The 461,373-nt window shown below is 64.1% G+C and carries 400 protein-coding genes, 6 tRNA genes, 1 pseudogene and 1 riboswitch (2 of these 408 only partly in view); of the genes and pseudogenes, 205 read left to right on the forward strand and 202 right to left on the reverse strand.

The features are described 5' to 3' along the window. From QUH67_RS00805 to QUH67_RS00820, 4 genes are all read left to right on the forward strand, one after another. Nucleotides 1–659 carry the 3' portion of a hypothetical protein gene (locus QUH67_RS00805; RefSeq protein WP_300944764.1) on the forward strand. Its footprint begins 292 nt before the window's first position, so 659 of the gene's 951 nt are visible here — the last part of the coding sequence; the start codon falls outside the window, past its left edge; it ends in the stop codon at nt 657–659. A 99-nt stretch (nt 660–758) separates the two neighbouring features. After that, complete coding sequence (gene pncA, locus QUH67_RS00810; protein ID WP_300944765.1) at nt 759–1,472, forward strand: bifunctional nicotinamidase/pyrazinamidase; 714 nt, start codon at nt 759–761, stop codon at nt 1,470–1,472. Nucleotides 1,473–1,557: 85 nt separating this feature from the next. Next, nucleotides 1,558–2,349, forward strand: coding sequence for a helix-turn-helix domain-containing protein (locus QUH67_RS00815; protein WP_300944766.1), 792 nt, complete (start codon nt 1,558–1,560; stop codon nt 2,347–2,349). Between the two features lie 77 nt (nt 2,350–2,426). Continuing rightward, nucleotides 2,427–2,855: a VOC family protein gene (locus QUH67_RS00820; protein WP_300944767.1), complete on the forward strand. Its 429-nt coding sequence runs from the start codon at nt 2,427–2,429 to the stop codon at nt 2,853–2,855. Between the two features lie 12 nt (nt 2,856–2,867). On the opposite strand, the gene grpE is transcribed toward QUH67_RS00820, so the two are convergent. Continuing rightward, a complete protein-coding gene (gene grpE, locus QUH67_RS00825; protein ID WP_300944768.1) occupies nt 2,868–3,473 on the reverse strand; it encodes a nucleotide exchange factor GrpE in 606 nt (201 codons plus the stop codon). A 118-nt stretch (nt 3,474–3,591) separates the two neighbouring features. Further along, nucleotides 3,592–4,680: a heat-inducible transcriptional repressor HrcA gene (hrcA, locus tag QUH67_RS00830; RefSeq protein WP_300944769.1), complete on the reverse strand. Its 1,089-nt coding sequence runs from the start codon at nt 4,678–4,680 to the stop codon at nt 3,592–3,594. 195 nt (nt 4,681–4,875) lie between these two features. On the opposite strand from hrcA, the gene rph reads away from it, so the two are divergent. The 3 genes from rph (at nt 4,876) to hemW (ending at nt 7,432) form a co-directional block, all read left to right on the forward strand. After that, complete coding sequence (rph, locus tag QUH67_RS00835; RefSeq protein WP_300944770.1) at nt 4,876–5,589, forward strand: ribonuclease PH; 714 nt, start codon at nt 4,876–4,878, stop codon at nt 5,587–5,589. A gap of 63 nt (nt 5,590–5,652) precedes the next feature. Continuing rightward, nucleotides 5,653–6,282: an RdgB/HAM1 family non-canonical purine NTP pyrophosphatase gene (gene rdgB / locus QUH67_RS00840; protein WP_300948296.1), complete on the forward strand. Its 630-nt coding sequence runs from the start codon at nt 5,653–5,655 to the stop codon at nt 6,280–6,282. Then, entirely contained in the window at nt 6,275–7,432 is a 1,158-nt protein-coding gene (hemW, locus tag QUH67_RS00845) for a radical SAM family heme chaperone HemW (RefSeq protein ID WP_300944771.1), read from the forward strand. Before rdgB ends, hemW begins: the two co-directional genes overlap by 8 nt. 34 nt (nt 7,433–7,466) lie before the next feature. Here the strand turns inward: hemW and QUH67_RS00850 are convergent, their stop codons facing one another. Beyond that, a complete protein-coding gene (locus tag QUH67_RS00850; protein WP_300944772.1) occupies nt 7,467–8,675 on the reverse strand; it encodes a penicillin-binding protein activator in 1,209 nt (402 codons plus the stop codon). Between the two features lie 221 nt (nt 8,676–8,896). Between QUH67_RS00850 and rsmI the strand changes: the two genes are divergently transcribed. The 7 genes from rsmI (at nt 8,897) to QUH67_RS00885 (ending at nt 15,638) form a co-directional block, all read left to right on the forward strand. Beyond that, a complete protein-coding gene (rsmI, locus tag QUH67_RS00855; protein ID WP_300944773.1) occupies nt 8,897–9,850 on the forward strand; it encodes a 16S rRNA (cytidine(1402)-2'-O)-methyltransferase in 954 nt (317 codons plus the stop codon). Then, nucleotides 9,837–10,250 (forward strand): YraN family protein, encoded by a 414-nt coding sequence (locus tag QUH67_RS00860; RefSeq protein WP_300944774.1) that lies wholly within the window; start codon nt 9,837–9,839, stop codon nt 10,248–10,250. Before rsmI ends, QUH67_RS00860 begins: the two co-directional genes overlap by 14 nt. Nucleotides 10,251–10,278: 28 nt before the next feature. Then, complete coding sequence (gene gshB / locus QUH67_RS00865; protein WP_300944775.1) at nt 10,279–11,226, forward strand: glutathione synthase; 948 nt, start codon at nt 10,279–10,281, stop codon at nt 11,224–11,226. A gap of 212 nt (nt 11,227–11,438) precedes the next feature. Next, nucleotides 11,439–12,296 carry a hypothetical protein gene (locus QUH67_RS00870; RefSeq protein WP_300944776.1) on the forward strand — a complete coding sequence of 286 codons (858 nt, stop codon included), beginning with the start codon at nt 11,439–11,441 and terminating at the stop codon, nt 12,294–12,296. Nucleotides 12,297–12,480: 184 nt separating this feature from the next. Next, complete coding sequence (locus QUH67_RS00875) at nt 12,481–13,464, forward strand: MBL fold metallo-hydrolase (protein WP_300944777.1); 984 nt, start codon at nt 12,481–12,483, stop codon at nt 13,462–13,464. 130 nt (nt 13,465–13,594) lie between these two features. Further along, nucleotides 13,595–13,906, forward strand: a complete 312-nt coding sequence (locus QUH67_RS00880) for a hypothetical protein (protein ID WP_300944778.1) — start codon at nt 13,595–13,597, stop codon at nt 13,904–13,906. 193 nt (nt 13,907–14,099) lie between these two features. After that, on the forward strand, nt 14,100–15,638 hold the full coding sequence (locus tag QUH67_RS00885; RefSeq protein ID WP_300944779.1) for a YifB family Mg chelatase-like AAA ATPase: 1,539 nt from the start codon (nt 14,100–14,102) through the stop codon (nt 15,636–15,638). Nucleotides 15,639–15,710: 72 nt separating this feature from the next. Here the strand turns inward: QUH67_RS00885 and QUH67_RS00890 are convergent, their stop codons facing one another. After that, a complete protein-coding gene (locus QUH67_RS00890; RefSeq protein ID WP_300944780.1) occupies nt 15,711–17,102 on the reverse strand; it encodes an MFS transporter in 1,392 nt (463 codons plus the stop codon). A gap of 128 nt (nt 17,103–17,230) precedes the next feature. Here QUH67_RS00890 and ggt point away from each other — a divergent pair, with 128 nt between their 5' ends. Next, nucleotides 17,231–18,973: a gamma-glutamyltransferase gene (ggt, locus tag QUH67_RS00895; protein WP_300944781.1), complete on the forward strand. Its 1,743-nt coding sequence runs from the start codon at nt 17,231–17,233 to the stop codon at nt 18,971–18,973. A gap of 75 nt (nt 18,974–19,048) precedes the next feature. Further along, complete coding sequence (locus tag QUH67_RS00900; protein WP_300944782.1) at nt 19,049–19,945, forward strand: SDR family oxidoreductase; 897 nt, start codon at nt 19,049–19,051, stop codon at nt 19,943–19,945. A 49-nt stretch (nt 19,946–19,994) separates the two neighbouring features. Here QUH67_RS00900 and QUH67_RS00905 read toward each other — a convergent pair whose 3' ends face one another. Then, a complete protein-coding gene (locus QUH67_RS00905; protein ID WP_300944783.1) occupies nt 19,995–20,660 on the reverse strand; it encodes a glutathione S-transferase family protein in 666 nt (221 codons plus the stop codon). Nucleotides 20,661–20,810: 150 nt separating this feature from the next. Here QUH67_RS00905 and QUH67_RS00910 point away from each other — a divergent pair, with 150 nt between their 5' ends. The 3 genes from QUH67_RS00910 to panE all read left to right on the forward strand — a co-directional run bounded on the left by QUH67_RS00910 (nt 20,811) and on the right by panE (nt 23,170). Next, on the forward strand, nt 20,811–21,413 hold the full coding sequence (locus QUH67_RS00910; protein WP_300944784.1) for a DUF2239 family protein: 603 nt from the start codon (nt 20,811–20,813) through the stop codon (nt 21,411–21,413). 131 nt (nt 21,414–21,544) lie between these two features. Then, nucleotides 21,545–22,150 (forward strand): 2-hydroxychromene-2-carboxylate isomerase, encoded by a 606-nt coding sequence (locus QUH67_RS00915; protein ID WP_300944785.1) that lies wholly within the window; start codon nt 21,545–21,547, stop codon nt 22,148–22,150. 96 nt (nt 22,151–22,246) lie between these two features. Beyond that, nucleotides 22,247–23,170, forward strand: a complete 924-nt coding sequence (panE, locus tag QUH67_RS00920) for a 2-dehydropantoate 2-reductase (protein WP_300944786.1) — start codon at nt 22,247–22,249, stop codon at nt 23,168–23,170. A 142-nt stretch (nt 23,171–23,312) separates the two neighbouring features. Here panE and QUH67_RS00925 read toward each other — a convergent pair whose 3' ends face one another. Continuing rightward, nucleotides 23,313–23,897, reverse strand: a complete 585-nt coding sequence (locus QUH67_RS00925) for a c-type cytochrome (protein WP_300944787.1) — start codon at nt 23,895–23,897, stop codon at nt 23,313–23,315. 86 nt (nt 23,898–23,983) lie between these two features. Then, nucleotides 23,984–25,243 carry a PQQ-dependent sugar dehydrogenase gene (locus QUH67_RS00930; protein ID WP_300944788.1) on the reverse strand — a complete coding sequence of 420 codons (1,260 nt, stop codon included), beginning with the start codon at nt 25,241–25,243 and terminating at the stop codon, nt 23,984–23,986. Between the two features lie 377 nt (nt 25,244–25,620). On the opposite strand from QUH67_RS00930, the gene QUH67_RS00935 reads away from it, so the two are divergent. Next, nucleotides 25,621–28,263: a DUF2235 domain-containing protein gene (locus QUH67_RS00935; RefSeq protein WP_300944789.1), complete on the forward strand. Its 2,643-nt coding sequence runs from the start codon at nt 25,621–25,623 to the stop codon at nt 28,261–28,263. Between the two features lie 63 nt (nt 28,264–28,326). Here the strand turns inward: QUH67_RS00935 and QUH67_RS00940 are convergent. Beyond that, nucleotides 28,327–28,401: transfer RNA gene (locus QUH67_RS00940), tRNA-Gly, on the reverse strand. A 458-nt stretch (nt 28,402–28,859) separates the two neighbouring features. Here QUH67_RS00940 and trxA point away from each other — a divergent pair. Further along, entirely contained in the window at nt 28,860–29,783 is a 924-nt protein-coding gene (gene trxA / locus QUH67_RS00945; protein WP_300944790.1) for a thioredoxin, read from the forward strand. A 37-nt stretch (nt 29,784–29,820) separates the two neighbouring features. Continuing rightward, entirely contained in the window at nt 29,821–30,495 is a 675-nt protein-coding gene (locus tag QUH67_RS00950; protein WP_300944791.1) for an LON peptidase substrate-binding domain-containing protein, read from the forward strand. Nucleotides 30,496–30,579: 84 nt separating this feature from the next. Here the strand turns inward: QUH67_RS00950 and QUH67_RS00955 are convergent, their stop codons facing one another. The 3 genes from QUH67_RS00955 to QUH67_RS00965 form a co-directional block, all read right to left on the reverse strand. Next, complete coding sequence (locus QUH67_RS00955; RefSeq protein WP_407080503.1) at nt 30,580–32,649, reverse strand: methyl-accepting chemotaxis protein; 2,070 nt, start codon at nt 32,647–32,649, stop codon at nt 30,580–30,582. Nucleotides 32,650–32,674: 25 nt separating this feature from the next. Next, nucleotides 32,675–33,457, reverse strand: coding sequence for a carbonic anhydrase (locus QUH67_RS00960; protein WP_300944793.1), 783 nt, complete (start codon nt 33,455–33,457; stop codon nt 32,675–32,677). Nucleotides 33,458–33,607: 150 nt separating this feature from the next. After that, nucleotides 33,608–33,904 (reverse strand): hypothetical protein, encoded by a 297-nt coding sequence (locus tag QUH67_RS00965; RefSeq protein ID WP_300944794.1) that lies wholly within the window; start codon nt 33,902–33,904, stop codon nt 33,608–33,610. 266 nt (nt 33,905–34,170) lie between these two features. On the opposite strand from QUH67_RS00965, the gene QUH67_RS00970 reads away from it, so the two are divergent. After that, entirely contained in the window at nt 34,171–35,178 is a 1,008-nt protein-coding gene (locus QUH67_RS00970) for a helix-turn-helix domain-containing protein (protein WP_300944795.1), read from the forward strand. A gap of 22 nt (nt 35,179–35,200) precedes the next feature. Here the strand turns inward: QUH67_RS00970 and QUH67_RS00975 are convergent, their stop codons facing one another. After that, nucleotides 35,201–35,551, reverse strand: coding sequence for a hypothetical protein (locus tag QUH67_RS00975; protein WP_300944796.1), 351 nt, complete (start codon nt 35,549–35,551; stop codon nt 35,201–35,203). 89 nt (nt 35,552–35,640) lie between these two features. On the opposite strand from QUH67_RS00975, the gene QUH67_RS00980 reads away from it, so the two are divergent. Continuing rightward, on the forward strand, nt 35,641–36,213 hold the full coding sequence (locus tag QUH67_RS00980) for a TetR/AcrR family transcriptional regulator (protein ID WP_300944797.1): 573 nt from the start codon (nt 35,641–35,643) through the stop codon (nt 36,211–36,213). 13 nt (nt 36,214–36,226) lie between these two features. Continuing rightward, a complete protein-coding gene (locus QUH67_RS00985) occupies nt 36,227–36,424 on the forward strand; it encodes a Trm112 family protein (RefSeq protein WP_214488223.1) in 198 nt (65 codons plus the stop codon). Nucleotides 36,425–36,500: 76 nt separating this feature from the next. Here the strand turns inward: QUH67_RS00985 and QUH67_RS00990 are convergent, their stop codons facing one another. Further along, nucleotides 36,501–37,718 carry a ubiquinone biosynthesis hydroxylase gene (locus tag QUH67_RS00990; protein ID WP_300944798.1) on the reverse strand — a complete coding sequence of 406 codons (1,218 nt, stop codon included), beginning with the start codon at nt 37,716–37,718 and terminating at the stop codon, nt 36,501–36,503. 226 nt (nt 37,719–37,944) lie between these two features. Between QUH67_RS00990 and tesB the strand changes: the two genes are divergently transcribed. Next, on the forward strand, nt 37,945–38,805 hold the full coding sequence (gene tesB, locus QUH67_RS00995; RefSeq protein ID WP_300944799.1) for an acyl-CoA thioesterase II: 861 nt from the start codon (nt 37,945–37,947) through the stop codon (nt 38,803–38,805). 15 nt (nt 38,806–38,820) lie between these two features. On the opposite strand, the gene QUH67_RS01000 is transcribed toward tesB, so the two are convergent. Beyond that, complete coding sequence (locus QUH67_RS01000; protein ID WP_300944800.1) at nt 38,821–39,720, reverse strand: DUF4339 domain-containing protein; 900 nt, start codon at nt 39,718–39,720, stop codon at nt 38,821–38,823. A 50-nt stretch (nt 39,721–39,770) separates the two neighbouring features. Here QUH67_RS01000 and QUH67_RS01005 point away from each other — a divergent pair, with 50 nt between their 5' ends. From QUH67_RS01005 to QUH67_RS01025, 5 genes are all read left to right on the forward strand, one after another. Further along, complete coding sequence (locus QUH67_RS01005) at nt 39,771–39,965, forward strand: hypothetical protein (protein WP_300944801.1); 195 nt, start codon at nt 39,771–39,773, stop codon at nt 39,963–39,965. Between the two features lie 2 nt (nt 39,966–39,967). Then, complete coding sequence (locus tag QUH67_RS01010) at nt 39,968–40,306, forward strand: P-II family nitrogen regulator (RefSeq protein ID WP_300944802.1); 339 nt, start codon at nt 39,968–39,970, stop codon at nt 40,304–40,306. A 94-nt stretch (nt 40,307–40,400) separates the two neighbouring features. Then, nucleotides 40,401–41,708 (forward strand): ammonium transporter, encoded by a 1,308-nt coding sequence (locus QUH67_RS01015; protein WP_407080390.1) that lies wholly within the window; start codon nt 40,401–40,403, stop codon nt 41,706–41,708. 307 nt (nt 41,709–42,015) lie between these two features. Next, nucleotides 42,016–42,354, forward strand: coding sequence for a P-II family nitrogen regulator (locus tag QUH67_RS01020; protein ID WP_008142813.1), 339 nt, complete (start codon nt 42,016–42,018; stop codon nt 42,352–42,354). Between the two features lie 39 nt (nt 42,355–42,393). Next, the gene (locus tag QUH67_RS01025; RefSeq protein WP_300944803.1) at nt 42,394–43,842 is read left to right on the forward strand and encodes an ammonium transporter; all 1,449 of its coding nucleotides are present in this window, start codon (nt 42,394–42,396) and stop codon (nt 43,840–43,842) included. Nucleotides 43,843–44,332: 490 nt separating this feature from the next. Here the strand turns inward: QUH67_RS01025 and QUH67_RS01030 are convergent, their stop codons facing one another. Further along, complete coding sequence (locus QUH67_RS01030) at nt 44,333–44,743, reverse strand: type II toxin-antitoxin system VapC family toxin (RefSeq protein ID WP_300944805.1); 411 nt, start codon at nt 44,741–44,743, stop codon at nt 44,333–44,335. Nucleotides 44,744–44,746: 3 nt separating this feature from the next. Further along, complete coding sequence (locus QUH67_RS01035; protein WP_300944806.1) at nt 44,747–44,977, reverse strand: AbrB/MazE/SpoVT family DNA-binding domain-containing protein; 231 nt, start codon at nt 44,975–44,977, stop codon at nt 44,747–44,749. A gap of 177 nt (nt 44,978–45,154) precedes the next feature. Here QUH67_RS01035 and QUH67_RS01040 point away from each other — a divergent pair, with 177 nt between their 5' ends. The 4 genes from QUH67_RS01040 (at nt 45,155) to QUH67_RS01055 (ending at nt 50,866) form a co-directional block, all read left to right on the forward strand. After that, nucleotides 45,155–46,378 (forward strand): aminotransferase class I/II-fold pyridoxal phosphate-dependent enzyme, encoded by a 1,224-nt coding sequence (locus QUH67_RS01040; protein WP_300944807.1) that lies wholly within the window; start codon nt 45,155–45,157, stop codon nt 46,376–46,378. A 12-nt stretch (nt 46,379–46,390) separates the two neighbouring features. Beyond that, the gene (locus QUH67_RS01045) at nt 46,391–48,847 is read left to right on the forward strand and encodes a DNA translocase FtsK (RefSeq protein ID WP_300944808.1); all 2,457 of its coding nucleotides are present in this window, start codon (nt 46,391–46,393) and stop codon (nt 48,845–48,847) included. 212 nt (nt 48,848–49,059) lie between these two features. Then, nucleotides 49,060–49,869 carry an outer membrane lipoprotein carrier protein LolA gene (locus tag QUH67_RS01050; protein WP_300944809.1) on the forward strand — a complete coding sequence of 270 codons (810 nt, stop codon included), beginning with the start codon at nt 49,060–49,062 and terminating at the stop codon, nt 49,867–49,869. 181 nt (nt 49,870–50,050) lie between these two features. Beyond that, nucleotides 50,051–50,866, forward strand: a complete 816-nt coding sequence (locus QUH67_RS01055; protein ID WP_300944810.1) for an exodeoxyribonuclease III — start codon at nt 50,051–50,053, stop codon at nt 50,864–50,866. Between the two features lie 3 nt (nt 50,867–50,869). Here the strand turns inward: QUH67_RS01055 and QUH67_RS01060 are convergent, their stop codons facing one another. Together QUH67_RS01060 and QUH67_RS01065 are read right to left on the reverse strand one after the other, a co-directional pair. Further along, nucleotides 50,870–51,310, reverse strand: coding sequence for a cyclic nucleotide-binding domain-containing protein (locus tag QUH67_RS01060; protein ID WP_300944811.1), 441 nt, complete (start codon nt 51,308–51,310; stop codon nt 50,870–50,872). 51 nt (nt 51,311–51,361) lie between these two features. Next, nucleotides 51,362–52,048 carry a response regulator transcription factor gene (locus tag QUH67_RS01065; RefSeq protein WP_300944812.1) on the reverse strand — a complete coding sequence of 229 codons (687 nt, stop codon included), beginning with the start codon at nt 52,046–52,048 and terminating at the stop codon, nt 51,362–51,364. Nucleotides 52,049–52,310: 262 nt separating this feature from the next. Between QUH67_RS01065 and QUH67_RS01070 the strand changes: the two genes are divergently transcribed. Next, a complete protein-coding gene (locus QUH67_RS01070) occupies nt 52,311–52,883 on the forward strand; it encodes a L,D-transpeptidase family protein (protein WP_300944813.1) in 573 nt (190 codons plus the stop codon). A gap of 12 nt (nt 52,884–52,895) precedes the next feature. Further along, complete coding sequence (locus QUH67_RS01075) at nt 52,896–53,681, forward strand: 2-keto-4-pentenoate hydratase (protein ID WP_300944814.1); 786 nt, start codon at nt 52,896–52,898, stop codon at nt 53,679–53,681. 44 nt (nt 53,682–53,725) lie between these two features. On the opposite strand, the gene QUH67_RS01080 is transcribed toward QUH67_RS01075, so the two are convergent. Beyond that, nucleotides 53,726–54,400, reverse strand: coding sequence for a YggS family pyridoxal phosphate-dependent enzyme (locus QUH67_RS01080; RefSeq protein WP_300944815.1), 675 nt, complete (start codon nt 54,398–54,400; stop codon nt 53,726–53,728). A 117-nt stretch (nt 54,401–54,517) separates the two neighbouring features. On the opposite strand from QUH67_RS01080, the gene QUH67_RS01085 reads away from it, so the two are divergent. The 5 genes from QUH67_RS01085 (at nt 54,518) to QUH67_RS01105 (ending at nt 61,007) form a co-directional block, all read left to right on the forward strand. Continuing rightward, nucleotides 54,518–56,209: a diguanylate cyclase domain-containing protein gene (locus QUH67_RS01085; protein ID WP_300944816.1), complete on the forward strand. Its 1,692-nt coding sequence runs from the start codon at nt 54,518–54,520 to the stop codon at nt 56,207–56,209. A gap of 131 nt (nt 56,210–56,340) precedes the next feature. Next, the gene (gene leuS, locus QUH67_RS01090; protein WP_300944817.1) at nt 56,341–58,965 is read left to right on the forward strand and encodes a leucine--tRNA ligase; all 2,625 of its coding nucleotides are present in this window, start codon (nt 56,341–56,343) and stop codon (nt 58,963–58,965) included. Next, nucleotides 58,952–59,503 (forward strand): LPS assembly lipoprotein LptE, encoded by a 552-nt coding sequence (gene lptE, locus QUH67_RS01095; RefSeq protein ID WP_300944818.1) that lies wholly within the window; start codon nt 58,952–58,954, stop codon nt 59,501–59,503. The genes leuS and lptE overlap by 14 nt, the downstream gene beginning before the upstream one ends. 116 nt (nt 59,504–59,619) lie before the next feature. Beyond that, nucleotides 59,620–60,648, forward strand: coding sequence for a DNA polymerase III subunit delta (gene holA, locus QUH67_RS01100; RefSeq protein WP_300948298.1), 1,029 nt, complete (start codon nt 59,620–59,622; stop codon nt 60,646–60,648). Between the two features lie 2 nt (nt 60,649–60,650). Then, nucleotides 60,651–61,007 (forward strand): ADP-ribosylation/crystallin J1, encoded by a 357-nt coding sequence (locus tag QUH67_RS01105; RefSeq protein ID WP_300944819.1) that lies wholly within the window; start codon nt 60,651–60,653, stop codon nt 61,005–61,007. Nucleotides 61,008–61,159: 152 nt separating this feature from the next. Here QUH67_RS01105 and QUH67_RS01110 read toward each other — a convergent pair whose 3' ends face one another. From QUH67_RS01110 to hemJ, 7 genes are all read right to left on the reverse strand, one after another. Continuing rightward, nucleotides 61,160–62,044 carry a ParB/RepB/Spo0J family partition protein gene (locus QUH67_RS01110; protein ID WP_300948299.1) on the reverse strand — a complete coding sequence of 295 codons (885 nt, stop codon included), beginning with the start codon at nt 62,042–62,044 and terminating at the stop codon, nt 61,160–61,162. A 156-nt stretch (nt 62,045–62,200) separates the two neighbouring features. Next, a complete protein-coding gene (locus QUH67_RS01115) occupies nt 62,201–63,052 on the reverse strand; it encodes a ParA family protein (RefSeq protein ID WP_300944820.1) in 852 nt (283 codons plus the stop codon). Next, nucleotides 63,049–63,741 carry a 16S rRNA (guanine(527)-N(7))-methyltransferase RsmG gene (rsmG, locus tag QUH67_RS01120; protein WP_300944821.1) on the reverse strand — a complete coding sequence of 231 codons (693 nt, stop codon included), beginning with the start codon at nt 63,739–63,741 and terminating at the stop codon, nt 63,049–63,051. Before rsmG ends, QUH67_RS01115 begins: the two co-directional genes overlap by 4 nt. A gap of 143 nt (nt 63,742–63,884) precedes the next feature. Next, nucleotides 63,885–65,768, reverse strand: a complete 1,884-nt coding sequence (mnmG, locus tag QUH67_RS01125; protein WP_300944822.1) for a tRNA uridine-5-carboxymethylaminomethyl(34) synthesis enzyme MnmG — start codon at nt 65,766–65,768, stop codon at nt 63,885–63,887. Between the two features lie 283 nt (nt 65,769–66,051). Continuing rightward, nucleotides 66,052–67,383 carry a tRNA uridine-5-carboxymethylaminomethyl(34) synthesis GTPase MnmE gene (gene mnmE / locus QUH67_RS01130; RefSeq protein ID WP_300944823.1) on the reverse strand — a complete coding sequence of 444 codons (1,332 nt, stop codon included), beginning with the start codon at nt 67,381–67,383 and terminating at the stop codon, nt 66,052–66,054. A gap of 229 nt (nt 67,384–67,612) precedes the next feature. Further along, nucleotides 67,613–68,878 (reverse strand): transcription termination factor Rho, encoded by a 1,266-nt coding sequence (rho, locus tag QUH67_RS01135; protein ID WP_108520089.1) that lies wholly within the window; start codon nt 68,876–68,878, stop codon nt 67,613–67,615. 260 nt (nt 68,879–69,138) lie between these two features. Then, nucleotides 69,139–69,585, reverse strand: a complete 447-nt coding sequence (gene hemJ / locus QUH67_RS01140) for a protoporphyrinogen oxidase HemJ (RefSeq protein WP_300944824.1) — start codon at nt 69,583–69,585, stop codon at nt 69,139–69,141. Nucleotides 69,586–70,040: 455 nt separating this feature from the next. Here hemJ and QUH67_RS01145 point away from each other — a divergent pair, with 455 nt between their 5' ends. The 4 genes from QUH67_RS01145 to dnaQ are packed head-to-tail and all read left to right on the forward strand — an operon-like array spanning nt 70,041 to nt 72,850. Further along, the gene (locus QUH67_RS01145; RefSeq protein WP_300944825.1) at nt 70,041–70,880 is read left to right on the forward strand and encodes a pyruvate, water dikinase regulatory protein; all 840 of its coding nucleotides are present in this window, start codon (nt 70,041–70,043) and stop codon (nt 70,878–70,880) included. Between the two features lie 10 nt (nt 70,881–70,890). Beyond that, the gene (locus QUH67_RS01150; RefSeq protein ID WP_300944826.1) at nt 70,891–71,499 is read left to right on the forward strand and encodes a Maf family protein; all 609 of its coding nucleotides are present in this window, start codon (nt 70,891–70,893) and stop codon (nt 71,497–71,499) included. A gap of 18 nt (nt 71,500–71,517) precedes the next feature. Beyond that, a complete protein-coding gene (coaE, locus tag QUH67_RS01155; RefSeq protein WP_300944827.1) occupies nt 71,518–72,117 on the forward strand; it encodes a dephospho-CoA kinase in 600 nt (199 codons plus the stop codon). A 31-nt stretch (nt 72,118–72,148) separates the two neighbouring features. Beyond that, nucleotides 72,149–72,850 (forward strand): DNA polymerase III subunit epsilon, encoded by a 702-nt coding sequence (gene dnaQ / locus QUH67_RS01160; RefSeq protein WP_300944828.1) that lies wholly within the window; start codon nt 72,149–72,151, stop codon nt 72,848–72,850. Nucleotides 72,851–73,028: 178 nt separating this feature from the next. Here the strand turns inward: dnaQ and secB are convergent, their stop codons facing one another. Then, a complete protein-coding gene (gene secB / locus QUH67_RS01165; RefSeq protein WP_300944829.1) occupies nt 73,029–73,517 on the reverse strand; it encodes a protein-export chaperone SecB in 489 nt (162 codons plus the stop codon). Nucleotides 73,518–73,959: 442 nt separating this feature from the next. Between secB and QUH67_RS01170 the strand changes: the two genes are divergently transcribed. Genes QUH67_RS01170 through QUH67_RS01180 form a run of 3 tightly spaced genes read left to right on the forward strand, consistent with a single transcriptional unit; the run spans nt 73,960 to nt 76,791 of the window. Continuing rightward, the gene (locus tag QUH67_RS01170) at nt 73,960–74,664 is read left to right on the forward strand and encodes a Tim44/TimA family putative adaptor protein (RefSeq protein ID WP_300944830.1); all 705 of its coding nucleotides are present in this window, start codon (nt 73,960–73,962) and stop codon (nt 74,662–74,664) included. Next, on the forward strand, nt 74,642–76,201 hold the full coding sequence (gene mltA / locus QUH67_RS01175) for a murein transglycosylase A (RefSeq protein WP_407080391.1): 1,560 nt from the start codon (nt 74,642–74,644) through the stop codon (nt 76,199–76,201). Before QUH67_RS01170 ends, mltA begins: the two co-directional genes overlap by 23 nt. Then, entirely contained in the window at nt 76,198–76,791 is a 594-nt protein-coding gene (locus QUH67_RS01180; protein WP_300944832.1) for a Smr/MutS family protein, read from the forward strand. Before mltA ends, QUH67_RS01180 begins: the two co-directional genes overlap by 4 nt. On the opposite strand, the gene QUH67_RS01185 is transcribed toward QUH67_RS01180, so the two are convergent. The 5 genes from QUH67_RS01185 to hslV all read right to left on the reverse strand — a co-directional run bounded on the left by QUH67_RS01185 (nt 76,788) and on the right by hslV (nt 81,039). Then, complete coding sequence (locus tag QUH67_RS01185) at nt 76,788–77,876, reverse strand: hypothetical protein (protein WP_407080504.1); 1,089 nt, start codon at nt 77,874–77,876, stop codon at nt 76,788–76,790. The two genes, QUH67_RS01180 and QUH67_RS01185, sit on opposite strands and share 4 nt — an antisense overlap. A gap of 151 nt (nt 77,877–78,027) precedes the next feature. Further along, nucleotides 78,028–79,329, reverse strand: a complete 1,302-nt coding sequence (gene hslU, locus QUH67_RS01190) for an ATP-dependent protease ATPase subunit HslU (protein WP_300944834.1) — start codon at nt 79,327–79,329, stop codon at nt 78,028–78,030. 50 nt (nt 79,330–79,379) lie between these two features. Beyond that, on the reverse strand, nt 79,380–79,991 hold the full coding sequence (locus QUH67_RS01195; RefSeq protein ID WP_300944835.1) for a DUF2585 domain-containing protein: 612 nt from the start codon (nt 79,989–79,991) through the stop codon (nt 79,380–79,382). Beyond that, nucleotides 79,988–80,473, reverse strand: a complete 486-nt coding sequence (locus tag QUH67_RS01200) for a GNAT family N-acetyltransferase (protein ID WP_300944836.1) — start codon at nt 80,471–80,473, stop codon at nt 79,988–79,990. Before QUH67_RS01200 ends, QUH67_RS01195 begins: the two co-directional genes overlap by 4 nt. A gap of 14 nt (nt 80,474–80,487) precedes the next feature. After that, on the reverse strand, nt 80,488–81,039 hold the full coding sequence (gene hslV, locus QUH67_RS01205) for an ATP-dependent protease subunit HslV (protein WP_300944837.1): 552 nt from the start codon (nt 81,037–81,039) through the stop codon (nt 80,488–80,490). Nucleotides 81,040–81,283: 244 nt separating this feature from the next. Here hslV and hisB point away from each other — a divergent pair, with 244 nt between their 5' ends. From hisB to coaA, 7 genes are all read left to right on the forward strand, one after another. Continuing rightward, nucleotides 81,284–81,877, forward strand: coding sequence for an imidazoleglycerol-phosphate dehydratase HisB (hisB, locus tag QUH67_RS01210; protein ID WP_138832119.1), 594 nt, complete (start codon nt 81,284–81,286; stop codon nt 81,875–81,877). Nucleotides 81,878–81,917: 40 nt separating this feature from the next. Then, nucleotides 81,918–82,451, forward strand: coding sequence for a DUF2628 domain-containing protein (locus tag QUH67_RS01215; RefSeq protein WP_300944838.1), 534 nt, complete (start codon nt 81,918–81,920; stop codon nt 82,449–82,451). Beyond that, entirely contained in the window at nt 82,448–83,098 is a 651-nt protein-coding gene (hisH, locus tag QUH67_RS01220; RefSeq protein WP_300944839.1) for an imidazole glycerol phosphate synthase subunit HisH, read from the forward strand. The genes QUH67_RS01215 and hisH overlap by 4 nt, the downstream gene beginning before the upstream one ends. Further along, nucleotides 83,086–83,835 (forward strand): 1-(5-phosphoribosyl)-5-[(5-phosphoribosylamino)methylideneamino]imidazole-4-carboxamide isomerase, encoded by a 750-nt coding sequence (gene hisA / locus QUH67_RS01225; protein ID WP_300944840.1) that lies wholly within the window; start codon nt 83,086–83,088, stop codon nt 83,833–83,835. The genes hisH and hisA overlap by 13 nt, the downstream gene beginning before the upstream one ends. A gap of 10 nt (nt 83,836–83,845) precedes the next feature. Then, entirely contained in the window at nt 83,846–84,622 is a 777-nt protein-coding gene (hisF, locus tag QUH67_RS01230; RefSeq protein WP_300944841.1) for an imidazole glycerol phosphate synthase subunit HisF, read from the forward strand. Nucleotides 84,623–84,707: 85 nt separating this feature from the next. After that, nucleotides 84,708–85,031, forward strand: a complete 324-nt coding sequence (locus tag QUH67_RS01235) for a phosphoribosyl-ATP diphosphatase (RefSeq protein ID WP_300944842.1) — start codon at nt 84,708–84,710, stop codon at nt 85,029–85,031. A 15-nt stretch (nt 85,032–85,046) separates the two neighbouring features. Then, complete coding sequence (coaA, locus tag QUH67_RS01240; RefSeq protein WP_300944843.1) at nt 85,047–86,003, forward strand: type I pantothenate kinase; 957 nt, start codon at nt 85,047–85,049, stop codon at nt 86,001–86,003. A gap of 8 nt (nt 86,004–86,011) precedes the next feature. On the opposite strand, the gene QUH67_RS01245 is transcribed toward coaA, so the two are convergent. From QUH67_RS01245 to QUH67_RS01265, 5 genes are all read right to left on the reverse strand, one after another. After that, nucleotides 86,012–88,246, reverse strand: coding sequence for a PAS domain-containing hybrid sensor histidine kinase/response regulator (locus QUH67_RS01245; protein ID WP_300944844.1), 2,235 nt, complete (start codon nt 88,244–88,246; stop codon nt 86,012–86,014). Nucleotides 88,247–88,436: 190 nt separating this feature from the next. Continuing rightward, nucleotides 88,437–88,895 (reverse strand): hypothetical protein, encoded by a 459-nt coding sequence (locus tag QUH67_RS01250; RefSeq protein ID WP_300944845.1) that lies wholly within the window; start codon nt 88,893–88,895, stop codon nt 88,437–88,439. A gap of 140 nt (nt 88,896–89,035) precedes the next feature. Further along, nucleotides 89,036–90,628 (reverse strand): bifunctional phosphoribosylaminoimidazolecarboxamide formyltransferase/IMP cyclohydrolase, encoded by a 1,593-nt coding sequence (gene purH, locus QUH67_RS01255; protein WP_300944846.1) that lies wholly within the window; start codon nt 90,626–90,628, stop codon nt 89,036–89,038. A 23-nt stretch (nt 90,629–90,651) separates the two neighbouring features. After that, a riboswitch (ZMP/ZTP riboswitch) is annotated at nt 90,652–90,732 on the reverse strand. A gap of 89 nt (nt 90,733–90,821) precedes the next feature. Continuing rightward, nucleotides 90,822–92,540 (reverse strand): heparinase II/III family protein, encoded by a 1,719-nt coding sequence (locus QUH67_RS01260; protein ID WP_300944847.1) that lies wholly within the window; start codon nt 92,538–92,540, stop codon nt 90,822–90,824. A 161-nt stretch (nt 92,541–92,701) separates the two neighbouring features. Further along, complete coding sequence (locus tag QUH67_RS01265) at nt 92,702–94,051, reverse strand: RsmB/NOP family class I SAM-dependent RNA methyltransferase (RefSeq protein WP_300944848.1); 1,350 nt, start codon at nt 94,049–94,051, stop codon at nt 92,702–92,704. A gap of 160 nt (nt 94,052–94,211) precedes the next feature. Between QUH67_RS01265 and QUH67_RS01270 the strand changes: the two genes are divergently transcribed. Together QUH67_RS01270 and QUH67_RS01275 are read left to right on the forward strand one after the other, a co-directional pair. Further along, a complete protein-coding gene (locus QUH67_RS01270) occupies nt 94,212–94,421 on the forward strand; it encodes a DUF1674 domain-containing protein (RefSeq protein ID WP_300944849.1) in 210 nt (69 codons plus the stop codon). 205 nt (nt 94,422–94,626) lie between these two features. After that, nucleotides 94,627–95,103, forward strand: a complete 477-nt coding sequence (locus QUH67_RS01275; RefSeq protein WP_320416116.1) for a thermonuclease family protein — start codon at nt 94,627–94,629, stop codon at nt 95,101–95,103. A gap of 46 nt (nt 95,104–95,149) precedes the next feature. On the opposite strand, the gene QUH67_RS01280 is transcribed toward QUH67_RS01275, so the two are convergent. After that, entirely contained in the window at nt 95,150–95,662 is a 513-nt protein-coding gene (locus QUH67_RS01280) for a L,D-transpeptidase (protein WP_300944851.1), read from the reverse strand. Nucleotides 95,663–95,673: 11 nt separating this feature from the next. Then, complete coding sequence (acs, locus tag QUH67_RS01285; protein ID WP_300944852.1) at nt 95,674–97,626, reverse strand: acetate--CoA ligase; 1,953 nt, start codon at nt 97,624–97,626, stop codon at nt 95,674–95,676. Nucleotides 97,627–98,010: 384 nt separating this feature from the next. Here acs and QUH67_RS01290 point away from each other — a divergent pair, with 384 nt between their 5' ends. Continuing rightward, nucleotides 98,011–99,168, forward strand: a complete 1,158-nt coding sequence (locus tag QUH67_RS01290; RefSeq protein ID WP_300944853.1) for a DNA topoisomerase IB — start codon at nt 98,011–98,013, stop codon at nt 99,166–99,168. 86 nt (nt 99,169–99,254) lie between these two features. Here QUH67_RS01290 and QUH67_RS01295 read toward each other — a convergent pair whose 3' ends face one another. From QUH67_RS01295 to tsaD, 3 genes are read right to left on the reverse strand one after another with little or no spacing between them, the layout of a single operon-like run. Beyond that, nucleotides 99,255–99,668, reverse strand: coding sequence for an EVE domain-containing protein (locus QUH67_RS01295; RefSeq protein WP_300944854.1), 414 nt, complete (start codon nt 99,666–99,668; stop codon nt 99,255–99,257). Nucleotides 99,669–99,670: 2 nt separating this feature from the next. Beyond that, nucleotides 99,671–100,651 (reverse strand): NAD(P)H-dependent glycerol-3-phosphate dehydrogenase, encoded by a 981-nt coding sequence (locus tag QUH67_RS01300; RefSeq protein ID WP_300944855.1) that lies wholly within the window; start codon nt 100,649–100,651, stop codon nt 99,671–99,673. A gap of 1 nt (nt 100,652) precedes the next feature. After that, complete coding sequence (tsaD, locus tag QUH67_RS01305) at nt 100,653–101,726, reverse strand: tRNA (adenosine(37)-N6)-threonylcarbamoyltransferase complex transferase subunit TsaD (RefSeq protein WP_300948300.1); 1,074 nt, start codon at nt 101,724–101,726, stop codon at nt 100,653–100,655. Nucleotides 101,727–101,856: 130 nt separating this feature from the next. Here tsaD and QUH67_RS01310 point away from each other — a divergent pair, with 130 nt between their 5' ends. The 5 genes from QUH67_RS01310 to QUH67_RS01330 all read left to right on the forward strand — a co-directional run bounded on the left by QUH67_RS01310 (nt 101,857) and on the right by QUH67_RS01330 (nt 106,466). Continuing rightward, nucleotides 101,857–102,603, forward strand: coding sequence for a uroporphyrinogen-III synthase (locus QUH67_RS01310; protein WP_300944856.1), 747 nt, complete (start codon nt 101,857–101,859; stop codon nt 102,601–102,603). A gap of 122 nt (nt 102,604–102,725) precedes the next feature. After that, complete coding sequence (locus tag QUH67_RS01315; RefSeq protein WP_300944857.1) at nt 102,726–103,931, forward strand: COG4223 family protein; 1,206 nt, start codon at nt 102,726–102,728, stop codon at nt 103,929–103,931. Between the two features lie 8 nt (nt 103,932–103,939). After that, nucleotides 103,940–105,724, forward strand: coding sequence for a heme biosynthesis protein HemY (locus QUH67_RS01320; RefSeq protein ID WP_300944858.1), 1,785 nt, complete (start codon nt 103,940–103,942; stop codon nt 105,722–105,724). 81 nt (nt 105,725–105,805) lie between these two features. Further along, a tRNA-Thr gene (locus tag QUH67_RS01325) sits at nt 105,806–105,881 on the forward strand. Nucleotides 105,882–106,007: 126 nt separating this feature from the next. Further along, the gene (locus tag QUH67_RS01330) at nt 106,008–106,466 is read left to right on the forward strand and encodes a hypothetical protein (protein ID WP_300944859.1); all 459 of its coding nucleotides are present in this window, start codon (nt 106,008–106,010) and stop codon (nt 106,464–106,466) included. A 152-nt stretch (nt 106,467–106,618) separates the two neighbouring features. On the opposite strand, the gene QUH67_RS01335 is transcribed toward QUH67_RS01330, so the two are convergent. Then, nucleotides 106,619–107,650: a polysaccharide deacetylase family protein gene (locus QUH67_RS01335; protein WP_300944860.1), complete on the reverse strand. Its 1,032-nt coding sequence runs from the start codon at nt 107,648–107,650 to the stop codon at nt 106,619–106,621. 207 nt (nt 107,651–107,857) lie between these two features. Here QUH67_RS01335 and QUH67_RS01340 point away from each other — a divergent pair, with 207 nt between their 5' ends. Together QUH67_RS01340 and QUH67_RS01345 are read left to right on the forward strand one after the other, a co-directional pair. Beyond that, the gene (locus QUH67_RS01340) at nt 107,858–108,136 is read left to right on the forward strand and encodes a hypothetical protein (protein ID WP_300944861.1); all 279 of its coding nucleotides are present in this window, start codon (nt 107,858–107,860) and stop codon (nt 108,134–108,136) included. Between the two features lie 216 nt (nt 108,137–108,352). Beyond that, nucleotides 108,353–108,571 carry a hypothetical protein gene (locus QUH67_RS01345; RefSeq protein WP_300944862.1) on the forward strand — a complete coding sequence of 73 codons (219 nt, stop codon included), beginning with the start codon at nt 108,353–108,355 and terminating at the stop codon, nt 108,569–108,571. 14 nt (nt 108,572–108,585) lie between these two features. Here the strand turns inward: QUH67_RS01345 and QUH67_RS01350 are convergent, their stop codons facing one another. The 4 genes from QUH67_RS01350 to QUH67_RS01365 all read right to left on the reverse strand — a co-directional run bounded on the left by QUH67_RS01350 (nt 108,586) and on the right by QUH67_RS01365 (nt 114,277). Next, entirely contained in the window at nt 108,586–110,466 is a 1,881-nt protein-coding gene (locus QUH67_RS01350; RefSeq protein WP_300944863.1) for a TRAP transporter large permease, read from the reverse strand. Further along, on the reverse strand, nt 110,463–111,131 hold the full coding sequence (locus tag QUH67_RS01355) for a TRAP transporter small permease subunit (RefSeq protein ID WP_300944864.1): 669 nt from the start codon (nt 111,129–111,131) through the stop codon (nt 110,463–110,465). Before QUH67_RS01355 ends, QUH67_RS01350 begins: the two co-directional genes overlap by 4 nt. 112 nt (nt 111,132–111,243) lie before the next feature. Further along, nucleotides 111,244–112,380: a TRAP transporter substrate-binding protein gene (locus tag QUH67_RS01360; RefSeq protein ID WP_300944865.1), complete on the reverse strand. Its 1,137-nt coding sequence runs from the start codon at nt 112,378–112,380 to the stop codon at nt 111,244–111,246. A gap of 208 nt (nt 112,381–112,588) precedes the next feature. Then, nucleotides 112,589–114,277, reverse strand: coding sequence for an MFS transporter (locus QUH67_RS01365; protein ID WP_300944866.1), 1,689 nt, complete (start codon nt 114,275–114,277; stop codon nt 112,589–112,591). A gap of 150 nt (nt 114,278–114,427) precedes the next feature. Between QUH67_RS01365 and QUH67_RS01370 the strand changes: the two are divergent. The 3 genes and pseudogenes from QUH67_RS01370 to QUH67_RS01380 form a co-directional block, all read left to right on the forward strand. Next, a pseudogene (locus QUH67_RS01370) lies at nt 114,428–114,591 on the forward strand (hydrolase); the annotation flags it as partial. 317 nt (nt 114,592–114,908) lie between these two features. Beyond that, on the forward strand, nt 114,909–116,288 hold the full coding sequence (locus QUH67_RS01375) for a cytochrome P450 (RefSeq protein WP_300944867.1): 1,380 nt from the start codon (nt 114,909–114,911) through the stop codon (nt 116,286–116,288). A 129-nt stretch (nt 116,289–116,417) separates the two neighbouring features. Then, nucleotides 116,418–117,827 (forward strand): adenylate/guanylate cyclase domain-containing protein, encoded by a 1,410-nt coding sequence (locus QUH67_RS01380; protein WP_300944868.1) that lies wholly within the window; start codon nt 116,418–116,420, stop codon nt 117,825–117,827. A 2-nt stretch (nt 117,828–117,829) separates the two neighbouring features. On the opposite strand, the gene QUH67_RS01385 is transcribed toward QUH67_RS01380, so the two are convergent. Continuing rightward, complete coding sequence (locus QUH67_RS01385; RefSeq protein WP_300944869.1) at nt 117,830–118,306, reverse strand: cupredoxin domain-containing protein; 477 nt, start codon at nt 118,304–118,306, stop codon at nt 117,830–117,832. Nucleotides 118,307–118,572: 266 nt separating this feature from the next. On the opposite strand from QUH67_RS01385, the gene QUH67_RS01390 reads away from it, so the two are divergent. From QUH67_RS01390 to QUH67_RS01405, 4 genes are all read left to right on the forward strand, one after another. Next, nucleotides 118,573–119,073, forward strand: a complete 501-nt coding sequence (locus QUH67_RS01390; RefSeq protein WP_300944870.1) for a tellurite resistance TerB family protein — start codon at nt 118,573–118,575, stop codon at nt 119,071–119,073. Between the two features lie 230 nt (nt 119,074–119,303). Beyond that, complete coding sequence (locus QUH67_RS01395; protein ID WP_300944871.1) at nt 119,304–120,083, forward strand: SDR family NAD(P)-dependent oxidoreductase; 780 nt, start codon at nt 119,304–119,306, stop codon at nt 120,081–120,083. Nucleotides 120,084–120,242: 159 nt separating this feature from the next. Then, nucleotides 120,243–121,034: a glutamine amidotransferase gene (locus QUH67_RS01400; protein WP_300944872.1), complete on the forward strand. Its 792-nt coding sequence runs from the start codon at nt 120,243–120,245 to the stop codon at nt 121,032–121,034. A gap of 136 nt (nt 121,035–121,170) precedes the next feature. Further along, the gene (locus QUH67_RS01405; protein WP_300944873.1) at nt 121,171–121,980 is read left to right on the forward strand and encodes an enoyl-CoA hydratase; all 810 of its coding nucleotides are present in this window, start codon (nt 121,171–121,173) and stop codon (nt 121,978–121,980) included. A 126-nt stretch (nt 121,981–122,106) separates the two neighbouring features. Here the strand turns inward: QUH67_RS01405 and QUH67_RS01410 are convergent. Beyond that, nucleotides 122,107–122,182 (reverse strand) — tRNA-Ala (locus tag QUH67_RS01410). A 183-nt stretch (nt 122,183–122,365) separates the two neighbouring features. On the opposite strand from QUH67_RS01410, the gene QUH67_RS01415 reads away from it, so the two are divergent. The 3 genes from QUH67_RS01415 to folD are packed head-to-tail and all read left to right on the forward strand — an operon-like array spanning nt 122,366 to nt 123,896. Further along, nucleotides 122,366–122,656, forward strand: a complete 291-nt coding sequence (locus tag QUH67_RS01415) for a YggT family protein (RefSeq protein WP_300944874.1) — start codon at nt 122,366–122,368, stop codon at nt 122,654–122,656. A gap of 30 nt (nt 122,657–122,686) precedes the next feature. After that, nucleotides 122,687–123,010: a DUF167 domain-containing protein gene (locus tag QUH67_RS01420; RefSeq protein WP_300944875.1), complete on the forward strand. Its 324-nt coding sequence runs from the start codon at nt 122,687–122,689 to the stop codon at nt 123,008–123,010. Nucleotide 123,011: 1 nt separating this feature from the next. Next, on the forward strand, nt 123,012–123,896 hold the full coding sequence (gene folD, locus QUH67_RS01425; RefSeq protein WP_300944876.1) for a bifunctional methylenetetrahydrofolate dehydrogenase/methenyltetrahydrofolate cyclohydrolase FolD: 885 nt from the start codon (nt 123,012–123,014) through the stop codon (nt 123,894–123,896). 40 nt (nt 123,897–123,936) lie between these two features. Here the strand turns inward: folD and ppa are convergent, their stop codons facing one another. Then, a complete protein-coding gene (gene ppa, locus QUH67_RS01430; RefSeq protein ID WP_300944877.1) occupies nt 123,937–124,464 on the reverse strand; it encodes an inorganic diphosphatase in 528 nt (175 codons plus the stop codon). A gap of 161 nt (nt 124,465–124,625) precedes the next feature. After that, nucleotides 124,626–125,135 (reverse strand): GNAT family N-acetyltransferase, encoded by a 510-nt coding sequence (locus QUH67_RS01435; protein ID WP_300944878.1) that lies wholly within the window; start codon nt 125,133–125,135, stop codon nt 124,626–124,628. A gap of 286 nt (nt 125,136–125,421) precedes the next feature. Between QUH67_RS01435 and QUH67_RS01440 the strand changes: the two genes are divergently transcribed. The 5 genes from QUH67_RS01440 to QUH67_RS01460 all read left to right on the forward strand — a co-directional run bounded on the left by QUH67_RS01440 (nt 125,422) and on the right by QUH67_RS01460 (nt 129,396). After that, a complete protein-coding gene (locus QUH67_RS01440) occupies nt 125,422–126,321 on the forward strand; it encodes an alpha/beta hydrolase family protein (RefSeq protein ID WP_300948301.1) in 900 nt (299 codons plus the stop codon). Next, the gene (locus QUH67_RS01445; protein WP_300944879.1) at nt 126,318–126,785 is read left to right on the forward strand and encodes a DUF2269 family protein; all 468 of its coding nucleotides are present in this window, start codon (nt 126,318–126,320) and stop codon (nt 126,783–126,785) included. Before QUH67_RS01440 ends, QUH67_RS01445 begins: the two co-directional genes overlap by 4 nt. A 6-nt stretch (nt 126,786–126,791) precedes the next feature. Further along, a complete protein-coding gene (locus tag QUH67_RS01450) occupies nt 126,792–128,111 on the forward strand; it encodes an SDR family oxidoreductase (protein ID WP_300944880.1) in 1,320 nt (439 codons plus the stop codon). Between the two features lie 21 nt (nt 128,112–128,132). Further along, nucleotides 128,133–128,540: a thiol-disulfide oxidoreductase DCC family protein gene (locus tag QUH67_RS01455; protein ID WP_300944881.1), complete on the forward strand. Its 408-nt coding sequence runs from the start codon at nt 128,133–128,135 to the stop codon at nt 128,538–128,540. A 163-nt stretch (nt 128,541–128,703) separates the two neighbouring features. Next, on the forward strand, nt 128,704–129,396 hold the full coding sequence (locus tag QUH67_RS01460; RefSeq protein ID WP_300944882.1) for a restriction endonuclease: 693 nt from the start codon (nt 128,704–128,706) through the stop codon (nt 129,394–129,396). A 6-nt stretch (nt 129,397–129,402) separates the two neighbouring features. Here QUH67_RS01460 and QUH67_RS01465 read toward each other — a convergent pair whose 3' ends face one another. From QUH67_RS01465 to QUH67_RS01475, 3 genes are all read right to left on the reverse strand, one after another. Further along, nucleotides 129,403–130,659, reverse strand: coding sequence for a flavin monoamine oxidase family protein (locus tag QUH67_RS01465; protein ID WP_300948302.1), 1,257 nt, complete (start codon nt 130,657–130,659; stop codon nt 129,403–129,405). Nucleotides 130,660–130,780: 121 nt separating this feature from the next. Then, nucleotides 130,781–132,607, reverse strand: coding sequence for a translational GTPase TypA (gene typA / locus QUH67_RS01470; protein ID WP_300944883.1), 1,827 nt, complete (start codon nt 132,605–132,607; stop codon nt 130,781–130,783). A 236-nt stretch (nt 132,608–132,843) separates the two neighbouring features. After that, on the reverse strand, nt 132,844–133,599 hold the full coding sequence (locus tag QUH67_RS01475; protein ID WP_300944884.1) for a Crp/Fnr family transcriptional regulator: 756 nt from the start codon (nt 133,597–133,599) through the stop codon (nt 132,844–132,846). A 205-nt stretch (nt 133,600–133,804) separates the two neighbouring features. Here QUH67_RS01475 and QUH67_RS01480 point away from each other — a divergent pair, with 205 nt between their 5' ends. Beyond that, nucleotides 133,805–134,185 (forward strand): response regulator, encoded by a 381-nt coding sequence (locus QUH67_RS01480; RefSeq protein ID WP_300944885.1) that lies wholly within the window; start codon nt 133,805–133,807, stop codon nt 134,183–134,185. A 24-nt stretch (nt 134,186–134,209) separates the two neighbouring features. On the opposite strand, the gene QUH67_RS01485 is transcribed toward QUH67_RS01480, so the two are convergent. Both QUH67_RS01485 and QUH67_RS01490 read right to left on the reverse strand, forming a co-directional pair. Then, nucleotides 134,210–135,772, reverse strand: a complete 1,563-nt coding sequence (locus QUH67_RS01485) for an alkaline phosphatase D family protein (protein WP_300944886.1) — start codon at nt 135,770–135,772, stop codon at nt 134,210–134,212. Nucleotides 135,773–135,861: 89 nt separating this feature from the next. Next, nucleotides 135,862–137,283, reverse strand: a complete 1,422-nt coding sequence (locus QUH67_RS01490) for a TAXI family TRAP transporter solute-binding subunit (protein WP_300944887.1) — start codon at nt 137,281–137,283, stop codon at nt 135,862–135,864. Between the two features lie 207 nt (nt 137,284–137,490). On the opposite strand from QUH67_RS01490, the gene QUH67_RS01495 reads away from it, so the two are divergent. Next, the gene (locus QUH67_RS01495; RefSeq protein WP_300948303.1) at nt 137,491–137,799 is read left to right on the forward strand and encodes a 4a-hydroxytetrahydrobiopterin dehydratase; all 309 of its coding nucleotides are present in this window, start codon (nt 137,491–137,493) and stop codon (nt 137,797–137,799) included. Nucleotides 137,800–137,904: 105 nt separating this feature from the next. Further along, complete coding sequence (locus tag QUH67_RS01500; protein ID WP_300944888.1) at nt 137,905–138,306, forward strand: YkvA family protein; 402 nt, start codon at nt 137,905–137,907, stop codon at nt 138,304–138,306. Nucleotides 138,307–138,417: 111 nt separating this feature from the next. On the opposite strand, the gene QUH67_RS01505 is transcribed toward QUH67_RS01500, so the two are convergent. Together QUH67_RS01505 and QUH67_RS01510 are read right to left on the reverse strand one after the other, a co-directional pair. After that, nucleotides 138,418–139,713, reverse strand: coding sequence for an SEL1-like repeat protein (locus QUH67_RS01505; RefSeq protein ID WP_300944889.1), 1,296 nt, complete (start codon nt 139,711–139,713; stop codon nt 138,418–138,420). Between the two features lie 160 nt (nt 139,714–139,873). Next, entirely contained in the window at nt 139,874–140,848 is a 975-nt protein-coding gene (locus QUH67_RS01510; RefSeq protein ID WP_300944890.1) for an NADPH:quinone oxidoreductase family protein, read from the reverse strand. 122 nt (nt 140,849–140,970) lie between these two features. Here QUH67_RS01510 and QUH67_RS01515 point away from each other — a divergent pair, with 122 nt between their 5' ends. The 7 genes from QUH67_RS01515 (at nt 140,971) to QUH67_RS01545 (ending at nt 148,708) form a co-directional block, all read left to right on the forward strand. Continuing rightward, entirely contained in the window at nt 140,971–141,810 is an 840-nt protein-coding gene (locus QUH67_RS01515; protein WP_300944891.1) for an SDR family oxidoreductase, read from the forward strand. 194 nt (nt 141,811–142,004) lie between these two features. Beyond that, nucleotides 142,005–142,637 (forward strand): invasion associated locus B family protein, encoded by a 633-nt coding sequence (locus QUH67_RS01520; protein ID WP_407080392.1) that lies wholly within the window; start codon nt 142,005–142,007, stop codon nt 142,635–142,637. Nucleotides 142,638–142,801: 164 nt separating this feature from the next. Further along, nucleotides 142,802–144,001: a 23S rRNA (adenine(2503)-C(2))-methyltransferase RlmN gene (gene rlmN, locus QUH67_RS01525; RefSeq protein ID WP_300944893.1), complete on the forward strand. Its 1,200-nt coding sequence runs from the start codon at nt 142,802–142,804 to the stop codon at nt 143,999–144,001. Between the two features lie 35 nt (nt 144,002–144,036). After that, nucleotides 144,037–144,528 carry a hypothetical protein gene (locus tag QUH67_RS01530; protein WP_300944894.1) on the forward strand — a complete coding sequence of 164 codons (492 nt, stop codon included), beginning with the start codon at nt 144,037–144,039 and terminating at the stop codon, nt 144,526–144,528. Nucleotides 144,529–144,570: 42 nt separating this feature from the next. Continuing rightward, the gene (locus QUH67_RS01535) at nt 144,571–145,332 is read left to right on the forward strand and encodes a phosphatase PAP2 family protein (RefSeq protein WP_300944895.1); all 762 of its coding nucleotides are present in this window, start codon (nt 144,571–144,573) and stop codon (nt 145,330–145,332) included. A 104-nt stretch (nt 145,333–145,436) separates the two neighbouring features. Further along, nucleotides 145,437–146,774, forward strand: coding sequence for an argininosuccinate synthase (gene argG / locus QUH67_RS01540; protein ID WP_300944896.1), 1,338 nt, complete (start codon nt 145,437–145,439; stop codon nt 146,772–146,774). A 173-nt stretch (nt 146,775–146,947) separates the two neighbouring features. Then, nucleotides 146,948–148,708, forward strand: coding sequence for an alkaline phosphatase (locus QUH67_RS01545; protein WP_300944897.1), 1,761 nt, complete (start codon nt 146,948–146,950; stop codon nt 148,706–148,708). Nucleotides 148,709–148,732: 24 nt separating this feature from the next. On the opposite strand, the gene QUH67_RS01550 is transcribed toward QUH67_RS01545, so the two are convergent. Then, nucleotides 148,733–149,353, reverse strand: coding sequence for a TetR/AcrR family transcriptional regulator (locus QUH67_RS01550; RefSeq protein WP_300948304.1), 621 nt, complete (start codon nt 149,351–149,353; stop codon nt 148,733–148,735). Nucleotides 149,354–149,579: 226 nt separating this feature from the next. Between QUH67_RS01550 and QUH67_RS01555 the strand changes: the two genes are divergently transcribed. Next, nucleotides 149,580–150,536 carry a homocysteine S-methyltransferase family protein gene (locus QUH67_RS01555; RefSeq protein WP_300944898.1) on the forward strand — a complete coding sequence of 319 codons (957 nt, stop codon included), beginning with the start codon at nt 149,580–149,582 and terminating at the stop codon, nt 150,534–150,536. A gap of 72 nt (nt 150,537–150,608) precedes the next feature. On the opposite strand, the gene QUH67_RS01560 is transcribed toward QUH67_RS01555, so the two are convergent. From QUH67_RS01560 to QUH67_RS01595, 8 genes are all read right to left on the reverse strand, one after another. Beyond that, nucleotides 150,609–152,597, reverse strand: coding sequence for an OmpA family protein (locus QUH67_RS01560; protein ID WP_300944899.1), 1,989 nt, complete (start codon nt 152,595–152,597; stop codon nt 150,609–150,611). A gap of 166 nt (nt 152,598–152,763) precedes the next feature. After that, the gene (locus QUH67_RS01565) at nt 152,764–153,006 is read right to left on the reverse strand and encodes a hypothetical protein (RefSeq protein ID WP_300944900.1); all 243 of its coding nucleotides are present in this window, start codon (nt 153,004–153,006) and stop codon (nt 152,764–152,766) included. Between the two features lie 81 nt (nt 153,007–153,087). Beyond that, a complete protein-coding gene (locus tag QUH67_RS01570; protein ID WP_300944901.1) occupies nt 153,088–153,474 on the reverse strand; it encodes a VOC family protein in 387 nt (128 codons plus the stop codon). 30 nt (nt 153,475–153,504) lie between these two features. Beyond that, nucleotides 153,505–154,332, reverse strand: coding sequence for an FkbM family methyltransferase (locus tag QUH67_RS01575; protein ID WP_300944902.1), 828 nt, complete (start codon nt 154,330–154,332; stop codon nt 153,505–153,507). A gap of 1,209 nt (nt 154,333–155,541) precedes the next feature. After that, nucleotides 155,542–157,572: an ABC transporter ATP-binding protein/permease gene (locus QUH67_RS01580; protein WP_300944903.1), complete on the reverse strand. Its 2,031-nt coding sequence runs from the start codon at nt 157,570–157,572 to the stop codon at nt 155,542–155,544. A 62-nt stretch (nt 157,573–157,634) separates the two neighbouring features. Beyond that, complete coding sequence (locus QUH67_RS01585) at nt 157,635–158,567, reverse strand: glutathione S-transferase family protein (protein ID WP_300944904.1); 933 nt, start codon at nt 158,565–158,567, stop codon at nt 157,635–157,637. 132 nt (nt 158,568–158,699) lie between these two features. Next, nucleotides 158,700–160,847 carry a hybrid sensor histidine kinase/response regulator gene (locus tag QUH67_RS01590; RefSeq protein WP_300944905.1) on the reverse strand — a complete coding sequence of 716 codons (2,148 nt, stop codon included), beginning with the start codon at nt 160,845–160,847 and terminating at the stop codon, nt 158,700–158,702. A gap of 589 nt (nt 160,848–161,436) precedes the next feature. After that, nucleotides 161,437–163,053: a GMC family oxidoreductase gene (locus QUH67_RS01595; RefSeq protein WP_300944906.1), complete on the reverse strand. Its 1,617-nt coding sequence runs from the start codon at nt 163,051–163,053 to the stop codon at nt 161,437–161,439. Nucleotides 163,054–163,460: 407 nt separating this feature from the next. On the opposite strand from QUH67_RS01595, the gene QUH67_RS01600 reads away from it, so the two are divergent. Further along, entirely contained in the window at nt 163,461–164,603 is a 1,143-nt protein-coding gene (locus QUH67_RS01600; protein WP_300944907.1) for a GAF domain-containing protein, read from the forward strand. Here the strand turns inward: QUH67_RS01600 and QUH67_RS01605 are convergent. From QUH67_RS01605 to sdhC, 4 genes are all read right to left on the reverse strand, one after another. After that, nucleotides 164,600–165,385, reverse strand: a complete 786-nt coding sequence (locus tag QUH67_RS01605; RefSeq protein WP_300944908.1) for a succinate dehydrogenase iron-sulfur subunit — start codon at nt 165,383–165,385, stop codon at nt 164,600–164,602. The genes QUH67_RS01600 and QUH67_RS01605 overlap by 4 nt on opposite strands. A gap of 141 nt (nt 165,386–165,526) precedes the next feature. Continuing rightward, nucleotides 165,527–167,368, reverse strand: a complete 1,842-nt coding sequence (sdhA, locus tag QUH67_RS01610; RefSeq protein WP_300944909.1) for a succinate dehydrogenase flavoprotein subunit — start codon at nt 167,366–167,368, stop codon at nt 165,527–165,529. Nucleotides 167,369–167,371: 3 nt separating this feature from the next. Further along, the gene (sdhD, locus tag QUH67_RS01615) at nt 167,372–167,746 is read right to left on the reverse strand and encodes a succinate dehydrogenase, hydrophobic membrane anchor protein (RefSeq protein WP_300948305.1); all 375 of its coding nucleotides are present in this window, start codon (nt 167,744–167,746) and stop codon (nt 167,372–167,374) included. A 17-nt stretch (nt 167,747–167,763) separates the two neighbouring features. Next, the gene (sdhC, locus tag QUH67_RS01620) at nt 167,764–168,159 is read right to left on the reverse strand and encodes a succinate dehydrogenase, cytochrome b556 subunit (RefSeq protein WP_300944910.1); all 396 of its coding nucleotides are present in this window, start codon (nt 168,157–168,159) and stop codon (nt 167,764–167,766) included. Between the two features lie 509 nt (nt 168,160–168,668). On the opposite strand from sdhC, the gene QUH67_RS01625 reads away from it, so the two are divergent. After that, nucleotides 168,669–169,529, forward strand: a complete 861-nt coding sequence (locus QUH67_RS01625; protein WP_300944911.1) for a sulfite exporter TauE/SafE family protein — start codon at nt 168,669–168,671, stop codon at nt 169,527–169,529. Between the two features lie 84 nt (nt 169,530–169,613). Here QUH67_RS01625 and QUH67_RS01630 read toward each other — a convergent pair whose 3' ends face one another. Both QUH67_RS01630 and QUH67_RS01635 read right to left on the reverse strand, forming a co-directional pair. Next, entirely contained in the window at nt 169,614–170,111 is a 498-nt protein-coding gene (locus tag QUH67_RS01630; protein WP_300944912.1) for a DUF3658 domain-containing protein, read from the reverse strand. 27 nt (nt 170,112–170,138) lie between these two features. Continuing rightward, nucleotides 170,139–171,665, reverse strand: a complete 1,527-nt coding sequence (locus QUH67_RS01635; protein ID WP_300944913.1) for a malonate--CoA ligase — start codon at nt 171,663–171,665, stop codon at nt 170,139–170,141. Between the two features lie 87 nt (nt 171,666–171,752). Here QUH67_RS01635 and QUH67_RS01640 point away from each other — a divergent pair, with 87 nt between their 5' ends. Then, complete coding sequence (locus QUH67_RS01640) at nt 171,753–172,514, forward strand: SDR family oxidoreductase (RefSeq protein WP_300944914.1); 762 nt, start codon at nt 171,753–171,755, stop codon at nt 172,512–172,514. Between the two features lie 211 nt (nt 172,515–172,725). Here the strand turns inward: QUH67_RS01640 and QUH67_RS01645 are convergent, their stop codons facing one another. Continuing rightward, the gene (locus tag QUH67_RS01645; RefSeq protein ID WP_300944915.1) at nt 172,726–173,649 is read right to left on the reverse strand and encodes an aminotransferase class IV; all 924 of its coding nucleotides are present in this window, start codon (nt 173,647–173,649) and stop codon (nt 172,726–172,728) included. Between the two features lie 258 nt (nt 173,650–173,907). Between QUH67_RS01645 and QUH67_RS01650 the strand changes: the two genes are divergently transcribed. From QUH67_RS01650 to QUH67_RS01660, 3 genes are all read left to right on the forward strand, one after another. Then, on the forward strand, nt 173,908–174,462 hold the full coding sequence (locus QUH67_RS01650; protein WP_300944916.1) for a fasciclin domain-containing protein: 555 nt from the start codon (nt 173,908–173,910) through the stop codon (nt 174,460–174,462). Between the two features lie 182 nt (nt 174,463–174,644). Further along, a complete protein-coding gene (locus QUH67_RS01655) occupies nt 174,645–175,274 on the forward strand; it encodes a cytochrome b/b6 domain-containing protein (protein WP_300944917.1) in 630 nt (209 codons plus the stop codon). A gap of 76 nt (nt 175,275–175,350) precedes the next feature. After that, nucleotides 175,351–176,136, forward strand: a complete 786-nt coding sequence (locus QUH67_RS01660) for a molybdopterin-dependent oxidoreductase (protein WP_300944918.1) — start codon at nt 175,351–175,353, stop codon at nt 176,134–176,136. An 8-nt stretch (nt 176,137–176,144) separates the two neighbouring features. Here QUH67_RS01660 and QUH67_RS01665 read toward each other — a convergent pair whose 3' ends face one another. The 4 genes from QUH67_RS01665 to QUH67_RS01680 all read right to left on the reverse strand — a co-directional run bounded on the left by QUH67_RS01665 (nt 176,145) and on the right by QUH67_RS01680 (nt 181,243). Continuing rightward, the gene (locus QUH67_RS01665; protein ID WP_300944919.1) at nt 176,145–177,206 is read right to left on the reverse strand and encodes a DUF6882 domain-containing protein; all 1,062 of its coding nucleotides are present in this window, start codon (nt 177,204–177,206) and stop codon (nt 176,145–176,147) included. Nucleotides 177,207–177,339: 133 nt separating this feature from the next. After that, nucleotides 177,340–178,998, reverse strand: a complete 1,659-nt coding sequence (locus tag QUH67_RS01670; RefSeq protein ID WP_300944920.1) for a tetratricopeptide repeat protein — start codon at nt 178,996–178,998, stop codon at nt 177,340–177,342. Between the two features lie 96 nt (nt 178,999–179,094). Then, entirely contained in the window at nt 179,095–180,285 is a 1,191-nt protein-coding gene (locus QUH67_RS01675) for a YbfB/YjiJ family MFS transporter (RefSeq protein ID WP_407080393.1), read from the reverse strand. Between the two features lie 94 nt (nt 180,286–180,379). Beyond that, on the reverse strand, nt 180,380–181,243 hold the full coding sequence (locus QUH67_RS01680; RefSeq protein WP_300944921.1) for an EamA family transporter: 864 nt from the start codon (nt 181,241–181,243) through the stop codon (nt 180,380–180,382). Nucleotides 181,244–181,508: 265 nt separating this feature from the next. On the opposite strand from QUH67_RS01680, the gene leuB reads away from it, so the two are divergent. Continuing rightward, nucleotides 181,509–182,621, forward strand: a complete 1,113-nt coding sequence (gene leuB / locus QUH67_RS01685) for a 3-isopropylmalate dehydrogenase (RefSeq protein WP_300944922.1) — start codon at nt 181,509–181,511, stop codon at nt 182,619–182,621. Nucleotides 182,622–182,756: 135 nt separating this feature from the next. After that, nucleotides 182,757–183,404 (forward strand): DapH/DapD/GlmU-related protein, encoded by a 648-nt coding sequence (locus tag QUH67_RS01690; protein ID WP_300944923.1) that lies wholly within the window; start codon nt 182,757–182,759, stop codon nt 183,402–183,404. A gap of 253 nt (nt 183,405–183,657) precedes the next feature. Here the strand turns inward: QUH67_RS01690 and QUH67_RS01695 are convergent, their stop codons facing one another. Together QUH67_RS01695 and QUH67_RS01700 are read right to left on the reverse strand one after the other, a co-directional pair. After that, nucleotides 183,658–184,038: a hypothetical protein gene (locus tag QUH67_RS01695; RefSeq protein WP_300944924.1), complete on the reverse strand. Its 381-nt coding sequence runs from the start codon at nt 184,036–184,038 to the stop codon at nt 183,658–183,660. A gap of 218 nt (nt 184,039–184,256) precedes the next feature. Next, a complete protein-coding gene (locus QUH67_RS01700) occupies nt 184,257–185,039 on the reverse strand; it encodes a hypothetical protein (protein WP_300944925.1) in 783 nt (260 codons plus the stop codon). A 125-nt stretch (nt 185,040–185,164) separates the two neighbouring features. Here QUH67_RS01700 and QUH67_RS01705 point away from each other — a divergent pair, with 125 nt between their 5' ends. Beyond that, nucleotides 185,165–186,199: an aspartate-semialdehyde dehydrogenase gene (locus tag QUH67_RS01705; RefSeq protein ID WP_300944926.1), complete on the forward strand. Its 1,035-nt coding sequence runs from the start codon at nt 185,165–185,167 to the stop codon at nt 186,197–186,199. Nucleotides 186,200–186,216: 17 nt separating this feature from the next. Beyond that, nucleotides 186,217–186,786 (forward strand): TIGR00645 family protein, encoded by a 570-nt coding sequence (locus tag QUH67_RS01710; protein ID WP_300944927.1) that lies wholly within the window; start codon nt 186,217–186,219, stop codon nt 186,784–186,786. A gap of 123 nt (nt 186,787–186,909) precedes the next feature. Here the strand turns inward: QUH67_RS01710 and QUH67_RS01715 are convergent, their stop codons facing one another. Further along, nucleotides 186,910–187,563: a carbonic anhydrase gene (locus QUH67_RS01715; RefSeq protein ID WP_300944928.1), complete on the reverse strand. Its 654-nt coding sequence runs from the start codon at nt 187,561–187,563 to the stop codon at nt 186,910–186,912. 116 nt (nt 187,564–187,679) lie between these two features. Between QUH67_RS01715 and QUH67_RS01720 the strand changes: the two genes are divergently transcribed. Then, nucleotides 187,680–188,558, forward strand: a complete 879-nt coding sequence (locus tag QUH67_RS01720; RefSeq protein WP_300944929.1) for an HpcH/HpaI aldolase/citrate lyase family protein — start codon at nt 187,680–187,682, stop codon at nt 188,556–188,558. A gap of 141 nt (nt 188,559–188,699) precedes the next feature. Here QUH67_RS01720 and QUH67_RS01725 read toward each other — a convergent pair whose 3' ends face one another. From QUH67_RS01725 to QUH67_RS01745, 5 genes are all read right to left on the reverse strand, one after another. Beyond that, nucleotides 188,700–189,053: a c-type cytochrome gene (locus QUH67_RS01725; protein WP_300944930.1), complete on the reverse strand. Its 354-nt coding sequence runs from the start codon at nt 189,051–189,053 to the stop codon at nt 188,700–188,702. 24 nt (nt 189,054–189,077) lie between these two features. Beyond that, nucleotides 189,078–189,491 carry a DUF6455 family protein gene (locus QUH67_RS01730; RefSeq protein WP_300944931.1) on the reverse strand — a complete coding sequence of 138 codons (414 nt, stop codon included), beginning with the start codon at nt 189,489–189,491 and terminating at the stop codon, nt 189,078–189,080. 96 nt (nt 189,492–189,587) lie between these two features. Further along, on the reverse strand, nt 189,588–190,376 hold the full coding sequence (locus QUH67_RS01735) for a glycosyltransferase family 32 protein (protein ID WP_300944932.1): 789 nt from the start codon (nt 190,374–190,376) through the stop codon (nt 189,588–189,590). A 72-nt stretch (nt 190,377–190,448) separates the two neighbouring features. Beyond that, nucleotides 190,449–191,054, reverse strand: a complete 606-nt coding sequence (gene leuD / locus QUH67_RS01740; protein WP_300944933.1) for a 3-isopropylmalate dehydratase small subunit — start codon at nt 191,052–191,054, stop codon at nt 190,449–190,451. A gap of 82 nt (nt 191,055–191,136) precedes the next feature. After that, a complete protein-coding gene (locus QUH67_RS01745) occupies nt 191,137–191,535 on the reverse strand; it encodes a metallopeptidase family protein (protein ID WP_300944934.1) in 399 nt (132 codons plus the stop codon). A gap of 109 nt (nt 191,536–191,644) precedes the next feature. Between QUH67_RS01745 and QUH67_RS01750 the strand changes: the two genes are divergently transcribed. The 3 genes from QUH67_RS01750 (at nt 191,645) to QUH67_RS01760 (ending at nt 192,907) form a co-directional block, all read left to right on the forward strand. Further along, nucleotides 191,645–191,968, forward strand: a complete 324-nt coding sequence (locus QUH67_RS01750; RefSeq protein ID WP_300944935.1) for a hypothetical protein — start codon at nt 191,645–191,647, stop codon at nt 191,966–191,968. Nucleotides 191,969–192,191: 223 nt separating this feature from the next. Beyond that, on the forward strand, nt 192,192–192,428 hold the full coding sequence (locus QUH67_RS01755) for a hypothetical protein (protein WP_300944936.1): 237 nt from the start codon (nt 192,192–192,194) through the stop codon (nt 192,426–192,428). A 140-nt stretch (nt 192,429–192,568) separates the two neighbouring features. Then, entirely contained in the window at nt 192,569–192,907 is a 339-nt protein-coding gene (locus QUH67_RS01760; RefSeq protein ID WP_300944937.1) for a hypothetical protein, read from the forward strand. Nucleotides 192,908–193,343: 436 nt separating this feature from the next. Here QUH67_RS01760 and QUH67_RS01765 read toward each other — a convergent pair whose 3' ends face one another. Further along, nucleotides 193,344–194,492, reverse strand: a complete 1,149-nt coding sequence (locus QUH67_RS01765) for an IS110 family RNA-guided transposase (RefSeq protein WP_300943181.1) — start codon at nt 194,490–194,492, stop codon at nt 193,344–193,346. 231 nt (nt 194,493–194,723) lie between these two features. Between QUH67_RS01765 and QUH67_RS01770 the strand changes: the two genes are divergently transcribed. Beyond that, a complete protein-coding gene (locus tag QUH67_RS01770) occupies nt 194,724–195,341 on the forward strand; it encodes a hypothetical protein (RefSeq protein WP_300944938.1) in 618 nt (205 codons plus the stop codon). Nucleotides 195,342–195,410: 69 nt separating this feature from the next. Here the strand turns inward: QUH67_RS01770 and QUH67_RS01775 are convergent, their stop codons facing one another. The 8 genes from QUH67_RS01775 to ffh all read right to left on the reverse strand — a co-directional run bounded on the left by QUH67_RS01775 (nt 195,411) and on the right by ffh (nt 201,264). Continuing rightward, nucleotides 195,411–195,617: a hypothetical protein gene (locus QUH67_RS01775; RefSeq protein WP_300944939.1), complete on the reverse strand. Its 207-nt coding sequence runs from the start codon at nt 195,615–195,617 to the stop codon at nt 195,411–195,413. A 98-nt stretch (nt 195,618–195,715) separates the two neighbouring features. Beyond that, nucleotides 195,716–197,122 (reverse strand): 3-isopropylmalate dehydratase large subunit, encoded by a 1,407-nt coding sequence (gene leuC / locus QUH67_RS01780; RefSeq protein WP_300944940.1) that lies wholly within the window; start codon nt 197,120–197,122, stop codon nt 195,716–195,718. Nucleotides 197,123–197,200: 78 nt separating this feature from the next. Further along, a complete protein-coding gene (locus QUH67_RS01785) occupies nt 197,201–197,335 on the reverse strand; it encodes a hypothetical protein (RefSeq protein ID WP_300944941.1) in 135 nt (44 codons plus the stop codon). 137 nt (nt 197,336–197,472) lie between these two features. Beyond that, nucleotides 197,473–197,856 (reverse strand): 50S ribosomal protein L19, encoded by a 384-nt coding sequence (rplS, locus tag QUH67_RS01790; protein ID WP_300948307.1) that lies wholly within the window; start codon nt 197,854–197,856, stop codon nt 197,473–197,475. Between the two features lie 112 nt (nt 197,857–197,968). Next, a complete protein-coding gene (gene trmD, locus QUH67_RS01795; protein ID WP_300944942.1) occupies nt 197,969–198,688 on the reverse strand; it encodes a tRNA (guanosine(37)-N1)-methyltransferase TrmD in 720 nt (239 codons plus the stop codon). A 105-nt stretch (nt 198,689–198,793) separates the two neighbouring features. Beyond that, nucleotides 198,794–199,315 carry a ribosome maturation factor RimM gene (gene rimM / locus QUH67_RS01800; protein WP_300944943.1) on the reverse strand — a complete coding sequence of 174 codons (522 nt, stop codon included), beginning with the start codon at nt 199,313–199,315 and terminating at the stop codon, nt 198,794–198,796. A 19-nt stretch (nt 199,316–199,334) separates the two neighbouring features. After that, nucleotides 199,335–199,664: a 30S ribosomal protein S16 gene (gene rpsP, locus QUH67_RS01805; protein ID WP_300944944.1), complete on the reverse strand. Its 330-nt coding sequence runs from the start codon at nt 199,662–199,664 to the stop codon at nt 199,335–199,337. A gap of 49 nt (nt 199,665–199,713) precedes the next feature. After that, nucleotides 199,714–201,264, reverse strand: coding sequence for a signal recognition particle protein (ffh, locus tag QUH67_RS01810; protein WP_300944945.1), 1,551 nt, complete (start codon nt 201,262–201,264; stop codon nt 199,714–199,716). A 508-nt stretch (nt 201,265–201,772) separates the two neighbouring features. On the opposite strand from ffh, the gene QUH67_RS01815 reads away from it, so the two are divergent. Beyond that, nucleotides 201,773–202,837, forward strand: a complete 1,065-nt coding sequence (locus tag QUH67_RS01815; RefSeq protein ID WP_300944946.1) for an MBL fold metallo-hydrolase — start codon at nt 201,773–201,775, stop codon at nt 202,835–202,837. A 129-nt stretch (nt 202,838–202,966) separates the two neighbouring features. Here QUH67_RS01815 and QUH67_RS01820 read toward each other — a convergent pair whose 3' ends face one another. Both QUH67_RS01820 and QUH67_RS01825 read right to left on the reverse strand, forming a co-directional pair. Next, nucleotides 202,967–203,671: an SIMPL domain-containing protein gene (locus QUH67_RS01820; protein ID WP_300944947.1), complete on the reverse strand. Its 705-nt coding sequence runs from the start codon at nt 203,669–203,671 to the stop codon at nt 202,967–202,969. A gap of 5 nt (nt 203,672–203,676) precedes the next feature. Beyond that, nucleotides 203,677–204,387: a GyrI-like domain-containing protein gene (locus QUH67_RS01825; RefSeq protein WP_300944948.1), complete on the reverse strand. Its 711-nt coding sequence runs from the start codon at nt 204,385–204,387 to the stop codon at nt 203,677–203,679. A gap of 269 nt (nt 204,388–204,656) precedes the next feature. On the opposite strand from QUH67_RS01825, the gene dapF reads away from it, so the two are divergent. Together dapF and mtaB are read left to right on the forward strand one after the other, a co-directional pair. Next, nucleotides 204,657–205,529: a diaminopimelate epimerase gene (gene dapF / locus QUH67_RS01830; RefSeq protein WP_300944949.1), complete on the forward strand. Its 873-nt coding sequence runs from the start codon at nt 204,657–204,659 to the stop codon at nt 205,527–205,529. A 3-nt stretch (nt 205,530–205,532) separates the two neighbouring features. Next, entirely contained in the window at nt 205,533–206,798 is a 1,266-nt protein-coding gene (gene mtaB / locus QUH67_RS01835) for a tRNA (N(6)-L-threonylcarbamoyladenosine(37)-C(2))-methylthiotransferase MtaB (protein WP_300944950.1), read from the forward strand. A 39-nt stretch (nt 206,799–206,837) separates the two neighbouring features. Here mtaB and QUH67_RS01840 read toward each other — a convergent pair whose 3' ends face one another. Continuing rightward, a complete protein-coding gene (locus QUH67_RS01840; RefSeq protein ID WP_300944951.1) occupies nt 206,838–207,581 on the reverse strand; it encodes an RluA family pseudouridine synthase in 744 nt (247 codons plus the stop codon). Nucleotides 207,582–207,609: 28 nt separating this feature from the next. On the opposite strand from QUH67_RS01840, the gene ftsY reads away from it, so the two are divergent. Then, a complete protein-coding gene (ftsY, locus tag QUH67_RS01845; protein ID WP_300944952.1) occupies nt 207,610–208,557 on the forward strand; it encodes a signal recognition particle-docking protein FtsY in 948 nt (315 codons plus the stop codon). A gap of 2 nt (nt 208,558–208,559) precedes the next feature. Beyond that, nucleotides 208,560–209,162: a septation protein A gene (locus QUH67_RS01850; protein WP_300944953.1), complete on the forward strand. Its 603-nt coding sequence runs from the start codon at nt 208,560–208,562 to the stop codon at nt 209,160–209,162. Nucleotides 209,163–209,335: 173 nt separating this feature from the next. Here the strand turns inward: QUH67_RS01850 and QUH67_RS01855 are convergent, their stop codons facing one another. The 6 genes from QUH67_RS01855 to ccmA all read right to left on the reverse strand — a co-directional run bounded on the left by QUH67_RS01855 (nt 209,336) and on the right by ccmA (nt 212,670). Then, nucleotides 209,336–209,698, reverse strand: coding sequence for a ComEA family DNA-binding protein (locus QUH67_RS01855; RefSeq protein WP_300944954.1), 363 nt, complete (start codon nt 209,696–209,698; stop codon nt 209,336–209,338). 100 nt (nt 209,699–209,798) lie between these two features. Then, nucleotides 209,799–210,389 (reverse strand): DsbE family thiol:disulfide interchange protein, encoded by a 591-nt coding sequence (locus QUH67_RS01860; protein ID WP_300944955.1) that lies wholly within the window; start codon nt 210,387–210,389, stop codon nt 209,799–209,801. Then, nucleotides 210,386–210,565: a heme exporter protein CcmD gene (gene ccmD / locus QUH67_RS01865; RefSeq protein ID WP_300944956.1), complete on the reverse strand. Its 180-nt coding sequence runs from the start codon at nt 210,563–210,565 to the stop codon at nt 210,386–210,388. The genes QUH67_RS01860 and ccmD overlap by 4 nt, the downstream gene beginning before the upstream one ends. A 4-nt stretch (nt 210,566–210,569) precedes the next feature. Further along, nucleotides 210,570–211,301, reverse strand: coding sequence for a heme ABC transporter permease (locus QUH67_RS01870; RefSeq protein ID WP_300944957.1), 732 nt, complete (start codon nt 211,299–211,301; stop codon nt 210,570–210,572). 101 nt (nt 211,302–211,402) lie between these two features. Next, nucleotides 211,403–212,071 carry a heme exporter protein CcmB gene (gene ccmB, locus QUH67_RS01875; RefSeq protein WP_300944958.1) on the reverse strand — a complete coding sequence of 223 codons (669 nt, stop codon included), beginning with the start codon at nt 212,069–212,071 and terminating at the stop codon, nt 211,403–211,405. Next, a complete protein-coding gene (gene ccmA / locus QUH67_RS01880) occupies nt 212,068–212,670 on the reverse strand; it encodes a heme ABC exporter ATP-binding protein CcmA (protein ID WP_300944959.1) in 603 nt (200 codons plus the stop codon). Before ccmA ends, ccmB begins: the two co-directional genes overlap by 4 nt. 223 nt (nt 212,671–212,893) lie before the next feature. On the opposite strand from ccmA, the gene acnA reads away from it, so the two are divergent. From acnA to QUH67_RS01895, 3 genes are all read left to right on the forward strand, one after another. Further along, on the forward strand, nt 212,894–215,614 hold the full coding sequence (gene acnA, locus QUH67_RS01885) for an aconitate hydratase AcnA (RefSeq protein ID WP_300944960.1): 2,721 nt from the start codon (nt 212,894–212,896) through the stop codon (nt 215,612–215,614). A gap of 242 nt (nt 215,615–215,856) precedes the next feature. After that, nucleotides 215,857–216,615, forward strand: coding sequence for a DUF1223 domain-containing protein (locus QUH67_RS01890; protein WP_300944961.1), 759 nt, complete (start codon nt 215,857–215,859; stop codon nt 216,613–216,615). A 406-nt stretch (nt 216,616–217,021) separates the two neighbouring features. Further along, nucleotides 217,022–217,393: a DUF2794 domain-containing protein gene (locus QUH67_RS01895; RefSeq protein WP_300944962.1), complete on the forward strand. Its 372-nt coding sequence runs from the start codon at nt 217,022–217,024 to the stop codon at nt 217,391–217,393. Nucleotides 217,394–217,405: 12 nt separating this feature from the next. Here the strand turns inward: QUH67_RS01895 and QUH67_RS01900 are convergent, their stop codons facing one another. From QUH67_RS01900 to QUH67_RS01915, 4 genes are all read right to left on the reverse strand, one after another. Further along, nucleotides 217,406–217,936 (reverse strand): GNAT family N-acetyltransferase, encoded by a 531-nt coding sequence (locus tag QUH67_RS01900; RefSeq protein WP_300944963.1) that lies wholly within the window; start codon nt 217,934–217,936, stop codon nt 217,406–217,408. A gap of 86 nt (nt 217,937–218,022) precedes the next feature. Further along, nucleotides 218,023–218,814, reverse strand: a complete 792-nt coding sequence (locus QUH67_RS01905) for a Bax inhibitor-1/YccA family protein (protein ID WP_300944964.1) — start codon at nt 218,812–218,814, stop codon at nt 218,023–218,025. A 241-nt stretch (nt 218,815–219,055) separates the two neighbouring features. Then, the gene (locus tag QUH67_RS01910; RefSeq protein ID WP_300944965.1) at nt 219,056–221,626 is read right to left on the reverse strand and encodes an ABC transporter permease; all 2,571 of its coding nucleotides are present in this window, start codon (nt 221,624–221,626) and stop codon (nt 219,056–219,058) included. Continuing rightward, a complete protein-coding gene (locus tag QUH67_RS01915) occupies nt 221,623–222,336 on the reverse strand; it encodes an ABC transporter ATP-binding protein (RefSeq protein WP_300944966.1) in 714 nt (237 codons plus the stop codon). Before QUH67_RS01915 ends, QUH67_RS01910 begins: the two co-directional genes overlap by 4 nt. Here QUH67_RS01915 and QUH67_RS01920 point away from each other — a divergent pair. From QUH67_RS01920 to QUH67_RS01980, 13 genes are all read left to right on the forward strand, one after another. Next, complete coding sequence (locus QUH67_RS01920; protein ID WP_300948308.1) at nt 222,335–223,039, forward strand: arylesterase; 705 nt, start codon at nt 222,335–222,337, stop codon at nt 223,037–223,039. The two genes, QUH67_RS01915 and QUH67_RS01920, sit on opposite strands and share 2 nt — an antisense overlap. Before the next feature lie 178 nt (nt 223,040–223,217). Further along, complete coding sequence (gene thpR / locus QUH67_RS01925; RefSeq protein ID WP_300944967.1) at nt 223,218–223,754, forward strand: RNA 2',3'-cyclic phosphodiesterase; 537 nt, start codon at nt 223,218–223,220, stop codon at nt 223,752–223,754. 236 nt (nt 223,755–223,990) lie between these two features. Then, nucleotides 223,991–225,172, forward strand: coding sequence for a cell division protein ZapE (gene zapE / locus QUH67_RS01930; protein ID WP_300944968.1), 1,182 nt, complete (start codon nt 223,991–223,993; stop codon nt 225,170–225,172). 190 nt (nt 225,173–225,362) lie between these two features. Then, nucleotides 225,363–226,331, forward strand: coding sequence for a malate dehydrogenase (mdh, locus tag QUH67_RS01935; RefSeq protein WP_300944969.1), 969 nt, complete (start codon nt 225,363–225,365; stop codon nt 226,329–226,331). Nucleotides 226,332–226,464: 133 nt separating this feature from the next. Next, on the forward strand, nt 226,465–227,664 hold the full coding sequence (sucC, locus tag QUH67_RS01940; RefSeq protein ID WP_300944970.1) for an ADP-forming succinate--CoA ligase subunit beta: 1,200 nt from the start codon (nt 226,465–226,467) through the stop codon (nt 227,662–227,664). A 2-nt stretch (nt 227,665–227,666) separates the two neighbouring features. Next, nucleotides 227,667–228,143 (forward strand): DUF1579 family protein, encoded by a 477-nt coding sequence (locus tag QUH67_RS01945; protein WP_300944971.1) that lies wholly within the window; start codon nt 227,667–227,669, stop codon nt 228,141–228,143. An 8-nt stretch (nt 228,144–228,151) separates the two neighbouring features. Beyond that, nucleotides 228,152–228,652 (forward strand): hypothetical protein, encoded by a 501-nt coding sequence (locus QUH67_RS01950; protein ID WP_300944972.1) that lies wholly within the window; start codon nt 228,152–228,154, stop codon nt 228,650–228,652. A 6-nt stretch (nt 228,653–228,658) separates the two neighbouring features. After that, complete coding sequence (gene sucD / locus QUH67_RS01955) at nt 228,659–229,543, forward strand: succinate--CoA ligase subunit alpha (RefSeq protein WP_300944973.1); 885 nt, start codon at nt 228,659–228,661, stop codon at nt 229,541–229,543. Nucleotides 229,544–229,679: 136 nt separating this feature from the next. Continuing rightward, entirely contained in the window at nt 229,680–232,637 is a 2,958-nt protein-coding gene (locus QUH67_RS01960; RefSeq protein WP_300944974.1) for a 2-oxoglutarate dehydrogenase E1 component, read from the forward strand. Nucleotides 232,638–232,790: 153 nt separating this feature from the next. Continuing rightward, a complete protein-coding gene (odhB, locus tag QUH67_RS01965; protein WP_300944975.1) occupies nt 232,791–234,032 on the forward strand; it encodes a 2-oxoglutarate dehydrogenase complex dihydrolipoyllysine-residue succinyltransferase in 1,242 nt (413 codons plus the stop codon). Nucleotides 234,033–234,112: 80 nt separating this feature from the next. After that, a complete protein-coding gene (locus QUH67_RS01970) occupies nt 234,113–234,862 on the forward strand; it encodes an SDR family oxidoreductase (RefSeq protein WP_300944976.1) in 750 nt (249 codons plus the stop codon). Between the two features lie 35 nt (nt 234,863–234,897). Beyond that, entirely contained in the window at nt 234,898–236,301 is a 1,404-nt protein-coding gene (gene lpdA / locus QUH67_RS01975; protein WP_300944977.1) for a dihydrolipoyl dehydrogenase, read from the forward strand. Nucleotides 236,302–236,455: 154 nt separating this feature from the next. After that, nucleotides 236,456–236,986, forward strand: coding sequence for a hypothetical protein (locus QUH67_RS01980; protein WP_300944978.1), 531 nt, complete (start codon nt 236,456–236,458; stop codon nt 236,984–236,986). A 42-nt stretch (nt 236,987–237,028) separates the two neighbouring features. Here QUH67_RS01980 and QUH67_RS01985 read toward each other — a convergent pair whose 3' ends face one another. Together QUH67_RS01985 and QUH67_RS01990 are read right to left on the reverse strand one after the other, a co-directional pair. Next, nucleotides 237,029–237,619: a DUF4337 domain-containing protein gene (locus QUH67_RS01985; RefSeq protein ID WP_300944979.1), complete on the reverse strand. Its 591-nt coding sequence runs from the start codon at nt 237,617–237,619 to the stop codon at nt 237,029–237,031. A gap of 115 nt (nt 237,620–237,734) precedes the next feature. After that, entirely contained in the window at nt 237,735–238,706 is a 972-nt protein-coding gene (locus QUH67_RS01990; protein ID WP_300944980.1) for a tyrosine recombinase XerC, read from the reverse strand. A gap of 146 nt (nt 238,707–238,852) precedes the next feature. Here QUH67_RS01990 and QUH67_RS01995 point away from each other — a divergent pair, with 146 nt between their 5' ends. Continuing rightward, a complete protein-coding gene (locus QUH67_RS01995; protein ID WP_300944981.1) occupies nt 238,853–241,063 on the forward strand; it encodes a primosomal protein N' in 2,211 nt (736 codons plus the stop codon). An 11-nt stretch (nt 241,064–241,074) separates the two neighbouring features. Here QUH67_RS01995 and QUH67_RS02000 read toward each other — a convergent pair whose 3' ends face one another. Then, entirely contained in the window at nt 241,075–241,698 is a 624-nt protein-coding gene (locus QUH67_RS02000) for an MSMEG_1061 family FMN-dependent PPOX-type flavoprotein (RefSeq protein WP_300944982.1), read from the reverse strand. A 182-nt stretch (nt 241,699–241,880) separates the two neighbouring features. Then, nucleotides 241,881–242,324: a septal ring lytic transglycosylase RlpA family protein gene (locus QUH67_RS02005; protein WP_300944983.1), complete on the reverse strand. Its 444-nt coding sequence runs from the start codon at nt 242,322–242,324 to the stop codon at nt 241,881–241,883. Between the two features lie 646 nt (nt 242,325–242,970). Between QUH67_RS02005 and QUH67_RS02010 the strand changes: the two genes are divergently transcribed. The 6 genes from QUH67_RS02010 (at nt 242,971) to QUH67_RS02035 (ending at nt 249,827) form a co-directional block, all read left to right on the forward strand. Continuing rightward, nucleotides 242,971–243,531, forward strand: a complete 561-nt coding sequence (locus QUH67_RS02010) for a F0F1 ATP synthase subunit delta (RefSeq protein ID WP_300944984.1) — start codon at nt 242,971–242,973, stop codon at nt 243,529–243,531. Then, a complete protein-coding gene (gene atpA, locus QUH67_RS02015) occupies nt 243,531–245,060 on the forward strand; it encodes a F0F1 ATP synthase subunit alpha (protein WP_300944985.1) in 1,530 nt (509 codons plus the stop codon). The genes QUH67_RS02010 and atpA overlap by 1 nt, the downstream gene beginning before the upstream one ends. Before the next feature lie 143 nt (nt 245,061–245,203). After that, nucleotides 245,204–246,079 carry a F0F1 ATP synthase subunit gamma gene (locus QUH67_RS02020; RefSeq protein WP_300944986.1) on the forward strand — a complete coding sequence of 292 codons (876 nt, stop codon included), beginning with the start codon at nt 245,204–245,206 and terminating at the stop codon, nt 246,077–246,079. A gap of 54 nt (nt 246,080–246,133) precedes the next feature. Next, complete coding sequence (atpD, locus tag QUH67_RS02025; RefSeq protein ID WP_300944987.1) at nt 246,134–247,576, forward strand: F0F1 ATP synthase subunit beta; 1,443 nt, start codon at nt 246,134–246,136, stop codon at nt 247,574–247,576. Nucleotides 247,577–247,650: 74 nt separating this feature from the next. Continuing rightward, a complete protein-coding gene (locus QUH67_RS02030) occupies nt 247,651–248,058 on the forward strand; it encodes a F0F1 ATP synthase subunit epsilon (RefSeq protein WP_300944988.1) in 408 nt (135 codons plus the stop codon). A gap of 188 nt (nt 248,059–248,246) precedes the next feature. Further along, the gene (locus tag QUH67_RS02035) at nt 248,247–249,827 is read left to right on the forward strand and encodes an adenylate/guanylate cyclase domain-containing protein (protein WP_300944989.1); all 1,581 of its coding nucleotides are present in this window, start codon (nt 248,247–248,249) and stop codon (nt 249,825–249,827) included. Nucleotides 249,828–250,189: 362 nt separating this feature from the next. On the opposite strand, the gene QUH67_RS02040 is transcribed toward QUH67_RS02035, so the two are convergent. From QUH67_RS02040 to QUH67_RS02095, 12 genes are all read right to left on the reverse strand, one after another. After that, entirely contained in the window at nt 250,190–250,699 is a 510-nt protein-coding gene (locus QUH67_RS02040; protein WP_300944990.1) for an RNA pyrophosphohydrolase, read from the reverse strand. Nucleotides 250,700–250,703: 4 nt separating this feature from the next. Then, on the reverse strand, nt 250,704–251,210 hold the full coding sequence (locus QUH67_RS02045; RefSeq protein WP_300944991.1) for an RNA pyrophosphohydrolase: 507 nt from the start codon (nt 251,208–251,210) through the stop codon (nt 250,704–250,706). A gap of 96 nt (nt 251,211–251,306) precedes the next feature. After that, nucleotides 251,307–252,506 (reverse strand): divergent polysaccharide deacetylase family protein, encoded by a 1,200-nt coding sequence (locus QUH67_RS02050; RefSeq protein WP_300944992.1) that lies wholly within the window; start codon nt 252,504–252,506, stop codon nt 251,307–251,309. A gap of 117 nt (nt 252,507–252,623) precedes the next feature. After that, nucleotides 252,624–253,982, reverse strand: coding sequence for a S41 family peptidase (locus tag QUH67_RS02055; protein WP_300944993.1), 1,359 nt, complete (start codon nt 253,980–253,982; stop codon nt 252,624–252,626). Next, complete coding sequence (locus tag QUH67_RS02060; protein ID WP_300944994.1) at nt 253,979–255,355, reverse strand: murein hydrolase activator EnvC family protein; 1,377 nt, start codon at nt 255,353–255,355, stop codon at nt 253,979–253,981. Before QUH67_RS02060 ends, QUH67_RS02055 begins: the two co-directional genes overlap by 4 nt. A gap of 41 nt (nt 255,356–255,396) precedes the next feature. After that, entirely contained in the window at nt 255,397–255,879 is a 483-nt protein-coding gene (rlmH, locus tag QUH67_RS02065) for a 23S rRNA (pseudouridine(1915)-N(3))-methyltransferase RlmH (protein WP_300944995.1), read from the reverse strand. A gap of 130 nt (nt 255,880–256,009) precedes the next feature. Then, the gene (rsfS, locus tag QUH67_RS02070; protein ID WP_214488389.1) at nt 256,010–256,363 is read right to left on the reverse strand and encodes a ribosome silencing factor; all 354 of its coding nucleotides are present in this window, start codon (nt 256,361–256,363) and stop codon (nt 256,010–256,012) included. A gap of 240 nt (nt 256,364–256,603) precedes the next feature. Beyond that, nucleotides 256,604–257,233 carry a nicotinate-nucleotide adenylyltransferase gene (locus QUH67_RS02075; RefSeq protein WP_300944996.1) on the reverse strand — a complete coding sequence of 210 codons (630 nt, stop codon included), beginning with the start codon at nt 257,231–257,233 and terminating at the stop codon, nt 256,604–256,606. A 31-nt stretch (nt 257,234–257,264) separates the two neighbouring features. After that, nucleotides 257,265–258,557: a glutamate-5-semialdehyde dehydrogenase gene (locus QUH67_RS02080; protein ID WP_300944997.1), complete on the reverse strand. Its 1,293-nt coding sequence runs from the start codon at nt 258,555–258,557 to the stop codon at nt 257,265–257,267. A gap of 116 nt (nt 258,558–258,673) precedes the next feature. Beyond that, entirely contained in the window at nt 258,674–259,816 is a 1,143-nt protein-coding gene (gene proB, locus QUH67_RS02085; RefSeq protein WP_300944998.1) for a glutamate 5-kinase, read from the reverse strand. A gap of 88 nt (nt 259,817–259,904) precedes the next feature. Next, the gene (obgE, locus tag QUH67_RS02090) at nt 259,905–260,957 is read right to left on the reverse strand and encodes a GTPase ObgE (RefSeq protein ID WP_300944999.1); all 1,053 of its coding nucleotides are present in this window, start codon (nt 260,955–260,957) and stop codon (nt 259,905–259,907) included. A 113-nt stretch (nt 260,958–261,070) separates the two neighbouring features. After that, nucleotides 261,071–261,553, reverse strand: a complete 483-nt coding sequence (locus QUH67_RS02095; RefSeq protein WP_300945000.1) for a MaoC family dehydratase — start codon at nt 261,551–261,553, stop codon at nt 261,071–261,073. Between the two features lie 168 nt (nt 261,554–261,721). Between QUH67_RS02095 and QUH67_RS02100 the strand changes: the two genes are divergently transcribed. Then, the gene (locus QUH67_RS02100; protein ID WP_300945001.1) at nt 261,722–262,636 is read left to right on the forward strand and encodes a DMT family transporter; all 915 of its coding nucleotides are present in this window, start codon (nt 261,722–261,724) and stop codon (nt 262,634–262,636) included. A gap of 184 nt (nt 262,637–262,820) precedes the next feature. Here QUH67_RS02100 and QUH67_RS02105 read toward each other — a convergent pair whose 3' ends face one another. From QUH67_RS02105 to rplU, 3 genes are all read right to left on the reverse strand, one after another. After that, nucleotides 262,821–263,423 carry a GNAT family N-acetyltransferase gene (locus QUH67_RS02105; RefSeq protein ID WP_300945002.1) on the reverse strand — a complete coding sequence of 201 codons (603 nt, stop codon included), beginning with the start codon at nt 263,421–263,423 and terminating at the stop codon, nt 262,821–262,823. A 122-nt stretch (nt 263,424–263,545) separates the two neighbouring features. Next, nucleotides 263,546–263,815, reverse strand: coding sequence for a 50S ribosomal protein L27 (gene rpmA / locus QUH67_RS02110; protein ID WP_065744718.1), 270 nt, complete (start codon nt 263,813–263,815; stop codon nt 263,546–263,548). A gap of 92 nt (nt 263,816–263,907) precedes the next feature. Then, nucleotides 263,908–264,285 carry a 50S ribosomal protein L21 gene (gene rplU / locus QUH67_RS02115; protein ID WP_300945004.1) on the reverse strand — a complete coding sequence of 126 codons (378 nt, stop codon included), beginning with the start codon at nt 264,283–264,285 and terminating at the stop codon, nt 263,908–263,910. 397 nt (nt 264,286–264,682) lie between these two features. On the opposite strand from rplU, the gene QUH67_RS02120 reads away from it, so the two are divergent. Continuing rightward, the gene (locus tag QUH67_RS02120) at nt 264,683–265,801 is read left to right on the forward strand and encodes an ROK family protein (RefSeq protein WP_300945005.1); all 1,119 of its coding nucleotides are present in this window, start codon (nt 264,683–264,685) and stop codon (nt 265,799–265,801) included. Between the two features lie 305 nt (nt 265,802–266,106). On the opposite strand, the gene QUH67_RS02125 is transcribed toward QUH67_RS02120, so the two are convergent. Then, nucleotides 266,107–266,970 (reverse strand): alpha/beta fold hydrolase, encoded by an 864-nt coding sequence (locus QUH67_RS02125; protein WP_300945006.1) that lies wholly within the window; start codon nt 266,968–266,970, stop codon nt 266,107–266,109. Nucleotides 266,971–267,095: 125 nt separating this feature from the next. Between QUH67_RS02125 and QUH67_RS02130 the strand changes: the two genes are divergently transcribed. Next, nucleotides 267,096–267,185: transfer RNA gene (locus QUH67_RS02130), tRNA-Ser, on the forward strand. Nucleotides 267,186–267,531: 346 nt separating this feature from the next. Continuing rightward, entirely contained in the window at nt 267,532–268,665 is a 1,134-nt protein-coding gene (locus QUH67_RS02135; protein ID WP_300945007.1) for a sensor histidine kinase, read from the forward strand. Between the two features lie 97 nt (nt 268,666–268,762). Here QUH67_RS02135 and QUH67_RS02140 read toward each other — a convergent pair whose 3' ends face one another. After that, nucleotides 268,763–269,857, reverse strand: a complete 1,095-nt coding sequence (locus tag QUH67_RS02140; protein ID WP_300945008.1) for an alpha/beta fold hydrolase — start codon at nt 269,855–269,857, stop codon at nt 268,763–268,765. A 124-nt stretch (nt 269,858–269,981) separates the two neighbouring features. Here QUH67_RS02140 and QUH67_RS02145 point away from each other — a divergent pair, with 124 nt between their 5' ends. Next, a complete protein-coding gene (locus QUH67_RS02145) occupies nt 269,982–270,302 on the forward strand; it encodes a DUF6894 family protein (protein WP_300945009.1) in 321 nt (106 codons plus the stop codon). Nucleotides 270,303–270,562: 260 nt separating this feature from the next. On the opposite strand, the gene QUH67_RS02150 is transcribed toward QUH67_RS02145, so the two are convergent. The 5 genes from QUH67_RS02150 to QUH67_RS02170 form a co-directional block, all read right to left on the reverse strand. After that, nucleotides 270,563–271,282 (reverse strand): ABC transporter ATP-binding protein, encoded by a 720-nt coding sequence (locus QUH67_RS02150; RefSeq protein ID WP_300945010.1) that lies wholly within the window; start codon nt 271,280–271,282, stop codon nt 270,563–270,565. Further along, nucleotides 271,279–272,517, reverse strand: coding sequence for an ABC transporter permease (locus tag QUH67_RS02155; protein ID WP_300945011.1), 1,239 nt, complete (start codon nt 272,515–272,517; stop codon nt 271,279–271,281). Before QUH67_RS02155 ends, QUH67_RS02150 begins: the two co-directional genes overlap by 4 nt. A 5-nt stretch (nt 272,518–272,522) precedes the next feature. After that, complete coding sequence (locus QUH67_RS02160) at nt 272,523–273,701, reverse strand: efflux RND transporter periplasmic adaptor subunit (RefSeq protein ID WP_300945012.1); 1,179 nt, start codon at nt 273,699–273,701, stop codon at nt 272,523–272,525. A 49-nt stretch (nt 273,702–273,750) separates the two neighbouring features. Continuing rightward, a complete protein-coding gene (locus QUH67_RS02165; protein WP_300945013.1) occupies nt 273,751–274,500 on the reverse strand; it encodes a tetratricopeptide repeat protein in 750 nt (249 codons plus the stop codon). Nucleotides 274,501–274,954: 454 nt separating this feature from the next. Continuing rightward, nucleotides 274,955–275,224 (reverse strand): hypothetical protein, encoded by a 270-nt coding sequence (locus QUH67_RS02170; protein ID WP_300945014.1) that lies wholly within the window; start codon nt 275,222–275,224, stop codon nt 274,955–274,957. 145 nt (nt 275,225–275,369) lie between these two features. Here QUH67_RS02170 and QUH67_RS02175 point away from each other — a divergent pair, with 145 nt between their 5' ends. The 3 genes from QUH67_RS02175 to QUH67_RS02185 all read left to right on the forward strand — a co-directional run bounded on the left by QUH67_RS02175 (nt 275,370) and on the right by QUH67_RS02185 (nt 277,813). After that, complete coding sequence (locus QUH67_RS02175) at nt 275,370–276,374, forward strand: glycoside hydrolase family 3 N-terminal domain-containing protein (protein ID WP_300945015.1); 1,005 nt, start codon at nt 275,370–275,372, stop codon at nt 276,372–276,374. 85 nt (nt 276,375–276,459) lie between these two features. Next, nucleotides 276,460–276,666, forward strand: a complete 207-nt coding sequence (locus tag QUH67_RS02180) for a hypothetical protein (protein WP_300945016.1) — start codon at nt 276,460–276,462, stop codon at nt 276,664–276,666. Nucleotides 276,667–277,192: 526 nt separating this feature from the next. After that, nucleotides 277,193–277,813: a helix-turn-helix domain-containing protein gene (locus QUH67_RS02185; protein ID WP_300945017.1), complete on the forward strand. Its 621-nt coding sequence runs from the start codon at nt 277,193–277,195 to the stop codon at nt 277,811–277,813. Between the two features lie 157 nt (nt 277,814–277,970). Here QUH67_RS02185 and QUH67_RS02190 read toward each other — a convergent pair whose 3' ends face one another. From QUH67_RS02190 to QUH67_RS02205, 4 genes are all read right to left on the reverse strand, one after another. Continuing rightward, nucleotides 277,971–278,216, reverse strand: a complete 246-nt coding sequence (locus tag QUH67_RS02190) for a hypothetical protein (protein ID WP_300945018.1) — start codon at nt 278,214–278,216, stop codon at nt 277,971–277,973. 407 nt (nt 278,217–278,623) lie between these two features. Next, nucleotides 278,624–279,016, reverse strand: a complete 393-nt coding sequence (locus tag QUH67_RS02195; protein WP_300945019.1) for a response regulator — start codon at nt 279,014–279,016, stop codon at nt 278,624–278,626. Nucleotides 279,017–279,306: 290 nt separating this feature from the next. After that, nucleotides 279,307–279,999, reverse strand: coding sequence for a Crp/Fnr family transcriptional regulator (locus QUH67_RS02200; protein WP_407080394.1), 693 nt, complete (start codon nt 279,997–279,999; stop codon nt 279,307–279,309). A gap of 399 nt (nt 280,000–280,398) precedes the next feature. Continuing rightward, on the reverse strand, nt 280,399–280,731 hold the full coding sequence (locus tag QUH67_RS02205; protein WP_300945021.1) for a hypothetical protein: 333 nt from the start codon (nt 280,729–280,731) through the stop codon (nt 280,399–280,401). On the opposite strand from QUH67_RS02205, the gene QUH67_RS02210 reads away from it, so the two are divergent. The 9 genes from QUH67_RS02210 (at nt 280,730) to QUH67_RS02250 (ending at nt 290,033) form a co-directional block, all read left to right on the forward strand. After that, nucleotides 280,730–281,047 carry a response regulator gene (locus QUH67_RS02210; protein ID WP_300945022.1) on the forward strand — a complete coding sequence of 106 codons (318 nt, stop codon included), beginning with the start codon at nt 280,730–280,732 and terminating at the stop codon, nt 281,045–281,047. The genes QUH67_RS02205 and QUH67_RS02210 overlap by 2 nt on opposite strands. Before the next feature lie 177 nt (nt 281,048–281,224). Beyond that, nucleotides 281,225–281,641 carry a response regulator gene (locus QUH67_RS02215; RefSeq protein ID WP_300945023.1) on the forward strand — a complete coding sequence of 139 codons (417 nt, stop codon included), beginning with the start codon at nt 281,225–281,227 and terminating at the stop codon, nt 281,639–281,641. 418 nt (nt 281,642–282,059) lie between these two features. After that, nucleotides 282,060–284,330, forward strand: coding sequence for a DUF1522 domain-containing protein (locus QUH67_RS02220; RefSeq protein ID WP_300945024.1), 2,271 nt, complete (start codon nt 282,060–282,062; stop codon nt 284,328–284,330). Between the two features lie 167 nt (nt 284,331–284,497). After that, nucleotides 284,498–284,878, forward strand: coding sequence for a flagellar biosynthesis repressor FlbT (flbT, locus tag QUH67_RS02225; protein ID WP_300945025.1), 381 nt, complete (start codon nt 284,498–284,500; stop codon nt 284,876–284,878). A 241-nt stretch (nt 284,879–285,119) separates the two neighbouring features. Continuing rightward, complete coding sequence (locus QUH67_RS02230) at nt 285,120–287,861, forward strand: hybrid sensor histidine kinase/response regulator (protein ID WP_300945026.1); 2,742 nt, start codon at nt 285,120–285,122, stop codon at nt 287,859–287,861. Nucleotides 287,862–287,893: 32 nt separating this feature from the next. After that, nucleotides 287,894–288,370 carry a chemotaxis protein CheW gene (locus tag QUH67_RS02235; protein WP_300945027.1) on the forward strand — a complete coding sequence of 159 codons (477 nt, stop codon included), beginning with the start codon at nt 287,894–287,896 and terminating at the stop codon, nt 288,368–288,370. Nucleotides 288,371–288,411: 41 nt separating this feature from the next. After that, nucleotides 288,412–288,804 (forward strand): response regulator, encoded by a 393-nt coding sequence (locus QUH67_RS02240; RefSeq protein ID WP_300945028.1) that lies wholly within the window; start codon nt 288,412–288,414, stop codon nt 288,802–288,804. A gap of 29 nt (nt 288,805–288,833) precedes the next feature. Then, nucleotides 288,834–289,706, forward strand: coding sequence for a CheR family methyltransferase (locus QUH67_RS02245; RefSeq protein ID WP_300945029.1), 873 nt, complete (start codon nt 288,834–288,836; stop codon nt 289,704–289,706). Nucleotides 289,707–289,709: 3 nt separating this feature from the next. After that, the gene (locus tag QUH67_RS02250; RefSeq protein WP_300945030.1) at nt 289,710–290,033 is read left to right on the forward strand and encodes a PilZ domain-containing protein; all 324 of its coding nucleotides are present in this window, start codon (nt 289,710–289,712) and stop codon (nt 290,031–290,033) included. A gap of 242 nt (nt 290,034–290,275) precedes the next feature. On the opposite strand, the gene QUH67_RS02255 is transcribed toward QUH67_RS02250, so the two are convergent. After that, nucleotides 290,276–290,563, reverse strand: a complete 288-nt coding sequence (locus tag QUH67_RS02255) for a hypothetical protein (protein WP_300945031.1) — start codon at nt 290,561–290,563, stop codon at nt 290,276–290,278. Between the two features lie 142 nt (nt 290,564–290,705). Here QUH67_RS02255 and QUH67_RS02260 point away from each other — a divergent pair, with 142 nt between their 5' ends. Beyond that, nucleotides 290,706–291,347: a response regulator transcription factor gene (locus QUH67_RS02260; protein ID WP_300945032.1), complete on the forward strand. Its 642-nt coding sequence runs from the start codon at nt 290,706–290,708 to the stop codon at nt 291,345–291,347. A gap of 97 nt (nt 291,348–291,444) precedes the next feature. On the opposite strand, the gene QUH67_RS02265 is transcribed toward QUH67_RS02260, so the two are convergent. From QUH67_RS02265 to QUH67_RS02275, 3 genes are all read right to left on the reverse strand, one after another. Beyond that, nucleotides 291,445–294,945, reverse strand: a complete 3,501-nt coding sequence (locus QUH67_RS02265) for a PAS domain S-box protein (protein WP_300945033.1) — start codon at nt 294,943–294,945, stop codon at nt 291,445–291,447. 68 nt (nt 294,946–295,013) lie between these two features. Further along, complete coding sequence (locus tag QUH67_RS02270) at nt 295,014–295,442, reverse strand: response regulator (protein ID WP_300945034.1); 429 nt, start codon at nt 295,440–295,442, stop codon at nt 295,014–295,016. Nucleotides 295,443–295,661: 219 nt separating this feature from the next. Continuing rightward, complete coding sequence (locus QUH67_RS02275; protein WP_300945035.1) at nt 295,662–296,381, reverse strand: GntR family transcriptional regulator; 720 nt, start codon at nt 296,379–296,381, stop codon at nt 295,662–295,664. 143 nt (nt 296,382–296,524) lie between these two features. Here QUH67_RS02275 and QUH67_RS02280 point away from each other — a divergent pair, with 143 nt between their 5' ends. The 5 genes from QUH67_RS02280 to QUH67_RS02300 all read left to right on the forward strand — a co-directional run bounded on the left by QUH67_RS02280 (nt 296,525) and on the right by QUH67_RS02300 (nt 301,656). Continuing rightward, nucleotides 296,525–297,493 (forward strand): ABC transporter substrate-binding protein, encoded by a 969-nt coding sequence (locus QUH67_RS02280; RefSeq protein ID WP_300948309.1) that lies wholly within the window; start codon nt 296,525–296,527, stop codon nt 297,491–297,493. 5 nt (nt 297,494–297,498) lie between these two features. Further along, the gene (locus tag QUH67_RS02285) at nt 297,499–298,263 is read left to right on the forward strand and encodes an ABC transporter ATP-binding protein (protein WP_300948310.1); all 765 of its coding nucleotides are present in this window, start codon (nt 297,499–297,501) and stop codon (nt 298,261–298,263) included. 11 nt (nt 298,264–298,274) lie between these two features. Then, a complete protein-coding gene (locus QUH67_RS02290) occupies nt 298,275–299,138 on the forward strand; it encodes an ABC transporter permease (protein WP_300945036.1) in 864 nt (287 codons plus the stop codon). Continuing rightward, on the forward strand, nt 299,135–300,871 hold the full coding sequence (araD, locus tag QUH67_RS02295) for an L-arabinonate dehydratase (protein WP_300945037.1): 1,737 nt from the start codon (nt 299,135–299,137) through the stop codon (nt 300,869–300,871). The genes QUH67_RS02290 and araD overlap by 4 nt, the downstream gene beginning before the upstream one ends. Nucleotides 300,872–300,936: 65 nt before the next feature. Beyond that, complete coding sequence (locus QUH67_RS02300) at nt 300,937–301,656, forward strand: ribonuclease activity regulator RraA (protein ID WP_300945038.1); 720 nt, start codon at nt 300,937–300,939, stop codon at nt 301,654–301,656. A gap of 12 nt (nt 301,657–301,668) precedes the next feature. On the opposite strand, the gene QUH67_RS02305 is transcribed toward QUH67_RS02300, so the two are convergent. Both QUH67_RS02305 and QUH67_RS02310 read right to left on the reverse strand, forming a co-directional pair. After that, nucleotides 301,669–304,857 carry an efflux RND transporter permease subunit gene (locus tag QUH67_RS02305; protein ID WP_300945039.1) on the reverse strand — a complete coding sequence of 1,063 codons (3,189 nt, stop codon included), beginning with the start codon at nt 304,855–304,857 and terminating at the stop codon, nt 301,669–301,671. Nucleotides 304,858–304,993: 136 nt separating this feature from the next. Further along, nucleotides 304,994–306,196 carry an efflux RND transporter periplasmic adaptor subunit gene (locus QUH67_RS02310; protein ID WP_300945040.1) on the reverse strand — a complete coding sequence of 401 codons (1,203 nt, stop codon included), beginning with the start codon at nt 306,194–306,196 and terminating at the stop codon, nt 304,994–304,996. Nucleotides 306,197–306,383: 187 nt separating this feature from the next. On the opposite strand from QUH67_RS02310, the gene QUH67_RS02315 reads away from it, so the two are divergent. After that, nucleotides 306,384–306,989 (forward strand): TetR/AcrR family transcriptional regulator, encoded by a 606-nt coding sequence (locus QUH67_RS02315; RefSeq protein ID WP_300945041.1) that lies wholly within the window; start codon nt 306,384–306,386, stop codon nt 306,987–306,989. Between the two features lie 3 nt (nt 306,990–306,992). Here the strand turns inward: QUH67_RS02315 and QUH67_RS02320 are convergent, their stop codons facing one another. The 8 genes from QUH67_RS02320 to QUH67_RS02355 form a co-directional block, all read right to left on the reverse strand. After that, nucleotides 306,993–309,110, reverse strand: coding sequence for a S9 family peptidase (locus QUH67_RS02320; RefSeq protein ID WP_300945042.1), 2,118 nt, complete (start codon nt 309,108–309,110; stop codon nt 306,993–306,995). Nucleotides 309,111–309,254: 144 nt separating this feature from the next. After that, nucleotides 309,255–310,976 carry an ABC transporter permease gene (locus QUH67_RS02325; RefSeq protein ID WP_300945043.1) on the reverse strand — a complete coding sequence of 574 codons (1,722 nt, stop codon included), beginning with the start codon at nt 310,974–310,976 and terminating at the stop codon, nt 309,255–309,257. A 184-nt stretch (nt 310,977–311,160) separates the two neighbouring features. After that, nucleotides 311,161–312,228 carry an ABC transporter substrate-binding protein gene (locus tag QUH67_RS02330; RefSeq protein ID WP_300945044.1) on the reverse strand — a complete coding sequence of 356 codons (1,068 nt, stop codon included), beginning with the start codon at nt 312,226–312,228 and terminating at the stop codon, nt 311,161–311,163. A gap of 25 nt (nt 312,229–312,253) precedes the next feature. Then, the gene (locus QUH67_RS02335) at nt 312,254–313,315 is read right to left on the reverse strand and encodes an ABC transporter ATP-binding protein (protein ID WP_300945045.1); all 1,062 of its coding nucleotides are present in this window, start codon (nt 313,313–313,315) and stop codon (nt 312,254–312,256) included. Nucleotides 313,316–313,566: 251 nt separating this feature from the next. Further along, nucleotides 313,567–314,751: a pyridoxal-phosphate-dependent aminotransferase family protein gene (locus QUH67_RS02340; protein WP_300945046.1), complete on the reverse strand. Its 1,185-nt coding sequence runs from the start codon at nt 314,749–314,751 to the stop codon at nt 313,567–313,569. Between the two features lie 165 nt (nt 314,752–314,916). Further along, a complete protein-coding gene (locus QUH67_RS02345; RefSeq protein WP_300945047.1) occupies nt 314,917–315,690 on the reverse strand; it encodes an LssY C-terminal domain-containing protein in 774 nt (257 codons plus the stop codon). Between the two features lie 87 nt (nt 315,691–315,777). Next, nucleotides 315,778–316,506: a thermonuclease family protein gene (locus tag QUH67_RS02350; protein ID WP_300948311.1), complete on the reverse strand. Its 729-nt coding sequence runs from the start codon at nt 316,504–316,506 to the stop codon at nt 315,778–315,780. Between the two features lie 139 nt (nt 316,507–316,645). Then, nucleotides 316,646–318,379 carry a hypothetical protein gene (locus QUH67_RS02355; protein WP_300945048.1) on the reverse strand — a complete coding sequence of 578 codons (1,734 nt, stop codon included), beginning with the start codon at nt 318,377–318,379 and terminating at the stop codon, nt 316,646–316,648. A 375-nt stretch (nt 318,380–318,754) separates the two neighbouring features. Between QUH67_RS02355 and QUH67_RS02360 the strand changes: the two genes are divergently transcribed. Then, entirely contained in the window at nt 318,755–319,594 is an 840-nt protein-coding gene (locus QUH67_RS02360) for a caspase family protein (RefSeq protein ID WP_300945049.1), read from the forward strand. Nucleotides 319,595–319,718: 124 nt separating this feature from the next. Here QUH67_RS02360 and QUH67_RS02365 read toward each other — a convergent pair whose 3' ends face one another. The 3 genes from QUH67_RS02365 to QUH67_RS02375 all read right to left on the reverse strand — a co-directional run bounded on the left by QUH67_RS02365 (nt 319,719) and on the right by QUH67_RS02375 (nt 322,522). Further along, a complete protein-coding gene (locus QUH67_RS02365) occupies nt 319,719–320,624 on the reverse strand; it encodes an efflux RND transporter periplasmic adaptor subunit (protein WP_407080395.1) in 906 nt (301 codons plus the stop codon). Then, nucleotides 320,618–321,568 (reverse strand): alpha/beta fold hydrolase, encoded by a 951-nt coding sequence (locus QUH67_RS02370; RefSeq protein ID WP_300945050.1) that lies wholly within the window; start codon nt 321,566–321,568, stop codon nt 320,618–320,620. Before QUH67_RS02370 ends, QUH67_RS02365 begins: the two co-directional genes overlap by 7 nt. Before the next feature lie 102 nt (nt 321,569–321,670). Beyond that, on the reverse strand, nt 321,671–322,522 hold the full coding sequence (locus tag QUH67_RS02375; RefSeq protein ID WP_300945051.1) for a class I SAM-dependent methyltransferase: 852 nt from the start codon (nt 322,520–322,522) through the stop codon (nt 321,671–321,673). A gap of 276 nt (nt 322,523–322,798) precedes the next feature. On the opposite strand from QUH67_RS02375, the gene QUH67_RS02380 reads away from it, so the two are divergent. The 3 genes from QUH67_RS02380 to QUH67_RS02390 all read left to right on the forward strand — a co-directional run bounded on the left by QUH67_RS02380 (nt 322,799) and on the right by QUH67_RS02390 (nt 325,198). Next, nucleotides 322,799–324,376 carry a winged helix-turn-helix domain-containing tetratricopeptide repeat protein gene (locus QUH67_RS02380; protein ID WP_300948313.1) on the forward strand — a complete coding sequence of 526 codons (1,578 nt, stop codon included), beginning with the start codon at nt 322,799–322,801 and terminating at the stop codon, nt 324,374–324,376. Between the two features lie 131 nt (nt 324,377–324,507). After that, nucleotides 324,508–324,735, forward strand: coding sequence for a tautomerase family protein (locus tag QUH67_RS02385; RefSeq protein WP_300945052.1), 228 nt, complete (start codon nt 324,508–324,510; stop codon nt 324,733–324,735). Between the two features lie 196 nt (nt 324,736–324,931). Beyond that, nucleotides 324,932–325,198, forward strand: coding sequence for a DUF1127 domain-containing protein (locus QUH67_RS02390; RefSeq protein WP_300945053.1), 267 nt, complete (start codon nt 324,932–324,934; stop codon nt 325,196–325,198). 442 nt (nt 325,199–325,640) lie between these two features. Here QUH67_RS02390 and QUH67_RS02395 read toward each other — a convergent pair whose 3' ends face one another. The 3 genes from QUH67_RS02395 to QUH67_RS02405 all read right to left on the reverse strand — a co-directional run bounded on the left by QUH67_RS02395 (nt 325,641) and on the right by QUH67_RS02405 (nt 330,753). Next, nucleotides 325,641–325,871, reverse strand: coding sequence for a hypothetical protein (locus tag QUH67_RS02395; RefSeq protein WP_300945054.1), 231 nt, complete (start codon nt 325,869–325,871; stop codon nt 325,641–325,643). A 133-nt stretch (nt 325,872–326,004) separates the two neighbouring features. Beyond that, nucleotides 326,005–328,452 (reverse strand): adenylate/guanylate cyclase domain-containing protein, encoded by a 2,448-nt coding sequence (locus QUH67_RS02400; RefSeq protein ID WP_300945055.1) that lies wholly within the window; start codon nt 328,450–328,452, stop codon nt 326,005–326,007. Nucleotides 328,453–328,671: 219 nt separating this feature from the next. After that, nucleotides 328,672–330,753 carry an AsmA family protein gene (locus QUH67_RS02405; RefSeq protein WP_300945056.1) on the reverse strand — a complete coding sequence of 694 codons (2,082 nt, stop codon included), beginning with the start codon at nt 330,751–330,753 and terminating at the stop codon, nt 328,672–328,674. A 225-nt stretch (nt 330,754–330,978) separates the two neighbouring features. Here QUH67_RS02405 and QUH67_RS02410 point away from each other — a divergent pair, with 225 nt between their 5' ends. Then, nucleotides 330,979–331,653, forward strand: coding sequence for a Crp/Fnr family transcriptional regulator (locus tag QUH67_RS02410; RefSeq protein ID WP_300945057.1), 675 nt, complete (start codon nt 330,979–330,981; stop codon nt 331,651–331,653). A gap of 185 nt (nt 331,654–331,838) precedes the next feature. Here the strand turns inward: QUH67_RS02410 and QUH67_RS02415 are convergent, their stop codons facing one another. The 4 genes from QUH67_RS02415 to QUH67_RS02430 form a co-directional block, all read right to left on the reverse strand. Beyond that, nucleotides 331,839–334,997, reverse strand: a complete 3,159-nt coding sequence (locus QUH67_RS02415; RefSeq protein WP_300945058.1) for an efflux RND transporter permease subunit — start codon at nt 334,995–334,997, stop codon at nt 331,839–331,841. After that, nucleotides 334,997–335,920, reverse strand: coding sequence for an efflux RND transporter periplasmic adaptor subunit (locus tag QUH67_RS02420; protein ID WP_300945059.1), 924 nt, complete (start codon nt 335,918–335,920; stop codon nt 334,997–334,999). Before QUH67_RS02420 ends, QUH67_RS02415 begins: the two co-directional genes overlap by 1 nt. Before the next feature lie 158 nt (nt 335,921–336,078). Further along, nucleotides 336,079–336,744, reverse strand: coding sequence for an OmpA family protein (locus QUH67_RS02425; protein ID WP_300945060.1), 666 nt, complete (start codon nt 336,742–336,744; stop codon nt 336,079–336,081). A gap of 147 nt (nt 336,745–336,891) precedes the next feature. Continuing rightward, nucleotides 336,892–338,373 carry a caspase family protein gene (locus QUH67_RS02430; protein WP_300945061.1) on the reverse strand — a complete coding sequence of 494 codons (1,482 nt, stop codon included), beginning with the start codon at nt 338,371–338,373 and terminating at the stop codon, nt 336,892–336,894. A gap of 459 nt (nt 338,374–338,832) precedes the next feature. On the opposite strand from QUH67_RS02430, the gene QUH67_RS02435 reads away from it, so the two are divergent. From QUH67_RS02435 to QUH67_RS02445, 3 genes are read left to right on the forward strand one after another with little or no spacing between them, the layout of a single operon-like run. Next, nucleotides 338,833–339,639, forward strand: coding sequence for an N-acyl homoserine lactonase family protein (locus tag QUH67_RS02435; protein ID WP_300948314.1), 807 nt, complete (start codon nt 338,833–338,835; stop codon nt 339,637–339,639). A 12-nt stretch (nt 339,640–339,651) separates the two neighbouring features. Continuing rightward, nucleotides 339,652–340,533, forward strand: a complete 882-nt coding sequence (locus QUH67_RS02440; RefSeq protein WP_300945062.1) for an NAD(P)-dependent oxidoreductase — start codon at nt 339,652–339,654, stop codon at nt 340,531–340,533. A gap of 12 nt (nt 340,534–340,545) precedes the next feature. After that, on the forward strand, nt 340,546–340,890 hold the full coding sequence (locus QUH67_RS02445; RefSeq protein WP_300945063.1) for a RidA family protein: 345 nt from the start codon (nt 340,546–340,548) through the stop codon (nt 340,888–340,890). A 117-nt stretch (nt 340,891–341,007) separates the two neighbouring features. Here QUH67_RS02445 and QUH67_RS02450 read toward each other — a convergent pair whose 3' ends face one another. After that, nucleotides 341,008–341,457: a MarR family winged helix-turn-helix transcriptional regulator gene (locus QUH67_RS02450; protein ID WP_300948315.1), complete on the reverse strand. Its 450-nt coding sequence runs from the start codon at nt 341,455–341,457 to the stop codon at nt 341,008–341,010. Between the two features lie 201 nt (nt 341,458–341,658). Between QUH67_RS02450 and QUH67_RS02455 the strand changes: the two genes are divergently transcribed. The 5 genes from QUH67_RS02455 (at nt 341,659) to fahA (ending at nt 347,317) form a co-directional block, all read left to right on the forward strand. Next, complete coding sequence (locus tag QUH67_RS02455) at nt 341,659–343,272, forward strand: FAD-dependent oxidoreductase (protein ID WP_300945064.1); 1,614 nt, start codon at nt 341,659–341,661, stop codon at nt 343,270–343,272. A gap of 10 nt (nt 343,273–343,282) precedes the next feature. After that, nucleotides 343,283–343,510 carry a DUF2783 domain-containing protein gene (locus QUH67_RS02460; RefSeq protein WP_225670843.1) on the forward strand — a complete coding sequence of 76 codons (228 nt, stop codon included), beginning with the start codon at nt 343,283–343,285 and terminating at the stop codon, nt 343,508–343,510. Nucleotides 343,511–343,543: 33 nt separating this feature from the next. Further along, on the forward strand, nt 343,544–344,497 hold the full coding sequence (locus QUH67_RS02465) for an MBL fold metallo-hydrolase (RefSeq protein WP_300945065.1): 954 nt from the start codon (nt 343,544–343,546) through the stop codon (nt 344,495–344,497). Between the two features lie 2 nt (nt 344,498–344,499). After that, nucleotides 344,500–345,846, forward strand: coding sequence for a homogentisate 1,2-dioxygenase (hmgA, locus tag QUH67_RS02470; protein ID WP_300945066.1), 1,347 nt, complete (start codon nt 344,500–344,502; stop codon nt 345,844–345,846). A 199-nt stretch (nt 345,847–346,045) separates the two neighbouring features. Beyond that, nucleotides 346,046–347,317: a fumarylacetoacetase gene (gene fahA, locus QUH67_RS02475; RefSeq protein ID WP_300945067.1), complete on the forward strand. Its 1,272-nt coding sequence runs from the start codon at nt 346,046–346,048 to the stop codon at nt 347,315–347,317. A 132-nt stretch (nt 347,318–347,449) separates the two neighbouring features. Here the strand turns inward: fahA and QUH67_RS02480 are convergent, their stop codons facing one another. Both QUH67_RS02480 and QUH67_RS02485 read right to left on the reverse strand, forming a co-directional pair. Beyond that, nucleotides 347,450–347,761, reverse strand: coding sequence for a DUF1272 domain-containing protein (locus QUH67_RS02480; RefSeq protein ID WP_300945068.1), 312 nt, complete (start codon nt 347,759–347,761; stop codon nt 347,450–347,452). 83 nt (nt 347,762–347,844) lie between these two features. Next, nucleotides 347,845–348,312 (reverse strand): Lrp/AsnC family transcriptional regulator, encoded by a 468-nt coding sequence (locus tag QUH67_RS02485; protein ID WP_300945069.1) that lies wholly within the window; start codon nt 348,310–348,312, stop codon nt 347,845–347,847. Between the two features lie 123 nt (nt 348,313–348,435). Between QUH67_RS02485 and hppD the strand changes: the two genes are divergently transcribed. Further along, nucleotides 348,436–349,554, forward strand: a complete 1,119-nt coding sequence (gene hppD / locus QUH67_RS02490; protein WP_300945070.1) for a 4-hydroxyphenylpyruvate dioxygenase — start codon at nt 348,436–348,438, stop codon at nt 349,552–349,554. Between the two features lie 236 nt (nt 349,555–349,790). On the opposite strand, the gene QUH67_RS02495 is transcribed toward hppD, so the two are convergent. The 4 genes from QUH67_RS02495 to QUH67_RS02510 all read right to left on the reverse strand — a co-directional run bounded on the left by QUH67_RS02495 (nt 349,791) and on the right by QUH67_RS02510 (nt 354,975). Further along, nucleotides 349,791–350,897: a CaiB/BaiF CoA transferase family protein gene (locus tag QUH67_RS02495; protein WP_300945071.1), complete on the reverse strand. Its 1,107-nt coding sequence runs from the start codon at nt 350,895–350,897 to the stop codon at nt 349,791–349,793. A 353-nt stretch (nt 350,898–351,250) separates the two neighbouring features. Next, nucleotides 351,251–352,051, reverse strand: a complete 801-nt coding sequence (locus QUH67_RS02500; RefSeq protein WP_300945072.1) for an FAD binding domain-containing protein — start codon at nt 352,049–352,051, stop codon at nt 351,251–351,253. Between the two features lie 14 nt (nt 352,052–352,065). Further along, the gene (locus QUH67_RS02505) at nt 352,066–354,405 is read right to left on the reverse strand and encodes a xanthine dehydrogenase family protein molybdopterin-binding subunit (protein ID WP_300945073.1); all 2,340 of its coding nucleotides are present in this window, start codon (nt 354,403–354,405) and stop codon (nt 352,066–352,068) included. Nucleotides 354,406–354,489: 84 nt separating this feature from the next. Continuing rightward, nucleotides 354,490–354,975: a (2Fe-2S)-binding protein gene (locus QUH67_RS02510; RefSeq protein ID WP_300945074.1), complete on the reverse strand. Its 486-nt coding sequence runs from the start codon at nt 354,973–354,975 to the stop codon at nt 354,490–354,492. Nucleotides 354,976–355,282: 307 nt separating this feature from the next. Between QUH67_RS02510 and QUH67_RS02515 the strand changes: the two genes are divergently transcribed. From QUH67_RS02515 to QUH67_RS02530, 4 genes are all read left to right on the forward strand, one after another. Then, entirely contained in the window at nt 355,283–357,319 is a 2,037-nt protein-coding gene (locus QUH67_RS02515) for a methyl-accepting chemotaxis protein (RefSeq protein ID WP_300945075.1), read from the forward strand. A gap of 345 nt (nt 357,320–357,664) precedes the next feature. Continuing rightward, nucleotides 357,665–359,131: an MFS transporter gene (locus QUH67_RS02520; protein ID WP_407080396.1), complete on the forward strand. Its 1,467-nt coding sequence runs from the start codon at nt 357,665–357,667 to the stop codon at nt 359,129–359,131. A 6-nt stretch (nt 359,132–359,137) separates the two neighbouring features. After that, nucleotides 359,138–359,974, forward strand: a complete 837-nt coding sequence (gene otsB / locus QUH67_RS02525; protein WP_407080397.1) for a trehalose-phosphatase — start codon at nt 359,138–359,140, stop codon at nt 359,972–359,974. A 248-nt stretch (nt 359,975–360,222) separates the two neighbouring features. Continuing rightward, nucleotides 360,223–361,629 carry a trehalose-6-phosphate synthase gene (locus QUH67_RS02530; protein WP_407080398.1) on the forward strand — a complete coding sequence of 469 codons (1,407 nt, stop codon included), beginning with the start codon at nt 360,223–360,225 and terminating at the stop codon, nt 361,627–361,629. A gap of 204 nt (nt 361,630–361,833) precedes the next feature. Here the strand turns inward: QUH67_RS02530 and QUH67_RS02535 are convergent, their stop codons facing one another. After that, the gene (locus QUH67_RS02535) at nt 361,834–362,190 is read right to left on the reverse strand and encodes a hypothetical protein (RefSeq protein WP_300945079.1); all 357 of its coding nucleotides are present in this window, start codon (nt 362,188–362,190) and stop codon (nt 361,834–361,836) included. A gap of 202 nt (nt 362,191–362,392) precedes the next feature. On the opposite strand from QUH67_RS02535, the gene QUH67_RS02540 reads away from it, so the two are divergent. After that, nucleotides 362,393–362,482 (forward strand) — tRNA-Ser (locus QUH67_RS02540). A gap of 52 nt (nt 362,483–362,534) precedes the next feature. Beyond that, a complete protein-coding gene (locus QUH67_RS02545; protein ID WP_300945080.1) occupies nt 362,535–363,278 on the forward strand; it encodes a DUF7168 domain-containing protein in 744 nt (247 codons plus the stop codon). 286 nt (nt 363,279–363,564) lie between these two features. On the opposite strand, the gene QUH67_RS02550 is transcribed toward QUH67_RS02545, so the two are convergent. The 5 genes from QUH67_RS02550 to QUH67_RS02575 form a co-directional block, all read right to left on the reverse strand. Next, complete coding sequence (locus QUH67_RS02550) at nt 363,565–364,026, reverse strand: BLUF domain-containing protein (RefSeq protein ID WP_300945081.1); 462 nt, start codon at nt 364,024–364,026, stop codon at nt 363,565–363,567. A gap of 219 nt (nt 364,027–364,245) precedes the next feature. Continuing rightward, on the reverse strand, nt 364,246–365,580 hold the full coding sequence (locus QUH67_RS02560; protein WP_300945082.1) for an HlyD family type I secretion periplasmic adaptor subunit: 1,335 nt from the start codon (nt 365,578–365,580) through the stop codon (nt 364,246–364,248). A gap of 78 nt (nt 365,581–365,658) precedes the next feature. Then, nucleotides 365,659–367,875 (reverse strand): peptidase domain-containing ABC transporter, encoded by a 2,217-nt coding sequence (locus QUH67_RS02565; protein WP_300945083.1) that lies wholly within the window; start codon nt 367,873–367,875, stop codon nt 365,659–365,661. Next, on the reverse strand, nt 367,872–369,668 hold the full coding sequence (locus QUH67_RS02570) for an ABC transporter transmembrane domain-containing protein (RefSeq protein ID WP_300945084.1): 1,797 nt from the start codon (nt 369,666–369,668) through the stop codon (nt 367,872–367,874). Before QUH67_RS02570 ends, QUH67_RS02565 begins: the two co-directional genes overlap by 4 nt. Before the next feature lie 217 nt (nt 369,669–369,885). Continuing rightward, a complete protein-coding gene (locus tag QUH67_RS02575; protein ID WP_300945085.1) occupies nt 369,886–370,119 on the reverse strand; it encodes a hypothetical protein in 234 nt (77 codons plus the stop codon). A 156-nt stretch (nt 370,120–370,275) separates the two neighbouring features. Between QUH67_RS02575 and QUH67_RS02580 the strand changes: the two genes are divergently transcribed. Continuing rightward, nucleotides 370,276–375,714 carry a cadherin domain-containing protein gene (locus QUH67_RS02580; protein ID WP_300945086.1) on the forward strand — a complete coding sequence of 1,813 codons (5,439 nt, stop codon included), beginning with the start codon at nt 370,276–370,278 and terminating at the stop codon, nt 375,712–375,714. A 249-nt stretch (nt 375,715–375,963) separates the two neighbouring features. Next, entirely contained in the window at nt 375,964–377,013 is a 1,050-nt protein-coding gene (gene dctP, locus QUH67_RS02585) for a TRAP transporter substrate-binding protein DctP (protein ID WP_300945087.1), read from the forward strand. 200 nt (nt 377,014–377,213) lie between these two features. Here dctP and QUH67_RS02590 read toward each other — a convergent pair whose 3' ends face one another. Beyond that, nucleotides 377,214–377,489, reverse strand: a complete 276-nt coding sequence (locus QUH67_RS02590) for a hypothetical protein (protein ID WP_300945088.1) — start codon at nt 377,487–377,489, stop codon at nt 377,214–377,216. Between the two features lie 63 nt (nt 377,490–377,552). Here QUH67_RS02590 and QUH67_RS02595 point away from each other — a divergent pair. Next, nucleotides 377,553–377,662: transfer RNA gene (locus QUH67_RS02595), tRNA-Ser, on the forward strand. 97 nt (nt 377,663–377,759) lie between these two features. On the opposite strand, the gene QUH67_RS02600 is transcribed toward QUH67_RS02595, so the two are convergent. The 4 genes from QUH67_RS02600 to QUH67_RS02615 all read right to left on the reverse strand — a co-directional run bounded on the left by QUH67_RS02600 (nt 377,760) and on the right by QUH67_RS02615 (nt 383,252). Further along, nucleotides 377,760–379,211 (reverse strand): argonaute/piwi family protein, encoded by a 1,452-nt coding sequence (locus tag QUH67_RS02600; protein ID WP_300945089.1) that lies wholly within the window; start codon nt 379,209–379,211, stop codon nt 377,760–377,762. Then, nucleotides 379,211–381,028 (reverse strand): SIR2 family protein, encoded by a 1,818-nt coding sequence (locus tag QUH67_RS02605; protein WP_300945090.1) that lies wholly within the window; start codon nt 381,026–381,028, stop codon nt 379,211–379,213. The genes QUH67_RS02600 and QUH67_RS02605 overlap by 1 nt, the downstream gene beginning before the upstream one ends. 290 nt (nt 381,029–381,318) lie before the next feature. Beyond that, a complete protein-coding gene (locus QUH67_RS02610; protein ID WP_320416117.1) occupies nt 381,319–382,419 on the reverse strand; it encodes a murein L,D-transpeptidase family protein in 1,101 nt (366 codons plus the stop codon). 155 nt (nt 382,420–382,574) lie between these two features. After that, nucleotides 382,575–383,252, reverse strand: coding sequence for a nitroreductase (locus tag QUH67_RS02615; RefSeq protein WP_300945091.1), 678 nt, complete (start codon nt 383,250–383,252; stop codon nt 382,575–382,577). 471 nt (nt 383,253–383,723) lie between these two features. Between QUH67_RS02615 and QUH67_RS02620 the strand changes: the two genes are divergently transcribed. The 5 genes from QUH67_RS02620 to QUH67_RS02640 all read left to right on the forward strand — a co-directional run bounded on the left by QUH67_RS02620 (nt 383,724) and on the right by QUH67_RS02640 (nt 412,012). Beyond that, nucleotides 383,724–384,416 (forward strand): hypothetical protein, encoded by a 693-nt coding sequence (locus QUH67_RS02620; protein ID WP_300945092.1) that lies wholly within the window; start codon nt 383,724–383,726, stop codon nt 384,414–384,416. 48 nt (nt 384,417–384,464) lie between these two features. Further along, nucleotides 384,465–386,006 carry a hypothetical protein gene (locus tag QUH67_RS02625; protein WP_300945093.1) on the forward strand — a complete coding sequence of 514 codons (1,542 nt, stop codon included), beginning with the start codon at nt 384,465–384,467 and terminating at the stop codon, nt 386,004–386,006. 34 nt (nt 386,007–386,040) lie between these two features. Next, nucleotides 386,041–386,445, forward strand: coding sequence for a PilZ domain-containing protein (locus tag QUH67_RS02630; protein WP_300945094.1), 405 nt, complete (start codon nt 386,041–386,043; stop codon nt 386,443–386,445). Between the two features lie 257 nt (nt 386,446–386,702). Continuing rightward, nucleotides 386,703–388,454, forward strand: coding sequence for a TolC family protein (locus QUH67_RS02635; RefSeq protein ID WP_300945095.1), 1,752 nt, complete (start codon nt 386,703–386,705; stop codon nt 388,452–388,454). A gap of 284 nt (nt 388,455–388,738) precedes the next feature. After that, nucleotides 388,739–412,012, forward strand: a complete 23,274-nt coding sequence (locus QUH67_RS02640) for a calcium-binding protein (protein WP_300945096.1) — start codon at nt 388,739–388,741, stop codon at nt 412,010–412,012. 43 nt (nt 412,013–412,055) lie between these two features. On the opposite strand, the gene QUH67_RS02645 is transcribed toward QUH67_RS02640, so the two are convergent. After that, on the reverse strand, nt 412,056–413,444 hold the full coding sequence (locus tag QUH67_RS02645) for an HlyD family type I secretion periplasmic adaptor subunit (RefSeq protein WP_300945097.1): 1,389 nt from the start codon (nt 413,442–413,444) through the stop codon (nt 412,056–412,058). Between the two features lie 113 nt (nt 413,445–413,557). Between QUH67_RS02645 and QUH67_RS02650 the strand changes: the two genes are divergently transcribed. Beyond that, the gene (locus QUH67_RS02650) at nt 413,558–415,786 is read left to right on the forward strand and encodes an ATP-binding cassette domain-containing protein (protein WP_300945098.1); all 2,229 of its coding nucleotides are present in this window, start codon (nt 413,558–413,560) and stop codon (nt 415,784–415,786) included. A gap of 49 nt (nt 415,787–415,835) precedes the next feature. On the opposite strand, the gene QUH67_RS02655 is transcribed toward QUH67_RS02650, so the two are convergent. The 4 genes from QUH67_RS02655 to QUH67_RS02670 form a co-directional block, all read right to left on the reverse strand. Next, the gene (locus QUH67_RS02655) at nt 415,836–417,845 is read right to left on the reverse strand and encodes an MHYT domain-containing protein (RefSeq protein ID WP_300945099.1); all 2,010 of its coding nucleotides are present in this window, start codon (nt 417,843–417,845) and stop codon (nt 415,836–415,838) included. Between the two features lie 184 nt (nt 417,846–418,029). Then, nucleotides 418,030–418,941, reverse strand: coding sequence for a PaaI family thioesterase (locus tag QUH67_RS02660; RefSeq protein ID WP_300945100.1), 912 nt, complete (start codon nt 418,939–418,941; stop codon nt 418,030–418,032). Nucleotides 418,942–419,005: 64 nt separating this feature from the next. Continuing rightward, a complete protein-coding gene (locus QUH67_RS02665; RefSeq protein ID WP_300945101.1) occupies nt 419,006–419,644 on the reverse strand; it encodes a 2-dehydro-3-deoxy-6-phosphogalactonate aldolase in 639 nt (212 codons plus the stop codon). Nucleotides 419,645–419,646: 2 nt separating this feature from the next. Then, a complete protein-coding gene (locus tag QUH67_RS02670) occupies nt 419,647–420,561 on the reverse strand; it encodes a 2-dehydro-3-deoxygalactonokinase (protein ID WP_300945102.1) in 915 nt (304 codons plus the stop codon). A 225-nt stretch (nt 420,562–420,786) separates the two neighbouring features. Between QUH67_RS02670 and QUH67_RS02675 the strand changes: the two genes are divergently transcribed. Continuing rightward, nucleotides 420,787–421,779 carry a tripartite tricarboxylate transporter substrate-binding protein gene (locus QUH67_RS02675; protein ID WP_300945103.1) on the forward strand — a complete coding sequence of 331 codons (993 nt, stop codon included), beginning with the start codon at nt 420,787–420,789 and terminating at the stop codon, nt 421,777–421,779. 112 nt (nt 421,780–421,891) lie between these two features. Here the strand turns inward: QUH67_RS02675 and QUH67_RS02680 are convergent, their stop codons facing one another. Both QUH67_RS02680 and QUH67_RS02685 read right to left on the reverse strand, forming a co-directional pair. Beyond that, complete coding sequence (locus QUH67_RS02680) at nt 421,892–422,863, reverse strand: Bug family tripartite tricarboxylate transporter substrate binding protein (RefSeq protein ID WP_300945104.1); 972 nt, start codon at nt 422,861–422,863, stop codon at nt 421,892–421,894. 229 nt (nt 422,864–423,092) lie between these two features. Next, nucleotides 423,093–424,313: a glycosyltransferase family 87 protein gene (locus QUH67_RS02685; RefSeq protein WP_300945105.1), complete on the reverse strand. Its 1,221-nt coding sequence runs from the start codon at nt 424,311–424,313 to the stop codon at nt 423,093–423,095. A gap of 214 nt (nt 424,314–424,527) precedes the next feature. Here QUH67_RS02685 and QUH67_RS02690 point away from each other — a divergent pair, with 214 nt between their 5' ends. Continuing rightward, nucleotides 424,528–425,790, forward strand: a complete 1,263-nt coding sequence (locus QUH67_RS02690; protein ID WP_300945106.1) for a S1C family serine protease — start codon at nt 424,528–424,530, stop codon at nt 425,788–425,790. Between the two features lie 16 nt (nt 425,791–425,806). Here QUH67_RS02690 and QUH67_RS02695 read toward each other — a convergent pair whose 3' ends face one another. Further along, nucleotides 425,807–426,118, reverse strand: a complete 312-nt coding sequence (locus QUH67_RS02695; RefSeq protein ID WP_300945107.1) for a hypothetical protein — start codon at nt 426,116–426,118, stop codon at nt 425,807–425,809. Nucleotides 426,119–426,344: 226 nt separating this feature from the next. Here QUH67_RS02695 and QUH67_RS02700 point away from each other — a divergent pair, with 226 nt between their 5' ends. Beyond that, nucleotides 426,345–426,563: a hypothetical protein gene (locus tag QUH67_RS02700; RefSeq protein ID WP_300945108.1), complete on the forward strand. Its 219-nt coding sequence runs from the start codon at nt 426,345–426,347 to the stop codon at nt 426,561–426,563. A 227-nt stretch (nt 426,564–426,790) separates the two neighbouring features. On the opposite strand, the gene QUH67_RS02705 is transcribed toward QUH67_RS02700, so the two are convergent. Both QUH67_RS02705 and QUH67_RS02710 read right to left on the reverse strand, forming a co-directional pair. Next, a complete protein-coding gene (locus QUH67_RS02705) occupies nt 426,791–427,366 on the reverse strand; it encodes a hypothetical protein (RefSeq protein ID WP_300945109.1) in 576 nt (191 codons plus the stop codon). A 92-nt stretch (nt 427,367–427,458) separates the two neighbouring features. After that, on the reverse strand, nt 427,459–427,923 hold the full coding sequence (locus QUH67_RS02710; RefSeq protein ID WP_300945110.1) for an Lrp/AsnC family transcriptional regulator: 465 nt from the start codon (nt 427,921–427,923) through the stop codon (nt 427,459–427,461). Between the two features lie 160 nt (nt 427,924–428,083). On the opposite strand from QUH67_RS02710, the gene QUH67_RS02715 reads away from it, so the two are divergent. After that, complete coding sequence (locus QUH67_RS02715; RefSeq protein ID WP_300945111.1) at nt 428,084–429,097, forward strand: 1-aminocyclopropane-1-carboxylate deaminase; 1,014 nt, start codon at nt 428,084–428,086, stop codon at nt 429,095–429,097. Between the two features lie 2 nt (nt 429,098–429,099). Here QUH67_RS02715 and recQ read toward each other — a convergent pair whose 3' ends face one another. The 4 genes from recQ to QUH67_RS02735 all read right to left on the reverse strand — a co-directional run bounded on the left by recQ (nt 429,100) and on the right by QUH67_RS02735 (nt 434,121). Next, on the reverse strand, nt 429,100–430,956 hold the full coding sequence (gene recQ / locus QUH67_RS02720; protein ID WP_300945112.1) for a DNA helicase RecQ: 1,857 nt from the start codon (nt 430,954–430,956) through the stop codon (nt 429,100–429,102). A 93-nt stretch (nt 430,957–431,049) separates the two neighbouring features. Next, nucleotides 431,050–432,426 carry a vWA domain-containing protein gene (locus QUH67_RS02725; protein ID WP_300945113.1) on the reverse strand — a complete coding sequence of 459 codons (1,377 nt, stop codon included), beginning with the start codon at nt 432,424–432,426 and terminating at the stop codon, nt 431,050–431,052. A 6-nt stretch (nt 432,427–432,432) separates the two neighbouring features. Continuing rightward, on the reverse strand, nt 432,433–433,380 hold the full coding sequence (locus QUH67_RS02730; protein ID WP_300945114.1) for an AAA family ATPase: 948 nt from the start codon (nt 433,378–433,380) through the stop codon (nt 432,433–432,435). A 108-nt stretch (nt 433,381–433,488) separates the two neighbouring features. Next, nucleotides 433,489–434,121: an HAD-IA family hydrolase gene (locus QUH67_RS02735; RefSeq protein WP_407080399.1), complete on the reverse strand. Its 633-nt coding sequence runs from the start codon at nt 434,119–434,121 to the stop codon at nt 433,489–433,491. A 112-nt stretch (nt 434,122–434,233) separates the two neighbouring features. Here QUH67_RS02735 and QUH67_RS02740 point away from each other — a divergent pair, with 112 nt between their 5' ends. After that, a complete protein-coding gene (locus QUH67_RS02740) occupies nt 434,234–434,995 on the forward strand; it encodes a S1 family peptidase (RefSeq protein WP_300945115.1) in 762 nt (253 codons plus the stop codon). 146 nt (nt 434,996–435,141) lie between these two features. Here the strand turns inward: QUH67_RS02740 and QUH67_RS02745 are convergent, their stop codons facing one another. From QUH67_RS02745 to QUH67_RS02755, 3 genes are all read right to left on the reverse strand, one after another. Next, nucleotides 435,142–437,364, reverse strand: a complete 2,223-nt coding sequence (locus tag QUH67_RS02745; protein WP_300945116.1) for an acetate--CoA ligase family protein — start codon at nt 437,362–437,364, stop codon at nt 435,142–435,144. Between the two features lie 172 nt (nt 437,365–437,536). Then, nucleotides 437,537–438,115: a class GN sortase gene (locus tag QUH67_RS02750; RefSeq protein ID WP_300945117.1), complete on the reverse strand. Its 579-nt coding sequence runs from the start codon at nt 438,113–438,115 to the stop codon at nt 437,537–437,539. Nucleotides 438,116–438,372: 257 nt separating this feature from the next. Then, nucleotides 438,373–440,646, reverse strand: a complete 2,274-nt coding sequence (locus QUH67_RS02755; protein WP_300945118.1) for a marine proteobacterial sortase target protein — start codon at nt 440,644–440,646, stop codon at nt 438,373–438,375. Between the two features lie 187 nt (nt 440,647–440,833). On the opposite strand from QUH67_RS02755, the gene QUH67_RS02760 reads away from it, so the two are divergent. Together QUH67_RS02760 and QUH67_RS02765 are read left to right on the forward strand one after the other, a co-directional pair. After that, nucleotides 440,834–441,601, forward strand: a complete 768-nt coding sequence (locus QUH67_RS02760; protein ID WP_300945119.1) for a helix-turn-helix domain-containing protein — start codon at nt 440,834–440,836, stop codon at nt 441,599–441,601. Between the two features lie 178 nt (nt 441,602–441,779). Beyond that, on the forward strand, nt 441,780–441,989 hold the full coding sequence (locus QUH67_RS02765; protein WP_057841312.1) for a cold-shock protein: 210 nt from the start codon (nt 441,780–441,782) through the stop codon (nt 441,987–441,989). Between the two features lie 126 nt (nt 441,990–442,115). Here QUH67_RS02765 and QUH67_RS02770 read toward each other — a convergent pair whose 3' ends face one another. The 4 genes from QUH67_RS02770 to QUH67_RS02785 form a co-directional block, all read right to left on the reverse strand. Continuing rightward, nucleotides 442,116–443,663, reverse strand: coding sequence for an acyl-CoA synthetase (locus QUH67_RS02770; RefSeq protein ID WP_300945120.1), 1,548 nt, complete (start codon nt 443,661–443,663; stop codon nt 442,116–442,118). Nucleotides 443,664–444,014: 351 nt separating this feature from the next. After that, nucleotides 444,015–444,509 carry a phosphate-starvation-inducible PsiE family protein gene (locus tag QUH67_RS02775; RefSeq protein WP_300947918.1) on the reverse strand — a complete coding sequence of 165 codons (495 nt, stop codon included), beginning with the start codon at nt 444,507–444,509 and terminating at the stop codon, nt 444,015–444,017. 302 nt (nt 444,510–444,811) lie between these two features. After that, nucleotides 444,812–448,243, reverse strand: coding sequence for an acyl-[ACP]--phospholipid O-acyltransferase (locus tag QUH67_RS02780; protein WP_300945121.1), 3,432 nt, complete (start codon nt 448,241–448,243; stop codon nt 444,812–444,814). A 253-nt stretch (nt 448,244–448,496) separates the two neighbouring features. Continuing rightward, on the reverse strand, nt 448,497–448,778 hold the full coding sequence (locus tag QUH67_RS02785; RefSeq protein ID WP_300945122.1) for a hypothetical protein: 282 nt from the start codon (nt 448,776–448,778) through the stop codon (nt 448,497–448,499). An 83-nt stretch (nt 448,779–448,861) separates the two neighbouring features. On the opposite strand from QUH67_RS02785, the gene QUH67_RS02790 reads away from it, so the two are divergent. Next, nucleotides 448,862–449,440, forward strand: a complete 579-nt coding sequence (locus tag QUH67_RS02790; RefSeq protein WP_300945123.1) for a TetR/AcrR family transcriptional regulator — start codon at nt 448,862–448,864, stop codon at nt 449,438–449,440. Between the two features lie 123 nt (nt 449,441–449,563). Continuing rightward, nucleotides 449,564–450,784, forward strand: a complete 1,221-nt coding sequence (locus QUH67_RS02795; RefSeq protein WP_300945124.1) for an NAD(P)/FAD-dependent oxidoreductase — start codon at nt 449,564–449,566, stop codon at nt 450,782–450,784. 39 nt (nt 450,785–450,823) lie between these two features. Here QUH67_RS02795 and QUH67_RS02800 read toward each other — a convergent pair whose 3' ends face one another. Further along, the gene (locus QUH67_RS02800) at nt 450,824–452,035 is read right to left on the reverse strand and encodes an ABC transporter substrate-binding protein (protein WP_300945125.1); all 1,212 of its coding nucleotides are present in this window, start codon (nt 452,033–452,035) and stop codon (nt 450,824–450,826) included. A 190-nt stretch (nt 452,036–452,225) separates the two neighbouring features. Between QUH67_RS02800 and QUH67_RS02805 the strand changes: the two genes are divergently transcribed. From QUH67_RS02805 to QUH67_RS02840, 8 genes are all read left to right on the forward strand, one after another. Next, nucleotides 452,226–453,380 carry an acyl-CoA dehydrogenase family protein gene (locus tag QUH67_RS02805; protein ID WP_300945126.1) on the forward strand — a complete coding sequence of 385 codons (1,155 nt, stop codon included), beginning with the start codon at nt 452,226–452,228 and terminating at the stop codon, nt 453,378–453,380. A 129-nt stretch (nt 453,381–453,509) separates the two neighbouring features. Further along, the gene (locus QUH67_RS02810) at nt 453,510–454,670 is read left to right on the forward strand and encodes an acyl-CoA dehydrogenase family protein (RefSeq protein ID WP_300945127.1); all 1,161 of its coding nucleotides are present in this window, start codon (nt 453,510–453,512) and stop codon (nt 454,668–454,670) included. 11 nt (nt 454,671–454,681) lie between these two features. Further along, nucleotides 454,682–455,893 carry an acyl-CoA dehydrogenase family protein gene (locus QUH67_RS02815; RefSeq protein ID WP_300945128.1) on the forward strand — a complete coding sequence of 404 codons (1,212 nt, stop codon included), beginning with the start codon at nt 454,682–454,684 and terminating at the stop codon, nt 455,891–455,893. A gap of 12 nt (nt 455,894–455,905) precedes the next feature. Next, nucleotides 455,906–456,574, forward strand: coding sequence for a glutathione S-transferase family protein (locus QUH67_RS02820; protein WP_300945129.1), 669 nt, complete (start codon nt 455,906–455,908; stop codon nt 456,572–456,574). Between the two features lie 298 nt (nt 456,575–456,872). After that, entirely contained in the window at nt 456,873–457,694 is an 822-nt protein-coding gene (locus tag QUH67_RS02825) for an AraC family transcriptional regulator (protein ID WP_300945130.1), read from the forward strand. 65 nt (nt 457,695–457,759) lie between these two features. Next, complete coding sequence (locus tag QUH67_RS02830; protein ID WP_300945131.1) at nt 457,760–458,626, forward strand: BKACE family enzyme; 867 nt, start codon at nt 457,760–457,762, stop codon at nt 458,624–458,626. Nucleotides 458,627–458,750: 124 nt separating this feature from the next. Then, a complete protein-coding gene (locus tag QUH67_RS02835) occupies nt 458,751–460,346 on the forward strand; it encodes an AMP-binding protein (RefSeq protein ID WP_300945132.1) in 1,596 nt (531 codons plus the stop codon). A gap of 2 nt (nt 460,347–460,348) precedes the next feature. Then, a protein-coding gene (locus tag QUH67_RS02840; protein ID WP_300945133.1) for an acyl-CoA carboxylase subunit beta crosses the window boundary here: on the forward strand, nt 460,349–461,373 show its 5' portion. It continues 592 nt past the right edge of the window; the window shows 1,025 of its 1,617 coding nt (coding positions 1–1,025); its start codon is at nt 460,349–460,351; its stop codon lies beyond the right edge, outside the window.

Genomic DNA, 461,373 nt, shown 5'->3' on the forward strand with positions numbered 1-461,373 from the left:
CCGCGGGCCTGGCCTACTACACCGTCGAGAACGGGAAGGATGGCGCCGCCACCGTGCGGCGCTATTCGATGATCCTGCCCGGCCCCACTTTCTCCGGCTACGTCGCCGTGCAGGTGCCGGAGAACGCTGCCAGGATCTATACCGACGACGCCGTGCGCCAGATGTTCGCTTCCGCCGTCATCCGCAACGAAGTCCCGATCGAGGAGCAGCTCGGTCTGCTGCCGTTCAAGGTCAGCGAACTCTCGAGCTTCAAGAACATCCGCACCCTGGCGCCGGGCGCGGCCATCATCCTCTCCGACGGCGACGAAAAGACCGGCTTCGAGACCGCGCCCTTCATGATCATCGGCATGATCGGCTCGACGGCAGCCTCGCCCAACGATCGCGGCCGCTTTGCCCAGCAGATCGCAACCACGATTCCGGGCGTACGCGATGGCCGGATCACGATGTCCGAGCCCGTCCGCATCGACGGCCAGCCCGGCTACGAGACGCGGATCGACGCCACCAGCGGCAAGGACAACACGCCGGTTACCATCGTGCAGTGGGTGCGGTTCGGCGCCCAGACCTCGATGCGCATCATCGGCTCCTCGCCGCGGACCGACTGGACCACCGCCTTTCCGCGCTTCCGCGCCGTGCGTGACGGCATTCATCCGCGAACCTGACCCCGAAAGTTGCGCGCGAGCCGAAACTTCGCGCTTTCGTTCGCGCATGCCTGGAATTAGCATTTTCCCGGGTCGGGGTTCACAACCGGGAGAATCAAAATGTTCAATCGCAGGCTGGTTCTGACAGGTTTGGGCGCGACGTCAGTCACCGCCCTCGTACCAGGAGCAATCATGGCCGCATCGATCAAACCGGATGACGCTTCCGCGCTGCTCGTCATCGACGTGCAAAACTGCTTTCTGCCCGGCGGCAGCCTTGCGGTGAAGGACGGCGAGCAGGTCGTCCCGATCATCAACCGCATCGCCAAGGGCTTTGCCAATGTAGTGATGACGCAGGACTGGCACACCGCGGGCCATGTCTCGTTCGCCTCGACGCATTCCGGCAAGAAGCCGTTCGAGACCGTCGATCTCGCCTACGGCAAGCAGGTGCTGTGGCCGGATCACTGCGTGCAGGGCACCGAGGGCGCGGCGCTGTCAAAGGACCTCGCGGTGCCGCATGCCGGGCTCGTCATCCGCAAGGGTTTTAACAAGAACGTCGACAGCTATTCGGCCTTCACCGAGGCTGACGGCAAGACCACGACCGGGCTCGCCGCCTATCTGAAGGCGCGCAAGGTGAAGCGGGTGTTCCTCGCCGGCCTCGCCACCGATTTCTGCGTCGCATGGAGCGCGCTCGACGCACGCAAGGCCGGCTTCGAGACATATGTGATCGAGGACGCCTGCCGCGGCATCGACACCCAGGGCTCGCTGGCGAAGGCCTGGACCGACATGACCAAGGCCGGCGTCAAGCGGATCAAGTCGGAAGATATTGTCGCTTAACCCATATTACCTCGCGGAGATCGGGATGTCCGATCAGGCGTCACCCTTTGCATTCGATCTGGCCCGTCGCGCGCCGTCACAGCGCATGGCGGGCCTGATCGTGGGCATGACGGGTTACCGCGAGATGGCGCGTGGCCGATTCTTCCAGCGCGAAGCCGCCAGCCTGGTGGTGCCGCTGATCATCAGCTTCGGCACCCCCTTCCTGATCGCGCTCGACCGCGAGCCCGACGCCGACGACCGGCAGCCGAGCTTCGCCGCCGGGCTTCATGCCGGTCCGGTCTTCATCGAGTCCGATGGCGGCGCCGAATGCGTGCAGGTGGATTTCACGCCGCTTGGCGCCTACCGCGTCTTTGGCCGCGCGGTCGTCGATCTTGCCGCGCGCATGGTCGACATGGGCGACGTGCTGGGCCGTGAAGGCCGGGCTCTGCGGGAACGGCTTGGCGCTGCTTCGGGCTGGCACAACCGCTTTGATCTGATTGAGGATTTTGTAGCCGGTCGCGCCAACCATGTGCCCTCACCCGAAATCGACTATGCCTATCGACGGCTGGCGCGCAGCGCAGGTAGCGCGCGCATCGCCGCGCTGGCGAGCGAGATCGGCTGGAGCCGTAAGCACCTGGTGGACCGCTTTCGATCCGAACTCGGTCTCGCGCCCAAGCCGATCGCGCGCATGATGCGTTTCCATCGGGCCTGCCGGTTCGCACGGGGTGGAGCGAGCAGCGGCTGGGCCGGGATTGCAGCGGAGAGCGGCTACGCCGATCAGGCGCATCTCGCCCGCGAATTTGCAAGTCTTGCCGGAGAAACGCCGACGGCCTGGGCCCGGCGTCTGGCGCTGACCGACAACCGTCTGCTGCGTCCGCTGGACGGGCTCGACGGCTGACGGTTCCGGTAACAAATCTTCAAGCCTTTGCCGAAGCGCCCCGCGCATATTGGCGCCGCAAGCACAGAGGAGATTCCATGACCGAGCAAAGTAAAATCGACGCGCCGCGCATCTATCCGACGATGCGCTGCCGGGATGCCGAGGCCATGATCCGTTGGCTGAAGGATGTCATCGGCTTCACTGAATACGCCGTCCACCGCAAGGACGGCGCGGTGCAACATGCCGAGCTGGCCTACGGCTCCTCGCTCCTGATGCTGGGCCAGAGCCGCGATGACGAATACGGCAAACTTGTCGGGGATATCGGCGGCCGCCGCACCGACGCGCTCTATGTAGCCGTCGACGATCCGGACGCCCTGCACGCCCGGGTCAAGGCATCCGGCGCCAGAATCGAAATGGAATTACACAACACGGACTATGGCAGCCGCGACTTCGCCTGCCGGGATCCGGAAGGCAATCTGTGGAGTTTTGGCACCTATTGGCCGAAGACCAGCGACAAACCGCAGTAGATCCTGAACGGCTCAGTTCGTGGCATCGCCCGCCGGCGCGGCCTTCGCCCCGCCCTTCGAGACGGCGACCAGCGCCGGGCGCAGCACGCGCTCGCCGATCGTGAAGCCGGCCTGCACGACCTGAACCACCGTCCCGGACGGAACGGAGGGATCGGGCACTTCGTACATCGCCTGCTGGAAATTCGGATCGAACTTCTCGCCGGACGGATCGAACTTCTTGACGCCGTTCTTCTCCAGCGAGTTGAGCAGCGAACGCTCGGTCAGCTCGACGCCTTCGATAAAAGCCTTGAGGCCGGGATCGGCGGTTTCCTTGGCCTCGGGCGGAATGGCATCAAGCGCGCGCTGCAGATTGTCGGCGATGTCGAGAATGTCGCGGGCGAAGCCGGTGATGCCATAGGTCTTGGAATCGGCAACCTCGCGCCGGGTACGCTGGCGCAGGTTTTCCATTTCCGCCAGCGTGCGCAGCACCTTGTCGCGCGCCTCGGCCAGCTCCTTGGTCAGCGCCTCGTTCGATCCCTCCTCGGGATCGTCCGGCATGATGTAGGGTTTTGAGACCACGGGCTCGCCGGTCGGGGCCGGTTTCACCGCGTCGTCACTCGGCCGGTTCGGATCGGTCATAAGACTGCCTTCTCAAAAAACGGGTCTGGTTCGATGGGGATTTGCTGAGCCGGATATCGTGCTTTGAGGACCGAAAATCAAGCACAACCCGCCCTGATTGGGGTCGTTTCGGGGCGGATCAACCGCCCAGCATCCGGCTGACGATCCGGGCGGCATAATCCACCGTCGGAATCACCCTCGCATAATTCAACCGGGTCGGCCCGATGACGCCGAGAACGCCGACGATGCGGCCGGCGGCGTCGCTATAGGGAGCGATGATGGTGGAGGAGCCGGACAGCGAGAACAGCTTGTTCTCCGATCCGATGAAAATTCGCACGCCTTCGGCCCGCTCGGCACGCCCCAGCAGATCGATCACGCCGCGCTTGGTTTCGAGGTCGTCGAACAGCGACTTGACGCGTTCGAGATCTTCCAGCGCATGCAGGTCTTCAAGCAGATTGGCGTGGCCGCGCACGATCAATTGCCGGTCGTCACTCTCGCCGCCGGACCAGCTGGCGATGCCGGCCGAGATCACCTTCTGCGTCAGCTGATCGAGTTCGACGCGGTTTTGCGTCAGCGCGGTTTCCAGTTCGAGGCGCGCTTCGGCCAGTGTGCGGCCGCGAATCCGCGAATTGAGGAAGTTGGACGCCTCGGTCAGCGCGGAGGAAGGAACGCCGGGCGGCAGCGCCAGTACGCGGTTTTCGACCTGGCCGTCTTCGCCGACCAGCACCACCAGCGCGCGTTCCGGCTCGAGGCGGACGAATTCGATATGCTTCAGCCGCGAATTGGATTTGGCGGTCAGCACGACGGCGGCGGCGCGCGTGAGGCCGGAGAGCCGCGTCAGTGCCTCGCCAAGCGCCGCCTCGACCGATTGCGCCTGCCCCACGGAGGCCAACTGGCTCTGGATCGATTCCCGTTCGGGTTCGGTGAGATCGCCGACCTGCATCAGCGCGTCGACAAAGAAGCGCAGGCCGAGTTCGGTGGGCAGCCGGCCCGCTGAGGTGTGCGGCGCGTAGATCAGGCCGAGCGCTTCGAGGTCCGACATCACGTTGCGGACGGATGCCGGCGACAGCGGCAGCGCGATCAGGCGCGAAATATTGCGTGAGCCGACGGGTTCGCCAGTCGCGAGATAGCTCTCGACGATCTGACGAAAAATGTCGCGCGAACGCTCGTTGAGCTGGGCGAGCCCGGCATGCGGCGCAATCAAGCCAATCGGATCATGGTGGGCCACTGTTAACTCCCTGACAGCCCCTAATCTGTCGTCCCGGCGGGGCGATGACAAGCATCCCTTGGCTGCATGGCACCGGCAGGGAGAAATGGCGTCAAAACATCATGAAACCGGGACCAAAAGCCCCTTGCCGCTGCGCACGCCCCCTCCTACAAGCACCGCAAACGAGTTTTCGCCCGGTTTCGAAAGGATTTCCCCATGCGGCCAAGCCGCCGTGCGCCCGATCAGTTGCGCCCCGTGTCGCTGGAACGCGGCGTGGTCAAATATGCCGAAGGTTCCTGCATGGTTAAATTCGGCGACACCCACGTGCTGGTCACCGCCACGCTGGAAGAACGGCTGCCGCCGTGGCTGAAAGGCCAGGGCCGCGGCTGGGTCACCGCCGAATACGGCATGCTGCCGCGCGCCACGCTGGAGCGCACCCGCCGCGAGGCCGCCGCCGGCAAACAGGGCGGCCGCACCGTCGAGATCCAGCGGCTGATCGGCCGCTCCCTGCGCGCTGCCGTCGACCTCGAAGCGCTGGGCGAGCGTCAGATCACGGTCGATTGCGACGTGATCCAGGCCGATGGCGGCACCCGCACCGCCTCGATCACCGGCGCATGGGTGGCGCTGGCCGACTGCATCGCGTGGATGAAAAACCGCAACATGCTGAAGACCAACGTGCTGCGCGACAACGTCGCGGCGATCTCCTGCGGCATCTATAACGGCACCCCGGTGCTTGACCTTGACTATGCCGAGGATTCCGAGGCCGAAACCGACGCCAATTTCGTCATGACCGGCGACGGCCGCATCATCGAGGTGCAGGGCACCGCCGAAAAGACGCCGTTCTCGCAGGACGAGTTCCTCGCGCTGATGGAACTGGCGCGCAAGGGTGTCGCCCGTCTGGTGGACTTGCAGAAGATGGCCGTCGCGTAACTTCTTTAAGACGTGGATGGCCGGGGCAAGCCCGGCCATGACAGAACAGAAATAGACATGGCGCTGCATCGTCAACTCACCGGCCGCCTCGTGATCGCGACGCACAATCCCGGCAAGCTCGCCGAGATGCGGGAATTGCTGGCGCCGCACGGCGTCGAGGCGGTGTCGGCGGGCGAACTCGGGTTGGGCGAACCGGAGGAGACCGGCGACACGTTTCGCGCCAATGCGGCGATCAAGGCGATTGCCGCGGCGAATGCGGCGCAGCTTCCCGCTTTCGCCGACGATTCCGGCCTCGTGGTCGATGCGCTGGACGGCGCGCCCGGCATCTATTCGGCGCGCTGGGCCGGGGAGACCAAGGACTTCATGGCGGCGATGACGCGCATCGAGCGACTGCTGCAGGAACGCGGCGCCACCACGCCGGACAAGCGTAAGGCGCATTTCGTCTCGGCGCTGTGCGTCGCCTGGCCCGACGGCCATGTCGAGGAGGTCGAGGCCCGCGCCGATGGAACTTTGGTCTGGCCGCCGCGTGGCACCGCCGGTTTCGGCTATGATCCGGCGTTCCTGCCCGACGGGCACGACCGGACGTTTGGCGAGATGACCTCGATCGAAAAACACGGCCTGCCGCCGCTCGGGCTCGGCCTGTCGCACCGGGCGCGCGCCTTCGTCAAACTGGCGGAGATCTGCCTTGGCTAGCAGCAAGCGCGAAGCCTTCGGCGTCTACGTGCACTGGCCATTCTGCCTGTCGAAATGCCCGTACTGCGATTTCAACAGCCACGTTCGCCACGCACCGATCGACGAGGAACGATTTATCCGCGCGTTCGCGCGCGAGATCGAAACCACAGCGGCGCGTGCGCCTGATCGGACCGTCACGTCGATCTTCCTCGGCGGCGGCACGCCGTCGCTGATGCAGCCGCAAACCGTCGGCGCCATCCTGGATTCGATCGGCAAGCATTGGCGCGTCGCCGGCAATGTCGAGGTCACGTTGGAGGCCAATCCAACCAGCGTCGAAGCAACCAGGTTTCGCGGCTATCGCACCGCCGGCGTGAACCGTGTGTCACTCGGCGTGCAGGCGCTCGACGACGCCTCGCTGAAAGCGCTGGGACGCTTGCACACCGCGCGCGAAGCGCTGGACGCGGTCGCGATCGCGCGCTCGGCGTTCGACCGCTACTCGTTCGACCTGATCTACGCCCGCCCCGACCAGACGCCGCAGATGTGGGCCGACGAATTGAAGCTCGCGATTTCGGAAGCCGCCGAACATCTGTCGCTCTACCAGCTCACGATCGAGGAAGGCACGCCCTTCTTCGGCCTGCACGCGGCGGGCAAACTGAAAACCCCGGACGAGGCGGTGGCCCGCGCGCTCTACGATGTGACGCAGGACGTCTGCGCGCATCACGGCCTGCCGGCCTACGAGATTTCCAACCACGCCCGACCGGGCGCCGAATGCCAGCACAATCTGGTCTACTGGCGCGGCGACGAATATGCCGGCATCGGCCCGGGCGCGCATGGCCGCCTCGACATCGATGGCGTCAGGCATGCGCTCGCAACCGAGAAACGTCCCGAGGCGTGGCTGATGCGCGTCGAGGCCAATGGCCACGGCGTCGTGACCGACGACGACCTCAACAGCGAAGAGCGCGCCGACGAATTTCTGCTGATGGGATTGCGGCTTGCCGAAGGCATCGATCCCGATCGATATGCGGCGCTGTCCGGCCGCACGCTCGACCCGGGCCGGATCGCCGTGCTGCGCGAAGAAGGCGCCATCGTCGTCGACGCCGACGGCAGGCTGCGCGTAACGAAGGATGGTTTTCCGGTGCTCGATGCGGTGGTCGCCGATCTAGCGGCATAGCGTGTCGTTCCTGCGAACGCAGGAGCGACGAAAATTACGCCCCAAAACTCTTCGGCGATCCCGCCACCGGCGTGGCGCCGCCGCTGGCAACCCGCATCACGGCCAGTCCGCGCTCATTGGTGCCGTCGGAGCGGAAGCGAAACAGGCCGTCGATGCCGGCAAAGCCTGACGGGTTGGTCAGCGTCTCCGGCGCAAAGCGTTGCGGGCCCTGCTTCGACAGCGCGGCGACCAATGCCACCGCATCATAGGCCAGGGTGGCAGTGCGCACCGGGTCGGTGCCGAACCTGGTGCGGTAACGGCCGGAGAAGGCGATGAAGCCCGTTGCGTCCGGCGCGGCATAGAGCCCGCCCTGCAGCACGGCGCTTGCATAGACGCGCGGATGGTCCCATAGGCCGGTGCCGAGCAGCTGGATGTTGCGCAAATTCGCGCCCGCCGCGGTCAACGCATCCGCCGTCGCCACCACCGATTCGCCGTCGTCGGCGATGAACAGCGCATCCGCAGAACCCAGCGACTGCGCCACCGTCCGCGCTGCCGCGGCGCGATCGGAGGCGTATTTCTCGAAGGCGACGATGCGCCCCTTGCGGCCGGCCGCCTGCTTGAACGCGGCCTCCACCACGTTGCCATAGGCGTTGTCCGGCAGCAGCGCGGCGAATGATTTCTTGCCGATGCTGGCGGAGTAATCGACGATCCGGTTGACGTCGGACTCGGGCAGGAAACTCAACAGATAGACGCCACGGCCCGCGACGCTGGAATCGGTCGAGAACGCGATCACCGGAATACTGCGGGCGCGCGTCAGTTGCGCGGTCGCCGGCACCGAGGCCGCGAACAGCGGACCCAGAATGATTTCCGCGCCCTCGCCGAGCGCCTGCTGGGTGACCTGCTGGGCGCCTTGCGGGCTGCCGCCGTCATCCTTGATCAGAAGCTGGATGTTCGGATTCTGGAATTCCGCCAGCGCCATCTCGGCGGCGTTCTTCATCGATTGCGCGGCGACGCCGGCATTGCCGGCGGCCGACAGCGGCAGGATCAGGCCGACCTTGACCTTGCCGTCGCCGACCGCGAGCGGCTGCTGCTGCGGACCGGCCGGTCCCTCGGGCGCGGAAGGGCCGAACGGGTTGGAAACCTGGCCGCCGGAGCAGGCGCCGAGCAGCGGGGCGCCGATAATAAGACCGACCGCCGCACGGCGGGTCGGTCCCGATCGCCCGGGACCTTGCGGTCCAGGCTTGCCATTGAGCGGGCCTACCATCTTGTCTCTTCTCTTGACCGACCGCCGTCGACCAGGATCCCGGCATACGGAGCCAAGGCACCTGAACCGCTACTCAACCCGTGCGGAATTCAGCATATTGTCCAGAATTAGTTAACCAAAACAAAAGGATTACGACCCCGCCCGAAACTCCGGGGAACTTCAAATCGTGCCGGCATCCGACTGATATGGCGCTTGCACGAAGACTTCTTTAGATTGCCACTATGCGCGCAAAACCCAGTTCCAACTACGGGTCTGATACCGAACCGGGTTCGGCCAACAGGACTTTTTTGATCGGCGGCCACGTCCTGAATGCCCCGAAGCCGGTTCCCGGGCTCTATCTGGTGGCAACCCCGATCGGTCATCTCGGCGACATCACCCTTCGCGCGCTGGAGACGCTGGCCGGCGTCGACATCATCGCCTGCGAGGACACCCGCATCACCCGCCGCCTGACCGAGCGCTATGCGATCTCGGCCGAACTGAAGCCCTATCACGAGCACAACGCGGCGATGGCGCGGCCCAAAATCCTGGAGAAGCTGGCCCAGGGTGCCTCGATCGCGCTGGTATCGGATGCCGGCACGCCCCTGATATCGGATCCCGGCTTCAAGCTGGTGCGTGAGGTCTGTGCCGCCGGCCACGCCGTGATCGCGGTGCCCGGCGCGTCCTCGGTGCTGGCCGCGCTCTCGGTCGCGGCACTGCCGACCGACCGGTTTTTCTTCGAGGGATTTTTGCCGCCCAGGCAAGTCGCGCGGCGGACGCGGCTGGCGGAGCTCGCCCGGATCGATGCGACGCTCGTGATGTTCGAATCCGGCAACCGCGTGCAGGAAACACTGGCCGATCTCGCCGAGACCATGGCCGGCCGCGACGCCGCGATCTGCCGCGAACTGACGAAGCTGCACGAAGAGATCACGCGCGCGCCGATATCCGAGCTGGCGAACGCCGCCGGCACGCTGGAAACCCGCGGCGAGTTCGTGCTCGTGGTCGGCCCGCCGCGCGCGGATGCCAATGTCATGACGCAGCACGACCTCGACGACCTGCTGCGCGCATCGCTATCACGCGACAGCGTCAAGGACAGCGTGGCGCATGCGGTCGAGCTTTCGGGCCGGCCGCGCCGCGAGGTCTATGCCCGGGCGCTGGAGCTTGCGAAAGAAACCAGAGGCGGCGATGGCGAAGACTGACGGCGCCACGCCGCCCGAAACGCCCGCCAGGATGGCCGCGCCGGAGCGGGTCGCGGCCTTCCGTACCGGACTTTCGGCCGAAAGCAAGGCTGCCGCCTATCTGATGGCGAAGGGCTACCGCATTCTCGCCAAGCGCTTTCGCACCCGCTATGGCGAAATCGACCTGGTGGCGCGGAAGCGCAACCTGGTCGCCTTTATCGAGGTTAAGGCGCGCCCCAGCCTCGATGAGGCCGCCTATGCCGTGACGCCGCGCCAGCAGCGGCGCATCATCGACGCCGCGCAAGCGTGGCTGATGGCGCATCCCGAGCATGCCGAATTTGAGCTGCGATTCGACGCGATCCTGATTGCGCCGCGACGCCTGCCACGCCATGTGTTAGCGGCCTTCGACGCCAGCACTTGAAGAACCCTCCAGAGACCCGGACCTTTCCATGAAACTCAATGTCGCCGTCCAGATGGACCCCATCGCGCGCATCAACATCCGCGGCGATTCCACCTTCGCGCTGCTGCTCGAAGCGCAGAAGCGCGGCCACAGCCTGTCTTATTACACCCCGGACAAGCTGTCGTTGCGCGGCGAGGAACTGGTAGCCCCCGTGCAGCATCTCACCGTGCGCGACGAGGTCGGCGATCATTTCACGCTCGGCGAAGCGAAGCGCGAGCCGCTGCAGGCGTTTGACGTCATCCTGCTGCGGCAGGATCCACCCTTCGATCTCGCCTACATCACCTCGACGCATTTTCTCGAACGCATCCATCCCAAGACGCTGGTCGTGAACAACCCGGCTTCGGTGCGCAACGCGCCGGAAAAACTGTTCGTGATGAACTTTCCGCAGTTGATGCCGCCGACGCTGATCTCGCGCGATCTCGACGAGATCAATTCCTTCCGCGACGAACACGGTGCCGTCGTCATGAAGCCGCTGCATGGCCATGGCGGCGCGGCGGTGTTCCGCGTGATGCCGCAGGACATGAATTTCGGCTCGCTGTTCGACATGTTCTCGGTGACGTTCCGCGAACCCTGGGTGATCCAGCGCTTCCTTCCCGAGGTCAAGCACGGCGACAAGCGCATCATCCTGGTCGACGGCGAGTTCGCAGGCGCGGTCAACCGGGTGCCTGCGCCCGACGACCTCCGCTCCAACATGGTGCGCGGCGGCGCCGCCCAGGCCACCGACCTCTCCCCACGCGAGCGGGAAATATGCGCCACGCTCGGCCCCGCGCTGCGCGAGCGCGGCCTGCTGTTCGTCGGCATCGACGTGATCGACGGCCATCTCACCGAGATCAACGTGACCTCGCCGACCGGCATCCGCGCGATCCAGCGTCTGAACGGCCCCGACGTTGCCGGGAAGGTCTGGGATACCATCGAGGCCAAGCGCTCCGGGAAATAGGCTTCCGCTCACGTTCAAGCAGACCTGGACGAGAACGACGGCCGCCGCAGTCCCGCGGCGCGGCGGGCCGTTGTGACGTCGAGGAACGCTATTGCCGGACCATTCAGTATTCCACCATCATGCAGCCATTCTTTGGACAAGAATGGACGCTGTGCAGGCGGGTGTCCTGCCGCTGCATCTGGAAGGTCATATACGGAGAAATGGCAGCACCAATGAACTCCACGCCTCCGGGTGAAACACCGCGCGATGCATCGGCCGACAAAGCCGACGAAAAGCTCGCGCATGCCCACGAACAGATCGTGAAAGCAGATGAGCAGCTCACGCGCCTGAGCGAGCAGCTTGCGAAGCTGGAGCGCAACGATGCGCGTCCGTCACCCGCTGAACCAGCTCCGCAACAAACGCCCCCGCTGCCAGCCGCTTCGTCGTCTCCGGTAGAGCCGTCAGCGCCCGCACCATCAATCACGCCGTCACCGGCAGCCGTGCCATCGCCACCCGCAAAGCCGGCGCTTCGCGTCCCCGCCGGCGTGCTGCTGGTGGCGGCGGCCATCATTGTCGCAGCCCTCGTTTTCCAGCTGACCTATGAAGGCGGGGCGCACCCTCCACCGCAGCTCGCGTCAGCATCATCCTCGCCGGCAGAAAGCCCACCGCAACCCGCCGTATCTTCAGTTCAAGTGGCCGCAGCGGAAATCGCGTCGGCGACACCGCCACAGCCGATCGTTCTGACGCAGGCTGCGCCGAAAGATGCTGCGCCGGCAGCATCCGCGACAGCTCCCGACCAAGCCCAGTTGCTGCAAACGATCGCGCGCGACCTGACGAAACTGGAAAAAGATCTCGAACAGCTCAAGGCCACGCAGCAGCAGATCGCCAATGACAATTCGAAAGCCATCGGCGAACTCAGGGCGAGCCAGGAAGAGATGAAGCGCGCGCTCGCAAAGGTTTCCGAGCAGAGCCCGCCCAGAACATCGCAGGCTGCGGCACCGCCGGCGCCTGTCGTGCGTCGGCCCGCGCGTCCGCCGCAGGCGCGACCTCGGGTCCGCTATCCCCAGGAGTGGATGTACGACGACTGGTAGCCGTCGCCGCGCGGCGCGTGACATCAAAAGGACGCACCGCGAACCGGCACTGCATCTGCCACTTCACTCGCATCACTCCTCTCATCCCACTTGCCAATTTCGGGAAGCGGGCGCAGCCTGTAGTCACGGATGAATCTGTCCGGGCAGCGAACCTGCAGTTAGAAAAAATGGTGGAGGAAGACGTATGACGACGAATCTTTCGCGACGGTCATTGCTTGCGCTCGGCGCGGGGCTAGGTGCGGGTATCGGCGCTTCGACGATGCTCGGCGGCAGCGCGCTGGCAAAGGCGCCGAAACTCGGCACGCAGACGCCTTATTGGCACCGCTTCGTCCTCGGCGACGCCGAAGTGACCGTGGTCTCCGACGGCACGTTGCCGCTCGGGCCTCCCAAGGGCACCTTCGTCGGCGTGCCCGATGAAGAAGTGCGGAAGATGCTCTCCGACAACTTCCTCAGTCCCGACAATGTTGTGCTCGAACAAAACTCGCCGATCGTGAACAATGGCGACAAGCTGATCCTGTTCGACACCGGCATGGGCACGTCGAAAGCCTTCGGGCCGACCACGGGCCGCCAGCAGAAGAGCATGGCGGAAGCCGGGATCAAGCCCGGCGATATCGACGCCGTGGTGTGCTCGCACGCCCATATCGATCACATCGGCGGCCTCGTCGGCGCCGACGACAAGCCGTTGTTTCCCAACGCGCAGGTCTACATCACCCAGAGCGACTTCGAGTTCTGGACCGATGAAGGCAAGCTCGGCAGTCCGTTGAAGGATTTCGTGATTCACGCTCGCAAGAACTTGCTGCCGGTGCGCGACCGCATCGTGTTCATCAAGGACGGCCAGGAATTCCTGCCCGGCGTGCAGGCGATCGCCGCGCCCGGCCATACCGTGGGCCACACCATCTTCATGGTGAGCTCCGCCGGCAAATCCTTTGCCTTCCTCGGCGACCTCACGCACCATCCCGTGCTGCTCCTGGAAAAGCCGCGGATGCAGTTCTCCTACGACAGCGATCCAAAGCAGGCAGCGGACACCCGGGTGAGGCTGCTCGACACGATCGCGGCCAACAAGACCCCGGTCATGTCCTATCACTTCGCCTGGCCGGGCTATGGCCACATCGCCAAGACCAGCGAGGGATTCCATTACTATCCCCAGGCGATGAAGATGGAGCTCTGAGGGGAAGCGACGCCCGGGGCCGGTCGACAGGGTCGGCCCCGACACTCCCTTCCCGCGTTAGGAATCGAACGCCCGGTCGCGTAAGTCTTGATCAGCGAATCACCCCTGCGCACGATCCGGGAGAAGGCCATTGACCGATCAACCGCCCACCAGGCCGCCCGACCTCATCTATGAAGACACCGGGGCCGCGGCTTCGGTGGTCTATTTCGACATCGTCGGCGCCTACGGCACCATGAACGGCGCGGTCGAGGTCGAACTGGCTACCCGCATTCTGGTGCCGAAGCCGGACGGGTCGACGGAGGTGAAATTCATCTCCTCCGCCCGCATCCGCTGCAGCGCGACCGCCGCCGCCAATCTGCGCAATGGCCTCGATGCCGCGTTGAAGATGCTGGAGCAACCGCAAGACAGCCCAGCGGCGATCGCGGCGGGGAAGCTGAACTGAACAGCGGCCCTTGATTCCGCGACTTTTTCGGTAACGTGCGAGGGCGCTTTCGTCGACGACGGAAAGCAGCCAGGAGTTGTCTCGCCGACCGCCGTTGCCGGGCAGAAACCGAAGCCTGCCGTCCTGTTCCCTAAATGTTCTTGACTTGCCCCACGGTTCCCCGCTACCTTCGATTGAGGAACGAGGAATAGGCATGGTCGCGCGGGTTTCCACCGTCGCCTTTGAGGGGATCGAGGCACGCGCCGTCGATGTGCAGGTGCAGGTCGCGCCCGGCCTGCCCGCGTTTTCGATCGTCGGCCTGCCGGACAAGGCGGTCTCCGAGGCGCGCGAGCGGGTGCGTTCGGCGCTGATCGCCTCGGGGTTGGCGCTGCCGGCGCGGCGGATCACCGTCAACCTCGCACCGGCCGACCTGCCGAAGGAAGGCAGTCATTACGATCTGCCGATCGCGCTCGGCCTGATGGCCGCGATCGGTGCCATTCCTCCGGATGCGCTCAACGGCTTTACCGTGCTCGGCGAACTCGGCCTCGACGGCTCAATCGCAGCCGTCGCGGGCGTCCTGCCAGCGGCGATCGGCGCCAATGCGCGCGAGGAAGGCCTGATCTGTCCGGCGGCGTGCGGCACGGAAGCCGCCTGGGCCAGCCCCGATATCCAGATCATCGCGGCCAAATCGCTGATCCAGATCGCCAACCATTTTAAAGGCACCCAGGTGCTGTCGCGTCCGCAGCCGAAAGTGCACGAGGCCGAGGCGACGCATCTCGATTTGCGGGACATCAAGGGCCAGGAGAGCGCCAAACGCGCGCTCGAAATCGCCGCCGCCGGCGGACATCATCTGCTGATGATCGGCTCGCCCGGCGCCGGGAAATCGATGCTGGCGGCGCGGCTGCCCTCGATCCTGCCGCCGCTATCGCCGTCCGAACTTCTTGAAGTGTCGATGATCGCCTCCGTCGCCGGCGAAATTCGCGACGGCGCCTTGACCGCGCGGCGGCCTTTTCGGGCACCCCATCATTCCGCCAGCATGGCCGCGCTGACCGGCGGCGGCGCGCGCGCAAGACCCGGCGAGATTTCGCTCTCGCATCAAGGCGTACTGTTCCTCGACGAATTGCCCGAGTTCGATCCGCGCGTGCTGGATTCGCTGCGTCAGCCGCTGGAGAACGGCGAGGTCTCGGTGAGCCGCGCCAATCACCGCGTCACCTACCCTGCCCGTTTCATGCTGGTCGCGGCGATGAACCCTTGCCGCTGCGGTCGTGCGTATGAGCCCGGCTATTCCTGCAAGCGCGCGCCGGTCGACCGCTGTACTGCGGACTATCAGATGCGCATCTCCGGCCCGCTGATGGACCGCATCGACCTGCGTATCGAGGTACCCGCGGTGACCGCCGCCGACCTGATCCTGCCGCCGCCGTCCGAAGGCTCCGCGGAAGTCGCCGCCCGCGTCGCAGCCGCCCGCGACTTGCAACTCGCGCGCTATGCGGCGGCCGGCATGCCGCATGTCCGCACCAATGCCGAAGCGCCCGCCTCGCTGCTGGAGAGCATCGCGCAGCCGGATGCGCAGGGCCAAAAGCTGCTGCGCGACGCCGCCGAAACCATGAAGCTGACCGCGCGCGGATATCACCGCGTGCTCCGCGTCGCGCGCACGCTGGCCGACCTCGACGGCGCGGAAAAGATCGGTCGGCTGCATCTGGCGGAGGCGCTGTCCTATCGCGCGCTTGCTGAAGATCTGCGGCGTGCGGCATAGCTGCAGGGCTCGAATGGCGTAAAGCAGAAGCCCGCGTCAGGTTGCCGATCGCTGCAACGAGCAGAGCGCAGGCTAGGAATTGTCCCTCACGCGCGTCAGCAGCGTCAGACCTGCCAGGAAAAACACCACCAGCACCACCATGCCGGCCTTCTGGCTTCCGGTCGCGGCGGTGATCGCACCTATCAACAGCGGGCCAATGAACGACGTCACCTTTCCGGTCAGCGCGAACAGGCCGAAATATTGCGCGATGCGATCTTTCGGCGCGAGACGGATCAGCAGCGTGCGCGACGCTGCCTGTAGTGGTCCTCCGGCCGCGCCGATCAGGCATCCGAGCACGAGATAGGCGCGCTCGGCCGCGCCGGAAAACAATCCGCCACCGGGCACCGGCGGCGCCACCTTAACAAACAGGATCGAATCCTTGTCGACCAGCAGGATCGCCCCGACCGCGAGCAGCAGGATCAGCAAGCTGCCGGCGATGACGCGCTTGGGGCCGAGCCTGTCGTCGAGTTGGCCGCCGAGCCACGCCCCAAAGGTGCCGGCAATCGCCAGCAGAATGCCAAAACTTCCGATCTGAATCGTCCGCCAGCCGAAGGTGCCGGCGGCGTAGATGCCGCCGAACGCGAACAGCGACACCAGGCCGTCGGTGTAGATCATGTTGGCGAGCAGAAACGTCGCGAGCGATTTTCGTTTCGGCAGTTCGCCGAGCGTCCGCCTGAGCCCGCTCAATCCTTCGCGCAACGCCGCGCCGATCGGGCGTCGCGCCGGATAATCGGGCGTCAGGACGAACATCGGCAGCACGAAAATGACGAACCAGACCGCCGTTAGCGGACCAGTGATGCGATCGCCCTGGTGAGAGGCCGGGTCGAGACCGAACAGCGGCGTCAGGCCGAACAGCGTGCGCCCGGTTTCGGGACTCGCGGCCAGGAAGCCGAGCACCAGCACGAGGCTGAGAATGCCGCCGATATAGCCGGTGGCCCAGCCGGTGCCGGACAGCCGGCCAATGCGATCCGGCGGCACCAGTGTCGGCATCATCGCATTGTTGAAGACGATAGCGAATTCGATACCGACGCTCGCGATCGCATAAGCCAACAGCAGCGGCGGGATCACGCTGGGATCGCCGGGCCTTCCGATCCACATCAGCGAGGCGCCGATCACCAGCAGCGCGCCAAAGCCCGCGATCCACGGCTTTCGCCGGCCGCTGGCATCCGCAATCGAACCCAGCACGGGCGAAAGCAGCGCGATCGCAAGACCCGCCGCCGCGGTGGCGAACCCCCACAGCGCCTGCCCCTGGGCCGGATCCGGCGCGACGAAGCTCGCGAAATAGGGCGCGAAGACGAAAGTGGTGATCAGCGTAAAATAGGGCTGCGCGGCCCAGTCGAAGAAGATCCAGCTGATGACGGCAGCGCGGCGCGGATATTCCCGCGGCGTTTGGGCGCCGGTTGCCTCGGGAGCGATCACCGTCATGTGAGGAATTTCCTTCAAAAGTCGCGCGGGCCATTTTGCCGATCGAATCCAAACCCATATAGCATTCGTCAGCGGTACCGGCCGTTATTGCCCGGCGTCACCCAGGCTTCAACTGCGGCGGATTTTCGATGACTGTCTCTTCGATCCGATGGCGCCGGCTGGCCGCCACAATCGTCCTTGCGTTCGCGTGCGCGACAGCCGCGCTTGCGCAGGATCGCCGCGGTTTCGCGCCGGTCGATCTCTCCACGGTTCGCGCCATCACGGCCGAGCACGGCATGGTGGTGGCGCAGGAGCGGCTTGCTGCGGAGATCGGCGCAGGCATCCTGCGGCAGGGCGGCAATGCGGTTGACGCCGCGGTCGCCACCGGCTTTGCGCTGGCCGTCACCTATCCGCGGGCCGGCAACATCGGCGGCGGCGGCTTCATGGTGATTCATTCGGCGGCGCGCAATGAGGCTGTCGCCATCGACTATCGCGAGACCGCGCCGGGCGCGATCACGCCGGATGTTTTTCTCGGAGCAGACGGCAAGCCCGACACCGACAAGTCGCGCAATTCCGCGCTCGGCATCGGCGTGCCCGGCACGGTCGCCGGGCTGGCGCTGGCGCTGGAAAAGTACGGCTCGGGCCGTTTCACGCTCGCGCAAATCCTCACGCCCGCCATCGCGCTGGCGCGCGACGGTTTTGTGGTCGCCGACGACCTGGCCGACACGCTGTCGGACATGTATCGCCGGATGGGACGCTGGTCGAATTCAGCCAAGGCGTTCTCCCGCAGCGACGGCACGCCGCTGCAGGAAGGCGACCGGCTGATTCAGCCCGATCTCGCGGCGACGCTGGCGGCGATTGCCGCACAGGGACCGCGCGGGTTTTACGAGGGGCCGGTCGCCGAACGGCTGGCCAAGGCGGTGCGCGACGGCGGCGGCCTGATGACATCGGACGATTTGAAATCGTATCAGGCGGTCACCCGCGATCCCGTGCGCGGCACCTATCGCGGCTACGACATTGTTTCGATGCCGCTGCCCTCCTCCGGCGGCATGGTTTTACTGGAGACGCTGAACATTCTGGAAGGATTTCCGATGGCGGAGCTGAAGCAGGGCAGCGCGGCGTCCCTGCACCTCATGATCGAAGCCATGAAACGCGCCTACGCCGACCGCGCGCGCTATCTCGGCGATCCCGTCTTCGTCAACGCGCCCGTCAACGCGATGATCAGCAAGGAATATGCGGCAAGGCAACGCGCCACCATCGACCTTGGACGCTCGACGCCGGCGGGCGACGTGCTGGCCGTGAGCCCGCGCGAGGGCAGCAACACCACGCATTATTCGGTGGTCGATTCCAGCGGCAACGCGGTCAGCAATACCTACACGCTGAATTTTCCCTATGGCGTCGGCCTGGTCGCCGAGGGAACCGGCGTGCTGCTCAACAACGAGCTCGACGATTTCACCGCCGCGCCCGGCGCATCGAATGCCTTTGGCCTGGTCGGGCTCGAAGCCAACCTGCCCGGTCCGGGCAAGCGGCCATTGTCCTCGATGTCGCCGACCATCGTATTGAAGGACGGCAAACCGGTGCTGATCACGGGCTCGCCGGGCGGCAGCCGCATCATCTCGGCGGTGCTGCAGGTCGTGATCGACGTGCTCGACTACAAGATGGACGTCGCCGACGCCGTGGCAGCGCCCCGGGTTCATCATCAATGGATGCCCGACGAGGTGCGCGCTGAGCGCGGCTTTCCCGACGAGGTCCTGGAGGAACTGAGGGCGAAAGGCCACAAGGTGGTCGTGCCGCTCGGCCAGACCTCGGTGAACTCGATCGCCGTCACGCCGAACGGCCTGCTCGGCGCCCCCGATCCACGCACCCGCGGCGCCGCGGCGGTGGGCCAGTGAAGCAGTGATGACCGTTGGCGGTGATATGCCGTATAGATCGTAACGAACGCAAAACTGAAACCGGGAGCGAGCCCAATGACGTCCCTCAAAGGCAAGACGCTGTTCATCTCGGGCGCCAGCCGCGGCATCGGGCTGGCCATTGCGCTGCGTGCGGCGCGCGACGGCGCCAATGTCGCGGTGGCGGCCAAGACCGCGGAGCCGCATCCAAAACTCAAGGGCACCATCTATACGGCGGCGGAGGAAATTCGCGCCGCCGGCGGCAAGGCGCTGCCGGTGCTGTGCGACATCCGTGACGAGGCGCAGGTGATCGCGGCGATCGAGCAGACCGTCAGTGAGTTCGGCGGCATCGATATCTGCGTCAACAATGCCAGCGCCATCAGCCTGACCAATTCGCAGGGAACCGACATGAAGCGGTTCGACTTGATGATGGGAATCAATACGCGCGGCACCTTCATGGTGTCGAAATACTGCATTCCGCATTTGAAGAAGGCCGCCAACCCGCACATCCTGATGCTGTCGCCGCCGCTCGACATGAAGCAGAAATGGTTCGAGCATTCCACGGCCTATACGATGGCGAAGTTCGGGATGAGCATGTGCGTGCTGGGGCTGTCGGGTGAGCTGAGATCCGCCGGCGTCGCGGTCAACGCGCTGTGGCCACGCACCACCATTGCCACCGCCGCGGTCGGCAATCTGCTCGGCGGCGAGACCATGATGCGCGCGAGCCGCACGCCCGAGATCATGGGCGACGCCGCGCATGCCATTCTGACCCGCCCGGCACGGGAATTCACCGGACAGTTCTGCATCGACGACAAGGTGCTGTACGCCTCGGGCGTCAGGGACTTTGAGCACTACCGCGTCGACCGCTCGGTGCCCTTGATGTCGGACTTTTTCGTGCCCGACGACGATGTGCCGCCCCCGGGCGTCACCGTGCAGGCGCTACCGTCGGTGGGCGCCGCGCAGACGTCGCGCTAGACGGAAGCCGCCGGGCAACGCCGCGGGACCGCATTCAGCCGCAAGGTCGTCACCGACCGATCACGTACGGCCCGCCCTTTTCCAGCGCACGCGCATAGGCCGGACGGGCGTGGATGCGTTCGAGAAACGCCATCGCCCGGGGGTGACCGAACTCCAGTCCGCCACGGGCCGCGGCGGCTTCCAGTGGAAAGCTCATTTGGATATCGGCGCCGCTGAATTCAGGGCCGGCGAACCATTCGCTCTTGGCCAGCTCGCTTTCCCAGTAATCCATGTGCTGCTTGAGCTGCGGATTGACCAGGGTGGTCAGCGCCGTGTTGGACACCTTCCGTACCACCGGGCGCAGCAGGGCCGGCGCGCGCTTCGGCATCAGCGTGAACAGAAGCTTCAGCAGCAGCGGCGGCATCGCAGAGCCTTCGGCATAGTGCAGCCAGTAGGTATAGCGGAGGCGCTCCGGCGTGTTCTGCTGCGGGATGAGGCGCCCGTTGCCGTAGGTGCCGATGATGTATTCGCAGATCGCACCGGACTCCGCGATGGTGTTGTCATTGTCGGTAACAACGGGGGATTTGCCGAGCGGGTGAACGGCGCGCAGTTCCGCCGGCGCCCGCATGTCCGGCTGACGCTGATAGCGCACGATCTCGTACGGAACCTCCAGCTCTTCGAGCAGCCACAGCACACGCTGCGAGCGGGAATTGTTGAGATGATGAACCGTCAGCATGGCGTTCCCTTTGATTGGCCGCCGTTGGTGCCAGCCGGTCGGGGCAAAGTCGAGACAGTCAGAAGAACAGGATAATATTTACCCGGGCAATATTGACAAAAATATTTACCCGGGCAAATATAAACGATCGAAAAGTCCATGGTTTGTCCGATGACCGACACGACCCGCCCCGTTTTCACGGCCTTTATCGGCCCAGCGCGTCTCGCCGCGGGTCCGCTCGCGGAGGTCGCGATCGCGGTCATGCAGGCGTCTCGCCGGCCCGGCGCGCCGTCGATCATCACTTTCAGCGACGCGACGGGCCAGCCGATCGACCTCGACCTTCGCGGCACCGAGCGCGAGGTGGTGTCCCGCCTGCCGCGGCCCGCTGCGCCGCCCGATGCCACCCCTGAGCCGGCGGCGGAACCGCGCGGTCGCGGGCGGCCAAAACTCGGTGTGGTCGCACGTGAGGTGACGCTGTTGCCGCGCCATTGGGAATGGCTCGGCACACAGCCCGGCGGCGCCTCAGTCGCGCTCCGCAAGCTGGTGGAGCAAGCGCGCCGCGCTAACGGCGATGCCGATCGCGTGCGGGCCGCACGCGATGCTGCCTATCGCTTCATGTCGGTCATGGCCGGCAATCTCGCAGGCTTCGAGGAAGCGTCACGGGCATTGTTCGCCGACGACCGGCGGCGCTTCGTCGGTCTCATCGCCGGCTGGCCCGACGATATCCGCGACCACGTCGTCAAGCTCGCCTTCAGCGATCGCGCCGAGCCATAGGCGCGATCGCCCTTTCGCCCCTCGGCCTCCGTGCGCGGCGCTGCATGGCCACGATATTATGACCGTCATAATACCGTGGACGCAGCGTTTGCCTTGCGTCACAATGAGCCGAAACATCAGGGGAGACTGCCGTGAGTTCAAATCCGCAATTCCTGTTCGATTTCGGCAGTCCCAACGCCTTCCTCAGCCATGAAGCGATTCCGGCGATCGAACGACGCACCGGTGTAAAATTCGAATATGTGCCGATCCTGCTCGGTGGCATCTTCAAGGCCACCAACAACAAGTCGCCCGCCGAAACACTCGCCGGCGTCAAGAACAAGCGTGAATTCCACGCGCTGGAAACCGAGCGCTTCCTCAAGCGTTTTGGCGTCAAGCCCTATGTTTGGAATCCATTCTTCCCGGTCAACACGCTGAACCTGATGCGCGCGGCCGTGGCGGCCCAGTTCGAAGGTGTGTTCGAGAAATATATCGAAGCCGCCTTCCACCACATGTGGGTCGAGCCGAAGAAGATGGACGACCCCGAGGTCGCGGCCAAGGCGCTGGCCTCGTCCGGCCTCGACGCCGCAAAGCTGCTGACGCGCGCGCAGGATGCCGACGTGAAGGCAAAGCTGATCGAGAACACCCAGAACGCGGTGGAGCGCGGCGCGTTCGGCTCGCCGACATTCTTCGTCGGCCAGGAAATGTTCTTCGGCAAGGAGCAGCTTCGCGAGGTCGAGGAAATGGCGTCGGGCAAGTAGAGAGAAATTCGTGAGTGGCGAATAACGAATGGTTGATGATAGACGGTGACCTGAGCTTTCAATTCGCCCGCCAAGACCAAGAAAAGGAAGTATCGCATGCGCATTCTCGTGGTCGGGGCCGGCGCCATCGGCGGCTATTTCGGCGGCAGGCTGCTTCAGGCCGGGAATGATGTGACCTTCCTGGTCCGGCCGAAGCGCGCGTCCGAACTCGCCAGCGCGGGCCTCGTCATCAAGAGCCCCAACGGCGACGTGACGCTCAACAGCCCGCCGGCCGTGCAGGCGGACAAGCTCACGGAAAAATTCGACGTCGTGCTGCTGAGCTGCAAGGCGTTCGACCTCGAAGACGCGATCACGTCGTTTGCGCCGGCGGTCGGGCCTGATACGGCGATCATTCCGCTGCTCAACGGCATGCTGCACCTCAACGTTCTGGACGCAGAATTCGGCGCCGGCCGCGTGCTCGGCGGCCTCTGCGCCATCGCCGCGACGCTCAACGAGGCCCGCGAGGTGGTCCAGCTGGCGCCGATGCAGTCGCTCAATTTCGGCGAACGCGACGGCGCGATGTCGGAGCGGGTGCGCGCGATCGCAAAAGTGTTCGACAGCGGCAAGATCGGCGCGGTGGCCAGCGACCATATCCTGCAGGACATGTGGGAGAAGTGGGTTTTCCTCGCGTCGCTCGCGGCGTCGACGTCGCTGATGCGAACCTCGGTCGGCAACATTCTGGCGGTCACCGGCGGCAAGGATTTTCTGCTCGGCATGCTCGATGAATGCAGCGCGATTGCAAAAGCGTCGGGCTTTGCGCCGACCGGCCCGTTCTTCCAGCGCACCAGCGGCATGCTGACCACCGAAGGCTCGCCGATGACCGCCTCGATGTTCCGCGACATCAAGGCCGGGCTGCCGGTCGAGGCCGACCATGTGATCGGCGACCTCGTCGCCCGTGCCGATGCCGCCAAGATCCCGGTGCCGAAGCTGCGCATCGCGTATACGCATCTCAAGGCGTATGAGAAACAGCGCTCTGCGTAGTCCCGCTCAATCTTCGTCGTCCCTGCGAACGCAGGGACCCAGACCGCGTTGTGCTATCGATAGAAGCGGGCCGTCTGAGGCCTTCCAAGACACATACTGCAGCGGCAGTATGGGTCCCTGCGTTCGCAGGGACGACCAACGTCTACAAATGCGCCAGATAATGCGCGAGCGCCTCGATCTCCTCCTCGCTGAGGGGAAAGGCGACATCCGCCATCGCCGCCATGGCGCCGCCAGCGCGCACGCCGGTTTTGTAATCCCGCAGCGCCTTCACGAGATATTCCTCGCGCTGTCCGGCAATGCGGGCGACGGCCTTGGTGCCGGCGTAGGTATCGGTGTGACATGCCGCGCAGCGCCGACCGGCCGCCGCCTGCGCGCCTTTGGCTGAAAGGTCCGGATCATCGTCCGGCTTCGGTTCCTTCGCCGGCGCCAGCGATGCGTAATAGGCGCCGAGGTTGCGGATATCCTCGTTGTTGAGCTGCTCGACGATCGGCTGCATCTGCTCATTCTTGCGGGTGCCGGCACGGAAAAACACAAGCTGCCACTGGATGAATAGATCGGGCTGGGCGGCGAGCGAGGGAATGTTCTCCATCTGCGAAATGCCGGCCTCGCCGTGGCAGCCGACGCACAGCTCGGCCTTCTTCTTGCCGGCAGCGATATCGGCGGCTCGGGCCGACGAACCGCAGGCCAATATCGCCGCCAGCACGATCCCGACCAGTGCATTTCGCATGTGAGCTCCTCCGCACGACTCCAAACAACAAAGGCTGCGGCTACCCGTTCCGGATAACCGCAGCCCCCTGATCCTTGACGTCCTACCTACTTCTTGTAGCTGATGCGATAGACGGCGCCGGCCCAGTCGTCCGCCACCAGGATCGAACCATCCTTGGCGAGGATGATGTCGTTCGGACGGCCGAGATAGCCGGTGTCGCCCTCAAGCCAGCCGGAGGCGAAGATTTCCGACTTGGCGTTCTTGCCGTCGGCATCGACGATCACGCGCTTGATCCGGGCGCCCTGGTACTTGTAGCGATTCCAGGAGCCGTGCTCGGCGATCAGGATGTTGTTCTTATACTCGGCGGGGAATTGATCGCCGGTATAGAACTTCATGCCGAGGGGTGCGACGTGCGCCCCGAGCTTGACGACGGGCGGGGTGAATTCCTCGCACTTGTGCCCCATCGCGAATTTCGGATCCGGGAAATCGCCCTGGTGGCAGTAGGGATAGCCGAAGTGCTCGCCAATCTTCGAGATCATGTTGAGCTTGTCGCTTGGCATGTCATCGCTGATCCAGTCGCGCGCGTTCTCGGTGAACCAGTACCGCCCGGAGCGCGGATCGACGTCGCCGCCGACGCTGTTGCGGACCCCGAGCGCCCAGATCTCGGCGTTGCCGGTCTTGGGATCGACGCGGCGGATCTGCGAGAGGCTGGTCGGCGGAAGGCCGATGTTGAAGGGCGGTCCGAACGGCAGATAGAACCAACCTTCCTTGTCGACGGCGATGTATTTCCAGCCATGCGCGACGTAGGACGGCATGTCGTCATACACCACCTTGCCCGCGCCGAGATTGTCGAGATTGGCTTCGGCGTTCTCGTATTTGATCAGCTTGTTGATCGCGACGACGTAGAGCGCGCCGTCCTGGAATGCGAGGCCGGTCGGCATGTTGAGGCCCTTGAGGACGGTCTTGACCTCGCGCTTTCCACCAACATCCTTAATCGCATAGACGTTCCCGAGGCTGAAGGAGCCGACGAACAGCGTGCCCTTGTCGCCCCAGGCCATCTGCCGCGCTTCCAGCACGTTGGAGGCGTAGACTTCGATGCTGAAGCCCTCCGGCAGCTTGATCTTCTTCATCATCGCCGCGAGTTCGGCCTCCGAGGCGCCGGTGGGCGGACCGGATGGCGGCGCCTGGCCCTTCTGCGCTTCGGTCTCGTCACCAAGGAACCAGTCCGGCGGCGGATTGGTCCAGAAATCCTTGGTGCCGGACTCGTATTTCTTCAGAGGCTTCTGCTGCGCGCCGGCCTGACCGGCTCCTGCGACAACAAGGATGGCTGCGAGCGCAAGAATGGATCGATTGAAAGCCGATTTCATCGCGTCACTCCCCTATGCAGCCCTGGCGGCTGCGCCTGATTTTATTTTGTGAACGTCCGAGAGACGAACTTGGTCTGGTGCAGAGACAGACCGTGAAATGGTAGCACATCCGATACGAGAGAGAAGCGCGCGCCGCGCGGCTTCGGCTGATCTCGGCAAATTGTGAGACGGATTGCCAAGCACCGGCATCGTGGCAGCGCGCCGCTGCACCGCAATATCGCGTGGGCGGCGTTCCACATCAGGCAGATTGCCCCTCAACGCCCGCGGCGGACAATCGTGCGACACATTTGTGGCCCAGTTCATAGTCGGCCGCATGAATCGCTGAGAGGGTGCGTGCAACCGGTATGACCGGAAGTCGCGCCCGAGCGAGCGCCCCAATGGCGAACAAGCGGATCATCCTGCTCTCCGACGGTACCGGCAATTCCGCCGGCAAGGTTTGGCGAACCAACGTCTGGCGCGTGTTTGAATCGCTGGACCTGACGAGTTCGCAGCAGATCGCGTTCTACGACGACGGCGTCGGCACATCCTCCTTCAAGCCCTTGGCGATCCTGGGCGGCGCCTTCGGCTTCGGCCTCAAGCGCAACGTGCTCGACATCTACAAATTCGTCTGCCGGAACTATCGCTCGCGTCACGACTACCAGGCGCTGGAAACGGCCGCTGCCAAAGCAGAAAATCGCAACGAGAAATGCGGACCTTGGCAGGACGACGACATCTTCGCGTTCGGCTTCAGCCGCGGCGCCTTCACCATCCGCGTGGTGAACGGGCTGATCTGCGAACAGGGGCTGGTGAGCTATCGGACGGAGGAGGAACTCGATCGCAAGGTCGCGGCGGCCTATCGGGCCCACCGGGCGAAGAACTTCAAATCCCAGTTCCAGGTCGAATGGATATTTCGCAAGCTGCGCAACATCTTTCTGCCGGCCGAGCACGACAGCAAGCAACGGCCGGTCGATCACATCACCTTCCTCGGCCTTTGGGATACCGTGGCGGCATACGGCCTGCCCGTCGACGAAATGACGCGCGGCGTGAGCCGCTATCTCTGGCCACTCGAGTTTCCGGACCGGCAACTCCATCCGCTGGTCCGCAAGGCTTGCCACGCCCTCTCGCTCGATGACGAGCGCACCACGTTCCACCCGCTGCTTTGGGACGAAAGCAATGAGAAGGATCCAAAGCGGATCACCCAGGTCTGGTTCGCCGGCGTGCATTCCAACGTGGGCGGAGGCTATCCCGACGACTCGCTCGCCCATGTGTCCTTGACCTGGATATTGTCGCAAGCACGCCGCTGCGGACTGACCTTGAAAGAGGCACCGGGCGCCGATCCCGACGCCTTCACGCGGGTGCGGTCGGCCCAGGACAAGGACGGCCGCATCTACGATTCGCGCAATGGACTAGGCGGCTACTACCGCTATGGACCCCGCAGCGTGGCCGCCTTGTCGGATACGAAATTTTCCGACGACAGGCGCGATTGCGTGAAGATTGCGATGCCGAAGATCCACGAGAGTGTACTGGAACGGATCTCCATCGACGCGCATCTCTATGCCCCGGTCGCACTGCCGCCGGCTTACGAGATCTTGACCTATGACGAGAGAATCATCAGCCCGGACAAGCTGACCGCCCCCTCCGGAAAAGCGAAGTATGAGAGCCTGGCCAACGCCCGCCAGCGTGAGCATGCCCAGGAGCATATCGTCGGGAGCTGGATCTGGCGCCGCCGCATCATCTATTTCCTGACCGTGATCGCGTCGTTCTACCTGCTGACCTATCCGCTGACGTCCACAGCGCCGGCGCAAGCCGAATTCGCCACGCCGTTGCGGCCGGTTTCCGATCTCATTCGCATCGTGGCGCTCGCCCTCCCCAACGGGGCGTCACGCTGGGTCAACGCCTACGCGCGGGAGCCGCTCTGGTTCGTATTGTGCGCTTCGCTTGTCGCGCTGCTGTTGTGGTTGAGCGCAAGCCTGCAGGGCAGCATCACGGACCACATGCGCCGCGCGTGGCGCGGGAGCCTCGCAAAGATCGACCTGCACCGGGCCGAATCGGATGAACGCGGCGGCCGTCTTCGCTTGCCGATTCCGGCATTCGTCATCTTGTTGTTCATCGCGCTGTGTCCGGTGTTGAGATGGCTCGGTTGCGACTGGCTGCAGCCACCCGAATCTCCGCAGACCTTGATCGATAACCTCAAAATTTTCATCGATCGCCTCACCCATCCGTATTTCCAGTTCTTCGCGGCCGTTATCTTGACGACGATGCAGCTTGGCGACGGCACCATCGCGCGGTTCAGGCTGAAGGACGGCTACCGGCAGTTCATCACCGACATCAAGCTCAAGTTTGCGCCTGCATTTTTTGCCGTCACGTTCCTGTTCGGCGGTTTTGCCCTTGCCGGTCACTTCGTCTTCAATTTCCGCGACAGTCTCGGTGATTTCTGCAATCCCGCGCAGCAAGCGACGAAGCTCAAGGTCTGCGAGCCCGACGACATGAAGCTGTGCAAGCGGATGCCCGACGGCAGCTTTCCCGGCACATGCGCCTCTGAGGCCTGCCGAGGCGCTCCGGTCGTGGAGTTCGACACGGCCAATCTTTGCACGCCGGTCGGAGTCATGCTGGAGACGCGCGGGCGCTATCAGTTGATGATGGAAAAGACTGACGAGTGGAAGTTTCTCGGCGCCGAGTCCAAACTGACCGGAATGCCGCTGCGCGAATTCCTGCCTGACTGGAAGAAGGACGGCTTGGGCGGCTCGGTATTGGCGCTGGGCCGGTTTGCCGTGCTGGCGGCGGCCTATCCGCTCAAGCGAACGCTCGATCGGCCATTTGGACGCGTCATCCTTCGCTACGGCGAGACCGGCAACGAGGAGAATTTCATCGATAGCGAGCTGACGAACGGCCATCTCGACGAACCATTCAGGGCGACCCGCGACGGACAATTGTTCGTCTACCTGAACCAGCCGGTCAGCGGCTTCTTCCCGAAGCTGTTTCGCAACGTGAATTCGGGAAAGGCCAGAATCTGGGTCTACCGGATTCCGCGAGGAGCGTGACAGCCCACGGCGTCCGTGGCCGCGCGCCGTCCTCGATGCGGCAGTTTCCAAACCGGGAAAATCTGGAGCGGGCGAAGGGGCTCGAACCCTCGACCCCGACCTTGGCAAGGTCGTGCTCTACCACTGAGCTACACCCGCATCCGAGATGGCGGCGAACACGCGCCGTCAACGGCAGACGTATGACAAATGCCGACCGCGAATGCAACAGTCCGGATGCGATCTGGCGTCGCAAGGATCATGCGATTTTATGAACAAATGGAAGCGAAACGGCCCGAAACCGCCTCCAAGCGGGGATTTGCGGCCGCTTTCAACATCTCGGAACCCATGGCGGGGCGCTCGCAGCCTGGGGCGGGTCGATTCGATCGCGCCTCAGACGCGCCAACCGGTGAACCGGCCATCGCTCTGCGTCGTTACTCCATCCGGAGGCTATGCCGATGGCAGGTCCCGGCGGACCCGGAAAGGGGTCAGCCGATTGAATTTTGTGGCGAAGCTGCCATCTACCGGAGAGGAACTTGCCGCCCGTCGTGCTAGAACGGGCCCGAATTCCGGAACATCTTGGTCCAGGACAGCTTCTCGAGACATCAGGCGAGGATACCGTGACGATAGTTGAGCAGGGCGGCGGCCCGGCGCCGCAGGCGACACCCGATCTGATCAAGGAGACGACCACCCAGTCCTTCGTGAAGGACGTCATCGAGGAATCGAAGCGCCAGCCGGTGCTGATCGACTTCTGGGCGCCGTGGTGCGGCCCCTGCCGGCAGCTCACGCCGGTTCTCGAAAAGGCGGTCCGTGCCGCCAAGGGCAAGGTCAAGCTGGTCAAGATGAATATCGACGAGCATCCGGCCATTCCGGGCCAGATGGGCATCCAGTCGATCCCGGCCGTCATCGCGTTCGTCGGGGGCCAGCCTGCCGACGGTTTCATGGGCGCGGTGCCGGAAAGCCAGGTCAACGCCTTCATCGAAAAGCTCACCAAGGGCGTGACCGCGCCGGGCGAGCCTAATATTGCCGAAATACTGCAGGAGGCCGAGGCCGTGCTGGCGGAGGGCGATCCTGCCGCAGCCGCCCAGATCTATGCCGAGGTGCTTGGCTTCGACGCCACCAGCATCCCTGCGATGGCGGGGCTGGCCAAATGCTATGTGACGACGGGCGCGATCGAACAGGCCAAGCAGACGCTGGCACTGGTGCCGGAATCCAAGCGCAACGATGCCGCCGTCAAGGCGGTGCAGGCCTCGATCGACCTCGCCGAGCAGGCCCAGGCGGTCGGTCCGGTCGCCGAGCTGGAACAGAAGCTTGCCGCCAATCCGCTCGACCATCAGGCGCGATTTGATCTGGCGACGGCGCTGAATGCGCAGGGTAACCGCGCCGAGGCGACCAACCAGTTGCTCGAAATCGTCAGGCGAGACCGCAAGTGGAACGATGACGGGGCGCGCAGGCAGCTGGTGCAGTTCTTCGAGGCGTGGGGCGGCGCCGACGAAGCCACCGTCGATGGACGAAAGCGGCTGTCTACGATTCTCTTCTCGTAAGGCGCATACTCACCCACACCACTGACCGGGACTGTCAATGCCGATCAATGCCGAATACCGCGGACCCGGCGAGCTTCCCGAAATCATTCCGGTATTTCCGTTGCCGGGCGCGCTGTTGCTGCCGCGCGGCCAGATGCCGCTCAATGTTTTCGAGCAGCGCTATCTGGCTATGGTCGACGACGCGCTGCGCGACGGGCACCGGCTGATCGGGATGATCCAGCCGGATCTTTCGCACAGCAAGGACGAAGCGAAACCGGAGCTGTTCCGGGTCGGCTGTGTCGGCCGCATCACCCAGCTCGCCGAATCCGGCGACGGCCGTTACATCCTGGAGCTCACCGGTGTCGCGCGCTTCAAGGTGGTCGAAGAAATTACAGCGCTGACCGCGTACCGCCAATGCAAGGTGGATTTCTTTCCCTATGCCGACGATTTCGTCGCGCGCAAGGGGGAGGAAGCCGTCGATCGCACCGCCCTGCTCGAGGTGCTGACCGATTTTCTCGAGGCCAACAATCTGAAGGTGGATTGGGAAGGCATCGAGAGCGCGCCGAACGAAGCGCTGGTCAACGCGCTGGCGATGATGTCGCCCTACGGCCCGGCGGAGAAGCAGGCGATGCTGGAAGCACCCGATTTAAAAACGCGCGCGGAAATTCTGGTCGCGGTGACCGAAATGGACCTCGCCAAGAAACGCACCACCGGCGACACCGGGCTGCAATAGCCAGCGTCGATCGATCAATCCTGCGGTCGCGGAGCCAAAGTCGTTTCGGACCCCGCGACTGCCTTTTGTGCTGACGGCGGGCGGCTAGGCCGCCCGCACCGTTGCAAGGAATTTTCCGACCTCGGTCTGGAGCCGGTTGCTGTCGCCGGACAGCATCTGCGCCGCCGACAGAACCTGCGAGGAAGCCGACCCGGTCTCGCTGGCGCCACGCTGCACGTCGGCGATATTGGAGGACACCTGCTGGGTGCCCTGCGCCGCCTGCTGCACGTTGCGAGAGATTTCCTGGGTCGCCGCGCCCTGCTCTTCCACCGCGGCCGCGATCGTCGAGGAGATCTCGGACAGCTTTTCAATCGTGCCGCTGATCTCCTTGATCGCGCCGACCGATTCCTGGGTCGCCGCCTGGATGCCGGAGATCTGCTGGCCGATCTCGCCGGTGGCCTTCGCGGTCTGTTCGGCGAGCGCCTTCACCTCGGAGGCAACCACAGCGAAGCCGCGTCCGGCCTCCCCGGCCCGGGCAGCCTCGATGGTCGCGTTCAACGCGAGCAGATTGGTTTGGCCGGCGATCGTGTTGATCAGTTCGACCACGTCGCCGATCCGCGACGCCGCCTTCGACAGTTCGGCAACACGATCGTTGGTGTTGCGCGCCTGATCGACGGCCTCGTTGGCCATCCGTGCGGATTCCTGCACCTGCCGGCTGATCTCGTTGACCGATGAGGAGAGCTCCTCGGTGGCCGACGCCACCGACTGCACATTGGTGGACGCTTCTTCCGACGCCGCCGCGACCATCGTGGTCAGTTCCTGCGACCGCTCGGCGGTACCGGTCAATGTCGTGGCGGACGCCTCCAGTTCGGTGGAAGCCGACGACACGGTCTGGATGATCTCGCCGACGGCTGATTCGAAGCTGTCTGCCAGTTTGATCATGTCGGCCTTGCGCTGCCGGGCCAAGATCTGATCCTGCTCGGCCTTGGCTTCCGCTTCCGCACGGGCCTTCTGCTCGGCCTTGACCTTGAAGATCTCGACCGCCTGCGCCATGTCGCCGACCTCGTCGCCGCGGCCGAGACCGGGCAGGACGACCTCGAAATTGCCGTCCGCCAGCTCCCGCATGCCGGCGCACAGGCCGATCACGGGCTTGGAAATCGCGCGTCCGATCAGCCAGGCCAGTGCGATGCCCAGGATCATGCTGCTGATCGCGATGATCAGGATCAGGCCTTCGGTCGAGTTGATCAGATCGATCGTCTCATGCTCGATCTTCGTCTCCTCGGCGATGCCCGACTCCTTGATGCTCTCTGCGGCGGCGGCGATCGCCTGCGCCTCCTTGGCCATCTCGCCGTTGGCAAGTATCTCGATCTCGTGGGCGTCGTGGGCCGCCTTGTGGTAGGCGTCGGTGTATTTTTCGACGTTGCCGTTGACGTCAACGAAAATTTTGCGCGCTTCTTCGCTGACGATCCCGGCGCCGAACGCCGTCATCGTTTTCTTCAGCGCTGCAAGCGCCTTTTCGGCGCCTTGAGCAGCGCTCTCCTCGTGGCGGCCGAGCAGTTTGTTGACGTTCAACCGCGCCTGCATCAGGAGCTTGACAGCTTCGCCGGCCAGGACCACGGAGTTCGAATTGCCGGCCTTGGCTGCCGCGGTTTGAAGTTCCTCTATCTCGACACGCGACTTCGTGCCAAGCGGATCGAGAACGTCTCGGGTCAGCTTGTTCTGTTCCTGCTTGAGCGCAATCAGCTTGTCGAAGTTCTTGGCGTACTTATCGAACTGTTCGCCAATTTCGGCCATCTTGCCCCGCCGCTCGGGGTTCTTGATGTCATCGAGCCCCTGCTTGATGTTCTTTTCAAGAAGGTCCCGCATCCTGCGGGCTTCGGGGAGCAGGCTCTCGTCCCCCGAAATCGAGAACTCGCGCACGAACCGGCGGAAGGCGACGAAATTGCGATCGACGTTGCGGGCGATGCTGACCACCTTGACCCGTTGGTTGAACGCCTCGAATCCGTCAGAGACTTTGCCAAAGCCCCGATACGACAGCACCGATAGCACTGCCAACAAGGCCAGCACGACCGCAAAACCGATCATGATCTTGGTATTGATGCGGCGATTGGTGAAGAAGCCGAACAGCCCGGACGACGCGCCGGCGGCAGATGATGAAGCACTATTCACGGTAATATTCCTCGGTTCTTAGAATGAAAGATCAGGAGGCATCGATGAGGAAGCGGCGGTTTCGATTCTGCAGCGGACGGGCGTTGCCCGGAAACAACGCTGCGAATTTCTTGATTTGCTCGACCGAGGCCTCGACCGGCTCCTTGTGCACCGTCCAGGTCAGGCCCTCCGAACAGGGAGGCGTCGTCAACGACCCCATGTAACGGAAGTAGCCGCCGCTTTTCGGCAGGATGGCCGCGAGGTCGATCGAGCCGGCCAGTTTCACTTCCGGGCCTTCCTTGGCTGGCATCTGTTCGAAGAAGGTCTTCAGCGCGGCGTTCGCCGCGCCGGGCCGGATGAACACGCCGGTCACCGCCAGCGCGCCGGCGCTGGACTTGTGGACGAAATGGCATTCGAGATCGAAGCCCTTCCCATCCAGCAGATGTTCGCTCGGATGATGCAGATGAAACTGCAGCAGCTCGTAGCGCATACCGGCAATGACGCAGGCGCTGCCGGGATCGGCGTTGAACTGGATGGTGTGGCCGTTGTTGACCAGCCGGAGCGGCAACGCCTTGTAGTCATAACCGACCGAGCCGACATCGCCCTTGATGCCGTTGCTCAGATCGATCGGCGTCTGCTCGAGCCCGAGCTGGCACATCCTGAAGTCGGACTGCAGCTCTCCCCATTTCGCCGGGTTGCCGTCACCTTCATAGCTCCAGTGCGGCGTTGCCGCGCCGCCATGCGCCGGCTTCTCGGCGGCGACAGCTACTCCGGCCTTGAAGCAGCAGGCGCACGCCACTGCACCGCGAAGCAACATTCGGCGATCGATCGACATTTCAGGTCTCCAGGTTCTTGGTGTCTTGAGATTGGTGTTCATTTGCCGCGGCGGCGGCAGTGCGCGTGGAGCGAGTCGCGACGAATTCGCTGTTCTGATCTGACTCGGCCGTTAATTTCGTCGTCCGTACAAACACTGGGATGACCGGATTCATATGTTCGACGCCATTTGCCGTGCGACCTGAAGCTGCTGCTCGATGATGCCGATCTGGGATTCGAGATTCTGCTTTCGCGTCGCATCAGGTATTTCCCTCATGAGGAGACGCGCCTGCTGGGCGGCAAGGTCGAGCAACAGGATGGAGCGCTGAACTTTCAGCTTCACGATCGCGAGTTCGCCGGAATCGGGAAAATCAGCGGCGTCGGTTACGGCGTCCGCGGTCTCGACCAGGTGCGATCGCGCTGTGTCGGGACGATAACGCGCCTTCCGAATACTGATTACTTCTGACATTGGTTGGCCGTCGATCTCACGCTGCGCTTCAATGGGAAGCGTTCGACGTCAGACTAGATTAATCATGTTAGCGCGGCCTTAGACCAACAGGCGTCAAGACGCTCGTATCCCGCCACTTGCGACCGCCAATCGATCGGAAATCGGCAAACGCCGGCGTGCTGCGCCAAAACGCCCCCGTAAAACTACGGCGTTAAAGTCGCAGGGGTTGGAATTCGACGGATGAAGTGTATGCATCATACAATACATTAGATTCTTTCGGCGCCCGCATGATCGCGATTCAGAAACGAAACAATCCGCTGAGCAACTACCCAGTCATGTATTCCAGCGATCCGGACCTGGTCCGCGATCGGCTATTCGGTTTTTACAAGGCGACCCATTTCGACATCGCACGTCAAAAGAGCGAGTTTGCCGTGCGCGCAAACCATTTGCAGATCGGCGGCCTTGGACTTTCCTATTGCGACTATGCCAACGACGTCACGGTGGGATTCGGCGAGGACACATTCGTCCGGCAAATATTCAATCTTCAGGGCGAAGGCCAATATACAGCCGGCGGAAGATCGGCAGAAATCAGGGGCGGCAAATGGACAGCCGTGTTGCCGGCGTCAACGCCCCTGAGGCTCGACTTCAAGGCCCACTACTGTCAGTTCGTGCTCCGTATCGAAATGAGTGCGCTGCTGAGCAACCTCGGCATCCTGATCGGGCAGCCGGTGAGCCGCGAGCTGGTATTCGACCAGACCGGGGCCCGAGATCCGGCCATGGCAGCGCTGCGGCGACGGGTTTTCGACTTTGCAAACGACTTCAATGCGCGCGGGGCCTTCTTCACCGATCGAGCCGCCGCCGAGGTTGAGCGAATGGTGATCATGAAGTTTCTGATGTGCCACCAGCACAGCTACACCGATTTGCTGCTGCGGGAGCCGCTTCCGGCCGGATCTTCGGCGGTCAGGAAGGTAGAGGAGTTCATCGCCGCGAACTGGGACAAGCCGCTCGACATCGAGAAGATGGCTGCTTTGGCGCAAGTCAGCGCCAGAAGTCTGTTCCGGCAATTCAAGAAGGATCGGGGTTGTACGCCAGCGGAATTCGCCAAGGGCATCCGGCTCGATCACGCGCGGGACATGCTCCAGCGTTGCGACGCAGAAATTTCGGTGACGCAGATTGCGCTCAAATGCGGCTTTCAGAATCCCGGTCATTTCGCACGAGATTATCGGCTCGCATTCGGCGAATTGCCGTCTGAAACACTCAAGCGTGGTCGCCTGCCTCCCCACCTCCCGCAGTGATCTTTCTCACGGCTGGTCCGCCCTAGTACCCCGCCACCGCAAGCAGGACGACGGCGCCGAGCGCCTTCCAGCCAAATCCGCGGCCGCGCGACCACCAGCAATTGGCGGCGGCGGCAAAGGCGTAGACCGCGACGATCGTGGCGACGATCCAATGCCGCGCGCTTTCCGAACCGAGCGAGGGCGCGGCGATCAGCAGCACGCCGCCGCCGATCCAGGCCACCGTGCCGGCCTGCCATACGAGTCGGATCAGGGTGCGCAGGCTCTCCGGCTGGATGGTCGCCCTGGCAAAAACCCTGGTTTCCCCCAGCACGCCGTGGATCAGCGCCACCGCTATGCCGGCGACGCCGGCGCATTGCAGGATGAGATCGCGCATCGAAACGCCTCCATACAGTACTGTATGGTTATGCAGCGCCTTCTGGCGCCAGTCAATACAGTCGTGTATGGTCGCCGCATGGAACTGACATGAGCGATCAACTCTCGGCAACGGACTGGGTCGACGCGGGCCTCAGGGCGCTGGCGAGCCGCGGCTTCACCGCGCTGAAGGCCGAACCTTTGGCCAAGACGCTGCGCGTGTCGCGCGGCAGCTTCTACTGGCACTTTGCCGACATCGTCGCCTTCCACGCCGCGATCCTTGCGCGCTGGCACGAGGTCGCAGCCGAGCAGATCATCGCCAATGTCGAGGCAGCTTCGAAGGATGAAGACCCGCTCGCACTGTTGCTGCGCCGGGTGTTCGGCGAGCGGCTGACGCTGGAGCGGGCGGTCCGCACCTGGGCCAGCGTCGATCCGGCCGCGCGTACCGCCGTGCAGGCGATCGACCGGCGGCGGCTGAGTTACGTCGAAAGCCTTCTGACGCAATCCGGATTGCCGAAGGACGTGGCCCGAGCACGCGCCCAAATTTTCTATTGGGCGTTTCTCGGCTTCGCGCTATCGGATCAGCCATTGCCGAAAGCGCGGCAACAGGCCGTGCTCGACGAACTGCTGCGGATCGCACGTCATGACAGGCCGCAATCCAATATGCTAAGGACCAGCGCCTAGCCGGAGACTCCCCATGAATGCCACGCCCGAACGCCTCGACGGCACCGTCGATCCGAAGTTGCTGGAGATCCTGGTCTGTCCGGTGACCAAGGGCCCGCTCGAATTCGATTCGACCCGGCAGGAACTAATCTCGCGCTCGGCCAAGCTCGCCTACCCGATCCGCGACGGCATCCCGATCATGCTGCCGGAAGAGGCACGGAAGATCGATTGACGGAAATGGCGAATGGCGAATAGGGAGTGGCGAATAGACGGTCCACTATTCGCCACTCCCTATTCGCCATTCGCCCTCACAGCGCCTCGCCCTTCAGCAACCGCGGCACTTCGCCTGACAATCCCGCCGCCTGTCGGATGAACAGGTTTTTCAGCGGCGGCGCGCGATCGACGAGGCCGAGGCCGATGTCGCGCACGGTGCGCAGCAGCGTCGATTCGTTCGAGAACAGGAAGTTCAGCGAATTGGTGGCGAGCCCCATCGCCATGGTGTCGAAGCGCCGCCAGCGCTGGTAGCGCTCGAGCACGTCGGCCTGCCCGGGATCGATGCCGAGCCGCGCCGCATCGACCACGACTTCGGCCAGCGCCGCGACGTCCTTCAGGCCCATGTTGAGGCCCTGCCCCGCGATCGGATGAATCACATGCGCGGCGTCGCCGACCAGCGCCAGCCGCTCGGCGATGAACGAGCGCGCGACGAAATAGCCGAGCGGGAACGCGCGCGGCTTGTCCAGCGCCTTGACCTCGCCGAGGTGCAGTCCGAAGCGCCTCTCCAGTTCGTCGTGGAATTCGGCGTCGCCGAGCGCGGTGATGCGCGCGGCCTCGGCGCGATTCTCGGTCCACACCAGCGACGAACGCTTGCCGGTGAGCGGCAGGATCGCAAACGGACCGGCCGGGAGAAAATGCTCCTCGGCGCGGCCGTGATGATCCCGCTCATGTCCGACGGTGACGACGATGCCGGATTGATCATAGTCCCAGCCATGGGTGGCGATGCCGGCGCGCTCGCGCAGCTTCGAGCGCGCGCCGTCGGCGGCCACCAGCAGGCTCGCCTCGATGACATTGCCGTCGGCCAGCGTCACGGTGACGCCGTCGGGACGGGAGTCGTAGGTCGAAACCGCCGTGGCGCGGAGGTCGATGCCCTCGGCCTCGGCGCGCGCCACCAGCGCATCGATCAGCCGGCGGTTTTCCACCATGTGCGCGAAAGGCTCGCCGGGCTCGACTTCGCCCGCAAAGGTCAAAAATACCGGGCGGGTAGCGTCGTCCAACTTGGAGTCGGTCACGACCATGTCGAGAATCGGCTGGGAATCCGAAACCTGGTCCCAGACCCCGAGCGCTTCGAACAGCCGGCGGCAGGCGGCGACGATGGCGGTCGCCCGCGGATCGCGGCTCGGCCGCATCGCCAGGGCCGGATCGGCCACAATGACCGGAATATCCCCGCCAAGGCCCTGACGGAGCGCCAGCGCCAGCGCCAGCCCCGCAAAGGCGCCACCGCAGATGACAATGCTTCGCTGTGCCGCCATGGATTCCTTACCCGGCTACTACGTGAGACTACCCTTGCTACCCGATAATAGCTGGGCGAAACAGGGCCGGGAAACAAGGTAGTTGAGCTGGTTGACGGTCATTCCGCGGCGTGCCCAGCACGAACCCGGGATCCATCGGGCCGCAAGCTCCGCGGTTTAACTGAATTGCCGGGTTCTCGCTTCAAAAGCCCCGGAATGACGCCGAGACGGCGAAAGAGAGAGCTCCATGTCCAAAGGCCTCATCGACCTGATTTCCATCCTCGATCTCGAACAACTCGAGGTGAACCTGTTTCGCGGCAACAGCCCGAAGACGAGCTGGCAGCGCGTATTCGGCGGCCAGGTGATCGGGCAGGCGATGGTTGCGGCCTGCCGCACCGTCGAGGGCCGCCTGCCGCACTCGATCCATTGCTATTTCATCCTGCCCGGCGATCCGCAGATCCCGATCATCTACCAGGTCGAACGGCTGCGCGACGGCAAGAGCTACTCGACCCGCCGCGTCACCGCGATCCAGCATGGCAACGCCATCTTTTCAATCATGGTGTCGTTTCATGCCGAGGAAGAAGGCGCATTCAACCATCAGGACAAGATGCCGGATGTGCCGCCGCCGGAAAAACTGACCGCCGAGGAAGTATCGAAGCAGCCGCTGTTCAAGGAGATGCCGGAATTCATCCGCCGATATTATGAATCCGACCGGCCGATCGAATTGCGCCCGGTCGAGCTCGGGCGCTACTTCGGCCAGAAGATCGACGACGGGCGCATCCATGTCTGGATTCGTACCGCCGCAAAACTGCCCGACGATCCGGCGCTGCATCTGTGCGCGCTGGCCTATGCGTCGGATTTCTCGCTACTCGATGCGATCATGGCGCGCTACGGCCGCACCCTGTTCGACAATCGCATGATGCCGGCGAGCCTCGACCACGCGATGTGGTTTCACCGGCCGTTCCGCGCCGACGAATGGCTGCTCTACGCGCAGGATTCGCCGAGCGCGCAGGATGGCCGCGGGTTGACCCGCGGCCTGATCTTCAAGCCCGACGGCACGCTGGTGGCGTCGGTCGCGCAGGAAGGCTCGGTGCGCCAGCGCAGGTGAGCGCTGAGGATCCGGTCAAACCGAGCGATCGGCCAGCGCGAACTGCGACAGGTACCAGTTCGCGTACCAACGCAGCACCCACGGGATCGGAATGATGAAGATGCAGGCGATTCCGAATACGATGGATCGCCACAGCACCTCCAGCCCCGAGCCCAGGAAGATGACTTCGCGGTGCGTACCCTCGATGTTGCGGCAGATCCAGCGCATCCAGGCCGTAATCACCCAGGCCCAGCCGATGATCGTGATGAACGAGACATACAGCAATACTTGCCAGCCGATGTAACCCAGCGCGCTGCCGTTAAAGGCAATCGGAAGCTGCTGACCGTTGGAGCTGAGGTTCGAGGCGATCCACCGGATGATCATCCAGGACAGCACGGCCTGAACCGGAATCGAGAGATATTGCAGGTAATAGAGGTCGGCCGAACCCAGATAGGTCAGGACGCCGATGGCAATGAACACGTACCAGATGTCGAGGGGCTGGCCGGTGAAGCCCATGTTCGGCCGGCCCGGAACGTAAAGCCGGGAAACGATCCAGCGGTAGAAGGCGGTCGAGGTCCACGGCGCCGGGATCACCAGCAGCATGCCGATGACCATCAGGAGGGTTCGCCCGAGCAAGGGCCATAGCGGAAGATCCGCCGACAGCGCGCCGCCGGAATACCCGCCGGCATGACCACCCGCAAAATCGCCGCCGCCCATCGCGGGCGGAGCGCCGGGATGCGACATCGGAGGCGGCGCCGATCCGCCGGGAGCCAGGCCGGGAATTTCGCCAGCCCGCTGCCAGCCCGACATCCCCTCGGTCCAGACCAACGTGTCCGCGCTGATCGTGCCCCGCGTAATGAGGTCGCGAAGCTGCGCCTCCGGATAGGGGCCCTGCTGCTGACCGTTGGATGCATAAAACCACGATCGGTTTGACATTCTTATACCTTGGAGCCGTGGGGAAGGGGGAGCCAACCGGACGGCTGGCGATGAAACCTTATTTTGGCGGACGAGCGTGCCGCCTGTACAGTGATCAAAAACAACAGCCGGTAATGTTTTCCTCTTCTTCCTGCAACTTTTTTATGCCATTTGCCCAGAAAGATGCCAGATTTGCTCTGGCAACGAATGGCCGGGCGGCCGGGCTGCCCGATATTCAAAAAGTATCCAGGGAAATAAAGGCCTGACCATGAAACTCGTCGTCGCGATCATCAAACCCTTCAAGCTTGACGAGGTGCGCCAGGCACTGACGGCCATCGGCGTCCACGGCATGACCGTGACCGAGGTGAAGGGCTACGGCCGCCAGAAGGGCCATACCGAAATCTATCGCGGCGCCGAATACGTCGTGAATTTCCTGCCCAAGCTCCGGATCGAGATCGCGGTCGCCTCCGACGTCGCAGAAAAGGCGGTCGAGGTCATCACGGCGAATGCGCGTACCGGCCAGATCGGCGACGGCAAGATCTTCGTCACGCCGATCGACCACGCCCGGCGCATCCGGACCGGCGAGACCGACAGCGACGCGCTCTGAGCCATCGCAAAAAATCCAGGTTGCGGACGGCGGCTGCGCCGATCGCCAGAAGCCAAGAAACGACAACGACACAATACCACGCCGGGGGAATTCCATGGGGGCACTATCGTATCGTGCAGCGGGGAACGCTGCGCCCATCGCGCTTGCGGCAAGCATGCTGGCGACCCCGGCGCTGGCCGCCGAGGCATCCACCATCAATGCCGCCGACACCGCGTGGATGATCGTCGCCACCGCGCTGGTCCTGATGATGACGATACCGGGCCTGGCGCTGTTCTATTCCGGCATGGTGCGCAAGAAGAACGTGCTGGCGACGATGGCGCAGAGCCTCGCCGCGGTGGCGATGATCTCGATCCTCTGGGTGGCGTTCGGCTATTCGCTGGCCTTCGTCGGCGACGGTCCCTGGATCGGCACGCTCGATCGCTGGTTTCTGATCGGAATGACGATGGAGAGTGTCAATCCGGCGGCGAAGACGATCCCCGAAGCGCTCTTCATGCTGTACCAGATGACGTTCGCGATCATCACGGTGGCGCTGGTAGCGGGCGCAGTGGCGGACCGGATGCGGTTTTCGGCCTATCTGCTTTTTTCCGTCGGCTGGTTCGCCTTCGTCTACGTGCCGCTCGCCCATTGGGTGTGGGGTGGCGGTTTTCTTGCGACCATGGGCGTGCTGGATTTTGCCGGCGGCCTCGTCGTGCATCTTTCCGCCGGCGTCGGCGGTCTGGTCGCGGCGATGGTGATGGGCCGGCGTCATGGCTACGGCAGCGAGAACCTCGCACCATTCGATCTCTCGCTTGCCGTGATCGGCACCGGCTTGCTGTGGGTCGGCTGGTTCGGCTTCAACGGCGGATCGGCGCTGGGCGCTAACTCGCGCGCCGTCATGGCGATCACGGCGACGCATCTCGCCGCCTGCGCCGGCGCGCTGGCCTGGGCCGCGATCGAATGGGCGACGCGGCGCAAGCCCTCGGTGCTCGGCATGATTTCGGGCGCCGTGGCGGGGCTCGGCACCATCACGCCGGCCTCCGGTTTCGTGGCGCCGTGGCATGGCGTCGTCATCGGCCTCATCGCGGGCACGCTCTGCTTCTGGGCCTGCACCTGGCTCAAGCAGCGCTTTAGATATGACGACTCGCTCGACGTGTTCGGCGTCCACGGCATCGGCGGATTGACCGGCACGTTGCTCGCCGGCGTGTTTGCGGTGAACGCGATCGGTGGCACCTCGGGCCTGCTTGAGGGTAATCCGCAACAGGTCCTGATCCAGGTTTACGGCATCGCGGTCACGCTGGGGTGGTCTGCCGGCATTACCTTTGTGCTGCTGAAGCTGGTGGGCGCGTTCGCGCCGCTGCGGGTTTCCGTCCAGCAGGAGATGGAAGGCCTCGACATCTCGCAGCACGGCGAAGCGCTGCAGTAGCGTGCCCCACCCCATTACCGTATTCTTGCCCGCACGCTGGGCAGGATTGTGACGCCCGCTAGACCATGCTCATAATTTGAGCAAGTATGGCTAGTCTTTGGGCGCGACGGAATGGCGCAGGAACGTGCAATTTCCACAACGGGCGAAAAGGGCCGAGTTCATAAACTGTTAGGCAACGATGCCGATCTGGCACGGCATTTGATTCTAAGGGTCCTGGCTGTGCCCGCGTAGTGAACATCTCCGCGTGGTGAACCTCAGTCGAGAACGCCCGGTCGGTCTGAACCGGGCCCAAGCGGGGATAGGACCCATGAAAATTGTTATGGCGATCATCAAGCCATTCAAGCTCGAAGAAGTCCGGGACGCCCTGACCGCCATTGGCGTTCACGGTCTCACGGTGACGGAAGTCAAGGGATATGGCCGCCAGAAAGGCCACACGGAAATCTATCGTGGCGCCGAATATGCCGTGAGCTTCCTGCCCAAGATCAAGATCGAGGTCGCCGTGGCCTCCGACCAGGTCGACAAGACCATCGACGCCATCACTTCCGCTGCCAAGACCGGCCAGATCGGCGACGGCAAGATCTTCGTCATCAACCTCGACCATGCGGTACGCATCCGCACGGGTGAGGCGGATGCCGCGGCCCTCTGATTTCGCGCTCAAACCTTATCCACTCAGGAGTAAAACCAAATGACGTTTAAACGTCCCTATGGCGCGGGACTGGCCGCCCTCGCAGTCGGCATGTTCGCCGCAACCGCGGCCTACGCCGAACCGACCGTCAACAAGGGCGACAATGCCTGGATGCTGACATCGACAGTGTTGGTGCTGTTGATGACCATTCCCGGCCTGGCGCTGTTCTACGGCGGTCTTGTCCGTTCCAAGAACATGCTCTCGGTGCTGATGCAGGTGTTCTACACCGTCTGCATCGTCACCCTGCTCTGGGCGCTCTACGGCTACAGCCTCTCCTTCACCGGCGGGTCCGACTTCATCGGCGGCTTCTCCAAGGCCTTCCTGATGGGCGTGACCACGGAGACAAAGGCGGCGACCTTCAGCGTCGACGCCAACATCTCCGAGCTGATCTACGTCTGCTTCCAGATGACGTTCGCGTGCATCACCCCTGCCCTCATCGTCGGCGCCTTTGCCGAGCGCATGAAGTTCGCTGCGATCGCGCTGTTCGTTCCGCTCTGGGTCACGCTGATCTACTTCCCGATCGCGCACATGGTCTGGTACTGGCAGGGTCCGGACCTGATCCAGGACGCCGCCAAGGCGCTCGCCGCCGCGGCTGACGGTGCGGCCAAGACCGCCGCCCAGGCCAAGCTCGACGAACTCAACGCCGATGCCGGCTTCATCTTCAAGAAGAGCGCGATCGACTTCGCGGGCGGCACCGTGGTGCACATCAATGCCGGTATCGCCGGCCTTGTCGGTGCGCTGCTGATCGGCAAGCGCGTCGGCTACGGCAAGGAGCTGATGGCCCCGCACTCGCTGACCATGACCATGATCGGCGCTTCGCTGCTCTGGGTCGGCTGGTTCGGCTTCAACGCCGGATCGAACCTCGAAGCCTCCGGCGGTGCCGCGCTCGCCATGACCAACTCCTTCGTTGCGACCGCAGCGGCGGCGATGTCCTGGATGTTCGCGGAATGGATCGTCAAGGGCCATCCCTCGGTGCTCGGCGCTCTGTCGGGCGCAGTGGCGGGCCTCGTGGCTGTCACGCCAGCGGCCGGTTACGCCGGTCCGATGGGTGCGATCGTGCTCGGCCTCGTGGTCGGCGTCGCCTGCCTGTTCTTCTGTACCGTGGTGAAGAACTCGCTCGGCTATGACGACTCGCTCGACGTGTTCGGCGTCCATTGTGTCGGCGGCATCATCGGCGCGATCGGCACCGGCATCCTGGTGAACCCGGCCCTCGGTGGCGCTGGGATCATCGATTACACCGCCGTTCCGCCGAAGGTCGCGGACTACGACTTCGCGGCGCAGATGATCGCCCAGCTCTGGGGCGTCTGCACCACGCTGGTGTGGTCGGGCATCGGTTCGGCGATCCTCTTCAAGGTCGTGGACGTCATCGTCGGCCTGCGTGTCAACGTCGAAACCGAGCGTGAAGGCCTCGACGTCACCGAGCACACCGAGCGCGCCTACAACATGTGAGTTCTCCCGGGGGGTGATCTCCCAAGGTCATCCCCACAACTCCGGTCCGGGCACATACCCGGCAATGCCCTGGCCGTTGAGGGGCTCCAGCGCAAGTTGGAGCCCCTTTCTTTTTGGCGACAAACCCGGCGCTATAGCTTGAAGCCCCCGCGGTAGTAGATACTCGCCAGAATCCAGAATAGCCCGAGCCCGCCAAGAGCGCCCACGATTCCCCGAACCGTCGGAGGCAGTTCCGCACCGTATCGCATGCCGGCCAAGGTGCCCGTGATAAGGAACAGAAGCATAATCAGGCCGGGAATGCGGTTCTTCATTGGCTCGTCTTGGACTTTGGTGCAGCCTTTGCGAGCGCTCCCAACTTCGCTTCCAACGACTCCTTACTTTTGTCCGCACCGACGCAGCGGGCGACGGAAACAGGGTCGTTTCCTAACCGTTGGCCGCCTGAGGTTGTGTTTTGGCTTTCGAGCGGCATCGCAGCAGCGGTGGATGGGCATCATGCGCTTGGCTCCGGCGCGATGAGCATCACGGCCGGGAAGTAGGTTCGATAGCGCCGCGTATCACGCGTCAAAAGCGGAAGTTTTTCGACCGCTGCATGCGCGCCAATGAAAAAATCCGGCAGCACGCTGCTGCGGACACCGCCCGCGTTGCGGTATTGAACGGAAGCCTTGCCTGCAAGGAACAGCGCCATCCTTGGTATCGGTGCGACGGTGATGCCGGCATCCAACAAAGCTTGTTCGAAATCCTCGATCTTCGGAAAGCGGATCGACGTTTCTGCAAAGATGACGTCATTGATCAGGAGTGGACCTTCGAGAGCAGCGTCTTCCAGCTGCGCAAGCGACCACTCCCACCAGCCCGGGGTCTGCGTGAAAATATCCAGCAGGACGTTCGAATCCACCAGCGTCACGAGCTAATCCCCGCGGGTGATGGCCATGATTTCGTCGGTGGACGGACCGGGGCCGGCGATACCGACAAGCTTGGCAAAACGGCTTGGCGGCCTTGTCCCATCGGCTTTTTCAATCACGATGCTCCCGTCGGCGGCGCGCCGGAACTCGACCTGGCTTCCGGGGCTGATCCCGAGATGCTCGCGAACGGGCTTCGGAATGGTCACTTGGCCTTTGCTCGTAACGGTGGTTGCCATGGCAAACTCCGAAGGTGCCGGTAATACCCGTCGATGATATGGTAATACCAAGCAAATTGTCCAGTCGGCACCGATGGTTAATCGCGTCTTAACCTCGCCGTATCTATGGTGTTTTGACGTGTTTGCGGCTTGGGGCAGGTTCCTGGGCCGCAAGAGAAAGTGCTGGCGTATCAAGACATGGCAATAACCGCTTCTTCCGGCGTGGCGCAGGGCGCCGGCAGTGCACCTGCCGGTCAGGCCGAGCGCTCGCCCTTTATCCGCACCACCGAACTGCTCGCGCCGTACCAGCCTGCCAAGCCATTGATCACACTGTCGTTGGGCGAGCCGCAGCATCCTGTGCCGGATTTTGTCGGGCCGGTGCTGGCAAAGCATATCGCCGATTTCGGCCGCTATCCGCTCGCCCGCGGCATCGAGCCGTTTCGCCGCGCGGCCTCGAACTGGCTGTCGAACCGGTTTCACCTTCCGCGGCCGATCGACCCCGAAAGCGAGATCTTGGTCTTGAGCGGCAGCCGCGAGGGGCTGGTGTTCGCGGCGATCGCCGCCGCCCGTTACGTCGGCCCGCGCAAGGGCAAGCCCGCGATCCTGATGCCCAATCCGTTTTATCCGGCCTATGGCGCCGGCACCCGTGCGGCCGGTTGCGAACTGATTTACCTGCCGACGACGGTCGCCAACGGATTTCTGCCGGATCTCGACACGCTCGACGAGGCGACGCTGGCCCGCACCGTCGCATTCTTCATCGCTTCCCCGGCCAATCCGCAAGGCGCGGTCGCCACCCGCGATTACTTCACGAGATTGAAGCAACTCGCCGATCAGTATGGCTTCATGATCCTGAGTGACGAGTGCTATTCCGAAATCTACACGCGGCAGGCGCCGGGCAGCGCGCTGGAATGCGCCGGGCCCGATTTCACCAACGTCGTGGCGTTCCAGTCGCTCTCCAAGCGCTCCAACCTGCCCGGCATGCGCGTCGGCTTTGCCGCCGGCGACAAAAGATTTCTCGCGGCCTATCACGAGTTGCGCAATGTCGCCGCCCCCCAGGTGCCGGTGCCGCTGCAGCATGTCGCGGTCGCCGCTTACAGCGACGAAGCGCATGTCGAGGAAAACCGCAGGCTCTACCGCATCAAGTTCGATCTCGCCGACCAGATCCTCGGCAACCGCTACGGCTATGTGCGGCCGGCCGGCGGCTTCTGCGTCTGGCTCGACGTCTCCGCGCTCGGCGGCGACGAGGCCGTGGCGGTCAAGCTCTATCGGGATGCGGGCGTCCGCGTGATTCCCGGCAGCTATCTGTCGCGGCCGCAGAACGATGGTTTCAATCCCGGCGCGGGCTACATCCGCCTCGCGCTCGTCTCCGACAGTGAATCAACGGCCGAGGCGCTGCACCGGCTGGTCAACATTCTGGATTAGTCGCAGGGCCCCATGAGCATGCCAGCGATCGAACGTGTTATTCCCCTGGTCGGCCATCTGCCGACCTCCATCCGCGACGCCCTTGCCCGGCGCCTGCGCGAGCTCGCAGGCCTCAGCCTGATCTCGCTCTCCGGCGTCGCCGCGGCGGCGTTGATGACCTGGTCGGTGCAGGACCCGAGCCTGAGCCACGCAACATCGCGCCCGATCCGCAACGTTCTGGGCTATCCCGGCGCGATCGGCGCCGATCTCCTGATGCAGATTCTCGGCCTCGGCGCGATCATGCTGATCCTGCCCGTCGCGGTGTGGGGCTGGCGCATGCTGACGCATCGGACCTTCGATCGTGAAGCGCTGCGGCTGGGATGCTGGATTCTCTGCACGGTGATCGCGGCAGGCTTTGCAAGTTGCTGGCCGCATGGTGCGGGCTGGGCACTGCCGACCGGCCTTGGCGGCGTCGTCGGCGATGCGCTGGTGCGCGCGCCTGCGGTCGTGTTCGGCCCGGCCGGCTTCACCTACCGCCTCGTGCTCGGCATCATCCTGTTCGCGGCGACGTGCGCGGCCTTCCTGTTTGCCAGCGGCTGGGGCTCGCGTCCGAGAGAAGAAGAACTCACGCCGATCGAGGACGATGACACGCCCTTCCAGGAAGAAGAGGACCGCAGTTCGGTTTCGCTCGGCTGGATGTATCACGCGCTGATGAGCCTGAAGGCGCGGATCGGCTGGCTGATGAGCGCGGCCTACCGGTCGCTGGTGTCGAGTTCGCCGCCGCCTCGCAAGGCCTCGTTCGAACGTCAGGAGCCGAGCCTCAGCGGCCGTGCCGCGCCGGCACTGGCCCCTCCGGCGGACGAGGACGAGGAAGAAGAGGAGGACGAGGAGGACGAAGAAGAGGAGGAGGAGGAAGAAGCTCCGGTTGCGCGCGCTTCGCGCAAGAAGCCGGCGCCGCGTCCAGCCTCGCGCAAGTCCGACAAGTTCGAACTGCCTTCGGTCTCGATGCTGACGGCGCCCAAGGCGTCCGACCGGCAGCCGCTGAGCAAGGCCGAACTGGAGGCCAATTCGCGCGCGCTGGAAGGCGTGCTCGGCGATTTCGGCGTCCGCGGCGAGATCGTCAAGGCCAATCCCGGACCGGTGGTGACGCTGTACGAACTCGAGCCTGCACCCGGTATCAAATCCTCGCGCGTCATTGGCCTCGCCGACGACATCGCCCGCTCGATGAGCGCATTGTCGGCGCGTGTCGCCGTGGTCGCCGGCCGCAACGCCATCGGCATCGAACTGCCGAACGCGCATCGCGAAAAAGTCTATTTGCGCGAGCTGCTCACCGCAAAGGACGAGTCGCATGCCAAGCTGCCGCTCTGCCTCGGCAAGAACATCGGCGGCGAATCGATCATCATCGATCTGGCGCGCACGCCGCATATGCTGATCGCCGGCACCACCGGCTCCGGCAAATCGGTTGCCATCAACACCATGATCCTGAGCCTGGTCTACCGGCTGCGGCCGGATCAGTGCCGCCTGATCATGGTCGATCCGAAGATGCTCGAACTCTCCGTCTATGACGGTATTCCGCATCTGCTGACACCGGTCGTGACCGATCCGAAGAAAGCGGTGGTGGCGCTGAAATGGGCCGTGCGCGAGATGGAAGAGCGCTACAAGAAGATGGCCAAGCTCGGCGTGCGCAACATCGACGGCTACAACCAGCGCCTTCTCGAAGCCAAGGGCAAGGGCGAGGACCTGACGCGCACGGTACATACCGGATTCGACAAGGAAACCGGCAAGGCGATCTACGAGGAAGAAAAGCTCGACCTCGAACCGTTGCCCTACATCGTCATCATCGTCGACGAAATGGCCGACCTGATGATGGTGGCCGGCAAGGACATCGAAGGCGCGGTGCAGCGCCTCGCCCAGATGGCGCGCGCCGCCGGCCTGCATGTGATCCTCGCCACGCAGCGTCCATCGGTCGACGTCATCACCGGCACCATCAAGGCGAATTTCCCGACCCGCATCGCATTCCAGGTCACCTCGAAGATCGACAGCCGCACCATTCTGGGCGAGATGGGCGCCGAGCAACTGCTTGGCCAGGGCGACATGCTCTACATGGCCGGCGGCGGCCGCATCAGCCGCGTGCACGGACCCTTTGCCTCCGACGAGGAAGTCGAAAAGGTCGTACGGCACCTCAAGACGCAGGGTCAGCCGGAATATCTCGAAGCGGTCACAGCGGAAGAGCCGACCGAAGAGGACGGCGCGGTGTTCGATTCCACCGGCATGGGCGGGGACGGCGGCGGCGATCTGTTCTCGCAGGCGGTTGCGATCGTCAAGCGCGACCGCAAGGCCTCCACCTCCTACATTCAACGTCGGCTGCAAATCGGCTATAACCGCGCGGCGTCACTGATGGAACGGATGGAACTCGAAGGCATCGTCGGGGCTGCCAACCATGCCGGCAAGCGCGAAATTCTGGTGGCTGAGGAAGAGGACGGATTCTAGGGCGTTTTCGGGCTAAAACTGCCCGGACGTGATCCCCGGGATGGGCCGGTTCGCGTCAAGACAGCGCGTCAAAGCGACTAAAATGGCTCCAGGGCTCCGAAGGTAAATTCGGTGCAACGATTTTCACGTAAAAACGATACCTCCTTTGGCCCAAAGCAAGATAAAATGGCCGGCAGCGGGATGCATCGTCGAAGAGAGATCCGAAATACCTGATGAAACAGTACCTCTTCCATCGCAGGCTGCGTTCCGGACTGGCCCTTCTGACCGTCGCATCCATTGCGGGCATTGCAACGCCATCGCCGGCGCAGAACGTGCCGGTTCCAAAATCCGCCCCCAAGGTCCGCGAAGGCGGCGCGCAGCTGAGCGCGCAGGAAACCCGGGGGCCGTCGACCACCGGCGCCACCCAGGCGCCGCCTACCCCGGTGATTCCCGACCCGCGCCGTAACGTCCCCGCCAATATTTTTGCGACCTTCGACGCCAACCAGAAGGCACAGGCCGCCAAGGTCAGTTCCTATCTGTCCTCGTTGCAGACGCTGGTCGGAAACTTCGTCCAGGTCGGCCCCGATGGCAGCAAGACCAAGGGCGACTTCTACATCCAGAAACCGGGTAAGGTGCGCTTCGAATATGATGCGCCGAGCCCGATCGCGATCATCGCCGACGGCTCGTCCCTGGCGGTCCGCGACACCAAGCTTGCGACCCAGGATATCTATCCGCTGTCGCAGACGCCGCTGCGCTTCCTGCTGTCGGACCGCATCGACCTGCTCAAGGACACCAATGTCGTCAATGTCACGGCCGACGACATCTATATCAGCGTCACGATCGAGGAGAAGCAGGCGCTGATCGGCACCAGCCGGCTGATGCTGATGGTCGGCGTCAAGGACGGCCAGCTCAAGCAATGGACGGTGACCGATCCGCAGGGATACGACACCACGATTGCGGTGTACAATCTGGACTCGTCCAAGAAGGTCGATCCCGGCCTCTTCAAAATCGACTTCACCAATTACGTCACGCCTGCGAACTGAGCGCGGCGCGTCTTCCTTCATGCTTTCCGCAGGATAGGCAAGGAAGTGAGGCGACGCGCCCACCAAACCTTGCGCCGATGCCGACAGATGGTGGGCTCGCTTTCGCTCAGCCTGCCCTTACGAAATTCGAGCTGTGGACAAGGCGCGCATCGCTCCGGAACCGTGGTATGACACGGCTCCCATGCGGTTTTCCCTGACAACCTGGAATATCAATTCGGTGCGCCTGCGCATCGACATCGTCGCCAAATTCCTCAAATCGGCGCGGCCGGACGTGCTGTGCCTGCAGGAAACCAAATGCATCGACGACGCCTTTCCGTTGAAGCGCTTCAAGCGGCTCGGCTATGAGCACATCGCGCTGAACGGACAGAAAGGTTATCACGGCGTCGCCATCGTCTCGAAATTGCCGTTCGAGACCACCGATATCAGGACCTTCTGCGACAAGATCGACTCACGCCACATCTCGGTGGCGTTCGGCGAAAAGGCGCAGCTCGCAAAGCCGCTGGTGCTGCATAATTTTTACGTGCCGGCGGGCGGTGACATTCCCGATCCCGCGCTCAACCCGAAATTCGATCACAAGCTGAAATTCCTCGACGAGATGAAGGCGTGCGAACCGCTGCATCCGCGCGGCGATGACCGCCACATCCTGGTCGGCGATCTCAACGTTGCGCCGCACGAGAACGACGTGTGGTCGCACAAGCAGCTGCTCAAGGTGGTCTCGCACACGCCGATCGAATGCGAGAAGCTGTTGGCCGCGCAGGCCCATGGCGAATGGTTCGACGTCGCGCGCGAGCGGATCCCGCTTTCGGAAAAGGTCTATACGTGGTGGAGCTACCGCGCCGCCGACTGGACGGTGGGCGACCGCGGCCGGCGGCTCGACCACATCTGGGTCTCGCGCGCGCTGAAGGACGGCATCAGCGATTTCAGGATCACCCGCGACGCCCGCGGCTGGGAGCGCCCGTCCGACCATGTGCCGGTGACGGTGACGCTGGAGGTGTAGCGATCAGACGCTGAGCTTGGCGCCGGCCATCAGCATGTCGCTGGCGAGCTGGCTGGTGCGGGTGGCGAGTTCGTCGCGCAGCCGGCGGGCCGCGGCGGGGTCGCTTTCGAGGACGCGCTGAAACAGGCTGCGTGCGATCCGGATTACCGTCGCGTGGTCGAGCGCGACCGCGCTCGCCGGCCGCTTCATCGCAACGATCAGCGCCAGTTCGCCGATCAGCGAGCCCGGGCCCGCAACGACTTCGGCGCCGGCGTCCTCGACGCGGATCGAACCCCGCTGGACAATATAGCCGGCATCCGCCTCGTCGCCGGCATTGAACAGATAATCGCCAGGCGAGAAATCACGCTGTTCCGAACCGATCGCCAGCATGCGCAACGACGCCGTTCCCAACAGGCGCAATGTCGGGACACGTTCGAGCAGGGCTATGTCAGCTTCGATCGACATCGATCCTTGGCCGGGACGCACGAAAATGACGAATCGGAGCGGTCGGTCGCATCAAGGCACCAGCTTGTAGCCACCGGCTTCCGTGACGAGTATCTCCGGATTGGCTGCATCCTTCTCGATCTTCTGGCGCAGGCGATAGATATGGGTTTCCAGCGTGTGGGTGGTAACGCCTGAATTATAGCCCCAGACTTCCTGCAGCAGCGTCTCGCGCGACACCGGCAACTGGCCGGCGCGATAGAGAAAGCGCAGGATCGCGGTTTCCTTCTCGGTCAACCGCACTTTTCTGGCGTTCGCAGCGGTCAGCATCTTAGAGCCGGGCCGGAAGCTGTAGGGGCCGACGGAGAACACCGCGTCCTCGCTGGCCTCGTGCTGGCGCAGTTGCGCCCTGATCCGGGCGAGCAGGACCGCGAACCGGAAAGGCTTTGCGACGTAATCATTGGCGCCGGATTCGAGGCCCAGAATGGTATCCGAATCGGTGTCGTGGCCGGTCAGCATGATGATCGGCGCCTTGAAGCCGCCCTTGCGCAGGCTGCGCACGACTTCCCGCCCGTCGGTATCGGGCAGGCCGACATCCATCAGCACCAGATCGGGGGAATCCGCTTTGGCGGCGCTGGCGCCCTTGGCCCCGGTATCGACCGCAGAGGCTTCGAATTCCTCGTGCAGCGATAATTGCTCGACCAGCGTGTCGCGGAGATCGTTGTCGTCCTCCACGATCAGGATCTTGCGGGCATTGGGCATACGATACGATCCTCTTAAGGCAGGCGGCGGACACTGGGGAAGCATCAAACCGGTCTTGATCGATGACAACCTGACGAGCCGGCAAAGGTCGCTGGCAGGCAGGCCGTCAGGTACTGATTCGCTTGAGGTAAGAGATTGTTACAGATTCACAAGTCGCACCGCACTCTATCCCACATTTGGGGCGCCTTTGGATGAATGTCCTGTAATGGCCTCTGTAGATTAACCGAGGCCGGCCAGGCAATCCCGCGATTCGGACATTGGTATGGAAAGCAGCACCATTTCAATCACTTATAAGACAGCGGCGCGTGATCGGCCAGTTTCGGCGGTCCGGGTCCGCCGGGCGGCCAGCGACCCCCGCCGGGGCTGGCTGACGGCGGACGGCTGGACCGTACCGGTGGCACTTGGTCGCGGCGGCATCCTCGCCAACAAGCGGGAGGGCGACGGCGGTACCCCAAGCGGCGTCTATCATCCCCTGCGATTGTGGTGGCGCGCCGACCGCCACCCCCGGCCCAAGACCTATTTGCCGGTCCGCGCGATCCGGCCCGAGGACGCCTGGTGCGAGGACCCGCGGGACCGCCATTATAATCAGCCCATTCGCATGGTCCGCGACCAGGCCGGCGACCGGCTGACGCGCGAGGACCACCTCTACGATTTTATCGTCGAGATCGATCACAACGCCGGCCCACGGATTGCCGGTCGCGGCAGCGCGGTGTTCCTGCATCTGGCGCGCCCGAATTTCTCGCCAACGGCGGGCTGCGTTTCGATGACGAAATCCAGCATGCTGCGGCTGTTGCGGCGAATGGGCCCGCGGACCAGGATCATGATCGGCGAATAGGGAAACAGAGCCATGCTCGACGACAAAGCGATCAAAGCCGCATCCAAAACGCTGCACGACCACTGGCGTGCCGGCACCAAATTCGCCGGTCTCGACAATGCACTGCGTCCGCGCGACCGCATCGAGGGTTACGCGATCCAGGGAGCCATCGAGAAATATTCCAAGCCCCCCCTGTTCGGCTGGAAGATCGCGGCCACCAGCGAGGCCGGGCAGAAGCACATCAATGTCGACGGGCCGATGGCCGGGCGCATCCTGACCGAGACCGTGATTCCCGATGGCGGCACGGCTTCGATGGTGGGCAACAAGATGCGCGTCGCCGAACCGGAGTTCGCCTTTCGCATGCGGATCGATCTGCCACCGCGCGACACGCCCTATACCGTGCAGCAGGTCCTCGACGCCGTCGACACGCTGCATCCGGCGATCGAGATTCCGGATTCGCGCTTCGCCGACTTCGTCAGCGCCGGCGCCGCCCAGATCATTGCCGACAACGCCTGTGCGCATCTGTTCGTGCTGGGACCGCCGACAAGCGTGGACTGGCGGGTGCTCGACCTCGTCGAAGAGCGGCCCGTCATCACCCTGCGCGGTCAGCAATTCACCGGCCACGGCAAGAACGTGCTCGGCGATCCCCGCGTCGCGCTGGCCTGGCTGGCCAACGAATTAAGCCACCTTGGCGTGACGCTGAAGGCAGGGCAGGTCGTCACGACCGGCACCTGCCATCCGCCGCTGCCGATTCAATCCGGCGATTTTTGCGCGGTGGATTTTGGCGTGCTCGGGAAGGTGTCGGTGGGGTTCAAGTAGGCACCGCCGTCGTCCCGGCGCTCGCCGGGACGGCAATTTGGGTACTACCGCTTCCCGAAAATCGCCGATCCCACGCGCACATGCGTGGCGCCGAACTGGATCGCGACCGCGAAATCGGCGCTCATGCCCATCGAAAGATGCTTCAATCCGTTGCGCGCGGCAATCTTGGCCGTCAATGCGAAATGCGGCGCCGGCGCCTCATCGACGGGCGGGATGCACATCAAGCCTGATATGACGAGATCGTATTTTTCGCGGCAGCTCACGATGAAGGCGTCGGCATCGCCGGGGGCAATACCCGCCTTCTGCGGCTCCTCCCCGGTGTTTATCTGGACGAACAATTCAGGGCGTTTGTTCTGCGCATTGATTTCCTTGGCCAATGCTTCGCAGATGCTGGGACGATCGACCGAGTGGATGGCGTCAAACAGCGCCACCGCCTCCTTGGCCTTGTTGGACTGCAGCGGGCCGATCAGGTGCAGCGCGATGCCGGGACAGGCGGATAGCAGCGCCGGCCATTTCCCCTTGGCTTCCTGCACGCGGTTTTCGCCGAATACGCGTTGGCCGGCATCGATGACGGGCGAAATCGCCGTGGCATCGAACGTTTTCGACACCGCGATCAGCGTCACCGACGCACGCTCGCGGCGTGCTTCCTTGCAGGCGCGCGCGATCTCCTGCTCCACCTGAGCAAGACCTGTTGGTAAAGACTTGGTTAGCGGCGTCATCTCTATCGCGTCATGTCCTGATTTCGTCCGAGCATTTACGGAGTTTTCTCGAATTTTACCAAGTTAGGGAAAGGGTTTTTGAACCCTTCGCTCTACCCTGCGGTATTGGGGGGCAGGATGGCTGGCGTAACCTTCAAGCGCAATCGGGTCAAACTCAAGAAGCTTCTGGGCATCCGGGCGCGACTTGCGATGCTGGCCGTGCTGCTGGTGGGGCCCCTGATGTTCGAGCGCGTCCGCTCGCTCGAAGACATCCGCGCCAGACAGATCGTCGCCGCTTCGGAACAATACGCCGATATCACGCACCACAGCGCCGAAACCCAGCGCGAGGTGATCTCCTCCGTCGAGACGATGCTGAAATCCGCCGCCTATATCCGCGCGGCCAGCGGCATCGGGCGCAGCTGCGAGATCTTGCGCGCCAGCCTGCCCGCCAACCTGCCCTGGATCCGCAGCATCATGCTGGTGAGCAAGGAAGGCGTGGTGCAGTGTTCCACGCTCAACGCCCAGGTCGGCCTCAATATCGGCGATCGGGACTATTTCAGGAAGGCGCAGGAGACCCGCGATTTCGTCTTCAGCGACTACCTGATCGGCAAGAGCAACAACCGACCGATCATGATGGCGGCCTACCCGGTTTCGGCGATCAATCCGGACGAAGAATCGGTTGCGATCGCTGGCATCAATCTCGACTGGCTCTCCAGGATCATGGCCAGTTTCAGCGGACGACCGGGCATTTCAGCACTGCTGATCGACAGCACCGGCGTCGTGCTGGCGGCGCCGCCGGAGCAGGCCGGGATGATCGGGCAACCGCTCGGCAACATGCCGCTGCTGTCGGCCATCACCTACAAGGCGCTGAGTTCGAACACCGATACCGGCTCGATTTCCTTTACTGCCACCGATGGCTCGAAGCGCGTCGTCAGTTTCGCCCGCATTCCCGGGACGCAGTCGCGCCTTGTCGTGAGCGTCGACGAGGCCAGCGTGACGGCCGCGATCAACCGCGACATCCGCACCGCCTACCTCCAACTGGGCTTCGTCTGTCTGTTCGTGCTCCTCGGCGCGCTGATCGGCGCGGAAAAACTCATCATCAAGCCGATCGAACTCATGACCGGCATGGCTAAACGGTTCGGCGAAGGTGATTCGTCGGCCCGCGTTGCGCGCAGCCGCCTGCCTGCCGAATTTATGCCGCTCGCGCGCGCCTTCAATGTGATGGCGGCGCAGCTCAGCCGGCGCGAGCGCGAGCTCGTCGCGACCAATGACCGCCTCACCGTGATGGCCTCGATCGACATGCTGTCGGGCCTCGCCAACCGCCGCGGCTTCCAGAGCCGGCTGGATTTCGAATGGATGAAGGCGCAGCAATATCAATGCGAGCTGTCGCTGCTGATGATCGATGTCGATCACTTCAAGCTCTACAACGACACCTACGGCCATCCCGAAGGCGACGCCTGCCTAACCCGGATCGGCGAAGTGCTGTCCGGCATCGCCGCCGACACGATGGGCTTTGCCGGACGCTATGGCGGCGAGGAGTTCTGCCTGTTGCTTCCGAACACCACCCCGCAGCGGGCGCTTGAGATCGGCGAGATGGTGCGCGCGGCCGTGCAGGGCCTTGCCTTGCCGCACGCTACCTCCAGCCATCAGACCGTCACTGTCAGCGTTGGCGTCGCCGGCACGCTCCCGAGCGGCACCCAGGCCCCCGGCGAGTTGATCGAGGCGGCGGATGCGGCGCTCTACGCCGCAAAACACCGCGGTCGGAATGCCGTTGTCGAGCACGGCTTTGCCAGGCTGGTGGATAAAGCCGGGATGGCGCTGGCGGGGTGAGCAGCAACCTCCGTGCCTTCCGTCAAATCGGCCCTTCCCCCTCCCCAACCCGTTGACCCCGCAGCCGCTTTTGTGGCCTAGTCCGCCGTCCTCTGGACGGGACCCGAATCCACAAAAAGCTCAGCGATTCCATGACCTCCGAACGATACAACGCCCGTGATGCCGAGCCGCGCTGGCAACGCCAGTGGGACGACAAGGCGATCTTCGCCTCGAAAAACGACGATCCGCGGCCGAAATATTACGTGCTCGAGATGTTCCCCTACCCGTCCGGGCGCATCCATATCGGGCACGTCCGCAATTATACGCTGGGCGATGTGCTGGCGCGGTTCATGCGCGCCAAGGGATTCAACGTGCTGCACCCGATGGGCTGGGACGCCTTCGGGCTGCCGGCCGAGAACGCCGCGATCGAGCGCAAGGTCGCGCCGAAGGCCTGGACCTACGACAACATCGCCGCGATGAAGAAGCAGCTGCGGTCGATCGGCCTGTCGCTCGACTGGTCGCGCGAGTTCGCGACCTGCGATCCCAGCTATTACAAGCATCAGCAGAAGATGTTTCTGGACATGCTGCGCGCGGGGCTGGCCGAACGCGAGAAGCGCAAGCTGAACTGGGATCCGGTCGACATGACCGTGCTCGCCAACGAGCAGGTGATCGACGGCCGCGGCTGGCGCTCCGGCGCCGTCGTCGAGCAGCGCGAGATGAGCCAGTGGGTCTTCAAGATCACGAAGTATGCGCAGGAACTGCTGGACGCGTTGGACGGGCTGGATCGCTGGCCCGACAAGGTGCGGCTGATGCAGCGCAACTGGATCGGCCGCTCCGAAGGACTGCTGCTGCGCTTCGCGCTCGACCCGGCCACCACGCCCGCGGGCGAAACCGAGCTGAAGATCTTTACGACGCGGCCCGACACGCTGTTCGGTGCGAAGTTCATGGCGATCGCGGCGGATCATCCGCTGGCGCAGGCAGCGGCTGCGAAGAACCCCAAGCTTGCGGCGTTCATCGCCGACATCAAGAAGATCGGCACCGCGCAGGAGATCATCGACACCGCCGAGAAGCAGGGTTTTGATACCGGCATCAAGGCGGTGCATCCGTTCGACCCGAGCTGGAAGCTGCCGGTTTACGTCGCGAACTTCGTGCTGATGGAATACGGCACCGGCGCGATCTTCGGCTGCCCGGCGCACGACCAGCGCGACCTCGACTTCGTCAACAAGTACAAGCTCGGCAACATCCCGGTGGTCTGCCCCGAGGGCCAGGACCCGAAGACGTTCGTCATTACCGACACGGCCTTTGACGGCGACGGCCGCATGATCAATTCCCGCTTCCTCGACGGCATGACCATCGAGCAGGCCAAGGAAGACGTCGCCAAGCGGCTGGAATCCGAGAAACGCGGCAATGCGCCGGTCGGCGAGCGGCAGGTGAACTTCCGCCTGCGCGACTGGGGCATCTCACGCCAGCGCTACTGGGGCTGCCCGATCCCGGTGATCCACTGCCCGAAATGCGACGTCGTGCCGGTTCCGGACGATCAGCTGCCTGTGGTCCTGCCGGAGGACGTCACCTTCGACAAGCCCGGCAACGCGCTCGACCATCATCCAACCTGGAAGCACGTCACCTGCCCGAAATGCGGCGGCAAGGCGCAGCGCGAAACCGACACCATGGACACCTTCGTGGATTCGTCCTGGTACTTTGCGCGCTTCACCGATCCCTGGAACGAAAAGGCGCCGACCACGCTGCCTCTCGTCAACCGAATGCTGCCAATCGACCAGTATATCGGCGGCGTCGAGCACGCGATCCTGCATCTGCTCTACAGCCGCTTCTTCACCCGCGCGATGAAGGCGACCGGCCATATCGGCATGGACGAGCCGTTCGCCGGCATGTTCACCCAGGGCATGGTGGTGCACGAGACCTACCAGAAGGCCGACGGCACCTATGTGACGCCGGCCGAGGTGAAGGTCGAACTGATCGGCGGCGAACGCCGCGCCAGCATGATCTATGGCGGCGAGCAGGTCTCGATCGGCCCGATCGAGAAGATGTCGAAGTCGAAGAAGAACACCGTTGACCCCGACGACATCATCGCGAGCTACGGCGCCGACGTGGCGCGCTGGTTCATGCTGTCGGACTCGCCGCCCGACCGCGACGTGATCTGGAGCGACGAACGGGTGCAGGGCGCCTCGCGCTTCATGCAGCGACTGTGGCGGCTGGTGAACGAATCAGCCGAGATCGCCAAAAGTGCCCCGGCCGACCAGCCGGCTTCGTTCAGCGCCGAGGCGCTCGCCTTGCGCAAAGCCGCCCATGGCGCGCTGGACAAGGTGTCGACCGGGATCGAACGGCTGCATTTCAATGTCTGCCTCGCCCATATCCGCGAATTCGCCAACGCGCTGGCGGAGATCCTGGCGAAGGACGGAAAGCCTTCCGCCGATACCGCCTGGGCGGTTCGGGAGGCCGCGACCATCCTGGTTCAACTTTTCGCGCCGATGATGCCGCATCTGGCCGAGGAGTGCTGGGTGGTACTCGGCCAGTCCGGGCTGATTTCGGAGGCCAACTGGCCCCAAATCGAACGCGATTTGCTGGTTGAAGACACGGTCACCCTGGTGGTCCAGGTCAACGGCAAAAAACGGGGTGATGTTACCGTGCCACGGGTCGCCCAAAATGCGGAAATTGAGGCTGCCGTTTTGGCGCTCGATGCGGTAAAACTCGCGCTGGGCGGCAAGGCCGTTCGCAAGGTAATCGTTGTTCCCATGAGGATCGTGAATGTCGTTGGCTAAGACCCGGATCGCCGTTCGGCTCATCGCCGTCGCCGCTCTGGCGGCGCTCACGGCCGGCTGCTTCCAGCCGATGTATGCCGAACGTAATGACGGCAAGCCCGGCCTGCGGGAAAAGCTGATGGGCGTGGAACTCCCGCCCGTCGACAAGCCAAACGCATCCCGCGAAGCGCGGATCCAGGTCGAGATCCGCAACGCGCTGGCGTTCAAGCTCTACGGCAACGCCACCGGCATGCCGCCGACCCATAAGCTCGTGCTGCGCTTCAGCAGCTCGCGTTCCTCGCTGATGCTCGATCCCGCCACCGCGCTGCCGTCGAGCGAGAACTACGGCATCGACGCGCAGTACAATCTGATCGACCTTGCCACCAACAAGTCGGTCATGACGGGCACGACCTTCTCGCGCGTCTCCTATGACATCCCCGGCCAGCTGCAGCGTTTCGCCCGCGCCCGCGCCTTCCGCGACGCCGAGGATCGCGCCGCCAACGAGATCGCGGAAAACATCCAGACCCGGCTGGCGTCCTACTTCTACGCCGGCACCTGACTTCGGTCATTCCGGGGCGTGCGAAGCACGAACCGGAATTCCGTTTCCGCACTCTCTGGATTCCGGGTCCACGCGAAGGCGCGTGTCCCGGAATGACGACAAGGAAAGCCCTGCCGTTGGTCGCGCTCCGCGGAAAAGACATCGACGCTTTCCTCGCCCGGCCCGATCCTGGCCGCCCCATCATCCTGCTCTACGGCCCGGATGCCGGCCTGGTCCGCGAGCGCGCCGAGGCGTTGATCGCCTCCGCCGTCGATGATCCCAATGACCCCTTCTCGCTGGTGCGACTGGACGGCGACGAGCTGTCGGCCGAACCATCCCGGCTGGTCGACGAGGCCATGACGATCCCGATGTTCGGCGGCCGCCGCGCCATCCGCGTACGCGCCGGCTCGCGCAGTTTTGCCAGCGGCGTCGACACGCTGGCCGATTCGCCCATCAAGGATTGCCGCATCGTGATCGAGGCCGGCGAGTTGCGCGCGGAGTCCCCGCTGCGCAAGGCCTGCGAGCGCGCCAGGACCGCGGTGGCGATTGCCTGCTATCCCGACACCGAGCGCGACCTTGCCCGGCTGATCGACGAGGAATTGAAGACGTCCAACCTGCGCATCGCCGCAGACGCCCGCGCGGTGCTGATGTCGTTGCTCGGCGGCGACCGTCAGGCCTCGCGCAATGAGTTGCGCAAGCTCACCCTCTATGCCCACGGCACGGGCGAGATCGCGCTCGACGACGTCATGACCGTCGTCTCGGACGCGTCCGAGTTGAAGCTGGACCCGATCGTCGACGGCGCCTTTGCCGGCAAGCCGGACCTAGTCGAAAGCGAATTCGCCAAGGCGATGGTGGCCGGCACCTATCCCGGAATCATCATCTCCGCCGCGCAGCGCCAGGCGGCCTGGCTGCACAAATCGGCGCTTGCGGTGGCCGAAGGAACGCCGGTCTCGACCCTGCTCGAAAGCGGTTACCCGCGGCTGCACTTTTCGCGCAAAGGTGCCGTCGAAATCGCGCTGCGCAATTTCAGCCCGGCGCGGCTGGCCAGCATCATCGATCAGCTCGGGACCGCCGCGCTCGACATGCGCAAGCAGGCGACGCTGGCGTCAGCGATTGGAGTACGCACGCTGCTGTCGATCGCGGTGAATGCGAAGCGGCGGGGGTGAACATGCCGGACGAAGCTGCCGATGTCGTCACCCTCTGGCGGCCGGTCGGACCGGTCGAACTGGAATTGATCCGAAAGAGCGGGATGCGCGCGTTCCCGCCGCGGCTTCCGGAACAGCCGATCTTTTATCCGGTGCTGTCCGAAGCATACGCCGCGAAAATTGCCCGCGACTGGAACATGCCTGCCAGCGGCTCAGGCTACGTTACGCGCTTTCAGGTAAGGCGGGACTTCCTGGACAATTACAGCGTCCAACATGCCGGCGGTTCCGCGCATTCGGAGTACTGGATTCCCGCTGAAGAAATGTCGGCCTTCAATGAGGCTATCGTGGGTGAGATTGAGGTCGTCGCGGAGTTTCGCTGAGCCGTCTGCTCCCTCGCCCCGCTCTTCGCGGGGAGAGGGTCGGGGTGAGGGGCTCTCTCCGCGAGCGTGATATTTCGATAAACCTGTACCCCCTCACCCGGATTGCTCTGCAATCCGACCTCTCCCCGCAAGCGGGGCGAGGTTAAAGAACGTCACTTCCCTTCCAGCCGCCGCATCACGTCGTCAAGCTGTTCGAGGTTGCGATAGCTGATCTGGACGGAGCCGCCGGGGTCGCGGTGGTTGACGGTCACACTCAGACCCAGCGCATCGCTGACGCGCTTTTCCAACGCGACGGTGTCGGGATCTTTTGCCTTGCCGCCGCCGCCTGCCCTCGCCTTTTGCGGCTTGCGCTCCGGAACGCCCTCTTCATGCGCCAACGCTTCGGTCTGGCGGACGTTGAGACCTTCCTCGACAATGCGCTTGGCTGCCGCGAGCGGATCGGGCACGCCGATCAGCGCGCGGGCATGGCCGGCCGACAATTTTCCTTCGGAGATCAGCCCCTGCACTTCCGCCGGCAGCTTGGTCAGCCGCATCATGTTGGCGACGTGGCTGCGGCTCTTGCCCACTTCGCGGGCGATGTCTTCCTGGCTGCGTTTGAATTCTTCCGCGAGCGCGTGATAGCCCTGCGCCTCTTCCATCGCGTTGAGGTCCTCGCGCTGCACGTTCTCGATGATCATGATCTCGAGCGCGTCGCTGTCGCTGACTTCAATGGGAACGATCGGCACCTCGTGCAGGCTGGCAAGCTGCGCGGCGCGCCAGCGCCGTTCGCCGGCGATGATCTCGTAGCGATCCTGCACGCCCTTCACCGGGCGGACCACGATCGGCTGGATCACGCCATGCTGCCTGACCGAGGCCGCAAGCTCGCCGAGTTCGGCATCGGAAAACGTCCGGCGCGGGTTGCGCGGATTCGGCTTGAGGAATTCGATCGGCACCTTGCGATTGTTGCGCGGCCGCTCGGGTTGCGCGGTCTCGCCGCCGACATCACCGATCAGACTTGCGAGGCCACGGCCCAGTCGCGAACCCGATTTTTCGGCCATCGCCAGCTCCTTAGACATTACGCAGATACTCCAGAACAGAAACGGATTGTTCGTAGGGGTGGGCAAAGGCGCATTAGCGCCGTGCCCACCGCATTCCAACCGCGAAAAACTGGTGGGCACGCTGCGCTTTGCCCACCCCACGAGTCCCACGTCAGACTAATGCGTTCTCAGATCACGCTCGCGCTGGATCACTTCGGTCGCAAGCTTCAGATACGCATCGCTGCCGACGCATTTGAGATCGTAGACCAGCACCGGCTTGCCGTAGGACGGCGCCTCGGAGATGCGCACGTTGCGCGGGATCATGGTGTCATAGACCTTGCCGCCCATGAACTGCCTGACGTCGGCGACGACCTGGTTCGACAGGTTGTTGCGCGAGTCGAACATGGTCAGCACGATGCCGTGGATCGACAGGTTCGGGTTGAGCGTCGAGCGCACCTGCTCCACCGTCTGCAGCAATTGCGACAGACCTTCAAGCGCGAAGAACTCGCATTGTAGCGGCACCAGGATCGCATCCGACGCCGCCATCGCGTTGACGGTGAGCAGGTTGAGCGACGGCGGGCAGTCGATCAGCACATAGGTGTAGTCGGTGTCCGGCGCCGCGCCCTTGTTCAGCGCCGCGATCGCGTCGCGCAGTCGGAACGCGCGGCCCGGTGTCGTGCCGAGTTCGAGTTCGAGGCCCGACAGATCCATCGTGGAGCAGGCGATGTGCAGCCGCGGCACCGCGGTCGCCACCACCGCTTCGCGCAGCGGCGCTTCGCCGATCAGCACATCATAGGTCGAGCAGCTGCGATTACGACGATCGATGCCGAGGCCGGTCGAGGCGTTGCCTTGCGGATCAAGATCGACGATCAGGACGCGCTCGCCAATCGCGGCGAGTGCCGTGCCAAGGTTGATCGCCGTGGTGGTCTTGCCGACGCCGCCTTTTTGGTTGGCCAGCGACAGGATGCGCGGATGAGGCGGAGGGGTCTCTTCCCTATCCTCTTGATACAATTCATCTAGTTCGTTCATGCCCGATCGCCATATGTGATCGCGGAAGGGTTGCGCCGCTCGATCCGATCGAGTTCGACGATCCAGCCGTGCCCGCCCGTGCGGCTGGAGTGGAGTCGCGGTTCAATATTCCAATATTTAGTGGCCTCGGTCAATTCGGCCTCTACATCTTGGCCTTTGAGAAACAAGGCTTTTGCGCCCGCTTTCACCCACGGTTCCGCGAAGCCGACAAGCTGATGTAATGGAGCCAACGCCCGCGCAGTGACGCAATCGACGCGGCTTCCGACTCTATCCACACTATCCCCGATTCCTGCCAAATGCACGATCGCAGGCGAAGAAGTTATGCGAATCGCCTCGCGCAAAAACGCGGCCTTCTTGGCATTGCGCTCGACGAGATGGACGACGACGCCAGGCGTGTCGGCCAATGCACTAGCGAGCACGACGCCGGGAAAGCCACCGCCGCTGCCTAGGTCGACCCAAACCTTTGCGGTTGGGGCGAGGTCCAGCAGTTGAAGCGAATCGGAAACGTGGCGGGTCCAAAGATGCGGGAGCGTCGACGGCGCGACGAGATTGGTCTTGGCCTGCCATGTCACGAGCAGATCGATGTAGCGATCGAGCCTCGCCTCCGTTTCGGGTGAGACGGGGGTAAGGGCGAGGGCGGCGGCTTTGTCACGCGCGGAGGGAAGGTCAACCGATTCGGCTTTACCCATGTTTCAAATGCCGTCTGCTGATGTCGTCATTGCGAGCGAAGCGAAGCAATCATTTTCTCGGATTGCGGAAAGTATGGATTGCTTCGTGGCTACCGCTCCCCGCCATGACGAGAACCGTATCCTGTTTCACGTGAAACGAATTTCTAACCAACAGCCTTCGCCGTCTTTCGCCGTGCCTCACGACGCAGATACGCGGCCAGGATTCCCAGCGCGGCCGGCGTCAAACCATCGAGGCGACCCGCCTGCCCCACGGTGCGCGGCCGTGCTGCTTCGAGCTTGGCGCGCGCCTCGTTGGAGAGTCCCGGTACGTCGGCGTAATCGATATCGGTAAGGACCAATCCCTCGTCGCGGCGGAAGGCATCGACATCCGCGGTCTGGCGCTTGAGATAGACATCGTACTTGGCATCGATCTCGAGATGGACGGCAATCGGCGGGTCCACCGCCGACAGCTCCGGCCAGATACCACGCAGCGCATCCCATTCGATCTCGGGATAGGCCAGCAACTCAAATGCCGAACGCCGATGGCCGTCGCGGTTGAGGGCGAGGCCGTGTTTGGCGGCTTCGTTGGGAGTGATCGTCAAAGACTTCGCAAGGGCCTTGGCCGCAGCCAGCGCCGCCATCTTGTCGCGATGTCGCTCCGAGCGCGCCTGCCCTACGCAGCCCAACGCGATCCCCTTATCGGTCAGGCGCTGGTCGGCATTGTCGGCGCGCAAGGTCAGGCGATACTCGGCCCGCGAGGTGAACATCCGATACGGTTCTGTGATCCCGCGGGTCACGAGGTCATCGATCATCACCCCTAGATAGCCGTCCGCCCGATCGAGCACGATCGGCTCGGCACCGCTCGCCGCTAACGCCGCGTTCAAACCTGCAACGATTCCCTGCGCCGCCGCCTCCTCATAGCCGGTCGTACCGTTGATCTGTCCGGCCAGGAAGAGACCCGGCAGTCGCCTGGTCTGCAACGTCGGCTCGAGTTCGCGGGGATCGACATGGTCGTATTCGATGGCATAGCCCGGCCGCACCATCTTCACCCGCTCGAGCCCGGGAATGGTCGCGAGGATCGCAAGCTGAACCTCTTCCGGTAGCGAGGTCGAGATGCCGTTGGGATAGACCGTGGAGTCATCGAGCCCTTCCGGCTCCAGAAAGATCTGGTGGCCGTCGCGGTCGCCGAAGCGGACGATCTTGTCCTCGATCGACGGGCAGTAGCGCGGTCCGCTGCTCTTGATTTGACCGGAATACATCGGCGAGCGATGGACGTTGGCTCGGATGACGTCATGGGTCGCAGGGGTCGTGCGGGTGATGCCACACTGGATCTGGGGCGTCGTGATCCGGTCCGTCATGACCGAGAAAGGCTCCGGCGGATCGTCGCCGGGCTGCATTTCCACCGCCGACCAGTCGATGGTCGTGCCATCGAGCCGAGGCGGCGTGCCGGTCTTCAATCGTCCGAGTGTAAAGCCAGCTCTTTCGAACGAGGCCGAAAGCCCCATCGCCGGCGCCTCCCCAACCCGCCCAGCGGGCCAGTTCTTCTCACCGAGATGGATCAGCCCGCGCAAAAAGGTGCCGGTGGTGATGACCACGGCGCCCGCGGAAAGCACCCGGCCCCCGCCCAGCTTTACGCCCGTGACGCGGCCGTTCGAGACAATCAGTTCGTCCGCCTCGCCTTCGACCACGCTGAGATTGGCGGCCTCGCGGATCGCGGCCTGCATGGCGGCGGCATAAAGCTTCCGGTCCGCCTGGGCCCGCGGTCCGCGGACGGCGGGACCCTTGCGACGGTTCAGCATCCGAAACTGGATTCCGCCGGCATCGGCAACGCGGCCCATCAGACCATCGAGCGCATCGACCTCGCGCACGAGATGGCCCTTGCCGAGACCGCCGATGGCGGGATTGCAGGACATCGCACCGATGGTCGCAAAACGATGGGTCACCAGGGCGGTCTTCGCACCCATCCGCGCAGCAGCGCTCGCGGCTTCGCAGCCGGCGTGGCCGCCACCGATCACGATGACATCGAAAGAGTCTGCCTTGGGGGTCATGCGCGACCTTCTATCGTGGAGTTTGAAAGCGCGGAAGCGGAATTGCGGGCACCCGCACGAGCCGACCCAAAATGAAAATATCGAAAACAACCCCATGCACAGTAGGCGCGGTGGGGTGTGCGAAGGTCCACCTCGCTCGCGACGCTCGGTCCCCTAATATTGTCTTAGGAGACATGGTTTGTTTCACGTGAAACACGAGAGCGATCGAGGGCTGTTTCACGTGAAACATCCCCATGAAACCTCAGGGCCCTGTTTCACGTGAAACATCGTAGTTAGGGAAGCGTTACTTACCTACGCAGAACTCCCGGAAGATGACGTCCAATATATCCTCGACGTCCACCCGCCCCAGAAGCCGACCTAGAGCGTGGGCCGCGCGACGCAGTTCCTCAGCCGCCAGTTCCTCGCCCTCGCCGATCACCTCGATGCACCGCCTGAGCGAGACTGCCGTCTCCTGCAAAAGCGTGCGCTGACGGGTTCGGCCGATGAGACCCGCCTCGCCGCTCCCAAAATAGCTCTGAGCAAACTCGACCAAGGCTGCGATCAGCTCCGGCAGACCGTCGCCACGGCTCGCCGAGATCTGGAAGACTTTCTCTCCCGACGCATCGGCCAATGGCCGACTCTCCGCTTCCAGGTCGATCTTGTTTCGCACCGTCCAGACCGGCGCCGTGCCGTCGTGCTGAACGCTCACCGCCGAACCATCGGCCAGCCACAACACCAGGTCCGCATCCGCCGCGCGGGCCCTCGCCCGACGTATGCCCTCCTGCTCGACCGGATCCTCCGTCTCGCGAATGCCCGCGGTGTCGATGACCGTCACGGGAAAGCCGTCGAGATCGAGCTGCATCTCGATCACGTCGCGCGTGGTGCCGGCGTGCGGCGAGACGATCGCGACGTCGCGGCGCGCCAGCGTATTCATCAGCGTCGACTTGCCGACATTCGGCGGACCGGCGATGGCAACCACGAGGCCATCGCGAAGCCGCTCGCTCCGCCCCTGCCCCGCCAGCACTTCCTCGATTTCGCCCAGCAGCGTTTTGACCTTCACCAAAGCCGGCGCGATCAACTCCGTCGGTATGTCGCCTTCGTCCGAGAAATCGATTCCGGCTTCGATCAGCGCCGACGCTTCAATGATCCGGGCGCGCCAATCCCGGGCACGGTCGCCGAGCAATCCCTTCAATTGGCGGAGCGCCTGGCGCCGCTGCCTGTCCGTGTCGGCATGAATGAGATCGTCGAGACCTTCGGCCTCGGTCAGATCCAGCTTGCCGTTCTCGAACGCTCGCCGGGTAAATTCGCCGGGCTCAGCAGCACGAACATTATCGAACTCAGACAGCACGGCGAACAAGGTGGACAACACGGCGCGTCCACCGTGAACGTGAAGTTCGGCGACGTCTTCGCCGGTCGCGCTGGCCGGCGCGGGAAACCACAACACGACGGCATCGTCGATCGGCCGCTGGCTGACATCCTTCAACAGCGCGCGGGTCGCCATTCGCGGCGTCGGCAATTTGCCGGCCAGCGCTGTCACGATTTTTGCGGCGTGCGAACCCGAAACACGCACCAGGGCAATCGCGCTTGGCGGTCGGCCTGACGACAATGCAAAGATGGTCTGGTCCCGCGGATGCATAGCCTATTTGTGCGGGCAGCTTTGAAAAGGCAACGCGATTCGATTGGGTGGATGAACGCGAGGTCGATGTCGGCGCGACATCATATAAATGTAACTTCGTTCAATGAGTTAGATGGTTAACCAGTCGCTAACGCCAATTCCCTTGCCTACCGCCATGTCGGCTACCCCGCCAAATGAAAAGGGCGCCCCGCTTCCGCGAGGCGCCCTCTCCTGCCCTGGCCTGATAGGCTCAGGTATTCATGGAGTCGAAGAACTCCGAGTTGTTCTTGGTGTTGCGCAGCTTGTCGAGCAGGAAGTCGATCGCGTCCATGGTGCCCATCGGATTGAGGATCCGGCGCAGCACGTACATTTTCTTCAGCAGCTGCGGATCGGTGATCAGCTCTTCCTTGCGGGTGCCGGAGCGCGAGATGTCGATCGCCGGGAAGGTCCGCTTGTCCGAGACCTTGCGGTCGAGGATCAGTTCGGAGTTACCGGTGCCCTTGAATTCTTCGAAGATCACTTCGTCCATTCGGCTGCCGGTATCGACCAGCGCGGTCGCGATGATCGTGAGCGAACCGCCCTCCTCGATGTTGCGCGCGGCGCCGAAGAAACGCTTTGGCCGCTGCAGCGCGTTGGCGTCCACACCGCCGGTCAGCACCTTGCCGGATGACGGCACCACGGTGTTGTAGGCGCGGCCCAGACGCGTGATCGAGTCCAGCAGGATCACCACGTCGCGGCCGTGTTCGACCAGGCGCTTGGCCTTCTCGATCACCATCTCGGCGACCTGGACGTGACGCACGGCCGGCTCGTCGAAGGTCGAGGATACGACTTCGCCCTTCACCGAGCGCTGCATGTCCGTGACTTCTTCCGGACGTTCGTCGATCAGCAAAACGATCAGATAGCATTCCGGATGATTGGCGGTGATCGAGTGGGCGATGTTCTGCATCAGCACGGTCTTGCCGGTGCGCGGCGGCGCCACGATCAGTGCGCGCTGGCCTTTGCCGATCGGCGCTACGATGTCGATCACCCGCGCCGAAAGATCCTTGCGCGTCGGGTCTTCGAGTTCGAGCCGGAAACGCTGGTCCGGAAACAGCGGCGTCAGATTGTCGAAATTGACCTTGTGCTTGGATTTTTCCGGGTCTTCGAAATTGAGCGTGTTGACCTTGAGCAGCGCAAAGTAGCGTTCGCCTTCCTTCGGGCTGCGGATGTGGCCTTCGATGGTGTCGCCGGTGCGCAGGCCGAAGCGGCGGATCTGCGACGGCGAGACATAAATGTCATCGGGGCCGGGCAGGTAGTTGGCATCCGGTGAGCGAAGAAAGCCGAAGCCGTCGGAGAGAACCTCGACGACGCCTTCGCCGATGATGTCGATTTCCTGGATCGCGAGCTGCTTGAGAATGGCGAACATCAGCTCCTGCTTGCGCATGGTGCTGGCATTTTCGACCCCGTTCTCTTCCGCGAACGAAACGAGCTCGGCCGGCGTTTTTGATTTGAGGTCCTGGAGTTTCATTTCCCGCATTGGGGTGGTCCTGTGGAGTGTTCTTTAGGGGAAGGGGTGCGAGGTGGCTTAAGGAAAAAGCGGACACGAAAAATGGAAGGTCCGCAGGTCTAAGCAAGGAAAGCGCCGGTGAGGCTTCAAACCTGATGCGGCGGCCGGTCCAATGAAGGAGCCGGGACGCAGCCACATCCGCCTGCGTGGGGTGGGATTTCGGCAATATAGAAAATTGCCCGCTGCTTCGCAAGCCGGAGAGAAACCCCTGTATCGACGAAAAGCGGGGGCTAGAACGGTTTCACAATCACCAGGATCACGATGACTATCATCAGGAGGGTAGGCACCTCATTGATAATACGATAGAATTTCTGACTCTTGGTATTCCGGTCGGCGGCAAAATCCTTGACCAAACGTGAAAAAAAGCCGTGGACGCCCGACAGGATCAGCACCAGCGTCAGCTTGGCATGAAACCAGCCGGAAGCGTACCAATGCCCGGCCCAAGCCAGATACAACCCGGCCAGCCAGGTGATGACCATCGCCGGGTTGATGATTGCCTTCAGCAGTCGCCATTCCATCACCTTGAAGGTCTCGGACTGCTTCGATCCGACCTCGGCCTCGCAGTGATAGACGAACAGCCGCGGCAAATAGAGCATGCCGGCCATCCAGGCGATCACCGCAATCACATGCAGCGCCTTGATCCACGGATACGCTGATATCGTGATCCACTCGTACATTGCAGTCGCCCGACCTCGCTCGTCTCCGGAACGTTCCGACCATCCCAGCGTTGCTGAAGCGGCTCTCCTGGAGACGGGACGCAAGACATATCCGCAATGCACCGCTTCTCTAAACTAATAATTTTAGAATCTTAGGTTTGAGTCTAAGTGACCGTGATTATGACTCACACAAAACAGTCCTGTATTTTTGCGAAGGTTGTTCACAAGCATCCCCGATTTCCGCCAGCAATGGCTTTGTCCCGATAACGCCACGCTCATCAAGCGCTTGCGCCGTTTCGTGGTCGGCTTATGAAGAGACAAGTCCACACCTTCCCACTATCATGGGGATGAGCCGGCGGACTTGTCCTCGCATGCAGCCCTGTGAAGAAAAATGCGGGTTATCCCGGAGGCGGCGAGGCGAGGCCGGATAGCGCAGGTAACGTCCACAGGATTCACAGGATTACACAGGGGTTCGGGTGCCCACGACCGGCAACTATTTTCATCTTCATCTGGTCTCCGATTCGACCGGCGAAACGCTGATCACGGTGGCGCGGGCGGTGGCTGCGCAATACGCCAATGTGTCCGCGGTCGAACATGTCTATCCGCTGGTGCGCAGTCAGAAGCAGCTCGACCGCGTGCTCGACGAGATCGAGGAGGCGCCGGGCATCGTGCTCTTCACGCTGCTGGAAAAAGATCTGGTCGGACGGCTGGAGGCCAAGTGCCGGGACATCAACATCCCGAGCCTGTCGATCATCGGGCCTGTCATGCAGTTGTTCGAGGCGTATCTCGGCGCGGCGACGACGGGCAGGGTGGGAGCCCAGCACGTTCTCAACGCGGAATATTTCAAGCGCATCGATGCCTTGAACTACACCATGATCCATGACGATGGTCAGCACGTCGAAGGCCTGGAGGAGGCCGACGTCGTTCTGGTCGGCGTGTCCCGTACATCGAAGACGCCGACCTCGATCTATCTCGCCAACCGCGGCGTCCGTACCGCGAACGTGCCGCTGGTGCCGGGCATTCCGCTGCCGCACCAGCTCGAGACCTTGAAGAAGCCGTTGGTCGTCAGCCTTCACGCCACGCCGGAACGGTTGATTCAGGTGAGGCAAAACCGGATGCTGAGCATGGGCTCCGATAATCACAATGATGATTACATCGATCGTCAGTCGGTGACGGACGAAGTCGCCTATGCAAGGAAGCTGAGCGCTAAATTCAGCTGGGCCCAGCTCGACGTCACGCGCCGCTCGATCGAGGAAACCGCGGCGGCCGTGCTCAAGCTGTTCACCGACCGGCAGCGGCAGCGGCTTCCGGAATGACGGTTACGCGATGACCATCTGGCGTGGACCTCAGCCGTTGATCTTGGCCTCGCAAAGCCGCGCGCGGCAGATGCTGCTTTCCGGCGCCGGCATTTCTTTCGATGCCGTGCCCGCCGATATCGACGAGCGGTCGGTGCAGAAGAATTCAGGCCTGTCCGCGCCCGGTGAAATCGCCGGGTTACTGGCTCGCGAGAAAGCGCTTTTTGTATCGGGACAAAATCCTGGCCGTCACGTCATCGGCGCCGACCAGACGCTGGCGCTGGGAAACCGGCTGTTCAGCAAGCCGGCCGGACGCGCCCAGGCCGGGGAGCAATTGCGGCTGCTCGCCGGCCAGACCCACGAACTGCATTCTGCCGTGGCGGTGGCGCGCGACGGCAAGATACTGTTTTCCGAGGTTTCGGTTGCCCGCATGACCATGCGTCCGTTGAGCGGCGAGGAAATCCGAACTTACCTGGATGCCGCCGGTGACGCCGTCACGACCAGTGTCGGGGCCTATCAGCTCGAAGGGCTGGGCGTGCATCTGTTCGAGCGCATCGACGGCGACCACTTCACCATTCTCGGTCTGCCGCTGTTGCCGCTGCTCGCCTTCCTGCGGGGGCAGGGGCTACTCGGTGTCTGAAACGATGCGGCGAACAGCATGCTAGTTCTTGGTCTCACCGGTTCCATCGGCATGGGAAAATCGACGACGGGAAAGCTGTTCGTCGAAGCCGGCGTTCCGCTCTACGACGCCGATGCCGAGGTTCACAAACTCTACGAGGGCGCAGCGGTCCCGGCGATCGAAGCCGCCTTTCCGGGCACGACGTCAAATGGAAAGGTGGATCGGCAAAAGCTCAGTGAACGCGTGGTGCACGATCCCGCGGCCATGAAGCAGCTCGAGCAGATCGTTCATCCCATGCTGGGGGCCGGCCGGCAGAAATTCTTCGAGGAGGCCGAACGCGCCGGCGCGCCGGTCGTCGTCGTTGATGTACCGCTGCTCTACGAGACCGGCGGCGAGAAGCGGGTCGATGCCGTGGTCGTGGTGACGACGTCGCCGGAACTGCAGCGCGAGCGGGTACTGGCGCGCGGTACTATGGATGCCGCGAAACTCGATTCAATCATTGCGCGTCAAACGCCCGACGCGGAAAAGCGCAGGCGTGCCGATTTCGTGGTGGATACCTCGCATGGACTCGATCCGGTGCGTGCCCGAATCAAGGACATCCTGGCCGAGGTCGTTAAGATGCCACGGCGGCGGATCTGATTCGCCACGACTCCAGCTTCGTTAAGGCCCCATGCGCGAAATCGTCCTCGATACCGAAACCACCGGCCTCGATCCGCTGCGCGGCGATCGACTGGTCGAGATCGGCTGCGTCGAGATCTTCAATCGCATGCCGACCGGGCAGACGTTCCATCGCTACATCAATCCCGAGCGCGACATGCCGGCCGAAGCGTTTGCCGTGCACGGCCTGTCCAGCGAATTCCTCGCCACCAAGCCGCTGTTCGCCGAGGTGGTCGAGGAGTTCCTCGAATTCATCGGCGACGCGCCGCTCGTCATTCACAACGCCTCGTTCGACGTCGGCTTCATCAATGCCGAGCTCGATCGCGTCAAGCGGCAGCCGATCTTGCGCGACCGGCTGGTCGATACGCTGCTGCTGGCCCGGCGCAAGCACCCCGGCGTGTCGAACCGCCTCGATGATCTCTGTTCACGCTATGCGATCGACAATTCCCGCCGCACCAAGCACGGTGCGCTGCTCGACGCCGAATTATTGGCAGAAGTCTATATCGACCTGATCGGGGCGCGGCAGTCGCAATTGATCCTGGCGTCGGAAACCCGCATCACGATCACCAGCGGCATCGGCGACACGCCGCGCCGGCAGCGCGAAGTGCCGTTGGCCCCGCGCGTCAGCGACGCCGACCGCGAGGCGCATCGCGCGTTCGTCGCGACCCTGGGCGACAAGCCGATCTGGAACGATTTCCTGCCGGCTGCCGGCTAGGCCGTATGATGGGTTGAGCTCTTCGCGAAACCCATCATGCTTCAGCGATCGGGATCGATGGGTTTCGCAAGGGCTCAACCCATCCGACCAGCCGCCAGGAAGCCGATCGCGGCTTAACCCCATGCTACTTTGCATGGGGTTGTTTTCGCAATTTTACTTTTGCGCGCGGTTTGCAGGGTCAGCTCAGCTTTGCGCCGGAAGCAGCCTGTGCGGCGGCCTGCCGTTCCATGTTCTGGCGGTACAGGCCGACGAAATCGACGGGATCGAGCATCAAGGGCGGGAAACCGCCGTCGCGGACGGCGGTGGCGATGATCTCGCGCGCAAACGGGAATAACAGGCGCGGGCATTCGATCATGATCAGCGGGTGCAGGTTTTCCTGCGGCACGTTGACGATGCGGAATACGCCGGCATAGGCCAGCTCGAAGCTGAACATTACCTTGCCGGCGTTTTCGGCCTTGCCCTCGATCGACAGCGTCACCTCGAACTCGTTTTCCGAGAGATTGTTCGCGGAAACGTTGATCTGGATATTGATCGCCGGTTGCTGCTGTTGCGGGGCCAGCGAGGCGGGGGCGTTCGGATTCTCGAACGACAGATCCTTGGTGTATTGTGCCAGCACGTTGAGCTGGGGAGGGGCCTGCTCGGGAGGTGCGCCGTTGCCGTTGGTCATGAAACTCTCTCCTGAAGCTGGCGAGCGGAGCCCGTTTTCGCCTGAATTCGCCCGGTGGGCGCGATGTCTTTTCCGGGCGAGTGGCTATCATAGCCCCGCCTCGTTCCACAAGGACGACGGTTCGGTCATTGGACTCTCCGCCAAATGTGGCAGATATGCCTAACACGGAGCTGCCGGCAGACCTAAATATCTGAATATGCGCGATTTCCGGGCACGATCGGGTTTCCCCTTGCGGCTAAAACGCGCTACAATTCGGTTGCGCCAAAACGCGCCATTGGCCGGGCGTAGTTTCATGCCTACATGCACTTGCCTACATGCAGTAGTCTCAATCGATGATGTATTCTCTGCCGTTCTCAGGGAAAACGCGTAAGAGAGCTTCTCGTCAGGGAACGCTCGGCCGCCGGGTCCGTTGCCGACGTTAGAACCAGAAAGCGAATGCGACGTGGATATTTACACTATCATCTTCCTGGCGCTGGCGGTGTTCATCTTCCTGCGCCTGCGCAGCGTCCTCGGGCAGCGCACCGGAAGCGAACGGCCGCCCTACGATCGCGCCGCGCCCAATGTCGTGCAGCGGACGCAGGACAACAACAACGTCGTCCCGATGCCGGGAGCCGTCATAGATCAGGCGCCGCTTGCGCCGAGCGCCGATGTCGCTCCCGCCGACCGCTGGAAGGGCATTGCCGAACCGGGCACGCCGCTTGCCGCGGGACTCGATGCCATCGTCGCCCACGACTCCTCGTTCGATCCCCGGCATTTCATCGCCGGCGCCCGCAGCGCCTACGAGATGATCGTGCTGGCCTTCGCCAATGGCGACCGCCGCGCGCTGAAGGATCTGTTGTCCAGCGACGTCTATGACAGCTTCGAGACCGTGATCAAGGATCGCGAGAAGCACGAGCAGAAAACCGAAACGCGGTTTGTTTCGATCGACAAGGCCGAGCTGGTGAGCGCGGAAGCGCGCGACCGTGCGGCACAGCTCACCGTTCGCTTCGTGTCGCAGATGATCTCGGTCACCCGCGACAAGACCGGCGCCATTGTCGATGGCAACCCCGATAAGGTCGCCGATATCACCGATGTCTGGACATTCGCCCGCGATACAGGTTCTCGCGATCCGAACTGGAAGCTGGTTGGCACCGGAAGCGCGGCCTGAGACGCGACGCCTTGCCGGCGTTGCGTGTGCTGCATTCGCGTTGGCGTGTTCGCTGGCTCCGGTGGATGCGCTCGCGCGTCATTCGCGTGCACACAAGCAGCCGCCTCCGCCTGCCGAGCGGCACCTGCCCTATCCCGAGCTTGAACTGCCGTTCCAGGTCAACGGCGGTCAGTATGCGCCGGTGGCCTGGTCGGAGATCGCGGGCTGGAGCGAGGACGATCATCTCGCGGCCTACAAGGCGTTTCGCGTCAGCTGCAAGCCGATAGCGGCGCAGAAAACGCCGCCGGCCGATCCGAAGGCGCTCGGCACCTCGCTGCGCGACCCCTGCCAGGTCGCCAAAGGCCTCGAACTATCCGACGATCCGAAGGCAAAGGCTTTCTTCGAGGAGCATTTTCTTCCCCTTCGTATTTCGCGTCTTGGCGAAGGCGAGGGCTTCGTCACCGGCTACTACGAGCCCATCGTCGATGGTTCGCGGACCGAGAACGAAGTCTACAAGGTGCCGGTCTATCGCCGGCCTTCCAACCTGTTCGTCCGCGGCACCACGCAGGCTTCCGCCGGCCTGCCCAACAAGGGCCAGGTGTTTCGCAAGATCGGCCGCCGCAAGCTGGTGCCGTATTACGACCGCGGTGAGATCGAGGATGGCGCCATTGCGGGCCGCGGGCTCGAAATCTGCTACCTGAAGGAACAGGCCGACCTGCTGTTCTCGCAGATTCAGGGCTCGGCACGGGTCAGCCTCGATGACGGCTCGACGGTCCGCATCAATTACGATGCCCATAATGGCTATCCCTATACGGCGGTCGGCCGCATCCTGATCGAGCGCAACATCATCCCCCGGGATCAGATGTCGATGCAGAAGATCCGGGAGTGGATGGAAAACAATCCCAACGAGGCCGACGAACTGCGGCGGCAGAACAAGTCCTATGTCTTCTTTCGCGAGGTGCAGCTTTCCGACAAGGACGAGGCAGTTGGCGCCCAGGGCGTGCCGCTGACGCCGGGCCGGTCGATCGCGGTCGACAAATCATTGCATGTCTATGGCACGCCGTTCTTCATCGAGGGCGAACTGCCGATCGAGACGGCGCAATCGAAGACGCCGTTCCGCCGCCTGATGATCGCGCAGGACACCGGCTCCGCCATCATCGGACCCGCGCGCGCCGATCTCTATTTCGGCGCGGGTCTGGACGCCGGCAAGATCGCCGGCCGCCTTCGTCACGGTGCGCGGTTCGTCATGCTGGTGCCCAGGAGTCTTGATCCGGCGGCGCGCGGCCGCAAGCTGCCGGTGCCGGACGACCGGCCGTCGGAGAAGATCGCAAAACTGTTTCCGCAAACCGCGGCGGTGGCGAAGCCGCCCGAGGTTACGGATGCGACCAATGCGAAGCCGGCGGCAGCGCCGGCGCCCGCACCAGGACCTGCGCAGACGGCCGCGATTCAGGCGCCGGTCGCGCAGCGGGTGCCGCTTCCCGAGCCTCGGCCCCAGGTGGAGGCGGTTTCCACAAAGCCGGTTCAGCGTCACCCGCGCCGATACCGCCATCGTCGATGAAACGCCGGCCGTCGAGTTCGATTCCCGAACTACCGGAGCCGCCGCGACGCAAGCGCGGTCTGAGCGACGAGGATCGCGCGCTGTGGGAGAGCGTCGCCAAGCAGGTCAAGCCGCTGCGCAAACGGCGGGCTTCGAAGCCGCCAGTCGTCACGATGGACACCGAAAGCGCCACCGCGCCGAAACCGGTGGCTTCGCCGAAGCACGCTGCACCGCCACGAATCATTCCGCCCTCGAAACCATCCCCGCCGCCGCTGGCGCCGATCGGCCGCCGCGAGCGGTCGCATCTCTCGCGCGGCCGCAAGGAGATCGACGCGCGGCTCGACCTGCACGGCATGACGCAGACGCGGGCGCATCGCGCGCTGTTCGGTTTTCTGCAGCGCGCCCACCATGACGGGCTGACGTTTGTGCTTGTTATCACTGGCAAGGGCAAGATGGGGCCTGAGTCCGAGCGTGGCGTGTTGCGCCGTCAGGTGCCGCACTGGCTCGGCCTGCCGGAATTCCGCTCGCTGGTGGTCGGCTTTGAGGAAGCCCATATCGGCCATGGCGGCGAGGGCGCGCTATATGTCCGGGTGCGGCGTGCGCGAATTTAAAACGGCCGCACGATTCCGACGCGCGGGATCAGCGTGACGATCCAGCCGAACACCATCGTCTTCCTTTCATCCGCTGCTATCGGCAGCGTGTCTTTCGACGACGGCAGCATCTTCACCGCATGCAGGATCAGGAACAGGCACACCGCCCAGTTCGAGATCCAGCGGGAATAGTCGAACACGATCGCGAACATCACGAGATAGCCGAGGCTGACCGTCACGATCGCAGCGGTGACGATGTGGCGGTGTGTCTCGATGGCGAGTGCCGCGATCAGATCGCGAAAATATCGCCAGAGCGGCCTGTGCAGCCAGATCAGCAGCACAAACACCGGCAGGCCGAGCGCATTGTGCGGCAGGCGGGCCCAGGTATCTGAAATCTCCTTCGCGAGCGGCTGGTACCAGATGTAGGCAAAGCTCAGCAGATTCGTCTGCGACGGGTCCGCCATCCGGCCTTGCAAATGGGCGATGAACTCGCTCTCCGGTACCCTCATCGTGCCGTAGAATTGTGCGGCAACGAACAGAACGCCGATCACGGCAAGCGCCGCGATGCCGGCGGCGACGTTGTGTCGGCTCGCGCCCTGAACGAGGTAATGCCGCAGCACCACGATGGCGGCGATGGTCGGCACATACATCAGGAGATGGATGTGGTGGATCAGAACGAGCGCGATCGAGGCCATCGCAGCGAGCAGGACATAGCCAAGCGAGCGCGCCGGAATCAGCAGCAGGCCGATCGCAAACAGGCAGCCGTAGATGTCGAAATGCCCGAGCGTGTGCATGAAGTTCTTCAGGAAGAACGGCGAGCCCGCCATGAACACGAACAGCGGCAGCTGCTTTTCGTCGAATCCGAACGTTCGCCGGAACAGCTGGACGAACAGCGCGGCCGTCACCAGCCACACGGTGCCGCTGAGTGCGAACACCAGCCACACCGGCACCTTGGCCGTGAACAGCGCGATGATCGCGCCGATCAAAGCGCGTTTGGTGAAGCCGAAGTGATAGTCGACGAGGAGGTGGATGTAGGGGACGTAAGGCGGCAGCGCGATCTTGTGCCAGAACACCCCGACCAGCACGGCGATATTGACGACAAGCATCAACCGCCAGTGGTTTTGCCACACCCGCAAGCTCACACCCGTCGTCCCGGTCTTGAGCCGGGTCCACAACCCCGGTCATCTATTGTTGAAACCAGCCGTCGACCAAAGTGCCAAGCAACAGAGGCCGGGACGACGATCATATCTGCAAAACTTACAGAATAAACCGGCTCAGATCCGCGTTCTTCGCGAGGTCGCCGACGTGCTTCTGCACATAATCGGCGTCGACCCTGATGGTCTCGCCATGGCGGTCGGGTGCGGCAAACGAAATCTCGTCGAGCACCCGCTCCATCACCGTCTGCAGCCGCCGCGCGCCGATGTTCTCGACGGTCGAATTGACCGCGACCGCGACGTCGGCCAGCGCGTCGATCGCATCGTCGGTGATGTCGAGCGTGACGCCTTCGGTCTGCAGCAGCGCGACATATTGCTTGATCAGCGAGGCTTCCGGCTCGGTCAGGATCCGGCGCATGTCGTCGCGCGTCAGTGCCGACAGCTCGACGCGGATCGGCAGGCGTCCCTGCAGTTCCGGCAGCAGGTCCGAGGGCTTTGCGATATGGAACGCGCCGGAGGCGATGAACAGGATGTGGTCGGTCTTGACCGCGCCGTGCTTGGTCGAGACCGTGGTGCCCTCGATCAGCGGCAGCAGGTCGCGCTGCACGCCTTCGCGGGAGACGTCGCCGCCAGTACGGCCGTCGCGCACGCAGATCTTGTCGATTTCGTCGAGAAACACGATGCCGTTGTTCTCGACCGCACTGATGGCTTCGAGCACCAGATGGTCGCTGTCCAGCAGCTTGTCGGCTTCCTCGTTGACGAGGATTTCGTGCGAGCTTTCGACGGTCAGGCGGCGGGTCTTGGTTCGCCCGCCCATCTTTCCGAAGATGTCACCGATCGAAATCGCGCCCATCTGCGCGCCGGGCATGCCCGGGATTTCGAACATCGGCATTCCGCCCGAGGATTGCGTCTCGATCTCGATTTCCTTGTCGTTGAGTTCGCCGGCGCGCAGCTTCCTGCGGAAGGAATCGCGGGTGGCGGGGCTCGATCCCGGCCCGACCAGCGCATCGAGCACGCGGTCTTCGGCAGCCTGCTGCGCGCGCGCCTGCACGTCCTTGCGCTTGCGTTCGCGGACCTGCCCGATCGCGACTTCGACGAGGTCGCGGATGATCTGCTCGACGTCGCGGCCGACATAGCCGACTTCGGTGAACTTGGTCGCTTCGACCTTGATGAAGGGCGCATTGGCGAGCTTGGCCAGCCGCCGTGCGATTTCCGTCTTGCCGACGCCGGTCGGCCCGATCATCAGGATGTTTTTCGGCAGCACCTCTTCACGCAAGCTGCCGGTGAGCTGCAGCCGCCGCCAGCGGTTGCGCAGCGCGATCGATACCGCGCGCTTGGCGTCGGCCTGGCCGACAATGAAGCGGTCGAGTTCGGAGACGATTTCACGGGGAGAAAAGTCGGTCATGTTTCCTAGGTAGGTCTCAAATGTTGCGAGAGCAAGCCGGGCAGGGCCCGCTAGATGATCGGCGGCCCGCTCTGCCAGCTCTTGATCGCGTCGAACGGGTGAATCAGCATGATGATGTTCAGCGTCAGATTGTCGCGAATGTGCAGCGCCAGCACGGTTTCGAACAATACGATGATTGCCAGGGTGATGCCGACCGGAAGTCGTTTCGCCAGCAAAAAGCCGCCGATCATCGCAAAATTGTCTGCGATCGAGTTGACGATGCTGTCGCCGAAATAATCCAGCGAGATCGTGCCGGCGCGGTAGCGGTTGATGATCCAGTCGGAGTTCTCGACCAGTTCCCAGCCGCCTTCCACGAGCATGGCGAGCATCAGGCGGCCTTGCCAGGCGAGGCGCGGGAAGGCGAGGACCGCGGCGCCGTAGAACAGGATGCCGTGCAGGATATGAGACAGCGTGTACCAGTCGGCGATGTGCTGCGAGTTTTCCGAACTCTGCACGACGCCGTGCCAGAGTTTGACGTAGCCGCAGGCGCAGATCGGCAGGCGTCCCATCCCATACAGGATGGCGGCCTGCGTTACGAGAATGCCGGCCGCGATTAGCGTCCAGTGCAACGTCGAAAGCGTGCCGAACGTGGGAGCCTTCTCGATACTGCCGGTCGAGGTCATGCGTTGCGGACCATCAAGAGTGCGAGGCCATCAGGTGTATCGACCATACCAGCTTTTTCAAAGCCCGCCTTCTCGTAGGCACGAACGGCCCGGGCGTTGGCGGGATCGGGATCGGTGACAATGCGCGGCGCACCTTCCCTCAAGCGCGCGTCGACAAAGGTGCGAATGAACGCCGAACCATGGCCGCGCTCGATCATGCCGGGCTCGCCGATGAACAGGTCGATGCCTCGGGTGCCGCGCGGGTGTTCGCCAAAGCCCGAATTCCACGCCGTCAGGTCGTAGCACTGCAGATAGGCGAAATCGCTGCTTCCGGCCGAGACGATGAACTGGTCCATCGCGGGCTCGTTGAGGTCGCCGCTGACGAGATCATATTGCTCGGACGGATCGCCCCACCACTGCATGACATGCGGCTCCGCCAGCCAGCGTCGGACCAGCGGCAGATCGCTTGTCGTCATCGGGCGGAAGACGTAGTCCGGCGCCATGACCGGCGGCTCCTTTAGAGCGATTCGATCGTGACGTTGCGGTTGGTGTAGACGCAGATGTCGGCGGCGATATCCAGCGCGCGGCGCACGATGGCCTCGGCATCCTTGTCGGTGTCGACCAGCGCACGGGCGGCGGCCAGCGCGTAATTGCCGCCGGAGCCGATCGCCATCACACCCGATTCCGGCTCCAGCACGTCGCCGGTGCCGGTCAGCACCAGCGAAACGTCCTTGTCGGCCACGATCATCATCGCCTCGAGCCGGCGCAGATAGCGGTCGGTCCGCCAGTCCTTGGCGAGTTCGACCGCTGCCCGGGTGAGTTGGCCGGGATACTGTTCCAGCTTGCTCTCCAGCCGCTCGAACAGGGTGAAGGCATCCGCGGTGGCGCCGGCAAAGCCGCCGATCACGTCGCCCTTGCCGATTTTCCGGACCTTCTTGGCGTTGCCCTTGATGACGGTCTGGCCGATCGAGACCTGGCCGTCGCCGCCGATAACCACCTTGCCGCCCTTGCGGACCGTCAAAATCGTGGTGCCGTGCCAGACCGGCGGGCTGTTGTCAGATGCTTGCATGGATTGTCCTCGTTCCCGTCAGATTTAGGGGCTGACGGGGTGGGTTACAATCGTAGCGTTTTCGAGCGAAGTGGGGACCGGTTCGCGTAAAGAAAACGCGTCAGAATAGAACGAGCCTGGATTCCGGTCACCATAGGCCGAAGTTCAGCCGCCAAAAGCGTCATCCCGCAGTAGCGAAGGTGACATCCGCCTGTTAAAAGGGCCGCGTTTTCGGCCCCCAAATGGCCCAAGGGAAGCAGTTTTCATGCGCACGGCGTCCATCAAGCGCAAGACCAAAGAAACCGACATCGAGGTTGCGGTAAACCTCGACGGCACGGGCGTGTCCAAGGTTTCGACCGGCATCGGCTTTTTCGACCATATGCTTGACCTGCTGGCCCGGCATTCCCGCATCGATATCACGGTGAAGGCGGATGGCGATCTTCATGTCGACCACCACCACACCACCGAGGACGTCGGCATCGCGCTCGGGCAGGCCGTGAAACAGGCGCTCGGCACCATGGCGGGCATCACCCGCTATGCCTCGATCCACATGCCGATGGACGAAACGTTGTCGCGCGTCGTGATCGACATTTCGGGCCGGCCGGTATTGGTATTCAAGGTCGATTTCCCGCGCGACAAGGTGGGTGAATTCGACACCGAACTGGTGCGCGAATGGTTCAACGCCTTCACCATCAACGCCGGTGTGACTTTGCACGTCGAGACCCTATATGGCGAGAACAGCCATCATATCGCCGAATCCTGTTTCAAGGGTCTGGCAAGGGCGCTTCGTGCCGCGGTCGCGATCGATCCGCGCGCGGCGGGCGAAGTGCCTTCCACCAAGGGACAGCTCGGCGGCTGATTCCTGACTTTGTGTTTTACGTTCGCGGCGGAGACATTCGATGCCGGTCTACACAGTCCACGCTCCCATCACCAACGGCGCTGATTTGGCGTCGACCGACAAATTCGTTTTCGTCCGGGACGGCTTCCATTTCTGGGCAGCGGTGGCGAGCGTGATCTGGCTGTTGTGGCATCGGCTGTGGCTGGTGCTGATTGGCTGGATCGCGCTGATGATCGCAATTCAGATCGGGCTGTCGGCGCTCGGCGCCAGCCGCGGCACCATCTTCGTCGTCGACGTCTTGATCTCCATCCTGATGGGATTCGAGGCGGCGACCTTGCAGCGATGGACGCTGTCGCGGCGCAAATGGCGTCAGCTCGACATCGTGGTGGCCGACGACGCAGAGGCGGCCGAGCATCGTTTCTTCGAACGTTGGAGCGGCCGGCAGCGCGGCCTGACCAACGACCAATGGTCGGTGGAGCGCGGTGGGCCGCCGCCGACGCGCAACATCCCTGGCCAGCCATTTTCAAAACCCCCGCCGCCGCTGCCGCAGGGCGGGATCATCGGGCTGTTTCCGGAGCCGGGAGGTCCGCGATGACCGTGGCGATCGTCGACTACGATTCCGGCAACCTCCACTCGGCAGCAAAGGCGTTCGAGCTTGCCGCGCGAAGCATGCAGGATCCGCAGAAGATCATGGTGACGCGCGATCCCGAAGCCGTCTACCGCGCCGATCGAATCGTGCTGCCCGGCGTCGGCGCCTTTGCCGATTGCCGCAAGGGCCTCGATTCCGTGAATGGCATGCTGGAAGCAATGACCGAAGCCGTGCGCGTCAAGGCGCGTCCGTTCTTCGGGATCTGCGTCGGCATGCAGCTGATGGCGACGCGCGGCAAGGAGCATGTCGTCACCGAGGGCTTCAACTGGATCGCGGGCGATGTCGAGAAGATCACGCCGCGCGAGGAAAACCTCAAGGTTCCGCATATGGGCTGGAACACGCTCGACATGATCCGCGAGCACCCGGTGCTGGAGCGGCTGCCGCTCGGGCCGAAGGGACGTCACGCCTATTTCGTGCACTCCTATCACCTCAACGCCACGAACGAGGCCGACGTGCTGGCGCGCGCCGACTACGGCGGGCCGGTGACGGCGATCGTCGGCAAGGACACGGCGATCGGCACGCAGTTTCATCCCGAGAAGAGTCAGCGTTTTGGGCTGGCCCTGATCTCGAACTTTCTGAAGTGGAAGCCGTGATCCTCTTTCCCGCCGTCGATCTCAAGAACGGCCAGTGCGTGCGCCTGGAACAGGGCGACATGGCGCGCGCGACCGTGTTCAACCTCGATCCCGCCGCGCAGGCGCGATCCTTCGCCGAGCAGGGATTCGAATATCTTCACGTCGTCGATCTCGACGGCGCGTTTGCCGGCAAGCCGATGAACGCACGGGCGGTGGAAGCGATGCTCAATGCTGTCACCATGCCGGTGCAACTCGGCGGCGGCATTCGCGACCTCAAGACCGTGGAAGCCTGGCTCGACAAGGGGATTGCGCGCGTCATCATCGGCACCGCCGCGGTGCGCGATCCGGAACTGGTGAAGAGCGCCGCGAAAAAATACCCCGGCCGCGTCGCGGTCGGTCTCGACGCCCGCGACGGCAAGGTCGCCGTCGAAGGCTGGGCCGAGACCTCGCAGGTGACCGCACTCGAAATCGCGCAACGCTTCGAGGATGCCGGCGTAGCCGCCATCATCTTCACCGACATTGCGCGGGATGGCCTGTTGAAGGGCCTCAACCTCGATGCGACGATCGCGCTTGCCGATCGCATTTCCATTCCCGTCATTGCTTCGGGCGGCTTTGCTTCGATCGAGGACGTCAAGGCGCTGCTGCAGCCGCGCGCCAAAAAACTCGCCGGCGCCATTGCCGGCCGTGCGCTCTATGACGGCAGGCTGGATCCCGCCGCCGCGCTGACGCTGATCCGCAACGCACGCGCCGCGGGCTAGGAGACTTCTCATGTTCAAGGTCCGCGTCATCCCCTGCCTCGATGTGAAAGACGGCCGGGTCGTCAAGGGCGTCAACTTCGTCGACCTGCGCGACGCCGGGGATCCCGTCGAGGCTGCGATCGCCTATGACGCCGCCGGCGCCGACGAATTGTGCTTCCTCGACATCACTGCCACCCACGAGAATCGCGGCACCATGCTGGATGTCGTGCGCCGTACGGCGGAGGCCTGCTTCATGCCGCTGACGGTCGGCGGCGGGGTCCGCACCATCGACGATATCAGGACGCTGCTGCGCCACGGCGCCGACAAGGCTTCGATCAACTCGGCCGCGGTCTCCAACCGCGAGTTCGTCAAGCAGGCGGCCGAAAAGTTCGGCGAGCAGTGCATCGTGGTCGCGATCGACGCCAAGCGGGTCAAGCGCGCCGGCGGCGGCGAGCGCTGGGAAATCTTCACCCATGGCGGGCGCAACTCCACCGGGATCGACGCCATCGAATACGCGCAGGAGGTGGTGTCGCTCGGCGCCGGCGAAATCCTGCTGACCTCGATGGACCGCGACGGTACGCGGCAGGGGTTCGACCTGCCGCTGACCCAGGCCATCGCCGACAGTGTCCCCGTACCGGTCATTGCCTCCGGCGGCGTCGGCAATCTCGACCATCTGGTCGACGGCATTCGTCACGGGCATGCCACCGCGGTGCTGGCGGCCTCGATATTCCATTTCGGCGAATTTACCATACGACAAGCCAAGGAACATATGGTGCGTGCCGGGCTGCCGATGCGGCTCGATCCCTGACGACTCCCTGTCACAAAAGTGCTAGGTTTTGTCCCAGGACAGGCGTCGTGAGCTTTTGGCCGGGCCTGAGTGTCGAGTTCAGTTGATGCCGCGTTTCACGATCCATGATCTGGCCGCCACCATCGATGCACGGGCTGCATCAGGTGGAGAGGCGTCCTACACCCGCAAATTGCTCGACAAGGGCGCGGAGCACTGCGCCAAGAAGCTGGGCGAGGAAGCGGTCGAGACCGTGATCGCGGCCGTGGAGAACGATCGGGATCATCTGATCGCCGAGAGCGCCGATTTGCTGTTTCATCTGCTGGTGCTGTTGAAGGCGCGTGGCGTCAGGCTCGACGAGGTCGAGGCCGCGCTGGCGCAGCGGACGTCGATATCGGGGCTCGAGGAAAAGGCGTCGCGCAAGCGCGACTGACCGGAGAGGCAGTTCATGGATATCCGGACTCCCGATCAGCAATACAACCCGTACCGTATCTTCACCCGCGAGCAGTGGGCGCGCTTGCGCGACGACACACCGATGACGCTGGAGCCGGGCGAATTCGAACGGTTGCGGTCGATGCACGACCGTCTCGATCTGCAGGAGGTCGAGGACATTTATCTGCCGCTGTCGCGGCTGCTGTCGATCTATGTCGACGCCACCCATCGCCTCTATCAGGCGCAGCGCCAGTTCCTCGGCATCCGCGACCGCAAGGTGCCCTATATCATCGGCATTGCAGGCTCGGTCGCTGGTGGCAAGTCGACCACGGCGCGCGTGCTGCAGGCGCTGCTGGCGCGCTGGTCGCCGCGGCCGAAAGTGGATCTCGTGACCACGGACGGCTTTCTGTTTCCCAACGCCGTGCTGGAGCGGCAGGGCCTGATGCAGAAAAAGGGTTTTCCGGAGAGCTACGACCTGCCGACGCTGCTGTCGTTCCTTTCCGACATCAAGGCCGGCCGCCGGCAGGTGCGCGCGCCGGTCTATTCGCATCTGGTCTACGACATCGTGCCGAACCAGTGGATCGAGATCGATCGTCCGGATATCCTGATCGTCGAGGGCGTCAATGTGCTGCAGACCGGACGCCTGCCGCGCGACGGCAAGGCGGTGCCTGTCGTGTCGGACTTCTTCGACTTCTCCGTCTACATCGATGCGGATGAACCGGTGCTGCGCGAATGGTATGTGCGCCGCTTTCTTGCGCTCAGGGACACTGCGTTCCACGATCCCAAATCATACTTCCATCGCTATGCCGTGCTGTCCGACGAGGAGGCGACCGCCACAGCGATCGCGATCTGGGAACGCACCAACCTCGCCAATCTCGAGGACAATATTCTGCCGACCCGACCACGCGCGACGTTGATTCTGAAAAAGCGCTTCGATCATCTGGTCGAGACAGTCGCGCTGCGGCGGCTTTAACGCAGGATCTAGGCCGGGATCTGACGTGACGAGACCAGCACCGTCAGCGCTTCGGCGAGTTTTTCGCGATCGAGCGGCTTGATCAGGAAGCCGTCCATGCCGGCCTCGAAACAGGCGTAGCGATCTTCGACCAGCGTGTTGGCGGTAAGCGCCAGGATCGGCGTCCGGCGATCGGGCTGGCCGGCTTCCAGGCTTCGGATCCGCTTGGTGGTTTCGATGCCGTCGAGATTCGGCATCTGGATATCCATCAGCACGAGATCGTACAGGCTTCCTGCAGATTTCGCCGACAGCCAGGATTCCAGCGCCTCGTTACCGTCGGTGGTAATGACGGCGTGGTGTCCGAGCTTTGAGAGCAGCGAACGGATCAGCAGCGCGTTGATCTGGTTGTCTTCGGCAACCAGGATCGACAGGCCCCTGGCCGACGGTGCGGCCGGAGTCTCGACCGGCTCGATCGAGGGCTCCAGGCTCGGCGCGGTCATCTCCGGCGCGGTCGTCAGGCGCGCCGCGAGCGAAGCCGCGCGCAACGGCTTGACCAGGTAGCCGGTGAGGGCGGAGGTCGCCGATGGCTGCAATTCCTGCCGCGTCGCCGGCGTGAACATCACGATGCGCTGGGTGGCATGCAGCCGCGCGGCTTCGCCGAGCCGTTCGATATCGGCGGCTCCGATCGCATGATCGATCAACACGGCGTGCCACGGCCGCTCGGGCAGCAGCGCTTCCGCTACATCCACGTCCGACACCATGCAGGCCTGCCCGCCCCAGCGCTGCAAGCGCCGCGCGGTCAGCGAGGCCTCGATGCTCTGCGGAGACACCAGCATGATCGACTGGCCGGACAGGTCGGGCACGGGAAAGGACGTCTGATCGCCGTCGGCGGCGATCAGCGGGATCGACACTTCGAAGGTCGAGCCGGCGTCGGGCTGGCTTTCCAGCGTGATGCGGCCGCCCATGCGTTTGACGATGCGGTCGGAGATGCTCAGGCCGAGTCCGGTGCCGCCATAACTGCGCGCGATCTTGTCGTCTGCCTGCTCGAACTCGCGGAAGATCCGCTCGCGGGCCTCCGGCGCGATGCCGATGCCGGTGTCGCGCACCAGGAAACTGATTTCGTTGGGCCAGATGCCGGGTTCGACGATCAGCGCGACGCCGCCGCTCGCGGTGAACTTGATGGCATTGCCGGCGAGATTGAGCAGTACCTGCCGCAACCGTGCCGCGTCGCCGATCACATGCTTCGGCAAGCGCTCGTCGACATAGGCGGCGATCTCGATCCGCTTGGCCTCGGCGCGCGGCGCCAGCAACTCGGTGATGTCCTCGATCATGCCTGACAGCGCGAACGGACGATGTTCGAGATCGATCTTGCCGGCCTCGATCTTGGAATAATCCAGCAGTTCCTCGATCAGCGACAGCAGCGCGTCGCCGGAGGTCTTCACCGCCTTGACATAGGTGGTCTGTTCCGGCGTCAGCGGCGTATCCATCAACAGGCCGCTCATGCCGATGATGCCGTTGAGCGGCGTGCGGATTTCGTGGCTGGCCATCGCGAGGAAGCGCGACTTGGCGCGGCTCGCCGCATTGGCCTGGTCGCGGGCCTCGGCCAGCGCCCGCTCGCTTTCGGTGCGATCGGTGACGTCGCGGCCGACGCTCTGCATTTCCGCCGGTCCCCCGGCGTCGTTGCGGACGAAGCCCTCGCGCCAGGCGATCCAGCGTGGGCCGAACGGACCCGAAACCTGCTGGTCGTGAACGCGGGTGCCGTTGGTTTCCAGCGCGGTGTCGCCCTGTTCGAGAACTTCGAGCGTGAAGCGGGTGCCGATCAGCGCCTCGCGCGGCTTTTGCGCGAGGTCGCAATAGGCGTCATTGGCGTAATTGATGCGGCCTTCGGCGTCGCGCAGCACGATCAGGTCGCCCTGCGCTTCGAACAGGCGCCGGGCGCGCTGCTCGGCCTCCTGCAATTCCCAGTTCCGGTCGGCCAAAGTTTCATTGTGCAGGGCGACCTTGCGCATCTTGTTGCGCATCAGGCGCAACCGCAGACTCAAGGCCGCGAGCGCGACACAGGCGAGCGCAAACAGGAAGGCAGCACCGATCGCAAAGGTGTGCGGGTCGTAGCCGGAGCTTTCCGATCTGCTGCCGGCGATGAATCCGTAGGCGCCGCCGAATACGACCGAGAAGATCATGAAGGAGCGAAACGTGAAGGTCAGCCAGGGATGCCGGCGGCTGAAACGGCGAATGCGAAGCTTGATTCGGAAGGTCCGTCCCATCGCCAATGAACCCTGAAATTGCTGTTGAACCAGGTCGGCGCCTGGCTGTCTGTCCTGGACAGACGATGCGTCGCCGACGTTGCAAAGTGCTTGAGGCGCCCAGCGCGTTGAAGCCGCGATGAGATCATGATGAAGGAACTGCTAACAAGGCATGGACCAGAAGCCGGTTTGTCGAAGGGGCGCGCTCGACCTAGAGCGATGCTTCGATACGGTGGCGGCTGCCGTCGGCACCGACGATCAGGGCAGCGGCGTTCAGTGGAGAAAAGGTCTTCGAGGATGCGAAGATCCGGTAGTCAGCCGGCCCATCCCGCGAGAGATAGATGACGGGATCGGACGCTGTGGTGTCGCGGGAGACCGCGACCAGAAGCGGCTGGGCGTGGCAGGCGCCGGCCTCCGCCGTATCGACGTCGTCGATCACCGTGAAATCGGCCGCTTCCGCGCTGTCGGAAATCTGGACCCGCACGGTGGCGCGGGAGGCATCACTGGTGAAACGGACGTGGCGCTGTGCCGGCCAGGAGAGTGGGGCGATCTGGACCGATGTGCCCGCGATCTCGATGCTGGCCGGGGGTGCAGCGAAAAATTCACCGTGCGCAAACAGGGCAGCAATCGCCAGCGGAGCGGCCGAGGCCAGGATCTTCAGACGCATCATGATACGCTACCCACGAACCACAGGCCGCGACGGCGGCCTATGGTTGGCGGATGGTAAAGGAAACTAGTTAATGCAATGTTGATACCGGTTGTCCTAGCGCAGCTCGGCATCCTGGGTGCGCGTTCTCATCCAGCATTCGTTCAATGCCGGAAATGCCGGACGCCGGTGAACACCATGGCGATGCCGTGCTCGTCGGCAGCCTTGATGACCTCGTCGTCGCGCACCGAGCCGCCGGGCTGGATCACCGCGGTCGCGCCGGCCTCGATGCAGGCCAGCATGCCGTCGGCGAACGGAAAGAAGGCGTCGGAGGCGACGACGGAGCCCTTGGTCAGCGGCTCGCCGAGCTTGAGTTCGGCGGCGGCATCGAGCGCCTTGCGCGCGGCAATGCGGGCGGAATCGACCCGGCTCATCTGGCCGGCGCCGATGCCGACGGTGGCGAGGTCCTTCGCATAGATGATGGTGTTGGACTTGACGTGCTTGGCGACGCGAAACGCGAATTTGAGGTCGCGCATTTCCGCGTCGGTGGGCGCGCGTTTGGTCGCGACCTTGAGCGCCATGTCGTCGACCACGGCGTTGTCGCGGCTTTGCACCAGCAGGCCGCCGGCGACCGTCTTTGCGGTCAGGCCCACGGTGCGCGGATCGGGCAGTCCGCCGGCGAGCAGCAGCCGAAGATTTTTCTTCGCGGCAACGATCTTGATCGCTTCCTCGGTCGCATCGGGGGCGATGATCACCTCGGTAAAGATATCGGTGATGGCGCGGGCCGATTCAGCATCCAGCGTGCGGTTGACAGCAACGATCCCGCCGAAGGCCGACGTCGAGTCGCAGGCCAGCGCCTTGCGGTAGGCGGCGAGCAGGTCAGCGCCCTCGGCGACGCCGCAGGGATTGGCGTGCTTGACGATCACGCAGGCCGCGGTGCGGGCCGGATCGAATTCGCCGATACATTCGTAAGCCGCATCGGTGTCGTTGATGTTGTTGTAGGAGAGTTCCTTGCCCTGCATTTGCCGCGCGGTGGAAACACCGGGCCGCTTGTCGGGCGTCGCATAGAACGCCGCTTTCTGGTGCGGGTTCTCGCCGTAGCGCAATGACTGGATCAGGCGGCCGCCGAAGGCGCGGAAATCCGGCGCATCGGTTTCGTTCTGCGCGGCGAACCAGTTCGAGATCGCGGCATCATAGGCAGCGGTGCGCGCGTAGGCCTTTGCTGCCAGGCGGCGGCGCAGCGAGAGCGTCGTGGCGCCCTTGTTGGCGGCGAGTTCGTCGAGCACGGCCTGGTAGTCCTGCGCCTCGACGACGACGGCGACATCGTCGTGGTTCTTCGCCGCCGCGCGGATCATCGCGGGGCCGCCGATGTCGATGTTCTCGATACAAACCTCGTAAGACGCGCCTTTGTCGACGGTTGCCTCGAACGGATACAGGTTGACCACCAGCAAGTCGATCGGCGCGATGCCATGCGCCTTCATGGCCTCGGCATGCTCCTTGTTGTCGCGGATCGCGAGCAGGCCGCCATGTACCTTCGGATGCAGCGTCTTGACCCGGCCGTCCATCATTTCGGGAAAGCCGGTCAGTTCGGAGACGTCCCTGACCTTGAGCCCGGCCGCCGCGATCGCCTTGGCGGTGCCTCCGGTGGAGACGAGCTCGACGCCATGGCCGGCGAGCGCCTTGGCGAATTCGATCAGGCCGGTCTTGTCGGAAACGGAAAGCAGGGCACGGGTAACGCGGCGGTTCTTGTCAGTCATGGGCAAGGTCCTCTGTCAGGGGATACTTATGCCCAGGCGCGCGGCGGTCACTCCCGCGCTTCCCGATGGTGCTCCATCCAAAGTCGCCAGTCGCGCGAGAGCCGGCTGGTTAGCAGTTTTTGGCTGGGTTCACAACAGCGGGCGCCTTGCATCGAGCGGGAATTCGCGCTGCCGGCTGGTCCGGAATGATGGTCTATGCAAGCGGCAATTCCGGTTCGCGCCGCGCGGCGCGGCGGGCGTTGGTGGCGGCGGCGTTCGCCGAGGAGCGGACAAAGCTCCAGCGGACCGAGGAGGTGTTGCGGGAATCCTGGCGGATCACGATCTGGGCGGTGCGGCGGGGGCCGTCATTGCCGGACAGGAATACGCTGTCCTCGAGGTCGACCTTGTCGTCGAGTGCTTCGAAGGTCCAGACGTCGCGGCTGGGCAATACCAGCATGACGCCGCGGGCGTCGCTGAGGCGGCTGGCTTTCACCGCGGGATGCAGATGAAAGCGCAGGGCGAAATCGCTCTCGCCGCCCTTGATGCGTCCGCCCGGCGCCGGCGACACGGTGTCTTCGCCGTCCAGCCGGCCGCCGTCCTGGGAGATCATCAACACGCGGCGATGGATCACGCCGAACCGCGCGAGGTAGCCGTCATGCGACGCGGTCAGCAGATCGCCGTCGGCCACCGCCTCCCGGTAACTCTCGACATTGACCGGGCCGCTGACGACGGGCGCGCCCTGCAGCAGGCGCTTCATCGCCGACAGTTCGATGAACTGGCACGAGGAAGTGTCGTGAAAGGTCAGCGTCGAATGCGCGGCGGTGCTGCGCGCAAAGCTGCGCCAATTGTCGCGGCCGGTCGCGGGCATGCCGCAATTGACGACGATCCGGCTCGGCCCGGATGACAATTCGAACGAGAGGCAGCCGGCATGCGCTTCCTGGCTGACATTCGGCGGCGGCGGCGGCCCGGTGTCCATGATGACGGTGGTCGCGCCGGCATCGAGGCGCTGGAAGCCGGTATGCGGCATGTTTGCCATCGGCACGCCGTGGGTGTCGTCATAGGCGAGCAGCGTCGCCACCAGGTCGGACGGTGCGTTGCTCATGCCGTTGAACAGCGCAAAGCTGCCGTCGCCGTGGCGGAAGAAGCGCAGCATCGGCATCATGCGGTCGATTGCATTCAATAGCGCCGCGGGTGGCGCGATGTTGCGCGCGGCAAAGGTCTGCCGCAGCGGCAGCAAATCGCTGAGCAGTTCGACCAGTGCGCCGGGATTGCGCGAGATATGCCCGCCATCGGGCATGATCTGGCGCTGCAATTCGTCGGAAAGCCGTCGCGTCGCGGAACGGATGTGACCCGCCTGATTGGCCAGGCATAGCGAGGCGTAGCACAGCGCGATCAGCACCTGCAGCCGCGGCACGCCGTCGGCGATATCGAGCATCGCGTAGCGCAGATAGCGGATCTCGCGGGTCAGCCCGCGCAGATATTTGCGATAGAATTTGCCGTCGGTGTCGCCGAGCACCAGCGGCGCCTGCGACAACAGCGAGATCACGCGGCGCGCCAGCACGTCCGGCCGTCGCTCGAGCGGCCGCTTGCGCGTCGGGTTGGAGATCCAGTCGTCGACCAGCGAGCGTGCGTTGGCGCGGGTCAGCGCGGTGTCGGCGGCGCGCAGATGGCGCAGCCAGCCGAAGCCGAGCAGGGCGACTTCCCAGTCTTCCGACGGCGGTTCGAGGTCGAAGATCGAGCGGCCGTGGCAGGTCACGATCTTGCCGGCGAACACGAAGCGGCCGGCATAGATTTCGGCGGCGCGGGTCGCGTCGGCGGTACGTAAGTCGTGCGGCGCGATGATCAGCCGGTCGGCGCGGCCGGGCCATAGCCTCGACACCGCCACCGTCGCACCCGACGCGCGCGCGATCACGGACCGCGCCGAGCGGCTCATGATAAGCGTCGAGATTCGTCTGCGTTGAGCGACCGACACGCCGTGCCTTGGTTGAGGAGGGAGGGGTATTTAGGCGAATCCTTTTAATCCGGAAACGCCGCCGTGGCACCATCTTGAACAGGCGCGAATCACCCCAACATCGGGGAATTCTGGTTTAAAAATCAGGATTTAACCAGCCGCGCAGCGTAAAACCCATCCAGTCCGGCAAGCCGGGGGTCGGCATGGGGCAGATGGCAGGGCAGGGTGCGCAGGTCGCCGTCCGCGGTCACGATCTCTTCGAGGCCTGCGACCTCGCCGGCCTCGATCGGCATGCGACGCATGTCGGGTTCGGCGGCCAGCAGCGACACGATGGCCTGTTCGCCTTCCTCCGGTTCCAGCGAACAGGTGCAATAGACCAGCGTCCCGCCCCGCTTGAGCAGCGCGACCGCCCGTTGCAGCAACCGCTTCTGCAGCGTCGCCAGGGCGATGATATCATTTTCCTGGCGCAGCCAGGCCACGTCGGGGTGACGCCGGATGGTGCCGGTGGAGGTGCATGGCGCATCCACCAGCACGCCGTCGAATCCACCGCCGGACTGACCGGGCCATTCGGCGGCGTCGGTCACCACTTCGTCGGCGTGCAGCGAAAGCCGCGCGAGATTGTCGCGCAGCCGCGCCATCCGCGCCGGCGAGCGGTCGACCGCGGTGACGTGCGCGCCGGCTTGCGCCAGTTGCGCCGTCTTGCCGCCGGGCGCGGCGCAGAGGTCGACGATCGCCTTGCCGGCGACGTCGCCGAACAAGCGGGCAGGCAGCGCGGCGGCGGCGTCCTGCACCCACCATTGTCCGTCGGTGAAGCCGGGCAGCATGGTCACCGAACCCTGCAGCAGGGTGCGCACGGAGCCGGTCGGCAGGGCTTCGCCGTGCAAGCGGCTCGCCCACTGCGCGGCGTCGGACTTCACGGTGATGTCGAGCGACGGTTCATGGCCGATGGCGAGCGCCATCTCTCGCGCCGTCGTCTCGCCATAGGCGGCGATCCAGCGCGCCAGCAGCCACGGCGGAATGTCGAGGTTCTGCGATTTGATCTCGTCGATCAACGGCTGTCCCTCGCGCGCGCATCGGCGCAAGACCGCGTTGACGAGGCCGGCATATTTCGCGGCGCGCCGGTCCGACTGCACCAGCCGCACCGAGAGATCGACCGCGGCGTGATCGGGCACATCCATCCAGAGAATCTGTGCGGCGCCAATCAGAAGCGCGCTCTGCGCGCGCGGCGCATCCGTCGGGATGCCGCGATCGAGCAGGCGCGACAGCAAATGGCCGAGCGAGCCGAGCCGCCGCAGGATCGTCGCCACCAGCCGTCGCATCAAGGCGCGGTCGCGATCGGCCAGCGTCTTCAGGCCGGGATGGGCGCCGGCGCCGTCGAGCTGGTCGTCAAGGGTGCGGTGCTTGTGCAGGACGCCGTCGAGAATGTCGGCCGCGATGCGGCGCGCCGCCAGCCCGGGCACTTCGGAAGGTACTGCGAATCTGGAAGCTGGCATGGAACGGCGATGTCTCGAAAGGCGGAAAGGTTCTGGCTCATGCCATTGGAATGAATGCACGTTTGGCATCGGAATAAGCCAAATGTAAGAATCACCGCGGACAATTTCGCGAATGTGATGTGACCCGCCTGCCGATCCCTGTGCTAAGATGAAAGCTGCGATGACCGAAAGTCCCCCATCTCCCGCGCCCGCCGTGGAACGCAAGAAGCTGACGCCCGCTGCCGAGCGCGCGCTTGCCGAGGCCGAAGCCCGCCGCAAGGCCGCCGAGGCCAACGCCACGCCGCATCGAAGAGAGCTCCAGGGCCCGAAAGGTCCGGAGCCGACCCGATATGGCGACTGGGAGCGCAAGGGTATCGCTTCCGATTTCTGACGCCCGCGCGACAAGGCTTGGGCGAGCGCGATGTCCTTGAATGGGCCTTGCCGGATTTCCCGACTCACCCCTTAGTCGGGATATGCCTCCATATGAGAGATCCCGTGCTTATGATGCGCCGGGCCGGGCCTCCCGGCGCCGATGGTCGGCATCGGTTCTGCCCTGGATGTTCGTCGCCTGCGTAGCCGCGTTCGCGATGTTGCCAATGCGGGACTGGGTGCGGCGATCGCTGCCTGGCTCGACCGACAGCCAGGCGGCGCGCGATGCCGAAACCATCTGGAAGCGGGCCGGAAGTCCGGACACGCGTCTCGCCGTCGATGTCGTCAGGACCATCGACGGAGATACGTTCGAGGCGCGGGTGCATGTGTCGCCGGATCTTTATCTGACGACGCGGGTCCGGTTGCGCGGCATCGATGCGCCCGAACTGAAGGCGTCCTGTGCGCAGGAGCTGCAGATGGCGGAGACCGCGACCGGCGCGCTACGTGCGCTGCTCGGCGAAGGCGACGTCACGATCTTCAATATCGGACCGGACAAGTATGGCGGCCGGGTCGTGGCCGAGGTTGCGACACGGCGCACCGGAAATGTGTCGACGGCGTTGGTAGCGGCGGGGCATGCCCGCCGCTATGGCGGCGGACATCGCAACGGCTGGTGCGCGAATGCAGATCAAGCGCCGCTCAGATGAAAGCACCGCGCCACCGCGCGGCGTTTTTAGCAATCCGATCGCTCGATCAGCGTGTGACCGTCACCGTCGTCCCGACCGATACGCGCTGGTAGAGATCGGTGATGTCGTCATTCAGCATGCGGATGCAGCCATAGGACACAAACCCGCCGACCGAGCCAGGCACGTTGGTGCCGTGGATGGCGTAGTCCCCGCCGGCCAGCGTCATCGCCGCGACGCCCATCGGGTTGCGCGGCGAACCGCCGGGAATGACGTCCGGCATGCCGGGCTTGTCGCGCCTGACTTCGCTCGGCGGCGACCAGGCCGGGCGGAGGTACTTGCCGTCGATCTTGGTGGTGCCTTCCCACTGCTTGCCGGCCTTGCCGACGCCGACCGGGTAGCGCATGGCCCGGCCGGAATCGAGGATGAGATAAAGGCGCCGCTCGTGGGTCTTCACCACAATCGTCCCGGGCTCATACTCGCCATTGATACCGACCAGCTCGGGCTGCGCCTGCGCGCCGGATGACATCGAGATGCCCGCAGCGATCATGGCGGCCAGCGCCGCGGCCATTCTCATTGACATTCGCAAGTCCCTCAAGCCGGCGCGCCCTTCTTGTTCTGCCGGTTCTCGACGAGATCGTCGACCACGGCGGGATCGGCCAGCGTCGAGGTGTCGCCGAGGCTCGACGGCTCGTCCTCGGCGATCTTGCGCAGGATGCGGCGCATGATCTTGCCGGAACGGGTTTTCGGCAGGCCCGGCGCAAACTGGATCTGGTCGGGCGAAGCGATCGGGCCGATGTCCTTGCGTACCCAGGCGACCAGTTCCTTGCGCAACGCCTCGGTCGGTTCGGTGCCGGCCATCAGGGTCACATAGGCATAGATGCCCTGGCCCTTGATGTCGTGGGGATAGCCGACCACGGCGGCTTCCGACACTAAAGCGTGCGCGACCAGCGAGCTTTCGACTTCGGCGGTTCCCATGCGGTGACCCGACACGTTGATGACGTCGTCGACGCGGCCGGTGATCCAGTAGTAGCCGTCGGCGTCCCGGCGGCAGCCGTCGCCGGTAAAATACTTGCCCTTGTAGGTCGAGAAATAGGTCAGTTCGAATCGTGCATGGTCGCCATAGACCGTGCGCATCTGTCCCGGCCAGGATTTTGCGAGACAGAGGTTGCCGGTGCATTCCCCTTCCAGCACCTTGCCGTCGGCGTCGACGATCTCGGGCACCACGCCAAAGAACGGCCGCGTCGCCGAGCCCGGCTTGAGCTTGGTCGCGCCCGGCAGCGGCGTGATCAGAATGCCGCCGGTTTCGGTCTGCCACCAGGTGTCGACGATCGGGCAGCGGCTGTCGCCGACGACGCGGTAATACCATTCCCAGGCTTCCGGATTGATCGGCTCGCCGACCGAACCGAGCAGGCGCAGGCTCTTGCGCGAGGTCTTCTTCACCGGCTCGTCGCCCGACTGCATCAGCGCGCGGATCGCGGTCGGCGCGGTGTAGAAGATGTTGACGTTGTGCTTGTCGATGACGTTCCAGAACCGCGAATTATCCGGATAGTTCGGCACACCTTCGAACATCAGCGTGGTGGCGCCGTTCGCCAGCGGTCCATAGAGGATGTAGCTGTGGCCGGTGACCCAGCCGACGTCGGCGGTGCACCAGTAGATGTCGCCGTCGTGATAATCGAACACGTACTGATGCGTCATCGCCGCGAACACGAGGTAGCCGCCCGTGGTGTGCAGCACGCCCTTGGGCTGGCCGGTGGAGCCCGACGTATAGAGGATGAACAGCGGGTCTTCGGCGTGCATGTGCTCGGCCGGGCAATCCGTCGTCACCATCTCCGCCGCTTCGTGGTACCAGAAGTCGCGCGAGGGATTCATGTCGACGGCAGCACCGGTGCGCTTGACGACGACGACCCAATCGACACCGCCGGCTTTCGCGACCGCGGCGTCGACATTGGCCTTCAACGGCACCTTCTTGCCGCCGCGCAGTCCCTCGTCGGCGGTGATGATGATCTTGGACTGGCAGTCGGTGATGCGCTGGGCGAGGCTGTCCGGTGAGAAGCCGGCGAACACCACCGAATGAATCGCGCCGATCCGCGCGCAGGCCAGCATCGCATAGGCCGCTTCCGGGATCATCGGCAGATAGATGGTGACGCGGTCGCCCTTCTGGACGTTCCGCGTGCGCAGGATGTTGGCCATCTTGCAGACTTCGTCGTGCAGCTGGCGGTAGGTGATGTGTTTTGACTGCGAGGGATCATCGCCTTCCCAGATGATCGCGGTCTGGTCGCCGCGCTTCTCGAGGTGGCGGTCGATGCAGTTCCAGGCGGCGTTCAAGACGCCGTCCTCGAACCATTTGATCGAGATATTGCCGGGCGCGTAGGAGACGTTCTCGATCGTGTGGGGGGCCTTCATCCAGTCGATGCGCTTGGCCTGCTCGGCCCAGAAGCCGTTGGGGTCGGAGATCGAGCGGGCGTACATTTCGCGGTATTTTGCGTCGTCGACATAGGCACGCTTGGCCCAGTCGGCGGATACGTCATAGATCTTCTCGGACATTTTCACCCTCCCGCTCGGTGCAGCGTCGCACGCGCTGGCGACCGCAACCCCTACTGATTGTTGTACCGATTATGCGTCGCGGGACGATGCCCGGACAAGGCGCAAACGTCTGCGACCTTGGTCGCGACCGGGGGCTACCGTCTTGTCGCGGATCAAACCAGCGTCATTTTTCGGATCTTTTTAACGATTCGGCCGAGCCAAAAATCAACGTTATCGCCGAATGGCACCCATGACAGGTGTTTTGATACCGCCAATGACGGAATCGGGACTCGCAAAGGGCAGCGTTACCTCCTAAATGGCCTCCCCGGGGCCAGAAGGCCCTCCGGAACCAAGCCATAACAACGGGCATTGCCGGCAGACAGGTGGAGCAAGGCGATCACGGCCATGATGGATCAGCAGAGTTTCGAGGCTACGCGGCCCGTTTCCGCCGATCCCGCCGTTGCGTTGGCCGAAGCCTTGGGACAATTGCCCAAGCCGGCCAAGGTGCTGGCCGCAAAGCCGTCAATCGGCGCCAAAACCTCCGTCGAAGAGCTGGCGGGTGAACACGGCCTCAAGCTCGGCGACCAGAACGGGCTGACCATCCGTCGCGTCAAGCGCGGCAAGGGCTATTCATTCCATCGCGCCAACGGCACCCAGATCCGCCATGCCGGCACCATCCGCCGCCTGCATTCGATGGCGGTGCCGCCGGCCTATCGCGACGTGCGCTATTCGGCCGATCCGAGTTCGCATCTGCAGGCAGTCGGCATCGATGCCGCGGGAAGGCTGCAGTACCGCTACCACGCCGATTGGGAAAAGGTCCGCGAGCATCGCAAGGCGCATCGGCTGGCGCGGCTGGTCGGCGCGCTGCCGAAGATCCGCCGCAAGGTCTCGGCGTTCCTGTCCGGTGACGAGCCGACGCGGGAATTCGCGCTGTCGGCGGTGATCGAACTGATCGCCCGCACCGCGATCCGGCCGGGCAATGAATCCTACGCCCGCCTCAACGGCACCCGCGGCGCGACCACGATGCTGAAGTCCAACGTCACGCTGGAAGACGACAGTTTCGTGCTGACGTTCAAGGCCAAGGGCGGCAAGGCCGTGCGCAAGGAATGCGACGCCGCCAAGCTGGTGCGCGCCATCGGCATTTTGCGCACCGTGCCGGGCAAGCGCATGTTCCAGTACTACGATCGCTCCGGCGTCGTGCGCGCGGCCTCGACCTCGGCGGTCAACGCGTTCCTGCGCGAGATTGCCGGCATCAAGATTTCGCTGAAGGATTTTCGCACGCTGATGGCTTCCGCCGTGGTGCTGGAATCGCTGTCGCGGGTCACGCCCGCCGCCAGCGAGCGCGGCCGCAAGAAGCAGGTGCTGGAAGCGGTGCGCGCCGCCGCCGACGAACTTTCAAATACGCCCGCGATCTGCCGCAAGAGCTACGTCCACGACACCATCGTCACCGCATTCGAGGACGGCATTCTGGAGCGATTTGCCGCGACGATGAAGGGCTACCGCACCCAGGCCAAGCGCGAGGCACTGTTGGTGCAGGTGGTGACGGCGGCTGCGGCGGCGTAAAGTCTCCGCCGTCGTCCCTGCGAACGCAGGGACGACGATGAAACATGGCCTTGCGTTCTCGAAAAAGGTGCCGGGGCGTGTCGCCGCTACATCCCGCCCATCTTGCAGACCATCTTCCATTCTTCCGCCGTCACCGGCTGTACCGACAACCGCGAATATTTCACCAGCGCCATGGCGGCGAGCTTCTTGTCGGCCTTGATCGCGGCCATCGTCACCGGCGTCTTCAAGGGCTTGTCGGCCTTGATATCGACGCAGACGAACTTGCCGGTCTTGTCGGTCGGATCGGGATAGGCCTCCTTGATGATCTCCGCGATGCCGACGATCTCCTTGCCTTCGTTGGAATGATAGAAGAACGCCTTGTCGCCTTTCTTCATGGCCACGAGATTCTGTCGGGCGGTGAAGTTGCGCACGCCGGTCCAGGCTTCGCCTTTGGCCCCCTTGGCGACCTGCTGGTCCCATGACCACACCGAGGGTTCGGATTTCACCAGCCAGTACGCCATCGTCATTCCTCCGCCTTGAACGGCCGCGCCATCAGGCCCTCGATCGCGGCGTCGATCGTGACCTTGCCGCTCAATATCGCCGCGACCGCGCTTGATACCGGCATATCGACGTTCTGCGAAGCCGCCAGTTCGATCAGGACCGGCGCGGTGAACTCGCCCTCGGCGAGTTTTTCGCGGTTCGGCGGCTCGCCACGGCCGAGCGCGATGCCGAAGGCAAAATTGCGCGATTGCAGGCTGGAACAGCTCAGGATCAGGTCGCCGAGACCGGAAAGCCCCATCAGCGTCTCGCTGCGCGCGCCGCAGGCGCGGCCGAGGCGCGCCAGTTCGCTGAAGCCGCGCGTGGTCAGCGCGGCCAATGCGGATGCGCCGAGCTGTCGTCCCTCGACGATGCCGGCGGCGATCGCCAGCACGTTCTTGGCCGCGCCGCCGATCTCGACGCCGCGCACGTCCGTCGTGTGGTAGGGCCGGAAGGTCGATGAGCCCAATGCCTGCACCAGGTCGCTCGCCAGCCTCTCGTCCTTCGCGGCCAGCGTCACGGCGGTGGGTAAGCCGCGCGCGACGTCGTCGGCGAAATTCGGCCCGGACAGGATCGCCGGCGTGACCTCCGGCATCGCCTCGGCGATGACCTCGGTCATGAATTTGTGCGTGCCGCGCTCGATGCCCTTGGCGCAGGCGATGACAGGCGTCTTCGGCCTCAGGATCGGCGCGAGTGCGGTCGCAGCCTCGCGCAGGCTTTGCGCGGGCGTGGCCAGCAGGATGATGTCCGCGCGCGCCGCCAGGGCCATGTCGGAAGTGATATCGATATCGCCGTCAAGGCTGACGCCCGGCAGCTTGGGATTCTTCCGCGTCGCCTGCATCTGGATGGCGGCTTCGGGGCTTCGCGCATACAGAACGACGTCGCGGCCGGCGCGCCGCGCGGCGCAGGCCAGCGCGCTGCCATAGGCGCCGGCGCCGATCACCGCGACCGATTTGAAGGACGCCATCTCAGAAACCTGCGCGCGTCTTGGCGTAGCCGGCCGGCGCGGTCGCGTTGGCGTCGAGCAGCCAGCGGGCGCGGGGCGGCGCGTCCATCGTATCGGTCAGGCCGAGCGCCATCCGTTCGGCGCCGGCCCAGGCGATCATTGCGCCGTTGTCGGTGCACAGCGCCGGCGGCGGGATGATCAGCGTGGTCTGCGCCTTTGCGGCGACGTCCTGCAGCGCGCCGCGGATGGCGCGATTGGCGGCGACGCCGCCGGCCGCCACCAGCGCGCGCGGCGGGCCGAACCGTTCGTTGAACAGTCGCAACCCCACGCTCAGCCGGTCCGCGGTCGATTCCAGCACCGCGGCCTGAAAGCCGGCGCAGAGATCGCTGATATCCTGCGGCTCCAGCGGCGTCATGCGGCTGGCTTCGTTGCGCACCGCGGTCTTCAATCCCGACAGCGAGAAATTCGCGTCCGGCCGCCCGAGCATCGGCCGCGGAAACGCGAACCGTTTTGGGTTGCCGTCGGCCGCCGCCCGTTCGACCTCCGGTCCGCCGGGGTAGGGCAGCGACAGCATCTTTGCCACCTTGTCGAAAGCTTCACCCATCGCGTCGTCGACGGTGGTGCCGAGCCGGACATACTGCCCGACGCCGATCACGGCCACGATCTGGGTATGGCCGCCGGAGGCCAGAAACAGGCAATAGGGAAAGGCGAGCGCGCAGGTCAGCCGCGGCGTCAGCGCGTGGGCTTCAAGATGGTTGACCGCGATCAGCGGCGTATCATGCACCATCGCAATCGCCTTGGCGGTTGTCAGGCCGACGATCACGCCGCCGATCAGGCCCGGGCCAGCGGCGGCGGCCACCGCCGACAATTGCGCAAACTCCGTGTTGGCGTCCTTCATTGCACGGCCGACGATGCCGTCGAGCAGCTCGATATGGGCACGCGCCGCAATCTCCGGCACCACGCCGCCGAAACGCGCATGCTCGGTGGTCTGCGAGTGCACGATATTGGACAGAATCCTGCCGTTGCCGTCGCGCTGGCGTTCGACCACGGCGGCTGCGGTTTCATCGCAGGTGGTTTCGATACCCAGCACCAGCATCGGCTTGTCGTTGTCCAATTTGATCCCTTATTTCGACGCTTGCGCTATCGCAACGCTTCTGTAACCGGGTAGCACTACGAGGTGACGGCGTGCAATCGGGCAATCGAATCGTATTGGCGGAGATTTGAATATGGCCGTTCTTGTCACGCGCCCGTATCCGGACGATGAGACGACGGCCGAGGCGCTGCGTGCCCGGGGTTTCGGTGTCCTGCGCGCGCCGATGCTGCGGTTCGAGCCGTTGCCGTTCGAGGACGATACGGATGCGGTCTATGGCGCCGTGATCGTCACCAGCGCCAACGCGCTACGCGCCATCGCGCCGCAGCTGGCGGGTCACCGGCTGCTCAAGCTGCCGCTGTTTGCGGTTGGCGAAAACACCGCCGCCGCGGCGCGCGACGCCGGGTTTGGCAAGGTGACCGCGTCGAAGGGCGATGCCGGCGCGTTGCGCGATCTGGTGCTGGCGCACGCCAAGTCGAAACGATTGAAGAAATCTAATCCAATTCTCTATCTCGCCGGCGCTGACCTCGCGCGCGACTTGGCGGGCGAACTCGGCGCGGGCGGCTTGACGGTCGTGACGCAGACCACCTACCGGATGGTGCCGGCGCCCAGCCTGCCGCGCGAGGTATGTGACGCTTTCGTGGCACATGAGGTCGAGGCCGTGCTGCATTACTCGCGGCGCAGCGCGCGCGCATTTCTGGATGCGGCGCGCGCCGGCGGCGTCGAAATCTCGGCGCTGGCGCTGCCGCAATGCTGCATTTCGGCGGCCGTCGCCGCCGTCCTGCGCGATGCCGGCGCGACTCAGGTCACGGCGGCGGCGACGCCGGACGAAAACGCCCTGTTCCAGGCGCTCGCCCGGGCGCTGCAGAAGCCGGCCGGCTGACGTTAATCTTTTAGTCTGACCATGGCGTTATCGGAAAAGCGGTGCCGCCATCGCCGGATCATGCTCTAAGACGTCCGGATTCTGCTAAGTTCCGGAACCTAACCATTCAAGGGAACCGCGTAATGGTCGATGACAGGCCCGAAGACACTGGATCGCTACCCGATTCGAGCGGGCCGAAGCGCAAGCCGCCGACCATCGATCTCGAGGCGAGTGAAGTGTCGAGCGAGTCGCGAAGCGCAGCTGAAGCGAGCGCCGCAGCGACGTCGTCCGCGTCATCGCCCGGTCCTGCGCCCGAAGCTTCCTCGGTGCCGCCGGTTGGCGCGCCGGCTGCACGGCCGGTCTCGCCATGGATCATCGCGCCTGTCTCGGGCGCGGCCGCCGCGGCGCTGGTGATCGGCGTCGGCTGGATGCTGGGTTGGCCGGCGGTTCAACCCGCGTCCGCGCCCGCGTCGCAGGTTAATGCCGCGATCGACAGTCTTACCTCCCGTGTAGCCGGATTGGAGCCGAAGGTCGGCAAGCCCGTTCCGGATCCCGCCGCTGCGGCGCGTACCGAAGTCCTGGAAAAAACCGTCGCGGCTTTGCGCACCGAACTGGCGGCCACGCGGACGCAGGGCGAGAAGCTGGCGTCCGCCCTCGACGAGGTGAAATCCACGCCGCGCGGCGATGGCGCCGCATCGCCTGATCTCGCGGGGATCGATGCCCGGATCGCGAAGATCGAGAGCCAGATGCGCACGCAGGGCGCCGAGATCGCGCAGCAGGGCAGCAAGCTTGCCGATGCCAAAGCCGACGCCAAGCCTGCCGACGACATGGCGCTGCGCCGTCTGGTGTCGGCCGCGCTGCTCGATGTCCAGGTCCGTATCGGCGAGCCTTTTTCGGCGACGCTCGCCGCGGCCAGGGCGCTGGCGCCCAATCCGGATGACTTGAAGCCGCTCGATCGCTTCGCGGAGAAGGGCGTGCCGAACGCCAACCGGCTGAGCACGGAATTGCTGGCTCTGGTGCCGAAACTGCAGCCGGCCGTCCCGCAGAACAGCGCGACGACCGGTACCGGCATCGTCGAGCGCCTGCAGGCCGGTGCCGCCAAGCTGGTCAAGATCGAGCGCACCGATACCGTCGGCACCGATCGCGGCGCCGTGGTGGCGCGGGTCACGGCGGCGGCGCTGCGCAATGATTTCAACGAGGCGCGGCGGGAATTGATGACGCTGGAACCGGACGACCGCGCCGCGGTGCAGTCCTGGCTCGAACGGGCCAACGCGCGCGACGCCGCGCTGGCCGCGTCCCGAAAATTTGCGACCGATGCGATGGCTGCGCTCGCCAAACCGGCGAATTAAGGATTCCGATGATCCGGATCATTCTGTTTCTGTTGCTGATCGCGCTGGGCGCCGCCGGCGCGGCCTGGGTCGCCGAGCAGACCGGCGATGTCGTGCTGTCGTGGGGCGGCTATCGCGCCCAGACCACGTTGCCGGTGTTCGTGCTGGTGCTGGGCATCGTCATCGTGACGGCCATGATGATGTGGGCGATCCTGCACGGCCTGTGGCGCACGCCGGCGCGGATGCGCAGGAACCAGCGTGAGCGGCGCCAGGCCCGCGGCCGCCATGCGATCACGCAGGGGCTGCTCGCGATCGGCCATGGCGATTCCACCGCCGCCCGCATCCATGCCGAAGCGGCGCGCAAGCACGCGGCGCACGATCCGCTGGCGCTGCTGCTGCATGCGCAATCGGCGCAACTCGACGGCGACCGCGACGGCGCGCAGCGCGCCTTCCGCGCCATGGCCGAGCGCGAGGACACGCGGCTGCTCGGCCTGCGCGGCCTGTTCATCGAGGCGCAGCGTTCGGACGATCCGGTGGCGGCGGTGATGGTCGCCGAGGAAGCGCTGCGAATGTCGCCCTCCTCGTCATGGGCCTCGCATGCGGTGCTCGGCTTCTGCTGCGCCAAGGGCGATTGGGCCGGCGCGCTGAAAATCCTCGACAACAACCAGTCCGCCGGGCTGATAGACAAGCCGACCTATCGAAGGCACCGCGGCGTGCTGCTGACGGCGCGCGCGCTGGAACTCGAGAAGGTCGATCGCGATCTGGCGCGCGAGAGCGTGATGGAGGCGGTCAAGCTGGCGCCGACATTGGCGCCGGCCGCGGTGCTCGCCAGCAAGTTCGAGAGCGAGGCGCATCAGGTGCGGCGTTCGATGCGACTGGTCGAGACGGCATGGCTGGCGCAGCCGCATCCCGATCTCGCCGATGCCTATGCGCATGTAAAACTGGGCGATTCCGCGCGCCAGCGGCTGGTGCGGGTCGAGACGCTGGCGGCGAAGACGCCAGGTCACATCGAGGGCGCGCTGGCGATTGCGCGGGCCGCGATCGACGCATCCGAATTCACCAAGGCGCGCGAGGCGCTGGCGCCGTTCGTCGCCCAGCCGACGCAGCGCGTCGCGCTGCTGATGGCGGAGATCGAGCGCACCGAGCATGGCGATAGTGGCCGTGCCCGGGCCTGGACTTTGCGCGCGGTGCGCGCGCTGCACGATCCGGCCTGGACCGCGGACGGCTACGTCAGCGATCGCTGGCGGCCGGTCTCGCCCGTCACCGGGCGGCTCGACGCGTTCCAGTGGCAGACACCGGTGGCCGCGCTTCCGTCCGACAAGGGGCCCGCGATCGAATCTTCGCCGTTCGAGGAGGCGATGCTGGCAACCCCGCGCCGCGCCGTCGTGCTCGAACCACCAAAGGACGTCGAGGTGGAGGAGCCGGCCGTCGAGCCGGTCGCTCCCGCTGCGCCAGTGCCACCTGCCGCGCAGGACAATGCGCCGCCGGCGGCGGGTGCCGCCGAAATTGCCCCCGTCGTTGAATCGGCCCTTCCCGAGCCGGTCGCCGTCGACCCTGTCCCCGCGCCAGGGGCAGAACCGCCCAAACCTGCCGAATCGGCGCCAAATCAGCCGGCCCCGTTGTTCCGGTCGCGGCGGGATATTCCGAAGGCCGTTCCAGCCCCGATTCCCGCCGTCATTCCCCTGATCCGGGCGCCCGACGATCCCGGGGTCGATGAAGACGGCCCGGCGGACGAGTTCGCGGAACAAATCGGCCCGCCAAAAGCCCAGGCCGGCGGCTGGCGGGGATTTTTGTCACGCTGGGGCGGCGACTAATCCCGTTTTTCTTGCCAATCGGGGCCGTCCCCGATATCAGGTGCGGGCGTTTCGGGTCGCTCCCGACCGCCGATTTGGTCCGCCGCAATAGCTCAGTTGGTAGAGCACGTCATTCGTAATGACGGGGTCACAGGTTCGAGTCCTGTTTGCGGCACCAGCCTTTCAAGATTTTTTCTTTCAAATACCCGGCGCGCATTCACGGATGCGTGTGCGTGACCGACCTCACATCACGAAGGGGCCGCCCCGCGTAGTCTCCACCCAGACCTCAAGGGGAGATACCAACATGCGTAAATTTATTCTGATTGCAGGTTTCGCTCTCGCGTCGGCCGCCGCTCATGCCGGCGATCGGAGCTTGTCGCTCGGTGGCGGCGAGACCACGAGGGTAAGTGCTCCGGCCGCCAAAGCTATCGAGGGATCGCGCACTGCCGAAGTCCCGCAGGCCGCCGAGGCCCCGAAATATGTCGAACGGCCGGCGGCCGTCGAACCCAAAGCCGAGACGACCAGGCCGGAGTCGGCCAGGTCCGATACCAGCCGCGCCGCGGCGGGCAACACCGCGAGGGTGCGGCAACGTCCGGCCGGCATGCAGCAGCGCTACGCTGGCCGTCAGACTGCCGGGGCCGGCGGCGCGTCGGCCCGCAAAGCCGCAATGATGCAGCAGAGAGGTGGGGGAGCGCACCGGATGCGCTACGGCATCAAGGCACGCATCATCAGCGCGCTGCACCGTCACGGCATCTACTGGTAAGCGCACAAATACGTATCTTCGTCATGCCCGGCCTTGTGCCGGGCATCCACGTCTTTCTTCCTTCGTAGCAGCTGTCAAAAACGTGGATGGCCGGGACAAGCCCGGCCATGACGCGTGGGGTCATGCGCAGCGCCTGCGAGCGCCGCAAATTCCTACTGCGTCACCGTCTGCACCACGCTGCTGATCGGGCGGCTGGCAACGGCCGGCACCTTCTGGTCCTTCACCAGCATCGCGTCATATTCGGGCAGCGTTTCGAGCTGTTCCTTGGCCTTCATCTGCACCACCTTGTAGCCGCCGGCCTTCAGGCGACGCAGCAGCGTCGGCAGGGCGGTCGCGGTGTGCTTCTGCAGATCGTGCATCAGGATGACGCCCTTGCCCTGCTTGTCGAGCTTGGTCATGACGTTGTTGATGACCTGATCCGGACCCGACGACCTGAAGTCGTTGGAATCGACGTCCACCGAAAACATCGAGATGTTGCGGGAGGCGAGATAGCCCAGCGCAACCTGCGTGTGCCCGAGTCCGGGGAAGCGGAAGAACGGGGCGGGCGCAGCGCCGATCGCCATCTTCACGGCGCTAAAACCCTTCTCGATCTCTTCCTTCATCTGCGGCTCGGTCATCTTCTTGCTGTCGAGATGGGCGTGCGACCAGGTGTGCGAGCCGACGGTGTGGCCGGCGGTGTAGACCTGCTTGAGAATCTCCGGGTGATAGCTGGTGTGCTTGCCGACCGGGAAAAACAGCCCCTTGGTGCATTCGTCGGCGAGCGCCTTGAGCACGGCGGGCGTGGTCGGCCACGGACCGTCGTCGAAGGTCAGCACGACTTCCTTGTCGGTGAGGAAATCGAATTGCTTGTACTGCAGGAAGCCGAATCCGGGACCGCCTGTGGTGTCGATCACCACCATGCGGCTGACGCCGAGCGCATCAGGATTGGCGCATGAGGCCTGGCGTATCGGCTGCGGGGCGGGCACGGGCGCGGGGGCCGGCTTTGAAAGGGAAGCCGTGACCTCGACGTCATCCTTGGGTGCGGGTTTGGCCGCAGCGGGGGCCGGTAAAGGCTCGGCCTTGCGGGCGGCCATGGTTTGAGGCGGGGCCGCATCGGCCCGCGGCGCGGAGGTCCAGAACCAAACGCCGGTGATCAAAACTGCCGTCACTACACTGGCCAGCATCAGGCCCAACGCATTACGCATCGCAACTCTTTCCAGATACTCGGGGTACACACACGCAACGGAGCATTAATGCCAACAATGTCTTAACGGCTCGCGAACACGCGGCCGGTACGCACGGCAAATGAGGGGTTTATGACTAAGTGACGTTAGTCACAGTCGGCGCGCCAGTTCGGGCGCATGCTCCAACCATCAACAACGGGCCCATGACCGGGCCAATGGGAGCCGACAATGACCTCACTGTTCACCTCGACCGCCCGGAAGATCACCCTGGCGCTGGCCATCGCGGCCTCGTTCTCCGCCGTTTCCTCGACCGCGAGCTTCGCCTTCAGCTCCGAGGCGCAGCAGATGTGCACCGGCGACGCGTTCCGCCTCTGCAGCTCTGAAATCCCGAACATTCCGAAGATCACCGCCTGCATGATCAAGAAGAAGTCCGATCTGAGCGCGGGCTGCCGCACCGTGATGGACAAGGAACTCGCCCAGAAGTCCGGCAAGCTCGCCTCGCAGTAAGCAGCTCTCTCAAAACCTGGCTCCCGGAACGCTTGCGTCGATGCGACGCAGGCGTTTTCTGCTTTTTGGGCGTTCACGAAGCACCTGACAGGCCGGGCTCACGGCTTCGCCGGTTCCGGAACCGGAACCTTCTTCGCCGCCCGTCGGTGCCCCGAGCCACCGAAAGCGCTATAGAGATGCGCGACCTGCGGTTTCCCGATACGAAGGCATAGCAACATGACCAAATTCCTTTTCGCCATTCCCTTCGTCCTGATGGCTGCCAGCGCCTCGGCCCAGGAGCAGAAGCAGGGCCATGACGCCTGCGCGCGCGACGTCTCAAAATTCTGCCGGGCCCAGATGCAGGAAGGCGATCAGGTCATTCTGGCCTGCCTGAAGCAGAACCGGGCCAAGATCAGCAAGGGCTGCCAGCAGATGCTGGCCAGCCACGGGCAGTAGGAGCCTGCGTTGGCTCAGTTGCCGTAAAGATAATTCGGCAGCCACAGCGTGATGCCCGGCCAGATGTACATCAGCACCATGCAGACGATGACGATGAACATGTAGGGCATCATGCCCGCGAAGATCTGGTTGAGCGTGACGTGCTTCGGCGCCACGCCTTTCAGATAGAACGCCGACATCGCTACCGGCGGCGACAGGAACGCCGCCTGCAGGTTCACGAACACCATCACGCCCCACAGGATCGGATCGATGTTGAAGTGCTTCAGCATCGGCAGGAAGATCGGCACGAAGATCACGATGATCTCGGTCCATTCCAGCGGCCAGCCCAGGACGAAAATAATCGCCTGCGACAGGATCATGAACTGGACCGGCGTCATGTTGAGCGACAGCACCCAGCTTTCCAGCAGCGCCTGACCGCCGAGGATGGCGAACACCGCGGAGAAAAGCGCCGAGCCGACGAACAGCCAGCACACCATCGAGGTGGTCTTTGCGGTCAGGAACACAGCTTCCTTGGTGCGCTTCCAGTCCAGGGTCCGGGCCTGGAATGCGAGCAGGAAGGCGCCCGCCGCGCCGACGGCGGCCGATTCCGTCGCCGTGGTGATGCCGAGCAGGATCACCGCCAGCACGACCGCGGTGAGAATGCCGAGCGGCATCACCGAGGAGGTCAACAGCCGCAGCACCTCGAACTGCTCGGCCTCCATGGTCCAGTAGTAATACAGCAGCACCAGGCCGAAGATGCCCGCGATGAACGCAAAGTAGGTATAAAATTCCGGCGCCGGCCCGGTGTACGACGGCGCTGTGATGGTGCTGCGCAATTCGGCGCTGCCCATCTGCTGCAATGCTTCCGGCTCGTTCTTCGTCGCGGCCCCGGACCTGCCGCCGCCGAGCTCTTCCAGTTTCTCTTCTGCCGGCTGGGACGCCGCTCCGGCGCCCAGCGGCTGCGGCGCGTCGTCCACCTTCTGCTCTATCGATGTCGCCGGCGGTGTCGGGATATCCGGTTGCTGGTGGATGACGACGTACCACCACGTTACCCACAGCGTCGTTGCCGTCAGCACCAGCGGCACCAGCGCGAAACCGAAATTCTTCAGCAGCATCGGGTAGCCGATGCGCGCGCCGTCCACGCTGATGTTCATGGCCTTGGCGGGCGCCAGCACCGCGCCAAACAGTGCCGGCAGCATCTTGCGCGAATAGGTCTGCTGCAATTCGGTCACCCATGGCCGGACCGGGACGCGGGTTTCGCTTTCGGGAAGCTTCGGGGCGATCTTCGGGTTCAACAGCGCCCAGCCGATGACATAGACGAGATAAAGGAATGCCAGGAAGAAGCCCGGAAACATCGCTGCCGCGTAGAGCTTCACCACCGACTGCCCGGCCACCGCCGCATAGACGATGATCATCACCGAGGGCGGGATCAGGATGCCGAGCGTGCCGCCGGCGGTGATGACGCCGGAGGCGAGCTTGACGTCATAACCAGCCTTCAGCATCGGGTTGAAGGCGATGACGCCCATCAAGACCACCACGGCGCCGACCAGCCCCGAGGCGATGCCCCAGAAGGTGCAGACAATCAGGGTCGCGACCGCGAGCGAGGCGGGCACGCGGCGGAACGCGAGCTGGATCGAGTAGAACATCTTGTCGACCAGCGCGCCGCGCTCCATTACGTATCCCATCAGCACGAACAGCGGGATCGAGATCAGGACGTCGTTGGTCATGGCGCCATAGGTGCGCTGGACCATCAGGTCGAAGATGTGGTTGTCGGCCCAGGCTTCGCCGCCGCGATAATAGGCGAAGAAGCCGAAGAACATGCCGAGCCCCATCAGCGTGAACGCGGTGGGGAAGCCCATCATGATCACGACCACGATGAGTCCCAGCATCAGAAGCCCAAGTGCCGGATCGCTCATCGCTGCAAGTCCCCGCCCATGCCGCGCTGCCGCGCGCTTTCCTCGATATCCTGCGCGTGCGCGATCGCTTCCCGGCGCGTCTCCTCGTCGACATATTCGCTGTGCGCCAGTTGCTCCTCGACCACGTCGATCTCGCTGACGTCCTTGAGTCGACTCGGCCACACCCCGGTCTTCAGGCAGACCACGCAGCGCGTGATCTCCGCCGCGCCCTGCAGCAGCAGCAGCGCGCCGGCGAGCGGGATCATGAATTTGAACTGCCAGACCGGCGGCCCGTCAGCAGTCACGTTGGAATGCTCGTTGATGCGGTAGGACTGCGAAGCGTAGTCCCAGCCTGCGTAAGCCAGCGCCGCGATGCCGGGCAGGAAGAAGGCGATGTACAGCACGAGATCGAGCGTCGCCTGGGTGCGCGGCCGCATCGAACTGTAGAGGAAGTCGCCGCGGACATGGGCGTTCTGCGCCAGCGTGTAGGCGCCGCCGATCATGAACAGCGTGCCGTACAGCATGTTGGAGGCGTCGAAGATCCATGCGGTCGGCATGTTAAGGATGTAGCGCTTGAAGACTTCGGCGCAGACCAGAAGCATCAGCCCGATGATCAGCCAGGCGGCCGCCTTCCCGAACCATGTGCTGATGCCGTCGATGGTGTGAAGGAGACGCTGCGCGTTCATTGGAACCCGGTTGCCGGTTGAGAGAGAGCGTCGGAACAGCGAGTGCCGACAATAGAAAGCATGATCCGGGATGGCTATCCCAGATCATGCTTTGCGCTGGCGAATAATGCGATCAGGTCTTCTTCTTGGCGTTGGGGCCGAAGTAGTGGTTGTAGGCCATGCGGCGGTTGACCACGGTGTCCTGTTCCCACTGCGTCGCGCGCTTGGCGAAGGCCATTTGCGATGCGACGATTTCCTTGAACAGCGGGTTGTCGGCCGACTTCTTCTCCACGACCTGGTCGTAGATATCGAGCTGCTTCTGCAGGATCGAGTCCGGCGTCTTGTAGAACTTGACCTTGTCCTTGGTCTGCAGCTCTTCGTAATCCTTGGAATAGCGGTCGATCGCCTTCCACGCCATGTCCTGACCCGCCGCTTCGGTGGCGACCGCGATGATCGCCTTCATCTTTTCGGGCAGCGCATCGTACTTGGTCTTGTTGAACATGATCTCGAACTGCTCGGCGTTCTGGTGGTAGCTCTGCAGCATGCAGACCTTGGAAACGTCGGCGAAGCCGAGAATGCGGTCGGAGGAGGCGTTGTTGAATTCGGCCGCGTCAAGCAGGCCGCGGTCCATCGCCGAGACGATTTCGCCGCCCGGCAGCGCGTTGACGGCGGCGCCGAGGCCGGTGAACACGTCGATCGAGATGCCGACGGTGCGGAACTTGACGCCCTGGAGATCCTCGGCCTTGGTCACCGGCTTCTTGAACCAGCCGAGCGGCTGCGTCGGCATCGGTCCGTACGGGAACGAGACGACGTTGGCGCCGATCGAGGCGTAGAGTTTTTCCAGCAGCTCCTTGCCGCCACCGTATTTGTGCCAGGCCAGCAGCATGTTGGCGTCCATCGCGTAGCCAGGGCCGGAACCCCACAGCGCCAGCGCGTTCTGCTTGCCATAATGATAGACCAGCACGCCGTGACCGCCATCGAGCGTGCCCTTCGACACCGCGTCGAGCAGGCCGAACGCGGGTACGACGGCGCCCGCCGGAAGCACCTCGATCTTGAGATCGCCGCCGGTCATGTCGTTGACCTTCTTGGCGTAGTCCAGCGCGTATTCGTGGAAAATGTCCTTGGCCGGCCAGGTGCTCTGCCAGCGCATGCTGATCGGACCCTGGGCGCTTGCGATGTTCGGCGTGGCAACGGTTGCTGCAGCCCCCGCAGCGGCAACCTTCAGGAAGCGGCGGCGACTCGTCGTCTTGTCCTTGGTCGGTTTGGTCATGGGCGTCTCCCGGTTGGACCGGCCTTGGTCGGCCGGCCGTTGTTGGTTGGCGCGAACTCTACGGGCGCTTCCCAAGCTTTGGCAAGGATACGTTATACCAATGCGGCGTTGCAGCGCGGGAGCAGTGGCACCCCTGGGCGAGCCTAAAGTCGTAGGTGAGCCGACCGGTCAACGGCCCGTCAGAAGCCCTGTTCGATCGTCAGCGGGCTCAGGTGCTGCCGGCTGCCGTGGCCACCACCGGCAAAACCTCGTTGGCGGCGCGGTCGGGGGTATCGTCCTTCCAGCGGACCGAGCCGAACGGGCGTTCCAGCATGCGGCGGACGCGGATCGGCTCGGGCCCGAGGTGGAAGTCGATGGCGCGCTGGTGCAAGGCGCGCTCCGACTGCGTGGCGCGGTTGCGCTGGCGCAGATAATCGAACCAGGTCGGGCAGTGGTAGCGCTCGGTCCACAATTCGGGGTCGCCGATGTCGCGCGCGATCGACCAGCCATAGGCGCCGTTGCGCTGCCGGCTGAGCTGGACCTCCTGCATCACATTGTGGAAGGCGCGGGCATTGTCCTGTGCGACGCGATATTCGATCTCGACCACCAGCGGCCCGCTGCGCCCGGTCAGCGACAGCTGGACCTCGGGATCGGCGAGCAGTTCGGTGGCATCCTCGTTGCGCGCACCGACCCTGGGCATGCGCAGCCAGATGCCGAGCAGCGGCGAAAGCAGCATCAGGCCGGCCGAGACCAGCAACGCGGTCTCGACGCCGGCGAGGTCGGTGAGATGCCCCCAGCCCCAGCTTCCGACCGCGATGCCGCCGGCGATCGAGGCCTGGAACGCCGCCAGCGAGCGGCCGGCGACCCAGCGCGGTGCCGACAGCTGCACACCGATGTTGAACAGGGCGACCGCCAGCATCCACACCGCGCCGGCGACCACCAGCGCCACCGCCGTCAGGAAGGCATTCGTGCTCAGGGCGACGGCGGCAATGCCGCCGGCCATCGAGATCGCACAGGCGCGCACCGCGGCCTCGCCGCTCATGCGCCGCCGTACCTCGCCGATATTGAGCGCGCCGAGCACCGCGCCCATGCCGAACGCGCCGAGCATGATGCCGTAGGTCTGTGCGCCGCCATGCAGCAGATCGCGGGCGACCAGCGGCATCAGCGCCGAGACCGAGCCGCCGATGATGCCGGTGACCAATGTCCTGATCAGGACGATGCGGATCGACGGCGAGTTGGCGATGTAGCGCGCGCCCGAGACCATGGCGCGGTTGAGACCCTCGCGCGGCAGGCGCGAGGGTTCATGAGTCCGGTTCCACAGAAACAGAACCACCATCAGCGGCAAGTACAGCACCGTGTTGACGGCGAACGCCGCTACCGCGCCTGCGGTAGCGACCACAATGCCGCCGATCGCGGGACCGAAACTGCGTGCGATGTTGTAGCTGATGCCGTTGAGCGCGACCGCCGCCGGCAGCGTTTCCGCCGGCACCTGCTCGCTGACCGAAGCCTGCCACGCCGGTCCGAACAGCGCCATGCCGCTGCCGACCACGAAGCACAGCGCCAGCAGGATGTTCGGCGTTACGAGGCCGAGCCACGCCAGCACGGTCAGCACGGTAGCGCCGGCCAGTGCGATGGCGAGCGAGATCAGCGCGACGACGCGCCGGTCGTGCATGTCGGCGATGGCGCCGGCGGGCATCGCAATCAGCATGATCGGCAGCATCAGCGCGGTCTGCACCAGCGCGACCTTGTCGGCGGACGACGTCATCTGCGTCATCGCCCAGGCCGCGCCGACGCCCTGGATCAGGATCCCGAGGTTGGAGACCAGGCTGGCGAGCCAGATGCGCCGGAACACGGCGTGCCGCAGCGGGGCGAAGATGCCGTCAGTCGCCCGGCGCACGTGTTTCGGCTGGTCGGTCATGATGGGTTCCGTTGGCGTTCTGTCACCGGCCTGATTCCATTCCAAACTAAGGTGATGCCTGTGAAAACCCTGGCCTGTCCAGTCGCCAGACTGCTATCGGCGGTGCCAGGGCACAGCCAAGGACTGAATAACAGCGGGAGGTCTTGAAAGATGGAAGTTCCGCCGGTCCTTTGTTGCACGGCAATGGCGACCACACCGCACTCTGGATCGCCACCTTATGGCGCATCGAATCGAACGGCGTGCTGCGCGGGCGGATGGCGGCAATCAACTTCGCCAATCCGCTGGCGCGCACCGATGACAGAGTGGAGCAGGCGTCTCTCCCGATACCGGCGGACGCATCCGCGTGCCGACCGATTCGGTGACGACGCTGCGGCTGCCGGCGGGGGAAGCCGCCGCACGGTGGTCGCCATCTCAATACAGAGCGAATCGTGACGCGGGCCTGGCCGGCCTCGGAGAACCGCATTGCGGCGGCCGAGCTGACTTACTAGCTATTCCCGACAGCGCGCCCTCATGGCGCCCCGATCGGAAGGCTTGGTTCGGCAGGAGCCCGCATGAGCGCAGCGATAAGCGGGGCATTGACCTGGTCCCGGATGTCGCATCGCTCGTCCGAGCCAACAGAGTAGCAGGCACCATGAGCATCGCCTACGACATGCCAGCCGCGCGCGCGCCGCTGGTGCCGCCGAGCCCGCCACGGGCGCCCGATGACATGAGTTTTTTCGGGCGGGTGAAGGCGATCAGCATCAGCCCAATCGGGAGCTGGGGCCAGCGTGCTTATGAGGAAGACATCGTCCGCGGCCGCTTCCTCAACCACAGCAGTTTCATCCTCAACGCGCCCGACGCGATCAAGCATGTGCTGGTCGACAATTACGAAAACTATACGCGTACGCCCGCGGGCTTGCGCGTGTTGCGTCCGATTCTCGGCGAAGGTTTGCTGATCGCGGAAGGGCGGGCATGGAAACACCAGCGCCGGACGCTGGCGCCGGCTTTCACGCCGCGCGCGGTGACGACGCTCGTGCCTCACATGCTGGCCGCGACCGACGAGACCGTTGCAAAACTCCGCGCCGCCAGCAACGCGCCGGTGGATTTGCGCGAGGCGATGCAGCGCATGACGCTCGAGATCGCGGGCCGGACGATGTTTTCGTTCGGGATGGACAAGCACGGCGCCGCGTTGCGCGACTTTGTGATGGAGTATGGCGAGCGGCTGGCGCGGCCGCAATTTCTCGACCTGCTGCTGCCGCTGGGATGGCCGACGCCGCAGGATTTTGCCCGCGCCCGCTTCCGCAAGCGCTGGACCGCGTTCGTCGCCATGCTGATGGCCGAGCGCCGCGCCGCCGGCAAGAACGAGGGCGCGCCGGCCCGCGACCTGTTCGACCTGATGGGCGATGCCCGCGATCCCGAAACCGGCGAGGCTTTTACCGACGACCAGCTCGGCGACCAGATCGCGACCATGATTCTGGCCGGTCATGAGACCACAGCGACCGCGCTGTTCTGGGCGCTCTATCTGCTGGCGCTGGATCCCGCGATCCAGCAGCAGGTGGCGACGGAGGTGCAGGACGCCACCGTCAATGGCACGCTCGAGATCGAGCGGCTGAAATTCACCCGCGCCGTCCTCGACGAGACCATGCGGCTCTATCCGCCGGCATTCTTGATCGCGCGCTCGGCTGCCGGGCCGGACAAGATCGGCGGATTCCCGGTGAAGAAGAGAGACGTCGTCCTGATTGCGCCATGGCTCCTGCATCGGCACGAAAAGCTCTGGCGCGATCCGAATGCCTTCATCCCGTCCCGCTTCATGACCGGCAACCCGCCCGATCGCTTCGCTTATTTGCCGTTCGGTGTCGGCCCGCGCGTCTGCATCGGCGCGCATTTCGCGCTGGTGGAGGCCACGCTGGCGCTGGCGAAGGTGATCGGTGCCTTTCGCGTGGCGCTGGCCGACAAGGAGCCCGTGATGCCGATCGGCGTGGTGACGACGCAGCCCGACCGGTCGCCGATGTTTGCGATTAGCCCGCGATGACGTAGCGTCGACGGGTGACACACTGCCCCGGACTTGATTCGTGGGTGGATCGAGGCCCGCGTGAAGAAAGCGCGTTAGACAAAAGGGACCTTGCGCAAGCGCGCGTGGAAGCTCATCTAGGCCTTCACCATGAGCGATACCCAGGCCCAGTTCTCCGTTCTGCGCCAGACTGCCGATCCCGCGGTGGTCGAGGCGATTTCGCAGTTGATCGCCAAGGGTGACGACCGCGACCTCAACCGTATCAATCTCCTGGATTTCGCCGCGCGGTACGGGTTGGACGAGGAGAAGGTCATTTCGGCCTTCCTGCATTCGGCGCGGCTCGGCCTGTTCGATCTGAGCTGGAATGTCCTGTGCCCCGGCTGCGGCGGCGTGCTCGGCGCACACGACACGCTGAAATCGCTTCGGCACGACGATTACAATTGCGCGCTATGCGCCAGGGGTTATGAGGCGTCGGTCGACGACCGCGTCGAGGTTTCCTTCACCGTCAGTCCCCGCGTCCGGCGCATCGCCGCGCACGATCCCCATACGCTGCCGCTGTGGGAATATAACCGCCAGATGTTCTGGAGCTCCGGGATGGAGCTGAACGAGGACTCGATCCGCCGTCTGAGCGAAGACGTCACGCTCGAAGCCATCGAACTGCCGGCGGGCGAGAAGGCGGTGCTGTCGCTGCAACTGCCCGGTCAGTTCGTGATCGTGTTCGAGCCGGTGACGCATTCGGCGCATTTCCTGGATATCCAGGGTGAGCCGACCCGCGAGCGTCGGCAGTTCTCGATCGTCTTCAACAAGCTGCATGCGCCGACCGGCACCACCGTGATGCGCCCCGGGCCGTTGCGGCTTTCGCTGGAAAACCAGACCGACCATCGCGTGCTGCCCGCGGTCTGGGTCGCCAACGACACGCTCCACGAACTGCTCGGCACACGCAGGCCGATCCTGACCGCCAAGCGGATGCTGTCGAACCAGACGTTTCGCGACGTCTTCAAGGCCGACAATCTCAACGTCGATCAGCGCCTCAAGATCACGTCACTGACGTTCCTGTTCACCGACCTCAAGGGCTCCACCGCGCTCTATGAACGGGTCGGTGATCTCGCGGCCTTCGATCTGGTGCGGGCGCATTTCCATGCGCTGCTCGAGATTATCGCTTCGGAAAAGGGCGCGGTGGTGAAGACGATCGGCGACGCCGTGATGGCGACCTTCATCCGGCCGGAACATGCGATCGTGGCAGGCCTGCGCATGCGCGCGGCGATGGCCGCGCTGAATGCCGAGCGCGGCCGCGAGGACCTGATGGTCAAGATCGGCATTCATGAGGGCCCGTGCCTCGCCGTCATGCTCAACGAGCGGCAGGATTATTTCGGCCAGACCGTCAACATCGCTTCGCGCGTGCAGAGCCTGTCGACCTCGCAGGAGATCCATATCACCAGCCCGGTAATTGAATCGCCGGCCGTCGCCTCGCTGCTGCAGAAGCAGTCGATCAGGCCGATCCAGAAAGAAGCGGCGCTGCGCGGCATCGCCGACAAGATGGTCGTTTACGAGATCCCTTAAGGCTACTCGATCACGATCTCGCCGGTCATGCCGAGTTCGGCGTGGGTCTTGCCGTCGCTGCCCTTGATGTCGCAGCGCAGGTCGCTGGCTTTGCCGGCCGCGATCGGCACCAGCCACCATTCGGCGGACTGTCCCGGATAGACCTCGATCTCGCGGATCGCGCCCTTGAATTCGGCGAGCGTCACCGCCTTGCCGTTCTGCGGCTGCGTCACCTGCACCTTGCGCGTGAACACCATCTGCGAGAACGCATGCGAGGTGAAGTAGTGCGGATCGCTGCTCGAGTTGCGCAGGATCAGCTTGTAGAGCTTGCCGGTTTCGAATTTGAGCTGCTTCGGCGCGAATTCATGTTTGCCAGGCGAGCCGAGATCGACTGTCACCTCGATCGGCGTCTGCCGCGACAGATCGCCCGCCGCCAGCGCCGCCCCTGATGCGGCTCCCAGCACAATGGCCGCACCGAGTGCGAAGCGGAAGGAAGCCATGGCGTTTCCCCTTGAGAAATCAGCCGCTAAAACAACAATCGTTTCTAATGCAAATGCGAATGATTAGCAATTTAACGAGCGCCCCGCACCCTGCGGCGAATCGCGCAGCCCGACGCTTGCCGCCCCGGAGGCAGAAGTCTTCATCGGTCGAACGTGACGCCGATTTAATCCGCCTGCGGCACCGGGCCCCTGGAGCGCCGATTGCGGCGACCAAATCCGGAACCCATATGGCATCTACAGGCTTTCATGACCTCGAAGGTTGATTAATGCTCGACGGATTGCGCCAATTCATCGCCGATATCGTTTCGCCCGGCGCTGATACCGATATGTCGTTCGACGACACCGGCTACCTGCTGGCGGCGACGGCGCTGCTGGTTCACGTCGTCTCGCTCGATGGCGAACCAAGCGCGATCGAAAAGCGCAAATTGCACAGCCTGATCGAGAGCCGCTTCAAGCTCGACCCCGGCAAGGCGGATCATTTGATCGCGCAGGCGACGCGGGCCGAAGGCGAGGCGGTCGATCTCTATCATTTCACCAGCGTCATCATGCGTTCGGTCAACGAAGAGGGCCGGCTGCGCATCATCGAGATGATGTGGGAGTTGGTGTACGCGGACGGCGAGGTCAGCGAGTTCGAGGACAATGTGGTCTGGCGCGCTGCCGATCTGCTCGGTGTTTCTTCGCGCGACCGGATCGATCTCAAGCGCAAGGTGGCGGAGCAGCGGCGACCGGGCTCGTCCGTGTCGAAAACGGCCGATGCCGAGACATAGTGATGTCAGCGTCACACTTGTGGATGGTGCGTAACGGGAGATGACGAAACTTTAATGTGTTGCGGCAGGTCACGGCCAGATGCGATAGGCCTGAAAAGATTGAACTTCGAATGCCAGGGCGCGGAGGACTGCATGGGCATATGCCATGCACTTGGCTTGCGTCACACTAAGCGGCTATGCTCTCGTTGCGGTACTGGGTTCATCTGCAATCAATCCAAGAGACTTCGATCGTGACCGAACGTGTGACGCTGATCACCGGTGCATCGGCGGGCATAGGCACCGAGCTGGCGCGCGTTTTTGCATCTCGCGGCCATCGTCTGGCGCTGGTGGCGCGTCGCACCGACCGCCTCGAGGCGCTGGCGGCTGAAATCACGGCCGCGGGCGGCAAGGCTCCTGTCGTTATTCCCTGCGACCTCGTGCAGCCCGATGCCGGCGACCGGATCGCGGAAGCCTTGGCCGCCGCCGGCCTCGAAGTGGAGTATGTCGTCAACAATGCCGGCTACGGCCTGTTCGGTCGGGCGGTCCAGCGCGATCGCGCCGATCAGCTCGACATGATCGCGGTCAACATCCGCGCCTTGACCGAGCTGTCGTTGCGGTTTTCCGACCAGCTGATCCGAAACCGCGGCGGGCTGTTGAACGTCGGCTCGATCGCCGGCTTCATGCCCGGTCCGGGGATGGCGGTCTATTATGCCACCAAGGCCTATGTGCTGTCGTTCACGGAGGCGATGCGGGCCGAACTGGCACCGCATGGTGTGCGCGTGACGGTGCTCTGTCCCGGCCCGGTGCCCTCGGAGTTCCAGGCGCGCGCAGGCTTCAGACCCGGCTTCGATTCGGTCGTGCTCAATGTCTTGCCGGCCGACGTCGCGCAGCAGGCCTATCGCGGCTTGATGGCCAACAAGCGGGCAGTGATGCCCGGCATCGGCATCAAGATCGTGCCGTTCTTGCTCCGGTTCTTCCCGCGCTCCTTCATTCTGGGCGCGGTCGGGCGGCTCCAGCTTCACCGGCGCTGAGCAAATCCCCGATTTTTGCGAGGCAAGCGCACGCGCCGCACGGCCGCCGCGTCTGGCCCGCGGCTTGCTTGGAAGCTTCGAGTGTGCGCGAACTCACGCGAAATTAAGATTCACTTAGCTATCGTTGCGGTTTGAGCTGCGCCCCCAAAGGCCACTTCGATGTCGTTCCGATCGACAAAAAATAGAGACACTATCCTGCCCTTTCCGGGTCAGCGGGCGCTGGTTGCGCCTGAGCCCTTGCCGCCTGTTCTGATCGTCCTTCACCAGGAAACATCGACGCCGGGACGGGTCGGTAATGCGCTGCGGGCGCTCGGCCATCCCCTCGACATCCGCCGTCCGCGGTTCGGCGATCCGCTGCCTGACACGCTCGAACAACATGCCGGCGCCGTGATCTTCGGCGGCCCGATGAGCGCCAATGACTCCGACGATTACGTCCGCCGAGAGATCGACTGGATCGAGATTCCCCTGCGCGAGCAGCGGCCGTTTCTCGGCATCTGCCTGGGTGCGCAGATGCTGGCCAAACAATTGGGTGCTCGGGTCGCGCCGCATCACGAGGGACGGGTAGAGGTCGGCTACTATCCGATCCGCCCGACGGCTGCGGGCCACGCATTATCCCCGGACTGGCCGGCGCACGTCTACCACTGGCACGGCGAAGGATTTCAGCTGCCGCGCGGCGCAACACTGCTTGCCGAAGGTGACGATTTTCCGGTGCAGGCCTGTCGGCACGGCCATGCGTTCGGCTTCCAGTTTCACCCCGACGTCACCTACGCGATGATGCATCGCTGGACCACGCGCGGCTGTGCGCGCATGGAGCAGCCGGGCGCGCAGCCGCGTCATCTGCACTTCGAAGGCCGCGCGATGCACGACACGGCCGAGCGGGCGTGGCTGACGAACTTCATCGCGGGCTGGAGCGAGCTTGCGCCGCGCGCGATGCTGGACGCGGCGGAATAGCCGTCGCGCGGAATTTGCCCGCGTATTCGAACGTCTTTCAAAATTTTCGGATGTGCTAGGGTCGTTCTCCTGAACGGGCGCGGCCGAATGGCTTGCGCGCGCAAAATCAAACGACAGAAACGACAGGGAGATCGCGGTGACCTATCAGCATATTCTCTACGAGGTGAGCGAGCGGATCGCGACCATCACGCTCAACCGGCCGGACCGCATGAATGCCTGGACCGCGACCATGGAGCGCGATGTGCGCCAGGCGATGGAGGCGGCAGCCGGCGACGACAACGTCCGCGTCATCGTGCTCACCGGCGCCGGGCGGGCGTTCTGCGCCGGCGCCGACATGGAGGCGTTGCAGGCGATCGATCCCAGCGAGGTCCGACGCGGCGAGAACACCCCGTTCGACATGAACCGCCGGGCCGACTGGCAGACGCGCTACGCGTACTACCCGGCAATCCCCAAACCCGTGATCGGCATGCTGAACGGCGCCACGGCCGGCATCGGCCTGGTTCATGCGCTGTATTGCGACCTGCGTTTCGCCGCCGACAACACCGTCTTCACCACCGCATTCGCGCGCCGCGGGCTGATCGCCGAGCACGGCATCAGCTGGATGCTGCCGCGCATCGTCGGTCACGCCAACGCGCTGGACTTGCTGATGTCCGCACGGCGGGTGGGAAGCGAGGAGGCGTTGCGGATCGGGCTGGTCAACCGGCTCTACCCGCCAGACCAGTTGCGCGAGCAGACCTATGCCTATGCCCGCGATCTGGCCGATTTCGTTTCGCCCAGCGCGATTTCAGTGATCAAGCGCCAGCTCTACGATGTGCCGTTCCAGACGCTGGCCGAGGCCACCATCGACGCCAACCGCGAAATGCAGATCGCGCTGAAGGGGAGCGATTTCAAGGAAGGGGTGGCGAGCTTTGTGGAGAAGCGGCCGCCAAGGTTTACGGGGAAGTGAGGGGAAGGGGCGGGGGTCTGGAGCTAAGGTCTACCAGCCCGTCTTCGCCCTGCGGGCTACGCCGGGCACGCTTTGCCCTTCAGGCTCTTGCGTGGCTGCGCCACGCGTAGCCCGAAGGGCGAAGCGTGGTGGAGCCAGGCGGGATCGAACCGCCGACCTCGTCATTGCGAACGACGCGCTCTCCCAGCTGAGCTATGGCCCCGTCGCGGCCGTTTCGAAGCGATCCGAAGCGGCCGACAATCGGCGCCATTTACAGTCCGGCCCAAGGCCAAGTCAAGAACGGTAAACGTATCCTTATTGGCGTCATTTTGCCGGGAACTTCCCTTGTTTGCAGGGGGATGAACCGATATCTAGCTGGTTATCCCTCCTCGCGAGCCCCCGCCACATGCGCGCCATCCTCGACATCGTCATCATCGTCCTCGACCTTTATGTCTGGCTCTTGATCGCGTCGGCGATCCTGTCCTGGCTGATCGCCTTCAACGTCGTGAACACGCGCAACCAGTTCGTCGCCGCGGTGGCGGAGTTCCTTTACCGGATTACCGAGCCGGCGCTGGCGCCGATCCGCCGCTTCATGCCCAGTCTGGGCGGCCTCGATATCTCGCCGATCATCCTGATCCTGCTCATCATGCTGATCCAGCGGGTGATCCTGTACTACATCTATCCGAACGTCATCTGATCGCTTGTCTCGCCAGCTGCGGGATGCGCGATGGATCCCTGGCGTTACTCCACCGAGGGAATCAGCGTCGCGCTGCGGGTGACGCCGCGCGGCGGGCGTGACGATATCGACGGGATCGAGACGCTCGCCAACGGGCGTTCAGTCGTCAAGGTTCGTGTTCGCGCCATCGCCGAGGGCGGCGAGGCCAATCGCGCGGTCACCGAACTGCTGGCGAAGACGCTGGGTGTGCCGAAGGCGCGCGTAAAGATTTTGTCAGGCGTCACATCGCGCCTGAAACAGGTCGCCATTGATGGCGATCCGAAAATTCTCGGCGAAACGCTGCGGGCGGCGACCGCGGCCAAGGCGAAGGATTGAGATGACAGCACGTATCATCGACGGAAAAATCATTGCAGCGGAGCTCCGCGCCCGCGTCGCTGATGAGGTTGCGCGGGTCAAAAGTGAACATCAGATCACGCCGGGACTGGCCGTGGTGCTGGTCGGCAACGACCCCGCCAGCGAAGTCTATGTGCGCAGCAAGCACGCCCAGACCCAGGCTGCCGGCATGGCCTCGTTCGAGCATAAATTGCCCGCCGACGTCGCGCAGGCCGACCTGCTGGCGATGATCGCAAAGCTCAATGCCGATCCCGCCGTGCACGGCATTCTCGTGCAATTGCCGCTGCCGAAATCGATCCATACCGAGACCGTGATCAACGCCATCGACCCGGCCAAGGATGTCGACGGCCTGCATCCGAACAATGCCGGCCGGCTGGCCGGCGGCTTTGCCGCGCTGTCGCCCTGCACGCCGCTGGGCTGCATCATTTTGACCAGGAGCGTGCACGCTTCGCTGGAGGGCCTGAACGCCATCGTGATCGGCCGTTCCAATCTGGTCGGCCGGCCGCTGGTGCAATTGCTGCTCAACGAGAATGCGACGGTGACGATCGCGCATTCGCGCTCGAGAGATCTGCCGCAACTCTGTGCCCGCGCCGACCTGGTCTATGCCGCGGTCGGCAAGCCGGAGATGGTGCGCGCGGACTGGATCAAGCCCGGCGCCACCGTGATCGATGTCGGCATCAACCGCACGCCACTGCCGGACGGCAAGACCAGGCTGATCGGCGACGTCGCCTTCAAGGAAGTCGCCGAGGTGGCCGGCGCGATCACGCCGGTGCCCGGCGGCGTCGGGCAGATGACGGTGGCGTGCCTGTTGGTGAATACGCTGCGTGCGGCATGCGCGATTCACGGGCTGGCGAAGCCGGCGGTGTGATCTTGCTTCTCCCGCTCCCCGCAAGGGCGGGGCGAGGGAGTTACTTCTTCGCCCGTTCGATGCCTTCGAGGATCAGCCGGCGGGCGTCCTCTGCGTCGCCCCAGCGCAGCACCTTCACCCATTTGCCCTTTTCGAGATCCTTGTAGTGCTCGAAGAAGTGCTGGATCTGCTGCAGCGTGATGTCGGGGAGGTCGCTGTAGCTTTTGACCTTGTCGTAACGCTGGGTCAGCTTGGAGGAGGGCACCGCGATGATCTTCTCGTCGCCGCCGGCTTCATCTTCCATCAGCAGCACGCCCACGGGGCGCACGCTGATCACGGCGCCCGGCACGATCGCGCGGGTGTTGGCCACCAGCACGTCGCAGGGATCGCCGTCGCCGGACAGGGTGTGCGGGATGAAGCCGTAATTGCCGGGGTAGCGCATCGCCGTATAGAGGAAGCGGTCGACCACCAGCGTGCCGGCTTCCTTGTCCATCTCGTATTTGATCGGCTCGCCGCCCACCGGCACCTCGACGATGACGTTGACGTCGTGGGGCGGGTTCTTTCCGATCGAGATGGCGTCAATACGCATAGAGGACTCCGCTTGGCGTTACAGGGGCGCCCGGAATCGGGCACGCGTCAGGGTCCGTTTAGACCCGCGGCGGAGCCGGGAAAAGCCTTCAATGAGAGCAATGATCCGGAAAACCGGTCCGGCTCGCCGTAAGGATAATACTCAAAACGGCGGGAAGGTCCTCAGTTGGACCAGGCGAAAGCGACCTTATCGAGCGATTTCGGCCCGAACTTCTCGGAGGAACGAGCTACCATCCGGCCGCCGAGCGCCCGGTAGAACTCCGTCGCCGGGTCGTTGTCCGAGAGGGCCCAGATCACCATGCTCTTCAACCCGCTCTGCATCAGGTCGCGCCGGGCCGACGTGAACAGGCGGCGACCGAAACCGAGGCCCTGGAATTCCGGCCTCAGGTAGAGCTCGTAGATCTCGCCTTCGAAATGCAGGCTGCGGGCCCGGTTGCGGCCGTAATTGGCATAGCCCGCGACCTTGTCGCCGAACACCAGCACGCTGACGCGGCTGCCCTTGCGGATGGCGCTGTCCCACCATTGTGGACCGCGACGGTTGATGAGCTTCTCGAGCTCTGCGCCGGGGATGATGCCCTGGTAGGCCGAACGCCAGGCTTCATCATGGGTAGACGCCACCGCAGCCGCGTCTGCAGCTTTGGCCGGTCGGACCTCGATCAGGGTTGTGCTCATGACGCAATCAAAGCAAGTCGGCGGGCCGGCTTCAAGATGCATCCTTAATTATCGGTTAACCTGTGGATTTTGTGCATCAGTTGTGGGTGGTTCTGTGCCGAAAGAGGACAAAGGACCTGTTCTAATGGGTCATCCGATCAATGCCGGTGATGAATCGTTGTCAGAATCATCCAACGCGACGCTGCCTAAATTCCGTTCACGGAAAAATGCGCCGGATGTGATTCGCTGGCGGTATTCTGCTGATGATTGCAACTGCGCGCCGCCCGCGGACGTCTCAGGCCCGTTCATGCATTTGGAAAACCTGCTGGTGGCGCTGATCGTCGTGGCCGCGCTCGGTGTCAAGGCCGCGGCCGCGCAGCCAGCGTTTGGCGCGCACGGTGTGGAAGGCGAACCAAACCGCGCGCAGCAATGGCTGGTGCCGTCGCCCGATCCGGCAACAGCGTCGCGTGCGGTGCTGTTTCGCCCGCCCGGCGAAGGGCCGTTTCCGCTTGCGGTGATCGCACACGCCTCTACCCAGAATGCGATGCGGCGGGCGCAGATGCCGCGGCCTGAATACCGCGCGCTGGCCGGCTGGCTGGTGGAGCGCGGTTTTGCCGTGCTGGTCCCCGAGCGTCCGGGTCATGGCGCGACAGGGGGAAAGTATCTCGAAGATCAGGGTGGCTGCGACGAGGCGGACTACGCGAGATCCGGTCGCGCGACGGCGGACGAGATCGCCGCCGCCGCCTCGCTGTTGCGCAAGCAATCCTTCATCCGCCCCGCGGGCATGGTCGTGATCGGTCATTCGGCCGGGGGCTGGGGCGCGCTGGCGCTGGCCGGTGAGGATCCGAACAACATTGCCGCCATCGTCACGTTCGCAGCCGGCCGCGGTGGGCATGCCGATGATCTTCCCGATCGGATCTGCGCGCCGCATGCGCTCACCGCCGCGGCGGGTGAGTTCGGCAAAACGGCGCGCGTAAAGGTGACCTGGCTGGTGGCTGCCAATGACAGCTATTTTTCGCCCACGTTCTCGCGCAAACTGGCGGACGCGTTTGGTGCCGGTGGCGGCAAGGTGGATTTTAGCGTGCTGCCGGCCCATGGCGGCGAGGGCCACTGGCTGGCGGAGAGCGAGGCCGGGATAAAACTCGCGGCCGGCGAACTCGACCGCGCGTTGAGAGTGCGCTTCCCGATCCCGGCGAAGAAAAAATGACGCTGTATTTCCTGGTCAAATATCTGCATGTGCTCGGCGCGATCGTCATTCTCGGTACCGGCACGGGCATCGCGTTCTTCATGCTGATGGCGCATCGCAGCCGGGACGCGGCCTTCATCGCGCGCACTGCCGGGACCGTCGTGATCGCCGACCTGCTGTTCACGCTGACGGCGGTGCTGCTGCAGCCGGTGAGCGGTGGTGTGCTGATGTGGCTGTCCTCCACCGGATGGAGCGAGTTCTGGCTGACCGCTTCGCTCGTGCTCTATGCGATGGCCGGGCTGTTCTGGGTGCCTGTCGTCTTCATGCAGATCGAAATGCGCGACCTCGCGCGCAACGCTGTCGCGAATAACCAGAAGTTGCCGCAGCGATATCACGCACTTTTCCACCGATGGTTTCTATTTGGGATTCCCGGTTTTGGCTCGGTCATGGCTATTCTCTGGCTGATGATCGCCAAGCCGCTTTAGGCAGACATGAACACCGGCAACCGAAAGATCCTTGTGCTCGGCGCTTCCGGCCTGATCGGCCGTTTCGTCACCGACGATCTGCGCGCGCGGGGATTTCCCGTGGTCGGCGTCGCGCGCAAACTGTCGGCGTCGCAGAAGAGCAGTCCGCTCGATCTCGAGCTTCCCGTGATGTCGATGGAAGCGCCGATGCTGGCGCGGCTGCTGCGCGATCATCGCATCGATGTCGTCGTCAATTGTCTCGGCGTGCTGCAGGACGGCCCCGGCAGCGACACGTCGGCGGTTCATTGCGATTTCGTCGCGCGGCTGCTGCAGGCGATTCGCAACGGCGACCGGGGGATTCGCCTCGTGCATATCTCCATACCTGGGGCACCGGAGTCCGACCGAACCGCCTTCGCGACCACCAAGCGGGAGGCCGAGCGGCTGATCGCGGATTCCGGTGTCGCCTTCACGATCCTGCGCCCAGGTTTCGTGGTGGCTTTGGCGGCCTATGGCGGCAGCGCCATGGTGCGCTCGCTGGCGGCGTTTCCGCTCGACCTGCCGGCCGCCGAGCGCGCCGCGCCGTTCCAGCCGGTCGCCATGGAGGACATCGCCGCCACCATCGCCTGGCTGGCGGAGCGCGATTGCAGCGAAGCCAACGCTGTGACCTGGGATCTGATGCAGGAGCAACCGGTCACGCTCGGTGACGTGATCGATCAGTTCCGCGAGGTGTTCGGCACCGGCCGCTGGTGGCGCATCGTGATGCCGACGTTCTTGATCGATTTCGGCGCCAAGCTCGGCGATCTCGCCAACCGGTTCGGCTGGATGCCGCCGATGCGAACCACCGCGATCGCGGAGCTGCGCCGCGGCGTCAGCGGCGACCCCGCCGACTGGATCGCCGCGACCGGAATCGTGCCCAGGCCCATCGAGCAGACGGCCGGAAAACGCCCCGCCACCATTCAGGACAAATGGTTTGCCCGGCTGTTCCCGATCAAGGCGCTTGTCATCGCAAGCCTCGTGCTGTTCTGGGTCGTCTCGGGCTTCATCGCGCTGGTGATCTCCTATGACGCTGCGGAAGGGATACTGCGCGACCACGGTTTTCCGCCGTGGCTGGTTGCGCCCGTCACAATTGGCACAAGCCTGATGGATATCAGCATCGGCGTGTTGATTGCGTTCCGCCGCACCGCGGCGATCGGCCTGATGGCCGGCATCACAGCCTCGCTCGGCTATATGCTGGGCGCGGCGATCCTGACGCCGGACCTCTGGATCGAGCCGCTCGGCGCACTGGTGAAGACCGGCCCCGCCGTGGTGCTGATGCTGGTGGCGCTGCTGACGTTGGACAATCGATAGCGTTGAAGTGACAGGATATCGATGACCGAGCGGCCCGACGACGACGTGATCCTCTACGACGGCGTCTGCATCTTCTGCTCGCGCTGGGTCCGCTTCGTCGCTACCCGCGACGTCGCGCGAAAATTCCGCTTCACCGCGATCCAGTCGCCCTACGGCACACGGCTGGCGCAGGCGTTCGGGATCGATCCCGATGATCCCGACACCAACGCCTTCGTGCACGGCGGCACCGCTCATTTCAAATCCGATGCCGCGCTGACGGTGCTGTCGCAACTGCCGCGATGGCGCTGGACGCGCGCATTATTCATGGTGCCCAGGCCGTTGCGCGACGCGATCTACAATCTGGTGGCGCGCAACCGCTACCGGATTTTCGGAAAATTTGATTCGTGTTTCGTGCCGGATGCGGACATGCGCGCAAGGGTGCTGGAATAGTCGCACCGCCAGCGGTTGTGCGCCGAGCGAAAGTCGACAAATCAAAGTAGACACGCCATCATGGAACCACCTAAGGTATTGAAGCTGGATTGCCGCTGACAAAATTATTGCTGCTCCGACTTGCGCGAGAAAAACAAGCGAGGGGTGAAGAGCGTTGGAGGAGTTGGGAAAAGACGACGCTGGCGGACCGGCGGGCCCGGATCAACTGAAGGCCGAAGCCAACAAGCGCAAATCCTGGCGGCCGGCGCCCGGTATCGCGATTTGCGCCGCTGACATTCCGATCGCTCCGGTTCAACTCCATGGTGTCTCACCGCACGGCGAGCACGATCGGCCGACCGAATCGGGGCTGGACGTGGCCGGATATGGCCGGGCGATGCCGGCTTATTCGGCATTTGAACTTCCGTGGCAGGATCGGCTGCTGGAGTGCCTCCTCAAGATGAGCCCGGCGGCCTTCGAGCGGCTGTGTCAAAGGATCTTGAAAGACTCCGGATTCATCAAGGTCGACGTGACGGGACGAAATGGGGATGGCGGGATCGACGGCATCGGCGTGCTTCGCCTGAATCTTCTCTCGTTTCACGTCTTCTTCCAATGCAAGCGCTGGAAAGGCTCGGTCGGCGCCTCGGTGATCCGGGATTTCCGCGGTGCGATGGTCGGCAGGGCCGACAAGGGACTGGTCATGACGACCGGAACGTTCACCACCGACGCGCGGAAGGAAGCCACCCGGGACGGCGCGCCGGCGATCGATCTGGTCGACGGCGAAACCCTGTGCGAGCTTTTGAAAGGCCTGGAGATCGGTGTGTCGATCCGGAAGGTCGAGCACGTGCTGGTGGAGCAGCGCGTGTTCCTGGAGTTTTAGGGTGGGCTATTCGCCTGTGCGCGAAGCCAGCACTTCCTTTGCCGCCCGCTCCCCCGAATCCCGTGCCCCATGCGCGGTCGAGAAAAATTCCGGCGACGTTGCCTCTCCCGCAAAGAACAACCGTCCATCGACCGGTGCCGCCAGCACCGCCCGATCCCCCGCATGGCCCGGCAGCGCGTGCGAATACGAACCGCGCGCGAAGGGATCGTGGGCCCAGCGCGATTCCGCGAGCGGCTTCAGCTTGCGGCGGAAATCATTGCCGAGGATGGAGACGATCTCGTTGATGCTTTCCGCGGCGAGCGCGCCTTCGCCGGCGTCTTCCAGCGATTGGGCGAAACGGCCGCCGAAAAAACCTTCGATGCAGGGCTGGCCGAACGGGCGCAGGTGATAAGTGCCCATCGCGGTGCGCATCGTGGCGGCGCGCAGGTTGCCCTCTTTCGGCAGCGCCTCGGGTTCATCCAAAGCAAGCGTCACCTTGTCGGCGAGGCCGAGCGGCAGGCCGCGTGCGGCGTCGACCTTGGCCGGCAAGGGCGGGTGAAAGCGGATCGCCTCGTCTGCGATCAGGTTGGTCGGCACGGTGACGATGACCTTGTCCGTCGTCAGCGTGCCCTGCGAGGTCTCGATGCGGATGCGCTTCGCCGAATGGTCGATCAGCGTCACCGCGCAATTCAGCGCGACCGGGCACGTCGCGCCATAGGCCGCTATCAGCGCGCCATAGCCGCGGCGGACGCGCCAGTTGAGGTCGGTGTCTTCATAGGCGTCCATGTCGAGCAGCGAGACCTGGTCGAGCTCGCAGCCATTGATGTAGGTCGAGATCGCATCGATCATCGGGTTCCAGCGGTTGCCGGGCTCGAGACACGCATTGGCGGGGCCGTCGTGGCCGCTCTGCAGGGCCTCTCGCGCGGCTTGCTCGGCGCGATCGTAGAACGCATCCAGCGCGGCGATGAATTCGTCGCGGTCGTCCTGAGGGAACGCCTTGCCGTAGGCGCGCTCGCGCCAGGGCGGCAGGTTCCTGTTGATCTCGAAGCCCAGCGTTTCGGCGATTTTGACGAACGAGTTCTGATCCGCCGAATGCAGCCAGCCGCAGCCGACGTCGAAGGTGACCTCGGGCGAGGCCATGATGGTGTGCGCCCGGCCGCCGAGGCGGTCGCGCGCTTCGAGCACGATGACTGAAAGCCCGGAATCTTTCAGCGCATTCGCAGCGCCAAGGCCGGCGGCGCCGGCACCGATGATGGCGACATCGACGGAGGAGGGGAGGGGCATCGTCTGCTCTACCGTCATGCCCGGGCTTGCCCCGGGCATCCACGTTGTTGTCTCAGCAGTATCGAAGACGTGGATGGCCGGGACAAGCCCGGCCATGACGGCTTCTTGGCCGGATGCGGCCTTACGCCACCGCTTCCTTGGCCTTTTCCGCGCGCTTGCGGTCGTTGGCGTCGAGGAACTTCTTGCGCAGTCGGATCGACTTCGGGGTCACTTCGACCAGTTCGTCGTCCTCGATATAGGCCAGCGCCTTTTCCAGCGTCATGCGGATCGGCGGGGTCAGGCGCACCGCTTCATCCTTGGAGGTGGTGCGGATGTTGGTGAGCTGCTTGCCCTTGAGCACGTTGATCTCGAGGTCGTTGTCGCGGGTGTGCTCGCCGACGATCATGCCCTTGTAGACCTTCCAGCCCGGCTCGATCATCATCGGGCCGCGGTCTTCCAGCTTGAACATGGCGTAGGCCACCGCCTCGCCCTGGTCGTTGGAGATCAGCACGCCGTTGCGGCGGCCCTGGATCTCGCCCTTGTAGTTGGCGTAGCCGTGGAAGATGCGGTTCATGATCGCGGTGCCGCGGGTGTCGGTCAGGAGTTCGCCCTGGTAGCCGATCAGGCCCCGGGTCGGCGCGTTGAACACCAGCCGCAGGCGGTTGCCGCCGGACGGGCGCATCTCGATCATCTCGGCCTTGCGCTCGCTCATCTTCTGCACGACGACGCCGGAATGCTCCTCGTCGACGTCGATCACGACTTCCTCGATCGGTTCCTGCCACGTACCGGTGGCCTCGTCCTTCTGCAGCACCACACGAGGGCGCGAGACGGAAAGCTCAAAGCCTTCGCGGCGCATGGTCTCGATCAGAATGGCGAGCTGCAACTCGCCGCGGCCCGACACTTCCATGGCGTCCTTGTCGGCGGCCTCGACCACGCGCAGCGCGACGTTGCCTTCGGCCTCGCGCAGCAGGCGATCGCGGATCATGCGCGAAGTCACCTTGTCGCCTTCGGTGCCGGCGAGCGGCGAATTGTTGACGATGAACGACATCGACACCGTCGGTGGATCGATCGGCTGCGCCACCAGCGGCGTCTCGACCGTGGGATCGCAGAAGGTGTCGGCGACGGTGCCCTTGGTGAGGCCCGCAATCGCTACGATGTCGCCGGCCTCGGCTTCCTCCAGCGGCGTGCGTTCGATGCCGCGAAAGGCGAGAATTTTGGTGATACGGCCGGTCTCGATGGTCTTGCCGTCGGCGCCGAGCACCTTGACCTGCTGGTTCGGCTTGATCGAACCCGACGTGATGCGGCCGGTGATGATGCGGCCGAGATAGGGATTGGCTTCGAGGATGGTGCCGATCATCCGGAACGGGCCTTCCTCGACGGTCGGCGGCGCGACATGGCGCACGATCAGGTCGAACAGCGGCTGCATGCCGGCATCCTGCGGACCGTCCGGGCTGTCGGCCATCCAGCCCTGCTTGGCCGATCCGTACAGGATCGGGAAATCGAGCTGCTCCTCGCTGGCGTCGAGTGCCGCGAACAGGTCGAATACCTCGTTGATGACTTCGGTCGGGCGCGCGTCGGGACGGTCGACCTTGTTGATGACGACGATCGGCTTCAGCCCGACCTTGAGCGCCTTGGAAACCACGAACTTGGTCTGCGGCAGCGGACCTTCGGCGGCGTCGACCAGCACCAGCGCGCCGTCCACCATGTTGAGGATACGCTCGACCTCGCCGCCGAAATCGGCGTGGCCGGGGGTGTCGACGATGTTGATGCGGGTGTCCTTCCACTGCACCGAGGCGGCCTTGGCCAGAATGGTGATGCCCCGCTCGCGCTCCAGATCGTTGGAGTCCATCGCGCGATCGGTCACCTTCTGGTTCTCGCGATAGGTGCCGGATTGCTGCAGCAGGCGGTCGACCAGGGTGGTCTTGCCGTGGTCGACGTGGGCGATGATGGCGACGTTACGAAGGTTCATGGCTCTTCTTCTGGTCGTGCATGGTGGATACGCGATCTCGCCGGAAAACCGGGACCCACTTTTCCGGATCGCGCTTCTAAAACCTGGAATTAAATGGGGTGCTTTCCCCCCAAAAAGGAAGCCCGGCCAAAAGGACCGGGCACGCCTTACGCGTTGCGGCGCAATATAGTCAGAAAACGCCAAAAAACAATGATTTGTTTGGCGTTTGGTTAGTCGATTTGGGCGCGTTGCCGGCCCTAATTGTCCTGGTCGGGGTCGGGATAGACCCCCCGCAGAACCTCCTCGAAATGAGCCTTGACCGCCTCGTTGCACTGGCAGGACCGGTTTCGCAGGGCGTCCGGGTTGCGGACCAGGATCGAACCGCGCCGGGTCTCCAGCGTGCCTTCCGCCTTGAAGGTCTGAATGACCCGGCTGGTATAGGAACGGCCGACGCCGAGCAGGGTCGCCAATTGCTCGTGGGTCAGCGGTACGACCTCGTCGCCGTCGGTGCGTTCCATTGCCGAAACGATCCATTTCGCCGTGCGCTGCTCGATCGAGTGGATCGCATTGCAGGCGGTGGACTGGAATATCTGGGCCAGCATGCAGTCGGCATAGCGGGCGAATATGTTGTTCAGGCTGCGAGACTTCGCCTTCGCCGCATCAAGCTTGCTGATCGGCATCCGGACGAACGGCCCGGCGAATTTGACCGTGATGCGGGTATATGCCGGAAGATGGCCCTGGCTCACGATGCCGCCGACCGCGCCTTCGCGGCCGATCAGGATGGTCTCGACGGCGCGACCGTCCTCGTTGGTCACCATGTAGGACACCAGGCTGGGACCGCAGGGGAAATGGACGGTTTCGACATGGTCGCCCGGGTTGTAGAGCAGGTCGTTTGGGGCGGCATCCGTCGTGACAAGGCTCGGTTCGATCAAGCCAAAATCGGCGTCACTCAGGCGACGCAGCAAATTGTTGAACGGCCGACCACTGGCCGCGGCGTCCGGTCTCGAAATCATTGAAGGTTCCCCGCTCCCCGCCGGAGCACAATAATCGATCCCGTCCGCCCTATGTGTTCACTAGTGGACAGACGATGGAAACGACTTGTGATGGTTTCCGTTCCGGAACCCGCGATATGCTTCTTGGTATCGGCGGGCAGTTGTGCCTTCCGGGGCTTCGGCCCGGGCTCCTGATCAATGGCTGAACCCTGAACTGGCGAGAGACATGGACCCCGCCTCCTGTGACGGCTTGCCCAATGACGTGCTGATCGTCGAAGACGATCCACTCATTGCGCTCGATTTCGAAGATCGGCTTTTGGGCTTTGGAGTGAAGACGGTGCGGACCGCCGGCAACGTGGCCAAGGCACTGGACTTGATCGCCCACCGGTCGCCGGATTTTGCGCTGCTCGATGTCAGCCTCAGTCGAGAGAAGAGTTTTGGGGTGGCCGAACGGCTGGAGGCGCTCAAAATTCCGTTTGTGTTCGTCACCGGCTACGGCGCCGAGGCGGGGCTTCCAGCTGCCTTCGCAGCGAAGCCGCGGCTGCCAAAACCCTGCCCCAGTGAGGCGCTGGAAGCGATGTTGCGAAAGGGATCGCGCTGCGGCTAGACCGCTCTATACCGTCGACCGGCCCTACACCGGCTTTGGTTCGAGCGTGGTCGACCACAGCGCGACATCGGCGCGATCGCGCAGGGTCACTGTCATCTGGCCGGTCTTGCCGTCAATCCCGACATGGCCGAAGAACTGCATCCCGGCCGATGGCGGCAGATTCTGTTTGCCGGGTCCCGGTGCCTTGATGAATTTCACCTCGGGTCCGAACGTGTTGTCGAGTTCGTTCGGGCCGAACGTGCCGGCATGCAGCGGGCCGGCGACGAACTCCCAGAACGGGTCGAATTCCTGGAATTGCGCCTTGTCGGGGTTGTAGTGATGCGCCGCCGCATAGTGCACGTCCGCCGTCAGCCACACGGTGTTGACGACGCCTGACGTCTTGATGAAGCGCAGCAAATCGGCGATCTCCAATTCGCGGCCGCGCGGCGGGCCGTCGCCCTGCGCCACCGCCTCCGAGCCCTGTCTGTTGGGCGCATCGTCATAGACGATGATGCTGAGCGGCATGTCGGATGCGATCACCTTCCAGGTGGCGCGCGAATTCAGCAGCCCCCGCTTCAGCCAGGCCATCTGCTCCGGTCCGAGGAAGAAGCTTTCGGGACCGTAAGCGTCCTGCTGGTTGGGACCGTTCGGGCCGCGATAGCTTCGCTCGTCCAGCATGAAGACGTCGAGATGCGGGCCGTAGGAGAGCGTGCGGTAGAGCCGTCCCGGCTCCGCGATGCTGGCGCGGATCGGATACATTTCGTGGAACGCGCGCGCCGCGCGGGCGGCGAGCAGGGCGATGTTGCGCTCCTTGTAGGCCGCCGGCAGTTGCTTGGAGAGCGACCAGTTGTTGGTGACCTCGTGGTCGTCCCATTGCACGAAGACAGGCACCTCGGCGTTGAAGGCGCGCAAATGCTCGTCCATGAAATTGTACTTGTGGGCGGCGCGGAATTCATCGAGCGTTTCGGCGACTTTCGCCTTCTCCGGTATCGTGAGGTTCTTCCAGACCTTGCCGTCGGGAAGCGTCACTTCGCTCCTGATCGGTCCGTCGGCATAGACGGTGTCGCCGGAGTGCAGCAGGAAATCCGGGCGATGCTTGCGCATGGTGGCAAAGGTGAACATGCCGCCATCGTCCGGGTTGATGCCCCAGCCCTGTCCGGCGACGTCGCCGCCCCAGACGAAGCTGACGTCGCGCCGGTCGGCCGGGGCGGTACGGAAGCGCCCGACCACGGGCTCGCTGGCGACATTGATGTCGGCGAGATCGCGAAAGCGGATCCGGTAAAAGATGTCCTGCCCCGCCGGCAAGTTTTCCAGCAGCAGCTTGGCGGTAAAATCGCTTTCGGGCAGCGCCGCGATCGGCGGTAGCGATCGCACATTCGCGAACGACTCGGAGGTAGCGACGTCGACCAGCATCTGCGACGGACGATCGGCGCGCGCCCACACCATGCCGCTGTCGGTGCCGATATCGCCGGACTGCACGCCTGACGTCACGATCGGCCGGTCGGCAGCGCGGCTGAGATGGGGCAGCGCGAGCGCGCCTATGGCTGCGCCGCCGGCGGTTCCAAGAAAACGACGCCGCGAATATCCGCGTGAAATCTTCAACGTCATGCGAGCCTCCTGATCCGGCGCGAAAATGCAACGCCCACGACGACAGGGGTAGAAAGGATTGATGACGCTTCGATTACCGGATTTGCGGATCAGGCGGTGCTGGCGGCACGAAATTGCGCGCTGGCGCGCTGCAGGTTTTGCGGCATGCTCATCAAAAGCGTCTTGCGATCGGCCACGGCGTTGTGAAACTGCTCGATCGCGATGTTGAACGCGGTCAGCGTGCCTTCCTCGATCGCGCCGTGCTCGAAGCATTGCAGCGTGTCGCGCAGGATGGCGTCGGCTTCGGCCTGCATCTGGTCGAGCTCATCCATCGAATCGGATTGGCGCGCAGCGGTGAGCATGTCGAGCAGGCGGTCGCGCTGCGAGGTGTTCATGTTGCGCTCGTCCTTCTTGAGCGCGCCGGCGAACCAGGCGCCGATGGAGCCCATCGCCGACGCCGCCATCAGCGACCACCAGATGTAATCGCTGTAGCGGTCGAGGAAGGTCTTTTCCTCGCCGTCGACAAAGGCGGCAGCGCCGGGATGCACGGGGATGGTGGCGTCCTTGTCGGTGTCGGGCGTCTCGATCTTGGCGGCCAGCGGAAATTCGTTCTTCAGCGCCTGGCGAACGGCGAACAATTGCCGGGTGAAGATGGCGACGGTCGATTCCGCCACGCCCCTGCGCGCCACGATGTGGTGCGAGAAGCTGATGGTCTTGATCTCTTCCTCGGGCCGGCTCGGCGCGCTGCCGAAGGTTCCGGCCGGGATTTCAGAGGCCTCATACGCAGGGTGGTTCTGCGCGATCGCCTCGGCGGACTCGATCGCGAGGAATTTCGGCGTACCGCCATCGCGCGTGGAGGCGGCGATCGCGTCGGTGGTGATCTTGCTGTTGACCGGGCCGGCAGCAAGATAGGCGTCCGCCTTCTGGCTGCGGATCGCCTCGGCGGCCTCGCTGGCCGGGAACTGGACGATGTCGACTTTTGCGGGATCGACGCCGTATTGGCGCAGGATCACCTTGAGCAGATTGACGTTGGCCTGGGTGCGGCCGACGACGCCGATACGACGCCCGGCGAGCTGGCTGATTTTCGTGATCGCGGGCGCGGACTTCTTTCCCCTGGCCTTGACGGCCGGCGGCACCCAGATCACCACGACGTTCTTGCGCAGCGTCGCCACGGCCTGCGCATTCTTCGGCACGTCGAGGTCGCCCCTGATGATGGCAAGGTCCGCCTTGCCTTCGCCGATCAGGCTGGCGCTCTGCTGCGCACCTTCGGTCTGCACCGGGCGCAGCCGCACCACGCTGTTGCGCTGGTTGTTGAAGGCCTGCGTCAGGTTCTGGACGACCTTGAGGTCGTCGCTGTTGGCGGGGCCGACCGCGATCCGCAGCGTCACCGGCCGCATGGCGAAGTAGTAGCCGGCCGCCAGCGCGCCGACGATGGCCAGCACGCCGGCCAGCGTGACGAAGGTCAGCCGCCGTTTCGCCGACCGGGGTGAGGGTGGGACCCGATTTTGCGAAGGAAGTGTGCCGTCGCTCATCGATCCCCGGGTGATCGTTGGAGGTGTAATTTCATGCCGCCGCCAAAGTTACCCGCGCAGCCTAGCAAATTTCTCGATTAACCATTGTTACATCTGCGTTATGGTTATCGGCGGCCAGACGTCGTTAGGGGCCAATCCGCCCGTTTTGGCGGGTGGATCCCGGCGCAGTCTTCGGTGTTGGGATGAATGCGGTCTGAACGGGAGGCGATGATGGCGGAACGCTTGTCAGCAGAGGCGCGGAAATCGGCGCTGGCGGAACTTGACGGCTGGTCCGAAACATCAGGGCGCGATGCGATCGCACGGACCTTCACTTTCAAGGATTTCAACGAAGCCTTCGGATTCATGGCGCGCGCCGCGCTGGTCGCGGAAAAGAACGATCATCATCCGGAATGGAAGAACGTCTACAAGACGGTGGAAGTGGTGCTGGCGACGCACGACGCCGGCGGCGTCACCCGGCTCGATATCGATCTCGCCAAGGCGATGAATGCGATCGCGACGCAGTTGGGCGTCGCCTGAGTTCGTCGCTCTGCTTGCGGGGCGGGTCGAGCATCACCAATTGTTTATCCCTGTGCCCAAGCGCGGCGACCTGCCGCGCCGGAATTTTGAGGGAGCGCTGCTGCAATGGCCTCGTCCGATCACGCTTCGTCCGAACACACCGTCGGTTTCGAACCGGCCGACCGGCTGGCGCAGGACCGTGAAAGCGTGCGCCGGCGCTTCTGGATCAAGTTCAAGCAGGTGGTGGCGCAGCTTCCCTTCGCCGAAGACCTGCTCGCCGCCTATTACTGTGCGTTCGACCGGCAGACGCCGCGCCATGTGCAGGCGTCGCTGCTCGGCGCCGTCGCCTATTTCATCCTGCCGCTCGACTTCATGCCGGACATGCTGCCGCTGCTCGGCTTTGCAGACGATGCTGCCGTGCTGGCCACCGCCATCCGTATGGTCGCAGGCCATATCACGCAGGAGCATCGCGACGCCGCCCGTGCCGCGCTGAAGCGTGGGACCGACATGCCGGACGCGACGGACTGAAAAAACCAGGGCCCCGCTCCGAAGTGAATTCGGAACGGGGCCCTGGTTCAGTGTGTCCGGGAAAGGAACTTGCGCTTGCGCGCTCCGCCTGGTCTCCCGGTTGGAAACTGTTTAGTTCAATTGGCCGAGCCGCCGCTTGGCATCGACCGAGCCCAACTGGGCCGCTTTCTGGTACCAAACCCGCGCCTGCTCCGGATCGGCCGCGACGCCTCGCAAATCCTGGCTGGCCTGAACCTGCGGATCAAACGTCCCCGCCAGCATCAACGCGGCCTCGGGTTCCTGCGCGTCCGCAGCCCGTTCCAGAAGCAGCCGGGCGGAGGTGATGTCGCCGATCGCAAGCAGGCTCTTCGCCCGCTTCAGCAGCGCCGCAAGCTCGTCGGGATCAATGCGCCGCACCGGAGCCGCCTCGCGCGGCGCTGGTGCAGGCTCACGAACCGCGGGTGCGGCCGCGACGATCGGGGCCGCTGACGGCGCCAGCGCGGCGATCTCGCGGGATGGCTCCCTCACCGCCGGTTCAGGTGCGCCGCCCTTGCCCTTGAGGGCGCTTTGGTAGGCGGCGGCGATTTCGTCGCGCGACGGCGACGCCGATGCCACAGCGTTGGGCGATGTGCGGCGTGCGGCTGCAACCTCGGCGCCGGTCGGTTCTGCGGCGAGCGGCGGCGCGGCAACGCTGCGCTGCGGCTGCGCCGGCTCTGGAACCGCCGCGGCAAGCTGGGCGGCCGACGGCGGGGCGCCGCCTCCGCCGCCGCCGAGCGAGGCGTTGAAGATAACGTTGCGGGTCGAATCGATGGAAAACAGCGCGAGAATCGCGGCGATCGCCGATACGACGGCGACCCCGGCAACGACGCGCCCCGCGCGCGCCTTCTTCATGCCGCCGCTGCCGAACCGCCGGTCCGCACCCTCGTAAGCATAAAGCTGCTGATGATGCTCTTCCTCATAGTTGGAGAGGAAAAGCGGCACCGCCTCGTGCGGTGGCAGTTCTTCCGGCAGCACATCGGTCCGCTCAAACGACACCGCAAAGGGCTGCTCATAGCGGGGCTGTTCGTACTGAGCCTGCTCGTATTGCGGCTGGGGCTCGTCGTGCTGTGGCGTGTATCGCAGCTGCGCCCGCAGCTGCTCGTATCTGGATTGATCGGCTTCATAAAGCCGAGGGTCGCTGATGGCTTCATCGAACCGGTCGAACGGATCTTTGGGCTGAACCGGTTTGTTATTCTCCGCCATGGTGATGTTCCCCACTACCTCGAACGCAACAACGGGTGCGTCCCCTGCACCTACTTCTTGCTCTTGCTGACGTACAGGAGCACCTCCGATGATAGTTAAAATCGCACGCGGATTGGGTTCAAAAGACGACGGCGGACGGGGGAAATAAGGAGATATTTTGGTATGATTGTGGCGAAGAGGCGGCATAACGCGCGTTCGAAACACGCATTGTTACCGACGACACGTGCTCTGACGAAATAACGAAAACCTGCGTTGCATTGCGGGACAGTCGCGGCCCGCGATGCGCGCGGGCCGTTAAGCTTGTTTCGTGTGGATTCCGGATCAACGCGTGATCGGGTAACCCGCATCACGGATGTAGAATCACCTTGCCCATCGCCTTGCGGCCAGCGAGCACTTTCAGTGCTTCGGCGGTTTGCGCCAGCGGGAAGGTGCGATCGACATGCGAGGAGATCTTGCCCTCCGCCGTCCACTTCACGAGCTTCTCCAGGTTGGTGCGGTTCTTCTCCGCGTTGAGTCTGGTCCACGCGCCCCAGAAAACGCCACGAATATCGCAGCCCTTGAGCAGTGCGAGGTTGAGCGGCATCTTGGGAATGTCACCCGCGGCGAAGCCGATCACCAGGAAGCGGCCTTCCCAGGCGATCGAGCGCAAAGCGGCTTCGGCGTAAGTGCCGCCGACCGGATCGAAGATGATGTCGACGCCCTTGCCGCCGGTCAGCCGGCGCAAGCCCTCTTTCAGGTCTTCCTTGCTGTAGTTCAGCGTCAGCTCGGCGCCATGGGCCTTGGCGAATTCGAGTTTCTCGTCCGAGGATGCACAGGCAATCACCTTCAGGCCCATCAGCTTGCCGAGCTCGCACGCCGCAAGCCCGGTGCCGCCGGCAGCCCCCAGCACGGCGAGCGTCTCACCCGGCTTCGGGCTGGCGCGGTCTTCGAGGGCGTGCAGCGCCGTGCCGTAGATGATGATGATCCCGGCGGCACGATCGAAATCAAGATTGTCGGGAATCTTCACGATCGTGTTCGCCGGCAGTGCGATCTTCTCACGCGCGCCGTTATGGCCGCAGGACGCTACCACGCGGTCGCCGACCTTCAGGCTGGTGACGCCTTCGCCGACGCTTTCAATCACGCCGGCAACCTCGGCCGCCGGGGAGAACGGGAACGGCGGCTTGATCTGGTACTTGCCCTGGATCATCAGGATGTCGAAGAAATTCAGCGCCGCGGCTTTGATCGCAATCACGGCCTGTCCCGGTTCGGCCACCGGATCGGGCACGTCGGCCAGCACGAGATCGTCGGGTTGGCAGTACTGCGAGCAGAGAATGGCTTTCATGGGCGCACCTGGTTTCAGACCGGGAAAGAAGAAAAAGGCTGGGTGCTTCTTGCCGGATTTAAAGGCAGGCTACAATCCGCTTCAGGCGCATGGCGTCATCGGTGGTCGAGGGGATTCGAGCGATGTTTGAAAAGGGTCTGCTGGCAGGCAAGCGAATACTGGTCACTGGCGGCGGTTCGGGGCTCGGGGCCGCGATGGGACACCGCTTCGTCGAGCTCGGCGCCGAGCTGATCATTTGCGGGCGCCGGCGCGACATGCTGGAGACGGCAGCCGCGCGTCTGCGCAGCGAACTCGGCGCCAAGGTCGGCGTGATCGGCTGCGACATCCGCGACGGCGCTGCGGTCGCTGCCATGATGGACGAGATCTGGCGCGAGGCGCCGCTCGACGTTCTCGTCAACAATGCCGCCGCGACCTTCATCGCGCAGACCGAACATCTGTCGCCGCGGGCGGCGGATGCGATCCTGGCGCCGACGCTGCATGGCACGATGTACTGCACGCTCGCCGCCGGCAGGCGCTGGATCGACGGCAAGCACGCCGGCGTCGTGCTCAGCATCCTCTCGACCTCGACGATCACCGGCCGCGCCTTCACGGTGCCGTCGGCGATGGCGAAGTCCGCGGTGCTCGCGATGACCCGAAGCCTGGCGGTGGAGTGGGGCCCAAAGGGCGTGCGTACGGTTGCGATTGCGCCCGGTGCGTTTCCGACGCCGGGCGCGTCCGGCCAGCTCCGTCCCGAAGGGCGCGATCAAAGCTGGGCGGAACGCAATCCGCTCGGCCGCGCCGGCGAGCATGACGAACTCGCCAACCTCGCGAGCTTTTTGGTTTCCGACCAGGCCGGCTACATCAATGGCGAGATGGTCGTGCAGGACGGCGGCGCGCACTTGCGCAGTTCCGGCGCCGAGGATCTGCTGCAATGGACTGATGCGCAGTGGCAGAGGCAGCGCGAGGGCCGGCCAAAAAACTGAAGCGAATCCGGCGCCGTTGTTCCTTATTTAGGTTTAAAGGCACCTGCGGCTAAAAGCGCTGTAGCGACGGAGCGCGAGATCGTATCTGCCTTCCCAAAAAATCATTTCCCGGCTATCCATCCCCGGGCGGCGCGAAGCACTCTCGGGCCATCTTCCAGTCACAATGATGAGGGAACCAGTTGTCCGTGTTGCGAATGCCGACATTTCTGGTTGCCGTTGCGGCGCTGTGTGGGATGCTATCCCTCGCGCAAGCACAAACCCCTGCTCCGAAAGCTACAAAGGACACGCCGAAACCTGCGGCGGCGCCGGCTCCGGCGGCAAAGCCTTCGGCCGCCAAGCCTGCTGCGCCGGCACCGGGCCCTGCAGCTGCCGGCAATGCAGAGCCCACTTTAATCGGACAGTACGGTACCTGGGGCGCCTACACGGCGACGCCGAACGGCAGAAAAGTTTGTTTTGCGCTGGCGAAGCCGTCGTCGTCCAAAACCAATCCGCCGAATCGGCCGCGCGATCCGGCTTACGCCTTCGTGTCGACGCGGCCGGCCGAGCGCGTCGTCAACGAAGTTTCGATCATGATCGGGTATGCGCTCAAGCCGGGCTCGGAATCCTCGCTCGAGGTCGGTGGCTCAGCCTATGCGATGTATACCCAAGGCGACGGGCTGTGGATCAAGAATGCAGCGGAAGAAGAGCAGATGGTCGCCGCCATGCGCAAATCCGCCGAAGTCACCGTGAAGGGCGTCTCGGCCAAGGGCACCGAAACGGTGGACGTGTTTTCGCTGAAGGGGCTGTCCCAGGCGCTCGACCGGCTGGCGCAGGATTGCAAGCGCTAGGCCCCGCTTTTAAGGCCGGAATGGCGTTGTTTAGCTGCCACAGAGGGCCTATTTGATTACCCTTGCAGGGTGGGCAACGCGAAGCATGCCCATGATTGACGCTTACGGTGGGCATGCTGTGCTTTGCTCATCGTACGGTCGCTCCAACCATCTCATGTGAACCAATGTCGCTATCCTCTTCCGTGGCGCCGCTCGAGAAAATTCCGCTCGAAACCTATGTGCCGCCTGCAAAACCTTCGCTGATCGGCCTGTCGCGCGCCGAGATCGCTGACCGGCTGGGCGGGATTGGCGTCGCGCCCGCGCAGCGCAAGATGCGCACGCAGCAGCTCTGGCACTGGATGTATGTCCGCGGCGCCAAGGCGTTCGACGAAATGACCAGCATTTCGAAGGACATGCGCGCGCAGCTAGAGCAGCATTTTACCGTCGATCGGCCCGAAGTGGTCGCCGAGCAGGTCTCCAACGACGGCACCCGCAAATGGTTGTTGCGGCTGCCGAGCGGCGACGCATTCCAGAAGGCCCATGAGGTCGAGTGCGTCTACATTCCCGAGACCGATCGCGGCACGCTCTGCGTCTCCTCGCAGGTCGGCTGCACGCTCAATTGCTCGTTCTGCCACACCGGCACGCAGCGGCTGGTGCGCAACCTGACCGCCGGTGAAATCGTCGGCCAGATCATGGTGGCGCGCGACCGTCTCAACGACTGGGCCGACCGTGAGACGCCGACCGGCAGCCGGCTCGTCACCAACGTCGTCATGATGGGCATGGGCGAGCCGCTCTACAATTTCGACGCGGTGCGCGATGCGCTGCTGATCACCGCGGACAATGAAGGCATCGGCATCTCGCGCCGCCGCATCACGCTGTCGACCTCGGGCGTGGTGCCGAACATCATCCGCACCGGCGATGAGATCGGCGTCATGCTGGCGATCTCGCTGCATGCGGTGCGTGACGAGTTGCGCGATGAACTGGTGCCGCTGAACCGGAAATATCCGATCGCGGAGCTGATGCAGGCCTGCCGCGATTATCCGGGTGCCTCCAACGCACGCCGCATCACGTTCGAGTATGTGATGCTGAAGGGCATCAACGACTCCATGGATGACGCCAAGCTGCTGGTAAAGCTCCTCAAGGGCATTCCGGCGAAGATCAATCTGATCCCGTTCAACCCGTGGCCGGGCACCAAATATGAGTGCTCGGACTGGGACCAGATCGAAAAATTCTCCGAATATATTTTCAACGCCGGCTATTCCTCCCCGGTCCGCACCCCGCGCGGCCGCGACATCCTCGCCGCCTGCGGCCAGTTGAAGTCAGAGACCGAAAAACTGTCCGTCCGCGAACGCGAGGCGCTGCGCGCGATGGCAATGACGGATTGAGGGATGGCCGACCACCGCAACGACGGCGTGCGGCGATGTCCCTGATCGGGCGCCTCTTCGTCGTCTTCTTCGCTTTCCTCGCGGCCTGTTTCGTGGCGGGCTTGATCGTGGTCGTCGCGGTGCTTTATCCGGAGTTCAGCGATCTCGATACCGGGATGATCGACCAGGGCGCAATCAACGTAATTCTCGGCTTCGGTTTCATCTTCCTGTCCGGCTTTGCCCTGCTGCCGGCATTGATCATCGTCCTGATCACGGAAGCATTCTACATTCGCAGCATACTGGCCTATGCGCTGGGCGGCGCGCTCGTCGGCGCGGCCTGCTATCTCGGCCTCGTTCCGTTCGATACCGCGACGCTGCGTTTCGACGGCATCGTGCGCCGTCACCTTGAAATCATGACCGGCGCGGGCATCGTGGCCGGCCTGATGTACTGGATGATCGCCGGCCGGTCTGCCGGCGCCTGGCGCGAGCCGAGGTCCCCGTTGCGGCCGCCGCCGCCGCTTCCGTCGCAGTCCCGGCCGCAGGCGTGACGGGGGTTTTCATACCGGACCGCCTCGGTTAAACCCCGCGCCATGAACCGGACCGGACTTGTCATCGCGTTGGGCCTGTCGCTCGTCATCGGACTGCTGTTCGGGATTTTCCCCGAACTCGACCTGAAGCTGGCGGCTTTGTTTTTCGATTCCACGAGCGCGTCGTTTCCTTTGAAGCAGCACGGGCTTGCCGCCTTCGCGCGTGACGGCGCCATGTGGATCGCGTGGGCGCTGGCGCTGCCGGCGCTGTTTGCCATCGTGGCAAAACTGCTGCGGCCGGACCGGCCGATGCTGGTTCCGGGGCGCGCCGCGGTATTCCTGCTGGTGACGATCCTGCTCTCGGCCGTCGTGCTGACCAATCTCACCTTCAAGACCTATTGGGGCCGGCCGCGGCCGGTGATGGTGACCGAGTTCAATGGTCCCTGGCAGTTCGTGCCGTGGTGGGATCCCCGCGGCGAGTGCGGGCGCAACTGCTCGTTCTTCTCCGGCGAGGGCGCCACCGCGTTCTGGGCCTACGCGCCGGCCGCGCTGACGCCACCGGCCTGGCGGCCGCTGGCCTATGTCGCGGCCACCGTGTTCGGGATCGTCACCTCCACGCTGCGCATGGCGTTCGGCGGGCATTTCTTCACCGACGTCGCTGCCGCCGGTCTCGTCAGCTTTTTCGTGATCTGGCTGGCCCATGCCTGGATCTACCGCTGGCCCTCGACACGGTTGACGGATGGGCAGATCGAGTCCGCGCTGGCGCGTTGGGGCCGGCCCGGTTACCGCCTCTGGCAGCGCCTGCGCGGGCGCACGGCGGCTTAGGTCCGGTTCTGGCACCATTAAACGCGTGCCCATGACAGGGAAATTTGTTATTCGCGCCTCCAAGCCCGCAGCGGCATTCGTTACCTCGACCGATTGGACATTCCATGAGCACGATTCTGAAAAGCCTGCCCAAAGGGGAAAAGGTCGGCATCGCTTTTTCGGGCGGCCTCGACACCTCTGCCGCGCTGCTGTGGATGAAGCAGAAGGGTGCCAAGGTCTTTGCCTACACCGCCAATCTCGGCCAGCCTGACGAGGCCGATTACGATGCGATTCCGCGCAAGGCGATGGAATTCGGCGCCGAAAAGGCCCGCCTGGTGGATTGCCGCGCGCAACTGGTCCACGAAGGTATCGCCGCCATCCAGTCCGGCGCCTTCCACGTCTCGACGGGCGGCATCGCCTACCTCAACACCACGCCGCTCGGCCGCGCCGTGACCGGCACGATGCTGGTCGCGGCCATGAAGGAAGACGGCGTCAACATCTGGGGCGACGGCTCCACCTATAAGGGCAACGATATCGAGCGGTTCTACCGCTACGGCCTGCTGACCAATCCGGGCCTGCGGATCTACAAGCCGTGGCTCGACCAGCTTTTCATCGACGAACTGGGTGGCCGGGCCGAAATGTCGGCCTTCATGACCGCGCATGGTTTTGCCTACAAGATGAGCGCCGAAAAAGCGTACTCGACCGACAGCAACCTGCTCGGCGCCACCCACGAGGCCAAGGATCTCGAAAATCTCGACAGCGGCATCAAGATCGTCAACCCGATCATGGGCGTGCCGTTCTGGCGCGACGACTGCGCCGTCAAGGCCGAGAAGGTCGTGGTGCGTTTCGAGGAGGGCCGGCCGGTCGCGCTGAACGGCCAGACGTTTGCCGATCCCGTCGCGCTGTTCCTCGAAGCCAACGCCATCGGCGGCCGGCATGGCCTCGGCATGAGCGACCAGATCGAGAACCGCATCATCGAAGCCAAGAGCCGCGGCATTTACGAAGCCCCCGGCATGGCGCTGCTGCACATCGCCTATGAACGCCTCGTCACCGGCATTCACAACGAAGACACCATCGAACAATACCGAATCAGCGGCATGCGCCTCGGCCGGCTGCTCTATCAGGGTCGCTGGTTCGATTCCCAGGCCTTGATGCTGCGCGAGACCGCGCAGCGCTGGGTGGCGGCGGCCGTCACCGGTGAGGTGACGCTGGAACTGCGCCGCGGCAACGACTATTCGATCCTGAACACCGAAAGCCCGAACCTGACCTACGCGCCGGAGCGGTTGAGCATGGAGAAGGTGGAGGATGCCGCGTTCACGCCGGCGGACCGCATCGGACAACTGACGATGCGCAACCTCGATATCGCCGATACCCGCGCCAAGCTCAATCTGTATGGCAAGGCGGGCCTGCTTTCGAGCCGGGAAGGCGCCGATATCTTCAAGCTCGGCAGCGACAAGGGCTGAACCGGCGGGAGCAGCGCCAACCCCGTTGGACGGCGTCGATTGTTTTCGGCGGGACTGCCGCCTCCGATGTTATGGAGACGTCATTCTGCGCGGCTAATCTTGCCGCGCCGCGCGCATGCGGGGTCGAATCCTGCCGTCCGCTGCGCCATCAACGATCGCGGGGGACATCGATCATGACCAAGGCATTCGCCGCAGCCATCGTGGCCATCCTGTTGTCGGGTTCGCCTGGCTCAGCCCAAACGGTCTATCCGATCGACGGTGCCGAAATCCTCGCCGGCGCCCAATTCGACTTCAAGGTCGAGTTTGCCGGCCGGGTCGATCCGGTCAAAATGAAGGTCTCGGTCAACGGCGCGGATTATTCCGACGCGTTCGGGCAGAGCGGCAGCTTCGTCGATCGCGAAGACGGCAAGGACCAGTCGGCGCTGATTCTGCGCAATGTCGCCCTGTCCAAAGCCGGAAATGTCGAGGTCGAGGTCAGCGACGGCACGAACAGCCGCAAACTGGTGTGGACGGTCTACGACACCGGTCCGCGCAAGGCGAAAAACGTGATCCTGTTCATCGGCGACGGGTTGTCGCCCGCCCACCGGGTCGCTGCGCGCATCCTTTCCAAGGGGATCACGGAGGGCAAGAGCCGCGGCAAGCTGGCCATCGACGACATGCCGCACATGGCGCTGGTGGCGACAGCCGGGTCGGACTCGATCATCACCGATTCGGCGAATGCCGCAAGCGCCTACGCCACCGGTCACAAGACCGTGGTCAATGCCATGGGCGTCTATGCCGATCGCACTGCAAGCCCGTTCGACGATCCGAAGGTCGAAACCATTACGAGCCTGGCGAAGCGGCGGAACGGCATGGCCATCGGCATCGTCACCAATACCGAAATCGAAGATGCCACGCCGGCGGCGATGGTGGCGCACACCCGCCGCCGCGCCGCCTATGACGAGATCGTCGCGCAGTTTTTTGCAGCCCGGCCCGACGTTTTGATGGGCGGCGGAGCTGCGAATTTCCTGCCGCAGGCCGCGGCCGGCTCCAAACGCAAGGACGACGTCGACTACATCGCCCGCTTTCGCGAGGTGGGCTATCAAGTGGCGATGACGAAGGCCGAGCTGGATGCGTCGGCGACAAAACCGGACACGCGCCAATTGCTGGGGCTGTTTGCCACCGGCAACATGGATGGCGCGCTGGACCGCAAGTTCCTCAAGGGCGGCGGCGTCAGGAAATTTCCCGACCAACCTGATTTGACCGAACAGGTGCAAGCCGCGCTGAACATCCTGTCGAAAAACGAGGCCGGCTTCTTCCTGATGGTGGAGTCCGGGATGATCGACAAGTACGCGCATCTGCTGGACATGGAACGCGCCGTTTACGACACGATCATGCTCGACAACGTGGTTCGCCAGACGCGCGACTGGGCGCGCGCCCGCGGCGATGACACGCTGATCCTCGTGCTGGCGGACCACAATCATCCGAACAGCCTGGTCGGCACCATCAACGACGACATGGGTACGACGCCCAACGTGCCATTGCGCGAGCGCGTCGGCGTCTACGACAAGGCCGGCTTTCCCAATTATCCGGCGCCCGATGCCGAGGGCTATCCATCGCGCGTGGATGTCAGCAGGCGGCTCGCCATCTTTTCCGCCAGCCTGCCGGACCACTACGAGACCTACCGTCCCAAACTCGATAACCCGAACGAACCGACGGTGAAGGGCGAGCAGGCTGGCAGCTTCAAGGCCAATGAAAAATACAAGGATGTTCCCGGCGTCGCGCTGCGCTTCGGCAATCTGCCCGCGATGATCGGCGCAAGCGTGCATTCAGGCGAGGACGTCATCCTGACCGCAACCGGGCCGGGCAGCGAGCGCGTGCGCGGTTCGATGGACAATACGGAAGTGTTCCGCGTCATGGCGGACGCGCTCGGGCTCGCCGCCGCAGGCAAATAGCTTCGCGCCCGCGGGCCGTGCGCGTCAGGGCACCGTCGGCGCGGCAAACATCAGTTTGACGCAGCTTCGAAAAATCAGGATCTGCCGTTCGAGACGGCTCGGATCGTTCAATGTCTTCGACATAATGATGGCGCCATCGACGATGCAGGACAGCATGTCGGCGACATCGTCGAGATCGATCGGCTCCCGAGGTGGATACACCGCGGCAATGCCGTCGAGAATGCCGCGGAAACGCGCGTTCCAGTCCCGCACCGATTGCGCGGTCAGCTCACGCACTTCGCGATCAAACAGCCGCTCCTGATAGCAGATGCTCGCGATCATGCAGCCCGGATGGCCGCTCGGCAGGTCGGCCATCGTCTCGGCCAACAGCTTCAGCGAGATCAGGAACGCCTGCAGCGGATCATCCGATAATTCACGGCCCCGTGCGAAGATGTCGTCGAACAGACGATCGTTGGTCGCGACATAGCGGCGGAGCATTTCGCGGGCGAGCGCGTTCTTGTCCTTGAAGTGGTAGAAGAAGCCGCTCTTGGTGAGGCCGGCTTCCGCGATCACTTCCTCGATCGATGTGGCGCCAAATCCCTTGGCGAGAACGGCCGCTTCGGCAATTTCGAGAATCCGCTCGCGCGTGGCTTCGCCCTTGCTCATCCGGGGCTCCAGAACTGTACCCATGGTACGGTTTCTCCATGGCTCGCCGCAGGCCCGCGCCGCCGCGCAATCCACAACCATCTGATTTCGTATCATTTCGCAGCTTCCGGTTCACCTGCACCGCAGGCCGTCTAGGACGCCGCGACACTATGAGGCACCAACAGCGCCGGACCCGATCGATGCAGGCGAGACGCATCAAGGCTCCTGTTTTTTTGGAGATATGGATATGGCCAAATATCGACACGCTTTGCCGCAGCATCGCGGCGGCATTTTTCTCACCGACGGCGGCATGGAAACCACGCTGATCTTCCACGAAGGCGTGGATCTGCCGCACTTCGCAGCCTTCGTGCTGCTTGACCACGAAGAAGGACGTGAGAAGCTGAAGCAGTACTACGCGGCGTATCTTGCCGTGGCGCGCCGTCACGGCACGGGGTTTGTGCTCGACAGCCCGACATGGCGTGCCAATCCCGATTGGGGCGCCAAGCTCGGCTTCGACGCCGCGGCGCTCGATGCAGTCAACGCGCGATCGATCGCGTTTCTGGACGCGTTGCGCGCGGAGTGGGAGCGGCCCGGCGCGCCCTGCGTGATCAGCGGCGCCGTCGGACCGCGCGGTGACGGCTACAAGGCCGGCAACATGGATGCTGTGGAGGCGGAAGACTATCACCGCGCGCAGATCGCGGCCTTTGCGAGAGGTGGTGCTGACATGGTCACCGCCTACACGCTCAACAGCGTCAACGAGGCGATCGGCATCGCGCGGGCGGCGCAATCGTTGGATATGCCGTCGGCGATCTCGTTCACGGTGGAGACCGACGGCCGCCTTGTGAAGGGAGAGACGCTCCGCGAGGCGATCGAAGCGGTGGATCGCGAGACCGGCTGCGCGGTCGAGTATTTCCTGATCAACTGCGCGCATCCCACGCATTTCGAGGATGCGCTAAAGGCCGGCGAAGGCTGGACCGAGCGTATCCATGGCCTCAGGGCGAATGCCTCGACCAAGAGCCATGCCGAACTCGACGAATCCGAAGCGCTCGATGCGGGCGACCCTGTCGATCTCGGCCGGCGCTACGTCGCGCTCCGTCGGGCCTTTCCGAAGCTGCGCATCCTCGGCGGCTGCTGCGGCACCGATCACCGGCACGCCGCTGCGATCTGCGAAGCCTGCGTGCCGCCGCGGGCGCTCAGCGCCTGACTCAAACAAGGTGGCGGGATCATAAAAATGGCCGGGATTGCTCCCGGCCATTTTCGTTTGATCGATGCTTACTCAGCGCGGCGGCGCAGTGCCGGGCGGGGGCGGCGGCAGCGAAGCCTGCCCGCCGTTGAGCAGCGGCGTGATGTTGCGGATGGTGACGCGCCGGTTGATCGCGCTCGGCCCGTCAATCGGCTCCTTCAGGTACTGCTCGCCATAGCCCTGCGAGGTCAGGTTTTCCGCCGGCACGTTGAACTGCTGCGTCAGCAGGGTCGCGGCAGACTCGGCGCGGCGGTCCGACAGCGACAGATTGTCGACGTCGTTGCCGACCGCATCGGTGTGGCCCTCGATCAGGAATACCGCGCGCGGATTTTCCTGGATCGCACGGTTGAGGCCGTCGGCGATCGCCTGCAGCTTCGCCGCCTGATCGGGCGGGATTTCCCACGATCCGGTTGCGAAGTTGATGGTGTTGACGTCGATGCTCGGCATGCGCTGACGCACCGTCGGGCTGTAGCGGATTTCGTCCAGCGAATAACGCCGTTCGATCCGCTCCACCGGCGGCGCCATCATGGTCTCGTAGAGCACTTCCGGCGACGCTTCCTCGGCGTCGACGATGTAGCGGTTGTAAGGAATCCGCACCACCGGCGGCGCCAGCGCGACATAGAATCCACCACCGCCGCGCGGATCGCGGTAGCTGTTGTCGATGATGATGATCTCGCGGCCGCGCTCGTCGCGCCGGATTCGGCGCAGTAGCCGGCCGTCGCGGCCGACCACGGTGATCACCTGCGTGCCGTCGGGCCGGATCACGACGGTGCGGGTCTCGTCGCCGACGGTCCGGGTCTGGATGTCACGCGCGCCGTACCGGAAACGGTCCACCTCGTTGTGACGGACATATTGCTGTCCGCCGGGATCGCGGATGATGATTCGGCCGGGCTCGGTGATGATGGTGCGGCCGCCCTGCTGGCTTTCGCGGCGCTGGCCGCGGAAGTCCTCGAGGCGCTGCGGGCCCTGCGGCGCGGCCCCCGGCGCGATGACTCTCGTTCCGCCTTCCGTCGGCGGAGCCGGCGGCAGCGGCGCGGTTACTTGCGGCGCCTGGCGGAACGCGGGTGCCACGGTCGGCGGGGCATTTTGGGCCCGGCCGGGAGGCGGCGCGGAGTTGGGCCCTGCCGGCACGGCGGTTGGCGCCGTCGGAGCTGCGCTCCCTGGCGCGGCGGCCGGTGGCGTTGCGCCCGGCGCGGTCGGAGCGCCGCCCGCGCTTGGTGCGGCAGGCGGCGGCGCGCCCGGTCGTCCCGGCGGCGTGGTCGGTGGGGTAGTCGGCGGCGCGCCTGCGCTCGGGGGGATTGCGGGTGCACCGGGACGCGGGGGTGCGGTCGTGCTCCCGCCGGGGGGCGGCGGCGGAGGCGTCGTGCCTGCCGGTGGTGCGGCCGGGGCCGGCGTCGTCGTGGGAGCCGGCGTGGCGCCAGGTGCCGACGGTTGTCTCGCGCCAGCTGGTGGTGGTGGCGGCGGCGGTGTCACAGGCGATGGCGTCCCCTTCTGGGAAGGAGGCGGTGGCGGTGGCGTCGTCGGCGCAGCCGGTTGCTTCGGCGCCGTGGGTGCGGCGGCCGGTGGTGGTGGGGGCGGTGGCGTCGGGCGCGCAGGTGCGGCCGCGGGTGGCGGCGGAGGTGCGGCGGGCTGCTTCGGCGCGGCAGCTGGCGGCGGGGCGGGCGGCGGCGGAGGTGTCGGCCGCGGAGGCGCAGCCGCCGGAGGTGGCGGGGGCGGTGTCGGGCGCGGCGGTGGTGCAGCCGCAGGAGGCGGCGGAGGGGGTGCGGGACGCGGTGGCGGTGCCGCGGCGGGCGGCGGCGGTGGCGGGGCTGCCGGACGCGGAGGTGCCGCGGCCGGAGGCGGAGCACCGGGCCTCTGCCCACCGGCCGGCGGCGGGCCGTCCTTCCTTGCACCGGGAGGGCCACCCTCTTCTCTGGCTTGCGCCACGATCAGGGGCGCGGTCTGCGCCTGCGATGCGGAATTCGCGAACTGCGTTGCCGTCAAGGCAGTCGTCGCGAGCAGCAGGATGCGAAGCTTTGTCATGATGTTCTGGGTCCCCGGAAGAATAAGGCTCGACAGCAACGAATGGCCCTCACTGGCATGTCAGTTGGTCGATTGAACGGCTAATCATTAGGCTGGATTGTGGCGACCTACAAATGGTTGGATGGTTTTTATTTCATTGTCGCAATGGGTTGCATTCATTGCGCGTTCAGGCGGCGCCGCCATCCGGAGCCCGATCGGTGGCAGGATTCGGCGTGGTCGGGCTGATTGGCCCACGCGTCGGTATCTCATCTGGTGTCTTGCGCGGCAACTCCTGCGGTTGAGGTGACGGTCCAGGCTCGCGGATGGGTGGTGGCACCTCCGGTCCTGGATTTCCTGGCGGACTCTCTGGCGGTGGCTCGGTCGGTTGTCCCGGTGTCGCCGGGGGTATCTCCGGCGGTTCGATTGGCATCACGTCTCCCGAAAGTTGAAGCTCCGGAAGCGACAACAGCGACCGCCGCGCGAAGTTCCATCGCCCGCGGATGCAGCCCGCTTAAACCGGCGCGTGGCAGACGGCCTCGATGTTGTGCCCGTCGGGGTCGAGCACAAAGGCGCCGTAATAGTTCGGGTGATAATGCGCGCGAATGCCGGGCGCGCCGTTGTCGCGTCCGCCGGCAGCCATCGCGGCCTTGTAGAAGGCGTCGACCGTCGCACGGTCCTTCGCTACAATTGCGACATGCAGCGGCTTGTTCAGCCCGCCTTCGCCGCCGATCCAGAAATCTGGCTTTCCGTTGGCGCCGAACCCCGCGGCGGGATCGTGGCCGTGTTCCTCCGGCGTAATCTCCATCACGAGGCTGTAGTCGAGCGGCGCCAGCGCTTTCAGATAGAAGGCCTTGGCGCGCGCATAATCCGAAACCGGAAATCCGATGTGGTCGATCATGTCGCTCTCCTTCGGGCGGCGGGTACGGAATCAGCCTCGCGCCAGCAACGTATTGCTGCGGGTTCTGCCTTTTTCGGCATAGCCGCGCGCCCGCATGTCGGCGATGCAGTCGCCCAGCCACTCGTCCTTTGACAGATGCTCGATCGCCACCGCGCGGGGCCACAGGGCTTGTGGCGCCCCGGCGAAGAAGCCGGTCAACACGCGATCCTCAAACCCCTCAATGTCGATCTTGAGCGCATCGACACGCGCGACGCCGGCGTCCTCCAGGATACGCTGCAGCCGCAGCGACGGCACTTTGATCGCGTTGCCGGAGCTCTCGCCCGACACGATGTGGCTGGCGCCGAGATTGTCGCCGTCGGTCTCGATCAGCAATTCGCCGTCGGCAGGGCCGGCGGCGGCCGCGACCAGTTTCACCTGGGCATAGCCCGACGCGGCACTATTGAAGGCAAGCCGCGCATGTGTCACCGGGTGCGGCTCGATCGCGATCACCTTGCCGCCGGGACCGACGTGGCCAGCAAGCGCCAGCGCATAGGTGCCGACATTGGCGCCGATATCGACGAAGACGCCGCCGGCCGGAACATGCGCACGCAAGAAATCCAGCTCCTCGATGTTGTAGGCGGGATTGAACAGCGCGCCGCGCTCGGTGGCGCTGGCCTGGTGGTAGAAGCGGAACGAGGCGTCCTGGTATCGCATATCGACGGGTCCCGCGCGCAGCAGGCTTACCAGTCGCGAGAGCGTCGGCCGAAACGCGCCGCGTTTCAGCTGCGAGCGGTGCGCCAGCAAAATGATCGCGGCCTGCGCGGCATTCGGGGCGAACGCGCCGAACGGCGCGGGGGCGGAATCGTGATGGGGCGTCAAGCGGCGGTCCTCAGAAAAAACGGCGCGTGCATAACGGGTTTTGTGGGCGCAAAACAGGTCGATCCGCGTCATTGCAAGCGCGGCCAAGCAATCTAGAGCGCGGCAAACGGGATCGATTGTTTCGCCGCGCTCGCAATGACGGATGAAGGGATTACGCGCCACTGCGGGTCGATCGAGGAAACCTAAGCCGTCTTCTTGGCCGTTTTGCGATTGCCTGAGACGGCCGAAACGTCACCTTGGCCGATAGATCATGGCTCTGCCCGTCGGATATGCTACTGCTCACTTGCCGCAGATAGCGAGCCAATTCCGTAGAGCGATACGCCACGAATGAGGTCGCCAACCAGACGGCCTGAAAGGTCCCAATGACGCCGAAAATCAAAGAGCATATGTGTGCGGCCTGCAACGGCACAGGCTTCCCGCCGGTGAAGCAGCCGGCTGCGTCGACGCGCAAGATCTATCCCGTGAAGTGCGAGGCCTGTGCCGGGAAGGGAAGGATTACGGACGTCAACTGAAGCGATCTTTGCGACCTTCCTCCGCTGACTTCGAATCAGCTGCGAAATGAACGTCAGACTCGCCCCAGCGGGGCCGGCCTGCTTCCCGGATTGAAGTGGACAGATTCGTTGCCCCGCGGCCGCGAGGGCAATGCTATTGGTCTTTGATTTTCTGAGGGCGAGGACCGGTCCAGGCAGGGAGGGCATCCCACTCGGCCCATCGCATGCGGCGCTCTTCGTTTCCAACTTTTACAAAAACAAACGGGGCGTCGTCCTGACCGGTCTTCGAGCCGGCGAATGTGGCCGGGAGCCCGTTTGCGTTCCTGATCGTTGCCGTATTTGCCATGTCGTCTCCTGTTCGCTGATTTCGCAGCCGCACGTCAGTTAAAATTGGCTCACCATTGAAGGATGCCTGCAGCTGCGATCAGCAGCCGCGCCGGCGGACCCAATGACGAAATCGAATCTCTGTGGAGGAGGCGTCGAACCGCTTACCCGGTAGAGGCGGGAGCACAAGGCTCTCAGTCACCGGCAATTGCCGAGGTCGGACGATGATCTCACATACATAGCAACTCGCCCGCTCGATAGCTAGGCGATGACGCGGGGGGCGAACAGCCTACGCCTGGTCGTGTGCCAGCGCACAGACTTCCTCAAACGGGAGCGGTTAAATTGCTGTGGTTGGCGCAGTCAGCGCAGAACCAGGTTCGCGCTCGCCACGGCATCACGCCGCCTTCTTCGTTGCCTTGCGGTTGCGCAGGAAGCGGCCGAGCAGGCGGCGCTTGCCCTTGCGCGGGATCAGGTCGATGTCGCTGACGAGTTTGGCGCCGCCCTTGCGCCGTTCCAGCACGATCTTTCGGCTGTGGAACGCCTCCAGCTCGACGCGGTGGGCCACGCTGACGATGGTGGCGTTCGGCAGTTCGTTGACGACGATCTCCATCATCTTGTCCTGGCTCTTTTCGTCGAGCGCCGAGGTCGCCTCGTCCAGCACCACGATGTCGGGGTTGTGCAGCAGCAGGCGGGCGAACGCCAGCCGCTGCTTTTCGCCGCCGGACAGCGTCTGGTCCCACGGTCCGTCTTCCTCGATCTTCTCCTTGAGGTGGTCAAGGCCGACCTTGTGCAGCGCTTCGCCGATCGCCTCAATCGTCCAGTCGTCGGCGGCGCCGGGGTAGGCGATGGCGCGGCGCAGCGTGCCGGATGGGATGTAGGGCTTCTGCGGCAGCATGAAGAGCCGGCGATCGGGATGAAAATTGACGTGGCCGCCGCCCCATGGCCATAGCCCCGCCAGCGCGCGCACCAGCGTGCTCTTGCCGGTGCCGGATTCGCCGGCCACCAGCAGGCGCTCGCCGGGTCCGATCGCCACTTCGGTTTCGCCCACGACCGCGGTGCCATCATCCAGCGTGACCGAGAAATCCTGCAGGCTCAGCATCGGACCGCCGACCTCGGTCTCGCCGCGCTTGATGCGGCCGATGCCGTCGCCGCGCTCGGCGCGTTCGAGCCCGTCGAGCGACATCATCAGGGAAGCGATGCGGCGCGCGCAGGCGTTCCAGTCTGCCAGCCGCGGATAATTGTCGACCAGCCAGCCGAACGCGGTCTGCACGATGGTGAAGGCGGAAGCCGCCTGCATCACCTGCCCGAGCGTCATGCTGCCGTCGAGGAATTTCGGCGCGCACAGCAGCAGCGGCACGATCGGCGCGATCAGGCTGGAGCCCTGCGACACCAGCGTGGTGCGCATGTGCTGGCCGGCCAGCCGCGCCCATTGCTGCAGCACCTTCGTAAACGTCTTGTCGATGCCGTCGCGCTCTTCCTGTTCGCCGCCGAGCAGCGCAATGCTTTCGCCGTTCTCGCGCACGCGCGTCAGCGCGTAGCGATACTCGGCCTCGGCCTGGTTCTTGTCCTCGGACACCTGCACGAAGCTGCGGCCGATCGTCAGGATCGAGCCGGAAGCGATGGCGGCGTAGATCACGGCCGCAATCACCAGGAAGCCGGGGATGATGATCGTCGAGCCGCCCAGCGTCACCGTCAAGGCGCCGCCGATCGTCCACAGCACGACGATGAAAGTGGCGGCCGACAGGAAAGCCGAGGTGACGCCGGCGACGAAATCGACCGGCGAGTCGGTCGCAATGCGCAGATCCTCGGCGATGCGATATTCCGGGTTCTTGTGATCGCCGCCGACGAGGTTGAGCTGATAGTAGCGGCCGTTGGCGAGCCAGCGCGAGATCACCGCATTGGTCAGCCAGGCGCGCCAGCGGCGCTGGATGCCCATGCGGCCGAATACCTGCGCCACGCCGAGCAGCACGCTGCCGACCGCCAGTGGAAAGAACACCGCCGCGAGATAATACACGGTAGCGGAATCGCGCTTCTCGATGGCGTCGAAGATCGCGCGATTCCAGACGTTGATGCCGTACTGGAAGCCGACATTGGCGACGATCAGCAGCAGAAGACCGATCGTGAACACCCACGCCAGCCGGTCGCCCGTCTTCCCCCAATAGCCGCGCGCGCTGATCCAGAACCGCGTCAGCAGATAATCCTTGCGGGCCTGCTCGGCCTCTTCCGGCGACAATTCCGGATCGTGCTCGACGACTTCCGGCGGCGGCGGATCGACATGGTCGCCGCTTTCGGCGGTCACCTCGACGAATTCGGATTTTTCCTGCGAATCCGGCGTCTCTGCGCCGGGGTCCGGTTTGTTGCCTGCGCCTGCGGTCTTTTTCGCAGCGGATTTCTTCGCGGATGATGTGACGGATGCTTTGCCCATGGCGGCACAACGTCAACCAAATCAGAAGGTTCCCGCTGGTTCCGCCGGCTCGTTCTGCCACATTATACCGGCAGCACCAGAAATCCCACGCGCGGAAAATGCACCACCATTTCGCCCGCGATAGGGTCATGCCTTCGGATTGCGATGTGCTGCGACGACAGCGCGACGATCTCGCCGCGAACGCCGATCTTGCCGTAATCATCGGGCATGACCTGAACCTGATCGCCCGGCTTACGGCCGTTCGGGTCATTGATATCGGCGAGTTCGGCGGTCGTGGGCGTCGCCCGTGTGCCGATCTCCAGCGCCGCCGCCGTCGACATCTCCGTGGACGTGCCATGCCCGATCCCGCGCATCCGCGTTTCCCAGCCTTTCGTCGCCGGAAATTCCGCAAGCACCTGGTCGAGAATCATCGGAAGGCTGCTGCGAACGTACCAGATATTCATGTAGGCGTTGATATCGCACAGGCTGATCTCGTCCCCGCACATCCAGCGCCGGCCGTCGGCAAGCTGCGCCTCGATCCACTGAACATTGGCGCGGAACAGATCGCGCATCTGCGGAATCGCCGATGCCATAGCGGCGACGTCGAATTTGGCGCCGCGCAGTTTCTCGCGATCGGCGATGAATTCCTGCGGCACCTTGTCGGCCAGCGCGCCGAACACGAGATTGACGGTGCTCTGGAAGAATGCCTTGTCGGTCCACATCGCACTCGCCGATGCCAGACCCCGGCAGGCTTGCGGAAACAGGGTCGGCTCCGGGAAGCGACGTTCCAGCTCGCGCATGATGCATTGCGTGTCGCAATAGATGTCGGCGCCGATCTGCATCACCGGGGTGCGCCGGTAGCCGCCGGTCATCGGCATCAGGTCCGGCCGGGGCATGATCCGCGCGATCTCCACCGAGGTCCACGCGATCTTCTTGAGGCCGAAGACCAGCCGGATCTTTTCCGAAAACGGCGATTGCGGAAAATGATGCAGGATAATCGGGTGTTCGACGGCCATTGAGCGTTCTCCATTCGCGAGCGCGGGATCAACCGTGTTTCTGCAGACCCGAAGCGCCCAATGGCTTCGTGTCCAACGGCGCGTCGCGCGCTGCACCATAAGGCGGCGACGCTGGCAGCGCCCGCGATTTCGTCAGGATGACGCGGCTGTCGTCGCCGGTTTGAGTTTCCGCCGGCCTGCACGGTACAGCACCAGCGAGAGTTGCTCGATCGAATAGGGCTTTTGCAGCAGTTCGAAGCCGTGGCTGCCGTGTTCCGACAGCACGTGGCTGTAGCCGCTGGCCAGCACGACCGGCAGTCCGGGGTGGCGACGGCGGATTTCCTGGGCCAGTTCGATGCCGGTCATCCCCGGCATCACGACGTCGGTGAACACGGCGTCGAAGCGGTCGGGATCGACCGCCAGTTCTTCCAGCGCATGCGTCGCATTGGTAACGAGCCTGGTGGCGTAGCCGAGCTCGGCCAGCGCATCGGTCGTGAAGCGTCCGACCTCGGCATTGTCCTCGACCACCAGCACAGCCATGCCGCTTCCGCTGACCGCCGGGGTGTCTGCGACCGGCGCCTGTCGTGACTTCTCGCCGCCGGTGGTGCGCGGCAGGTACAACGTGAAGATACTGCCCTTGCCCAATTCGCTGGCGACCGCCACTTCGCCCCCGGATTGCTTGGCAAAGCCGAACACCTGCGACAGTCCGAGCCCGGTGCCGTGGCCGGGCTGCTTGGTTGTAAAGAAGGGTTCGAATATCCGTTCGAGCTGATCCGGCGCAATGCCGCTGCCGGTGTCGGCGACGGATACGGTGACATAGCCATACGGGTGTTGCGGCAAGGGCGCGGCGTTGGGCAGGCTCGCCGCCATGCCCACCGCCACCGTCAGCCGTCCCTGGCCCGCCATGGCGTCCCGCGCGTTCACGGCCATGTTGATGATGGCGGTCTCGAACTGACCGGCGTCGGCATTGACGAAGCACGGCTCTTCCGGGCAAAGCATCACGATTTCAATGCGCGAACCAACCAGGGTGCCGATCATTTCGCTCAGCGTCTGCACGCTGCGTCCGACCTCGAACACCTCCGGCTTCAAGGTCTGTCGCCGCGCGAAGGCCAGCAGTTGCGCGGTCAGCTTGGCGGCGCGGGTCACGGTATCGGAGATCGCTTCGATATAGCGCAGCCGCCGCGGCTCCGGCAGGTCGGGCCGCCGCAACAGGTCCACCGAGGCGCGGATGACCGTGAGCAGGTTGTTGAAGTCGTGCGCGACCCCGCCGGTCAACTGGCCCAGTGCCTCCAGCCGCTGGCCGTGCTTGAGCGCTTCCTCGGCCCCCCGCCGCTTCTCGGCCTCCAGGTAGAGGTGACGGGTGCGTCGCAGGGCCAGCCCTAGTCCCGCGAACAGCAGCGCGGTGGCCGGCGCGCCGAAAATCAAATGCTGGCCCATGGTGGAGCGCCAGCGCGCGTGAATCGCCGAGGTCTCGAGGCCGGCGGCGACGTCGATCGGGTATTCGGCGAGGCGCCGGTAGCCGAGGCGGCGTTCGATACTGTCGACCGATGATGTTGTGGTGACGAGGCCGGACTTGATGCCGGCCTTTTTCCCGGCTGCGAACAATTCGCCGATCGGCCCGGTGCGGGTGTCGCGATCGATGACCGGGAAATGCGCCAGCGTGGCGCCGTCGGTCCGGCCCAGCGCAAAATAGCTGCCGGGTTCGCGGCCGATCCGCGCGTAATAGTTCTCGAAATATTCCGGGAATACCGACGCCTGCAGCACGCCGGCAAAGTTGCCGTCTTCGCCGGGACGACGCCGGCTGACGCCGAAAAACGCCGCGCCCTGATAGGGCGGCCGTGGCTGCAGCGCCTCGCCGATATAGGTCCCGATATCGCTATTGATGTGGGCCTTGAAATAGTCGCGGTCGGAAAAATCGATCTCAGGCGCCGGCGTGACCAGGCTGTTGACGAGGGCGTGGCCCTTGGCGTCGAAGATCCAGGCCGACTTCACCTGCGGCAATGCGCCCACCAGTTGCTTCAGTCGCAGGTGCAGCGATTGTTCGCGCGCCACAATCTCGGCATCGGGAACGTCGCGGACGATCTCGGCCATCTCCGACAGGCTGCGGTCGATGGTCTCGAACACCTTCAGTGCATGTTCGTGCGCGACATCCAGCGCGCGTTCGATTTCGCGGTCGGCGGTTTCGCGAACCGATATCCAGGAGATCGCGGATGCGAAGACGAGCAGCGCCAACGGAAGGGCCAGCGAGGCGGCCATCATCCATTGCAGAAGTCTCAGGGAATTGCGTTGCGCGGTCTGCACGGTTGCTCCGGCTCAGCGCCGAGCTTAGCGCAATCTCGGGGTGGGAACAAAGTCCCGTCAGTGGAACCACGATACAGGCCGCGGCCGAGCGATGTTCTGATTTGCTTCAAATTGCGATCGTGGCGGGCTGCAGTTGATCCACCGCAACGCCGGGCGGGCCGTTGCAGGCAAACATACCCGGGTTGCCATCCGGCAGCCGTTGCGTCGGCTCGACCGGCGAACGAACAAACAAACATAGGGAGGAATTCATGTCAGCTGCAGGACAGGCTTTTATACTGACCGCGGAATTATTCGCCCTCTCGTTCGCCGCGATCGTTGCGCTCTGGTTTGCCGATAGAGTGCGCCGCAACTTCCTCGGGATGCGTTAGCTGCGGGGTCCCGTCGTCCGGACCGAGCCCGCGAAGAGCGGGAAATGTCCGCCCGCCGACGAGCGCAATGGCGCTCACGTCGCAAGGACAGCACGCGCTTCGCAACGTAACAGCCGCCCCTGGCAACTTCCGTCGAGGGGCGGCAAATTGTTGTGAAGCGCCGAGCGATGGGGCGGACGCCGGCACGTCCGCCGTCTATCGGTGCTACCGGCGAGCGGCGGTCATATACCGTGCTCGTCCCGCAGCGCGCGGGCCGCCTTCTCTCCGATGATGACGCACGGCGCCATCGTGTTCCCGGTGGTGATCCGCGGCATCACCGAGCCGTCGGCGATGCGAAGCCGGTCGACGCCGTAGACCTTGAGCTTGCTGTCGACCACGGACATCGCATCGCGTCCCATCTTCGCCGTGCACGTCTGATGCCAGTAAGTCACCGCTGAGTCGCGCACGAAGCGCTCCATCTCGGCGGCGCCGAGATGGCCGGGCATCGACTCGCGCGCCACCAGCGGTTCGAAGGCGCGGGTGTTGCCGAGCGCGCGACACATCTCGACGCAGGCGATCGCCGCCGTCACGTCGTCGGGATGCGACAGCATGTTGGCTTCGATCCGCGGGGTCGCAAGCGGCTCGGCGCTTGGAAGGCTTACCCGGCCTCGGCTCTTCGGCAGAGCGAGACCGGCGAACATCGTCCAGCCGTGTGCCGGCGTGCCGCGGCCCGCGGTCTCCGGGCTCGGCACCGGAAACTCGGCCTGGCAGAACAGCAGGTCCGGGTTCGGGAGCGACGCGCGGGATTTCCAGTACAGCGTCGCCTCGCTGCCGCTGTTGCGCGGCGCCACCGGCTCGCGATATTCCCAGATGCATCCGAACGACACGTGATCCTGCAGGTTCTGGCCGACGCCGGGCAGGTCTTGGACCACGGGGATGCCGAGCGACCGGAGATCACGCTCGGCGCCGATGCCGGAACGCATCAGCACCGCCGGCGTCTGCACCGCGCCCAGCGAGAGGATCACTTCTCTGGCCGCCTCGAACCGCAGCGTCCGACCTTGGTGGACCGCCTCGACGCCGACGGCCTTGCCGTGTTCGATCAGGACGCGGGTCACCTGCGTGCCGGTCAGCAGCGTGAGATTGGGCCGGTCGAGAAACGGGTAGGTGTAGGCGCGGAAGATGGAGTGGCGCCGACCGTTGCGGATCAGCACGTCGGTGAAGGCGCAGCCGCCGTCGCCCTCCATCATCTCGCCGTTCTGGCTTGCGAAGGTCGGAATGCCGATCTCTTTCGCCGCGTCGAGCATCGCCACCGCGGCCGGCCCGGGATCGGGCGAGGGTTGCACGAAGACGGGGCCTCCGGTGCCGCGATGGCGCGGATCGGGCGTGCCTTGCCAGTTCTCGATCTCCCGGAAGATTTTCGAGACCGCGTCATGGCCCCAGGATTGATCGCCGGCTTCCTCGGCGAAGAAGTCCCAATCGCTGCGGTGGCCGCGCGCCCATACCATCACGTTGATGCTGGAGCCTCCACCCAGCACCTTGCCCATCGACATCGGAATGGCCCGGCCGTTCAGATGGGGGTTGGGCTCCGCGACATAGCCCCAGTCGGTCGCGCTGCCGAGGTTGGCCGGCCACGCCCCCGGCTCCATGACGGTCGGTACCTCGTCGGTGCCGCCGGCTTCGATCAGCAGGACGGCGACGGACGGATTTTCGGCGAGGCGCCGTGCGACGACCGAGCCGGAGCTGCCGGCGCCACAGACGATGAAGTCGTAGCTGCCGCGGGAATGTTCGCTGAGCTGGCGTTGATTGGCGGCAACGCGGTCCGCAAACGCCGGAAGATCAGAGGGCAGAAAGTCATTCATGGGGATACTCCAGGCAAGTGGGCGCTGCCGGGGAACGGATCGTCCCGGGCAGGCGCGGTTGGGAAAAGGAAGCAGGCAGCCAAAGCCGGTGCGGACGGGTGGCGTCACGGATCGCGCCGTTTTCGCGGTTGAGGCTGTTGGGGGCCGAGCCACGTATCTCGGGCACGGGCGATTCCAGGGATGGGTGGGAGGGGGTTGGGCTAGGGCGTGGTCTCCTTCTGGAAAAAGGGTGGGACGCGGCAGCCCGCATCCGCCAAGCGGCGCGGAGCCAGTGTATCAGATTTATCAAATCTATCATTATCATCAGATTTATCAAAATAGCAGGTGCATCCCCTTGTCAACAGGAGCCGGAGCACGACATTGTGAGGACGGGGACAGAGCCGGCCGGCGCACGGCCGGAGGCAGAGATGGACGCAATGGACAAGGAAATCCTGACGACGGCGGAGGCCGCCAAGATTCTGGGCGTCTCGGTGCGCACGGCGCAGCTTTTGATCGAAGGCGGCTCGATCGCTTCCTGGAAAACCCCGGGAGGTCATCGCCGGGTCTACCGCCGCGACGTGCTCGCGGTGATATCCGGCCCCGGCCAGACGCCGATGTTTGCCTCCGCGCGGGTGATCGTGATCGCACGCCCGGAACGGATCGCCGATTACGAAGCCGTTCTGGCGAAGGTGAATGACTGTGTCGTGGAGAGTTACACGGACCTCTATGCGGCGCTGCTCGCGATCGGCTCCCGGCTGCCGGCCGCCGTCGTGATCGAAGCCGAACAGTCGGGCACCAGCGGATTGGGCGTGCTGGAGAGTCTGCACGCCGATCCGGCGCTTGGATGTACCCGGATCCTGATCGTCGGCCGTTCGGCGGCAGAGCGTCAGAGCGGCGCGATCGGTCCAGACACCGGCATGACGTGGTTCATCGACGGATTGCCCGCGTTGCCGGAGGCGATCGAGGCCGCCATTCGGGGCGCCGTCGAGCACCCCGCTCCGTTCGCGACCCCGCCCTCGTTTCCCTTTCCGGCCAATGAGAGCCAGCGGCTTCTTGCGCTCGAACGCTCCGGCCTGGTGGACACGCCGCCGGAGGATTCGTTCGATCGTCTGACCTGGCTGGCGGCGCGCAGCCTCGACGCTCCGGTCGCGCTGCTGACGCTGCTCACCCCGACCCGCCAATGGTTCAAGTCGCGCTACGGGCTTGATCTGGCCGAGACGCCGCGCGGCTGGGCGTTCTGCAATCACACCATTCTGCAGAAGAGCATCATGGTCGCGGAGAACCTCGCGACCGACCAGCGCTTCGCGGAGAATCCGGCGGTGTCAGGGGAGCTCGGGTTTCGGTTTTACGCCGGCTGTCCGGTGGTCGATCCCGACGGCTTCACGTTGGGTTCACTCTGCGTGATCGACACCAGGCCGCGCACGCTCGACGACACCCAGAAGCAGATCCTTGCCAATCTCGCCGCGCTCGCCTCGGACGAGATCAAGCTGCGCGCCACGGATCGCCAGCTGCGCTGGGCGATCGAACACGAGACCCCAAAAGGCCGCGCGGCAGCGCCGGCCCAAAGCTAGATCTGCCGTTCGACCATCTTCAGCTTGAGCTCGGCGATGGCTTCTGAGGGGTTGAGACCCTTCGGGCACGCCTTGGCGCAGTTCATAATGGTGTGGCAGCGGTAGAGCCGGAACGGATCCTCGAGGTTGTCGAGCCGCTCGCCGGTGGCCTCGTCGCGGGAATCCGTCACCCAGCGGTTCGCCTGCAGCAGGGCGGCGGGGCCGAGGAAGCGGTCGCTGTTCCACCAGTAGCTCGGGCAGGAGGTCGAGCAGCAGGCGCACAGGATGCATTCGTAGAGGCCGTCGAGCTTTTCGCGGTCCTCGTGGCTCTGCTTCCATTCCTTCTGCGGCGTCGGCGTGGTGGTCTTCAGCCACGGCTCGATGGAGGCGTATTGCGCGTAGAAATTGGTCAGGTCGGGCACCAGGTCCTTCACGACGGGCTGGTGCGGCAGCGGGTTGACCTTCACGGCGCCGCCTTCGGCCACATCGTGCATCGACTTGGTGCAGGCCAGCGTGTTCTGGCCGTCGATGTTCATGGCGCAGGAGCCGCAGACGCCCTCGCGGCAGGAGCGGCGGAAGGTCAGCGTCGGGTCGATGTTGTTCTTGATCCAGATCAGGCCGTCCAGCACCATCGGCCCACAATCGTTGATATCGACATGATAGGTGTCGACGCTCGGATTCTTGCCGTCATCCGGATTCCACCGATACACCCTGAACTCGCGCGTCTCGGTGGCGCCGGCCGGCTTCGGCCAGGCCTTGCCGCCGGTGATCTTGGAATTTTTCGGAAGCGCGAATTCAGCCATAGGTTCTGCCTCTGTGGTTCTCCGTCGTCATTGCCGGGCTTGACCCGGCAATCCATCCTCTTTCGAAGGAAGATGGATGCGCGGGGCTTCTGGTACGAAGACAGCGCTTCGCGCCTTTTGCCCGCGCATGACAAGCCGTGCTCAATACACCCGCGCCTTTGGCGGAATGTACTGAACGTCGTTCGTCATCGTGTAGTCGTGCACCGGGCGGTAATCGATGGTGGTCTTACCACCCTTGTCGATCCACGCCAGCGTGTGCTTCATCCAGTTCTTGTCGTCGCGCTCGGAAAAATCCTCGCGCGCATGGGCGCCGCGGCTTTCGGTGCGGTTCGCCGCCGAATCCATCGTCACGACCGCCTGCGCGATCAGGTTGTCGAATTCGAGCGTTTCGATCAGGTCGGAATTCCACACCAGCGAGCGATCGGTGGTGGCGACGTCGCCGATGCCACCATGCACCTTGTGGATCAGATTCTGGCCTTCGGTGAGAATCTCGCCGGTGCGGAACACCGCGCAATTGCTCTGCATGACGTGCTGCATGCCCTCGCGCAGTTTTGCGGTCGGCGTGCCGCCGGAGGCGTAGCGATACTGATCGAGGCGGCCGAGCGCGAGGTCCGACGATCCCGCCGGCAGGTCCGGCTGCTTGCCGTTCGGCGTCAGCTTTTCGGCCAGCCGGAGTGCGGCGGCGCGGCCAAACACCACGAGGTCGATCAGCGAGTTCGAACCCAGACGATTGGCGCCGTGCACGGACACGCAGGCGGCTTCGCCGATCGCCATCAGGCCGGGCACGACCGCATTGTCTTCGCCGTTCTTCTTGGTCAGAACTTCGGCGTGATAATTGGTCGGGATGCCGCCCATGTTGTAGTGCACCGTCGGCACGATCGGGATCGGTTCGCGGGTGACGTCGACATTGGCGAAAATCTTCGCCGATTCGGAAATGCCCGGCAGCCGCTCGTTCAGCACCTTGGGATCGAGATGATCGAGGTGCAGGAAGATGTGGTCCTTCTTCTTGCCGACGCCGCGTCCTTCGCGGATCTCGATGGTCATCGAGCGCGAGACGACGTCGCGCGAGGCGAGATCCTTGGCGGAGGGCGCGTACCGCTCCATGAAGCGTTCGCCTTCGGAATTGACGAGATAGCCGCCTTCGCCGCGCGCGCCCTCGGTGACCAGGCAGCCCGAGCCATAGATGCCGGTCGGGTGGAACTGGATGAATTCCATGTCCTGCAGCGGCAGGCCGGCGCGCAGCACCATGCCGCCGCCGTCGCCGGTGCAGGTATGCGCCGAGGTGCAGGAAGCGTAGGCGCGGCCGTAGCCGCCGGTCGCGAGGATCGTGGTTTGCGCCTTGAAACGATGCAGCGTGCCGTCGTCGAGCTTCAGCGCGATGACGCCGCGGCAGACGCCCTGGTCGTCCATAATCAAATCGATGGCAAAGAACTCGATGTAGAATTCGGCCGAGTGGCGCAGCGCCTGGCCGTACATCGTGTGCAGCATGGCGTGGCCGGTGCGGTCGGCGGCGGCGCAGGTGCGCTGCGCCTGGCCCTTGCCGTAGTCCATGGTCATGCCGCCGAACGGGCGCTGGTAGATCTTGCCGTCCTCGGTGCGCGAGAACGGCACGCCCCAATGCTCGAGTTCGTAGACCGCTTCCGGGGCGTTGCGCACCATGTATTCGATCGCGTCCTGGTCGCCGAGCCAGTCCGACCCCTTGACGGTGTCGTACATGTGCCAGCGCCAGTCGTCCGGATGCATGTTGCCGAGCGAGGCCGAGATGCCGCCCTGCGCCGCCACGGTGTGCGAGCGGGTCGGGAAAACCTTGGTGATGCAGGCGGTGCGAAGCCCCGCTTCCGAGCAGCCGACCACGGCGCGCAGGCCGGCGCCGCCGGCGCCGACGACCACCACGTCATAGGTGTGGTCCTCGATCGGATAGGCTTTTCCGTTGGTGGCGGGGGCACTACCGTTGGTGGCCTTGCCGTTACCTTGAGAGGCCATGGGCTAAACTCCCGATGACAATTTGAAGATCGCGTAGATCGACGCCAGCGCCACCGCGATACAGAAGAAATTATTCGCCATCACGCAGGCGAGCTTGATCTTTTCGTTATGCACGTAGTCCTCGATCACGATCTGCATGCCGATGCGCATGTGGAATGTGCTGGCGATGATGAACAGGACCAGCAGGATCGCAACCGGGATCGAGGAAAGGATCTGCGCGGCGCCGGCAAAATTGCTGCTGGTCAGCATCAGGACAATGACGATGACCGGCACGATCAGCAGCGCCATGGCCACCGCCGTGAGGCGCTGGCGCCAGAAATCGCCGGTGCCGGAATGCGAGGAACCGAGATTGCGGACACGGCCCAGCGGCGTGCGCATCGAGGAGCGGCCACTCATTATTTGGCTCCGACCGAATAGGCGATGATCCAGACCAGGACGGTCAGCGAGATGCCTGCAACCAGCGCGCCCCAGGTCAGCGCTTCGCGCTCATTGGGCTTGAAGCCGTAACCGAGGTCCCAGAAGAAGTAGCGGATGCCGCTGCACAGATGATGCAGCAGCGCCCACGTGTAGCCGAACAGGATCAGCTTGCCGATGATGCTGCTGCTGAAGGCCTGAACGTAGGCGTAGGCGCCGGGGCCGGAGGCTGCGGCAATCAGCCACCATGCGAGCAGCAGCGTGCCGAAATAGAGCGCAATTCCAGTGGCGCGGTGGATGATGGAAAGCGCCATCGTCAGGGTGACGCGGTAGGTCTGCAAATGGGGCGAGAGCGGTCGTTCGATCCTGGCGGTCATTCGGCAGCTTCATGTTGTGTGGAACCGCGGCCGGCCCATCGGGATGCGCGGTAGATGAATTCTATTTACGGAGTCGAATCAGTCAGCGCAACGGTCAAATCGCTTTGAATCGAACCGGCATTCATTGCTAGGAAGCTCGGAAACGGGGAATGATTCAGCGGCTTGGTATACCACCGGCGAAAAACGGAATCTAAGGATTGAATATTAAATCATCCTTAGGGCGTTCGTCTTGGCTAGCTTGCGACGCCTGAGTTTCCTCCCGTCAGTCAACGAGATATCCGGTGAACACCCGCTCCCTGCGGCGCGCGCGGCCGGCGGCTGCACCGGGGGCTGTCAACGCCATTCATTCGGCGCCGATCCGATATGCGGATTTTGCTGCCCGCCATTGCGCAGGGACGCCGCACGCGAATGCGGATGTTTCCGGCATCCGGAAGCGGCTATGCCTTCAGCGCGGCGGTTGCCGACGGCCCTGTGGATGCGAGGCCTGCCTCCGGACTTAGGTGCCCTTGATGATCGCCGGCCTCGACCCCAAGGAGGTAATCGAACTCGCCCTGCTGCTGGTCGCGGTAGGCGCCTTGTCGGGGTTCATGGCCGGCCTGTTCGGCATCGGCGGCGGCGCCATTCTGGTGCCGGTGTTCTACGAGTGCTTTCGCCTCGTCGGGGTGCCGCTGGAAGTGCGCATGCCGCTCTGCATCGGCACGTCGCTGGCCATCATCATCCCGACCTCGCTGTCGTCGTTTCGCGCCCACTACAAAAGAGGCGCGGTCGACATGGAAATCCTCAAACTATGGTACGTGCCGATCGTGATCGGCGTTCTCGCCGGCAGCGTCACCGCGCGCTTCGCACCGGAGCGCCTGTTCAAGATCGTCTTCGTGATGGTGGCGTGGACGGCCGCCACCCGCCTGCTGCTCACGCGCGACGGCTGGAAATTCGGCGACACGATCCCGACCGGCCTGCTGATGCGGCTCTATGGTGTCGTCATCGGTCTGCTGTCGACCCTGATGGGCGTCGGCGGCGGCCTGTTCGCGAACCTGCTGATGACGTTCTACGGCCGGCCGATCCATCAGGCGGTGGCGACCTCGTCGGCGCTGGCCGTGCTGATCTCGATTCCCGGCGCGCTGGGCTACGCCTATGCCGGCTGGCCCGCGGCCGCGCGCTTTCCCGACGTCGCCGCGCTGCAACTGCCGTTCGCGATCGGCTATGTCTCGCTGATCGGCGCAGTGCTGGTGATGCCGACCACGCTGATCACCGCGCCGCTCGGCGTGAAGCTTGCGCACGCGCTGTCAAAACGCGCGCTCGAAATCGCGTTCGGCACGTATCTGTTTATCGTCGGCGGACGGTTCGTGGTCAGCCTTTTGAATGGCGCGTGACCCTGTAGCCCGGATGAGCGCAGCGATATCCGGGACAGCGTGAGCGTGGCCCCCGGATGTCGCTGCGCTCATCCGGGCTACAAATCAGTCCTTCAGTCGCACTTCGCTATGACGCCATTTGCGGAGATCGCCGATGCCTTCGATGCGATCGGAAGCGGCAAGCACCTGCAGTCGTGCGGCAATCGCCTCATCGCCGATCGGCAGGCCACGCTCTTCGCAGCGGTCCATGGCTCGAAAGACCACCATCGCGGTCTTTTGCCATTGCGGCTTCAGCGATGACAAAATGATGCTGTCGAGGTCCGCTTCGGTCACAGAGGGCGGCAGGCGAACCTGATCCCATGTGAGGGTGCTGCTGATGGCCGGCACTTCTTCTTCCATAGGAGTTGGTTCCAGGTCGGGATACTGGGCGTAGATTTCTTCGAGTAGCTCGAGATGCAACGTCTCGACGGCTTCTTGAAGCAATCCATCGAGGGCCAGTCGTTCCTTTTTTCCGAGATCCGCGATCGCGGTTCTCGCGCGATCCAAAGCGGCGTCGGCGTCGAGGACGTGCTTTTGAATGCGGACGGCTTGCTCGCGCTTCATGATTTCAAGTCGCGACGGCCCGCGCCCCTATTTCGCGTAGATATCCTTATACGTATCCCGCAAGATGTTCTTCTGCACCTTGCCCATGGCGTTGCGCGGCAGTTCCTCGACCACGAACACGCGCTTCGGCATCTTGAATTTGGCGAGCCGGCCGTCGAGCGCGCCGAGCACGCCGGCTTCCGTGACCTCCGCGCCCTTGTTGCAGACCACCACGGCAGTAACACCCTCGCCGAAATCGGCATGCGGTACGCCGATCACGGCGGACTCGATCACGCCCGGCATGGCGTCGATCTCGCTCTCGATTTCCTTCGGGTAGACATTGAAGCCGCCTGATATCACCAGGTCCTTGCCGCGGCCGAGGATGTGCACATAGCCCTTGTCGTCGATCTTGCCGAGATCGCCGGTGATGAAGAAGCCGTCGTCGCGGAATTCGGATTTGGTCTTTTCCGGCATCCGCCAGTAGCCCTTGAAGACGTTCGGGCCCTTCACCTCGATCATGCCGATCGTATCGCGCGCGATCTCCTTGCCGGTTTCGGGATCGGTGACGCGGACGGAAACGCCGGGCAGGGGATGGCCGACGGCGCCGGGCACGCGCTCGCCGTCATAGGGATTGGACGTGTTCATGTTGGTTTCGGTCATGCCGTAACGTTCCAGCACGGCGTGGCCGGTGCGCGCGGACCACTCACGGTGGGTGTCGGCGAGCAGCGGCGCGGAGCCCGAGATGAACAGCCGCATGTGCTTCGTCGCATCCTTCGTCAGCGCCGGGCTCTGCAACAGCCGGGTGTAGAAGGTCGGCACGCCCATCAGCACGGTGGCGCGCGCCATCAGCTTGATGATCAGTTCGGGGTCGAATTTCGGCAGGAAGATCATCGAGGCGCGCGCGAACAGGGTCACGTTGCTCGCCACGAACAGGCCGTGGGTGTGGTAGATCGGCAGCGCGTGGATCAGCACGTCCTTGTCCGTGAAGCGCCAGTAGTCGACCAGGCTGTAGGAATTCGACGCGAGGTTATCGTGCGTCAGCATCGCGCCCTTGGAGCGGCCGGTGGTGCCGGACGTGTAGAGGATCGCGGCCAGATCGTCGTTGCCGCGGGCGACGGTGGCGAAGGCCGCATCGGCCTTGGCAGCGGCATCCGTCAGTGATCCCTTGCCGTCGGCGCCGAGCGTTTCGACCTTGGCCTTCACCTTGGCGGCAATCGCGCCGATGCCCTCCGCCTTCGACGGGTCGCAGACGATCAGCGACGGCTCGGCGTCACCGATGAAGTATTCGAGCTCGTTCAGCGTGTAGGCGGTGTTGAGCGGCAGGTAGACCGCGCCCGCGCGCACCGTGGCGAGATACAGCACCAGCGCCGGCACCGATTTTTCGGTCTGCGCCGCGACGCGGTCGCCGGGCTTGACGCCGCGCGCCACCAGCACGTTCGCCATCTGGCCGGCGCGGGCGATCAGGTCGGCATAGCTGATGCCCGTGCCGTCGAGCATTTCGATCGCGAGCCGGTCCGGATCGTCGAGGCCGTCGAACAGGCGGGAAAACAGGTTGGCGTTGGCGGTCGTGTTCATGCAACATTCCCTGAGGGGGCGCTGGCAGCGGAATTCGCCGGCTGGAATAGCAAGAACGCCCTTCATAAAGCAACGGAGACAGTTTGCATGTCAAATAGCGGGAAACGTGTGGCCTGGGTGACCGGCGGTGGCAGCGGGATCGGCGAATCCGGGGCGGAATTTCTCGCCGCCGACGGCTGGACCGTGGTGGTTTCGGGCCGCCGCAAGGAAGAACTCGAACGCGTGGTCGCCAACATCACCAAAAAGGGCGGCAAGGCCGAGGCGATCCAGCTCGATGTCAGCAACAAGGGCGACGTCAACAAGGCCGCCGACCAGATCCTCGCCAAACACGGCCGGATCGACCTTCTGGTCAACAGCGCGGGCATCAACGTGCCGAAGCGCAGCTGGGCCGACATGGAACTGGAAGGCTGGGACAAGCTTGTCGAGGTCAACCTCAACGGCGTGCTCTATTGCATGCGCGCGGTACTGCCGGCGATGCGCAAACAGCAGGACGGCTGCATCATCAACGTCGCATCCTGGGCCGGCCGTCACGTCTCGAAAATGCCGGGCCCGGCCTACACCACGACAAAACATGCGGTGCTGGCGCTGACCCATTCGTTCAACATGGATGAATGCGTCAACGGCCTGCGCGCCTGCTGCCTGTCGCCCGGCGAGGTCGCCACCCCGATCCTGAAGCTGCGCCCGGTGGTGCCGTCGGAGGAGGAGCAGGCAAAAATGCTGCAGCCGGAAGATTGCGGCCGCACCATCGCCTTCGTCGCCAGCATGCCGCCGCGGGTGTGCATGAACGAGATCCTGATCAGCCCGACGCACAACCGCGGATTCATCCAGACGCCCGCGAACCGGGATTAGCTCTTTTCTTCACCCGCCCCTCGAGGGGGCGGGTCGTCACGCATCGCAAGATGCGTGGCGGGGTGGGGTGACGGTCTCTCCACGTCCAACAGAGCATGCGTGGATAGTCTGTCACCCCGCCCCGTCTCACATTGCGCTGCGCTCCATGTGAGCCGACCCGCCCCCTCAAGGGGCGGGTGAAAAGACCGATGTCCGCCGCTCATCACGACCATCACTCCGCCGCCTCCGCCTCCAGCGGACGCACGGGCGTGCGGTGCCAGCCTTCCTCGTGCTTGCGCCAGTAGGTGTCCTTGAGCAGCAATGAGATCGGCCCCGGCCGGTCGTTGCCGAGGATGCGCGCGCCGATGCGCGATGCCGGCATGACGCCGCCGGCCGTCGTCGCCAGAAACACCTCGTCGGCGTCGTCGAGCGCCGATCGGGGAATCGGTTCGACGGCCGCCTCGATGCCCAGTTCGGCGCAGAGCTCCAGCACCGACCGGCGCGTGATGCCGTGCAGGCTGCCGCGATCCGGCGTCGTCACCCGCCCATCCTTGACGACGAAAATGTTGAAACCCGGCCCCTCGGTCAAAAATCCCTGCGCGTCGCACAGCACCGCCGTGTCGAAATCGGCGTCGTGCGCTTCCATCAGGCCGGAGGTCAAATCGTTCCACTGGTAGTTCTTGATGGTGGGGTCGACCGAGGCGTCGGGCACGCGCGGCGTCGAGGCGATGAAGACATGCGCGCCGCGCGCCTGCACGTCTTTGGGGATCACGTCGATCCAGGGCAGCGCATAGGCGATCAGATGGTTTTCGCAATCGGCCGGCCGGCGTGACCCCGCCACGCGCGGTCGTCCGCGCGACGCCACCATCGCGACATAGGCATCGGCAAGCCCGGTCAGCGCCACGCAGCGGTGCAGGATCGCCTCGATCGCGGCGCGGTCTTCCGGCGGCCGGATCCGGCGCTGCGCCATCGAGTGCTCGAAACGGTCGAGATGGTCGGCAAGCCGAAAGAAGCCGCCCTTGAACACATGCACGACGTCGTAGACGACATCTGACCGCGTAAATCCCCAATCGGTGACGGGCAGCGTCGCCTCGGCGATCGGGACGAAGCGTCCTCTGACATAGCCGGCACCATCGGCGAAGTTAGCGTTGTTCATGCGTCATCTCCCAGGTGTCGCGGAATAAGTTAGCATCGGTGCGAGATGGATGTCAGCCAAAGAGACGGCCCGGGTTTCTGTCGCCCCACGGCCCGCTCCCGCTAAAGTTTCACCCATCACGATAATTTATTCCCCGAAACTAGCCAAAAAACCTCCCGTAGCTCGGCCAACGACGACGCAAACAACCCGGTCCATCGACCAGCGTCGTTGCTACCGGCGGAGGACCCGCCGGCCATCGCAATCCTCGGGAGAAGATTCATGTCGAAACGTATTGCACTGCTGTCGGCCGCCGTGTTCAGCGCACTGGCCTTCACTGCGACCATCAACGCGCCGGTCAACGCGCAGGAAAAGACCGTGATGGTCGGCGGCGCCGCGATGTTCCCCTCCAAGAACATCATCCAGAACGCCGTCAACTCGAAGGACCACACCACGCTGGTTGCCGCCGTGAAGGCCGCTGGCCTGGTCGAGACGCTGGAAGGCAAGGGCCCGTTCACGGTGTTCGCGCCGACCAACACCGCCTTCGGCAAGCTGCCGGCCGGCACCGTCGAGACGCTGGTGAAGCCTGAGAACAAGGCGACGCTGACCAAGATCCTCACCTACCACGTCGTGCCCGGCAAGCTCGCCGCTGCCGACCTCAAGGACGGCATGAAGCTGAAGACCGCCGAAGGCGAACAGCTGTCGGTCAAGCTCCAGGACGGCAAGGTCTGGATCGTTGACGCCAAGGGCGGCACCTCGATGGTCACGATCTCGAACGTCAATCAGTCGAACGGCGTGATCCATGTGGTCGACACCGTGCTGATGCCGGCGTCCTGAGCTCCCGCGCGCGCCTGACTGGTCCCAACAGGGGCGTGTGGATGGGCGAGCCGGGGCAACCCGGCTCGCTTTTTTGTGAAGGACGATACGTCGCAGGTATCGGTTTGATAGCGTCTTGGTGGTAACGGAGAGCCGGGTCCCGGCGTATACTCGGTAACGAATTTCAAGCAGAGGGTGAGCCCATGTCGGCGGTCACAGTCAGCGGCGAACAAGCGGCGTCAACCAAGGCCAGGGTGATCCAGCCGGCCTGGGTGCGGGCGCTGCACTGGACCAACGCGTTTGCGATGGTGTTGATGATCATGTCGGGATGGCAGATCTACAACGCCTCGCCGCTGTTCAGTTTCACCTTTTCCAAGAGCATCACGCTGGGCGGCTGGCTCGGCGGTGCGCTGCTCTGGCATTTTGCGGCGATGTGGCTGCTGATGGTCAACGGCCTGATCTATCTGGCGGTGGGTCTCGCCACCGGCCGCTTCCGCAAGAAGCTGCTGCCGATCACGCCGGGCGGCGTGATCTCCGACACCAAGGCGGCATTGACCGGCAAGCTCTCGCACACCGATCTCAGCAAATATAACCAGGTGCAGAAGCTGCTCTACGCCGGCGTCATCATCCTCGGCATCCTCATCGTGCTGTCGGGTCTGGCGATCTGGAAACCGGTTCAGCTGCAATATCTGGCGGCGCTGTTCGGCGACTACGAGGGTGCCCGCTACGTCCACTTCTTCTGTATGGCCGGCATCGTCGCCTTCATGGTGGTCCATGTCGCGCTCGCTCTTCTGGTGCCGAAGAGCCTGCGCGCCATGATCATCGGCCGATAATTAGCGCATGATCCGGAAAGGTGGATCCCGGTTTTCCGACAAGATCATGTGCAAGATATAAACACGGAGCATAGTCATGGGCCGCATGCGCAACCTCCTGATCCCCGGCGTCGACAAGACGCTGCTCGTCCGCGACGCCGTCAAGACCATGCCGGACCTGACGCGCCGGCGTTTCATCGCCGGCGGCGCCAGCCTTGGCGCGCTGACGCTCCTGACCGGCTGCGATGTCACCGATCAATTCTCGGCCGATGAGATGCTGAAGCGCGTCTCCAAGTTCAATGACGGCGTGCAGGCATTGATGTTCAACCCCAACGCCATGGCGCCGACCTTTCCGGAAAGCGCCATCACAAAGCCGTTCCCGTTCAATGCCTATTACGACCTCGACGACGCGCCGACCGTCGACGGCAAGACCTGGAAGCTGGAGGTGCGCGGCCTGGTCGAGAACAAGAAATCCTGGACGCTGGACGAGCTCTACCAACTGCCGCAGGTCAAGCAGGTCACGCGCCATATCTGCGTCGAAGGCTGGAGCGCGATCGGAAGCTGGACCGGCACACCCTTGCGCGATTTCCTGAAGGTGATCGGCGCCGACACCCGCGCGAAATATGTCTGGTTCCAGTGCGCCGACAAGGACGGCTACAACTCGCCGCTCGACATGCCAACCGCGCTGCATGCGCAGACCCAGATGACCTTCAAGTTCGGCGACGAGATCCTGCCGCGCGCCTACGGCTTCCCGATGAAGATCCGCGTGCCGACCAAGCTCGGCTTCAAGAACCCGAAATACGTGATGTCGATGGAAGTCACCAACGACTACAAGGGCGGCTTCTGGGAAGACCAGGGATATAATTCGTTCAGCGGGAGCTGAAGAAGCGGCTACGGCGCGGCCGGCCAGACAAAACCCTCACCCCACTCGATCAACTGGTCCGTGATCTTCAAGTCGCCGCCGACGCGTTCGAACCGATAGATCGTCTTGCGGACCATTTTTCCGATCGAGATATCGAGCGCGCCGCCGAGCACATGCGGCGCCGTGAAGCACGCTTTCACGGTCGCAGGGTCATGGCCGGAGGGCCATCCGAACGAGCAGGGTTTCCATTCGTCATCGTCGCGCGACCAATACCGCTGATAGATGTCGAGCTTCTTCGCCAGCAATCCGTTAATGGCCTGCATGCTCTCGTCACCTCGCTCGTGGTAGATGCGGTCGATGGCGAACATCTCGCCGTCATAGGAGCGGGCGAGAATGGCGGCGGACGCCAACATCTCGTCGCTTGCCCGATCCGCGAAGAACGCGCCCGCGTCGACCTTGGTCCCGTCGGGCAGCAGGTGGGCGTCGATCCGGAACGTCACGAAAACCGAGGTCGAACCGTTGGTGATGCAGCGGTAGAGACCGTCAGCGCCGGAAATCTGGCTGACCAGCGCGAGCAACGCCGTCAACTGCCCGAAATCCGCAGTCTGGATCGGCGTCGTCAGCGCCGCGTCGCCCATACGCTGGCCTTCCGCCTGCGCGCACTGCGCGTCTTCGAGCAGCTCCTGATGTATCGACGGGTTGGCCCAGGCCCACAGGAACGTGCGATCCCGCGGGTCGAACGAGCCGATCAACTGGCCGCTGGCGACAATTTTTCGTCCGTCGCTGAAGATCAACTCGAGCCTGCCCTCGTCCTGGTCGAAGGCGTAGGTCTCTTCCAGTCCGATGCCGTGCGCACGGGCCAGCGAGATGTTGCGGTTCGTCAGCCAGTCGCAGGCTTCGCCCAAGCGGGCGTGGAGGCCTTCGCCGAGGACGAGTTTGGGATGAGCATCCGTTGCCGCCGTTCCGCCCGGCGAGAGCGTCTGGCTGACGGAGACGATGCGCCCCTTCGCGTCGCGCTCGACGCGCGCGTCGGGCGGCGCGGCATTCTGGTCGCCCGCCAGCAGCTTTTCCATCCAACCGAAAATCGACACTTATTTCACCTATCGCGCGGTGCGAGGCTGCAATCCTTCCGCGCAAAGGCCATCGGAACGCGGCCGATGTTTGTTCAGCCGCTGACGGCCGCGCGGCAATCGCTTGATCGATTTTCGGTCGATGCCGAACGGCCTAAGCCGCCGCCATCTCCATCCGCCGGCAGAAGCACGAGGCCTTGATCGGAATCTCGGCCCGGGCCTGCGCGAGATCGAGCCGCTGCTTGATCAGCGGCCTCTCTATCTTCTCACCGCGACGCGCGAGGCATTCATGCAGCCCGTGCAGCGACCAGAGATTATCCGGATGCTGGCAGGCGCGGCTGAGCTTGCCGTCGAGGCCGAGATCGGAGCGGTACACCGCCTCGGCTTCCTCGATCCGGCCCTGTTCGAGCAGCAGCGCGCCAAGCGCGTGGCGGGTCGGCTGCATCCATCCCCAGGGCTCGTCATAGGGCAGGCCGTCACTCAGCTCGACCGAGCGGCGCAGATGCGCGAACGCTACGTCGAAATGGCCCTTGCGGTACTCCAGCTCGCCATCCAGCATCGCCTGCGCGACTTCGAGCAGATTGACCATCTTGTTGTTGTGGACGCGGCGGCTCTCCGGCACCCGCGCTTTCGCCGCCATGAACAGCGCACGCTCTGCCTCGGCCTCCGTGACATGGCCGAGCGCCGAATGCGCGACCGCCTTGGCGTAGTGAATCTTGGCGACGTTCGAGCAATACAGCTCTTTGTCCTTGGGTAGCTCCTGCGCGATGATCTCGTGCCACTTGCCGAACCGCACCAGCACGTGCTGCTTCATCGTCAGATAGCCTTCGAGGAAATCGGCCATCGGCGGCGATTGAACCCGCAGCACCGCCTCGGGAATCGTCGCGATCAGCTCTTCCGCCGCTGCGATGGCGGGCGTGTACTGGCCCAGAAACATCGCGCCGTAGATCGCGAAGTGAAAATTGTGAATGACATAGACGAGGTAGACGCCCGGATCGTTCGAATAGGCGAGGAACCGGCGGTCGGTCTCCAGGGCCTTCTGATTGTAGACCAGCACATCCCTGTAGTGCCCGCACAGCACGTCGAGATGGGTCGGCATGTGAATGAGGTGGCCGGAATCCGGCACGAGGTCGCGCAGCCGGTCGCCGGCCCGCAGCGCGCGTTCGGGGAATGGCGACATCTCCATCAGGTGGACGTAGAGGTGCAGCAGTCCCGGATGATCCCACGCAGCGGGAATCCGTTCGAGCGCCTGCTCCAGCAGCGCCCGGCATTCCTCGGTGCCTGCACCCTCGGCGGGCTTGCCGGACGGCAGGTCCCACATCTGCCACGGCGTCTCGTTCATGATCGATTCCGCCAGCACCGCGCGGACTTCGAGATCGTCAGGGAATGCCGCAAAAACCCTGCGCATTTCCTGCGTGTAGGCCTTGTCCCAGGGCGACATGTCTTCAATGGCCCCGCGCTGCGGATAGCGCGCGCCGAGCGCCTTGATCATCGCCTGCTCGACCGGACTGGCTTTCCCGGCATGCGCCAATGCTGCCTGCATCGCGTCAAAGGAAGCCGACAGCGCCCTCTGCCGGCCGAGCGGGTCGTAGCGCACCCAGGGCAGATTGTAGTTGGGGCCCGAAGCGTAGCTGACGCCCCAATGCGCCATCGCGCATTCGCCGTCGTGGCCGAGCGCCTTCTGAAAACACTTGATCGCTTCATAATGGTTGAAGCCGAACAGCCAGTTCAGCCCGCGGTCGAACCAGATCTGCGCGTCGGGCGATGACGTCGTGACGTTGCGGCTGTATGGCCCGAGATCGAAGTAGGTCATGCCGTTTCATCTCCTCAAGCGTTGCGGTTTTTCCATCAGTCTAGCACAGCTTGGCATCGCCCGGCGCAGCATCATCGAGGCGATTTGTCAAACATCCTACAGCCGCTGCGGCACCTTCCGCTGAAACGCCGACAGCACCGCGCCCAGCGCCAGCATGGCGGCCGAAAGGTTCAGCGCGAACGACAGGCTGCCGACCGCGTCCGTGATCGCGCCGACGACGATCGGTCCCAGCGTCTGGCCGATGCCGAATGAAATCGTCATCGCCGCGATCGCGACAGGCCAGGCCTGCGGCGGGTAGTTGAAGCGCACGAAGGCGGTGGTGGAGCCGACCACGGCGAAGAAGGCGACGCCGAACACCAGCGCCGAGAGCCCCAATAGCCACACCGATTGCCCGAAGATCGGCAACGCCGCGCCGATCGCGTTGACGCCGAGAATGATCGTGGTGGCGAGGCCGCCGCGGTCGAGCGCCAGCACGCGCCGCCATACCCATGGGGTCACAAAGGCGCTGAGGCCGATCAGGCTCCAGAACGCGCTCTGTGCCACCGCGCCGCCGCCGGCGTCGCGGACATAGGCGATCATGAAGGTCATGTAGGCGATATAACCGGCGCCGAACAGGAAGTAGCCGGCGAGATAGATCGCGACCGGCGCGATGGCGAATTTCGCGGCTTTCGCCGCCGTCGAGACCGCGCTTTCATGGACTGGCGTCAGCAGCACGGGGATGGTCATGATCGCGCCGAGCAGCGCCATCGCCCACCACACGATCCACCAAGAGCCCGGCCCGAACCCCTGCAGGACGAACGGTGCGACCAGCCCCGACAAGAGAATTCCGAGGCCCGGACCGGCATAGAACAGGCTGAGCAGGAAATTCGCCCGCTCGGGCCGTGACTGCGCAATGGTCGCCGCCAGTGTCCCGCCGCCGACGAAGCCGGCCGCGGCGCCGATGCCGGCCAGCAGCCGGGCAAGGGTCAGCACGTAGAAATTCCCCGATAGGGCGCACAGCGCCAGCGACAGCACGCAGGCCACCGTGCCCCATCGCACCGAGGCGAGCATCCCGAACCTTGCAATCATGCGCGAGGCGAGCAGTGCGCCGGCGAGATAGCCGGCCGCGTTGACCGTGTTCATGAAGCCGGCCGCCGAATAGGACCATGCCAGCGTGTCGCGCATGTCGGGCAGCACCAGCGCATAGGCGAAACGGCCGATGCCGAGACCGGCGGTCGGCGCCATCGACAGGATCAGGATCAGCCGCGCGGGATGCGGGTAGGGGTTTGCAACATCAGGGGATGGCACTGAAAGCTCCGGCAGGGGGCGCAGTGTGGCAGGCGGGCGCCGGCTTGCACAGGTGTGGCGTCTGCAACGGTGCGTTGCCGATCCCGCAACGGGCTCAGCCGATCAGCACCAGCACGACGCCGAGCACGGTGAGCGCGGCGCCGGCCACGATCCGCGCGGTGATCTCGATATGCTTCAAGACCATTGCGCTCAGCGCCACCGTGACCAGCGGATAGATCGCGGCCAGCGGCGCCACCAGCGTGATCGGCCCGTTGCGCACCGCGGCAAACAACGTCAGCGCGCTCAGGCCGTTGCTGATTCCCGTCAGTGCAAACCAGAACAATCCTGCGCGCGGCGCCTCCACGACAAAACTGCCCTTGCGAATGCGCTGCACGGTCAGCACGACCAGTGAAGAGGTGATGTAGCCGATCAGGCAGCCCCAGAGCGCGCTCGGCCACACTTCCAGCCCGAGCTTGACCACCGGCGGCGCGACGCCGCGGATCAGCGCGCTGCACAGCGGCAGCAGCAGCGCCCAGCTCCGCCAATGGCCGAGGTCGCGCGGCCGCGTCACGGTGATGATCGCCGCTCCCGCCACCGCCACGACAAGGCCGAGAAGTTGCGGCGCGTGCAGCGGCTCGTGCAGCAGGACCACGGCGGTCGCCACCGCAAACAGCGGCGCGAGGTTGCCGAGCGTCGAGGTGATGACCGGCCCGAGCGCCCGGTTCGAGGCAAAGGTCAATAGCGTCAGCGACGCCGGAAAGAACAGGCCGATGGCGATAAAGATGGGGAGGCCGCGCCACACGATCGGCTCGCCCTGCAGGATCAGCGGCGACAGCAGCAAAAACAGCAACGTGAAGCAGGGAACGCTGATCGCGGCCCCCGACAGCGGCTCGACGGTCCGCAAGCCCAGTTGCGCCAGCACGACGCCGGCGCCGAGGAAACCCGCCGAGGCAAAGGCGTAGATGATGGCTGCGGTCATGAGGTCCGTCTTGCTGCCTTCTTCGAGGGCCGCGGGTTGCTCGTTCCCGGCCTTTGTGGCCTGTCTGCGGCGCCTTGCCAATCCGCCTTGCCAATCTTCCTTGGGCGTTTTAGCACTCCGCCCGACCCGTCATTCCGGGGCGTGGCGCTAGCCACGAACCCGGAATCCATTCGTCCGCTTGCGCTTGGGGCCGGCATGGATTCCGGATCGCCTCGCTTCGCTCGACGTTCGGAATGACGACCAGAGAGCCTAGAAGGACCAGACCATGGCGACCCATAAACTGCTGCTTCTCCCCGGCGACGGCATCGGCCCTGAAGTGATGGGCGAGGTGCAGCGGCTGATCGACTGGCTGAACAAGGAGGGGCTAGCCTCGTTCGAGACCGAGCAGGGTCTGGTCGGCGGCTCGGCCTATGACGCGCACAAGGTGTCGATCTCGGAAGCCGACATGGCCAAGGCTACCGCCGCGGACGCCATCATCTTCGGCGCGGTCGGCGGGCCGAAGTGGGACAGTGTGCCCTACGAGGTGCGGCCCGAAGCCGGTCTGCTGCGGCTGCGCAAGGATCTCGGCCTGTTCGCCAACCTGCGCCCGGCCGTGTGCTATCCGGCGCTGGCGGATGCTTCGAGCCTGAAGCGCGAGGCGGTCGAAGGCCTCGACATCATGATCGTGCGCGAACTCACCGGCGGCGTCTATTTCGGCGAGCCCAAAACCATCACCGATCTGGGCAACGGCCAGAAGCGCGCGATCGACACGCAGGTCTACGACACCTACGAGATCGAGCGCATCGGCCGCGTCGCCTTTGACCTGGCGCGCAAGCGCAAGAACAAGGTGACCTCGATGGAAAAGCGCAACGTCATGAAGTCAGGCGTGCTCTGGAACGAGGTCATGACGCAGGTGCATGCGCGCGAATACAAGGACGTGACGCTGGAGCATCAGCTCGCCGATTCCGGCGGCATGATGCTGGTAAAGGCGCCGAAGCAGTTCGACGTCATCGTCACGGATAATTTGTTCGGCGACATGCTGTCCGACATCGCGGCGATGCTGACCGGCTCGCTCGGCATGCTGCCCTCGGCCTCGCTTGGCGAGGTCGACGCCAAGACCAAAAAGCGCCGCTCGCTGTTCGAGCCGGTGCACGGCTCGGCGCCCGATATCGCGGGCCAGGGACTGGCGAACCCGATCGCCATGATCTCCTCGTTCGGCATGGCGCTGCGCTATTCCTTCGACATGGGCTCGCTGGCCGACAAGGTCGACGCGGCCATCGCAGCCGTGCTCGCCAGCGGGCTTCGCACCGCGGACATCAAGTCGGAAGGCACGAAGGCGGCTTCGACCACCGAGATGGGCGAAGCGATCCTGAAGGAGCTGCAGAAGCTGCACGCGTAGGGCTAACGGGAATCGTAGGGTGGGCAAAGCGTAGCGTGCCCACCATTCATCCCTGAATTCGCTGCGAGATGGTGGGCACGTCGCTTCGCTCCTTTGCCCACCCTACATTCTGTCGCCGTCATCGGAGCCCGTTTCATGGACGCGCCGCATCGCCCGAAACTCGCGGAAACCTTCGTCCATGAAACGGCACGCCTGCGCGAGGCAAAAATCGGCCGGCGCTGCGAGGTGCTGCAAAACACCCGCATCGAATATGCCTCGCTCGGCGACTATTCCTATTTCGGCGAGAATTGCGATGTCGCCGATGCTGCCATCGGAAAATTCACGGCGATCGCCAATTCGGTGCGGATCGGCGCGCCGAACCACCCGATGGGCCGGGCCTCGCAGCACCGCTTCACCTATTGCCCGGAATATTATGAGGCGACGGCCACCCGCGACCGCGACTTCTTTGCCGACCGCCGTGGCGATCGGGTGATCGTCGGCAACGACGTCTGGATCGGCCACGCCGCCATCCTGCTGCCGGGTGTCACGGTCGGCGACGGCGCTGTCATTGCCGCTGGCGCCGTCGTCAGCCGTGACGTGCCGCCCTACGCGATCGTCGGCGGCGTCCCGGCGCGCGCAATCCGCCAGCGCTTTCCGGATCACGTCGCTGAAAGCCTGCGCCGCATCGCATGGTGGGACTGGCCGGACGAATTGATCTTCGAACGCTTGAGCGATTTCCGCTCGGAAGCGATCGAACAGTTTTGCGAGCGCTACGACCCGGCGTTTCTTTCACCCGCCCCTTGAGGGGGCGGGTCGACGCTCATGCAATGAGCGGCGGGGCGGGGTGACAGCCTCTCCGCGCATTCTCTGGCGGCTTGGGGGTGACGGTGCTCTACCTCCAGCAGAGCATCCGCGGATAGTCTGTCACCCCGCCCCGTCACGCATCTGCGATGCGTGCCGACCCGCCCCCTCAAGGGGCGGGTGAAGATTGCCGCGACTGCAGGCCATAAAAAATGCCCGGTCGAAGCCGGGCATTTTCATCAACTGATTGTTGGGCTCAGTACAGCGGGATCCGCTGCGGATAGCCGCCCATGTCCGACGGCGGGTTGAGCGGAGAGCGGTCGATCGGACGGTTGAGGTTTTCGCGCGCAAACGTCGGATAGCCATGGTCCGGCGGGAAAGCGTAGTCCTGGAATTTGCGGTCGCCAGGCAGAACTTCGGTGCCGGCGTCGAGCCACGAGCGCGTGGTGACGTAAACGCGGGTGCGTGGGCCCTGCTGGTAGGAGCGATTCGGACCGTTCGCACCGTAATAGGGCCGGCCTTCCTTGTCGTATTGCTGACGGGACTGCGCGTCGGCCGAAGCCGAGCCGAGCATGACGAGGGCAGCCGCAGCAAGCAGCATCGCGAGCTTGCTCGCGGCGGGGAATTTTCGGGTCATTGCATCCTCGTCATTGTCCGCCCGTGACGGGCTGGCGGATCGCCAAATCTGGTTAGTGCCATTGTAGCCATGGCGGGCGCGTCGTCGCTAGGTCAATTGCGCCACACCGCGCACGAATAATGCAGTGCGCAGCGAAAAAGTTTCATGAAAACCAGTGTCTTGGCCGCTTGTTGCCACAATCGTGACGGGTAGCCGGACGAGGCGCCGGCGGTGGGGGCTCAGAGCGTGCCGCGCAGCTGCGGGTTGTCGGCTCCGATCACCCAATCCGCCGGCGAGGCCGTCGCGCCGGAGGCCGCGCAATCGCTGCGCCTGACCTCGGCGCGGGCAAACAATTCCGTCAATTTGGCGTCGTTTCCGGCCGTCAGCAGCACCAGCCGGTTCAGCATGCAGCCGATCGCCGTGCGGCGGGCCGGCAAGTCGTCGCCCAGGCACGACCAGCCGGACAGGCGGAATTTCGGCGCGTCGACATGCCGGTAGAAACGCAGGCAGGCCTGTGTGGCCTCCGTCCCGCCGGTCCGGCGAAACAGCATGACGGGGCCGAACTTGCTGTCGGCCAAGCCTGCGGCCTCCAGTTCGCGCGGGCCGGCCGGGTCCATTCGGGCCGCCAGGTAGCCGGCGGCCGAGCCGACCTGATCGGCTTCCTCGCCCGGACGATAGAGTTCGAGTTCGGCGACCGGCGTGCCGCCGATGCCGCTCCAGCGGAAGACGTCCTTGCGGCCGCCCTCGGGGTGCCGAAGGATTTCGTAAGTCTCTGTCTTGCCGGGGAAAATAAGCTGGCTTACCGCGAAGGCGGGTGCCGTGCGACTGGCCTGGCTCCAGGTTTTGGGTGCGGGTTCCATCGCGGCCACCGCCGGCAAATGCTCCCATAACGCGATACCGCAGATCGCCATCAGCGCCAGCGCCATCAGGTAGGCGCAAAGCCGGGAGATCGTGCCGTAGACGTCGTCCACGAAGCTGGCCAGCGCCGTCCAGAAACCCTGTGTTTGCTCGGAATTGGCCATTCTGGCCGGAAACGAATGCATCAAACGCCCAAAATTTGTCAGAACGGCGTTTCTCGCATAGAAGCGCTGCCTTCCCCCTTTCCGCATCAAACGGCGGGGCGGCAAATTTCCTCGGAGAGTGAACGATGGGTTACAAAGTCGCTGTCGTCGGTGCGACCGGCAATGTCGGGCGCGAAATGCTCAACATCCTCGACGAGCGCAAATTTCCCGCCGACGAGGTCGTGGCGCTGGCCTCGCGCCGCAGCGTCGGCGTCGAGGTCTCCTATGGCGACCGCACCCTGAAGGTCAAAGCCCTCGAGCATTATGATTTTTCCGACGTCGACATCTGCCTGATGTCGGCGGGCGGTGCGGTGTCGAAGGAATGGTCGCCGAAGATCGGCGCCGCCGGCGCGGTCGTGATCGACAATTCGTCGGCCTGGCGCATGGACCCGGACGTGCCGCTGATCGTGCCCGAGGTGAACGCCGACGCGATCAAGGGTTTTGCCAAGAAGAACATCATCGCCAACCCGAACTGCTCGACCGCGCAGCTCGTGGTGGCGCTGAAGCCGCTGCACGACAAGGCCACCATCAAGCGCGTGGTGGTCGCGACCTACCAGTCGGTGTCGGGCGCGGGCAAGGATGCAATGGACGAACTGTTCTCGCAGACCAAGGCCGTCTACACCAACAGCGAGCTGATCAACAAGAAATTCCCCAAGCGCATCGCCTTCAACGTCATTCCGCAGATCGACGTCTTCATGGAGGACGGCTACACCAAGGAAGAGTGGAAGATGATGATGGAGACCAAGAAGATTCTTGATCCCAAAATCAGGCTGACCGCGACCTGCGTGCGCGTGCCCGTGTTCGTCGGCCATTCGGAAGCCGTCAACATCGAGTTCGAAAACCCGATCACCGCCGATGAAGCCCGCAACATCCTGCGCAACGCCCCGGGCTGCCTCGTCATCGACAAGCACGAGCCCGGCGGCTACGTGACGCCGTATGAGGCGGCGGGCGAGGACGCCACCTACATCAGCCGCATCCGCGAGGACAACACCGTCGAGAACGGTCTCGAACTGTGGTGCGTGTCGGACAATCTGCGCAAGGGCGCCGCGCTGAACGCGATCCAGATCGCCGAAAGCCTGATCAACCGCAAGCTGATCACCGCGAAGAAGAAGGCGGCTTAAAACGGGGAGGCACGGGCGTGGGTGCAACGGAGCCGGATCAAGCGGCCGAACAGGCCTATTCCTACAAGCCCAATCCGGCCCTGAAGCGCGCGGAGCGCCGTGTCGAGAGCGTGCTGTTCAACAGCCGCTGGCTGATGGCGCCGTTCTATTTCGGCCTGGTCATCAGCCTTGCGGTGCTGCTGTACAAATTCTGCGTGGTGTTGTGGGAGTTCATCGTCCACGCGCCGGGGGCCAAGGAAGCCGACATCATCCTCGGCGCGCTCTCGCTGATCGACCTTTCGCTGACTGGCAACCTGATCCTGATCGTGGTGTTCTCCGGTTACGAGAACTTCGTCTCCAAGATCGATCCGGCCGGCCACCCGGACTGGCCGGAATGGATGACGAAGGTCAATTTCAGCGGCCTGAAGCAGAAACTGATGGCCTCCATCGTGGCGATATCGGCAATCCAGGTGCTGAAGGCCTTCATGAACATCGATACCGCCTTCGATCCAAACAAGCTCGGCTGGCTGGTCGGCGTGCATCTGGTGTTCGTATTTTCGGCCTTCATGCTGGCGATCTCCGACCGCTGGGGCGGCGGCGACCACTAGAGCGTTTTCCAGCGAAGTGGAACCGGTTCGCGTAAAGAAAACGCGTCAAAACAAGAGTCTAGAGCCCCGTTCCGATTCAATCGGAACGGAAAAGGCTCTAGCTTGCGCGGCTAATTCTCGTCGCTATCCGCTTGCCGGTCCCCCGACGCTCTGAAATTCCTTCGCCTGCTGATCGAGCACGAACAGCGATCCCTCCGCGACGCCGAAATAGGCGCCGTGCAATTGCATCTCGCCTTTCTCGACGCGGCTGCGCACGAACGGGAACGTCATCAGGTTTTCGAGTGAGCGGAAGATCGCGGCCTTTTCGATCCTGACCACGAAATCCTGCATCGCCTCATGTTCGCGCTGCTCGACGACCTCGCCTGGCTTGATGAACATCGCCATCCAGCGGCCGATGAAATCGCCCGGCGACAGCGGGTCGATCTTGTCGATGAAGGCGCGGATGCCGCCGCACTGCGCGTGGCCGAGCACCACGACATGCTGGATGCGCAGCACGTTGACGGCGTATTCAAGCGCCGCCGAGACGCCATGCGCGCCGCCGTCGGGCTGATAGACCGGCACCAGATTGGCGACGTTGCGCACCACGAACAATTCGCCGGGGCCGGCGTCGAAAATCACTTCCGGCGAGACGCGGGAATCGCAGCAGCCGATCACCATCACGGCCGGCGACTGGCCCCGCTCGGAGAGTTCCCGGTAGCGCGTCTGTTCGGTCGGCAGCCGCTGTGAGGTAAAGGCCTGGTAGCCGTCGAGCAGATGTCTCGGGAATGAGGTTGTCATGTGCCTTCTGCCTGTATTCGGCCATGCCTAACCATGATCCGGTGACCGGAACAAGGCTTTCGGACCCGGGTCCGAAATGTTAGGGCGAGGGACCCAGACACCCGAGGAACCAGCCCATGATCCGTCCGCGCCGCAGCCTGTTGTTCATGCCGGGATCGAACGCGCGGGCGCTGGAAAAGGCCCGCACGCTGTCGGCCGACGCGATCATTCTCGACCTCGAGGACTCCGTGGCGCCGGACGCCAAGGCCGCGGCGCGCGACCAGATCGCCAAGGCCGTTGCTGCCGGCGGGTTCGGCAAGCGCGAGGTGCTGATCCGCGTCAACAGCCTCGATACGCCGTGGTGGGTCGACGACGTCACCATGGCCGGCAAGGCGCGGCCTGACGGCATCCTGGTTCCCAAGATTTCCACGGTGGCCGATCTCAACGCCATCGCCAACCGTCTCAGCGACATCAACGCCGACACGTCGATCCGGGTCTGGGCCATGCTGGAAACCGCGCGGGGGGTGCTCGACGCCGACAAGCTCGCCGCGGCGTCGAAAGATTCGGAGACCCGGCTCGCCGGCTTCGTGTTCGGGCCCAACGATATCTCGCGCGAAACCCGCATCCGCATGCAGCCGGGCCGCGCCGCGATGATCCCGATGATCACGCACTGCATTCTGGCGACGCGCGCGCACGGGCTCGAAATTCTCGACGGACCCTACAGCGACATCGGCAATCTCGACGGCTTTGCCGCCGAATGCGCGCAGGGCCGCGATCTCGGGTTCGACGGCAAGACGCTGATCCATCCGAGCCATATCGAGGCCTGCAACGCCATCTTCACGCCGCCGGCGGAAGAGGTCGCCGAGGCGCGCAAGATCATCGCGGCATTCGAAAAGCCGGAAAACGCCTCCCGCGGCGCCATCCAGCTCGACGGTCGGATGGTGGAGCGGCTGCACGCCGACATGGCAAAGCGAACCATCGCGATTGCGGATGCAATCGCGGCGATGGGGAATTAGGGCTCTAGCCGAAAAAACTATTATATTATATCAGGTTAGGCCGGGAGCCGACGTTGCCCGGTCTAGTTTGCATGGGGTTGTTTTTGAGATTTTGTGTCCGGGCGCCGGCCAACGCACTGACTGACATCCGGCCGTCCTGACCTAATCGCGCTTCAGGCTCAGAATATAATTCGTGAGATCATCGGCCTGGGCGGGCGTGATGATGAGATTGGGCATCCGGTGATGGCTGGTCTTCATGAAGACTTTGAGCGATAGCGCCGTGGTCGAAACCCGGTTGGCGATCGCGACAAAATCCGGCCCGCGGCTTCTCACGCCCGCGGTCGTCGCTTCGATGGCGTGGCAGTTCTTGCACCAGGCCTCGGCAAGGCCGTGTCCGGCTGAAACGCTCTCGGACGGCAGCGGCGCGCCGTTCGCGTTGTGCAGCCTTACGAACAGCAGTGCCGCGACCGCGGCAATCGTCGCGATCAGGATATGCAGCCAGGTAGAACGCGCCATTCTCGGCAACTCCCGGCGCTGACTCTACTGGTGTACCCGCGGGCCGAGGCCGTCGATCGTGTCGGCATTGCCGCAATATTCTTCGTAGTGCTTTGCCGCAGTACCGGCGGCGAGATCTCGGTCGCACTGGCGCTTGTGATTGCACATCGAGCAGACGCGCTCCATGTCGCGCAGCACGTGGGGCTCGGTGCGTGCCAAGGCCTCCTGGTCGATGCCAAGGGCGATCAGCATCTTCGGCAGCTCGTCGGCGGCGTGCGGGCCCTGACGGACCAGTTCCTCGAGGTCGTTGGGAGACATCCGCAATTCGCCGGCGATCTGGCTGAAATTGGCGGCGTCCATCTCGTGCATTTCCCGCATCTCGCGGCGGTGCTTCAGCCAATCGCCAAAGGTGTCGACGACGAGGCTGACGACGGGATAGGGCTTTTCCTGAACGGTCATGGCGCGGCTCCCTTGAGGTACGGTCATGACTTAAAGTGCATCCAGACAGCGTCGGCGTCGTTGCGCTGGATCAAATTGGAAGCGGCGCGTGCCGCGCTATTTTCCAAACTTCTCCGTGGCCCACGCGTAAAGGCTGCCTTCGATCGGAGCCTGTCCTCCGCGTCCCTTCGGCGAGATGTGCAGCCCGATGATACCGGGATCGGCGAGCAGTCTGGAAAAATCCGACGGCTCGAAGAACAGTTTTGGCTCGGCGTGGACCGCATAAAAAGACTGTTTTGGAAGTGCGTGGCGCAGCGCGCCGGTGCGGCGCGCCAGCGCGGTGATGGCGGCGGGACCATAGATCGCGACGCGGATGTCGGAGAGGCGGCTCGACCGATGACGCAACTGGCGCAGCATGAACGTGACGCGGTGGCGCAGCGCCAACCAATCCGGCGTGAGGTCTTCCTGCTCCATCAGCTCCGCGAACGCCGTCACGATCGGATGATGCGCCGGCAGGTACAGCACCGAGTTGCCGATCTGGCGGCGGCGCTCCAGCGCGAAATAGGGTTTTGCCGGATCGATCTCGACCGGTTTCAGCAGCAGCACGTCGGCGTCGAGCCACAGCCCGGCGCGCTCGGCCATCAGCCGCATGCGGAAGAAATCGCTGAACTGCAGAATGGTCCAGTCGCGCCAGCTTCCATCCGGCTCCGGCGGGCGCAGCCGTCCGGCAAACGAATGCGGCAGGATCGCCTCGGCCTCGGCGTTGCCGACGCCGTCGGGCAGGCCCGGGATCGGGTCGAAACTGTAGACGGTGACCTTGTGGCCGGCGGCGACCTGCGAGCGCAGGCAGGTCAGCCGCAGCCGGTCGAGCGGCCCGTGCCAGAACGTGACGACGTCAGGCCGCATTCGCGCTGCCTTCCCTTAAACGAAAGAGCCCCGATGCGATCGGGGCTCCCGTAACACACTCGGATGACACGATCAGGCCCAGGCGCGCTCTTGCTTCAGCTTCGCCTCGTAGGTGTCGATCGACGACTTCTTTTCCATGGTCAGGCCGATGTCGTCGAGGCCGTTGATCAGGCAGTGCTTGCGGAACGGATCGATCTCGAACTTGACCGTGCCGCCGTCGGGACCGCGGATCTCCTGGTTGGGGAGGTCAATGGTCAGCGTCGCATTGGCGCCGCGCTCGGCGTCGTCGAACAGCTTGTCGAGGTCGTCCTGGGTGACGCGGATCGGCAAAATGCCGTTCTTGAAACAGTTGTTGTAGAAGATGTCGCCGAACGAGGTCGAGATCACGCAGCGGATGCCGAAATCCAGCAGCGCCCAGGGCGCGTGCTCGCGGCTGGAACCGCAGCCGAAATTGTCGCCGGCGACCAGCACCTTGGCGTTGCGATAGGCCGGCTGGTTGAGCACGAAGTCCGGGTTCTCGCTGCCGTCGTCCTTGTAGCGCTGCTCGGAGAAAAGCCCCTTGCCGAGGCCGGTGCGCTTGATGGTCTTGAGGTACTGCTTCGGGATGATCATGTCGGTGTCGACATTGATGATCTTCAGGGGCGCAGCTACGCCTTCCAGGGTGGTGAACTTGTCCATCGGTCGCTTCCCGGTTGAATTGGGGGCAAGGCCGTTGATTTATCCCGAATATCGCCCCGGTAAAAGACCCAAATACGCAATCCTAGCCCGCAGCCGCCTCGATCGCCTCCATATCGGCATCCGACAGGCCGAAATGGTGCCCGATCTCGTGGATCAGGACGTGGCGGACGATATGGCCCAGCGTTTCCTCATGCTCGGCCCAATAGTCGAGGATCGGCCGCCGGTACAACCAGATCATGTTGGGCAGGCGGGCGACGTCGCCGTGGCTCTGCTGCGGCAGGCCGATGCCCTGGAACAGGCCGAGCAGGTCGAACTCGCTCTGCGCCGCCATCTCCTCCAGCACCTCGTCGGTCGGGAAGTCGTCGACGCGGATGATCACGCCCTCGCACAGGGTGCGGAACGTCTCCGGCAGGCGCTCGAACACCTCATGCGCCATGACTTCCATTTCGGCGAGCGAGGGGGCTTTTGCTTCGGTCCACATCAGGACGTATTTAGCGTGTGTTATGCCCGTGCGCATCCTGGTTTTGCGAGTTGACCTCGGCGCGCCAATCAGTGACCGTACGGGAATATCAGGCGTGGATGGACTTCAGATGAAGCGGATTGTGACGGTCGCGGTTTGGGCTGCTTTTGCCGGGCTTTTGCTGCCGGGTACGATGGCGCAGGCGCAGACGGCGTCGCCCGAACCGCGTATCGCGACGGCATCAAAATCCGCTGTCACCGATATGTCCGCGCAGCGGCGGCGGCCGTTGCGGCGCGTGCCGATCTACCGGCAGGATTGGGCGCCCGACGTCTATCCGCGCTACAATCCCGGCCCCAACGCCGTGCGCTCCTGCACCGCGCATTACGCCCCGGAGTACCGGCCGAGCGGCACGGTGATCACCCCGCGCATGAACTGCTACTGGCGGCCGGGCTAGGTTTTTCCCGCTCCATCTGTTGTCGCGGTTTTCTATGACGGGCCCAGCATCGCCGTCCTTCACCGATTGGCGTGCGCGTCGATTGCGGCGAACGGCTGAGGTCTTCCGTTCATGTTCGTGGCGCGTTCATTCAGAACCCATTCAAGTCCCGGGCCCCAGATTGCGTGCAGCGTTGCGGCGAGCGATTCGGCGCAGACGTGACCCGGACCCAAGGAGAGTATTCATGCAGTTCGCTAAACTATTGGGACTCGCCGCGGTTGGCGCAGTGCTCGTGCTCGCAAGCCCGGCCGAACGCGCCAACGCGCTATCGCTCAGCAATCCCGGCGCCGCTGCGGCGGTTCAGGAGGATACGAAGCCCGCGGCGACGGAAGTGCACTGGCGGCATCGTCATCACCACCGGTGGCACCGCTGGCATCGTCACCATCACCACCATCATCATCGCCACTACCGCCGTTGGTGAACGCAGTTTGATTGAAATCAATAGGCCCGCCTGATCGCGGGCCTATTTTGATTCCGATCTCATCGGCGCGGACATCGCCGCCATGAAGCGGCACGGTTGCTGCGCCATTCTGGCTACCCAACGAGCGTAAGGAGTTCGCCATGAAAACATTGATCGGCGCCGCGATGATCGCTGGCGCTTTGGCATTGGCCGGACCGGCCGCGATCGATGCGGCTGTTGCCGCGCCGCAGACGAAGGCGCGAACGGTCGCATCGTCGGATGCGACCGACTTCAGCGCGCACCGGCGCCACTACCGGCGCTACCATCGATACGGCTACCGGCCATACTATCGGCCGGCCTACAGGCCTTATTACTATGCGCGGCCCTATTACTACCAACCCTACCCGTACTATCGCCCCTATCCCTACTACCACAGGCCTTACCCCTATTTCGGCGTGGGGCCTTTCGGCTTTGGCGTGGGAATTGGGCCGTACTGGTAACGGATGGCCCGCCAATCGGTTTTACGCTGTCCTCTCCCAGGGTGGGTTGAGCGGAGCGAGCCGACCAAAGTGCCGCTTGCACGGTGAAGTAGGGTGGGCACGTCGCTTCGCTGCTCTGCCCACCCTCATATGGGGATTTGAGAGTCAAGGCTGTTCTCCTGGTTTGGGTTAGGGGTTTGACGGTGGTAGGGCGGCGCGTGGAGCCATGCGTAGCGCAGCGCGCCGACCGGGCTCCGGGCGAGGATTGGCTTCCGAAGATTTCTGCAGCTCACTGCATCACCTCATATCCGGTCGGATCGTTAGATCCGGACCCACCTTCCGCATGCTTGCGGCAAGGAAGCCTGGCTAGGATGAGACCCATCTACAAAACGACGTTTGAAGCCCTAGGATGGCACGGTCATCATCCATCCCCGCACGGGCGCGGCGAGGTGTTGGTTTATGCCTTCATGATTGCCTGCTCCGGAATGAGGCCCGTGGTGAGGTAGCGCCACAGCGCCACGATCAGCTTGCGCGCCAGGGCGACGATGGCGACGCGTTTGGCGCGCTTGCCGGCATTGGCGGTGCGGGTGCGGAACCAGCGGCTGAGCGCGCTGTCCGACTGATGGCGAAGCCACAGCCAGGCCAGCTCGATCGCCTTGTTGCGCGCCCGCGGGTTGCCAGCCTTGCTGATGCCTTGCTCGCGGTCGATGCCGCCGCTCTTCCAGGGGCTCGGCACCAATCCGCAGTAGCTGGCGACCTCGCGCCGGTTGCGGAAGTCCTTGTAGAACAGTTCGTTCACCAGCGTCGCGGTGAAGGCCGGGCCGAGCGCCTTGAGCCGCTGCAGGCTTGATCGCCGCTCCGCCATCGGAGGAGGAACGGGACAGGCCTGTGCAGTCTGTACCTGTTCCAACGCCGCAATCTGCTCGCGTACCATGGTCAGGCGCGCGTGTTCGCGCTTCACTTCGGCCAACGAATGAGGCGGCAACGGCTGCCCCTCCCAATCCCGCTGCTGCTCCAGAAAGCTGAGCCAGTCCCGTCGGCGCGGGTTGCCGACCGCCATGCCCGACAGACGCATCAGCGCCTTGATCCGGTTGGTATGGGCCGTCTGTTCCTTGACCAGACGATCCCGCTCCCGGCTCGCACGCCGGGCATCCTCGGCTTCCACGCTCGGGACGCGGACGATGCGGACCACCCGTGGCTCGCCCCGCAGATAGGCCATCAAGGTCCGCAGCATCAACTCGCCGTCGATCCGGTCCGTCTTCGCCCGCCGCGACCGCTGGTCCACGGCAATGCTGGCGGGATCAAAGACGTAGTTCGTGATGCCTGCCGTCAGCAGCAGCCGGTGCAGCCAAAAGCCATCATAGCCGGCCTCGTAGCAGCTCACGACGCGCGGCACAGACCCCAGCTTCTCGGCCGCCCGCGCCCTGATCTTCTCGATCAGGGCAAGCAACTCGACCTGATTGCCTCCCTCGAGCTTGTGGCGGGAGATCCGGTCACGAACCGGGCTGTGCAGCGTCACCAGCCAGGTCTTCTGACTTAGTTCGATCGAAACGAAAATTGTGCCAATATGGTCCGCGGTGGGCGTGACTGCGGTCGATGCTTGCATCTGACTTCTCCGATGGTTCGAGTGTGCAAACCCAAACCTATCGGAAAGGCCACGCTCACCGCCCCATGGAATCTACAATTCGCGTCGCGCGTTCATCATTGCGGTTGATGCGTTCATGGCGCGTTCACGTGCCTGTCTTTACCGTCACGTCGGGAGCGACGGTAGAGTTGCGACGGGGAACAGCTGCAAAACGGCTGAGGGCGCGCCGTCGCCGGTTAGGGAGGTTCATCCATGGCGATATCCGATCCCGGGCGCGGGCTTGTCCGCCGCCTGGGGGTTACGGCCGCGGCGCTTTTGGCGTTCGCCGCCGCCTCACAGCAGCGCGCCGAGGCGCTCTCGCTTGCGAGTCCCGGCACGGCGCCCGCAGCAAAATTCGCAACGGAAGATTTGACGACCGAAGTCCGCGGCGGTCATGGCGGCGGCGGTGGGTTCCGCGGTGGCGGAGGCGGCGGGTTTCGTGGCGGCGGTGGAGGCTTCCGCGGCGGCGGATTTCACGGCGGTGGTTTCAGGGGCGGCGGGGCTGCGTTTCACGGCGGCGGGTTCAGAGGCGGCGGCTTTGCGGTCCATCGCGGCGGCTTTCGCGCCGCGCCGGTGTTCCGCGGCGGCGGCATGCGTCACGGCTATCGCCACGTCTACCACCGGCCGCATTTCCATCACCGGCATCACTTTCACCGCCGTTACTACGCGCCGCGCTATTACGGTTATCCCGGCTATCATTACGGCTACCGGCACCGCTATTGCCGCGTGATCTGGACCTACTACGGACCGCGCAAGATCTGCCGCTATCGTCCGTGGTATCGCCACCATTACCGCGTCCGCTACTATGGTTCTCCCTATCGCTATTGGTGAGAGACGGACTGAAAATGAAACAGGCGCCCGGTGGGGCGCCTGTTTTTCATGAGCGGAAGACGTCGCGGGTCACCAGTCCTTGCCCTCCCAGGGCTTGACCTTCCAGGGCGTCAACTTCGCCATCCGCCACTGCGTCCAGTGTTCCGGCGGCCAGTGGCTGAGGCGCGAGGTTTCCTTGGCCACCGGCTTGAGGTCGACGATCACAGGCGTGGTGCGGCGGCGGACCTGCTTGGTCGCCTCGCTGATCATATCGACGAATTCAGGCTTGTCCGCCACGGCAAGATCCCCCGCGAAAGGTTTTCGCAAGGGTCAGTGTGCGCCCGCACCCTTAACGAGCCGTTTCCGCAACGACTCGCTATCTAGGCAACGCCGGATTAGCGCCATTCCCGGATGTCGACGAAGTGCCCGGCGATCGCGGCAGCTGCAGCCATCGCCGGCGACACCAGATGGGTGCGGCCTTTAAAGCCCTGGCGGCCCTCGAAGTTGCGGTTCGAGGTCGAGGCGCAGCGCTCTTCCGGCGACAGCTTGTCGGGGTTCATGGCAAGGCACATCGAGCAGCCCGGCTCGCGCCACTCGAAGCCGGCCTTGATGAAGATCTTGTCGAGGCCTTCGGCTTCCGCCTGCTCCTTCACGATGCCCGAGCCCGGCACCACCATCGCATTGACGTTTGCGTTGACGGTCTTGCCGTCGGCGACTTTCGCCGCCGCGCGCAGGTCCTCGATGCGGCCGTTGGTGCAGGAGCCGATGAAGACGCGGTCCAGCTTGATGTCGGTGATCTTTGTGCCCGCGGTCAGGCCCATGTATTTCAGCGCGCGATGTTTTGAGAGTCGCTTGGCTTCGTCCGCGATCTTGTCGGGATCGGGCACGAAGCCTGCGATCGATACCACGTCCTCGGGCGAGGTGCCCCAGGTCACGATCGGCGGCAGTTTTGCGGCATCCAGCCGGAGCTCGTGGTCGAAATGCGCGCCTTCGTCGGAACGCAGCTTTTCCCAATAGCGCATCGCGGCGTCCCAGTCGGCGCCCTTCGGCGCTTTCGGGCGGCCCTTCAGGAATTCGAACGCCTTTTCGTCCGGCGCGATCAGGCCGGCGCGCGCGCCGCCTTCGATCGACATGTTGCAGACGGTCATGCGGCCTTCCATCGAGAGCGCACGGATCGCATCGCCGGCGTATTCCAGCACATAGCCGGTGCCGCCGGCGGTGCCGATCTCGCCGATGATAGCGAGGATGATGTCCTTGCCGGTGACGCCGTCCGGCAGTTTGCCGTCGACCACCGCGCGCATGTTTTTTGCTTTTTTCTGGATCAGCGTCTGCGTCGCCAGCACGTGCTCGACTTCCGAGGTACCGATGCCGTGCGCCAGCGCACCGAACGCGCCATGGGTGGAGGTGTGGCTGTCGCCGCAGACGATCGTGGTGCCGGGCAGCGTGAAGCCCTGCTCGGGGCCGATCACGTGGACGATGCCCTGTCGCTTGTCGAACTCGTTGAAATATTCGATGCCGAATTCCTTGGCGTTCTCAGCCATCACGCGCATCTGCTCGATGCTCTCAGGATCGGGATTCGGTTTCGAGCGGTCGGTGGTCGGGATGTTGTGGTCGACGACGGCCAGCGTCTTCTCCGGCGCGTGGACCTTGCGGCCGGTGGCGCGCAGGCCTTCGAACGCCTGCGGCGATGTCACCTCGTGCACCAGGTGGCGGTCGATATAGAGCAGGCAGGTGCCGTCGTCGGCTTCGTGCACCAGATGGTCGTTCCAGATCTTGTCGTACAGCGTGGTCGGTTGGGACATGAGCGTCAGCTCCAAAATGAAATTCTGTGTGAGTCAGGCGCGGGTACGGTGCGCAGGCAAACGGAGGTCAGCGCAGCATCAAGCTGCGCGCGTAAGCTCTGACGTCGCCGACGTCGCGAACCGTCCGAAGAAGCGGCCGGGCAGCCGCGAGCGATCGTCGATGATGACGAGCCGGGCGGTGCCGAAGGCGGCGCTGGTACGATCTAGAAACATTCTGAATTTCTAACACAGGGGCAGCCGCTGCCACAATCAATCGATTGGGCAGGGGCATCATCCAGATAGTCATGCCGCAACAAAAAAGCGCGGGGCAAAACCCCGCGCTTTTGTCGCATCCCTTTTGAAGGGAAAAATTACTCGCCGACGGCGGCCGCGCGGTCCTGCTTCTTCTCGACGATGCGGGCCGACTTGCCGCGCAGCTGGCGCAGGTAATACAGCTTGGCGCGGCGGACCTTGCCGCGGCGCAAGACGGTGATCGAATCGATCATCGGCGACATGACAGGGAATACGCGCTCGACGCCTTCGCCGTAGGAGATCTTGCGGACGGTGAAGCTCTCGTTGAGCCCGCCGCCGGAACGGCCGATGCAGACGCCTTCATAGGCCTGCACGCGGGTGCGCTCGCCTTCGACCACCTTGACGTTGACGATCACGGTGTCGCCGGGCCCGAATTCGGGAATCGTCTTGGTCGCGGCCAACTTGTCGAATTGCTCTTTTTCGAGCTGTTGAATGAGGTTCATTGAAATCTCCATCGGCGGCGCGCCCAGCCAGTCCAGCGCGGGCTGCGCGAACGTCCTAGTATCCTGCCATTGCGCGGATTTGGCGCTCGTATAAGGCATCGGGCCGCGCTTGTCACCCGTCTGTCGTGCTTTTTGTGGCCTTTTGGCCGGGCCTGGCGGCCCATAAATCCGGTCGCCGCGCCCGGGTCAGGGCCTCGGCTTCCGCCCGGCGCCAGGCTGCCACCTTGGCGTGGTCGCCGGAAATCAGCACTTCCGGGATGCCGCGGCCCTCGAACGTCTGCGGCCGGGTAAACTGGGGGTATTCCAGTAACCCTTCCGAAAAACTCTCATCCTCGCCGGAGGCCTGCTTGCCCATCACTCCCGGCAGCAGCCGTACGCAGGCGTCGATCAGCGCCATCGCGGCGATCTCGCCGCCCGACAGCACGTAATCCCCGATCGAGACCTCCTGCAGGTTCCGGGCGTCGATCACCCGCTGGTCGACCCCCTCGAACCGCCCGCAGACGATCAGGGGGCCGGGGCCCGTGGCCAGCTCCGCCACCTGCGCCTGGGTCAATGGCCGACCCCGCGGGCTCATCAGCAGGCGCGGCCGGCTGTGGCCGTTATCGCCGGCATCGATCGCCGCCGCCAGCACGTCGGCCCGCAGCACCATGCCCGGGCCGCCGCCGGCGGGGGTGTCGTCCACGCTGCGATGCCTGTCGGTGGCCGACGCCCTGATGTCGCACGCCTCCAGCGCCCACACGCCGGACGCCAGCGCCTTGCCCGCCAGGCTGACGCCGAGCGGCCCGGGAAACATGTCAGGAAACAGGGTCAGGACGGTGGCGCGCCAGGTCATGTTTGTGGGATCGCGGTTGAACTCAGGCCGTCATACGCGGGCTTGACCCGCGTATCCATCTTCTTCGAAACGATGGATCGCCGGGTCAAGCCGGGCGATGACGAGCTAGCTGGGATTGGGTTCGTCGCCCTCGATTTCCCGCGGCAGCTCGATCACCACCCGGCCGCCGGCGAGATCGACCGTCGGCACCACGGCGTTGGTGAACGGCAGCAGCATGGTCGGCCCCTGCGGCGGCGCGATCTCGATGATGTCGCCGGCGCCGAAATTATGGATCGCGGTGACGCGGCCGAGCGGTTCGTCGGCGGCATTGACCGCCGCCAGCCCGATCAGGTCGGCGTGATAATATTCGCCCTCGTCGGTTTCGGGCAGCTTTTCGCGCGCGATATAGAGTTCGAGGCCGTTGAGCCGTTCGGCATCCTCGCGGGTGGCGATGCCTTTCAGCGTCGCCACCAGATGGTCTTTTGCCTCGCGGACATGCGTCACCTCGAACTGGCGCGCGCCATCCTTGGTCGTCAGCGGGCCGTAGTCCTTCACGGCGAACGGATCTTCCGTGAACGTCCACAGCCTCACCGCGCCGCGCACGCCATGCGCAGCGCCGATACGCGCGACGCAAATCGGTGCTGCCACCTTCGTGCGCCGCCAGGTCTTACTTCTTCGCGGCTTCGGCGGCGGCCTTGCGCTCCTTGCGCGGCACGGCCTTTTCCGGGTTGTTGCGGGCGGGGCGCTTGACGACGCCGGCCGCATCCAGGAAGCGGGTCACGCGGTCCGACGGCTGCGCGCCCTTGGCGAGCCAGGACTTCACCTTGTCCATGTCGAGCTTCAGCCGCGACTCATTGTCCTTCGGCAGCAGCGGGTTGAAGTGGCCGAGACGCTCGATGAAGCGGCCATCGCGGGGAAAGCGCGAGTCGGCGACGACGACGTGATAGACCGGACGCTTCTTGGTGCCTGCGCGCGCGAGGCGGATGACGACTGACATTTGGTTCTCCTGAGTGTTGGTTGGATTCGTGTGGGTGAATGGGTTGCGATTATTTCTTCTTCCCCGGGAAGCCGCCGAGGCCGGGCAGGGTGGGCTTGCCGCTGAGGCCGGTGAGGCCCGGCAGATTCGGCAATCCCTGACGCAGCCCGGGGGGAAGATCCTTCGGCAGCGCGGGCAGACCGCCGGGGCCTGCGCCGCCCTGCAGCTTTTCCGCCATCGCCTTCATCTCTTCGGCCGAGGGCGGCTTCATGCCGCCGCCAAAGCCCATGGCCTGCGCGATGCCGGCCATCGGGCCGCGCTTGCCGGAGCCCATGGCCTTCATCATGTCGGCCATGTTCCGGTGCATCTTCAGCAGCTTGTTGACTTCCTGGACCTCCAGGCCTGAGCCGGCGGCGATGCGCTTCTTGCGGCTGGCCTTGAGGATATCAGGGTTCTTGCGCTCCTGCCGCGTCATCGAATCGATCACCGCGACCTGGCGCTTGATAATCCTGTCGTCGATGCCGGCAGCGGCGATCTGGTTCTTCATCTTGGCGACGCCGGGCATCATGCCCATCAGCCCGCTGATGCCGCCCATGTTCGCCATCTGCAGCAACTGCTCGCGCATGTCGTTGAGGTCGAACTGGCCCTTGCGCATCCGCTCGGCGGTGCGCGCGGCCTTTTCGGCGTCGATATTCGCCGCCGCCCGCTCGACCAGCGACACCACGTCGCCCATGCCGAGGATGCGGCCGGCAATCCGGCTCGGATGAAAATCTTCCAGCGCATCGGTCTTTTCGCCGGTGCCGATCAGCTTGATGGGTTTTCCCGTGACCGCGCGCATCGACAGCGCCGCGCCGCCGCGGCCGTCGCCGTCGACCCGCGTCAGCACGATGCCGGTAAGGCCGACCCGCTGGTCGAACGCACGCGCGAGGTTGACCGCGTCCTGGCCGGTCAGGGAATCCGCGACCAGCAGCACTTCATGCGGATTGGCGGCGGCTTTGATGTCGGCCGCCTCGTTCATCATGTCTTCGTCGAGCGTGGTGCGGCCGGCGGTGTCGAGCAGCACCACGTCGTAGCCGCCGAGCTTGCCGGCTTCCAGCGCGCGCTTGGCGATCTGCGCCGGCTTTTGGCCGGCCACGATCGGCAGCGTCGGAATGTCGAGGTCGCGCCCGAGCACGGCCAGCTGCTCCATCGCCGCCGGGCGGTAGATGTCGAGCGAGGCCATCAGCACCTTGCGCTTGTCGCGCTGCACCAGGCGGCGGGCGAGTTTGGCGGTGGTGGTGGTTTTGCCGGAGCCCTGCAGGCCGACCATCATGATCGGAACCGGCGGTACGGCGTTGATGTCGATGGTCTGGCCGTCGGCGCCGAGCGTGGCGACCAGCTCGTCATGGACGATCTTGACCACCATCTGGCCGGGCGTGACCGACTTGACGACGGTGGCGCCGATCGCCTGCTCGCGGACACGATCGATAAAGCTGCGGACCACCTCGAGCGCCACGTCGGCTTCGAGCAGTGCGCGGCGCACCTCGCGCATCGCGGCGTCGACGTCCTTTTCGGACAGCGCGCCGCGCCCCGTCAGACGATCGAGAATTCCGCCAAGCTTTTCCGACAGATTGTCGAACAATGCCGTTGTCCTTTGTCCTGCGTTGCAGGCGCGTGCCTTTAATCACTTTCTCGCTGTCATTACCCGCGAAAGCGGGTGATCCAGTATCCCAGAGCAACTCGTTTTCAACCGAGGCGCCGCGGCGTACCGGATACCCCGCTTTCGCGGGGTATAACGGTCAGTTATGTGTTTCGACGCTGAACGCCAAAACGATATTCCAAACACTTTCGCGCCCGAGGGCGCATCGCGCTGTCGGGCGTTGGCCTCCGGTCTCATGGGCCGGGCGGCGGGTCGAAAAGAATGTCTTTCCGAGAAAGTGTGGGCCTTAAACGCCCGGAGAGGCCGAAAGTCAAGGAGAAACTCGATCGCAAGAGCTGGCGATTAGGCCATAAGGCTATGAGATCGCTCCATTTTTGGAGATGTTCCGCCGCGGGGGCGGGCTTCCTTTCGCCGCAGGTTCAAAGTTGGACCGTCCTCGCCATATAACGCCCCATCTCTACCGTTTTCTCCTGCCTGTCGTGAATCCCCCGTGCCCATCACCCGCCGCCGCATCTTTTCAGTATTCACCGGAGCCGCCGCGGCCGTCGGCGTGCCTTCGATCTGGATCAACAATATGAAAACCCATGACGGCCCCGTCACCGATCATTTCGACGGCACCCGCTTCTTCGATCCCGACGGGGCGCCGCCGAAATCGCTCGCGGACGTCCTGCGCTGGCAGTTCGGCACCGACCGCCAGCGCGCGATCTGGCCGGACTGGGTTCCGAACGAGCACGCCGACACGCCGCCGCCGCGCGTCTCCGGCGACAAGGTGCGGCTGTCGTTTGTGGGCCATGTGTCCTGGCTGATCCAGACCGCGGACCTCAACATTCTCGTCGATCCCGTGTGGTCGATGCGGGCCTCGCCGATCTCCTTTGCAGGACCGCGTCGGTGCAACGATCCCGGCATCGCCTTCGACGCGTTGCCGGACATCGATGTGGTGCTGGTCTCGCATGGTCACTACGACCATCTCGATATCGCGACGCTGTCGAAGCTTGCTGCGAAACATTCACCGCGCGTGATCACGCCGCTCGGCAACGACGTCACCATGCGCGGTACGGACTCGGCGATCAAGGCCGAGGCGTTCGACTGGCAGGACCGCGTCGAACTCGGCAACGGCATCGCGGTGACGCTGGTGCCGACGCGGCACTGGTCGGCGCGCGGCCTGTTCGACCGCAACAAGGCGCTGTGGGCGAGTTTCGTGCTGGAGACGCCGGCCGGCAAATTCTACATCGTCTGCGATTCCGGCTACGGCGATGGCAAGCACTTTCGGCGCGTCGCCGAGCAGCACGGGCCGCTGCGGCTGGCGATCCTCCCGATCGGCGCCTACGAGCCGCGCTCCTTCATGAAGGACCAGCACATGAATCCGTCCGATGCCGTGAAGGCGCTGGCCGATTGCGGCGCGCAAGAAGCGCTCGCGCATCATCACGGCACGTTTCAGCTCACGGACGAGGCGATCGACGCACCGGTGATCGCGCTGGGCGAAGCGCTCAAGGAAGCGAACATCCCGCCGGAAAAGTTCGCCGCGCTGAAACCGGGGCAGGTTTACGAGATTTAGCGTCGTCCCGGCGCAGGCCGGGCCCATAGCCGCGGATCTCAATTGTGCGCAGGGTCGGAGCGACCGCGTGCCGTAACCACAACGTTCTGTGATTATGGGTCCCGGCCTGCGCCGGGACGACGGCTTGAACTATTCCTTCGCCTTGATCGCCCAGGACACGCCCACCATTACTGACAGCGTCTCCTCCCCCGGCGCGACCTGCGCGCCGACGGCCATGGGAGCCGCCATCTTGCTGCGAAACACCGGCGTGGGCGCGCCTTCCTCGGAGATGCTGATCGGATCGCCGAGCGTCACGCCGGCAGCCTTGGCGTAGATCTCGGCCTTGCGGCGGGCGTCGGCGATCGCCTTGTCGCGGGCTTCGTCGAGATGTTTCGAGGCCTGCGTGACCGTGAAATTGATGCCGCCGATCTCGTTGGCGCCAGCGCCGACCAGCACGTCGATGATGCTTGCTACCTTGCCGACGTCGCGGACCTTGACCGTGACGCGGTTGCTGGCGCGAAAGCTGATGATACCCGATGCGCGATCCGAGGGTTTGTAGTTCGCGGCAAATTGCGGCTGCAGCGACAGGCGCGAGGTCTGGTAGTCCTTTTCGTCGATGCCGGCGCCCTTCAGCGCCTGCAGCACCTTGCCCATCGCGGCGTTGTTGGCCTCCGATGCCTCGCGGGCGGTTTTTGCCTCCGAGGTCACGCCGCCGTCGATCTGGGCCTGATCGGGCGCCACCGACACCGTCGCTTCACCGGTGACGGAAATCGCCGGCGGCGGCGCCGTCTGCGCCAGTGCGGGCGCGGTGAGCCAGGTGGCGGTCAGGACGGCGAGGGCGAGCGGGTGTTTCATGCGGGTCACCGCAGCGGCACGTAGACGTTGATCACCAGCTTGTCCTCCGCCGTCTTCAGGGGGTCGGTGATGTATTCCTCGATGAAGGTGTCTTTCGCTTCCAGCTTCTTGTCGTCGAGGTGGTTGGTGATCGCCTCGTAGGTATTGTCCATGTTGTCGTAGGAACCGCGGTGAACGAACTTCAGCGCCTTGCCCTCAGGCGAGTTGCCCATGCTCATGTTCTTGGGCAGGTTCTTCGGCTCCTGCTCGACCGGGATTTCGGCCAGGAACGTGAAGCCGGTATCGTCGGTCGAGGTATAGACGATCATCGAATTGCCGGATGCCTTGATACCCTGCTTGTCGAGCAGGGTGGTCAGCGACTTGAATGCCTCGACCAGGGTGTCGAACGCTGCATCCCAGTTGGCCGTGCCCTTGACGATCACCACTTTTTTCGGCGCAAGCGTGAATTCCTCGCCGAACGGGTCGGCCGTCTGGACGCTGGCGGCAGGCGGCGGCGGGGCGGGTGCCGGGACTTTTTCCGCCGCGGGGGTATCGGCTGGCGATTTGGTTTCGGCCGGCGGCGGCACCGGGACCGCCGAGGGGGCGGGGCTAGGCACGGCTGACGGGCTCGGGGACGGCGAGGCCGAGGGCGCCGGCGACTGGGCGAGGGCGGCGCCGCCAGACGCAACCATGGAGAGTACGGCCAAGGCCGCACCGAAAGTGCTGATTCGGTTCATCGCAGGTCTTCTCCATCCGCCCCATCTGGCGGCGGTATATCCCCGTCCGCACCCGCCAGGATGATGCCATTTTCTAACACGCAAGGTCCGCCTTCGTCCCATGACAGATGCGTCATATGCCCTGCGCCTTCTGTTTTGTCGCGGTTTCTTCGCGAGAACCGAGGTCCGCCCCCGGATCAGGTCCGAGGGCATGCTTCGCTCGGAAACGCCCCAGGCTAGGCAATCGGCCATCATTCGCCATATAAGACAGGCAGAATTTGGGAAATTCGATGAGCGCACTGGCTAACCACGCATTTGCCAAGATGAATGGCATCGGCAACGAGATCGTCGTGGTGGACCTTCGCGATTCGAAGGCTGCGCTGACGCCGGAAGACGCGCGCGCGGTCGCCTCTCCCGCCGGCGTACCCTACGACCAGCTGATGGTGCTGCAGCCGCCGCGGCTGCAGGGCACCGAGGCCTTCATCCGCATCTACAACAATGACGGTTCCGAAGCCGGCGCCTGCGGCAACGGCATGCGCTGCGTGGTGCGCCGCCTGTTCGAGCAGACCGGCCAGACCGCCGTGACCTTCGAGACCCGCGCCGGGCTGCTGAATTGCTGGCAGGGCCCGGCGCCGGACCTCTACACCGTCGACATGGGCGCGCCGAAATTTGGCTGGAAGGACATTCCGCTGGCCGAAGAGTTTCGCGACACCCGCTATATCGAGCTGCAGGTCGGCCCGATCGATGCGCCGGTGCTGCATTCGCCGTCGGTGGTCTCGATGGGCAACCCGCATGCGATCTTCTGGGTCGATGACGTCAACGCCTACGATCTCGACCGCTTCGGGCCGCTGCTGGAAAACCACCCGATCTTTCCCGAGCGGGCCAACATTACGCTCGCCCATATCGTCGATCGCGATCACATCACGATCCGAACCTGGGAGCGCGGCGTCGGATTAACCAAGGCGTGCGGCTCGGCCGCCTGCGCGACCGCGGTCGCCGCTGCCCGGCTGAAGCGCGCCAACCGCCATGTCGAGATCACGCTGCCCGGCGGCAAGCTCGCGATCGAATGGCGCGAGCGCGACGATCATGTGTTGATGACCGGCACCGCCGATTTCGAATATGAAGGCCGTTTCGATCCGGCGCTGTTCGCCAGCGTCGCCTGAGTTATGAGCGTTGACGTCCTCACCTTCGGCTGCCGCCTCAACGCCTTCGAATCCGAGGTGATCGCCCGCGAGGCGGAGCGCGCCGGGCTTTCCGATACCGTCATCATCAACAGCTGCGCCGTCACCAACGAGGCGGTGGCGCAGGCGCGGCAGTCGATCCGCCGGCTGAAGCGCGAGCGGCCGGAGGTGCGCATCGTCGTCACCGGCTGCGCGGCGCAGACGCAGGCCAAAATGTTCGCCGACATGGCCGAGGTCGACCGCGTCGTCGGCAACGACGACAAGATGCGCGGCGCGGCCTGGCGCGATGCGCGGTCGGCGTTCGATGGCGGTTTTGGTCTCGAGGCCAGCGAGAAGATCGCCGTCGCCGACATCATGGCGGTGCGCGAGATGGCGCCGCATCTGCTCGACGGCTTCAAGGCCGGCCTGCCGCGGGTGTTCGTGCAGGTGCAGAACGGCTGCGACCATCGCTGCACCTTCTGCATCATCCCTTACGGCCGCGGCAATTCGCGCTCGGTCCCGATGGGCGCCGTGGTCGACCAGGTCCGCGCGCTCGCCGAGCGCGGCCATGCCGAAATCGTGCTGACGGGTGTGGACCTCACGAGCTACGGCGCGGATCTGCCGGGCACGCCGAAGCTGGGACAATTGACAAAGCAGATCTTGCGCCACGTGCCGGAACTGAAGCGGCTGCGGATTTCATCGATCGATTCCATCGAGGCCGACCGCGATCTGCTCGATGTGATCGCGGGCGATGAACGCCTGATGCCGCATCTGCACCTGTCGCTGCAGTCGGGCGCCGACATGATCCTGAAGCGGATGAAGCGGCGCCATTCGCGGCAGGATGCGATCGATTTCTGCGCGCAGGTGCGGCGGCTGCGGCCGGACATCACGCTTGGCGCGGATATCATCGCGGGCTTTCCGACCGAGACCGAAGACATGTTCGTGCACTCGGAAAATCTGGTCGCGGAATGCGATCTCACCTTCCTGCACGTATTTCCTTATTCGCCGCGCCCGGGGACTCCGGCCGCGCGGATGCCGCAGGTGGCCGGCGGCGAGATCAAGGCGCGCGCGAAGCGATTGCGCGCGACGGGTGAGGCGGCGTTGCAAAAGCGGCTGGCGGCGGAGATCGGCGCAACACGCCAGGTGCTGATCGAGAGCGCGACGCAGGGAAGGACGGAGCATTTCCTGCCGGTCGCGATATCTGGTGAAGCACCGGGTGAAGTAATGGCGCTGGCGATCAACGGCCACGACGGCGCGCGGCTGACGGTGTAATTCTTCCTTCTCCCACAAGGGGAGAAGGGAAGAGAGCAATCACTCCCCGTTCCACCCGCACGTCCTCAGCCGCTCCCGCATATGTTCCGGCGCGGGCGCCACCACACGCACCGGCTCCTTGTTCTTCGAAATCGGCACCACGATCTCGCGGGAATGCAGATGCAAGATCGGTTCGCCGAATCGCGGACCGTTGCCGTAGATGTTGTCGCCGACGATCGGCCAGCCCGTCGCGGAGGTATGCACGCGCAATTGATGGGTGCGGCCGGTCACTGGTTCCATTGCCAGCCACGTCAGGCCGTCGCCGCGGCCGCGCACCTTCCAGTTCGTCACGGCGGTCTGGCCCTCCGGGTCCGGCTTCTGCCACCAGCCGCGCTCGGCGTTCAACCGGCCCAGCGGCATGTCGATGGTGCCTTCGTCCTCGGCAGGCCCGCCCTCGACCACCGCCCAGTAGGTCTTGCCGATCTTGCCGTGCTTGAACAGCAGACCGAGCGAGGCGGTGGCTTTGCGGTGGCGTCCCAGCACCAGGCAGCCGGAAGTATCCTTGTCGAGCCGGTGAGCCAGCACCGGTGGCCGCGGCAGGCCGAACCGCAGGCCGTCGAAGGAGGCCTCCAGATTCGCCCCGCCCTTGGGGCCGCGATGCACCGGTAGCCCGGCCGGCTTGTCGATGATCAGCATCAGCCCGTCGCGATGGAGCACGCGGGCCTGGATTTCGTCCGCCGTTAAGCCTGCGACATCAAAGGATGCGCCGGAGACTTCGATGGATCTGTTGTGACTTCCGCTCATGGCGCGAAACCGCTAACACGTCCCCGACATGAGCGATACCACTCCCGGAACCCCAAAACAGAGCTGGTGGCGGCGGCTTTCGAGCGGGCTGAAGCGCACGTCCAGCGCGCTCGGCAACGCCGTTGCCGATCTCGTCATCCGCCGCAAGCTCGACCGGGCCATGCTCGACGATATCGAGGACGTGCTGCTGCGCGCCGATCTCGGGGCGACGGTGGCGGTCCGGATCGCGGACGCGGTGGGCTCCGGCCGGTACGACAAGGCGATCTCGGCCGACGAGGTGAAGGCGGTGGTCGCGACCGAAGTCGAAAAAGTGCTGGCGCCGGTGGCGAAGCCGCTCGTGATCGACACCGCACAAAAGCCGTTCGTCATCCTCGTGGTCGGCGTCAACGGCTCGGGCAAGACCACGACCATCGGTAAACTGGCCGCCAAATTGAGCGCCGAGGGTCGCAAGATCATGATGGCGGCGGGCGATACGTTTCGTGCCGCCGCGATCGAGCAGCTCAAAGTGTGGGGCGAGCGCACCAAATCGCCGGTCATCGCCGGCACGCAGGGATCTGACTCGGCAAGCCTCGCCTTCAACGCGCTGACCGCGGCGAAGGAACAAAATATCGACGTGTTGCTGGTCGATACTGCAGGGCGGCTGCAGAACAAGGCCGAGCTGATGAAAGAGTTAGAAAAGGTCGTGCGCGTCATCAAGAAGGTCGATGCGTCGGCGCCGCACGCGGTGCTGCTGGTGCTCGACGCCACGGTGGGACAAAATGCGCTGTCGCAGGTCGAGGCATTTCATCGTACCGCTGGCGTCACCGGCCTCGTGATGACGAAGCTCGACGGCACCGCGCGCGGCGGCATCCTGGTGGCGCTGGCTGAAAAGTTCAAACTGCCGGTGCACTTCATCGGCGTCGGCGAGGGCGTCGACGATCTGGCGCCGTTCACCGCAAGTGATTTTGCCAAGGCGATTGCAGGTATCGAAAGTTAAGCATGGACAAGACCCAGCCGCATCCGATGTTCAAGCTGGCGACCGAACTCGGTCCGCTGCTGGTGTTCTTCGTCGCCAATGCCAAGTTCAACCTGTTCGTCGCGACCGGTGCCTTCATGGTGGCGATCGTGGCCGCGATGATCGCCTCCTATGTGGTGGTGCGGCACATTCCCATCATGGCGATCGTCACCGCCGTGATCGTGCTGGTGTTCGGCACGCTGACGCTGGTGCTGCATGACGAGACCTTCATCAAGGTCAAGCCGACTATCATCTACGCCCTGTTCGCCGCAATCCTGGGCGGCGGCCTGTTGTTCGGCCGCTCCTTCATCGCGATCCTGTTCGATCAGGTGTTCAACCTGACGCCGAAGGGCTGGCGGGTCCTGACGATGCGTTGGGCACTGTTCTTCTTCGCGATGGCGATCCTGAACGAATTTGTCTGGCGCACGCAGTCGACCGACTTCTGGGTCAACTTCAAGGTATTCGGCGTGACGCCGCTGACGATGGTGTTTGCCATCGCCCAGATGCCGCTGGTCAAGCGCTACCATCTGGAGCCCGCCACGCTGGAAGCCAGCGAGGCCGAAGCGGGCGATGTGAGCAAGGGGTAGACGCTATCGCTCTTGCTCCGCTCGGCCCCCTCGCCCGGCGCTTGCGGGGAGAGGGTTGGGGTGAGGGGCTCTCTCCGCGAACTCTGCAGGTCGTTGGACCTGTACCCCCTCACCCGGATCGCAAGAGCGATCCGACCTCTCCCCGCAAGCTGGGCGAGGTTTAGGAAACCGCCTCAGCTCTTCTGCTTGGCGATAATCTTGTCCTTGATCTTGTCGTAGGTCGCCTGCGGCAGGATGCTCTTGTTGACGAGGTCGTCCTTGCCCTTGTACGGGCGGCCCGCGATGATTTTTGCGGAATAGGCCTTGCCCACACCCGGCAGTTCGTCGAGCTGTTCGGCGCTTGCCGAGTTGATGTCGAGCAGCTCCACCTTCGGCGCCGGCGCCATCTTCGACTCCGAAGCCTTCGGCGCCGGGGCCATCATCTTGTTGTCGGACTTGGTCGCGGGTTGCGCGGTCTGGGCCATCGACGGCGTTGCCGTCATCAGGCCGAGCGTAAGAGCAGTTGCGAGCACGGAAGCGAGCGTGAAATGACGCATGGGTGTCCCTCCAAGGACGGTTCAATTAACCCCATCAAGCTAGCTGCGGATTCGTGGCGGCGCCATGGCTGCCAAATGAACGGCAGGTAAAAGTGGAAAATTATTTGCTCAACGCCTTCTCGATCGCGACCTTCAAGACGCTGTCGAGATTGGCCGGCGTCACCGGGCCGACCAGCTTGTAGACGATGGTGCCGTCGCGGCCGACCACAAAGGTTTCGGGCACGCCGTAGACGCCCCATTCGACCGAGCCGCGGCCGTTGCCGTCGACGCCGACGGCGGTAAACGGATTGCCGTAGCGGCCGAGGAAGCGGCGGGCGTTGTCGGCGGAGTCCTTGTAGTTGATGCCGACGATCTGCAGCCGCGTGTCCCTGGCGAGCGCGGTCAGAAGCGGGGCCTCGTCGTGGCACGGCACGCACCAGGACGCCCAGACGTTCACCACGGAGACCTTGTCCTTGAAGATTGCGGGGTCAAGCCCGGGGACCGGCGTACCGTTCTGGGTCAGGCCTTCCAGCGCCGGCAGCGTGGTTTGCGGCGCCGGGCGGCCGATCAGGGCGGACGGGATTTTGGAGGGGTCGCCGCCATACAGCCGCAGCAGGAACAGCGCGGCGATGGCGAGGAAGCCGATCAGCGGCAACGCCACCAGCCACTGCCGGCGGCGCGGTTGTTCGTTCGATGTGACGGGTGTGCTCATCGGATGTCCGTCGCCGGGCGGCCGGAACGCCGGGTCACGCCGGAGGTTTCGAGTTCACGCAGGCGCTCCTTCTGGCGGCGGAAGTCGATCGCGATCCAGGCGATCAGGATCAGTACGATGGCTCCGACCAGCACGTAGGACGTCACGATATAGGAGGCGTAGGGTCCGAGCGACATCGGTTCACGCCGCCTGCTGGCTGGCTTGCATCATCTGCAAGCTGCGCACACGGCGGCGCAGGATCTCGTTGCGCATCGCCGCGAGGTGCAGCGTGACGAACAGCAGCGTAAACCCGATCGCCATCACCAGCAGCGGAATCAGGAACGCGTTATCCAGCGCCGGGCCGCCCATCCGCATCACGGAGGCCGGCTGATGCAGCGTGTTCCACCAGTCGACCGAAAATTTGATGATCGGCAAATTGAGCGCGCCGACCAGCGTCAGGATGGCGGCGGCCCGCGCCGCCCGAGAGGGATCGTCGACCGCGCGCCACAGCGCCATCAGGCCGAGATACATCAGGAACAGGATCAGCACCGAGGTCAGCCGTGCATCCCATTCCCAATAGGTGCCCCACATCGGCCGGCCCCACAGCGAGCCGGTGACCAGCGCGAGAAACGTGAAGGCCGCGCCGATCGGGGCCGCGGCCTTGGCGGCGACGTCGGCCAGCGGATGCCGCCACACCAGCGTGCCCAGCGCCGCCATGCTCATCACGCCCCACACGAACATCGAAAGCCACGCATTCGGTACGTGAATGAACATGATCTTGACGGTGGCGCCCTGCTGATAGTCGTCGGGCGCCATCGCCGCCTGGTAAAGGCCGATCAGCAGCAGGGTCGCGGTCGCGCCGGCGAGCCACGGCAGCACGCGTGCGGTCAGCGACAGGAATTTGGTGGGGTTGGCGAGATCGATCAGCGGCATGGCATCCTGATAGTCGTCAGCGGCGGGGCAGGCAATGCGGCATGGTTTGGTTCCTATAGCCTCCGCCAGAGTTGATCGGCGTCAAGTTATTGTCAGCCCTGTCAATCCAGGCCATGGCGGAGGCTCGCGGCGGCTGCGAAAGGTCCGACGACGAGGCTGACCAGCGACAGCGCGCACAGGATCGAAAACGGTGTTCCGAACGAAAGGGGACCGGTGATCGCCGCCTGCGACGCCGCGACGCCGAAAATCAGCACCGGAATCGACAGCGGCAACACCAGCACCGCCAGCAGTAAACCGCCGCGGTGCAGCGTCACGGCGAGCGCCGCGCCGATCATGCCCGTGAAGGTCAGCGCCGGCGTTCCCACCAGCAGCGTCAGCGCCACCGCGGAGGTCGCGGTGGCATCGAGATTGAGCAGCAGCCCCAGCACGGGCGTCGCCACGATCAGCGGCACGCCGGCCGCAAGCCAGTGCGCCAGCGCCTTGGCGGCACAGGCCAGTTCCAGCGGCGCCCGGCCCATCACGATCAGGTCGAGCGAGCCGTCGTCATGGTCGGCCGTGAACAGGCGATCCAGCGTGAGCAGGCTTGCCAGCAATGCGCCGAGCCAGAGGATCGCGGGGCCGAGCCGCGTCAACAGCGCGAGATCCGGCCCGATCGCAAACGGCATCAGCACGGTGACGGTGAGGAAGAACAGCACACCGATCAGCGCGCCGCCGCCGACGCGCAGCGCGATTTTGACGTCCCGGCGAATCAGCGCGGCGAGGGCGGTCATTTCCCGGCCCCCATTCGCAATTCTCTCGTCTCGATCCCGAGCGGGGTGTGGGTCGCGGCGATGATGATGCCGCCGCCGGCAAGGTGGTCACGCATCACGTCGACGAACAGATCCTGCCCGGCGGTGTCGAGCGCCGAAGTGGGCTCGTCCAGCAGCCAGACCGGCCGGCGTATGACGAGCAGGCGGGCGATCGAAAGCCGCCGCCGCTGGCCGGCCGACAGATACGCCGCCGGCAGATGCGTGGCATGGCCAAGGCCCACGGCGGCAAGGCATTGGCCGAGGTCGCCGGCCGCGCCGCCGAGAAAATCCCGCCAGAACGCAAGGTTCTCATGCACGCTGAGCGCCGGTTTCAGCGCATCGCGATGGCCGAGATAATGGGCTTGTTCCGGCAGCGTCAGCTCGGCCTCGCCGCCTTCCAGGCCGACCGATCCACCGGCCGGCACCACGAGGCCCGCGATCAGGCGCAGCAGCGAGGTCTTGCCCGATCCGTTCGGGCCGACCACGGCCAGAACCTCACCGGAAACGGCTTCGAAATCGAGGCCCGAGAACACGCTGCGGCCACCCCTGATACAGTCGATTTGGCGCCCCGAGAGCCGCATTGTCGCCTTCACAGCCCTCTGAAATTGATGGGTACCGCGTCAGAATTTGTGGGTACCGCATCGCTGCAGCACGCTTGTCGGTGTGGCGGCGCTTCTAGAAAGATTCTATAAGCCCGGAACTTGATGCAGCACACAATCGACATCTGCAAGCCGGGAGGCCAGTCGACGTCGATGGTGTTTAAATACCCTTGGCGGGTATAACTTGAATCTGGGATTTCCTCACATGACCTCGCTCGACAGCTTCAAATGCCGCAAGACCCTCAAGGTCGGCAGCAAGACCTACGTCTATTACAGTCTGCCCGCCGCCGAGAAGAACGGTTTGAAGGGAATTTCCAAGCTGCCCTATTCGATGAAGGTGCTGCTGGAAAACCTGCTGCGCAATGAGGACGGCCGCACCGTCAAGAAGGAAGACATCGTCGCGGTGTCGAAATGGTTGAGGAAGCGTAAACTCGAGCATGAAATCGCGTTCCGCCCGGCGCGCGTGCTGATGCAGGATTTCACCGGCGTGCCGGCGGTGGTCGATCTCGCCGCGATGCGCAACGCGATGCAGGCGCTCGGCGGCGACGCCGAGAAGATCAACCCGCTGGTGCCGGTCGACCTCGTCATCGACCACTCCGTCATCGTCAACTTCTTCGGTGACAACAAGGCGTTCGGCAAGAACGTGGCCGAGGAATACAAGCAGAACCAGGAACGCTACGAATTCCTGAAGTGGGGCCAGAAGGCGTTTTCGAATTTCTCCGTGGTGCCGCCCGGCACCGGCATCTGCCACCAGGTCAATCTCGAATACCTTGCGCAGACCGTATGGACGAAGAAGGAGAAGATGACGGTCGGCAAGAAGACCGGCACTTTCGAGGTCGCCTATCCGGATTCGCTGGTCGGCACCGATTCGCACACGACGATGGTCAACGGCCTTGCCGTGCTCGGCTGGGGCGTCGGCGGTATCGAGGCGGAAGCCTGCATGCTCGGCCAGCCGCTGTCGATGCTGCTGCCGGAAGTGATCGGTTTCAAGCTGAAGGGCCAGCTCAAGGAAGGCGTCACCGCGACCGACCTCGTGCTGACCGTGACGCAGATGCTGCGCAAGCAGGGCGTGGTCGGCAAGTTCGTCGAGTTCTTCGGCCCGGGCCTCGACTTCCTCTCGGTGGCGGACAAGGCGACCATCGGCAACATGGCGCCGGAATACGGCGCGACCTGCGGCTTCTTCCCGGTCGATGCCGCGACCATCGATTACCTCAAGACCTCGGGCCGCAAGGCGGACCGCGTCGCGCTGGTGTCGGCCTACGCCAAGGCGCAGGGCCTTTTCCGCACGGCGAAATCCGCTGACCCGGTGTTCACGGAAACGCTGACGCTCGATCTGAAGGATGTCGTGCCGTCGATGGCCGGCCCGAAGCGTCCCGAAGGCCGCGTCGCGCTGCCCGCCGTGTCGACCGGCTTCGCCACTGCGCTTGCCGGCGAATACAAGAAGCCGGAAGGCGGCGACACGCGCTACCCGGTCGAGGGCAAGAACTTCGACCTCGGTCATGGCGACGTGGTGATCGCCGCGATCACCTCCTGCACCAACACTTCCAACCCGAGCGTGCTGATCGGCGCCGGCCTGCTGGCGCGTAACGCCGCAGCCAAGGGTCTGAAAGCAAAACCGTGGGTCAAGACCTCGCTCGCGCCTGGAAGCCAGGTCGTCGCGGAATATCTCGCCAATTCGGGGCTGCAGAAGGATCTGGACAAGGTCGGCTTCAACCTGGTCGGCTTCGGCTGCACCACCTGTATCGGCAACTCCGGCCCGCTGCCGGAGGAAATTTCAAAGTCGATCAACGACAACGGCATCGTCGCCGCCGCCGTGCTGTCGGGCAACCGCAACTTCGAAGGTCGCGTCTCGCCGGACGTGCAGGCGAACTATCTGGCCTCGCCGCCGCTGGTGGTGGCCTACGCGCTGGCGGGCACCGTGACCAAGGATCTCGCGGTCGAGCCGATCGGCACCGGCAAGGACGGCAAGCCGGTCTATCTGAAGGACATCTGGCCGACCACGAAGGAGATCAACGCCTACATGAAGAAGTTCGTCACTGCGACGATCTTCAAGAAGCGTTATGCCGACGTGTTCAAGGGCGACACCAACTGGCGCAAGATCAAGACCACCGACAGCGAGACCTATCGCTGGAACATGTCGTCGACCTATGTGCAGAATCCACCCTATTTCGAAGGCATGAAGAAGGAACCCGATCCGGTCGTCGACGTAGTCGATGCGCGGATTCTGGCGATGTTCGGCGACAAGATCACCACCGACCACATCTCGCCGGCCGGTTCGATCAAGCTGACCTCACCGGCCGGAAAATTCCTCAGCGAGCACCAGGTCCGTCCGGCCGACTTCAACCAGTACGGCACGCGGCGCGGCAATCATGAAATCATGATGCGCGGCACGTTTGCCAACATCCGCATCAAGAACTTCATGCTGAAGGGCGCCGACGGCAACATCCCGGAAGGCGGCTTGACCAAGCACTGGCCCGACGGCGAAGAGATGTCGATCTACGACGCGGCGATGAAGTACCAGCAGGAGAGCGTACCGCTGGTGGTCTTCGCCGGCGCCGAATACGGCAACGGTTCTTCGCGCGACTGGGCCGCCAAGGGCACCCGCCTGCTCGGCGTTCGCGCCGTGATCTGCCAGAGCTTCGAGCGCATCCACCGCTCCAACCTGGTCGGCATGGGCGTGTTGCCGCTGACCTTCGAGGACGGCACCTCGTGGTCGTCGCTCGGCCTCAAGGGTGACGAGAAGGTGACGATCCGGGGCCTCCAGGGCGACCTGAAGCCGCGCCAGATGCTGACGGCGGAGGTCGTCTCCGGCGATGGCGCGCTGCAGCGCGTGCCGCTGCTTTGCCGCATCGATACGCTCGACGAGCTCGAGTACTATCGGAACGGCGGCATTCTGCATTATGTGCTGCGCAAGCTCGCGGCGTAGGGTTCTCCTTTGACGCGCTTTCACGCGAGCCGGCAACCACCCCGGATCAAGTCCGGGGCCGGCGTTCGCTTGAAAACGCTTTGAAGCGCGGATTTGTGATCAGTGCCTCACTTCGAAGTGAGTAGCGACCAGGAAGAAGGCGGCCTAATGAAGGGCCGCTTTCGCGTGTTTGGGGCACGCTTTTTTTGAGGTTTGATCATGCCCCGCAATACCGACGGAAGACGTTACGACCGGTTCGCACAATGACAGCGTTGATGGCCCACAATTTGATATCGCGTTGGTCCGGCGCGCTCGGGGTCTGCGCGATCATCGCGGTCATCCGGCCGGCCCATGCCGATCCGCGCACGGTGGTCGAACTCTTCACCTCGCAGGGCTGTTCGTCATGTCCGCCGGCCGACAAGATCGTCGGCGAACTCGCCAAGGATCCGGGCGTGATCGCGCTGAGCATGCCGATCGACTATTGGGACTATCTCGGCTGGAAGGATACGCTGGCGGACTCGCGGTTCAGCGCGCGGCAGAAGGCCTATTCACACGTCCGCGGTGACCGCAATCTCTATACGCCGCAGATGATCGTCAACGGCTCGGCGCAGGTGATCGGCAGCGATCGCACCGCCATCGATAAAGCCATCAAGAGCACGGGCAAGGCCGAGGGCGTAATGTCGGTGCCGGTCTCGATGACCTTGTCGGGCAAGCAGATCAACGTTTCGGTTGAGGCAAGCAAGGCGGCGACGGGTCGCGGCGAAGTCTGGCTTTGCTCGGTCTCGCGGGCCGTGCCGATTTCGATCGGGCGCGGTGAGAACCGCGGCCAGCAGGTCACCTACTACAACGTGGTGCGCAATATCGTGAAGATCGGCGACTGGAACGGCACTGCGGGAAGCTGGACAGTTCCGCTGGACAGTATCTCCAGCAATGGAGTCGATGCGGCAGTCGTCTATGTCCAGGATGGCAGCCGTGACAGGCCAGGCGCAATGCTCGGCGCCGCCTTCACCGTGCTGCGCTAACTTTCTCCCCTGACTTTCCGTCTGGATGTCGTCGCGGCAGGCGAGGTGGGAACGCGCCCAATGCCGATGTGTCGCAGCTCGAGCCGCAAACGAAAAAGGACCAACTTTCGTTGGCCCAGTATCGGGATTGTACTCCCTCTGCGAATAGGCCCGATCCCGACGGCCCCGGGGGGCTGGGGGCTGAGGAATCCGGAACCGAAAGGACCGGGCCAACGCAGTATCCTCTTGTTGCAACCTAGCGGGGCGGGCGGTTGGCGGAAGTGGGGCAGTAATAAGATTCCGCTAACGATCCCGTGAATCGTGTTCCAGCATGTCGCCGCACTTGGCGGTTTTCCGCGTAGTTGCACCCCCTTGCGGCGTCCTCCGGTTAGCGCAATCATGTAAATTGGATGACAGGAGGCGCTCCATGAGCACGATATCGGAGGACACCGATCCAAGCGCGATACGCGCGGTGGCACGTCCTGCCACTGCAGCGCCGCAGCAAGTTCGCGTCACGTTCAATCGCCTCGAACTCAACCTTATCCTCAATCTGTATGGCCGCATGGTCGCCGACGGCGAATGGCGCGACTACGCCATCGACTTCCTGAAGGATCGTGCGGTATTTTCGGTATTTCGCCGTGCCTCCGAAGTTCCAATCTACCGGATTGAGAAGGATCCGCGGCTCGCGCGCAAGCAGGGCATGTACAGCGTGATCGCGGCGACAGGCCTGATCCTGCGCCGCGGCCACGAGCTCGAGCGCGTGCTGCTGGTGATCGACCGGAAGCTGGCGGTGGTTTAGCCGGGCACGAAACTACGATGCCGGCACCGTTGTCCCACCCTCCCCCAGTGCGCGCTGCATCATCACGGTGTCGAGCCAGCGGCCGAATTTGAGCCCGACATTCGGGTGCGTCCCGATCATCTGGAACCCGCATCGGGTATGAACGCCAATCGAGCCGGCGTTGGCGGAGTCGCCGATCACGGCGATCATCTGCCGGTATCCGCGTGCCTCGCACTCGGCGATCAGCCGCTGCATCAACTGCAGGCCGATGCCGCGGCGGTGGATCGCCGGTTGCAAATAGACGGAATTCTCCACCGTGAAACGGTACGCCGGCCGCGGCCGATAGGGGCCGGCATAGGCATAGCCGATCACCGTGCCGTCGACCGCCGCGGCGAAATAGGGGAAGCCGTCGTCTGTGAGCGCCCTGAACCGCCGCGTCATCTCTGCAAGATCGGGCGGGATCAGTTCGAACGTCGCGGTGCCGTAGCGGACCGCGTGCTCATAGATTTCGGTGATAGCGGGGAGGTCCGCCTCGGTGGCGGTACGGATTTCGGGAGCGAACATGGCCGGTAGAGTATTTTCGCTGCCGGCAAAAGAAAAGCCCCGGCCGTTGGGCCGGGGCTCTGACTTTGTAGCCTCTGCGGCGGCGACTACTCGCGCTGGCCGAGCAGCTGCAACAGCAGCGTGAACAGGTTGATAAAGTTCAGGTAGAGCGAGAGCGCGCCGGTGATCGCCGCCTTCTCTGCAATTTCACCACCCTGGGAGGCGTAGCCGTAGATGTAGTCGTTCTTCAGCCGCTGGGTATCCCAGGCCGTGAGGCCCGCGAACACCAGCACGCCGACCACCGAGACGATGAACTGCAGCATCGAGCTGGCGAGGAACAGGTTGACCACGCTCGCGATGATGACGCCGATCAGGCCCATGAACAGGAACGACCCCATGCCGCTCATGTCACGCTTGGTGGTGTAGCCGTACAGGCTCAGCGCGCCGAAGGTGGCCGCGGTGATGAAGAACACCCGCACGATCGAGGTGTGCGTGTACACCAGGAAGATCGACGACAGCGAGATGCCCATCAGCGCCGAGAACACCCAGAACAGCATCTGGGCGGTCGCAGGCCGCAGCCGGTTGATGCCGGCCGAGATCGCGAACACCATCACCAGCGGCGCAAGGATGAACAGCCACTTCAGCGGGCTGACATACATCGCCTGGCCGAACGGCGTCAGGAAGACTTTGCCAATTCGCGCCGCCGCGCCGGCCTGATCGGTGGTCACGGCGGCCATATAGACGCCGAGCGCTGCAAGGCCGGTGATGGCCAGGCCGATGCTCATGTAGTTGTAGATGCGCAGCATGTAGGCGCGCAGACCGGCATCGACGGTCGCGGCATCAACGCGCCCGGCGGCCCGGCCGAAAGGAGAAGCGTAGTTACGGTCTAGGTCCGACATGGTCGAATTCCCGTTGGTTGCCCGGCGGAGCGCAAGGGTTTGCGGCGCCGGTTGGATTTCTATCTCAGATGTCCCGACTTGCTGACATTCGCTCGACGTCATCAAGCCCGTATCTGATCTTGGCTGATATGTGGGAAACTAACACATTCGTCGCAAGCTTCCATGCGCGGCTGAATGTCGCTTCTGCCGTCATTCCCAAGCAAAAGCAGCGTTAACCCGGCGTTTCTGCCGCTACAAATTGTCACAAATTACGCAACACGCTGGCCGGCTTCTGGTTGAGCGCCAGCAACGTTCCGGCGAGTCCGAGGCCCACCGTGACGACCAGGGCGGCGGCGACCACGCCGGCGGCGCTGCCGGCCTGCCAGATGAAGCTGAGCGTCATCAGCCGGGTTACGATCAGCCAGGCAGCGATCGAACCCGCGATCACGCCGAATACCGCCGTGGCGAGGCCGATCATCAGGTACTCCAGGGCGTAGGCGCCGAGCAGCCGCGCCCGGGTCGCCCCCAGCGTCTTCAGGATGACGGCGTCGTAGACCCGGTGGCGGTGTCCGGCCGCGAGCGCCCCGCCCAGCACCAGGATCGCCGAGATCAGCGTCACCGCGCTGGCGCCGCGGATGGCAAGCACGAGATTGGCGATGACGGTGCCGACGGTTTCGAGCGCCTCGCGGACCCGCACGCTGGTGACCATCGGGAAGGCGTCCGCCACCTGCTTGATGATTCGGGCGTCGCCGGCCGGGTCCGGGTGGGCCTCGGACAGGGTCGCGACATGGCTGTGCGGCGCGCCCTTGAACGCGTTGGGCGAGAACACCAACACGAAGTTGATGCCGAGCCCCTGCCAGTCGACGTTGCGCAGATTGCTGATTTTGGCCGAGATGTCGCGGCCGAGCACGTTGACGACGATCTCGTCGCCGATTTTGAGCTTGAGGCCGTCGGCGATCTTCTTCTCCAGCGAGACCAGCGGCGGCCCTTGATAGTCCGCGCTCCACCATTCGCCCTCGACCACCTTCGAGCCCTTGGGAACCTCGTTGGTATAAGTCAGGCCACGATCGCTCTGCAGCACCCATTCGGAATCCTGCGACGCCTTGAGTTCGTCGGCCTTGACGCCGCGGGCGGCGACGATGCGTCCGCGCAGCATCGGCACGTCGTCCACCGTCGATTGCGGCGCTACCTTCTTGAGGAAGTCGCCGAACCGGTCGGCATCGGCGGTCGGGATGTCGATGAAGTAGAATGAGGGGGCTTTCTCCGGCAATGCCGCCAGGAACTGCCGTCGCAGATTGCCGTCGATCTGGGTGATCGTGACCAGCACCGCGAGCCCGAGGCCGAGCGACATCACGACCGAGGGCGTCAGCGCGCCGGGCCGGTAGATATTGGCAATCGCCAGCCGCAGCATGGTGATTCGGCTTCGGGGCAAGCGGCGCGCCAGCGCCATCAGCCCGGCCGCCACGACGCGCAGCAGCGCGAATACCGCCACTGACGAGACGACGAATACGGCCGCCACCCGCTTGTCGTAGGAAAGGCCGATGGCCACGCCGACCAGCAGCGCGATCACCGCGGCCATCAGCGCCAGATAGCTCCAGCGCGGCCGGCGCCATTCGCCCGACACTTCCTCGCGAAACAGCGCCGCGACCGGCACGTCGTGCACCCGGCCGAGCGGCCATAATCCGAAGGCGAGCGCGGTGAGCAGGCCGTAGACGAACGAGAGCGCCAGTTCGTCCGCGTGCAGGGCGGGGATGACCGGCAGCGGCAGCAGCTTGCCGAACAGGCCGACGATGGCAAAGGGCAAGGCTGCCCCGATCGCCAATCCGATCACTGAACCGACCCCGGCGAGCAGGATCACCTGCGTCAGATAGATGGTGAAGACGTCGCGGCCGGTGGCGCCCAGCGCCTTGAACGAGGCGATGACGTCGCGGCGGCGATCGATGTGGCTCTTGACCGCGTTGGCGACGCCGACGCCGCCGACCAGGAGAGCGGCGAGGCCGACCAGCGACAGGAACTGGCTGAAGCGGTTGATGGTGCGTTCGAGCTGCGGCGAAGCGTTGCTGCTGCTACGGATCCACCAGCCGGCCTCGGGGAGGGCGCTCCGCGCGTTGTCGATCAACTGGGTTGCGGCGCGATCATCGGCCGCATTGTTGGGCAGCTTCACGCGGTAGATCCAGCGCACCAGGCTGCCGGGCTGCAGCAACCCGCTCGCGCGCAGGCTCTGCTCGCTGACGAGGACGCGCGGGCCCAAACCGACATTGCCGGCGAGCTTGTCGGGTTCGGCGACCACCACGCTGCGGATCTGAAAGTTGGCATTCCCGATGGTGATGCGGTCGCCGATCTTGAGATCGAGCCGCGCCAGCAGCGTCGAATCGACCGCCGCGCCGAACGCGCCGTCACGCTCGGCCAATAGATCGGCCATCGGCATTTTGGGATCGAGCGTGACTTCCCCCAGCGTCGGGTAGTTGCCGTCCACGGCCTTGAGCTCGACCAGCGCCAGCTGGCCGTCATTGCTGCGCGCCATGACGCGCAGCGCCGCGGCGACCGAAACCTGGCCACGGGCGCGCAGGAAGTCGATTTCCTCCGGCTTGGCTTCGCGCTGGATCAGCGAGAACGCCACGTCGCCGCCGAGCAGCGTGCGGCCCTCGCGCGTCAACCCTTCGCTGAGGCTGGCAGCCACCGAGCCGACGCCGGCAATCGCCATCACGCCGAGCGCGATGCAGGCGATGAAGACATAAAATCCCCGCAAGCCGCTGCGCAGTTCGCGCAGCGCGTAGCGCAAGGCAAGGGACGACGCGCGGCTGCGATAGACGGGTTCGGAAATGCTTGTCATGAATGTCCGTCGATGCGGCCGGAACGCAACCGCACCACGCGGTCGCAGCGCTGTGCGAGCGAGGTGTCATGCGTCACCAGCACCAACGTCATGCCGCGTTCGGCGTGCTTGGTGAACAGCATATCGACGATCTGCCGGCCGGTGGTCTCGTCGAGATTGCCGGTCGGCTCGTCCGCGACAAGAATCGCTGGGTCCGGCGCCAGTGCCCGGGCCAGCGCAACGCGCTGCTGCTCGCCGCCCGAAAGTTGCGTCGGATAGTGATGCAGGCGTTCGCCGAGGCCGACGGATGCCAGCTCCTGCGCGGCGCGCGCCGCCGCATCGGGGTTGCCGGCGAGCTCCAGCGGCACCGCGACGTTCTCCAACGCCGTCATGGTCGGGATCAGATGGAACGACTGGAACACGATGCCGACCTGGCGTCCGCGGAAGCGCGCCAGCGCATCCTCGTCGAGGGCATTGAACGGGGTGCCGTTGACCACCACCTCTCCGCTGTCAGGACGCTCCAGCCCCGCCATCACCATCAGCAGGGTCGATTTGCCCGAACCTGATGGCCCGATCAGGCCGATCGCCTCGCCCGATGCCACACGAAGGCTGATATCCTTCAGGATATGTACGCGTGCAGCGCCCGAGCCGAGCGAGAGGTTGACGTTGGAAATGGTTATGGTGTCCGGAGCAACGCCGGTGAGTGAAGAGGGTTCGATGAGACTGTCCATGACTCGGTCATATGGCACTTCAGCCGCTCGGGTCGAGGGCTTGCAAAGGTTGTTTGCGCACTTAGGCGTGTTGATTGTGATTTTGATGACGGCCGGGCCGGTTCTGGCCCAGTCCCCAGTTCAAGTGCCCGCCAAGCCGGTCAAAATGGTCGTTCTCGGCGATTCCCTGAGCGCCGGTTTCGGTCTGCCGGCCTCGGCGGCGTTTCCGGCGCGTTTGCAAAAAGCCTTGGCTGACAAGGGGATAAAGGTCGACATGATCAATGCCGGGGTATCCGGCGATACTTCTTCCGGGGGGCGCGACCGACTGGACTGGTCGATCCCCGAGGGAACCGAGGCGGTGATCCTCGAACTCGGCGCCAACGATGCGCTGCGCGGAGTCGACCCCGCCGTCACCCGCACGGCGATCAGTGATATCCTGACGCGTCTGAAGGCGCGCAAGATTGCCGTGCTGATGTGCGGGATGCTCGCCCCACCCAATTACGGCAGCGACTATGCTGCGCGCTTCAACGCGATCTATCCGGAGCTTTCGAAATCCTTCGACGTGCCGCTCTATCCGTTCTTCCTGGAAGGGGTGGCCGCCGACGCAAAACTGAACCAGGCGGACGGGATGCACCCGACCGCGGAGGGCATCGACGTTATCGTAAAGAACATCCTGCCCATGGTGGAGGCATTTCTCGGGACGATCTCCGGGCAACGGAGTTGAAAAAGGGGCATTGCTAACGTTAACGCCGGTTTTCCCCGTGGCTTTTTCGGGCTGCGCGCGGGGCGTGCTTCGCAGGGTCATATAAGTCGGATAGAAATTGGTGATCGGTGATTCGTCACCGGGTTTGCTTCCAGGCGTGAGCCTTAAAAGCTGACGCCTTCGCATCGAGGATCTCGCGATGCCGCGTTTGTTTGCTGGACTGGAAATCCCGGCCGAGATCGGCCAGAGCCTTTCCAATTTGCGTGGCGGCCTTCCCGGCGCCCGCTGGATCGATCCCGAAAATTATCACGTTACCCTGCGCTTTATCGGCGATATCGACGGCATGTCGGCGAACGAAATCGCCTCCATGCTGTTTCGGGTCAACCGCAAGCCGTTCGAGGTCAAGGTGCAGGGCCTGCAGAGCTTTGGCGGCAAGAAACCGCGCGCGGTGGTCGCCTCGGTCGAGCCGTGCCGGCCGCTGATCGAACTGCAGGCCGAACTCGAGCGGCTGATGCAGCGGCTCGGTCTCGATCCCGAGGGCCGCAAATTCACGCCGCATGTGACCTTGGCGCGGCTGCATGATGCGTCGAGCCGGGATGTCGCGGATTATCTTTCGGTGCGCGGCTATTTTCCGAGCCGGACCTTCATGGCCTCGCGCTTCGTGCTGTTCTCGTCGCGCGCCTCCACCGGCGGCGGGCCTTACGTGGTCGAGGATTCCTACGCGCTGAGTGCGTGAGGGCAGGTGTTAGTCACGCCCACCGGCGTCATCATCCGCCAACGGGTCGGCGCTTTGCGCCGCCCGATGACAGGCGCCGGCGGATGATTCAGTATTCCAGACACGCCTGAAATTGGGCCGAGAAGCCGCGGCATACGGGATGCCCGCCTGCGCGGGCATGACGGGATGGTGTTTGCATGCCTCCAGCGCCAATTCACGACTTGCAATTTCCCTTCGCATAAGGCCGTAAGGGGGGCATGCCGCCGACCCAATCCTCGTTCCATTCCCAGTATCAGGCCCTCGTCGACTCCGGTGCGATCGAGGCCGATCCGGCGCAGGCGGAAGCCGCGGAAGCCTTCGCCGCCCTCGAAGAGCGGCTGTCGGGCTACAAGCCGGCGAAGAAGCTCAGCCTGCTGGGGCGGCTGTTCGGCGACAAGGGCGAGCCGCCGCCGCGCGGGCTTTACGTGCATGGCGAGGTCGGCCGCGGCAAGACCATGCTGATGGACCTGTTCTTTCAGCACTCGCCGGTCCGGCACAGGCGCCGCGCGCATTTCCATGAATTCATGGCCGAGGCGCATGAGAAGATCTATGCCTACCGTCAGAACATGGCGCGCGGCGAGATCGCCGACGGCGACGTCATCGAACTGACGGCGAACGCGATCTTCGACGAGGCGTGGCTGTTGTGTTTCGACGAATTCCACGTCACCGACATCGCCGACGCCATGATTTTGGGACGACTGTTCTCAAAATTGTTCGAACTCGGCACGGTGGTGGTGGCGACCTCGAACGTCGCGCCCGAAAACCTCTACAGGGGCGGCCTCAACCGCGCGCTGTTCCTGCCCTTCATCAAGCAGATCGAAGACCGCATGGACGTGCTCAGGCTCGACGCGCGCACCGATTTCCGGCTGGAAAAGCTCGCTGGCGTGAAGATGTGGCTGGTGCCTCCGGACGACGAGGCTGGCGCCGCGCTCGATCGCGCCTGGCGCCGGATGACCGGCAATGCGCCGTGCAAGCCGCGCGACATCATCATCAAGGGCCGCGTGCTGCGCGTACCCTGTTCGGCGCACGGCGTCGCGCGGTTTTCGTTTGCCGACATCTGCGAAAAGCCGCTCGCCGCGTCGGACTATCTGCGGCTGGCGCATGATTATCACACGATCCTGATCGACGGCATTCCGGTGATGGATTATCCCGAGCGCAACGCCGCCAAGCGTTTCATCTCGCTGATCGATACGCTCTACGACAATGCCGTGAAACTGATGGCCTCGGCCGCGGCCGACCCGGTCTCGCTGTATCTGGCGACCGACGGTGTCGAGGCCAACGAGTTCAAGCGGACTTCTTCGCGGCTGATCGAAATGAGCTCGGAATCCTATCTGGCGCTCCCGCATGGCCGGAAGGACTCTTCCGCCAGCGGGTCGAGCACGGGGCTGGTGGAGACTTAAAAGTCCCGCCGCCTTCAGCGCGTCGTTTGGCGTGTAAGGACGGAGGCGGCTCTGGCATACCTGATCGAAATCAAGGCAAGGCCCTACAATCGGGCATAGTCCCGTCTTGAACCGGCCTATCGAAAGGGATAACCAGCGATCCGACTGAATTATCCATCCTCTCACTTCGTCTCAGAAGGACAAATTTCCCATGGCGCGCGACAAGATTGCTTTGATTGGCTCCGGTCAGATCGGCGGAACGCTGGCTCACCTCGTCGGCCTGAAGGAGCTCGGCGACGTCGTCATGTTCGATATCGCGGAAGGCGTCCCCCAGGGTAAGGCGCTCGATATCGCGCAGTCCTCCCCGGTCGACGGTTTCGATTCCAACCTCACCGGCGCCAATTCCTACGACGCGCTCGACGGCGCCAAGGTCTGCATCGTCACCGCCGGCGTGCCGCGCAAGCCCGGCATGAGCCGCGACGATCTCCTGAGCATCAACCTGAAAGTGATGGAGCAGGTCGGCGCCGGTATCAAGAAGTACGCTCCCGACGCCTTCGTCATCTGCATCACCAACCCGCTGGATGCGATGGTCTGGGCGCTGCAGAAGGCTTCCGGCATGCCGCACAAGAAGGTGGTCGGCATGGCTGGCGTGCTCGACTCCGCGCGCTTCCGCTACTTCCTCGCCGATGAATTCAACGTCTCGGTCGAAGACGTCACCGCCTTCGTGCTCGGCGGCCACGGCGACACCATGGTGCCGCTGACCCGCTACTCCACCGTCGCCGGTATTCCGCTGCCCGATCTCGTCAAGATGGGCTGGACCTCGCAGGCCCGCATCGACGAGATCGTCGACCGCACCCGCAACGGCGGCGCCGAGATCGTCAATTTGCTGAAGACCGGTTCGGCGTTCTACGCCCCGGCCGCCTCCGCGATCGCGATGGCCGAGAGCTACCTGAAGGACAAGAAGCGCGTGCTGCCCTGCGCCGCCTATCTCAATGGCGAATACGGCGTGAAGGACATGTATGTCGGCGTTCCCGTCGTCATCGGTTCGAAGGGTGTCGAGCGTATCGTGGAGATCGAATTGGCTGGCAAGGACCGCGAAGCCTTTGACAAGTCGGTCGGCGCGGTTCAGGGGTTGGTCGATGCCTGCAAGAAGATCGCGCCCGATCTGCTCGGACGTTGATTTGACTAAAGCTTCCGCTCCCTGTCGGGAGCGGAAGTGTCAGAGGGTTGCAGTTTCATTGGCATGTGGTATGCCAACTACCAATGCCGGTGATCTGTAGAATTTGCCGCACAGGGTTTTGGGGAGCGTCCAGATGAATATCCATGAATATCAGGCCAAGGCCCTGCTGCATGAGTTCGGTGTGCCGATTTCGCGCGGCGTGGCGGTCCTTAAGGCCTCGGATTCCGACGCCGCCGCCAAGCAGCTCCCCGGCCCGATCTGGGTGGTGAAGAGCCAGATCCATGCCGGCGGCCGCGGCAAGGGCAAGTTCAAGGAAGCCTCCGCCGGCGACAAGGGCGGCGTCCGCATCGCCAAGTCGGTGGACGAGGTCAACGAATTCGCCAAGCAGATGCTGGGCGCGACCCTGGTCACGATCCAGACCGGCCCCCAGGGCAAGCAGGTCAACCGCCTCTACATCGAGGAAGGCTCCGACATTGACAAGGAGTTCTATCTCTCGATCCTGGTCGACCGCGAGACCTCGAAGGTGTCGTTTGTGGTTTCGACGGAAGGCGGCGTGAACATCGAGGAAGTCGCGCACAATACGCCCGAAAAGATCGTCACCTTCTCGGTTGATCCGGCCACCGGCATCATGGGCCATCACGGCCGCACCGTCGCCAAGGCGCTCAACCTCTCCGGCGACCTCGCCAAGCAGGCCGAGAAGCTCGTGGGGCAGCTTTATAACGCCTTCACCGGCAAGGACATGGCGATGCTGGAGATCAATCCGCTCGTCGTCACCAAGCAGGGCCAGCTCCGCGTGCTCGATGCAAAGGTGTCGTTCGACGACAACGCGATGTTCCGCCACCCCGAGATCGCGGTGCCATTGCGCGATCTGACCGAGGAAGACGACAAGGAAGTCGAGGCCTCGAAATACGATCTCAACTACGTCACGCTCGACGGCACCATCGGCTGCATGGTCAACGGCGCCGGCCTCGCGATGGCGACCATGGACATCATCAAGCTCTACGGCATGGAGCCTGCCAACTTCCTCGACGTCGGCGGCGGCGCCAGCAAGGAAAAGGTCGCGGCGGCCTTCAAGATCATCACCGCCGATCCCAACGTGAAGGGCATCCTGGTCAACATCTTCGGCGGCATCATGAAGTGCGACATCATCGCCGAAGGCGTTGTCGCCGCCGTCAAGGAAGTCGGCCTTAAGGTGCCGCTGGTGGTGCGGCTCGAAGGCACCAATGTCGACGCCGGCAAGCAGATTATCCGCGAATCCGGCCTCAACGTGTTGCCCGCCGACAATCTCGATGACGCCGCACAGAAGATCGTGAAAGCCGTCAAGGGAGGCTAGCGATGCCTGACCATCTCGACGCACCGGCCCCGCTGGACGAGCACCGCAAGCTCGCGGCTCTCGCGGGCGAATGGGCTGGCGAGGAAATGGTCTACCCCTCGCGCTGGAACGCCGGCGGTCCGGCGCTTTCGCGGGTCGTCGCGCGCATCGATCTCAACGGCTTCTATCTGATCCAGGACACGTTGCAGACGCGCGACGGCAAGGAAACCTTCGCTACCCATGGCGTCTTCACCTACGACCGCGACGACCGGACCTACAAATTGTTCTGGCACGATTCGCTCGGCTACTACTCGCCGGCGCCGGCCTCCGGCGCCTGGGTCGGCAACAAGCTGACGCTGGTGCGCGGCTCGCTGCGCGGCAACGCGCGGCACGTCTACGAAATCGTCGACAAGGACAGTTACACCATGAAGATCCAGTTCTCACCCGATGCCGAGGGCTGGACCGACGTGCTTACCGGCACGTATCGGCGGGTGAACTGAGAGCTTGAATGACCGGATATCCGATGGCGTGGGAGGCGGCAACAAGCATGGATCGGCTTCCGGAAACATGCCCTTACACAATTGCGGAGATGGAAGAGTACCTTTTCGCCAATCATTATCACTGGTCGCGCGACGAGGCGCCGACGACATTTAACGTCAGCGGACCATGTGCTCACAAGGTGGAGTCCGACAGGCGTTACTGGCTATTTGAAGCGGAAAAAGATCGTTTGGCCGGTCGCCAGGAGATTTTGTGTCCGATCTGTCAGAAGCAACATGTCTTGGAACCGCATCACGGAGATCACGCCACTAATCCGGGTCAGGCTCCGCGCGCTGATGAGGCTCGGCAACCGCAATGGTTCGTCGTTGTCGGCACAGGAAACGGTTGCTTCGATCCGTCGAGCAAGATGCGACGATGGCTATACGCTGAGACGAACGACGACGATCTGTCGCCGGAACAATTCCTCGAAAAAGCTTACCGCGAACAACTTGTGGCAGATGCCCGGAGCTAAGTGAACATGTCAGTCCTGATCGATAAGAATACCAAAGTCATCTGCCAGGGTTTTACGGGCAAGAACGGCACCTTCCATTCGGAAGCCGCGATCGCTTATGGCACCAAGATGATGGGCGGCACTTCACCCGGCAAAGGCGGATCGACTCATCTCGGTCTGCCGGTGTTCGACACCGTCGCAGAGGCGCGCGAGAAGACTGGGGCCGATGCTTCGGTGATCTATGTGCCGCCGCCGGGCGCGGCGGACGCGATCTGCGAGGCGATCGATGCGGAAATCCCGCTGATCGTGTGCATCACCGAGGGCATCCCAGTGCTCGACATGGTGCGCGTGAAGCGCTCCCTCTCGGGTTCCAAATCGCGCCTGATCGGGCCGAACTGCCCGGGCGTGATGACCGCGGGCGAGTGCAAGATCGGCATCATGCCGGCCAACATCTTCAAGCCCGGCAGCGTCGGCATCGTCTCCCGCTCGGGCACGCTGACCTATGAAGCCGTGTTCCAGACCACCCAGGAAGGCCTCGGCCAGACCACCGCGGTCGGCATCGGTGGCGACCCGGTCAAGGGCACCGAATTCATCGACGTGCTGGAAATGTTCCTCGCCGACCCCAAGACCACCTCGATCATCATGATCGGCGAAATCGGCGGCTCGGCCGAGGAAGACGCCGCCCAGTTCATCAAGGACGAGGCCAAGCGGGGCCGCAAGAAGCCGATGGTTGGGTTTATCGCCGGCGTCACGGCCCCTCCCGGCCGTCGCATGGGCCATGCCGGTGCCATCATCTCCGGCGGCAAGGGCGACGCCGGATCGAAGACTTCCGCGATGGAAGCGGCTGGAATTACGGTCTCGCCGTCACCGGCGCGGCTGGGTCATACCCTTGCCGAAAAATTGAAGTCTTAATTCAGTTCTTGGTTCTTTTAGGCGCGAAACTCCGTCCTAAATAGGGTAAAGATGCTTTACCGAGCTGGTTCGGGCCTCCGGACCGGCTTAAGCGCCGTTTTCCATGCGCAAAGCGAAAAATTACCAGGACGCCATCATGTCTCGCCAGGACGCGAACGCAGCATTTGCCCTTTCCTCGTTTTTGCAGGGCACCAACGCCACCTACATCGACGGTCTCTACGCCCGCTACGAGCAGGATCCCGCCTCGGTCGATCCCGAGTGGCAGGAATTCTTCAAAAGCCTCAAGGACGCCCCGGCCGACGTCCAGAAGAACGCCGAAGGCCCCTCCTGGGGACGCGACAACTGGCCGCTCACGCCGCGCGACGATCTCACCTCCGCCCTCGACGGCAACTGGGCGCAGGTCGAAAAAGCTGTCGGCACCAAGCTTGCCGCCAAGGCGCAGGCCAAGGGCGTCGAACTGTCGGCCGCCGACGCCACCCAGGCGACGCGCGATTCGGTCCGCGCTTTGATGCTGATCCGCGCCTATCGCATCCGCGGTCATTTCTTCGCGAAACTCGATCCGCTCGGCATCGAGGCGCCGCGCGACCGCGAAGAGCTCGATCCGCGCTCCTATGGCTTCACCGACGCCGATTTCGACCGCAAGATCTTCCTCGATCACGTGCTCGGCCTCGAATACGGCAACCTCCGCGAAATCGTCGCGATCTGCGAGCGCACCTACTGCCAGACGCTCGGCGTCGAATTCATGCACATCACCAACGCCGCGCAGAAAGCCTGGATCCAGGAGCGCATCGAAGGTCCGGACAAGGAAATCAGTTTCACCCGCGAGGGACGCCGCGCGATCCTCAACAAGCTGATCGAAGCCGAAGGCTTTGAAAAATTCTGCGACCTCAAGTTCACCGGCACCAAGCGCTTCGGCCTCGACGGCGGTGAATCGCTGATCCCGGCGCTGGAGCAGATCATCAAGCGCGGCGGTAATCTCGGCGTGAAGGAAATCGTTCTGGGCATGCCGCATCGCGGCCGGCTCAACGTGCTGACGCAAGTGATGGGCAAGCCGCACCGCGCGCTGTTCCACGAATTCAAGGGCGGCTCCGCCAACCCGGACGCGGTCGAAGGCTCCGGCGACGTCAAATACCATCTCGGCGCGTCGAGCGACCGCGAGTTCGACGGTAACAAGATCCATCTGTCGTTGACCGCGAACCCGTCGCATCTGGAAATCGTCGATCCCGTCGTGCTCGGCAAGGTGCGCGCCAAGCAGGACCAGCATGGCGATCCGCCGGACATGCGCATTTCCGTGCTGCCGATGCTGATGCACGGCGACGCGGCGTTCGCCGGCCAGGGCGTGGTGGCCGAATGTTTCGCCTTGTCGGACCTGAAGGGTTACCGCACCGGCGGTTCGCTGCATTTCATCGTCAACAACCAGATCGGCTTCACGACGTACCCGCGCTACTCGCGCTCCTCGCCGTACCCGTCCGACGTTGCCAAGATGATCGACGCGCCGATCTTCCATGTGAACGGCGACGATCCGGAAGCCGTGGTGTTCGCGGCCAAGGTCGCGATCGAGTTCCGGCAGAAATTCCACAAGCCTGTCGTCATCGACATGTTCTGCTACCGCCGCCATGGCCATAACGAGGGCGACGAGCCGGCGTTCACCCAGCCGGTGATGTACAAGAAGATCGCGACGCATCCCGGCACGGTCGAGATCTATTCCAAGCGGCTGATCGCCGACGGCGTCATGACCGAAGGCGAGGTCGAGAAGGCCAAGGCCGACTGGCGCGCGCGGCTCGACGCCGAGCTCGAGGCCGGCTCCGGCTACAAGCCGAACAAGGCCGACTGGCTCGACGGCAAGTGGGCGGGCTTCAAGTCCGCCGACCAGGAAGAAGACGCCCGCCGCGGCGTTACCGGCGTCGACGTCAACATCCTCAAGGATATCGGCCGCAAGATCACCAAGGTGCCGGATGGTTTCCGGGTTCACCGCACCATCCAGCGCTTCCTGGAAAACCGTGCGAAAGCGATCGACAACGGCGCCGGCATCGACTGGGCGACCGGCGAGGCGCTGGCATTCTGCACGCTGCTGCACGAAGGCCATCACGTCCGCCTGTCCGGACAGGACTCGGAGCGCGGCACCTTCTCGCAGCGCCATTCGGTGCTGATCGACCAGGAAGACGAGAGCCGCTACACGCCGTTCAACCATCTCGGCCACGACCAGGGCCATTACGAGGTCATCAACTCGCTATTGTCGGAAGAGGCAGTGCTCGGCTTCGAGTATGGCTATTCGCTGGCCGAGCCGAAGGCGCTTACGATGTGGGAAGCGCAGTTCGGCGACTTCGCCAACGGCGCCCAGGTGCTGTTCGACCAGTTTATCTCGTCGGGCGAGCGCAAATGGCTGCGCATGTCCGGCCTCGTCTGCCTGCTGCCGCATGGCTATGAAGGGCAGGGGCCGGAGCATTCCTCGGCGCGGCTGGAGCGCTTCCTGCAGATGTGCGCCGAAGACAACATGCAGGTGGTGTATCCCACCACGCCGGCAAATTACTTCCACGTGCTGCGGCGCCAGCTGCATCGCGAAATCCGCAAACCCCTGATCGTGATGACGCCGAAGTCGCTGCTGCGCCACAAGCGCGCGGTCTCGCGGCTGGACGAACTGGGCGCGGACACCACCTTCCATCGCATCCTGTACGATGACGCCCAGATGCAGCCCGACGAGAAGACCAGGCTGGTGGCGGACGACAAGATCAAGCGCGTCGTGCTCTGCTCGGGCAAGGTCTATTACGATCTCTACGACGAGCGCGAGAAGCGCGGCATCGACGACATCTACATCATGCGCATCGAGCAGCTCTATCCCGTGCCGCTCAAGGCGCTGGTGCAGGAGCTGGCGCGCTTCAAGAACGCCGAAGTGGTGTGGTGCCAGGAAGAGCCGCGCAACATGGGCTCATGGCACTTCATCGAGCCCTATCTCGAATGGGTGCTGAACCAGATCCATGCGCCGAACCGCCGTCCGCGTTACGCGGGCCGCGCCGCGTCGGCCGCAACCGCCACCGGCTTGATGTCGAAGCATCTGGCGCAGCTCAAGGCGCTGCTGGATGACGCGCTGAGCTAACTCTTGTCATTTGTCTCGCCCCGCCTCGTGCGCCATGGCGCACTGGCGCGGGGCATTCAGTACACCGTGCCGTGCGTTTTGATCACGTCCATCCCCGTGCGCAATTGTGCACAAGGCAGGCGATGACGCGCCAATGATTGAGGAAAGAATACCATGACTGAAATTCGCGTGCCGACACTCGGCGAGTCCGTGACGGAAGCCACCATCGGCCGCTGGTTCAAGAAGGCCGGCGATGCGGTGGCGGTGGACGAACCGCTGGTGGAGCTCGAGACCGACAAGGTCACCATCGAAGTGCCAGCGCCATCCGCGGGCGTGCTCGGCGAGATCGCGGCCAAGGACGGCGAGACTGTCGCCGTCGGCGCGCTGCTCGGTCAAATCAACGAAGGCGGCGCCGCGAGCGCGGCAAAACCGGCGGCCGCACCCGCCAAGGCCGCCGCTCCGGCGGCTGCGCCCGCCGCAGCGCCCGCTGCCGCACCGAAGACCGTGGCCGCGGATGCGCCGCTGGCGCCGTCGGTTCGCAAACTTTCCACCGAAAGCGGCATCGACGCGGCAACCGTTCCCGGCTCCGGCAAGGACGGGCGCGTCACCAAGGGCGACATGCTGGCCGCGATCGAGAAGGCGGCGTCCGCCCCGACCCCGGTCAACCAGCCGGCCGCATCGGTGCAGGTGAGGGCGCCTTCCCCGGCTGATGATGCCGCACGCGAAGAGCGCGTGAAGATGACGCGGTTGCGCCAGACCATCGCGCGGCGGCTGAAGGACGTGCAGAACTCCGCCGCGATGCTGACGACCTTCAACGAGGTCGACATGACCCACATCATGGCGATGCGCGCGCAGTACAAGGACGTGTTCCAGAAGAAGCACGGCTCCAAGCTCGGCTTCATGGGCTTCTTCACCAAGGCCGTGGTGCAGGCGCTCAAGGACATCCCGGCTGTCAATGCCGAGATCGACGGCACGGACCTGATCTACAAGAACTACTATCACATCGGCGTCGCCGTCGGCACCGACAAGGGGCTCGTCGTGCCCGTGGTGCGCGACTGCGACCACAAGTCAATCTCCGACATCGAAAAGGGCATCGCCGATTTCGGCCGCCGCGCCCGCGATGGCCAGCTCAAGATCGACGAGATGCAGGGCGGCACCTTCACCATCACCAATGGCGGCATCTACGGCTCGCTGATGTCGACGCCGATCCTGAACGCGCCGCAGTCCGGCATCCTCGGTATGCACAAGATCCAGGAGCGGCCGATGGTGGTCGGCGGCAAGATCGAGGTGCGCCCGATGATGTATCTGGCGCTGTCCTACGACCACCGCGTCATCGACGGCAAGGAAGCGGTGACCTTCCTGGTGCGCGTCAAGGAAAGCCTGGAAGACCCGGCGCGCCTGGTGCTGGATCTCTGACCTGCCACGCTGACCGACGCCGGCACCAAGGCCGGCGTCGCTGGCCGTGGATCGATGTGCATTGATGTGTGGGGGCTGATGTGACGGACAAGGTTGTTGTGATCACCGGCGGCAGCCGCGGCATCGGCCGCGCGGCCGCACTCGCCGCTGCGGCGCGCGGCTATCGCGTCGTCGTCGGCTATGCCAGCAACAAGGCGGCCGCCGACGAAGTCGTCGGCATGATCGAAGGCAAAAACGGCAAGGCCATCGCCGTGAAATGCGACGTCGGCCATGAGAGCGACATCCTGGCGCTGTTCAAGGCGGCGGACGGTTTTGGGACGCTGGGAGCGCTCGTCAACAATGCCGGGATCGTCGGCAAGAGCGGCGTGCGCGTCGAGGACATGACGGCCGCACGCATCCAGGAAGTGATGGCGGTCAATGTCACCGGTGCCATCCTGTGCGCGCGCGAGGCGGTGAAGCGCATGTCGACCAAATTCGGCGGCAAGGGCGGCGTCATCGTCAACATTTCGTCGGTCGCAGCCCGGCTCGGCGCGGCCAACACCTATGTCGACTATGCCGCCTCCAAGGCCGCGATCGATGCCCTCACGGTCGGCCTCAGCCACGAGGTCGCCACCGACGGCATTCGCGTGGCAGGCATCCGTCCCGGCCTGATCGACACCGACATTCACGCTTCCGGCGGCGAGCCCGACCGTGCGCATCGTCTGGCGCCGCTAGTGCCGATGAAGCGCGTCGGGACTGCGGATGAAATCGCCAATGCCATCGTCTGGCTGATGTCGGACGAGGCCTCCTACGTCACCGGCACCACCATCGATGTCTCGGGTGGGCGGTAATCCCTGACACGTTTCCAAAGCTACAGGACTCCATCATGGCTACCTACGATCTCGTCGTCATCGGCACCGGCCCGGGCGGATATGTCTGCGCGGTGCGCGCGGCGCAACTCGGCATGAAGGTCGCCGTGGTCGAGAAGAATGCGACGCTCGGCGGCACTTGCCTGAACGTCGGCTGCATGCCCTCGAAGGCGCTGCTGCATGCCTCCGAAATGTTCGAGGAGGCCGGGCACTCCTTTGCCAAGATGGGCGTCAGCGTTTCCGCGCCGAAGCTTGATCTGCCCGCCATGATGAATTTCAAGCAGCAGGGCATCGACGGCAACGTCAAGGGCGTCGAGTTCCTGATGAAGAAGAACAAGATCGACGTCATCCACGGCAAGGGAAAAGTTCTCGCCGCCGGCAAGGTCGAGGTCACGGGCTCCGACGGCAAGGCGCAGACGGTCGAAACCAAGAACATCGTCATCGCCACCGGCTCCGACATCGCGCGGCTGAAGGGCATCGAGATCGACGAGAAGCGCGTGGTGTCGTCGACTGGCGCGCTGTCGCTGGAAACGGTGCCGTCGAACCTCCTGATCATCGGTGCCGGCGTGATCGGGCTTGAGCTCGGCTCGGTCTGGCATCGTCTCGGCGCCAAGGTCACCGTCGTGGAATTCCTTGACCGCATCTTGCCGGGCATGGACGGCGAGGTCGCCAAGCAGTTCCAGCGCATTCTCGAAAAGCAGGGCTTTGCGTTCAAGCTCGGCGCCAAGGTCACCGCCGTCGACACGTCAGGCAATACGTTGAAGGCGACCGTCGAGCCGGCGGCGGGCGGCGCGGCGGAGACGCTGGAAGCCGACGTGGTTCTGGTCTGCATCGGCCGCGTGCCATACACCGAAGGGCTCGGGCTGAAGGAAGCCGGCGTCGCGCTGGACAATCGCGGCCGTGTGCAGATCGACGCGCATTTCGCCACCACCGTGAAGGGCGTCTATGCGATCGGCGACGTGGTGGCGGGACCGATGCTGGCGCACAAGGCGGAAGACGAAGGCGTCGCCTGCGCCGAGATCATCGCCGGCCAAGCCGGCCACGTGAACTACGATGTTATTCCAGGCGTGGTGTATACCACGCCCGAAGTGTCCTCGGTCGGCAAGACCGAGGAAGAGCTGAAGCAGGCCGGCGTTGCCTACACGGCAGGCAAATTTCCGTTCACCGCCAACGGCCGCTCCAAGGTCAACCAGACCACTGACGGTTTTGTGAAGATCCTCGCAGATGCGAAGACCGATCGCGTGCTCGGCGTGCACATCATTGGCCGCGAAGCCGGCGAACTGATCCACGAAGCCTGCGTTCTGATGGAATTTGGCGGCTCCGCGGAAGATCTGGCACGCACCTGCCACGCCCATCCGACCCGCTCCGAAGCGGTGAAGGAAGCCGCGCTTGCGGTCGGCAAACGCGCCATCCATATGTGATCCATTCCCGGTGTGATCCAGGTTCCGAACATCCCGGGTAGAGTGTGATTGAAGAAGCGGCTATTCCGATTCTCGAAAAGATCACGCTTTGAACCGGGAAAAAGAGCGGAACGACCAATCATTGGACGTCTTTGCGCTCCAGAGATCACGATCGATGATGCGCCGCCTGTTACAGCCGTTCTGGGTCCTGCTCGCGGTCATCTTCCTGATCGAAGCCTGGCTATGGGATCATCTCGAGCCGATCGTCGAGCGCATCGTTGCGCTGATCCCGCTGCGGGACTTCAAGAAATGGCTGTCCGAGCGCGTCGATACACTGTCGCCGCCGATGACATTGGCCGTGTTCGCGGTGCCGGTGATCCCGCTGTTTCCTCTCAAGCTGGCCGGCCTCTGGCTTTTGGCGAATCAGTACTGGCTGAGCGCCGGTTTCGTCATCGTGTTCGGAAAGCTCGTCGGCGTCGGCGTCACCGCCTTTATTTTCGACGTGACGCGCAGCAAGCTGCTGCAAATGGCCTGGTTCAGGAAGATCTATGAATTCATCACGGCGATGCGCGCCAGGGCGTCAGCCCTGGTTCAGCCGATCAAGCAGCGCATCCGGGACATGCTGCGCGGCGACGGTGCCGGCTGGTCGTCGCGCACGCTGCGGATGATCGCGCGCTTCCGCAAGAGCGTGCACGAGGCACGGTAGCTGCGGTTCTTCACCCGCCCCTCGAGGGGCGGGTGAACTCTCTCAATGCAGATGCAGCAGATGCGGCGCGTAGAGGCCGAGCCCGGTGATCGCGATGCCCGCGACCGCCAATATGCCCGACACCCACGCCAGCACGATCATGCCGGTGATGATGGTGGCGGACGCCAGCACGATGCCGATCTGGAAGGCGGCCGAGGCGATCTCGTAGTGGTGATACTTCGCGGTGGCCTCGTCGCGCTGGTGCTCGGCCTGCTTGGCGCGCTTGGCGAGTTCTTCCGAACCCTCGCCGGTTTCCGGCTCCGAGCGGTAGCGCGCCGCGGTCTTGGTCCAGTCGTCGATCTGCTTCTTCAGCGCCGCCTTGGCGGCGTCGTCACCAACCGTCCCCATGCTGAGCTTGGCGTGTTCGGCAGTGGCCTGCACCACCGTGCGGCGGATGCTCTTGGCCTGGAAGAACGCCCACAGGTTCGAAGCCTCGACGTTCTTGCTGATGGCTTCGGTCTGCGCGCCCTTGCCCAGCGTTTCCGACAACGCCAGAAACAAGGCGATCACGGCGATCAGCAACGCGATCTTCTTGTTCGAGCCCGAAGCGTGCTCGGCATGCTCCGCGTGCTCCATGCTTTCATGTGCGCCCATTGATTCCCCTCCGTCGATTGACGCGCGCACGATTGCCGAACCGCAATGCGAGCGCAAGAGGCTAGCTCAGGAGGGTATCGATGTGACGGGAGTATGTCGGCAGGGGTGCGGGCTTTCACCTCCGCGGGTGCGCGCTCTTGTACACTGCCAACAGCCGCTCGCTGTCGATGCCGGTGTAGATCTGCGTGGTCGAGAGCGAGGCGTGGCCGAGCAATTCCTGGATCGCGCGCAGGTCGCCGCCGCGGCTCAACAGATGGGTCGCGAAGGAATGCCGCAACGCATGCGGCGTGGCGCTGTCGGGCAACCCGAGCGCGCCGCGCAGCCGCTCCATGGTGAGCTGGATGATCCGCGGGGACAATGGCCCGCCGCGTGCGCCGACGAAGATCGGCCCCGCAGGGGGAAGCGGATGCGGGCAAATCGCGACGTAATCGGCGATCAGCGCCAGCACGTTCTGCAGCACTGGCACCATCCGGGTCTTGTTGCCCTTGCCGGTGACGATCAGAACGTCGCCTTCGCCCGGCTTCGGCACGTCGCGGCGTTTCAGTCCCAGCGCCTCGGAGATGCGCAGGCCCGAACCGTAGAGCAGCGCCATGACGGCGGCATCGCGCGCCCAGATCCAGGGATCGCGCTCCTCGCCGGCGCGCTCGTCGGCGTCGGCGAAGCGCTTGGCGGCGTCGATCTGGATCGGTTTTGGCAGGCTCTTGCCCACCTTGGGCGCGCGGATCGCGGACAGCGCGCCGACCCTGCCTTTACCCTCGCGTTCCAGATAACGTCCGAACGACCGCAGGCCCGCCAGCGCCCGCATCAGCGAACGGCCCGCAATGTCGTCGGCGCGGCGCATCGCCATGAAGGCCCTGACGTCGGTGGCCTCCAGCGCCGCGAACCGTTTCAGCGTGACTTTGTCGCCCCAGTGCTGGCTGAGGAAGACGAGGCATTGGCGGAGGTCGCGGGCGTAGGCCTCGAGTGTCTTGGGCGACAGCCGCCGCTCGGCGCGCAGATGCGTCAGCCAGCGGTTCATCTCCAGCGCGAAGCTTTCGTCGGCGCAGTCAAGCTCGATCGGTTGCAGTGCCGGAACTGGCTTGACCATGAGCCCATGCCTTGAAAGGCGGTTCTTGATGAGGTTCTTGGAGACGGTGATTCCATCCACTATATCGCATCTCTTTCGTTTACCGTTCGCTAACTTGGCGGCGCGGCGCTAGCCTTGTTCTTGATATCGCAGAGCCCGATTCCCTGATGGACCACGCCACCCGCCAAACCAGTTCCTCGGCATCGTCGACCCGCGTCGTCGATGTGCTGGTGCCGGTCGCGCTCAATCAGAACTACTCCTATCGCGTGCCGCGCGGCATGGAGCTAAAGCCCGGCGATGTCGTCTGCGTGCCGCTCGGTCCGCGCGAGGTGGTCGCCGTCGTGTGGGCGGAGAACGTCAATCCCGATCCGCGCTTGCACAACCGGCTCAAGGACGTCAGCGAAAAGCTCGACGTGCCGCCGCTGAAGCAGGAACTGCGCAGCCTGGTCGACTGGGTCGCCAATTACACCCTGTCGGCGCGCGGCATGGTGCTGCGCATGGCGTTGCGGATGGGCGAAAATCTCGGGCCCGAACGGATGCGCCTCGGCGTGCGGCTGGTCGGCGAGCCGCCGAAGCGTCTGACGCCGGCGCGGCGGCGGCTGATCGAGGTGCTGTCGGATGGCCTGCTGCACGGCAAGTCCGACGCGGCGCGCGAGGCCGGCGTCAGCGGCGGCGTGGTCGACGGCCTGGTCGACGAGGGCACGCTGGCGGTGGAAGCAATGCCGCCGCCGCTGGCGCCGCCGGCGCCCGACCCGTCCTTTGCACAGCCGGATTTCTCTCCGCAGCAGCGTACGGCTGTCGATGCGATGCGCGCGCTCGCCGCCAACGGCTCGTTTCATGTCGCGCTGCTCGACGGCGTCACCGGTTCGGGCAAGACCGAAGTCTATTTCGAGGCGATTGCGGAGATCATCCGGCGGGGCAAGCAGACGCTGATCCTGATGCCGGAGATCGCGCTGACCGGACAGTTCCTCGATCGCTTTGCCCAGCGTTTCGGGGTGCGCCCGATCGAATGGCATTCCGAACTGACACCGCGCACCCGGCAGCGCAACTGGGCCGCGATCGCATCGGGCGAAGCGCCGGTCGTGGTCGGCGCGCGCTCGGCGCTGTTCCTGCCCTATGCGGATCTGGGCCTGATCATCGTCGACGAGGAGCACGACCAGGCCTACAAGCAGGACGAGGGCGTGCATTACCACGCCCGCGACATGGCGGTGGTGCGCGCGCATATCGCCAAGATTCCGATCGTGCTGGCGTCGGCGACGCCGTCGGTCGAAACCGAAGTCAACGCACGCAAGGGCCGCTATCAACGCGTCCCGCTGCCGTCGCGCTTCGGCGGCCAGCATATGCCGCAGATCGAGGCGATCGACTTGCGCCGCGCCCCGCCGCCGCGCGGCCGCTTCATTTCGCCGCCGCTGGCCGAACAAATTCAATTCGCGATCGAGAAGCGCGAACAGGCGCTGCTGTTCCTCAATCGCCGCGGCTACGCGCCGTTGACGCTATGCCGCGCCTGCGGGCACCGATTTGCCTGCACCATCTGCGACGCCTGGCTGGTCGACCACCGTTTTCGCCAGCGCCTGGTCTGCCACCATTGCGGCTTCTCGATGCCGCGGCCGAACATCTGCCCGCACTGCCAGGCCGAGGAATCACTGGTTGCGATCGGCCCCGGCGTCGAGCGGCTGCAGGAAGAGGCGGCTGCGCTGTTTCCGAACGCGCGCACCATGGTGCTGTCGAGCGATCTGATCACTTCGATCGAGACCATGCGCAGCGAGCTGAACGAAATCGCCGAGGGCCGCGTCGACATCATTATCGGCACGCAACTGGTGGCGAAGGGGCATAATTTTCCGCGGCTCAATCTGGTCGGCGTGGTCGATGCCGATCTTGGCCTCGGCAATGGTGACCCGCGCGCCGCTGAGCGGACGTTCCAATTGCTCAACCAGGTGATCGGCCGCGCCGGGCGCGAGCAGGGCCGCGGGGTCGGCTTTTTGCAGACTCACCAGCCTGAGCACCCCGTGATGAAGGCGCTGGTCGCCAGCGACCGCGAGGCGTTCTATGCCAGCGAGATCGAGGCGCGCGAACGATCAGGATATCCGCCGTTCGGCCGGCTCGCCAGCCTGATCATCTCCGCCGGCGATCGCCCGACCGCCGAAGGTTTTGCGCGCAAGCTCGCCGCGGTCGCCCCGATCGACGAGCGCATCCAGGTGCTGGGGCCGGCCGAAGCGCCGCTGGCCGTCATCAAGGGCCGCTATCGATTCCGCTTGCTGGTGAAGTCGCTGCGCAATGTCGACCTGTCGGAATATTTGCGCGAATGGCTCGCCGGAGGGCCGAAGACCAAGGGCAATCTCAAGCTCGAAGTCGATGTCGACCCACAGAGCTTTTTGTAGGCGCTCGCGCGTCAGCCGTTCGACCACAGATTGGTCGTGTATCCCTGCTCGACAAAGGCATCGATTTTCGCCGCCTGATCCTCGCCGCCGCCGGTTCGGGCCGCAAAGATCTTGCCGAACGAGATACGCCTGGCTTCGGGCCAGTGCTCCGGTTCCCAGAGGTGCGCCCGGATCACCGAACGGGCGCAGTGGAAATAGCACCGCTCGATGTGAATGCGGATCGCCAGCAGCGCCGGGCGGCCCGGCCTGCCGAGGGTGGCCAACAGGTCGGCATCGTCAAAGATCTCCGCGCGGCCGGACAGCCGCAACGTCTCGCCGGTCCGCGGACGCAGGAAGATCATGCCGATCCGGCCGGTCTCGATGATGTTCTGCAGGCCGAAGGCGAGGTTGTTGCCGGCCCGCTCGGGCAGCAGAACCGTCTTCTCGTCTTCGATATGGACGAAGCCGGGCTCATCGCCCTTCGGCGATACCTCGATTGGCCCGTCGCGGCCGGCCGTGGCCATCAGCGCGAACGGACAGGTCTGCAGAAAGTCGATCGCCTGTTCGTCGAGGACGGGAAGTATCTTGGCCTTGGTGGTCTCGCGGGGTTCGGGGAGAACGGTTCTCAGTTGCTCCAGGGTTTTGAGCTGGCTCATGATAGCGATCCCGTCGGTGAGGTGTGCCCTGACTTCTTTTCTCTCCGCAAAACCTAGTACGGCCCTCCTGACACCGTGGTGGCCAGAGCGCGCAAGGCGCCAAGAATGCCTGTAAAAAAAAGGCCTGCCGTCATTGGCGACGGCAGGCCTTTGTTCCGCGGCGCGTCAGGCGCACGCGTGCCTTAGGAAATCACCTCGGCCGTGACGTGGCCGACGCCGGCGCCGGTCAGGCCGATCGCGCGGGCTGCACCTTTGGACAGGTCGAGCACACGTCCCCGGATGAAGGGGCCACGGTCATTGACGGTGACGACGACGCTCTGGCCGCGATGCGTCACCCGAAGCTTGGTGCCGAACGGCAACGAGCGGTGGGCCGCAGTCATGGCGTTCTGGTTGAAGCGCTGACCGGAGGCGGTCTTGTTGCCGGATTCGTTGCCGTAATAAGAAGCCTTGCCCGCGAAGCTGCGGCCACCCGTCGGGCCGATCGAAGCATTGGCTTCCAGCCAGGTGCCGGCCGACTTGGCCTTGGCGGCGTGATGGGAATGATGGCGATGGTGCCTGGATTTGGCGGACGCCTCGGAAATGCTCCCGCCGACCAGGAGGGTGGCGGCGATCAAAGCGAGCGCCATACGTGGCCAAGCTTGAGTTCCCGGCGCCACATTATTGGTATGCAACATTAAACTAGTCCCTCAGTGAGTATTGCCACGAGCGTGACAAATGGAACCCCCGTCCCAGTTTCAACTGTTGCCGTTTGGTCAGGCAATGAGGCATGAATTGGGCAGTAGACCCGTAATTTCCCGGGCTGACACATCTTGTTACTAGAAGGAACCCATCAGAGATGTTCCGTAATATCACCCGTTAACTGATTTTTAACGAAGTGAATACATGTTATTACTTATCAATACAGTCCTCGTCCGATGCGGAAAGATTTAGGCAAGTAATGGGCAAATGAAGCCGGCTTGTCAGTTTCAGTCCGCAATGCCGTCTCATGGCCGCCATGCAAATAAGACGGGCATCGATTTTTCCGTCGCCGGCGTGCGCGCAAATCTCGCGGTGAAAATAGACGCGCGACAAGGCGTCGTCTGAACACGCGGTCATGTTGCAGCTGCGCGGCTGCCATGCTAGCAAAGCCGCGATTTTAACGGTCCCGGCACCCCGCGTGCCGGTCGAAAATCGAAGTCCCGCTTGAATTCCAAGGGCTTGGATCGCTAGGCGCCGCTACTTGTGGCGACGGTTTTTCCCTTGCGAGTTTGACAGCTGAAAAGAGCGAAGTCTGTGGCTGCAGAAGATCCGTCCGTCTCGGGAGTGTCCGGCCGTTATGCTACGGCCTTGTTCGAACTGGCGCGCGAGGAGAAATCCGTCGACGCCGTCAAGGCAGACCTTGAAAAATTCGAGGCCATGCTGAACGAAAGCGCCGATCTGAGGCGCCTCGTTCGGAGCCCGGTTTTCTCGGCCGAAGTGCAGGCAAGGGCGCTCAACGCCGTGCTCGACAAGGCCGGAATTTCCGGTACTTCCGCCAAATTCCTTAAAGTCCTGACCGCCAATCGCCGGCTGTTCGCCGTCACCGATGTGATGCGCGCCTTCCGCGCGCTGGTGGCGAAGTTCAAGGGCGAGGTGACCGCCGACGTCACCGTCGCCGAGCAGCTCAATGACAAGAATCTCGACGCGCTGAAGACCGCACTGAAGTCGGTGACGGGCAAGGACGTCGCGCTCAACGTGAATGTCGATCCCTCCATTATCGGCGGCCTTGTGGTCAAGCTCGGCAGCCGCATGGTGGATAGTTCGCTTCGCACCAAACTCAATTCGATCAAGCACGCGATGAAAGAGGCAGGCTGATGGACATCCGCGCCGCGGAAATTTCCGCGATCCTCAAGGACCAGATCAAGAATTTCGGCCAGGAGGCTGAAGTTACCGAAGTCGGACAGGTGTTGTCCGTCGGTGACGGTATTGCCCGCGTCTATGGTCTGGACAACGTCCAGGCCGGTGAAATGGTCGAGTTCGAGAACGGCACGCGCGGCATGGCGCTGAACCTCGAAACCGACAACGTCGGTATCGTGATCTTCGGCGCGGACCGCGAGATCAAGGAAGGCCAGACCGTCAAGCGTACCCGCGCCATCGTGGACGCGCCGGTCGGCAAGGGCCTGCTCGGCCGCGTCGTCGACGCGCTGGGCAACCCGATCGACGGCAAGGGTCCGATCCAGGCCGAAAAGCGCATGCGCGTCGACGTCAAGGCGCCCGGCATCATTCCGCGAAAGTCGGTGAACGAGCCGATGGCGACCGGCCTCAAGTCCATCGATGCGCTGATCCCGGTCGGCCGCGGCCAGCGCGAGCTGATCATCGGCGACCGCCAGACCGGCAAGACCGCGATCGCGCTCGACACCATTTTGAACCAGAAGCCGCTCAACGCGCAGCCGGACGAGAATCTCAAGCTGTACTGCGTCTATGTCGCGATCGGCCAGAAGCGTTCGACGGTTGCGCAGTTCGTCAAGGTGCTCGAAGAGCAGGGCGCGCTGGAATATTCCATCATCGTCGCCGCCACCGCGTCCGACCCGGCGCCGATGCAGTACATCGCGCCGTTCACCGGCTGCACCATGGGCGAGTACTTCCGCGACAACGGCATGCACGCCGTCATCATCTATGACGATCTGTCCAAGCAGGCCGTCGCCTATCGCCAGATGTCGCTGCTGCTGCGGCGCCCGCCGGGCCGCGAAGCCTATCCCGGCGACGTGTTCTATCTGCATTCCCGCCTGCTCGAGCGCGCGGCGAAGCTCAGCAAGGACCACGGTTCTGGCTCGCTCACCGCGCTGCCGGTGATCGAAACCCAGGCCAACGACGTGTCGGCCTACATCCCGACCAACGTGATTTCGATTACCGACGGTCAGATCTTCCTGGAAACCGACCTGTTCTTCCAGGGCATCCGTCCGGCGGTGAACGTCGGTCTGTCGGTGTCCCGCGTCGGATCGTCGGCGCAGACCAAGGCGATGAAGAAGGTCGCCGGCAAGATCAAGGGCGAGCTGGCGCAATACCGCGAAATGGCGGCGTTCGCGCAGTTCGGCTCCGACCTCGATGCCTCGACGCAGCGCCTGCTCAACCGCGGCGCGCGCCTGACCGAACTCCTGAAGCAGCCGCAATTCTCGCCGCTGAAGATGGAAGAGCAGGTTTGCGTGATCTGGGCCGGCACCAACGGCTATCTCGATCCGCTGCCGATCAACAAGGTGCGCGCGTTCGAGGACGGGTTGCTGTCGCTCCTGCGCGGCAAGAACACCGAAATCCTCGACGCGATCCGTGAGAGCCGCGACCTCTCCGACGACACCGCCGCCAAGCTCAAGACGGTGGTCGAGGGTTACGCGAAGACGTTTTCCTAACTGTCATGGCCGGGCATATGACCCGGCCATCCACGATTTCTGCGTGGAAGAGAAAAAGACGTGGATGCCCGGCACAAGGCCGGGCATGACGAACGAGAGGTTTGCGACCGGGCTGAAGGGCAGGTCGCCGGGGTGCACGAAGAATGGCGTCACTTAAAGACATGCGCGTCCGCATCGCCTCCACCAAGGCGACGCAGAAGATCACCAAGGCGATGCAGATGGTCGCCGCGTCCAGATTGCGCCGCGCCCAGAATGCGGCGGAAGCGGCGCGGCCCTATGCCGACAAGATGGGCGCGGTGATCTCCAATATCGCCAGCGCCGCCGCGGGTTCGCCCGGCGCGCCGGCATTGCTCGGCGGCACCGGCAAGGACCAGGTTCACCTGCTGCTGGTTTGCACCGGCGAGCGCGGGCTGTCCGGCGCGTTCAACTCCTCGATCGTGCGCCTTGCGCGCGAACGCGCGCAGTCGCTGTTGGCACAGGGCAAGGAAGTCAAATTCTTCTGCGTCGGCCGCAAGGGCTATGAACAGCTTCGTCGCCTGTACGACAGGCAGATCGTCGAGCACCTCGATCTGCGCAGCGTTCGTCAGCTCGGCTTCGTCAACGCCGAGGATATCGCCAAGCGGGTGCTGGCACGGTTCGATAACGGCGAGTTCGACGTCTGCACGTTGTTCTACGCGCAGTTCAAATCGGTGATCGCCCAGATCCCGACCGCGCAGCAGATCATTCCGCTGGTCGTGGAAGAAAAAGCGGCGAATGCGCTGGCGACGCCCTACGACTATGAGCCGGAGGAGGATGAACTTCTCTCCCGGCTGTTGCCGCGCAATATCGCGGTCCAGATTTTCCGCGCGCTGCTGGAAAACAACGCCTCGTTCTACGGCGCTCAGATGAGCTCGATGGACAATGCGACCCGCAACGCCGGCGAAATGATCCGCAAGCAAACCCAGATCTATAACCGAACCCGTCAAGCCCAGATCACCAAGGAGCTGATCGAGATCATCTCCGGCGCCGAGGCGGTCTGACGCACGTAACCAACGACGGTCGTTCAAATAGAGAATTTCGAAGGAGAGCTAATCATGGCCACAGCAGCTAACCAGATCGGTCGCGTCACCCAGGTCATGGGCGCCGTCGTCGACGTGCAGTTCGAGGGCCACTTGCCGGCCATTCTCAACTCGCTGGAAACCAAGAACGGCAACATCCGCCTCGTGCTGGAAGTTGCGCAGCATCTCGGTGAATCCACCGTGCGCACGATCGCGATGGACGTCACCGAGGGCCTGGTGCGCGGCCAGGAAGTGAAAGACACCGGACAGCCGATCGCGGTTCCGGTGGGCGAGGGCACGCTTGGCCGCATCATGAACGTGATCGGCGAGCCGATCGACGAAGCCGGCCCGATCAAGTCGGATGGCTTGCGCGCCATCCACCAGGAAGCGCCGAGCTACACCGACCAGTCGACCGAAGCTGAAATTCTCGTCACCGGCATCAAGGTCGTCGACCTGCTGGCGCCCTACGCCAAGGGCGGCAAGATCGGCCTGTTCGGCGGCGCCGGCGTCGGCAAGACCGTGCTGATCCAGGAATTGATCAACAACGTCGCGAAGGCGCACGGCGGTTACTCCGTGTTCGCTGGCGTCGGCGAGCGTACCCGCGAGGGCAACGACCTCTATCACGAGTTCATCGAATCCAAGGTCAACGCCGATCCGCACAATCCGGATCCGAGCGTGAAGTCGAAATGCGCGCTGGTGTTCGGTCAGATGAACGAGCCCCCGGGCGCCCGCGCCCGCGTCGGCCTCACCGGTCTGACGGTCGCCGAACATTTCCGCGACCAGGGCCAGGACGTGCTGTTCTTCGTCGACAACATCTTCCGCTTCACGCAGGCCGGTTCGGAAGTGTCGGCGCTGCTGGGTCGTATTCCTTCGGCCGTGGGTTATCAGCCGACACTCGCGACCGACATGGGCGCGCTGCAGGAGCGCATCACCACCACGCAGAAGGGCTCGATCACCTCGGTGCAGGCGATCTACGTGCCGGCCGACGACTTGACCGACCCGGCGCCCGCGACATCGTTCGCCCATTTGGACGCGACCACGGTGCTGAACCGCGCGATCTCGGAAAAGGGCATCTATCCGGCGGTGGATCCGCTCGACTCGACCTCGCGCATGCTCTCGCCGCTCGTCGTGGGTGAGGAGCACTACCAGACCGCCCGCATGGTCCAGCAGGTGCTGCAGCGCTACAAGTCGCTGCAGGACATCATCGCCATTCTCGGCATGGACGAACTGTCGGAAGAGGACAAGCTCGCGGTGGCGCGCGCCCGCAAGATCGAGCGCTTCCTGTCGCAGCCGTTCCACGTCGCCGAAATCTTCACCGGCTCGCCCGGCAAGTTCGTCGACCTCGCCGACACCATCAAGGGCTTCCGCGGTCTCTGCGAAGGCAAGTACGACCATCTGCCGGAAGCGGCGTTCTACATGGTCGGCACCATCGAAGAAGCCATCGAGAAGGGCAAGAAGCTGGCAGCTGAAGCGGCCTAAGAGGCGAATAGGGAGTAGCGAATAGCGCTGCTCCCATTCCTCCCCATTCGCTATTCGCTACTCGCAGGGACACCATGGCTACCTTTCATTTCGATCTCGTCTCTCCCGAAAAGCTCGCCTTCTCCGGCGAGGTCGATCAGGTCGACATTCCCGGCGTGGAAGGCGATTTCGGCGTGCTGGCCGGACATGCGCCGATCGTCGCCGCGATCCGCCCGGGTATCCTGACCATCACTTCCGGCGGCACCCATCAGAAGGTGATCGTGTTCGGCGGCCTCGCCGAAATGTCGGAGAAGGGCCTCACCGTGCTCGCCGACGTCGCCACCTCGCTGGAAGACCTCGACCGCGCGCAGCTTGCCGAGTCGATCAGCGCGATGGAAGCCAAGCTCTCAGATAAGGAGGGCTCCGAGCTCGATAACGCCATCGAGCGGCTCGACCACTTCAAGAGCATCCAGCAGGAACTCTCGTCCACCGCCATGCACTAAGCCCCGGAGCACTGCTTCGGGGCGCACGGAAGGCCCAGGCGGAAGATCAACTAAACCAGGCGCTCGTCACGGTGTGGCGGGCGCTTTCGTTTTGAGCGCGTCCGGTGCCCACGGGGATCAGGCCGTTGCACCGGGGAACTTCTGGCGGCATTGTTCCGGGGGCTGGTGTCGATCCGGGGCTGTTCTCGATGAAGCGCAAGATCGCGGCGATTTTTGCGGCCGATATTGCCGGCTATTCCAGGCTGGTTGCCGAGGACGAGGAGGAAACGCTGCGTCGGCTGGCGTCCTACCGTCAGGTGACCGACGATTTCATCGCAAGAAGCGGCGGCCGCATTTTCAGTACCGCCGGGGATGCCGTGTTCGCCGAGTTTCCGAGCGCGGTCGAAGCCGTACGCTGCGCAATCGATATCCAGGAGAGTCTGCGGACCCGCAACATGGCCTATCCGCCGAGCCGGCAGATGGCCTTTCGCATCGGCATCACCATCGGCGACGTGGTCGAGCGCGACGGCGACTTGCTGGGCGACGGCGTCAACATCGCTGCCCGGCTGGAAGGGCTCGCCGAGGTCGGCGGCATCTGCATCTCGCGCGCGGTCCACGAACAGGTTGCCAACAAGCTGTCGGTGCAGTTCGCCGATATGGGCGCGCAGGAGGTCAAGAACATCCCGACGCCGGTGCACGCCTACATGGTGGCGATGCGTCGCGACGACGGCACCTACGCGATGCCCCAGGTCAAGAAGCCGGCCAAGACGCAAGCCGCGGCGCAGCCGAACTGGATGTGGCCGGTCGCCGTCACCGTCGTCAGCCTCGCCGCGATCGGGGTCGGCGGCTTTCTGTATTTCACCCGGCTCGAGACGTCGGCGCCATCGAAGGTCGCCGCGTCAAGCGGTGTTCCCGCCCCGGCCGCTGCGGCGGCTGCCGTGCCGCCTTCGCCGCCGATTGCCGCATCCTCGGAAAAGCTGGCCGCGGACATCCCCTTCATCGGCGACAAGGCCCGCGCGACGGTCGTCTCCGACTATGCCCCTGCCGCGGATTTCAAGGCGTTCGCGCTGAACGTCGGCGGCTTCAGCGCCTTCGTCACGGCCCAGCCGAGCGAGGAGGCTGCGAGATCGGCTGCGGTGGAGCAGTGCCAGAAGCGCGCCGATGCCGCGCAATCGCCGCGCAAATGCGAGCTGTATGCGGTGGGCGACACCGTCGTTTACGCGCCCGGCAGGCCACCGATGCCGCCATTGCCCTGGTTCGGGAATGATGCCGCGACCATGCAGCCCTTCGCCGCCAAAAACGTCCCGCTCGTTCGCGACGCCGGCAAGGCGCGGCTTGAAAACGTGTACGCGCCGGCGCGTAAGAACAAGGCGGTGGCGATCGGCCCCGGTGGCGCGCTGTTCTTTCCGATCGCATCGGACAGTGTCGAGGAAGCCGTGCGGCGAGCGCTTGAGTCCTGCGGCGGGATCGCCGGCGCCCCCTGTATGATCGTCGCACTGAACGACAATTTCGTGGTTCCGATTCCGGGCTCGCTCAAGATAACCGGCTTCTTCAAGGCCGCCGGCAATACGACGATCTCAGCCGATGCGCGCGACGATGTCGCACGTCGGCTCGCGGATGCCTCGAGCGGCTGGAATGCTGTCGCGGTCGGCGCGGCCGGCCGTCCCGGGCTGGGATTGAAGGCGGTGACGGAACAGGCTGCGGCCACCACGGCGCTCGCCGAATGCGCCAGGCGGGACAGCAATTGTCAGGTCATCGCCATCGGCCCGTTTGCGGTCGGACCTAACTAGACCACGATCTGCTGGCGCCCGAATCCGATTGATCTGGCGTGTGCAAACGCTCGGCTGTCCTCAACGCCTTGGGCCTGCGGCCGACGGCCAGGAGCAGGAACAGGCTGCGATTACCCTGGTAACGGGCGGCCGGGCGACTGCGCTCGCGCCCGTGCATGAGCAGCGTGCCGTTGTGATCGTGCACCCGCCACTCCCAACTGCGGCGGCGCTTGGTTACAGTCACTTCCATCATGCGGACAGACACCGAACGGTACAGAATTTTCAAGGGTGAGCCGGTTAGTCTGTGCAGGATCGAAAAAGGTTCGCGAGCACCACCGGCATCGGTGCGCTTTTCTCGCGGCCGCGGCAAGAGGATGCAAGCCTTACCGGGCGAACCCCGTAAATTCACGGGCTATCATCTGGTAAACTTCGCGCCGGAACGGCACCACTAGGTCGGCGACGCGGTCGAGACGCTCCCAGCGCCATGAATCGAATTCGGCCGGCTGGCCGTTGCGCGGCGTCAGCGGATCGATCTCCTCGTCGCGGCCGGTGAAGCGCAGCGCGAACCATTTCTGCCGCTGGCCGCGGAATTGGGCAAGGCGATGCGTCGCCGGTCCGTCATAGGGCGGGAATTCATACGTCGTCCAACCGGTCTCGCCGAGATACTCGGCGTTGCGCACGCCAGTCTCCTCCCAGAGTTCGCGCATGACCGCATCGCGTGGATTCTCGTCGGCGTCGATGCCACCCTGCGGCATCTGCCATTCCAGTCCGGGAAGAATGATCTCCGGTCCGTCGTCGCGGAAGCGGCGGCCGATGAGCACCAGGCCGGAGGTGTTGAACAGCGCAATGCCCACATTGGGGCGATAGGGTTTGCAAGAGGGCTCGTCAGTCAAAACGCTACTCGCCGGCGAGGCTGGAGAATTCCTTGACCACGCGCTCATAGACCGGCCGCTTGAACGGCACGATCAGGTTCGGCAAATTCTTCATCGGCTCCCAACGCCAGTTGACGAATTCGGCCTTGTGTCCGCCGCCGCCCGGACTCGAGACGTTGATCTCGGCATCCTTGCCCGTGAAGCGCACCGCAAACCATTTCTGGCGCTGGCCGCGGTAGCGGCCCTTCCAGGCGCGGCCGGCTACCGTGCGCGGGATGTCGTAGATCAGCCAATCCGGAACTTCGCCGAGTTTTTCCACCGAACGGACGCTGGTTTCCTCGTAGAGCTCGCGCTTCGCCGCCTCCCAGGTGTCCTCGCCCGGATCAACGCCGCCCTGCGGCATCTGCCAGACATGGGTGTCGTCGACATGCTCGATGCCGCCAGCGCGGCGGCCGATGAAGACCAGCCCGGCCGCATTGATCAGCATCATGCCGACGCAGGTCCGGTAAGGCAGGTCCTCGTAGCGCGCCATGTCCCTCACGTTTCCCTTGGTTGCATCACGTCTATCCGCAATCGGTCGGTCCGCCGCCGTCCGGGAAAGTCCGGATCGCCGTCATCGGCTTGATCTCTAGTCTGATTTTGATTTCAGCATCGCCGTTGTCAATGGCACAAGCATAATGCCCCGGCTGTCGAGAGTCTTGATCCATGCGGCGAGCCGCTCGATCGAAATCGGCAGCGCCGAGGCGACGCCCACCGCCATCCCGCGTTCCTTGGCGAGTGTCTCCAGCTTGACCAGTGTCCGATCGATCTCGGCCGAGGTCGGCACGGCGTCGATGGTGAAATCGGCCTTGGCGAACGGCATCGACTGGGCCGCCGTCAGGGCGGGGGCGGCACTCCGCGGCGAGGAGCCGTCGTCGAGATAGCCGAGGCCGCGCTTGGCGGCCTCGCGGATCACCGGCTGCATCACGGTATCGGCGGCGGTGAAGCGCGCACCCATGAAATTGGCGATCCCCGCATAGCCCTGGATGCGGCTGAGGTGCCAGTGCAGGCGGTCGATGTTCTGTTCCGGCGTCAGGCTCGTCAGCAGGGTCTGCGGGCCGGGGTCATTGTCGGGATAATCGAACGGCTCCATCGGAACCTGCAGCAGGATCTCGTGGCGCTGCGCCCGGGCCCGCTCGGCGAGCTTGGTGGGGTCCGCCCCGTAAGGGGTGAAGGCCAGCGTCACCGCCGGCGGTAGCTTCATGATGGCATCGGTCGTCTTGGCGGCGCCGACCCCGAGCCCACCGACCACGATGGCGATGACGGGCATTTTCGCGGCCTTGGCGCGGTCGGCGTCAGCGGCATAGACCGTGAACGGCTTCAGGCCGTCGGCTACGACAGGGATCATGCCGTATTTCGACTTTTCCAGGAGCCGCTGGTCGATGCCGACCATGGACGCCGCGGGCGCCGCGTCGGTACCGGCCTTGTCGGCGGAATCGCCGCTGCCGATTACGACATCTTGCCGCTTGCCGCTGGAGCCGTCGATGATGGTGACGGTCTTGTTGTCGCCGCTGGGCGCCTGCGATGCTGATTTTACCGCCGGCTCGGACTTTCCGGCACCCGACGCGGGCGCCTTGTCTTCCGCCGACGGGCGCAGCGCGATACGGGCGATCGGCTCGCCGCCAAACGGATTGTCAGTGAACAGCGCGATGGCGAGGAACGCGACCAGGAAAAGGCCGAGCAGTACGGCCAGCGCCTGCATCGCCGTGAAAGGCAGCCGGAACCGGCGCTTGCGGCGCTGCGTCTTCTGTCCGAGCGGCGCGCTCAGATCGTCGGTCATTTCCGTCATGGACCTCCCCGAATCACCGGGGCCGACGATACCACGGCGGGGCAGGGGTTGAGCCGCCCAGCAAAAAAGGGCGACCCGAAGGCCGCCCTTTTCCAAAATGCCTTCAGGTGACGTCGATCAGTTCGCAGCCTTGGTCGCGGGCTTTTCGACGGCGGCCTTGTCGCCGGTGGCTGGGGCTGCGGTCGCCGTCGACTTGATGCCATGCAGCAGGTCGGCTGCGGTCTTCAGCGCCTTGTCGTCCTTGGCGTCCGGCGGCACGTAGGACTGCGATCCGGTCTTCTCGTCGCCGTCGTTTTTCAGATGGCCGCGCAGCGAGGCCTCGCCCTTGGTGTCGGTGCGCGCCTTCAGTTCTTCCGGCACGTCCTGCAGCACTTCGATGTCGGGCACGATGCCCTTGGCCTGGATCGACTTGCCGGACGGCGTGTAATAGCGCGCGGTGGTAAGCCGAAGCGCGCCGTTGCCGCTGCCGAGCGGGATGATGGTCTGCACCGAGCCCTTGCCGAACGAGCGCGTGCCGACCAGCGTCGCGCGCTTGTGGTCCTGCAGCGCGCCGGCGACGATTTCGGAGGCCGAGGCCGAGCCGCCATTGACCAGCACGATGATCGGCTTGCCCTTGGTGAGGTCGCCGCTATGCGCCGCCCGGCGCTGGGTTTCCTCGGCATTGCGGCCGCGGGTCGAGACGATCTCGCCGCGCTCCAGGAAGGCGTCGGAAACGGTGACCGCTTCCTCCAGCAGGCCGCCCGGATTGTTGCGGAGGTCGATGATGTAGCCCTTCAGTTTGTCGCCGATCTGGTTCGAGAGATTGCCGATCTCGCGCTTCAGGCCTTCGGTGGTCTGCTCGTTGAAGGTGGTGACGCGGATATAGGCGATGTCGTCCTGTTCGACGCGGGCGCGCACCGAGCGGACGCGGATGTTGTCGCGCACCAGCGTCACTTCGATCGGATTGTCGGAGCCCTTGCGGACGATCTTGAGGCGGATCTTGGTGTTGACCGGGCCGCGCATCTTCTCGACCGCCTGGTTGAGGGTGAGACCCTGCACGGCTTCGTCGTCGAGATTGGTGATGATGTCGTTGGCCATGATGCCGGCCTTCGACGCCGGGGTGTCGTCGATGGGCGAGACCACCTTGATCAGGCCGTCTTCCATCGTGACCTCGATGCCGAGCCCGCCGAACTCACCGCGGGTCTGCACCTGCATGTCGCGGAAACTCTTCGCATCCATGTAGCTGGAATGCGGATCGAGGCCGGCCAGCATGCCAGAGATCGCCGACTCGACCAGCTTGCTGTCGTCGGGCTTCTCGACATAGTCGCTGCGGACGCGCTCGAACACGTCGCCGAACAAATTGAGCTGGCGGTAGGTGTCGGAAGTCGCCGCACGCGCGCTCGATCCCATCAGCACGGAACGGGGCTGCGTCACGAAGAGCGTCAAAGCCGCACCGGTGGCGGCGCTGAGAAGAATTACAGAAGTTTTGCGCATCATCCGCGAACCTTTTCGCCTTCATTTGCGGCCCACCATGGGCCAGAGTCGATCGGAGTGCCGTCTTTTCGGAACTCGACATAGAGCACCGGCTGGCTCGCGGTCGTCGCGAGAATGGATGCGACCTGGGAAGTCGTCCCCATGGTCGCGACCGGCTCTCCCGTAAGTACAAACTGGCCGATGTTTACCGAAATACGCTCCATCCCGGCGATCAGGACATGATACCCGCCCCCGGCATTGAGGATCAAGAGTTGTCCATAGCTGCGGAAGGGTCCAGCGTAAACAACCCAGCCGTCACACGGTGTTGTGACCTGAGAGCCGGCTTTTGCTGCCAAGGAAATGCCTTTATTTACGCCGCCGGCGCCGTCGGAACCGCCAAACTCGCGAATCTTGCGGCCGTTAACCGGAAGGGCAAACAGGCCCCGGGCGGAAGCGAAGGCGATGGCCGGGCTCAATCGGGCAGGATCCTTCAACCCGCCCAGGTTGGGTTTGCCGGCCGGGGCAGCCGGAGCCCCCTGCAGGCTGGCGGTGGCCGCCGCCTTGGCCGCGCTCTTGAGGTCCTGCTCCATTTTTGTGATCAGCCCCTGCAGGCTCTCGACCTGTCGCGACAAGCCGATGGCGCGCGCGCCTTCGGCCTCGACGTCCTTTTCGATCGCGCTCTGCTTGCGCTGCCGCTCTTCCACCAATGCAGCCAGCCTGACCGAATCCTCTCTCAGCTTGTCGCGGTCGCGGGCCAGGATGTCGCGCTCGGTGGCGATGGTCTTGCGCAAATTGACGAGTTCGCCGAGGTCCGCGGCGAGTTTCTCCGCACGGCCGCGCAGTTCGGGCACGACCGATCCGAGCAGCATCGCGGTGCGCAGTGATTGCAGCGCGTCTTCGGGCCGCACGAAAAGGGCCGGCGGCGTGCGCCGTCCCGCGCGTTGCAGAGCCGCCAGCACCTCGACGATTTCGGCGCGGCGCGAATCGAGTGATGCCCGGACCTGCTGCTCGCGGCTGTCGAGCGGACGCAGGCGGCCCTCGGTCTCGCCGATGCGGGTCTCGACAACGCGCACCTGGGTGGCGATGTCGATCAGTTGCTGGTTCAGTTTGGAGCGGTCCTGGCCGATCGCCGCGATATCGGCCTTCAGTTTCTGCTGCAGTTCGGCTGCCTTGCGCTGCTGCTCGCGCGTGGCCTCCAGTTCCTCCTCGCGCTGCTTGATGGCCTCGGGGGAAATCACCGTTGCCTGCTGCGCGGGGGCGGCGGACTGCGCTATCGCCGTCGCTGGCGATGCGGCGGTGAAGCTTGCGCAAAGCAGCACGGCAAGCGCAGCCGGCGCCGGCCGCGGCAGGGCCCGGCTTGCGGCATCGAACGAGTGCATGTCCCGCGTTGAAGGCATCAGGGTCTTTTAGGCGCTATTCGCATTCGCGTCACCGTGCGTTACGCGCGGTGGTAGGGGTGTCCGGCCAGAATGGTGGCGGCCCGGTAAATCTGCTCGAGAAGCATGACGCGGACCATTTGATGCGGCCAGGTCGCCGAGCCGAACGCCACGCGAAGCCTAGCCCTGCGCTGCAATTCGGGCGAAAGTCCGTCGGCGCCGCCGATCGCGAAAATGGTGCTGGCGATCCCCTCGTCCCGCCATTGGCCGAGTTGCCGGGCGAAGGCCGCGCTGTCGATGCTCTTGCCGTGCTCGTCCAGTGCCACCAGCACCGATTTCTCCGGTATCGCCGCCGCGATCGCCGCGGCTTCCTCGGCGATCCGGGTCGCGGTGTCGCGCGCCCGGCTTTCCGGAATTTCATGAATCCCGAGGCCGCGAAAGCCGAGCTTGCGGCCGATATCCTCAAAACGCTCGCGATAACGTTCGGCCAGTTCCTGTTCCGGGCCCTGCTTCAGCCGGCCGATCGAGACCACGACAAGGCGCATGAATAGGGTTTCTGGCGTGCGGTTTCTTCTGGCGTGCGGTTTTTACCGGCGTGCACTTTCCGGCACGCGCGCTTCTCGCGCGCGTCAAACAGATTACATACGCCTCAGCCGATTCGCACCGGCCGAGAGTTCAGATCGCCGCCGCCGCCGGGTTCTGCGTCCACAATCTCTCGAGATTGTAGAATTCCCGCACCTCGGGCCTGAACACGTGCACGACCACATCGCCGGAATCGATCAGCACCCAGTCGCAATTGGGCAAGCCCTCGACATGGATGTTCCTGATGCCGTTTTCCTTCAGGGCTTTGGTGACGTTTTCCGCGATCGCGCCGACGTGCCGGTTGGCCCGGCCTGACGTGACGATCATGTAGTCGGAAAAGGCGGATTTGCCGCGAAGGTCGATGGTGACCGTTTCTTCCGCCTTCATATCGTCGAGGCGGGAGAGGATCATGTTCAGCGTCTTGTCGGCGTCGGGTTGCGCCTTCAAGGCCGCAGCTTCGGTCGATGTTTTACGCGGGGTCTTGGCGGACTTGCCAGGAGCCTTACTGCCGGCAGCCTTGCCAGTGGCCTTGGGTAAAACAGACTTGGACAATACAGGTGTGGCCAGGGACCATTCCTTTCACTGTATCGCGAACGCCGAATCCCGGCGTCCGCCGACTATACTAGGCATGTGGGGTTAATGGTTTCAATATTCCAGTGAATCCCACCTGCCGGTTCGATGAAATTGTCACTTCTCGGCCTTCCAGCTCCCGTCCGGGTTCCGCAGTCCCGTGGACGACAGGTTCAGTTTCATGCCGGTGAGGAAAACCCAGGCAGGCGTGCGTTGGTCGGCCAGCAGGGCCGCCTGATTTGCAGGTAACCGATAGCGCGCCAGGGCCTGTGCGGCCGGCGCGGCCAGGGCGCGAAAGCTTTGCGGCGGACGGTCGATCACGGCAATCGGCACCTCGGCGGCAATGCGCCGCCAGTTTTGCCAACGATGGAATTGCGCGAGATTGTCAGCGCCCATGATCCAGACGAAGTGCACGCCGGAAACGCGGCGGCGCAAATGGATGATCGTATCGACAGTGTACCGGGTGCCGATGACAGCTTCGAGACAACTGATGTCGATGCGCGGATCGTCGGCGACCTCGCGCGCGGCGCGCGCGCGCTCGTCAAGGCCATGAAGCCGGCCGTTATCCTTCAGCGGATTGCCCGGCGTCAGCAGCCACCAGACGCGATCGAGTTTCAGCCGCTTCAGCGCAAACAGGCTGATGGCGCGATGCGCGGCGTGCGGCGGATTGAACGAGCCCCCGAGCAGGCCGATACGCATGCCGTTGGTATGGAAGGGAATCGCCTGCGCGGCGGTTTGCGATGGCATCGATCGGGTCACCGCGCGCAAGAGCTGGCGTTCACGGCCGCGTCTGTCCGGTGCCGTGAACGCGATATTTGAAACTCGTCAGCTGCTCGGCCCCCACAGGCCCGCGGGCGTGGAACTTGCCGGTGGCGATGCCGATCTCCGCGCCGAAGCCGAACTCGCCGCCGTCGGCGAACTGCGTCGAGGCGTTGTGCAGCACGATCGCGGAGTCGACTTCGCTGAGGAATTTCCCGGCGGCCTTCGCATCCTCGGCGACGATCGCATCGGTGTGATGCGAGCCGTGATGTTGAATGTGGGCCAGCGCCGCGTCGAGGCCGTCGACGACTTTTGCCGAGATGATGGCGTCCTCATATTCGGTGTCCCAGTCCTCGTCGGAGGCGGGCTTGACGCGCGCATCGACCTTTTGCACGGCGTCGTCGCCGCGCACTTCGCAGCCGGCATCGATCAGCATCTCGACCAGCGGCTTCAGGTTCGCGGCAGCGCCAGCGCGATCCACCAGCAGGGTCTCGGCGGCGCCGCACACGCCGGGACGGCGCATCTTGGCATTGAGCACGATCTGCTTCGCCATTTCGAGATCGGCGGAGCGATCGACATAGACGTGGTTGACGCCTTCGAGGTGCGCGAACACCGGCACGCGGGCTTCCGCCTCGACGCGCGCAACGAGGCTCTTGCCGCCGCGCGGCACGATCACGTCGACGCCGCCGTTCAATCCCGTCAGCATCAGGCCGACGGCCGCGCGGTCGCGCGTCGGCACCAGCGTGATCGCGGCTTCCGGCAGGCCCGCCTCGCGCAGCCCCTGCACCAGGCAGTCATGGATCGCGCGGCAGGAACGGAAACTGTCGGAGCCGCCGCGCAGGATTACCGCATTGCCGGATTTCAGGCACAGCACGCCGGCGTCGGCGGCGACATTGGGACGGCTCTCGAAGATCACGCCGATCACGCCGAGCGGCACCCGCACGCGCTCGATGGTCATGCCGTTCGGCCGCCGCCAGCTTTCGGTGACGGTACCGACCGGATCTGGAATCTGCCGCACGGTGGCGACGCCATCGGCCATCGCCTCGACGCGCGCGGGCGTCAGCGTCAGGCGGTCGATGAAGGCGGAGGTCGCGCCGGCGGCGCGGACGTCCGCGACGTCCTCGGCATTGGCCGCCAGGATCGCTGCCGCATTGGCGCGGATCGCCCGCTCGATCGCCTCCAGCGCCCGGTTCTTCTGCTCCGGCGGCGCCAGCGCCAGCACGCGCGCCGCAGCGCGCGCCTGGGCGGCGAGGTCGGTCATCAGAGCGGGCAGATCGGCGGTGCCGTCGATTGCCTTCAGGGGCGCGGTCATCGGATGTCTCGGGCTAAGTTAAGGCCATGTCCTAGCACGGAAATCCCGCTTTTGCGAGGTCCGGAACCGGCATGGCTGGCTGAGGGTACCGTAAAATAGGCAGCTCGGCCAATGGCCTACTTGGCCGGGACAGCTCCGGCCGGACCCACCACCAGATCATCCCGGTGGATCATTTCCGCCCGCCCTGAGACGCCGAGGATCGCCATCACGTCCGGCGAGGAGCGGCCCTTGATCTTCTCGGCGTCCTCGGCGTCGTAGGCGACAAGGCCGCGGCCGATCTCGTGGGTATCGGGGCCGCGTACCACCACGGCATCGCCGCGGGCGAACTGGCCGTCGATCCGGATCACCCCGGCCGGCAGCAGGCTTTTGCCGGCGCGAAGGGCGGCGACCGCGCCGGCGTCGATGGTCAGCGTGCCCTTCGGCTCCAGCGAGCCCGCGATCCAGCGCTTTCGCGCGGTGACGGGGTTGGCGGGGGTCAGGAACCAGGTGCAGCGGCCGCCGTCTGAAATCGCCTGCAGCGGATGCTCGATCTTGCCGGACGCGATCAGCATATGCGTGCCCGACGTCGTCGCGATCTTCGCCGCCTCGATCTTGGTGAACATGCCGCCGCGCGACAGTTCGGATTCCGCCGCGCCCGCCATGCCCTCGATCTCCGAGGTGACGGATTCCACGATCGGAATCAGCTTTGCGTCGGGATTGGCGCCGGGCGGCGCGTCGTACAGACCATCGATGTCGGACAGCAGGATCAGCAGGTCGGCGCTCGCCATGGTGGCGACGCGGGCGGCGAGGCGGTCATTGTCGCCGTAGCGGATTTCGTTGGTGGCGACCGTGTCGTTCTCGTTGATCACGGGCACCGCGCGCCATTCCAAAAGCTTGGCGATGGTCGAGCGGGCGTTGAGATAGCGGCGGCGTTCCTCGGTGTCCTGCAGCGTCACCAGGATCTGTCCGGCGCCGATGCCGTGCGCCCCGAGCACTTCCGACCAGATCCGCGCCAGCGCGATTTGCCCCACCGCGGCAGCACCCTGGCTCTCTTCGAGCTTCAGCGGGCCGCGCGGCAGTTTCAAGCGGCTGCGCCCCAGCGCGATCGAGCCGGATGACACCACCAGGACGTCGCGGCCCTCGCCGTGCAGTTTGGCGATATCCGCCGCCAGCGCCGCCAGCCACGCCGAGCGTACTTCGCCGGCGTTCGAGTCGATCAGCAGCGAGGAGCCGACCTTGACGACGATGCGGCGGAAGTTTTTGAGCGCGGGGCGTTTCATGATGCGGTCGAATGGTCAGGGTGTTCGGAAGCAATACGCGCCGGTTCCGGTATTTGGAAGGGGCGGGCAGTGGAGACTTAACCGTGGTTCAGCCCTGCGGCGGCGTCACCGGCGCCCACGGCTCCTGCCCACCCTTGGCCTTCAGCGACACCGGGGCCTCGCCGATCACCTCGACCAGCGCCTTGAGCGCTTCCGGCACGCCTTCGCCGGTCGCGGCCGAGATCAACAGCGGCGTCTTCTTCGCCGCGCGTTTCAGTCGGTCTTTCTGCTTCTTCAATTCATCCGGCGTCACCGCGTCGATCTTGTTCAGCGCGACGATCTCGATCTTGTCGGCGAGGTGACCCTCATAGGCTTCGAGCTCGGTCCGCACCGTCTTGTAGGCCTTGCCGGCATGTTCGCAGGTCGCGTCGATCAGGTGCAGCAGCACGCGGCAGCGCTCGACATGGCCGAGGAAGCGGTCGCCGAGGCCGGCGCCTTCATGCGCGCCCTCGATCAGGCCGGGAATGTCGGCGAGCACGAATTCGCGGCCCTGCGCGTTCACGACGCCGAGCTGCGGATGCAGCGTGGTGAAGGGATAGTCCGCGATCTTCGGCTTGGCCGCGCTGACGACGGAAAGGAAGGTCGACTTGCCGGCATTGGGCAGGCCGACGAGGCCGGCGTCCGCGATCAGTTTCAGCCGCAGCCAGATCCAGCGCTCTTCGCCTTCCTGGCCGGGATTGGCATTGCGCGGCGCGCGGTTGGTCGAGGACTTGAAATGCGCATTGCCGAAACCGCCATTGCCGCCTTCGGCCAGCACGAATTTCTCGCCGAGCTCGGTGAAGTCGTGGATCAGCGTTTCGCGATCCTCGTCAAAGATCTGCGTGCCGACCGGCACTTTCAGCACGATTGCTTTGCCGTTGGCGCCATGGCGGTCCTTGCCCATGCCATTGGTGCCCTTCTGCGCCTTGAAGTGCTGCTGGTAGCGATAGTCGATCAGCGTGTTCAGCCCGTCGACCACCTCGATGATGACGTCGCCGCCGCGGCCGCCATTGCCGCCGGAGGGCCCGCCGAACTCGATGAATTTTTCGCGGCGGAACGCCACGCAGCCGTTACCGCCGTCGCCGGAGCGGATATAGACCTTTGCCTCGTCAAGGAATTTCATGATTGCCACTAGGTAGGGCAGGGGGGCCGCCGCGGCAACCCTCAAGCGGCCTACACTGGCGAAAAGCCTTAATTTTCGGGCGTTTTCTCTGCTTTAACCGCGCCCGAGGGTCCTTATGAGACCGGCCGCCGCCGGACCAGAAACTTCTGCATGCCTTCCAGCACCAGCTCCTTGCGCTGGTTGAATACCGTCGAGCGCAGCGTCACCACGCCGGTGCTGCGGCCGGGGACCAGTTCGGTCACTTCGAGCGCGGGATAGAGGGTGTCGCCGGCATAGACCGGCTTCAGGAACTTGCTCGACTGTTCGAGGAAGCCGACCAGCGATTCCTCGACGAGATAGGGGAACAGGCCGGCGCCGGGGGCGGTGTGCACCAGGGTCTGAAAACCGTGCGCGAGCAGGTCCGGCATGCCGCGGGCGCGGCAATATTCGACATCGTAATGGATCGGATGGGTATCGCCGCTCGCGGTCTGGAAGGCCGCGAATACCGCCGAGGTCTGGGTCCGGCTCGGGATCACGAAGCGTTCGCCGAGTGCGAAATCCTCGAACCAGCGCTGTTCGCTCACCATGCGATGTTGTGCGGGATCGAAGTCCGTCATGTCGGTTTCCTGCCGTTTCTTGTCGATGCGATCTACCGGTAACGCAGGGGCGGGGTTGCGGCAATTCGTTCAATTCGTCATGCCCGGGCTTGCCCCTTTCTCCCGCATCTTTACAACGTGCCGCACAAAAGACCTGACGAAGAAACCGCAGGAAACGCCGCTTCGCCCATGACCCTGTTCGGCAAACTCTCCAGCTATGACGAGCGCTCGGCGCGGCTGGCCGGCATCGGCCTGATGCTGCTGTCGATCTTCATGTTCTCGTTCGGCGATGCGCTCGGCAAATTCCTGGTCGCGACCTATTCGGTCGGGCAATTGATGTGGCTGCGCGCCTGCGCGGCACTGCTGCTGCTGCTGCCGATCATCTGGCGACAGCGCGCTGAATTCTCCCGCATCGAGCGGCCGTGGCTGCAACTGCTTCGCGTGCTGCTGTCGACGCTCGAAGTCGCGGCGTTCTTCCTGGCCACGGTCTACCTGCCGCTCGCCGACGTCATCACCTATTACCTGGCCTCGCCGATCTTCGTCACCGCGCTATCAGGCATCGTGCTCGGCGAGCGCGTCGGCTGGCGGCGCTGGACCGCGATCCTGATCGGGTTTGGCGGCGTCCTGATCGCGCTGCGCCCGTCGACGCAGACCGTGAGCTGGCCGGCGATGATCGCGCTCGGCGGCAGCCTGTCGTTCGCGTTCCTGATGCTGATCACGCGCTCGCTGCGCGCGACGCCGGATATCGTGCTGACCACGACGCAATTCGGCGGCACGTTCCTGCTCGGCGCGCTGATGTCGCCGATCGGCTGGGTGACGCCGACGCTCGGCAGCCTCGGTCTGTTTGCGATCGCGGGCGTTACGTCGGTCGTCGCGCTGCTATGCATCAACCGGTCGCTGAAACTGGCGCCGGCCAGCGTCGTGGTGCCTTATCAATATTCGATGATCGTCTGGGCGGTCATTTTTGGGTTCGCGGTGTGGGGCGACGTACCGTCGCTCTCGACCATGATCGGCGCCGCCATCATCATCGGCGCCGGAATTTATATTTTCCTGCGCGAACAGCAGCTCGGGCGCGAGGAAGCGGTCGTCAATCCGCCGGCGTGAGTTGCTTACTCATCCTCCCCTGGAGGGGGAGGATCGGTTCGCATGCAATGCGAACCGAGGTGGGGTGAAAGTCTCTCCACGTCCAACAGAGCATGCGTGGATAGTCTGTCACCCCGCCCCGTCTCGCATTCGCTTCGCGAACGCGAGACGACCCGCCCCCTCAAGGGGCGGGTGAAGAAAGAGGCTACCGCTCCCGCCGCGTCGAAATCCCCCAGTTTTTCAGCGACGACCACACCCCGCGGGTGAGGCGGAAGCAGTCGACCGGGGTCGAGGATCCCAGCGCCTCGAAGCGGTGCAGCTCGACGCCGCTCCATTGGAAGCCGCATTTCTCCAGAATGTTGCGCGAGGCGGGATTGGCGACGCGGGCGCCGGCAATCAGGTGCTCGGCCTCGGATTCCTCGAAGAAGAAATCGATCGCGGCGCGCGCAGCCTCGGTGCCAAAACCCTGGCCCCAATGCGCGATGCCGAGCCAGTAGCCGAGTTCCGGCGCGTCCGGCGTCGTGCGGTCGATGCCGACCAGGCCGAGCGGTGAATGGTTCTGCTCGATCAGGAACACGGTCTCGCGGCCGTCGGCGGCCGCAGCGCGCACGAACTCGGCCGCGTGGTCCTGTGAATAGGGGTGCGGCAGGCGGCGGGTGTTTTCCGCAATGCGGCGATCGTTGGCGAGCTGTGCGATCGCCGGGACGTCGGCGAGCGTCGGCCGGCGCAGCGTCAGGCGTTCGGTCTCGAGGACGCAGTTCCTCGCGTCGCGCGAGGCCGGTGCTGAGATCGGGAAGTCCTGCAACATATCGGGCTCCTGATTGCGAAAATGCGCAAATGAAAAGGGGAGGCCGGTTTCCCGCCTCCCCTGGAGCCCATTTTGACTCCGCCGGTTCAACAGGACCCGGCGGACTGAGATGTGTCCACCGACTATTCGGCCGCTTCCGCCATCGGGACTACCGATACGAATGTGCGGCCGTTTGCTTTTGCACGGAATTCGACATGACCTTCGACCTTGGCAAACAGAGTATGGTCGGTGCCCATGCCCACATTAAGGCCGGGATGCCACGTTGTGCCGCGCTGACGCGCGATGATGTTGCCGGGAATCACGTGCTCGCCGCCATAGGCCTTGATGCCCAGGCGCTTGCCCGCTGAATCGCGACCGTTTCGCGATGAACCGCCTGCTTTTTTGTGAGCCATGGCCCGTCTCCGACTTCGCTAAATTCTAATTTCACTTCTCATCACGAATCAACTTTTCGTTGAAACGTGCCGTTGCTGCACCGCACGTCGCCTCAGGCGGCGGGGGCTGCTGCGACCGCTTTTTCCCGCTTCGGCCGTGGGCCGACGGAGGGCTTGGCGTTATCGGTCAGGATCTCGGTGATGCGAAGCACCGTGATCTCGTCGCGATAGCCGCGCTTGCGGCGCGAATTCTTGCGGCGGCGCTTCTTGAACGCGATCACCTTGGGGCCGCGCTTGTGGTCCAGCACTTCGGCGGCAACCGTGGCGCCTGCCACCGTCGGCACGCCCAGCACCGGCGTGTCACCGCCGACCACCAGAACTTCGCCAAGCTGCACGATCGTGCCGACATCGCCGGCGATCTTGCCTACCTCGAGCACATCATCCGGAGCGACGCGGTATTGCCGGCCGCCGGTTTTGATGACTGCGAACATCGTTGTTTTCCTTCGTGTTCGATCCCGGCCTCGGACATCTTCCCAACAGGGCGTGCCCGGGTCGGCTTTTTGGTCAGTCGTTATGGGTACGATTTTCGCACGGCCGGGGAGCAAGCCCCAAACAATTCGCGCAAAAACAAACAGCGCGAGAAATCCCGCGCCGGATGCCGGGACTTATAGCCGCAGAATGCGGTGAGTCAAGGTGAAATGGCCCAAAATGCCGCCCAAAATGAGGTATTTGGCCCGAAAACGGCTGGCGGCGAGACGCGGCTAGCCCCTAGGGGGCCATTTTGGGCCCTCCAACCGCTCTTCGCCACTCTCTACTCGCCCCTCCGATTGAAACCAATGGGTTCCCCGCCCGTTGTCGCCGGCAAAATCGGGCAGGGGTTGGACCAGCATGGCGGACGATAGCGTAACGACCACAGGCATCGCGCGGCATGGCGCGCAGAAACTGCCTTCGGTCGAGATCGACAGCTTCAATGTCGAACTGAAGGACGACGACGGTTTCCTCGGCGACCGGGCCAGCAAGGGCGCCTTCCGCGATATTCTCGATGGGCTGCGCAAGCCGCTGAAGAAAACCGGCGACGATCCGCTGGGCAAAGTATCAACCGACGACATTCCCAAGGGCGATCTCGACGAGGTCCTGATGGGCGACGACATCGCCGCGGCCGCCCTGGTGCACGGCGCGATCGAGCATTTCGCGCAGGAACTGGCCTACGTCACCGGCCGCTTCCTGAAGACGAAAGCGTGGGCGGATACCGAGCGCATCGTGGTCGGCGGCGGCTTCCGGCAGAGCCGGGTCGGCGAGATCGCCATCGCGCGCGCCAATATCCTCCTCAAGGCCGAGGATTTCGACATCGATCTGGTGCCGATCCGCTTTCATCCCGATGAGGCCGGCCTGATCGGCACGCTGCATCTGGCGCCGTCGTGGATCTTCGCGGGCCACGACAGCATTCTCGCGGTCGATATCGGCGGCACCAACATCCGCTGCGGCGTGGTGGAAACGCGCTGGAAGAAGACGCCCGATCTTTCCAAGGCCAGTGTGTGGAAGTCCGACCTGTGGCGCCATGCCGCCGACGAGCCGACGCGCGAAGGCGCGGTGAAGCGGCTGGTCAAGATGCTGAAGGAACTGATCAGCGCCGCAGAGAAAGAGGGGCTCAATCTCGCGCCCTTCATCGGCATTTCCTGTCCCGGCGTGATCGATGCCGACGGCTCGATCGAAAAGGGCGCACAGAACCTGCCCGGCAACTGGGAAAGCTCGCGATTCAACCTGCCGGCCAGCCTGGTCGAGGCGATCCCCCAGATCGGCGACCACGACACCGCGGTGCTGATGCACAATGACGGCGTCGCCCAGGGCCTCTCCGAAGTCCCCTTCATGCAGGACGTCGAGCACTGGGGCGTGCTGACCATCGGCACCGGGCTCGGTAACGCGCGCTTCACCAACCGCCGGAAAGAGAACGGCAAGGAAGCCGACGACGACAAGAAGCCGAAGAAAGCCAAGAAGGCCAAGGATTAAGGTTATCGCGCCCGGGTAAGGTTGACCGGTTAGGTTAAGATACGGATCGCGTTGCCGTTTTCGCCGCCCTTGCTAGCGTGGTCGGGTCGCTCCGGCTGGCCGGCGAAGCCGCACTTCCCCGACCAGTATTTTTAAGCAGCGACACGGGACCGCCAGTTTTTTGTCGCGTCTGGCGGTCCCACCCCTTCTTTCCGCAAAAGCCCGATTCGGAACAGCGGGAACAGGCTTATCCCCACAGATCATCAAAGCGTTTTCAAGCGAAGTGGGTACCGGTTCGCGTCAAGAAAACGCGTCAAGATGAGAATCTATCGCCAACTGACGCGTTGAAAGAACGCCGCGATCTCGGACGCCGCGCGATCGGGATCTTCGCGGTGCGGGAAGTGACCGACATCCGCGAACATCGCGAGATCGAGATTCGAGAACGTCTCGCCGAGCCGGTCGGTCCACGCATAAGGAAACAGCGGATCGTGTTCGGCCCAGCGCACGCAGGTCGGCACGGAGATCGGCGGCAGCGCCGGCGCTTCGCCCTTCATCATCTTGACCCGTCCGGCATGCGCGGCGCGGTAATGCGCAAAGCCGCCGGCGAGGTTTCCGGACTTGAGGAAATTGTCGGCGAAGGCGTCGAGCACATCGTCGAAGGCGTGCTTGCGGTGCGACCACGTTTTCAGGAAATGGCCGATATAGCGTTTGCAGTTGTCGCGGCTGGCGCCGACCAGCGCCGGCGCCATCTCCATCTGGTGAAACGATTGATACCAGATGTTGTTGAGCCGCTCCGGCTCCGCCATTCGCGGCCCGATGCCCGGATAGACGAAATCGAAAAACAACAATCCGGCGATCCGCTCCGGCGCCAGCCGCGCCAGCGGCTGCATCAGCGCGCCGCCGACATCGTGGCCGACGATGCCGGCCTGCGGCAGCCCCAGCGCATCCATCAAGGCCAGCATGTCGGCGGCCTGCTGGTCGGGCCCGAACGGCCCCTCGGGCTTGTCGCTGTCGCCGAAGCCGCGCAAATCCGGCGCGTAGAGGGTGAAGCGGTCGGCCAGCCGCGCCATCACCGGCTCCCAGCTCAGCCAGAATTCCGGCCAGCCATGCAGCAACAGCAGCGGCCGCCCGGCGCCGATCCGGGCCACATGCAGCGCCGCGCCATTGGCCCGAACCGTCAAATGCTCCATTTCGGCCTCCTTTTTCGCTGGCCGGGCCGGCGGCGGATTTCTTGGCCCCCGCGCCTTGCCCGGCCCGCCATCCTCGCCTAGAACACGCCCCGACCGAAGGGCCGAATCTGCCCGTCATGGCGCCTGGAGAGGTGGCAGAGTGGTCGAATGCACCGCACTCGAAATGCGGCATAGGTGCAAGCCTATCGGGGGTTCGAATCCCTCCCTCTCCGCCATAGTGCGTTCGGCGGCTATGGCGTCCGATCAGGCTCATGGCCGACGCGGGCAGGTCTTGCAGCTCCTGCCGCGCCAGCGCCGCGCGAACCGAACCCTCATCTCTCCCATAGCTTCCGGTGGAACGCGTTTGGCCATCAGTGCGCAGACGCTGCGTAGAAACCTAAGTTCGCTGGCCGAGAGCGCCGATCTTATTAAGGATACCGCGCCTCGGATGTAGCACGGACTAGCAAACATCCGGGGTTGCGGAACACCTGCCTGTCATGTTGCGAGCGGAACCGTGATTCGGTATCGACCCCCAAAATAGCCGTGTAAGATATTCGAAACAGTGGCAGGTTGGACTCATCCTTGAAAGCAGAACTGCATAGCGCCGAAGAATACCGGCTCGCGGCTCTTCGGAGTTATGGCATTCTTGACACGCCCCGCGAATCTGACTTCGACGAGGTGGTCAAGGTCGCCGCGGCGATTTGCGAGACTCCGATTTCCGTCGTCAACTTGATCGACGAGGGACGGCAATGGTTCAAGGCTGAAGTTGGGCTGGGAGTCCGAGAGACGCCTATTGATAGCTCAATTTGCGCCCATGCGATCCTTCAGCCAGGTCTGTTCGAGGTACCCGACACTACACTCGACAATCGCTTCTGCGACAACGCCCTCGTCCTCGGTGATCCGCATCTGAGATTCTACGCAGGTGCCTTGTTGACGACTCCAGAAGGCTTTCCTTTGGGTACCGTCTGCGTGCTGGACTATAAGCCGCGCAAACTTGACGAGAAACAACGTGCGTTCTTGCAATTGATGGCCAGTCAGGTGATGCAGATGATCGCACTGCGTCGCACGAATGCCACCGAGCACGTGGCCCGACTCGAAGCCGAACGCTTGTTGTCTGAAAAAGAAATGCTGATGCGCGAAGGCGACCATCGGCTGATGAACTCGCTCCAACTGGTGCAATCGCTACTTGCCTTGCAGAGCCGGAACGCGAGCTCTGATGAAACGAAACTGCAGCTTGACCTAGCCAGCAATCGAGTGCTGGCCATTGCAACCATTCACAAGCAGCTTCACCTCACTGGAACGTCTGAAGAAATCGACAGCCAAACGTTCTTGCAGCGACTCTGTGAGAGCCTGAAGCACACCGCGCCTGTGCAAATCGCTGCGATCAACGTTAACGCTGCTCCTATTACGATGCTGTCAGCGACGGCAAGCGGTTTAGGTCTGCTTGTCGCGGAGCTTGTGACGAACAGCTTCAAGTATGCATATGATGTTGGCCAACGCGGAACTGTTACGATTGACTTAGAGCGTACGCCTGCGGGATGGCGGCTCGAAGTTTCTGATGAAGGACGCGGCCTGCCTGCCGGATTTGATATCGATCAAAGCCAAGGGTTCGGGATGAAAGTCATCAAGGCGTTCGTGCAACGGCTGAACGCAACGATTGAAGTAAAGTCACGGCCTGGTCACACGGCGTTTCGTATCGAAGGCGGTCTTGATTGACGCGCGACTAGCCGTACACGCGATTCGCCCGCTGATCTTTCCACAGCCGCTGTCGTTGGCCGTTATCCGCAAGCGCCGCGAGTCCCGGCGCGGCGCCCTAATCCGGCTTCCTCGCTCCATCGAGAAACGCCCGCGTCTCCCGGTTGAGAAACTCCACATCCGCCGGAATCGCGCCGCCGGCCGCCGCATGCCCCGTCACCGTGCCCGGACTGATGGTCATCACCTTCACGCCCGGGATATTTTTCCCAGCCTCGATCGGTTCAAATTCCGGATTGAGCAGATCCTTCGTCCCCGTGAGGATCAGCGTCTTCGCCTTGATCGAGGCGAGCGCCTTGGCGGTGTCGCCGTTGAAGCCCGGCGTGGTGCCGACGTCGTGCCGTTCATAGGCCCAGGTCTGGTAGATCCAGTCGTTGGCGTCGAATGCCTTGATCAGCGCGGTCTCCTGGCTTTCCATCCAGGGCAGCACGTCCATGCCGTTCTTGAACTGCGCGGCATACATGTCCGGCGTGCGCGCCGACAGCAGCGAGAGGATGTCGCGCCACAGGCGGATGCCCTTTTCCGGCGGCGCTTCGTAATTGCCGTCCTTCCAGGCGGCGTCGTTCATGATCGCCTTGCGCGAGGCCTCCAGCACCGCGACCGTCCAGGCCGGGGTCCTGGCCAGCGGCACCATCGCCACCAGCGCATCCATGTAATCGGGATGGCTGACGCCCCATTGCAGCACCTGCATGCCGCCCATCGAGGGGCCGACCACGGCGACGACGTGGTCGATGCCGAGCTTCTCCTTCATCAGGCGGTGCTGCGATTGCACCATGTCGCGGATGGTGAATTTTGGGAATTGCATGCGCGGCTGCGCCTTCGAATTGCTCGGCGAGGTCGAAAAGCCGTTCGCGATCGCGTCGGTGCAGACGATGAAATATTTGTCGGTGTCGAGCGCCTTGCCGGGGCCGATCAGGAAGTCGAGCCGGTGGTGATTGCCCGAGATCGCGGTCACCATCAGGATGGCGTTGGATTTCCTGTCGTTGAGTTTTCCGTGCGTGACGTAGGAGATCGAAAAATCCTTGATCGCCTCGCCGCTCTCGAGCTTCAGATCGCCCTCGCTGTAGGTCTGGTGCGGCGGCTGTTGCGGGGTGTGCGCCGCGGCAGGCAGCGACAACAGCAGTGCGGCGGCGACGGCGTATCCGATGCGGTTCATTCGGTTTTCCCCCTGGTGCTTATGATATTGGCGCGGCTTCTGAACGTCCTGATGCGCTTGAACTCAAAACCCTGTTCGGATCACGATATTCCCGATCCGCGGTTTTTGCATCGGCAACGCGCACGTGGGCGCCGCAACAAAACAAATCGGAGCCGACATCCGCACCTGCCGCTTCTTTGATCCGAATCAAAACCCGCGACGGGACGCCCTGTATGAAAGCCGGACCCAAGGAGGTCCCATGCGTTTCTTCTTCAATGTCCAGGACAGGCTCCAGATCGAGGACGAGGTCGGCCGTGAGTTTTCACGCGCGTCGGAAGCCGTCGCCTTCGCAAGGCACCTCGCCGCGGACATCCGCTGCCTCGAAACCGCCGTCAGGCCCACGCTCGCCATCGAAGTGGTCGCCGAAACCGCGGAGCGCATTCATCGCGAGCCGGTTTTTGCCTGATTAAACAAAGTCATAGTGCAGCAATCCGGGCTCTGCGACCCGGCCCAAATCCTACTGTGCATGGGGTTGTTTTCGATATTTTGGTTTTGGACCGGTCACCCCGGCGGCTAGCTAACTCTCTCCCCGTCATTCCGGGGCGGCGCGAAGCGGCGAACCCGGAATCCAATTATCGACTTGTGATGCGGCGCGATGGATTCCGGGTTCGATGCTACGCATCGCCCCGGAATGACAACGGGAGGATGGGTTCTTGACCGGCCAGACTAGCCCGCCGCCTCCGCCACCAGTGCGCCGGCGGCCCGCTCGGTGATCTCCGCGATCTTGCCGTCCACGATATGAATGCGGCGATCGGCCCGGGCGGCGAGCGCCGGGTCGTGGGTCACCACCATCACGGTCTTCCCCTGGTCCGCGATGTCGCGCAGGATCGAAAACACCTGCTCCGTCGACTTGGTATCGAGCGCGCCGGTCGGCTCGTCGGCAACGATGATCTCGGGGCGGTTGGACAGCGCGCGCGCAATGGCGACGCGCTGGCGCTGGCCGCCGGAGAGCTGGTTGGGGCGCTTGTTGGCGTGCTCTTCAAGTCCGAGCGAGCCGAGCAGCGCCAGGCCGCGTTCGCGCATCTCGGGCTCGGACATGATGCCCGCGGCGCGCATCGGCAGCAGCACGTTGTCGAGCGAGGTGAACTCGGGCAGCAGGAAGTGGAACTGGAACACGAAGCCGATTTTGGTCAGGCGGACATCGGCGCGGTCCGATTCCGACAGCTTTGACGTCGGCTGGCCGCAGATGATGACCTCGCCTTCGTTCGGCGCATCGAGCAGGCCGAGCAGATAGAGCAGCGAGGATTTGCCCGATCCCGACGGGCCGGTGATGGCGACGAACTCGCCCTTCTTGACCGCCAGGTCGATGCCGTTGACGAGCGTGTGCGACACCGTGCCCTCGATGCGGCGGACCAGCTCCACCGCCTGCAATGCGACTTCGGTCATGACGCCCCCCTGATGATTTCAACCGGATGCACCCGCGTCGCCTTGCGCGCCGGGAAGTAGGCCGCGCCCGCGCAGCACAGCAGAGATATGCCGCCGACGACCACATAGTGCATTGCCGAGTAATGGATCGATATCGGCGTGGTCGCGCCCGTCAGCGGACTGAAGATCGTGATCTTCGACCAGCCATAACAAAGCAGGTAGCCGAGAATCCATCCGAACAGGATGCCGACCATGCCGATGATGGCGGCTTCGATGATGAAGATCCGCCGCACCGCGTATTCGCGCATGCCCAGCGACTTCATGATCGCGATGTCCGCGCGCTTTTCATGCGTGATCGTCGAGATGATGTTGTAGGTGGCAAAGGAGGATGTCAGCAGCATCGCGCCCATCACCGTGAGCACGATGAAATCGCGCACCGTAAAGGACGACAGCAAATCGGCGTTGGCCTCCTGCCAGGACACGGATTTGTAGCCGGTCTGCGCCTCGACCTGCGTCGCCACCTTTTGCGCCAGCATCGGGTCGGTCAGCCGCAACCGCAGCTGGTTGACGACGCCGCTCTGGCCCATCATCACCTGCGCCGGCCCCATCAGCGAATAGATCTGGCTTTCGTCGACGCGCTTCATGCCGCTGCGAAAGACGCCGGTCACCGTCGCATTCAGCTGCACGCCCTGGCCACCGATCAGCAGCGTGGAGCTGCCGGTTCTCAGCCCGAGCTTTTCAGCCAGCGCCTCGCCGATGATGATGCCGTTCGATGCGCGCGAGAGGTCCTCCAGCTTGCCTTCATGCATTTGCGAGGCAAGTTTCGAGACCTGCGGCTCGCGGCGGGGATCGATGCCGGTCAGCGTGATCCCGATGCGCGCGCCGCCCTGGTTGACGATCGCGGTGGTCTTGACCGAGGGCGCGACGTCGCCGGGAATCCAGGAGCGCAGCGAGCCCATCACCGATTCCGGATATTTGATGCCGGGACGCCGGCCGACATTGGCGATGTCGGACATCTGCACCGCGCCATATTCCTGTTCGGCCGGCTGTGTCGGCACCGAGCGGCGCTCATCCTCGACGGTGATGTGCGGCATGGTGTCGACGAGCTGCCTCAGGAAGTCGAGCTGCGACCCCTGCATCAGCCCCGCCATCATGATGGTGAAGCCGACCCCCATGGAGACGCCGGCCATGCCGACCAGGGTCTGCCGCACCCGGGAGACGACATGGGTCCATGCGATGTTGAAGATAAGCTTCACGGCGGCTACCGGTTGAGGAGATTGCGACGCGCGTCGTTGACGACGGAATCGACGTGGGCGGAAATCGCCGCCGAAATCACCGCATCGTCGGGATCCGTCGGAGTGGATGTGGTGGTGGTGGTGGCGGCGAGCACCGCGGGCTCGGGCGCGGCGACGGGCTGATCGACCACCGGCTCGCTGGGGGTAACGGGTTCCACAGCCCGGGGCACGCTGTTGTCGATGCGGATCCGGGTGCCGTCGGCAAGGTCGCGGCGCGCGGGCGAAAGTACGGTGGTGCCTTTGGCGACGTCGCCGATGATCTCGGTATTGCGGTTGCCGCGGATGCCGACGGTAATCGGCACGCGCCTGACCTTGCCGTCATCAATCATCTGAACCCAATCGCCGGCGACCGCTTCGGCCGGCACGACGATGGCCGACGGCTTCTCGCGGAAGATGATGTTGACCTCGACCGACATGCCGATCCGCAGCGGCGTATCCTGCGGCAGCCGCAGGTAGACGCGGAAGGTCTTGCGGGTCGGATCGCCCTTGGGCGTGATTTGCGACACCGTGGCCCGCAGCGCCCGTCCGGGGAACGCTTCGCTGCGCAGAAACGCCTTCTGGCCTGAAACGATACGGTTGATTTCTTCCTCGTTGACTTCGGCGACGACCTGCATCGGCGCCGGCGGGCCGACCCAGAACAGCACGTCGGTGGGGCCGGCGATCTCGCCGACCTCGCCGTCGCGCCGCAGCACCATGCCGTCGAGCGGCGCTTTCAGCAGCAGCGAGTCGAGGTGCACTTTCTGCGCGGCAATGCGCGACTTGGCTTCCTCGTGCCTGGTCCAGCGCTGCTCGTACTCGGTGCGGGCGGCGTCGCTCTTGTCGCGGTCCTTCTCGGCGCGCAACAGGTCGCGCTCGAGCTGGCCGCGATTGATTTCCATCTGTTCCAGCGCGCTGCGCTCCTCGGCGTCGTCCTGGCGACCGAGGACCTGGCCGGCCCGCACCACCTGTCCTTCGCACCGGCACAGCTCGACCAGCCGGCGGCGCTGCAGCGGCACCACCTTGGCCCAGCGCTCGGGCTCGACGGTGCCGGTGCCGTAAACGGCTTCGGATACCGGCGCGAGACTGGCGTAACTGGTGGTCACCAGCGGCGGATACAGGAAGTTGGCGTAGGCGTAATAGCCGGCCCCTGCGGCGGCGACCGCCAAAATTCCGGTTGCGATGAGATTGCGCAGTTTCATTGGTCGTCCCCTTGGATCAGAAGCCGAAGCGCTTGCGCAGGTTCGGCGGAACCTGTTCGATCAGATCGCGTCCGTCGTCCCGCTTGGCGTTCTTCACCTGCGGAGCCGGCGCGGACGGCGTGGCCCGCGTGAAGGTGGATGATGGCGCGGGTTGCGTGACCGCAGGCGCCGCCACGGCGGCGGCCGCCGGCTGCTGCACGACCGCGGGGGCGGGCGGGGGCGGAGGCGGCGGAGGCGGCGGTGCCGCCGCCTGCGTCGGCTGATCGGCGTCTCCCGCTCTTTCGATATAGGGCAACTTGCTGGCGCCGCCGGTCCGAACCGCGCGCCAGGCTCTTGCGTTCACCACGGCGCGGCCGATTTCGTCGCTGGTCATCCGCTTCATCAGCAGCGACATCAGTTGCCGTGCACCGTTGCGGTCCTCGTCGGCCTTGCTCGCGGAGGCGACGATGTAAGCCCAGCTATAGGCTTTCACATTGTCCTTGGTCACGCCGCGTCCGCTGGCATAGAGACCGGCAACAATCAGCATGCTGTGGGCGTGGCCCTGATTGGTCGCGCGCGAGAACCAGCGAAACGCTTCCTGGTCGCTGCGCGGGCGGCCGACACCTGCCGAATAGAGCGCGCCGAGATAGAACTGGGCATCGTCATCGCCCGCCTGCGCCGACTGCTCGTAGCGCGTGGCCATGGACCGATCGGATGCCGCGTCGGCCTGGGCCGGACGCAGGCTGACCGGTGCAACGAGGCAGCAGGCGGCAATCGCGACTGCCATCGCCGATGAAATCGCGTAACGTGACCCCGCGACAGAATTGATCGATCGAAAATTTGAGATGCGCCACATGCTCATACGCTTTCGGTTGGATCGTTCGTGCCCGAAAGGCGTCTGAGCCGCGCTGATGCGGGCAAAATTCCCCCCAGCGCCTTTCGTGATTGAAACCTATCCCAGCTATGCGCCGATAAATGTGCGACCCATCACACATCTGACCTGGCGCCTTGGGAACCCAGGCTTTTTCGCCGGTGCCGCTTGGCAAGCGTAATGCAAATTCAGGACGATGCGTGCAGAGAAGCGGCGCTTCGAATAAAATATCGAGCCCAGGCTCGCAGCGGAACCCGGCGCTTTGAAGGCCGTGCGATTTTACCGTGGCGCGCGGTGATCGCCGCACATCAAAAAACTCGCCCGGACGTTGCGGTCCGGACGAGCTTCTTCGCTTTTATTGGCTTTAAAATCAGTAGTAGCGGCAGACGTTGACCGGGCCGTAGGGGCTCCACTTCCAGCAGCTGTTGTAGGCGAAGAAATGCCGGTGGTGGTGGTGATGACCGTGGCCAAAATGGCCATGGCCATGACCATGACCATGGCCATGGCCGATTCCGTGATGACCGTGGCCATGTCCGCCGTGGCGGCCGCCGGCGAAGGCCTGGCCGGGGGCGGCCAGAGAAGCGGTGGTCAGCGCCAGAGCCGCGATCGCCGCCGTAATGATGGTCTTGAACTTCGTCATGGACGTCTCCTCGATTGGGCAGGGCAGGATCGCCCCGCGATGATCCATCCCTAGCGGCGTGGGCTGGGATAGGATGTGACCGGGATCACTCGGATAGGCCGGGCCCGTCCGGGCTCAAGGCGCTATCTTTCGGGAAGGCCATCGCATGCGGATCGGCGAACTCTTCATCCTCGGCTTCTTCGGCAAGGCCGTCCCGACGTGGCTGGAGCACTTCGCCGCACGCTATGGCCTCGGCGGCGTGATCCTGTTCGATTATTCGTGCCGGACGCAGCAATACGACAACAACATCGAATCGCCCGAGCAGGTGCAGCGCCTGTGCGCGGAGATTGCTGCGCTGCCGTCAGGCCCCATGGTGTTCATCGATCAGGAGGGCGGCCTGGTGCGGCGGCTGAAGGAGGGGCGCGGCTTTGCGCCCTTGCCGAGCGCAAAGGATTTCAACCGTCTCGCGCCGGATCAGAAGCGCGCGATCCTCACCGCGAGCTTTGCCGAGATGCGGCGGCTCGGCATCCACTATGATTTCGCGCCGGTGATCGACGTCGACGACAACCCTGAAAATCCCAATATCGGCAGGATCAAGCGGTCGTATTCGGCCGATATCGCCGACGTAGAAGCCAATGCGCTGCTGGCGAGCGAGGTGGCGCGGGCGCAACGCCTCGGGCTCTGCCTGAAGCATTTCCCCGGCATCGGCGGCGCGCACGTCGATTCGCATCAGGAGTTCATGGATATCTCCGGTGCGCTTCGGGAGGAACAGGAAGCGTTGTTTTATTCGCTGGCGCCAAAAATGTTCGGCGATGCGGTGCTGGTCAGCCATTCCATCGTCAGGCAATGGGACAATGACCGCCCGATAACCTTGTCGGCAGGGGGACTGGGCCGCTTGCGCGCCCATCTTCCGGATACGCTGCTGATCACCGACGACATGCAGATGCAAGGCTTGCAGAAGGCGCTCGGCACCAGGGAGGCGAGCCTGCGATCGCTCCAGGCGGGCATCGACATGCTTTGCATCGGCAACAACCTGCTCGACCAGGAGCAGGACATGGCCGCCATCGCCGAGCTTGTCGAGCATGGCCTGGGCGATGGCGTTTTGTCCGGTTCGGCCATCGCGCAATCGATCGCGCGCGTAGCCAGCCGAAAGGCGCTCCTGATGGATTGACGGGTGGAACCTGAAACCGCCGAACGATCGGTTGCCTTGAAAGGCTGCCGAGCTTACAAGCCTTTTTTCAACGGAAAGTTCGACGATGGCCCACAACTTCGCGATCAACGACGACGTTCATCACCAGCAGCAGGGCCCGCAGGGCCGCGCCACGGCGAAGGAGCGCAGCGTCTATACCATCGTTACCTGCCTGCCGATCGAGGCTGATGGCCGCCCGCGCTATCGAATCAGGAGCAAGACCGAGAATGTCGAGCGCGTCGTGACCGAGGAACAGATTTCCAGGCTCGGCTGATCGCGCCGGCACGCATCGGAACGTTTCGCGGCTTATTGCGCTTTTTCGTGCGCCGCGATGCCGATCGCCTCCTGGTCGCAGGTCGGATAGAACTCGGGTGCGATAGCCCCCTGCGGTGTTCTCGCGGGTGCGGTTGACTTCACGCGCCGAGAAGCCTGCCGCGGCAACTTCCTTTTGGGACCGATGGCAGGCTGAGCTGGGTCTCGGTCGGGGCGAAACGGTCAGACTGCAAGTCGCAATCGGTGAGAAGCCGGACACCGTTGTCGGGCTGCGGCGTCCGGTTGCGAAGCAAGTCACGCTCGCGCAAGGCGAGTCGTGAGTTGAATGTCATTAGTAAACCAAATGAAGAGGATGATACCGCAGCGACGGTATCCATCTACTGAATTTACCATTTTAGCCCATAATTCGACCAAATGAGCCATTTTTAGCGGCCTTTGGCGCAGTTTTGGCAGAAAGAACGGATCCCCGTATTCTTACGGCCTCAGAAATTAACCATGAAGGGAACTGGAACCGATAAAATAGTTATATGTCAGGACAAGACCAGCGCGCCACTGATTCGCACTTCACGACGTGGATGGAAGACATCGCACATCTCGAAGAGAATCCTGACATCGTCCAACTATCTGCCGTGCGTTCGCGCGCTGCGGAAGAGGCGGGTGTTGCGATTGCCCGGCAGCTCAACGGGCCGCTGACGGCGCTGCTGCTTTACGTGAATGAGATCAAGCAGCACAGCCACCAATTCTCGCAGGCGCCTTCCAATCGGCTCTACCTGCAGCAGATCGTGGAAAATGCGCTTCAGCAGACCGAGCGCGTCTGCGCGCTGGTGAAGCAGATCGCGGACAGCCATCCGGCGTCGCTCTCCGATACCGTCGCCAGGCAGGCAGGCGAGACGCAGGCGCGCCGCCAGGCGGCTGGCGTCCGCAGGCCGGGCCCTATGTTTGCCCAGGAAGCCGGACAGAAACCGCTCACCAGGCGCGAGCGCGAAGTGCTGAGCCTGATCAGCGAGGGCTATTCCAACAAGCAGGGCGCCTTGCGGATGAATATCAGCCCGAGGACCTTCGAAAGCCATCGCGCCGAAGCCATGCGCAAGCTCGGCGCCCGCAACACCGCGGATCTGGTTCGCAAGGCGCTGCTGCAGCCGGCCTGATGTTTTTTCGAAGCGGTGGCACGCGCCCAGCGCACGCTTCACCGCTATCGCCTGATGGAAACCGGCTCGCATCCGGCGAACCCGTCAGGACCGACGAGCGTTCGCGCCGTTAAGGTCATCGAAACGGCGAAGACTGCGGCTCATGCGATCCCGGCGTTCAGTGAAAGTCTTCCATGAAGGAGCGAGTCCGCGAGGCGGGCCGCAGTGCGATGGTCGGTTTCGGCGCTTCGGGGATGATCGTGATGGTCCATGCCGCCGGAACGCTCGATTTGTTTTCCACGATCGATCGCACGTGGCCTGTGACCGACGATCCGGCCGAACGCACGGTGGCGGTCCTGCCGTTGAACTGAGCGATGCGGAAACGCCGCACTTCCTTTTGATCGCTGGTTTCAAACGTGAACATGAGGGGACTCCATTCTTCCCCGCAACTATCGTCAGTCAACGTTATCCGGAGGTGAAAATCCTCAACCGTAGAAGTACGGCTACAGCGCGACGACTTTTCTGCGGACTGTCGCGGCGTCCTGACTTCCCGATTTTTGCGCGGCCGCGGGGCCTACGCGACGCCTGTATGTCGCGCTGGCGCATGACTCGGAAAAGTGGAAACCGGTCTACCCAAACATGCTCAAACAGAGCGATGAGATCTTGATGCGACTCCATCCGATCGCATCATGATCCAGAAGCGCGCGACGGCGGCGGCTGCGCCGCGGCCTGGTTCGCGAAGAGAATTCGGGGAGGGGCCGCTTGCGCGTGGTGCAGTCGCAGCGGATGTGCGGCTTGATCCGAGCAGCGGCGATGTGCTCCCGGCGGATATCAGTCGGCCGAACCGGGAAACACCGCTTCCATCTTGGTCTTCAGCGTCGCGGCATTGAACGGCTTGACGATGTAATTGTTGACGCCGGCCTTCTTCGCCGCAATGACGTTTTCCGTCTTGGACTCGGCCGTGATCATGATGAAAGGTGTCTTGGAGAATTCCGGGCTGGCGCGGACTTCCTTGAGCAGGTCGTAGCCGGTCATCGGTTCCATGTTCCAGTCGGAGATCACGAGGCCGTAGCGCTTGGCCTGCATCTTGGCGAGCGCGGCAGAGCCATCGCTGGCGTCGTCGACATTCTCGAACCCGAGCTGCTTGAGCAGATTTCGGATGATTCGGATCATGGTGCTGTAGTCATCGACCACCAGGATCGGCATCGACAAGTCAAAAGCCATGTCCTCAACTCCGCGCAAACAGCAAACCGCCGAACACAGGTGAATGCGCATCGCACGTGAAAAGAGTCTCGATGGCCTTTTCTCGAACGCGCACCCGTCAGCACGGTGACAACTATCAGGGCTCATTGAACAGCGCGTTAATTCGGCGTCGGTTGAGGCGCCGGAAAGGTCGCCATGGGCCGTAATAATACGGTAATTTTCCCGCGATCGCGCAATTTTCGCGCGCAAATATATCGAGATGTTTATCTGAGATCGGGTTGCGGCGGCCGCTGCCGACCGCGGGAACGCCGTCAGGCGGCCACGCAGTGGACGCGCGGATGTGTCAGCCTTATATATTGAGACCTCACCGTCGCGTAGCATTCGCACGATGTCTTCATCAGCCCGTCGACATTGGTGATCTCGATGTGCCCGCGGCTGTAGTGAATGAAGTTGGCCTGCTGCAACGTGTTGGCCACCAGCGAAACGCTGTTGCGGCGCGCGCCGATCATCTGCGCCATCGATTCCTGGGTCAGTACGATCTTGTCGCTGCCGGAGAGGTCGCGGATATGCAGCAGGCATCGCGCCAACCGGGACTCCACCGTGTGCGAAGCATTGCAGCCCGCGGTCTGCTGGATTTGTGCATAAACGGCGAGACCATGCCGGACCAGAGCGGTGCGCAAGGTGACGCTCTGATCTGCGGCATTTCGAAGCTGATCGAGATCGATCGTCGAGGCGATACCAGGTACGATCACGACCGCGGTGTTCAGCGCGACGGGGTCGCCGAGCGCGGCGAATGCGCCGAAAATGCTGTCGCGGCCGATCATCGCGATCTGGACGTTCTCGCCGCGCGCGAGCTTGACCACCAGCGAAATGACTCCCCTGTGCGGAAGGTACGCACGCTTGAGCGTTTCGTCGACTTCGAGCAGCGCCATGTCCTGGCTGAGATCGGTGGTACGCAGATGTGGGCGAAGCAGCCCGAAGTCGTCCGCTGTCAGAGAGGACAAAAAACCATTCGGCGAACGAAGGGCTGAATCCAAAGCAGTCTCCTGCCTTACGGGCCAAGCCGGTCTCTGGCGTCAAATGCGGGCGTTCCCGAAAGACAGGATGATCCTTGCATACTTCGTTGGCAAGGAGAAATGGCAATTCGACGAACACCCGCGTCAAGCTGCGGTGCCTTGCTGTCAGACAATTCGTGCGCGTGTGCGATAGCCGCGTCAAGCACGGCGCGGTCGCTTCGGCGAAGTCGACGTATCACATATGCCGCAATGCGTCGTTCGCGACGGAGCTGCGCTGCGGCAGACGGACTGGTGCGCGCCGTCAGTCGTCGAGCGTCTTCGATGCTGTTTGGGGATACCGGCGACACGATGTGCAGCGCGGCTGCACCGGTGCCATCGACAGCATCTTCAATGCCAGAGCCGGAACTTGACCGGCGCCTGCAGCAAATCGATGCGGAGGGCGCGTGCTGCGAGAGATGAATGCGACAGCTTGAACGCCTCATGGCGACAACCGCGCGGTGCGCGGTATCCGGCTAGGTTTGAAATCATCGGTGCGTCGGTGGGAGGTTGTTGAACCGGGCCTATACACTGTGCAGGGCAGACAGCGCCGCGATTTGCAGCGGAAATGCGATATTGCGCTGATTCGCAAGATAAAAGGCCGCCGAGCGATCGCGTGACACGTGTCTCGTTTTTACCGAGGACCGGCGGCAGCAGCTCCAACCGCTGCAGGGAGGCAGCCATGCGTCGCGACCTGCACACCCGCTTTGCCGTTGGCGTATGGCTCGAGCAGGGCGGCGTCAAGGTCGCGCTCACGGGCGGCGGCGAGAGCGGCTTTGATGCGCTGAACGATGGCACGTTCGATCTGATGATCGTCGATGTGTTCATGCCGAACATGCGAGCCTTCGAGTCGATCAGGGTGTTTCACGACCACGCGCCGACTGTCCCCTTGATCGCGATTTCCGGTTACACCTTTTCCGGTCCCGAGAAAGACGACCCTTCCTGCTCAAGGATGGCGCCAGGCTCGGCGTGCCGCGAAGCATTTCGAGCGAGAGAGTGAGTACGGGCTGAGCTGTCGGGAGGGGAACCATGTGCGCCGCGGCTGCTTCGTCGACCTTGACGAGGTGGCGGACATCGCCGGCACCTCCCATCACGCAGTAGAATCAGACGGCCTCAGATGATTGCGAGTGAGGAATGGTTGGATTGAAAGTATGTTTTCGGTTTCCGGGGGGCTGACATGACACGCGTTCTCATCGTCGACGACGATCCCATGGTGTGCACGGCCATCGAGATCTATCTCGAGCGCCACGGTTTCGACGTAACGATCGCCGATGGCGGCGAAGCCGGGCTGCGTGCGTTGGAAGACGCAGGCTTCGACCTGATGCTCGTCGACATATTCATGCCGCACATGCGCGGCTTCGAATCGATCAGGATCTTTCACGAGCGCGCGCCGACGGTGCCGCTGGTCGCGATGTCGGGATACGCCTTCGCCAACCTCGACTCGCCCGCACCGGACTTCCTCCGTATGGCACTCGAGCTTGGCGCCGCGCGCTGCCTGCGCAAGCCGTTCACGCCGGGCGCATTGCTCACGGTCGTCAACGAATGTCTCGCCGAAGCGCGGTCCCGATTCAGCGGCGTCCTTCATTCGAACTAGCTCGAGCCCCCTCCGGTCCCGTGCAAGCGGAACCGGTGATGGATTTCTGCTTTGACGCGTTTTCTGGTTCTTGAACGAGCCGGCCGTCGCCCCGGGGGGACACTTCGCCGGGAGCTGGAGCGGCCGCATGATCCGCGATCACCCGGCGACGACCGTTCGACGGCGCCGCGCTGTCGCCGGCGGCCTCAGGCCAATGGCGGCCTCACAAATATCGACCGGTCATTCGGCGCCCGCTCGCAGCCGGGCCCGGTAAGAATGTGTTTACCATAAAACGCATCGGGAAGGGTTTGCCGCCCTTTCCCGTTCCCGTGGGTGGGCGCGTTAACCTCTGAGTAGCGGGTGCTGGAACAGGGTTGCGGTGACGCCCAACGAAGTTGTGGCGTTGCGTCAATTGTGTTCATCCAGAAGGATATGAGTTATGGCAGGTATTGTTCTCTCCTCGTCGGTTCGTCAGAACCTTCTCTCGCTGCAGTCGACCGCTGATCTGCTCGCCACCACGCAGAATCGCCTTGCCACCGGCAAGAAGGTCAACACCGCACTCGATAACCCCACCAACTTCTTCACCGCCCAGTCGCTCGATTCGCGCGCCGGTGACATCAACAACCTCCTCGACGGCATCGGCAACGGCGTGCAGGTGCTGCAGGCCGCCAACACCGGCATCACCTCGCTGCAGAAGCTGGTCGATACCGCCAAGTCGATCGCCAACCAGGCGCTGCAGAGCGCGGTCGGCTACTCCACCAAGTCGAACGTCTCGGCCACGATCGCCGGCGCAACCGCGACCGACCTGCGCGGCACCACGACCTACACCAGCGCGACGGCGACCTCCAACGTGCTGTTCAACGGCACGGCCGGCGGCACCACGGCGGCCCTTTCGACCACGACACTCGGTGGCGTTTCCGCCTCGCTGGTCGGCACTGCCGCAACGGCCGGTGACGGCACCACGGCGCTTACCACCGGCATCACCCTGATCGCAAGCGGTGGAGCCACCGCGACCGGCCTGTTGGGCAATGCCCAGCCGACCGATGGCCAGACCCTGACGGTCAACGGTAAAACGATCACCTTCAAGTCGGGCACGGCCCCGGCCGGAACGGCTCTTCCCGCCGGCTCCGGCGTTTTGGGCAATGTCGTCACCGACGGCAATGGCAACTCTTCGGTTTACCTCGGGACCACCGGCACGCCGCTCGGCACCGTGGGCGATCTCTTGACTGCGATCGATCTTGCCAGCGGCGTTCAGAAGGCCGTGATCAACACCACGACCGGCGTCGCGGCGTTCTCCCCCTCGTCGGGCACCAGTGGCGCGATCGCTGCCGGCGTTGTCACCTTGACGACCGGTACCGGTGCTGACCTCAGCATCACCGGCAAGGCCGACCTGCTGAAGGCCCTCGGTCTGACGACTTCAGTTGGCGGCGGCGACGCCACCGTGACGAGGGCGCGGACGACCGCTGCCTCGACGCTCGGCTCGCTGATCGAGGACGGCTCGACGCTCAACGTCAACGGCAAGACCATCACGTTCAAGAACGCTGAGGCTCCGTTGGCTGCGAACGTGCCCACCGGCTCCGGCGTTACCGGCAACGTCGTCACCGACGGCAGCGGCAACTCGACCGTCTATCTTCAGGACGCGACGCTCGCCGACACGCTCACCGCGATTGATCTGGCCACGGGCGTCAAGACCGCCGCCAACGCCGGCGGTACGGCGACGGTGACCACGACCTCCGGCGTCACCGCCTCGTCGATCTCGGCGAACGGTGTGCTGCAGATCAGCACCGGCACCACGGCCGACCTGTCGATCATCGGTACCGGCAACGCGCTTTCCGCGCTGGGCCTGACCGGCAACACCGGCACGGGAACCAACTTCACCGCAGGCCGCGCCGCGGCTGCCGGCAGCCTCTCCGGCAAGACGCTGACCTTCACCTCCTTCAACGGCGGTGCGGCGGTCAACGTTACCTTCGGTGATGGTAACAACGGCACGGTCAAGACCCTCGACCAGCTCAACGCCTCGCTGCTGGCCAACAACCTCAGCGCGACGGTTGACTCGACCGGCAAGCTGACGATCTCGGCCACCAACGACTATGCTTCGTCGACCCTCGGTTCGGCGGTGGCAGGCGGCACGATCGGCGGTACGCTGACCTCCGCGATCACCTTCACGACCGCATCGGCTCCGGTCGCCGACGCTTCGGCGCAGACCGTCCGCAGCAACCTGGTGAACCAGTTCAACGGCATCCTGGCGCAGATCACCACCACCTCGCAGGACGCGTCGTTCAACGGCGTCAACCTGCTCGGCGGCGATCAGCTCAAGCTGACGTTCAACGAAACCGGCAAGTCGACCTTGAGCATCACCGGCGTGACGTTCAACGCGGCAGGCCTCGGCCTGGCGAACCTGACCAGCGGAACCGACTTCATCGACAACTCCGCCACCAACAAGGTCATCGGCAGCCTGTCTTCGGCCTCGACGCTGCTGCGTACGCAGGCTTCATCCTTGGGTTCGAACCTCTCGATCGTGCAGATCCGTCAGGACTTCTCGAAGAACCTGATCAACGTGCTGCAGACCGGTTCGTCGAACCTGACGCTGGCCGACACCAACGAGGAAGCGGCGAACAGCCAGGCGCTGTCGACCCGCCAGTCGATCGCGGTGTCCGCGCTGGCACTGGCCAACCAGAGCCAGCAGAGCGTGCTGCAGCTGCTCCGCTAAGCGGAACGCGGTTTCAACGATCAAGGCGGCGGGGGAAACCCCGCCGCCGCTATCGATCCAAAATTCCTGACGATCATTTGGCAGCGTATTTGCCGCGTATTTGCAACGACGTTTCGTAAACGTGGTGAGCCGTGGGGGCTCGCGCGCGTCTCGAATGGGGGACGATTGTGCCGCTACGTGTTGAACTCAAGCCCTTTGAACGCATCGTGATCGGCGAAACCGTTCTGGTCAATTCCGGCACGCGCACCTCGTTCCTGATCGACGGCGATGCGCCTATCCTCCGCGAGCGCGACACCATCACGGCCGAGACCGCCAATACGCCGGCCAAGCGCCTCTATCTCTGCCTTCAGACGATGTATCTGAAGAACGACATTCCGCGCTATCGTACCGCCTATCACGGCTTCTTGCGCGAGCTGCGCGAAGCCAATCCGGGTGCCCGCGTCACGATCGATGCCGCCAATGCGCATGTGGTTGCCGGCGCGCTCTACAAGGCGCTCAAGGAAATCCGAAAGCTCGTGAAGCGCGAAGACGAGCTTCTCGCCGCCTGATCTGGCGTGCTCCTGGTCGCCTGCATCCGCTCTCAAATCCTGATCCGGACCGACGGCCGCTTGCTGCCGGGCCTCGGCCTGCTTTCGATCGAAAGCCCATCGAATTGCCGAGCGCACAACGGCGGACCACGAAATTATTCATTATCCGTATTTGCACGGACTTCGAAATTAACGCAGACGTGAAACCCGCGGGGCTATTTGTACAGAAGGTCAATATCTGATTTTTGGAAGGCGCGCTCATATGGACGATCTTTTGCGGGAATTCCTGACGGAGACCAATGAGAGCCTGGATACGGTAGACAATCAGCTCGTGCGGTTCGAGCAGGACCCGAGCGACGCGAAGATTCTGGATAACATCTTCCGCCTGGTCCACACCATCAAGGGCACCTGCGGCTTCCTGGGACTGCCGCGGCTGGAAGCGCTGGCGCATGCCGGCGAGACGCTGATGGGTAAATTCCGCGACGGCATGCCGGTCAAGGCCGAAGCCGTGACGCTGATCCTGTCGAGCATCGATCGCATCAAGGAAATCCTCGCCGGCCTCGAGGCCACCGAGGCCGAGCCCGAGGGCACCGACGAAGACCTGATCGAGAAGCTGCATGAGATGGCCGAAGGCGGGCATCATGCCGCCGAGGCGCCGGTCGAAGCCGCGCCCGAGGTGGCCGCCCCGCCGGTGCAGCCCGATGCCGTGCCGGAAGTCGCCAAGGGCACGCTGGTGGACCAGGTTCTGGAACGTCCGCTGCGTCCGGGCGAAGTTTCGCTCGACGACCTCGAACGCGCCTTCCGCGAGACCGAGACGGAGGCCGAAGCCGCGCCCGCCGCGGCACCTGCGCCTGTCGCCAAACAGCCTGAGCCGGAAGGTGCCAAGCCGGTGACAAAGGAAGCCAAGCCAAAGCCGGCGCGCAAGGCCGCCGCCGATGCCGATGTGCAGGAAGCCGACAAGATTGCGAACCAGTCGATCCGCGTCAACGTCGACACGCTCGAACACCTGATGACCATGGTGTCCGAGCTGGTGCTGACGCGCAACCAGCTGCTGGAAATCTCCCGCCGCAACGAGGACACCGAGTTCAAGGTGCCGCTGCAGCGGCTCTCCAACGTCACCGCCGAGTTGCAGGAAGGCGTCATGAAGACGCGCATGCAGCCGATCGGCAATGCCTGGCAGAAGCTGCCGCGCATCGTCCGCGACCTCTCCGGCGAACTCGGCAAGCAGATCGAGCTCGAGATGCACGGCGCCGACACCGAGCTCGACCGGCAGGTGCTCGACCTGATCAAGGATCCCCTGACGCACATGGTGCGCAACTCCGCCGACCACGGCCTGGAGACCCCGGCCGAGCGGCTGGCCTCCGGCAAGGGCGAGCAGGGCACCATCCGCCTGTCCGCCTATCACGAGGGCGGACACATCATCATCTGCATCGCCGACAACGGCCGCGGCCTCAACACCGAGCGGATCAAGGCCAAGGCCCTCCAGAACGGTCTCGTCAGCGAGGCTGAACTGGAGAAGATGACCGAAGCGCAGATCCACAAGTTCATCTTCGCGCCGGGCTTCTCCACCGCCGCCACCGTCACCTCGGTCTCCGGCCGCGGCGTCGGCATGGACGTGGTGCGCACCAATATCGACCAGATCGGCGGAACCATCGACATCAAGTCGGTGGCCGGCGAGGGGTCATCCGTCACCATCAAGATCCCGCTGACGCTCGCCATCGTCTCGGCGCTGATCGTGGAAGCCGCCGGCGACCGCTTTGCGATCCCGCAGCTCTCCGTGGTCGAACTGGTGCGGGCCCGCGCCAACTCCGAACACCGCATCGAGCGCATCAAGGACACCGCCGTATTGCGCCTGCGCAACAAGCTGCTGCCGCTGATGCACCTGAAGAAGCTCTTGAAGATCGACGACGGTTCTTCCAGCGATCCCGAGAACGGCTTCATCGTGGTGACGCAGGTCGGCAGCCAGACTTTCGGCATCGTGGTGGACGGCGTGTTCCACACCGAGGAAATCGTGGTCAAGCCGATGTCCACGAAGCTGCGGCACATCGACATGTTCTCCGGCAACACCATTCTGGGCGATGGCGCCGTGATCATGATCATCGATCCCAACGGCATTGCGAAAGCGCTCGGCGCCTCCGGCTCCTCGGCCCATGAGCTGGCCGATGACGCCTCCGCCGCGCATGCGATCGGCGGCGAACAGCTCACCTCGCTGCTGGTGTTCCGCGCCGGTTCGAGCCAGCCCAAGGCGGTGCCGCTCGGTCTCGTCACCCGGTTGGAAGAGGTCGCCGCCGACAAGATCGAACTCAGCAACGGCCGCCACATGGTGCAGTACCGCGACCAGCTGATGCCGCTGGTGCAGATCGCCGGGGTCACCATCCAGACCCAGGGCTCGCAGCCGATCCTGGTGTTCGCCGATGACGGCCGTTCGATGGGGCTGGTGGTCGACGAGATCATCGACATCGTCGAGGAGCGGCTGCACATCGAGGTCGCCGGCCAGGTCGAAGGCATTCTGGGTTCGGCCGTGATCAAGGGGCAGGCCACCGAAGTGATCGACGTCGGCCACTTCCTGCCGATGGCGTTCGCGGACTGGTTCTCGCGCAAGGAGATGCGGGCCTCGTCGACGGCGCAATCGGTGCTGCTGGTCGACGACTCGGCGTTCTTCCGCAACATGCTGGCGCCGGTGTTGAAGGCCGCCGGCTACAAGGTGCGGGTTGCGATCAACGCGCAGGAAGGCCTCGCCGAGTTGCGTTCGAATCACACCTTCGACGTGGTGCTGACCGACATCGAGATGCCCGACATGAACGGCTTCGAGTTCGCCGAGACCATTCGTGCGGACAATAATCTGAGCAAGATGCCGATCATCGCGCTGTCCTCGCTGGTGTCGCCGGCGGCGATCGAGCGCGGCCGGCAGGCCGGCTTCCACGATTTTGTCGCCAAGTTCGACCGTCCCGGCCTGATCGCGGCGCTGAAGGAACAGACCGCCGAAACCAGAAAAGCGGCATAAGCGAGTTCGGCCACGGCACAAGGTAGGATCACATGACAACGACGAAGACCGAGACAATCGAGGGCAGCGTGGCCGAATACGTCACCGCCATGATCGGCGGGCAATTGTTCGGCCTGCCGATCTCGCGGGTGCAGGACGTGTTCATGCCGGAGCGGCTGACGCGGGTGCCGCTGTCGCCGGCCGAGATCGCAGGCGTGCTCAATCTGCGCGGCCGCATCGTCACCGTCGTCGACATGCGCGCCCGGCTCGGTCTGCCGAAGAACGACGACGGCAAGCCGCCGATGGCGGTCGGCGTCGACCTGCGTGGCGAGTCCTATGGCCTGCTGATCGACCAGATCGGCGAGGTGCTGCGGTTGTCCGACGACGGCCGCGAGGAAAACCCTGTCAATCTCGATCCCCGCACGGCCAACCTCGCCGGCGGTGTTCACCGTCTCGACGGCCAGCTCATGGTGGTCCTCGACGTCGATCGTGTTCTCGAAATCGTGCCCAAAATCGCCCTCGCAGCCTAGCGCGCCCTGAACGTTCGCGCTCGCAGGAAAGGATACTGGATATGAAGAAAACGTGCCTTGTCGTCGAAGACTCCAGCATTGTTCGCAAGATGGCGCGCCGCATCCTTGAAGGACTCGGTTTTGCCGTCGTCGAGGCTGAAGACGGTGTGGACGCCCTCGTCGTCTGCAAGCGCGCGATGCCGGAGGCGATTTTGCTCGACTGGAACATGCCCGTGATGGACGGTTACCACTTCCTCTGTCATCTGCGCCGCATGCCCGGCGGCGATGAGCCGAAGGTGGTGTTCTGCACCACCGAGAACGGCATCGATCATATCACGCAAGCGATCGATGGCGGCGCCAACGAATACATCATGAAGCCGTTCGACAGGGACATCGTCGCAGCGAAGTTCCAGGAAGTCGGCCTGATCGAGCTCGAAGAACCGAGCCCCGTCTGAAATTTTCCGCTCATCATTGAGAGGCCATCGTGACCCCACCCGACTATGAGTATCTGCGTAAGCTCTTGAAGGATCATTCCGGTCTCGACCTGTCCGCAGACAAGCAATATTTGATCGAAAGCCGCCTGCTCCCGCTGTCGCGCAAATGCGGTGTGGCGGGCATCAGCGAACTCGTGCAGAAGATGAAGGGCGGATCGTCGTCGATCATCGCCCAGGTGGTGGAAGCCATGACCACCAACGAGACCTTCTTCTTCCGCGACAAGGTGCCGTTCGAACACTTCCGCGACACGATCATGCCGGAGATTTTGGCTGCGCGCGCCGGCCGCAAGAGCATCAGGATATGGTGCGCTGCCGGCTCGACCGGCCAGGAGCCGTATTCGCTTGCCATGTCGCTGAAGGAAATGGGGGCGGCGCTTGCTGGATGGCGCGTCGAAATCGTCGCGACCGACCTGTCCACGGAAGTGCTCGAGAAATCGAAATCGGGCGTCTACAGCCAGTTCGAAGTCCAGCGCGGCCTTCCGATTCAACTGCTCGTCAAATATTTCAAGCAGAACGGCGAGCTATGGCAGATCAACCCGGATCTGCGCGCCATGATTCAGCACCGGCAACTCAACCTGCTGCACGATTTTTCCCAGCTCGGCACCTTCGACATCATTTTCTGCCGCAACGTCCTGATCTATTTCGATCAGGAGACCAAGATCAATATCTTCGGCCGCCTCGCCAAATCGATGGAGCAGGACGGCTTCCTGGTGTTGGGAGCGGCGGAGACGGTCGTCGGCCTGACGGACGCGTTCAAGCCGTTCCCGGAAAAGCGCGGTCTCTATCGGCCAAGCGGTGCGCGCGCCGCGTCCGTATTGGGAGCCGCGTCGGCGCCGAAAATCGCGGCGTTGGCAGGGCGGTGAGCCATGACGGAAGACGGCAAGGGCGGCGTAGAGCGGGTGACGTTCAGCCGCGGCTATGATGTCTGCCTCATGGCGATCGACGGGACCTGGCGCAGGGACTGCCAGCTCAACGCGATCTCGGATACCGACGCCACGCTGACGGTGGAAGGGTCCATTCAGGGGCTCAATCTCAAGGAGTTCTTCCTGCTGCTGTCGTCGACCGGCCTCGCCTATCGCCGCTGCGAACTCGTTCGCGTCAATGGCACCGAAATGGACATCCGTTTCCTGCGCGGCAAGAACGCCAAGAAGAAGTCGGGCGGTTCGAAGAAAGAAGAAGCGGTACATTGAAGCCGGCCGGCGCTCCGGCCGGTTGAGGGCGGGCTCGAGCTTTTCCATCGTCGTGGCGGCATCCGGGACCGGCAGAACGCCTGCGGCCTGCCCGATGCCGGGCAGCTATGGCAGCACGGGGTGGACAGCGCGGGAAGGTTGGGAGAATTTGCTGTGGAGGAACATTGGACGCTCCAGCGGACCGGGGCCGCGCCAGTTTACGCCCCGATCGCCGAAAGCAACGGCTTGCGGCACGGGCTCGGCTATCGCCGGGCCAGCAGGGAGCGCAGGGCGACGCTGAGGCTGACGTCGCAGGACTTCAGCGCTGCAACGGCCCTCATGTAGCGGGGCGATACGTCGTCGAGCACGATGATATTGGCGGAACTCTCGGGGCCGCCGGTCGGCGTTTCCCGGTCGATCATCTGCTCGATCAGACGCAGGCTGCTCTGGACGTGCTCGACCAGGCTGACGAGGTCCGAAACCACGGCGCGGTAGGCGGCCTTCTGGTCGTGGGGCGCCTGTGCGGCGCCGTCGCCTGAGGCGGTCGGCATGGATGCACTCCTTGGTTACTTTTTTAGGGATGCGTTGCTACTTGTGCGTTAAGCCATCGTCCCGTACAAATACTGACCGGTATGGTGTTCGATACTGTTATCCGAGTGTGCGTCACATCCAACCACGCATGGACGATGGAACATGGCTGAGAATGCCCCCTCCCGCGGGGAGATTTTTGTAGTCGACGATGACCCTGCTGTTCGCGATACACTTTCGATGGCCTTGTCGGCCGGCGGCTATCAGGTCATCTGTTTCGCTGACGGCGCAGCCCTGCTGGCTATTGCGCGGACGCGGACGCCTGCCTGCATGCTGCTCGATGTGCATATCCCCGGCAAATCCGGTCTGGATATTCTGAAGGAACTTCATGGCGAGGATTATCCCGCGCCGATCTTCATGATCTCCGGGCAGGGCGACATCGCCATGGCGGTCAGCGCCATCAAGAGTGGTGCGCTGGATTTCATCGAGAAGCCGTTTCGCGGCAGTGAAATCGTGACGAGACTCGATGAGGCCATCGAAGCCTATGCGCGCCGGCAGGCGCAAAATGCGCCGTCGCGTATTGCGACCATGCATTTTCCGGGGCGCGAGCCGCTCACGCGGCGCGAACGCGAGGTGTTGGAGCAGTTCACCGCCGGCGCGTCCAACAAGGAAGCCGGACGGCATCTCGGGATCAGCCCGCGTACGATCGAGGATCACCGCGCCAATATCATGAAGAAGCTCGGCGCGCGCAACGCGGCAGACCTTGTGCGGATCGTGATGACCACCCAGCGCCAGGGGCAGGCCTGATCTTCGGCACCGGATGACGGATCTGCCTGCGGACCTGTCCGATTGCCCGATTTGACATCTGATCGCGGGCACGCCGGATGCAGGCGCTACAGCGGGATCATCCGGCAAGCGCCTTTCGGATCATGATCGCCATATCCGATTTCCGGTAGGGTTTGGCGAGCAGCAATACGCCTTCGTCGAGCCGGCCGTGATGGATGATGGCATTCTCGGTGTAACCCGAGGTGAACAGCACTTTCAGGCCGGGCCTGATCCTTGCCATCTCGTCGGCGAGCTGGCGCCCGTTCATGCCGGGCATGATCACGTCGGTGAACAGCAGGTCGAACGATTGGCCGTTGCGAGCGAGCAGCAGCGCCTCGGTCGCGTTCGCCGCATCCAGCGTGACGTAACCGAGCGAATGCAACTGCGTCAGCACATAGTTGCGCACCAGCGTGTCGTCTTCCACGACCAGGATCGTTTCATGGCCGCCCTCGACGGCCGGTGCCGGCGCCGGTTCGGCGACCGGCAGGGCGCCCATGGCCGGCGGCAGGTACATCTTGATCGTCGTGCCATTACCCTCCTCGCTGTAGATCGTGATGTGGCCGGCCGACTGCTTGACGAAGCCGTACACCATGCTCAGTCCCAGGCCGGTGCCCTTGCCAGGGCCCTTCGAGGTGAAGAACGGATTGAATACCTTGTCGCGAATCGCGGCCGGGATGCCGGTTCCGGTATCGCTGACCGCGATCATGGCATAGCGGCCGGGCCGGAGGTCGCCCTGCGTCCGCGCATATTGTTCATCCAGGGTGACAAAGCCGGTCTCGATGATCAGCTTGCCGCCGTCGGGCATCGCATCGCGGGCGTTGAGGGCCAGGTTGAGGATCGCGGTGGCGAGCTGGTTGGGGTCGACGATTGCCGGACAGGTCTCGTCTTCGAACACGGACTCGATCTCGACATGCTCGCCGAGCGTTCGTTGCAGCAGTTTCGCGGTGTCGATGATCAGCGTGTTGACGTCGGTGATCTTCGGCTCGAGCGGCTGCTTGCGCGCGAAAGCGAGCAGGTGCTGGGTGAGGTCGGCGCCGCGCGACGCCGCCTCGTCGATCATCCGCGTGATGGCGGCAAGCTGCGGCTCGGCCTTGACGGCATCGGCCAGGATTTCAATCGTTCCCGTGATCACGGTCAGGATATTGTTGAAGTCGTGGGCGATGCCGCCGGTGAGCTGGCCGATCGCCTCCATCTTCTCGGCCTGTCTGATCCGTTCCTCCGCGGCGACTCGCTCGGTGAGATCGCGGATGAAGGCATTGAATACGAAGCCGTCGCGCGTCTTCAGCGCGGCGATGCTCAACTCAACCGTGATCTCCGTGTTGTCGCGCCGCCTGACAACGAGTTCGCGGCGCGGGTAGCGAACCACATGGTCGGGAGAAGCCATAAAAGTCTGGAGACCGGTTTTGAGGGGGCCTCCCGGCCGGCCCATCAGGTCGAACACATTTTTCCCAAGCGCTTCATCGCGCCGCCACCCCAGCAGATTTTCGGCCTGCGTGTTCCAGTCCAGGATTGTGCCTTCCGCGTCGATCTGAACGAAAGCGTCGAGTGCGGTTTCGATGATGCCGCGCGCAAGCTGTTCGCTTTCGCGCAGCGTCTCCTGCGCCAACCGGGTTTCGGTCATGTCGCGGCCGACGAAGAAGAAGCGCTTGACCGGCCCGGACCAAGTCCCGAGCCAGGATAGCCAAACTTCCCGCCCGTTCTTGTGCATGCAGCGCGTATCCGACATCTTTGGGCGCAATCCGAGCCGGCCAGCGCGCATTTCCTCGCGGGCTTTCTCGAGATGGTCGGGGTGAATGAAGTCGACTCCGCTGCGGCCGATCATTTCTTCCGGCCGATAGCCCAGTATCGCCTCGCAGCTTGGGCTGATCTGGACCAGGAAGCCCCGTCCGTCCATCACCATGATCAGATCCTGCGACGTCTCGAAGATGCGGCGAAGCTCCTCGGTCTGCTGCCGCAGCACCTGCCTGGTCTTGTTGCTTTCGGTTATGTCGCGCACAACCTTCGAGATGCCGATGATCGTGCCGGAGGAGGACTTGATCGGGGAAATTCCGACCGAGACTTCGATCAAGCTGCCATCCTGCCGCCGGCGCACCGTTTCGGTGTGTTGGAAGCGCTCGCCCCAGCCGATCCGGCGCAGCGCGTCCCGGATCTCCGGCAGCTTGTCGTCGGGGACGAGAAGCGTGATGTTCTGGCCGACGGCTTCCGCCGCGCTATATCCGAACAGTTGCTCCGCCGCCGGATTCCAGCCGGTGATGGTGCCGTCGAGCGACATTGTGATCATGCCATCGCTGGAGGATTCGACCGCCGCGTTGAACAGCCGCTCCCGCTCGGCATGATGGTCGCGCGCCGCCACGGTGCGGCGATGTTCCTGAACCTCTTGCTGAAGCGCGGCGGTCTTCGCATTCACCTCCTCTATCGCTTGCGCAAACGCGCGCGCGAGCACGCCGGTTTCGCCGCGCGCATCGACCGGAATCGCGGCCTTGCCCTTGCTGGATACCCCCTGAACGGCCTCGGTCAGCCGCACGATCGGTCGCGTCAGCGACCGCGCGATCAGAAGCGCCAGCACCGCCGCCGACAATACGGCGATCGCTCCAACCAGAAGCGAGGTGTTCCTGATGCTCGCCGCCGGCGCCATGATCGCGGCATTGGATGTGGCCTCGATCACAGCGACCCATTCGGACCCGGCGAGAACCGCGGGCGCAAATGCGATACCGTTAGATCTCCCGGCGTCGTCCGCAACGATCTCGGCGCTGCCTTGCGTGGCCCCCGCTTGCGCCGCCAGATGCGGGAAGTCGGCCTTCCAGTCGTTGGGCCTGCCGAGCAGCGCACCGAATTCGCGCGAACGATCCGGATGTATGAGGTAATCGCCGGACTGGTTGACGACGTAGATCGCTTCGCCCGGCCAGACCGACGCCCGGACGCGATCGAAGGCGCGCCGCATGTCGACGTTGATCATGAAGATGCCGAATGGCTTGCCGTCGTTCGCAAAGACCGGCGTCGCGACGCGAATCGTCGGCCTGTGCACCTCCTCGATCAGTCCGTTGAAGCGGCCCAGATTGAGCGGCGAGACGTAGATCTGCGTGGGACCGAGCCGGATCGTTTCCTGGAAGTAGTCGCGATCGCCTCGCTTCTGCAGACCGTCTTCCGGAACGATCCGGACCGTGCCGTTCGGTCCGTTGCGGTCGACGCGGACCAGTTCGCGACCGTCGTCGTCGATCCCGATGATTCGGAACATCGAATAGCTCGGCTTGGCTACGAGCTCCGCCGCGAAGCGCGATGCAATCCGGTCACGCCAGGTCTTGTCAGAGACACCGTCGATCGGATCGGTGCCGCCCGCGGTGCGGGCGCGGACAAGTCCTTGCAGCGCCACGGCGGAACGGAAACCCACGACATCGCCGGTCGCGCTTGCCGCGTAATATTCGAGATCGGTCGCCACCTGCCGCGAATGCGTCTCGATGCGGTCGCGGGCACGCTGCAGCAGCGCCTGTTCCAGGTTGCGATAGCTCAGCCATCCGACCGCGGAAACCGCGATCGCGACGAGCCCGATCATTGCGACGGCAAGCCTCGTTGTGAGCGTCATGTCGGTGGTCTTCCGCCCCCCGCTCCGGCGCAGTAAGCCGCTGAACCAATGGGGAATGCTATGGCGCATTACGGGGAGGAAGCAACACCGCCGGCAGGTCGTGACGCACCGCAACCTGCGGTGTGCAGGCATCTTGCAACGGCTGCCAGCAGGTCGGCGGGCCGGAACGGCTTCTGCAGGCTCGAGACCGCGCCGAGCTTGGTCGCCATCGTCAGGAAGTCTGGGACACCGTCCGCGTCCGAGGTGGTCAGCCGGCCCGAGATGACGATGATCGGCATCTGCGGCCGGTGCTGGCGGACCATCCGCATGGTCTCGAATCCATCCATTCCCGGCATGAAGATGTCCAGGAACAGCAGATCGAAATCGCCGGTCTTGCACAATGCCAGGCCATTTCGTCCGCTGTCGGCGGTGACCACGCTGTGGCCGGCGCGCTCGAGGAGCAGGCGGACCGTCACCTGGACCGCCGCATCGTCATCAACGACCAGTATTCTTGCCAAGCAATAAGTCCCCGAGCTCCGCTGGAATCGATCAACGGCAGGTGGCGAGTTATGCCGAATCGGCTTGTTGTCGCAACTGCTTCCTTGGCAGGAACATGGCGGTCACGGGATTGGAGCTGAATAAGAGAATCTGATATCCGCACGATGCCGGGCAGACAAAAGCAGGGCGCTCGCGTAGCGCGCGTGATTCGTCTGCGCGAAGCGGCTAAGCCGCAAGGATCAGTTGCTGAGATATTCTGGATAGCGCGATCGGATCCGGGTCAGCTCGCTCAGCGTTCCCGATAGATGTGTGCGCAGGTGCTTCTGCGCCTCATCGGGCTCCCCGGCATCGATCGCCTTCGCGATCAGTCTGTGATGCCTGACGATATCCTGCGCCTTGCCGGGCGAGGGCAGGTGCATCCGGCGCAGCCGGTCGATATGGCCGCTGCGGCTGCGCACCAGCGTCCAGATGTCCTGCTTGTCGGCGGCGGCATAGAGTTGGCTGTGGAATTCGTTGTCGGCGGCCATGAATTTTTCGAAATCGCCGTCCTTGGCATATTGCTGCTGGCGGGCAATCGTCATGTTGAGCTCGGTCGCGAGCGTCTTGTCGTGCTCGATCGCAAGCCCGCGCACGATTTCGAGTTCGACAGCCTGCCGCAGGAAATGCGCCTGTTGCGCCAGCCTTATGTCGACTCGGCTGACCACGGTCGCATATTGCGGAAAGACGTCGACCAGGCCCTCTTCTTCCAGCCGCATCAGCGCGTCGCGGATCGGGGTAGAACTGACGCCGAACCGGCTCGCCAGCGCCGCGCGCGACAGCGGCGATCCCGGCGGCAATTCCAGCGAAATGATCATGCCGCGCAGGCGCTCGAACACCTGCGGCGCCGCCTGGCGGTCGCGATCGAGCCCGCTGGTGGAGCGAGGGGCGGCGCGGCGGGAAGCGGTTTGCGAGGGAGCCATCGGGCGACCGGCCGGTTCAGGGGGCTTGCTTCATGTACACTAATACATTAGTGCATCTCCTCGAAAACGTCAACGAAGCCGGGAGGAGATGTGCGATGAGGAACAGGATATCTAGCGCCATTGCGGGCGCCGTCGCAGTGCTGATGATGTCTGCTGGTGCGCCGGCTTCGGCGCAGCAGAAGGCCGAGGTGACGCTGTCGCGGCAGCCGGGCATCTTCTACATGCCATCGCATGTCATGGAAAAGAACAGGCTGATCGAGAAGCATGCAGCCTCTCTCGGCGTTCCCGGCGTGTCGACCAAATGGATCAATCTAAGCGGCGGCGGCGCGCAGACCGATGCGCTGCTCGCCGGCAGCGTCGATATCCTCAACACCGGGACCGGCAATCTGCTGCTGTTGTGGGATCGCACCCGCGGCGGCGTCAAGGGCATCGTTGCCACCTCGGCGCAGCCGATGACGCTGATCAGCCGCGACGCCAATATCAAGTCGATCAAGGATTTCGGTCCGAACGACAAGATCGCGGTGCCGACCGTAAAAGTATCGACCCAGGCGATCGTGCTGCAGATCGCAGCCGGCGAGGCTTTCGGGGCCGATCAATGGTCGAAGCTCGATCCCAACACCGTGCAACTCGGTCACCCCGACGCCTATGTGGCGATGACCAATACCCAGCATGAGGTGCGCAATCATTTCGCGATCCCGCCGTTCACGTTCCTCGAGCTGAAGAACGTCCCCGGCGCGCATGTGGTGCTGTCGTCGCCCGACGTGATGGGCGGCCCGCTCAGCCAGGCGCAGTTCTTCACCACCACCAAATTCGCCGACGCCAATCCGAAGATCGTGCAGGCGGTGCGCGACGCCACCAAGGAAGCGCATGACCTGATCCGCAGCGACACGAAGGCGGCGGTCGAAATCTACAAGGAGGTCACCGGCGACAAGACCAGCGTCGAGGACCTGCTGGCGTGGCTCAAGGAGCCCGGCATGATGGAGTGGAATCTGCAGCCGCAAGGCACCATGAAGTTCGCCGCCCATCTGTTCAAGACCGGCACGCTGAAGACGATGCCCAAGGCGTTTACAGACTATTACCTGCCGGTCGCGCACGACCTGAAGGGCAATTGATCGATATGACCGCGCTTCTCGATGTCCGTGACGTCACGCTGCGCTACAAGACGTCGAGCGCGGTGGTGACGGCGACCGAGCGGGTCAGCTTCACGGTCGACCGTTCCGATCGCTTCGTGCTGCTCGGCCCCTCCGGCTGCGGTAAGTCCACGCTGCTGAAGGCGGTCGGCGGCTATATGAAGCCGAGCGAAGGCAAGATGCGGATCAGCGGCCGGGAGATATCCGAGCCCGGCGCCGACCGTATGATGATCTTCCAGGAGTTCGACCAGTTGCTGCCGTGGAAGACGGTGCTGGAAAACGTGATGTTTCCCCTGTTGATGACACGGAAGCTGCCACGCAAGGACGCGGAGACGCGGGCGCGGGCCTATATCGAGAAGGTGAGCCTGACCCGCGTCGTCGACGCCTATCCGCACACGCTGTCCGGCGGCATGAAACAGCGCGTCGCCATCGCGCGCGGCATGGCGATGGAGCCGGATATCCTTTTGATGGACGAGCCGTTCGCCGCGCTGGACGCGCTGACGCGGCGGACCTGCCAGGACGAGCTGCTGCAGCTCTGGGCGGAAACCAAATTCACCGTCCTGTTCGTCACCCATTCGATCGCCGAAGCGATCAAGATCGGCAACCGCATCCTGCTGCTGTCGCCGCATCCCGGCCGGGTCAAGGCCGAGGTCGTCGATGTCGACAAGGTGTCCGGCGAAGACGGCAGCGCGGCGCGGCTGGAAAAGCAGATCCACGATCTGCTGTTCGCCGACGCCGTCGCGGCACATTAGGGGAGCGCACCATGGGTGAAGCCAGAATCCTGTTGCGCGATGCCGCAGACCTCAACGCGACCGTGCCGGCCGAGGTCGAGCGCAAGCTCACCGTGCCCGAGTTGCTGTGGAATGACGGCTTCGTCCGGAAATCCGTGATCATCATTCTTCTCGCGGCGGCTTGGGAGATCTACGGTACCTTCCTCGACAACCCGCTGCTGTTTCCGACCTTTCACGACACCATCCTGACCATGTTCGACAAGGTGCGCGACGGCACCATTCCGTTGCGCGCCTGGGCGTCGCTGAAGGTGCTGTTCATGGGTTATGCCGCCGGCATCATCCTGGCGGCCATCTTCACCATTCTTGCCATCTCGACCCGGATCGGCACGGATTTTCTCGAAACCATCACCGCGATGTTCAATCCGCTGCCGGCGATTGCGCTGTTGCCGCTGGCGCTGATCTGGTTCGGTCTCGGCAACGGCAGTCTGGTTTTCGTCCTGATCCATTCGGTGTTGTGGCCGGTCGCGCTCAACACCCATTCCGGCTTCAAGAGCGTGTCCAACACGCTGCGCATGGTCGGCCGCAATTACGGACTGCGCGGCTTGCCCTATGTCGCGCGCATTCTCATTCCCGCTGCGTTCGGCTCGATCCTGACCGGCCTGAAGATCGGCTGGGCATTTGCCTGGCGCACGCTGATCGCCGCCGAGCTGGTATTCGGCGTGTCGTCGGGGCAGGGCGGCCTCGGCTGGTTCATCTTCGAGAACCGCAATTTGCTGGATATACCCGCGGTGTTTGCCGGCCTGTTGACGGTGATCGTGATCGGCTTGATTGTGGAGAACCTGATCTTCCGCACCATCGAGCGCAACACCGTCCAGAAATGGGGCACGCAATCATGAGCAAGAACAAGAACCCCGACGACCTCCGCAGCGCGCGCTGGTTCGCGCCGGACGATCTCCGCGCCTTCGGCCATCGCTCGCGCGCGATGCAGATGGGCTACGCGCCGGAAGAGTGGAAAGGCCGGCCGGTGATTGCGATCCTCAACACCTGGTCGGATGCGCAGCCCTGCCACATGCACTTCAAGAGCCGGGTCGACGACGTCAAGCGCGGCATCCTGATGGCGGGCGGGTTCCCGATGGAGCTGCCGGCGCTGTCGCTGTCGGAATCGTTCCTGAAGCCGACGACCATGCTCTACCGCAACATGCTGGCGATGGACGCGGAGGAATTGCTGCGCGGCCATCCGGTCGACGGCGTGGTGCTGATGGGCGGCTGCGACAAGACCACGCCGGGTCTGTTGCTGGGCGCCACCAGCATGAACCTGCCGACGATCTACCTGCCGGCCGGGCCGATGCTGCGCGGCAACTGGAAGGGCAAGACGCTGGGCTCGGGCTCGGACGCCTGGAAGTTCTGGGACGAGCGGCGCGCCGGAAAGATCTCCGACAAGGACTGGGTCGATGTCGAGGCCGGCATCGCCCGCAGCTATGGCACCTGCATGACCATGGGCACGGCATCGACCATGACGGCGATTGCGGAATCGATCGGCATGACGCTGCCGGGCGCGTCCTCGATCCCCGCCGCCGACGCCGGCCACATCCGCATGGCGTCGGAATGTGGGCGGCGGATCGTCGAGATGGTGTGGGAGGATCTGACGCCGCAGAAGATCCAGACCCGCAAGGCGTTCGAGAACGCGATCACGGTCGCGATGGCGATGGGTTGCTCGACCAACGCGATCATCCATCTGATCGCGCAGGCCCGCCGCGCCGGGCAGGATATTGGGCTCGATGATTTCGAAATCGCCAGCCGCAAGGTCCCGGTCATCGCCAATGTGCGACCGAGCGGCGACAAATACCTGATGGAAGACTTCTTCTATGCCGGCGGCCTGCCGGGCCTGATGAGCCGCATCCGCGAGCATCTGCATCTCGACGTCATGACGGTGACGGGTGAGAGCCTCGGCGACAACATCGCGCGCGCCGAAGTCTACAATGACGACGTCATTCGCACGGTGAAAAATCCGATCTATGCCGAGGGCGCGCTCGCCGTGCTCAAGGGCAATCTGGCGCCCGACGGGTGCGTGATCAAGCCGAGCGCCTGCGAGCCGCGCTTCCTCAAGCACACCGGCCCGGCGCTGGTATTCGACGATTACCCGTCGATGAAGAAGGCGATCGACGATCCCGATCTCGATGTCACCGCCGATCACGTGCTGATCCTGCGCAATGCCGGACCGCAGGGTGGGCCGGGCATGCCGGAATGGGGCATGCTGCCGATCCCCACCAAACTTGTGAAGCAGGGCGTGCGCGACATGGTGCGGCTGTCGGATGCGCGCATGAGCGGCACCAGCTATGGCGCCTGCATCCTGCACGTCTCGCCGGAGTCATACATCGGGGGGCCGCTGGCGCTGGTGAAAAACGGCGACAAGATCACGCTCGATGTCGACGCCCGCACCATCAACCTCGATGTGCCGGAGGCCGAGCTCACAAAGCGCCGGGCTGCATGGAAGGCGCCCGAACCGCGCTACGAACGCGGCTATGGCTGGATGTTCACCAAACACATCAAGCAGGCCAATGAAGGCTGCGATTTCGATTTTCTGGAGACCGGTTTTGGCAAGCCGGTCGACGAGCCGTCAATTTACTAGCCGTTGTTCCGGGGCATCGCGAAGCGCCGAGTGGCGCGCCCCGGAATGACAAGAGAGAGTGTCCCATGACCAAACTGAGCGAAGCTACCCGCAACAAACTGAAATCCGTCTCCACCGCCACCGTCGCCACCGCGCTGTTCAAGCGCGGCTTTCGCATCCAGATGATCCAGAATGTCCATCCGCTCGGGCTCAATCAGCCGGTGCTGGTCGGCGAAGCCTTCACGCTGCGGTACATGCCGGCGCGCGAGGATCTCAACACAATCGACGTGTTCCGTGATCGCAGTCACCCGCAGCGCAAGGCGATCGAGGATTGCCCGCCCGGCGCGGTGCTGGTCATGGACAGCCGCAAGGACGCGCGCGCCGCGTCCGCCGGCGCGATTCTGGTGACGCGGCTGATGCAGCGCGGCTGCGCCGGCGTGATCACCGACGGCGGTTTTCGCGATTCCGCGGAAATCGCGGCGCTCGGCTTTCCGGCCTATCACCACCGCCCGAGCGCGCCGACCAATTTGACGCTGCACCAGGCGATCGAGATCAACGTGCCGATCGGCTGCGGCGACGCCCCGGTGTTTCCCGGCGATGTCATCCTCGGCGACAGCGACGGCGTGATCGTGATCCCCGCGCATCTTGCCGATGAAATCGCCGATGAAGCGGTCGAGATGACCGCGTTCGAAGATTTCGTCACCGAACAGGTCCGCGGCGGCCGTTCGATCCTCGGCCTCTACCCGGCAACCGACGAGCAGACGCCAAAGGAGTTTGCCGCCTGGCGCAAGGCCAACGGCAGGTGATCTCTCGGCGCCTCACTCGGCCGGACTGCGCGCGATATTTGCTGCCGATGCCTCGCCATGCTGCGTCAGCGGCCGGTTGCCGGCCAATGCGCGCAGCAGCACGTAGAACATCGGCGTGAAGAAGATGCCGAACGCCGTGACGCCGATCATGCCTGCAAACACCGCAACGCCCATGGCATGACGCATCTCGGAGCCGGCGCCGCTGGAGATCACCAGCGGCACCACGCCCATGACGAAGGCCAGCGACGTCATCAGGATCGGCCGCAGCCGCAAGCGGCTCGCCTCGATCGCGGCCTGCACCGGCGTGCGTCCGGCGAATTCCAGCTCGCGCGCAAACTCCACGATCAGGATGGCATTCTTGGCCGACAGCCCCACCAGAACGATCAATCCGATCTGGGTGAACACGTTGTTGTCGCCCTTGGTCAGCCAGACGCCGAGCATCGCCGCCAGCAATCCCATCGGCACGATCATGATGATCGACAGCGGCAGCGTCAGGCTCTCATATTGCGCGGCGAGCACCAGGAATACCAGCAGCAGCGCCACCGGAAACACCACCAGCGACGAATTGCCGGCAATGATTTCCTGATACGTCAGGTCGGTCCATTCGAACGCGATGCCCTTCGGAAAGGTCTCTGCCGCGATCTTCTCGACCACCGCCTGGGCCTGCCCGGTCGAATAGCCGGGCGCCGCACCGCCATTGAGATCGGCGGTGAGAAAGCCGTTGTAGCGCATGGCGCGCTCCGGCCCGGCACTTTCCTTGATCTTCAGAAGTGCCGACAGCGGCACCATCTCGCCGGTGTCGGAGCGCACCTTCAACAGCCCGACGTCGTCGGCACGGGCACGGAATTTCGCGTCCGCCTGTACCCGCACCGAAAAGGTGCGGCCGAACTTGTTGAAGTCGTTGACGTAGAGCGAGCCGAGATAGATCTGCATGGTGTCGAACACGCTGGTCACGGGAACGCTGAGCTGCCGCGCCCGGGTGCGGTCGATATCGGCATAAAGCTGCGGCACGTTGACCTGAAAGCTGGAGAACAGCCCGGCCAGCTGTGGCGCGGCGCTGGCCTTGGCGATGAAGGCCTTGGTGGCGTCGTTGAGCGCTTCATAGCCAAGCCCGGCGCGATCCTCGATCTGCAGCTTGAAGCCGCCGATGGTGCCGAGCCCCGCCACCGGCGGCGGTGGGAACATGGCAATGAAGGCTTCCTGGATCGCGGAAAACTTGCCGTTCAGCTGAAGCGCGATCGCGCCCGCGCTGAGATTGGCCGCCTTGCGCTCCTCGAAAGGTTTTAACGTGACGAACACGATCCCCGAATTCGAACTGTTGGTGAAACCGTTGATCGACAGGCCGGGAAACGCCACGGCACTTTCGACGCCCGGCAGCTTCAAGGCGATATCGCCCATGCGGCGGATCACCTCCTCGGTGCGGTCGAGCGTCGCCCCGTCCGGCAGTTGCGCGAAGCCGACCAGATATTGCTTGTCCTGGCCGGGGACGAAGCCACCGGGCACTGCCTTGAACAGCCCAAACGTGACGCCGATCAGCGCGACATAGCCGACCATCACGATAGCCCGGCGCGAGATCACCCGTTTGACACCGTGGCCGTAGGCTTCGGAGCTGCGGTGAAAGAAGCGGTTGAAACGCTGGAAGAACCAGCCGAGCACGCGATCCATGCCGCGGGTCAGCGCGTCCTTGGGTGCGTCGTGGGATTTCAGCAGCACGGCCGCCAGCGCCGGGGACAGCGTCAGCGAGTTGAACGCGGAAATCACCGTCGAGATCGCCACCGTCAGCGCGAACTGCTTGTAGAACTGGCCGGTCAATCCGGTAATGAACGCCAGCGGCACGAACACCGCGATCAGCACCAGCGCGATCGCGATGATCGGGCCGGTGACTTCCTGCATCGCCTGATAGGCGGCCTCCTTTGGCGTCAGCCCCTGCTCGATGTTGCGCTCGACGTTCTCGACCACGACGATGGCGTCATCGACGACGATGCCGATCGCCAGTACCAGCCCGAACAGGGTCAGCGCGTTGATCGAGAAGCCGAACACATGCATGACGGCAAAGGTGCCGATGATGGAAACCGGCACCGCGATCAGCGGGATGATCGAGGCCCGCCAGGTCTGCAGAAACAGGATGACCACCAGCACGACCAGCGCCACGGCTTCCAGCAGCGTGTGCACCACCGCCTCGATCGAGGCGCGAACGAATTGCGTGGGGTCATAGACGATGCTGTAATCCATGCCGTCGGGCATGTTCGACTTCAGCTCGGCCATCAGCTTGCGGACGGAGTCGGAAATCTTGATCGCATTGGAGCCCGGCGACTGGAAGATCGGCACCGCGACCGCTGATTTGTTGTCGAGAAGCGAGCGCAGCGAATAGTCCGCGGCGCCGAGCTCGATCCGGGCGATGTCGCGCAGGCGTGTGACCTCGCCATTGGCGCCGGTCTTGACGATGATTTCGCCGAATTCCTGCTCGGTCTGCAGCCGCCCCTGGGCGTTGATGGAGAGCTGCAAATCGAGCCCGGCCTCGCTGGGCGACGCCCCGACGACGCCTGCCGCCGCCTGGACGTTCTGGGCCCGGATCTCGCGCACCACGTCGGAGGCCGACAGCCCGCGCTCGGCAACCTTCTGCGGATCGAGCCACACCCGCATCGAATAGTCGCCGGAGCCGAACAGCTGCACCTGGCCGACGCCTTCGATGCGCGCCAACCGATCCTTGACGTTGAGCACGGCGTAGTTGCGCAGATAGGTCATGTCGTAACGGCCGTTCGGCGACAGCAGATGTACCACCATGGTGAGGTCGGGCGCGCTCTTGATCGTGGTGATGCCGAGGGTGCGGACCTCGCTGGGCAGGCGCGGCTCGGCCTGCGCCACCCGGTTTTGCACCAGTTGCTGGGCCTTGTCCGGATCGGTGCCGAGCCGGAACGTCACGTTGAGCGTCATCAATCCATCGGTGGTGGCCTGGCTGCTCATATAGAGCATGCCTTCAACCCCGTTGATCTGCTCCTCGATCGGCGTCGATACCGTCTCGGCGATTACCTTGGGGTTGGCGCCCGGGTATTGCGCGCGCACCACCACCGTCGGCGGCGCCACTTCCGGATATTCCGAGATCGGCAGCGCCGGCAGCGACAGCAGTCCCGCCACGAAGATCAAGGTCGACAGCACGCCCGCGAAGATCGGCCGATCGATGAAAAATCTGGAAAAATTCATGACACTGTCTCGCTGATGTCAGGACTGCAAAGCGCAAGGGTCCCGGCGCGGCCGACCATGATCGACCGCACTGATTCACTGTTGTTGTTTTTTGATAGTTGTCCGGTGCTCTCGTAAGAGTACCGGGATCAGACGGCTAGCGTTGCGCTACTTCGGAAGAAGCAAAACCCATCGCCACCACTTCGGGCGCGACCAGCGCGCCGGGGCGCACCCGCTGCAGTCCCTTGACCACGATGCGTTCGCCGGCATGTAGCCCGCCGGTCACCACGCGCATGCCCTCGATCGATACGCCGAGCGCGACCTCGCGATATTCCGCCTTGCTGTCCTTGTCGACGACCATCACGAATTTCTTGTTCTGGTCGGTACCGACGGCGCGCTCGCTGATCAGCAACACCGGCTCGGCTTTGGGCTGTCCCATCAGCAGCCGCGCGAACTGGCCCGGCATCAGCCGGCCATCGGCGTTGTCGAACACGGCACGCACCCGCACGGTGCCGCTGCGCGCATCGACCTGGTTGTCGATCAGCTGCATCTTCCCCTTGTAGGGTGTGCCGTCGGTGGCGCCGGTCCCCATCTGCACCGGGATGCGTCCGATCTCGGACGGCGCCGATTCATCCGCCAGCGTCCGCAGCGCCCGCGTCACCACCTGCTCGTCGGCGTTGAAGCTGGCATACATCGGATTGACGGAAACCAGCGTGGTCAGAACCGGCGTGCCGGGTCCGGCGGCGATCAGATTGCCGACCGTGATCTCGAGCTTGCCGACCCGCCCGGAGACCGGCGCCCGTATCTCGGTATAGCCGAGATTGAGTTTTGCGGTTTGCAGCGTCGCTTCGGCCGCCTGCAGATTGGCTTCGGCCTCGCGGTAGGCGTTGACCCGACCGTCAAAATCACGTTGCGAGATCGTGCGCGAATCCGTCAATTGCTGGCCGCGGTCGAAATCGCTCTTGGTGAGAATCAGGCGCGCTTTGGCCGCAGCCACCTGGCCTTCGGCGCGCGCCACATCCGCCGCATACAGCGAAGGATCGATCAGGATCAACAGGTCCCCCTGTTTGACCAGCGCCCCTTCCGTAAAGTGGATTTCCTGAATCGCGCCGGCGACCCGGGAGCGGATTTCGACGCGTTCGACGGCCTCGAGCCGGCCGGAAAACTCGTCCCACGGCACGGTCTGCCGGGGTGCGACGACGGAGACCGAAACCGGCAGGGCCGCGGGTGCTGCGGCGGCCGTTTCGGCCTGCGCGCTACCGCCGCGACCGCTCAGAAAAGTCGTGCCTGCGGCGATGGCCAAGGCGGCCAGCACCAGCCCTGTCCCGACGAAGCGTTTGTTTTTGATCATATTTTTCATGGAGGTCCCATTTCGGCAGACATTCGGCGCTGCAATTCCGGTTTGAACAGATCGGACCGGCTAAGACACCCGATTGCCGTCTACGGTGCAGCGCACACATTTATAACGTCCGGTATAAATGGCCCATCGACATGTCCTGTCAAGTCACTTATCTAACGATTGGTAGGAAACTGAAGGAAGAGCCATCATGGCCATGGGACGCCCCCGCGAATTTGACGTCGACAAGGCGCTCGACCTGGCGCTGCAGGTATTCTGGCGTAAAGGCTATGAAGGCGCATCGATGGCCGACCTCACGGAAACCATGGGGATCACCAAGCCCAGCCTTTATTCCGCGTTCGGCAACAAGGAAGAACTGTTTCGCAAGGCGCTGGATCGTTATGTCGACGGCCCCGGCGGCTACTTTCAGGTCGCGCTGGCCAAGCCGACCGCGCGCGCCGTGGTCGAACACTTGCTGTTTGAAAGCGCCGCTGCCGTCACCGATCCGAACCATCCGCCGGGATGTCTCGCGGTCCAGGGCGCGCTGAGCTGCGGCGACGCCGCCGAATCCATCAAGCAGGAATTGATGGCGCGACGCGCCAAGGGCGAACAGGATTTGCGCCAGCGCTTCGAACGGGCGATCGCCGAAGGCGACCTGCCTGAGGGATCCGATGCCGCCGACTTGGCGGCCTACCTCTCTGCGATCCTGCAGGGCATGGCGGTGCAGGCGGCCGGCGGCACGACGCGCGCGCAATTGCGCAAGATCGCCGAGATGGCGCTGCGCACGTGGCCGCCGCCGAGCCTGGCGTCGGTCTGACGTTCAGACTTCCGCCTTATCCGCCAGCCCCACCGCCCACAGCGCGAACGCATACACGATCGCGACCTCATCCAGCCGGTTGAATCGCCCGGAGGCGCCGCCGTGGCCGGCACCCATGTTGGTGCGCAGCAGCACCGGGCCGCCGCCGGACATCGTGGCGCGCAGCCGCGCGATCCATTTCGCCGGCTCCCAATAGGTAACGCGTGGATCGGTCAGCCCGCCCATCGCGAGGATCGCCGGGTAGTCCTTGGCCGCGAGATTGTCGTAGGGCGAGTAGGACAAAATGGTGCGAAAATCCGTTTCGCTCTCGATCGGGTTGCCCCATTCCGGCCATTCCGGCGGCGTCAGCGGCAAGGTGTCGTCGAGCATCGTGTTCAGCACATCGACGAACGGCACCTCGGCAACGATGCCGGCGAACAATTCGCTCGCGCGGTTGGCGACCGCGCCCATCAGCATGCCGCCGGCGCTGCCGCCATGGCCGACGATGCGCTTTGCGCTGGTGTATTTTGCGTCACACAGCGCGCGGCCGGCCGCCGCGAAATCGTCGAACGTGTTGGTCTTTTTCTCCCGCTTGCCGTCGAGATACCAGCCCCAGCCCTTGTCGGCGCCGCCGCGGATATGCGCGATGGCGTAGACAAAGCCGCGGTCGACCAGCGACAGGCGGTTGGCGGCAAACGAGGCCGGCATCGCCATGCCGTACGAGCCGTAGCCGTACAGCAGCAGCGGCGCGCGCCCGTCGCGCACGAGGTCTTTGCGATGCAGGATCGAGACCGGCACCAGCGCGCCGTCATGCGAGGGCGCCATGATGCGCGTGGTGACGTAGTCGGCCGGGTTGTGGCCGGATGGAATCTCCTGGCGCTTGCGCAAGACGCGCGCACGCGTCGCCATGTCATAGTCATAGACCTCGGCCGGCGTCGTCATCGACGAATAGGAAAACCGCAAATTGGTGGTCTCGAACTCGTAGCCGCCCATGGTGTCGAGCGAATAGGCGGCCTCGTCGAAGGCGATGGCGTGTTCTTCGCCGGTGGCAAGATCGCGGATGATAATGGCGGGCAGCGCATTGGCGCGCTCCAGCCGGACCATGTGGCCTGCATAGAGTTCGACATCCAGCACATAGACGCCCTCGCGATAGGGAACGAGGTCGCGCCAGTTGGCGCGCTCGGGCGCGGCGAGCGGCGCGGTGACGACCTTGAAGTCGATGGCTCCGTCGGCATTGGTGAGGATGAACAGCTCGTCACCGCGGTCGGCGAGGGAATACTGCACGCCCTCTTCGCGCGCGGCGACGAGGCGCGGCGGCGCATCGGGATGTTCGAGGTCGATCAGCCGCTGCTCCGAGGTTTCATGGTCGCCGCCGGCGATCACACAGAAGCGGCCGGACGAGCTCTCATGCAGATGGGTGAACCAGCCGGAATCCTGCTCTTCATAGACCAGCGTGTCTTCGGCCTGCTTCGTTCCCAGGCGATGCCGCCACACCTGCATCGGGCGGTGGTTGTCGTCGAGCTTGACGTAGAAGAAGCTGTTGCAGTCCGCGGCCCAGACGATCCCGCCATCGGTCTCCTCGACGAGGTCGTCCCGATCCGTCCCGGTATTCCAGTCGCGCACGCGGATCGAAAAATATTCCGAGCCCTTGGTGTCGGCGGTCCACGCCTGCAGTTTATGATCGGGCGAGTGCCGCGCGCTGCCGAACTTGAAGTATTCATGGTCCTTGGCCAGCGCGTCGCCGTCGAGCACGATCTGGACCTCGCCGCCATCGCGCGGCGTGCGCCCGAACAATTCATGTTGTCCGCCCTCGCGAAACTTCCGCAAATAGGCGAACGGGCCGTCCGGCGCGGGCACGCTGGAATCGTCTTCCTTGATCCGGCCGCGCATTTCCGCCACCAGCTTCTTCTGCAAGGGCGTGGTATGGCCGAGCAGGCTCTCGGTGTAGTCGTTCTCGGCCTCCAGATATTTACGGATATCCGGCTCCAGGATCGAGGGGTCGCGCAGCACTTCCTGCCATCTGGCGTCTTTCAGCCATGCGTAATCGTCGGTAACGGTAATGCCGTGCGTGGTGAAGGAATGCGGACGGCGCGGCGCGATGGGGGGGGCCGGCGTGGAGTTGTTGGCTAAGGGCTCGGTCACTCGATCCTCGTTGGTCTTGGGATTCCGCCCTATATACGGTCTCTCATCCGTCATTGCGAGCGCAGCGAAGCAATCAACGCCTCCACACCGCCGCGCGTGGTTGGATGGATTGCTTCGCTGCGCTCGCAATGACGATGGGGCCGCCTAACTATTCCTTAACCGCGCCGCGGCGCCGCCGCCGAATACCGGGATCCGGTTCACCGCCAGCACCACCGCAAACGTGATCATCAGCATGGCGATGCCGAGCACCGAGATCGCGGCGAGGTCGCCGCTTTCGTTGAGGTCGTAGATCAGCACCGACAGCACCTTGGTCTGCGAGGTGAACAGCACGATTGCCGCGGATAGTTCGCGCATCACGCCGATGAAGATGAAGCACCAGGTCGCGATCACGCCGGTGCGCAGCAGCGGCGCGGTGATCTGCCACAGTGATTGCAGCCGCGTTGCGCCGAGGATGCGGCTGGCGTCTTCCAGTTCGGGATGGATGGTCGCGAACGCCGCCTGCAATTGTTGATAGGCCGACGGCAGGTTGATGGTAAGGAACGCCAGCAGCAGGATCCACAGCGTGCCGTAGAGTACGAAGGGCGGCCGGGTGTAGCTCAGGAATAGCCCGACGCCGAGCACGATGCCGGGCACCGCGACGGGGGCGGTGGCGAGAAAGCCGAGAATGCGGTGGCTCGCGATCACGCGGCGGGTGGTGACATAGGCGACGACGAGCGCGAGGAGGGTGCCGATGGTCGCCGTTGAGGCGCCGAGGATTACCGTGTTCTTTAGCGCGAGCTGCGTCGACGACAATTCGGTGAACACGAAAACGATGTTGTGCAGCGTCGCGGTCGACGGCGTTACCAGCGTGGTGGCGTTCGGCGAGAACGCCGCGTTGAGCAGCGCGAAATAGGGCAGGAACACCGGGTTGAGCAGCACGATCAGGCAGAACGCCAGCGCCGCCCAGCGCCAGCCCTTCATCTCGACCTGGCGCGGTGCGCCGTATTTGCCGCCGACCACCGAAAAGCCGCGGCGGCCGAGCAAAAATTTCTGGCCCTGCAGCAGCAGGATCGTCAGCACCAGCAGCGGCACGGCGGCGGCCGCGGCCAATTCGAGTTTGGGCGGATACTGGAACAGGCTCCAGATCTTCGTCGTCATGGTATGGAAGCCGGCCGGCAGCGCCAGGATCGCTGGCGATCCGAACAGCGTCATCGCCTGCAGGAACGCGATCAAGGCGCCCGCGACCAATGCGGGCAGCGCCAGGGGAATCGTGACGCGCCGCGCCGTTGTCCAGGCCTTGCCGCCGAGAATCGCGGACGCATCTTCCAGTTCGCCCGGCATATTGTCGAGTGCGTTGGCGACCAGCACGAAGACAAATGGAAACGTGTAGCAGGAGATCACGAAGATCAGCCCGGTCAGCGAATAGATGTCGAACAGCGGGTCTTCGGCGCCGGTGAGATAGCGATAGAGCTGGTTCAGCAGGCCGCTGTTCGGCGCCGCGAGCAATTCCCAGGCCACCGCGCCGAGAAACGGCGGCGTGACAAAGGATGCCGTCACCAGCGCGCGGATGGTCTGCCGCCCCGGCATGTCGGTGCGCGACACCAGCCAGCCGATCGGTGCTGCGACCAGGCAGCAGATCAGAGCCGAGGTCGTTGCGATGATCGCCGTCGTCAGCAGCGGATCGAGGAACGCCGGGTCGGTGAACAGCGTGACGAAATTCTGCAGCGTAGGGCTACGCGCCTTGTCGGTGAATGCGAACACCGCCAGCCACGACATCGGCAGCACGATCAGCACAATCATGAAGGCGGCGAACAGCCAGAGGACGGGGCGCGTGAAGTCGAAGCGGGATTTTTTGGGCTCGGCGGCGGTGATCGTGATAGTGGTCATGTTAGTTCCACAAGTGAGGTGCACTCCCTCGCCCCGCCCTTGCGGGGAGAGGGTCGGGGTGAGGGGCTCTATCCGCGCGTTCGGACTCGCGGAGAGCCCCCCTCACCCGCCACGCATCTTCGATGCGCGTCGGCCTCTCCCCGCAAGCGGGGCGAGGCGAGAGAGGCCGACGCTGCTGTCACCCTCAAACCCGAAACAGCCGCGCATAGCGCGTCTTGATCTCTTCAGCCATTTTCTCGACGCCCTCCGCATCTTCCTTCATCAGCTTGATGTCGGAAATCTTCCGCCGTCCCGGCTTCGACTGCACCTGGGCGTGAACCGAATGCTGCGCGGTGAAATCGGTGAAGAATTGCTGCGTCTCGCGAGTGTGCAGCCATGCCTGGAACAGCCGCGCCGCGTTCGGGTGCGGTGCTGACGCAAAGATCGCCGTCGGCCCCGAGATCGTCGGCGCGCCCTCGGTCGGGTAGATCGGCTCGACCGGCTGGCCGGCCTCCTTGAGCAGCACGACGCCGTATTCATTGCCGTCGGCCATCACGGCGCGTTCGCCCAGCGACAGCTTTTTCGGCGGATCGGTCGAGGACTGCACCTGCATGACCCGCTGCTTCGACAGTTTTTCCATGTACTCCCAGCCCAGTTCACGGACCAGCTGGAACGTCGCCGTCATGATGGTGCCGCTATAGGCCGGGTGCCCCTTGACCATTTTGCCGGACCACTTCGGATCGAGCAGATCGGAAAAGCTCTTCGGCGCGTCCTCGGGCTTCACCAGATTGGTGTTGTAGGCGATCGACGACAGATAAATCCGCGACGTCGCGGACATGCCATCGGGGTCGCGATATGCGGGGAGGAAATGCCGGGCCATGTCCTCCGACACGAACGGCGCCAGCCATTTGTTCCGCTTCCAGGTGATGATGTGCGATGCATCCGAGGTGTTGATCACGTCGGCGGCGCGGATGCCTGAACCGAATTCCTGGTCGATCCGCTGAAACAGCCGCTCCGATCCGGAGCGCTCGATCTGCACGCCGACGCCGGGATAGGCGGCCTCAAAGGCCTTGCCGAGCTTTTCGCCGACGGGCAGGTCCATCGACGAATACAGGATCAGCTTGCCTTCCTTCTTCGCCGCTTCCACCAGCGACGGCGTGATCGCGACCGGCTCCGGCGCCTGGGCGCGGACGGGGGAGGCGAACACGGCGCCCGCGGCAAGCGTGGCTGCGCCTTGCAGGACGTCGCGTCTGGAAAGCTTTCGTCCCTTCATCGCGTCCTCCCGTTTCTGGTTTTGTCTAGCGGGTCAGCGCCCTGCAGTGTTCGGGCGGCAAGGTCAGCCAGACCTCGCTGCCCTTTTGCACATTGGTTTCGGTGGGCGTGGTCGCGCGCAAACTGCTGCCGCCGGCCACCTCCACCATGTAGTCGCGCGCGGCGCCGAGATAGACTTGGCGGGTGACGACGCCTTTGATGGCATTTTCGGGCGAGGCTGGCGGCTGTGTCGACAGCCCGATATCGTGCTGGCGGACCGCGACCGCGGCGCTCTGGCCCGAACTCAGCGGCGCGCCGACCACTTTCAACGTCGCACCGGCGAAGGTGACATGATTGGCATCGCGCGCCGTACCCTTGATGACATTGCTGGCGCCGATGAAGCGCGCCACGAATTCGGACTCAGGCCGCGCATAGATATCCTCGGGCGTTCCGAGTTGGTCGATCCGGCCGCCGTTCATCACCGCGATCATGTCCGCCGTGGTCATGGCCTCGGACTGGTCGTGGGTGACGTAGACGGTGGTGTAGCGATATTCGTCATGCAGCCGGCGGATTTCGAACCGCATCTCCTCGCGCAGATTGGCGTCGAGGTTGGACAGCGGCTCGTCGAGCAGCAGCGTCTCCGGCTCGACGATCAGCGCGCGCGCCAGCGCCACGCGCTGCTGCTGCCCGCCGGAGAGTTCGCCGGGATAACGCTGCGCCAGCGCCTCGAGTTTGGTCGTGGCCAGGATCGCCGCCAGTTTCTTGGCAATCGTATCGCGGTCCATTTTGCGCAGGCGCAGGCCATAGACGATGTTTTCCGTCACTGTCATGTGCGGCCACAGCGCGTAGCTCTGAAAAATCATCGACATGCTGCGCTGCTCGGGCGGCAGCGTGCGCGCCTTCGACGACACCAGCCGCTCGCCGACATGGATCTCGCCGTCGGACGGTTCCAGGAAACCGGCGATCAGCCGCAGCGTCGTGGTCTTGCCGCAGCCGGACGGGCCGAGCAGGCAGACCAGTTGTCCATGATCGATTTTCAACGAGACATTATCGACCACCGCAAGCGAGCCAAATCGCTTGGTCAGGCCGCGCAACTCAACGGACGCCAATCGCCTCACTCCCACGCTTTCGTTCCTGCACGGATCAGCGCCCGGCTTGGTATGCCAGTATACGGACAAAATCGGCTTGGGAAAGGGAGTCGGTTTGGAAAGCGAAATGTTGTTCGCGCGTGATTTCACACGATAAGAGGCGGTCCTGCAGGACGGGTTGAGCTCTTCGCGAAACCCATCAATTCATTGCGCGGAGAGGTGATGGGTTTCGCGAAGGGCTCAACCCATCCTACAATCCGAGCTGTGGCCGCCTACGCCCCGACACTCTCGCCGAGATATTCGATCGCGGCTTCGGTTCCGCCCTTGCCGTGCGGAATCTTCAGCGCGTTGAGGGCGACCTCGATGACGCCGAGCGTGCCCAGGATCATCGGCGCATTGACATGGCCCATATGGGCGATGCGGAACGCCTGGCCGGACAAGTCGCCGATCCCGGTGCCGAGCACCACGCCGCATTTCTCCTTGCAGTAGCGCTGCAGCGCGGCCGGATCGAAGCCGTTCATCGTTACCGTCGTCACGGTGTCGGAGCGCTCATTGGCTTCCGCGATGTTGAAGCCGAGCACCTGGCCCTCGGACCACGCGGCCACCGCGCGGCGCACCGCTTCGGCGAGCAGGCTATGCCGCAGAAAGGCGTTTTCGAGTCCCTCGGCATGCAGCATGTCGATCGCCTTGCGCAGTGCGAACAGGAGATGTATCGGCGCGGTGCCGGCATATTTGCGATAGTGCTCGGTGCCCTCGCGCTCGGTCCAGTCCCAATAGGGCGTGCGCAGATTGGCCTGCTTGTGCACGTCTAGGGCGCGCGCGTTGGCGGCGACGAAGCCCAGGCCGGGCGGCGTCATCAGGCCCTTCTGCGAGCCGGACATCGCGACGTCCACCCCCCATTTGTCCATCTCGAACGGCATGCAGCCGAGCGAGGCCACCGTGTCGACCATGAACAGCGCCGGATGGCCGGCGGATTTGATCGCCTTGCCGATGGCTTCGATGTCGTTATAGGCGCCCGACGCGGTATCGACCTGAACAGCTACGATAGCCTTGATGCGATGCTCCTTGTCCTCTTTCAGCCGCGCCTCGACTTCCGCCGGCCGGATCGCGCGGCGCCAGTCGCCCTTGAGCACCTCGACCTCGACGCCCATCAAGGACGCAGCGTGGCCCCAGCCGATCGCAAAGCGTCCGCTTTCCAGCACCAGCAGCTTGTCGCCGCGGGACAGCACGTTGGAGAGCGTCGCCTCCCACGCGCCATGGCCGTTGGCGATGTAGATGTAAGTCTTGCCCTTCGTCGCGAACAGCTTGGAGAGATCGGCGAGCAGGCTCTCGGTCAGTTCCACCATCTGGCTGGAATAGATGTCGAGCGCCGGGCGATGCATCGCCTGCAGCACTTCGTCGGGCATGGTGGTTGGTCCCGGGATGGCCAGAAATTCCCGGCCCGCGCGAACGGTCATATTTGGTTTTCCTTGATTGGCAGGCTCGCTCAGCCGAGCGGTAGAGATTCAGCCGTGATGATATTCGATCGGAACCGTCATTGCGAGCGCACCAAAGCAATCCAGAGCCGCAAAAAACGTCAAATTGCACTCATTGCACTTCACAACGGCGGCAAACCCTGCCTGTTATTTCCCCACCGCGTTCGCGATCGCGCGCCAGATCTGATCCTTCAGTTCGGTCGCCGGCGGGCTCGGGATCGTCGCCGCCGGGCCCTCGCGTTTTTTGCAGGCTTTAACCAGCCGTAGCACCCAGATCTCGCCGTCGGTGTAATAAAGGTCGCCGCCGCCATTATGGCCGGCGAGCGTCGGCCCGATGCCGGTGACCTGATATTTCGCCTCGACCATGCCGGCGTTTTCCAGGTCCGCGGCCAGCAGCGCGCGCTCGGCGTCGAGATCGGGGCTGATATGGTGCGTCACGGCGGCAGTGTAGCTGCTGACGCCGACGCCGCGATCCTCGGTCGCCGACCCAAGCCAGACCGGCCGCTTCTCCTCGCCGCTCTCCAGCACTTTCCAGTAGCGGACGTGGTTGCGGCGGTCGGCGCTGGTCCCGATCGGCTTTTCATAGGCAAGGTCTTCGCGGCGGCCGAGATAATAAAGGTTGCTGACCGGCGCGTCGCGGTAGGGGCGGTCCAGCAGCACGCTGCCGACGATCTCGATCGAGGATTTCAGCGTGATGCGGTCGGCCGGATACCAGCCGGCGGCGTGCATCGCGCACACCAATTCGGCTGTGTCGCCGATCAGCCCGACATTCAGGGGATCGCCCGGAATGCCCTGCGCGGTCCGCGTCACCATCGGCAGGTCGGCAAGCCCGCGCTGGTGCTCATAATGCGTCCAGAATTCCGGTAGCACCAGATAAGCGAGCAGGCCATAGCCGCCGAGGATGACGAGCGAAAGCATCATCGCCCGCCGCCACCCGCCGCGCCGTGTCCGTCGCAATTGCTGTTCGACGCGATGTTCCGATGCCACGTCCCGCGCCCCGAAGAGAACCTACCGCCGGGTTTCCCTGCAGCCGGCGGCTTCGGCTTCCTCCACCGAGCAGAACCAGCGCGTGCCCTTTGAAATCTTCATCTCGATCTTCGCATACCAGCGGCTGGTCGGCTGATGGAAGATGCATTCGCCTGATCGGTTGACGTTACCCTTGATGGTGCAGTCGGGCGAGGGCGCGCTCGATCCCGATGCCGACGCCAGCAGGATCGCCCTGGCATGCTCCGGCGGGGTGATGGCGCCGAGAATGGCGGTCTTCTTGTTGCGGACGCGCCAGTCCCACGGCGCGATGAACGCGCCCTGCCACATCCCGGCCTTGGCCTCGCGCGCGGCCTTCTCGTCGCCGTCATAGTCGCGCGAGACCCGCGTCAGCGCCAGAGCCCAGCCGTTCGACACCATCCATTTCTGGATGTCCTCGCCGTCGGCCTCGCAGCGCGCGACGGTGCGGCCGCGGCGGTCGGTGACCGCCCTGCTGTGACAAGTCCAGCTCTTGCCGCCAAAGCGCTTGGTCAGTTCGTCGCGTGCGGCGGCACCGCAGGCCCAGCGTTCGCCCTTGGTGTTGAGGCAGAGCTGATCGACCGCCGGCGCGTCGATGCCGCCGAGGCGGATGCGATGATTGCCGATGTGGAGGTAATCGCCCTCGCGGATTTTCGGCACGCCGGTGATATCGGCCGCCTGTGCCATGGCGGGAAGCGACAGCAGCAAAATCGCGGACAGCAATTTCCGTAACATCATCGGCAGTCCCCGCAGCGGAAGGGTGCGGAGTGTGCGAATAATGGCGCGATCTGGCCAGTCCCCGAACGCCGCATCGCTTTCAACTTCCCGCGATATTTCTTACTCGCCCCTCGATGGGCGGGTAATGGCCAGCGCATCACCCATTTCTCTCCGCCATCCTTCTCCTCGCCAGTGCCAGCGCCATCAGCACAAACGCCGACGTCACCTCGGGCCCGCCGACCAGAATCCGCGTCGGCGTCTTCATCTTGTTCCATTCATAGGCCTTGTATGGGCCATGTCTGCCGCCCTCGCCGAGCTGGGCAATGATGCAGTTGAGCGCCGGCGTGAAGGTTTTCACGTCGGCGCCGAGATGCGTCAGCGCCATCAGCGCCAGTGCGGCGTCGAACGGGTTCATCTCGCGCGCGATCAATTCGCCTTCGACATAGGCCAGCACCTTGCCGCGGATGAACGCGAAGGCGCCGTCCGGATCGATCGCCCGCCGCGCCGCTTCGGGCAACGCCATGAACGCGGCATGGCAGCGGCCGAAATAGGCGGAGTACAATTCAGGCAGATAGTAGATGTGCGAACGCGGATTTCTGAATGCTCCGCTCTCCGCCAGGCGCCGCTGGAAGCCCAGGATGCGATGCACCATCTCCAGCCGCGGCGGCGTTTCCAGAATATTCCAGCGCTTGAGGTTGCGGAATGACACTTCGAGAATATCGAGATTGAGCGTCGGATCGAGGTCGTTGCCGTAGGGCCGCTCACCCTTGATGTTGTCGATCCAGGTGACGACGCCGCCCTCATAATCGATATTGTCGTTCAAGGGCACGGTAACGCGCGGCTCGTTGGCGCCCTCGCGCACCTGGTAGCCGCGGTAGAAATCGAGCAGCGGCTGGTCGAGGATCGGGTCGGTCGAGCCGGCCTGCGTCGCTGCCGAGAATGCGCAGGCGGTGGTGTCGCAGTCCGGCACGTAGATGCCGAAACCGAGGTCCTGCTTGATCTGGGCGAAGAAGCGCGAGAACCGCGGATGCGGCAGCGGCGCCAGGGCCGTGACAACCCGCACCGTCGAGCCGTCATGCGAGGGCACTTCCTCGGCCGAGGTCTTCAGGCAGAAATCCACCATGTCGGCGATGGCGCGCCGCGACGCCGCGGCCTCGTCCGCCGAGGCCAGCCCGCTCTCGACATAGCTCAGCAGCGCCTCGGTGAAGAAGGCGTCGTAATAGGCCGAGCGGTGGCGGATCTGCATCGGCTGCCACATCGGTTCGGCGATTCCGGTCCAGGGCGGGTTGATCAGGGCACGCGCCGGCGAATGCGCGATGAAGATCCGCGCCAGGCTGAACAGCAGCGTCGAGTTCTTGTAACCGCGCGAGTTCAGTCCGGTGAGCGCCATCAGCATCTCGTTCCCGCCCATGTCGGCGTCGCCGATCAGGTTGAAGGCGGCATAGGTCGGGATGAAGCCGTTTTTGGAGAACGAGCCCAGCAGATGCGCAGCGCAGCGGCGGATCGCCCGGTCGATCTCGTCGGCGCCAGGCGCCCGGCCGGGCAACGCCGCCGGCGGCGGGGAGGGATGGCTGACCCCGATATCGCCCATCAGCTCGGCGACCGGCGCGCCGACCGCAGCCCAGTCCGGCTCGGCATCGTCGCGCGCCCGGATCAATGCTTCCTGCAGCGCGCCGAGCCGTTTCTCGTCCCGCAGCGCCGGCAGACCTGTCCGCCGCAGCAGCGGCCGCAGCGCCGGATTGCCGAGCGCGGTCCGGTAGAACTTGCCGAGGTGGGAGTCGCCGCCTTGGTACTTCAGCAGCACGGGATCGCAGACGTCGTACAGCGACGGTCCATCTTTCCGTGCGGTCAGCGCCCGGAATGCGGCGCCGGCAATGGTGTGGAAGCCCATGCAGTTTCTTTCCGCCGGAACGGTGAAGGGAGGGTCGCGTTAAGCATGGCATCCACTCAAGGCGACCACCGCCGGCCGGAACGGGCCTGCAAGCCTTTGAAAAGTATACAAATCCGCACAAAACACAAATGTGATCTAGATCACTTAAATGAAATTAACTTTTGACCAGTATCCGCAGCGCATGGGGGTCCATGCGTCGAATGAGGTTGTTCGGGATGAGCCATCAGGCTAAAAGCTCGGTTGTTGCAGTGCCGCAAAATTAGCGCAATTGGACGTCACTGACCCTGCAACCCCTTCAAACCCGGACGGCGCTCACGCGACAAACTCGCGCGGTCTTGCGTGATGCCTTTTGGACAAACTTGGGATGGTAATGCGATGAACCTCGGTAAGCTCCGCATCTCCCGCCGCACCGTCACCATTGCGGTTGCTTTCGCAGGCCTGGTGTCGCTGGCGATCGGCGCGCATGCCGCGCTCAACAAGCGTTCGCTGGATGCCGCCAAGGCGATCGGCACCGAACAGACCGGCTCGATCGGCGGCACCGCCAGCCGCGTCGCGCTCGTGATCGGTAACGGCCATTACCCGGATGCGTCAGCGCCGCTGTCCCAGCCCATCAACGATGCCCGCGGGCTCACCGCCGCGCTGCGCGCCAAGGGTTTTGACGTCGACGTGGTCGAGGACGCCACCAAGGACGATATGGCCCGCGCCATTGTCCGCATGAAGGCCAAGATCAAGTCGGACACGGTAGCGATGCTGTTCTACGGCGGCTATGGCGTTCAGGTCGGCCGCGAAAGCTTCATGATCCCGGTCGATGCCGCGATCTGGAAGGAAGCCGACGTTCGCCGCGACGGCGTCAGCATCGAGCAGGTGCTGGACGCGATGACCGAGAAGGGCGCCAAGGCCAAGCTCGTCGTCGTCGATGCCTCCCGCCGCAACCCCTATGAGCGCCGCTTCCGCTCCTACTCGCACGGCCTCGCGCCGATCTCCACACCGGACAACGCACTGATCCTGACCTCGGCAACGCCGGGCAAGGTGGCCGATGACGGCAAGGGCCAGTACAGCGTGCTGGTGACCGAACTGCTGAACAATCTGAATTCGCAATCCGGCGCCGCCAGCGCCTTCAACAAGACCCGCATCTCGGTCTCCCGCGCCTCCGACGGCGAACAGGTGCCGCAAGTCTCGTCGTCCCTGATGGAAGACGTCCGCATCGGCGGGTAAGGCGCGTTCAAGCGATGTTCGTCATGGCCGGGCTTGACCCGGCCATCCATCTTCAGAATGATTCATGAGAAGCGTGATGGATTGCCGGATCAAGCCCGGCAATGACGGTCGTGATCCGTCTTTCCTACTTCGTATCCGCGCTCGCCGTCACCGCGCGTACGGGATCGCCTTCGCGCAGCAGGGCGCCGGCGCGGGCGACGACGATGTCGCCTTCCTGCAGGCCGGTGGTGATCTCGACCTGTCCGGCCGACATCAGTCCGGTTTCCACCCGCCGCGTTTCGACGCGCGCGCGACGCACCACCTGCACCACGGTGCCGGCGGAGCCGTAGAGGATCGCGGTGAGCGGCACCGAGACGCCGCAGCTCTGTCCGGTCCTGATCTGCGCGCGGCCGCTTGAATTCACCAGCAGGCGGCGGTTGGTGGTGACGCCGAGGAACACCTGCGCGAGCTGGCTGTTCGGCTCCACCGTGGTCGACAGCCGCCGCACCCTGCCGTCGACCTCGCCGGCGCCGATCACCTTGATCCGCGCCGTCTGGTTGACCTGAAGTTTCTGGATGTCGCGGGTCGGCACCATGCCGACCAGATCGAATTCGCCGCGCGCGATGATTGAGAACAGCGCCTCGCCCTTGCCCGACGCCACCGCGCCGACGGACGCCGTCGAGGCCGAGATCACGCCTGCGACCGGTGCCTGCACCGAAATTTGCCCGCCCTCGGGCAGCGTCAGCCGCGCCATTACTTGGCCGGCGGTGACGTTGTCGCCCGCATCCACCATCACCTCGGAGACCTTCAGTCCCATCCGCTCGGGACGTACCTGGTTCTCCTCGCGCGGGATGATGGTGCCGGAAACCTCGACGATATTGGCAAAGCAGGCTTTTGCGGCCTTGAGCACGGTGACCGCGGCGCCCTTCGGCGTCACCTCGTCCTCGGCGGCGGGCGCGGGACCGGCCATCAGGCAAAACAGGCCGGCGGCGATCAGGGGGGCCAGTGTGGGCGACAGATCGCGTGTACGAACGGTTTTCGGCATCAGCATATCGTTCCCGGTTTCGGTCTCAACCGATACCAGAAGGCCCGCATCCGCGCCAAGCGCCAAGACGTTCCCCCTTCGCCCCGCCGGCGGTTGACGCCGGCACTGTCGGGGGCTGCCAGCGGAGCGGTGGCGAGTTCGTCGGCCCGGGCGATATGTTCGGCGATCAGCGAATTGACAGACGCGGCATGGGTCAGTGGCAGCATGTGGCCGGCGTCCGGCAGGTGGCGGATCTCGGCGCCGCCGATGATCTCGCCGAGCCGCTCCACGATGCGCTGGGTGACGTAGGGCGACGTTCCGCCCGACAGCAGCAGCGTCGGAACGCGCAGCGAGGCGGCGGCTTCCGCGACGTTTTGCTCGGCGAACGCCGCCTGGAAATCGAACGCCAGCTTGTGCGCGCGTTCGATCATGCGCGCCCGCGCGCCCTCCGTCAGCGGATCCTGCGGGGCGGACCCGGCCCAGAACGCCATGAACTGGTCGATCGCCTCGAGCACCGATCCGTTCCAGATGTCCTCGGAAACGTCACGCGCGACCTGCGCGAAGCGTGCGTAGAGCCTGCGATCGGCCTCGCTGTCGGACAACAGCGTCGGCAGTACCGGTTCGATCAGCGTCAGGCTTCGCAGGCGGTGTGCGAACGGAAACCGGGTCGCGATCGCAAACGCAATCGCGCCGCCATAGGAATGGCCGACGAGATGGATCGGCCCCTCCGCGTCGTTGAGCGTGTCGCCGATCGCGCGGATCTCTTCCGCGAGCGTCAACGGCAGGTCGAGCGCGCAGCCATTGGCGCCATAGCCGGAAATATCGGGGGCGAAAAACCGGTGGCTGCGCTTCAGTTCATCGCCGAGCGCCTTCCATTGGCGGCCCGAGCCGAGCGAGCAATGCAGCGCCACGACGCACGCGCTTTCGCGCGCCGCACGCGGCATCTCAAATACATTCGAAAAGTCGGTCATGGCGCCATCCCTGGTTTTGCTCGGACGTGGCGGCGGGCCGGGTGAAGGGCCGCGCCGGGTTTTCTGAAAGCGGATGCTCACTGCTTGGTGATGACGGCCGTCTCACTGCTTGGTGATGACGACCTCGAGATACTCGCTCGGCACGACCATGGTGCCGTCGCCGGAACGGTTCATCCGCACGATCAGGGCATGCAGGTCGTTGTGCAGCTCTTCCTGTTTGGCCGGCTCCAGCGCCGCAAACGCTTTCAGCACCGGGCCGTAATAGGTCTTGAACACGTCGAGGAAATGCGACGGCGAGCGGTAGCGGAACTTGAACAGGCGCGATTCCGTCCGGATCGAGCGCGCGCCGGCGTCGAACATGTCGTGCAGCCGCGCCGGCGTGCCCCACAGTGCCGGCGACCTGGTTCCGGCGGGCGGCGGCAGGTGCTTGCCGAGCGTCTTGAAGAGCTGCCCGATGAAGCCGTCCGGCGTCCAGTTGGCGAGGCCGATTTTGCCCCCGGGCTTGCATACCCGCATCAACTCGGCGGCCGCGCGGTCCTGGTTCGGCGTGAACATGACGCCGAAGGTGGAGAGCACGTTGTCGAAACGGTTGTCATCGAACGGCAGGTTTTCCGCATCGGCTTCGCGGAATTCGATGGACCAGCCTTCCGCCGCGGCGCGCGCTTGTCCCCGTTCCAGCAACGCCGGCACGTAGTCGGTCGAGGTGACGTCGCACCATCGCCGCGCCGCCGCGAGGCTCGCCATGCCGTTGCCGGCCGCAACGTCGAGCACGTTCGAGCCCGCCTTGAGGTCCAGCGCCTCGCAAAGCTCCTCGCCGACGATCTGCAGCGTCGCGCCGACGATGGCGTAATTGCCCGACGACCACGCCGCCTGCTGGCGCGTCTTGAGGGCGGCCAGATCAGGGGCCGGATCGGCCTGGGTCTGGGTGGCTGCGGTCGCGGATTGGGCGGCCATCGATGTCTCCTCCGGTGTCATGCGGCCCCGGAATGGGCCTGCGATGAACCGAACATGGCCCCGTCAGGACCCAAAGACTCTGATGGCAGGCTGATTTTGCCTTGAGACGATCCTTATTTTTCAGTGAGATTTTTCGATTTGTGAGATGGCGCACATCTTGCGCGAAGACATTTGCTCTAACTCCGTTTGCGTGTGGGATGAAAGCGTGCGGGACGAAGCTGCCGGAGACGATCGGCCGGCGCGAAGCGATCGATGATGAGCGAACAGGATGACACCGTGCAATTTCACTTTTCCGACCACGTGCTTGACGTCAGGCTGCGCGAACTGACCCGCGGCGGTGAAAGCATCGCCGTCGAACCGCAGGTGTTCGATCTCTTGGTTCACCTGATCGAGAACCGCGACCATGTCGTCACCAAGGACGATCTGATCGAGACGGTGTGGGACGGCCGCATCGTGTCCGAATCCACGCTGACCAGCCGGATCAACGCCGCGCGCCGCGCGGTCGGCGACAGCGGCAAGCTCCAGGCCGTCATCCGCACCATCGCGCGAAAGGGCTTTCGTTTCGTCGGCGACGTGCAGAAGCTGCGCAACGGCGGCGAAGCACCTGCCGTTGCGGCCCCGGCGCTCGATTTCACCGGTGAACCGCTGCACCGGCCGTTGCCGGCGCTCGACCGCACGGCGATCGCGGTGATGCCCTTCGTCAACCTCTCGGGCGAATCCGAGCAGGAGTATTTTTCCGAAGGGATCAGCGAGGACATCATCACCGCGCTGTCGAAGTTGCGCTGGTTCTACGTGATCGCGCGCAATTCCTCGTTCGTCTACAAGGGAAAATCCGTCCATCACCAGGAGATCGGCGAGGATCTCGGCGTCGGCTACCTCGTCGAAGGCTCTGTGCGCAAGGAGGGTGACCACGTCCGCATTGCGGCCCAGCTCGTCGACGTCGCCACCGGCAGCCATCTGTGGGCGGAGCGCTACGACCGCGATCTCGCCGACGTGTTCGCGGTGCAGGACGAGATCACCCAGGCGGTGGTCGCCGCGATCGAGCCGCAGCTCTACGCCGCCGAGAATTTCAGGGCTCGCCGCAAGGCGCCCGACAACATGGACGCGTGGGGCCTCGTCATGCGGGCGCTGTCGCATTACTGGCGCGTGACGCGGCAGGACAATCTGGTGGCGCAGGCGCTCCTGGAAAAGGCGATCGCCGTCGATCCGAATTATGGCCAAGCGCTCAGCCTGCTCGCCTCCTGCCACACCTTCAGCGCCCATATGGGCTGGGAAGACATGGCAAAAGCCATTCCGCTGGCGGAGCGTGCGGCACTGGCGGCGATCCTGGCCGACAGCGAGGATGCGTGGGCGCATTATGCGCTCGCCAGCGTCTATCTGTTCTACCGGCGCTTTGACGATTGCCTCGCCGAATTCGAACTGGCGCTGCGGCTCAATCCCAGTTTCTCGCCAGCGCGCGGCCTCTATGGCGTCGCGCTGGCCTATCGCGGTCGCTGGGAGGAGGGTGACCGCGCCGCGCGCGAGGCGCTGAAGCTGTCGCCGCGCGATCCCTTTGCCGCGATCTATTCCGGCGTCGCCGCCTACAGCCAGTATGTTGGCGGCAACTACGCCGAGGCGATCCGCCTGTGCCGCGAGGCGCTGCGGCAGCGCACCGATTTCGTCGGCGCCCACCGCGTGCTGACGGCCGCGCTCGGCATGGAAGGCGACGCCGATGCTGCCAAGGCCGCACTCGAAGGCCTCCACCGCACCCAGCCCAACCTTACGCTCGCCTGGCTCGCCAGCGAACTGCCGTTTGAGCACGACGCCGACAAGGCGCATTATCTCGAAGGATTTCGCCGCGCGGGCTTGAAATAGTTCTGGCTCAAATCGTCCTGCGGCGATTCTCAAGAACGTCTGGACGGCAAATCACAGCGGCCTGAAAGTCTTCACCGCCTGTCACGGGCATGTTGATGCTGCCGTCGTCCGGCTCATCAGGGAGATGTTACATGCCGTTGATAGAAGTTCACGTGATCGAGAACGTGTTCGATGCCGAGCAGAAGCGCCAGATCATCGCCAAACTCACCGATGCCATGGTGTCGATCGAGGGCGAGGCGATGCGCGGCGTCACCTGGGTCAAGATTTCCGAAGTCGCCAGCGGCGACTGGGGCATCGGCGGCCAGCCGCTGACCACCGGTGACGTCAAGGCGTTCGTGGCCGGCCGAAAGGTGGCCTGACGCGCGCTGTCTTGCATCGTCGGCAGGCGCGTCCTGCCGGGGCCATGATGCGCAGCGGTTTCATACCTTGATCTTTCATCCGGCCCGCGCCGGTCGCGTCGCGCATTTTGCGCAACCACTGCTGCCACCATGCTGGCAGCAGGCGTTCGGTAGAACGGGCGCACCGGCTTCCGGCCATTCATTGAAGAACCCAGCCATGACCATACTCGCCACCATCCCGACTTCGTCCTCCAGGCCATTGATTTGGCGAACCGCGCTGTTTCTGGCGCGCAGCCGCCGCCTCGCCACCCGCTTCGTCGCCGCCGTGATCGCCCGCCACGAGCGCCACACCACCCGCATCGCAATGCACCGCCTCGACGACCGCCAGCTCAAGGACATCGCCATGGTCCGCTCGCAGATCGACTCGCGGCTGGAAGAACTGGCGCAGACGCGGGCAAAGATGCAGCAGCCGGGGTGGCATTGAGGGGGGGCATCCGTTCAAGAGCGTTAGGACAGGAAGTGCCGTGCCGGGCGAAGCGCGCTTCCAGCAGGAAGACGAGGCCGGCTATAAGAGGCTGCTCATGACAAAGCCTTCCGCGGATTTTCGTCGTCGAACTCCCAACGCGCCGGATTGTCGTCGACACAGCGACGGACGCGGTTCAGCGCATCTTCGTCGCGCATTATGTGTTCATAATAGTTACGTTGTCAGAGCCGGCCGCGGAATTCCGGCCAGCCGTTGGCTTTGACGCCGGCGATATAGCCGGTCGTAGCCAACGATTTGAATGCGCCAACGATATCTCCCAGCCTGACGCGGGCGCCCATAAGGGGCGCCCCTACCGTCGACGGTTGCGTAGGGGCGACCCTTGTGTTCGCCTCTTTCGCATCTCCATCCGGAAACACAAGGATGCCGTGCAGATGACTGGGCATCACCACGAACTGATCGATTTCGACGCTCGAAACCGTGCCGCGATGCTTTCCCAAAGTGTTGTCACCATCTGCCCGGCCTCGTTGAGGCGCATTTCACCGGCTGCGACAACGCCGAACAGGCAGGCGCGGCCCTGCGTGCAGATGGTCACGAAATATGCGCCGGCCATGCTGTAGTCGTAGCCCTTGAGGCGGAGGCTGCGGCGGTGATGAATGGTCGAATTGCGCAACATCGTCCTCGGCACTACCGTCGCGTTACTTAGATTTGTCCGCAACGGCCGCGAAGCAAAGGCCGGTTCACCTTACACTTTCAGCACTGGGCAATCTTGCATGGCGTTGTTTTGCGTATTTTAGTGCGACCCACTCCTACTGCATCTTCTTCCGTCGCGCCGCCGCCGCATCGACCACGTTGTCGACTTCCTCGCGCCAGCTCATGATCTCCGCGGCCAGGATCGGATGGTTGAACCCCTTCAGGTTCAGATCGTCGATCGGCCTGCCTTCGACCCACGGTTCGACCATGCCGTAGACACGGCGGCTCACCACGATCTGGTTGGCCTTGGCTTCGTCGCATAGCCGCGAGGCGAGGTTGGTGACGCTGCCGATCGCGGCGTATTCCAGCCGCTGCTCGAAGCCGATCTGGCCGAGCGTGGCGTAGCCCAGCGCGATGCCGATGCCGAAGCCGAGATTGTGGCCGCGGTTGCGCCACTTCTCGGTCAGTTCGCCGATGGTGTCGCGCATCTCCACCGACATGCGGACGGCGCGCGCGGTGTGGTCTTCGAACTGGATCGGCGCGTTGAACAGGATCATCACGCCGTCGCCGGCATAGCGGTCGAGCGTGCCTTCGTACTTGAAGATCAGTTCGCCGAGCGCGGCGTGATATTCGCGCAGCACGTTCATCGCCTCTTCCGGCTCGGTGGTCTCGGTAAATGCCGTGAAGCCGCGCAGGTCGCAGAACACCACCGTGACCTCGCGGCGGTGGCTGTCGAGCAGGCCTTCATGGCCGTCCGAGGAAGCGATCAGTTGCGCCACCTGCGGCGCCAGGAAGCGCTCCAGGCGCCGGATGCGCTCGATCTCGCCCAGTTGGGTTTCGACGCGTTCCTCGAGCGATTTGTTCCAGTCCTTGAGCTGGTCGGTCTGTTCCTGAAGCTTGCGGGCCTGCTGGCTGACAATGCTGTTGGCGTCCTGAAGCTCGCGGCTCTTGTGGTCCACCTCGGTGAACAGCCTCGCGTTGCGCATCGCCAGCACCGCCTGGTGCGCAAAGGTCTTCATCAGGCCGATCAGGTTGTCGGAGAATTCGCCGGCGTTCTGCCGCAGCACCACCAGCGAACCGAGAATGCCGGTCTGGTCGACCAGCGGGACGACGAGCACGGAGTGGAAGCCGGCTTCCATCGCAACATCGCGCAGCGGATGATCCGCCACCGTGCCGAGATCGGGCATCGCGATCGGCTCGCCGGTCGCGGCGGCTTCGCCGAGCGGCGAGTTGTGGGCGTCGATGGCGCGGTGGCCGCCTTCGGCCGCCTTGTCGATGCCGATCGATTCGGTGAGGTTGAACTGGCGGTTGGCGGCGTCATAGCCGTAGATCAGCACGGCGTCGGCATGGGTGATTTCCAGCGCGCGCGCGGCGACCGTCGGCAGCACGGCGTTGAGGTCGAGCGAGGAGGCGACGGCGCGGCCGACCTCCTCGAGCACCTTCAATTCGTTGATCGATTGCGCGAGGTCGCGCGTCCGTTCGTTCACCTTGGCTTCGAGGTTCGAATAGGTCTCGGCGAGCTGTCCGGCCATGCCGTTGAACTGGTTGGCCAGTTCCTCCAGCTCGTCGGAGGTTTTCACCTCGATGCGATGGCCGAAATCGCCGGCGCCGAGCCGCCGCGCGCCGGCCCGCAGCGCCGTGATCGGCACCAGCATGCGCCGCGCCATGATGATACCGGCGATGATCGCGACCACGAGGCCGAGCCCGATCAGAAGCGCGATCCGCACCAGCTGGTCGCGGATCGGCGTCAGCGCCTGCGCCGTCTCCTGCTCGAAGAACACGTGCCAGCCGAGTTTCGGCACCAGGCTCGACGTGGTCAGCACCGCGTTGCCCTTGATATCGGTGCCCGATGCCGGCGCCACGCCGCCGGGCTTGCTGACGGCTGCGACCTGCGGCAGCGCCGACAGGTTCTTGCCGACCTCGGGCCCGGTCGAGGAGGTCGCCAGCACGTCGCCCCTGGAATCGGTAATGTAGGCGAACGCCACCTTGCCGACCTGGGCGTCGATCAGGAACTCCGACAGGAAGTCGAGGTCGACCTCGGCGATGGTGACGCTGCCGTCGGCGTGCGACAGCGCGATCGACATGAATGGCCGCTCGCCGCGGAAATAGGCCGGCGCGAAAGGCGTGCCGCGCGAAAGCGTCTCGGTCAGCCGGACATCGCGGGAAAAATCGGCGTTGCTGTCCAGCGTGACGGTCTGGCGCGTCATGCGGATCTGCTCGCGGCCCTGGGCGTTGAGCAGCGAAAGCTGGCTGACCTGCGGCACCTGCCGAAGCAACTGGGCGTAGTCGGCGCGGCGCAGATCGGTGGTGTTGGAGGAGGCGCGCGTCACCCAGGAAATCTGCCGCTCGAGGTCGGACAGCGATTGCTGGATCCGCTTGGCGGTGGCTTCCGCCTTTTCCGACATGCCGTCGTTGACCGAGCTCTTGATGCTGCGGTAGGTGATCCAGGTTTCGATCGCGCCGTTGACCGCAAGCACGAACACGACGAGGCCGACCAAGGCGACGACGTATTTGGCGAACAGCCCTTCGCGCAGAAACCCTGCTCTGTCCTTGACCTCGTTCATCCAGACCCTCGTGCGCCGCGTCTTGCGCGCGCATCGGCAATTTACTGGCGCCGGCCTGCCTCGGCAGCCCCAGCATCAGGGTCTATCTAGCATGAAATGGTGGCAGGGATTGTGGGTCCGCCCACATGGTTAGCACCAATGACGTGCAGGAATGCCGGGAATATTTCGCCCGGAGCCTGGATAACGTCATCCCGGAGGAGTGCCGGGCCGCGGTTGCCCTCAACGGTTGAAAAGCTGGCGCAGGACGTCGTTCATTGGCTGACTGTCCTGCTGGGCTGTGGCCTCGTCCGGTACCGCCGGAGGCGGCGGTTCGGCCTGGGCGGCCTCCACAGGCGCGGCCTGGGCCGGCGCTTCGGCGGGCTGGGTACGGCTTGGGATGCTGCGGCTGCCGGACCGGCCGCCGTCCTTGCCGGCGCCGCCCTGGCCAAGTCCGCCCAGGCCCTGCTGCAGCAGATTGCCGAGGGTCTCGCCGAGCCCGCCACCCAGCGCCCCGCCCGGCTGGGTTCCGCTTTGTCCGCCGGCGCCGCCTTGCTGCCCGCCGGCCGCCCCCGACTGTCCGCCGCCGAGCAGGCTGCCGATGGCCGCCCCGATGCCGGCTCCCTTTTCGCCGAACAGGCCCTTGCCCATCTCCTTCAGCTTGGCATAGGCGGCGTCGGGATTGTCGAGGATGCCTTGCATCTCCGGATAGATCCGCGGGCTTCCCCACGGTCCCGAGATCATCACGGGAATCCCGAGCCCGACCGGATCGCTGAGGCGGCCCTGGCCTTCGGTAGTCATCACGAGTTTGGGCTCGACGCGGAATCCGATCTGCTTGGTGCCGAGATCGATGGTGCCGGCGCCGGTCATCTTGACCAGCGGGCCGACCAGACTGAGGTCGGTGGTCTGCGCCTGGCCCTTGTCGATCTTGAACGACGCCGACAATTGCGAGAGATCCGTCGCCTTCTCCTCGCTCGCCTGCCAGCCCGACAGCGTGCTCGCCGTCAGCGTGCGGATCATCTGCGCGACATTGAGCCCCTTGATGGCGCCGTCCTGGAACACGATGAAAGCGGTGCCGGCCATGTTCGACATGATCGCGCGCTGGCTGGCGCCGGAAGAGCGCACGCTGATTTTTGCCTGCATCTTGCCGTCGACCCTGTCGAAGTCGGCAAGGCCGTCCAGCAACGGCAGCGCGCGCACGCCGGTGAGGTCGACCTGCATCGCGTAGGTGGGATTGGGGGTGGAAACGTCGACGGTCAGATTCCCTGACGCGGTGCCCTCATAGGCGCCGAGGTTGGAAACCTGCGCCTTCAGCACGCCGGTCGTCAGATTGGCATCGATCGCCGCGGGCGTGAAGCGGGCGTCGCCGACGGTGAGTTCGGCCGCGGAAATGCGCGCCTGCAGATCGATATAGTTGAGGCCGTTGATCTCGAGCGTCGCGCTGCTCCACGGCTGCGCGGACGAATCGCCGGTGCTGCGGGTCGCGGCGATGGCGAGCTTCTGGAAATCGAGGTCGAGTTTCACCAGCGGCTTGCTCGACAGATCGACCGAGGCCCAGCCGTTGAATGCGGCGTCGCCGAGCGTGCCTGTCACGCTGTTGATCATCGCGACCGCGCCGTTGAGTCTGGCCTCGGCCTTGGCGGCGAGCGGGGCGCGCAACAGATCGGGCGCGTCGATCCTGATGTCGGCCGGGATGTTCTGCCGCTCGATTGGCCCTGCCGGCAGCGCCGCCTTGATATCGAATTTCAGCGGATAGCCGCTGCGCCGGGCGCTGCCCGTCAGCACGACCTTGCGGGCGGAATCGATCGCGATGTCGACATTGACGGTCTCGATCCTGTTCTCGACGCGGTCGCGCACGTTGGAGAGGATCACCGTGCCGCCGCTGACGCTGATATGATCGATCGTGAAGGCGTCGGATGATTTTCCAGCCGCGGGCCTCGCGGCGGGAGCGATATCCCGGTCGCGCTCGCGCCTAAGCGGCAAGTTTGCCACCGGGCGGATGATGGCGAGTTCGGTGATATGCGGCTTGCCGGCCCACAGGCTGGCCAACGTTACCTCGGCCTCGATGCTGGCGGCGGCGAAGTGACGGTTAATGTCGCGGTCCTTCGGATGCTGCACCGTGATGTCGTTCAGCGTGATGTTGAGCGACGGCCACAGGCCGATCCTGGCGCCGCCATTGATGGCGAGCTTGTAGCCGGTCTCCTGCTCGACGCGCTCCTGGATCTGCGCCGTCAGGTAACCCGACGGGATGCCCACGACCAGCAGCACGGCGACGATGGCGACCACGACGCCAATGACGGCGCCGACAATTTTCAAAGCTCTCATATCGACATTCCAGACCGCGGCAACGGCACTTATTTCGGCCACGCGATACGCGCGCGCAACCGCTCAGGCGAGCTTATCCCGGAAACAGGTGCGGCCCAAAGTAGCCAAAAATATTCCGGGCGTGCTGCGAACTTATGTGACTTATGACACACTAATAAGCATGGGAATCTTGCTAACGGCCTTTGGTGGGTGGGACCAGGGCTGTTTTTGGAAGGTAGTACTACAATGAGCAAACAGGCCGAATTTGCGGTCATTTTGAAGATGAATCCGATGTTTGCGGATTTGGGCGCAGATGAACTGCAGCGCATCTCGGGACTTTGTCACACCGAGCAACTCGGTGTCGGCGAAATGCTGTTCCAGAAGGGCGACCCCGGCGATGCCCTTTATGGCGTGCGTCGTGGCCAGATCCGGATCGAGACCGGCGCCTCCGACGGCAGCCGCCTGACGCTGAATTTCATGGGCCCCGGCGATCTGTTCGGCGAGGTTGCCGTGCTCGACGGCCAGAGCCGCACCGCGGACGCCACCGCCGGCGAACCCTCCGAACTGTTCGTGCTGCGCCGCGAGGATTTTCTGGCCTTCCTGGAGCGCGAGCCCAAGGTCGCGATCAAGATCATGATGCTGCTGTGCCAGCGCATCCGCTGGCAGAGCGAGCGAATGGAAGAATCGGTGCTGCAGCCGCTGCCGGTGCGCCTCGCGCGCAGACTCTGCGCGCTGGCTTCCGACTTCGGTTCCGAGGTGCACATTTCGCAGGAACAGCTCGGCGTCTTTGTCGGCGCCGCCCGCGAAAGCGTCAACCGTCAACTGCAGCTCTGGCGCAAAGACGGCATTCTCGACCTGCAGCGCGGCCGCATCCTGCTGCAGAACATGACCAAGCTGACCGCGGTGGCGCGGAACGACTGAGCGGTTTTCGAGCGAAGCAGACGCTGGTTTGGGCCAAGAAGCGGTTCTGATTCAATCAGAACCGAAATGGTCTTGGGCTCCGCTGTGCATCGCCGTTCATGACCGTTGTATCGAAATCCTTCACATCCCGCGCACGTTTCGCAGAGAATGGAAGGGCGATAGATAGCGCGCTTCGAGCCGCAACCTCACTTCGCCGCGGGCGACATCGCCGGCGGCACTGCCGGCGGTCCCTTGGCCGGCGGCGCGGCGTGATGCTCTCCATCGTGTCCGCCTTCGTCTTCGCCGCTCGACGCCAGCAGCTTCTTGCCGAAGCGCCAGCACAGGGCGCCGAGATCGTCCATCACCATGAACATCGCCGGCACGAACACCAGCGACAGGATGGTGGAGAAGATCAGGCCGCCGATCACGGCGAGCGCCATCGGCGAGCGGAATTCGCCGCCGGCACCGAGGGCCAGTGCTGACGGTATCATGCCCGCGGCCATCGCGATCGTCGTCATCACGATCGGGCGCGCGCGCTTCATGCCGGCGTCGATGATCGCTTCGTCGCGCCTCTTGCCTTCACGGATCGCTTCCACCGCGAACTCCACCAGCATGATGGCGTTCTTGGTGACGATGCCCATCAGCATCAGGATGCCGATCCAAACCGGCGTGGTGAGCTGCTTGCCCGTCAGCAGCAGCGCCGCGATCGCGCCGCCGATCGAGAGCGGCAGCGAGAACAGGATGGTGATCGGCTGCAGGAACGTTCCGAACAGCAGCACGAGCACGGCGTAGACCATCATCAGGCCGGCGGTGATCGCGGTGGCAAAACCTTCCGACAGTTCGGCGAGGCTTTCGGCGTCGCCGGATGGGCTCACCTTCACGCCCTTCGGCAGGCTTTTCATGACCGGAAGGTCGTAGATCTTCTTGGTGGCGTCGCCCAGCGCCGCGGTGCCGACGAGATCGGCCGCGACAGTGGCCTGCCGTTCCCGGTCGTACCGGTTGATGCTGGTCGGGCCCTGGTCGAGCTGGATATCGGCGACGACGGATAAAGGGACCCCGCCGCGTTCGCCGCGCTGGCCGAGCGGCACCCGCAACTGCTGCAGCATCGAGAGGTCGCTGCGCGCGCTGTCCTCGAGCTGGACGCGGATCGGCACCTGACGGTCGCCGGCATCGAACTTCGCCAGCGCCGGTCCGACGTCGCCGATGGTGGCGACGCGGATGGTCTGCGACAAACTCTCGGTGGAGACGCCGAGCCGTGCCGCCAGTTCGGCCCGCGGCCGGATCCGCAGTTCGGGCCGGTCGAGCGAGGTTTCCGAAATCACGTTGGCGACGATCGGAATCCGCTTCATCTGCGTCGCCAGCTCGCTGGCAACGTTGTTGACGATGTTGCTGTCGATCCCCGTTACAACGAGCGCAATCGCGCGCAGGCCGTTCTCGTCAAGGAACCAGAAACGGATGTCAGGAACGTTTTCCAGCTCCTGGCCAATCTCGAGTTCGAGCTGTCGCTGGGTGATCTTGCGACTGCCCTTCGGCGTGTAATTGATGATCAGGGAGGCCCGCCGCACTTCCTGCAATCCCGGCGGCACCCTGCCGCCGTCGACGAAGATGCTCTTCACCTCGGGTCGCTTGCGCAGGCGGGCGACGATTTCCTCCGTCACCTTTTCGGTGTAGGCGAGCTGTGAGCCCGGCGGCAATTCCATTGCCAGGAGCGAGCGCGCGGTGTCCTGCGCGGGCAGGAAGCCTTGTGGCAGCAGCGTGATGCTCCAGATCGAGGCGGCAAAGACGCCGAAGCCGATCAACACGGTGATGAAGTAGTGACGCACCGACCAGGTCACAAGCCGCGTGTAGGTCTTCAGGACGGGGCCGGGCGGCGGATCCTCGTGATGGGTATCCTTCATGAAGTAGGCCGCGAGCACAGGTGTCACGAAACGGGCCGCAAGCAGCGAGAAGAACACCTGCACCGACACCGTGATGCCGAACTGCTTGAAGAACTGCCCGGCGATACCAGACATGAAGCTGGCGGGCGCGAAGATTGCTATGATCGTCAGCGAAATCGCGATCACGGCGAGGCCGATCTCGTCGGCGGCTTCGAGCGCTGCGCGATAGGGCGACTTGCCCATGCGCATGTGGCGCACGATGTTCTCGATTTCGACGATGGCATCGTCGACCAGGATGCCCGTCGACAGCGTGATGGCGAGGAATGAGACCAGGTTCAGCGAGAAGCCGAGCAGGTCCATCACCCAGAACGCCGGGAAGATCGACAGCGGCAGCGAGATCGCCGCGATGATGGTAGCGCGAATGTCGCGCAGGAACAGCAGGACGACGACGACCGCGAGGATCGCGCCTTCGAACAGCGTCGAGATCGCTGCGTTGTAATTGCCCTTGGTGAATTCGACCGAGGTGTCGATCAGCTTCAGGTCGACATCGGGGTAGGCGGCTTTCAGCGCGTCAATGCGCTTCTCCACGGCCTCGGCCACCTTCACGTCGCTGGCGCCCTTGGAGCGCTTGATGCCGAGCGCCACGACAGGCTCGCCGTTAAAGCGAGCAAAGGTGCTGCGATCGGCGATGGTGTCGGTGACGGTGCCGAGATCGTCGAGCCGCATTTCGCCGCCGCCGAACAGCGGGATCATGGTGCCGGCAAGTTCGTTCAGCGTCTTGGCGCCGGCCAGCGTGCGGATCGCCTGGTCGTTCTTGCCAATCTGGGCACGACCGCCGGCGACGTCGACATTGGTGCCGCGCAGGATCTGGCTGACGTTGACGGCGGTGAGCCCCGCCGCCTGCAAGCGGTCCGGATCGAGCGAGACAAGAATTTCGCGCTCGACACCGCCGATACGCTCGACCTGCGCGACGCCGCGTACGCCCTGCAAGGCGCGCTTGACGACGTCGTCGACGAAATAGGAAAGCTGCTCCGGCGTCTTGCCGGGGGAGATCGCAGCATAGGTGACGATCGGCAGGCCGATCACGTCGACCCGCTGGATCAGCGGTTCAGTGACGTTTTGCGGCAGATTGGAGCGGACGCGCGTGACGGCGTCCTTGATATCGTTCAGCGCGCGATCGGTGTTGGTCTCCAGCGCGAACTGTATCGTTGTCACCGACAATCCGTCGGTAATTGACGACGAAATGTGACGCACGCCTTCGACGCCCGACACGCCGTCCTCGATCGTCTTGGTGACCTGGGATTCCAGCTCCGAAGGCGCTGCGCCGAATTGCGAGACTGCGACCGAAATCACGGGAATGTCGGCGTTGGGCAGTCGTGTCACCGCAAGCTTGGTGAAGCTGGCCCAGCCGAGCACCAAAAGAATGATCGAAAAGACGATCGAGGGCAGCGGGTTCCGGATCGACCATGCCGAGATATTCAAAGCCATTAGCGTGCCCGCGAGCGCTCGAGTTCATCGGCGAACATGGTCTTGACCTGGTCGCCGTCATGCAAGGACGTGCCAGCATCGGCCACGACGGTTTCGCCGACGTCGAGGCCTTCAAGAATTTCAGTTGATGTTTCGGAGGTCAGGCCGACGCGCACTTTTCGCGTCTCGATGATGTTGCCCTTAACGACCTGCAGCGTCAGGCGGTCGATGGCAGTGCGCGGGACAGCGACGCCGCAGGAACGCTTGGCGTCGATATTGGCGCGGGCGAACATGCCGACCTTGAGCGAGGGATTGTTGTTCAGCGAAATCCGCACCTTGCCGAGCTGGGTGGCGCGGTCGATCTGCGGCAAAATCGTTCGGACCTTGCCGACGACGTCGGGCGCGTCGTCCCGGCTGATGCGCACGGTCGCGCCTGAATTGAGCTTGAGCAGATGCACGCTCGGCACCTCGGCCTCGAGCTCGATTTCATTGTTCACGGAAATCCGGAACATCGGCCCGGCCTGCGGCGAGGCGGGAGCGCCGACCGCGGTGCGCAATTCGGTGATCAGGCCGGCGGCGGGGGCCTTCAGCGAGATCGGTCCGGGTCGGCCGGCGGGGGCGCCCGGCATCTGCGGCGGCGCGGTGAGGCGCGCCAGTTCCTGATTTTCGGTAACCGTGTCGCCTTCCTTGACGAACAGGTCGGTGACGCGCGAGCCCTCCTGGTCGACCCCGACCTGGGCCTCGCGGCGTGGCACGATGAAGCCGGTGACCCGTACCATGTCGGAGAAGCAGGCATTGGTGGATTTGGTCACGATCACCAACGCCTGGCCGGGCGTTTCCTTCACTTCCGGGTGCGTGCGGTGTTCGAACCAGTAATATCCGGTGGCGAGAGCGGCAACGAACACCAGTCCGAGCGCAGGTTTGAGGTATTCGGAGAATTTCATCGCCGGATCAATCCAGACTGGAAGTCAAATCAAACAGGGCGCGTTTGCCGGCCGAATACCTGCAATGGAGCCCAAAACGAATGCGTCCCGCACGGGCGCTGCGGGACGCATAGTAGCCGGAAATGATTGGTCGGCGCCACGCCCTTACTTGCAAGTCCTCACTTGGCGGACGCCGTGGACTTGTTTTCCATGTTCACGACCTGCACGCGGCGGTTCACTTCCGCCATCGGCTGGCTTGGATTCTTGAGCTTGCTCTTGCCGTATCCGACGGTGACGAGATCGGTGCCGTTGATGCCGTATTTGTCGACGAGGTAGCGCTTGATCGCGTCGGCACGACGCTCGGAAAGGTCCTGGTTATAGGCGTCGCCACCGGCCGCATCGGTATGGCCGGCGACCACGAAGGTCGAACCCTTGATTTCGTTGTTGGTGAGCGCGCGGCCGAGCGCCTGGACCGACGGCAGCGACTTGGCGCTGATGTCGGCCGAGTTGTAGTCGAAGTTGATCTCCAGATCGATCTTCGGCTTGTCCTTGACCATGGACGCGATTTCTTCGCGCTCGGCGCTCGAAAGCGAGCGCGTGGAGCGGCCACGGATTCTCTCGACGAATTTGGTTTCGGCAGCGGTGACGGTCGGATCGACCGCGGTCTGCGGACCGGTGGAGAGCCCGCGGGTCAGCGGCTTCTTTTCGGGCGCCAGCGCACGGACGATCTGGTCCTCGGTGACGTTCTTCTCCTGGGCGAACGCGGTTCCTGCAAAGGAAATAGCGGCGCCGAGCGTCGCCACCGAGACCATCATGCCAAAGGTTTTCGCTGAGATACTTACCATTACCTGTCCCCTTTTGCGGACTTCCCGCGCGGTTCCAATGTCGTCCAAATCGGCAGCCGTACCCGTTGTGGACGGCTGCCCTGTATTAGTCTGGCCGGCCCGCCGCAGGGTTCGAGAGGCCGCCGGCTTTCATTCAAAAAAATATCGTCACTGCACCCCGTATTCGGCGAACTCCTTGACGATGTTGGGGTCCATCGCCTTGGCATTATTGATGTCCAGGTCGCCTTCCGAAATCGAGCCATTGCGCTTCTTGGCGAGGCCGCGGCCGTACAGCGACGACGTCAGGCGCGGGTTGATCTTGAGGGCGGCGTCGAAATCAGAGATAGCATTCTTGTTCTGGCCGCTCTTCAGGTTGACGAGGCCGCGGCTGTCCAGCGCGTCGACGAAATTCGGCCGCAGCCGCAGCGCTTCGTTGCAATCCTTCAGCGCCGCCTGCAGGTCGCCTATCACCGTGCGCGCCCAGCAGCGGTTGTTGAAGGCTTCGACGTCCTTCGGGTTCAGCCGCAGCGAATTGTTGAAGTCCTTGATCGCGAGTTCGTAGGCGCCCTTGCTGGCATAGACCTGCCCGCGCCGGTACAGCGCAGCGGCATCGTCCGGATTGTCGTTGAGCTTGGCGGTCAGGCTCTTGATGGTCGGATCGTCGGCAAGCGCCGGCGGGGGGCCTTCGGGCGGCTTGATCGGCGGGGACGCCGGTGGCGGAGGCAGAGGCGCGGCTTCGGCCGGTTTTGACGGCGCGGGCGGCGGTGGTGGTGGTGGCGCTGGTACCGCGACCGGCGGGGATGGCGGCGGCGGGGCGGGAGCTGGAGCAGGTACGGGCGGCGTCGCGGGTGCGGTGGCCACCGGCGTCGAAGGCTGGCTCGCCGGCCGCGGGCCCGAGCCGCTCGGGATGAAGGAGAAATCCTCGGCCAGCGAGGAAGAAATCCACGGCACCTGCTCCTGGCGCGAGGCGCGGGTGACGCCGACGCGGGTGCGGTTCAGCGTTTCTTCCGCCATCAGGTCGGGGGTGCGGATTTCCTTCAGCAATTCTTTCACGAACAGGCTGCGATCGCTGCCATTATCGGAAACGACCGAAGAAAGCGCGGCAGAGTACATTACCAGCGTGCCGTTCGGTGCGATCACCGGCGCCAGGCCGGCGGAAAAGCTGCGGAACCGGCGTTCGAACGGGTTGCGCCTGGAGGCATCGATCAGTGCGATCTTGACGCCGGCGCCGCGGCTGTTGATCTCGCCCAGCACGGTTTCGAGGCTGAAACCGTCGCGGCGGACGTCCGCCTCGGTCCAGATCTGGGCGTCGACCGGGATCATGTAGCTCTGGCGGTTCGATTGCACGCCAAAGCCGGAGAAGAAAAGCAGCGCCACCGAGCCAGGCTTGATCTTGCCGTACAGGCGGTCGAAAGCCCGGCGCATCTGCTCGGCGGTCAGGTTTTCGCCGATATCGACATTGAAGCCGTCGCGCTTGAGTTCTTCGGCGATGTCGCGTGCGTCGTTGATCGGTTCCTTCAGCGGCGCTTCGGCGTCCGGATACTTCGCGTTGCCGATGACCAGCGCATAGCGCTCGCCGGCCGCGAACGACGGCGCTACCGACGCGACTGAAAAAAACAATGCAAGGAACAATGCGAGACGGATTTTCATAGTGACGGCAGTCCAGATCACGGCAGTCCAGCCAAAATAGCGCCGATACCAGCTCGCGCCGCGGCGACCTTACTCTACGGTCCCGGCATTATCAAACCGCGTCGGTAGTACGTCAACTGCTTGCGATATCGTCGTTAATTGCGGCAAATAACCGCGACCAGGCCGGGCCGGACGAAGGAATAAAATCGGCTGTGATGGCCGTACCACAGCTCGCGGTTTGGTCGGCTGCAAACGGCTTCGGATGGGGCCTGCCATGCTTTCGCGCAACGTGCCCGGCGGCTGCATTCGATCAACATCGTCGCCGATCGGAAAGTTTTGAAATGTGACACATCTCACATAGCGTAGCATTCGCACCGTTGCGCGGCTGTCATTCGCGGGCCGCGTTTGACCTTTGCGGATGACGATGGCTTGCTGCCGGCGATCGTCCACACCCAGACATCCAAGAAAAAAGTGACACCGATGGGAAATGCCTACGAAATCTACGCCTTGCGCTATGCGACGATGTCGCCGCGCACCCCCAACATGAATTTTTTGGCCCCCGATCCGCACGAGACCACGGCGGCCGACCTCGATTATTTCGTCTGGCTGGTGCGTGGTGGTGGCCGTGACATCCTGGTCGATACCGGCTTCAACGCCGAGGAGGCCAAGGCGCGCGCCCGCAAGCTGACGCTCAACCCGATCGATGCGCTGGAAAAATTCGGCGTTGCGGCCGGCAGCATCAAGGACGTCATCGTCACCCATCTGCACTACGACCACGCCGGCAACCTCGATCGCTTCCCCCACGCGCGGTTCCATCTGCAGGAGCGCGAGATGAGCTATGCGACCGGGCGCTGCATGTGCAACGGCATGCTGCGGCACCCGTTTTCGGTCGAGCACGTCACCACCATGGTCCGCCACGTCTATGGCGAGCGCGTCACCTTCCATTCCGGCGACGGTGAGGTCGCCCCGGGCGTGACCGTGCATCGCGTCGGCGGCCATTCCGACGGCTTGCAGGTGGTGCGGGTCGAGACCGCGCGCGGGCCGGTGGTGCTGGCGTCGGACGCCGCCCATTACTACGCCAACCTGCAGAAGCGCAGCCCGTTTCCGATCGTCTACAACGTCGGCGACATGGCGCAGGGCTGGGAAATCGTCGAACGGCTGGCCGGCCATCCCGACCGCTTCATTCCCGGGCACGATCCGCTGGTGAGCGAAATCTATCCGCGCGCCAGCGACAAGGTCGACGCATTCGCGCTGCACCTGGCGCCGTCGCGTTCTTTTGCAAAGTAGCGGATGGTTGTGATGTCAGCGTATAAAACGGTCGGCTTTATCGGCCTCGGCGTGATGGGCGAGCCGATCTGTCGCAACCTCGTCAAGAAAAGCGGCGGCCGCGTGCTTGCGTTCGACCTGTCGCCGGAGCCGTTGGCGAGGCTGCGGGAAGAGGGTGCCGGGATTGCGGGCTCCGTGGCGGAAGCCATCGCGCAAAGCGATCTGCTGTTCCTGTGCCTGCCGAGCGCCAAACAGGTGCGCGCGGTGTTCGAAGGCGATGGCATTCTCAAGAACATCCGGAGCGGACAGGTCGTGGTCGATCTCGGCACGTCCTCGGTCAGCCAGACCCGTGACTTTGCCGCGCAGTTGCAGGCCAAAGGTGCGGCCTGGGCCGATGCGCCGATCGCGCGCACGCGTCAGGCGGCGCAGGACGGCACGCTCAGCGTGATGGTCGGAACCACGCCCGCGCTCTATGCCGACATCGAGCCATTGATCCGCTGCTTTGCCACCGATGTCACCCATTGCGGCGAGGTCGGCGCCGGGCAGGTCACAAAAATCCTCAACAACATGGTGCTGTTCGAAACCGTGAACGCGCTGGCCGAGGCCGTCGCGGTCGCCAAGCATAATGGCGTCGATCCAAAACTGCTGCTCGACACGCTCTCAAAGGGCTCGGCCGACAGTTTCGCGCTGCGTAATCACGGCATGAAGGCGATCGTGCCGGGCAATTTTCCGGAGCGGGCGTTCTCGACCGAATACGCATTGAAGGATCTGTCCTACGCGCTGGAACTGGCGGCCGATGCCGGACTGAAAATCCGCGGCGCGGAGCTGATCGGCACCGTGCTGCAGGAGGCGATCGATGCCGGATCGGGAGACAATTATTTCCCGGTCATCGCGAAGCACATCGACAGAAGCTAACCGGAGGTTTCCATGATCACCCGCTTTGCCGGACTGACGCCCACCCGCAGCCGCGCCGTCGCGCACGACGACCTGGTTTTCACCGTGGCGGTCGCGCCCGATCCGGTGAGCCCGTCGATGTATGAGCAGACCGCAAAGGCGCTCGCCCGCATCGACGAGAGCCTGGCGCTGTGCGGCTCGGACAAGAGCAAGATCCTCACGGCGATCGTCTACGTCGCCGACATCAAGCAGAAGGGCGAGATGAACCGCGCCTGGGACGAGTGGGTCGACACCAAAAATCCGCCGATGCGGGCCTGTCTGGGTGTCGATCTCGAACCGCCGCACATCGTGGAGATCGTGGTGACGGCGGCGAAATAAGGACAGCTATCTCGGCCGTCATTGCGAGCGCAGCGAAGCAATCCATCGCGCGGCATAACGGATGGATGGATTGCTTCGTCGCGTTCGCTCCTCGCAATGACGTTGAGAGGGCGTGCCCTAATACGCTTGCTTCGCATCCGCCTCTTCGCTGGTCTGCACCAGATCGAGGCCTTCTTCGAGCTTGCCGAGCAGCCGCGCCAGTTCGCGCCGCTCCTGCGCGGAGAGGCATGACAATATCTCCTGCTCCTTGCGCAGCAGCCGCGGGATCAGTTCCTCGTACAGCGTGGCGCCCTTGCGGGTCAGGCGCAGCCGGAATTCGCGGCGGTCGTCGGCGTTCTCGACGCGTTCGACCATCTGCCGCTTCATCAGCGCGGTGACGGCACGGCTGATGGTGGATTTGTGCGTGCGGGTGCAATCGGCGATGTATTGTGCGCTGCAGGGATCGTGGCGGAAACCGAGCGTCGCCAGCACCCGCCATTCCGGAATGTCGAGCCCGTAGCGGGTGGCATACTCGACCGACAGCGCCGAACTCACTTCCGCCGCGAGCCGGTTCAGCCGGAACGGCATGAAGCCGAACAGATCCAGCCGGGCGTCCTTCTTCGTCGCGCTTTCCTCGCGCGAAACGGGGGCCTCTTCGGTCGAAAGCGCCTTTGCCAAGGGATGGCCTCGATTTGAGTTGACGGACCCGGCTCGGAGATTAAGATAGTTGCAGATGCGACTATTTAGCATGGTCGCCACCTTTTGGCCAGTCACAGGGTTTAAGCCCGCATGGCGCAGACCAAAACCCAGTTCGGCTATCGCCGTCATCCCGACCAGGATCGGCCGGGTTCCAATCTTGCCGAGCACGCCGTCGTCGTGGTGGGTGCCGGACCGGTGGGGCTGTCGCTGGCGATCGATCTGGCGCAGCGCGGCCAATCCGTCGTGCTGCTCGACGACGCCGACCGGATCGGCGAGGGCTCGCGGGCGATCTGCTTCTCCAAGCGCTCGCTCGAATTCTGGGACCGGCTCGGCATCGGCCAGCGCATGGTCGACAAGGGCGTGGTGTGGAGCGTCGGCAAAATCTTTCACGGCGAGCAGCAGCTCTACCAGTTCAACCTGCTTCCCGAGGAGGGCCACAAACGACCGGCCTTCATCAACCTGCAGCAGTTCTACGCCGAGGCCTATCTGGTCGACCGCGTCGACGAACTGCCCGCCATCGACCTGCGCTGGCGCAACAAGGTGACCGCGCTCGAAGCGCGCAACGATCATGTGCTGCTGACCGTCGAAACGCCCGACGGTCCGTATCGGATCAGCGCCCGCTTCGTGATCGCCTGTGACGGCGCCAAATCCGCGCTGCGCCGGATGGTCGGCGCGGAATTCGCAGGACAGGTGTTCGAGGACCAGTTTTTGATCGCCGACGTCAAGATGACGGCAGCGTTCCCAACCGAGCGCTGGTTCTGGTTCGATCCGCCGTTCCATGCCGGGCGCTCCGCGCTGCTGCACAAGCAGCCGGATGACATCTGGCGCATCGATCTGCAGCTCAGTCGATTTGCCGATCCCGCTGTCGAAAAGCTGCCGGAAAATGTGCGGCCGCGCATTGCCCGCATGCTGGGGCACGACAAGTTCGATTTCGAATGGATCTCGCTGTACAAGTTCCAGTGCCGACGGATGAACAAGTTCATCCATGGCCGCGTGATCTTTGCCGGCGATGCCGCGCACCAGGTCTCGCCGTTCGGCGCGCGCGGCGCCAATTCCGGACTGGAGGATGCCGAGAACCTTGCGTGGAAGCTCGTTTGTGTGCTGCAGGGAACATCGCCCGAGACGCTGCTGGAGAGCTACCATATCGAGCGCAGCGCGGCCGCCGACGAGAACATCCGCGAATCCACCCGCGCGACCGACTTCATGGCGCCGAACTCGCACCAAGAGGCGCGGCTGCGCAAGGCGGTGCTGTCGCTCGCCAAGGAGACCGAGTTCGGCAAGCGCATGGTCAATGGCGGGCGGCTCTCGACGCCGTCGGTCTATGCGACGCCGCTCTCGACCGCCGATCGCGACACCTGGCGCGGCGGCCCTGGTCCCGGCACCTCGATGGTAGACGCGCCTGTTGCAGATGCGCGCGGCGAACAGATTTTTCTCACCGATGCTTTCGTCAAGGCCGGAATGCACTTTACCTTGCTCGAATTCGGCAATGGCGCTTCGCCGGAACGGCCCGAAGGCGTGGCTGCGATCCGGATCGGCGGCAACGAAGGCCTCGTCGATTCGGCAGGCCTGGCCGCCGCCCGCTACGACGCCGAACCCGGCACGGCCTATCTGATACGACCCGATGGCTATGTCGCGGCGCGATTCCGGCATCCGACCCGGTCGATGCTCGACGCTGCGCTGGCGCGGGCCGCCGGCATCAACTGAGGTTTCGTTCATGGCGCTATCGACGGCTTCGAATTTTGCCAAACCCGACGACGCGTTTCGCGCCATCGTCGAGGCGCATCGCGGCCTCAGCGACGAACAGAGCGCCGATCTCGACGCCGCGCTGGTTCTAGTGCTCGCCAACCACATCGGCGACATCGCCGTTTTGAACGAGGCGATCGCGCTGGCCAAACGGCGGATGCTCGATGCCAGCCAGCAACAGCAACAACAGCAGCAATAATTCACGTCTTAAACGAAGTCAGGAATCGAATTGATGGCCAAGGGTTTTGCGTCCACCACGGACATGGCGGAGAAGAAGATCACCTTCTCCGAAATCGGCACCGATCTTTACGCCTTCACCGCCGAGGGCGATCCGAACTCCGCGATCATCGTCGGTGACGACGGCTGCCTCGTGTTCGACGCGCAGTCGACGCCGGCGATGGCGAATAAGGTGATCGAACGCGTTCGCACCGTCACCGACAAGCCGATCAAATATGTCGTGCTGTCACACTATCACGCCGTGCGCGTACTCGGCGCTTCCGCCTACCAGGCGCAGGGCATCGTGGCTTCATCCGAAACCTACCGGCTGATCGAGGAGCGCGGCCAGCAGGACTGGGATTCCGAATTCGGCCGCTTTCCGCGCCTGTTCCAGGATGCCGAGAGCATTCCCGGCCTGACCTGGCCGACGCTGACGTTTGAGGGCGAGATGTCGATCTATCTCGGCAAGCGCGAGGTGCGGCTGATGCAACTCGGCGCCGGGCATACCTCGGGCGATATCGTCGCCTGGGTGCCGGACGCCGAGGTGATGTTCTCGGGCGACCTCATCGAATACCACTCGGCCTGCTATTGCGGCGATGCGCACTTGCGCGAATGGCCTTCGACACTGAATGAAATCCGCGCCTTCAATCCCAAGGCGATCGCGCCGGGCCGCGGCGATGCGCTGAAGGGGCTTTCGACCGGCCGCGACGCAATCGCGATGACGCGCGATTTCGTCACCACGCTGTATGGCGCGGCGGAAACATCCGTCGCGAGAGGCCGCAACTTGAAGGAATCGATGGCCGCGACGCGCGAGGTGATGGACCCGAAATTCTCCAGCTTCGCCATCTACGAGCACTGCCTGCCGTTCAACGTCTCGCGCGCGTTCGACGAGGCGTCGGGGATCGACGATCCCGTGATCTGGACCGACAAGCGCGACCAGGAAATGTGGGCCGCGCTGCAAGGAGGATGACCATGAATATCAACACCTCGCCTGATCAAATCGTGCGAAGCACCGCGCAGGTGACGCCGGGCTACATGTCCGGCTTCAAGAACAGCTTTGAGACCGAGGCGCTGCCCGGCGCGTTGCCGATCGGGCGCAACTCGCCGCAGCGCTGCGCCTACGGGCTCTATGCCGAGCAGCTTTCCGGCTCGCCGTTCACCGCGCCGCGCGGCGCCAATGAGCGCTCCTGGCTCTATCGCATCCGTCCGTCGGTGAAGCATTCGGGGCGTTTTGCCAAGGTCGATGCCGGGCTCTGGCGCACCGCGCCGTGCCATGAGCAGGACATCATGGTCGAGCAATTGCGCTGGGACCCCGCGCCGATCCCGAAGCAGGACATGACCTTCCTGCAGGGCGTGCAGACCATGACCACCGCGGGCGATGCCAATACCCAGGCCGGCATGGCCGCGCATGTCTATCTCATCACCAGGTCGATGGTCGACCAGCATTTCTACAATGCCGACGGCGAGATGATGTTCGTGCTGCAACAGGGCAGTCTGCGCCTCGTCACTGAATTCGGGCGCATCGACGCCGAGCCCGGCGAGATTGTGGTGATCCCGCGTGGCGTGAAATTCCGCGTCGAAATTGCCGGCGGCCCCGCCCGTGGCTACCTCTGCGAAAACTACGGCGGCGCCTTCACGCTGCCCGAACGGGGCCCGATCGGCGCCAACTGCCTGGCCAATTCGCGCGACTTCCTGACGCCGGTCGCCAGCTATGAAGATAAGGACACCCCGACCGAACTCTACGTGAAATGGGGCGGTGCGCTGTTCAAGACGACGCTGCCGCATTCGCCGATCGACGTGGTGGCGTGGCACGGCAATTATGCGCCCTACAAATACGACCTGCGCACCTTCTCGCCGGTCGGCGCCATCGGCTTCGACCATCCCGATCCCTCGATCTTCACGGTGCTGACCTCGCCCTCGGAAACCGCCGGCACCGCGAATATCGATTTCGTCATCTTCCCGGAGCGTTGGATGGTCGGTGAAAACACCTTCCGTCCGCCCTGGTATCACATGAACATCATGAGCGAGTTCATGGGCCTGATCTACGGCGTCTACGACGCCAAGCCGCAGGGCTTTGTCCCCGGCGGCATCTCGCTGCACAACATGATGCTGCCCCACGGCCCCGACCGCGAAGCCTTCGATCACGCCAGCAATGGCGAGTTGAAGCCGGTGAAACTGACCGGGACGATGGCCTTCATGTTCGAGACGCGGTACCCGCAGCGGGTTACGGCGCACGCCGCGAAATCGGCGACGCTACAGGACGACTATGCGGACTGCTGGAAGGGGTTGGAGAAGCGTTTCGATCCCAACAAGCCGTGACGTTCCCACCCGCCCCTCGAGGGGGCGGGTCGTCACGCATCGCAGATGCGTGACGGGGTGGGGTGACGGTCTATCCACGTCTGACAGTGTATGCGTGGAGAGACTGTCACCCCACCTCGGTTCGCATTTCATGCGAACCGATCCTCCCCCTCCAGGGGAGGATGAAGAACGGTCGCCTCAGCGATAGCAGAGAAACCCCATGCCCCATCCCAACGATCCCAGCCTCCGCTCCTTCATCCCCGTCGCGCCCGATTCCGACTTCCCGATCCAGAACCTCCCTTTCGGCATCTTCTCCGCCAAAGACGGTCTCGCCCCGCGCGTCGGTGTCGCGATCGGCGACTATGTGCTCGATCTCTGGCACCTCGCGCAGGACTGCCGCTTCGACGTCGTCGAGCCCGGCGTGTTCGCAGCCTCCCAGCTCAATCCGTTCATGGCGCTGGGGCCGAAAGTCTGGTCGAACACGCGCGCCCGCATCAGCGAGCTGCTGCGGCACGATCATCCGGAACTGCGCGACAACGACGAACTGCGCAAACGCGCGCTGGTGCCGATGGCTGATATCAAGCTGCACCTGCCGTTTGCCGTCGCCGGCTACACCGATTTTTATTCCTCGAAGGAGCACGCCACCAATGTCGGCGTCATGTTCCGCGGCAAGGACAATGCCTTGCAGCCGAACTGGCTGCACATGCCGATCGGCTATAATGGCCGCGCTTCCACCGTGGTCGTCAGCGGCACGGGGATCAAGCGTCCGCGCGGGCAGTTGAAGCCGCCGACCGCCGAGGTTCCGAGCTTCGGCCCGTGCAAGCGGCTCGATTTCGAACTCGAGATGGGCGTCGTGGTCGGCCAGGCTTCGGCGATGGGCGAGATGCTGACCGAGCAGCAGGCCGAAGACATGATCTTCGGCTTCGTCATCCTCAACGACTGGAGTGCGCGCGACATCCAGCAATGGGAATATGTGCCGCTCGGGCCGTTCCAGGCCAAGGCGTTCGGCACCTCGATCAGCCCGTGGGTGGTGACGCGCGAGGCGCTGGAGCCGTTTCGCCTGCACGGTCCCGCGCAGGAGCCAAAGCCGCTGCCCTATCTGCAGCAGGCGCAACCGAACAATTATGACATGGCGCTCGAAGTCGGCCTCCGCGCCGCGCCGATGAACGAAGCCGCCACCATCTGCCGCACCAATTTCAAGTACATGTATTGGTCGTCGGTGCAGCAGCTCGTCCACCACGCTTCATCCGGCTGCGCCATGAATGTCGGCGATCTCTTAGGCTCCGGCACCATCTCGGGTCCGGAGAAAGACCAACGCGGCAGCCTGCTGGAGATCAGCTGGAACGGCACCGAGCCGGTCGAGCTCGCTCCCGGCGTCAAGCGCTCGTTCCTGGAGGACGGCGATTCGCTCGTGATGCGCGGCTGGTGCCAGGGCGACGGCTACCGTGTCGGTTTCGGCGAAGTCGAGGGGACGATTTTAGCGGCGGAGTAATTCTTTCTCCCCGTCATTGCCTGCGACAAACGCGAAGGGCTTGTGCAAGGGAGCAAAGCGACGAAGCAATCCATCTCTCCACTCGCGCGGAAAGGTGGACTGCTTCGCTTCGCTCGCAACGACGCGGATGGGTCACCGCTCTTGCGGTGGAATATCCCGCAAGCGCGCAGAATGCGCCGCGACATCCTCCACGCTGTACTTCAAATGCACGCGCTTGTCCGACGGCAGCTGCTTCGTCACGCACACGCCGGGCCGCCGTTCGGTCGCGGGCCGGATCGGTCGCCGTTCAAACCCGCCGCCGCAGTTCGGGCAGACATTGTGCAGCTTGTTGTCGACGCAGTCCGCGCAGAACGTGCACTCGTAGGAACAGATCCGCGCGTCCACCGCATTCGGCGGCAGGTCCTTGTCGCAATACTCGCAGTTCGGCCGGAGTTGCAGCGCCATGGCGGTCTCTCGTGATGCGTTCGGTCCATCATCGCAAATCAAGCCGCAAATGCGAATGGCGGATTTCCCTCGAATTGCGCCATTCAGCCCCTCAACGGCAGCTTCGCGCTCTCCTTCAGCCGGTCGAGCACGATCGACGACCGCACATGGGCGACGCTCTGGTGCGGCATCAGCACGTCGTTGACGAGGCCGGAGAGATCCTTGAGGTCGCGCAGCACCACCTTCAGCACATAATCGGCATCGCCCGTCAGCGAGTACGCCTCCTGGATGTCGTCGACGCGGTTGACCAGCGCGCGGAATTTCTTGGCGTTGTCGGGCGAATGCGTCGCCAGCGTGATGTGGATGAAGGCGATCAGGTGGAAGCCGAGCGCCTCGCCGGCGAGGTCGGCGTGGTAGCCCGCGATCACCTTCTCCTCCTCCAGCCGCATGCGCCGCCGCGAGCATTGCGAGGCCGATAGCCCGATGAGGTCGGCCAGTTGCTGGTTGGTCAGCCGGCCGTCGTCCTGCAGCGCGGCGAGCATCTTGAGGTCGAAGGCGTCTACCGGGATCATGCGTAAAACACCGTTTCTGTGCACGAAGCATGCATCACTTTAGCCTAAGGGGAGCCAATTTGCATACATCTTGCGGCGAATTCGACCGATATTGATCCAGATCAATTTTCGGGAGTTTCGCCCATGGGTCCTTTTCCGCACGATGCGCCAGCCGCCACCATCAGCGCCGACAACCCGATGGGCACCGATGGCTTTGAGTTCGTCGAATACGCGCACCCCAAGCCCGAAGAACTGCACGCGCTGTTCAGGCTGATGGGTTATTCAGCGGTGGCCCGCCACAAGGCCGGGAAGATCACCGTCTATCGCCAGGGCGATATCAATTATCTCGTCAACGAAGAACCGGGCACCCATGGCCACGGCTTCGTCGCTGCGCACGGCCCCTGCGCGCCGTCGATGGCGTTCCGCGTGGTCGACGCGAAGCAAGCGTATGAGCGGGCGCTCTCGCTCGGTGCGGAGCCGGCAGATGCTTCTTCGGCGCAGAAGACCCTCGACGTTCCCGCCATCAAGGGCATCGGCGGCAGCCTGCTGTATTTCGTCGACCGCTACGGCGCAAAAGGCTCGGCCTATGATGCCGAATTCGAATGGCTCGGCGCGAGAGACCCTCGGCCGGCAGGGGCGGGGCTCTATTACATCGATCACCTCACCCACAACGTCCATCGCGGCCGCATGGATGTGTGGACCGGCTTCTACGAAAGACTGTTCAACTTCCGCCAGATCCGCTTCTTCGACATCGAGGGCCGCGCGTCCGGCCTGTTCTCCCGCGCGCTGACCAGTCCGGACGGCAAGATCCGGATTCCGATCAACGAGGATGCCGGAGACTCCGGCCAGATCGAGGAATATCTCAACACCTATCGCGGCGAGGGCATCCAGCACATCGCCTGTGGCGCGCGGGATATCTACCGCACGGTCGAGAGCCTGCGCGAGGCAGGTCTGCCGTTCATGCCGTCTCCGCCGGAAACCTATTTCGAAAAGATCGACGCGCGCCTGCCGCGGCATGGCGAGGACGTTGCCCGCCTGCGGCGCGACGGCATTCTCATTGACGGCGAGGGCGTCGTCGACGGCGGCCAGACCAAGGTGCTGTTACAGATTTTCTCGGCCAACGCGATCGGGCCGATCTTCTTCGAATTCATCCAGCGCAAGGGCGACGACGGGTTCGGCGAGGGCAATTTCAAGGCGCTGTTCGAATCGATCGAGGAGGACCAGATTCGTCGCGGCGTGCTGAAAGTGGGGAACGCGGCCTGAGTAGCAACTCGCGTTAGCCACGACCTGCCGCCACACCACCGGTGTCGTCCCGGACAAGCGCAAGCGCAGATCCGGGACCCATGCATACCGCGGGCTCTATCGATCGAGATCGACAGGACTACAAACGCAGGATCGCTGCTACACAATTCGCCGTGCCATGGGTCCCGGATCAGCGCTCCGCTTCGCTGCGCTTGTCCGGGATGACGGCGGAGTGTGTGGTGCAGTGTACTGTTATCTTAACGCTTCCACGCCGCCGTCACATCCCCGATCGTCGCCACCTCCGGCTCCCGGATCGCCGACGGCGTCCGCGAGAACCGCGGCGCGGGCGCCGGCTGCGTCACGCCATGACGCTCGACGAACACGTTTCGTGCGGCCATGTGCGGATGCTTCGGCGCCTCCGCCATGGTCAGAATCGGGGCGAAGCAGATGTCGGTGCCTTCCATGATCTTGCACCAGTCTTCGCGGCTCTTGCTCTTGAACACTTTCGTCAGCTTTTCCTTCAAGCCCGGCCACGCCTTGCGGTCCATCTGCGCGTCGAAATCGGCATCGGTGAGATCGGCGTGCTTGCGCAGCAGCGCGTAGAACTGCGGCTCGATCGAACCGATCGAAATGAAGTTGCCGCAGGAGCATTCATAGACGCCGTAGAAATGGGCGCCGCCGTCGAGAAAGTTCTGGTCGCGGCCCTCGGTCCAGCGCCCGCTGGCGCGCATGTCGAAGAACATCGACATCAGCGAGGCCGCGCCGTCGCACATCGCGGTGTCGACCACCTGGCCCTTGCCGGACTTCGAGGCTTCCAGCATCGCGGCGAGTACGCCGACCACGAGATAGAGCGCGCCGCCGCCGAAATCGCCGACCAGATTGAGCGGCGGCACCGGCTTTTCCTTGGTGCCGATCGCGGCGAGTGCACCCGTGATCGAGATGTAGTTGATGTCATGGCCGGCGGCGTTCGCCAGTGGGCCTTCCTGGCCCCAGCCCGTCATGCGGCCATAGACCAGCTTCGGATTGCGCGCGAGCACGACATCAGGGCCGAGGCCGAGGCGCTCCATCACGCCCGGGCGAAAACCTTCGATCAGCGCATCCGCACCGGCGAGCAGGTCGAGCACCTGCGCGATCGCGGCCTTGTCCTTCAGATCGAGTTCGATCACCTTGCGCCCGCGCACCGCCACCGCCTTCAGATTCTTGCCGGCGCCGACACGGTCAAGCGTGATGACCTCGGCGCCCATGTCCGCCAGCAGCATGCAGGCGAACGGGCCCGGGCCGATGCCCGCGAATTCGACGATGCGGAAACCGGCGAGCGGGCCGGAGGCGCGGGTGGCGGATTGGGCGGCTGGTTTGTCGAGCACTTGTTTTTTCTCCCAGGCAAAAATCTTAGTTAGTTGATTAGCTAAATTCTCCCGCCGAAGCGAGGCCATAGCAAGCTTCTTTGCGGAGAATCGGACCAAAATGCGAAAGCGGCGCGCTTGTGTCTTACCCGCCCCTCGAGGGGGCGGGTCGGCTCACATGGAGCGCAGCGCAATGTGAGACGGGGTGGGGTGACAGACTATCCGCGCATTCTGTGCTGGATGGGGAAAGATCGTCACTCCAGCCAAAAGAGCATGCGCGGATAGTCTGTCACCCCACCCCGCCACGCATCTTGCGATGCGCGTCGACCCGCCCCCTCGAGGGGCGGGTGAAACGAGAGCGAGACGTCGCGTCCTTAACCCGCGGCCTCCACCGCACGCTGCGCCATCACCTTCACCAGATTGGCGCGATAGTCCGACGTGCCGTGGATGTCGCTCATCAGGCCGCTGTCGGGAATTTTGACGCTGTCGATCGCCGCTGCCGACCAGTTGGCCTTCAGCGCCGCCTCGATCGCCGTCACCCGCATCACGCCGTCCTGCGAGGCTCCGGTGGCGGCGACGCGCACATCGCCCGCCTTTGTCTTGGTGACGAACACGCCGGTCAGCGCGAACCGCGAGGCGGGGTGGCGAAACTTGGCGTAGCCCGCCTTGGCCGGGATCGGGAACGACACCGCCGTGATGATCTCGCCGTCTTCCAGCGCCGTGGTGAACAGGCCCTTGAAGAAATCATCCGCCGAGATCGAACGCTTGTTGGTCTTCACGGTGGCCCCGAGCGACACCAGCGCGGCGGGGAAATCCGCGGCCGGATCGTTATTGGCGATCGAGCCGCCGATGGTGCCGCGATAGCGCACGGCGGGATCGCCGAGCACCGAGGTGAGATAGGCAATCGCCGGGATCGACTTCTTCACGTCGGCGCTCTGCATGATGTCGAAATAGGTCGTGGCCGCCTTGATCGTCAACGTGTCGCCCGAGGCTTCAATGCCGACCAGTTCCTTGATCTTGCCGAGATCGATCACGTCTGTCGGCGCGGCCAGCCGCTGCTTCATGACGGGGATCAGGGTATGGCCGCCCGCGAGATATTTTGCGTCCGAACCCTTGCCGAACATCGCGACGGCTTCGTCGACCGAGGAGGGGCGGTGATAGATTGTCTGATACATGATGTGTGCTCCTCTCAGCCGTGGATCGCATGCCAGACGCGGTCAGGCGTCGCGGGCATTTCGAGGTTGTTGTTGCCGATCGCATCCGTGATGGCGTTGATGACGGCCGCCGATGCGCCGATCGCGCCCGCCTCGCCGCAACCCTTGACGCCGAGCGGGTTGCCCGGACACAGCGTCGTGGTGTGCGACAGCTTGAACGAGGGCAGGTCGTCGGACCGCGGCATGGCGTAATCCATGAACGAGGCCGTCAATAGTTGCCCCGAACTGTCATAGACCGCGCCTTCCAGCAGCGCCTGTCCGATGCCCTGGGCAAGGCCGCCATGGACCTGGCCCTCGACGATCATCGGATTGATCAGCCGCCCGAAATCGTCCGCCGCCACGAAGTTGACGAAGCTCGATTTGCCGGTGGCGCTGTCGACTTCCATTTCGCAGATATAGGCGCCGGCCGGGAAGGTGAAGTTGGTCGGGTCGTAGAACGCACCTTCCTTCAGGCCCGGTTCCATCCCGTCGGGCAGGTTGTGCGCGGTGTAGGCGGCGAGCGCGACCATCGGCAGCGCGATCGACTTGTCGGTGCCGGTGACCTTGAACTCGCCGTTCTCGATGACGATGTCGCCTTCCGACGCCTCCAGCTGATGCGCCGCGATCTTCTTGGCCTTGGCCTCCACCTTCTCCATGGCCTTCAGGATCGCCGTGAGACCGACGGCCGCCGAGCGCGAACCATAGGTGCCCATGCCGAACTGCACTTTATCGGTGTCGCCATGGACGATCTGCACCTGGCTGATCGGAATGCCCAGGCGTTCGGCGATGAGCTGGCAGAACGTCGTCTCGTGGCCCTGGCCGTGGCTGTGCGATCCGGTCAGCACTTCGATGGTGCCGACCGGATTGACGCGCACTTCCGCCGATTCCCACAGGCCGACGCCGGCGCCGAGGCTGCCGACCGCCTTTGAGGGCGCAATACCGCAGGCCTCGATGTAGCAGGACACGCCGATGCCGCGCAGCTTGCCTTCGGACTTGGCTTTCGCCTTGCGCGCCGGGAAGCCGGCGTAATCAATCGCCTTCATGGCGGAGTCGAGCGAGGCATTAAAGTCGCCGATATCATAGGCCATGATGACCGGCGTCTGGTGCGGGAACTGGGTGATGAAGTTCTTGCGGCGCAGTTCGGCCGGATCGACCTTCAACTGCCGCGCCGCGGTTTCCATCAGCCGTTCCACCACGAAGCTGGCTTCCGGGCGGCCCGCACCGCGATAGGCGTCGACCGGCACCGTGTTGGTGTAGACGCTGATCACTTCGGCGAAGATGTTGGGGATGTTGTACTGGCCCGACAGCAGCGTCGCGTAGAGATAGGTCGGCACCGAGGACGAGAACAGCGACATGTAGGCGCCGAGATTGGCGTAGGTCTTGACGCGCAACGCGGTGACCTTGTTGTCCTTGTCGAACGCCATCTCCGCCTTGGTGAGGTGGTCGCGGCCGTGCGCGTCGGTCAGGAAGGCTTCCGTGCGGTCGCCGGTCCACTTCACCGGGCGGCCGACCTTCTTGGAGGCCCACAGCGCCACCATTTCCTCAGGGTAGATGAAGATCTTGGAGCCGAAGCCGCCGCCGACGTCGGGCGCCACCACCCGCAGCTTGTGCTCCTGCGCGATGTTGTAGAACGCCGACAGCACGAGGCGGGCGACGTGCGGGTTCTGCGAGGTCGTGTAGAGCGTAAAGTGTTCTTCCGGCTCGTTATATTCGGCGATCGCCGCGCGCGGCTCCATCGCGTTCGGCACCAGGCGATTGTTGGTGATGTCGAGCGAGACGACATTGGCCGCTGCCTTGAAGGCGGCATCGGTCGCGGCTTCCTCGCCGATGGTCCAGTCATAGATCACGTTGCCCGGCGCTTCCGGATGCAATTGCGGTGCGCCCGGTGCGATGGCGGCGCGGATGTCGGCTGCCGCCGGCAGTTCCTCGTAGTTGACGACCACGGCCTCGGCGGCATCGCGGGCCTGGTTCTTGGTCTCTGCGATCACCACCGCGACGGCCTGGCCGACGAAGCGCACGGTTTCCGGCGCCATCGCCGGCCATGCACCCATCTTCATCCCCGTGCCATCCTTGGAGGTGATGGCCCAGCCGCAAATCAGATTGCCGATCTTGTCGTCGACGATCTGCTGCCCGGTCAGCACGCCGACCACGCCCGGCATCTTCATCGCCTCTGCCGTATCCACGCTCTTGATCTTGGCGTGCGCGTGCGGGCTGCGGACGAAATGGGCGTGGGTCATGCCCATCACCTTGATATCGTCGACGTAACGGCCCTTGCCGGTAATGAAACGGCGGTCTTCCTTGCGCACCACGCTTGCGCCAATGCCTTCAACGCCCATGTCCTGTCCTCCCGACCGGAGTTATTGTTTCCGCGATTTCGTTTCGAAACGCGGCCTTGTGTTGGGTTAAACGGCAGTCTGCGGCTATTCCGCCGCCTGCGCGACCTTCATGCGGCCGGCCGCATCCAGCACCGATTTGACGATGTTGTGGTAGCCGGTGCAGCGGCAGATGTTGCCCTCAAGCTCGGTCCGCACGGTTTCCTCGTCGAGCTGGCCGCTGTGGCGGTGCACAATATCGATCGCCGACATGATCATGCCCGGGGTGCAGTAGCCGCACTGCAGGCCGTGATTGTCGCGGAACGCCGCCTGCATCGGGTGCAGTTCGTCGCCCTTGGCGATGCCTTCGATGGTGGTGACGTTGGAGCCGGCGGCCTGGGCGGCGAGCACGGTGCAGGATTTCACCGCCCGCCCGTCGATATGGACGACGCAGGCGCCGCACTGGCTGGTGTCGCAGCCGACATGGGTCCCGGTCAGGTTGAGGTTTTCGCGCAGGAGATGGACCAGAAGCGTCCGGTCCTCGACGTCGGCCGACACGGCTTTGCCGTTCACGGTCAGTTTGACTGTAGACACGTGTAGTACCTCCCCGATGTTTTGTAATTATTCCAATTAGAAACACCGGCGCCGGAACTTGCAACTAGGATTTTGGTCGTCCTTGTCTTCGTGAAGTCATCAATGGCGTGCTGCGACTCGCGATGCGGCTTCCTTACCCCCTCCGCCTGTGCACCTTGTCCCCGGCCTGCACCTCCAGGAAGGGCGGCAGCCTCTTTGCCGCTTTTGCCCGTATTTACGTACCCTTATCCATTCTGCCTTAAGTTTGCGCATCGCGTTGGGGTGGGGCCTCGATGCCTGTTTTTCGTAAACGAAAGCGGGGGGACACATGCGATTCCAGAAGCTTGGCGGCTGGTCTTTCAGACTTCCGGCCCTGCGATTCCGCTCCAAGATCATGCTCGGCTTCACCGTGGTGCTGGCGATTTCGGCCGCCAACATGGGCTTTGCCTATCTCGGCTTCGAGCGGGTTTCCGAGGGGGTGGATGCCTACCGGCACAGCGTGCAGGAGGCCGATCTGGCGCGCGATATCGATCGCGAGCTGATCTCCTACCGCTCGCTGGCCCGCTATTTCGTGGTGACCGGCAAGGAAGAGGACGGCAAGGCCGCGCTGGAGGCGGAAGCCCGCCTCAAGGATGCCATCACCGCCTCGATGAAGGGGACGACCGACCGGGCCCGGCTGGAGCAGATCGCGAAGCTGGAGCGCGAGTTCCGCACCTTCACGAAGATCTTTGCCGACATGCTCAAGGTCAAGGACGACAGCGCGCGCATCGCGCAGAACCAGCTGGCACGCACCGGCAATTCGCTGCGTTACAAGGTCGACGACCTGCCGAGTAACGCCGAAGACGACGAAATGCCCCTGATCACGCTGGGCGCCAAGAAGGTGACTGAGCAGTTTCAGGCGGTTACGGCGCTGGCCAATACGTTCGTCGTCAATTCTGACCAGGCGGTCGCCAACAGCGCCCTGGCGCGCCTGAAATTTGTCGAGAACGCGCTGAAGGCGATCGCAACCACCAACGAAAAGCTCCTGGACGGCATCAAGGAAATTGCCGGCATGCTGGAAGAATACCGCCGCTCGCTTGCCATGCTGGTCGGTAACGCCAAGGAGATCGAAGCGCTGATCCAGGAAATGACCGAGACGGTCGCCGAGATCAACAAGGCCTCGGCGGCGATGAAGTCGGATCTGCTGGCGGACCAGAAACGACTCGATGCCGAATCGGACGCCGTCATCATCGAAACCGAACGGCTGATCGTGATGCTGGCCGCCGGTGGCCTGCTGCTGGGTTGTATCTGGGCCTTCTTCCTCGGCATCGGCATTTCCCGTCCGATGACCAGGATGTGCGGCGCGATGCGCGAACTCGCCGCCGGCAATTTCGATGTCGTGCTGCCCGGCCTCGGCCGCAAGGACGAAGTCGGCGAAATGGCGAGCGCGGTCGAGGAGTTCAAGGTGCAGGCGGTCATGCGGGCCGAGCGCGACGCCGCCACCCAGGAAGCGCAGAGCAAGGCGGCGAGCGCCGCGCGCCGCGCCGAATTGATCCGTTTTGCCGACGATTTTGAGACCGCGGTCGGCGCCATCGTCGCCAACGTTTCATCGTCAGCCGTGCAACTCGAAGCCGCGGCAGGCACATTGACCCGAACCGCGGAGACCACCCAGAGCCTGTCGAGCCAGGTCGCCGGCGCCTCGGAAGAAGCCTCCACCAACATGCAGTCGGTGGCCTCCGCGACCGAGGAATTGTCGGCCTCCGTCGACGAGATCGGCCGGCGCGTCAAGGAGAGCAGCCAGATCGCGGAAGCGGCCGTGCTGCAGGCCGAGCAGACCGACGGGCGGATCGGCAAACTGTCGCGCGCCGCGCAGGAGATCGGCGACGTCGTCAAGCTGATCACCGCGATTGCCGAGCAGACCAATCTCCTGGCGCTGAACGCCACCATCGAGGCGGCGCGGGCCGGCGACGCCGGCCGCGGCTTTGCCGTGGTGGCGTCAGAAGTCAAATCGCTCGCCAGCCAGACCGCGAAGGCGACCGACGAGATTTCCAATCACATCTCGGGCATGCAGGGCGCGACGCAGGAATCCGTCGCCGCGATCAAGGAGATCGGCGGCACCATCGGAAAAATCTCCGACATCGCCTCCACCATCGCCAACGCCGTCGCGCAACAGAGCTCGGCGACCCAGGAGATCGCGCGCAGCGTGCAGCACGTGGCTCAAGGCACGCAGGAAGCCGCCACCAACGTCATGCACGTCAACCGCGGCGCCACCGAAACCGGCACGGCTTCCGAGGAGGTGCTGAACTCGGCGCGCTCGCTGTCGAGCGAAAGCACCCGGCTTCGCGAAGAGCTCGATCGCTTCATGGCGAACATCCGGGCGGCGTGAGGGGCGTCCCCCCTCTCTCTCTCTGTCGCCCCCGCGAAGGCGGGGGTCCATAACCACCGTCTTGCGTTGTTTCACTCAACTGGCCGGGTGCCCTTTGCCATGGCCGCGGCGTATTGGTTCCTGCCTTCGCAGGAACGACGAAGAAACTTCGCGCGGTAGCAGCGCGCGGAGCCATGCAATTTCGCACCCCCAACACCCGGAACCCCGCCCCAGCGCGGGCGTTATCTCGCGTCAGACATCATGTTTGCCGCAATTTGACGTGAAAACCCTGGGGCCGGGGCGTTCCGGGGTGTTTTTCATTGGTCCAATTCGATGGGTGAGACAGCGATACGGCACGGTGCGGCGGTGGATGAACGTGCTTCCCGTTCCACGGCCGGCGAGGGTGGCGAGCGCGTCATCGAGACCGACATCCCGGCGCGGCTCGACAGCCTGCGCTGGGGCGGCTTTCACACCCGCGTCGTGGCGGCGCTCGGCATCACCTGGATTCTGGACGGGCTGGAAGTCACCTTGGCCGGTGCGCTGTCGGGCGCGCTGAAGGAAAGTCCGACGCTGAAATTTTCGAATTTCGACGTCGGCCTCGCCAACAGCGCCTATCTGGCGGGCGCCGTGATCGGCGCGCTCGGGTTCGGATGGCTGACCGACCGGATCGGGCGCAAGAAACTGTTCTTCATCACGCTCGCGCTCTATCTCAGCGCGACGGCGGCAACCGCGTTGTCGTGGAATGTAACGAGCTACGCGCTGTTTCGCTTCCTGACTGGTGCGGGGATCGGCGGCGAATACACCGCGATCAATTCGACGATCCAGGAACTGGTGCCGGCGCGCTATCGCGGCTGGACGGATCTGGTGATCAACGGCAGCTTCTGGATCGGCGCGGCGATGGGCGCTGTCGGCGCCATCGTGCTGCTCGATCCCGCCCTGCTCGCGCCCGATCACGGCTGGCGGCTGGCCTATTTCATCGGCGCAGCCCTCGGCCTGATCGTGCTGCTGATGCGGATGTGGATTCCGGAAAGCCCGCGCTGGCTGATGGTCCATGGCCGCCCGGAAGAGGCGAAGGCCATCGTCGACGAGATCGAAAAGGCATCGACCCGGCATTCGGATCATCCGGCCGGCGAGGTGTTTCCGAAGATCAGGCTGAAGATGCGCAGCCACACGCCGCTCGGAGAAGTCGCGCATACGCTGCTCACCACGTACCGGCAGCGTTCGATGGTCGGACTGGTGCTGATGGTCGCGCAGGCGTTCTTCTACAACGCGATCTTCTTCACGTTCGCGCTGGTGCTGACCGACTTCTTCGGCATCGCGTCCAACCAGGTCGGCTGGTACATCCTGCCGTTCGCGGCTGGAAACTTCTTGGGGCCGCTGCTGCTCGGCCGCCTGTTCGATACCCTGGGCCGGCGCATGATGATCATGGTGACCTATGGCGCGTCGGGCATCCTGCTGGCGCTGTCGGGCTATCTGTTCTCGATCGGCGTGCTGACGGCGCAGACCCAGACGATCGCCTGGATGGTGATCTTCTTCTTCGCCTCGCCGGCGGCGAGTGCGGCGTATCTGACCGTCAGCGAGACGTTTCCGCTGGAGGTGCGCGCGCTGGCCATCGCCTTGTTCTACGCGGTCGGAACCGGCATCGGCGGCGTGGCGGGGCCGGCTTTATTCGGTGCGCTGGTCGATACCGGATCGCGCAACAGCGTGTTCGCCGGCTACCTGTTCGGGTCGGCATTGATGATCGTGGCCGCGGCCGTCGCGTGGCGATACGCCGTCGCCGCCGAGCGAAAATCGCTCGAATCTGTCGCACGGCCGCTCGCCTTTGTGGAGTAGGATGAGATGAATGAGGATCTGTTGGAAATGCCTTTCGAAGAAGACATCGCGCGCGAAGACGACGCCCCGCCGGAAACCGTTCCGGTGCCGCGCTCGCTGATTCCGCATCTGAGCCAGACGGCGGTGCTGCTTGACATCGACGGCACCCTGCTCGACCTGATGCCGACGCCGCGCGAAGTCTGGGTGCCGCCGGGCCTGGCGAAGACGCTGAACCGCCTGATGGTGAAAACCAACGGCGCGTTGGCGCTGGTCTCAGGCCGCTCGCTCAACGACATCGATCTGATTTTTGCCCCCGATCATTTTCCGGCGGTCGGCGGCCACGGCGCCGAGATGCGGATCGAGCCGGACAGCGGGTCGGTGGCCGCGCATGCGCCGCCGATGGACAAGGAATTGAAGCGGCGACTGGCGGCGATCGCCAAACTCAGCCCGGGGATTCTGCTGGAAGACAAGGGCTATTCGCTGGCGCTGCATTATCGCCTGGCGCCGCAGGCGGAGAAGGCGATCTATGCGGCGGTGTCGCTGATCCGGGCGGATCTCCCCAACGCGCCGATCGAGGTGCTGCCCGGCAAGTTCGTTTGCGAGATCAAGCATTCCGGATTCAGCAAGGCGAGCGGCGTGCACGAATTGATGAAGCGCGAACCGTTCAAGGGCCGTCGTCCGTTCTTCATCGGCGACGACGTTACCGACGAGACCGTGTTTGCGATCATGCCTGATCTCGATGGCCTTGCTTTCTCGGTCGGCCGTCGCGCCCAGGGTGTCGCCGGGCACTTCGATGCGCCGAGCGACGTCAGGGATTTCCTTACACGCCTGCTTGATGACGAAACGGACGCATCACTGCCATAATGCGTCTCGAATCGACGGCTTTCGGCCGCAGATTTTCGCGCTTGCTGCCGAGGTTCACGATAAAATTTATTTTTCGTGAATTCGGGTGAGTTCCGTCGCGGCCCAGCCCGAATTTGGTTTCAATTCGTTGAAAGGGTGATCAGGAACCATATAGATGAATGGTTGTTAACCGGGCGCACCCAACGGAGGGGATTTTGAACCTCGTCGTCGTTTCTAATCGAGTTTCGCGCGGAAAACCCAACGAACCCATGACGGGGGGGCTGGCCGCAGCGCTGTTGCCCATCGTCGAAAAATCAGGCGCCATCTGGGTCGGTTCTTCGGGCAGGGTCCGCGACGGGAACCTGAAGGAACCTTTCGCCGAAGTCGAATCGCTCGGCGCCGGCGCGCTGGCGATGCTGGATCTGCCGGCCGCGCATTACGGCGGCTATTACGAAGGTTTTGCCAATTCCGCGCTGTGGCCGGCGCTGCATTCGCGCGCCGATCTGATCCGCGCCACGCAGGACGATTATCTCAGCTACCGCGAAGTGAACGCTTTCATGGCGCGCGCGCTGCTTAGATTCCGCAAGAGCGACTCCGCGTTCTGGATCCAAGATTATCATTTCCTCGCGCTCGGTGCCGAACTGCGCGATCTCGGCGTCACCGAGCCGATCGGCTTTTTCCTGCACACGCCGTGGCCGACGCGCACGGTGATGTCGGGCGTGCCGCATCACCGCGAACTGATCGAGGCGATGCTGGCCTACGACCTGATCGGTTTTCAGACCGAGGAAGATTGCGAGAACTTCCTGTCCTACGCGCAGTCCGATCTCGGCCTCTCCGTGCATGACGGCGTCGTCACCTCGCGCCACGGCCGCACCCGCGCATCGGTGTTTCCGATCGGCATCGATCCGGCTGAATTCGCCAAGCTGGCGGCAAAGGCCTCGACGCATCCGGACGTCTCGCGGCTGCGCCGCAGCCTGAACGGCGAAAAGCTCGCGATCGGTGTCGACCGGCTGGATTATTCAAAAGGCCTGATCCACCGCATCAAGGCGTTCGACCGGATGTGGACGATGCACCCCTCCCTGGCGCGCACCGTCTCGCTGCTGCAGATCGCGACGCCTTCGCGCGGCGCGATCGAGGCCTATGGCAACCTGCAGAGCGAGGTCGCCAAACTCGTCAGCGACGTCAACGGCCAGCACGGCGAGGTCGACTGGACGCCGATCCGCTATCTCAACAAGGGCTTTGGCCAGGCCGTGCTCGCCGGCCTGTATCGCACCGCGCAGGTCGGCGTGGTGACGCCGCTGCAGGACGGCATGAACCTTGTCGCCAAGGAATATGTCGCCGCGCAAAACCCGGTCGACCCCGGCGTGCTGGTGCTGTCGAAGTTCGCCGGCGCCGCCAACGAGCTCGACACCGCGCTGATCGTCAATCCACACGACATCGACGGCATGGCCCGCACCATCGCGATGGCGCTGTCGATGCCGCTCACCGAACGCCGCATGCGCTGGGAAGCGATGATGGCCAAGCTGCGCCGCGGTACCATCCAGCAATGGTTCGCCGACTTCACCGACGCCCTCAACGATTGCCGCCTCGACCGCGCCGAACTCGCCCCCGTGATCGCCGACACCGCGATCTGGCCGCTCCCCACGGCCAGCAACTGCAACGCGCGGTATCATTAGTCTTTCTCGAGGTCACACGCTTATCGTGCGGCAACCAGTCTCGCGTCATGGCCGGGCTTGACCCGCATGCCGCGATCGTCATTCCGGGGCGCGCGCAGCGCGAACCCGGAATCCATCTCACGACATGTGATGCGGCCCGTTGGATTCCGGCTCGCGCGTTGCGCGCCCCGGAATGACGGATCCCGTCAGCCGTTCACGCCATTTTCAAAAACAATACGCCACCCCATCCAGGATCGGACACCGCGCCTTGCTCGGTGCGCTCGGATTTTCCATCGGCACATGCCCGCCCTTGCCGTTGCCGGCAAACACCCCGGGCCCGATCACCACCGACGACTTGTTGCCGATGATCACGCTCGGATGCGGCGAAGCCAGCCGCGAGGTCGAGCCGTCCGCCCACACGATCGCGTCGCCCTGGTGAATCCCGCGCCGCCCGTCGTCGCAGGTCACGTCATTGCCCTGCCGCGTGCAGGCCTGCGCCCACGCTGGCGCCGCGGCGCCGATCGCCAGCGCCGAGCCTAAAACCGATGCCAGGACGGCCAGTTGAAGCGTCCGAATGATCATGATTGCCGTCCTCCACCAACAGGGTCGTCCCTTATCACCGTCGATCGTGGCCGGATTTCGGTTCAAGCCTCTCTACCGCATCGATATCGGGGCTCCCTTACGATCGAAATATCCAAATAAATTCAATGAATTGGGGAAATTTCCGCCGCCGCCCTTAGGCCGGCTTGCAAAATCAGTCCTGCCCCTTCAAGAGAGGGCCTCCGGAGAGATGGCCGAGTGGCTTAAGGCGCACGCTTGGAAAGCGTGTGTGCGGGAAACCGTACCGTGGGTTCGAATCCCACTCTCTCCGCCAGGCACGTTCGCCCCGCGCCGGTCGGTCGGACCTCCCCTAGAGTAGATCAACCTTGAACCAGCCGTTGAACCTCGCCGCGCTCGACAAGCTCAAGGTCCGCATCCAGTCCTTGCGCGCCAAGACCATCGAGAACGGCTGCACCGAGGACGAGGCGCTGTCGGCCGCCGCCAAGGTTGCGGAGCTGCTCGATCGCCACGACCTGTCGCTGAGCGACGTCGAGCTGCGCCAGGTGGCGTGCGAGCGGCGCGTCTATGAGACCCATCGCAAGAAGCGCATCCCGCTCGACGACTGCATCGGCGCCATCGCCCATTTCTGTGATTGCCGGGTCTGGCGCGAGAAGAACGCTGCCGGCGAGAGCAGCTATGTCTTCTTCGGCCTGCGCTCGGACATCGAGGTCGCCCATTATCTCGCCGAACTGATCGACGCTGCCGTGCGCGCCGAGCTCGGCCGTTACAAGACCTCGGCCGACTATGGCCGCTTCCGCCACCAGGACCGGCATCTGGCCAATTCCTCCTTCGCGCTCGGCATGGTGGCGTCGATCGCGGACAGGCTGGTGGCGCTCAAGGCCGGCCGCGACCAGGTCAACAACGCCACCGGCCGCGGGTTGGTCGTGCTGAAGACCTCGGTGGTCGACGCCGAATTCGCCAAGCTCGATCTGAACCTGCGCAGCCAACGCAGCACCAGCCGCACGGTGTCGATGACCGCCTATGAGGCCGGCGGCGCCGCCGGCGCCGAACTGGCCATCAGTCCGGGCGTGCCCCAGGCGCAGTCACGGAGCGCTCAGAAGGGCAGCTGAACCCGGCGGGTAGGGGACAGCGGCTTGGCCCGGAGCTGCGGGGCCGCCCAACCGTCTTGTCATCAATTGCATGGACACAAGGGGCAGCTATCACCGACGCGCCAAGCGGTCTCTGCGGCCATCTTGCGTTATTGCCGTCGCGGCCGGTGCGCTTCTGAACTGGTGAGGGCTTTCCAGTTGTCGTGCGGGCTTTGCGAACAGTGTTCGCCTCGGCGACAATTTCGGCAATGCCCTATCCGACTTCTGCGGGCTCGTGGCGATCGCCGGCCTGCGCCGCAGCCAAAGGTCATAAAGCCCACAAACCTGGAGCCAGTTCCTGCGGGTGCGGACCGCTCGCCCCGCCCTGCGCAAATCGGTAGCTGTAGTACAGCAGTAGCTCAGATATGACGGCCTCGTCGATCAGGTTCAGGTCGAGGTAGGGAGCCTTGCCGACATAACCCGGCATGTCGTGCTCCGGTTCAACTTTAGCGTACGCCATCGGCCAGCCCGTAAAAAGTTGCCGCTCGAAGCCGATGTCGAGCCGACGAAGATCGGAATGCCGAGCGTCGACTGCAATGCGAGCGTACAGATCACTCACCACATCAGACTTGCCTTCGAGAAGTTGCAGGAACCTGCCGTAGCCATACAGCAGGATCCCGGAGACATTGGTCTTGGCGTTGTGGTCTTGAAACGTACGAAGCATTTCCGACAAGTCAGCGTTGGCCAGACAGCCATCTCGCGCCCGGCTCGAATAGACCAGTTGCCGCATTCCAGGCACTCCACGCGCGCGATGAGGTAGCTAACACTGCGCCTGGTGCAATAAAGGATCGTGAAGAACTGTGACCGTAAAACCGCGGTCGACATTGGCCCACTACTGAAGCTGTCACGGCCCCGCGTGCTCGCGCTACGATGGATTGCATGAAGCCCTGGCTGTTGATCGCGGCGCTGAGCCCGCTAGACCAGGCCGCATTGACCAGCGCGCCCTCGCTCAGCGCTCAGCGAACGCCGCATCGACCCCGCGATAGATCGGCTTCAGGACGTATTGCAGCAGCGACTTGCTGCCGGAGATGATTTCGGCATCGACCGTCATCCCGGGCTTCAACTGCCATTCCGCCGCGTAGCGGTCGGAGCGTTTCGCGTCGAATCGAACCAGCACCTTGTAGAAGGCGCGCTTCTCCTCGTTCTCGGTGGTGGTGGGAGAGACCGCTTTGACCTCTCCCTTGATCTTGCCGTACTTGCTGAAATCATACGCCGTTACTTTCAGTTCGGCCTTGTCGTTGACTTTCACGGCCGCGATATCGTCGGGCTTGACGAAAATTTCCGCCACCAGCGCGTCGTCCTGCGGGACGATCCGCACAATCGTCTCGCCCGGGCGGACAACCTCGCCCGGCGAGCGTTGCAGCACTTGCTGGACCCGGCCTCGCGTCGGCGCGCGCACGATCAGGCGCTCGACCCGGTCGGTCTGCTTCTTGATCGTTTCCTCGATCTCGGCGAGTTCGCCCGAGATCTTGGAGAGTTCCTCGCCCCACAGCCGGTTTGCCTGCGCGTCGGACTCGTCCAGCGCCGCGGCCGTTTCGCGCAGCGCTTCCCGGGTCATCGACAACCTGCCTTCGGTCGTCGTCACCAGGCCGCGCGCCTGTTCGAGCAGCGCTTCGGACTCCAGCACCTGCTTCTTGGACACGTTTCCATTGTGCACCAGGGTTTGCCGCATATCGAACTGCTGCTGCTGGATGCCGACCAGCCGTTTTTGCGCCACGATATCCCGCTCCAGCGCGTCGATTTCGGCCTTGCGCTGGGACATCCGGACCAGCTGCAATTGATGTTCCCTTGCCCGATGGTCGAAGCGCAGCCGGTAGACCTGAAGGTGCTCGGCCAGCAGGGCGGCATCGACGCCGCCAAAGCCGTTGAGATCGAAGTCGCGGCCCGCGAGCAGCGCGGTGACCCGCTCCTTCTGCAGCAGCAGGTTTTGGGCGCGGGATTTCAACCCGGCCAGTTCCGAATCCGCGATCACGGTCTGCAGGCGCAACAGCGGCTGGTCCTGCTCGACGAGCTGCCCTTCCTCGACCAGAATCTGTTCGACGACGCCGCCCTCGAGATGTTGCACCGGCCGGACCTGGGACACCGGGATGAGCTGGCCGCGGGCTACCGAGAGCTCCCGGATCGGGGCCAGCGCCGCCCACGGCAGCGCGGCGAGCACGATCAGAAGGACCAGCCGCATCCTGTTGCGTGAGACGACAAAGCCCCGCTGTTCTTCAAACTCGATCGGCGTCGCCAGCCAGTCCGGTGTTTCGGACGGCGATCCCTTGGTGGTTGTGCTGGTCACGCTCATGACTTCCTCTTTCGATCCGGGGCGCGCATCATCAGTCCTGTTTTCGCAACGCCGCCCTGCTCGACTCTGTGCCTAGGCCGCGGTGGTGAGCCCGGCCAATATCCTGGTAACGACGACCTCGGGCTTTGCATCGGTGACGATCGCGCCGCCGCGCATTTCGATGACGCGATCGGCCATCAGCATGTGGCTGGGCCGCGCGGTGACCCACAGCACGGTGCATTTGCCTCTGAGGACCTCCAGATGCTTCATGAATGCGGCGTCGCCGGCCGGATCGAGCCCGATGCCCAGATCGTCAATCAGCAGGATGCTGGGCTTCTTGACCAGCGCGCGCGCGATCGAGAGCCGGCACAGCCATCCCTGCGACAGCGAGCGTGCGTCCGTTCCACTGATCCGCGTCGCCAATCCGTCGGGAAGGGCGGGGTGCGGCAGCGTTACGCCGACGGCAGCCAGTGCTGCGATGATGTCCGCATCGGTCGCATCGGGACAGGCAAACCGGAAGTTGGCGGCAATGCTGCCGTAGAAGAATGCCAGCTGTTGCGATGCAAAGCCGATGGAAGCGCGAGCCTCCGCGGGGTGGAGCTGCCGCAGGTCCAGCCCACCCAGGCGGATGGTGCCCATATACTGCGGATAGAGCCCGAGGATCACCTTGAGCAGCGTGGACTTGCCGCTTCCGCTCGGTCCGATCACCGCGACGATTTCCCCGGCCTTGACCTTGAGGCTGACGCCACGCAGTTGAGGCTCCTGCCGCTGGCCCAACGACAGATACGCCCCCGACACGAAGATCTGCCCGGCGAGGCGTCGAGAGAGAATCGGCGGCGCCTCGCTGGCGTGTTCGTTGCCCATCCGAATGAGGTCATTGATGTGGTGCACGGTCGTCAGCGTTTGCTTGAGTCGGGCAATATTGAGCGCGAAGATCTGTATCGGCATCAGCACCCGCCACACGATCATCATCGCAACGATCAACTCGCCCAGCGACATGACGCCGTCCATCACGCGCTGCGCGCCGAAACCCAGCGTCAAAATGCCGGTCAGCACGACCAGCGCATTGGTAATCGCCTGCAGATGCGAGACGAGCTGCAGATTGCGGAAGCGGGATCTCAAGGAGGCCGCAAGGCTGTCCGCGTAGCGCGCCAGCCAGATCGTCTCGGCGGAGGCGTTGCGGATCGTCCTGAGCTTGTCCGTCAATTCGAACAACAAGGCATCCGACTTGTGCTTGTTGGCGCCCACCTCGGCGATCGACGCTACATTGGCCGTGGCGCCGACGGCACAGACAATGACGATGATGCAGGCAAGCCCGATCGGCAGGAAGCCGAGCATTCCCCCGATCGAAAACAGCAGGATCAGGAATGTCAGGGTGAACGGCAGATCGAACAGCGCCGAGGCAAAATTTCCGGCGAACAGCTCACGCCCGATCTCGAACTGACGGAAGCGCGCCAGCTGCGAGGCGATGGGGGCGCGCTCGGTCATCGGCAGCGGCAAATTGAGCAGCGATTTCAGCGCCCGGACCGATACGACGGCATCCAGGCGGGCCGCAAGATAGGCGATCCGCCGCGATCGGAGCTGGCGGAACCAGAACTCAAAGCCCAGCGCGATCATGCCAGCCGACGCCATGAAGGCCAGGGTATCCAGCGAACTGGTGGCAATGACGATGTCGTAGACCGAAAGCACATAGAACGACAGCAGCAGCCCGATCGCGTTGATCGCGACCGAATAGCCGGTGATCTGCGAAATCGGTCCGCGCAATTGCCTGAGCACGTCGCCGACGAAGCCGCCGGTCGGCGCTCGTCCGGCGAACCGTTCGATCTTGCTGAGCCGGATCTGATAAACCGCTTCGCCGGAGCGAAATCGATCGGTGCGCGTTCGGGTTCCGCACAGGCTGTAGATTTCGAATTCGCCCCGCGGCCCCAGCGTGACGAGGTCGCAGGTGTCGTCGGCGCCGACCAGCAGGCAGGGAAGATCGTCCCTGGACAGGTCGGATGCGCGCCGGTCGAGTCCGACCAGGTTGACATCGAGGCGCGCCAGAACGGCCTGCAGCATGCGCACGGATGCGATGGGATTCAAATGCGGCAGCGCCTCGAACACCCGATCCTGCGTGCCTTTCCAGCCGACGCAGGCGAGGATCTCGCAGAGCATGCCGGCGAACGGACCGGTTGCCGCCGGCGGGCCGGCCGGATCGTCCTTGGGCGCGCCGAACTCTGCGATCAGCCGCCGCTGCTGCTCGAGCACGGCCTCCCGGGTGATCTCGGGAGTGGCGGGCGGGCGCTCGAAACTGTCGGGAGGGCGCGTCATGCCACGGCGCCTGCGGTTCGCCCGGTCAGGCTCGCGGACGTTTCTTCGATCTGGCTGAAGTTTCCGCCGCTCAGCGTGAACCGGCGGTCGGCGATGGCGGCAAAGGACGGGCGGTTGGTGATCAGCACCATGGTAAGCTGGCCCTTGAGAGAGAGCAGCGTCTCGCCCAGCGCGCGATCGCTTTCGTAGTCGAGCGAGCCGTTGGCCTCGTCGAGAACGAGGAGCCGCGGACGATCCGCAATGGCGCGTGCGATCGCGATGCGTTGCAGGAAGCCGTCCGGCAACATTTCGGTCGCGGACTCGCCGAGCTGAGTCTCGTAGCCGCGTGGCAGCCGGTTGATGTCTTCTTCGAGGTTCAGCAGGCGTGCGGCGGCGCGGGCCTGGGCGATCCGCTCGGAGCGGAACAAGGTGAGATTGTTGAGCACGGATCCACGCACCGCGGCATTCTGATGATCCACCAGCGCCACGCAGCCGCGCGTCTGATTTTCGGCCGTCGCGGCGGCAATGTCATCGATCAAAACGTGGCCTGCCTCGGGCACCAGGCGTCCGGCCGCCAGCCGCGCCACGGTGGACTTGCCGATACTGTCGCGGCCGCTGATGGCAATGATCTCGCCGGGTGCGACCTCGAGACTGGCCCCGGCGAGCGTCGCGGCCTGCGCCTCGCCCGGGGTGAACCAGACCTGGTCGAACACCAGCCGCGCCGGCGACCACGTGCTTGCAGGGGCCGGCACCGTCAGCGGCGCGTTGCTCGGGAGGTCAAAGATCGGTCTGGCGATCTGCTGCGATACGAACACGCCCTGGATCTCGTTCCAGGCGGATACCAGCCGCAGCGATGGCTGGATCATGCGCCCGGCCAGCATGGTGCTGCAGGCGACGACACCGATGGAGACTTCGCCGTTGACCGCCAGAACAGCCGCGACCGTGGCCGTGGCGATCTGCGTGACGATCGAAACCATGGAGCCGAGACTCTGCGCATCGTCCGCAAGGCGCACGACGTTGTAGGTCGAGCCCGCGGCCTGCTCCGTCAGGCGCTCGAAGCGCCGCAGGATCTGCTGTTCGGTCCCGAGCGCCTTGACGGTGGCAATGCCGTTCAACGTCTCGATCATGAAGTCCCGTATCCTGGCCTCGGCGACCATGCGTCTGGCCGTGGTGCGCCTGAGCTCACGTCCGCGCGCGATCGCCGATATGCCGAAGATCAGAAAGATCGCGACGGGAACGGCGGCGATCCAGCCGCCGATGGCGGTGAGGAGTGCGAAGAAGATGACGACGAAAACCATGTCGATGAGCACCAGCGGCGCGGGGCTGATGCTGAATTCGCAGATGGCCGCCACGGCCTGCAATCTTTGAATCCACAGCGCGACGGGCTGAGAGTCGATCAGCTTTGCCGGCGCAAAGGCGACCAGGCTGGCAGCCTCGACGTTGGTCTTCCACGCAAGCTTCATCGCGCTCCACGCGATGACGTAGCTGCGCGAGATGCGCAGGATCGTTTCCAGAACGAGGATGCCGCATATCCCGATCACCAGATAGGCGAGTGTCGACCTTGCCGCGTGGGGAACGATGCGGTCATAGACCTGCAGAATGCCCAGCGGGAGAGCAAGGCCGAGCAGGTTGATGAAAACCGAAGCCGCCAGCACATCGGCCGGAAGGCTCCACAATGTCCTGGCAAGGAGACTGACGAAGCTGACCGCATCTCGCCTGGTGAGGCGCACGTAGTGCCGGACCCTCGTAGTAATACGGAGGTCGGACATCTGCGCGGCGATGCGTTGACTGCTTGGTAGGTCGAACAGCGACATTTGTTGTCCAAATGAATGCGGTACGTTCGACCATCAACGAAGAGTCTTAAATCTACCCTCAACAAGGTCAAAAGAAAGCTTAAGGCCACCGCGAAAAACCGGAGAGGGCCGGCAATGAATTTCAATGAACTCGGTGCAGTGTGTCTGCTTGCGTCGGAAGAATAACTTGCTTCCGCGCCGGAGCGTCACGCACATGTCTATCGATGCCGGTCTTCTGCTACCGTCGAATGAGGATCTCGATGCGTTGGTCAGGTCTCTGAAAAAGGCCGGTGACGCGCCGGCTCCATCGCAAGATCACGATCAGCAGGCCTCGCATTTTCCAAACATCCACCAGGGCAGCAGCACTCCGCTCGTTGACGAAGGCATCCGTGAAACTACGGTGGTCGCCATCGCCGATGTGGTTGAGGTTATCCAGACCGCGCCCGACGCCAGCCCGCGTTTGACGTCCCATCACCAGGATCCCGGCGATGCCCCGGTCGTCAGCGTTTCGGTCCCGGAAAATACACCCGTTGAGATCATTGCTGTTGGAACCCCGGCGCTACCGGTGCTGACCGGTGCTGACACGATCGAGATCCCTGCTTCTTTGCCCGCGGCCGTTCGGTCGGTCATGTCCGGGATCGGAATCGACCAGGCCGGTATCGATGCCGATGCGGCACCTGCTACAGCGCAGGCACGCCTGCCCGCCACCGCGGTCACCAGGGCGGCGGAGCCGAGTTCGTACGAGACGCTCGACATGGATGCGGCCGTTCGGAACGAAGCGCCAAGCGACATCACGGTCATCGGTGGCGCGGTGGTGGAGAACGCCGCGGCCGGAACCGTGGTGGCCATCCTCGGCGCGGCAGATCCCGATGCCGGCGACAGTTTTGTCTACACGCTGACCGACCCCTCTGGTGCATTCGAAATCGTCGGCAATGAAGTGCGGGTGAAGGCCGGCGCGACGCTCGACTTCGAGACGGCGGCCTCGCACGATGTCGGCATCGAGGTGACCGATGCCGCAGGCCTGACTCATCGCAAGACGCTGACCATCGCGGTGACGAACCGGAACGAGGCGCCGAGCGACATCACCGTCGCCGGCGGTTCGGTGGTGGAGAATGCCGCGGGCGGCACGGTAGTGGCAACGCTCGGCGTGGCAGACCCTGATGCCGGCGACAGCTTTGTTTACACATTGACCGATCCATCGGGAAAATTCGAAATCGTCGGCAATGAAGTGCGTGTGAAAGCCGGCGCGACGCTCGACTTCGAGACGGCAACTTCGCACGATGTCGGCATCGAGGTCACCGATACGGCGGGGCTGAGTCATCACGAGACGCTGACCATCGCGGTGACGAACCGGAACGAGGCGCCAAGCGACATCACCGTCGCCGGCGGATCAGTGGTCGAGAATGCCGTGGCCGGCACGGTGGTGGCAACGCTCGGCGCGGCGGACCCCGATGCCGGCGACAGCTTTGTTTACACATTGACCGATCCATCGGGAAAATTCGAAATCGTCGGCAATGAAGTGCGGGTCAAGGCCGGCGCGACGCTCGACTACGAAACGGCAACCTCGCACGATCTCGGCCTGACAGTGACGGATGCCGGCGGGTTGAGCCGCAGCGAAACGCTGACGATCGCCGTCACCAATCAATCCGGATCCTTCACCGGGATTGCCGCAAACGACGTGCTGACCGGTAGCGGCGAAGAAGACGTCCTGTCGGGTCTTGCCGGTAACGACACCCTGCAGGGCTTTGCAGGCAACGACACGCTCAGTGGCGGCACCGGCAACGATGCCATGATCGGCGGTTCCGGTAACGACACCTATGTGGTCGATGCCGCGGGTGATGTGGTCACGGAGCTTGCCGGCGAAGGCGCCGACACGGTGCAGAGCAGTGTCAGCTACACGCTCGGCGCCCATGTCGAGAACCTGCAGCTGACCGGAACCGCCGCGATCAATGCCACTGGCAACACGCTCGACAATTTTCTGACCGGCAACAGCGGCAACAACGTCCTCAGCGGCGGCGCCGGCAACGACACCATGGCCGGCGGCCTGGGCAACGACACCTATGTGGTCGACGCGGCCGGCGACATCGTCTCGGAGCTGGCCGGTCAGGGCACCGATACCGTGCAGAGCAGCATCACTTACGCGCTCGGTGCGGATGTCGAGAACCTGCTGCTGACCGGAACGGCCGCGATCAATGGCACTGGCAACAGCCTGGCCAACACGCTGACCGGCAACACCGGCGACAACGTCCTGGACGGCGGCGCCGGCAACGACGCCATGGCCGGCGGCCTGGGCAACGACACCTATGTGGTCGACAATGCCAGCGATGTCGTGACGGAAGCGGTCGGGCAAGGCACCGACAATGTGCTGAGCAGCGTCAGCTATGTGCTCGGCTCCAATGTCGAGAACCTGTCGCTGACCGGAACGGCCGCGATCAACGCCACCGGCAACACCCTCAACAATGTGCTGACCGGCAACAGCGGCAACAACATTCTCAGCGGCGGCGCCGGCAACGACACCATGGCGGGTGGTCTCGGCAACGACACCTATGTGGTCGACGCGGCGGGCGATGTCGTCACCGAACTGGCCGGTCAGGGCACCGACACTGTGCAGAGCAGCATCACTTACGCGCTCGGCGCGGACGTCGAGAACCTGACGCTGACCGGAACGGCCGCGATCAACGCCACCGGCAACACGTTGGACAATTTGCTCACCGGCAATAGCGGCAACAACGTCCTCAGCGGCGGCGCCGGCAACGATACCTTGAGCGGCGGCACTGGTAACGACAGCATGATCGGCGGCACCGGCAACGACACGTATGTCGTCGATGCCGCAGGTGACGTGGTCACGGAGCTTGCCGCGGAAGGGGCAGACACCGTGCAAAGCAGCGTCAGCTACACGCTCGGCGCCAATGTCGAGAACCTAACGCTGACCGGAACCGCCGCGATCAACGCCACCGGCAACACCCTCGACAATGTGCTGACCGGCAATACCGGCAACAACGTGCTCAGCGGCGGTGCCGGCAACGACACCATGATCGGTGGACTCGGCAACGACACTTATGTGGTCGATGCGGCCGGCGATGTCGTCACCGAACTGGCCGGGCAAGGCACCGATACCGTGCAGAGCAGCATCAGCTACGTACTCGGCGCCGACGTCGAGAACCTGACGCTGACCGGAACCGCCGCGATCAATGGCACTGGCAACAGCCTGGCCAACACGCTGACCGGCAACACCGGCGACAACGTCCTGGACGGCGGCGCCGGTAACGACACCATGATCGGCGGCGCCGGCAATGATACCTATATCGTCAACGCGGCGACCGACGTGGTTACCGAACTGGCCAGCCAGGGCACCGACACGGTGCTGAGCAGCGCCAGTTTTGTGCTCGGCTCCAACGTCGAGAACCTGACGCTGACCGGAACGGCTGCGATCAATGCCACCGGCAATACCCTCAACAACGTGCTGACCGGCAACAGCGGCAACAACATTCTTAGCGGCGGCACCGGCAACGACGCCATGATCGGCGGGCTGGGCAATGACACCTATGTGGTGGATGCGGCGGGCGATGTCGTCACCGAACTGGCCGGCGAAGGCGCCGACACGGTGCAGAGCAGTGTCAGCTACACGCTGAGCGACCATGTCGAGAACCTGCAGCTGACCGGAACCGGCACGATCAATGCCACCGGCAACACGCTGGACAATGTGCTGACCGGCAACAGCGGCAACAACATTCTTAGCGGCGGCACCGGCAACGACGCCATGATCGGCGGGCTGGGCAACGACACCTATGTGGTGGATGCGGCGGGCGATGTCGTCACCGAACTGGCAACGCAAGGCACCGACACCGTGCAGAGCAGCATCAGCTACGTCCTTGGCAGCAATGTCGAGAACCTGCAGTTGACGGGATCCGCCGCGATCAACGCCACCGGCAACACGCTGGCCAATACGTTGACCGGCAACACCGGTGACAACGTCCTCGACGGCGGCGCCGGCAACGACACCATGATCGGCGGTGGCGGCAACGACATCTATGTGGTCGACAACACCAGCGATGTCGTGACGGAAGCGGCTGGGCAAGGCACCGACACCGTTCAGAGCAGCGTCAGTCACACGCTCGGCGCCAATGTCGAGAACCTGCAATTGACGGGATCCGCTGCGATCAACGCCACCGGCAACACGTTGGACAATCTGCTGACCGGCAACAGCGGCAACAACGTTCTCAGCGGCGGCGCCGGTAACGACACCATGGCCGGTGGTCTCGGCAACGACACCTATGTGGTCGACGCGGCCGGCGACGTCGTCACCGAACTGGCCGGGCAGGGCACCGACACCGTGCAGAGCAGCATCACTTACGCGCTCGGCGCGGATGTCGAGAACCTGACGCTGACCGGAACCGGCGCGATCAATGCCACCGGCAACACGCTGGACAACGTGCTGACCGGCAACAGCGGCAACAACGTCCTCAGCGGCGGCGCCGGCAACGACACCCTGATCGGCGGCACCGGCAATGACACCCTGATCGGCGGCACGGGCAACGACCTGTATGTCGTCGATGCCGCGGGTGACGTGGTCACGGAGCTTGCCGCGGAAGGGGCCGACACCGTGCAAAGCAGTGTCAGCTACACGCTGGGCGCCAACGTCGAGAACCTGCAGTTGACGGGATCCGCCGCGATCAACGCCACCGGCAACACGCTCGATAATGTGCTGACCGGCAATACCGGCAACAACGTCCTGAGCGGCGGTGCCGGCAACGACACCATGATCGGCGGACTGGGCAACGACATTTATGTCGTCGATGCGGCCGGCGATGTCGTCACCGAACTGGCAGCGCAAGGCACCGACACCGTGCAGAGCAGCATCGCCTATACGCTCGGCGCGAATATCGAAAATCTGACGCTGACCGGAACGGCCGCGATCAATGCCACCGGCAACAGCTTGGCCAACACGCTGACCGGCAATACCGGCAACAACGTCCTCGATGGCGGCCAAGGCAACGACATCATGATCGGCGGTGGCGGCAATGATACCTATGTCGTCGACGCCGCGACCGACGTCGTTACCGAATCGGCCAGTCAGGGCACCGACACGGTGCTGAGCAGCGCCAGTTTCGTGCTCGGCTCCAACGTCGAGAACCTGACGCTGACCGGAACCGCGGCGATCAACGCCACCGGCAATACCCTCAACAATGTGCTGACCGGCAACAGCGGCAACAACATTCTCAGCGGCGGCGCGGGCAACGACACCATGATCGGTGGTCTCGGCAACGATACGTATGTCGTCGACGCTGCCGGTGACGTGGTCACCGAACTGGCCGGGCAGGGCACCGACACCGTGCAGAGCAGCATCAGTTACGTGCTCGGCGCGGACGTCGAGAACCTGACGCTGACGGGAACGGCGGCGATCAACGCCACCGGCAACACGCTCGACAATGTGCTGACCGGCAACAGTGGCAACAACGTCCTCAGCGGCGGTGCCGGCAACGATACCTTGATCGGCGGCACGGGTAACGACAGCATGACAGGCGGCACGGGCGACGACATTTATGTCGTCGATGCCGCGGGTGACGTGGTCACGGAGCTTGCCGCGGGAGGGTCCGACACGGTGCAAAGCAGCATCAGCTACACGCTCGGCGCCAACGTCGAGAACCTGACGCTGACCGGCGCGGCGGCGGTCAACGCCACCGGCAACACGCTGGACAATGTGTTGACCGGCAATAGCGGCAACAACGTGCTCGGCGGCGGCGCCGGCAACGACACCATGACCGGTGGACTGGGCAACGACACCCTGATCGGCGGCGACGGTAACGACGTCTTCGTCTACATGAGCGGCCAGGGGTCTGACGTTGTCCAGGGCGGAACGGGCGCGAACTGGCTCGACACCATCGACCTCGATCAGAGCCTCGGATCGTTGCAGCCCGCGAGTGACTGGACCATCAGCCTGACGTCGGGCAGCATCGTGAGCAGCGGGAGCAACGACATGGTGTTTTCAAGCGACGCCAGCGGCGTCATCAATTTCGCCGATGGCTCGAAGATCGATTTTGTCGAAATCGAACGCGTGCAGTGGTAACGAAGCTGCGGATACCGCGCAGCAACGGCCGGATGCTGAGGGTGGAGCTGGTTCGCCTGCGGCTAACCTTGCGCCCGGTCGCACGGAACTCCCGTAGAACTACGAGTCCGATCCTTAACCGCGACTTAGGCGGCGACGGATGATCGTGCGCCAGGGCCCGCCGGATTTTCTTCGCGACGGGGCTCTGCATCGCCGTCGATCCGCTTGCCGCTCGGTGCAACAGGCCGAGCCTGACGACAGGATTCCCTGATGTTCTCGAACAGATTGTTGATCGCCGCCGTCGCATGGCTGGGCGTGCTGGCGCAGGGCGCAGCGCCTGCGGGCGCCGCCGAATTCCTGCTGCGGCTCGGTTCGACCAACCCGCCCGGGTCCGCGGCCGACGCGGAGTTTCAGGCGGTCGCACGGGCCATCGAGCAGGAGTCCGGCGGCCGCATCGAAGTCGCCTCGAAGCCGGCCGGCGGCTATGGCAAGGTGCCGGAAATGTTCGCCATGGTCGAACGGGGCGACATCGAGATGGCCGTGACGGTGCAGGGTTACAGCCCCGGCCGCTTTCCGCAGTCGTCGGTGATGGAATTGCCGCTGATGTTCCAGAATTCGGTCGCCGGCACCAAGGCCATGATGGCGATGTACAAGGAAGGCCTGCTGGACAAGGATTACGCGACGGTCAAGGTGCTCGGCCTTTACGTGCTGGAGCCTTATCCGATCTTCACGACCGGCAGGAAGATCGAGACGGTGCGGAATTTTCGCGGCGTGCGGATTCGCGCGCCGAGCATTACGGTCGGCCTGGCGTTGTCCAAGCTCGGCGCCATTCCGCTCGGCATGCCGAGCCAGATGGTCGGCGAGACCCTCGCCAGCAACACCCTCGATGCGCTCTCCATCGGCTGGACCTCGCTGCTCAATACCAAGGGGATCGGCGGCAAGCCGCTGGCCGATCAGGTCAGCGTGGCGGTCGATGCCAAGTTCGCCGCACCAGCCCTGATGCTGGTGATGAACCGCGCCAAATGGGAGGCGCTGCCGGCGGATCTGCAGGCGATCGTCGCGAAGCACAGCCCGGCGCTGAGCGACGGCGGCGCCGCGGCGCGCGAAGCGGCCGATCTCGCCTCGAAGAACAAGGTGCTGGCCGACAAGCGGATCACCGCCATCAGCTTCAGCGACGCGCAAGTCGCCGAACTGAACCGCGTCGTGACGCCTGCGATCGAGGACTGGAAGGCCAGCATGGCCAAGCGCGGTCTCGACGGCGAGAAGCTTTATACGAGGGCGCGCGAATTGATCGCGCAATACCAGGCTGACGCCAGATAGGCGGCATCACGACGGGGAGGGGCGGGGGCCGGTTCGCGAAATCAGTCCTGCCCCTTCAAGAAAGCGCTTCCGCAGAGATGGCCGAGTGGCTTAAGGCGCAGGCCTGGAAAGCGTGTGAGCGGGAAACCGTACCGTGGGTGCGAATCCACTCTCCCCGCCAGCGCTCAAACGCGACGCTGCACGGAGCGGGCGTCGCGCCATTACTGCGCGGCGACCTTGGTCTTCGAAGCCATGTCCCGGTCCATCACGCTGCGGCAGCCGGACGAGAGGCTGGCGCGCTGCTTGATCATGCACGCGGTGATCTTGGCGACGTTGGGAATTTCGGAGCCGCACAGGCGGAACGCATCGCCGGTGCACTGCTGCTGGGCTTCCGAACTGAAGGCAAAGCTGGCGTTGGGGGCAAGTGCGGAAAAGCACGCGGCGGCGGTCAGCACCAGCGCGGTCTTGCGAACAACCCGGTTCAGGAATGCGGTCATTTTAGTCCCCCGATCATGGCGGCCCGGATGGGCGGCTTCAATGCGGGGATCATGCTCTCCCCTGGGGAGGATATCTGTGATGTTGGTCACTTAAGCTGGTGGCTTAGGCGCACGCTTGGAAAGCGTGGGTGCGGGAAACTGTACTGTGGGTTCGAATCCCACTCTCTCGGCCAATAAATTTCGTATCGTACTTCCCCGGGCGCCAAAGGGTTCTATCGAGGGCCACTCAGGACGTCCGCCAAGTTTCTCCCGAACGAGACTCCATTGATCTCACATGAAGAGGCGATACGGATAGACGTTTCTCGGCAGGTCCGGGACGTTCGCAATCGTCCTTGCCAGCTTTTGGGAATAGCGGATGCTTACCGGTACGGGGTCGTAGAGTGCATCATTGTTCCAATCCATCTTGGTCAGCGCCAGCGCCTCATGAGCGCTTAGCTCAAGAGGGCCACTGCCGGCATGGCGGATGAGCTGTAGCGGACGCGGAATGCTCTTCTTGCCTTGATAATAGTCTCCCTTGGTCGAGACCTCAGGAGCATTTCCCGCCACCCATATGAGCGCGGAGTTGCCTGATCTCACCACCATCGTTCCCCGAGGCACAGGATAGCTCGACGGCCGCGTAGGAGGGGTCCGCTGGCCAGATTTGATCAACCAAACTCCACGCCAGCAGGATGCCGAACTGATCTCGATGCACTCGATCTCCGGCACGCCGGATAACGCATCGAACGCCCCCTCAATTTCACCGTCCTTAAAGGCGGTAGTCTTGTGGAGGACCATCCGCTTAGGAAGGTTGCCGCCATTGCGGCCTTGATAAAGCTCAAGACTGCGGGCGAGTACCGCTCGCATGTCGTCACGGCTCAGAAAAGGATTTCTGCGGGCCTCAGCAACATCGGCGACCGGGTCGCGCGCCTCGAACGCGACGAACTGCATGCCGCCACCATCCATATCGAAAACTTGTGAGCAGCACGTCACATAGTGCGCGTCTCGCGGATCTCCGCGAAGCGCATAAGCGAGCCCGATATAGGCGGTATCAGTTGGGACACCTTTCAGCGGTGCCAGCTTCCAAGGTGTGCCGGCGGCCTTTACATACAAGGCGGTTGCTAGGCGCCACGCTAGGGATGCCTTATGGGCGAAGGTGAACGCTCGATCGTTGAGCACCTGAGTAGGAATATTGTATTTCGCGCCAAGGGCCTTGAGCGCATCATGCGCATCAAAGAATTTGCCACGCGTGGCTGGATTCCAACTGTCGGGAAAATGGACGAGCACTACGTCAAATTCGTTTCGCACCGCGTCGAGCCGTCGAAGCGCGGCTTCCATTGCAAGGAAAAGCCGCGCTTGCGAGTCGCCGTCGCCTGGAAGCAAATGCAGGAGATCAGGCCATCTGATGTGCGCCTCGCGCGGTGCGGCCTCAAGTGTGACATGAAATAGCGTCTCGAAGCCCGGATACTCTGGTACGTATTCAGAACGATCGGAAGGGCGGTGGGTTTCTCGGAGCGACCGCATGAGTTCGCCGCGACGTTTGAAAGCACTCTCCGGACCCACCGTCGCGATTCGTATGCGCGACGTGTATCCTCCGAAAGATCCTTTCGAATAAGGGCCGAAATTTACTAGGCCCCTGAGGGGGTGGACATCAACCTGCGCGGAGTCGGAGGGTGAGAATGCGAGAAGAGGTTCGTCCAGAAGCGTGAACGGCGGCAGCTTTGTCACAAACGCTGGATTGCTCATCACTTTGTCCGATCGAAATAGACGTGATGATGGCCCGGTCGACTCCAGCCGGTGACCGGCGCGACTTCGAACACCGCGTCGACCCCTGTGCCAGCCTCGAGCCCGAAGGCACGCTTATTCTTGTTGTCGGCGTTGGAGAGAAGCTGCGCCCATGCATCTATGATGCCTGCCCAGTTTCTGTTGTAGCGCTGCGCCCACCGTTCTCGGCGCCAGTCGCCCACAGGATCGCCCCCGCGGTCAGGAGGAGCGCTCATTGGATCTGGGTCGACGGCGCTCGGACCGTCCGGGTCGTCGCTTGGGCGAAGAGTTTGCTTTGGAATTTGCACGAAGGTGAAAGGCTCGAAACCGCACCACCAGCGCCCGCCGACTTGGTCTAACTTCAGGAAGACGCCTTCTTGATAGGGAAATTCGAGCTTCGGTACCGTCCCGGTCAATGCACTTCCGTAAGCATCTCGCAGCCTCTCAAGCACCAGCTCGTTTTGGAGTGCGCGGTCTGGGTCTTCCCCATCACGAGGTGCTGCGACAACTATTGAATGACCAGAGCGCCTGTACCTGGGAATAAGCGGCCGCCGTCTCGCCATGCCTCTTACAAGCGCGTCGTAGAGGAGTCCCAGTGCCCAACTATCGGTGACAGGGTCCAGTGCCACGTCTCCCCCCAACTTCGCGCCGAGTGATGCGAGAGCGGTCAAGACATCTTGATCTCTACCGAAAACAGCTAATTCGCGGCCATTTGCCGCGACGGTCGCCTTGCAGCTCTTTTCCCTAAGCAGCTCTCTAATGGCGACAGACGTCGTAGGTGTCGCGAGCGTGATTCGCCTGGCATTGCGCGGCATCTCTTCGATGAGAAGGGCAGAATACCGCAAAACGGGGAAAGAACGAGCTTCGGCGGTCGGTAACTTCACGGGCACGAGCCGCGGCGTGGTGCGGCCGAGCATCACCCGATCGAGCAAGATCGTTGGAAGGTCGACCGTTTTGACTATGTCTGCGGTCAATTCATCGAAGGTTGCGCATTCGACAATCGCAACGTCGACGCCTGCAAGGTGCGCTTTTTGCAGGAATTCAGTCGCTCCCGGCAACAGCCGCGAGGCCGAGGAGGCGACCCAATACAAGCCGTTTGGAAACGGCGATTGAGCGGCGAGTATTGAGTTCAACGCCTCCATGATCGAGGCATCGCGTCCGCTATATCCGACAAATACCATACCGAAGCGCTTTCCGGCTTCCACCAGCACATGCCGCATTCGGATGTCCTGCTGCTCGAGTTCCGATCCCGTATTCTTGATGGCGACTGACTGGTAATCTCCATGCAGCTTTGCGACCAGCGGCCAGTCGGATTCGTTCAGGCAGCGCATCGCGCGGTCACAAGAGTCGATGGCAGCAACTGTCGGACGAACTTGGTCGGTGGCAACTAAAATGGTATTTGCCGAAAGAGCGGACTCCTCAATCAGCGGGTCGAAGTTTGTGGTGAAAACGCAATTGACCTTCCCGCTCGCGATGAGACTTCCAAGCACCTTGTGTCCGAAGCAGGGCGTGCCCTTAGAAATCGCGTCATCGATGTATTGCCGCCGATGCCGAGACTGTGGGTAGACCGCTTCGAAGGCGACTGCATATTCGGTCGAATCGCCATTTGGCGGCAGGATCGATGTTCGCTGGAAAAACATATCGATCCTTTCGATCCACACCGGATCGGCCGTGTCGATCTCTCGTTTCGAGAGGCCGTTTTCGCGACAAAAGATTTGTGCCTTGAAATCGCGGATCATCGCGTAAGCGGTCGGAATTCCCGATGCGGCCGATGCGCCGGCGCCGAGAAACCACGCCACGAGGTTTGGCCTAAGCGCGAAGGCAGTCGCGAACTGTGCGGAGGACATGGTCGGGATGGAACTGATGATGTTATTCCTTCGGCAAATATTGAAGCAGGCAATATTTGGGGTTGGTTTAATCCTGTAAAGTCGGTTATCTCGGCCGGCCCAGTCGGAGGAATTCCGACTCATCCTATTGTTTCAAAAGAAAAAATGGCACTATGGGCCCTCTACCTGGCATTGCACGGCACGGTAGCGGCTCTTCGACGGAGGCAAAATAGCAGAAAAAGAAGGTGAAGAACTCGTTGCGTTCAGCACCGGCTCCGCAGGAACCCGGCCCAACCCGCATCACACACCATCGGCTTGGCGAACGATCTCCCAAACCATCTGCCCGTCACCGCTCCATCCTTGTCGATCCAGGGCACCGGCGGCAATGTCGGCAGGTACGACGCATACGGCATCACTTTCGCAAGCGTCACCCGGTACGGAAATCGCGAGAGAAACGCCTGGTGCATTCCGCCGTCCAGCCCGCTGTAGATCGGGGCCGCGGGCACGTTCTCTTCAACCAGTCTTGCAAAGGCGCGCTCGTCGGCGCGCCGTTTTTCCAGCGCCCGCAGCGCGATGTCCGGATTGACGATGGTGGCCGGGCATTTTTCGGTCGCGTTGAACACGAGGGGCTGCGGCGAATCCGGCGGCGGTTGCGCATCGAACACGTAGGTGCGGTTGCACACGTCCACCTTGGGTTCGCGTTGCGTCGTCTCGAAATGATCGTTGCCGACCTTGAGCATTTTCCAGAACGGCAGGTTCGGATTGTTGCGATGCCGCGCCAGGTTTTGCGGCGTCAGGCGGAACGGATAGGCCTGGACCTGGAACGACGGCCGGCCGCTGAGCGCGTCGCGCGCCAGCGCATAGATCTCGCTGATCTGTTCGTCGGTCATGGCATAGCAGCCGATCGACAGGCAGTCGCCGTGGATCATCAGAAAACTGCCGCTGCGCTTGTGCGCCCTGTCAAAATGGTTGGGGTAGCCGAGGTTGATCGACAGGTGGAAGTTGGAGTTGGGGTTCATCTGCTCGGGCGTGATCGTGTAAAACCCTTCCGGCGCCTGCCGGTCGCCCTCGTACAATTTCGGCCCGAGGTCGCCCGACCACCGGCAGATCGGATAGGTTTTCAGGATCTGGAAACGGCCGGCCGTGTCCTGTTTCCAGACTTCGAGCTCCGCCTCTTCCTTGAAAAGACGCAACACGATCGGCGAAGTTTTCGGCATCTTCTTCCGTTCGAGCAGCGCGAGCAGCCCGGCGGGCAATTCCTGTGTCGCCTTGGCCGGCAACGGTTTTGGGCTCTGGCCAAGGCACGTGACCGGCGTCAAGGCCGCGGCAAACGCCGCCGCCAGCACGAGTCCATGTCGGACCATGGCGCCGATCACTGCAGTATCTCCAGTCGGCCGTCGGATTCAGCCATTTGCAACAGACTTCCAGGCGTTGTCAGCCCCACCTTACACGATTGGAAAACACCAATCATCGCACGGCTACTGCCCGGCAAGTCCCCGTCGCCCGTGCCCGCGCCCGCCTACTTCTCGAACCCGACGAACACCGTCGCTTCCTCGACCGATTTCCGCTCCGACACCACCGCGTTCGCCGGAAACGTCTCGTCCGGCCAGCCCAGCGCGATGCTTTTCATGATGACCTGGTCGTCGGCGATCCCTGCGTGCTCGCGCACCACGGGGGATTGCATGATGCCCTGGCTGTTGATCACGGCACCGAGCCCGCGCGACCAGGCGGCGTTGACGAGCGCGGTCGCCACCGCGCCGCAGTCGAACGGCGTGTCGTCGCTGCCGTCGAGCACGCGGTCATAGGTGATGATCACGCAGACCGGCGCGTCGAACTGGCGAAAGCCGCGCAGCACCCAGTCCTGGCGCTTCTCCTTGTTGTCGCGCTCGATGCCCATCGCGGAGAACAGCTGCTTGGCGACGCCGACCTGCCGGTCGCGGTGCTTGCCGGCGAACGGCTGGCCGGTGCGGAATTCGCGCGAATGCGGAATGCCCGCGACGTTTCGTTCGGTATTGCCGGCGCGGATCCGGTCCAGCGGCTCTCCCGTGATGACATAGAAATTCCAGGGCTGGGTGTTCATCGACGACGGCGCGCGCATGGCGAGGCGGATGATCTCCGCAATCAGCTCTTTCGGCACCGGATCGGGCTTGTAACCGCGGATACTCCGGCGACCGAGGATGACGTCATCAAACAGCATTGGCGTGGGATTCCCTGACAGGTTCTGAAACAGGCGCGGATTTTCGCGGCTTTTGCAGCCTCGCGCAAGCGACGGCGGCGTGTCCGTCATGGTTCAGCCATGCGAAACATGATCGCATCCATGTTGCGCACGCGGCCTTCGCGAGTTTCGGGGATGCTGGCGTTGTGCCGCTGATTTGCCCGACGTGTCAAGCGGTCTAAACCTTTGGTTGCGTCGTCCGCCGGCTACTTTGCATGGGGTTGTTTTCGATGTTTTTGTCCGGCGCGCCGGCGACCCGGCGTGGCCGGCCCTTCAAGCCACCGTAGAATTACTGAGGGAACATGGCGCCGCAGGATCTCCGGGAGGCCGGCCCCGGCGCGCCGATCGGCAGGCTTCGAAGGCTTCGCTGCACCCTTTGGTAACCGGTCTTGTTTACCCTGACCCGGCCGATTCATGGGAATTGGGTAGCTTACGAGTAGTGACGACCATTCCATGTCACATGGGTCGGACGACAGTGATAATTACTGGCCGGGTTACGTCGATGCGCTGACATCGATGGTCCAGGTGCTGGCGTTCGTCATGATGATGCTGGCGATGGCGGTGTTCGTGCTGTCGCAGAGCGTCACGAAGAAAGCCGTCGAGGCGATCGCCGCCGCCGTGAACGCCGAGGTGAAGCCGAATTCCGACGTCAAGCAATTGACGCAGGCCGTGATCGACAAGCTCGACGTCCTCCGGAAATCGACATCGCCAGATCCGGCCAAGCCGCCGGCAGAGGCCTCGCCCCCGGACGAACAGAAGATCGCCGGATCGCGCATTGCATCGCGCGCGCAACCACGCACGGCGCCGATCGAGCCGAAGCCGGATGCCCCGCGCCTGGCCGTCGAGTTCGACGGCGGTAGCTACCGGCTCGATGAGCCGCGCGCGCGCTCGATTGCCGGGTTCGTCGACCAGAACGCCGTCGCCGACAAGTCGAAGTCCATCGTCGTGAACGCCTATGCCTACACCGGCGAGGGGGCGATCTCCGAAGCCCGGCGGCTGGCCTATTATCGCGCGATGATGGCGCGCAAGCAGCTCATCGACGCGAAGGTGCGGCCGGAGAACATCAAGATCAACGTCAACGATATTGCCGATCGGGCCAGGGCCCAGACGGTCGAAATGATCGTGGCGGAACCAGCGGCCAGGTAGCTTTTGCAGGCGCGAGCCTGATCGGGCCGTCGCCCGGGGAATGGGATCATGGAAAAGCAGATTGCGTATATCCGGAACAAGATGATCGGATTGATCGCAATTATCGCGATCGTCAGCGCCTGGCAGTGGGATTTCATCCATGAAGGCGTCATGGCGCACGTCTGGACCACGGGTTCGATCCTGAGCGCCTTTGCCTTCTCGATCATCATGGCCTTCATCTTCGTCCACAAGCTCAAGAACGAAGTGATCGCCTTCAATGCGCTGAAGGAGATGTGGGACGACATCCGCATGGGCCCGGTCGAGCAGAAGGCCGACCCGCTCTGGCGACATTACCGCTGCTCGCGTCCGGGGCGGATGTTCAAGCGGCCGAGGCTGCTCGGGCACGCCTACGATCTCGTGACCGAAGAGCTGGCGCGCACCAAGAAGATCCGGATCTCGGTCGAGACCATGAATACGCTGGTCCACAAGATCGGCTCGACCATCGACGACGAGAAATCGCTGCTCGGCTACATGTCCGGCCTTCTGGTCTTCATGGGCCTGATCGGAACGTTCATCGGCCTGCTGCACATGGTGGGCTCGATGGGCGGCATCATCGGCACGCTGGCGAGTTCCGCGGGCGGTTCCGGTGGATCGACCGATGCGTTCCAGCAGCTGCTCGGCGCGCTGCAGGAGCCGCTCAAGGGCATGGCCTCGGGCTTCGCCGCCTCGCTGTTCGGCCTGTTCAGTTCGTTGGTCGTCGGCCTTCTGGCGCGTTTTGCCGGTCAGGCGGCCGGCGTCCTCAAGCACGAGTTCGAATCCTGGCTGGCAGGCGTCGTGCAGATCGGCGACGAGGAGGATCAGGAGGCGAACGCCCCGCAGCGGGCCGTGACGGCCGAGACCGTTCGCGTCGAGTCGCTGGTTCGTACCGTCGGCGACATCCTGGCCGATTACGCCAAGGTCGCGGCCAACTTCGAGCAGACCGTTCGCGTGCTCGGCGACCTCCAGCGCGGGCAGCTGCACCAGGGCAAGATCATCGACAGCGTGGCGCAGAGCATGAGCCGGATCGGTGCCGGCATCGAGGCCTTGACGGAGGGCGTCTCGAAGAACATCGCGACCGAACTCGCCGCCACGCGCGCGATGGTTCACGAGCTGGAGCGGACCCACAACGGAAATCTGCGCATGCTCGCGACCAATCATGCCCAGACGGCAACCCAGATCGCAGCCGTGGTCGAACAGAATGCCGTCATCGCCGAGCGGATGCCGGCGCAGCTGAGCGCCAATATCGAGGCGCGGATCGATCGGGCGGTGAAGGATGCCGTTGGCCCGATGGGACTGACCGTGGCCGATCAAATGGAAAAACTGCAGCAGACGTTTTCGGAATCAGGCGGCTATGGCGAATCCGCCGGAGCCGCGGCCAATGTGGGCCATCTCGAGAACCAGATCTCGGAAGGCTTCGAGCGCCTCAACCAGAATGTCGGCGCCGCCTTCTCCGCCTATTCGGGCGTCCTGAAAATGGCCGTTGCCGCGCTGGACAAGACCGAGCCTGGCCTCGAGGAGCACGTTCCGGAGGCCGCCGCCGCACACGCCGGTCCGCAGGCGTTGGCGCATTAGCATTCCCTGAAAGCGATTGGGACGAGGTGTTTCGATGATGAATCCGGCCAGCAAGATCTCCAGCGCATTGCCGCGCCTGAAGCTACCGATCGGGCGCAAGAAGAAGCAGGGCTTTTCCCGACGCCACAGCCGTCACGCCTGCGTCGTGATCGGGACCATGAAGGTCATCGATATCGGCGCGGAGTTCGACGGCGCGCTGATCGAAGTCTCGCAGGGCGGATGCACGTTCCGGCAAGCCAGCATGTTCGTGCTCGACAGGATAGGCGAGGCGGTTCTGGTCCGTACCGAATTCTTCGAACTGGAAGGCCGCATCCGTGCCGTTCGGCCGGAAGGTTACGGCGTGCAATTCTTCGGCGAAATCGCCGACGACGTGATCGATCGCATCGTCGCCGAGTACGGCTTCAACGTCGCCGAATCCTTCCTGGCAAAGCGCAACTGATCAGCGTCAGATTTGATCAAAGCCGCTCGCGTGCGAAAGCGCGTCGAGCCGCCGCGGCGTGTCTTCGCGATCGGCCAACGCCGGTGGATTTCCGTAATAGTACGAACTGATGGATTACTTGGGCGGATTTAACCCGCGATTAACGATAACATACTATTAACTTGCTGTAGTATCTAGGGTTTTACCTCAGTTGCAGCATGTGTCGTAGTTTCAGGTGCCTCGCTATTCGAAGACGCTCCCGTGCGAGGGGCTGGCACGTGTGCGCCTGCGGCAACCGGCGTGCTGCGTCGGTGAATTGCGCAACGGCGTTCGGCGCGATTCCGGACGGTGCGCTTACGGTCGGCAAACTGTCCGCCGCCTTGCTCCTCGTGACGGCGCTCGGCGGCTGCGTGACGGACGGATCGATACCCAACAGTCCGTTTCTCACGGCGGTGGTTCGGCTGAAGCCGACGGCCGTTGGTTCGAACGCCACCATAGCGGCTGCTGGCAGCGCCAGTTCGCCGCTCGACGCAAATGCACAAGTCATAGATCTGCCGCTGAGAGGATCGATTTTTCAGACCGCGCTCGGGCCCATGGCGGGAGAAGTGCCACCGCCTGCTCCCAAGCCGCCGCCCTTCGTCGCTCCCGTTCCCGAGCGGTCGCAGGTGTTCCCCCAGATCGCCGCCGCCCAAAGCCCTCTGGTTGCTTCCGTTGCCCCCGCGATGATGTCGGACGCCGGGCCCAGGCGGCCGAACGAATCCCCGGTGCGCGGGGGAAAATCGGTGTTGCTGGGCGAAGCCGTGGGCGTTGCCGTCCTCAGTCATCCGTTGATGGGAGCTCAAGCTGCCAAGGTTTCAGGCTCGCTTGCGGATGTCCGAACCGCGCAGGGGGCGTTGAAACCGCAGCTGCAGGTTTTTGCAGGAGCCGGCGGATCGTATCTCGGCTCCTATCAAAACTATCCGCAGCAGTTCGGTTCGGTCGCCATCCCCGGCGGTTCGCGTACGGATGCGGGGTTCACACTCAGGCAGCTCGTCTATGATTTCGGGGCCGCCAAGGCGGACGTTGCGCGATCCAGGTCCGTCGTCGATGCGGAGCGCCTGCGGTTGGCGGACCAGGCCGAAGACATCGCGCTGCGCACGGTAAATGCCTATCTCAATTTGCTGGAGCAGCGCGAACTCATCGCCTTGATGGACAAGGTCGTCGCCGATGACAATGCGTTCGCGAACCTCGTCAAGCTGAGCGAACAACAGGGTAACGGCACCATTGCCGATGTCAGCCGCATCAGGTCCAAGGTCATTGAAGTCGAGGCCGTCAGGACCGACCTGTTGACGTCGATGAAGGCTGCGGAAGATGAATTTTCCCGGCTCACCAAGATTGATCCCGCGCTTGTTCGGCAATCGCCTCGTGGCCCGCCGCGGATTCCAGCGTCCTTCGACGTTGCCCTGGAAGCGGCAAAGCGGTCCAACCCCTCCTTGCTGGCGTTCAGCGCCACCGGCGCATCCATCGAGCATCAACTCGCCTCGCAGCAGTCGCAGCGGCTGCCTCGGGTCGACCTGCAGGGCGACGGGCTCGTCAAGCACTACGTCGGAGCGCCGACCGCAAGCCAGGGCATTGTCGATTCCCGGCTCATGCTGATGGTGTCTTACAAGCTGCTCGACGGTGGCACCATGTCCGCTCAGGCGGATCGTATTCGCGAAGACAAGCGAGCGAACGATTTCAAGACCCTCGATGAAAAAGAGACGATCGAGCTGAACCTGCGACGGTTTTATCAGGCGTTGGCGTCCAACAGGATCAAGGAGAGCGCAGCCCTTCAGGGCACGGCGACGGCCCAGAAGGCCAACAGTCTCTATCTTGAACAGTTCAAGGCCGGCAAGCGCACGGTCTTCGAAGTGCTCGACAGCCGGATGGTCGTCTTCACGATGCAGAAGAACGCGGTTAACGGCAGGTATGAGCAGATGCGCGCCGGCTACGGGATTCTACGGAATATGGGCAAGTTGGTCGAAGCCGCCGTTAATTTTCCAGCAGGCTAAAGCGTCGTCAGGCCGATGATCCGATAAGGCGACCTTAATGGCAGCGTTAATTATCAGGGTCGAACTAAGCCATTACTTAACTAAAGCCGGTCATGATTTTCGGAGTTTTTTCAGTGCGTTGGTGATCGAGTTCGATGGACGCCCCAGATGTTAAGCCAGATAGCGGAGCTGCTAAAGCGCCCGCCCCCGCTGCCAAAGATCTGACAGGAACCACGGTAGCGCTTGCGCCGCCGACGGACGCGATTGTCACCTCCGTTCTCCGTCCAGCGCCAGGCTCCATCAGTGTGGTCGAGGTGCCGCCGGGGGCTCAGCTCAAGCTCGACTTTGCTTCGACCGAAGCGAAGTTCGCCGTCCTCGACGTGGATCTGGTGCTGCTGTTTCCCGACGGCGCCAAGGTCATCTTTCCCGGCTACGCATTCAATCTGGTCGGATCTGAAAGTACCGAGGCGATATTCTCCGACAAGGTCGTCTCGCCGCAGCAGATGCTGGCTTTCGTCGACGAGCTAAAGCTGCTCAACGACGTCAACTCTCCGCTGTTGGGTTCAAATTCCAAGTCCGAGCAGCAAAATCAGGAGCAAGGCAAGGAGCGAAGCGAGGCAAAAGAGCCTCCCGCGGAGGACGCGCCCGCCGCGCCGCCGCAGCCGGCTGCCCCGACCGCAAAGCTCGCCGCTGTTGCCGATTTCGCCAAGCCGCCGGAAACGCCGCCTGATCGCTTCTTCAAGAAGCTGAACGACGACGCTGCACCCCCGGCATCGTCGGGTGGCCCGCCGGGTTCGCGTAACACGACTGACGGGCTGACGGCCGTGACCGATCCGGGCACGGGCACCGGAGATGGCAACGTCAGTGCAGCCAAGCTCGACGTCACGCTGTTCGGTGTATCGGGCGATCAGACGTCGCTCCTGCCCTCGGGCGGCCTGCGAATTCTCGGTGCGGCCTCGGAAATCCAGGCAACGACCGACCAGACGTTCGCCGTTCAACAGCAGATGCGGACGCTGGTCGGCACCGCCCAGAGCGATATCATCTACGCCGCCAATCCGACGCGCATGCCGTCGGGAACGACCGAACGCCTGCTCGACGTTCAAGTGACGTTCCCGGATGCGGGAATCACGGCGAAGACCGCGACGATCACGAACCTCCCGGCGGGCTTCGCCATCAACAATGGTGTCCAGAGCGGCTCGAACTGGATCGTCACGCTGGATCCTTCCGATCCAAACCATCTTCAGGTCGAACTCCGATATGTCCTGCCGACGTCGGCGACGCAGCCTGACGGCAACGGTTTCCTGGGCAGCTTCAACCTCAATATTCTTTTTGGCGCCGTCGATTCGAGCGGAGCGACCCGGCTCTATTCAGGCAGCCAGACTCTCGTCATCCGCGACGTCGCCAGCGACAGCGATGTCTACATGGTCTCGGCCGACGGCAAATCGACGATCCTTGGCCTGAACGCCACGCCGCCCGGCGCCAACATCTCGGGCGGCGGCGGCGACGACCTGATCTATGCGGGGCCCGGCCACGACGTTCTCGACGGCGGCACCGGCACCAACACCGTATCCTACAAATATTCGAATGAAGGGGTCACGGTAAACCTTGCGGCCGGCACCGGCCAGGGCGGCTATGCCGAGGCAGACGTCCTTCAGAACTTCACCAATATCGAAGGCTCCATCCACGCGGACGGTCTCACCGGCACTGCGGGCGACAACATTTTCTACGGCAGCGGTGGCGGCGATACCTTCATTGGAAATGGCGGCATCGATACCGTCGACTACAGCGGCTCTTCGACCGGCGTGACCGTCAATCTGATGACAGGGGTCGGGACGGCAGGACTGGCCGCCGGCGACTCACTGACCGGAATTACCAATCTGACCGGCTCGGCGACCGGTAACAACGCGCTGACAGGCAACGCCAGCGCAAACATCCTGACCGGTGGATCCGGCAATGACATCCTCGACGGCGCGGGCGGCGCGGATACGCTGCTGGGGCTCGGCGGAAACGATACGATCATCTACCGCGGCGGCGAAGCGCTGGTCGATGGCGGAACAGGAACCAATACGCTCAGTCTGGCGGCCGCGGTCACCGTCAATCTTGGCAATGCCGACCAGACCACCGGCGACGCCGCCAATGTCGCCAATTTCCAGAACGTCGATGCGTCCGTGCTCTCGACCGGCGTGTCGATTACCGGCTCGGTGGCCGCCAACGCGATCACCGGCGGTTCCGGCAACGACACGATCGACGGCGCCGGCGGCGCCGACATCATTCACGCCGGTGCCGGCAGCGATACGGTGACCTATCGCGGCTCAGAGGCCCTGATCGATGGTGGTATCGATAACAACACGCTGGTGATGGTGGCCCAGGCCAACGTCAACCTGGGTGCAGCCGATCAGACGAGCGGCGACACCACCGCCGTCAGCAACTTCCAGAACGTCAACGCCTCCGCGCTGACCGCCGGCCAGGCGATCTCGATCGTCGGCTCGGCCGGCGTCAACATTCTGACCGGCGGCGCCGGCAACGACACGATCGACGGCGCCGGCGGCAGCGACGTCATCGACGGTGGCGGCGGGGATGACAGCATCTCCTATCGCGGAGCGGAAAACAGCATCGATGGCGGCAGCGGCAACAACACGCTGCTGCTGCAGGCGGCTGCCACCGTCAATCTCGGCAACGCTGACGTCACGACCGCAGACGGCGTCCTCGCCAGCAACTTCATCAATGTCGACGCCTCCGCGCTGAGCACGAGCGTAAGCATCACCGGCTCCGCCGCCGCCAACATTCTCAGGGGCGGTGCCGGCGACGATACGATCGACAGCGCCGGCGGCGCCGACACCATTACCGCCGGAGCAGGCAGCGATACCGTCATCTATCGCGGAACGGAGACGTCGGTCGACGGCGGCGCCGGGGTCGATAAGCTCGTGCTGGCCGCTTCGGGCGGCGTAACTCAGGTCAATTTCTCCGTTGCCGCCAGTGCCGACCAGACGGTTGGCGATACCGTCAACGTGACCCGGTTCGAGAACCTCGACGGCAGCGCGCTGTCCACGGCGCTCGATGTCATCGGCTCGACGGCGGCCAACGAACTCATCACCGGCAGCGGCAACGATACCGTCGACGGCGGCGGTGGAGCTGATGCTATCGCGACCGGCGGCGGGGACGACAGCATCGCCTATCGCGGCACAGAGGCGTCCATCGACGGTGGCACCGGCACCAACACTGTTCGACTGCTCGACGCCACCGACATCAATCTCACGCGTGTTGATCAATCCGTGGGCGATTCGACGGCCCTTTCCGGCTTCCTGAATGTCGATGCGAGCGGGCTGGGAGCGGGACAGGACATCACGATCATCGGTTCGGGCGCCGCCAACATCCTGACGGGTGGCGGCGGCTCGGATACGATTAACGGCGGCGGCGGCGCTGACGTCATCGATGGCGGTGCCGGCAACGATTCCGCCTCGTACTGGGGCACCGAAGTTTCGATCGACGGCGGTAGCGGCACCAACACGCTGGTGTTGCGCGCCGCAGCCATGGTCAACCTCGGAAACGTCGATCAGACGTCGTTCGACACGACCAGTGTCGCGAACTTTCATAACGTCGATGCGTCTGCCCTTTCAAGCGGAGCGACCATTACCGGGTCTGCGTCTGCCAATACCATCACCGGGGGATCGGGTGCCGACATCATCGATGGCGGCGGTGGAGCCGATACGATCGCCGCCGGCACGGGCAACGATCTGGTCTATGTTCACGGCAGCGAAATCAGCATCGACGGCGGCGACGGCAACGACACGCTGGTGCTGCCGAACGCCAGCACCGTTACGGCGGTCAATTTCTCCGTAGCCGCTGGTCTCGACCAGACGGCGGGCGACATCGCAAACGTCGCCAACTTCGAGAATCTCGACGCGACGGCGCTGACAACGGCGTTGACGGTTACCGGCTCGTTGCTGGCCAACACGATATTAACCGGTTCCGGAAGCGATACGATCCGTGGCGGTGGCGGCGGAGACGTCATCGACGCCGGTGCCGGCAATGATGCTGTCGACTATTGGGGCACCGAGGTCTCCATCGACGGCGGGACTGACAGCAATACGCTGGTGCTGCGCGCGTCGGCCGACATCGACCTCTCGGCAGTCGATCAATCCCTGGGCGATTCGACCGCCGTTGCCAATTTCACCAATGTCAACGCCAGCGCCGTCTCGACGGGCGTTTCGATCCTGGGCTCGTCGGCGGCCAACATCATCACGGGTGGCAGCGGTTCAGATACGATCGACGGCAACGGTGGCGCCGACGTCATCAGCGCCGGGGCAGGCGCGGACGCTGTCACGATCCATGGCACCGAAGCTTCGGTCGACGGTGGTTCCGGATCGGATACGCTGGTCGTCAGCGCCGGATCGGCCATTTCAGCAGTGAATTTTGCCGTGGCGGCCGGCACCGACCAGACGTCGGGCGATGCCGTCACCATCACGAACTTCGAGAATCTGGACGCGGGCGCATTGGCGACCGCCCTCACGGTGACTGGCTCGAGCGTAGCCAACACGATATTGACCGGCGCCGGAAACGACATTGTCGATGGCGGTGGCGGAGCCGACACCATCAACACCGGCGCGGGCGACGACGCGGTCACCTACTATGGGACCGAAGCAACGATCAATGCCGGGACCGGCGTCAATACGCTGGAGATGCGTACCGCTACCGATATCGATCTGGGACATGTCGACCAGACCGTCGGCGATGCCGTCACGGTATCGAATTTCCAGAATGTCGACGCCAGCCTGCTCGGTTCGGCGCAGGGGATCGACATTCTCGGTAGCGGCGTTGCCAACATCATCACCGGGGGCGCCGGCGACGACACGATCGACGGTGCCGGCGGCGCCGACGTCATCGATGCCGGCGCCGGCAATGACGTCGTCGCCTATCGCGGCACCGAGGCGACCCTCGCCGGCGGTTCCGGCGCCAATACCCTGCAGCTCAAGGCGGTTACGACGGTCGACCTCGCGGCGGTGGACCAGACCACCGGCGATGCGGTCAATGTTTCCGGCTTCCGGAATGTCGATGCCAGTGCACTTTCAGCCGCACAGGGCGTTTCGATCACCGGCGATGCGCAGGCCAACGTCATCACGGGCGGCGCGGGCGCCGACGTCATCGATGGTGGCGGCGGCGCCGACGTCATCAACGCCGGAAGCGGGGACGATAACGTTCACTACCGCGGCGCCGAAATTCTCGTCGATGGCGGCTTCGGCTCCAATACCCTTTTGATCGACAATGCCGGCGGCATCACGCGCGTGGACCTGAGCGTCGCATCCGGCGCCGACCAGACCATCGGCGATACGGTCAACGTCGCCAATTTCCAGAATGTTGATGCATCGATTATCTCGACCGGCATCCTGGTCACCGGCTCGTCGTCGGCAAATACGATCACCACGGGCTCGGGCAACGATATTGTCGACGGCGGCGGTGGCGGAGATACGATCTCGACGGGGATCGGCAACGACACCGTGTCGTATTACGGTTCCGAAGTCGCGCTGGATGGCGGCGTGGGAGCCAACACGCTGGTGTTGAAGAACGCGGCAACCGTCAATCTCGGCAACGCCGACCAGACGGTGGGAGACGCCGTCAACGTCGCCGGTTTCGTCAACGTGGATGCCTCGGCGCTGGCGGCCGGCGCGACGATCACCGGATCGGCTGTCGCCAACACGATTACCGGCGGCGCCGGCAACGATACGATCGACGGCGCCGGCGGCGCCGATGTCATCAGCGGCGGCGGCGGCGACGATACGATCATGACACGCGGAACCGAAGCGTCTATCGATGGCGCAACCGGCTCCGACACGCTGGTGCTGGCTGCGGCCAGTGCGGTGACGTCGGTAAACTTTGCCCTGGCAGCCGGGACCGACCAGACCACGGGCGATGCGGTCAGCATCGTGAACTTCGAGAACCTGAATGCCGGCGCCATGACGACGGCGCTCAACGTGACGGGTTCCTCTTCAGCCAACGTGATCACGACCGGCTCGGGCAACGATGTTGTTCACGGCGGCGGCGGTGCGGACATCATCGATACCGGCACGGGCGACGACGCCGCCGACTATTGGGGCTCCGAGGTATCGATCGACGGTGGCGGCGGAACCAATACCCTGGTTGTTCGGGCATCGGCCACGCTCGACCTCGCGGCTTCCGACCAGTCCGCCGGTGACCTCGCGACCGTCACCAATTTCCAGAACATCGATGCCTCGGGGCTGACCTCGACGCAGGTAATCCTGGCCGTCGGGTCCTCGGGAACGAACACCATCATCGGAGGCGCGGGCGCCGACCTGATCGACGGCGGCGGCGGCGGGGACGTGATCGCGGCCGGCGGAGGCACCGACACGGTGACCTTCCGCGGCACCGAAGCATCGGTGGATGGCGGCGCAGGTTCGGACACCCTTGTCCTGATCGCGGGCTCTGCAGTGACCAATGTCGACTTTTCCGTCGCGCCCGGCAACGATCAGACATCGGGCGATACGACCGGCGTCACGAATTTCGAGAACCTGGATGGTGGGGCGCTGACGACGGCGCTGACCGTGACGGGCTCCGCCGCGGTGAACACCATCACGACCGGCTCGGGCAACGATATCGTCGATGGCGGCGGCGCCGCCGACGTCATCAACACCGGCGCCGGAAATGACACCGTGTCCTATCACGGTACGGAATTCTCCATCGACGGCGGAACCGGCGTCAACAACCTGGTTCTGCAGGCCGCGACCGACGTCAACCTCGGTCATGTCGACCAGACCGTCGGCGATGCCGTGACGGTGTTGAACTTCCAGAACGTCGACGCCGGGGCGTTGAGCGCGGCGGAAGGCGTCACCATCATCGGCAATTCGCTGACCAATACCATCATCGGCGGCCTTGGCGACGATACGATCGACGGCGCTGGCGGCGCCGACCTGATCATCGGCGGCGGCGGCGACGACACGGTCGCCTATCGCGGCACGGAAAATTCGCTCGACGGCGGCACCGGCACCAACACGCTGCAGCTCAAGGCCGCGGTGACGGTCAACCTGGCCAACGCGGACCAGACCTCCGGCGATTCGGTGAATGTGACCGATTTCCAGAATGTCGACGCCAGTATCCTGAACGCGACCCAGGGCATCTCGATATCAGGCTCGGCGGGCGCCAACACGATTACCGGCGGCGCCGGCGCCGACACGATCGATGGCGGCGGCGGCCTGGACGTGATCGCCGCGGGCGGTGGCAATGATACGCTCAGTTATCACGGCTCGGAAACGTCGATCGACGGCGGCACCGGCAACGATACGATCGTGCTGCTCGCGTCGGGCGGCACCAGCTCGGTCAATCTTTCCGTTCCGGCCAATGTCGACCAGACGTCCGGCGATGCCGTCGATGTCCTGAATTTCGAGAATGTCGATGCCTCCGCGCTGTCGTCGGCGATCACGCTGATCGGCTCGTCATCTGCGAACGCCATCACCGGCGGATCCGGCAACGACACCATCGACGGCGGTGGTGGTGCGGACGTGATTGCGGCCGGCGCGGGCGATGATTCCGCCTCCTATTACGGGTCCGAGGTTTCGATCGATGGCGGCGCCGGCACCAACACACTGGTCCTGAAGACGTCCGTCGGCAGCATCAATCTCGCCAATGCCGATCAGACCACCGGAGATTCGACCAACGTCTCGAACTTCCAGAACGTCGACGCGTCCGCGCTGGTCACGGGCGTCACCATCACCGGCTCCTCGGCCGCCGAAACCATCACCGGCGGCGCCGGAAACGACACGATCGACGGTGGGGGCGGCGCCGACGTGATCAACGCCGCCGGCGGCGACGACACGGTCATCTATCGCGGCGCCGAGACGTCGATCGACGGCGGCTCGGGTTCGGACACGTTGCTGCTGCCGGTCGGCTCGACTGTAACCGCGGTCAATTTTGCAGTGGCCGCCGGCGTCGACCAGACGGCCGGCGATTCCGTTGCGGTCGCCAATTTCGAGAACCTGAACGCCAGCGCCATGGCGACGGCCCTGACCGTCACCGGCTCGGCGCTCGGCAATACGATGGCCACCGGTTCGGGCGACGACATCATTCATGGTGGCGGCGGGGCCGACATCATCAATGCAGGCGGCGGCAACGACTCGGCCGACTACTGGGGCGCGGAAATTTCGATCGACGGTGGCGGCGGCGCCAATACGCTGGTGGTGCGCACGTCAGCGACGCTCGACCTTTCGGTGGCTGATCAAACGCTGAGTGATCTCACCGCCGTCAGCGGATTCCAGAATATCGATGCAACCTCGCTCAATTCGACGCAGTCGATTTCGGTCGTGGGTTCCTCGGCCGCCAACACCATTTCGGGCGGCGCGGGCGCCGACGTGATCGACGGTGGCGGTGGCGCCGACGTCATCAATGCCGGCGGCGGCAACGATACCGTGACGGTCCGCGGCACCGAGACGTCGGCCGACGGTGGGTCCGGATCGGATGCGCTGATCCTCCGGGCGGGCACCAGCGTTACCGCGGTCGATTTCGGCGTCCTCGCCGGCAACGACCAGACCACCGGCGATAGCGTCACCATCACCAATTTCGAGAACCTGGACGCGGGCGCCGTCACGACGAACCTGACCGTCACGGGGGCCGCAAGCGCCAACGTCATCACCACGGGGGCGGGCGACGATACGATCGACAGCGGCGGTGGCGCCGACACCATCAACGCCGGCGCGGGCAGCGACACGATATCCTATCGCGGCACCGAAGCGTCGATCGACGCCAGCACCGGCATCGACACACTGGTGCTCGCCGCATCCGGCGGCATCACAACGGTCGATCTGAGCGGCGCCGCGGGCTCCGATCAGACCTACGGCGACAGCGTGACCGTCTCGAATTTCGAGAATGTCGATGCTTCGGTGCTGCTGTCGGCGCAAGGCATCACGATCATCGGGTCCGCGGCGGCCAACACCATTTTGGGCGGCGCCGGAGCCGACACGATCGATGGCGGCGGTGGCGCCGACGTCATCAGCGGCGGCGGCGGCAGCGATACGATATCGTTCTACGGCGCCGAAAGCATCGTGGACGGCGGGTCTGGCAACGATACCCTCGTCCTTGCCGCAGCGGGCGGCATTACCGCGGTAGACCTTTCGGTCGCCGCCAACGCGGACCAGACGGCCGGCGATACCGTCAGCGTCAGAAATTTCGAAAATCTGGACGCCTCGGTTACAGCGACGGCGCTGTCGGTCACGGGATCGTCCGGCGCCAACGTGATACATACCGGCGACGGCAATGACGCGATCGACGGCGGCGGCGGTGCGGACGTCATGACCGCCGGCGCCGGCAACGATTCGGTTTCCTACTACAATTCGGAAGTCTCGATCGACGGCGGCACCGGAACTAACACGCTGATCCTGCGTGCCGTGACGACGGTCAACCTCGGAAACATCGATCAGACCAGCGGCGATGCCGTCTCCGTCACCGGCTTTCAGAACGTCGATGCGTCGGCGCTTTCGTCCGGCATCTCGCTGACGGGCTCGGCGGGCACCAACACCATCATCGGCGGCAGCGGAAACGATACCATCGATGGCGTTGGCGGTGCCGATATCATCGATGCCGGCGCCGGAAATGACACGGTGACGTTCCGCGGCGCCGAGGCGTCGATCGACGGCGGCGGCGGCCTGGATACGCTCGTGGTCGCCACCGGCGCGGCGGTTACCGCGGTGGATTTCTCAGTCGCAGCCGGGGCGGACCAGACCGCCGGCGATTCGTCCAACATCCGGAATTTCGAGAATCTCGACGCCTCCCTGGTGACGGCCGGCCTCACCGTGACCGGTTCGGCGTCGGCCAACACCATCACGACCGGCTCGGGCAACGACACGATCGACGGCGGCGGCGGCGCCGACGTGATCAATTCGGGCGGCGGCAACGACACCATCTCCTACTACGGTTCTGAGAATACCCTGGACGGCGGCAGCGGCAACAACACGCTACTGATGAGAGCGGTGACGACCGTCAATCTGGGCAACGTCGACCAGACCACGGGCGACGCCACCAGCGTGGCGAATTTCCAGAACGTCGACGCTTCCGGATTGTCCGGCTCGGTGACGATCACGGGATCGTCCGTCGCCAATATCATCACGGCAGGCTCGGGCAACGATACGATCGACGGCGCCGGCGGTGCCGACGTCATCAATTCCGGTTCCGGCGATGATTCCGTGTCCTATTATGGCTCGGAAGTCTCGATCGACGGCGCAGCCGGCACCAACACGCTGGTGATGCGCGCCGCGGCGAACGTCAACCTCGCCAATGCCGACCAGACCACCGGCGATACCGCCGGCGTCGCCAATTTCCAGAACGTCGATGCATCGGGGCTTTCCTCCGCGATTTCGATCATCGGTTCGTCGGGCGCCAACGTTCTGACCGGCGGCACCGGCAACGACAGCATCGACGGCGGCGGCGGCGCTGATGTCGTGGCGGCAGGCAACGGCAACGACACGGTGACCTATCGGGGCACCGAAACGTCGATCGACGGCGGGACAGGTGCCGACACGCTCGTGCTCGCTGCGGCGGGCGGAACGACGGCGGTCAATTTCGGCGTGGCCACCAACGTCGATCAGACCACCGGCGATGCCGTCAACGTCACCAATTTCGAGAATCTCGACGCCAGCGCGGTCAGTTCGGCGCTTTCGGTCATCGGCTCGGTTTTCAGCAACACGATTACGACCGGCGGCGGCGACGATACGATCGATGGCGGCGGTGGCGCCGACATCGTCAATGCCGGCAGCGGCAACGACAATGTCGCCTACTACGGCACGGAGAACGCGCTCGATGGCGGGGCCGGCAACAACACGCTGGCGCTGAAGACGGCGGCGACCGTCAATCTCGGCGTCGTCGACCAGACGGTCGGTGACGCAACCATCGTCAGCAACTTCCAGAACGTCGACGCGTCGGTCCTGTCCTCGTCCGTTTCGATCACCGGATCGGTGAACGCCAACGTCATTACCGGCGGTTCGGGCAACGACGTGATCGACGGCGGCGGTGGCGCAGACGTCATTGCCGGCGGTCTCGGCGACGATACGATCACCTATCGCGGCGCCGAGACGTCGATCGATGGTGGCGTCGGCAACGACATGCTGGTGGTGGGCGCCGGCGCCGCCGTCACGGCGGTCAACTTCGCGGTAGCGGCCGGCGTCGACCAGACCACCGGCGACAGCGTCGCTGTCGCGAATTTCGAGAACCTCGATGCGAGCGCCCTGAACACGGCGCTGACCGTCACCGGTTCGACCGGGGCTAACCTGCTGACCACCGGCGCCGGTAACGACACGGTCGATGGCAGCGGCGGCGGCGACGTCATTTCGACGGGAGGCGGCAACGATACGGTGTCCTACTATGGCACTGAAGTCGCGATCGACGGCGGCACCGGCACCAATACGCTGGCCCTGCGCGCCGCGGTCACGGCCAATCTCGGCAATGTCGATCAGACCACCGGCGACACGACGTCGGTGACCGGATTCCTGAATGTCGACGCCTCCGCCATATCGGCAGGCGTGACGATCACGGGCTCCACGGCGGCCAACGTTCTGACGGGCGGCAGCGGCAACGACACCATCGATGGCGCCGGTGGCGCAGATACCATCGCCGCGGGCGGCGGCGCCGATACCGTGATCTATCACGGGACCGAAACCTCGGTCGACGGCGGCAGCGCATCGGATACGCTGGTGCTGGCCGCGACCGGCGGCGTCACGGCCGTGAATTTCACCGTCGCGGCGGGCGCCGACCAGACCGGCGGCGACACGGCAATCGTCTCCAATTTCGAGAATCTCGACGCGTCGGTCGCCACCACGGCGCTGACCGTCACGGGTTCTTCGGCCGCCAACACCATCACGACCGGTTCCGGCAACGACACCGTCGACGGCGGTGGCGGCGCTGACGTCATCGATTCCGGCGCCGGCAACGATACCGTCTCCTATTACAATTCCGAAGTGTCGATCGACGGCGGCGCGGGCACCAACACGCTGCTGCTGCGGGCGGCCACGACCGTCAACCTGGCGAATGCCGACCAGACCACGGGCGACGCCGCCACCGTCGCCAATTTCCAGAATGTGGATGCGTCGCTGCTGTCGACCGGCGTCTCGATATCAGGCACGGCGAGCGCGAATACGATTTCCGGGGGCTCGGGCGCCGATACGATCGACGGCGCGGGCGGCGCCGACGTCATCAATGCGGGTGGTGGCAACGATCAGGTCGTCTATCAGGGATCGGAGACGTCCATCGACGGCGGCACCGGATCGGACACGCTGACCCTCGCCGCGTCGGGCGGCATCACGGCAGTCAATTTCGCCGTCGCGGCCGGCGTCGACCAGACCACCGGCGATACGGTCGCGGTCAGCAATTTCGAGAATCTGGACGCCTCGGTGGTTTCGACGGCGCTGACGGTCACGGGTTCGGCATCGGCCAACACGATCACATCAGGCTCCGGCAACGACATCGTCGATGGCGGCGGCGGCGCCGACGTCATCAACACCGGATCCGGCGACGATACAGCGTCCTACTATAATTCCGAGGTGTCGATCGACGGCAGCACGGGCAACAATACCCTGATCCTCAGGGCCGCGGCGACCATCAACCTGGCCAACTCCGACCAGACCACCGGCGATACCGCCACGGTCTCGAACTTCCAGAACGTCGAAGCCTCGGCGCTCTCGACGGGGATCACGATCGGCGGCACGTCCGGCACCAACGTCATCACCGGCGGCTCCGGCAACGACGTCATCGACGGCATCGGCGGCGCGGATGTCATCGGCGGCGGCGGTGGCAACGACTCTGTTTCCTATTACGGCACCGAAGTGTCCGTCGATGGCGGCGCCGGCGCCAACACGCTGGTGATGAGGGCGGGGGCGACGGTCAACCTGGCCAATGCGGACCAGACCACGGCCGACTCGACCAACGTCTCGAATTTCCAGAACGTCGATGCCTCGGCGCTGGCGACTGCGGTCTCCATCACCGGTTCTTCGTCGGCCAACACCATCACGTCCGGTTCCGGTAACGACACCATCGATGGCGGCGGCGGTGCCGACGTCATCAATGCCGGCGCGGGCGACGACACCGTTCAATATCGCGGCTCGGAAGTGTCGATCGACGGCAACACCGGCACCGACACGCTGATCGTCTCCGCCGGCGCCAGCCTCAGCGCCGTCAATTTTGCCGTTGCCAGCGGCTCCGACCAGACCACCGGCGACACCGTCAGCGTCACCAATTTCGAGAACCTCGACGCCAGCGCCCTGACGACGGCGGTCGTCGTCACGGGATCCGCGTTTGCCAACACGATCACGACCGGATCGGGTAACGACACCATCGACGGCGGCGGCGGCACCGACGTCGTCGTCGCCGGCGGCGGCGACGACAACGTTGCCTATCGTGGCGCCGAGACGTCGATCGATGGCGGCGCCGGGGTCAATACGCTGTCGCTGAAGGTGGCGGCCACGGTGAACCTCGCCGCGGGTGACCAGACCAGCGGCGACGCGACCAACGTCACGAACTTCCAGAACGTCGATGCCTCCGTGCTGGCGGGCGGCGTCTCGATCACGGGCTCGGGCGGCGTCAACACCATCATCGGCGGCCTTGGCAACGACACGATCGACGGCAGCGGCGGCGCCGACGTCATCAATGCCAGTGGCGGCGACGACCAGGTGACTTACCAGGGAACCGAAACGTCGGTGGACGGTAGCACCGGTGTCGACACCCTGGTGCTGGCTGCCACCGGTGGCATTACGGCCGTGAACTTCGCGGTCGCCGCCGGCGCCGACCAGACCACCGGCGACAGCGTCGCCGTTGCGAATTTCGAGAACCTCAACGCGTCCGTCGCGGCTTCGGCGTTGACGGTGCAGGGCTCGTCGGGCGTCAACGTCATCACCACCGGCTCCGGCGATGACACCGTCGACGGCGGCGGCGGCGCCGACATCCTCGATGCGGGCGGCGGCAGCGACACCGTCTCCTACCGCGGCACCGAATTCTCGATCGACGGCGGCGCCGGCACCAACACGCTTCTTCTGCGGGCGGCGACCACGGTCAACCTCGTCAACGCCGACCAGACGATGGGCGACCTCGTCACCGTCGCGGGTTTCCAGAATGTCGACGCCTCCCAACTGGTGACAGGCGTCTCGATCACGGGCTCGTCCGGCGTCAACGTCCTGACCGGCGGCACCGGCAACGACACGATCGATGGTAACGGCGGCGCCGACGTCATTGCGGCAGGCAGCGGCAACGACTCCGTGACCTATCAGGGCACCGAAGCGTCGATCGACGGCGGGCTGGGGTCGGATACGCTCGTCATGGCCGTGGACGGCGGTACGACGGCGGTCAATCTGGCGGTCGCGGCGGGCGCCGACCAGACGGTGGGCGACGTCGTCGGGGTCAGCAACTTCGAAAATATTGACGCGAGTGCGCTCTCGACGGCGCTCAGCGTCACCGGCTCGGCCTCGGCCAATGTGATCACCACGGGGTCGGGCAACGACACCATCGACGGCGGCGGCGGTGCGGACATCATAGGCGCAGGCGCGGGCGACGACCAGGTGACCTATCGCGGCGCGGAGGTCTCGATCGACGGCGGCGTTGGTACCAACACGCTGGTGATGACGGTTGCGACCGCGGTCAACCTCAGCAACATCGATCAGACCACGGGTGACGTCACCGCCGTCACCAATTTCCAGAATGTCGATGCGTCGGCCCTCTCGGCCGCGATCTCGATCACCGGCTCGTCCGGCGTCAACGTCCTGACCGGCGGCTCCGGCGGCGACACCATCGACGGCAATGGCGGCGCCGACGTCATCGATGCGGCGGCAGGCGACGACACCGTGTCCTACCGCGGCACCGAAACCACGATCGACGGCGGCGGCGGCAACAACACGTTGCTGCTGCGGGCCGCAGCCACGATCAATCTTGCCAATGCCGATCAGTCGTCGGCCGATAGCACTAACGTCCTGAACTTCGCGAATGTCGATGCTTCGCTGCTGTCGAGTGGCGTGTCGATAACGGGTTCGTCGGCCGCCAACACCCTGACCGGGGGATCGGGCGACGATACAGTCGATGGTGGCGGGGGCGGCGACACCATCGTCTCCGGTGCCGGAAACGACACCGTCACCTATCGCGGCACGGAGCTGTCGATCGACGGCGGTAACGGGTCGGATACGCTGGTGATGACGACCTCCGGCGGTACGACGTCGGTCAACTTCGCCGTGGCTGTGGGAACCGACCAGACCACCGGCGATACGGTTTCCGTCTCGAATTTTGAGAACATCGACGCCAGCGCGCTGTCGACCGCCTTGAGCGTGCTGGGCTCCGCGGCCGCGAACACCATCCTGACCGGCTCGGGTACGGATACCATCGATGGCGGCGGCGGCGCCGATATCATCGACGCGGGCGGCGGCAACGACACGGCCGTCTATTACGGCGCCGAGACGTCGATCGACGGCGGCGGCGGCACCAATACGCTGATCCTGCGTGCGGCCACCACGGTCAATCTGGCCAATGCCGACCAAACGACTGGCGATACGGCTGCAATCGCAAACTTCCATAATGTGGATGCGTCGTCGCTTGCCATCGGCGTCTCGCTGACCGGATCGGCGGGCGTCAACATCCTCAGCGGTGGTGCGGGCAACGATACGGTGGATGGCGGCGGCGGTGCCGATACGATCAACGCGGGCGGCGGCGACGACGTCGTCGCCTATCAGGGCGCCGAGACCTCGATCGACGCCGGAAGCGGCGTCGATACCCTGGTGATGGCTGCCGGCGGCGGGACGACCGCCGTCGACTTCTCCGTCACCGCCGGGTCCGACCAGACCACGGGCGATGGTGCGCTCGTCAGGAACTTTGAAAATCTCGACGCCAGCGCGCTCGCCACCGCGCTGATAGTGACCGGCTCGACAGCTGGCAACGTCATCACGACCGGTGCGGGCGCCGACACGATCGACGGCAATGGCGGCGGCGACACGATCGTCGCCGGCGCCGGCAACGACGGCGTCGCCTACTGGGGCACGGAGACGTCGATCGACGGCGGCGCCGACAACAACACGCTGGTGATGAGGGTCACCGGCACCGTGAACCTGGCATCGGTCGACCAGACCTCGGGCGACATCACGGTCGTGTCGAATTTCCAGAACGTGGACGCCTCGGCGCTCTCCTCGGGCGCGTTGATCACGGGTTCGTCCGGTGTCAACGTGATCACCGGCGGTTCGGGAGGCGACTCGATCGACGGCAATGGCGGCGCCGACGTCATCGATGGCGGCGGCGGCAACGACGGCATCACCTATCGCGGCACGGAAACCTCGATCGATGGTGGTTCGGGCACCGATACGCTGACTCTCGCGGTGCTCGGCGGCATCACGGCGGTCAACTTCTCGGTTGCCGCCGGGGTCGACCAGACCACGGGCGACACCGTCAACGTCACCGATTTCGAACATATCAATGCGGCGGTCGCGACCACGGCCCTGACCGTCACCGGCTCGTCCGGCGGCAACAACATCACGACCGGTACCGGCAACGACACCATCGACGGCGGCGGCGGCGGCGACAACATTTCCGCGGGCGCCGGCAACGACACCGTGTCCTACTACGCCACCGAAAACTCGATCAGCGGCGGCACGGGCACCAACACGCTGCTGCTCCAGGCGGCGGCCACCATCAATCTCGGCAATACCGACCAGACGACCGGCGATCTCACGACGGTTACCAACTTCCAGAATGTCGATGGTTCGGCAATCGCCACCGGCATGAACATGATCGGCTCGTCCGGGGCGAACGTCATCACTGGCGGTTCTGGCGCGGATGCCATCGACGGCGCCGGCGGTGCCGATACGATCGACGCCGGCGGCGGCAACGATAGCGTCTATTTCCGGACTGGCGCCACCGCGATCGGCGGCGGTACCGGGACCAACACGCTCATCCTGCTCAACAACGTCACCGTCAACCTGGCCAACGCGGACCAGACCAGCGGGGACAGCGCCAACGTCACCAACTTCCAGAACGTCGACGCCTCGTTCATAACGACCGCCGAGACGATCACGGGTTCGTCCGGCGCGAATACCATCACGAGCGGCAGCGGAAACGATACGATCAGCGGCGGCGGCGGCGTCGACGTCATCGACGCAGGCGGCGGCAACGACACCGTCTCGTTCTTTGGCACGGAAACCTCGATCGCCGGCGGTACCGGCACCGACACGCTGGTGTTGACCGCCGCGGGCGGCGTCACGGCGGTCAACCTCTCCTCGGGCTCCGACCAGACCACCGGCGACACTGTCAACGTCACCGGCTTCGAAAGCCTGAATGCGGGTATCCTGACCACGGCCGTCACGGTGACGGCATCGTCCACGGCCAATACGATCACGACGGGCACCGGCAACGATGTGATCAATGCCGGCGGCGGCGCCGACGTCATCGCCGCGGGGGGCGGCAACGATACCGTCGACTATTGGGGCAACGAGACCAGCATCGATGGCGGCACCGGCAACAACACGATGATCGTCAGGGCCGTCTCCGGCCTCTCCGCGGTAAACCTGGCGGCAACGGCCGGAACGGACATCACCACCGGCGACACCGTTTCGGTCCTCAACTTCCAGAATCTCGATTCCAGCGCCGTCGGCGCCGGCCTGACGGTGACGGGCTCTTCGGCGGCCAACAACATCACGACCGGCAGCGGCGTGGATACGATCGACGGCGGCGGCGGCGCCGACGTCATCAGCGCGGGTGGCGGCGACGACACCATCACCTTCCGTGGTACCGAAACGTCGATCGACGCTGGCAGCGGCAATGACTGGCTGGTGCTTGCCGCGGCCGGCGGCGTCACCGCGGTGAATCTGACGTCGGGCACCGACCAGACCACCGGCGATACCGTCACCGCGACGAACTTCGAATACGTCAACGCGAGCGCGATCTCGACCGGTATCTCGATCACCGGCACGTCGGGCACCAACTTCATTACGGGCTCGACCGGTAACGACACGATCGACGGCAACGGCGGCGCCGACGTCATCAACGGCGGCGCGGGCAACGATTCCGTCACCTATCGGGGCGCGGAAAGCTCGATCGACGGCAGCACGGGCACCAACACGCTGGTGATGGCCACCGCGGCCACCGTCAGCCTTGGGAGTGCGGACCAGACCGTCGGCGATCTCGTCACCGTCACCAACTTCCAGAACGTGGATGCCTCCGCGCTGTCGACGGGTATTTCGATCGGCGGCACGTCGGCCGTCAACATCCTGACTGGCGGATCGGGCGACGATTCGATCGACGGCGGCGGTGGCGCCGATACGTTGACCGGCGGCGTCGGGAACGATTCGATTTCCTATTATGGCGCGGAAGCATCGGTCGACGGCGGCGCTGGCACCAACACGCTCGTCCTGCGCGCCGTCACCAACGTCAATCTCGGCAATGCGGACGTGACGACCGGCGACAGCGTCACGGTCAACAACTTCGTCAACGTCAACGCGTCGTCGTTGGCAGGCGCCGTGACCCTGACCGGTTCCGCCGCCGCCAACGCGATCACGGGCGGTTCCGGCAACGACACGATCGATGGCAACGGCGGCGCCGACACCATTGACGGCGGTGGCGGAAACGACGCCATCACCTATCGCGGCGTCGAAACGTCGATCGACGGCGGCGGCGCCACGGATACGCTGACGTTCTCGGCCAACGGCAGCACGACTGCAATCAATCTCGGTGTCGCGGCGGGCGCCGACCAGACCACCGGCGACGCGGTAGCGGTCGCGAATTTCGAGAACGTCAACGCCGGAATCTTCGCCACGGCGCTGACCGTCACGGGATCGTCGTCCGCCAACACAATCACGACAGGTTCGGGCGCCGACACGATCGACGGCGGCGGCGGGGCCGACGTCATCAATGCCGGCACCGGCAACGACACTGTGTCGTATTATGGCTCGGAGACCACGGTCGACGGCGCCGGCGGCACCAACACCCTGATCCTCAGGACGTCGGCGGTGCTGAACCTGGCCAATGCGAACCAGCTCTCGTTCGGGGCCGGGACGATCGCCAACTTCCAGAACGTCGATGCGTCGGCCGTCGGTTCGGCCGTGTCGATTACCGGTTCCTCGGGCATCAACGTGATCACGGGCGGGTCGGGCGGCGATACCATCGATGGCGCCGGCGGCGCCGACACCATTGTCGCCAGCGGCGGTAACGACACGGTCTCGTATTACGGGGCCGAAACGTCGATCGACGGCGGCACCGGCACCAATACGCTGATCCTGCGGGCGGCAACGACCGTCAATCTCGCCAATGGCGACCAGACCACCGGCGATGCCGTGACCGTGGCGGGTTTCCAGAACGTCGATGCGTCAGCCGTTTCAGCGACCTTGTCGATCACGGGATCTTCCGCGGCCAACACGATCACCGGCGGGTCCGGCGACGACACGATCGATGGCAGCGGCGGCGCCGACGTCGTCAATGCCGGCGGCGGCAACGACACGGTCACCGACAATGGCAGCGAAACCTCGATCGATGGCGGCGCCGGTTCCGACACGCTGATCCTGTCGGCGAGTTCGACCGTCACGGCGGTCAATTTCACCGTCTCCTCGGGCGCCGACCAGACCACGGGCGATACGACGAGCGTCGCCAATTTCGAGAACCTCAACGCCGGCGCGCTGTCGAGCGCGATCACCGTAACCGGCCTGTCATCAGCGAGCACGATTACCACCGGCTCGGGCAATGACACGATCGACGGCGGCGGCGGCGCCGACGTCATCGGCGCAGGCGGCGGCAATGACTCCGTCTCCTACTATGGCAACGAGACCTCGATCGACGGCAGCACCGGAACCAACACGCTGGTGATGCGGGCGGCCGGAACGGTCAATCTCGGCAATGCCGACCAGACCTCCGGTGACGCCGCGAACGTCACCAATTTCCAGAACATCGATGCATCGGCGCTGTCGTCGTCAACGTCGCTGACCGGCTCGTCCGGCACGAACACGATCACCGGTGGATCCGGCGCCGACACGATCGACGGCGCCGGCGGCGCCGACACGATCGCTGCCGGTGGCGGCAACGACACCGTGACCTACCGTGGCGGCGAAACCTCTATCGATGGCGGCATAGGCAGCGACACGCTGGTGCTGGCTGCCGCGGGCGGCACGACCGCGGTGAATTTCAGCGTATCCGCCGGCTCCGACCAGACGGTCGGGGACAGCGTCAGCGCCGTGAACTTCGAAAGTCTCGATGCGTCGCTTGTCGGTTCGGCCCTGACCGTCACGGGCTCGTCCGCGGCGAATACGATGACGACCGGTTCGGGCGCCGACACCATCGATGGCGGCGGCGGCGCCGACGCGATCGTCGCCGGCGGCGGCAACGACACGGTCACGTACCGCGGCGCGGAAACGGCGATCGATGGCGGGACCGGCACCAACACGCTGGTGATGAACGCGGCGGCAACCGTCAATCTTGCCAATGGCGACCAGACCGCGGGCGATGCCACGACCGTCAGCAACTTCCAGAACGTCAACGCGTCCGGCCTGGGGACGGCGCTTTCGATCAGCGGTTCGTCTGCGGACAACATCATCACCGGCGGTTCCGGCAACGACACAATCGACGGCGGCGGCGGCGCCGACACCATCGCGGCCGGCGGCGGCAATGACAGCGTGAGCTACCGCGCCACCGAGACGTCGATCGACGGCGGCACCGGCACCAACACGCTGGTGCTGAATGCCGCTGCGACCGTCAACCTCGCCAATGTTGATCAGACTTCCGGCGACTCCACCACGGTTGCCGGTTTCCAGAGCATCGACGCGTCGGCATTGTCGTCGGCCGTCACGCTGACCGGCTCGTCGTCGGCCAACACGATCACTGGCGGTTCGGGCAACGACACGATCGACGGCGCGGGCGGTGCGGACACGATCAACGCCGGTGGCGGCAACGACACCGTGACCTATCGCGGCACGGAAAGCGCGATCGATGGCGGCGCCGCCAGCGACACGCTCGTTCTGGCTGCGGCCGGCGGCATCACGTCCGTCAACTTCGCGGTTTCCGCCGGTTCCGACCAGACCGCCGGCGACAGCGCCAGCGTCGCGAATTTCGAGAACCTCGACGCATCGATCATGACCACGGCGCTGACGGTCACGGCGTCGTCGGCGGCCAACACGATCACCACCGGCACCGGCGCCGATACGATCGACGCGGGCGGCGGCGCCGACGCGATCACGGCCGGCGGCGGCAACGATACCGTGTCGTATTACGGCACGGAGACCTCTATCGACGGCGGTACCGGAACCAATACGCTGGCGCTGCGCGCCGCCGTCACCGTCAACCTCGGCAATGCCGACGTGACCTCGGGCGATTCGGCCAACGTCATCGGCTTCCAGAACGTCGACGCGTCGGCAATCTCTTCGGCGGTCACGATCACGGGCTCGTCGTCGGCCAATACGATCACCGGCGGTTCCGGCGGCGACACCATCGACGGCGCCGGCGGGGCTGACGTCATCAATGCCGGCGGCGGCAACGACAGCGTGACCTATCGCGGCACGGAGACCTCGATCGATGGTAGCTCGGGGACCGACACACTGGTTCTGGCGGCGGGCGGCGGTATCACCGCGGTCAACCTTGCCGTCAGCGCCGGAGCGGACCAAACGACGGGCGATAGCGTCAGCGCCGCCAATTTCGAAAGCCTGGATGCGTCGGCAATCGGCTCGGCATTGACGGTAACTGGCTCGTCGTCGGCCAATACCATCACCACCGGCTCCGGCAACGACATCATCGACGGCGGCGGCGGCGCGGACGCCATCAATGCCGGCCTCGGCAGCGATACCGTTACCTACCGCGGCAGCGAAAGCTCGATCGACGGTGGCGGCGGCACCAACACGCTGGTGATGGCGGTGACGGCGACCGTCAATCTCGCCAACGTCGATCAGACGTCCGGCGATTCGACCGCGGTCAACAATTTCCAGAATGTCGATGCAAGCGCGTTGTCGGCGGCGATTTCAATCACGGGTACGTCCTCCGGCAACACGATCACCGCCGGCTCGGGCAACGATACGCTCGACGGCGGCGGCGGCGCCGACACCATCGCCGGCGGCGGCGGTAACGACAGCATCTCGTATTACGGCGCCGAGACGTCGATCGACGGCGGCACGGGCACCAATACGCTGGTGCTCAGGGCGGCCGGCACGGTCAATCTCGGGAATGTCGACCAGACCTCGGGCGATTCGACGACGACTTCCAGTTTCCAGAACGTCGACGCTTCTGCGCTTTCCGCGGCTCTCTCACTCACCGGATCCAGCTCGGCCAATACGATCACCGGCGGTTCCGGCGCCGACACCATTGATGGCGGCGGTGGCGCGGACGCCATCAATGCCGGCGGCGGCGACGACACGGTCAGCTATCGCGGTACCGAGACCTCGATCGACGCGGGCAGCGGAAGCGACACGCTTTCGCTGGCGTCGCTCGGCGGCATCTCGGCCATCAACTTCGCGGTCTCCGCCGGCGCCGACCAGACCACCGGCGATGGCTTCAGCGTCGCGAATTTCGAGAACCTGGCCGCGGCCGGCATCACGTCGGCGGTCACGGTGACGGGGTCGGCGAGCGCCAACACCATCGCGACCGGATCAGGCAACGATACGATCGATGGCGGCGGCGGCGCCGACGTCATCAGTGCCGGCGTCGGAGCCGACACCGTGACGTATCGTGGCGCCGAGACGTCGATTGATGGCGGTGGTGGAACCAACACACTGGTGCTGGCGAGCGCGACCGATGTCGATCTCGGAAACGCCGATCAGACGACCGGCGATTCGGTCAACGTCACGAACTTCCAGAACGTCAACGCGTCGGGCCTCTCCTCCGGCCTCTCGATCACGGGGTCGTCGTCGGCCAATACGCTGACCGGCGGATCGGGCAACGATACGATCGACGGCGCCGGCGGCGCCGACACGATCAATGGCGGCGGCGGCAACGATACCGTGACGTATCGCGGCACCGAGACGTCGATCGACGGCGGCACGGGAGGCAATACGCTCGTGCTCGGCACGGCGACCACGGTCAACCTCGCCAATGCCGATCAAACCTCCGGCGACTCGACCAATGTCACCGGCTTCCAGGACATCGACGCCTCGGCGCTGTCCTCGGGTCTCACCTTGACCGGCTCGTCCGGAGCCAACACCATCACCGGCTCATCCGGCAGCGACACCATCAACGGCGGCGGCGGCCTCGATAACCTGTTCGGCGGCGGCGGCAGCGACATTTTCATCATCGATGGATCGTCGCTGGCGCTGGGCGCCACGATCGACGGCGGCGGCGGAACCAATTCGGTCAACCTGTCGGCGAACTCGGGCACCATCACGGACACCGAGCTGCTGGCGTCGCTCACGAACGTGCAGTCGATCGACTTCACCGCGAGCAACGTCACTGCGTCGGCCAGTCTTTCCGGCAGCCAGATCGCCCAGATCGCCGGTGGCACCAATATGCTGACGATGCAGATCAACGGCGGCGATGCGGTCACCGTCACTGATTCGTCAGCGAATTACGTGCATACGATACTTGGCAACATCGAGACGTATGAGATTTACACCGACGCGACTCATACGACGCTGGTAGCTCAACTCTCGCTGGTCGCTTGATTGCAGGCGAAGGCGTTCCGCGCACGTGAGCGCAAGCGGCGCATCACTGCCGCAGCGCGTTGTCCTTGATGCGCCGGAGCGGCTTCAGAATCGTCCCGAGAACGCTTTGACGGGTTCCGATCACGTCGACGTCGGCGAGCATGCCCGGCAGAACCGGATGGTCGGGGCCCAGCGCATGGGCATCGGCTTCGAGCCGGACGCGAAAATAAGGCGTGCCGCGGTCGTCCCGGTGGGCGTCGGGCGAGATCTCCGAAACGCGGGCGCTCAATCCGCCATAGACCGAGAACTCGTAGGCGCTGATCTTGACGATCGCCCGCTGTCCGAGCCAGACGTCGGCGCGGTCCGCCGGCGATAATCTCATCTCGATGCCGATCAGCCCGTCGGCCGGCACGATCTCGACCAGGGATTCCCCGGGTTTGACGACGCCGCCGATCGTCGTGACGTTGAGCTTGTTGATCACGCCGCTCACCGGTGCATTGACGTCGGATCGCTGCATGCGGTCCTGCAATGCTTCGATGCTCTTGGTCAGTTTCTCCAGTTCCGTCGTCGTCTGGGTGCGCTCCTTCTCGGCCTCGGCCTGGAAGCGCGACGTCACCTCCGCCTTGCGTTGCCCGATTTCGGCCAGCGCGGCCTCGGTCCGCGGGATTTCGTGCGCCAGGTCGGACAGGCGCGCGACCGTCTGCAACATGACGCGCTCGACCTCGAGCCGGTCGTTGTTGGACGCGGCGCCCGCGGCGCTGAGTTTCTGCAAACTGGCATAGCGCTCTTCCGAGATCTGCTTTTCGCGCGTGACGGAGGGCAGGCGGGATCGCAGTTCCGAAAGCTCGATCTCCTTCTGCCTTTGCTGCTGGGCCAGGATTGAAAGCTGCTCGCCGAGGTTGGCCTGGCGGCGCCGAAAAAGCGCCAGCTCGCTCTCGATGCCCTCGCGGCTCGCGCCCATCATGTCGCGCGAGAAGGGCAGATCCTTCGCCCCCGTGGTCTCCGCCTGCAGCCTGGCCAGCCGCACGCGCTTTGCGGCCATTTCGATCGCGGCCTGCGCAAGCTCGGACTTGAAGAAGCTGTTTTCGACCCGCATCAACGGCTGGCCGGCGACGACGGCCTCGCCCTCCTTGACCAGGATCTCGGCGATGATGCCGCCTTCCAGGTGCTGCACTTCCTGCTTGGTCTGCTGGGTGACGATGCGCCCGGATCCGCGCGTCACCTTGTCGATCTGCACGATGGCCGACCAGACGAGCGCGAGTACCGTGCATACGCCGACGATGACGACAAACCGTCCCTGCGCCTCGGTCGCGATCCGGTCGATACGCCGGGGGAAGATGGCTTGCGGCTCATCGTCAGGCGTCGCCGAGCCCCGCCGCGAACCACGGGCGGGCGCGTGGCCGGACAGGGCGTCGACGTGAGACGCCAGGGTCTTGGTGCGGAGGGGATGCAATGAACAGCTCGTTAACGTCCGGACCCTCTCATTGAAACAGAAAACAGTTCACGGCGAATTAAGGTTAACGGCGTAAACCATGGGATCGTGGTTTTGTGAGCCAGTAGCTCGAGATGTCATTCAGCGTAAATTCTCAGCGTACCGCCGCGATTTTCGATGCCGCACTCGGTCGACTTGCCGCGGTCGGCGTCGGACAGGAGCGGGACCCTGACAGACTCGATGTCTCGCGACTGCCCCCTCCCGAGGTTCTGGCGCGTCTGCTGACCGAGATTGCATCGGTCTGGCGGCTGCAGCGCGGGGAGCCGGCCCGTCAGGCTGCTGCCACCGAGATCGACAGTCCCGAAGCACTGGTCTCGTTTGCCGCGCGAAACGACATCGACGTCGTATTCGAGAACCGGTCCGCGAGTTCGCTCGACGCCCAGGATTTGCCGGCGGTCATGCTGACCGAAGACGGCAGGGGGCGCATGCTGATCGGGCGGCAAGGCCGCACCTTCACCGGGCTGCATTCCGGCAGAAGCTATTCGATCGACAAGGATGCGCTGGCCCGGGAGGAGGCAGGAACCATCTTCCTGGTGCGCCCGCGCGGCGTCGTGCCGGCCGATAATCTCGCTGAGCTTGCCTCGGGCGCGGCGTCGCTGGACGATGTCGATCCCGTCCGGGGAATTCTCTCGTTCATGACCGCCCGGCACAGGCGGATGCTGGTCCAGCTTCTCGTCGCCGCGGCGTTCTCCAACCTGATGCTGCTGGCGTTGCCGATCTACTCCGGCCTGATCTTCGATCGTGTCATTCCGCATTCCGCGTTCGACACTCTTTGGGCCATTTCGATCGGTGTGATGCTGGCCTTGTCGGCCGATATGGCGGTCAGGTGGGTTCGGCTCAAGATTCAGGATGCGCTGGCGAGTTCGGCCAGTGCCGCGATCCAGGCTTCCACCATGCGGAAACTGCTCGAGGCCAGGATGACCGAGGCCCCGCGCTCCGCCGGCGCCGTCTCGCTGAAGCTGCGGCATCTCGATGGCATGACGCAACTGATCCCCCAACTCGTCACCGGTATTGCCATCGATCTGCCGTTTCTGTTGATCGTGTTCACACTGCTGTGGATCAATGGCGGACCGGTCGTGCTCGCGCCGATCGCCGGGATCGCGGCATTGGTCGCCGTGCACCACTGGACCAACATCGGCTCCGACGCGGAGCAAAAGCGGTCGATGGCGTTGACCCAGCTGCAATCGAACCGTCTGAACGAGGCGGTCGAAGTGCTGGAGATGATCAAGTCCACCCGCACCGAGCTTCGGGTGCTGAACCGGTTCGAGCGCATTTTCGACGAGTTTTCCTACTCGTCTCACGTCAGCCGGCTGTGGCAGAGCCTTGCCGCCTACGCCAATGTCACCATCGGGCAGATGATGATCGCCGTCGTGCTCATCATCGGTGCCTACGAGATTTCCGCGGGCAACATGACGGTTGGCGGTCTGTTGACCTGTTCGCTGCTGGTGGGACGGATCATAGCCCCCATCGGCCAACTGGTTGGTTCAATCCACCGCGCGTCGCAAAGCCGCGCTCTCCTGAGGTCACTGGCGGACGAGACGCGGTTCGAAAGCGAAAGCGCGGGAGATGACAGCGGTGCACTATCCGCGCCGAAGGAATGTGCCCTTCGATTGAGCGGCGTCTCGTTCTCGTATTCGGATCAGGGGTCGCGGCAGATCGATAACATATCGGCGGTGATTCAACCAGGCGAGCGCATCGCCATCGTGGGCCGGTCGGGCTCGGGCAAGAGCACGCTGCTCCGCCTGATCGCGAGGCTCGCCGAGCCGGATCAGGGATCGATTTTGCTGGATGGCTTCGACGTTCGACAATACGCCCCGGCGGCATTGCGCGAAGCGCTCGGTTACATGGGACAGACGACGGGCATTGTCGACGATACCCTGATGAGAAATCTCGTCATCGGGCAGCACGAGGTCGATCCTCAAAAATTCAACGCCCTGATGCAGCTCACCGGCGTGGCCGATTTCGCCGCCGGTCACCCGCAGGGGTTCGGCATGCAGGTCGGTCCGCGCGGCGAGCGGCTATCCGGCGGCGAGCGTCAGTCGGTCGCCCTGGCGCGCACGCTGCTCGCAAATCCACGGGTGCTGCTGCTGGATGAGCCGACGTCCGCGATGGATACGATGCTCGAAATGCGCCTGGTGCGCAACATGAAGGAATTCATCGGCGAAAGAACACTGATCGTCGCGACGCATCGAGCCCCGGTGCTGCAACTGGTCGATCGAATTCTCTGGCTGGATTCGGGCCGGCTGGTGGCGGACGGTCCGAAGGCCGACGTTCTCAAGCGGATGTCGGGCGCGGCCGCGTGATCGGCTGAAACCGGCCCATGCCCTGGCGCCCCTTTACGGCCCCGTTTCGCTAGACGGTGGATGCGCTTTTGATCGGCTCGGCGTCATCGCCGCATTCGTTTCGTTCCGACCCATGTTCTGCTTGCGCTGCGCGCCCCGCCGTGCACGCCGCAATGGCGCGAAACAGCTCAACCGGCCGGATCGGCTTGGTCACGCAGTCGTTCATCCCCGCGGCCAGATATTGTTCACGCTCGCTCGCCAAGGCGTTCGCCGTCAACGCGATGATCGGAATCCCGCTATGCGCGCCGGGGAGGCTGCGAATGGCGCGGGTGGCGGACACGCCGTCCATTTCCGGCATCTGCACATCCATGAGGACGAGGTCGAATGCCCTGGTCCGCACCATCGCGACGGCCTCGGCGCCGTTGACCACCATGGTCGGCTCGCATCCCTCCTTGAGCAGCAGACTGCGGATCAGGCTCGAGATGATCGGCGTATCCTCGGCGACCAGCACGGCCAGCGGCCGGTCGGCGGCGATCGAGGGCGACGGCAATTCGGGCACGACCGGCTGGCCTTCGGCGCAGAGAACGCTGAACCAGAAGCGGCTGCCGACCCCGCCAGGCCCGGGTTCGACGCCGATATCGCCATCGAGAAGATCGCACAGCTGTTTGCAGATCGACAGCCCGAGGCCACTGCCGCCATACCGCCGCGATGTCGATGAATCGACCTGAATGAAGGGCTCGAACAATCGACTCCTGGCTTCAGGTGGAATGCCGACGCCGCTGTCCACCACGTCCAGCCGCAGTTCGATCCTTCCATCGGCGCGCAGGCGGTGTGAGGCCGTCACCTCGACCTTGCCTGCCGCGGTGAACTTGATGGCGTTGCCGATCAGGTTGCTCAGGATCTGCCGGATGCGATGCGGATCACCGTTCAGCCATTGCGGAAGATCCGGTGACGGAGCAGCGGCCAGCTGCAGCCCCTTGGCTTCGGCAGGGGTCCGGAACAGTTCGATCGTCGACTTGACGAGCCTGTCGGCGTCGAAGTCGATCGCCTCGGTTCGCAGGCGGCCGGCCTCGAGCTGGGAGAAATCGAGGACACCATTGATCACCGCCAGCAGGTTTTCGGCCGATTCCCTCGCCAGGGTCGCGTAGCTGCGCTGTTCGGCAACCGAATTGGTGCGGGCCAAGAGGTCGATCATGCCGATCATGCCCGTCAGCGGCGTGCGGATCTCATGACTCATCATCGCCAGAAATTCCGACTTGGCGCGGTTGGCGGCCTCGGCAGCGTCTTTTGCCCGCGCCAGTGCCTCGTTGAGCCGGTTCAGCCGATCGGCCTCGTGGATGCTCCTGCGCATCCGGACCTGGTCGACCATGGAAGTACCGAAGGCGACAAGGATGACCACGGAGACCGCGATCGTGACGGCGACCGCGATCGATGAATGCGAAAAGGGATCGTCCACGAAGTCGGGCTGCAGGTCTGGCAGGATCGTCATCGCTGCCATGCCGGTGAAGTGGACGGACACCACACCGAGGGAGTAAGCGATGGCAGCGGCAAATCGGTGAATAGGGTTGCGGCCACGTGAGAGCAGGGCGACTGCGAGGGTCGACCATAATATGCCGAGCACGATCGATACTTCGATCAGGGTTCTATTCCAGCCGACGCTGTTCGGAAGTGTGATGCCGGCCATGCCTTGAAAGTGCAACACGCCGACCCCGCCTCCGACGATGACGCCGCTCAGCACGATTCGCCACCAGGATGACCGGGGTGAGACCAGGGCGAATCCGATCGTGTTGGCGACCAAGCCCGCTACGATGGACAGGGCCGTCGCGGTCACCTCGAAGCCCATGGGAAGGCCGACGTCGTAGGCCAGGATGGCGAGGAAGTGGGTTGCCCAGATGCCGGTGGAGCCGACGATGACGGCGCCACACGCCAAGGCCAGGCGCGCATAGCGGTTGCCGCGCCGCTGCTTGGCGCGTGCCAGCAGGTCGACGCCGATCGTCGTCGAGACGAGGCACACCAGCGCCGCTAGCGCGACGAGCTTCAGATCATGCTGCTGGGTAAGGCAGGTGTAGACTGCGATCATGCTGCGCGTTCGCCGCGACGGCTCTCTTGGTTCGCCCCGTGTCTCTTCCGACCTACGGCATCCGTCAGGGACGATCAGAAGCCGGCACACCAGTCCCGAGCGTAGGTCGCAGTCGCGAGCGTCGGGTTAACTTCGAACCCCGTAAGAACACGGCCGTGCCGGGTTCGGTGAACGACACATTTACCTATTCTTCATCGGCGCCCGGGGCCTTCCTCAGCATGAAATGACCAAACGCCGAAGCGATCGGCTTGGCCGGGTCGTCCTGCCATGCCTGCGCCTCGAAGGCGACGACGCGCCGACCCTGCTTCACGATCGAAACGCGGGCATAGCTGTCCAGCACGCGGCCGGAGCGCAGATAGTTGATGGTCAGGCCGATCGGCTTGGGCGGCGCCGAGACGCCGAGTTCGCGCGTTACGCCCACGATGGCCGTCGTTTCCAGGAACGCGCCGGTCATGCCGCCATGGATGGCGGGCAGCATCGGGTTGCCGATGATCTTCGGCGTGAACGGCATCACGAGCGTGTCATCCTCGCCGGGGCGGATGCCGAGACAGCGCGCGAACGGGCTGTTGGCAAACAGACTCGCCGGATCCTCCGGGGCTTCGAGCGTCGGAGGCGGCCCATGATGAACCCGTTCGTCGGTCAGCATGTTGGTGCGGTTGGCGCCGACCATGAAGCAGGCGGTCGCGGTGGCGACCGGGTCGTCCTCGGATTCCTGATAGGCCGCCGAGCGCACGAAGGCGATCGAGCGGGTGACGCGATAGCAGCGAGAGTGCGCCTTGATATCGAGGCCGGGCGTCGCGGGCTTCTGGTAGTCGATCCGCAGGTCGAGCGTGGCGATCGACCGCGTGCCGTCGAGGGCGAGCTGCACGGCCATGCCACAGCTCTCGTCGAGCATGGCGGTGACGACGCCGCCGTGCAGAACGCCGGTCTCGGTGTCGCCGACGAAGACGGGGCGATAGGGCAGGCTCGACCAGGCCTCGCCGGGGGCGGCGCGGTCGAGCCGCAACCCACTGATGAAGCCATAGACGGAGCGGCGCGCCTCGATGGCCTTGGCGAGTTCGTCAAACGGCAGGGGCGCATTCGGTGATTGGGTCATGCAGAGGTTCTAGACCAACGCCGGGGCATCGGCAAAGCAGACCGAGCAGCCAGCCTCACGGCCGCTACCTCGCCTGTTGGATAGCCATGTCATAAGCGTCGATCGTCGCCCTGGCGCGCGCGGCTACTTCTGCGGCCGTCATCCCCGGCTTGTAGAGGCTGCTGCCGAGGCCGAACGCGAGAATGCCGGCCTTGACATAGTCCACAAAATTCCTGTCGGAGACGCCGCCCACAGCAGCGATCATCAGGCCGGCAGGAAGCACGGCGCGAATGGCGGTGATGCCCGCGGCGCCGAGCACGTTCGCCGGAAAGAATTTCAGGCTCGAAGCGCCCGCCCTGGCGGCGAGAAGCGCCTCCGTCGGCGTGAACACGCCGGGCATCGTGACCATGCCATGGGTACGGGCGCGCGCAATGACATCGACGTCGACATTCGGCGTCACCAGCAGTCGGCCGCCGACATCATGCAGTCGATCGACGGCTTCCAGCGTCAGCACGGTGCCGGCGCCGACCAGGATTCCGGCCGGGGCTTTCCTGACCGCGATCTCGATCGAGCGAAACGGATCCGGCGAGTTGAGCGGAATCTCGATCGCCGTCATGCCGCTTTCAACGAGCGCGTCGACAATATCAGCCGTTTCCTCGGGCTTCACGCCGCGCAGGATCGCGACCAGCGGGCGCTTCATCGGCGGAAATGGGACAGCGCTCATCTTCATAGACTCCAGATCGATTGCGCGGCCATCGAAAGACCGCGACGGACTGCATCCTCCGCGCCTATTGTGCGAACCGGAACGGCCGTCGTTTCAAATGCCAACCGGTAGAGCATCTGAAGCCGGCCCGATGCGATCAGCGTGATGCCTGACTTCGATGTCCCTCGGCCAAGTCCGGCCGCCAGTTCAAGGCCGATCAGGGTGCCCGATATTTTCTCGCGGGCCGAAGAGGGCGTGCCGCCGTAAATGAGCTGACCCGATCGTACCTGAAACAGCAGATTGGCGGCGAAGGCAGGCGCCTCGAACGCGGCCATGACCGCTGATTTGAATGCGTCGATATCCTGCGTCTCGTCGGCGCCGGCCACCGCGTGCGACAGGATAGTATGTTGCGAGACGGCGTCGAACAGCTCTCCCGTCATGAACGTGGCGAAGCGTTCGACAGTCCCGCCGTTCGTCATTACCCATTTCGAGTGCGTACCGGGCATGCAGACGATCGCTTCTCCCGCCGCATCCATGCCCACCGCGCCAAGCAACTGGGTTTCCTCGCCCCGCATGACGTCGGGGGCTTTTGCATCGCGTTGCGCGATCCCCGGCAGGATACGGATGTCGCGGTCTTGTCCCGGCACCGGAACGGCCCGCTTCAGGATCGAGGCGAGTGGCGCGGGCGTGTCGACATAGCCTGCCTCTACCCAGCCCTGCCGCGCACCGGCCATGCCGCAGATGATGACGGGCAGCCCGGGTGCAGCGCCGACGGCTTCCAGATGCGATTGCAGCACGGCAGGAAAGCCGGGCTTGGCCGCCGCCATCATGCCCTCATGGCTGCGCCGTTCCCCGAGCACGTTGCCAGCACGGTCGACCAGCCAGAGCCGAAAGCTGCTGGTGCCCCAATCCACCGCGACATAGGCCGCCTGATTCATTCCAACTCCGTCCAAACGTGATCGTCGCTCTGCGACATTGTATCACGCCGGTCTCACCGTCGAGTGGTTTCCCTGCCTGTCGGGCGCTTGCTTTGCAGTTGATTTGCGCAGTTGCAATCAGCATGATCCGAGGCAATGCGAGCCACGCTGCCAGATGCGGCGCGAGTTCGCCAAAAAGCGCGTCCGCAGGGATTCGTCACAACGACAAACAGGGAGGGGGCCGTCATGGCCAATCGGCTTTGCAGGCGTGCGCTTGTCGGCCTGGGTGTGTTGCTTGCCTGTCTTTCGGCGCAGGCCCACGCGCAATCGAATCCCAAGACCATCACGCTGGTGGTGCCCTACGCGGCCGGCGGCGGCACGGATACGGTCGCGCGGCTCATCGGCGAGCGGATCTCACGTACCCTCGGCCAGACCATCATCATCGAGAACGTGGTCGGCGGCGGCAGCACCCTGGCCAACGATCGCGTAGCGCGCTCGGCGCCCGACGGCTCCACGGTTCTGATCAATCACGTCGGCCTGCTTGCGGCACCCAGCCTGTTCACCAACCTGCGCTACGACACCAGGACGGCGTTTGAGGCGGTCGGCCTCGTCAACAATGCGCCGATGGTCCTGATCGGCCGCAAGTCGATTCCCGGCGAGGGTCCGAAGGACCATCTGGCCTGGATCAAGGTGCAGCGCGACAAGGCGAACTTCGCGCATGGCGGTCTCGGGACCAACAGTCATTTGTGCGCAGTGATGATGGGCAACGTGCTCGGCTTCAAGCCGACGGTTGTGGCGTATCGCGGTTCGGCTCCCGCGATCGGCGATCTGCTGGCGGGGCAAATCGATCTGCTGTGGGATCAGGTGACCAACGCTCTGCCGCAGATTCAGGCCGGGACGCTGCACGGCATCGCCATCACCTCGCCGCAACGGCTCGAGCAGTTGAAGGACGTGCCGACCACCGCCGAACTCGGCATGCCCGAGGTCAGCTATTCGATGTGGCACGGGCTTTATGTGGCGAAGGGGACGCCAAGGGAAACCGTTGGCGCGCTGAATGCCGCGCTCCGCGCCGCGCTGGCCGAGCCGGAGCTGCTGGAAAAGCTGAAGCAGCTCGGCACCCTGCCGTTCCCCGCCAACGAGTTGACGCCCGAGGCGCATGCGCGCCTGTTCGCAGCCGATCTTCCGCGCGTGGCGACACTGATTGAAAGCTCGGGAATCAAGGCGAGCGAGGCCAAGTAGGGCGGGCCGGATTCAGCCATCACAGAGGCTGCAAGCCGGTCCAATCCTACTTTGCATGGGGTTGTTTTCGATATTTTGAATAGTAGCCCGGCGGCGTAGCGCCGGAACGCTGCTAATCCAGCTTGACGTTGGCCTCCGTCACCACCTTGCGCCAGCGCTCGACTTCTGCGGTGACCATTTTTGCGAATGCCGGACCCGTGACGTCGGGGACATCGGAACCGTTGCGTTCCCAGGCCTCCTTGATGGCGGGGGTCTGCATCGCCTTCTGCAACTCCTTGACCATCTGATCGACGATGGCCGGCGGCGTGTTCTTCGGGGCGAACAGGCCGTACCAGGTCGAGACTTCGTAGTCCGCCAGGCCCGCTTCGGCGGTGGTGGGCAGGTCAGGGAAGGCCGGCACGCGCTTTGGCGCGGCCACCGCGAGCGCGCGCAATTGTCCGGCCCTGATGGGGGCCGCCGACGAGCCGAGTCCGTCGAACACGACCGGCACGTGGCCGGCGATGAGGTCCTGCATCGCGGGGCCGGCCCCACGGTAGGGCACATGCTGGATGGTGGTCTTGGTCAGGATCTTGAACAATTCGCCCGCGAGATGATGCGTGGTGCCGGCGCCCGCCGAACCGTAGTTGAGTTTGCCCGGATTGGCCTTGGCGTAGGCGATGAATTCGGCGAGCGTCTTGGCGGCGACCTTCTCCGGATTGACGACCACCACCTGCGGCGGCCGCGCGATCAGCGCGACCGCGATAAAATCCGTTTCGATGTTGTAGTCGAGGTTGGGGTAGAGTGAGGGGGCGATGGCGTGATGCGCCGCGCCCATGAAGAAGGTGTAGCCGTCGGCAGCCGACTTCGCTGCGGCCGATGCACCGACCGTGCCGCCGGCGCCGGCGCGATTTTCGATCAGCACGCGCTTGCCCAATTGGGTATCGAGCTGCGCTGCCAGCGGGCGGGCAAACGCGTCCGTGCCGCCGCCGGCCGCGAACGGCACGATGAAGGTGACCGGCTTGTCCGGCCAGGTCTGGGCCTGCGCCTGGCCGGCCACGGCCGCGATGAATGTAAACAGGGCGAACCGGACAAGTCTTGATTTCACGGCATTTCCTCCGGCTATGGCAAGCGTCCGCGACCGGCGGCGCAATTGCGTTTTTTTGGCCCCCGGTGCGACGTCGCCCCGGGGGAAGGCGGCAACTCCTTACCGTATGCAAGATGCCAGAGGTGATCCATCAAAAAACGCACGAGCGCGCGTCCGGCGGTACCGAGACTTTGGTCGCGGCGCGCGGTTCCCTGCTGGCCGAGCAGGGGCGCACGGGGCCGCGACCGTTCTATCGCCCGGGTACCGGTCCGCCAACGCCGGGCCGGAGCAGCAGCACGATCAGCAGGAGGGGAATCAGCGGCGCGATCCTGGCGACGGGAAACAGCACCGGCGGGCTCAGCATCGGCAGCAGCCAGACCATGAACGCCAGGGTCCAGCACCACAGCGGCACGGGTGCGGCGCGTGACATCAGCCAGAACGCGGCGGCAATGACCAGGAGCGTCACGTCATAGGGGCCGGAATGCGGTGCGGCGAGGACCGTGGCGGCGAGGAACACCGCGGTCCTTTCCCTTGTCCCAAGCCGCGACCGGAATGCGATGACGACGGAGACGGCGGCGCCGATCATGGCGAGCAGTTGAACCCACGACGCCAGCCGCGCCGAAACGCCGAGCAGCACCGCGCAGGCATAGACGCTGTGGCCCCACATCCGGCCATACGCGATCCACTTCTCGCTCGGGCTGATGAAGTTCTCGATGATCAACGGCAGCCAGCGCAGCCAGAGCTCCCATCCGAACATCCATCCGCTCGCGATCACCATCGCAAGGGCCGACACGCCTGAAGCCAGCAATGCGCGCCATTGCCCGGCCGCGATCAAGGCGATCGGCACCAGGATGCAGAACTGCGGCTTGAACGTCAGCAGTCCCAGCACCAGTCCGCCGAGAAAGGGACGCCGTTCGAGAAGGCCAAACCCGCCGACGATCAGCGCTGCGACGAGGAAGACAGCCTGACCGTTGATCGCGTTGATGGCCGATGCCGGGCAGCCCAGCGCGGCCATCAACAGGACCGGCGATGGCGCGGCAGTGCTCGCTTGCAGCGCCCGCGCCAGCAGCGCGCCGGTTGCAAGCTGAAACGCGACATACGAACCCAGGAAACCGAGGCCCGCGAACGGCAGCAGCATCAGCAGGAAGCTCGGCGGGTAGGCCCATGGCCGAAAATCCAGCGGTGACGAGAGCAAGCCGGCAAACGTGGTGTTGAGGAAATCCGTGAAGCGATCGCCGTCGAAGATCAGCGCGGCGTTGCCGTCGAGCACCGAACGGATCGCGCCGTAGAAAACCATCCAGTCGGTGCCGAGCGTGTTGTAGTCGAGCCCGATCTTGCCGGGATATGGAATCGTCGTGAGCAGGATCAGCCAGGCGTAAAGCGCGATGAGCAGGCCCGAGACCAGCACGGCCGCGGGCGGGCGAAGCCAGTCGTTCCGCGCGAAATGGTCTCCGCCGTGTGCCAAGTCCATGCGTTGTCCTGCCGGGCGGTGCGCTGATTTGCTGCGGGCGGGGGCGAATCGGCCTCGATCTTACGGCGATCGAGGCGATGTGCCCGGAATGATCCGGCAAAGAACTTAACGAAGCGCTTCGGCGCTGGTGCCGGCCGGAAATTTCCGCCCGCCCCAAATGGACTCTGGTTGCAAAGACAAATATGCTCATCCTGGGTGTGTGGGGAAAATGCTGATGAAATGCCGTGCTGCTGCGGTTGCAGTTCTGTTGAGTGCGATTTTTACCGGTTCGAATGCGGAGGCGCGGGGGCCCTATGGCTCGATCAGCGTCGGCAACTGGAAGGGCGGGGCCTACACCAACGACCAGACCGGATCATTCTCGCATTGTGCGGCCGGCGCGAGTTACGCCAGCGGCGTCTATTTCGTCGTGATGATCGATCAGGACGGCAGCTGGGGCCTAGGCTTCATGCACGAACAATGGAAGCTGAAGACCGGTGAAGCGTTTCCGCTGACGCTGACATTCGACGGCCAGCAACCGTTCAACGTTCACGGCGTTGCGATCGCCGACAAGCTGGTTCGCGTTCCGATGCCGATCAATTCGTCGCTGATCGCTCAGTTCCGGCGGGCGAAAGGCATGACGGCCTATACCCAGGGGCAGCTGTTTCAGTTCAAGCTCGATCAGACCGGACAGCTGCTGCCGGTGCTGGCGCATTGCGTCGCAAAGATCAAACAATCCGGCCTGGGCGCCGCCGGCGATTTCTCGGCGTTGCCCGCAGCCAAGCCGACCGCCGTGGCGGCGGCAGCGCCGGACCAGGCGCCGGCCAAGCCCGAGAGGGTGTTCGACCAGAAGGGCACCGGATTTGTCGTGAGCACGAACGGGCATCTCGTCACCAACGCGCATGTCGTGCAGGGCTGTGTCGGCGACATCCAGGGCAATCCGACCGGCGAGGCGCCGGCCAAGTTGCGGCTGGTGTCGAGCGACGAAACCAACGATCTGGCCCTGCTGCAGGCCACCGGCACGTTCAAGGACATCGCCAAGATCCGCGACAAGCCGATCCAGTCGGGCGACAGCGTGGTGGCGATCGGCTTTCCCTTCCATGGATTGCTGACATCCGATTTCACGGTGACCACGGGAATCGTGAGTTCGCTCAGCGGCCTGCTGAACGACACGCGCTTCCTGCAGATCAGCGCCGCCGTTCAGCCCGGCAACAGCGGTGGGCCATTATTGGCTTCGAACGGCGACGTGGTGGGCGTGGTCGCGGCCAAGCTGAACGCCATCAGGTTCGTCAGGGCCACCGGCAACATTCCGGAAAACATCAACTTCGCGATCAAGACCGGCGCGCTGCGGGATTTTCTCGACAACAGCGTGGTGCCTTATCAGATCTCCGACGCGAAGGAGGAATTGAAGACCGCCGATATCGCGCGCAACGCGCGGGCGTTCACGTTCCTGATTTCGTGCAAGGCAAAAGCGAAGGAAAAAGAGACCGCGAAGAATTAGCCTGGTTCGGCGACTTTCATCGCCGCGAATTGCTGCCGCTTCTGTGCGGGGCCTGGGCATTCCAGGCGCTCCAGCTCACGCTGGCGAGGCTGCGCCGGTCGGTCGCGAGCGGTCGCCGGGTCTGCCGCTCGTAGGCGGCGATGATGTGTTGCGACTGGCGAATCTTCTGCTCGAGTTCGGCAACCGCCTTCTGCGTCTTGCTGGTCCTGTTCGACAAAGCTGGCTCGCCGATCGTGAATCGCGTGGTCTCGATGTTCTTCAAGGTCTCGCGTAGCTTCTTGAGCTGGGCGCGGTGCCATGCAATGGCGCTGTCGCTGTCTACCGGCATGCGAGCTCTCCTGATTCGTGGCCGAATCTAGCACGCCTCGGGCAAGTTGGGCCAAGGGTGGCGGCCAGGAGACTGCAGAACCAGCGTTCTTGTGAACTGCGCGGGGTTGACCTTCCCGATTTCGGCCCTTTTTTGCCATCGAAGCGACCGTGGCCGAGCCTTCTAACAACAAACTCGCGTGATGATCTCTGCTCAGCGCGGGCCCTCTTACGGACCGGGCGACAGAATGTCGGCCCGGCGCTTGGAGCGTGTGATGAGCGAAGTGGAATTCGATCGGATTGTCGATGCCGTGCGAAAGGAAATCGCGCTGGTGCCGGGTTTGGATTCGTTGACGGGATTGCGGGCGTCGGACTGGCGGCAGCGGGCCGTGGTCGACAAGTCGCGCCGCAGCGCCCCGATCGCCAGAGTTCGTCGTATCGGCGAAGGGCAGAAGCGATATCGCTGAAGGCGGAAGCGGTGACCCCGACGGAGCGGCCGATGTTCGAAATCGTGGGAACCGCGTACGGTAAAGCCGGCATGAAGACGGCTGCTCGAGTTTGACGGATCGCGTCTACCTCGCGTGAGGACTTGCACCCTAGCCTGAATTCGTCCGCGCCGTTTCGAGCCACGTGCGGATCGACCTTGGCCGCCGTCGGTTTTCCGCCGGCGGCCCTTTGTTGCCAGGCAAGGCTGTTATTTCATATCGTCGTACGGCGACACCGCGGGGCTGCCGACGCGCATCCGCTTGATGCGGCGCACTGCCATCGGCGTACCGTCGGACTGATACTGCAACTCGTAGTTCTTGCCGTTCTGGTCGACGGCGGTGCAGGAAATGCTGGAGAGCTCCAGCGTCACGAAATTCCCGACCTGCCGGCAGAGGCCCGCGGCAAGTGCGATGGAGGGCACTGGAAGGCCATCGACCTTCGGCCGATCCTTGGATTTCAGCAGCATCCGGTCGATCGGCAGCTCATACACGTTGGCCGCCGGCCTTCGTCCGTTGTCACCGGAAAATGTGATGATGTGGCTGTCGTCCTTGGGGTCGTTGATCGCGATCGTGAAATTAGCCCGGCCTTCCTCGGTCTGGGAGAACGCCACCGCCCGGCAGGGTAGATCGCGCCCGCCGACCTTGAACGTCCTGCACTTGCCGGACATCATCGCGAAAATGATGGTATCCGGTTCCGGCCGCGGAAGCTCTTCCGAGGCGCAAGCGGGCATTGCAACGAGGGCGATGGCAAGCGCGAGAGCTCGCCGGCAGAATCTCATGGTCATGGCACGGTTGATAGGACATGGCGCGCGGTGTGACCAGAGTCTGGAATGGCCGACACCGCGGGAAAACCCTGTTTTGCAGCGCCGAACAGGCATCAGAAATCGAGCGGCGCATTGTCGACCACTTCCTTCATGACGAAGAAAGTCCGGGTCTGGCGGACCCCCGGCAGCGCGATCAATTGCTCGCCATGGATGCGGTTGAAATCCTCCATGTCGCCGACCCGGATTTTGAGGAAATAGTCGAAATCGCCTGCCACCAGATGGCAATCCAGCACGAATTTCAGTTGCGCGATGGCCCGCTCGAACGCGGCAAAGCTTTCCGGCGTGGAGCGGTCGAGCACCACGCCAACCATCACCAGCGCCCCCTTGCCGACCTTGCGCGGCGCCACCATCGCTCTGACTTCGGCGATGAACCCCTCCTCGAACAGGCGCTGGGTGCGGCGGTGACAGGTCGCGGCGCTGACGCCGGCCATTTCGGCCAGCTCAGCGTTGGTCAGCCGGCCGCTATTCTGCAGGAATCGCAATATCTTGAGGTCAATGCGGTCGAGCCGACCGGCCATGAAAGATTCTCTCGTAAATAGGCTAATTAAAGAAAGAATAGATACGTAAAATTACATTCTCCTGCAATATCCAGGAGCAATTATCTTACAAATAGAGAGCACCTTTCCTGCCACCAATGATACCGGCGTTGCGGAGATCAGTCCATCGACGGAGATGACGATGCTGGAGAAATTCGAACGCTATCCGCTCACTTTCGGGCCCACCCATATCGAGAAGCTGGAGCGGCTGTCGCAGCATCTCGGCGGCGAGGTCGAACTCTACGCCAAGCGCGAGGACTGCAATTCGGGGCTCGCTTTCGGCGGCAACAAGCTGCGCAAGCTCGAATACATCATCCCTGACGCGATCGCCTCCAATGCCGACACGCTGGTCTCGATCGGCGGAGTGCAGTCCAACCACACCCGCATGGTGGCGGCCGTGGCGGCCAAGATCGGGATGAAGTGCCGCCTGGTGCAGGAAAGCTGGGTGCCGCATGAGGACGCCGTCTATGACCGCGTCGGCAATATTCTGCTCAGTCGCGTCATGGGTGCGGATGTGCAACTGGTCGATGAAGGGTTCGACATCGGTATCCGCCAAAGCTGGGAAGAGGCGATTGCGGATGTGAAGGCCAAGGGCGGCAAGCCCTATGCGATTCCGGCCGGCGCCTCCGTGCACAAATATGGCGGGCTCGGCTATGTCGGCTTCGCCGAAGAGGTGCGCGCGCAGGAGAAGGAACTTGGCTTCGCCTTCGACTTCATCGTGGTCTGCACCGTCACCGGCTCAACCCATGCCGGCATGCTGGTGGGATTCGCCAAGGACGGCCGCGCGCGAAAAGTGATCGGCATCGATGCGTCGTTCACGCCGGCGCAGACCAAGGCGCAGGTGCTCGACATCGCCCGCAACACCGCAGCCCTCGTCGAACTCGGCCGCGAGATCGTCGAGGATGATTGCGTGCTGATCGAGGACTATGCCTATCCGGCCTACGGCGTTCCTTCCGAGGAAACCAAGGAGGCGATCCGGCTGTCCGCGCGCCTCGAAGGCATGATCACCGATCCCGTTTACGAGGGAAAATCCATGCAGGGCATGATCGACCTCGTGAACAAGGGATACTTTCCGAAGGGATCGAAGGTGCTGTACGCCCATCTCGGCGGCGCGCCCGCGATCAACGGATATGCCTACGCGTTCCGCAACGGCTGAGCCTACGCGTCCGCCGTTCGCACCAGCGCGAGCAGTTCATCACCGTAATGTTCGAGCTTCTTGTCGCCGATCCCCGCGATGTTTCGCAGCTCGTTGAGCGACGACGGCCGTGCGGCGGCGATGCCGTCGATGGTGGAATCGTGCAGCACAACATAGGCCGGCACGTTGCGTTGGCGCGCGATGTCGGCACGCCAGGCCCGCAGCGACGCCTGCAGGCCGGCATCGGCGGGCCTGGTCTCGGCGCGCGGCGCCAGGTCGCCGCGCCTTGATTTGGCGCGGCTCTCGCGAAGGCGCGTGCCGGGCGCCGCCTCACGCAGCATGATTTCCGTCTCACCCTTCAGGACGCCGCGCGCGCTCTCGGTCAGCTTCAATGCGTTGTAGGCTTCGCTGTCCGCGCGCAGATGGCCCATCGCGACCAACTGGCGGATGACCGCGCGCCATTGCTTCTCGTTCAGGTCGCGGCCGATGCCGAACACGGTCAGCTTGTCATGTCCGAACTGCGTGACTTTTTCGGTCATGCGGCCGATCAGCACGTCGATCAGGTGCATGGCGCCGAAACGTTGCCCGGTGCGGTAGGCGCAGGACAACAGTTTCTGCGCGGGAATTTTTCCGTCGCGAAGCTGCGGCGGCGACAGGCAGTTGTCGCAATTGCCGCAATTGTTGCCGGTGACCTCTTCGCCGAAATAGCCGAGCAGACGGCTCCGTCGGCAGCCGGCGGTTTCCGCCAGCGCCACCAGCGCGTCGAGCTTGCCGATCGAGACGCGCTTGAACGCTTCGGAGCCGGTGGATTCGTCGATCATGCGGCGCTGCTGCACGATGTCGGACAGGCCGTAGGCCATCCAGGCGCTGGACGGCTTGCCGTCACGCCCGGCGCGGCCGGTTTCCTGGTAATAGGCCTCGATGCTCTTCGGCAAATCGAGATGCGCCACGAAGCGCACGTCCGGCTTGTCGATGCCCATGCCGAACGCGATGGTGGCGACGATGACGACGCCGTCCTCGTTGATGAAGCGATCCTGGTTGCGGGCGCGCAGGCCAGCGTCGAGCCCGGCGTGATAGGGCAGTGCCGGGATGCCTGCGCTGGTCAGCGCTCGCGCAGTATCCTCGACCTTGGCGCGCGACAGGCAGTATACGACGCCCGCGTCGCCAGCATGGCGTTCGCTGATAAACGCCTTGAGCTGCGCCGGCGCATTCTGCTTTTCGACGATTTCGTAACGGATGTTCGGGCGGTCGAAACTGGAGATGAATTGTGGCGAGCCGTCCAGCCCGAGCCGGGTCACGATCTCCTTGCGCGTCATGTCGTCGGCGGTCGCGGTCAGCGCGATCCGCGGCACGTCCGGAAAGCGCTCGGCGATGGCTGACAGGCCGATATATTCGGGACGGAAATCGTGTCCCCATTGCGAGACGCAATGCGCCTCGTCGATCGCAAACAGCGCGATCTTGGCCTGGCTCAGCAAGGAGAGACAGCGCGGTGTCAACAGCCGCTCCGGTGCGACATAGAGCAAGTCGAGGTCGCCGGCGAGCAGCCGCCGCTCGACTTCCGAGGCCTCATCGAACGACAGCGTGGAATTCAAAACCGCCGCGTTGACGCCGGCTTCCAGCAGCCCCGCAACCTGGTCACGCATCAGCGCGATCAGCGGCGACACCACGATGCCGCAGCCTTCGCGCAACAAGGATGGCAACTGGTAACACAGCGATTTGCCGCCGCCGGTGGGCATCAGCACCAGGCAATTGCCGCCGTCGGTCACGTGCCGGATGATCTCCTCCTGCGAGCCACGGAAGGCCGGCAGGCCGAACACCGAGTTGAGGACGGACAGCGCATCGGCGGCGCGATCGGGCGCGTGATTTCGGGCTGGATCCATATCGGCTTCAAACGGAGAAAAACGGCCGCCAGTGGTGGCGTCTACGACGGTCGACCGATTAGAACATGGTCGCGCTGCAAACTCAAACAAGGCCTATTGATAACTCGCCACGATATCCGACACCGCGCGTTCGAGCTGTTTTGCGGTGGCGCATTGCCGGACCACGGTGCAGAAGGTCGCATAGCGCGGCATTTCCGAATCGCCCCAGCCCCAGGCCATGCGGCCTTCCGGGTTGAGCCACACCAGGCGCTTCGAGCGCTCGGCGATGCGGCGGAGGATGTCGGCGCGCGGGTCGAGGTTGTTGCTGCGGGCGTCGCCGAGCACGATCACGGTGGTTTGCGGCGTGATCGCGCTCATCCAGCCGTGTTCGAAATCGTCGAAGGAGTTGCCGTAGTCGGAGGAACCGAAGCCGACTTTTGACATGATCTCGGCCATCGCTTCCTCAGGCGATTTTGCCTCGAGAATGTCGCTGACCTCGATCAGATGGCCGGAGAACGCAAACGATCGAACGTCGTCGACAACCTCGTGCAGGCTGTGGATCAAGAGCAGGAAGAAATCCGACACCCGCGCCACCGAGCCCGAGACGTCGCAGAGTGCCACGATCCTCGGCCGGTCGCGGTGGCGGCGTTTCCAGGCGGTGAGGAACGGCACGCCGCCCCAGGCGGCGTTGCGGCGGATGGTGCGACGGACGTCAAGATGGCCGCGGCGCTGGCGCTTGCGCGGCTTGGAATAGCGCTCGCGCAGGCGGCGCGCGATCTGGCGGATCAACCGCCGCATCTGCTCGACCTGCCGCGGTTCAATCCGCGACAGCGGCGCGTTGGCCAGGATTTCGTTGCGCAGGTTTTCGGCTTCCTCGCGCCCGTACAGCAGCAGCGCCTGCGAGACGGTCTCGCGCACCGTGCCGCGCAGCCCGTCGAGTGCGTTGGTCAGCCGTTCCGCCAGCCCCGGGTTGGTCGCCGTCAGATGGTCGAGATCGTCGCGCAGGCGTTCGATGCCCATCTGTTCGAGAACGCGATTGGAGAAGATGCCGCGCTGGGTGAAATAGCGGATGTCCGACAGCGAGGCCGCGCTCGCCGCGTTGGCGATCGCCGCCGAAATCTGGTTGCGGTCCTGCGCCAGCAGCATCTGCGCAAGCTGGCCGAGCCCGTCCGCCTGCTCGTCGCCGCCGCTGGCGTCGCCTGGAGACTCGGATGTCGAATTTGACCCCGAAGAATCCTGTTCATCGGCCTTGTCATTCTCCGGGGGGGACTGCGGCGCAGGCTGATCGAAGAACAGATCGAAACAGTCGCCCAGCGCCTTCTTCTCGTCCTGGGTCTTGGCGAGCGTCAGCAGAAAAGTGTCGCGCAAAATGGTGCGGTCGGCAAAGCCGACCTTGGAGACGGCCCGCATCGCGTCGATGCTCTCGGCCGGCGAGAGTTTTACGCCCGCGCCCCGCGCCGCACGAAAGAAGCGATGCAGGTTCTCTCTCATGCCGGCCTATCCGAAGGCGTTCTGACGCGAGGCCTTGGCGATGAAGGTGGAAACCTGGGGCATGGTGGCCTCGATATCCGCCTCGTACTTCAGCAGAACGTTCAGCGTGTCCTTGACCACCTCGTGACCGAGTTCGCTCGCCTGCAACAGCACCAGCACGCGCGCCCAGTCGATGGTTTCGCTGACCGACGGCAGCTTCTTCAGGTCGAGCGTGCGGACCTCGTGGATGAAGCTCACCATCTGCTTGCGCAACGTCTGCGAAATGCCGGCCACCCGGCTTTCGACGATGCGCTCTTCCAGCTTCTGCTCGGGGAAGCCGATATGAAGATGCAGGCAGCGGCGCTTCAGCGCGTCGCCGAGATCGCGTTCGCTGTTCGAGGTCAGGATCACGGTCGGCGGCGAGACCGCGACCACCGTGCCGAGCTCGGGGATCGTGACCTGGAAATCGCTGAGGATTTCCAGCAGCAGCGATTCGAATTCGGCGTCGGACTTGTCGATTTCGTCGATCAGCAGCACGCAGCCGGCGGGCTGTTCCAGCGCCTGCAGCAGCGGCCGCGGCTCGACGAATTCCTTGGAGAAGAACACATCGCCGAAATCATGCAGCTGGCTGAGCGCCGCTTCCAGCGTCGGTGCGCCACCGAGCACTTCGCCGAGCTTGTCTTTGAGGATCTGCGTGTACAGCAGTTGCTTGGCGTATTTCCACTCGTAGAGCGCCTTGGCCTCGTCGAGTCCCTCGTAGCACTGCAGGCGGATCATCTTCAGGCCGCGCCAGGCCGCGATCGCTTTCGCAAGCTCGGTCTTGCCGACGCCGGCGGGGCCTTCGACCAGGATCGGTTTTTCGATCTGCTGCGCCAGATAGACCGCGGTCGCGATCTGGCGGCTTGCAATATAGCCTTGCGCCGCAAGACCGCGTTCCACTGCCTCGATCGAGGCCGACGGCCCATTTTCAGCCACGGGGTTAAACTCCGAATTCGGTAGATTTCACAATGTTCTGCCCGCGTTCCCGGCAAAGAACAAGCGGCGTTTTGCTCATGGGGGGCCGCAGTTCTCCGGTATTTCCGCCTAGCGCAATGCCAGCCCGGTAGCGGCTTCCAATTCGGCAATCGCCTGCGGAGCGTTGAGCACTTTTATCGTGGTCATGCCCATCTCGCGCGCCGGCTTCAGATTGACGCCGAGGTCGTCGAGATAGACGCAGTTTTCCGGATCGACCTGCAAAGTCTCGACCATCATCCGGTAGATGCGCGGGTCGGGCTTGCGCAGGCCGATCTTTGCGGATTCGATGACGTGGTCGAACAGCACCATCACTTCGGCGACATAGAGCGAACGGCCGCTGTGGCTGCCGATGGCGTTGGCAGGAAGGTTGTTGGTGATGCACCCCGTCTTGAACTGCGCCTTCACGCGCTTGAGAGCCTCGACCATCTCGGGCCGCAAGTCTCCCGACAGCAGCGGCAGCACGTCCTTGCCGCGAACTTCGGCGCCCAGCGCACGGGACTCGTTTGCGAACAACTCGTCGAAGGCGTGGATGTCGACTTCGGCGCGTTCGAACTTCGCCCAGGCGTTTTCCAGATGGTTGGCGGCGTTGGTGCGGCGGATGATGTCGGCGGGCAGCCCGCGCTCGGTTTCGTACCGCGCAAACGCCTCGAACGGCGAGGTGGTCAGCACGCCGCCGAAATCCCAGATCACTGCCTCGATCATTATTTCCTCGCCTGAAACGACTATGTTGGTCTGCGGCTAACACGAATTATCACATGGAACCAGTGCGATCGGGCGCTTGGCGGCATGCGCCGCGCGGGTTATTGCTGCGCCGATGAAGATACTGCCCCGCCTGATCGCCAGCCTTGCCCTGCTGCTATCGGTTCCCGCGCATGCCATCGTCGGTGGCGGTGCGGCGTCGACGGAAGGCGTGGCGCGGTCCGTCGTTACTATCGTCGGCTCGCGCGGCAATTTTTGCACCGGCGCATTGATCGCGCCGCGACTGGTGCTGACCGCGGCGCATTGCGTGCCATCCGGCGCGGACTACAAGATCGTCGAATACGCCGCGGACCGGCAGCCCTCGCTGCAGGACGTGAAGAGCGTCGCCATTCATCCCGACTTCAACATGCAGGCCATGCAGGCGCATCGTGCGACGGCGGATGTCGCGTTGCTGCAACTGGCGGCGTCGCCCAAGGCCAAGACGGCAGCCGCTCTCGGCATGCCAAACATCCCCATCATGGTCGGCAGCCGCTTCACCATCGCCGGCATCGGCGTGACCGTGCGCGGCGACGGCAAGAGCGGCGGCACCATCCGCGTCGCCGGCCTGGTCGCGACCGGCAGGCCGGGGACGCTGCAGATCCGGCTTGTCGATCCCGTCGGGCAGGGCACGCGTGAAGGGCTAGGGGCCTGCACGGGAGATTCCGGCGCGCCCGTGTTCGAGGACAAGCAAAGTGGGCCGGTGATCGTCGGCGTGGTGAGCTGGTCGACGGGGCCGAACGGCACGGCGGGTTGCGGCGGCATGACGGGTGTCACGCCGCTGACGCTGTATCGGGACTGGGTCGTGCAGACGGCGCAGAAGTGGGGAATGGGGTTGTAACAACACCCGTCGTCCCTGCGGACGCAGGGACCCATACGCCGCGGCCCATCGGCAAGACAATGGTGCTAGCAATCTTCGCAACAACGGGCATCGGTGGTTATGGGTCCCTGCGTCCGCAGGGACGACAACGGCCAACGAATCAACCCCTAATGCTTCGCCGCCTTGTTCGCTGCGGGATTGTTCAGCACGATCAAACCATCGACGGCGACGCCGAGCTTGCTGTTGATCAAAAACGGATTGACGTCGATCGACGCGATGCGGTTGCCGGCGTCGGCCATCAGATTGGAGAGGCCGACCAGCGCCTTCACGGCGGAGGCCTCATGCAGCGCGGGCTTGCCGCGATAGCCCTTCATCTTCACGCCGGCCTTGGTCTTGGCGATCAACTGCTTCGCCTCGGCCTCGTCCAGCGGCGCGCCGGCGAGAGCCACGTCCTTCATCAGTTCGATATCGACCCCGCCGGTGCCGAACAGCACGACGGGCCCCATCTCGGCGTCGAGCGAGGCGCCGACCACAAGTTCGAGATCGGCCTTGACCTGCTGCGCGATCAGAATGCCTTCGAGCTTCGGCTTGCTCTTGATCTTCTTCACCCGCGCGGTGATGTCGTTGAATGCCTTCTTCACTTCAGCGGCACTGTTGAGGTTCAGCACCACGCCGCCGATGTCGGACTTGTGCAGGATGTCGGCGCTGACCACTTTCGCCACGGCGGGAAAGCCGATTGTCTTGGCGATCTTCACCGCTTCCGCCGCGGTCTGCGCGATCTCTTCCTTGGAAACTGGGATGCCGTAGGCCTTGAGCAGCTTCTTCGAGGCGACCTCGTCGAGCGCCGCGGCGCCGTTGGCGGCCTTGAGCGCCTTCTCCAGCACCGCGCGCGCCGAAGCCTTCGAACTCGATTGGATGTCGGGTACTTCCTTGCGCAGCGAAGAATACTCGATCAGCGATTTGATCGCGCCGACGGCGCGGTCGAGACCCTGCATGACCGCAATGTTCGGCAGTGATTTGCGCAGACCCTTGGTGAATTCGGTAAAGCCGATCGACATCGCGCTGATATAGACCACAGGCTTGCTGGCGGCGCCGGCCATTTCATTGACGATCCGCAAGTTACGTTCGCGCAACTCATGCGGCGCCTTCGGCAGTTCGGCATCGATGATGACGATATCGGTGTCGGGATCGTCGATCATGATCTTGATCGAGTTCATGTAGACCGAGGGGTCCACCACTGCGGCAAAACCGGCATCGAGGGGATTGCCGACGATGCTGCCGGGGCCGAGCATCTTTGCCAGTTGCTCGGTCGCATTCGGGCTGAGCGGCGCAAAATTGAGACCGGCCGAATAGAACGCGTCGATCAGCAGCCCCCGCTTGCCGCCCGACAGCGAAACCGCGGCGAGACGGTTGCCCTTGGGCGGATCGGCATGCACGAAGCATTCAGTGGTTTCGATCAATTCGTCGAGCCCGCGGACGCGGATCACGCCTTCGCGCGTCGAGATCGCGTCGAATGTTTCGATCGAGCCGGCAAGCGCGCCGGTGTGCGCCATCGCGGCGGCGCGGCCGCCCTCGGAGGCGCCGAGTTTCAGCGCGATGACCGGCTTGCCGGCGGCGCGCGCGGCCTTGCAGGCCGCGCGAAACACTTTGGTGTTCCGTACGCCTTCGAGATAGACCACGATGACGCGGATCGAGGGATCGGCGGCGAAATAGGCCATCAGGTCCGGCGTTTCCAGGCCGGTTTCGTTGCCGGTCGTGACCATGTAGCCGACGCCGACGCCGCGATCTTCCAGCGTCTGGCGGATCGCCATCACGATCGCGCCGGATTGTCCGGCAATCGCCACGGGACCTGCTTCCATGGTGACGATGCGGTCGTCGATATTGGTGAACAGCTTTTCGCCCGCGCTCAGATTGCCGAGGCAGTTCGGGCCGGTGACGGCAAGGCCGGTCTCCTTCACGGCCTGCTTCAGTTCTTCGGCCAGCCGCTGGCTGTCCTCGTCCTGCAATTCGCTGAATCCGGAGGTGACGATGGTGGCGGAGCGTGCGCCGGCGGCGGCGGCGTCACGGATCACCTGCACCGCGAAACGCGCCGGCACCAGCACCAGCACATGGTCGGGCTTTTCGGGAAGGCTGGCGAAATCCTTGTAGCAGGGCACGCCCCAGATCGTTTCCCGTTTGGCGTTGACCGGGAAAAGCCCGCCTTCGTACTTGTATTTGATCAAATTGTTCCAGATGCGCTCGGCATAGTTGCCGGGCTTGTCGGTGGCGCCGACCAGCACGATATTGCGCGGGTGCAGCATCGCATGGATGCTCTTGACGATGTCGCTGGCGTCAGGCGAGGGCGACCATTTTTCGGCTTGGTGCGATGCGGTGCTGGCCTGGGCGTCCATGAGAATCCCTTAAACGCTGTTGTTTCTTTGGCCGTAGCGGTCGCGAAGATGCGCCCGCGCCATGCCTTGCGTGTGATTGAAGCCTTTCTATTGGCACTTGGCTGACGTGGCAACACGCGTTGCGTACGCAGCGCCATTCGCGCCGCGCACGATATCCCGGCTTGCGGAGAATTTAGCGCGAATCTGCTGCAGCTTCGGCCAGCGTGGCGTGTACGAGATAGCGATCTGGCCCCTGCGTCATCGCATCGAACGGCCAGCAGGTCGACAGCACCAGTTCGTGCCCGTCCGCGAGCGGATCGATGCCAGAGGCGTCGAAGCGCACGACCGAGGTTGCAGCCACGCGATAGCGGAATGTCCGGCCGTCTTGTCGCGTGACATCAATCTCGTCGCCGACCACGACGTTCTTCAGAAAGGCAAAGTGCGTGTCGCGGTGCGCGGAATAGACGGCGACCCCGCGCTCGCCGGCGTCCGGTGTGCGTTCGACATGACCCGGGCCGAAGGCGAGCGCCTGACCGCTGCTGCCGGCGAGCACGATGGTACTGACATGGAGCCGCCGCACTTCGATGCGCGCGACCGGCCAGGTGTCCGCCCAGGACCACGGTTTTGTCTCGCGACCGGTGACGATGGATTTTTCGAAGGCGCGTTCCAGCAGCACCTGCGCGACCAGCGCCTTGGCGTGGATGTAGGCGCCCTGGCCGAACAGGATCAGACCGATGACGGCGAGAAGGAGCGGGAGGATGAAGCGGGGCATTCTGGTGGCCCTTTCGTCATTGCGAGCGTAGCGACTTGTCCGCCGTAGCTCCGAGAGCGAAGGCGGAAGCAATCCAGTCGTTCTTCGCGCGGCGAGATGGATTGCTTGGTCGCTTCGCTCCCTGGCAATGACGGCGGTTCGGGAGGGAATGATGGTTGCGGAAAAGGGGGGGGGCGCGCGCGGCCCTGGGGGGACGGGTGGAAGCCGCGCGCGCTCTGGAAAGAGGGGGTGGGGGAGCCTCCTCTTTTCAGTGGACGTCAACTCGGTGACATCTGACGCCGAGTGAACACCAGCAGGATCAGGCTGACCGTGAGCAGGATCACACCCGCGATCATCTTCAGTTCGGCATCGGTGGCCGTCTTCGGCAGCGTCACCGTGTTGGGCGCCTGGGTGACGATGGGCTGCACCCGCTTCAGCGCCGCGACCTGAAGCTGCGCTTGTCCGTCATCCGCGCGGCGTTCCGTCGGGTTAGCCGGCGCACGCTGACGCTCGCCGAACACTTTTTCAAGATCCCAGCCCGCCGGCAGGTTGATCGGCAGCTCCGCGAGCGTGAGCGGTGCACCCTCGGGGCGGCTCGGCGTCTTGTCGACCGCGACCAGGCTGGTCAGCCGCGTCACGAGCTGATGCTCGAGCGCCAGCGCCAGGGTGGTCTTGTCGGCGTCTTCCGGGCTCGCCTGCCGCGTGGTGCGTGCGACTTCGGCATCCGTGATCTTGCGCCGCGCCCAGAGTTTGGACAGGCCTTTGCCTTCGGCGGCGCTGGCCAGCGGCAGGGTGACGACCCACGGACGGTCGCCGATGCGGCCCTTGATCTCGACCGAGCCTGCCAGCGTGTCGAGCTTTGCGGCGAGAACCAGCGGCTCGTCGCGATAGAGGTCGGGGATTGCAACCGGCGTGATGTCGGCCGCAGCATCGGAGAATTTGGCGGAGAGATTGGTCACCACAGGATTTTCCAGCTTGGCGAACAGCCCGCGCATGCGCTCCTCGACCTGCTCCACCGCGCCGATATGGGTGAACGTGCCGCGGCCGAGTTCGGCAGCACGCGTCATCAGGTAGGTGTTCGGCGCCGAGCCGATGCCCACCATGAAGATGCGCGAGCGGCCGCGCAGCGCATTGATGGTCTCGAACAATTGCTGCTCGTTGCCGATCGCGCCGTCGGTCAGGAACACGACCTGCCGAACGTAGCCGGCATCGCTTGCGTTGTCCGACAGGGCGGCGCGCATCGCCGGCACCATCTCGGTGCCGCCATTGGCCTGCAGCGCGTCGACAAAGGCAGTGGCGCGGCCGATATGCTCACGATCCGCCGGCACCGCCGACGCAAACAGCATGTCCATGGTGTTGTCGAAGCGGATCACGTTGAAGCGGTCGGTCGGCTGCAGGCGGCCGAGGGCGTAGGTCAGGCTCGCCTTGGCCTGGACAATCGAGATGCCGCCCATCGAGCCGGAATTGTCGATCACGAAGATGACTTCGCGCGGCAGCGCTTTTTGCTGGGCCTGTTCGGCTGCAGGCGGGGTAACGAAGGCGAGCAGGTAATCGCTGCCGCCGACGTGCTCGCGAAACAGCCCGACCGACGGCGCCTTCTCCGCGGCCGGCTTCCAGGTCAGCTCGAAATCGCGGTCGGCCGGCACCGGGCCTTCGGCCAGACGAACGATGCTGGTGCTGTCATCGGCCTTTTCCGTCTTGACCGCATGGTGGTGACTCCTGACCTCGCCGAGCGGAAAGCCGGCCTGCAGCCGCACGGTAATCCGGGTCGGATTGACCGGGGCATTGGTCGCGGGGTCGAGGACCTCCGGCGAGATGCGATCGCGATCCGGCACAGGATCGGAGTTGGCCGAACCCCAGCCGGTGCCATCGCGCTTGAAGTCGACACTCTGCACGATGGGTTTGGGATTATAGCGCGGCGCGACCACCATCGGCACCCGCAGCGAGAATTCGTTGCCGGATTGCCGGACTGGTTCCTGATATTCGATCTGCACCAGCACGGTTTCGCCGGGGCCGATATTGGCGACCGAGTTGGTAAAAATGTTCGGCCGCTCCTGTTCGGTCAGCGCGGCTTTCTGTCCATTTTGCTTGGCTTGCTCGTAGATGATCTTGGCCTGCTGCCGCTCCTTGATGTCGCCGACCACGACGCGGTCGCCAATCACCATCTTCAGCGTATCGACCGCGCCGCCCGACGGCAGCGGATAGACGTAGACCGCCTCGACCCAGTCCTTGGTCGGGTTGCGAAAGATCTGGGTGACACGGGCGCGGACGGTCGGACCCGAGACGGTGAGATCGATATCGATGCCGAGCCGCGATGCATCGGCGTAGCCATCGTCCGTCTTCAGCAGCAGCGATCCGGAACGCGCGTCGCCGGGCTTGACCAGGGCTGCTTGAATACGCTCCGCCGACCACACCGGCTCGAAGCTCAAGAATAGTGCCGCAAACCCGACCAGGATCACGGCAACGCCCTGCATCACGAGGAACAGTACCAGCCTGATCAGGCCGGGCTGTTCGCCGGTTTTGTCGGCCTCAATATCGTCGCACGTCGTCATGTCGCTCACTCCCAAACGGCGGTTTCGCCGCGATGTCAGGGTGCGGAAAGCCGTGATTTGGCGCGAGCGGAATGATCGGCCTTGTTCGGTCGCCCGCCACCGTCCGCCGCCGCGGGCGCGGCGGCTTTGTGCGGGTTTGTGATGGATTGTGCGTCTGCTAGACTGGCGGGGTAGAGCAGGGGTGACGATGCCAGCGCCGGACAAGCAGCTTTCCGCCGAGCAAAGCCGGCAGATCGCCGACACTATTCGCGAGGAAATCGCCCGCCGCCACATTTCCCGGCAATCGCTGGCGGAGCTTGCCAAGCTCAGCCTCTCGACGCTGGAAAAGGTGCTGGGCGGCCGCCGCCCGTTCACGCTCGCCACAACTGTCCGTATCGAGCAAGCGCTTGGTGTCTCCCTGCGCAAAGCGCCTGACGCGATGCCGTCTGCCGTGCCCAATGGCAACGGCGACATTGCGCCCGACGGGCTGGGCGCCTATTCGCGCCGCGCGGTGGCCTGGATCGAGGGCACCTACGTCACCGTGCGCCCGTCGTTCGGCGACAGGGAGGCAGTCTTCGCCTACCGCACCGGAATCTCCTGGGACGATGCGGCGTCTTGCCTGGTATTTCACGAAAGTGAACGGCAGGACGCGGCCTTCACCCAGTTCGGCGAAGTGGCGGTGCCGAACCAGTCCGGCCACATCTATCTCGTCACCAACCGGCACGGCCAGCACCGCCTGATCACGGTGGCGCGGCTGGCGATCTCCGGCGAGATGTACGGCATCATCACCACGCTGCTCGCCGGCCGCGGCTCGCTGCTGACGCCGATCGCAGCGCCAATCGCCTATTTGCCTATCAAGATGGTTACCGATCCAACCTTCGGCCGGATTTCGGCCAATGACCCCAATTACGCGCAATATCGCCAGCATTTGCGGCGCACGACGGATGAACCGTTCGCGATGTTCCTGCCGGGCTAGTGCTCGCCAGCCTTGCATTTCCTGCGAAATAGCGTATATGGCTTCTATTCGAATGACCGCTCTGCCTTGTTGACCACGCCGAAACCGGCCCCAATCCCCAAGACATCGTTAAATCGGATGAAGCCTGCGCGGAGGTCGTGCAGGCACAAGCGCTTTCGCGCATCTTGGAGATAGTGACATGGCTACCGGAACAGTTAAGTGGTTCAACGCGACCAAGGGTTTTGGCTTCATCCAGCCGGATGATGGCAGCACCGACGTTTTCGTTCACATCAGCGCCGTTGAGCGTGCGGGCCTGAGCTCGCTCAATGAAGGCCAGAAGATCTCGTTCGAAGCGAAGAAGGACCCGATGCGCGGCAAGACCAGCGCCGAGAACCTTCGCGTCGACTAAAGGTTGCCGATTACGGATTTCCACGGATGTACTGGGATCCACTGATTTGCTTCTGATACGAGTGCCCGCCGGTGATGAACCGGCGGGTTTTTTGTTGTTGCCTCATCTACAGTTCTTTCTCACCCGCTACGAAACGACCTTGTCCGTCGCCTTCACCGCGTTGAACTTCTCCCGCAGCGTCGGCTTGTGAATCTTCCCCGTCGCGTTGCGCGGCAGCGCATCGACGAACTCGATCAGCTTCGGACACTTGAACCGTGCCAGGTTGGCGGCGCAATGCGCGTGGATTTCCGCGGGCGTCAGCGTGTGGCCGGGCTTCACGGCGACAATCGCCATGCCGACCTCGCCCCATTGCTCGTTCGGCACGCCGATGATCGCAGCCTCCGCGATCGCGGTGAGCTGATGCAGCACGCTCTCGACCTCGGCCGGATAGACGTTTTCGCCGCCGGAGATGTACATGTCCTTCCAACGGTCGACGATGTAGTAGAAGCCATCTTCATCGACGCGCGTGGCGTCGCCGGTGTGCAGCCAGCCGTCGGTGAACGACGACGCGTTGGCGTCCGGCCGGTTCCAGTAGCCCGGCGTGACGTTCGGTCCCCTGACCCAGAGTTCGCCGAGCTCGCCGACACCGGCATCGGTGCCGTCGGGGCGGACGATCCGCACTTCCGTATGCAGCACCGGCTTGCCGGACGAGCCGGCCTTGCGCGCGGCGTCCTCCTTGTCGAGGGTGAGCACGGCCGGGCTGGTCTCCGTCATGCCGTAGCCTTGTTGCAGCGCGACGCCGCGTTCTTCCCACACTTTCAGCAGCGGCACCGGCATCGGCGCGCCGCCGACCCCGCCGATCACCAGCCGGCTGAAGTCGGCCGTGGCGAACGCCGGATGCTGCGCCATGAACTGATAGATCGAGGGCACGCCGAAAAACTGGTTGATGCCGTGGGCGGGATCGCTGATCAGCTGCAGCGCCAGGCCGGGATCGAACGCGCGCATGATCAGGACAGTGCCGCCGGCATGCAGCACCGGGTTGGTGTAGCAATTCAGCCCGCCGGTATGGAATAGCGGCAGCACCGTGAGCAGCACGCTCGATGGCGAGATATAGGCGGGGCCGCCGAGATTGACGCAATTCCAGAACGTCATGCCATGGGTGATGATCGCGCCCTTGGGCTGCCCCGTCGTGCCCGAGGTGTACATGATGGTCGAGATGTCATCGAGCGTGACGATCTCGGCGCGATCGAGCGGCGGCGCCGCCGCAATAGCCGCCTCGTAGGAACCGCCGGCGCCGAACCGCAGCGCGGACGAAACGCCGCAAAGTTTTGCGACCGTGAGCGCGACTTCGGCGAGGTCATCATCGTGGATCATCACTTTCGGCGAGGCGTCGCCGACGATGAACTGCAACTCCGGCACCGTCAGCCGCGTGTTCAACGGCAGGAACACCGCGCCGATCCGGAAGCAGGCGAACTGCACCTCCAGCGTATCGGTCGTGTTCAGCGCCAGCACCGCAACGCGGTCGCCACGCGCGACGCCCAATGTGTCGCGCAGGTGAGTGGCGAGCCGCGAGACGCGCGCGTCGAGCTGCGCGTAGGAGAGGCGGCGTTCGGTCGCGAGGTCGACGGCCGCGATCTTGTCCGGCGTGCGGCGGCCGAAATGCGCGATCCAGTCATAATAGCGAACGGACGACATGCTTCCTCCACATCCAGCGGTCTCGCGCCGCCTGTTTTGCTTGACGGCTTTCAATCTAGCAGATGAGGCGGCGGACGGGGATGCTGTCTTGCGTGGAGTGGCTGAGATGATGGCTGTTGGGCGAGTCGGCGTTAGTCGTCTCTGGAATACAGGATCATCCGCCGTCGCGGATGATGACGAGCCGCTGGCGCTATTTCTCCGTCGTCATTCCGGGGCGCGCGAAGCGCGAACCCGGAATCCAACTCTCTGCTGTGCTTGCTGCCCAATGGATTCCGGGTCTGCGCCCAAGAGGGCGCATCCCGGAATGACGGCGGTGGATGGCGCGATCACCTCACGCCTTGCAATGCAACCTCATCCGTCTCTCGCCGCGATGATTTCGCCTGGCTGCCCTTGGTCGCGCACCAGCCAATAGACGGCGCCCAGCGCGAGGATGGCTGCGGCTAGCGCCAGCAGATGGAAGGCATCCGTGGTCGACAGATCGAGAATGATCAATTTGCGCACCACCGCCAGCAACGCAATCAGGATGACAGAGCGTACCTGCACAACACTGTCGCGCCGCTCCGCCACCACCAGCAGGGAGCGCTTGAACTCGAGTGCAATAATGACGGTAAAGATCATGCCGAACACGGTCTGGAACACGCCATGATCAGTCGGGTCGAGATTGGTTGCCCAGATGCTGAGAAGAATTTTCAGCGTCAGATTCCACAGCGCGAGGGCAATGATGATGGCGATCAGCGCGGTCAGCATCAGAATGCAGACGTGCTCGAATTTTTGGTAAAACGTCAGCGGCTCGAACGACAGGCGCAGGTCAGAAAAGTCTTTTTTCAAAGGCATTGTCGGCTCCATCCGCCATCGCGGCTTCATGCATAGCATGGTTTCGACAATGACAGTGCCTTACCTTCGTGATGCCCGCTTTGGGTCAAGCGCGTCGTGCCGGCGACGGACCAGTGGCAGGGGCAACGCCGGAACGATAAGGTCTTCATAACCTTGCGAGCGCTCGAGAGCCGCCACGATCCGCTCTAGATTGGCATCTGTCCGCTACGCTTCGGTGAGATGCTGCCGACACGGTTCGATTGCCAAACCCGGATTGTTGGGGGCGCACGGGGCCGCCGCAGGATCGTCATTGATCCCGCGGCGACGCGCTAACCTCATGCGACTTCCTGTTCTGCCACTTCCTGCGCCCGCACAGCCTCGGCCGGCGTCGCAAGCTCCTTGGCCAACCTCGTCGCGCCGACATAGTCGGTCTTGCCGGAACCCAGCAGCGGCACGGTGTCGACGACGCGGATATCCGCCGGCACCGCCAGTTCAGATGCGCCGGCGCTCTTGGCCTGGCGCTGCATCGCCGACCGCTCGGCGTCCTTCTGCGTGGTCAGGAGCACGATCCGCTCGCCCTTGCGGGCATCGGGGATCGATACCGCAACCGACATCGCCTGCGGCCACAGCGTCGCGGCCATGGCTTCGACGGCCGACAGCGAGACCATTTCGCCGGCAATCTTGGCAAAACGCTTGGCGCGGCCCTTGATGGCGATGAAGCCGGCGGCGTCGATGGCGACGATGTCGCCGGTGTCGTGCCAGCCGCCGGCGAGCGGCTCCAGCACGCCGGGGTTTTCCGTGCGCAAGTAGCCAAGCATGACGTTCGGACCGCGCACCGACAGCCGTCCGCCTTCCTCGATGCCGGGGACCGGATCGAGGCGGGCTTCCATCAGCGGCGACAGCCGGCCGACGGTGCCGGGACGGTTGGCCATGGGCGTGTTCATCGCCAGCACCGGCGCGGTCTCGGTGACGCCGTAGCCTTCGAGGATGCGGATGCCGTAGCGCTCCATATAGACCTGCCGCGTGCGGTCCTTGACCGCTTCCGCGCCGGCGATCACGAGGCGCAGGGTGCGGAAGTCGTAGGCATGCGCCGAGCGGGCGTAGCCGGTCAGGAAGGTATCGGTACCGAACAGGATGGTGGCGCCGGTCTGGTAGATCAGTTCCGGCACGATCCGGTAATGCAGCGGCGACGGATACATGAAGATCGGAATGCCGGCCAACATCGGCATCATCATGCCACCCGTCAGGCCGAAGGAGTGGAACACGGGCAGCACGTTGAACACCTTGTCGTTGGCGTTGGCGTCGACGCGCGCCAGCGCCTGGGCCGCGTTGGCCAGGATGTTGCGATGGGAAAGCACGACGCCCTTCGGCGTACCTTCCGACCCCGACGTGAACAGGATCACCGCCGGGTCTTCAGCGTTGCGTGACACACGCGGTGCGGATCCGGCGAGCAGGCCGCGGACCTTGTCGAGCGCACCGATGCCGGCCCGCACGTCCTCCAGGTAGACGACGCGGGCATTGCCGGCGATGGCTGCGACCAGCTTGTCGAGCTTGCCTTTCTCGATGAACGCCTTCGAGGTCAGCACGGTCTTGACTTGCGCAGCCTGCATCGCGGCCAGCACGTTGACCGGGCCGGCGGAGAAATTGAGCATCGCCGGCACGCGGCCGATGGTCTGCAGCGCCATGAACACGACGGCGACGCCGGCCGAATTCGGCAGCAGCACGCCGACATTCTCACCCGCCACGGTGCCGTGCTCGAGCTTGCGGCTCAGCACCTGGGCGCCGAGGATCATCTTGCGATAGGTCAGCTTGGTGCCCAGCGCGTCTTCGATGATCGGCTTGCCGGTATCGCGGTCGCGGCGGGCATGGGCCAGCGCTTCGAACAGCGTGTGGTCCAGCATGGCGTTCTGAACCACGGCGTCGATCATGACGTCCTGCAGCGCGGCGCCGGCGGCGTTGCGGCGAAGTTTGCCCTTCAGCGCCGGATCGACCGACAGTTTCACCGGCGGCAGGATCGTGATCGTCACTTTTGGGAACCACGCGCGCTTGATCTCGCCGTTCTTCAAATAGCTCAGGCGCGAACGCTGCGCGCCCTCGATGCGGACGGGCACGACGATCGCGTCGGCCTTGTCGGCGATCATCGCGGTGCCGTCATAGACCTTCATCAGCGAGCCCGACACGGTGATGCGGCCCTCGGGGAAGATCACCACCGGTTCGCCCGACGCCACCAGCTTGATCAGGTCGCGCGCCGCCAGCGGTTTGCTCGGATCCATGGTGTAATGCTTGATCAGCTTCAGGAACGGCTTTGCCCACCACGCCTTGGAGATGCCGGTATCGACCGCATAGCTGGCGTCGATCGGCAGCGTGGCATGCAGCAGCGGGCCATCGACCAGGCTGACATGGTTCGGCGCGATCAGCATGCGGGTGCCTGCCGGCGGCAGGTTCTCCATGCCGCGCACCTCGACGCGAAACAGCGCACGGAACAGCAGCGCGCCGAAGTCGCGCACGCCCTCGCGGCCCCATTTGGTGAGCACGAACCAGACCGAGCCGAAGCTGGCGATCGCCAGGCCGAAGAAGATCCAGGCCACCGGAAGACCAAGCGCCTGCAATCCCGCGACCAGCAGCGAGCCGGCCACCATGAAGGCCGCCTGCAGCACGTTGCCGGCCGCGATCACGCGGGCGCGTTCCGACGGCGCGGACCATGCCTGCACCGCGGCAAAGGACGGCACCACGAACAGGCCGCCGCCCACGGCGAACAGGAAGAAATCGGCCAGCATGCGGAAGCCGGCGAAGGAGGTGACGAATGCGGCGGCGGTGACGTCGGTGCCCCGCACCGTGCTTCCAATCGCCCACGCCAGATCGAGGCCGACGATGCCCATCACGATGGCGCCGATCGGCACCAGCGCGAGATTCGGCCGCACATGGCTGAGCTGTGCTGCAACCAGCGAACCCGCGGCAATGCCGATCGCGAACACCGCAAGGCACATCGTCACGACGCCTTCGGTGCCGCCGATATCGCCCTTGACCAGCGCGGGCAGCAACGACAGCACGATCGCGCCGACCATCCAGAACCAGGACACGATCAGCATGCCGTCCCACAGCCGCGGTTCGGCATGGAGCGACTTCAGAAGATGAACGGTAGAAGTCCAGGGATTGGCCGTGATCGGCAGGTCAGGCGCGGAGGGCTGGCTCACCGGGATGCGGGCCGCGAAGGCCCAGGACAGGACCGACAGCCCCACCACGGCCAGGCAGATCCAGCCCATATGCGAGGCGCCCGCGATGAACAGGCCACCGGCGATGGTGCCGATCAGGATCGCCATGAAGGTCGCGCCCTCGACCAGCGCGTTGCCGGTCGCGAGTTCGGAAACCAACAACTGGTCGGGCAGGATCGCGTATTTCACGGGGCCGAACAGGGCGGCCACCACGCCGAACAGCGCGAGCGCCACGAACAGCAGCGGGATCGAATGCAGGTAGAAGCCGGCGGCCGCAAAGCAGGCGGCAAATATTTCGGCGAACTTCAGTCGCCGCGCGACGGTCATCTTGACGTATTTGTCGGCCAGTTCACCGCCGAGCGCCGACAGCACGAAGAACGGAAAGATGAAGACCGCACCGGCCAGCGTCACCAGCGGCGCGCCTTCTTCGGCGGCCACGCCGTAGAGCAGCATGATGACGAGCGCATTCTTCAGCACGTTGTCGTTCAGCGCCGAGCAGAATTGCGACCAGAACAGCGGGGCGAAGCGGCGGGAGGACAGCAATTCCTTGATCATGACTAATTCCTGTTACGTCGGCCGGGCAATCCCGGGCGTGGTATGGAAATCGTGGGCTAATGAACGTTAAGCGATGGCGGATCGCGCAGAAGTTGCGTCTGATGTGTGAAGTGGTCGCCGGCAACGCTTGCCTTGAAAACTTGTACGGAAAGTTATCCGGGCATGGTCGCGAGGAACCCGCTTGATGATTTGCCGCGGCATAGTGATCCCTTTCTTACGATCGGAGACACATTTGAACCGAAGCGGCGGCGGCTCAGGTCAGGTAGTGCAGGGAGGCGAACGGCGACAGCGAGCGCTTCCACGGCGCGCGGGGACGATGGGCGTTCCTCATCGCGCGCAGGCGGCGCGCCGACTGCCGGCGGGCCAGAACCCCGCCGACGTCGCAGGCATTGGCCATGCGCTCGATCGGCGCGGTGGCGATGTGGACGACAATTTTGCCGAATCCCTTCACGAGTTCGATGGCATCGGCGATGAACGTGGTGGTCAGGCGGGAAACAAGGGTTTGCATCGGGGCAGCCTCCAGGTAAATGAACATTGTTCAAAACATATAGGGCAAACGTGAGCAACGCTCAAGAAGAATCTTCGCGGGACCGCAAAAAAACTTTGCGGCGCCACCTGATGATCGAGACGGCGCGAGGCAGAATTGCTGCTAATGGATTGAGATCATTGAAGGTTCGGGATGTCGCCGAGGCTGCCGATTGCTCGATCGGAAGCGTCTATAACGAGTTCGGGGACTTCGACGGCCTGATCCTGACGGTCAATCGGGAGACGGTTCAGGCCCTGACGGACGCACTGGTCGCGGTTCCCGCCGAAAACCCGGTCAGCCAGCTCCATGGACTGGCCGAGACCTACCTGTCTTTCGCGGCCGATCACGCCAATCTGTTGCGCGCGCTGTTCGAACACCGGATGGAGGACGACCGGCCGTTCCCGGAAGACATTTTGCTGATGGTGATGCAGGCCTTTGCGCTGATGCATGAGCCACTGGTGCGGCTGTTGCCCGACCGCGATCCGGAACAGGTGGTGCTGCTGGCGCGCACGATGTTCTCCGCCGTGCACGGCATCATTTCGCTCGGCCTGGAAGAGCGAATGGTCGCGGTGCCGCCGGAAAAGCTGCGCCAGCAACTGGCGCAGTTCGTGGACACACATTTGGCGGGTTTGGGAATTGAGCTTGATAAAGCGCGGGACGGCGACGGCTGACCCTGAACGCAGTACGTTCGGTCACGCCGCGATCGTGACGCGCGCAAGATATGCCGGCCATCAACAGGCTTGATTCTGTTGCTCCCGCGAGATTAGCTCCAGCCGAGCGTTCGGGGAAATCGCATGGCGCGCATCGTTGTGCTTGGTGCAGGATTCGCAGGGCTCTGGGCCGCCCTCGGGGCTGCGCGCAAGCGCGACGAAATCGGGGCACCGGCAGCGGACGTCGAAATACTCGTCGTCGATCGCAACCCCTACCACAACATCAGGGTACGCAACTACGAGGTCGACATCAGCGACGCGGCCATACCGCTTGTCGACCTGCTTGACCCGGTCGGGGTCGATCACAGGGTTGCGGAAGTCCGGGACATAGATCCCGTCAAGCAGCATGTGAGCGTGACAACGAACGGCGGCCCTGAGGAGGTCATCGGATACGATCGGCTGGTGCTGACGCTTGGCAGCCAATTGGTGCGCCCTGCCATACCTGGGCTGATGTCGAACGGCTTTGACGTGGATACCTACGCGGCGGCCGTCCGGCTCGATGCGCACCTAGCCGGATTGGGCAGGCAAGCGGCTTCGGAAGGCCTTGCCACGGCGGTCATCGTCGGCGCCGGGTTTACGGGCATCGAAGTCGCAACAGAGATGCCAGGCAAACTCGAAAAGGCGGGCCTCTCCGGCACCCGGCGCGTCATTCTCGTCGATCCTAACGCCGTCGTGGGCGCGACGATCGGCGAGCAGGCACGCCCGATCGTCAGCGAAGCGTTGGCGGCGCTGGGCGTTGAAACGCGGCTCAACGTAACGGTCACATCCGTCGATGCAAGCAGCGTTACGCTGAGCTCCGGTGAAATGATCCCGACGCGGACGGTCGTGTGGTGCGCGGGCATGAGGGCAAGCCCCGTGGCCCAGACGTTGGCGGTCGAGCGGGACCGGCTTGGTCGCCTCCATGTGGATCATTTCATGCGCGTTGCCGGTGCGGCAAACGTCTTTGCCGCCGGCGACGTGGCTTCCTGCGTCGTGGACGGGGAACATTCCAGCGTAATGTCCTGCCAGTTCGCAAGACCGATGGGCCGCTTCGCCGGGAATAACGTGGTGGCCGATTTGCTTGGACAGCCGATGCTGCCCCTCGACATCGATTGGTATGTGACGGTGCTCGATCTCGGAGCCTGGGGAGCGGTTTATACCGTCGGATGGGACCGACAGCTGTCCGCCTACGGCGCCAGCGCGAAGGCGACCAAGCAAACGATCAACCAGCAGCGAATCTATCCACCCAGGAATGGAGTGCGTGCGGACCTTCTGGCTGCCGCCGCACCGACGGTGCAGAAGCCGCCGCCGACGGCGCGTCGATAGTTGGCCGCGTCGGCCCTGCGTGCCGGACGGGTCGCCGGTTCACGTACCCCGCAGCAGTTCGCTGATCACGTTCAACTGGTTGTCGCGAAACTCGACCATGTAGCCGTCGCGGATCGGACGATAATCCGTCGGCGAGGTATTGAGCGTGATGCCGGGCAGCAGCATCGAGAGCGGGACGTTCTTGAGATTTGCGGCCTGCGCCATGATGTTGGCGCGGCTGAGATCGTTCTTGCACTGCTCCAGCACCACGACCAGCGCCTGGGCGACCATATAGCCATATCCCGCGGCAAAGTTGCCCGGATCCACATTCGGCAACCGCGCCTTCATGAAGTCGGCATAGCCAAGGAGCCCGGGGTCCTTGGTATCCTGGCTATAGGGTTTCAACGCCACGACCGACATGATCCCGGTCGATGCCTCGGCGCCGGCCGGCACGAACACCGTATCCTTGTTGGCGCAGCCGGAGGAGATGAAGCGCATCGGCCGCCAGCCGGTCTCATACGCCTTGCGGACCGCCTGGGCGCAGGCGCGCGGCGTCACGCTGTAGATCAGGAAGACATCGGCCTTGGTGTTGGCGAGTGTGAGGATCTGCGAGTCCACCGTGGGGTCGGCGACCTCGAAGCTCGACGCCATCGCGATCGCCTTGTCGGCGTCGGGGCCGAGCGCTTCCTTTACGCCGCGCAGATAGTCCTTTCCGGCATCGTCGTTCTGGTAAAGGATCGCAAAGCGGGCATTGGGATTCCTCGACCGCGCATAGCGGACTTCGATGCCGGCTTCCTCGACGTAATTGGGCGCCCACGGCAGCGCCATCAGCCAGGGCTGCGTCGCCGGCTCGTTCCATTTCGACGCCGAGCTGATCAGGAACAGATGCGGCACTTTGGCGCCGTTGAGATATTTCGCCGTCGCCGAACTCGGCGCAGTGCCCATGGTGCCGAACATGAAGGCGACGTTGTCGCTCTCGACCAGCCGGCGCGTGGCCTCGACCGTCTTCGGCGGCGAAAAGCCGTCGTCGAGCGAGATCATGTTGAGCTTGCGCCCGTTGACGCCGCCCTTCTCGTTGATCATGTCGAAATAGGCCGCGAACACCTTGCCGGTGACGCTGAGCGCCGACGCCGGGCCGCTGTACGGCATGATGTTGCCGAATTTGATCTCAGTATCGGTAATGCCGGGTTGCTGGGCGTTCGCTTTGGTCGCAATGCCCAGGGCGAGCAGTGCGGAAAGAAGCGCCGGGAGGAATTGGCTCAATCGGATCACGCGTCATCCTCCCGGCAAATGGCCGATAATGTTGTTATTGGTTTTGAACCAACGCTAGGGCATGCTCTGCGGGCGGTCTTGCGTTCAGTTGCTGGAACGCAACCAGGCAGCGTCGGCGCGATCAAGCCAGCCGCTCAACGCAAGTTTGCGCGAGCCAAATCGGGGCATCGTGATCCCTCGGGAGGAAAGCATGCTGGAGCGCACAAGGGTGCAGAGCCCGTTCTATACGGCCGAACACGAAGCCTTCCGCGATGTGATGCGCCGCTTCGTGTCGCGCGAGATCGAGCCTTATGCTCACGAATGGGACGAGGCCGGCGAATTTCCGCGCGAGCTGTATCGCAAAGCGTCCGAAATCGGCCTGTTGGGGCTCGGCTTCCCCGAAGAATTCGGCGGCATGCCGGCCGACCAGTTCATGAAGATCGTGGCGTCGCAGGAACTGGCGCGCGCCGGCGCCGGCGGCGTCAGTTCGAGCCTGATGAGCCACACCATCGGCTCGCCGCCGATCGCGCGGGCTGCGCGGCCCGAGGTGAGAGCGCGGGTTCTGCCGCAGGTGCTGTCGGGCGAGAAGATTTCCGCGCTGGCGATCACCGAACCGAGCGGCGGCTCCGATGTCGCCAATTTGCGCACCAAGGCGCGGCGCGACGGCGACCATTATGTCGTCAGTGGCGAAAAGACGTTTATCACCTCGGGCATGCGGGCCGATTATCTGACCGTTGCGGTGCGCACCGGCGGCGAGGGGCCGGGCGGCGTCAGCATGCTCTTGATCGAAGGCAACACGCCGGGCCTGTCGCGCACGAAACTGAAGAAGATGGGCTGGTGGGCGTCGGATACCGCGACGCTGCATTTCGACGCGTGCCGGGTGCCGGTGGAAAACCTGATCGGCGAGGAGGGCCAGGGTTTCAAGATCATCATGCATAATTTCAACAGCGAGCGCATGGGCATGGCGGCCAGCTGCACGGCGTTTGCCCGGGTCTGCGTCGAGGAGGCGATTGCCTACGCCAAGGAGCGCCAGACCTTCGGCAAGCCGATTGCGCAGCACCAGGTGATCCGTCACAAGCTGGTCGACATGGCGCAGAAGGTCGCGGCGTCGCAGGCGATGCTGGAAATGCTGGCGTGGCGGCTCGGGCAGGGCGAGAGCCCGGTTGCCGAGATCTGCATGATGAAGAACCAAGCCACCCAGACCATGGCGTTCTGCGCCTCCGAAGCCGTGCAGATCTTCGGCGGCGCCGGTTTCATGCGCGGCGTCAAGGTCGAGCGGATCTACCGCGAGGTCAAGGTCAACGCCATCGGTGGCGGGACGGAAGAGATCATGAAGGATCTCGCGTCGCGGCAGATGGGGCTGTGACGCGTCGCACGCACCGTCATTCCGGGGCGATGCGAAGCATCGAACCCGGAATCCAACGGGCCGCAATTGCTGTAGTAAGTTGGATTCCGGGTTCAGCCCTGCGGGCTGCCCCGGAATGACGGAGGATCAATGCTCTTCACCGCCGACCACGACGAACCCCGCCGCGCCCTACAAAAATTCATCGCCGCCGAGATCAACCCGTTCGTCGACGAATGGGAGAAGAACGACATCTTCCCGGCGCATGAGCTGTTCAAGAAGCTCGGCAATCTCGGCTTTCTCGGCCTCAACAAGCCGACCGAGTTCGGCGGCCAGGGACTCGATTATTCCTACGCGCTGATGATGGCCGAGGAACTCGGCGCCATCACCTGCGGCGGCGTGCCGATGGCGATCGGGGTGCAGACCGACATGGCGACCCCCGCGCTGGCGCGCTTTGGTTCCGATGAAGTACGCCGCGAGTTTCTTATCCCCGCGATCGCCGGCGATGCGGTGGCTTGCATCGGCGTCTCCGAGCCGGGCGCCGGCTCCGACGTCGCTTCGATCAAGACCAGTGCGCGTTCCAACGGCGACGATTACGTCATCAACGGCGGCAAGATGTGGATCACCAACGGCACCCAGGCCGACTGGATCTGCCTGCTCGCCAACACCAGCGACGACCAGGTTCATCGCAACAAGTCGCTGATCTGCGTTCCCATGAAGAGCAAGGGCGTGCAGATAGCGCGCAAGCTCGACAAGATGGGCATGCGCTCGTCCGACACCGCACAGATTTTCTTTGATAATGTCCGGGTGCCCAAGCGCAACCGCATCGGCGACGAGGGCAAGGGTTTTACCTACCAGATGGTGCAGTTCCAGGAAGAGCGGCTGTGGGGCGCGGCCGCCTGCCTCAAGGCGCATGAATTCATCATATCAGAGACCATCGAATACACCCGCAACCGCAAGGCCTTTGGCGGTTCGATCCTCGACAACCAGACCGTCCATTTCAAGCTCGCGGAAATGCAGACCGAGGTCGAGCTGCTGCGCTCGCTGATCTACCGCGCCGCCGAGGCGCTGGTCGCGGGTGAGGACGTGACCCGGCTCGCGACCATGGCCAAGCTGAAGGCGGGACGGCTCGGCCGCGAGCTCACCGATGCCTGTCTGCAATATTGGGGCGGCATGGGCTTCATGAACGAGACGCCGGTCAGCCGGGCCTATCGCGACAGCCGCCTGACCTCGATCGGCGGCGGTGCCGACGAGGTGATGCTGATGGTATTGTGCAAGATGATGGGCACGCTGCCCGGCATGAAGAAGCAATAGGACTGATATCAATGCTCTATCAGGAGAGCCAGAAGGTCGTCGAACTCAAGCATCGCTTGCGCTCGTTCATGGACCGCCACGTCTATCCGAACGAGGAGCGCTACTACCGCGAGGCGGAAGAGCTCGGCCCGTGGAAGGTCTATCCCGTCGTCGAGGAACTCAAGCCAAAGGCCCGCGACGAGGGCCTATGGAATCTGTTCCTGCCGGAGAGCGAACACGGCGCCGGCCTGACCAACCTCGAATACGCGCCGCTCTGCGAGATCATGGGCCGCTCGCATCTGGCGCCGGAGCTGTTCAATTGCTCGGCGCCCGACACCGGGAACATGGAAGTGCTGGCGCGCTACGGCACGCGGGAGCATCAGGAACGCTGGCTCAAGCCGCTGCTGGCAGGCGAAATCCGCTCATGTTTCGCCATGACCGAGCCGGCGGTCGCTTCCAGCGACGCCACCAACATCGAGAGCTCGATCGTTCGCGACGGCGATCATTACGTCATCAACGGCCGCAAATGGTACACCACCAACGCGACCGACCCGCGCTGCAAGATCTGCATCTTCATGGGCAAAACCGACCCTGACAATCCCGATCGCCACCGCCAGCAGTCGATGATCCTGGTGCCGATGGACACGCCGGGCGTCAAGGTGCTTCGCCCGATCCCGGTGTTCGGATTCTACGGCGTACCCGACCGCGCCTCGGAAGTCGTGTTCGACAATGTCCGTGTTCCCGCATCCAATATGCTGCTCGGCGAAGGCCGCGGCTTCGAGATCGCGCAGGGGCGCCTTGGTCCCGGCCGCATCCATCATTGCATGCGTCTGATCGGGCTAGCCGAACGAACGCTGGAAAAGATGTGCATTCGGACCAGAAATCGCGTGGCCTTTGGCAAGGCGGTGTCAGAACAAACCGTCACCCAGGAGCGGATCGCGGAATCGCGCATCATGATCGAGCAGTCGCGGCTGCTGACCCTGAATGCGGCGTCCATGATGGACACCGTCGGCAACCGGGTGGCGAAAGCGGAAATCGCGATGATCAAGGTCGCGGTTCCGAACATGGCCTGCCAGGTCATCGACTGGGCGATCCAGGCCCATGGCGGCGCGGGCACCGGCAATGATTTCGGGCTGGCCGCGGCCTACGCCACCGCGCGGCTGCTTCGCCTCGCCGACGGCCCGGACGAGGTCCACCGCAACCAGATCGCCCGCCTCGAATTGCGCAAGCACAGCAACGCCTGAAGGGAACTTCCCATGATCACGCTCTATCACTGCGACGGCGCACGCTCGTTCCGGCCGCTCTGGATGCTGGAAGAGATGGGCTTGCCCTATGAGCTGAAGATGCTGCCGTTCCCGCCGCGGGTGCTGGCCAAGGAATATCTCGCGATCAATCCGCTCGGCACCATTCCGTTCATGGTCGACGGCGAGACCAAGATGACGGAGTCCTCTGGTATCTGTTATTATCTCGGCACCAAATACGGCCCGACGCCGCTGGTGGTCGGGATGGACGATCCGGCCTATGGCGCGTTCCTGAACTGGATGTATTTCAGTGACGCCACGCTGACGTTTCCGCAGACGCTGGTGCTGAGATACAGCCAGCTCGAACCGGAGGAGCGGCGCAATCCCCAGGTCGCCGGAGATTACGCCAAATGGTTCCTCGGCCGGCTGCGCGCCGTGGAGGCAGCCACCGCCAATGGCCAAAACTTGTGCGCCGGGCGCTTTACCGCGGCCGACATCGTTAACGGCTATGCGTTGCGCCTCGCCGGCAATATCGGCCTCGCCAAGGATTTTGGCCCCAATGTGTCCGCCTATTGGGCCCGGTTGCAGGAACGCGACGGCTACCAGCGCGCGGTTGCGGCCGAACGCGCGGCCGGCATCGCGCAGAACATTGCGCCGCGGGTGCGTCCTTCACCCGCCCCTTGAGGGGGCGGGTCGTTACGCATCGAAGATGCGTAACGGGGTGGGGTGACAGTCTCTCCACGCATTTTCTGCTAGCTGGGCGACGGTGTCTCTACGCCTGCAGAGCATGCGCGGATAGTCTGTCACCCCGCCCCGTCTCACATGGCGCTACGCTCCATGTGAGCCGACCCGCCCCCTCAAGGGGCGGGTGAACAAGGCGCGCCGGGAAATGACGGCCCTCTTATATCGATGACAGGCCACAAATTTCCGCTATGGTTGTTTCAGTCGCAGCGTCCAAAGAGTCGCGCGAGGAGGATGCACCATGGACGATATCGGCCACAAATCCGGCCACCTGATGCTGATCACCCCGGAGCGCGTGTTCTACGCGGGGCTGCTCGGCCGTCCGCGCCAACGCTGCTCGGGCGGGTTCAACATCTACGTCTCGATCGAAGGCGGGCTGTGGCTGACGACGGCCGATGGCCGCGAGAGTTACGGCGAGATGGTCGCCGTGCTGCCGAATGTCAGGCACACCATCGCCAGCGATCACCGCTCGGTGCTCTCAATCGTGATCGAGCCGGAGAGCATTCGTCCCGGCGCGCTCGAAGATCTCGCCAAACGTCTGGAAGGGCCGGAAGGCGAGGCGTTCGCCCGCCGCATCCGTGCCGCCTATCTCGAACTGCGCGAACATCACGCCGGCCGCGAATTCTCCAGCGCCGAGTTCGATACCCTCTGCCTTGGCGAAGCGCTGCCGCCGCGCGACCTCGATGCCCGCGTCGCGCGCGCGATCGTGCAGATCGGAAAATTCTCCGGCGAGCCGGTGACGGCGGCGAGCTGCGCCGCGGAGGCGGGGCTGTCGCCGTCGCGCTTCCTGCACCTGTTCAAGGAAGAAACCGGCATTTCCTTCCGCTCGTTCCGCGCCTGGAAGCGGGCGCGGCATCTGCTGCACTTCGCCAACCAGGACATCAACCTCGCGCATCTGGCGCAGGACATCGGCTATCCCGACTCCACGCATTTCAGCCACTCGATCCGCCGCTTCTACGGCCTGAAGCCGCGCGCGATCTTTTCAGGCTCGCGGGATCTGGCGATCTATAGCCACCGCCGCGCCAGCACCGAGCTTAGCGGGTTGACGCAAGAAGCCGGCTGATGCGGGACGCATGATCGCAGCGACATTTCTGCGATCCGTCGCGTCCTGCAATCGAAGGCTTCTCCATGGGCGACAAGGCCGTCATCACCTGCGCGCTGAACGGCGTGCTGACCGATCCGAAGCAGCACAACGTGCCGGTGACGCCGGAGCAGATGGCGCGCGAGGCCAGGGCCGCGTTCAACGCCGGCGCCAGCGTCATGCATGTTCACCTGCGCCAGCAGGAACCGAACAAGGGGCACCTGCCGTCCTGGGACGTCAACGTCTCGAAAGAGATCCAGCAGGCCATTCGCGAAGCCTGCCCCGGCGTCATCATCAACCACACCACCGGTACGTCAGGCCCGAACTATCAGGGCGCGCTCGATTGCGTGCGCGAGACGAAGCCCGAGATCGCGGCATGCAACGCCGGCTCGCTGAATTATCTCAAGGTCAAGGCCGACAACACCTGGGCCTGGCCGCCGATGATGTTCGATAACGCGGTCGAGAAGGTGCAGGACTATCTCGATGTGATGAAGGTCGCGGGCACGAATCCCGAGTTCGAGTGTTTCGACGTCGGCATCGTGCGTTGCGTGAACATGTATGTGCAGACCGGGATGTATTCCGGTCCGCTGGAGTACAATTTCGTGATGGGCGTGGCCTCCGGCATGCCGGCAGACCCGGAATTGCTGCCGATCCTGCTCAAGCTGAAACTGCCGCAGGGCCGCTGGCAGGTCACCGCGATCGGCCGCGCCGAAATCTGGCCGCTGCACCAGCGCTGCGCCGAACTCGGCGGCCATCTGCGCACCGGGCTCGAAGACACCTTCTATCTCGCCAACGGAACCAAGGTGACGTCGAACGGCCAGCTGATCGAGGAGATCGCCGGCTGTGCGCGTCGCGCCGGCCGCGAGATCGCCAGCCCGGCGGAAGCGCGGCAGATCTTTGGAACCAAGCACTGACATCTGCGCCAGCCGTCATTGCGAGCGCAGCGAAGCAATCCATGTGCCGCGGCACGAAAGCTGGATTGCTTCGTCGCTTCGCTCCTCGCAATGACGCTGGTGTGAGTAATTGGACGAGGACCAAATGACCAATCTCGCAGCAACCGGCGGCGTGCCCGGTCCCGGCCGGATCGGAAGGGTCGCGATCGGCGATCTCTTGAAGCGCGCAGCAGCGCGGTTTCCGGATCGCATTGCACTGACCGACGGTGCGCGCCGCGTGACCTATACCGAACTCGAACAGGACGCCAACCGTTTCGCCAATTACCTCGTCCAGCGCGGACTGAAGCCGGGCGAAAAGATTTCCACGATCTGCAACAATTCCGTCGAGTTCGTCAAAGCGCTGTTCGGCGTCCACCGCGCCGGCCTGGTGTGGGTGCCGATCAACACCATGCTCGGGCCGGCCGACATGGATTACATCCTCGATCACGCCGAGGTGCGCTTTGCGTTGATCGACGATGCCATGCATGCGCAGCCCGATCGCCGCGCCGCGCTGGAAAAGCGCAACATGCAGATGATCGCGATCGATCTGGCCGGCAAGATCGCCGAGACGGGACTGGAGAACTTCAACGACCTCATCAAGGGCCAGTCCGAGATCGAGCCCGAGATCGAGATCGACGACCGCGATCTGGCGATGATCATCTACACGTCGGGCACGACGTCGCGGCCGAAGGGCGCGATGCATTGTCATCTTGCCGTCGTCATGGCCGTGATGAGCAACGCGATCGAAATGAAGCTCGGCCGGGACGACGGCATCACCGGTCAGTTTCCTCTGTTCCACTGCGCCGGCCACGTGCTGCTGCTGAGCTATCTGTCGGTCGGCGGCCGGATGGCGCTGATGCGCGGCTTCGATCCCGTGGTCTGCATGGAAGCCATCGTGCGCGACCGGCTGACCGTGTTCGTCGGCCTGTCGCTGATGTACCAGGCGATCCTCGATCACCCGCGCCGCCGGGAGTTCGATCTTTCGCACTTGCGGACCTGCATCTACACCATGGCGCCGATGGGCCGCCCGCTGCTGGAGCGTGCGATGGCCGATATGTGTCCGAATTTCGTGCTGAGTTCAGGCCAGACCGAAATGTATCCGGCCACCACGATGTCGCAGCCCGACCGCCAGCTCGAACGCTTTGGCAATTATTGGGGCGAGTCTCTGATCGTCAACGAGACGGCAATCATGGATGACAACGGCAATCTGCTGCCACGCGGGCAGGTCGGCGAACTCGTGCATCGCGGGCCGAACGTCATGATGGGCTACTATAAGGATCCGAAGGCGACGGAGGAAGCGCGCAAGTTCGGCTGGCATCACACCGGCGATCTCGCGCTGATCGACGAGCATGGCGAGGTGCTGTTCCTCGACCGCAAGAAGGACATGATCAAGTCCGGCGGCGAGAACGTTGCCTCGGTCAATATCGAGGAGACGCTGCTGGCGCATCCCGCCGTGCAGAACGCCGCCGTGGTCGGCCTGCCGCATCCGCAATGGGGCGAGGCGGTGTCCGCCTTCGTCAAGCTGAAGCCGGGCGCGCAGGCCGATGAAGCCGCGATATCAGAACATTGCCGCAAGCATCTCGGCGGCTTCAAGGTGCCGAAACTGGTGCGGATCCTCGACGAGATGCCGATGACGGCGACCGGAAAACTGCGCAAGGTCGAGCTGCGCCAGGCCTTCAGCGAACATTTTGTCGGAAAGTAGCAATGGCCCTTTTGGAATCCACGATTGCGACCGGCAGCGCGGCCTACAAGGCCAACCGCGACGGCATGCTGGCGCTGATTGCGCGAATGCGGTCGCTCGAAGATCGCACCCGCGCTGCCTCGGCCGCCGCAAAAGATCGCTTCCACAGGCGGGGACAGTTGCTGCCGCGCGAGCGCGTGGCGCTGGTGCTCGACCCCGGCTCGCCCTTCATCGAACTGTCGACGCTTGCCGGCTACATGTTCGACGTCCCCGATGCCGACAAGAGCGTGCCCGGCGGGGGCCTCGTTGCCGGCATCGGCTTCGTCTCCGGCATCCGCTGCATGGTCAGCGCCAACGATTCCGGGATCGATGCCGGCGCGCTGCAGCCCTATGGCCTCGACAAGACGCTGCGGGTGCAGGAACTGGCGCTGGAGAACAAGCTGCCTTACGTGCAACTGGTCGAAAGCGCCGGCGCCAATTTGCTGCGCTACCGGGTCGAGGATTTTATTCGCGGCGGCAACATCTTTCGCAATCTCGCCCGCCTCTCCGCAGCGGGGCTGCCCGTCGTCACCGTGACCCATGGTTCGTCGACGGCCGGCGGCGCCTATCAGACTGGCCTGTCGGATTACATCGTGATGGTCCGCGGCCGGACCCGTGCATTCCTCGCCGGCCCGCCGCTGTTGAAAGCGGCGACAGGCGAGATCGCCACCGAAGAAGAGCTCGGCGGTGCGGAGATGCACACGTCCGTCTCCGGACTCGGCGATTATCTCGCCGAGGACGACCGCGACGCGCTGCGCATCGCGCGCGACATCATGGCCAATATGCAATGGGACCGGCCGAAGCCCGCGGAAGCATCGTTCAAGCCGCCGCGCTACGACGCCGAGGAACTGCTCGGCATCATGCCGATGGACCACAAGCGGCCCGTCGACATGCGTCAGGCCATCGCGCGCTTCGTCGACGATTCCGATTTCACCGAGTTCGGCGCCAGTTACGGCCCGGCGACCGTCTGTGGCCATGCCCGCATCGAGGGGCGGGCGATCGGAATCAT

Source organism: Bradyrhizobium roseum, assembly GCF_030413175.1.
GTDB classification, from domain to species: Bacteria; Pseudomonadota; Alphaproteobacteria; order Rhizobiales; family Xanthobacteraceae; genus Bradyrhizobium; species Bradyrhizobium roseum.

Bases quoted from the DNA above. Each gene is read 5' to 3' on its own strand.
- hisH (WP_300944839.1), top strand. From the start codon at position 82,448: ATGACCGTGGCGATCGTCGACTACGATTCCGGCAACCTCCACTCGGCA.
- QUH67_RS01825 (WP_300944948.1), bottom strand. From the start codon at position 204,387: ATGAACCGAATCAGCACTTTCGGTGCGGCCTTGGCCGTACTCTCCATG.
- QUH67_RS02600 (WP_300945089.1), bottom strand. From the start codon at position 379,211: ATGAGCAATCCAGCGTTTGTGACAAAGCTGCCGCCGTTCACGCTTCTG.
- QUH67_RS01715 (WP_300944928.1), bottom strand. From the start codon at position 187,563: ATGACAACCTCATTCCCGAGACATCTGCTCGACGGCTACCAGGCCTTT.
- QUH67_RS02250 (WP_300945030.1), top strand. From the start codon at position 289,710: ATGACGGAAGACGGCAAGGGCGGCGTAGAGCGGGTGACGTTCAGCCGC.
- QUH67_RS01910 (WP_300944965.1), bottom strand. From the start codon at position 221,626: ATGACAAGCATTTCCGAACCCGTCTATCGCAGCCGCGCGTCGTCCCTT.
- QUH67_RS01890 (WP_300944961.1), top strand. From the start codon at position 215,857: ATGACAGCGTTGATGGCCCACAATTTGATATCGCGTTGGTCCGGCGCG.
- QUH67_RS01515 (WP_300944891.1), top strand. From the start codon at position 140,971: ATGTTTGAAAAGGGTCTGCTGGCAGGCAAGCGAATACTGGTCACTGGC.
- QUH67_RS01435 (WP_300944878.1), bottom strand. From the start codon at position 125,135: ATGAGCACAACCCTGATCGAGGTCCGACCGGCCAAAGCTGCAGACGCG.
- QUH67_RS01330 (WP_300944859.1), top strand. From the start codon at position 106,008: ATGCGTAAATTTATTCTGATTGCAGGTTTCGCTCTCGCGTCGGCCGCC.
- QUH67_RS01605 (WP_300944908.1), bottom strand. From the start codon at position 165,385: ATGGCTGAATTCGCGCTTCCGAAAAATTCCAAGATCACCGGCGGCAAG.
- QUH67_RS01070 (WP_300944813.1), top strand. From the start codon at position 52,311: ATGGAAAGCAGCACCATTTCAATCACTTATAAGACAGCGGCGCGTGAT.
- QUH67_RS01720 (WP_300944929.1), top strand. From the start codon at position 187,680: ATGATCCGTCCGCGCCGCAGCCTGTTGTTCATGCCGGGATCGAACGCG.
- QUH67_RS01700 (WP_300944925.1), bottom strand. From the start codon at position 185,039: ATGGCCAATTCCGAGCAAACACAGGGTTTCTGGACGGCGCTGGCCAGC.
- QUH67_RS01950 (WP_300944972.1), top strand. From the start codon at position 228,152: ATGACCGGATATCCGATGGCGTGGGAGGCGGCAACAAGCATGGATCGG.
- QUH67_RS02395 (WP_300945054.1), bottom strand. From the start codon at position 325,871: ATGTTGCGCAATTCGACCATTCATCACCGCCGCAGCCTCCGCCTCAAG.
- QUH67_RS02820 (WP_300945129.1), top strand. From the start codon at position 455,906: ATGATCACGCTCTATCACTGCGACGGCGCACGCTCGTTCCGGCCGCTC.
- leuC (WP_300944940.1), bottom strand. From the start codon at position 197,122: ATGTCCCAACCGACCACGCTGTACGACAAGATCTGGAACGACCATCTG.
- QUH67_RS01595 (WP_300944906.1), bottom strand. From the start codon at position 163,053: ATGAATGACTTTCTGCCCTCTGATCTTCCGGCGTTTGCGGACCGCGTT.
- QUH67_RS01385 (WP_300944869.1), bottom strand. From the start codon at position 118,306: ATGGCTTCCTTCCGCTTCGCACTCGGTGCGGCCATTGTGCTGGGAGCC.
- QUH67_RS01750 (WP_300944935.1), top strand. From the start codon at position 191,645: ATGAAGCGGATTGTGACGGTCGCGGTTTGGGCTGCTTTTGCCGGGCTT.
- QUH67_RS02140 (WP_300945008.1), bottom strand. From the start codon at position 269,857: ATGAACCGCATCGGATACGCCGTCGCCGCCGCACTGCTGTTGTCGCTG.
- lptE (WP_300944818.1), top strand. From the start codon at position 58,952: ATGTCGTTGGCTAAGACCCGGATCGCCGTTCGGCTCATCGCCGTCGCC.
- QUH67_RS02175 (WP_300945015.1), top strand. From the start codon at position 275,370: ATGCGGATCGGCGAACTCTTCATCCTCGGCTTCTTCGGCAAGGCCGTC.
- QUH67_RS00950 (WP_300944791.1), top strand. From the start codon at position 29,821: ATGCCGATCAATGCCGAATACCGCGGACCCGGCGAGCTTCCCGAAATC.
- fahA (WP_300945067.1), top strand. From the start codon at position 346,046: ATGCCCCATCCCAACGATCCCAGCCTCCGCTCCTTCATCCCCGTCGCG.
- QUH67_RS02420 (WP_300945059.1), bottom strand. From the start codon at position 335,920: ATGAAATTCTCCGAATACCTCAAACCTGCGCTCGGACTGGTGTTCGTT.
- QUH67_RS02370 (WP_300945050.1), bottom strand. From the start codon at position 321,568: ATGACCGACTTTTCGAATGTATTTGAGATGCCGCGTGCGGCGCGCGAA.
- QUH67_RS02310 (WP_300945040.1), bottom strand. From the start codon at position 306,196: ATGAAAAATATGATCAAAAACAAACGCTTCGTCGGGACAGGGCTGGTG.
- odhB (WP_300944975.1), top strand. From the start codon at position 232,791: ATGACTGAAATTCGCGTGCCGACACTCGGCGAGTCCGTGACGGAAGCC.
- QUH67_RS02440 (WP_300945062.1), top strand. From the start codon at position 339,652: ATGTCAGCGTATAAAACGGTCGGCTTTATCGGCCTCGGCGTGATGGGC.
- QUH67_RS01630 (WP_300944912.1), bottom strand. From the start codon at position 170,111: ATGAAGCGCGAGCAAGCCGTCCGCATTCAAAAGCACGTCCTCGACGCC.
- QUH67_RS01490 (WP_300944887.1), bottom strand. From the start codon at position 137,283: ATGAGCGACGGCACACTTCCTTCGCAAAATCGGGTCCCACCCTCACCC.
- QUH67_RS00875 (WP_300944777.1), top strand. From the start codon at position 12,481: ATGACGACGAATCTTTCGCGACGGTCATTGCTTGCGCTCGGCGCGGGG.
- QUH67_RS01045 (WP_300944808.1), top strand. From the start codon at position 46,391: ATGAGCATGCCAGCGATCGAACGTGTTATTCCCCTGGTCGGCCATCTG.
- QUH67_RS01105 (WP_300944819.1), top strand. From the start codon at position 60,651: ATGCCGGACGAAGCTGCCGATGTCGTCACCCTCTGGCGGCCGGTCGGA.
- QUH67_RS01450 (WP_300944880.1), top strand. From the start codon at position 126,792: ATGAACACCGGCAACCGAAAGATCCTTGTGCTCGGCGCTTCCGGCCTG.
- QUH67_RS01445 (WP_300944879.1), top strand. From the start codon at position 126,318: ATGACGCTGTATTTCCTGGTCAAATATCTGCATGTGCTCGGCGCGATC.
- dctP (WP_300945087.1), top strand. From the start codon at position 375,964: ATGTTCTCGAACAGATTGTTGATCGCCGCCGTCGCATGGCTGGGCGTG.
- QUH67_RS02435 (WP_300948314.1), top strand. From the start codon at position 338,833: ATGGGAAATGCCTACGAAATCTACGCCTTGCGCTATGCGACGATGTCG.
- QUH67_RS02235 (WP_300945027.1), top strand. From the start codon at position 287,894: ATGACAACGACGAAGACCGAGACAATCGAGGGCAGCGTGGCCGAATAC.
- rho (WP_108520089.1), bottom strand. From the start codon at position 68,878: ATGCGGGAAATGAAACTCCAGGACCTCAAATCAAAAACGCCGGCCGAG.
- dnaQ (WP_300944828.1), top strand. From the start codon at position 72,149: ATGCGCGAAATCGTCCTCGATACCGAAACCACCGGCCTCGATCCGCTG.
- QUH67_RS01390 (WP_300944870.1), top strand. From the start codon at position 118,573: ATGCTCGACGGATTGCGCCAATTCATCGCCGATATCGTTTCGCCCGGC.
- QUH67_RS02690 (WP_300945106.1), top strand. From the start codon at position 424,528: ATGAAATGCCGTGCTGCTGCGGTTGCAGTTCTGTTGAGTGCGATTTTT.
- QUH67_RS02625 (WP_300945093.1), top strand. From the start codon at position 384,465: ATGGAAAAGCAGATTGCGTATATCCGGAACAAGATGATCGGATTGATC.
- QUH67_RS01340 (WP_300944861.1), top strand. From the start codon at position 107,858: ATGACCTCACTGTTCACCTCGACCGCCCGGAAGATCACCCTGGCGCTG.
- araD (WP_300945037.1), top strand. From the start codon at position 299,135: ATGAGCAAGAACAAGAACCCCGACGACCTCCGCAGCGCGCGCTGGTTC.
- QUH67_RS02265 (WP_300945033.1), bottom strand. From the start codon at position 294,945: ATGACGCTCACAACGAGGCTTGCCGTCGCAATGATCGGGCTCGTCGCG.
- QUH67_RS01115 (WP_300944820.1), bottom strand. From the start codon at position 63,052: ATGAACGAACTAGATGAATTGTATCAAGAGGATAGGGAAGAGACCCCT.
- rsmI (WP_300944773.1), top strand. From the start codon at position 8,897: ATGCGCGCAAAACCCAGTTCCAACTACGGGTCTGATACCGAACCGGGT.
- QUH67_RS01570 (WP_300944901.1), bottom strand. From the start codon at position 153,474: ATGATCGACCACATCGGATTTCCGGTTTCGGATTATGCGCGCGCCAAG.
- QUH67_RS02305 (WP_300945039.1), bottom strand. From the start codon at position 304,857: ATGAATTTTTCCAGATTTTTCATCGATCGGCCGATCTTCGCGGGCGTG.
- QUH67_RS01020 (WP_008142813.1), top strand. From the start codon at position 42,016: ATGAAAATTGTTATGGCGATCATCAAGCCATTCAAGCTCGAAGAAGTC.
- rsmG (WP_300944821.1), bottom strand. From the start codon at position 63,741: ATGGGTAAAGCCGAATCGGTTGACCTTCCCTCCGCGCGTGACAAAGCC.
- QUH67_RS02170 (WP_300945014.1), bottom strand. From the start codon at position 275,224: ATGACGAAGTTCAAGACCATCATTACGGCGGCGATCGCGGCTCTGGCG.
- QUH67_RS02290 (WP_300945036.1), top strand. From the start codon at position 298,275: ATGGGTGAAGCCAGAATCCTGTTGCGCGATGCCGCAGACCTCAACGCG.
- QUH67_RS02825 (WP_300945130.1), top strand. From the start codon at position 456,873: ATGGACGATATCGGCCACAAATCCGGCCACCTGATGCTGATCACCCCG.
- QUH67_RS00900 (WP_300944782.1), top strand. From the start codon at position 19,049: ATGACGTCCCTCAAAGGCAAGACGCTGTTCATCTCGGGCGCCAGCCGC.
- QUH67_RS02455 (WP_300945064.1), top strand. From the start codon at position 341,659: ATGGCGCAGACCAAAACCCAGTTCGGCTATCGCCGTCATCCCGACCAG.
- QUH67_RS00990 (WP_300944798.1), bottom strand. From the start codon at position 37,718: ATGGCGGCACAGCGAAGCATTGTCATCTGCGGTGGCGCCTTTGCGGGG.
- QUH67_RS01870 (WP_300944957.1), bottom strand. From the start codon at position 211,301: ATGCCGCTGATCGATCTCGCCAACCCCACCAAATTCCTGTCGCTGACC.
- QUH67_RS01820 (WP_300944947.1), bottom strand. From the start codon at position 203,671: ATGAAACACCCGCTCGCCCTCGCCGTCCTGACCGCCACCTGGCTCACC.
- QUH67_RS02230 (WP_300945026.1), top strand. From the start codon at position 285,120: ATGGACGATCTTTTGCGGGAATTCCTGACGGAGACCAATGAGAGCCTG.
- QUH67_RS01375 (WP_300944867.1), top strand. From the start codon at position 114,909: ATGAGCATCGCCTACGACATGCCAGCCGCGCGCGCGCCGCTGGTGCCG.
- atpA (WP_300944985.1), top strand. From the start codon at position 243,531: ATGGACATCCGCGCCGCGGAAATTTCCGCGATCCTCAAGGACCAGATC.
- QUH67_RS01980 (WP_300944978.1), top strand. From the start codon at position 236,456: ATGATGCGCCGCCTGTTACAGCCGTTCTGGGTCCTGCTCGCGGTCATC.
- rpmA (WP_065744718.1), bottom strand. From the start codon at position 263,815: ATGGCTCACAAAAAAGCAGGCGGTTCATCGCGAAACGGTCGCGATTCA.
- QUH67_RS01530 (WP_300944894.1), top strand. From the start codon at position 144,037: ATGTCCCTGATCGGGCGCCTCTTCGTCGTCTTCTTCGCTTTCCTCGCG.
- QUH67_RS02610 (WP_320416117.1), bottom strand. From the start codon at position 382,419: ATGGTCCGACATGGACTCGTGCTGGCGGCGGCGTTTGCCGCGGCCTTG.
- QUH67_RS01475 (WP_300944884.1), bottom strand. From the start codon at position 133,599: ATGATTTCGAGACCGGACGCCGCGGCCAGTGGTCGGCCGTTCAACAAT.
- QUH67_RS01735 (WP_300944932.1), bottom strand. From the start codon at position 190,376: ATGCGGCCTGACGTCGTCACGTTCTGGCACGGGCCGCTCGACCGGCTG.
- QUH67_RS01990 (WP_300944980.1), bottom strand. From the start codon at position 238,706: ATGGTCAAGCCAGTTCCGGCACTGCAACCGATCGAGCTTGACTGCGCC.
- QUH67_RS02075 (WP_300944996.1), bottom strand. From the start codon at position 257,233: ATGCCATCGCAAACCGCCGCGCAGGCGATTCCCTTCCATACCAACGGC.
- coaE (WP_300944827.1), top strand. From the start codon at position 71,518: ATGCTAGTTCTTGGTCTCACCGGTTCCATCGGCATGGGAAAATCGACG.
- QUH67_RS01855 (WP_300944954.1), bottom strand. From the start codon at position 209,698: ATGCGTCATTTCACGCTCGCTTCCGTGCTCGCAACTGCTCTTACGCTC.
- QUH67_RS01840 (WP_300944951.1), bottom strand. From the start codon at position 207,581: ATGAGCGGAAGTCACAACAGATCCATCGAAGTCTCCGGCGCATCCTTT.
- hslU (WP_300944834.1), bottom strand. From the start codon at position 79,329: ATGACCGACTTTTCTCCCCGTGAAATCGTCTCCGAACTCGACCGCTTC.
- QUH67_RS01185 (WP_407080504.1), bottom strand. From the start codon at position 77,876: ATGCTTGTCGTCAATATCGCCGTGCTGGTCGGGGTGTTCTGGCACAAG.
- QUH67_RS02350 (WP_300948311.1), bottom strand. From the start codon at position 316,506: ATGTTACGGAAATTGCTGTCCGCGATTTTGCTGCTGTCGCTTCCCGCC.
- QUH67_RS01580 (WP_300944903.1), bottom strand. From the start codon at position 157,572: ATGGGCAAAGCATCCGTCACATCATCCGCGAAGAAATCCGCTGCGAAA.
- mdh (WP_300944969.1), top strand. From the start codon at position 225,363: ATGGCGCGCGACAAGATTGCTTTGATTGGCTCCGGTCAGATCGGCGGA.
- acs (WP_300944852.1), bottom strand. From the start codon at position 97,626: ATGTCCGAGAAGATCTATGACGTATCCGCCGACTGGGCCAAGCGTGCC.
- QUH67_RS02530 (WP_407080398.1), top strand. From the start codon at position 360,223: ATGACGGGGGGGCTGGCCGCAGCGCTGTTGCCCATCGTCGAAAAATCA.
- QUH67_RS02665 (WP_300945101.1), bottom strand. From the start codon at position 419,644: ATGAGCGCTGTCCCATTTCCGCCGATGAAGCGCCCGCTGGTCGCGATC.
- QUH67_RS01690 (WP_300944923.1), top strand. From the start codon at position 182,757: ATGGACGCGCCGCATCGCCCGAAACTCGCGGAAACCTTCGTCCATGAA.
- QUH67_RS00970 (WP_300944795.1), top strand. From the start codon at position 34,171: ATGATCGCGATTCAGAAACGAAACAATCCGCTGAGCAACTACCCAGTC.
- QUH67_RS01055 (WP_300944810.1), top strand. From the start codon at position 50,051: ATGCGGTTTTCCCTGACAACCTGGAATATCAATTCGGTGCGCCTGCGC.
- QUH67_RS02400 (WP_300945055.1), bottom strand. From the start codon at position 328,452: ATGAACGAGGTCAAGGACAGAGCAGGGTTTCTGCGCGAAGGGCTGTTC.
- QUH67_RS01000 (WP_300944800.1), bottom strand. From the start codon at position 39,720: ATGTCAAACCGATCGTGGTTTTATGCATCCAACGGTCAGCAGCAGGGC.
- zapE (WP_300944968.1), top strand. From the start codon at position 223,991: ATGCCGCCGACCCAATCCTCGTTCCATTCCCAGTATCAGGCCCTCGTC.
- QUH67_RS02715 (WP_300945111.1), top strand. From the start codon at position 428,084: ATGCTGGAGAAATTCGAACGCTATCCGCTCACTTTCGGGCCCACCCAT.
- leuB (WP_300944922.1), top strand. From the start codon at position 181,509: ATGGCGACCCATAAACTGCTGCTTCTCCCCGGCGACGGCATCGGCCCT.
- QUH67_RS01850 (WP_300944953.1), top strand. From the start codon at position 208,560: ATGGACAAGACCCAGCCGCATCCGATGTTCAAGCTGGCGACCGAACTC.
- QUH67_RS00930 (WP_300944788.1), bottom strand. From the start codon at position 25,243: ATGAAATCGGCTTTCAATCGATCCATTCTTGCGCTCGCAGCCATCCTT.
- ftsY (WP_300944952.1), top strand. From the start codon at position 207,610: ATGAGCGATACCACTCCCGGAACCCCAAAACAGAGCTGGTGGCGGCGG.
- QUH67_RS02095 (WP_300945000.1), bottom strand. From the start codon at position 261,553: ATGACGGACTTCGATCCCGCACAACATCGCATGGTGAGCGAACAGCGC.
- QUH67_RS02805 (WP_300945126.1), top strand. From the start codon at position 452,226: ATGCTGGAGCGCACAAGGGTGCAGAGCCCGTTCTATACGGCCGAACAC.
- QUH67_RS02385 (WP_300945052.1), top strand. From the start codon at position 324,508: ATGCCGTTGATAGAAGTTCACGTGATCGAGAACGTGTTCGATGCCGAG.
- QUH67_RS02340 (WP_300945046.1), bottom strand. From the start codon at position 314,751: ATGACCGTTCGCGCGGGCCGGGAATTTCTGGCCATCCCGGGACCAACC.
- QUH67_RS02280 (WP_300948309.1), top strand. From the start codon at position 296,525: ATGATGTCTGCTGGTGCGCCGGCTTCGGCGCAGCAGAAGGCCGAGGTG.
- QUH67_RS02325 (WP_300945043.1), bottom strand. From the start codon at position 310,976: ATGACCACTATCACGATCACCGCCGCCGAGCCCAAAAAATCCCGCTTC.
- QUH67_RS02285 (WP_300948310.1), top strand. From the start codon at position 297,499: ATGACCGCGCTTCTCGATGTCCGTGACGTCACGCTGCGCTACAAGACG.
- QUH67_RS01760 (WP_300944937.1), top strand. From the start codon at position 192,569: ATGAAAACATTGATCGGCGCCGCGATGATCGCTGGCGCTTTGGCATTG.
- QUH67_RS02150 (WP_300945010.1), bottom strand. From the start codon at position 271,282: ATGACCGAAGTCGCATTGCAGGCGGTGGAGCTGGTCCGCCGCATCGAG.
- QUH67_RS01510 (WP_300944890.1), bottom strand. From the start codon at position 140,848: ATGAAAGCCATTCTCTGCTCGCAGTACTGCCAACCCGACGATCTCGTG.
- QUH67_RS01555 (WP_300944898.1), top strand. From the start codon at position 149,580: ATGGCCAAATATCGACACGCTTTGCCGCAGCATCGCGGCGGCATTTTT.
- QUH67_RS01280 (WP_300944851.1), bottom strand. From the start codon at position 95,662: ATGTCAATGAGAATGGCCGCGGCGCTGGCCGCCATGATCGCTGCGGGC.
- QUH67_RS01755 (WP_300944936.1), top strand. From the start codon at position 192,192: ATGCAGTTCGCTAAACTATTGGGACTCGCCGCGGTTGGCGCAGTGCTC.
- QUH67_RS02205 (WP_300945021.1), bottom strand. From the start codon at position 280,731: ATGGCTGCCTCCCTGCAGCGGTTGGAGCTGCTGCCGCCGGTCCTCGGT.
- proB (WP_300944998.1), bottom strand. From the start codon at position 259,816: ATGAAACGCCCCGCGCTCAAAAACTTCCGCCGCATCGTCGTCAAGGTC.
- QUH67_RS02485 (WP_300945069.1), bottom strand. From the start codon at position 348,312: ATGATCCCGGTAGACGCCTTCGACCTCAAGATGCTCGCCGCGCTGCAG.
- QUH67_RS02685 (WP_300945105.1), bottom strand. From the start codon at position 424,313: ATGGACTTGGCACACGGCGGAGACCATTTCGCGCGGAACGACTGGCTT.
- QUH67_RS01250 (WP_300944845.1), bottom strand. From the start codon at position 88,895: ATGATGCGTCTGAAGATCCTGGCCTCGGCCGCTCCGCTGGCGATTGCT.
- QUH67_RS02630 (WP_300945094.1), top strand. From the start codon at position 386,041: ATGATGAATCCGGCCAGCAAGATCTCCAGCGCATTGCCGCGCCTGAAG.
- grpE (WP_300944768.1), bottom strand. From the start codon at position 3,473: ATGACCGATCCGAACCGGCCGAGTGACGACGCGGTGAAACCGGCCCCG.
- QUH67_RS01535 (WP_300944895.1), top strand. From the start codon at position 144,571: ATGAACCGGACCGGACTTGTCATCGCGTTGGGCCTGTCGCTCGTCATC.
- QUH67_RS01335 (WP_300944860.1), bottom strand. From the start codon at position 107,650: ATGCGTAATGCGTTGGGCCTGATGCTGGCCAGTGTAGTGACGGCAGTT.
- QUH67_RS00820 (WP_300944767.1), top strand. From the start codon at position 2,427: ATGACCGAGCAAAGTAAAATCGACGCGCCGCGCATCTATCCGACGATG.
- QUH67_RS02515 (WP_300945075.1), top strand. From the start codon at position 355,283: ATGCGATTCCAGAAGCTTGGCGGCTGGTCTTTCAGACTTCCGGCCCTG.
- QUH67_RS01485 (WP_300944886.1), bottom strand. From the start codon at position 135,772: ATGACGTTGAAGATTTCACGCGGATATTCGCGGCGTCGTTTTCTTGGA.
- QUH67_RS01455 (WP_300944881.1), top strand. From the start codon at position 128,133: ATGACCGAGCGGCCCGACGACGACGTGATCCTCTACGACGGCGTCTGC.
- QUH67_RS01920 (WP_300948308.1), top strand. From the start codon at position 222,335: ATGACTCGGTCATATGGCACTTCAGCCGCTCGGGTCGAGGGCTTGCAA.
- QUH67_RS01315 (WP_300944857.1), top strand. From the start codon at position 102,726: ATGGTCGATGACAGGCCCGAAGACACTGGATCGCTACCCGATTCGAGC.
- QUH67_RS02565 (WP_300945083.1), bottom strand. From the start codon at position 367,875: ATGACGCGCCCTCCCGACAGTTTCGAGCGCCCGCCCGCCACTCCCGAG.
- QUH67_RS02050 (WP_300944992.1), bottom strand. From the start codon at position 252,506: ATGACGGAAATGACCGACGATCTGAGCGCGCCGCTCGGACAGAAGACG.
- QUH67_RS01645 (WP_300944915.1), bottom strand. From the start codon at position 173,649: ATGAACAACGCTAACTTCGCCGATGGTGCCGGCTATGTCAGAGGACGC.
- QUH67_RS01565 (WP_300944900.1), bottom strand. From the start codon at position 153,006: ATGCCAATCGAACCGCCGGAGATACCCCCGGCGACACCGGGACAACCG.
- QUH67_RS01705 (WP_300944926.1), top strand. From the start codon at position 185,165: ATGGGTTACAAAGTCGCTGTCGTCGGTGCGACCGGCAATGTCGGGCGC.
- QUH67_RS00885 (WP_300944779.1), top strand. From the start codon at position 14,100: ATGGTCGCGCGGGTTTCCACCGTCGCCTTTGAGGGGATCGAGGCACGC.
- recQ (WP_300945112.1), bottom strand. From the start codon at position 430,956: ATGGATCCAGCCCGAAATCACGCGCCCGATCGCGCCGCCGATGCGCTG.
- rpsP (WP_300944944.1), bottom strand. From the start codon at position 199,664: ATGTCAGTCGTCATCCGCCTCGCGCGCGCAGGCACCAAGAAGCGTCCG.
- QUH67_RS02035 (WP_300944989.1), top strand. From the start codon at position 248,247: ATGAAGCGCAAGATCGCGGCGATTTTTGCGGCCGATATTGCCGGCTAT.
- QUH67_RS01025 (WP_300944803.1), top strand. From the start codon at position 42,394: ATGACGTTTAAACGTCCCTATGGCGCGGGACTGGCCGCCCTCGCAGTC.
- QUH67_RS01300 (WP_300944855.1), bottom strand. From the start codon at position 100,651: ATGGCGTCCTTCAAATCGGTCGCGGTGATCGGCGCCGGCGCCTATGGC.
- QUH67_RS01345 (WP_300944862.1), top strand. From the start codon at position 108,353: ATGACCAAATTCCTTTTCGCCATTCCCTTCGTCCTGATGGCTGCCAGC.
- QUH67_RS02765 (WP_057841312.1), top strand. From the start codon at position 441,780: ATGGCTACCGGAACAGTTAAGTGGTTCAACGCGACCAAGGGTTTTGGC.
- QUH67_RS01245 (WP_300944844.1), bottom strand. From the start codon at position 88,246: ATGGGACGGACCTTCCGAATCAAGCTTCGCATTCGCCGTTTCAGCCGC.
- acnA (WP_300944960.1), top strand. From the start codon at position 212,894: ATGACCTCGCTCGACAGCTTCAAATGCCGCAAGACCCTCAAGGTCGGC.
- QUH67_RS01550 (WP_300948304.1), bottom strand. From the start codon at position 149,353: ATGAGCAAGGGCGAAGCCACGCGCGAGCGGATTCTCGAAATTGCCGAA.
- gshB (WP_300944775.1), top strand. From the start codon at position 10,279: ATGAAACTCAATGTCGCCGTCCAGATGGACCCCATCGCGCGCATCAAC.
- QUH67_RS02300 (WP_300945038.1), top strand. From the start codon at position 300,937: ATGACCAAACTGAGCGAAGCTACCCGCAACAAACTGAAATCCGTCTCC.
- QUH67_RS02165 (WP_300945013.1), bottom strand. From the start codon at position 274,500: ATGGCAGTCGCGATTGCCGCCTGCTGCCTCGTTGCACCGGTCAGCCTG.
- QUH67_RS01365 (WP_300944866.1), bottom strand. From the start codon at position 114,277: ATGACCGACCAGCCGAAACACGTGCGCCGGGCGACTGACGGCATCTTC.
- QUH67_RS01005 (WP_300944801.1), top strand. From the start codon at position 39,771: ATGAAACCTTATTTTGGCGGACGAGCGTGCCGCCTGTACAGTGATCAA.
- QUH67_RS02575 (WP_300945085.1), bottom strand. From the start codon at position 370,119: ATGGGACGTCAAACGCGGGCTGGCGTCGGGCGCGGTCTGGATAACCTC.
- QUH67_RS01560 (WP_300944899.1), bottom strand. From the start codon at position 152,597: ATGACAAAGCTTCGCATCCTGCTGCTCGCGACGACTGCCTTGACGGCA.
- leuD (WP_300944933.1), bottom strand. From the start codon at position 191,054: ATGGACAAGTTCACCACCCTGGAAGGCGTAGCTGCGCCCCTGAAGATC.
- argG (WP_300944896.1), top strand. From the start codon at position 145,437: ATGAGCACGATTCTGAAAAGCCTGCCCAAAGGGGAAAAGGTCGGCATC.
- QUH67_RS02770 (WP_300945120.1), bottom strand. From the start codon at position 443,663: ATGTCGTCCGTTCGCTATTATGACTGGATCGCGCATTTCGGCCGCCGC.
- ppa (WP_300944877.1), bottom strand. From the start codon at position 124,464: ATGCGTATTGACGCCATCTCGATCGGAAAGAACCCGCCCCACGACGTC.
- QUH67_RS00860 (WP_300944774.1), top strand. From the start codon at position 9,837: ATGGCGAAGACTGACGGCGCCACGCCGCCCGAAACGCCCGCCAGGATG.
- QUH67_RS00870 (WP_300944776.1), top strand. From the start codon at position 11,439: ATGAACTCCACGCCTCCGGGTGAAACACCGCGCGATGCATCGGCCGAC.
- QUH67_RS01520 (WP_407080392.1), top strand. From the start codon at position 142,005: ATGCCGACATTTCTGGTTGCCGTTGCGGCGCTGTGTGGGATGCTATCC.
- QUH67_RS02125 (WP_300945006.1), bottom strand. From the start codon at position 266,970: ATGGAGCATTTGACGGTTCGGGCCAATGGCGCGGCGCTGCATGTGGCC.
- QUH67_RS02590 (WP_300945088.1), bottom strand. From the start codon at position 377,489: ATGACCGCATTCCTGAACCGGGTTGTTCGCAAGACCGCGCTGGTGCTG.
- QUH67_RS01180 (WP_300944832.1), top strand. From the start codon at position 76,198: ATGAAACGCCGGCCGTCGAGTTCGATTCCCGAACTACCGGAGCCGCCG.
- QUH67_RS02195 (WP_300945019.1), bottom strand. From the start codon at position 279,016: ATGGCTTTTGACTTGTCGATGCCGATCCTGGTGGTCGATGACTACAGC.
- QUH67_RS02210 (WP_300945022.1), top strand. From the start codon at position 280,730: ATGCGTCGCGACCTGCACACCCGCTTTGCCGTTGGCGTATGGCTCGAG.
- QUH67_RS01380 (WP_300944868.1), top strand. From the start codon at position 116,418: ATGAGCGATACCCAGGCCCAGTTCTCCGTTCTGCGCCAGACTGCCGAT.
- rlmH (WP_300944995.1), bottom strand. From the start codon at position 255,879: ATGCGCCTTGTCGTGGTCTCGATCGGCCGGCTGAAGCAGGGCCCGGAA.
- QUH67_RS01785 (WP_300944941.1), bottom strand. From the start codon at position 197,335: ATGTTTCTAGATCGTACCAGCGCCGCCTTCGGCACCGCCCGGCTCGTC.
- QUH67_RS02755 (WP_300945118.1), bottom strand. From the start codon at position 440,646: ATGACGACGTGCGACGATATTGAGGCCGACAAAACCGGCGAACAGCCC.
- QUH67_RS00980 (WP_300944797.1), top strand. From the start codon at position 35,641: ATGAGCGATCAACTCTCGGCAACGGACTGGGTCGACGCGGGCCTCAGG.
- QUH67_RS00935 (WP_300944789.1), top strand. From the start codon at position 25,621: ATGGCGAACAAGCGGATCATCCTGCTCTCCGACGGTACCGGCAATTCC.
- purH (WP_300944846.1), bottom strand. From the start codon at position 90,628: ATGACTGACAAGAACCGCCGCGTTACCCGTGCCCTGCTTTCCGTTTCC.
- ggt (WP_300944781.1), top strand. From the start codon at position 17,231: ATGACTGTCTCTTCGATCCGATGGCGCCGGCTGGCCGCCACAATCGTC.
- QUH67_RS02615 (WP_300945091.1), bottom strand. From the start codon at position 383,252: ATGCTGTTTGATGACGTCATCCTCGGTCGCCGGAGTATCCGCGGTTAC.
- QUH67_RS02695 (WP_300945107.1), bottom strand. From the start codon at position 426,118: ATGCCGGTAGACAGCGACAGCGCCATTGCATGGCACCGCGCCCAGCTC.
- QUH67_RS02345 (WP_300945047.1), bottom strand. From the start codon at position 315,690: ATGATGCTTTCGCTCGTCATCCTCGGCGGCTATGGCCTGCTCGCTTAT.
- QUH67_RS02740 (WP_300945115.1), top strand. From the start codon at position 434,234: ATGAAGATACTGCCCCGCCTGATCGCCAGCCTTGCCCTGCTGCTATCG.
- QUH67_RS02240 (WP_300945028.1), top strand. From the start codon at position 288,412: ATGAAGAAAACGTGCCTTGTCGTCGAAGACTCCAGCATTGTTCGCAAG.
- QUH67_RS02660 (WP_300945100.1), bottom strand. From the start codon at position 418,941: ATGACCCAATCACCGAATGCGCCCCTGCCGTTTGACGAACTCGCCAAG.
- QUH67_RS01895 (WP_300944962.1), top strand. From the start codon at position 217,022: ATGAGCACGATATCGGAGGACACCGATCCAAGCGCGATACGCGCGGTG.
- lpdA (WP_300944977.1), top strand. From the start codon at position 234,898: ATGGCTACCTACGATCTCGTCGTCATCGGCACCGGCCCGGGCGGATAT.
- QUH67_RS01310 (WP_300944856.1), top strand. From the start codon at position 101,857: ATGGCCGTTCTTGTCACGCGCCCGTATCCGGACGATGAGACGACGGCC.
- QUH67_RS01150 (WP_300944826.1), top strand. From the start codon at position 70,891: ATGACCATCTGGCGTGGACCTCAGCCGTTGATCTTGGCCTCGCAAAGC.
- QUH67_RS02675 (WP_300945103.1), top strand. From the start codon at position 420,787: ATGGCCAATCGGCTTTGCAGGCGTGCGCTTGTCGGCCTGGGTGTGTTG.
- QUH67_RS01900 (WP_300944963.1), bottom strand. From the start codon at position 217,936: ATGTTCGCTCCCGAAATCCGTACCGCCACCGAGGCGGACCTCCCCGCT.
- QUH67_RS00905 (WP_300944783.1), bottom strand. From the start codon at position 20,660: ATGCTGACGGTTCATCATCTCAACAATTCCCGCTCGCAGCGTGTGCTG.
- QUH67_RS00850 (WP_300944772.1), bottom strand. From the start codon at position 8,675: ATGGTAGGCCCGCTCAATGGCAAGCCTGGACCGCAAGGTCCCGGGCGA.
- obgE (WP_300944999.1), bottom strand. From the start codon at position 260,957: ATGAAATTCCTTGACGAGGCAAAGGTCTATATCCGCTCCGGCGACGGC.
- QUH67_RS02780 (WP_300945121.1), bottom strand. From the start codon at position 448,243: ATGATCAAGGAATTGCTGTCCTCCCGCCGCTTCGCCCCGCTGTTCTGG.
- QUH67_RS01695 (WP_300944924.1), bottom strand. From the start codon at position 184,038: ATGACCCGAAAATTCCCCGCCGCGAGCAAGCTCGCGATGCTGCTTGCT.
- QUH67_RS01050 (WP_300944809.1), top strand. From the start codon at position 49,060: ATGAAACAGTACCTCTTCCATCGCAGGCTGCGTTCCGGACTGGCCCTT.
- sdhC (WP_300944910.1), bottom strand. From the start codon at position 168,159: ATGACCGCCAGGATCGAACGACCGCTCTCGCCCCATTTGCAGACCTAC.
- QUH67_RS02830 (WP_300945131.1), top strand. From the start codon at position 457,760: ATGGGCGACAAGGCCGTCATCACCTGCGCGCTGAACGGCGTGCTGACC.
- QUH67_RS02650 (WP_300945098.1), top strand. From the start codon at position 413,558: ATGTCATTCAGCGTAAATTCTCAGCGTACCGCCGCGATTTTCGATGCC.
- QUH67_RS02000 (WP_300944982.1), bottom strand. From the start codon at position 241,698: ATGAGCCAGCTCAAAACCCTGGAGCAACTGAGAACCGTTCTCCCCGAA.
- QUH67_RS02100 (WP_300945001.1), top strand. From the start codon at position 261,722: ATGACCCTGTTCGGCAAACTCTCCAGCTATGACGAGCGCTCGGCGCGG.
- QUH67_RS00890 (WP_300944780.1), bottom strand. From the start codon at position 17,102: ATGACGGTGATCGCTCCCGAGGCAACCGGCGCCCAAACGCCGCGGGAA.
- QUH67_RS01500 (WP_300944888.1), top strand. From the start codon at position 137,905: ATGGCCTCGTCCGATCACGCTTCGTCCGAACACACCGTCGGTTTCGAA.
- QUH67_RS01585 (WP_300944904.1), bottom strand. From the start codon at position 158,567: ATGGCCGTCGAACACCCGATTATCCTGCATCATTTTCCGCAATCGCCG.
- QUH67_RS00985 (WP_214488223.1), top strand. From the start codon at position 36,227: ATGAATGCCACGCCCGAACGCCTCGACGGCACCGTCGATCCGAAGTTG.
- QUH67_RS02020 (WP_300944986.1), top strand. From the start codon at position 245,204: ATGGCGTCACTTAAAGACATGCGCGTCCGCATCGCCTCCACCAAGGCG.
- QUH67_RS01945 (WP_300944971.1), top strand. From the start codon at position 227,667: ATGCCTGACCATCTCGACGCACCGGCCCCGCTGGACGAGCACCGCAAG.
- QUH67_RS02430 (WP_300945061.1), bottom strand. From the start codon at position 338,373: ATGAAAATCCGTCTCGCATTGTTCCTTGCATTGTTTTTTTCAGTCGCG.
- QUH67_RS01985 (WP_300944979.1), bottom strand. From the start codon at position 237,619: ATGGGCGCACATGAAAGCATGGAGCACGCGGAGCATGCCGAGCACGCT.
- QUH67_RS02750 (WP_300945117.1), bottom strand. From the start codon at position 438,115: ATGCCCCGCTTCATCCTCCCGCTCCTTCTCGCCGTCATCGGTCTGATC.
- rph (WP_300944770.1), top strand. From the start codon at position 4,876: ATGCGGCCAAGCCGCCGTGCGCCCGATCAGTTGCGCCCCGTGTCGCTG.
- mtaB (WP_300944950.1), top strand. From the start codon at position 205,533: ATGAGCGTTGACGTCCTCACCTTCGGCTGCCGCCTCAACGCCTTCGAA.
- otsB (WP_407080397.1), top strand. From the start codon at position 359,138: ATGAATGAGGATCTGTTGGAAATGCCTTTCGAAGAAGACATCGCGCGC.
- QUH67_RS02810 (WP_300945127.1), top strand. From the start codon at position 453,510: ATGCTCTTCACCGCCGACCACGACGAACCCCGCCGCGCCCTACAAAAA.
- QUH67_RS02045 (WP_300944991.1), bottom strand. From the start codon at position 251,210: ATGGCGCGCTACGAGGACCTGCCTTACCGGACCTGCGTCGGCATGATG.
- QUH67_RS01400 (WP_300944872.1), top strand. From the start codon at position 120,243: ATGTCGTTCCGATCGACAAAAAATAGAGACACTATCCTGCCCTTTCCG.
- QUH67_RS02785 (WP_300945122.1), bottom strand. From the start codon at position 448,778: ATGTTCATTTACCTGGAGGCTGCCCCGATGCAAACCCTTGTTTCCCGC.
- QUH67_RS01080 (WP_300944815.1), bottom strand. From the start codon at position 54,400: ATGACGCCGCTAACCAAGTCTTTACCAACAGGTCTTGCTCAGGTGGAG.
- QUH67_RS02080 (WP_300944997.1), bottom strand. From the start codon at position 258,557: ATGACCGCGCCCCTGAAGGCAATCGACGGCACCGCCGATCTGCCCGCT.
- QUH67_RS01350 (WP_300944863.1), bottom strand. From the start codon at position 110,466: ATGAGCGATCCGGCACTTGGGCTTCTGATGCTGGGACTCATCGTGGTC.
- QUH67_RS02795 (WP_300945124.1), top strand. From the start codon at position 449,564: ATGGCGCGCATCGTTGTGCTTGGTGCAGGATTCGCAGGGCTCTGGGCC.
- QUH67_RS01495 (WP_300948303.1), top strand. From the start codon at position 137,491: ATGATGGCGGAACGCTTGTCAGCAGAGGCGCGGAAATCGGCGCTGGCG.
- QUH67_RS02055 (WP_300944993.1), bottom strand. From the start codon at position 253,982: ATGATGCGCAAAACTTCTGTAATTCTTCTCAGCGCCGCCACCGGTGCG.
- QUH67_RS01640 (WP_300944914.1), top strand. From the start codon at position 171,753: ATGTCAAATAGCGGGAAACGTGTGGCCTGGGTGACCGGCGGTGGCAGC.
- QUH67_RS01545 (WP_300944897.1), top strand. From the start codon at position 146,948: ATGACCAAGGCATTCGCCGCAGCCATCGTGGCCATCCTGTTGTCGGGT.
- QUH67_RS01060 (WP_300944811.1), bottom strand. From the start codon at position 51,310: ATGTCGATCGAAGCTGACATAGCCCTGCTCGAACGTGTCCCGACATTG.
- QUH67_RS00975 (WP_300944796.1), bottom strand. From the start codon at position 35,551: ATGCGCGATCTCATCCTGCAATGCGCCGGCGTCGCCGGCATAGCGGTG.
- QUH67_RS01680 (WP_300944921.1), bottom strand. From the start codon at position 181,243: ATGACCGCAGCCATCATCTACGCCTTTGCCTCGGCGGGTTTCCTCGGC.
- QUH67_RS02190 (WP_300945018.1), bottom strand. From the start codon at position 278,216: ATGTTCACGTTTGAAACCAGCGATCAAAAGGAAGTGCGGCGTTTCCGC.
- QUH67_RS02835 (WP_300945132.1), top strand. From the start codon at position 458,751: ATGACCAATCTCGCAGCAACCGGCGGCGTGCCCGGTCCCGGCCGGATC.
- QUH67_RS02005 (WP_300944983.1), bottom strand. From the start codon at position 242,324: ATGGCGCTCGCTTTGATCGCCGCCACCCTCCTGGTCGGCGGGAGCATT.
- mnmG (WP_300944822.1), bottom strand. From the start codon at position 65,768: ATGACCCCCAAGGCAGACTCTTTCGATGTCATCGTGATCGGTGGCGGC.
- QUH67_RS01995 (WP_300944981.1), top strand. From the start codon at position 238,853: ATGGACCACGCCACCCGCCAAACCAGTTCCTCGGCATCGTCGACCCGC.
- QUH67_RS01015 (WP_407080390.1), top strand. From the start codon at position 40,401: ATGGGGGCACTATCGTATCGTGCAGCGGGGAACGCTGCGCCCATCGCG.
- QUH67_RS00815 (WP_300944766.1), top strand. From the start codon at position 1,558: ATGGCGGGCCTGATCGTGGGCATGACGGGTTACCGCGAGATGGCGCGT.
- QUH67_RS01035 (WP_300944806.1), bottom strand. From the start codon at position 44,977: ATGGCAACCACCGTTACGAGCAAAGGCCAAGTGACCATTCCGAAGCCC.
- QUH67_RS02410 (WP_300945057.1), top strand. From the start codon at position 330,979: ATGAGCAAACAGGCCGAATTTGCGGTCATTTTGAAGATGAATCCGATG.
- QUH67_RS02550 (WP_300945081.1), bottom strand. From the start codon at position 364,026: ATGCGGCAACTGGTCTATTCGAGCCGGGCGCGAGATGGCTGTCTGGCC.
- QUH67_RS01295 (WP_300944854.1), bottom strand. From the start codon at position 99,668: ATGGCGTACTGGCTGGTGAAATCCGAACCCTCGGTGTGGTCATGGGAC.
- QUH67_RS02710 (WP_300945110.1), bottom strand. From the start codon at position 427,923: ATGGCCGGTCGGCTCGACCGCATTGACCTCAAGATATTGCGATTCCTG.
- QUH67_RS01320 (WP_300944858.1), top strand. From the start codon at position 103,940: ATGATCCGGATCATTCTGTTTCTGTTGCTGATCGCGCTGGGCGCCGCC.
- QUH67_RS02460 (WP_225670843.1), top strand. From the start codon at position 343,283: ATGGCGCTATCGACGGCTTCGAATTTTGCCAAACCCGACGACGCGTTT.
- QUH67_RS02105 (WP_300945002.1), bottom strand. From the start codon at position 263,423: ATGTTGCAGGACTTCCCGATCTCAGCACCGGCCTCGCGCGACGCGAGG.
- QUH67_RS01745 (WP_300944934.1), bottom strand. From the start codon at position 191,535: ATGTGGACCGAAGCAAAAGCCCCCTCGCTCGCCGAAATGGAAGTCATG.
- QUH67_RS02120 (WP_300945005.1), top strand. From the start codon at position 264,683: ATGGCGGACGATAGCGTAACGACCACAGGCATCGCGCGGCATGGCGCG.
- QUH67_RS02415 (WP_300945058.1), bottom strand. From the start codon at position 334,997: ATGGCTTTGAATATCTCGGCATGGTCGATCCGGAACCCGCTGCCCTCG.
- pncA (WP_300944765.1), top strand. From the start codon at position 759: ATGTTCAATCGCAGGCTGGTTCTGACAGGTTTGGGCGCGACGTCAGTC.
- hppD (WP_300945070.1), top strand. From the start codon at position 348,436: ATGGGTCCTTTTCCGCACGATGCGCCAGCCGCCACCATCAGCGCCGAC.
- QUH67_RS02775 (WP_300947918.1), bottom strand. From the start codon at position 444,509: ATGGAGCCGACAATGCCTTTGAAAAAAGACTTTTCTGACCTGCGCCTG.
- hisB (WP_138832119.1), top strand. From the start codon at position 81,284: ATGCGCACGGCGTCCATCAAGCGCAAGACCAAAGAAACCGACATCGAG.
- QUH67_RS02275 (WP_300945035.1), bottom strand. From the start codon at position 296,381: ATGGCTCCCTCGCAAACCGCTTCCCGCCGCGCCGCCCCTCGCTCCACC.
- QUH67_RS01360 (WP_300944865.1), bottom strand. From the start codon at position 112,380: ATGACCAAACCGACCAAGGACAAGACGACGAGTCGCCGCCGCTTCCTG.
- QUH67_RS01905 (WP_300944964.1), bottom strand. From the start codon at position 218,814: ATGTCGGACCTAGACCGTAACTACGCTTCTCCTTTCGGCCGGGCCGCC.
- QUH67_RS02315 (WP_300945041.1), top strand. From the start codon at position 306,384: ATGGCCATGGGACGCCCCCGCGAATTTGACGTCGACAAGGCGCTCGAC.
- coaA (WP_300944843.1), top strand. From the start codon at position 85,047: ATGGATATCCGGACTCCCGATCAGCAATACAACCCGTACCGTATCTTC.
- QUH67_RS01270 (WP_300944849.1), top strand. From the start codon at position 94,212: ATGACCGAAAGTCCCCCATCTCCCGCGCCCGCCGTGGAACGCAAGAAG.
- hemJ (WP_300944824.1), bottom strand. From the start codon at position 69,585: ATGTACGAGTGGATCACGATATCAGCGTATCCGTGGATCAAGGCGCTG.
- panE (WP_300944786.1), top strand. From the start codon at position 22,247: ATGCGCATTCTCGTGGTCGGGGCCGGCGCCATCGGCGGCTATTTCGGC.
- sucC (WP_300944970.1), top strand. From the start codon at position 226,465: ATGAATATCCATGAATATCAGGCCAAGGCCCTGCTGCATGAGTTCGGT.
- QUH67_RS02725 (WP_300945113.1), bottom strand. From the start codon at position 432,426: ATGAGAGAGAACCTGCATCGCTTCTTTCGTGCGGCGCGGGGCGCGGGC.
- QUH67_RS01275 (WP_320416116.1), top strand. From the start codon at position 94,627: ATGCGGGACTGGGTGCGGCGATCGCTGCCTGGCTCGACCGACAGCCAG.
- QUH67_RS02180 (WP_300945016.1), top strand. From the start codon at position 276,460: ATGGCCCACAACTTCGCGATCAACGACGACGTTCATCACCAGCAGCAG.
- QUH67_RS02425 (WP_300945060.1), bottom strand. From the start codon at position 336,744: ATGGTAAGTATCTCAGCGAAAACCTTTGGCATGATGGTCTCGGTGGCG.
- mnmE (WP_300944823.1), bottom strand. From the start codon at position 67,383: ATGCATCCGCGGGACCAGACCATCTTTGCATTGTCGTCAGGCCGACCG.
- leuS (WP_300944817.1), top strand. From the start codon at position 56,341: ATGACCTCCGAACGATACAACGCCCGTGATGCCGAGCCGCGCTGGCAA.
- tesB (WP_300944799.1), top strand. From the start codon at position 37,945: ATGTCCAAAGGCCTCATCGACCTGATTTCCATCCTCGATCTCGAACAA.
- QUH67_RS02330 (WP_300945044.1), bottom strand. From the start codon at position 312,228: ATGAAGGGACGAAAGCTTTCCAGACGCGACGTCCTGCAAGGCGCAGCC.
- QUH67_RS01635 (WP_300944913.1), bottom strand. From the start codon at position 171,665: ATGAACACGACCGCCAACGCCAACCTGTTTTCCCGCCTGTTCGACGGC.
- QUH67_RS01725 (WP_300944930.1), bottom strand. From the start codon at position 189,053: ATGGCGCGTTCTACCTGGCTGCATATCCTGATCGCGACGATTGCCGCG.
- QUH67_RS01110 (WP_300948299.1), bottom strand. From the start codon at position 62,044: ATGGCCGAAAAATCGGGTTCGCGACTGGGCCGTGGCCTCGCAAGTCTG.
- QUH67_RS02030 (WP_300944988.1), top strand. From the start codon at position 247,651: ATGGCTACCTTTCATTTCGATCTCGTCTCTCCCGAAAAGCTCGCCTTC.
- hslV (WP_300944837.1), bottom strand. From the start codon at position 81,039: ATGCAAGCATCTGACAACAGCCCGCCGGTCTGGCACGGCACCACGATT.
- rplU (WP_300945004.1), bottom strand. From the start codon at position 264,285: ATGTTCGCAGTCATCAAAACCGGCGGCCGGCAATACCGCGTCGCTCCG.
- QUH67_RS01480 (WP_300944885.1), top strand. From the start codon at position 133,805: ATGGACCCCGCCTCCTGTGACGGCTTGCCCAATGACGTGCTGATCGTC.
- QUH67_RS02375 (WP_300945051.1), bottom strand. From the start codon at position 322,522: ATGGCCGCCCAATCCGCGACCGCAGCCACCCAGACCCAGGCCGATCCG.
- QUH67_RS02790 (WP_300945123.1), top strand. From the start codon at position 448,862: ATGATCGAGACGGCGCGAGGCAGAATTGCTGCTAATGGATTGAGATCA.
- QUH67_RS01355 (WP_300944864.1), bottom strand. From the start codon at position 111,131: ATGAACGCGCAGCGTCTCCTTCACACCATCGACGGCATCAGCACATGG.
- QUH67_RS02500 (WP_300945072.1), bottom strand. From the start codon at position 352,051: ATGTATCAGACAATCTATCACCGCCCCTCCTCGGTCGACGAAGCCGTC.
- QUH67_RS01265 (WP_300944848.1), bottom strand. From the start codon at position 94,051: ATGCCAGCTTCCAGATTCGCAGTACCTTCCGAAGTGCCCGGGCTGGCG.
- hisF (WP_300944841.1), top strand. From the start codon at position 83,846: ATGTTCAAGGTCCGCGTCATCCCCTGCCTCGATGTGAAAGACGGCCGG.
- rplS (WP_300948307.1), bottom strand. From the start codon at position 197,856: ATGAACCTCATTCAACAGCTCGAAAAAGAGCAATTCGACAAGTTGGCC.
- QUH67_RS01075 (WP_300944814.1), top strand. From the start codon at position 52,896: ATGCTCGACGACAAAGCGATCAAAGCCGCATCCAAAACGCTGCACGAC.
- QUH67_RS02670 (WP_300945102.1), bottom strand. From the start codon at position 420,561: ATGAATCAGGCGGCCTATGTCGCGGTGGATTGGGGCACCAGCAGCTTT.
- ccmD (WP_300944956.1), bottom strand. From the start codon at position 210,565: ATGTCGCTCGGACCCTACGCCTCCTATATCGTGACGTCCTACGTGCTG.
- sdhA (WP_300944909.1), bottom strand. From the start codon at position 167,368: ATGGCCTCTCAAGGTAACGGCAAGGCCACCAACGGTAGTGCCCCCGCC.
- QUH67_RS02580 (WP_300945086.1), top strand. From the start codon at position 370,276: ATGTCCGGGATCGGAATCGACCAGGCCGGTATCGATGCCGATGCGGCA.
- QUH67_RS01655 (WP_300944917.1), top strand. From the start codon at position 174,645: ATGTCGGCGGTCACAGTCAGCGGCGAACAAGCGGCGTCAACCAAGGCC.
- QUH67_RS01260 (WP_300944847.1), bottom strand. From the start codon at position 92,540: ATGAGCCGCTCGGCGCGGTCCGTGATCGCGCGCGCGTCGGGTGCGACG.
- QUH67_RS00910 (WP_300944784.1), top strand. From the start codon at position 20,811: ATGACCGACACGACCCGCCCCGTTTTCACGGCCTTTATCGGCCCAGCG.
- rlmN (WP_300944893.1), top strand. From the start codon at position 142,802: ATGTCGCTATCCTCTTCCGTGGCGCCGCTCGAGAAAATTCCGCTCGAA.
- sucD (WP_300944973.1), top strand. From the start codon at position 228,659: ATGTCAGTCCTGATCGATAAGAATACCAAAGTCATCTGCCAGGGTTTT.
- QUH67_RS02815 (WP_300945128.1), top strand. From the start codon at position 454,682: ATGCTCTATCAGGAGAGCCAGAAGGTCGTCGAACTCAAGCATCGCTTG.
- QUH67_RS01440 (WP_300948301.1), top strand. From the start codon at position 125,422: ATGCATTTGGAAAACCTGCTGGTGGCGCTGATCGTCGTGGCCGCGCTC.
- QUH67_RS02360 (WP_300945049.1), top strand. From the start codon at position 318,755: ATGAACCTCGGTAAGCTCCGCATCTCCCGCCGCACCGTCACCATTGCG.
- QUH67_RS02405 (WP_300945056.1), bottom strand. From the start codon at position 330,753: ATGAGAGCTTTGAAAATTGTCGGCGCCGTCATTGGCGTCGTGGTCGCC.
- QUH67_RS01960 (WP_300944974.1), top strand. From the start codon at position 229,680: ATGTCTCGCCAGGACGCGAACGCAGCATTTGCCCTTTCCTCGTTTTTG.
- QUH67_RS02655 (WP_300945099.1), bottom strand. From the start codon at position 417,845: ATGATCGCAGTCTACACCTGCCTTACCCAGCAGCATGATCTGAAGCTC.
- QUH67_RS01625 (WP_300944911.1), top strand. From the start codon at position 168,669: ATGATCGCCGGCCTCGACCCCAAGGAGGTAATCGAACTCGCCCTGCTG.
- hmgA (WP_300945066.1), top strand. From the start codon at position 344,500: ATGAATATCAACACCTCGCCTGATCAAATCGTGCGAAGCACCGCGCAG.
- QUH67_RS02480 (WP_300945068.1), bottom strand. From the start codon at position 347,761: ATGGCGCTGCAACTCCGGCCGAACTGCGAGTATTGCGACAAGGACCTG.
- QUH67_RS01235 (WP_300944842.1), top strand. From the start codon at position 84,708: ATGCCGCGTTTCACGATCCATGATCTGGCCGCCACCATCGATGCACGG.
- folD (WP_300944876.1), top strand. From the start codon at position 123,012: ATGACAGCACGTATCATCGACGGAAAAATCATTGCAGCGGAGCTCCGC.
- tsaD (WP_300948300.1), bottom strand. From the start codon at position 101,726: ATGCTGGTGCTGGGTATCGAAACCACCTGCGATGAAACCGCAGCCGCC.
- QUH67_RS02445 (WP_300945063.1), top strand. From the start codon at position 340,546: ATGATCACCCGCTTTGCCGGACTGACGCCCACCCGCAGCCGCGCCGTC.
- QUH67_RS02185 (WP_300945017.1), top strand. From the start codon at position 277,193: ATGTCAGGACAAGACCAGCGCGCCACTGATTCGCACTTCACGACGTGG.
- QUH67_RS01770 (WP_300944938.1), top strand. From the start codon at position 194,724: ATGGCGATATCCGATCCCGGGCGCGGGCTTGTCCGCCGCCTGGGGGTT.
- QUH67_RS01915 (WP_300944966.1), bottom strand. From the start codon at position 222,336: ATGGACAGTCTCATCGAACCCTCTTCACTCACCGGCGTTGCTCCGGAC.
- QUH67_RS02745 (WP_300945116.1), bottom strand. From the start codon at position 437,364: ATGGACGCCCAGGCCAGCACCGCATCGCACCAAGCCGAAAAATGGTCG.
- QUH67_RS01215 (WP_300944838.1), top strand. From the start codon at position 81,918: ATGCCGGTCTACACAGTCCACGCTCCCATCACCAACGGCGCTGATTTG.
- QUH67_RS01860 (WP_300944955.1), bottom strand. From the start codon at position 210,389: ATGAGCACACCCGTCACATCGAACGAACAACCGCGCCGCCGGCAGTGG.
- QUH67_RS02255 (WP_300945031.1), bottom strand. From the start codon at position 290,563: ATGCCGACCGCCTCAGGCGACGGCGCCGCACAGGCGCCCCACGACCAG.
- QUH67_RS02215 (WP_300945023.1), top strand. From the start codon at position 281,225: ATGACACGCGTTCTCATCGTCGACGACGATCCCATGGTGTGCACGGCC.
- dapF (WP_300944949.1), top strand. From the start codon at position 204,657: ATGAGCGCACTGGCTAACCACGCATTTGCCAAGATGAATGGCATCGGC.
- ccmA (WP_300944959.1), bottom strand. From the start codon at position 212,670: ATGCGGCTCTCGGGGCGCCAAATCGACTGTATCAGGGGTGGCCGCAGC.
- QUH67_RS02505 (WP_300945073.1), bottom strand. From the start codon at position 354,405: ATGGGCGTTGAAGGCATTGGCGCAAGCGTGGTGCGCAAGGAAGACCGC.
- QUH67_RS00960 (WP_300944793.1), bottom strand. From the start codon at position 33,457: ATGTCGATCGATCGCCGAATGTTGCTTCGCGGTGCAGTGGCGTGCGCC.
- QUH67_RS01670 (WP_300944920.1), bottom strand. From the start codon at position 178,998: ATGACCTACTTCGATCTCGGGCCATACAGCCGCAACGTCACGACGTCA.
- QUH67_RS01085 (WP_300944816.1), top strand. From the start codon at position 54,518: ATGGCTGGCGTAACCTTCAAGCGCAATCGGGTCAAACTCAAGAAGCTT.
- QUH67_RS02220 (WP_300945024.1), top strand. From the start codon at position 282,060: ATGGCAGGTATTGTTCTCTCCTCGTCGGTTCGTCAGAACCTTCTCTCG.
- QUH67_RS02390 (WP_300945053.1), top strand. From the start codon at position 324,932: ATGACCATACTCGCCACCATCCCGACTTCGTCCTCCAGGCCATTGATT.
- QUH67_RS01195 (WP_300944835.1), bottom strand. From the start codon at position 79,991: ATGACCTCGACCGGCAGTATCGAGAAGGCTCCCACGTTCGGCACGCTT.
- QUH67_RS01600 (WP_300944907.1), top strand. From the start codon at position 163,461: ATGGACGCAATGGACAAGGAAATCCTGACGACGGCGGAGGCCGCCAAG.
- QUH67_RS00965 (WP_300944794.1), bottom strand. From the start codon at position 33,904: ATGTCAGAAGTAATCAGTATTCGGAAGGCGCGTTATCGTCCCGACACA.
- QUH67_RS01010 (WP_300944802.1), top strand. From the start codon at position 39,968: ATGAAACTCGTCGTCGCGATCATCAAACCCTTCAAGCTTGACGAGGTG.
- QUH67_RS02465 (WP_300945065.1), top strand. From the start codon at position 343,544: ATGGCCAAGGGTTTTGCGTCCACCACGGACATGGCGGAGAAGAAGATC.
- QUH67_RS02620 (WP_300945092.1), top strand. From the start codon at position 383,724: ATGTCACATGGGTCGGACGACAGTGATAATTACTGGCCGGGTTACGTC.
- QUH67_RS01765 (WP_300943181.1), bottom strand. From the start codon at position 194,492: ATGCAAGCATCGACCGCAGTCACGCCCACCGCGGACCATATTGGCACA.
- QUH67_RS01200 (WP_300944836.1), bottom strand. From the start codon at position 80,473: ATGGCGCCGGACTACGTCTTCCGCCCGATGACGACAAGCGATCTGCCG.
- QUH67_RS02260 (WP_300945032.1), top strand. From the start codon at position 290,706: ATGGCTGAGAATGCCCCCTCCCGCGGGGAGATTTTTGTAGTCGACGAT.
- QUH67_RS02570 (WP_300945084.1), bottom strand. From the start codon at position 369,668: ATGTCGCTGTTCGACCTACCAAGCAGTCAACGCATCGCCGCGCAGATG.
- QUH67_RS02365 (WP_407080395.1), bottom strand. From the start codon at position 320,624: ATGCTGATGCCGAAAACCGTTCGTACACGCGATCTGTCGCCCACACTG.
- QUH67_RS01040 (WP_300944807.1), top strand. From the start codon at position 45,155: ATGGCAATAACCGCTTCTTCCGGCGTGGCGCAGGGCGCCGGCAGTGCA.
- QUH67_RS02700 (WP_300945108.1), top strand. From the start codon at position 426,345: ATGTCGGCCCGGCGCTTGGAGCGTGTGATGAGCGAAGTGGAATTCGAT.
- trmD (WP_300944942.1), bottom strand. From the start codon at position 198,688: ATGACCTGGCGCGCCACCGTCCTGACCCTGTTTCCTGACATGTTTCCC.
- atpD (WP_300944987.1), top strand. From the start codon at position 246,134: ATGGCCACAGCAGCTAACCAGATCGGTCGCGTCACCCAGGTCATGGGC.
- QUH67_RS00925 (WP_300944787.1), bottom strand. From the start codon at position 23,897: ATGCGAAATGCACTGGTCGGGATCGTGCTGGCGGCGATATTGGCCTGC.
- QUH67_RS01505 (WP_300944889.1), bottom strand. From the start codon at position 139,713: ATGCCGCCTCTTCGCCACAATCATACCAAAATATCTCCTTATTTCCCC.
- QUH67_RS02735 (WP_407080399.1), bottom strand. From the start codon at position 434,121: ATGATCGAGGCAGTGATCTGGGATTTCGGCGGCGTGCTGACCACCTCG.
- sdhD (WP_300948305.1), bottom strand. From the start codon at position 167,746: ATGCGCACGCCGCTGGGCCGTGTCCGCAATCTCGGTTCCTCGCATTCC.
- QUH67_RS01065 (WP_300944812.1), bottom strand. From the start codon at position 52,048: ATGCCCAATGCCCGCAAGATCCTGATCGTGGAGGACGACAACGATCTC.
- QUH67_RS01660 (WP_300944918.1), top strand. From the start codon at position 175,351: ATGGGCCGCATGCGCAACCTCCTGATCCCCGGCGTCGACAAGACGCTG.
- typA (WP_300944883.1), bottom strand. From the start codon at position 132,607: ATGAACCTTCGTAACGTCGCCATCATCGCCCACGTCGACCACGGCAAG.
- QUH67_RS01650 (WP_300944916.1), top strand. From the start codon at position 173,908: ATGTCGAAACGTATTGCACTGCTGTCGGCCGCCGTGTTCAGCGCACTG.
- QUH67_RS02450 (WP_300948315.1), bottom strand. From the start codon at position 341,457: ATGCCGTTCCGGCTGAACCGGCTCGCGGCGGAAGTGAGTTCGGCGCTG.
- secB (WP_300944829.1), bottom strand. From the start codon at position 73,517: ATGACCAACGGCAACGGCGCACCTCCCGAGCAGGCCCCTCCCCAGCTC.
- ccmB (WP_300944958.1), bottom strand. From the start codon at position 212,071: ATGACCGCCCTCGCCGCGCTGATTCGCCGGGACGTCAAAATCGCGCTG.
- thpR (WP_300944967.1), top strand. From the start codon at position 223,218: ATGCCGCGTTTGTTTGCTGGACTGGAAATCCCGGCCGAGATCGGCCAG.
- QUH67_RS01465 (WP_300948302.1), bottom strand. From the start codon at position 130,659: ATGCCCCTCCCCTCCTCCGTCGATGTCGCCATCATCGGTGCCGGCGCC.
- QUH67_RS01730 (WP_300944931.1), bottom strand. From the start codon at position 189,491: ATGACCGTTCAGGAAAAGCCCTATCCCGTCGTCAGCCTCGTCGTCGAC.
- QUH67_RS02060 (WP_300944994.1), bottom strand. From the start codon at position 255,355: ATGCCTTCAACGCGGGACATGCACTCGTTCGATGCCGCAAGCCGGGCC.
- QUH67_RS02760 (WP_300945119.1), top strand. From the start codon at position 440,834: ATGCCAGCGCCGGACAAGCAGCTTTCCGCCGAGCAAAGCCGGCAGATC.
- QUH67_RS01420 (WP_300944875.1), top strand. From the start codon at position 122,687: ATGGATCCCTGGCGTTACTCCACCGAGGGAATCAGCGTCGCGCTGCGG.
- QUH67_RS01290 (WP_300944853.1), top strand. From the start codon at position 98,011: ATGATGGATCAGCAGAGTTTCGAGGCTACGCGGCCCGTTTCCGCCGAT.
- QUH67_RS01415 (WP_300944874.1), top strand. From the start codon at position 122,366: ATGCGCGCCATCCTCGACATCGTCATCATCGTCCTCGACCTTTATGTC.
- QUH67_RS02355 (WP_300945048.1), bottom strand. From the start codon at position 318,379: ATGGGCTTCCACACCATTGCCGGCGCCGCATTCCGGGCGCTGACCGCA.
- QUH67_RS02535 (WP_300945079.1), bottom strand. From the start codon at position 362,190: ATGATCATTCGGACGCTTCAACTGGCCGTCCTGGCATCGGTTTTAGGC.
- QUH67_RS02705 (WP_300945109.1), bottom strand. From the start codon at position 427,366: ATGACCATGAGATTCTGCCGGCGAGCTCTCGCGCTTGCCATCGCCCTC.